Origin of the sequence: Deinococcus sp. JMULE3 (assembly GCF_013337115.1) — a bacterium.
Classification (GTDB): Bacteria; Deinococcota; Deinococci; order Deinococcales; family Deinococcaceae; genus Deinococcus.
The window spans coordinates 940,001-1,387,247 of sequence record NZ_SGWE01000004.1 but is presented as its reverse complement, the minus strand read 5'-3'; the positions used below and the strand labels follow the sequence as shown (position 1 = coordinate 1,387,247).

General features: G+C 70.4%; 439 protein-coding genes, 9 tRNA genes, 4 pseudogenes and 2 riboswitches (2 of these 454 cut by a window edge). Of the genes and pseudogenes, 210 read left to right on the top strand and 242 right to left on the bottom strand.

From position 1 onward, the window contains the following. Together EXW95_RS09630 and EXW95_RS09625 are read right to left on the bottom strand one after the other, a co-directional pair. On the bottom strand, positions 1–631 hold the 5' portion of the coding sequence (locus EXW95_RS09630; protein ID WP_174367274.1) for a S1C family serine protease. The gene continues 470 nt to the left of window position 1, outside the view; 631 of the gene's 1,101 nt are visible here — the first part of the coding sequence; the start codon lies at positions 629–631; the stop codon falls past the left edge of the window. After that, positions 628–819 carry an FmdB family transcriptional regulator gene (locus EXW95_RS09625; protein ID WP_174367273.1) on the bottom strand — a complete coding sequence of 64 codons (192 nt, stop codon included), beginning with the start codon at positions 817–819 and terminating at the stop codon, positions 628–630. Before EXW95_RS09625 ends, EXW95_RS09630 begins: the two co-directional genes overlap by 4 nt. Before the next feature lie 486 nt (positions 820–1,305). On the opposite strand from EXW95_RS09625, the gene glmS reads away from it, so the two are divergent. Further along, a complete protein-coding gene (glmS, locus tag EXW95_RS09620) occupies positions 1,306–3,126 on the top strand; it encodes a glutamine--fructose-6-phosphate transaminase (isomerizing) (protein ID WP_174367272.1) in 1,821 nt (606 codons plus the stop codon). A 58-nt stretch (positions 3,127–3,184) separates the two neighbouring features. On the opposite strand, the gene EXW95_RS20340 is transcribed toward glmS, so the two are convergent. Beyond that, a complete protein-coding gene (locus tag EXW95_RS20340) occupies positions 3,185–4,807 on the bottom strand; it encodes a C1 family peptidase (protein WP_217449186.1) in 1,623 nt (540 codons plus the stop codon). Positions 4,808–5,169: 362 nt separating this feature from the next. Between EXW95_RS20340 and EXW95_RS09610 the strand changes: the two genes are divergently transcribed. From EXW95_RS09610 to EXW95_RS09595, 4 genes are all read left to right on the top strand, one after another. Then, positions 5,170–6,198: a LacI family DNA-binding transcriptional regulator gene (locus EXW95_RS09610; protein WP_174367271.1), complete on the top strand. Its 1,029-nt coding sequence runs from the start codon at positions 5,170–5,172 to the stop codon at positions 6,196–6,198. A gap of 40 nt (positions 6,199–6,238) precedes the next feature. Next, on the top strand, positions 6,239–7,246 hold the full coding sequence (locus EXW95_RS09605; RefSeq protein ID WP_174367270.1) for a sugar ABC transporter substrate-binding protein: 1,008 nt from the start codon (positions 6,239–6,241) through the stop codon (positions 7,244–7,246). Positions 7,247–7,487: 241 nt separating this feature from the next. Then, entirely contained in the window at positions 7,488–8,468 is a 981-nt protein-coding gene (locus EXW95_RS09600) for an ABC transporter permease (RefSeq protein ID WP_254605569.1), read from the top strand. Next, positions 8,465–9,298, top strand: a complete 834-nt coding sequence (locus EXW95_RS09595) for an ATP-binding cassette domain-containing protein (protein WP_174367269.1) — start codon at positions 8,465–8,467, stop codon at positions 9,296–9,298. The genes EXW95_RS09600 and EXW95_RS09595 overlap by 4 nt, the downstream gene beginning before the upstream one ends. Positions 9,299–9,384: 86 nt before the next feature. On the opposite strand, the gene EXW95_RS09590 is transcribed toward EXW95_RS09595, so the two are convergent. After that, positions 9,385–9,888, bottom strand: a complete 504-nt coding sequence (locus EXW95_RS09590) for a hypothetical protein (RefSeq protein WP_160978002.1) — start codon at positions 9,886–9,888, stop codon at positions 9,385–9,387. A 122-nt stretch (positions 9,889–10,010) separates the two neighbouring features. Then, the gene (gene odhB / locus EXW95_RS09585; protein WP_174367268.1) at positions 10,011–11,246 is read right to left on the bottom strand and encodes a 2-oxoglutarate dehydrogenase complex dihydrolipoyllysine-residue succinyltransferase; all 1,236 of its coding nucleotides are present in this window, start codon (positions 11,244–11,246) and stop codon (positions 10,011–10,013) included. A 210-nt stretch (positions 11,247–11,456) separates the two neighbouring features. On the opposite strand from odhB, the gene EXW95_RS09580 reads away from it, so the two are divergent. Next, positions 11,457–12,191, top strand: coding sequence for a hypothetical protein (locus tag EXW95_RS09580; protein ID WP_174367267.1), 735 nt, complete (start codon positions 11,457–11,459; stop codon positions 12,189–12,191). Positions 12,192–12,727: 536 nt separating this feature from the next. Here EXW95_RS09580 and EXW95_RS09575 read toward each other — a convergent pair. Next, positions 12,728–15,574 (bottom strand): 2-oxoglutarate dehydrogenase E1 component, encoded by a 2,847-nt coding sequence (locus EXW95_RS09575; protein WP_174367266.1) that lies wholly within the window; start codon positions 15,572–15,574, stop codon positions 12,728–12,730. Between the two features lie 146 nt (positions 15,575–15,720). On the opposite strand from EXW95_RS09575, the gene EXW95_RS09570 reads away from it, so the two are divergent. The 3 genes from EXW95_RS09570 (at position 15,721) to EXW95_RS09560 (ending at position 18,553) form a co-directional block, all read left to right on the top strand. Continuing rightward, on the top strand, positions 15,721–16,617 hold the full coding sequence (locus tag EXW95_RS09570) for an SMP-30/gluconolactonase/LRE family protein (protein WP_174367265.1): 897 nt from the start codon (positions 15,721–15,723) through the stop codon (positions 16,615–16,617). A gap of 134 nt (positions 16,618–16,751) precedes the next feature. After that, a complete protein-coding gene (locus tag EXW95_RS09565) occupies positions 16,752–17,087 on the top strand; it encodes a hypothetical protein (RefSeq protein WP_254605568.1) in 336 nt (111 codons plus the stop codon). 44 nt (positions 17,088–17,131) lie between these two features. Next, positions 17,132–18,553 (top strand): serine hydrolase, encoded by a 1,422-nt coding sequence (locus tag EXW95_RS09560; protein WP_174367264.1) that lies wholly within the window; start codon positions 17,132–17,134, stop codon positions 18,551–18,553. A gap of 70 nt (positions 18,554–18,623) precedes the next feature. Here the strand turns inward: EXW95_RS09560 and EXW95_RS09555 are convergent, their stop codons facing one another. The 3 genes from EXW95_RS09555 to EXW95_RS09545 form a co-directional block, all read right to left on the bottom strand. Continuing rightward, positions 18,624–18,815 (bottom strand): hypothetical protein, encoded by a 192-nt coding sequence (locus EXW95_RS09555; RefSeq protein ID WP_046843961.1) that lies wholly within the window; start codon positions 18,813–18,815, stop codon positions 18,624–18,626. Between the two features lie 195 nt (positions 18,816–19,010). Further along, positions 19,011–19,538, bottom strand: a complete 528-nt coding sequence (locus EXW95_RS09550; RefSeq protein WP_174367263.1) for a hypothetical protein — start codon at positions 19,536–19,538, stop codon at positions 19,011–19,013. 97 nt (positions 19,539–19,635) lie between these two features. Further along, a complete protein-coding gene (locus EXW95_RS09545) occupies positions 19,636–19,836 on the bottom strand; it encodes a YwbE family protein (RefSeq protein ID WP_174367262.1) in 201 nt (66 codons plus the stop codon). Between the two features lie 147 nt (positions 19,837–19,983). Between EXW95_RS09545 and EXW95_RS09540 the strand changes: the two genes are divergently transcribed. Further along, a complete protein-coding gene (locus EXW95_RS09540) occupies positions 19,984–20,697 on the top strand; it encodes a hypothetical protein (protein WP_174367261.1) in 714 nt (237 codons plus the stop codon). A gap of 485 nt (positions 20,698–21,182) precedes the next feature. Here EXW95_RS09540 and purF read toward each other — a convergent pair whose 3' ends face one another. Then, positions 21,183–22,601 (bottom strand): amidophosphoribosyltransferase, encoded by a 1,419-nt coding sequence (gene purF, locus EXW95_RS09535; protein WP_174367260.1) that lies wholly within the window; start codon positions 22,599–22,601, stop codon positions 21,183–21,185. 107 nt (positions 22,602–22,708) lie between these two features. On the opposite strand from purF, the gene EXW95_RS09530 reads away from it, so the two are divergent. Next, positions 22,709–23,122: an endonuclease domain-containing protein gene (locus tag EXW95_RS09530; RefSeq protein ID WP_174367259.1), complete on the top strand. Its 414-nt coding sequence runs from the start codon at positions 22,709–22,711 to the stop codon at positions 23,120–23,122. A 26-nt stretch (positions 23,123–23,148) separates the two neighbouring features. Here the strand turns inward: EXW95_RS09530 and purL are convergent, their stop codons facing one another. The 7 genes from purL to EXW95_RS09495 all read right to left on the bottom strand — a co-directional run bounded on the left by purL (position 23,149) and on the right by EXW95_RS09495 (position 29,895). After that, on the bottom strand, positions 23,149–25,377 hold the full coding sequence (purL, locus tag EXW95_RS09525) for a phosphoribosylformylglycinamidine synthase subunit PurL (protein ID WP_174367258.1): 2,229 nt from the start codon (positions 25,375–25,377) through the stop codon (positions 23,149–23,151). Next, a complete protein-coding gene (locus EXW95_RS09520) occupies positions 25,374–25,895 on the bottom strand; it encodes a DinB family protein (protein WP_174367257.1) in 522 nt (173 codons plus the stop codon). The genes purL and EXW95_RS09520 overlap by 4 nt, the downstream gene beginning before the upstream one ends. 1 nt (position 25,896) lies before the next feature. Further along, positions 25,897–26,382: a DinB family protein gene (locus EXW95_RS09515; protein WP_371809991.1), complete on the bottom strand. Its 486-nt coding sequence runs from the start codon at positions 26,380–26,382 to the stop codon at positions 25,897–25,899. Next, entirely contained in the window at positions 26,379–27,050 is a 672-nt protein-coding gene (gene purQ / locus EXW95_RS09510; RefSeq protein ID WP_174367256.1) for a phosphoribosylformylglycinamidine synthase subunit PurQ, read from the bottom strand. Before purQ ends, EXW95_RS09515 begins: the two co-directional genes overlap by 4 nt. Further along, the gene (purS, locus tag EXW95_RS09505; protein ID WP_119673141.1) at positions 27,047–27,310 is read right to left on the bottom strand and encodes a phosphoribosylformylglycinamidine synthase subunit PurS; all 264 of its coding nucleotides are present in this window, start codon (positions 27,308–27,310) and stop codon (positions 27,047–27,049) included. The genes purQ and purS overlap by 4 nt, the downstream gene beginning before the upstream one ends. 100 nt (positions 27,311–27,410) lie before the next feature. Next, on the bottom strand, positions 27,411–28,130 hold the full coding sequence (gene purC / locus EXW95_RS09500; RefSeq protein ID WP_174367255.1) for a phosphoribosylaminoimidazolesuccinocarboxamide synthase: 720 nt from the start codon (positions 28,128–28,130) through the stop codon (positions 27,411–27,413). A 301-nt stretch (positions 28,131–28,431) separates the two neighbouring features. Next, a complete protein-coding gene (locus EXW95_RS09495) occupies positions 28,432–29,895 on the bottom strand; it encodes a DR2241 family protein (RefSeq protein WP_174367254.1) in 1,464 nt (487 codons plus the stop codon). A gap of 125 nt (positions 29,896–30,020) precedes the next feature. On the opposite strand from EXW95_RS09495, the gene EXW95_RS09490 reads away from it, so the two are divergent. The 9 genes from EXW95_RS09490 to EXW95_RS09450 all read left to right on the top strand — a co-directional run bounded on the left by EXW95_RS09490 (position 30,021) and on the right by EXW95_RS09450 (position 35,454). Next, positions 30,021–30,446, top strand: coding sequence for a hypothetical protein (locus EXW95_RS09490; protein WP_174367253.1), 426 nt, complete (start codon positions 30,021–30,023; stop codon positions 30,444–30,446). Between the two features lie 94 nt (positions 30,447–30,540). Continuing rightward, entirely contained in the window at positions 30,541–31,626 is a 1,086-nt protein-coding gene (locus EXW95_RS09485) for a M20/M25/M40 family metallo-hydrolase (RefSeq protein ID WP_174367252.1), read from the top strand. A 107-nt stretch (positions 31,627–31,733) separates the two neighbouring features. Then, positions 31,734–32,807 (top strand): M36 family metallopeptidase, encoded by a 1,074-nt coding sequence (locus EXW95_RS09480; protein ID WP_174367251.1) that lies wholly within the window; start codon positions 31,734–31,736, stop codon positions 32,805–32,807. A 147-nt stretch (positions 32,808–32,954) separates the two neighbouring features. Then, positions 32,955–33,134, top strand: a complete 180-nt coding sequence (locus EXW95_RS09475) for a hypothetical protein (protein ID WP_174367250.1) — start codon at positions 32,955–32,957, stop codon at positions 33,132–33,134. Positions 33,135–33,151: 17 nt separating this feature from the next. Continuing rightward, the gene (locus EXW95_RS09470; protein ID WP_174367249.1) at positions 33,152–33,361 is read left to right on the top strand and encodes a hypothetical protein; all 210 of its coding nucleotides are present in this window, start codon (positions 33,152–33,154) and stop codon (positions 33,359–33,361) included. Continuing rightward, on the top strand, positions 33,361–33,735 hold the full coding sequence (locus EXW95_RS09465; protein ID WP_174367248.1) for a VOC family protein: 375 nt from the start codon (positions 33,361–33,363) through the stop codon (positions 33,733–33,735). The genes EXW95_RS09470 and EXW95_RS09465 overlap by 1 nt, the downstream gene beginning before the upstream one ends. Next, entirely contained in the window at positions 33,732–34,142 is a 411-nt protein-coding gene (locus EXW95_RS09460; protein WP_174367247.1) for a VOC family protein, read from the top strand. Before EXW95_RS09465 ends, EXW95_RS09460 begins: the two co-directional genes overlap by 4 nt. Positions 34,143–34,162: 20 nt before the next feature. Then, positions 34,163–34,792, top strand: coding sequence for a dihydrofolate reductase family protein (locus EXW95_RS09455; protein WP_174367246.1), 630 nt, complete (start codon positions 34,163–34,165; stop codon positions 34,790–34,792). Further along, a complete protein-coding gene (locus EXW95_RS09450) occupies positions 34,789–35,454 on the top strand; it encodes a Type 1 glutamine amidotransferase-like domain-containing protein (RefSeq protein ID WP_174367245.1) in 666 nt (221 codons plus the stop codon). The genes EXW95_RS09455 and EXW95_RS09450 overlap by 4 nt, the downstream gene beginning before the upstream one ends. A gap of 21 nt (positions 35,455–35,475) precedes the next feature. Here the strand turns inward: EXW95_RS09450 and EXW95_RS09445 are convergent, their stop codons facing one another. Both EXW95_RS09445 and EXW95_RS09440 read right to left on the bottom strand, forming a co-directional pair. Further along, on the bottom strand, positions 35,476–36,846 hold the full coding sequence (locus EXW95_RS09445; protein ID WP_174367244.1) for a TldD/PmbA family protein: 1,371 nt from the start codon (positions 36,844–36,846) through the stop codon (positions 35,476–35,478). After that, complete coding sequence (locus EXW95_RS09440; RefSeq protein WP_174367243.1) at positions 36,843–38,237, bottom strand: TldD/PmbA family protein; 1,395 nt, start codon at positions 38,235–38,237, stop codon at positions 36,843–36,845. The genes EXW95_RS09445 and EXW95_RS09440 overlap by 4 nt, the downstream gene beginning before the upstream one ends. A 181-nt stretch (positions 38,238–38,418) precedes the next feature. Here EXW95_RS09440 and EXW95_RS09435 point away from each other — a divergent pair, with 181 nt between their 5' ends. From EXW95_RS09435 to EXW95_RS09420, 4 genes are all read left to right on the top strand, one after another. Continuing rightward, the gene (locus EXW95_RS09435) at positions 38,419–40,458 is read left to right on the top strand and encodes a molybdopterin oxidoreductase family protein (protein WP_174367242.1); all 2,040 of its coding nucleotides are present in this window, start codon (positions 38,419–38,421) and stop codon (positions 40,456–40,458) included. Between the two features lie 11 nt (positions 40,459–40,469). After that, the gene (locus EXW95_RS09430) at positions 40,470–41,003 is read left to right on the top strand and encodes a dihydrofolate reductase family protein (RefSeq protein ID WP_174367241.1); all 534 of its coding nucleotides are present in this window, start codon (positions 40,470–40,472) and stop codon (positions 41,001–41,003) included. Beyond that, on the top strand, positions 41,000–41,743 hold the full coding sequence (locus EXW95_RS09425; protein ID WP_174367240.1) for an SDR family oxidoreductase: 744 nt from the start codon (positions 41,000–41,002) through the stop codon (positions 41,741–41,743). Before EXW95_RS09430 ends, EXW95_RS09425 begins: the two co-directional genes overlap by 4 nt. 643 nt (positions 41,744–42,386) lie before the next feature. Beyond that, positions 42,387–42,926, top strand: coding sequence for a VUT family protein (locus EXW95_RS09420; protein ID WP_174367239.1), 540 nt, complete (start codon positions 42,387–42,389; stop codon positions 42,924–42,926). Positions 42,927–42,935: 9 nt separating this feature from the next. On the opposite strand, the gene EXW95_RS09415 is transcribed toward EXW95_RS09420, so the two are convergent. The 4 genes from EXW95_RS09415 to EXW95_RS09400 form a co-directional block, all read right to left on the bottom strand. Continuing rightward, positions 42,936–43,364 carry a DUF1801 domain-containing protein gene (locus tag EXW95_RS09415; RefSeq protein ID WP_174367238.1) on the bottom strand — a complete coding sequence of 143 codons (429 nt, stop codon included), beginning with the start codon at positions 43,362–43,364 and terminating at the stop codon, positions 42,936–42,938. Continuing rightward, positions 43,364–45,829: a glycoside hydrolase family 31 protein gene (locus EXW95_RS09410; protein WP_174367237.1), complete on the bottom strand. Its 2,466-nt coding sequence runs from the start codon at positions 45,827–45,829 to the stop codon at positions 43,364–43,366. The genes EXW95_RS09415 and EXW95_RS09410 overlap by 1 nt, the downstream gene beginning before the upstream one ends. A gap of 98 nt (positions 45,830–45,927) precedes the next feature. After that, a complete protein-coding gene (locus EXW95_RS09405) occupies positions 45,928–46,680 on the bottom strand; it encodes a ribonuclease H (RefSeq protein ID WP_174367236.1) in 753 nt (250 codons plus the stop codon). A gap of 165 nt (positions 46,681–46,845) precedes the next feature. Continuing rightward, positions 46,846–47,049, bottom strand: coding sequence for a hypothetical protein (locus tag EXW95_RS09400; protein ID WP_058974842.1), 204 nt, complete (start codon positions 47,047–47,049; stop codon positions 46,846–46,848). Positions 47,050–47,096: 47 nt separating this feature from the next. Here EXW95_RS09400 and pyrE point away from each other — a divergent pair, with 47 nt between their 5' ends. Further along, positions 47,097–47,681 (top strand): orotate phosphoribosyltransferase, encoded by a 585-nt coding sequence (gene pyrE, locus EXW95_RS09395; RefSeq protein ID WP_174367235.1) that lies wholly within the window; start codon positions 47,097–47,099, stop codon positions 47,679–47,681. Between the two features lie 18 nt (positions 47,682–47,699). Here the strand turns inward: pyrE and EXW95_RS09390 are convergent, their stop codons facing one another. Then, entirely contained in the window at positions 47,700–49,964 is a 2,265-nt protein-coding gene (locus EXW95_RS09390) for an HD domain-containing phosphohydrolase (RefSeq protein ID WP_174367234.1), read from the bottom strand. A 72-nt stretch (positions 49,965–50,036) separates the two neighbouring features. Beyond that, a complete protein-coding gene (locus tag EXW95_RS09385; RefSeq protein ID WP_174367233.1) occupies positions 50,037–50,948 on the bottom strand; it encodes an RluA family pseudouridine synthase in 912 nt (303 codons plus the stop codon). A 96-nt stretch (positions 50,949–51,044) separates the two neighbouring features. Between EXW95_RS09385 and EXW95_RS09380 the strand changes: the two genes are divergently transcribed. The 4 genes from EXW95_RS09380 to EXW95_RS09370 all read left to right on the top strand — a co-directional run bounded on the left by EXW95_RS09380 (position 51,045) and on the right by EXW95_RS09370 (position 53,720). Next, positions 51,045–51,815: an FAD-dependent oxidoreductase gene (locus EXW95_RS09380; RefSeq protein WP_174367232.1), complete on the top strand. Its 771-nt coding sequence runs from the start codon at positions 51,045–51,047 to the stop codon at positions 51,813–51,815. Then, complete coding sequence (locus tag EXW95_RS09375) at positions 51,812–52,807, top strand: tRNA (guanosine(46)-N(7))-methyltransferase TrmB (protein WP_174367231.1); 996 nt, start codon at positions 51,812–51,814, stop codon at positions 52,805–52,807. The genes EXW95_RS09380 and EXW95_RS09375 overlap by 4 nt, the downstream gene beginning before the upstream one ends. 29 nt (positions 52,808–52,836) lie before the next feature. Continuing rightward, entirely contained in the window at positions 52,837–53,052 is a 216-nt protein-coding gene (locus EXW95_RS21345; RefSeq protein WP_371809990.1) for a hypothetical protein, read from the top strand. Positions 53,053–53,123: 71 nt separating this feature from the next. Next, complete coding sequence (locus EXW95_RS09370; RefSeq protein ID WP_371809989.1) at positions 53,124–53,720, top strand: class I SAM-dependent methyltransferase; 597 nt, start codon at positions 53,124–53,126, stop codon at positions 53,718–53,720. Positions 53,721–53,773: 53 nt separating this feature from the next. On the opposite strand, the gene EXW95_RS09365 is transcribed toward EXW95_RS09370, so the two are convergent. Continuing rightward, a complete protein-coding gene (locus EXW95_RS09365) occupies positions 53,774–54,547 on the bottom strand; it encodes a peptidylprolyl isomerase (protein WP_174367230.1) in 774 nt (257 codons plus the stop codon). 96 nt (positions 54,548–54,643) lie between these two features. Here EXW95_RS09365 and cmk point away from each other — a divergent pair, with 96 nt between their 5' ends. Next, entirely contained in the window at positions 54,644–55,255 is a 612-nt protein-coding gene (cmk, locus tag EXW95_RS09360; protein WP_174367229.1) for a (d)CMP kinase, read from the top strand. 53 nt (positions 55,256–55,308) lie between these two features. Here cmk and EXW95_RS21165 read toward each other — a convergent pair whose 3' ends face one another. Further along, a complete protein-coding gene (locus EXW95_RS21165) occupies positions 55,309–57,990 on the bottom strand; it encodes a S8 family serine peptidase (protein ID WP_174367228.1) in 2,682 nt (893 codons plus the stop codon). Positions 57,991–58,009: 19 nt separating this feature from the next. Then, the gene (locus tag EXW95_RS09350; RefSeq protein ID WP_174367227.1) at positions 58,010–59,311 is read right to left on the bottom strand and encodes an Ig-like domain-containing protein; all 1,302 of its coding nucleotides are present in this window, start codon (positions 59,309–59,311) and stop codon (positions 58,010–58,012) included. Between the two features lie 436 nt (positions 59,312–59,747). On the opposite strand from EXW95_RS09350, the gene EXW95_RS09345 reads away from it, so the two are divergent. After that, positions 59,748–60,788 (top strand): S9 family peptidase, encoded by a 1,041-nt coding sequence (locus tag EXW95_RS09345; RefSeq protein ID WP_174367226.1) that lies wholly within the window; start codon positions 59,748–59,750, stop codon positions 60,786–60,788. A 3-nt stretch (positions 60,789–60,791) separates the two neighbouring features. Here EXW95_RS09345 and EXW95_RS09340 read toward each other — a convergent pair whose 3' ends face one another. Genes EXW95_RS09340 through EXW95_RS09310 form a run of 7 tightly spaced genes read right to left on the bottom strand, consistent with a single transcriptional unit; the run spans position 60,792 to position 64,972 of the window. Further along, positions 60,792–61,388 (bottom strand): nitroreductase, encoded by a 597-nt coding sequence (locus EXW95_RS09340; protein ID WP_174367225.1) that lies wholly within the window; start codon positions 61,386–61,388, stop codon positions 60,792–60,794. A gap of 18 nt (positions 61,389–61,406) precedes the next feature. Continuing rightward, entirely contained in the window at positions 61,407–62,087 is a 681-nt protein-coding gene (locus EXW95_RS09335) for a hypothetical protein (RefSeq protein WP_174367224.1), read from the bottom strand. Continuing rightward, positions 62,084–62,659, bottom strand: coding sequence for a hypothetical protein (locus tag EXW95_RS09330; RefSeq protein ID WP_174367223.1), 576 nt, complete (start codon positions 62,657–62,659; stop codon positions 62,084–62,086). The genes EXW95_RS09335 and EXW95_RS09330 overlap by 4 nt, the downstream gene beginning before the upstream one ends. Next, the gene (locus EXW95_RS09325) at positions 62,656–63,264 is read right to left on the bottom strand and encodes a hypothetical protein (protein WP_174367222.1); all 609 of its coding nucleotides are present in this window, start codon (positions 63,262–63,264) and stop codon (positions 62,656–62,658) included. The genes EXW95_RS09330 and EXW95_RS09325 overlap by 4 nt, the downstream gene beginning before the upstream one ends. Then, positions 63,261–63,833, bottom strand: a complete 573-nt coding sequence (locus tag EXW95_RS09320; RefSeq protein WP_174367221.1) for a hypothetical protein — start codon at positions 63,831–63,833, stop codon at positions 63,261–63,263. The genes EXW95_RS09325 and EXW95_RS09320 overlap by 4 nt, the downstream gene beginning before the upstream one ends. Beyond that, positions 63,830–64,144 (bottom strand): PadR family transcriptional regulator, encoded by a 315-nt coding sequence (locus EXW95_RS09315; RefSeq protein WP_174367220.1) that lies wholly within the window; start codon positions 64,142–64,144, stop codon positions 63,830–63,832. Before EXW95_RS09315 ends, EXW95_RS09320 begins: the two co-directional genes overlap by 4 nt. A 57-nt stretch (positions 64,145–64,201) precedes the next feature. Then, positions 64,202–64,972: a TatD family hydrolase gene (locus tag EXW95_RS09310; RefSeq protein WP_174367219.1), complete on the bottom strand. Its 771-nt coding sequence runs from the start codon at positions 64,970–64,972 to the stop codon at positions 64,202–64,204. An 83-nt stretch (positions 64,973–65,055) separates the two neighbouring features. Here EXW95_RS09310 and EXW95_RS09305 point away from each other — a divergent pair, with 83 nt between their 5' ends. The 3 genes from EXW95_RS09305 to EXW95_RS09295 are packed head-to-tail and all read left to right on the top strand — an operon-like array spanning position 65,056 to position 67,664. After that, the gene (locus EXW95_RS09305) at positions 65,056–65,661 is read left to right on the top strand and encodes a hypothetical protein (protein ID WP_174367218.1); all 606 of its coding nucleotides are present in this window, start codon (positions 65,056–65,058) and stop codon (positions 65,659–65,661) included. Positions 65,662–65,680: 19 nt separating this feature from the next. Beyond that, on the top strand, positions 65,681–66,568 hold the full coding sequence (locus EXW95_RS09300; RefSeq protein WP_174367217.1) for an LptA/OstA family protein: 888 nt from the start codon (positions 65,681–65,683) through the stop codon (positions 66,566–66,568). Positions 66,569–66,578: 10 nt separating this feature from the next. After that, the gene (locus EXW95_RS09295) at positions 66,579–67,664 is read left to right on the top strand and encodes an LptA/OstA family protein (RefSeq protein WP_174367216.1); all 1,086 of its coding nucleotides are present in this window, start codon (positions 66,579–66,581) and stop codon (positions 67,662–67,664) included. A gap of 78 nt (positions 67,665–67,742) precedes the next feature. On the opposite strand, the gene EXW95_RS09290 is transcribed toward EXW95_RS09295, so the two are convergent. From EXW95_RS09290 to EXW95_RS09280, 3 genes are all read right to left on the bottom strand, one after another. After that, positions 67,743–68,657, bottom strand: a complete 915-nt coding sequence (locus EXW95_RS09290; RefSeq protein WP_174367215.1) for an L-lactate dehydrogenase — start codon at positions 68,655–68,657, stop codon at positions 67,743–67,745. A gap of 1 nt (position 68,658) precedes the next feature. Beyond that, the gene (locus tag EXW95_RS09285; RefSeq protein WP_174367214.1) at positions 68,659–69,120 is read right to left on the bottom strand and encodes a universal stress protein; all 462 of its coding nucleotides are present in this window, start codon (positions 69,118–69,120) and stop codon (positions 68,659–68,661) included. A 69-nt stretch (positions 69,121–69,189) separates the two neighbouring features. Beyond that, positions 69,190–70,236: a diguanylate cyclase gene (locus tag EXW95_RS09280; protein ID WP_174367213.1), complete on the bottom strand. Its 1,047-nt coding sequence runs from the start codon at positions 70,234–70,236 to the stop codon at positions 69,190–69,192. A gap of 129 nt (positions 70,237–70,365) precedes the next feature. Between EXW95_RS09280 and EXW95_RS09275 the strand changes: the two genes are divergently transcribed. Beyond that, on the top strand, positions 70,366–71,826 hold the full coding sequence (locus tag EXW95_RS09275; protein ID WP_174367212.1) for an MBL fold metallo-hydrolase RNA specificity domain-containing protein: 1,461 nt from the start codon (positions 70,366–70,368) through the stop codon (positions 71,824–71,826). Between the two features lie 60 nt (positions 71,827–71,886). Continuing rightward, positions 71,887–72,378, top strand: a complete 492-nt coding sequence (locus EXW95_RS09270) for a DUF3105 domain-containing protein (RefSeq protein ID WP_174367211.1) — start codon at positions 71,887–71,889, stop codon at positions 72,376–72,378. A 59-nt stretch (positions 72,379–72,437) separates the two neighbouring features. On the opposite strand, the gene obgE is transcribed toward EXW95_RS09270, so the two are convergent. The 3 genes from obgE to rplU all read right to left on the bottom strand — a co-directional run bounded on the left by obgE (position 72,438) and on the right by rplU (position 74,524). Continuing rightward, complete coding sequence (gene obgE / locus EXW95_RS09265) at positions 72,438–73,775, bottom strand: GTPase ObgE (RefSeq protein WP_174367210.1); 1,338 nt, start codon at positions 73,773–73,775, stop codon at positions 72,438–72,440. A gap of 159 nt (positions 73,776–73,934) precedes the next feature. Then, positions 73,935–74,207, bottom strand: coding sequence for a 50S ribosomal protein L27 (rpmA, locus tag EXW95_RS09260; protein ID WP_046843460.1), 273 nt, complete (start codon positions 74,205–74,207; stop codon positions 73,935–73,937). 14 nt (positions 74,208–74,221) lie between these two features. Continuing rightward, positions 74,222–74,524 carry a 50S ribosomal protein L21 gene (gene rplU, locus EXW95_RS09255; RefSeq protein ID WP_174367209.1) on the bottom strand — a complete coding sequence of 101 codons (303 nt, stop codon included), beginning with the start codon at positions 74,522–74,524 and terminating at the stop codon, positions 74,222–74,224. 423 nt (positions 74,525–74,947) lie between these two features. On the opposite strand from rplU, the gene EXW95_RS09250 reads away from it, so the two are divergent. The 10 genes from EXW95_RS09250 to EXW95_RS09210 all read left to right on the top strand — a co-directional run bounded on the left by EXW95_RS09250 (position 74,948) and on the right by EXW95_RS09210 (position 82,536). Then, positions 74,948–75,319 (top strand): hypothetical protein, encoded by a 372-nt coding sequence (locus tag EXW95_RS09250; protein WP_254606112.1) that lies wholly within the window; start codon positions 74,948–74,950, stop codon positions 75,317–75,319. Then, positions 75,235–75,420 carry a tetratricopeptide repeat protein gene (locus EXW95_RS20605; protein WP_254605873.1) on the top strand — a complete coding sequence of 62 codons (186 nt, stop codon included), beginning with the start codon at positions 75,235–75,237 and terminating at the stop codon, positions 75,418–75,420. Before EXW95_RS09250 ends, EXW95_RS20605 begins: the two co-directional genes overlap by 85 nt. Before the next feature lie 5 nt (positions 75,421–75,425). Next, a complete protein-coding gene (locus tag EXW95_RS21055; protein WP_174367207.1) occupies positions 75,426–76,616 on the top strand; it encodes a HEAT repeat domain-containing protein in 1,191 nt (396 codons plus the stop codon). Further along, complete coding sequence (locus EXW95_RS09240) at positions 76,613–78,061, top strand: glycosyltransferase family 2 protein (protein ID WP_174367206.1); 1,449 nt, start codon at positions 76,613–76,615, stop codon at positions 78,059–78,061. The genes EXW95_RS21055 and EXW95_RS09240 overlap by 4 nt, the downstream gene beginning before the upstream one ends. Positions 78,062–78,076: 15 nt before the next feature. Beyond that, on the top strand, positions 78,077–78,439 hold the full coding sequence (locus EXW95_RS09235; protein ID WP_174367205.1) for a DUF1232 domain-containing protein: 363 nt from the start codon (positions 78,077–78,079) through the stop codon (positions 78,437–78,439). Between the two features lie 56 nt (positions 78,440–78,495). After that, on the top strand, positions 78,496–79,224 hold the full coding sequence (locus tag EXW95_RS09230) for a hypothetical protein (protein WP_174367204.1): 729 nt from the start codon (positions 78,496–78,498) through the stop codon (positions 79,222–79,224). Between the two features lie 81 nt (positions 79,225–79,305). After that, positions 79,306–79,968 (top strand): response regulator transcription factor, encoded by a 663-nt coding sequence (locus tag EXW95_RS09225; protein ID WP_174367203.1) that lies wholly within the window; start codon positions 79,306–79,308, stop codon positions 79,966–79,968. Positions 79,969–79,987: 19 nt separating this feature from the next. Beyond that, positions 79,988–81,367, top strand: coding sequence for a HAMP domain-containing sensor histidine kinase (locus EXW95_RS09220; protein WP_174367202.1), 1,380 nt, complete (start codon positions 79,988–79,990; stop codon positions 81,365–81,367). A gap of 28 nt (positions 81,368–81,395) precedes the next feature. Further along, positions 81,396–82,172, top strand: a complete 777-nt coding sequence (locus EXW95_RS09215; protein WP_174367201.1) for an NTP transferase domain-containing protein — start codon at positions 81,396–81,398, stop codon at positions 82,170–82,172. Positions 82,173–82,299: 127 nt separating this feature from the next. Beyond that, positions 82,300–82,536 carry a ferredoxin gene (locus EXW95_RS09210; RefSeq protein ID WP_046843451.1) on the top strand — a complete coding sequence of 79 codons (237 nt, stop codon included), beginning with the start codon at positions 82,300–82,302 and terminating at the stop codon, positions 82,534–82,536. A gap of 193 nt (positions 82,537–82,729) precedes the next feature. Here the strand turns inward: EXW95_RS09210 and EXW95_RS09205 are convergent, their stop codons facing one another. Further along, positions 82,730–84,229, bottom strand: a complete 1,500-nt coding sequence (locus tag EXW95_RS09205) for a carboxypeptidase M32 (RefSeq protein WP_174367200.1) — start codon at positions 84,227–84,229, stop codon at positions 82,730–82,732. A 543-nt stretch (positions 84,230–84,772) separates the two neighbouring features. On the opposite strand from EXW95_RS09205, the gene EXW95_RS09200 reads away from it, so the two are divergent. After that, entirely contained in the window at positions 84,773–85,507 is a 735-nt protein-coding gene (locus tag EXW95_RS09200; RefSeq protein ID WP_174367199.1) for a Sir2 family NAD-dependent protein deacetylase, read from the top strand. 8 nt (positions 85,508–85,515) lie between these two features. Next, a complete protein-coding gene (locus EXW95_RS09195) occupies positions 85,516–86,322 on the top strand; it encodes a hypothetical protein (protein ID WP_174367198.1) in 807 nt (268 codons plus the stop codon). On the opposite strand, the gene EXW95_RS09190 is transcribed toward EXW95_RS09195, so the two are convergent. Further along, on the bottom strand, positions 86,310–87,065 hold the full coding sequence (locus EXW95_RS09190; protein WP_174367197.1) for an SDR family oxidoreductase: 756 nt from the start codon (positions 87,063–87,065) through the stop codon (positions 86,310–86,312). The genes EXW95_RS09195 and EXW95_RS09190 overlap by 13 nt on opposite strands. Before the next feature lie 161 nt (positions 87,066–87,226). Next, positions 87,227–87,374: riboswitch (FMN riboswitch) on the top strand. A 96-nt stretch (positions 87,375–87,470) separates the two neighbouring features. Between EXW95_RS09190 and ribD the strand changes: the two genes are divergently transcribed. The 4 genes from ribD (at position 87,471) to ribH (ending at position 91,033) form a co-directional block, all read left to right on the top strand. Further along, positions 87,471–88,511 carry a bifunctional diaminohydroxyphosphoribosylaminopyrimidine deaminase/5-amino-6-(5-phosphoribosylamino)uracil reductase RibD gene (gene ribD / locus EXW95_RS09185; protein ID WP_174367196.1) on the top strand — a complete coding sequence of 347 codons (1,041 nt, stop codon included), beginning with the start codon at positions 87,471–87,473 and terminating at the stop codon, positions 88,509–88,511. A 59-nt stretch (positions 88,512–88,570) separates the two neighbouring features. After that, positions 88,571–89,227, top strand: coding sequence for a riboflavin synthase (locus EXW95_RS09180; protein ID WP_174367195.1), 657 nt, complete (start codon positions 88,571–88,573; stop codon positions 89,225–89,227). Further along, positions 89,224–90,429 carry a bifunctional 3,4-dihydroxy-2-butanone-4-phosphate synthase/GTP cyclohydrolase II gene (locus EXW95_RS09175; RefSeq protein ID WP_174367194.1) on the top strand — a complete coding sequence of 402 codons (1,206 nt, stop codon included), beginning with the start codon at positions 89,224–89,226 and terminating at the stop codon, positions 90,427–90,429. Before EXW95_RS09180 ends, EXW95_RS09175 begins: the two co-directional genes overlap by 4 nt. A 139-nt stretch (positions 90,430–90,568) precedes the next feature. After that, positions 90,569–91,033 carry a 6,7-dimethyl-8-ribityllumazine synthase gene (gene ribH / locus EXW95_RS09170; RefSeq protein ID WP_174367193.1) on the top strand — a complete coding sequence of 155 codons (465 nt, stop codon included), beginning with the start codon at positions 90,569–90,571 and terminating at the stop codon, positions 91,031–91,033. Between the two features lie 187 nt (positions 91,034–91,220). Here ribH and EXW95_RS09165 read toward each other — a convergent pair whose 3' ends face one another. Together EXW95_RS09165 and EXW95_RS09160 are read right to left on the bottom strand one after the other, a co-directional pair. After that, complete coding sequence (locus EXW95_RS09165) at positions 91,221–91,907, bottom strand: creatininase family protein (protein WP_217449185.1); 687 nt, start codon at positions 91,905–91,907, stop codon at positions 91,221–91,223. 94 nt (positions 91,908–92,001) lie between these two features. Continuing rightward, entirely contained in the window at positions 92,002–93,216 is a 1,215-nt protein-coding gene (locus EXW95_RS09160; protein ID WP_174367191.1) for a hypothetical protein, read from the bottom strand. 123 nt (positions 93,217–93,339) lie between these two features. Here EXW95_RS09160 and EXW95_RS09155 point away from each other — a divergent pair, with 123 nt between their 5' ends. Further along, complete coding sequence (locus EXW95_RS09155; RefSeq protein WP_174367190.1) at positions 93,340–94,599, top strand: aminotransferase class V-fold PLP-dependent enzyme; 1,260 nt, start codon at positions 93,340–93,342, stop codon at positions 94,597–94,599. A gap of 75 nt (positions 94,600–94,674) precedes the next feature. Here EXW95_RS09155 and EXW95_RS20595 read toward each other — a convergent pair whose 3' ends face one another. From EXW95_RS20595 to EXW95_RS09135, 4 genes are read right to left on the bottom strand one after another with little or no spacing between them, the layout of a single operon-like run. Next, complete coding sequence (locus EXW95_RS20595) at positions 94,675–95,553, bottom strand: TM2 domain-containing protein (RefSeq protein ID WP_254605566.1); 879 nt, start codon at positions 95,551–95,553, stop codon at positions 94,675–94,677. 40 nt (positions 95,554–95,593) lie between these two features. Beyond that, positions 95,594–96,385, bottom strand: a complete 792-nt coding sequence (locus EXW95_RS20590; RefSeq protein ID WP_174367189.1) for a methyltransferase domain-containing protein — start codon at positions 96,383–96,385, stop codon at positions 95,594–95,596. Continuing rightward, on the bottom strand, positions 96,382–96,975 hold the full coding sequence (locus EXW95_RS20585) for a hypothetical protein (protein WP_174367188.1): 594 nt from the start codon (positions 96,973–96,975) through the stop codon (positions 96,382–96,384). Before EXW95_RS20585 ends, EXW95_RS20590 begins: the two co-directional genes overlap by 4 nt. Before the next feature lie 53 nt (positions 96,976–97,028). Continuing rightward, positions 97,029–97,592, bottom strand: coding sequence for a hypothetical protein (locus tag EXW95_RS09135; RefSeq protein ID WP_174367187.1), 564 nt, complete (start codon positions 97,590–97,592; stop codon positions 97,029–97,031). Between the two features lie 48 nt (positions 97,593–97,640). Between EXW95_RS09135 and EXW95_RS09130 the strand changes: the two genes are divergently transcribed. Both EXW95_RS09130 and EXW95_RS09125 read left to right on the top strand, forming a co-directional pair. Further along, positions 97,641–98,090 (top strand): GNAT family N-acetyltransferase, encoded by a 450-nt coding sequence (locus EXW95_RS09130; RefSeq protein WP_174367186.1) that lies wholly within the window; start codon positions 97,641–97,643, stop codon positions 98,088–98,090. A gap of 279 nt (positions 98,091–98,369) precedes the next feature. Further along, complete coding sequence (locus EXW95_RS09125) at positions 98,370–98,963, top strand: site-specific integrase (protein WP_174367185.1); 594 nt, start codon at positions 98,370–98,372, stop codon at positions 98,961–98,963. 2 nt (positions 98,964–98,965) lie between these two features. Here EXW95_RS09125 and EXW95_RS09120 read toward each other — a convergent pair whose 3' ends face one another. The 3 genes from EXW95_RS09120 to EXW95_RS09110 all read right to left on the bottom strand — a co-directional run bounded on the left by EXW95_RS09120 (position 98,966) and on the right by EXW95_RS09110 (position 100,493). Next, positions 98,966–99,598, bottom strand: a complete 633-nt coding sequence (locus EXW95_RS09120) for a hypothetical protein (protein WP_174367184.1) — start codon at positions 99,596–99,598, stop codon at positions 98,966–98,968. Positions 99,599–99,852: 254 nt separating this feature from the next. Beyond that, on the bottom strand, positions 99,853–100,278 hold the full coding sequence (locus EXW95_RS09115; protein WP_174367183.1) for a hypothetical protein: 426 nt from the start codon (positions 100,276–100,278) through the stop codon (positions 99,853–99,855). A 140-nt stretch (positions 100,279–100,418) separates the two neighbouring features. Continuing rightward, positions 100,419–100,493, bottom strand: a tRNA-Thr gene (locus EXW95_RS09110). A gap of 107 nt (positions 100,494–100,600) precedes the next feature. Here EXW95_RS09110 and bshB1 point away from each other — a divergent pair. Then, positions 100,601–101,329, top strand: coding sequence for a bacillithiol biosynthesis deacetylase BshB1 (gene bshB1 / locus EXW95_RS09105; protein WP_174367182.1), 729 nt, complete (start codon positions 100,601–100,603; stop codon positions 101,327–101,329). A 10-nt stretch (positions 101,330–101,339) separates the two neighbouring features. Here the strand turns inward: bshB1 and EXW95_RS09100 are convergent, their stop codons facing one another. Both EXW95_RS09100 and EXW95_RS09095 read right to left on the bottom strand, forming a co-directional pair. Next, on the bottom strand, positions 101,340–102,338 hold the full coding sequence (locus tag EXW95_RS09100; RefSeq protein WP_174367181.1) for a ParA family protein: 999 nt from the start codon (positions 102,336–102,338) through the stop codon (positions 101,340–101,342). After that, positions 102,338–102,793, bottom strand: a complete 456-nt coding sequence (locus tag EXW95_RS09095; protein ID WP_119672771.1) for a peroxiredoxin — start codon at positions 102,791–102,793, stop codon at positions 102,338–102,340. Before EXW95_RS09095 ends, EXW95_RS09100 begins: the two co-directional genes overlap by 1 nt. Positions 102,794–102,983: 190 nt before the next feature. On the opposite strand from EXW95_RS09095, the gene EXW95_RS09090 reads away from it, so the two are divergent. From EXW95_RS09090 to EXW95_RS09080, 3 genes are all read left to right on the top strand, one after another. Further along, the gene (locus EXW95_RS09090; protein WP_174367180.1) at positions 102,984–104,078 is read left to right on the top strand and encodes an acyl-ACP desaturase; all 1,095 of its coding nucleotides are present in this window, start codon (positions 102,984–102,986) and stop codon (positions 104,076–104,078) included. 265 nt (positions 104,079–104,343) lie between these two features. Next, positions 104,344–105,258, top strand: a complete 915-nt coding sequence (locus EXW95_RS09085) for a polysaccharide deacetylase family protein (protein ID WP_174367179.1) — start codon at positions 104,344–104,346, stop codon at positions 105,256–105,258. Further along, positions 105,255–106,628 (top strand): MFS transporter, encoded by a 1,374-nt coding sequence (locus EXW95_RS09080; RefSeq protein WP_174367178.1) that lies wholly within the window; start codon positions 105,255–105,257, stop codon positions 106,626–106,628. Before EXW95_RS09085 ends, EXW95_RS09080 begins: the two co-directional genes overlap by 4 nt. Positions 106,629–106,688: 60 nt before the next feature. On the opposite strand, the gene prmC is transcribed toward EXW95_RS09080, so the two are convergent. From prmC to EXW95_RS09015, 14 genes are all read right to left on the bottom strand, one after another. Next, a complete protein-coding gene (prmC, locus tag EXW95_RS09075; protein ID WP_371809987.1) occupies positions 106,689–107,528 on the bottom strand; it encodes a peptide chain release factor N(5)-glutamine methyltransferase in 840 nt (279 codons plus the stop codon). A 132-nt stretch (positions 107,529–107,660) separates the two neighbouring features. Further along, positions 107,661–108,242, bottom strand: a complete 582-nt coding sequence (locus EXW95_RS09070) for a protein jag (protein ID WP_174367176.1) — start codon at positions 108,240–108,242, stop codon at positions 107,661–107,663. A gap of 43 nt (positions 108,243–108,285) precedes the next feature. Beyond that, the gene (locus EXW95_RS09065; protein WP_174367175.1) at positions 108,286–108,771 is read right to left on the bottom strand and encodes a low molecular weight protein-tyrosine-phosphatase; all 486 of its coding nucleotides are present in this window, start codon (positions 108,769–108,771) and stop codon (positions 108,286–108,288) included. Next, positions 108,764–109,138 (bottom strand): DUF418 domain-containing protein, encoded by a 375-nt coding sequence (locus tag EXW95_RS21340; protein ID WP_371809986.1) that lies wholly within the window; start codon positions 109,136–109,138, stop codon positions 108,764–108,766. The genes EXW95_RS09065 and EXW95_RS21340 overlap by 8 nt, the downstream gene beginning before the upstream one ends. Then, positions 109,063–109,710, bottom strand: coding sequence for a hypothetical protein (locus EXW95_RS21335; protein ID WP_371809985.1), 648 nt, complete (start codon positions 109,708–109,710; stop codon positions 109,063–109,065). Before EXW95_RS21335 ends, EXW95_RS21340 begins: the two co-directional genes overlap by 76 nt. A gap of 309 nt (positions 109,711–110,019) precedes the next feature. Next, positions 110,020–111,198, bottom strand: a complete 1,179-nt coding sequence (locus EXW95_RS09055; RefSeq protein WP_371810179.1) for a cytochrome P450 — start codon at positions 111,196–111,198, stop codon at positions 110,020–110,022. Then, positions 111,186–112,625, bottom strand: a complete 1,440-nt coding sequence (locus EXW95_RS09050) for an NAD(P)/FAD-dependent oxidoreductase (RefSeq protein WP_174367173.1) — start codon at positions 112,623–112,625, stop codon at positions 111,186–111,188. Before EXW95_RS09050 ends, EXW95_RS09055 begins: the two co-directional genes overlap by 13 nt. 90 nt (positions 112,626–112,715) lie before the next feature. Beyond that, a complete protein-coding gene (locus tag EXW95_RS09045; protein ID WP_174367172.1) occupies positions 112,716–113,432 on the bottom strand; it encodes a hypothetical protein in 717 nt (238 codons plus the stop codon). 86 nt (positions 113,433–113,518) lie between these two features. Next, on the bottom strand, positions 113,519–114,631 hold the full coding sequence (locus EXW95_RS09040; RefSeq protein ID WP_371809984.1) for a glycosyltransferase family 2 protein: 1,113 nt from the start codon (positions 114,629–114,631) through the stop codon (positions 113,519–113,521). Then, a complete protein-coding gene (locus EXW95_RS09035) occupies positions 114,628–115,305 on the bottom strand; it encodes a lysophospholipid acyltransferase family protein (protein WP_254605564.1) in 678 nt (225 codons plus the stop codon). Before EXW95_RS09035 ends, EXW95_RS09040 begins: the two co-directional genes overlap by 4 nt. Beyond that, entirely contained in the window at positions 115,292–116,317 is a 1,026-nt protein-coding gene (locus EXW95_RS09030; protein WP_174367171.1) for a carotenoid biosynthesis protein, read from the bottom strand. Before EXW95_RS09030 ends, EXW95_RS09035 begins: the two co-directional genes overlap by 14 nt. Further along, positions 116,314–116,763 (bottom strand): NUDIX domain-containing protein, encoded by a 450-nt coding sequence (locus EXW95_RS09025; RefSeq protein WP_254605562.1) that lies wholly within the window; start codon positions 116,761–116,763, stop codon positions 116,314–116,316. The genes EXW95_RS09030 and EXW95_RS09025 overlap by 4 nt, the downstream gene beginning before the upstream one ends. Positions 116,764–116,765: 2 nt before the next feature. After that, positions 116,766–118,301, bottom strand: coding sequence for an NAD(P)/FAD-dependent oxidoreductase (locus EXW95_RS09020; RefSeq protein ID WP_174367170.1), 1,536 nt, complete (start codon positions 118,299–118,301; stop codon positions 116,766–116,768). A gap of 97 nt (positions 118,302–118,398) precedes the next feature. After that, positions 118,399–119,031: a hypothetical protein gene (locus tag EXW95_RS09015; protein WP_174367169.1), complete on the bottom strand. Its 633-nt coding sequence runs from the start codon at positions 119,029–119,031 to the stop codon at positions 118,399–118,401. A gap of 74 nt (positions 119,032–119,105) precedes the next feature. Between EXW95_RS09015 and EXW95_RS09010 the strand changes: the two genes are divergently transcribed. Together EXW95_RS09010 and EXW95_RS09005 are read left to right on the top strand one after the other, a co-directional pair. Continuing rightward, a complete protein-coding gene (locus EXW95_RS09010; protein ID WP_174367168.1) occupies positions 119,106–119,573 on the top strand; it encodes a GNAT family N-acetyltransferase in 468 nt (155 codons plus the stop codon). Positions 119,574–119,607: 34 nt separating this feature from the next. Further along, positions 119,608–119,760, top strand: a complete 153-nt coding sequence (locus tag EXW95_RS09005) for a hypothetical protein (RefSeq protein ID WP_174367167.1) — start codon at positions 119,608–119,610, stop codon at positions 119,758–119,760. A gap of 89 nt (positions 119,761–119,849) precedes the next feature. On the opposite strand, the gene EXW95_RS09000 is transcribed toward EXW95_RS09005, so the two are convergent. The 3 genes from EXW95_RS09000 to EXW95_RS08990 are packed head-to-tail and all read right to left on the bottom strand — an operon-like array spanning position 119,850 to position 123,567. Further along, positions 119,850–120,548: an aminotransferase class IV gene (locus tag EXW95_RS09000; protein WP_174367166.1), complete on the bottom strand. Its 699-nt coding sequence runs from the start codon at positions 120,546–120,548 to the stop codon at positions 119,850–119,852. Continuing rightward, entirely contained in the window at positions 120,545–122,446 is a 1,902-nt protein-coding gene (locus tag EXW95_RS08995) for a chorismate-binding protein (protein WP_371809983.1), read from the bottom strand. The genes EXW95_RS09000 and EXW95_RS08995 overlap by 4 nt, the downstream gene beginning before the upstream one ends. Further along, complete coding sequence (locus tag EXW95_RS08990) at positions 122,443–123,567, bottom strand: hypothetical protein (RefSeq protein WP_174367165.1); 1,125 nt, start codon at positions 123,565–123,567, stop codon at positions 122,443–122,445. Before EXW95_RS08990 ends, EXW95_RS08995 begins: the two co-directional genes overlap by 4 nt. A 28-nt stretch (positions 123,568–123,595) precedes the next feature. Here EXW95_RS08990 and EXW95_RS08985 point away from each other — a divergent pair, with 28 nt between their 5' ends. After that, positions 123,596–124,786 (top strand): Xaa-Pro peptidase family protein, encoded by a 1,191-nt coding sequence (locus EXW95_RS08985; RefSeq protein ID WP_174367164.1) that lies wholly within the window; start codon positions 123,596–123,598, stop codon positions 124,784–124,786. 424 nt (positions 124,787–125,210) lie between these two features. Here EXW95_RS08985 and EXW95_RS08980 read toward each other — a convergent pair whose 3' ends face one another. Together EXW95_RS08980 and EXW95_RS08975 are read right to left on the bottom strand one after the other, a co-directional pair. Beyond that, positions 125,211–126,020 (bottom strand): metallophosphoesterase, encoded by an 810-nt coding sequence (locus EXW95_RS08980; RefSeq protein ID WP_174367163.1) that lies wholly within the window; start codon positions 126,018–126,020, stop codon positions 125,211–125,213. After that, complete coding sequence (locus tag EXW95_RS08975) at positions 126,017–126,292, bottom strand: hypothetical protein (RefSeq protein WP_174367162.1); 276 nt, start codon at positions 126,290–126,292, stop codon at positions 126,017–126,019. Before EXW95_RS08975 ends, EXW95_RS08980 begins: the two co-directional genes overlap by 4 nt. A gap of 71 nt (positions 126,293–126,363) precedes the next feature. Between EXW95_RS08975 and EXW95_RS08970 the strand changes: the two genes are divergently transcribed. The 3 genes from EXW95_RS08970 to EXW95_RS08960 all read left to right on the top strand — a co-directional run bounded on the left by EXW95_RS08970 (position 126,364) and on the right by EXW95_RS08960 (position 133,877). Beyond that, positions 126,364–127,227: a metallophosphoesterase gene (locus tag EXW95_RS08970; protein WP_174367161.1), complete on the top strand. Its 864-nt coding sequence runs from the start codon at positions 126,364–126,366 to the stop codon at positions 127,225–127,227. Between the two features lie 319 nt (positions 127,228–127,546). Beyond that, positions 127,547–132,355, top strand: a complete 4,809-nt coding sequence (locus EXW95_RS08965) for a glutamate synthase-related protein (protein ID WP_174367160.1) — start codon at positions 127,547–127,549, stop codon at positions 132,353–132,355. A 58-nt stretch (positions 132,356–132,413) separates the two neighbouring features. Continuing rightward, positions 132,414–133,877, top strand: a complete 1,464-nt coding sequence (locus EXW95_RS08960; protein ID WP_174367159.1) for a glutamate synthase subunit beta — start codon at positions 132,414–132,416, stop codon at positions 133,875–133,877. A 53-nt stretch (positions 133,878–133,930) separates the two neighbouring features. On the opposite strand, the gene EXW95_RS08955 is transcribed toward EXW95_RS08960, so the two are convergent. The 9 genes from EXW95_RS08955 to EXW95_RS08915 all read right to left on the bottom strand — a co-directional run bounded on the left by EXW95_RS08955 (position 133,931) and on the right by EXW95_RS08915 (position 142,859). After that, the gene (locus EXW95_RS08955; protein ID WP_174367158.1) at positions 133,931–134,407 is read right to left on the bottom strand and encodes a hypothetical protein; all 477 of its coding nucleotides are present in this window, start codon (positions 134,405–134,407) and stop codon (positions 133,931–133,933) included. Between the two features lie 22 nt (positions 134,408–134,429). Further along, positions 134,430–134,849 (bottom strand): nuclear transport factor 2 family protein, encoded by a 420-nt coding sequence (locus tag EXW95_RS08950; protein WP_174367157.1) that lies wholly within the window; start codon positions 134,847–134,849, stop codon positions 134,430–134,432. A gap of 60 nt (positions 134,850–134,909) precedes the next feature. Beyond that, positions 134,910–135,947: an HD domain-containing phosphohydrolase gene (locus tag EXW95_RS08945; protein ID WP_174367156.1), complete on the bottom strand. Its 1,038-nt coding sequence runs from the start codon at positions 135,945–135,947 to the stop codon at positions 134,910–134,912. 150 nt (positions 135,948–136,097) lie between these two features. Beyond that, on the bottom strand, positions 136,098–137,324 hold the full coding sequence (gene glyA, locus EXW95_RS08940; protein WP_174367155.1) for a serine hydroxymethyltransferase: 1,227 nt from the start codon (positions 137,322–137,324) through the stop codon (positions 136,098–136,100). A gap of 4 nt (positions 137,325–137,328) precedes the next feature. Continuing rightward, a complete protein-coding gene (locus tag EXW95_RS08935) occupies positions 137,329–139,683 on the bottom strand; it encodes a bifunctional diguanylate cyclase/phosphodiesterase (RefSeq protein ID WP_174367154.1) in 2,355 nt (784 codons plus the stop codon). A 110-nt stretch (positions 139,684–139,793) separates the two neighbouring features. Beyond that, on the bottom strand, positions 139,794–140,414 hold the full coding sequence (locus EXW95_RS08930) for a 1-acyl-sn-glycerol-3-phosphate acyltransferase (RefSeq protein WP_174367153.1): 621 nt from the start codon (positions 140,412–140,414) through the stop codon (positions 139,794–139,796). A 505-nt stretch (positions 140,415–140,919) separates the two neighbouring features. After that, positions 140,920–141,402 (bottom strand): EVE domain-containing protein, encoded by a 483-nt coding sequence (locus EXW95_RS08925; RefSeq protein WP_174367152.1) that lies wholly within the window; start codon positions 141,400–141,402, stop codon positions 140,920–140,922. 18 nt (positions 141,403–141,420) lie between these two features. Beyond that, the gene (locus EXW95_RS08920; RefSeq protein ID WP_174367151.1) at positions 141,421–142,521 is read right to left on the bottom strand and encodes a permease prefix domain 1-containing protein; all 1,101 of its coding nucleotides are present in this window, start codon (positions 142,519–142,521) and stop codon (positions 141,421–141,423) included. Beyond that, a complete protein-coding gene (locus EXW95_RS08915; RefSeq protein ID WP_174367150.1) occupies positions 142,518–142,859 on the bottom strand; it encodes a PadR family transcriptional regulator in 342 nt (113 codons plus the stop codon). Before EXW95_RS08915 ends, EXW95_RS08920 begins: the two co-directional genes overlap by 4 nt. Before the next feature lie 148 nt (positions 142,860–143,007). On the opposite strand from EXW95_RS08915, the gene EXW95_RS08910 reads away from it, so the two are divergent. Both EXW95_RS08910 and EXW95_RS08905 read left to right on the top strand, forming a co-directional pair. Then, positions 143,008–144,093 carry a S1C family serine protease gene (locus EXW95_RS08910; protein ID WP_174367149.1) on the top strand — a complete coding sequence of 362 codons (1,086 nt, stop codon included), beginning with the start codon at positions 143,008–143,010 and terminating at the stop codon, positions 144,091–144,093. A 55-nt stretch (positions 144,094–144,148) separates the two neighbouring features. After that, positions 144,149–144,364, top strand: coding sequence for a hypothetical protein (locus EXW95_RS08905; RefSeq protein WP_174367148.1), 216 nt, complete (start codon positions 144,149–144,151; stop codon positions 144,362–144,364). 165 nt (positions 144,365–144,529) lie between these two features. Here the strand turns inward: EXW95_RS08905 and EXW95_RS08900 are convergent, their stop codons facing one another. The 9 genes and pseudogenes from EXW95_RS08900 to EXW95_RS08865 form a co-directional block, all read right to left on the bottom strand. Beyond that, positions 144,530–145,438, bottom strand: a complete 909-nt coding sequence (locus tag EXW95_RS08900; RefSeq protein WP_174367147.1) for an aldose 1-epimerase — start codon at positions 145,436–145,438, stop codon at positions 144,530–144,532. Beyond that, positions 145,435–146,145: a 23S rRNA (guanosine(2251)-2'-O)-methyltransferase RlmB gene (gene rlmB, locus EXW95_RS08895; RefSeq protein WP_046843396.1), complete on the bottom strand. Its 711-nt coding sequence runs from the start codon at positions 146,143–146,145 to the stop codon at positions 145,435–145,437. The genes EXW95_RS08900 and rlmB overlap by 4 nt, the downstream gene beginning before the upstream one ends. A 100-nt stretch (positions 146,146–146,245) precedes the next feature. Further along, a tRNA-Lys gene (locus tag EXW95_RS08890) sits at positions 146,246–146,321 on the bottom strand. Between the two features lie 37 nt (positions 146,322–146,358). Beyond that, positions 146,359–147,546: a folylpolyglutamate synthase/dihydrofolate synthase family protein gene (locus EXW95_RS08885; RefSeq protein WP_174367146.1), complete on the bottom strand. Its 1,188-nt coding sequence runs from the start codon at positions 147,544–147,546 to the stop codon at positions 146,359–146,361. Between the two features lie 132 nt (positions 147,547–147,678). After that, positions 147,679–149,187, bottom strand: a complete 1,509-nt coding sequence (locus EXW95_RS08880; RefSeq protein WP_174367145.1) for a YifB family Mg chelatase-like AAA ATPase — start codon at positions 149,185–149,187, stop codon at positions 147,679–147,681. Between the two features lie 101 nt (positions 149,188–149,288). After that, entirely contained in the window at positions 149,289–149,645 is a 357-nt protein-coding gene (gene tatA / locus EXW95_RS08875) for a twin-arginine translocase TatA/TatE family subunit (RefSeq protein WP_174367144.1), read from the bottom strand. A 108-nt stretch (positions 149,646–149,753) separates the two neighbouring features. Continuing rightward, positions 149,754–150,464 (bottom strand): PQQ-binding-like beta-propeller repeat protein, encoded by a 711-nt coding sequence (locus tag EXW95_RS21330; protein WP_371809982.1) that lies wholly within the window; start codon positions 150,462–150,464, stop codon positions 149,754–149,756. A gap of 83 nt (positions 150,465–150,547) precedes the next feature. Then, positions 150,548–151,693, bottom strand: a pseudogene (locus EXW95_RS21325) (serine/threonine-protein kinase); the annotation flags it as partial. Positions 151,694–151,783: 90 nt separating this feature from the next. Next, positions 151,784–153,493: a tetratricopeptide repeat-containing diguanylate cyclase gene (locus EXW95_RS08865; protein ID WP_174367143.1), complete on the bottom strand. Its 1,710-nt coding sequence runs from the start codon at positions 153,491–153,493 to the stop codon at positions 151,784–151,786. 136 nt (positions 153,494–153,629) lie between these two features. On the opposite strand from EXW95_RS08865, the gene EXW95_RS08860 reads away from it, so the two are divergent. Beyond that, positions 153,630–154,592, top strand: coding sequence for an ABC transporter ATP-binding protein (locus tag EXW95_RS08860; protein ID WP_174367142.1), 963 nt, complete (start codon positions 153,630–153,632; stop codon positions 154,590–154,592). Further along, positions 154,585–155,457 (top strand): ABC transporter permease, encoded by an 873-nt coding sequence (locus tag EXW95_RS08855; protein WP_174367141.1) that lies wholly within the window; start codon positions 154,585–154,587, stop codon positions 155,455–155,457. The genes EXW95_RS08860 and EXW95_RS08855 overlap by 8 nt, the downstream gene beginning before the upstream one ends. 204 nt (positions 155,458–155,661) lie before the next feature. Here EXW95_RS08855 and EXW95_RS08850 read toward each other — a convergent pair whose 3' ends face one another. From EXW95_RS08850 to EXW95_RS08840, 3 genes are all read right to left on the bottom strand, one after another. Beyond that, complete coding sequence (locus EXW95_RS08850) at positions 155,662–156,951, bottom strand: hypothetical protein (protein WP_174367140.1); 1,290 nt, start codon at positions 156,949–156,951, stop codon at positions 155,662–155,664. A gap of 181 nt (positions 156,952–157,132) precedes the next feature. Next, a complete protein-coding gene (locus tag EXW95_RS08845; RefSeq protein WP_371809981.1) occupies positions 157,133–158,443 on the bottom strand; it encodes a VWA domain-containing protein in 1,311 nt (436 codons plus the stop codon). Beyond that, positions 158,436–159,299, bottom strand: coding sequence for an AAA family ATPase (locus EXW95_RS08840; protein ID WP_371809980.1), 864 nt, complete (start codon positions 159,297–159,299; stop codon positions 158,436–158,438). The genes EXW95_RS08845 and EXW95_RS08840 overlap by 8 nt, the downstream gene beginning before the upstream one ends. A gap of 297 nt (positions 159,300–159,596) precedes the next feature. Here EXW95_RS08840 and EXW95_RS08835 point away from each other — a divergent pair, with 297 nt between their 5' ends. Beyond that, positions 159,597–159,899 (top strand): hypothetical protein, encoded by a 303-nt coding sequence (locus EXW95_RS08835; protein ID WP_174367138.1) that lies wholly within the window; start codon positions 159,597–159,599, stop codon positions 159,897–159,899. A gap of 306 nt (positions 159,900–160,205) precedes the next feature. Further along, a complete protein-coding gene (locus EXW95_RS08830; RefSeq protein WP_174367137.1) occupies positions 160,206–160,796 on the top strand; it encodes a hypothetical protein in 591 nt (196 codons plus the stop codon). Positions 160,797–160,858: 62 nt separating this feature from the next. Here EXW95_RS08830 and EXW95_RS08825 read toward each other — a convergent pair whose 3' ends face one another. Further along, the gene (locus tag EXW95_RS08825; protein WP_174367136.1) at positions 160,859–161,323 is read right to left on the bottom strand and encodes a carbon monoxide dehydrogenase subunit G; all 465 of its coding nucleotides are present in this window, start codon (positions 161,321–161,323) and stop codon (positions 160,859–160,861) included. A 117-nt stretch (positions 161,324–161,440) separates the two neighbouring features. On the opposite strand from EXW95_RS08825, the gene EXW95_RS08820 reads away from it, so the two are divergent. Beyond that, the gene (locus EXW95_RS08820) at positions 161,441–162,097 is read left to right on the top strand and encodes a nucleotidyltransferase family protein (protein ID WP_174367135.1); all 657 of its coding nucleotides are present in this window, start codon (positions 161,441–161,443) and stop codon (positions 162,095–162,097) included. On the opposite strand, the gene EXW95_RS08815 is transcribed toward EXW95_RS08820, so the two are convergent. Together EXW95_RS08815 and EXW95_RS08810 are read right to left on the bottom strand one after the other, a co-directional pair. Next, positions 162,085–162,858, bottom strand: a complete 774-nt coding sequence (locus EXW95_RS08815) for a hypothetical protein (protein ID WP_174367134.1) — start codon at positions 162,856–162,858, stop codon at positions 162,085–162,087. The genes EXW95_RS08820 and EXW95_RS08815 overlap by 13 nt on opposite strands. A 48-nt stretch (positions 162,859–162,906) precedes the next feature. After that, positions 162,907–163,386, bottom strand: coding sequence for a GNAT family N-acetyltransferase (locus tag EXW95_RS08810; protein ID WP_174367133.1), 480 nt, complete (start codon positions 163,384–163,386; stop codon positions 162,907–162,909). Between the two features lie 111 nt (positions 163,387–163,497). Here EXW95_RS08810 and EXW95_RS08805 point away from each other — a divergent pair, with 111 nt between their 5' ends. After that, positions 163,498–163,956, top strand: coding sequence for an Rrf2 family transcriptional regulator (locus EXW95_RS08805; protein ID WP_046843378.1), 459 nt, complete (start codon positions 163,498–163,500; stop codon positions 163,954–163,956). 77 nt (positions 163,957–164,033) lie between these two features. After that, a complete protein-coding gene (locus EXW95_RS08800; protein WP_174367132.1) occupies positions 164,034–165,119 on the top strand; it encodes a quinone-dependent dihydroorotate dehydrogenase in 1,086 nt (361 codons plus the stop codon). Positions 165,120–165,162: 43 nt separating this feature from the next. Here the strand turns inward: EXW95_RS08800 and sugE are convergent, their stop codons facing one another. The 10 genes from sugE to EXW95_RS08750 all read right to left on the bottom strand — a co-directional run bounded on the left by sugE (position 165,163) and on the right by EXW95_RS08750 (position 179,951). Next, the gene (gene sugE, locus EXW95_RS08795) at positions 165,163–165,483 is read right to left on the bottom strand and encodes a quaternary ammonium compound efflux SMR transporter SugE (protein WP_160977096.1); all 321 of its coding nucleotides are present in this window, start codon (positions 165,481–165,483) and stop codon (positions 165,163–165,165) included. A gap of 17 nt (positions 165,484–165,500) precedes the next feature. Next, positions 165,501–165,568: riboswitch (guanidine-III (ykkC-III) riboswitch) on the bottom strand. A gap of 231 nt (positions 165,569–165,799) precedes the next feature. Next, entirely contained in the window at positions 165,800–166,507 is a 708-nt protein-coding gene (locus EXW95_RS08790; RefSeq protein ID WP_174367131.1) for an ABC transporter ATP-binding protein, read from the bottom strand. Then, positions 166,500–167,306, bottom strand: a complete 807-nt coding sequence (locus tag EXW95_RS08785) for an ABC transporter ATP-binding protein (RefSeq protein WP_174367130.1) — start codon at positions 167,304–167,306, stop codon at positions 166,500–166,502. Before EXW95_RS08785 ends, EXW95_RS08790 begins: the two co-directional genes overlap by 8 nt. Continuing rightward, entirely contained in the window at positions 167,299–168,276 is a 978-nt protein-coding gene (locus EXW95_RS08780) for a branched-chain amino acid ABC transporter permease (RefSeq protein ID WP_371809979.1), read from the bottom strand. The genes EXW95_RS08785 and EXW95_RS08780 overlap by 8 nt, the downstream gene beginning before the upstream one ends. Beyond that, positions 168,273–169,139 (bottom strand): branched-chain amino acid ABC transporter permease, encoded by an 867-nt coding sequence (locus tag EXW95_RS08775; RefSeq protein ID WP_160977102.1) that lies wholly within the window; start codon positions 169,137–169,139, stop codon positions 168,273–168,275. The genes EXW95_RS08780 and EXW95_RS08775 overlap by 4 nt, the downstream gene beginning before the upstream one ends. Before the next feature lie 245 nt (positions 169,140–169,384). Then, complete coding sequence (locus EXW95_RS08770) at positions 169,385–170,521, bottom strand: ABC transporter substrate-binding protein (RefSeq protein WP_174367129.1); 1,137 nt, start codon at positions 170,519–170,521, stop codon at positions 169,385–169,387. Positions 170,522–171,125: 604 nt separating this feature from the next. Next, positions 171,126–174,269 carry a type I restriction endonuclease subunit R gene (locus tag EXW95_RS08765; protein ID WP_174367128.1) on the bottom strand — a complete coding sequence of 1,048 codons (3,144 nt, stop codon included), beginning with the start codon at positions 174,267–174,269 and terminating at the stop codon, positions 171,126–171,128. Continuing rightward, on the bottom strand, positions 174,269–177,109 hold the full coding sequence (locus EXW95_RS08760) for a DUF262 domain-containing protein (protein ID WP_174367127.1): 2,841 nt from the start codon (positions 177,107–177,109) through the stop codon (positions 174,269–174,271). The genes EXW95_RS08765 and EXW95_RS08760 overlap by 1 nt, the downstream gene beginning before the upstream one ends. Continuing rightward, entirely contained in the window at positions 177,109–178,410 is a 1,302-nt protein-coding gene (locus EXW95_RS08755; RefSeq protein WP_174367126.1) for a restriction endonuclease subunit S, read from the bottom strand. The genes EXW95_RS08760 and EXW95_RS08755 overlap by 1 nt, the downstream gene beginning before the upstream one ends. Beyond that, on the bottom strand, positions 178,410–179,951 hold the full coding sequence (locus EXW95_RS08750) for a class I SAM-dependent DNA methyltransferase (protein ID WP_174367125.1): 1,542 nt from the start codon (positions 179,949–179,951) through the stop codon (positions 178,410–178,412). The genes EXW95_RS08755 and EXW95_RS08750 overlap by 1 nt, the downstream gene beginning before the upstream one ends. Before the next feature lie 316 nt (positions 179,952–180,267). Between EXW95_RS08750 and EXW95_RS08745 the strand changes: the two genes are divergently transcribed. Further along, positions 180,268–185,376, top strand: coding sequence for an AAA domain-containing protein (locus EXW95_RS08745; protein ID WP_174367124.1), 5,109 nt, complete (start codon positions 180,268–180,270; stop codon positions 185,374–185,376). Between the two features lie 18 nt (positions 185,377–185,394). Here the strand turns inward: EXW95_RS08745 and EXW95_RS08740 are convergent, their stop codons facing one another. Both EXW95_RS08740 and EXW95_RS08735 read right to left on the bottom strand, forming a co-directional pair. Next, positions 185,395–185,910: a hypothetical protein gene (locus EXW95_RS08740; protein ID WP_174367123.1), complete on the bottom strand. Its 516-nt coding sequence runs from the start codon at positions 185,908–185,910 to the stop codon at positions 185,395–185,397. Between the two features lie 18 nt (positions 185,911–185,928). Continuing rightward, on the bottom strand, positions 185,929–187,290 hold the full coding sequence (locus tag EXW95_RS08735) for a phospholipase D-like domain-containing protein (RefSeq protein WP_174367122.1): 1,362 nt from the start codon (positions 187,288–187,290) through the stop codon (positions 185,929–185,931). 540 nt (positions 187,291–187,830) lie between these two features. Between EXW95_RS08735 and EXW95_RS08730 the strand changes: the two genes are divergently transcribed. Together EXW95_RS08730 and EXW95_RS21050 are read left to right on the top strand one after the other, a co-directional pair. Beyond that, complete coding sequence (locus EXW95_RS08730) at positions 187,831–189,867, top strand: hypothetical protein (protein WP_174367121.1); 2,037 nt, start codon at positions 187,831–187,833, stop codon at positions 189,865–189,867. Between the two features lie 38 nt (positions 189,868–189,905). Further along, entirely contained in the window at positions 189,906–190,034 is a 129-nt protein-coding gene (locus tag EXW95_RS21050; protein WP_256435010.1) for a hypothetical protein, read from the top strand. 121 nt (positions 190,035–190,155) lie between these two features. On the opposite strand, the gene EXW95_RS08725 is transcribed toward EXW95_RS21050, so the two are convergent. The 6 genes from EXW95_RS08725 to EXW95_RS08700 form a co-directional block, all read right to left on the bottom strand. Beyond that, positions 190,156–190,713 (bottom strand): hypothetical protein, encoded by a 558-nt coding sequence (locus EXW95_RS08725; RefSeq protein ID WP_174367120.1) that lies wholly within the window; start codon positions 190,711–190,713, stop codon positions 190,156–190,158. A gap of 194 nt (positions 190,714–190,907) precedes the next feature. Further along, positions 190,908–191,345: a hypothetical protein gene (locus tag EXW95_RS08720; protein WP_174367119.1), complete on the bottom strand. Its 438-nt coding sequence runs from the start codon at positions 191,343–191,345 to the stop codon at positions 190,908–190,910. 52 nt (positions 191,346–191,397) lie between these two features. Beyond that, the gene (locus tag EXW95_RS08715) at positions 191,398–192,195 is read right to left on the bottom strand and encodes an aminoglycoside phosphotransferase family protein (RefSeq protein WP_174367118.1); all 798 of its coding nucleotides are present in this window, start codon (positions 192,193–192,195) and stop codon (positions 191,398–191,400) included. Further along, positions 192,192–193,085: a tyrosine-type recombinase/integrase gene (locus tag EXW95_RS08710; RefSeq protein ID WP_174367117.1), complete on the bottom strand. Its 894-nt coding sequence runs from the start codon at positions 193,083–193,085 to the stop codon at positions 192,192–192,194. The genes EXW95_RS08715 and EXW95_RS08710 overlap by 4 nt, the downstream gene beginning before the upstream one ends. A gap of 122 nt (positions 193,086–193,207) precedes the next feature. Further along, positions 193,208–193,282: transfer RNA gene (locus EXW95_RS08705), tRNA-Asn, on the bottom strand. Positions 193,283–193,375: 93 nt separating this feature from the next. Continuing rightward, a complete protein-coding gene (locus tag EXW95_RS08700) occupies positions 193,376–193,879 on the bottom strand; it encodes a GNAT family N-acetyltransferase (protein ID WP_174367116.1) in 504 nt (167 codons plus the stop codon). A gap of 170 nt (positions 193,880–194,049) precedes the next feature. On the opposite strand from EXW95_RS08700, the gene EXW95_RS08695 reads away from it, so the two are divergent. The 4 genes from EXW95_RS08695 (at position 194,050) to EXW95_RS08680 (ending at position 196,669) form a co-directional block, all read left to right on the top strand. Further along, the gene (locus tag EXW95_RS08695; protein WP_254605560.1) at positions 194,050–195,054 is read left to right on the top strand and encodes a tRNA-dihydrouridine synthase; all 1,005 of its coding nucleotides are present in this window, start codon (positions 194,050–194,052) and stop codon (positions 195,052–195,054) included. Continuing rightward, the gene (locus EXW95_RS08690) at positions 195,051–195,629 is read left to right on the top strand and encodes a DinB family protein (protein WP_174367115.1); all 579 of its coding nucleotides are present in this window, start codon (positions 195,051–195,053) and stop codon (positions 195,627–195,629) included. Before EXW95_RS08695 ends, EXW95_RS08690 begins: the two co-directional genes overlap by 4 nt. Positions 195,630–195,734: 105 nt before the next feature. Then, a complete protein-coding gene (locus tag EXW95_RS08685) occupies positions 195,735–196,103 on the top strand; it encodes an MmcQ/YjbR family DNA-binding protein (RefSeq protein ID WP_174367114.1) in 369 nt (122 codons plus the stop codon). After that, positions 196,100–196,669, top strand: coding sequence for a hypothetical protein (locus EXW95_RS08680; RefSeq protein ID WP_174367113.1), 570 nt, complete (start codon positions 196,100–196,102; stop codon positions 196,667–196,669). Before EXW95_RS08685 ends, EXW95_RS08680 begins: the two co-directional genes overlap by 4 nt. Here EXW95_RS08680 and EXW95_RS08675 read toward each other — a convergent pair. Then, on the bottom strand, positions 196,666–197,832 hold the full coding sequence (locus EXW95_RS08675; protein WP_174367112.1) for a YihY/virulence factor BrkB family protein: 1,167 nt from the start codon (positions 197,830–197,832) through the stop codon (positions 196,666–196,668). The two genes, EXW95_RS08680 and EXW95_RS08675, sit on opposite strands and share 4 nt — an antisense overlap. A 90-nt stretch (positions 197,833–197,922) precedes the next feature. Here EXW95_RS08675 and EXW95_RS08670 point away from each other — a divergent pair, with 90 nt between their 5' ends. The 3 genes from EXW95_RS08670 (at position 197,923) to dnaX (ending at position 202,812) form a co-directional block, all read left to right on the top strand. Then, on the top strand, positions 197,923–198,345 hold the full coding sequence (locus EXW95_RS08670) for a thioesterase family protein (RefSeq protein ID WP_174367111.1): 423 nt from the start codon (positions 197,923–197,925) through the stop codon (positions 198,343–198,345). Positions 198,346–198,487: 142 nt separating this feature from the next. Further along, entirely contained in the window at positions 198,488–200,224 is a 1,737-nt protein-coding gene (locus EXW95_RS08665; protein ID WP_174367110.1) for an NAD-dependent malic enzyme, read from the top strand. Between the two features lie 224 nt (positions 200,225–200,448). After that, a complete protein-coding gene (dnaX, locus tag EXW95_RS08660) occupies positions 200,449–202,812 on the top strand; it encodes a DNA polymerase III subunit gamma/tau (protein ID WP_174367109.1) in 2,364 nt (787 codons plus the stop codon). 79 nt (positions 202,813–202,891) lie between these two features. On the opposite strand, the gene EXW95_RS08655 is transcribed toward dnaX, so the two are convergent. Further along, entirely contained in the window at positions 202,892–205,006 is a 2,115-nt protein-coding gene (locus tag EXW95_RS08655) for a hypothetical protein (RefSeq protein WP_174367108.1), read from the bottom strand. Between the two features lie 223 nt (positions 205,007–205,229). Here EXW95_RS08655 and EXW95_RS08650 point away from each other — a divergent pair, with 223 nt between their 5' ends. Further along, positions 205,230–205,469 (top strand): hypothetical protein, encoded by a 240-nt coding sequence (locus EXW95_RS08650; protein WP_174367107.1) that lies wholly within the window; start codon positions 205,230–205,232, stop codon positions 205,467–205,469. Between the two features lie 49 nt (positions 205,470–205,518). Here the strand turns inward: EXW95_RS08650 and EXW95_RS08645 are convergent, their stop codons facing one another. Then, entirely contained in the window at positions 205,519–206,130 is a 612-nt protein-coding gene (locus tag EXW95_RS08645; RefSeq protein ID WP_174367106.1) for a macro domain-containing protein, read from the bottom strand. A 3-nt stretch (positions 206,131–206,133) separates the two neighbouring features. Continuing rightward, positions 206,134–207,522 (bottom strand): nicotinate phosphoribosyltransferase, encoded by a 1,389-nt coding sequence (locus EXW95_RS08640; protein ID WP_174367105.1) that lies wholly within the window; start codon positions 207,520–207,522, stop codon positions 206,134–206,136. Between the two features lie 233 nt (positions 207,523–207,755). Here EXW95_RS08640 and EXW95_RS08635 point away from each other — a divergent pair, with 233 nt between their 5' ends. Next, positions 207,756–210,248, top strand: a complete 2,493-nt coding sequence (locus EXW95_RS08635; RefSeq protein WP_174367104.1) for a G8 domain-containing protein — start codon at positions 207,756–207,758, stop codon at positions 210,246–210,248. A 149-nt stretch (positions 210,249–210,397) separates the two neighbouring features. On the opposite strand, the gene alaS is transcribed toward EXW95_RS08635, so the two are convergent. The 5 genes from alaS to EXW95_RS08610 form a co-directional block, all read right to left on the bottom strand. After that, complete coding sequence (gene alaS, locus EXW95_RS08630) at positions 210,398–213,070, bottom strand: alanine--tRNA ligase (protein WP_174367103.1); 2,673 nt, start codon at positions 213,068–213,070, stop codon at positions 210,398–210,400. 128 nt (positions 213,071–213,198) lie between these two features. Further along, positions 213,199–213,828, bottom strand: coding sequence for a hypothetical protein (locus EXW95_RS08625; RefSeq protein ID WP_174367102.1), 630 nt, complete (start codon positions 213,826–213,828; stop codon positions 213,199–213,201). Next, positions 213,829–214,515 (bottom strand): hypothetical protein, encoded by a 687-nt coding sequence (locus EXW95_RS08620; protein WP_174367101.1) that lies wholly within the window; start codon positions 214,513–214,515, stop codon positions 213,829–213,831. A 40-nt stretch (positions 214,516–214,555) separates the two neighbouring features. After that, positions 214,556–215,683: a glucosaminidase domain-containing protein gene (locus EXW95_RS08615; protein WP_174367100.1), complete on the bottom strand. Its 1,128-nt coding sequence runs from the start codon at positions 215,681–215,683 to the stop codon at positions 214,556–214,558. A gap of 104 nt (positions 215,684–215,787) precedes the next feature. Beyond that, entirely contained in the window at positions 215,788–216,822 is a 1,035-nt protein-coding gene (locus EXW95_RS08610; RefSeq protein ID WP_174367099.1) for a response regulator, read from the bottom strand. A gap of 89 nt (positions 216,823–216,911) precedes the next feature. On the opposite strand from EXW95_RS08610, the gene EXW95_RS08605 reads away from it, so the two are divergent. After that, on the top strand, positions 216,912–218,426 hold the full coding sequence (locus EXW95_RS08605; protein ID WP_174367098.1) for an amidohydrolase: 1,515 nt from the start codon (positions 216,912–216,914) through the stop codon (positions 218,424–218,426). A gap of 74 nt (positions 218,427–218,500) precedes the next feature. Here EXW95_RS08605 and EXW95_RS08600 read toward each other — a convergent pair whose 3' ends face one another. The 4 genes from EXW95_RS08600 to EXW95_RS08585 all read right to left on the bottom strand — a co-directional run bounded on the left by EXW95_RS08600 (position 218,501) and on the right by EXW95_RS08585 (position 221,705). After that, the gene (locus tag EXW95_RS08600) at positions 218,501–219,229 is read right to left on the bottom strand and encodes a YebC/PmpR family DNA-binding transcriptional regulator (RefSeq protein ID WP_174367097.1); all 729 of its coding nucleotides are present in this window, start codon (positions 219,227–219,229) and stop codon (positions 218,501–218,503) included. A 92-nt stretch (positions 219,230–219,321) separates the two neighbouring features. Further along, positions 219,322–219,522, bottom strand: coding sequence for a hypothetical protein (locus EXW95_RS08595; protein ID WP_174367096.1), 201 nt, complete (start codon positions 219,520–219,522; stop codon positions 219,322–219,324). Between the two features lie 115 nt (positions 219,523–219,637). Then, positions 219,638–220,675, bottom strand: a complete 1,038-nt coding sequence (locus tag EXW95_RS08590; protein WP_174367095.1) for a sugar phosphate nucleotidyltransferase — start codon at positions 220,673–220,675, stop codon at positions 219,638–219,640. Positions 220,676–220,760: 85 nt separating this feature from the next. Then, positions 220,761–221,705, bottom strand: a complete 945-nt coding sequence (locus EXW95_RS08585) for an alpha/beta fold hydrolase (protein WP_174367094.1) — start codon at positions 221,703–221,705, stop codon at positions 220,761–220,763. A 265-nt stretch (positions 221,706–221,970) separates the two neighbouring features. Between EXW95_RS08585 and EXW95_RS08580 the strand changes: the two genes are divergently transcribed. Together EXW95_RS08580 and EXW95_RS08575 are read left to right on the top strand one after the other, a co-directional pair. Further along, positions 221,971–222,639 (top strand): response regulator transcription factor, encoded by a 669-nt coding sequence (locus EXW95_RS08580; protein WP_046843357.1) that lies wholly within the window; start codon positions 221,971–221,973, stop codon positions 222,637–222,639. 502 nt (positions 222,640–223,141) lie between these two features. Then, positions 223,142–224,140, top strand: coding sequence for a TerC family protein (locus EXW95_RS08575; RefSeq protein WP_174367093.1), 999 nt, complete (start codon positions 223,142–223,144; stop codon positions 224,138–224,140). A gap of 63 nt (positions 224,141–224,203) precedes the next feature. Here EXW95_RS08575 and EXW95_RS08570 read toward each other — a convergent pair whose 3' ends face one another. From EXW95_RS08570 to ruvX, 4 genes are all read right to left on the bottom strand, one after another. After that, positions 224,204–225,208 carry an esterase family protein gene (locus EXW95_RS08570; RefSeq protein WP_174367092.1) on the bottom strand — a complete coding sequence of 335 codons (1,005 nt, stop codon included), beginning with the start codon at positions 225,206–225,208 and terminating at the stop codon, positions 224,204–224,206. A 173-nt stretch (positions 225,209–225,381) separates the two neighbouring features. Next, entirely contained in the window at positions 225,382–227,085 is a 1,704-nt protein-coding gene (locus EXW95_RS08565; protein ID WP_174368904.1) for a long-chain fatty acid--CoA ligase, read from the bottom strand. 98 nt (positions 227,086–227,183) lie between these two features. Further along, positions 227,184–227,360, bottom strand: a complete 177-nt coding sequence (locus tag EXW95_RS08560; RefSeq protein ID WP_174367091.1) for a hypothetical protein — start codon at positions 227,358–227,360, stop codon at positions 227,184–227,186. 41 nt (positions 227,361–227,401) lie between these two features. Further along, a complete protein-coding gene (ruvX, locus tag EXW95_RS08555) occupies positions 227,402–227,809 on the bottom strand; it encodes a Holliday junction resolvase RuvX (protein ID WP_174367090.1) in 408 nt (135 codons plus the stop codon). A gap of 56 nt (positions 227,810–227,865) precedes the next feature. On the opposite strand from ruvX, the gene EXW95_RS08550 reads away from it, so the two are divergent. Continuing rightward, positions 227,866–228,651, top strand: a complete 786-nt coding sequence (locus EXW95_RS08550; protein WP_174367089.1) for an enoyl-CoA hydratase-related protein — start codon at positions 227,866–227,868, stop codon at positions 228,649–228,651. A gap of 113 nt (positions 228,652–228,764) precedes the next feature. Here EXW95_RS08550 and EXW95_RS08545 read toward each other — a convergent pair whose 3' ends face one another. Next, the gene (locus EXW95_RS08545; protein ID WP_174367088.1) at positions 228,765–229,373 is read right to left on the bottom strand and encodes a hypothetical protein; all 609 of its coding nucleotides are present in this window, start codon (positions 229,371–229,373) and stop codon (positions 228,765–228,767) included. Positions 229,374–229,483: 110 nt separating this feature from the next. On the opposite strand from EXW95_RS08545, the gene EXW95_RS08540 reads away from it, so the two are divergent. The 4 genes from EXW95_RS08540 to EXW95_RS08525 are packed head-to-tail and all read left to right on the top strand — an operon-like array spanning position 229,484 to position 232,715. Further along, on the top strand, positions 229,484–230,668 hold the full coding sequence (locus EXW95_RS08540; RefSeq protein ID WP_174367087.1) for an XdhC family protein: 1,185 nt from the start codon (positions 229,484–229,486) through the stop codon (positions 230,666–230,668). A gap of 35 nt (positions 230,669–230,703) precedes the next feature. Next, positions 230,704–231,234 (top strand): ribonuclease E activity regulator RraA, encoded by a 531-nt coding sequence (gene rraA, locus EXW95_RS08535; protein ID WP_174367086.1) that lies wholly within the window; start codon positions 230,704–230,706, stop codon positions 231,232–231,234. A 41-nt stretch (positions 231,235–231,275) separates the two neighbouring features. Then, positions 231,276–231,692 (top strand): YbaN family protein, encoded by a 417-nt coding sequence (locus EXW95_RS08530; RefSeq protein WP_174367085.1) that lies wholly within the window; start codon positions 231,276–231,278, stop codon positions 231,690–231,692. A gap of 9 nt (positions 231,693–231,701) precedes the next feature. Then, on the top strand, positions 231,702–232,715 hold the full coding sequence (locus tag EXW95_RS08525; RefSeq protein ID WP_174367084.1) for a 4Fe-4S dicluster domain-containing protein: 1,014 nt from the start codon (positions 231,702–231,704) through the stop codon (positions 232,713–232,715). 152 nt (positions 232,716–232,867) lie between these two features. Here EXW95_RS08525 and murA read toward each other — a convergent pair whose 3' ends face one another. Next, a complete protein-coding gene (gene murA / locus EXW95_RS08520; protein ID WP_174367083.1) occupies positions 232,868–234,151 on the bottom strand; it encodes a UDP-N-acetylglucosamine 1-carboxyvinyltransferase in 1,284 nt (427 codons plus the stop codon). A gap of 278 nt (positions 234,152–234,429) precedes the next feature. Here murA and EXW95_RS08515 point away from each other — a divergent pair, with 278 nt between their 5' ends. Next, positions 234,430–234,654, top strand: coding sequence for a transcriptional regulator (locus tag EXW95_RS08515; protein ID WP_174367082.1), 225 nt, complete (start codon positions 234,430–234,432; stop codon positions 234,652–234,654). A gap of 69 nt (positions 234,655–234,723) precedes the next feature. On the opposite strand, the gene EXW95_RS08510 is transcribed toward EXW95_RS08515, so the two are convergent. Next, positions 234,724–235,776, bottom strand: a complete 1,053-nt coding sequence (locus tag EXW95_RS08510; protein WP_174367081.1) for a C40 family peptidase — start codon at positions 235,774–235,776, stop codon at positions 234,724–234,726. 189 nt (positions 235,777–235,965) lie between these two features. Between EXW95_RS08510 and EXW95_RS08505 the strand changes: the two genes are divergently transcribed. The 3 genes from EXW95_RS08505 (at position 235,966) to EXW95_RS08495 (ending at position 238,434) form a co-directional block, all read left to right on the top strand. Next, on the top strand, positions 235,966–237,249 hold the full coding sequence (locus EXW95_RS08505; RefSeq protein WP_174367080.1) for an MFS transporter: 1,284 nt from the start codon (positions 235,966–235,968) through the stop codon (positions 237,247–237,249). Positions 237,250–237,338: 89 nt separating this feature from the next. Further along, positions 237,339–238,169: an aminoglycoside phosphotransferase family protein gene (locus EXW95_RS08500; protein ID WP_174367079.1), complete on the top strand. Its 831-nt coding sequence runs from the start codon at positions 237,339–237,341 to the stop codon at positions 238,167–238,169. A 106-nt stretch (positions 238,170–238,275) separates the two neighbouring features. Next, a complete protein-coding gene (locus EXW95_RS08495; RefSeq protein ID WP_174367078.1) occupies positions 238,276–238,434 on the top strand; it encodes a hypothetical protein in 159 nt (52 codons plus the stop codon). A gap of 67 nt (positions 238,435–238,501) precedes the next feature. Here EXW95_RS08495 and EXW95_RS08490 read toward each other — a convergent pair. From EXW95_RS08490 to EXW95_RS08480, 3 genes and pseudogenes are all read right to left on the bottom strand, one after another. Continuing rightward, a pseudogene (locus EXW95_RS08490) lies at positions 238,502–240,237 on the bottom strand (SLC13 family permease). Positions 240,238–240,337: 100 nt separating this feature from the next. Next, positions 240,338–241,435, bottom strand: a complete 1,098-nt coding sequence (locus EXW95_RS08485; RefSeq protein ID WP_174367077.1) for a [LysW]-lysine hydrolase — start codon at positions 241,433–241,435, stop codon at positions 240,338–240,340. Next, positions 241,428–242,447 carry a hypothetical protein gene (locus EXW95_RS08480; protein ID WP_174367076.1) on the bottom strand — a complete coding sequence of 340 codons (1,020 nt, stop codon included), beginning with the start codon at positions 242,445–242,447 and terminating at the stop codon, positions 241,428–241,430. The genes EXW95_RS08485 and EXW95_RS08480 overlap by 8 nt, the downstream gene beginning before the upstream one ends. 159 nt (positions 242,448–242,606) lie before the next feature. Here EXW95_RS08480 and EXW95_RS08475 point away from each other — a divergent pair, with 159 nt between their 5' ends. The 4 genes from EXW95_RS08475 (at position 242,607) to EXW95_RS08460 (ending at position 245,888) form a co-directional block, all read left to right on the top strand. Next, positions 242,607–242,864, top strand: coding sequence for a hypothetical protein (locus tag EXW95_RS08475; RefSeq protein WP_174367075.1), 258 nt, complete (start codon positions 242,607–242,609; stop codon positions 242,862–242,864). A gap of 148 nt (positions 242,865–243,012) precedes the next feature. After that, positions 243,013–243,510: a 5-(carboxyamino)imidazole ribonucleotide mutase gene (gene purE / locus EXW95_RS08470; RefSeq protein WP_371810178.1), complete on the top strand. Its 498-nt coding sequence runs from the start codon at positions 243,013–243,015 to the stop codon at positions 243,508–243,510. Continuing rightward, positions 243,507–244,661 (top strand): 5-(carboxyamino)imidazole ribonucleotide synthase, encoded by a 1,155-nt coding sequence (gene purK / locus EXW95_RS08465; protein ID WP_174367074.1) that lies wholly within the window; start codon positions 243,507–243,509, stop codon positions 244,659–244,661. Before purE ends, purK begins: the two co-directional genes overlap by 4 nt. A 78-nt stretch (positions 244,662–244,739) precedes the next feature. Continuing rightward, positions 244,740–245,888, top strand: coding sequence for a VanW family protein (locus EXW95_RS08460; RefSeq protein WP_174367073.1), 1,149 nt, complete (start codon positions 244,740–244,742; stop codon positions 245,886–245,888). Positions 245,889–245,947: 59 nt separating this feature from the next. Here EXW95_RS08460 and EXW95_RS08455 read toward each other — a convergent pair whose 3' ends face one another. From EXW95_RS08455 to EXW95_RS08425, 8 genes are all read right to left on the bottom strand, one after another. Further along, positions 245,948–246,532, bottom strand: coding sequence for an antibiotic biosynthesis monooxygenase (locus EXW95_RS08455; protein WP_174367072.1), 585 nt, complete (start codon positions 246,530–246,532; stop codon positions 245,948–245,950). Between the two features lie 133 nt (positions 246,533–246,665). Beyond that, positions 246,666–247,565, bottom strand: coding sequence for a drug/metabolite exporter YedA (gene yedA / locus EXW95_RS08450; protein ID WP_371809977.1), 900 nt, complete (start codon positions 247,563–247,565; stop codon positions 246,666–246,668). Further along, on the bottom strand, positions 247,562–248,872 hold the full coding sequence (gene hisD / locus EXW95_RS08445) for a histidinol dehydrogenase (protein ID WP_174367071.1): 1,311 nt from the start codon (positions 248,870–248,872) through the stop codon (positions 247,562–247,564). The genes yedA and hisD overlap by 4 nt, the downstream gene beginning before the upstream one ends. A 301-nt stretch (positions 248,873–249,173) precedes the next feature. Beyond that, on the bottom strand, positions 249,174–249,692 hold the full coding sequence (locus tag EXW95_RS08440) for a hypothetical protein (RefSeq protein ID WP_371809976.1): 519 nt from the start codon (positions 249,690–249,692) through the stop codon (positions 249,174–249,176). Between the two features lie 98 nt (positions 249,693–249,790). Further along, a complete protein-coding gene (locus tag EXW95_RS08435; protein WP_174367070.1) occupies positions 249,791–250,966 on the bottom strand; it encodes a phosphopentomutase in 1,176 nt (391 codons plus the stop codon). A gap of 205 nt (positions 250,967–251,171) precedes the next feature. Beyond that, positions 251,172–251,513, bottom strand: a complete 342-nt coding sequence (locus EXW95_RS20580) for a hypothetical protein (RefSeq protein ID WP_371810177.1) — start codon at positions 251,511–251,513, stop codon at positions 251,172–251,174. A 215-nt stretch (positions 251,514–251,728) separates the two neighbouring features. Continuing rightward, positions 251,729–252,100 (bottom strand): hypothetical protein, encoded by a 372-nt coding sequence (locus EXW95_RS21320; RefSeq protein WP_371809975.1) that lies wholly within the window; start codon positions 252,098–252,100, stop codon positions 251,729–251,731. Continuing rightward, complete coding sequence (locus EXW95_RS08425) at positions 252,013–253,503, bottom strand: hypothetical protein (protein ID WP_174367068.1); 1,491 nt, start codon at positions 253,501–253,503, stop codon at positions 252,013–252,015. Before EXW95_RS08425 ends, EXW95_RS21320 begins: the two co-directional genes overlap by 88 nt. Positions 253,504–253,708: 205 nt before the next feature. Between EXW95_RS08425 and lptB the strand changes: the two genes are divergently transcribed. From lptB to EXW95_RS08405, 4 genes are all read left to right on the top strand, one after another. Beyond that, positions 253,709–254,482 (top strand): LPS export ABC transporter ATP-binding protein, encoded by a 774-nt coding sequence (gene lptB, locus EXW95_RS08420; RefSeq protein ID WP_174367067.1) that lies wholly within the window; start codon positions 253,709–253,711, stop codon positions 254,480–254,482. A 35-nt stretch (positions 254,483–254,517) separates the two neighbouring features. Continuing rightward, positions 254,518–256,176, top strand: coding sequence for a DUF3084 domain-containing protein (locus EXW95_RS08415; RefSeq protein ID WP_174367066.1), 1,659 nt, complete (start codon positions 254,518–254,520; stop codon positions 256,174–256,176). A gap of 42 nt (positions 256,177–256,218) precedes the next feature. Further along, a complete protein-coding gene (locus EXW95_RS08410) occupies positions 256,219–257,412 on the top strand; it encodes an ABC transporter substrate-binding protein (RefSeq protein WP_174367065.1) in 1,194 nt (397 codons plus the stop codon). Positions 257,413–257,549: 137 nt separating this feature from the next. Beyond that, complete coding sequence (locus tag EXW95_RS08405) at positions 257,550–257,705, top strand: hypothetical protein (RefSeq protein ID WP_174367064.1); 156 nt, start codon at positions 257,550–257,552, stop codon at positions 257,703–257,705. Positions 257,706–257,743: 38 nt separating this feature from the next. Here the strand turns inward: EXW95_RS08405 and EXW95_RS08400 are convergent, their stop codons facing one another. The 3 genes from EXW95_RS08400 to pxpA all read right to left on the bottom strand — a co-directional run bounded on the left by EXW95_RS08400 (position 257,744) and on the right by pxpA (position 260,599). Further along, positions 257,744–258,403 (bottom strand): TrkA family potassium uptake protein, encoded by a 660-nt coding sequence (locus EXW95_RS08400; RefSeq protein WP_058975115.1) that lies wholly within the window; start codon positions 258,401–258,403, stop codon positions 257,744–257,746. A 218-nt stretch (positions 258,404–258,621) separates the two neighbouring features. After that, positions 258,622–259,755, bottom strand: coding sequence for a diguanylate cyclase domain-containing protein (locus EXW95_RS08395; protein ID WP_174367063.1), 1,134 nt, complete (start codon positions 259,753–259,755; stop codon positions 258,622–258,624). A 106-nt stretch (positions 259,756–259,861) separates the two neighbouring features. After that, positions 259,862–260,599, bottom strand: a complete 738-nt coding sequence (gene pxpA, locus EXW95_RS08390; RefSeq protein WP_174367062.1) for a 5-oxoprolinase subunit PxpA — start codon at positions 260,597–260,599, stop codon at positions 259,862–259,864. Positions 260,600–260,640: 41 nt separating this feature from the next. On the opposite strand from pxpA, the gene EXW95_RS08385 reads away from it, so the two are divergent. Next, a complete protein-coding gene (locus EXW95_RS08385) occupies positions 260,641–262,077 on the top strand; it encodes a S41 family peptidase (protein ID WP_174367061.1) in 1,437 nt (478 codons plus the stop codon). Between the two features lie 38 nt (positions 262,078–262,115). Here EXW95_RS08385 and EXW95_RS08380 read toward each other — a convergent pair whose 3' ends face one another. Both EXW95_RS08380 and EXW95_RS08375 read right to left on the bottom strand, forming a co-directional pair. Next, on the bottom strand, positions 262,116–263,087 hold the full coding sequence (locus EXW95_RS08380; protein ID WP_174367060.1) for a biotin-dependent carboxyltransferase family protein: 972 nt from the start codon (positions 263,085–263,087) through the stop codon (positions 262,116–262,118). Further along, positions 263,084–263,716, bottom strand: a complete 633-nt coding sequence (locus tag EXW95_RS08375; RefSeq protein ID WP_174367059.1) for an allophanate hydrolase subunit 1 — start codon at positions 263,714–263,716, stop codon at positions 263,084–263,086. The genes EXW95_RS08380 and EXW95_RS08375 overlap by 4 nt, the downstream gene beginning before the upstream one ends. A gap of 107 nt (positions 263,717–263,823) precedes the next feature. Between EXW95_RS08375 and EXW95_RS08370 the strand changes: the two genes are divergently transcribed. From EXW95_RS08370 to EXW95_RS08350, 5 genes are all read left to right on the top strand, one after another. Then, a complete protein-coding gene (locus EXW95_RS08370) occupies positions 263,824–265,104 on the top strand; it encodes a nitrilase-related carbon-nitrogen hydrolase (RefSeq protein WP_174367058.1) in 1,281 nt (426 codons plus the stop codon). Positions 265,105–265,184: 80 nt separating this feature from the next. Then, positions 265,185–265,272: transfer RNA gene (locus EXW95_RS08365), tRNA-Ser, on the top strand. Positions 265,273–265,290: 18 nt separating this feature from the next. Further along, positions 265,291–265,378: transfer RNA gene (locus EXW95_RS08360), tRNA-Ser, on the top strand. A 39-nt stretch (positions 265,379–265,417) separates the two neighbouring features. Continuing rightward, positions 265,418–265,494: transfer RNA gene (locus tag EXW95_RS08355), tRNA-Arg, on the top strand. A 150-nt stretch (positions 265,495–265,644) separates the two neighbouring features. Then, a tRNA-Arg gene (locus EXW95_RS08350) sits at positions 265,645–265,721 on the top strand. Positions 265,722–265,766: 45 nt separating this feature from the next. On the opposite strand, the gene EXW95_RS08345 is transcribed toward EXW95_RS08350, so the two are convergent. After that, a complete protein-coding gene (locus tag EXW95_RS08345; protein ID WP_169796847.1) occupies positions 265,767–265,937 on the bottom strand; it encodes a hypothetical protein in 171 nt (56 codons plus the stop codon). Positions 265,938–266,156: 219 nt separating this feature from the next. Next, the gene (locus EXW95_RS08340; RefSeq protein WP_174367057.1) at positions 266,157–267,356 is read right to left on the bottom strand and encodes a S8 family serine peptidase; all 1,200 of its coding nucleotides are present in this window, start codon (positions 267,354–267,356) and stop codon (positions 266,157–266,159) included. Positions 267,357–267,420: 64 nt separating this feature from the next. Between EXW95_RS08340 and EXW95_RS08335 the strand changes: the two genes are divergently transcribed. After that, positions 267,421–268,215 carry an SDR family oxidoreductase gene (locus EXW95_RS08335; protein WP_174367056.1) on the top strand — a complete coding sequence of 265 codons (795 nt, stop codon included), beginning with the start codon at positions 267,421–267,423 and terminating at the stop codon, positions 268,213–268,215. Positions 268,216–268,218: 3 nt separating this feature from the next. On the opposite strand, the gene EXW95_RS08330 is transcribed toward EXW95_RS08335, so the two are convergent. The 4 genes from EXW95_RS08330 to EXW95_RS08315 all read right to left on the bottom strand — a co-directional run bounded on the left by EXW95_RS08330 (position 268,219) and on the right by EXW95_RS08315 (position 273,008). Further along, positions 268,219–269,250 (bottom strand): DUF4357 domain-containing protein, encoded by a 1,032-nt coding sequence (locus EXW95_RS08330; protein ID WP_174367055.1) that lies wholly within the window; start codon positions 269,248–269,250, stop codon positions 268,219–268,221. Between the two features lie 105 nt (positions 269,251–269,355). Further along, positions 269,356–269,943 carry a DUF4384 domain-containing protein gene (locus EXW95_RS08325; RefSeq protein ID WP_174367054.1) on the bottom strand — a complete coding sequence of 196 codons (588 nt, stop codon included), beginning with the start codon at positions 269,941–269,943 and terminating at the stop codon, positions 269,356–269,358. 261 nt (positions 269,944–270,204) lie between these two features. Continuing rightward, positions 270,205–270,278, bottom strand: a tRNA-Gln gene (locus tag EXW95_RS08320). A gap of 63 nt (positions 270,279–270,341) precedes the next feature. Next, positions 270,342–273,008, bottom strand: coding sequence for a DEAD/DEAH box helicase (locus EXW95_RS08315; RefSeq protein ID WP_174367053.1), 2,667 nt, complete (start codon positions 273,006–273,008; stop codon positions 270,342–270,344). Between the two features lie 87 nt (positions 273,009–273,095). On the opposite strand from EXW95_RS08315, the gene EXW95_RS08310 reads away from it, so the two are divergent. Continuing rightward, on the top strand, positions 273,096–274,244 hold the full coding sequence (locus EXW95_RS08310; protein ID WP_174367052.1) for a HAMP domain-containing sensor histidine kinase: 1,149 nt from the start codon (positions 273,096–273,098) through the stop codon (positions 274,242–274,244). Between the two features lie 98 nt (positions 274,245–274,342). Here EXW95_RS08310 and EXW95_RS08305 read toward each other — a convergent pair whose 3' ends face one another. After that, complete coding sequence (locus EXW95_RS08305) at positions 274,343–274,849, bottom strand: hypothetical protein (protein WP_174367051.1); 507 nt, start codon at positions 274,847–274,849, stop codon at positions 274,343–274,345. A 282-nt stretch (positions 274,850–275,131) separates the two neighbouring features. Between EXW95_RS08305 and EXW95_RS08300 the strand changes: the two genes are divergently transcribed. The 15 genes from EXW95_RS08300 (at position 275,132) to EXW95_RS08230 (ending at position 290,269) form a co-directional block, all read left to right on the top strand. Further along, positions 275,132–275,467 carry an NADH-quinone oxidoreductase subunit A gene (locus EXW95_RS08300; protein WP_174367050.1) on the top strand — a complete coding sequence of 112 codons (336 nt, stop codon included), beginning with the start codon at positions 275,132–275,134 and terminating at the stop codon, positions 275,465–275,467. 97 nt (positions 275,468–275,564) lie between these two features. After that, positions 275,565–276,101 (top strand): NADH-quinone oxidoreductase subunit B family protein, encoded by a 537-nt coding sequence (locus EXW95_RS08295; protein WP_055362413.1) that lies wholly within the window; start codon positions 275,565–275,567, stop codon positions 276,099–276,101. Further along, the gene (locus tag EXW95_RS21045) at positions 276,089–276,814 is read left to right on the top strand and encodes an NADH-quinone oxidoreductase subunit C (protein ID WP_256435009.1); all 726 of its coding nucleotides are present in this window, start codon (positions 276,089–276,091) and stop codon (positions 276,812–276,814) included. The genes EXW95_RS08295 and EXW95_RS21045 overlap by 13 nt, the downstream gene beginning before the upstream one ends. Positions 276,815–276,969: 155 nt before the next feature. After that, positions 276,970–278,139: an NADH dehydrogenase (quinone) subunit D gene (gene nuoD / locus EXW95_RS08285; RefSeq protein ID WP_254605844.1), complete on the top strand. Its 1,170-nt coding sequence runs from the start codon at positions 276,970–276,972 to the stop codon at positions 278,137–278,139. 35 nt (positions 278,140–278,174) lie between these two features. Further along, positions 278,175–278,432, top strand: coding sequence for a hypothetical protein (locus EXW95_RS08280; protein WP_174367049.1), 258 nt, complete (start codon positions 278,175–278,177; stop codon positions 278,430–278,432). Then, positions 278,429–279,052 carry an NADH-quinone oxidoreductase subunit NuoE gene (gene nuoE, locus EXW95_RS08275; protein ID WP_174367048.1) on the top strand — a complete coding sequence of 208 codons (624 nt, stop codon included), beginning with the start codon at positions 278,429–278,431 and terminating at the stop codon, positions 279,050–279,052. The genes EXW95_RS08280 and nuoE overlap by 4 nt, the downstream gene beginning before the upstream one ends. Then, positions 279,049–280,392: an NADH-quinone oxidoreductase subunit NuoF gene (gene nuoF / locus EXW95_RS08270; RefSeq protein ID WP_174367047.1), complete on the top strand. Its 1,344-nt coding sequence runs from the start codon at positions 279,049–279,051 to the stop codon at positions 280,390–280,392. The genes nuoE and nuoF overlap by 4 nt, the downstream gene beginning before the upstream one ends. A gap of 103 nt (positions 280,393–280,495) precedes the next feature. After that, positions 280,496–282,667: an NADH-quinone oxidoreductase subunit NuoG gene (nuoG, locus tag EXW95_RS08265; protein WP_174367046.1), complete on the top strand. Its 2,172-nt coding sequence runs from the start codon at positions 280,496–280,498 to the stop codon at positions 282,665–282,667. Further along, the gene (gene nuoH, locus EXW95_RS08260; RefSeq protein WP_174367045.1) at positions 282,667–283,824 is read left to right on the top strand and encodes an NADH-quinone oxidoreductase subunit NuoH; all 1,158 of its coding nucleotides are present in this window, start codon (positions 282,667–282,669) and stop codon (positions 283,822–283,824) included. Before nuoG ends, nuoH begins: the two co-directional genes overlap by 1 nt. Positions 283,825–283,857: 33 nt before the next feature. Beyond that, positions 283,858–284,394: an NADH-quinone oxidoreductase subunit NuoI gene (gene nuoI / locus EXW95_RS08255; RefSeq protein WP_174367044.1), complete on the top strand. Its 537-nt coding sequence runs from the start codon at positions 283,858–283,860 to the stop codon at positions 284,392–284,394. 115 nt (positions 284,395–284,509) lie between these two features. Further along, positions 284,510–285,130 (top strand): NADH-quinone oxidoreductase subunit J, encoded by a 621-nt coding sequence (locus EXW95_RS08250; protein ID WP_174367043.1) that lies wholly within the window; start codon positions 284,510–284,512, stop codon positions 285,128–285,130. Beyond that, positions 285,130–285,432 carry an NADH-quinone oxidoreductase subunit NuoK gene (gene nuoK / locus EXW95_RS08245; RefSeq protein WP_174367042.1) on the top strand — a complete coding sequence of 101 codons (303 nt, stop codon included), beginning with the start codon at positions 285,130–285,132 and terminating at the stop codon, positions 285,430–285,432. The genes EXW95_RS08250 and nuoK overlap by 1 nt, the downstream gene beginning before the upstream one ends. A 10-nt stretch (positions 285,433–285,442) precedes the next feature. Further along, positions 285,443–287,377 (top strand): NADH-quinone oxidoreductase subunit L, encoded by a 1,935-nt coding sequence (nuoL, locus tag EXW95_RS08240; RefSeq protein ID WP_371809974.1) that lies wholly within the window; start codon positions 285,443–285,445, stop codon positions 287,375–287,377. Continuing rightward, a complete protein-coding gene (locus EXW95_RS08235; RefSeq protein WP_174367041.1) occupies positions 287,374–288,819 on the top strand; it encodes an NADH-quinone oxidoreductase subunit M in 1,446 nt (481 codons plus the stop codon). The genes nuoL and EXW95_RS08235 overlap by 4 nt, the downstream gene beginning before the upstream one ends. A 1-nt stretch (position 288,820) precedes the next feature. After that, positions 288,821–290,269: an NADH-quinone oxidoreductase subunit N gene (locus EXW95_RS08230; RefSeq protein ID WP_174367040.1), complete on the top strand. Its 1,449-nt coding sequence runs from the start codon at positions 288,821–288,823 to the stop codon at positions 290,267–290,269. Between the two features lie 62 nt (positions 290,270–290,331). Here the strand turns inward: EXW95_RS08230 and EXW95_RS08225 are convergent, their stop codons facing one another. Further along, complete coding sequence (locus tag EXW95_RS08225) at positions 290,332–290,895, bottom strand: cysteine hydrolase family protein (RefSeq protein WP_174367039.1); 564 nt, start codon at positions 290,893–290,895, stop codon at positions 290,332–290,334. A gap of 68 nt (positions 290,896–290,963) precedes the next feature. On the opposite strand from EXW95_RS08225, the gene EXW95_RS08220 reads away from it, so the two are divergent. Next, positions 290,964–291,971: a transposase family protein gene (locus tag EXW95_RS08220; protein WP_174368799.1), complete on the top strand. Its 1,008-nt coding sequence runs from the start codon at positions 290,964–290,966 to the stop codon at positions 291,969–291,971. 72 nt (positions 291,972–292,043) lie between these two features. Here EXW95_RS08220 and EXW95_RS08215 read toward each other — a convergent pair whose 3' ends face one another. From EXW95_RS08215 to EXW95_RS08200, 4 genes are all read right to left on the bottom strand, one after another. Beyond that, the gene (locus tag EXW95_RS08215; RefSeq protein ID WP_174367038.1) at positions 292,044–292,238 is read right to left on the bottom strand and encodes a hypothetical protein; all 195 of its coding nucleotides are present in this window, start codon (positions 292,236–292,238) and stop codon (positions 292,044–292,046) included. Between the two features lie 221 nt (positions 292,239–292,459). Further along, positions 292,460–292,801: a helix-turn-helix transcriptional regulator gene (locus EXW95_RS08210; RefSeq protein ID WP_160329904.1), complete on the bottom strand. Its 342-nt coding sequence runs from the start codon at positions 292,799–292,801 to the stop codon at positions 292,460–292,462. Positions 292,802–292,880: 79 nt separating this feature from the next. Next, positions 292,881–294,347: a CHASE2 domain-containing protein gene (locus EXW95_RS08205; RefSeq protein WP_174367037.1), complete on the bottom strand. Its 1,467-nt coding sequence runs from the start codon at positions 294,345–294,347 to the stop codon at positions 292,881–292,883. Continuing rightward, positions 294,331–295,848 (bottom strand): FecR domain-containing protein, encoded by a 1,518-nt coding sequence (locus EXW95_RS08200; protein ID WP_174367036.1) that lies wholly within the window; start codon positions 295,846–295,848, stop codon positions 294,331–294,333. Before EXW95_RS08200 ends, EXW95_RS08205 begins: the two co-directional genes overlap by 17 nt. A gap of 96 nt (positions 295,849–295,944) precedes the next feature. Between EXW95_RS08200 and EXW95_RS08195 the strand changes: the two genes are divergently transcribed. The 3 genes from EXW95_RS08195 to EXW95_RS08185 all read left to right on the top strand — a co-directional run bounded on the left by EXW95_RS08195 (position 295,945) and on the right by EXW95_RS08185 (position 298,952). Then, on the top strand, positions 295,945–297,837 hold the full coding sequence (locus EXW95_RS08195) for an ABC-F family ATP-binding cassette domain-containing protein (protein ID WP_174367035.1): 1,893 nt from the start codon (positions 295,945–295,947) through the stop codon (positions 297,835–297,837). Between the two features lie 93 nt (positions 297,838–297,930). After that, on the top strand, positions 297,931–298,437 hold the full coding sequence (locus tag EXW95_RS08190; protein WP_174367034.1) for a hypothetical protein: 507 nt from the start codon (positions 297,931–297,933) through the stop codon (positions 298,435–298,437). 332 nt (positions 298,438–298,769) lie between these two features. Further along, a complete protein-coding gene (locus EXW95_RS08185; protein ID WP_174367033.1) occupies positions 298,770–298,952 on the top strand; it encodes a DUF1540 domain-containing protein in 183 nt (60 codons plus the stop codon). 50 nt (positions 298,953–299,002) lie between these two features. Here EXW95_RS08185 and EXW95_RS08180 read toward each other — a convergent pair whose 3' ends face one another. The 3 genes from EXW95_RS08180 to EXW95_RS08170 form a co-directional block, all read right to left on the bottom strand. Further along, positions 299,003–299,251, bottom strand: coding sequence for a hypothetical protein (locus EXW95_RS08180; protein ID WP_254605558.1), 249 nt, complete (start codon positions 299,249–299,251; stop codon positions 299,003–299,005). Between the two features lie 55 nt (positions 299,252–299,306). After that, complete coding sequence (locus tag EXW95_RS08175; RefSeq protein ID WP_174367032.1) at positions 299,307–299,711, bottom strand: hypothetical protein; 405 nt, start codon at positions 299,709–299,711, stop codon at positions 299,307–299,309. A 101-nt stretch (positions 299,712–299,812) separates the two neighbouring features. Next, a complete protein-coding gene (locus EXW95_RS08170) occupies positions 299,813–301,033 on the bottom strand; it encodes a toxic anion resistance protein (RefSeq protein WP_174367031.1) in 1,221 nt (406 codons plus the stop codon). Between the two features lie 140 nt (positions 301,034–301,173). On the opposite strand from EXW95_RS08170, the gene EXW95_RS08165 reads away from it, so the two are divergent. Together EXW95_RS08165 and EXW95_RS08160 are read left to right on the top strand one after the other, a co-directional pair. Further along, complete coding sequence (locus EXW95_RS08165; protein WP_174367030.1) at positions 301,174–301,704, top strand: hypothetical protein; 531 nt, start codon at positions 301,174–301,176, stop codon at positions 301,702–301,704. A gap of 26 nt (positions 301,705–301,730) precedes the next feature. After that, entirely contained in the window at positions 301,731–302,288 is a 558-nt protein-coding gene (locus EXW95_RS08160; RefSeq protein ID WP_254605557.1) for a GNAT family N-acetyltransferase, read from the top strand. A 54-nt stretch (positions 302,289–302,342) separates the two neighbouring features. Here the strand turns inward: EXW95_RS08160 and EXW95_RS08155 are convergent, their stop codons facing one another. After that, complete coding sequence (locus EXW95_RS08155) at positions 302,343–302,894, bottom strand: FlgD immunoglobulin-like domain containing protein (RefSeq protein ID WP_174367029.1); 552 nt, start codon at positions 302,892–302,894, stop codon at positions 302,343–302,345. 123 nt (positions 302,895–303,017) lie between these two features. Between EXW95_RS08155 and EXW95_RS08150 the strand changes: the two genes are divergently transcribed. The 11 genes from EXW95_RS08150 (at position 303,018) to EXW95_RS08100 (ending at position 314,347) form a co-directional block, all read left to right on the top strand. Beyond that, the gene (locus EXW95_RS08150; protein WP_058975185.1) at positions 303,018–303,470 is read left to right on the top strand and encodes a DinB family protein; all 453 of its coding nucleotides are present in this window, start codon (positions 303,018–303,020) and stop codon (positions 303,468–303,470) included. 8 nt (positions 303,471–303,478) lie between these two features. Beyond that, positions 303,479–303,760, top strand: coding sequence for a hypothetical protein (locus EXW95_RS08145; protein ID WP_174367028.1), 282 nt, complete (start codon positions 303,479–303,481; stop codon positions 303,758–303,760). A 242-nt stretch (positions 303,761–304,002) separates the two neighbouring features. Continuing rightward, entirely contained in the window at positions 304,003–305,262 is a 1,260-nt protein-coding gene (locus tag EXW95_RS08140) for a dienelactone hydrolase (RefSeq protein WP_254605556.1), read from the top strand. 1 nt (position 305,263) lies between these two features. Beyond that, positions 305,264–305,512, top strand: coding sequence for a hypothetical protein (locus EXW95_RS08135; RefSeq protein ID WP_174367026.1), 249 nt, complete (start codon positions 305,264–305,266; stop codon positions 305,510–305,512). A gap of 86 nt (positions 305,513–305,598) precedes the next feature. Further along, positions 305,599–306,003: a hypothetical protein gene (locus EXW95_RS08130; RefSeq protein ID WP_174367025.1), complete on the top strand. Its 405-nt coding sequence runs from the start codon at positions 305,599–305,601 to the stop codon at positions 306,001–306,003. Positions 306,004–306,223: 220 nt separating this feature from the next. After that, positions 306,224–307,615 carry a DNA-3-methyladenine glycosylase 2 gene (locus EXW95_RS08125; protein ID WP_174367024.1) on the top strand — a complete coding sequence of 464 codons (1,392 nt, stop codon included), beginning with the start codon at positions 306,224–306,226 and terminating at the stop codon, positions 307,613–307,615. A gap of 72 nt (positions 307,616–307,687) precedes the next feature. Then, entirely contained in the window at positions 307,688–308,551 is an 864-nt protein-coding gene (locus EXW95_RS08120; RefSeq protein WP_174367023.1) for an isocitrate lyase/phosphoenolpyruvate mutase family protein, read from the top strand. Positions 308,552–308,579: 28 nt separating this feature from the next. Then, on the top strand, positions 308,580–309,944 hold the full coding sequence (locus EXW95_RS08115; RefSeq protein ID WP_174367022.1) for an FAD-binding domain-containing protein: 1,365 nt from the start codon (positions 308,580–308,582) through the stop codon (positions 309,942–309,944). Between the two features lie 335 nt (positions 309,945–310,279). Beyond that, entirely contained in the window at positions 310,280–310,864 is a 585-nt protein-coding gene (locus tag EXW95_RS08110) for an NUDIX hydrolase (RefSeq protein ID WP_174367021.1), read from the top strand. 2 nt (positions 310,865–310,866) lie between these two features. Continuing rightward, the gene (locus EXW95_RS08105) at positions 310,867–311,481 is read left to right on the top strand and encodes a YigZ family protein (protein ID WP_174367020.1); all 615 of its coding nucleotides are present in this window, start codon (positions 310,867–310,869) and stop codon (positions 311,479–311,481) included. A 28-nt stretch (positions 311,482–311,509) separates the two neighbouring features. After that, a complete protein-coding gene (locus EXW95_RS08100) occupies positions 311,510–314,347 on the top strand; it encodes an ATP-binding protein (protein WP_174367019.1) in 2,838 nt (945 codons plus the stop codon). A 2-nt stretch (positions 314,348–314,349) separates the two neighbouring features. On the opposite strand, the gene EXW95_RS08095 is transcribed toward EXW95_RS08100, so the two are convergent. The 3 genes from EXW95_RS08095 to EXW95_RS08085 are packed head-to-tail and all read right to left on the bottom strand — an operon-like array spanning position 314,350 to position 316,103. Continuing rightward, complete coding sequence (locus tag EXW95_RS08095; protein ID WP_174367018.1) at positions 314,350–314,817, bottom strand: hypothetical protein; 468 nt, start codon at positions 314,815–314,817, stop codon at positions 314,350–314,352. A gap of 31 nt (positions 314,818–314,848) precedes the next feature. After that, positions 314,849–315,319 carry a hypothetical protein gene (locus EXW95_RS08090; protein ID WP_174367017.1) on the bottom strand — a complete coding sequence of 157 codons (471 nt, stop codon included), beginning with the start codon at positions 315,317–315,319 and terminating at the stop codon, positions 314,849–314,851. Between the two features lie 19 nt (positions 315,320–315,338). Next, on the bottom strand, positions 315,339–316,103 hold the full coding sequence (locus EXW95_RS08085) for a diguanylate cyclase domain-containing protein (protein WP_174367016.1): 765 nt from the start codon (positions 316,101–316,103) through the stop codon (positions 315,339–315,341). Positions 316,104–316,255: 152 nt separating this feature from the next. Between EXW95_RS08085 and ispF the strand changes: the two genes are divergently transcribed. The 5 genes from ispF to EXW95_RS08060 all read left to right on the top strand — a co-directional run bounded on the left by ispF (position 316,256) and on the right by EXW95_RS08060 (position 319,405). Beyond that, a complete protein-coding gene (ispF, locus tag EXW95_RS08080; RefSeq protein ID WP_174367015.1) occupies positions 316,256–316,762 on the top strand; it encodes a 2-C-methyl-D-erythritol 2,4-cyclodiphosphate synthase in 507 nt (168 codons plus the stop codon). After that, a complete protein-coding gene (locus EXW95_RS08075) occupies positions 316,755–317,237 on the top strand; it encodes a tRNA (cytidine(34)-2'-O)-methyltransferase (RefSeq protein WP_371809972.1) in 483 nt (160 codons plus the stop codon). Before ispF ends, EXW95_RS08075 begins: the two co-directional genes overlap by 8 nt. An 89-nt stretch (positions 317,238–317,326) precedes the next feature. Then, on the top strand, positions 317,327–317,569 hold the full coding sequence (locus tag EXW95_RS08070) for a hypothetical protein (protein WP_254605554.1): 243 nt from the start codon (positions 317,327–317,329) through the stop codon (positions 317,567–317,569). After that, the gene (locus EXW95_RS08065; RefSeq protein ID WP_174367014.1) at positions 317,566–318,147 is read left to right on the top strand and encodes a metalloregulator ArsR/SmtB family transcription factor; all 582 of its coding nucleotides are present in this window, start codon (positions 317,566–317,568) and stop codon (positions 318,145–318,147) included. Before EXW95_RS08070 ends, EXW95_RS08065 begins: the two co-directional genes overlap by 4 nt. Positions 318,148–318,157: 10 nt before the next feature. Continuing rightward, positions 318,158–319,405, top strand: a complete 1,248-nt coding sequence (locus EXW95_RS08060) for an aminopeptidase (protein ID WP_174367013.1) — start codon at positions 318,158–318,160, stop codon at positions 319,403–319,405. 61 nt (positions 319,406–319,466) lie between these two features. On the opposite strand, the gene EXW95_RS08055 is transcribed toward EXW95_RS08060, so the two are convergent. The 6 genes from EXW95_RS08055 to EXW95_RS08030 all read right to left on the bottom strand — a co-directional run bounded on the left by EXW95_RS08055 (position 319,467) and on the right by EXW95_RS08030 (position 324,419). Continuing rightward, a complete protein-coding gene (locus EXW95_RS08055; protein ID WP_174367012.1) occupies positions 319,467–320,384 on the bottom strand; it encodes a ferritin-like domain-containing protein in 918 nt (305 codons plus the stop codon). 167 nt (positions 320,385–320,551) lie between these two features. Further along, positions 320,552–321,142 (bottom strand): MerR family transcriptional regulator, encoded by a 591-nt coding sequence (locus EXW95_RS08050; protein WP_174367011.1) that lies wholly within the window; start codon positions 321,140–321,142, stop codon positions 320,552–320,554. After that, entirely contained in the window at positions 321,139–321,324 is a 186-nt protein-coding gene (locus tag EXW95_RS08045) for a hypothetical protein (protein WP_174367010.1), read from the bottom strand. The genes EXW95_RS08050 and EXW95_RS08045 overlap by 4 nt, the downstream gene beginning before the upstream one ends. A gap of 184 nt (positions 321,325–321,508) precedes the next feature. Beyond that, a complete protein-coding gene (locus EXW95_RS08040) occupies positions 321,509–321,859 on the bottom strand; it encodes a hypothetical protein (RefSeq protein WP_174367009.1) in 351 nt (116 codons plus the stop codon). A 236-nt stretch (positions 321,860–322,095) separates the two neighbouring features. Beyond that, a complete protein-coding gene (locus EXW95_RS08035) occupies positions 322,096–323,088 on the bottom strand; it encodes a malate dehydrogenase (RefSeq protein WP_058977918.1) in 993 nt (330 codons plus the stop codon). Between the two features lie 509 nt (positions 323,089–323,597). Continuing rightward, positions 323,598–324,419 (bottom strand): enoyl-CoA hydratase/isomerase family protein, encoded by an 822-nt coding sequence (locus EXW95_RS08030; RefSeq protein WP_174367008.1) that lies wholly within the window; start codon positions 324,417–324,419, stop codon positions 323,598–323,600. A 146-nt stretch (positions 324,420–324,565) separates the two neighbouring features. Here EXW95_RS08030 and EXW95_RS08025 point away from each other — a divergent pair, with 146 nt between their 5' ends. Further along, positions 324,566–325,216, top strand: a complete 651-nt coding sequence (locus tag EXW95_RS08025; protein ID WP_174367007.1) for a CAP domain-containing protein — start codon at positions 324,566–324,568, stop codon at positions 325,214–325,216. Between the two features lie 68 nt (positions 325,217–325,284). On the opposite strand, the gene wrbA is transcribed toward EXW95_RS08025, so the two are convergent. The 3 genes from wrbA to EXW95_RS08010 all read right to left on the bottom strand — a co-directional run bounded on the left by wrbA (position 325,285) and on the right by EXW95_RS08010 (position 327,331). Next, entirely contained in the window at positions 325,285–325,893 is a 609-nt protein-coding gene (wrbA, locus tag EXW95_RS08020; protein WP_174367006.1) for an NAD(P)H:quinone oxidoreductase, read from the bottom strand. A 132-nt stretch (positions 325,894–326,025) separates the two neighbouring features. Continuing rightward, complete coding sequence (gene glpX, locus EXW95_RS08015; RefSeq protein ID WP_119673827.1) at positions 326,026–327,039, bottom strand: class II fructose-bisphosphatase; 1,014 nt, start codon at positions 327,037–327,039, stop codon at positions 326,026–326,028. 88 nt (positions 327,040–327,127) lie between these two features. Beyond that, the gene (locus EXW95_RS08010) at positions 327,128–327,331 is read right to left on the bottom strand and encodes a hypothetical protein (protein WP_174366175.1); all 204 of its coding nucleotides are present in this window, start codon (positions 327,329–327,331) and stop codon (positions 327,128–327,130) included. An 8-nt stretch (positions 327,332–327,339) separates the two neighbouring features. Between EXW95_RS08010 and pgm the strand changes: the two are divergent. From pgm to EXW95_RS07955, 11 genes and pseudogenes are all read left to right on the top strand, one after another. Further along, positions 327,340–328,988 (top strand): annotated as a pseudogene (pgm, locus tag EXW95_RS08005) (phosphoglucomutase (alpha-D-glucose-1,6-bisphosphate-dependent)). A 349-nt stretch (positions 328,989–329,337) separates the two neighbouring features. Next, positions 329,338–330,147, top strand: a complete 810-nt coding sequence (locus tag EXW95_RS08000; protein WP_174367005.1) for an MHYT domain-containing protein — start codon at positions 329,338–329,340, stop codon at positions 330,145–330,147. Between the two features lie 83 nt (positions 330,148–330,230). Continuing rightward, positions 330,231–330,593, top strand: a complete 363-nt coding sequence (locus tag EXW95_RS07995) for a PleD family two-component system response regulator (protein WP_174367004.1) — start codon at positions 330,231–330,233, stop codon at positions 330,591–330,593. Next, positions 330,593–330,973, top strand: a complete 381-nt coding sequence (locus EXW95_RS07990; protein WP_174367003.1) for a chemotaxis protein CheW — start codon at positions 330,593–330,595, stop codon at positions 330,971–330,973. The genes EXW95_RS07995 and EXW95_RS07990 overlap by 1 nt, the downstream gene beginning before the upstream one ends. A 61-nt stretch (positions 330,974–331,034) precedes the next feature. Beyond that, entirely contained in the window at positions 331,035–331,520 is a 486-nt protein-coding gene (locus EXW95_RS07985; RefSeq protein WP_174367002.1) for a hypothetical protein, read from the top strand. A gap of 29 nt (positions 331,521–331,549) precedes the next feature. After that, complete coding sequence (locus tag EXW95_RS07980; RefSeq protein ID WP_371810176.1) at positions 331,550–333,250, top strand: methyl-accepting chemotaxis protein; 1,701 nt, start codon at positions 331,550–331,552, stop codon at positions 333,248–333,250. 17 nt (positions 333,251–333,267) lie between these two features. Next, entirely contained in the window at positions 333,268–335,979 is a 2,712-nt protein-coding gene (locus EXW95_RS07975) for a hybrid sensor histidine kinase/response regulator (protein ID WP_174367001.1), read from the top strand. Further along, positions 335,976–336,728 carry a DUF4388 domain-containing protein gene (locus EXW95_RS07970; RefSeq protein WP_174367000.1) on the top strand — a complete coding sequence of 251 codons (753 nt, stop codon included), beginning with the start codon at positions 335,976–335,978 and terminating at the stop codon, positions 336,726–336,728. The genes EXW95_RS07975 and EXW95_RS07970 overlap by 4 nt, the downstream gene beginning before the upstream one ends. Beyond that, entirely contained in the window at positions 336,725–337,729 is a 1,005-nt protein-coding gene (locus EXW95_RS21160; protein WP_174366999.1) for a response regulator, read from the top strand. Before EXW95_RS07970 ends, EXW95_RS21160 begins: the two co-directional genes overlap by 4 nt. Before the next feature lie 133 nt (positions 337,730–337,862). Beyond that, the gene (locus tag EXW95_RS07960; protein ID WP_174366998.1) at positions 337,863–338,048 is read left to right on the top strand and encodes a hypothetical protein; all 186 of its coding nucleotides are present in this window, start codon (positions 337,863–337,865) and stop codon (positions 338,046–338,048) included. Beyond that, positions 338,038–338,811 (top strand): DUF421 domain-containing protein, encoded by a 774-nt coding sequence (locus tag EXW95_RS07955; RefSeq protein ID WP_174366997.1) that lies wholly within the window; start codon positions 338,038–338,040, stop codon positions 338,809–338,811. The genes EXW95_RS07960 and EXW95_RS07955 overlap by 11 nt, the downstream gene beginning before the upstream one ends. Before the next feature lie 137 nt (positions 338,812–338,948). Here EXW95_RS07955 and EXW95_RS07950 read toward each other — a convergent pair whose 3' ends face one another. From EXW95_RS07950 to EXW95_RS07900, 11 genes are all read right to left on the bottom strand, one after another. Further along, on the bottom strand, positions 338,949–339,332 hold the full coding sequence (locus EXW95_RS07950) for a 2Fe-2S iron-sulfur cluster-binding protein (RefSeq protein ID WP_174366996.1): 384 nt from the start codon (positions 339,330–339,332) through the stop codon (positions 338,949–338,951). Positions 339,333–339,455: 123 nt separating this feature from the next. Next, positions 339,456–341,102: a diguanylate cyclase domain-containing protein gene (locus EXW95_RS07945; RefSeq protein ID WP_174366995.1), complete on the bottom strand. Its 1,647-nt coding sequence runs from the start codon at positions 341,100–341,102 to the stop codon at positions 339,456–339,458. A gap of 105 nt (positions 341,103–341,207) precedes the next feature. Next, positions 341,208–342,875 carry an adenine deaminase gene (locus EXW95_RS07940; protein WP_174366994.1) on the bottom strand — a complete coding sequence of 556 codons (1,668 nt, stop codon included), beginning with the start codon at positions 342,873–342,875 and terminating at the stop codon, positions 341,208–341,210. 49 nt (positions 342,876–342,924) lie between these two features. Then, positions 342,925–343,839, bottom strand: a complete 915-nt coding sequence (locus tag EXW95_RS07935) for a DUF1266 domain-containing protein (RefSeq protein WP_174366993.1) — start codon at positions 343,837–343,839, stop codon at positions 342,925–342,927. Between the two features lie 72 nt (positions 343,840–343,911). Further along, the gene (locus tag EXW95_RS07930; RefSeq protein WP_174366992.1) at positions 343,912–344,727 is read right to left on the bottom strand and encodes a hypothetical protein; all 816 of its coding nucleotides are present in this window, start codon (positions 344,725–344,727) and stop codon (positions 343,912–343,914) included. Positions 344,728–344,802: 75 nt separating this feature from the next. Beyond that, positions 344,803–345,654 carry a serine protease gene (locus EXW95_RS07925; RefSeq protein ID WP_174366991.1) on the bottom strand — a complete coding sequence of 284 codons (852 nt, stop codon included), beginning with the start codon at positions 345,652–345,654 and terminating at the stop codon, positions 344,803–344,805. A gap of 81 nt (positions 345,655–345,735) precedes the next feature. After that, positions 345,736–347,271, bottom strand: coding sequence for a S8 family peptidase (locus EXW95_RS07920; protein ID WP_174366990.1), 1,536 nt, complete (start codon positions 347,269–347,271; stop codon positions 345,736–345,738). Between the two features lie 841 nt (positions 347,272–348,112). Further along, entirely contained in the window at positions 348,113–348,835 is a 723-nt protein-coding gene (gene tmpR, locus EXW95_RS07915; RefSeq protein WP_174366989.1) for a bifunctional dihydropteridine reductase/dihydrofolate reductase TmpR, read from the bottom strand. Continuing rightward, on the bottom strand, positions 348,832–349,242 hold the full coding sequence (locus tag EXW95_RS07910; RefSeq protein WP_174366988.1) for an NUDIX domain-containing protein: 411 nt from the start codon (positions 349,240–349,242) through the stop codon (positions 348,832–348,834). The genes tmpR and EXW95_RS07910 overlap by 4 nt, the downstream gene beginning before the upstream one ends. Before the next feature lie 46 nt (positions 349,243–349,288). Then, positions 349,289–350,770 (bottom strand): ABC transporter permease subunit, encoded by a 1,482-nt coding sequence (locus EXW95_RS07905; RefSeq protein ID WP_174366987.1) that lies wholly within the window; start codon positions 350,768–350,770, stop codon positions 349,289–349,291. Continuing rightward, complete coding sequence (locus tag EXW95_RS07900; protein WP_174366986.1) at positions 350,767–351,693, bottom strand: DMT family transporter; 927 nt, start codon at positions 351,691–351,693, stop codon at positions 350,767–350,769. Before EXW95_RS07900 ends, EXW95_RS07905 begins: the two co-directional genes overlap by 4 nt. Before the next feature lie 153 nt (positions 351,694–351,846). Here EXW95_RS07900 and EXW95_RS07895 point away from each other — a divergent pair, with 153 nt between their 5' ends. Together EXW95_RS07895 and EXW95_RS07890 are read left to right on the top strand one after the other, a co-directional pair. Continuing rightward, positions 351,847–352,038, top strand: coding sequence for a hypothetical protein (locus EXW95_RS07895; RefSeq protein WP_174366985.1), 192 nt, complete (start codon positions 351,847–351,849; stop codon positions 352,036–352,038). Between the two features lie 118 nt (positions 352,039–352,156). Then, positions 352,157–352,801, top strand: a complete 645-nt coding sequence (locus EXW95_RS07890; RefSeq protein WP_174366984.1) for an SRPBCC family protein — start codon at positions 352,157–352,159, stop codon at positions 352,799–352,801. A 59-nt stretch (positions 352,802–352,860) separates the two neighbouring features. Here the strand turns inward: EXW95_RS07890 and EXW95_RS07885 are convergent, their stop codons facing one another. From EXW95_RS07885 to EXW95_RS07875, 3 genes are all read right to left on the bottom strand, one after another. Beyond that, positions 352,861–353,331 carry a hypothetical protein gene (locus EXW95_RS07885; protein WP_217449180.1) on the bottom strand — a complete coding sequence of 157 codons (471 nt, stop codon included), beginning with the start codon at positions 353,329–353,331 and terminating at the stop codon, positions 352,861–352,863. Positions 353,332–353,458: 127 nt separating this feature from the next. Beyond that, positions 353,459–353,788 carry a hypothetical protein gene (locus tag EXW95_RS07880; RefSeq protein WP_174366982.1) on the bottom strand — a complete coding sequence of 110 codons (330 nt, stop codon included), beginning with the start codon at positions 353,786–353,788 and terminating at the stop codon, positions 353,459–353,461. Next, positions 353,785–354,366 carry a TetR/AcrR family transcriptional regulator gene (locus tag EXW95_RS07875; protein ID WP_174366981.1) on the bottom strand — a complete coding sequence of 194 codons (582 nt, stop codon included), beginning with the start codon at positions 354,364–354,366 and terminating at the stop codon, positions 353,785–353,787. The genes EXW95_RS07880 and EXW95_RS07875 overlap by 4 nt, the downstream gene beginning before the upstream one ends. 160 nt (positions 354,367–354,526) lie before the next feature. Between EXW95_RS07875 and EXW95_RS07870 the strand changes: the two genes are divergently transcribed. Together EXW95_RS07870 and EXW95_RS07865 are read left to right on the top strand one after the other, a co-directional pair. Continuing rightward, positions 354,527–355,603 (top strand): histidinol-phosphate transaminase, encoded by a 1,077-nt coding sequence (locus EXW95_RS07870; RefSeq protein ID WP_174366980.1) that lies wholly within the window; start codon positions 354,527–354,529, stop codon positions 355,601–355,603. Beyond that, entirely contained in the window at positions 355,600–355,950 is a 351-nt protein-coding gene (locus EXW95_RS07865) for a YkgJ family cysteine cluster protein (protein WP_174366979.1), read from the top strand. Before EXW95_RS07870 ends, EXW95_RS07865 begins: the two co-directional genes overlap by 4 nt. On the opposite strand, the gene EXW95_RS07860 is transcribed toward EXW95_RS07865, so the two are convergent. Both EXW95_RS07860 and EXW95_RS07855 read right to left on the bottom strand, forming a co-directional pair. Continuing rightward, positions 355,927–357,159 (bottom strand): phosphotransferase, encoded by a 1,233-nt coding sequence (locus EXW95_RS07860; protein ID WP_174366978.1) that lies wholly within the window; start codon positions 357,157–357,159, stop codon positions 355,927–355,929. The genes EXW95_RS07865 and EXW95_RS07860 overlap by 24 nt on opposite strands. After that, positions 357,149–357,682, bottom strand: coding sequence for a flavin reductase family protein (locus EXW95_RS07855; RefSeq protein ID WP_174366977.1), 534 nt, complete (start codon positions 357,680–357,682; stop codon positions 357,149–357,151). Before EXW95_RS07855 ends, EXW95_RS07860 begins: the two co-directional genes overlap by 11 nt. Before the next feature lie 44 nt (positions 357,683–357,726). On the opposite strand from EXW95_RS07855, the gene EXW95_RS07850 reads away from it, so the two are divergent. Beyond that, a complete protein-coding gene (locus tag EXW95_RS07850; protein ID WP_174366976.1) occupies positions 357,727–358,392 on the top strand; it encodes a hypothetical protein in 666 nt (221 codons plus the stop codon). A 168-nt stretch (positions 358,393–358,560) separates the two neighbouring features. Further along, positions 358,561–359,418, top strand: a complete 858-nt coding sequence (locus EXW95_RS07845; RefSeq protein ID WP_174366975.1) for a CAP domain-containing protein — start codon at positions 358,561–358,563, stop codon at positions 359,416–359,418. 56 nt (positions 359,419–359,474) lie between these two features. Here the strand turns inward: EXW95_RS07845 and msrB are convergent, their stop codons facing one another. The 4 genes from msrB to EXW95_RS07825 form a co-directional block, all read right to left on the bottom strand. After that, positions 359,475–359,927 (bottom strand): peptide-methionine (R)-S-oxide reductase MsrB, encoded by a 453-nt coding sequence (gene msrB / locus EXW95_RS07840; RefSeq protein WP_174366974.1) that lies wholly within the window; start codon positions 359,925–359,927, stop codon positions 359,475–359,477. A 120-nt stretch (positions 359,928–360,047) separates the two neighbouring features. Next, entirely contained in the window at positions 360,048–361,610 is a 1,563-nt protein-coding gene (locus EXW95_RS07835; protein ID WP_174366973.1) for an acyl-CoA carboxylase subunit beta, read from the bottom strand. Between the two features lie 83 nt (positions 361,611–361,693). Continuing rightward, the gene (gene zapE, locus EXW95_RS07830) at positions 361,694–362,701 is read right to left on the bottom strand and encodes a cell division protein ZapE (protein WP_174366972.1); all 1,008 of its coding nucleotides are present in this window, start codon (positions 362,699–362,701) and stop codon (positions 361,694–361,696) included. A 70-nt stretch (positions 362,702–362,771) separates the two neighbouring features. Beyond that, a complete protein-coding gene (locus EXW95_RS07825) occupies positions 362,772–363,470 on the bottom strand; it encodes a S4 domain-containing protein (protein ID WP_174366971.1) in 699 nt (232 codons plus the stop codon). Positions 363,471–363,631: 161 nt separating this feature from the next. Between EXW95_RS07825 and EXW95_RS20565 the strand changes: the two genes are divergently transcribed. From EXW95_RS20565 to argB, 4 genes are all read left to right on the top strand, one after another. Then, positions 363,632–363,817: a hypothetical protein gene (locus EXW95_RS20565; protein WP_254605552.1), complete on the top strand. Its 186-nt coding sequence runs from the start codon at positions 363,632–363,634 to the stop codon at positions 363,815–363,817. Beyond that, complete coding sequence (locus EXW95_RS07820; protein ID WP_254605550.1) at positions 363,814–366,255, top strand: EAL domain-containing protein; 2,442 nt, start codon at positions 363,814–363,816, stop codon at positions 366,253–366,255. The genes EXW95_RS20565 and EXW95_RS07820 overlap by 4 nt, the downstream gene beginning before the upstream one ends. 376 nt (positions 366,256–366,631) lie before the next feature. Beyond that, positions 366,632–367,621 carry an MBL fold metallo-hydrolase gene (locus tag EXW95_RS07815; protein WP_174366970.1) on the top strand — a complete coding sequence of 330 codons (990 nt, stop codon included), beginning with the start codon at positions 366,632–366,634 and terminating at the stop codon, positions 367,619–367,621. Between the two features lie 46 nt (positions 367,622–367,667). Beyond that, complete coding sequence (argB, locus tag EXW95_RS07810) at positions 367,668–368,417, top strand: acetylglutamate kinase (protein ID WP_174366969.1); 750 nt, start codon at positions 367,668–367,670, stop codon at positions 368,415–368,417. Positions 368,418–368,420: 3 nt separating this feature from the next. Here argB and EXW95_RS07805 read toward each other — a convergent pair whose 3' ends face one another. Then, the gene (locus EXW95_RS07805; RefSeq protein ID WP_174366968.1) at positions 368,421–368,993 is read right to left on the bottom strand and encodes a GNAT family N-acetyltransferase; all 573 of its coding nucleotides are present in this window, start codon (positions 368,991–368,993) and stop codon (positions 368,421–368,423) included. A 253-nt stretch (positions 368,994–369,246) separates the two neighbouring features. Here EXW95_RS07805 and EXW95_RS07800 point away from each other — a divergent pair, with 253 nt between their 5' ends. After that, a complete protein-coding gene (locus EXW95_RS07800) occupies positions 369,247–370,722 on the top strand; it encodes a SulP family inorganic anion transporter (RefSeq protein ID WP_174366967.1) in 1,476 nt (491 codons plus the stop codon). A gap of 47 nt (positions 370,723–370,769) precedes the next feature. Here the strand turns inward: EXW95_RS07800 and EXW95_RS07795 are convergent, their stop codons facing one another. Continuing rightward, complete coding sequence (locus tag EXW95_RS07795; RefSeq protein ID WP_217449179.1) at positions 370,770–372,818, bottom strand: cation:proton antiporter; 2,049 nt, start codon at positions 372,816–372,818, stop codon at positions 370,770–370,772. Between the two features lie 90 nt (positions 372,819–372,908). Next, complete coding sequence (locus EXW95_RS21315) at positions 372,909–374,129, bottom strand: HAMP domain-containing sensor histidine kinase (protein WP_174366966.1); 1,221 nt, start codon at positions 374,127–374,129, stop codon at positions 372,909–372,911. 232 nt (positions 374,130–374,361) lie between these two features. On the opposite strand from EXW95_RS21315, the gene EXW95_RS07785 reads away from it, so the two are divergent. The 4 genes from EXW95_RS07785 (at position 374,362) to EXW95_RS07770 (ending at position 377,813) form a co-directional block, all read left to right on the top strand. Next, on the top strand, positions 374,362–375,321 hold the full coding sequence (locus EXW95_RS07785; protein WP_174366965.1) for a carbohydrate kinase family protein: 960 nt from the start codon (positions 374,362–374,364) through the stop codon (positions 375,319–375,321). Beyond that, a complete protein-coding gene (gene mltG / locus EXW95_RS07780) occupies positions 375,318–376,337 on the top strand; it encodes an endolytic transglycosylase MltG (protein WP_371809971.1) in 1,020 nt (339 codons plus the stop codon). Before EXW95_RS07785 ends, mltG begins: the two co-directional genes overlap by 4 nt. 100 nt (positions 376,338–376,437) lie before the next feature. Further along, on the top strand, positions 376,438–376,779 hold the full coding sequence (locus tag EXW95_RS07775) for a hypothetical protein (RefSeq protein WP_174366964.1): 342 nt from the start codon (positions 376,438–376,440) through the stop codon (positions 376,777–376,779). Between the two features lie 410 nt (positions 376,780–377,189). Further along, positions 377,190–377,813, top strand: a complete 624-nt coding sequence (locus EXW95_RS07770; RefSeq protein ID WP_174366963.1) for a hypothetical protein — start codon at positions 377,190–377,192, stop codon at positions 377,811–377,813. On the opposite strand, the pseudogene mutL reads toward EXW95_RS07770, so the two are convergent. The 4 genes and pseudogenes from mutL to EXW95_RS07750 form a co-directional block, all read right to left on the bottom strand. Beyond that, positions 377,800–379,469, bottom strand: a pseudogene (gene mutL, locus EXW95_RS21155) (DNA mismatch repair endonuclease MutL). The gene EXW95_RS07770 and the pseudogene mutL sit on opposite strands and share 14 nt — an antisense overlap. 50 nt (positions 379,470–379,519) lie before the next feature. Continuing rightward, positions 379,520–380,908 carry an FAD-binding oxidoreductase gene (locus EXW95_RS07760; protein ID WP_254605548.1) on the bottom strand — a complete coding sequence of 463 codons (1,389 nt, stop codon included), beginning with the start codon at positions 380,906–380,908 and terminating at the stop codon, positions 379,520–379,522. A gap of 26 nt (positions 380,909–380,934) precedes the next feature. Next, complete coding sequence (gene mutS / locus EXW95_RS07755) at positions 380,935–383,475, bottom strand: DNA mismatch repair protein MutS (protein WP_174366962.1); 2,541 nt, start codon at positions 383,473–383,475, stop codon at positions 380,935–380,937. Positions 383,476–383,545: 70 nt separating this feature from the next. Then, the gene (locus EXW95_RS07750) at positions 383,546–384,079 is read right to left on the bottom strand and encodes a hypothetical protein (protein ID WP_174366961.1); all 534 of its coding nucleotides are present in this window, start codon (positions 384,077–384,079) and stop codon (positions 383,546–383,548) included. Positions 384,080–384,128: 49 nt separating this feature from the next. On the opposite strand from EXW95_RS07750, the gene EXW95_RS07745 reads away from it, so the two are divergent. The 7 genes from EXW95_RS07745 (at position 384,129) to EXW95_RS07715 (ending at position 391,393) form a co-directional block, all read left to right on the top strand. After that, the gene (locus tag EXW95_RS07745) at positions 384,129–384,857 is read left to right on the top strand and encodes an SDR family oxidoreductase (protein WP_174366960.1); all 729 of its coding nucleotides are present in this window, start codon (positions 384,129–384,131) and stop codon (positions 384,855–384,857) included. A 373-nt stretch (positions 384,858–385,230) separates the two neighbouring features. Continuing rightward, a complete protein-coding gene (gene tatA, locus EXW95_RS07740; protein WP_174366959.1) occupies positions 385,231–385,458 on the top strand; it encodes a twin-arginine translocase TatA/TatE family subunit in 228 nt (75 codons plus the stop codon). A 20-nt stretch (positions 385,459–385,478) separates the two neighbouring features. Beyond that, positions 385,479–386,261, top strand: coding sequence for a twin-arginine translocase subunit TatC (tatC, locus tag EXW95_RS07735; RefSeq protein WP_174366958.1), 783 nt, complete (start codon positions 385,479–385,481; stop codon positions 386,259–386,261). A gap of 82 nt (positions 386,262–386,343) precedes the next feature. Further along, on the top strand, positions 386,344–387,264 hold the full coding sequence (lgt, locus tag EXW95_RS07730) for a prolipoprotein diacylglyceryl transferase (RefSeq protein ID WP_174366957.1): 921 nt from the start codon (positions 386,344–386,346) through the stop codon (positions 387,262–387,264). A 115-nt stretch (positions 387,265–387,379) separates the two neighbouring features. Then, positions 387,380–388,828, top strand: coding sequence for a bifunctional UDP-N-acetylglucosamine diphosphorylase/glucosamine-1-phosphate N-acetyltransferase GlmU (gene glmU / locus EXW95_RS07725; RefSeq protein WP_174366956.1), 1,449 nt, complete (start codon positions 387,380–387,382; stop codon positions 388,826–388,828). A gap of 88 nt (positions 388,829–388,916) precedes the next feature. Continuing rightward, positions 388,917–389,705: an ABC transporter ATP-binding protein gene (locus EXW95_RS07720; protein ID WP_174366955.1), complete on the top strand. Its 789-nt coding sequence runs from the start codon at positions 388,917–388,919 to the stop codon at positions 389,703–389,705. Then, complete coding sequence (locus EXW95_RS07715; protein WP_254605546.1) at positions 389,702–391,393, top strand: hypothetical protein; 1,692 nt, start codon at positions 389,702–389,704, stop codon at positions 391,391–391,393. Before EXW95_RS07720 ends, EXW95_RS07715 begins: the two co-directional genes overlap by 4 nt. A 3-nt stretch (positions 391,394–391,396) precedes the next feature. Here the strand turns inward: EXW95_RS07715 and EXW95_RS07710 are convergent, their stop codons facing one another. Further along, a complete protein-coding gene (locus EXW95_RS07710; protein WP_174366954.1) occupies positions 391,397–391,693 on the bottom strand; it encodes a YciI-like protein in 297 nt (98 codons plus the stop codon). A gap of 76 nt (positions 391,694–391,769) precedes the next feature. Beyond that, on the bottom strand, positions 391,770–392,987 hold the full coding sequence (locus EXW95_RS07705; protein WP_174366953.1) for a saccharopine dehydrogenase family protein: 1,218 nt from the start codon (positions 392,985–392,987) through the stop codon (positions 391,770–391,772). A gap of 164 nt (positions 392,988–393,151) precedes the next feature. Between EXW95_RS07705 and EXW95_RS07700 the strand changes: the two genes are divergently transcribed. From EXW95_RS07700 to EXW95_RS07670, 7 genes are all read left to right on the top strand, one after another. Next, on the top strand, positions 393,152–393,460 hold the full coding sequence (locus EXW95_RS07700; RefSeq protein WP_174366952.1) for a hypothetical protein: 309 nt from the start codon (positions 393,152–393,154) through the stop codon (positions 393,458–393,460). 120 nt (positions 393,461–393,580) lie between these two features. Continuing rightward, positions 393,581–395,200 (top strand): catalase, encoded by a 1,620-nt coding sequence (locus EXW95_RS07695; protein WP_217449178.1) that lies wholly within the window; start codon positions 393,581–393,583, stop codon positions 395,198–395,200. A 202-nt stretch (positions 395,201–395,402) separates the two neighbouring features. Then, positions 395,403–396,290 (top strand): xanthine dehydrogenase family protein subunit M, encoded by an 888-nt coding sequence (locus EXW95_RS07690; protein ID WP_174366951.1) that lies wholly within the window; start codon positions 395,403–395,405, stop codon positions 396,288–396,290. Then, the gene (locus EXW95_RS07685; protein ID WP_058977801.1) at positions 396,287–396,850 is read left to right on the top strand and encodes a (2Fe-2S)-binding protein; all 564 of its coding nucleotides are present in this window, start codon (positions 396,287–396,289) and stop codon (positions 396,848–396,850) included. The genes EXW95_RS07690 and EXW95_RS07685 overlap by 4 nt, the downstream gene beginning before the upstream one ends. Next, complete coding sequence (locus EXW95_RS07680; RefSeq protein WP_217449177.1) at positions 396,847–399,231, top strand: aerobic carbon-monoxide dehydrogenase large subunit; 2,385 nt, start codon at positions 396,847–396,849, stop codon at positions 399,229–399,231. Before EXW95_RS07685 ends, EXW95_RS07680 begins: the two co-directional genes overlap by 4 nt. Positions 399,232–399,459: 228 nt before the next feature. After that, the gene (locus EXW95_RS07675) at positions 399,460–400,596 is read left to right on the top strand and encodes an XdhC family protein (RefSeq protein WP_174366950.1); all 1,137 of its coding nucleotides are present in this window, start codon (positions 399,460–399,462) and stop codon (positions 400,594–400,596) included. A gap of 101 nt (positions 400,597–400,697) precedes the next feature. Continuing rightward, entirely contained in the window at positions 400,698–401,387 is a 690-nt protein-coding gene (locus tag EXW95_RS07670; RefSeq protein WP_174366949.1) for a hypothetical protein, read from the top strand. Positions 401,388–401,439: 52 nt separating this feature from the next. Here EXW95_RS07670 and EXW95_RS07665 read toward each other — a convergent pair whose 3' ends face one another. The 6 genes from EXW95_RS07665 to EXW95_RS07640 all read right to left on the bottom strand — a co-directional run bounded on the left by EXW95_RS07665 (position 401,440) and on the right by EXW95_RS07640 (position 408,894). Continuing rightward, a complete protein-coding gene (locus tag EXW95_RS07665) occupies positions 401,440–403,923 on the bottom strand; it encodes a glycoside hydrolase family 3 C-terminal domain-containing protein (protein ID WP_217449176.1) in 2,484 nt (827 codons plus the stop codon). Between the two features lie 581 nt (positions 403,924–404,504). Beyond that, positions 404,505–405,251: a prepilin-type N-terminal cleavage/methylation domain-containing protein gene (locus EXW95_RS07660; protein WP_174366948.1), complete on the bottom strand. Its 747-nt coding sequence runs from the start codon at positions 405,249–405,251 to the stop codon at positions 404,505–404,507. Further along, positions 405,248–405,655 carry a prepilin-type N-terminal cleavage/methylation domain-containing protein gene (locus EXW95_RS07655; RefSeq protein WP_174366947.1) on the bottom strand — a complete coding sequence of 136 codons (408 nt, stop codon included), beginning with the start codon at positions 405,653–405,655 and terminating at the stop codon, positions 405,248–405,250. The genes EXW95_RS07660 and EXW95_RS07655 overlap by 4 nt, the downstream gene beginning before the upstream one ends. Next, positions 405,652–406,113 (bottom strand): prepilin-type N-terminal cleavage/methylation domain-containing protein, encoded by a 462-nt coding sequence (locus tag EXW95_RS07650; protein WP_174366946.1) that lies wholly within the window; start codon positions 406,111–406,113, stop codon positions 405,652–405,654. Before EXW95_RS07650 ends, EXW95_RS07655 begins: the two co-directional genes overlap by 4 nt. Next, positions 406,110–407,723, bottom strand: coding sequence for a pilus assembly PilX N-terminal domain-containing protein (locus tag EXW95_RS07645; protein WP_174366945.1), 1,614 nt, complete (start codon positions 407,721–407,723; stop codon positions 406,110–406,112). Before EXW95_RS07645 ends, EXW95_RS07650 begins: the two co-directional genes overlap by 4 nt. 100 nt (positions 407,724–407,823) lie before the next feature. Continuing rightward, positions 407,824–408,894: a peptidase C39 family protein gene (locus EXW95_RS07640; protein WP_254605544.1), complete on the bottom strand. Its 1,071-nt coding sequence runs from the start codon at positions 408,892–408,894 to the stop codon at positions 407,824–407,826. A 124-nt stretch (positions 408,895–409,018) separates the two neighbouring features. On the opposite strand from EXW95_RS07640, the gene EXW95_RS07635 reads away from it, so the two are divergent. From EXW95_RS07635 to EXW95_RS07625, 3 genes are read left to right on the top strand one after another with little or no spacing between them, the layout of a single operon-like run. After that, a complete protein-coding gene (locus tag EXW95_RS07635) occupies positions 409,019–409,918 on the top strand; it encodes a P1 family peptidase (RefSeq protein WP_174366944.1) in 900 nt (299 codons plus the stop codon). A gap of 27 nt (positions 409,919–409,945) precedes the next feature. Next, positions 409,946–410,395 (top strand): NUDIX domain-containing protein, encoded by a 450-nt coding sequence (locus tag EXW95_RS07630; RefSeq protein WP_174366943.1) that lies wholly within the window; start codon positions 409,946–409,948, stop codon positions 410,393–410,395. Next, positions 410,383–410,847 carry an NUDIX hydrolase gene (locus EXW95_RS07625; protein ID WP_371809970.1) on the top strand — a complete coding sequence of 155 codons (465 nt, stop codon included), beginning with the start codon at positions 410,383–410,385 and terminating at the stop codon, positions 410,845–410,847. Before EXW95_RS07630 ends, EXW95_RS07625 begins: the two co-directional genes overlap by 13 nt. Here the strand turns inward: EXW95_RS07625 and EXW95_RS07620 are convergent. Next, positions 410,844–411,566: a GNAT family N-acetyltransferase gene (locus EXW95_RS07620; RefSeq protein ID WP_174366942.1), complete on the bottom strand. Its 723-nt coding sequence runs from the start codon at positions 411,564–411,566 to the stop codon at positions 410,844–410,846. The genes EXW95_RS07625 and EXW95_RS07620 overlap by 4 nt on opposite strands. A gap of 109 nt (positions 411,567–411,675) precedes the next feature. On the opposite strand from EXW95_RS07620, the gene EXW95_RS07615 reads away from it, so the two are divergent. The 6 genes from EXW95_RS07615 (at position 411,676) to EXW95_RS07590 (ending at position 416,765) form a co-directional block, all read left to right on the top strand. Further along, positions 411,676–411,957, top strand: a complete 282-nt coding sequence (locus EXW95_RS07615) for a hypothetical protein (RefSeq protein ID WP_174366941.1) — start codon at positions 411,676–411,678, stop codon at positions 411,955–411,957. Between the two features lie 84 nt (positions 411,958–412,041). Beyond that, positions 412,042–413,556, top strand: coding sequence for a uroporphyrinogen-III C-methyltransferase (cobA, locus tag EXW95_RS07610; RefSeq protein ID WP_174366940.1), 1,515 nt, complete (start codon positions 412,042–412,044; stop codon positions 413,554–413,556). Positions 413,557–413,714: 158 nt separating this feature from the next. Next, entirely contained in the window at positions 413,715–414,272 is a 558-nt protein-coding gene (locus EXW95_RS07605; RefSeq protein ID WP_254605542.1) for a bifunctional precorrin-2 dehydrogenase/sirohydrochlorin ferrochelatase, read from the top strand. Next, positions 414,269–415,360 carry a glutamyl-tRNA reductase gene (gene hemA, locus EXW95_RS07600; RefSeq protein WP_046843233.1) on the top strand — a complete coding sequence of 364 codons (1,092 nt, stop codon included), beginning with the start codon at positions 414,269–414,271 and terminating at the stop codon, positions 415,358–415,360. Before EXW95_RS07605 ends, hemA begins: the two co-directional genes overlap by 4 nt. A gap of 129 nt (positions 415,361–415,489) precedes the next feature. Continuing rightward, on the top strand, positions 415,490–416,365 hold the full coding sequence (locus tag EXW95_RS07595) for a folate-binding protein YgfZ (RefSeq protein WP_174366938.1): 876 nt from the start codon (positions 415,490–415,492) through the stop codon (positions 416,363–416,365). Beyond that, positions 416,358–416,765, top strand: coding sequence for a hypothetical protein (locus EXW95_RS07590; RefSeq protein ID WP_174366937.1), 408 nt, complete (start codon positions 416,358–416,360; stop codon positions 416,763–416,765). Before EXW95_RS07595 ends, EXW95_RS07590 begins: the two co-directional genes overlap by 8 nt. Before the next feature lie 70 nt (positions 416,766–416,835). Here the strand turns inward: EXW95_RS07590 and EXW95_RS07585 are convergent, their stop codons facing one another. The 3 genes from EXW95_RS07585 to EXW95_RS07575 form a co-directional block, all read right to left on the bottom strand. After that, a complete protein-coding gene (locus EXW95_RS07585; protein ID WP_174366936.1) occupies positions 416,836–417,855 on the bottom strand; it encodes an ABC transporter permease in 1,020 nt (339 codons plus the stop codon). A gap of 28 nt (positions 417,856–417,883) precedes the next feature. Beyond that, complete coding sequence (locus EXW95_RS07580; protein ID WP_174366935.1) at positions 417,884–418,906, bottom strand: ABC transporter permease; 1,023 nt, start codon at positions 418,904–418,906, stop codon at positions 417,884–417,886. Positions 418,907–419,203: 297 nt separating this feature from the next. Then, positions 419,204–420,925: an ABC transporter substrate-binding protein gene (locus EXW95_RS07575; protein ID WP_174366934.1), complete on the bottom strand. Its 1,722-nt coding sequence runs from the start codon at positions 420,923–420,925 to the stop codon at positions 419,204–419,206. A 299-nt stretch (positions 420,926–421,224) separates the two neighbouring features. Here EXW95_RS07575 and EXW95_RS07570 point away from each other — a divergent pair, with 299 nt between their 5' ends. The 3 genes from EXW95_RS07570 (at position 421,225) to EXW95_RS07560 (ending at position 424,163) form a co-directional block, all read left to right on the top strand. After that, positions 421,225–422,244 carry a D-alanine--D-alanine ligase family protein gene (locus EXW95_RS07570; protein WP_174366933.1) on the top strand — a complete coding sequence of 340 codons (1,020 nt, stop codon included), beginning with the start codon at positions 421,225–421,227 and terminating at the stop codon, positions 422,242–422,244. Between the two features lie 286 nt (positions 422,245–422,530). Next, complete coding sequence (locus tag EXW95_RS07565; protein ID WP_174366932.1) at positions 422,531–423,385, top strand: neutral zinc metallopeptidase; 855 nt, start codon at positions 422,531–422,533, stop codon at positions 423,383–423,385. A 106-nt stretch (positions 423,386–423,491) separates the two neighbouring features. Beyond that, positions 423,492–424,163, top strand: a complete 672-nt coding sequence (locus tag EXW95_RS07560; protein ID WP_174366931.1) for a M48 family metallopeptidase — start codon at positions 423,492–423,494, stop codon at positions 424,161–424,163. Positions 424,164–424,257: 94 nt separating this feature from the next. On the opposite strand, the gene EXW95_RS07555 is transcribed toward EXW95_RS07560, so the two are convergent. From EXW95_RS07555 to EXW95_RS21310, 18 genes are all read right to left on the bottom strand, one after another. Continuing rightward, positions 424,258–424,464, bottom strand: a complete 207-nt coding sequence (locus EXW95_RS07555; RefSeq protein ID WP_174366930.1) for a hypothetical protein — start codon at positions 424,462–424,464, stop codon at positions 424,258–424,260. 153 nt (positions 424,465–424,617) lie between these two features. Further along, positions 424,618–425,241, bottom strand: coding sequence for a helix-turn-helix domain-containing protein (locus tag EXW95_RS07550; protein ID WP_174366929.1), 624 nt, complete (start codon positions 425,239–425,241; stop codon positions 424,618–424,620). Then, the gene (locus tag EXW95_RS07545) at positions 425,238–426,758 is read right to left on the bottom strand and encodes a hypothetical protein (protein ID WP_174366928.1); all 1,521 of its coding nucleotides are present in this window, start codon (positions 426,756–426,758) and stop codon (positions 425,238–425,240) included. The genes EXW95_RS07550 and EXW95_RS07545 overlap by 4 nt, the downstream gene beginning before the upstream one ends. Beyond that, positions 426,751–427,467 carry an ATP-binding cassette domain-containing protein gene (locus EXW95_RS07540; protein WP_174366927.1) on the bottom strand — a complete coding sequence of 239 codons (717 nt, stop codon included), beginning with the start codon at positions 427,465–427,467 and terminating at the stop codon, positions 426,751–426,753. Before EXW95_RS07540 ends, EXW95_RS07545 begins: the two co-directional genes overlap by 8 nt. Then, a complete protein-coding gene (locus tag EXW95_RS07535; RefSeq protein WP_174366926.1) occupies positions 427,454–427,999 on the bottom strand; it encodes a hypothetical protein in 546 nt (181 codons plus the stop codon). Before EXW95_RS07535 ends, EXW95_RS07540 begins: the two co-directional genes overlap by 14 nt. Next, entirely contained in the window at positions 427,999–428,904 is a 906-nt protein-coding gene (locus EXW95_RS07530) for a hypothetical protein (RefSeq protein ID WP_174366925.1), read from the bottom strand. Before EXW95_RS07530 ends, EXW95_RS07535 begins: the two co-directional genes overlap by 1 nt. Then, positions 428,901–429,866 (bottom strand): hypothetical protein, encoded by a 966-nt coding sequence (locus EXW95_RS07525; RefSeq protein ID WP_174366924.1) that lies wholly within the window; start codon positions 429,864–429,866, stop codon positions 428,901–428,903. The genes EXW95_RS07530 and EXW95_RS07525 overlap by 4 nt, the downstream gene beginning before the upstream one ends. Beyond that, positions 429,863–432,544, bottom strand: a complete 2,682-nt coding sequence (locus tag EXW95_RS07520) for an insulinase family protein (RefSeq protein ID WP_174366923.1) — start codon at positions 432,542–432,544, stop codon at positions 429,863–429,865. Before EXW95_RS07520 ends, EXW95_RS07525 begins: the two co-directional genes overlap by 4 nt. Continuing rightward, positions 432,544–433,323, bottom strand: a complete 780-nt coding sequence (locus tag EXW95_RS07515; protein ID WP_174366922.1) for an ABC transporter permease — start codon at positions 433,321–433,323, stop codon at positions 432,544–432,546. The genes EXW95_RS07520 and EXW95_RS07515 overlap by 1 nt, the downstream gene beginning before the upstream one ends. Beyond that, positions 433,316–434,248, bottom strand: coding sequence for an ABC transporter ATP-binding protein (locus tag EXW95_RS07510; protein WP_174366921.1), 933 nt, complete (start codon positions 434,246–434,248; stop codon positions 433,316–433,318). The genes EXW95_RS07515 and EXW95_RS07510 overlap by 8 nt, the downstream gene beginning before the upstream one ends. 109 nt (positions 434,249–434,357) lie before the next feature. Further along, positions 434,358–434,486 carry a hypothetical protein gene (locus EXW95_RS21040; protein ID WP_256435008.1) on the bottom strand — a complete coding sequence of 43 codons (129 nt, stop codon included), beginning with the start codon at positions 434,484–434,486 and terminating at the stop codon, positions 434,358–434,360. Between the two features lie 13 nt (positions 434,487–434,499). After that, on the bottom strand, positions 434,500–434,628 hold the full coding sequence (locus tag EXW95_RS21035; RefSeq protein WP_256435007.1) for a hypothetical protein: 129 nt from the start codon (positions 434,626–434,628) through the stop codon (positions 434,500–434,502). Between the two features lie 13 nt (positions 434,629–434,641). Then, the gene (locus EXW95_RS21030) at positions 434,642–434,770 is read right to left on the bottom strand and encodes a hypothetical protein (RefSeq protein WP_256435007.1); all 129 of its coding nucleotides are present in this window, start codon (positions 434,768–434,770) and stop codon (positions 434,642–434,644) included. A 13-nt stretch (positions 434,771–434,783) separates the two neighbouring features. Next, entirely contained in the window at positions 434,784–434,912 is a 129-nt protein-coding gene (locus tag EXW95_RS21025) for a hypothetical protein (protein WP_256435007.1), read from the bottom strand. Positions 434,913–434,924: 12 nt separating this feature from the next. Then, positions 434,925–435,053: a hypothetical protein gene (locus EXW95_RS21020; RefSeq protein WP_256435007.1), complete on the bottom strand. Its 129-nt coding sequence runs from the start codon at positions 435,051–435,053 to the stop codon at positions 434,925–434,927. A gap of 11 nt (positions 435,054–435,064) precedes the next feature. Beyond that, a complete protein-coding gene (locus tag EXW95_RS21015; protein WP_256435007.1) occupies positions 435,065–435,193 on the bottom strand; it encodes a hypothetical protein in 129 nt (42 codons plus the stop codon). An 88-nt stretch (positions 435,194–435,281) separates the two neighbouring features. After that, complete coding sequence (locus EXW95_RS21010) at positions 435,282–435,407, bottom strand: hypothetical protein (protein ID WP_256435006.1); 126 nt, start codon at positions 435,405–435,407, stop codon at positions 435,282–435,284. Positions 435,408–435,806: 399 nt separating this feature from the next. Next, positions 435,807–436,397, bottom strand: a complete 591-nt coding sequence (locus EXW95_RS21310; protein ID WP_174366920.1) for a bacterial transcriptional activator domain-containing protein — start codon at positions 436,395–436,397, stop codon at positions 435,807–435,809. Here EXW95_RS21310 and EXW95_RS07500 point away from each other — a divergent pair. Then, positions 436,362–436,835 (top strand): hypothetical protein, encoded by a 474-nt coding sequence (locus EXW95_RS07500; RefSeq protein WP_174366919.1) that lies wholly within the window; start codon positions 436,362–436,364, stop codon positions 436,833–436,835. The genes EXW95_RS21310 and EXW95_RS07500 overlap by 36 nt on opposite strands. Here EXW95_RS07500 and EXW95_RS07495 read toward each other — a convergent pair. Further along, positions 436,718–438,625: an AAA family ATPase gene (locus tag EXW95_RS07495; RefSeq protein WP_174366918.1), complete on the bottom strand. Its 1,908-nt coding sequence runs from the start codon at positions 438,623–438,625 to the stop codon at positions 436,718–436,720. The two genes, EXW95_RS07500 and EXW95_RS07495, sit on opposite strands and share 118 nt — an antisense overlap. Before the next feature lie 308 nt (positions 438,626–438,933). On the opposite strand from EXW95_RS07495, the gene EXW95_RS21005 reads away from it, so the two are divergent. Beyond that, positions 438,934–439,062, top strand: a complete 129-nt coding sequence (locus tag EXW95_RS21005) for a hypothetical protein (RefSeq protein WP_256435005.1) — start codon at positions 438,934–438,936, stop codon at positions 439,060–439,062. 70 nt (positions 439,063–439,132) lie between these two features. Here the strand turns inward: EXW95_RS21005 and EXW95_RS07490 are convergent, their stop codons facing one another. The 4 genes from EXW95_RS07490 to EXW95_RS07480 all read right to left on the bottom strand — a co-directional run bounded on the left by EXW95_RS07490 (position 439,133) and on the right by EXW95_RS07480 (position 442,982). After that, on the bottom strand, positions 439,133–439,813 hold the full coding sequence (locus EXW95_RS07490) for an endonuclease/exonuclease/phosphatase family protein (RefSeq protein ID WP_371809968.1): 681 nt from the start codon (positions 439,811–439,813) through the stop codon (positions 439,133–439,135). After that, a complete protein-coding gene (locus tag EXW95_RS20540; RefSeq protein ID WP_254605541.1) occupies positions 439,810–440,058 on the bottom strand; it encodes a hypothetical protein in 249 nt (82 codons plus the stop codon). Before EXW95_RS20540 ends, EXW95_RS07490 begins: the two co-directional genes overlap by 4 nt. 98 nt (positions 440,059–440,156) lie before the next feature. Further along, the gene (gene hflX, locus EXW95_RS07485) at positions 440,157–441,830 is read right to left on the bottom strand and encodes a GTPase HflX (RefSeq protein ID WP_217449175.1); all 1,674 of its coding nucleotides are present in this window, start codon (positions 441,828–441,830) and stop codon (positions 440,157–440,159) included. A 345-nt stretch (positions 441,831–442,175) separates the two neighbouring features. Continuing rightward, the gene (locus EXW95_RS07480) at positions 442,176–442,982 is read right to left on the bottom strand and encodes an aminoglycoside N(3)-acetyltransferase (protein WP_174366916.1); all 807 of its coding nucleotides are present in this window, start codon (positions 442,980–442,982) and stop codon (positions 442,176–442,178) included. A 15-nt stretch (positions 442,983–442,997) separates the two neighbouring features. Between EXW95_RS07480 and EXW95_RS07475 the strand changes: the two genes are divergently transcribed. Continuing rightward, positions 442,998–443,492: a hypothetical protein gene (locus tag EXW95_RS07475; RefSeq protein WP_174366915.1), complete on the top strand. Its 495-nt coding sequence runs from the start codon at positions 442,998–443,000 to the stop codon at positions 443,490–443,492. 47 nt (positions 443,493–443,539) lie between these two features. Here the strand turns inward: EXW95_RS07475 and EXW95_RS07470 are convergent. Continuing rightward, a tRNA-Ser gene (locus EXW95_RS07470) sits at positions 443,540–443,629 on the bottom strand. A gap of 327 nt (positions 443,630–443,956) precedes the next feature. Here EXW95_RS07470 and rpsL point away from each other — a divergent pair. The 3 genes from rpsL to fusA form a co-directional block, all read left to right on the top strand. Then, the gene (rpsL, locus tag EXW95_RS07465) at positions 443,957–444,358 is read left to right on the top strand and encodes a 30S ribosomal protein S12 (protein ID WP_046843219.1); all 402 of its coding nucleotides are present in this window, start codon (positions 443,957–443,959) and stop codon (positions 444,356–444,358) included. A 136-nt stretch (positions 444,359–444,494) separates the two neighbouring features. Further along, entirely contained in the window at positions 444,495–444,965 is a 471-nt protein-coding gene (rpsG, locus tag EXW95_RS07460) for a 30S ribosomal protein S7 (protein ID WP_174366914.1), read from the top strand. Between the two features lie 256 nt (positions 444,966–445,221). Next, positions 445,222–447,247: the 5' portion of an elongation factor G gene (gene fusA, locus EXW95_RS07455; protein ID WP_174366913.1), read on the top strand. It continues 68 nt past the right edge of the window; the window shows 2,026 of its 2,094 coding nt (coding positions 1–2,026); the start codon lies at positions 445,222–445,224; its stop codon lies off the right edge, out of view.

Here is a 447,247-nt window from a genome sequence, read left to right as displayed (position 1 = left end):
CGACGAGGCCGCGGGAGTCCAGGACGGGGCCGCCGCTGTTGCCCTGCTGGATGCTGGCGGTGGTGGTGATGTACTGGCTGATTTCCGAGCCGAGCTGGTCGGTGCGGGGGACGTCGCGGGCGCTGGCGGTGACGCTGTACACGCCGCTGCCGACGAAGTTCTGGATGCGGAAGGGCGTGCCGAGCGTCATGAGTTTCTGCCCCGGGATGAGGCGGGCGCTGGACCCGAACGCGAGCGTGGCGGGGGCGGTGACGCCGGTGACGCGCAGGATCGCGATGTCGATGCCGGGGTCGACGCCCTCGAGGCGCGCGGTGACGCGGCGGCCGTTGAACAGCGTGACGGTGATGGATTCCTGGAACTGCACGACGTGGTAGTTCGTGACGATCAGGTCCTTCTTGTAGAAGAAGCCGGTGCCGGTCTCGATGGGGTCGTCGCCGGGTTGCAGCTGTTCGCGTTGCAGTCGGGTGTCGACGCGCACGACGGCCTGCAGGGCTTTCTGGGTGATCTCGACGGTGTTGATCTCGTCGGGGGTGACCAGGGTGCGCTGCGCGGTGACGCGGCCGGTCAGGTACGCGCCGCCGAGGCCGCCGCACAGCAGCAGCGTGAGGCCCAGCGCGCGGGGGAACTTCACTCGCTGCTCTTGGGGCGGGAGTCGGTGACGTAGAAGCCGCTGCCCTTGAACGCGATGCCGGGTCGGGCCAGGATGCGTTTGACGGGCACGCCGGTGTCGGGGTGGGTGGTGTAGGGCTCGTCGCGCATGCTCTGCTGCAGCTCGTAGATTTCGCCGTTTTCCAGGTTCTTGTACAGGTAGGTGGGCATGGATCGTGTGACCTCGCGTGATGTGTCCGCGCGCGTACGCTCGCGCCGAACATCCTAGCAACTGTGGTCAGGGGCGGATGTAAGGTCCCTGAAGCGTTTCCTTGAGCGTTGCGGCGGTGCAGGTGGCGTGAGTGGGGTACTCATGTGAGGTCGGGTGCGGGTGCTATGCTGCGCGGGTGGACCGACTTGGTGTCCGGTTCACACGAAACAGGGCAGCGCAAGGCCCCCGCCACGCGGGGGAGACGAGGTGGAAGTCAGCGAGTTTCTGCGGATGCTTCCAGGCCAGCATGTCGGGCCTACCCGACGCCCGGCGGTTCCAGCACGGAATCCAGGGCGTGAATCCCAGCCATAACCCCCGTGGCGACACGGACATAAAGCCGGGCAGGCATGCATCAAATTCACTGACACCAGCGTGGGCTGCGAGCGGCGTGGCGGGAGGTCCTGACCCCCGGACCGCGCCGCCGACGCGCCCCGGCAAGGAGCATTATGTGCGGCATCGTTGGATACATCGGCCCCCGGCAGGCGCAGGACGTCCTCATCTCCGGCCTCTCGAAACTGGAATACCGCGGCTACGACAGCGCGGGCATCGCCGTTCATGACGGCGTGCAGATCGAGGTGAAGAAGAAGGCCGGGAAACTCGAGAACCTCAGCACCCTGCTGGAGGGTCAGCCCATGAGCGGCTCGCTGGGCATCGGGCACACCCGCTGGGCCACGCACGGCCTGCCGAACGACACGAACGCGCACCCGCACGCCACCGAGGACGGGCGCATCGTGATCATCCACAACGGCATCATCGAGAACTACCTGCCCCTGAAAGAAGGCCTGATGAGCCGCGGGCACGAGTTCAAGAGCGAGACCGACAGTGAAGTGCTGGCCCACCTGATCGAGGAAGCCTACGCGGGCAACCTCGAAGAGGCCGTCCGCGCCGCCCTGGCGCAGGTGCGCGGCGCGTACGGGATCGTCGTCACGCACATCGACCACCGCGAGATCGTCGCGGCCCGCACCGTCAGCCCCCTCGTGATGGGCGTCGGCGAGGGCGAGATGTTCCTGGCGTCCGACGTGCCCGCCCTGCTGGCCTACACCCGCAACATGGTGTTCCTGCACGACGGCGACATGGTCGTCCTGAACGACGACGGCTTCCGCGTCATGGACCTTCAGGGCAACCCGCAACAGCGCACCATCGAGCACATCGAATGGGACGCCGAGGCCGCCGAGAAGGGCGGATACGACACGTACATGCTCAAGGAGATCTACGAGCAGCCCCAGGCGCTGACGAACACCCTGATCGGCCGCCTGCACGACGAGACCGGCGAGGTGAACCTCGACATCAACCTCGACCCCGGCAGCTTCAAGCGCATCAGCATCATCGCGTGCGGTACCGCCTACTACGCCGGACTGGTGGGCGAGTACCTCATCGAGCAGCTTGCCCGCATCCCCGTGGAAGTGGACGTCGCCAGCGAGTACCGTTACCGCGACCCTCTGGTCAGCGAGAACACCCTGGCCATCGTCGTGTCCCAGAGCGGCGAGACCATCGACACCCTGGAAGCGCTGCGCGAGGCGAAGAAGTTCGGCGCGAAGACCCTCGGCGTGATCAACGCCAAGGGCAGCTCCATGACCCGCGAACTGGACGACACGCTGTACATCCACGCCGGACCCGAGATCGGCGTCGCCAGCACCAAGGCGTATACGTCAATGGTCAGCGCGTTCCTGATGCTGGCCCTGTGGCTCGGCCGCGCCCGCGGCACCCTCAGCGCCGAGCAGGGCGCCGAGCTTCTGAAGGCCGCCCGCGAACTGCCCCGCCTCGTCGAGGACGCATTGAGCCCCGAGCGCGTGGCGCGCATCAAGGAAGTCGCGGAGAAGTACGCCATGGCCCGCGACTACCTGTTCCTGGGGCGCGGCGTGAACAGCCCCACCGCCTACGAGGGCGCGCTGAAACTCAAGGAGATCAGCTACATCCACGCCGAGGCGTACGCAGCGGGCGAGATGAAGCACGGCCCCATCGCGCTGATCGACGAGCACCTCCCGGTCGCCGTGATCGCCACCGAGAGCCGCCTGCTGGAAAAGACCATCAGCAACGTGCAGGAAGTCCGCGCCCGCGCCGGGAAGGTCATCCTGTTCCTCAGCGACGGCGACACCGAGAACGCCCGCCACGGCGACGACGTCATCTACGTCCCCCGCGCGCACGAGATGGTCAGCCCCGTCGTGAACGCCGTCGCCATGCAGCTGCTGGCTTACTTCACCGCGACCGCGCTGGGCAAGGACGTGGACAAACCCCGCAACCTCGCCAAGAGCGTCACCGTCGAGTAAGGACACAGATGAGGGGGGCCGCAGCGCGACTGGCTGCGGCCCCCCCTCGTTTGTTCGGTCAGAAGTTGGCCATGTCGCTAGCGACGGCGTTCGCGGGGATGTTGTACACGCCGTACACCTCCTTGTCCATGAAGCTGTCGGGCAGGTAGGCGTAGCCGCCGTCGCCGAAGCCGCAGCTCCAGGAGTTCTTGATCACGAAGTACCCGGTGGGCAGGGACAGCTTGACGTTCATGAGCCCGGCGATCTTCACGCTGTAGTCCTGCATGCCGCTGTTGACGTACCCGACGACGTGCACGGCGTGACCGCCGCGGACTTTGCCGCCCATCAGGCCCAGGTTCGGCAGTCCGTTCGCGCCGATGGCGTCGAAGGCCGGATCTACGTTGAAGCCCAGGATCAGCTGGTCGCCCCGGTCGATCATCTGGCGCATCAGGGCGCGGCGGTACGCGCGGGCGGCGTCACCGCTTCCGAAGACGTTGTTGGCGAGCGCCACCCAGACCTCGGTGCCCTGCGTGGCGCGGAAGTTGAACGCGGCGTTCGGGGCGATGTCCCACTCGGGTTTCCAGGCGCAGTTGTTCGTGCCGCCCTGGCAGACGAGCTGGGCCTGCGCGGTGGTGTCGCTGCACGCCTGGTTGGGGTAGTTCAGGCAGGAGTTCCGGAATTCCGTGACGGCCTTGGTGATGTCGGCGGGGATGCGGACGCGGCTGCGGGACGCGTTGTACTTCCAGCGGACCTCGGTGGGGATCATGCGTTTGCGGCTGATGATGTCGTTGAAGTCCCCCCACCCGGCGCCGTCGCCCAGGACGCCGTCGTCGCCGCGCAGCCAGTAGTACGCGTACTGCTCGGAGAGGTTGAAGGGGGTCTTGATGCGCCGGGCGATCTGCGTTTCGAGCGCTGAGACGTACGCGAAGGCCATGCAGGTGCCGCGTCCGCCCTGGTCCTTGATGGTGGTGATCTGGTCGATGCGGTTGCCGCGCATCTGCCCGAACAGGGCGTTGGTGGGCGTGAAGCGGCACGCGCCGTCGGTGGGGTTGTTCACGAAGCCGCCGCCGAGTTCCTCCTGCGGCTGCGAGGGTTTGGGGGGCGTGACCTTGTTCAGGATCGTGGTGGGCACCGTGAAGCGGACGTTCGGGGCGATGTTGACGGCCCGGACGGATTCCGGCGCGAGGAATTCGCGCGGGACGGGGTTCTGTTCGCTCAGGCCGAAGGACTGCAGGATGGCGGCGCGGTTGGCGGGCGCGCTGGCCTCGGCCTGCGCGACGCTCAGGGCGACGGTGTCCTGGCCGTACAGCAGGACTTCCTTGAGTTCCCCGGTGCGGAGCTTGACGGTGGCGGGCACCGTCAGGCCACGCGGGAGGGCCAGGGCAGCGCGGGCGATGTCGGCGCGCAGGTCGGCGCGGCCCTGGAGGCCCTGCACGAGGCTCAGGCTGCGGCTGATCTCGGCGTCGCGGGCCTGGATGCGGGCCGGGAGCTCCTGAAGGTTGAGTTGCAGGGCGTTCGGGCTCTGCAGCACCTGCTGGAACTGGGCCTGGGGCACCCGCAGGACGTTCAGGTTCAGATTGGAGATCCGGATGGGTTGCAGCTGGAGGTTCTGGAGGTTCACGCTGTTCTGCGCGTGCGCGGCGGACAGGGCGGCCGAGAGGGTGGTGAGGAGGGCGGTGCCGATCAGGGTGCGTGCGTTCATGGTGGACCTCCGGTGGGGTGTGGACACAGTGAAGCGGATGGGGCGTTGCGGCGGCGTTGCGCGGACTGCTTCGGGTGCTGGGTGCAGTTCAGCAGACCGGCCATGATCGGGCCGTGATCGGCGGGGCGCAGGGTCGTGATTGCAGGGTCGTGACTGCGCGGGCGTGACCGTGGAGTCACGACCGGGTTTTTGAACCGGGTTGAAGCTTGGGGTGGGGGGTGCGCAGGGGATTGACAGAGGGGTCAGGTGCGCGCACACTGAATGCACCTCAATGTAATCGTTTGCAGTCCGGTTTCCTCGTCTGGGAAACCACCGCCAGAACCATCACACTCAGCCCTGTAAGGGAGGTGTAATCGATTTCAATGGCCAGCATCCAGGATGTCGCCCAGCTCGCGCAGGTCAGTACCGCCACCGCCTCCCGCGCCCTGTCCCGCCCGGACATGGTCGCCAGTACCACCCGCGAACGCGTCCTGACCGCCGCGCGCGAACTCGGCTACCAGCCCAACGTGATCGCCCGCAGCCTCCGCCAGGGCGAGACCCGCACCATCGGCGTGATCGTCACCGACATCCTCAACCCCTTCCACGCGCAGCTCGCCAAGGGCATCCAGGACGCCGCCGACCGTCACGGCTACACCGCCTTCCTGTTCAACAGCGACGAGGACCCCGCCAAGGAACGCCGCGCCATCGACACCCTGCGCGGCCACCTTCCCCAGGGCCTGATCATCGTGCCCACCAGCGGCGCCCGCGAGAACCTCCAGGCGCTGAGCGGCGTGCCCATCGTCGAACTCGACCGCATGAGCGGCAACCCCGACGTCGCCACCGTCACCGCCGACAACGCCACCGGCGCCACCGCCGCCACCCGCCACCTCATCAGCCTGGGGCACACGCGCATCGGCATGATCGTCGGCCAGCAGGACATCAGCACCGCCACCCAGCGCCACGACGCCTACCGCGCCGCCCTGGAAGCCGCCGGGCTCACGTACGACCCGGCCCTGGTCCTGCCCGGCAACCACCGCGAGGACGACGGCCACCGCGCCGCACTGCGCCTCCTGACCCTCCCCGAGCACCGCCGCCCCACCGCACTGTTCATCGGCAACAACGAGATGACCGTCGGTGCCGTCCTCGCCGCCCGCGCCCTGAACCTGCGTATCCCGGAGGACCTCAGCATCGTCGGCTTCGACGACAGCCGCTGGGCCCAGACCATGAACCCCCCCCTGACGGTCGTCGCGCAGCCCACCTACGACCTGGGCACCTGCGCCGCCGAGCAGCTCATCCGCCAGCTGCGCCACCCGCGCGACGGGCCGCCACAGCACCACCAGCTGTCCACCACCCTGATCGTCCGGCACTCCACCAGTCCGCCCCACACGCCCGCCCCCGCCCACAGCCACTGAACCCACCCCGGCCCATGCGGCCACCCCCGGAGGAACCACCATGCGCAAAGTCATCGCCACCGCCGCCCTGACCACCCTCGCCGCGAGCCTGACCCTCGGGGTCGTGCAGGCCCAGAGCAGCGCCCAGCCCATCATCGGCCTGATCACCAAGACCGAAACCAACCCCTTCTTCGTGAAGATGAAAGAAGGCGCGCAGAAGGAAGCGACCCGCCTGGGCGCCAAACTCCTGACCGCCGCCGGGAAGGCCGACGGCGACAACGCCGGGCAGGTCGCCGCCATCGAGAACATGGTCGCTGCCGGGGCCAAGACCATCCTGATCACCCCCAGCGACTCCAAGGCCATCGTGCCCGCCATCGCCAAGGCCCGCGCGCAGGGTGTCATGGTCATCGCGCTGGACAGCCCCACCGAACCCGCCAGCGCCGTGGACGCGCTGTTCGCCACGAACAACTACCAGGCGGGCATCCTGATCGGCCAGTGGGCCAAGAAGGCCATGGGCAACAAGAAAGCCGTGATCGCCACGCTGGACCTGTTCCCCGGCCACCCGGTCGGCATCGCGCGACACAACGGGTTCCTGGCGGGCTTCGGCATCAAGGGCATCACTGCCAGCACCAAGGACCTCGTGAACACCGGCGTGGCCTGCGCGCAGGACTCCTTCGGTGATCAGACCAAGGGCCAGACCGCCATGGAGAACTGCCTCCAGAAGAACCCGGACATCAATGTCGTGTACACCATCAACGAACCCGCCGCCGCCGGGGCCTACCAGGCGCTGAAGGCCGCCGGGAAGGAAAAGAGCGTCCTGATCGTGTCCGTGGACGGCGGCTGCGCGGGCGTGCGCAACGTCGAGGGCGGCGTGATCGGCGCGACCAGCCAGCAGTACCCCCTGAAGATGGCCAGCATGGGCGTCGCGGCGGGCGTGAACTACGCCAAGACCGGCAAGAAGGTCAGCGGCTACACCGACACCGGCGTCACCCTGATCACCAACAAGGCCATGAGCGGCGTGAAGAGCCAGAACGGCAAGTTCGGCCTCGCCAACTGCTGGGGGCAGTAAGCCTCCGGTGGCCGGATCACTCCGGCCACCCGAGCAGAGCGAGAAGGAGTGAATAGGGTTCCGGGCGTAGAGCTGGCTGGCCGGTGCCGTGCCGGGCAGCCAGCGGAACAGACGGAACCCCATCCCAGGCCCTGACCGGCGCGGCCCACCTGCCCCGCCCCCGACCCTCACCTTCAAGTCGCCACGGCCCGCGCCCCCCTGAGCCGCGCGCCGTGGCGAACTTCATTGACCGGGGAGACCCATGAGCATGACGCAACCCACCACCACACCCGCGCGGCGCTTCCAGCTGCCGAACCTCAGCACCCTGGGCCCCCTGATCGCCCTGCTGATCGCCTGCCTGTTCTTCACCTTCCAGTCCGACCGGTTCCTGACGCTGGGCACCTTCAGCCTGATCCTGCAGCAGGCGTCGTTCGTGGGCGTGATTGCCATCGCGCAGACGCTGATCGTCCTGACCGCCGGGATCGACCTGAGCTGCGGCATGATCATGGCCCTGAGCAGCATGGTCATCGGCAAACTGGCCGTCGAGCAGGGCGTGCCCGTCCCGCTGGCGATCCTGGCGGGCTTCGCGGTCGGCGCGTTCGTCGGCTGGCTGAACGGCCTGCTCATCACGAAGTGGAAACTGCCGCCGTTCATCGTGACGCTCGGCATGTACTCCATCGTGTTCGCCGCCGTGAAGATCTACTCCAGGGCGACCAGCGTGCCCATGCCCGCCGACGGCCTGACGTTCCTCGCACAGCGCTTCACGGTGTTCGGCACGCCGTTCACGTACGGCAGCCTGCTGATGGTCGCGCTGTTCGTCCTGACGTGGCTGTTCCTGAACTACACCGCGCCCGGGCGGCACATCTACGCGCTGGGCAACAACCCCGAAGCGGTGCGCCTGAGCGGCATCAACACCAGCCGCCTGCTGCTGAGCGTGTACACCTTCGCCGGGATGCTGTACGGCGTGGCGGCCCTGCTGCTGCTGGAACGCATCGGCGGCGCGTCCCCCGAGGCGGGCACCACCGAGAACCTCGAGAGCATCACCGCTGTCGTGATCGGCGGCACCAGCCTCTTCGGCGGGCGCGGCAACGTCCTGGGCACCCTGGTCGGCGTGCTGATCGTCGGCGTGTTCCGCTCGGGCCTGACGTTCATGGGCCTGGACAGCGTGTACCAGAACCTCATCACCGGCATCCTGATCATCCTGGCGGTCGCCACCGACCAGTTCTCCCGGAGGAAAGCATGACCGCCGCCACCCACCTGCCCGTCACCCCGCCCGGCCCGCGACCCACCCAGCCGCTGGTCATGGAAGCGCGCGGCCTCGTCAAGCGCTACGGGCACGTCACCGCCATCGGCGGCGCGGACTTCGAACTGCGCCCCGGCGAGATCATGGCCGTCATCGGCGACAACGGCGCAGGCAAGAGCAGCCTCATCAAGGCGCTGTCCGGCGCGCTCATCCCCGACGAGGGCGAGATCCTCCTGGACGGGCAGCCCGTGCACTTCCGCACACCCAGCGACGCCCGCCGCGCCGGAATCGAGACCGTGTACCAGGACCTCGCCGTCGCCCCGGCCATGACCATCGCGGAGAACCTCTTCCTGGGCCGCGAACTGTACCGCGGCGGCGCGCTGGGCCGCGCCTTGAAACTCATCGACCGCCGCCGCATGCTCACCGAGGCCACCGAGCACATGAAAGGCCTGCAGTTCGCCATCAAGAGCATGAGCCAGCCGGTCGAGACGCTGAGCGGCGGGCAGCGGCAGGGCGTCGCCGTGGCCCGCGCCGCCGCGTTCGCGCAGCACGTCGTGATCATGGACGAACCCACCGCCGCGCTCGGCGTGCGCGAGGGCAACATGGTCCTCGACCTGATCCGCAAGGTCCGCGACCGGGGCCTGCCCGTCATCCTGATCAGCCACAACATGCCCCACGTGTTCGAGATCGCCGACCGCATCCACGTGCACCGCATGGGCAAGCGCGCCGCGCTGCTGAACCCCCAGAAGATCAGCATGGCCGACACCGTGTCCGTCATGACCGGCGCGATCCGGCCCGAGGACCTCAGCGCAGACGTCCTGGCACATTAGGGGTGTGGGATTCGGGTCGTGGGTTGTGGGAACAGACGAGAGGAGGCGGGTGGCTGTCGTGCCCCCGCCTCCTCTGCGCGTGGTCCTTACCGGCTGGGGGTCAGCGCGCGGCCCTGCGTGAGCCAGAGGTTCAGCGCGCACACGAGCAGCAGCGCCCCCAGCGGGAACGGCACGGCCCCCAGGTCCAGCTGGACGTTCACGCCACGCGTGAAGCTGCCCAGGCGACCCCGGACCTCGCCCGCGTAGTGGCGCAGGGTCACGTCCAGGCCGTCCGTGAAGCTGCCGTAGCGGCCCGTCACCTGGTCCGGCGTGAACTCCAGCCGCGCGTCCACGCCCTGCGTGAAGCCGCCCAGGCGGACCGTCATGACGCCCGCCGCGATGCCCGCCCGGACGTCATGCCCGCTCGTGACGCCGCCCACGCGGCCCACCAGTTCGCCGCCTTCCAGCCACACGCGCACATCGGTGCCGTCCGTGAAGCCCCCCACCCGCGCGCTGAGGCGTTCCCCGTCCCAGGTGGCGCTCAGGTTCACGCCGTCCGACACGCCACCGAACCGGCCCGTCAGGGCCTCCTGCTGTGCTACGCCCGTCATGCCGCCCAGCGTAGCGGACGCACTCTGGCAGAAGCCTCACTGGGGGGAGGGGTGAACAGTGAACAGTTGATGGTTGATAGAGGGGGCTTGCCCTTCCATCAACCATCAACTGTCAACGCTGCTTACAGTTCCAGCAGCATCCGCGCCGGGTCTTCCAGCAGGTTCTTGATCATCACGAGGAACTGCACGGCTTCCTTGCCGTCGATGATGCGGTGGTCGTAGCTCAGGGCGATGTACATCATGGGGGCGATCACGACCTGCCCGTTCTGCGCGATCGGGCGCTCGATGATGTTGTGCATGCCCAGGATGGCGCTCTGGGGGGCGTTGATGATCGGGGTGCTCATCATGCTGCCGAAAGTGCCGCCGTTCGTGATGCTGAACGTGCCACCGCTCATGTCCTCCAGCGTCAGCTTGCCCGCCTTGGCCTTCTGCGCGTACCCGCCGATGGCCTTCTCGATCCCGGCGAGGCTCATCTGGTCGGTGTCACGCAGGATCGGCACGACCAGACCACGGTCGGAAGCGACCGCGATGCCGATGTCGTAGAAGCCGTGGTAGATGATGTCCTTACCCTCGACGCTGGCGTTGATGACCGGGAAGGCCTTCAGCGCCTCGGTCGCGGCGCGCACGAACAGGCTCATGAAGCCCAGTTTCACGCCGTGCTTCGCCACGAACTGATCCTGGTACTTCTTGCGCAGGTCCATCGCGGGCTGCATGTTCACCTCGTTGAAGGTGGTCAGCAGGGCCGCGGTGTTCTGCACGTCCTTCAGGCGCTCGCTGATGCGCTGACGGATGCGGGTCATGGGCACGCGCTGCTCGGGACGCGCCCCGGCGGGAATCACGGCGGCAGGCGTCACAGGCTGGGCTGCCTGGGCGGGCGCGGCCTGCTGGCCCACCGCACCCAGCGCGTCGGCCTTCGTGATGTTGCCCTTCGGGCCGGTCGCGGGAATCTGCGCGGGGTTCAGGCCGTTCTCCACGACCACCTTGCGCACGGCGGGGGAGAGGTCGTCGCGGCGCGTCGCCTCGTTGCCCGCGCCACTGTCGGGCTGGGCAGCGGTGCCGCCCGCCGTGGCCTCGTTCGCGACCGGACCACTCACGGTCTCGGCGGCCGGAGCGGGCGCGCTGCCCGCGTCACCCACGACGCCCAGCACCTCCTCGCTGAGGACCGTGTCCCCCTCGTTCTTCGCAGTGCTGACCAGCACGCCGTCCTGCAGAGCGGTGACTTCCAGCACCACCTTGTCCGTCTCGATCTCGGCGAGGACCTCGCCGCGCTTCACGGCGTCGCCGGGTTTCTTATGCCATGCCAGCAGCGTACCCTCGCTCACCGACTCGGAAAAAACAGGAACTTTGATGTCCGCCATAACGCCCTCAGTTATACCCCCCCAGCGCTGTGACTGCGCCGGGGACGCCCGAACACAACACACATAAAGCCGGGGAGGGGTCCGCCCCCGCACCCGCCGGGTGACCTACGCCTCACTGCGCCAGTCTGCGCATCCCGTCCCGCGCGCGCCCGGATACGCTGGGATGGTCGCGCCTCCGGGCGCCGCACACCCTGCAAGGAGGGCCACGACATGCCCAGACTGAACCAGATCATCGCCGTGGAGAAGGGCGTCAAGAGCCGCTCGCTGTCGGAACTCACCGAGGCGCACCACCAGCTTCAGAAACCCACCCTGCTGGGCGGCATCGCCCGCACGTACCGTCCCCGCGACGAGGAAGGCGAGACGCTGCCGCCCGAATCGACCCGCGTGCAGGTCCGCGCCGAGGACATCCTGCGGCAGACGGCGGGCATCCTGACCGAGTTGTTCGACGTGACCGCCACGAAGGACTGGGCGAACTGCGAGGCGAAGGCGGACGTCGTGATCGGCGAGCGCGTGCTGCTGCGGCAGGTGCCGGTCAGTTACCTGCTGTTCCTGGAAAAGCAGCTGAACGACCTGAACACCTTCGTGCGTAAACTGCCCGTGCTGGACGCCAGCGAGAGCTGGACCTTCGATCCCGGCGCGGACGCGTACGCCACCGAGCCCGTGCAGACCCTGCGGACCCGCAAGGTGCCCCGCAACCACGTCAAGGCAGAGGCGACCGACAAGCACCCCGCGCAGGTCGAGGTCTATTACGAGGACGTCACGGTGGGCTACTGGCGGACCGTGAAGTTCAGCGGCGCGCTGCCCGCCCAGCGCATCCACGAGTTGCAGACCCGCGTGCAGAAACTGCAGCAGGCCGTGAAGTTCGCCCGCGAGGAAGCGAACGCCTACGAGGTCACGCCGCAGACCCCCGGCGAGAAGGTCTTCGCGTATCTCCTCGACAGCTGAAGCGTCACGGTCCACGCCGCGCCCCTGACCAACTGGGGCGCGGTTTCGCGTGGTCCGGCCCGGCGTACGCCGAAGCGCGCATGACACCGCGCCGCGCCGCCAGTACAGTGGGCGGTGGAGGACCAAGTTGAGGTTCACACTCAACCTGAACCGGGAAGCGACCGTCAGTGCAGGTTCAAGTCCTGCGCCCGCCACCACGCGGCGGGGTAGCCCAACTGGCAGAGGCAGGTGCGCCCCACTTCAAGCTCAGCGTTCCACTCCAGCCTGAGCATTCGCGGCCGAACGTCCAATCAAGCACCTTTCCTCCCCCAAACCGAGGCCACAGGTTCGAAACCTGTCCGCCCCTCCACCCGGGGCGGTAGCTCAGCCGGGAGAGCGCGGTTTCTTCAAGTTGAAGGGAAGGTTTAAACGTCGTGGACGTGCGCAACTGGGCCGCACACCTGAAGCGGGGGACCGGACATGTCCCTCGCTTCCTTCATGCACGGACGAAGCCGCGCCCCGACCACTGCGGGGGCGCGGCTTCAGGGACGGGCTGATCAGCCCTGCTGTTTGGCGGTCTCGGCGAGGTCCTTCTGCTCCTCGACGACCTCGCGGCTGACCTTCTCGCCCAGCGCGTCGGCGATGACCTTCGCCTGCTCCTTGGCGTGCACGCTGGCGTATCCGGCGGCGGTGCTGGCGCTGCGCGGACGGGTGGCGCCCTTGAGGGTCTGCCCCGGCGCCAGGACCTTCTCGAGGTCCTCCCAGATCATCAGCCACGCGCCCTGGTTCTCGGGTTCCTCCTGCGCCCAGACGACCTGCGCGCCGGGGTGCTTCGCGAGTTCGGCGGCGAGGGCCTCGGCGGGGAAGGGGTACAGCTGCTCCAGGCGGATCAGCGCGGTCCCGGCGTAGCCGTCCTTGTCGGCGTCGCGGGCGTCCACGAGTTCCCAGTGGAGTTTGCCGCTGCTGATGACGACGCGGCGGGCGCCCGTGACCTCGGGGTCACCGATGACCTCGTGGAACCGGCCCTCGGCGAGGTCGGTCAGGGGGCTCATGGCGGCCTTGTTGCGCAGCAGGCTCTTGGGCGTCATGACGATCAGCGGCTTGCGGTAGGGGCGCAGCACCTGACGGCGCAGCAGGTGGAAGATCTGCGCGGCGCTTGAAGGCACCACGACCTGCATGTTCTTCTGCGCGCACAGCTGCAGGTAGCGTTCCAGGCGGGCGCTGGAGTGCTCGGGGCCCGCGCCCTCGTATCCGTGGGGGAGGAGCAGGGTCAGACCGCTCAGGCGCTGCCACTTGCTCTCACCGGCGCTCAGGAACTGGTCGATGACGGCCTGCGCGCCGTTGGCGAAGTCGCCGAACTGCGCTTCCCAGGCGATCAGGGCCTTGGGTTCGCTCGTGGAGTACCCGTACTCGAAGGCCATGACGGCCTCCTCGGACAGGGTGGAGTCGATGACTTCCACGCGACCCTGATCCGCGCTGAGGTGCGCCAGCGCCATGTACTCCTCGTTCAGGGGGTCCTGCGCGTTCTGGTCGTGCAGCACGGCGTGACGGTGCACGAAGGTGCCGCGCCCGGAGTCCTGACCGACCAGGCGCACGCCGAAGCCCTCTTCCAGCAGCGTGGCGTACGCGAGCATCTCGCCCATGCCCCAGTCGAGGGGCTGCTCGCCCCTGGCCATGGCCTGACGGGGCTTGATGACGGTGCGTTCGATGGTGCGGTGCACCTTGAAGTCGCCCGGCACCTCGGTGAGCTGCAGGCCCAGCGCGGTGAGTTTCTCCTGCGGGACGGCGGTGCTGACCTCGTCGCGCCAGTGGGTGCCGGTGTACTCGCTCCAGTCGACCGCCAGCTTGCTCTGCGCGGCGTTCTCCATCTCCTCGACGACCGATTCCCCGGCGTCGAGCTGATCCCGGAAGCGGTTGACGAGCGCGTCGCCCTCACCGGCGGCCAGGACACCCTCGGCCTCCAGCCGCTTCGCGTACAGCGCGCGGGTGCCCGGGTGCTGGTCGATCTCGCGGTACATGATCGGCTGGGTCATGCGCGGCTCGTCGCCCTCGTTGTGGCCGTTGCGGCGGAAGCAGATCAGGTCGATGAACACGTCCTTGCCGAACTCCTGCCGGTACGCCAGCGCCAGATCCCCGCAGAACGCCACCGCCTCGGGATCGTCGCCGTTCACGTGCAGCACGGGCGCGTTCGCGATCTTCGCGACGTCCGTGCAGTAACGGCTGCTGCGGGTGTCGCGCGGGTCGCTGATCGTGAAGCCCACCTGGTTGTTGATCACGATGCGCACCGCCCCACCGGTCGCGAAGCCACGCAGGCGCGACAGGTTCAGGGTCTCCATGACCACGCCCTGCCCGCTCACGGCGGCGTCACCGTGCACGGTGATGGGCAGCACGCTGCGCCGGGTCTCGTCCCCGCGGCGGTCCTGGCGGGCGCGGACGCTGCCGTGCACGACGGGCGACACGATTTCCAGGTGGCTGGGGTTGAACGCCAGCGCCAGGTGCATGGGGCCGCCGGGCGTGCGCACGTCACTGGAGTAGCCCATGTGGTACTTCACGTCCCCGGCCACGTCCGGGTTGTCGCTGAGTTTCTTCTTCCCGTCGAACTCGTCGAACAGCACGCTGCTGGGCTTCCCGAAGATGTTCACCAGGGTGTTCAGGCGGCCACGGTGGGCCATGCCCAGCACGACCTCCTTCACGCCCGCCGCCCCGGCCTGCTGGATGATGCGGTCCAGCAGCGGAATGAAGGACTCGCCGCCCTCCAGACCGAAACGCTTCACGCCCGGGTACTTGTTCTTCAGGTACAGTTCCAGGCCCTCGGCGGCGTTCAGTTTGCTCATCAGTCGGCGGCGCTCGTCGCGGCTGAACACGCCCCGGCCCCGGTTGGCCTCCACCCGCTCCTGGAACCACGCGCGCTCATTGGCCGGCAGGTAGTTGAACTCGAAGCCGATCGGGCCGCAGTACGTGTCGTGCAGCTGCGCGATCACGTCCCGCAGCGGCCCGCTGAACGGCCCGTCCTGCACCTGCTCGTTCAGGTCCGCGGCGGACAGGCCGTAGTACTCGGGCGTCAGCTCGGGCACCACGGGCAGGCCGCGCATCTTCAGGGGGTTGGTGTGCGCGCTGATGTGCCCGTACACCCGGAACGCCGTGATCAGCGCGCCCGCCGCCTGCTGCGCGCCGCTCACGCCCTGCGGCGCGGGTACCACGGCCCCGCCGCGGCGCTGCGTGCCCAGCTGGTAGAACGCCTGCTGGATGGCCGAGTGCGGCGTCTCGTGCGCGCCGCCGCGCAACTCGTCGAAGTAGGTCCGCCACTGCGGATCGACACTCTGGGGGTCCGCCAGGTACGCCTCGTACAGGCCCTCGATGAAGGCCGCGTTCCCGCCGGACATGATCGTCTGCGACTGCGTCATAACGCCTCAGCATACCGCCCCCCGCGCGGCGCATTGGCACCCGCACCCACCGGAATTTGTCCCCGCGTGCGTAACCACCCCCCAGCATGGACACCCGTTCACACGACCCCCACCCGGCCCGGCGCGGAACGCGCCACCATGAACGCATGACCACCGACCCGCACGCGGCCTTCCAGGCGGCCCACCCGGACTTCCACTCCCTGTTCCCGGACGGCGCCGCGCCCGAACAGCTCGGCAGCGGGCACACCTGGACCGAGGGACCCACCTACGTCCCCGCCCGGCAGCGCATGATCTACAGCGACGTGCGGCAGAACCGCACCTGGGCATACACCGACGCCGGACAGCTGCTGGAGGAACTGAACCCCAGCGACTACCAGAACGGCCACACCCTGGACGCCCAGGGCCGCCTGATCGCCTGCTCGCACGGCCAGCGGGCGCTGCTGCGCCAGGAACACGACGGCAGCTGGACCACCCTGGCCGACCGCTTCGAGGGAGCCCGCTTCAACTCCCCGAACGACGTCGTGCAGCACCCCGACGGCAGCCTGTGGTTCACCGACCCCACCTACGGCCTGGACAAACCCGAGGAGGGCGGACGCGGCGAACCCATGGAGATCCCCGGCCGCTGGGTATTCCGCCTGGCCCCCGACGGCACCCTGAGCGCCCCCATCCGCGACCGGCACAAACCCAACGGACTGGCCTTCGCCAGTGCGGACACGCTGCTGCTGGCCGACACGGGCGAGAACCCCGGCACGTACCGCTACCACGTCACCCCCCAGGGCGAGGCGACCCTGGATGGGCTGCACTTCACGGTCAGCCCCGGCAAGACCGACGGCCTGCGCCTGGACGAGGCGGGCCGCATCTGGAGCAGCGCCGCCGACGGCGTGCACGTCCTCACCCCGGACGGACAGCCGCTGGGCCGCATCCTGTTCCCCGAGACGGTCAGCAACGTCGCCTTCGGCGGCCCCGACGGAAAGACCCTGTTCGTCACCGCCAGCAGCGGCTTCTGGCGCGTCCCCACCACCACCCGCACCCTGACCCTGTAACACGGACAGCGAGGGCGGGGAGGAATCCCCTCATCCCCCTCTGAACCGGGCAGGGCGAGACGCGGCCGACACCAGCGGTTGGCCGTGAAGGCCAGGGGCGCGCTGTCGGCCCCCGGGTGAAACTGGAGGCCGCTGTGAGCCTGGAGGGCCCCACCTGCGGCGCGCCCCACCCCCGGCAGGGTGAGGAGGGACGCGCCGCGCACCGCATACACTGGGTCATGCAGATCCTGTCGCGCCTGATCGTCACGTTCGGCATCATCATCCTGATCGCCGCCGCGCTGCTGCTCGGCAAGGACGTCATCGACATCAACCAGCTGCACGCCGTCGCGTACGCCAACAAGAGCAACGAGGGCCCCAGCCCCGTGAACAACGTCATGATCACCGCCGGACTCGCCGCGCTGGGCGGCCTGCTCACCGGGCTGGGCATGACCCTCCCCGCCCGCCGCCCCCGCGTCCGCACCCCTCACTGACCTGGACCCCACCACCGGGCGGGCGCGTGCCATCATGCCCCCCCATGCCCACGCTGCCCCCCGGCCCGGCCCGCCGCCTGACCCCCCTGGCCCTGACCGTTCCGCTGCTGCTGGGCGGCGCCCACGCTGCCCCCGCCGTGCAGGGCGCGTGGCACGGCCCGTTCTACCGCCTGACCCTGACCGGCCTGAGCGCCCGCGACGGCACGATCCGCTGGGCGCCCGGCGGGACCGGCGCGGACCTGAAGTTCAGCGCGGCGCTGCCCACCCTGACCCGCACGGTGCCCACCGCGCAGGACCAGATCCAGATCCGCGTGCAGGGCAAAGACATCCAGATCCGCAGCGCGCAGGGCCGCCCGCTGCGCGTGAACCTGACGCCCGTCCGCGCGGGCGTCGAGGGACCCGCCCCGTTCATCGCCTTGGACGTGTACCCCGAGGAAGCCTGGACGACGTACGAACCCGTCCCCGTCACGCCCTGCCGCGCCACCGCGCCCGTGCCGGAACTGCCGTACCAGCCGCCCGCCTTCGCCAGCGGCCCGGTCGGGTTCTACCTCGCGCAGATCGACCCGCACACCGGCACGCCCCTGCGCGTCATCGCCAACGACCCGGATAGCCTGTACCCGCTGGCGAGCACCTTCAAACAGATCGTCCTGTGGGGCACCCTGCGCGACGTAACGGCCGGACGCCTGACCCTGAACACCCGCCTGAGCGTCACCGAAGCCAACCGCAGCATCGAGGCGTACCAGCCGGGCACGCGCACCGTGCAGAACCTCGCCACGCAGGCCATCGTGCAGAGCGAGAACACCGCCAGCGACGTCCTGCATCTCCGCTACGGCACCGACCGCCTCCAGACCCTCGTCACCGCGCAGGGCGCGTGCCACACCCGCGTGAACACCACCACCAAGGCGTGGTGGGCCGCGCAGGCCGGACTCCTCCAGGGGCTCTATGGCCCCGACGTGAACACCGGCGCGCAACAGACCTTCACCCTCCCACCCGCCCAGGAAGCCCAGATCCGCGCCCGCGCCGTGCAACAGGCGCAGACCCTGAACGTCGACCGCGTCCTCGACCACCTCGACCGCGCGTTCTTCAACCCCACCTACCACCCCCAGACCGAGGTGTACCTGCAAAACCGCAGCACCCCACGCGAATGGGCCACGTTGCTCACCCGCATGTACCTCGACCCCAGCCTCAATGCCACCAACCGAGCGTTCCTGCGGGACACCCTCGCCAAAGGATGCTGCCGCACCAAGGACCCCGCAGTCGCCTACTGGGGCAGCAAGGCAGGCAGCGGCTGGCGGAACGTCACCATGAGCGGCCTGCTCAGCCTGACCGGCGGGCAGACCTTCGCGTACGCCTACTTCAACCCCGGCTCGGACGTCATGGACAGCCTGCTGATCGAAAAGCAACTGCCGGACATCGCCCGGTACGTCCTGGAGAACGCCAAGCGGCTCGCGCGCGACGCCCCCTGAACGAACACCCCCGGACGGCGCGCCCACCTCAGGGCACCCCCGTCCGGGGCCTACAGGTACACCGGCGGGACTACTCGGTCAGGCTGCGGTTCAGGCGGGCCTTATCCTCGGCGATCTTGCCCAGGATGAAGAACGTCGGCGCCCAGTGACCCACGAACAGACCGTCACGTTCCTTGTCGGAGGACTCGTTCTGAAAGTACTGCGTGGCGCTGATCAGAATGGAAGCGAACCCGGCCAGATACAGGATGTTATGCAGTTTCATGACGGACCTCTCCTCCCGGCCGCGCGGAGCGGACCGGCACACGGGGGGCACGCAGCCCCGGTTCCTGAGGCCCCGCCGCGCGCGGAAGGGCCTGCCCTGTGGACCCCCTCAGAGAACCGCAGCGGGCGCCCCGGGACGGTACCCGACCGCACCCTGTGAGACCACCCTGAAGACCACCTGAACACGCACCCCCGCTCACGCCCCGCAGCGGGCGAAGCGACCCAGCGCCGCGCGGCCTTCCGGCGTGCCGCCCGGCACCTCCGCGCCCGCCAGGGAGATGAACGACCACCCGCCCCGCGCGCCATGCTCCACCACCAGGTAGTGCGTCCCGGCGCCCAGCGTGCGCGTCAGCGTCGGCCCGCGCCACCCCACCACGCCATGCCCCGAGTACGCCGAGTACGGCCCGGACACCCCCGCCGCGCCCCAGCCGTCCGGCACGAAGTCCGGCTGTCCCGAACCCACGGGCACGCCCGGCCCCACCAGCCACAGGCGAGGGCGATAAGCCGCATCACACGCCGAACTGACGAACACCGCCACGTCCAGCCGGAAGCCCGCCCCGGTCGATAGGGCGTACCAGTCGCGGCCCCCCGCGCGGCCCTGCACGGTGATGACCTTCGACACGGTCGGCTGCGGCACCCGGAACGCCGTTTCCAGTGTGCCACTGCCCGGATTGAACAACGGCTGATGCGCCCCCGCCCCCGCGCAGAAAAGGGAGGCAGCCAAGATTGCGCTGCGCAAAACCCGCAGATTTGCCATGATCGCAGTGTGCAGAACAATAGGGATGTTTTCCGTAGGCGAAGGCGCAACCGGGAGGCGAGACCTACTCGCTCGGCGTGATCACGGCCTGCACGCGCCCGACCTGCCCGCTCGTCAGGCGCACCTTGATCCCGTGCGGATGCGACGGCGAGCGCGTCAGCAGCGCCGCCACCACGCCTTGTGTCAGTCGTCCGGTCGGCTGATCCTGCTTCTGAACGATATCTACGACCGCGCCGGGTTGAATCTGCGTACGAATAGGGGGCATCATTGGATTTTAGATGATGTTTCCACACTAGAAGTAGGGGGGACATCAAGTCGTTTGACGGCTTAATGTATGCGATCTTGCGTGATATAAGTTGAGAAATTTATATCTTATACGAGTTGAAAAACGACTGTATCTGAGGGGTAAAATATGGAAGAAGTATTTAAGGTGATTATGCTGGAATTTTCAGGAAGGCCGATATTTGTGCTTATTCCTATTGTAGCATTTTTTGGCCTTGATTATTTGAGAAGATTGAAAAAATATTATTATACTCCAGTATATTTCCCTTTTGTTTTCGAAAGTATAAATCCAATTATCGCTCGATATTATGGAAGCAATATTATGCAGTACGATGGCGTAGCTGAAGATGATGAGGTGGCTAAAATATCAAAAAATCTTAAAACCAATGCCGCTGTTTCATTTTTAATTTCATCTGTGTTGCTTCCGCTTTTTGTCGGCTGGATTAGTTGTGTGATTGTCTCCAGACAAGAATTTATTCTCGCTGCAGCTTTAATTATCTTAATAAGATTTGAACAGATATCGAGGTCAATTATTGATTATGATGTTTATTCTGTGGGATTTAAGAATAGAAAGCTTATTGTTTCAACTATATCATTTTTTTGCCTATTAATTTCCAGCTTTCTGTTATTTAAGGGATATTTTGATAGTATGCAATTTGTCAGAACAGGTGACTGGTGGGGATATTTTAAATCGTTTTTTGAAGTTGCAATACTGAATATTGCTGTTCAGGGAGTTATGATAGGACTCTTGGTTTCCGTGTTATCACCAATAGTCTTGGATGACAAAATTAGAAGGGGTCGTAAAATTGAGATTCTCGAATTATCTGACGCTGACACTGAATAAAATTCCGCAAAGTTACTATGATAGATTAAATGAAAATTCACAAGTCGCCGTTGCTATTGTTCTTGTTGAATCATGGCTAAGGCCAGCGCATTTAAGATATGTAGAATACCTCGGTATATCACTGGGATTCAATCTTACTGTCGGAATGTGTCAAGCGCGGTATAAAACATACTGGTTAGATGAAACTAATCGGAATGGTCTATTAAAATCTATATTAAGAATGGAAAACGTGCTTTTGAACATCGATAAAGTAGAGAGTATACTGTTTAATGGGGATAATGGGCGCAGATCTTTGGAAGAAATTGTGGAGTTCTATACAGGCTCAAAAAACGATTACTATTTGATTATGCTACAAACTTCGATCAATGAAATAGAGTCAAGAAGAAGCGGTATGAAATTTTTTAAATGAAGTGGTCTTATATTTAGAATAGTAATTTAAAAAGCATCGGCCTCCACGCGAGGCCGATGCTTCGTTCTGGCTGGGTTCAGACTTCCAGCGCCAGCTTGTCCACGTCATTTAACAGGGGGGTGCCTGCCGGGTACTCCCCGTTGAAGCATGCTAAGCACAGGCCGGGGCCGCCGACGGCTTCGCGGATGCCATGCTCACTGATGAACGTCAGGGTGTCCGCCCCGATCAGGTCGCGGATCTCCTCGATGCTGTGCGTACTGGCGACCAGTTCCTTGCGGGCGGCGGTGTCGATGCCGTAGAAGCACGGGTGCTTGATGGGTGGGCTGCTGACGCGGAAGTGGACCTCGGTCGCGCCTGCTTCGCGCAGGAGGTTCACGATCTGGCGGCTGGTGGTGCCGCGCACGATGCTGTCGTCCACGAGGACGACGCGTTTGCCGCGCACGGCGCTGGTGGGGCTGAGTTTCATCTTGACTTTCAACTCGCGCGCTTCCTGCGTCGGGGCGATGAAGGTGCGGCCCGCGTATGGGTTCTTGTACAGGCCGTAATCGAACGGGATGCCGCTCTCGCGGGCGTAGCCGATGGCGGCGCCGATGCCGCTGTCCGGGACGGGCACGACGATGTCGGCGTCCACGGGGTGTTCCTTCGCGAGCTGGTGGCCCATGCGGATGCGGCTTTCGTGGGCGTCCGCGCCGTCCAGCTGGCTGTCGCTGCGCGCGAAGTAGATCCACTCGAACGCGCACGGCGTGGGCTGGCGGGGGGCGACCATCAGCGAGTGCAGGCCCGTGCGGTCGATCCAGACGAGTTCGCCGGGTTGCACGTCACGGATCAGGCGCGCACCGACGGCGTACAGCGCGCACGGCTCGCTGGCAATCACGTACGCGTGGTCGTCCCGCTGCCCGATCACCAGCGGGCGCACGCCGTTCGGGTCGCGGAAGCCCAGCAGTTGCGTGCGGCTCATCAGCACGCACGCGAAGCCCCCCTTCAGGCGTTTCATGGCGGCGGCGGTCGCCTCGATCAGGTCCATGTGACTCTCGCGGGCGATCAGGTTCAGCATGACCTCGCTGTCGTTCGTCGTCTGGAACAGCGCCCCCTGCATCAGCATGTCGTTGCGGACCTCGCGGGCGTTCACGAAGTTCCCGTTGTGCGCCAGGCCCAGGATGCCCTTGTTCGTCCGGGTCGTCAGCGGCTGCGCGTTGAACCGCAGGTTGCTTCCGGTCGTGCTGTACCGGACGTGCCCGATACTCACCCGCGCGTTCGCCAGCCGCACGCTGTCCAGGCGCCGCTCGTCGAACACCTGCGTCACCAGCCCCAGGTCCTTCTCCACGTGGAACTTCTCCCCGTCCGACACGCACATCCCCGCCGCCTCCTGCCCACGGTGCTGCAGGGCGAACAGGCCCAGGTACGTGAACCACGCGAGGTCCTGCGGCTCCGGCGAGAACATGCCAAACACACCGCATTCGTCCTGCGGCTTATCAAGAATCGGATCAAAGATCATGCGAGGCTCCAGAGGAACGGGAGGTGCGGGAACGCCGGTCTGGTCGCCCCCTCACCCCCGGCCCCTCTCCCACGCGGGGAGAGGGGAGAGGGGCGGTACAGTTCGGTATGACGGTGCGTGCGGTGAGGCGCGGGACGTTGCGGGCGCGGCAGTTGCGGCGCGATCAGACGCCCGAGGAGCGGGTGGTGTGGCGTGAACTGCGGGCGGGGCGGCTGGGCCTGAAGTTCAGGCGGCAGTGGCCGGTGGGTGGGTACGTGGTGGACTTCGTGTGTATCGAGGCGCGTCTGATCGTGGAACTCGATGGTGGACAGCACGCCGAGGAGGACGCTCGCGCGTACGACGCGGCCCGCACGGGGGTGCTGGAGGCGGGTGGGTTCACGGTGCTGCGCTTCTGGAACAACGAGGTCAGGCAGAACCTGCCGGGCGTCCTGGAGAGTATTCACCGTCACTGCCGCCAGCGGGGTGTGCTCCCCTCTCCCCCCGTGGGAGAGGGGCCGGGGGTGAGGGGGCGTCCAGACTGACGTCCCCGCCCACCGCCCGCGTGCGGTCATCCCAGGATCTCCGCGAGGGGGGTGGTGTGGGCGTGGGTGAGGGCGCTGAGGGTCACGCTCAAGTGTATGTGGTGGGTGGGGAGGGCAATGGTGACGGTGTCGCCGCCGGTGGTGCCGAGGCGGGTGAAGGGGACGCCCTGGGCCTTGAGGGCCGCTTCGGTGCCGGTGTCGTCGGGGGTGGCGATGAGGATGCGGGCGTGCGCTTCGCCGTACAGGAGGGCGTCGGGGCGGGTGGTGGTGGGCGCGTCGAGGGTGACGGTCAGGCCGGTGTTCCCGGCGATGGCCATTTCACTCAGGGCGACGGCGAGGCCGCCTTCGGCGCAGTCGTGCGCGGTGTCGGTCAGGCCCGCGCGGATCAGATGCAGCGTGGCGTCGATGACGGCCTGTTCGCGGGTCAGGTCCAGGGTGGGGACGTGTCCGGCTTCGAGGCCGTGGACGGTTTCGAGGTACTGGCTCGCGCCGATGCTGTCGGCGTGCTCGCCGATCAGGTACAGGGTGTGCCCGGCGCCCTTGAGGTCCAGGGTGGCGCGTTTGGTCACGTCGGGCAGGACGCCGACCATGCCGATGGTGGGGGTGGGGTGGATGGCGACGCGTTCGTCCCCTTCGGTGTACTGGTTGTACAGGCTGACGTTGCCGCCCGTGACGGGGGTGTTCAGGGCGCGGCAGGCGTCGGCGATGCCGTGCACGGCGCGTTCCAGCTGGTAGTACACCTCGGGCCGGTGGGGGTTCCCGAAGTTGAGGTTGTCCGTGATCGCCAGCGGGGTGGCACCCACGCAGGCGAGGTTGCGGGCGGCCTCGGCGACGGCGGCGGCGGCCCCGGTGTACGGGTCGAGGTACACGAAGCGCGGGTTGCAGTCGCTGGTCGCGGCGACGCCCATGGGGCTGCCCTTGACGCGCATGACGGCGGCGTCGGCGGCGCCGGGCACGACGACGGTGTTCGTCATGACCTGATGGTCGAACCGCTGGTAGATGGGGCGCTTGCTGGCAATCGTCGGGTGACTCAGCAGGTCGGTGAGGACCGCGCCGAGGTCGCCGGGGACGGGCACGCCGCTCAGGTCACGTTCGCGCTTGGCTTTGATCTCGTCGGATTCGATGCCCTCGCGGGTGTATTTGGGCGCCTCGTTCAGCAGGTCCACGGGAAGGTCGCAGACGACCTCGCCGCGCCACGTCAGGCGGTAGTTCGTGTGCTCCTCCACCTGGCCGATGGTCACGACATCCAGTTCCCACTTGGCGAGCAGGTCCAGCAGGTCCTGCTCCTTGCCGGGGACGGGCACGAGGATCATGCGCTCCTGCGACTCGCTCAGGCACAGTTCCATGGGCACCATGCCGTCCTCGCGGGTGGGGACCAGATCCAGGTCCATGGTGATGCCCAGCCCGGCGCGGTACGCCATCTCGCAGGTGCTGCTCACCAGTCCGGCCGCGCCCATGTCCTGCACGCCCGCCACGACGCCCGCCTGGATGGCCTCCAGCGTCGCCTCCAGCAGCAGTTTCTCCATGAACGGGTCGCCCACCTGCACCGCCGGGCGGTCCGCCTGACTGGCATTGCTGAGGTCGGCGGACGCGAACACCGCGCCACCCAGCCCGTCCCGGCCGGTCTTGGACCCGACGTACACGATGGTGTTCCCGACCTCGCCCATCGTCCCCTTCGCCAGATCCTCGTGGCGCAGCAGGCCCAGCGCCATCACGTTCACCAGCGGGTTCTCCTGGTAACTGGGGTGGAAGGTCACCTCGCCGCCCACCGTCGGCACGCCGATCGCGTTGCCGTAGTGCGCGATGCCCTCGACCACGCCGTTCAGCAGGAAGCGCGTGCGGGGGCTGTCCGGGTTCCCGAATCGCAGGGAGTCCAGCACCGCGAACGGACGGGCGCCCATCGCGAAGATGTCGCGCAGGATGCCGCCCACGCCCGTCGCCGCGCCCTGCACCGGCTCCACCGCCGACGGGTGGTTGTGGCTTTCCATCTTGAACGCCACGCCCCACCCGTCCCCGATATCCACCACGCCCGCGTTCTCACCGGGACCCTGCAGCACCTGCGGCCCCGTCGTGGGGAAGTGACGGAACAGCGGACGGCTGTTCTTGTACCCACAGTGCTCGCTCCACATGGCCCCCACGATGGCGGCCTCCAGTGCATTCGGCTCCCGGCCGATACGCGAGACGAGCAGGTCGAATTCTTCGGTGGACAGGCCAAACGTGCCCGCACGGTCGCGGAGGGTGGCGGCTTGCGTCATTGAAGCTCCTTGGTGACCAGGGCGATCTGGCCCCGGTGGTAGGCGGTGTGGCGAAGGTGGTACGTGACACTGCCGGTCACATCCCGCCGTTTGTGAAACATCTGGAACGTCGCGTCCGGATCGAACCGCCCGGCTGGGGCGGCCCGCAGGTCCCGCCGCGCCGCGTTGAACACGCCACTCACGGCGGCGCGGATCAGGGCGGGCGCGTCGGTCTCCTCGGCCAGGGTCGGGCCGTGCGCGGCGCGTGCCCAGTCGGTGTCCTCGAAGCCCAGGTACCCGAAGGTGTGGGCCGGGTCAGGGCCGGTCAGGCCGGGCTGGATGGTGGCCCGCGTCCAGTCCATGACGTGCAGCGCATGCCACGCGACCCGGTGCCCGACGCGCGGCGCCTGGCCGAACAGGGCGTCCGGGCAGGCGTGCAGCGCCGCCTCGAACGCCGTGAACTCGGCGTCGAGCAGCTGCACGATCAGGGACTGCGTGGACAGGGGCTGTGTCATCAGGGGCTGGCGCGGATCGGTCATGTCAGGCCTTCAGCAGGAGGTTCAGCTGGCCGCGGTGGTAGCCGATGTGGCGCAGCTGCATGCCGAGGGCGAGGCGGCGGGGGCGGGTGCCGCTGGGGGTGGCGGCGCTGAAGACCTCGCCGTCCAGGGCGCTGTCGTCGGCCTGTTCCAGCCACGCGACGACCTGCGCGCCGGTCTCAATCAGCGCGGCCAGGATCTGTTCGCGCGGGTCGCTCTCGCGGACGGGGGCAGGCTGGGTGCCGAGGGCCTGCACGCGGGCGTTGTCCTCCCACCCCAGGTGGTGGTAGGTCGGCGTGCGGTCGTCCAGCACCATCAGGCGCAGCCACTCGGCGATGTGCAGCGCGTGCCACGCGGGGCTGTGGCCCAGGCGGGGCGTGTGGAAGGCGTCGCCCGGCGTCTGCTCCAGCGCGGCGCGGAACATCTCCAGTTCGCTGCGGAACTGCTCGGCCAGGTAGGCCGTCACGGCGCCGGGCGACGGGGGGGTCACCGGGACACCAGCGCGCCCTTCAGGCTGTCGAACAGACCCCGCCCGTCCTCGCTGCCCAGCAGGGCCTCCACGGCCCGCTCGGGGTGGGGCATCATGCCGAGCACGTTTCCGCGCGCGCTGACGATCCCGGCGATGTCGTTCAGGCTGCCGTTCGGGTTGTCGGTGTACCGGAACACGACCTGCCCCTCACCTTCCAGCCGCGCGACCGTCTCGGGGTCGGCGTAGTAGTTGCCCTCGCCGTGCGCGATGGGCACCTCGATGACCTGCCCCTTCGTGTACGCGCCGGTAAACGCGGTGCTGGTGTTCTCGACGCGCAGGTGCACGGGGCGGCACAGGAAGTGCAGGTCCCGGTTGCGGCTCAGGGCGCCGGGTAGCAGGCCGGACTCGGTCAGCACCTGGAAGCCGTTGCAGACGCCCAGCACGAACCCGCCGCGTTCGGCGTGCGCCTTGACGGCCTGCATGATCGGGCTGCGCGCGGCAATCGCGCCGCTGCGCAGGTGATCGCCGTAACTGAACCCGCCGGGCAGGAACACCAGCTCCGTGCCCTGCGGGAGTCCGGCCTCGGTGTGCCACACGAACTGCGCGTCCTGATCAAGGAGCAGCTGCGCGGCGTGCAGCGCGTCGCCGTCGCAGTTGCTGCCGGGAAACTGGATGACGGCCGTCTTCACGCCCCGACCAGCTCCTCACTCAGCTCCCAGCGGGCGTCCTCCATCACGGGGTTGCTCAGCACGTTCTCGGTGATGTCCTTCAGCTGCGCCTCCACCTCCGCGCGGCTGCCCGAGAGGGTCAGTTCAATGTACTTCCCGACGCGCACCCCACCCACGTTCCCGTGATCCAGGTGAGACAGCGCCCGCTCCACGGTGCGGCCCTGCGGGTCGAGAATGCTGGGCTTCAGGGTCACGAACACTTTCGCTTTAAAGGTGGACATGGTGGGGCTCCTTCGGAGGGCAGATGGTTGATGGTTGAGAGGTGATGGTTGATGGAAAAGGGCGGACGGATCGACGCTGCGACCTGTCAACTTTCAACCATCAACTGGCAGGCGCGGTCACGCGCCGGAGCATCTCGGCGTAGGCGTCTTCCACGCCGCCGAGGTCGCGGCGGAAGCGGTCCTTGTCCATCTTCTCGTTCGTCTGGGCGTCCCAGAAGCGGCAGGTGTCGGGGCTGATCTCGTCGGCCAGGACGACCGTGCCGTCCGCGAGCGTGCCGAACTCCAGCTTGAAGTCGATGAGTCGCACGCCGCGCGCCGCGAAGTACGGCACCAGGAACGCCTGCACGTTCAGCGCCAGTTCACGGATGCGCGAGAGCTGCTCGGGCGTGGCCCAGCCGAGCGCGACGGCGGTGTCCGTGTTGATCAGCGGGTCGCCCAGCGCGTCGCTCTTGTAGCAGTACTCCACGACCGGGCGGGACAGTTCGGTGCCTTCCTCGACGCCCAGGCGTTTGCTGAACGACCCGGCGGCCACGTTCCGCACGATGACTTCCACAGGAATGATCGTCACGGCCCGCACGCGCTGCTCGGTGGTGGACAGCAGCTCCAGGAAGTGCGTGGGCACCCCGGCGGCCTCCAGCTGCGGGAACAGGTGCGCGGTGATCGCGTTGTTGATGGCGCCCTTGCCCCCGATCTGGGCTTTCTTGACGCCGTTGAAGGCGGTCGCGTCGTCCTTGTACTCCACGACGTACTCGTCCGGGGCGGCGGTGGCGTAGACGCGCTTGGCTTTCCCCTCGTACTTCAGTTCGCCTCTGTCGGTCATACGGCCTCCGTGGGGAGGACGCGCTCCCCGGAATGTAGGAAACGCGTCCCCCGGCAGGCGGGGCGACGCTGGAATGTCGCAGTGCTGAGCATGTGCAGGCCTCCATCGCCGTCTCTCGGACGGGCTTACCGCTCCCGGTGCGTGGGGTGCGGGGCGTCTCACAGGACGCGGGTGGAAGAGAAGATGTATGCCCGCCCCGAACAGGGCGGTCACCGCTGCGCAGCGTAACACCCCCGCATGAGGCACATGCCGGGGTGTTCAGAGGACTTGGACGAACCCCCCGCCGGGGGCCCGCCCACCGTCAGTCGTCGCTGGCCGCCGCTTTCTTCCGCGCGATCTCCTCGCGGACCTCGGCGACCAGGAACGTGCAGGCCTCCGCGCAGGGCATCCCGCCCGGCACGCTGTCCAGGAACGAGTGCGTCAGGCGCTCCCCGGCCCACAGGCGCGTGCGCAGGCACCCGGCGCACACCCGCTCCGCGACCCGCTCGACCTGCTCGGGCACGGCGCGCTGCACCTTCGCGTAGATGCCCGTCTGCCGCCGCGCGGTCGTCGCCCAGGGGGTGGGGCGCAGCGCGTGGCAGCCGTGCGCGTACGTTTCCTCCACGACCGCCGGGTAGGTGTAATGCACGGCGCGGCGCAGGTCCGCCTCGTTCAGGACGGCCCGCCAGCCGCGCGGCAGATTGCGCAGCGTGTGCACCGGGCGGTGCTCGCCGCCGTCCGTGACCCGCACCCGGTCCCGCACGCCCTCGGGCGTCACCAGGGTCATCAGGTCCCCGCCGGGGCGGCCCTCGTCCAGCGCGTGCCGGACCTCGAACACGCCCAGTTCCGGCGTGATCAGCAGTTCGCCCACCCGCGCGCCCCGCCGGGCGAGCTTCAGGAACGCCTGCCACGCCGCCTCGTGCCCACGCTCGGTGTCCCCGCCGGGACCGCCGGCGCCGCGCGCCTCCTCCGCCAGGTGCACGATCACGTCCGCGACCGCCGCGTGCGTGCCGACCGGGCGGGCGTAGAACACCCGCTGATCCCCGTGCGGCTGGCCGGGGAAGTCCGTGACCGTGCCCGTCAGGCCCAGGTCCTGCGGGATGGTCTCCAGGGTGTGCCAGCCCTCGGACGCGAAGAACGGCACGATCACCACGCGCGGGGCGCGCACCAGGTCCGGCCAGCCGGTCACGCGCGGCTCCTCGTCGAGGAACAGGGCGTGCACCTCACTGAACAGCCCCGATTCGCGCAGGCGCGCGGCGTTCTCGACGATCACGCGGCTGCTGTTCTCGTTGCGGGTCGTGCCGTGCCCCAGCACGATCAGCGCCGTGTCCACCCCGTCCGTCGGGCCGTCCGGGCCGAGTTCCGGCAGGACCTCGCGGGCGCGGGCCTCGATCACGTCCGCCATGCCCGGGTGCACGCCGTACGGCTGGGTGTAGCGCACGGTGCGCCCCCCGATCACCCGCGCGATGCCCTCGGGCGGCACGGGGCCCTGGTGGCCCAGGCCCAGTTCACGCGGGATGACCGTCTCGGTGAAGTACCCCTCGCTGATGAACATCGGGATCACGGTCACGTCGGTGCTGGCGGTCGTCTTCAGCACCTGCCGCAGCGACGGTTCCTCCTTCCAGTACCCCTCGATCACCTCGTCGAACAGGCCGCGCCCGCGCAGCAGGTCCGCGTACCGGTACACGGCGACCGCCGATTCCCCGTTCAGGTGAGAGCCGTGACCAATCAGCACCAGTGACCGCATCCCTGCAACTGTAGCGCCCCGCGCGCGGGTTCCACCCATGAACGCCGCTGAAGGCCCCACTCACGCCCGAGAGCGGGCACGCGGCGTAGCGTGAGCGGCGTTCCATCCGAACTTCCCAGCGTGATCCGGCAGCGGACGCGCGACCCGCACCGGAGGTGCCCCCTATGTTCTTCCAGCAGAAAGACCGTCACGAGCAGATGGCCCGACTCGACCCGCGCGACACGAACGGCGACGGGCAGGTCAGCCCGCAGGAAGCCGCCGCGTACATCCAGGAGTACCTGCAGCAGGCCAGCCCCGAGGAACGCAACCAGATCCTGCGCGAGTACGTGGGCGGCATGAGCCCCGACCAGCGCCGCGAGATGGGCGACGCCATCGTGCGCAGCCCCGCCAACCCCGTCACGCAGGTCCGGCACGACGACGACAACGACCTCGTGGACGCCTACACGAAGACCGCGCAGGCCCCCGCGCAGGACGGCAAGAGCCCCCTGGAGGCCGCGTTCGCGCCCGGCGGGATGCTCAGCAGCCCCCTGGTGAAGGCCGGACTGGTCGGCCTGGCCGGCATGATCGGCAGCCGCATGCTGCGCCGCTGAACCCCCGCACCCACCCTCGCCCCCGCCCATCCCGGCGGGGGATTGCCGTGCCTTCCCGTTCCGGCCGCCCCGGGCGCACGTACAATGGCGCGCAATGCCCCTGACGTACCTCACCCGCATCGCCCAGACGCCCGCCCCGACCTTCCACGAGGAGCGGCGCGCGGACCTGATCGCGGGCCTGTGGACGGACCTGGGCTACGCGGTGCAGCGCGACGAGGTCGGCAACGTCCTGACCCGGATCACGCCCCCCGGCACCGAGGGCCTCCCGGCGCTGCTGCTCGCCTCGCACCTCGACACCGTGTTCGACGAGGACACCGACGTCACCGTCCGCGAGGAGGGCGGGCGTCTGGTGGGGCCGGGCGTGGGGGACAACAGCGCCAGCCTCGCCGTCATGACCGCGCTGCTGCGCGACCTGCGCGAGCGACCCGCCGCGCTGCGCCGCCCGCTGTGGATCGCCGCGAACGTCGGCGAGGAAGGCCTGGGCGACCTGCGCGGCGCCAAGCACCTGATCGCCGCGCACCGGCCACAGCTGGGCGCGTTCCTGGCGGTGGACGGCTACCTGGGCATCGCCGTGACCCGCGCCGTGGGCGTGCGCCGCTACCGCGCCACGTTCATCGGCCCCGGCGGGCACTCCTGGGGGGATCAGGCGCCCAGCGCCCTGCACGCCCTGGGCCGCGCGATCAGCGCCCTGTACGCCCTGCACCTGCCGGTGAACCCGCGTACCACCCTGAACGTGGGCGTCGCGTCGGGCGGCACCAGCGTGAACTCCATCGCGGGCACCGCCGACCTGCTGCTCGACCTGCGCTCCCTGGACGGCGAGGTCCTGGCGGACCTGGACCGCCGCGCCGTGGCCGCCCTGCACGCCGCCGCGCGCGAGGCGGGCGTGAAACTGCACCTGGAACGCGTCGGGGACCGCCCCGGCGGGGACCTGCGCGGGGACGCGCTGTTGGACCTCGTGCGGGATGCCAGCCGCGAGGGCCGCATCGACCTGCGCGTGGCGAGCAGCAGCACCGACGCGAACGCCGCCGTCCCGCACGACCTGCCGTCCCTGGCCGCCGGGGTGTACCGCGGCGGGAACGCGCACCGCACCGACGAGTGGGTGCAGGCCAGCAGTCTCACGCCGGGCCTGAAGTTCCTGCGGCGCGTCGTCGAGCTGTACCAGCGCCGCCCCGTCCGCTGAGCCGAAATCGGGCCCGCGACACGAACTCACCATTCTGCCCACCCGTCCGGGGGTGAGGATGTGCGGTTTCCGTTCCCCCCGGCGGGTGGGGGTAGACTGCGCGCACCATGAAACTCACTGTACGGTCGGCCCTGACGGGACTCCTCGGTCTTTCGCTGCTCGCCGCCTGCGGGCAGACCCCGGCGGGCGGCACGCTGAGCGCGCAGGGCGGGAACGGCAAGCCCGCCACGGGCCTGACCTCGGTCGCGGCGCGGGCGTTCGTGCCGAACCCCGTGCAGACCACCGGGAACCAGAACCTGACGGACGGGAAGGACAGCGCGGCCGCCGTGCCCGCCAGCGCGTACTTCAACGTCACCCTGACGAACCTGGACGGCAGCGGGTACCTGAGCGGCGACTACGCCAAGGTCGTCAGCGAGACCGGCACGCCCGTGTACGGCAGCGGGCCGTTCAACTTCACGCGGGATCAGGACGGCTTCGAGCAGGTCATGGCGTACTTCTGGGTGACCGAGGCGCAGAAGTACATCCAGTCGCTGGGCTTCGGCAGCGAACTGCGGCCCGTGAACAGGCGGCAGCAGGCGCTGAAGGTCAGTCAGTACGGCATCGACAACTCGTACCAGAACGACCAGCCGGACATCATCCGCCTGGGCAAGGGCGGCGTGGACGACGCCGAGGACGGCGAGGTGATCGTGCACGAGTACGGGCACGCGGTGCACAACGCGCAGGTGCCGGGCTTCGGGACCAGCCTGGAAGCCGGGAGCATCGGCGAGGCGTTCGGGGATTACCTCGCGCTGACGGTCGGGGAGGCCGTGGCGCGGGCGAACGGCGCGCCCATCAACGCGCCGCTCGCCTGTATTGCCGACTGGGACGCCGTGAGCTACACCACGGCCGCACCGCACTGCCTGCGCCGCACCGACACGGACAAGCACTACCCCGAGGACGTCCGCGGCTCGGTGCACGCCGACGGGGAGATCTGGTCCCGCGCGCTGTGGGACATCCGCCGGGGGTTGAATGATGTCCGCATGGCCGACCGGATCATCATCAACGCGCAGTTCGATTTTGCGCCCGACACGACCTTCGCGGCGGCCGCGCAGCACACCGTGAACGCCGCGCAGACCATGTACGGCGCGGGCGCGGCGGCCACCGTGAAGGCGGCGTTCGTGGCGCGCGGCATCCTGCAGTAAGCGCACATCAGTGGAACGGGGGAGAGGCAGTCCTCTCTCCCATTTTTCTGTCGCCACTTGCGATCGGGTTGATTCTGTTTTAGGCTAATCCTGCATCGTCAGATTCACCACATTCAGGTGGGACGCCCTCCCGCCGGGAGGTCACCCATGCAGCTGCACCCCTACCTCGGCTTCGACGGACAGGCCCGCGAGGCCCTGGAGTTCTACCGGTCCTGTCTTGGCGGCACCCTGGACCTCATGACCATCGCGGACTCCCCGGTCGCCGCGCACTTCCCCCCGACCAGCAGAACCGCATCCTGCACGGCAGCCTCACCAGCGGCGCCCTGACCCTGAGTGCCTCGGACATGACCGGGGACGTGGGCCGCACCCACAGCGTCACCCTGGCGCTGACCAGCCACGACCCCGAACACGCCCGGCAGGTCTTCGACGCACTGGCGCAGGGCGGCGCGGTCACGCACCCCCTGAGCCCCTCGTTCTGGGGCGGCACTTTCGGGCAGCTGACCGACCGCTACGGGCACCACTGGATGATGAACATCCTCCCCGCCACCCACTGATGCGCGCCGTCACGCCCTTCCTGATGTTCCAGGGACAGGCCGCCCCCGCCCTGGCGCTGTACCTCACCCTGCCCGGCGCGCGCCTCCTGCACCGCCAGGACACCCTGGGCGGGCGCGTGCAACTGGCCGAACTGGACCTGAGCGGGCAGCGCGTGCGCGTCACCGACTCGCCCATCCCACACGCGTTCACGTTCACGCCGTCCACGTCCCTGTTCCTCGACTGCGACACCCGCGAGGAATTCGACCGGGTGTGCGACACCCTCGGGGCAGGCGGCGAGTACCTGATGCCCCCGGACGACTACGGCTTCAGCACCCGCTTCGCGTGGCTGCAAGACCCGCACGGCGTGTCCTGGCAGGTGAACCTCCCGGCATGAACTGGACCCTGGAAGTCATCGTGGTGCCCGTCACGGACCTCGACCGCGCCCGCGCCTTCTACGCCGACGGGCTGGGCTTTCACGTCGACCACGACACCGTGCGCGGCGGCCAGCGCCTCATCCAGTTCACGCCGCGCGGCTCCGGGTGCAGCGTCGTGATCGGCTCCGCGCTGCGGCCCATGCCGCCCGGCACCCTCCGGGGCATGCAGCTCGTCGTGAACGACCTGCGCGCCGCGCACGCCGAACTGCTCGCGCGCGGCGTGCCCGTCTCCGACATTCAGGTGCGCGGTGGCCCCACCCCCCGCCCCGCCACGCCCGACGACGACCTGAACTTCGTGGGCTTCCTGTCCTTCCAGGACCCCGACGGCAACGGCTGGACCGTCCAGCAGATCACCGCCCGCCCCTGAATGTCGGAGGTGCCCCCCACATGCGCCCACTGATCGTCTGTAATTTCGTCACGCTGGACGGCTGCTACGAGGACGCTGGCCGGACCCTCGCGCCGCTGTTTACGTACCAGCACCCCGACTACCACGCCGACGACGGGTTCGATCACTACACGCTGTCGCTGCTGGAGCGCGCGGGCACGCTGCTGCTGGCCGGGCACGAGTCCGCGCGGAACAACCTGCGGTACTGGCAGGGCGTCCTGACCGACCCGGGCGCGACCAATGTCCGCCGGGCCTTCGCGCGCCGCATCGCGCAGATCGAGGTGATCATCGTGTCCGACCACCTGACCCCCGCCGACCTGACCGCCTTCCCGAACGCCCGCGCCGTCCGCGTGGCCGACGCGCCGGGCACCGTCCGCACCCTGAAGGGCCAGCCGGGCGGACCGCTGCTGATCCTCCTGAGCCGCCTGCTGTGGAACGACCTGCTGGCCCGCGGACTGGTGGACGAACTGCACCTGACCACCTTCCCGCTGCTGGCCGGGCCCGGCGGCACGCCACTGTTCACCGGCCGCCCCCCGGTGCAGTTCCGCCTGATCCGCTCGGCGACCTTCGCCGGGTCCGGGAACGTTCTGACCGTGTGGGACACGTCCGCCCTCACCCAGGAGGCCCCATGAAGTACCTGCTCACGTCCGGTGGGGTCACGAACGCCAGCATTCACGCCGCGCTTGAGGAGATGCTGGGCAGACCCACCGCCGAGTGTCATGCGCTGTGCATTCCCACCGCGCAGCACGGCCACCCCTGGTGCACGCCCGGCAGCGCGTGGCGTTTCGTCGCCGGACGCAGCCCCGCCCCGATGGTCGATCTGGGCTGGGCCAGCGTGGGCCTGCTGGAACTCCTGGCCCTGCCGCACCGCCCCCGCGACCGCTGGGAGGCGTGGGTGCGGGCCGCCGACGTGCTGCTCGTGGACGGCGGCGACGCGGCGTTCCTGGCCCACTGGCTACGTCAGTCCGGGCTGGCCGACCTGCTGCCCGACCTGACGGACACCGTGTGGGTCGGTGTGAGCGCCGGGAGCATGGTCCTGACGCCCCGCATAGGCCCGCAGTTCGTGTCCTGGCCCAGCGCGGACGGCGACGACCGGGGCCTGGGCCTCGTGGACGTCTCGATCTTCCCGCACCTGAACTACCCCGACTTCCCCGACAACCGCATGGCGAACGCCGAGGCGTGGGCCGCGCAGATCGGCGGGCCCGCCTACGCCCTCGACGATCAGAGCGCCCTGCGTATCGTGGACGGCGTGACCCAGGTCGTTTCGGAAGGAGAGTGGCGGGCGTTCCCGTGACGGGCGCCACTCCCCGGCCCGTCACTGTCCTGCGATAGACAGGGCGCCGACGAGAACGTCCGGCGCGCCGGTGCCCAGGTACGTCCAGTGCAGGTCCGCCCCCACCCACTGCACGTCACGCAGCAGATCCAGAAAGTTCCCGGCGACCGTGAACACGTCCAGCGCATGCTGCCGCTCGCCCTCCTGCACGAGGAAGCCACTGGCCTCCAGGCTGAAGTCCCCGGTCACGGCGCTCGCGCCCGCGTGCCCGCCACTGACACCGAGTAGCTGAATCCCGCTGAACGAGGCGGTCGGCGCGTCCGCCCCGGTCGCATGCGGCACCAGGAAAAGATTGCTGTGCCCCACACCCACCGGGCCGCCCAGACCGTACCGCTGGGCGTGCCCGGTGCTGTCCACGCCCGCACGGGCGGCGGTGCCCTGATTGTGCATCACGGCCTTCAGCAGGCCGCCCTCCACCAGCGTCAGGGGCGCGCTGGGGCAGCCCTCCGCGTCGAACGGGCGGGCCAGCAGCCCCGTCTCCAGCGTCGCGTCGTCCATCAGGGTCACGCCCGGCGCGGCGATCACCTCGCCCACCCGCCCGGCCAGGGGGCTCTTGCCCTCCTCGATCATGCGGCCACTGAACATCGGGGCGAACAGGCCCAGCAGTTCCGCCATGGCCCGCCCGGTGATCCACACCGGGAACGCCCCGCTCGGCGCGGGCTGCGCGCCCAGCAGTGCCGCCGTGCGCTCCACGGCCGTCAGCGCGGTGCGGGTAGGGTCCAGCTGCGTGAACTCCCGCGTGAACTGCCAGTCGCCGTCCATCTTGCTCTGACCGTTCTCCGACAGCAGCGGGTAGACCTCGGTGATCGCGTACAGCGCCTGCGCGCGGCGGTCCAGCCCGCTCGTGTTCGCCACCTGCCAGTCCCGCACACTGTCCTCATAGCCACCGTACGGGACGCTCACCACGCGCGGGTCGGCCCCGGCTGCCACGCGGTCCAGGTCCAGGGCCGCCGCGACCTTCTGCGCGACCATCACGCCGCTCAGGCCCTCGCCACTGAGGTCCATCGCGGCCGGTGGGGGCCAGTTCACCAGCGCCGCGCCCGCCTCGGGCACCGTCAGCTCGGCGTTCTCCGCCGCGCGGTCCAGGGCGCGCTCCAGCGCCGCCTCGCTCAGGTTCTCCGTGAAGCTCTCCCCCCACGCGCCGCCCCGCAGGACGCGCAGCGCCACGCCCTGCTGCGTGGACAGCTGGAACTTCGTCACCTCGCCCCTGAGCGCACTGACGCTGGTGTCCTGCTCACGCTGCGCGAACACCTCCAGTGCCAGTCCCCGCGCGCGGGCCAGTCCCAGCAGGAAAGTTTGAGCCCCTTCCAGGGACAGCTGCGCGTCCGGCGCGCGGTTCAGGTTGCGGGTCATGCGCGGCCCCCCACGGTGATCTCCGAGATCAGGATGTGCGGCTGCCCCACGTCGGTCGGCAGGCTGCCGGACACGCTGCCGCACATGCCCTGCCCCAGCCGCAGGTCCCCGGCGACCCCCACGATGTTCATCAGGTCCTGCGCGCCATTCCCCACCAGCGCCGCGCCCCGCAGCGGTTCAGCCACCTCGCCCCCACGGATCATGTACGCCTCGTTCACCGAGAAGTTGTAATCCCCGGTGCCCGGCACGACACTCCCGCCGCCCATGGTGCGCGCGTAGATGCCGTGCTTCACGCCCCGGATCAGTTCCTCGGGCGTGCTGTTCCCGGCGTCGATGAACGTGCTGCGCATGCGGCTCGCGGGCGCGAAGCGGTAACTGGCGCGCCGCCCGCTGCCCGTGCGGGCCTCACCGGTCTTCAGGTGCCCCACGCGGTCCACCATGTACGACTTCAGCACGCCCCGCTCGATCAGGGTGGTGCGCTGCGGAACCATGCCCTCGTCATCCACGCCCAGCGCACCCCACGCGCCGGGAATCGTGCCGTCATCCACGGCCGTCACGCAGTCGTGCGCGATGCGCTGCCCGATCTTCCCGGCGAACACGCTGGCGTTCTTCTCCACCGCGGTCGTCTCCAGGATGTGCCCGCACGCCTCGTGGAAGATCACGCCGCCGAACGCGTTCCCGATCACGACCGGGTACTTGCCCGCCGGGGCATACGCCGCGCCCAGCATGGCGTTCGCGATCCGCGCGGCCTCCGCGCCGATCTCCTCGGGCGGGCGCTCCTCGAAGAACTCCAGGCCGCGCCCCGCACCGGGGTTGGATGACCCCGTGGCGCGGTCCGTGCCGCCTTGCGCAATGGCGGTGCAGGCAATCCGCGTGCTCAGCCGCTCGTCCTCCGCCCACAACCCCTCGGAGTTCGCGATCAGGACGCGCTGCACCATGTCCAGGTAGTGGACATCCACCGTCCGCACCGCCCCCACGCTGGCGGCCGCCGCGTGCGCGCGGCGCATCAGCGCCAGCTTCTGCGCCTTCTCCGCGTGCAGCGGATGCTCGCGCGCCACCTGCATGGGCGTCACGTCCACCCGCGTGAAATCCAGGCCACCCGCGCCGCCCCCGTCCGTCACGCCCGCGTCCCCGCGTGCCTGCGCCACCTGCCGCGCCAGCTCCAGCAGCCCGGTCGCCGTCACGTCGTTCGTGTACGCGTACACGACCTGCGTGCCGTACAGCAGCCGCACGCCCGCCCCGAACAGGTTCCCGTCCCGCGCGTCCCGCAGTTCCCCCTGATGCAGCCGCAGGGCCGTATTCACGCGGTCCTCCACGAACAGCTCCGCGAAGTCCGCCCCGCCCCGCCGGGCCACGCCCAGCACCTGCGCCACCAACGCCTCATCCAGCATGACTGCCTCCTGTTGTCCGTGACGGTCACCATACCGGCCCGCCAGGCCCGCGCGCGGCAGAAGCCCGCCGGGCAGGCCAGATGGCCTAGTGGTCTGCCCCCCACTTCACCCGCCACCTCACCGGCTGCGTCCGCCTGAACCGGCCCTCCCGGTGCAGGGGTGGGGCGGGTATCCTCGCGGTATGACCGCGCCCGACTCCCTTTCGCGTGATGTGCTGCTGACCTGCCCGCTGGACTGCCCGGACGCCTGCCGCCTGAAGGTCACGGTGGGCCGCGACGCGCCGGGCGGGCCGGAGCGGATGCTGAAGGTGACGGGGGACGCCGCGCACCCGGTCACGAGGGGCTTCGCGTGTGCGAAGACGGTGCATTACCCGGCCCGCGCGAATCACCCGGACCGGCCGCTGTACCCGCTGAAACGCGTGAACGCGAAGACGGAGGCCGAGCCGGTCTGGGCGCGCGTGACGTGGGACGAGGCGCTGGACGACATCGCCGCGCGCCTGCGCACCCTGCTGGACACGCGCGGGCCGGGCAGCGTCCTGCGCTACAACTACGCGGGCACGATGGGCCTGATGGAGGGCACGCACGTGCACGCGCTGTTCCGTGCGCTGGGCGCCCCGGAACTGGACGAGACGATCTGCGCCACGGCGGGCACCGAGGCCTGGAGCCTGGGCTACGGCACGCGCTTCGGGGTGGACCCGGCGGACGTGGCGCACGCGCGGCTGATCGTGCTGTGGGGCATCAATTCCCTGAGCACGAACAGTCACCTGACGCCGCACCTGACGGCGGCCCGCAAGGCCGGGGCGCGGATCGTGTGCGTGGACCCGTACCGCAACCGCACGGCGGCCTTCGCGGACGAGCACCTGAAGATCATTCCCGGCACGGACGCCGCGCTGGCCCTGGGCGTGATGCACGAGTTGTTTGCGCACGGCTGGACGGACGAGGCGTACATCGCCGAGGCGACCACCGGCGTGGAGGAACTGCGTGAGGCGGCCCGCGAGTGGACGCCCGAACGCACCGCCGAGGTCACCGGGCTGGACGCGGACGTGATCCGTGCGTTCGCCCGCGCGGTCGGCACGACGCGGCCCACGTACTTCCGGGTGGGGTACGGCATGACCCGCCACGAGCATGGCGGCACGAACCTCCGCGCGGTGACGCTGATCCCGGCGCTGACGGGCGACTGGCGGCATCGGGGCGGAGGCTGCACCCTGAGCACCAGCGGTGCGTTCCGGCTGAACCGCGCCCTGCTGGGGGCCGCGCACCTGATCCGCCCGGACGCGGCGCGCGTGAACATGAACGAGTACGCCGCCGCCCTGCACCCGGACCGGGACTTCGGGGCCACGTTCATCTACAACTGCAACCCGGCGGTCGTCGCCCCGGACGCCGGGCGGGTCCGAGCGGGGCTGCAACGGGACGACCTGCTGGTGGTCGTGCTGGAACAGGCGATGACCGAGACGGCGCGGCTGGCGGACTACCTGCTGCCCGCCACGACGTTCGCCGAGCACGCCGATGTGTACACCAGCTACGGCCACCACTGGCTGGGGTACAACCCCGCCACGCTGGACGCCCCCGGCGAGGCCCGCCCGAACTCCTGGGTGTTCCAGGAACTCGCGCGCCGCCTGGGCATCACCGAGCCCAGCGTGTACTGGACGGTGGACGACCTGCTGGAGGAACTGCTGGCCAGCGACCACCCCCTGCTGGCCGGGATCACCCCCGAGCGCCTGAGGGCCGAGGGCAGCGTCCGCCTGAACCTCCCCGACGGCTTCCTGCCGTACGCGCACGGCGCGGAGACGCCCAGCGGGAAGGTGCAGCTCAGCCCCGCGCCCGCCCACCGCGAACCCCTGGCGGGCCTGAACGCCGAGTACCCGGTGCGGCTGCTCACGCCGCCCGCGCATCACTTCCTGAACAGCACGTACGGCAACCTGGCGAACCTCAACCGCGCCGAGGGGAACGAGCCGCACCTGCTGCTGCACCCAGGTGACGCGCAGGCGTCCGGCGTGACCGACGGGGCGCTCGCCACGCTGACCAGCGAGATCGGGAGCGTGCAGCGCCGCGTGAAGGTCACGGACGCCGCGCAGCCCGGCGCGGCCATCCTGGAGGGCACCTGGTGGGGCCTCAGCGCGCCGGACGGCCGCAGCATCAACGAACTCACCGCGCAGACCCTGACCGATCTGGGGGGCGGCAGCACCTTCCACAACACCCGTATCCGCATCGAACCCGTTTAAGGAGGTCACGCGTGCGTCCCCTGATCGTCACCGAATTCGTGTCCCTGGACGGCGTGTACGAGGAACACTCGCCGTGGCGTGCGCCCTACCGCCCGGACGACGGCCCGTTCAAACGCGACGAACTGTTCGCCAGCGGCGCGCTGCTGCTGGGCCGCACCACCTACGAGGAATTCGCGGCCTACTGGCTGACCGCCACCGGTGCGTTCGCGGACCGCATGAACGCCCTGCCCAAACACGTGGCGACCACCCGCCCCGGCCCGCTCGGGTGGAACGCCACCGCGCTGGGGCCGGACGTGGTGGCCGACGTGCAGGCCCTGAAGGCTCAGCCGGGCGGCCCGCTGCTGGTGTACGGCAGCGGCACCCTCGCGCAGACGCTGCTGCGGCACGGACTGGTGGACGAACTGCGCCTGATGGTCTTCCCGGTCGTCGTGGGTCACGGGAAGCGGATCTTCGACACGCTGGAGCACCTCCCCCTGACCCTGCTGGAGACCCGCTCACTGGGCGCGGGCGTCCTCCTGCTCACGTACGGCCCGGCGCGCCCATGACCACCGTCCTCATCACGGGTGGCAGCCGGGGCATCGGCGCGGCCACCGCCCGCCTCGCCGCGCAGGCCGGGTACGCGGTGGGTCTGGGCTACCGCCAGGACGCGCAAGCCGCTGCCGGAATCGTCCGGGAGATCGAGGCCGCCGGAGGCCGCGCGCTGGCCGTCCAGGCCGACGTGGGCAACCCCGACGACGTGGAACGCCTCTTCGACACCGTGCAGACCGGACTGGGGGGCCTGCACGCCCTGGTGAACAACGCCGGGACGCTCGAACGGCAGGCGCGCGTGGACGAACTCGACGCCGCCCGCCTCCAGCGGGTGCTCAGCACGAACGTGATCGGCGCATTCCTCTGCGCGGGCGCGGCTGTCCGGCGACTCTCCACCCGGCACGGCGGGCCGGGCGGCGTGATCGTGAACGTCTCCTCCCGCGCGGCCGTCCTCGGGTCGGGCGGCGAGTACGTCGACTACGCCGCCTCGAAGGGTGCCGTGGACACCCTGACCGTCGGCCTGGCCCGCGAGGTCGCCGCCGAGGGCATCCGCGTGTGCGGCGTCCGCCCCGGCCTGATCGAGACGGACATCCACGCGCTGGGCGGCGAACCGGGTCGCGTGGCGCGGCTCGCCGCCAGCGTCCCCCTGGGCCGCGGCGGCACGCCCGACGAGGTCGCGCAGGCCATCCTCTGGCTGCTGTCCCCGCAGGCGGCGTACGTGACCGGCACCACCCTCGACGTCAGCGGCGGACGCTGAGGGTGGTGCGCCTGACGTTCAGGTGCGCTGTGGCCGGGCCGCGCACCGCGCGCAGCAGCGGACTTCACGGACGCACGCCGTGCCCTGCCCCCCGGGATCGTCCCGCCGCTGACCCCTGCGGGGCTTGCCCCGGCGTTTCCTGCGGCGCAACAGGTCCTGAGGTTCAGGTCGGGGAGGGTACACGCTGCTGCGGGGTGGGTACTGGATGGGGCGCGTCTGGACGGTCATCATCAGGCAGGGTTCACCGGCAGGTTGAACCTGCTGGCAGACTTCACATCGGTACATGGTGGGCAGCCTTGGAGCGGGCATCATGCGGCTGCGGCCCGTCAGGAGAGCGGAGGTCTGGCTGCCCCGGGGCAGCGACACGTCAGCTGAATTGTCTACGTCACTCGGTTCGGTCTTGGAGAGGGAACTCCATCAGATGGAGCGGACCGCGTCCCTACGTGCCGCCAGCGTAGCACGGGCTTCGGTGTGGTGGGAGTCCGAGTTATGCTCTGGGGTGCGCGGCAGGCCCCGTCCCCGGGACTCTGCTGGTTCCGCCCGCTCCACCCGACCGTATCCCCCTGTCCGTTTCCGTCCAGGCGCCCCCCGCGCGCCTGCGTTGCCGCTCGACCTGTCCTGTCGATCCCGGCCCGAGGTCCCCATGACCCATGCACCCAAGGCGGCGCTGCCGCTGCTGCTGATCGCCCTGTACGCCCTGAGCATCCTGCTGGCGAACCTGACGCTGAACACCTTCATTCCGCTGCCCGTGTACGGCCTGCTGAGCGTCGGCACGATCTTCTTCGCGGCCGTGTTCACGCTGCGTGACCGCATTCACCGCGCGGGCGGCCTGAACGCCGTGTACATCGCCATCGCGGCGGCGCTGCTCGTGAACACCGCCGTGGCACTCGTGACCGGCACGCCGTGGCGGTTCATCGGCGCGAGCTTCCTGGCGATCCTGGCCGGTGAACTCGCGGACACCGCCGTGTACCAGCGGCTCATCCAGCGCAACTGGTGGACCCGCGTCCTGGCAAGCAACGCCGTGAGCGTCCCGCTGGACAGCGTGCTGTTCAACCTGCTGGCCTTCTGGGGCGACATGCCGCCCGCGCAGATCGCGCAGATCATCTTCGCGGACGTCGTGATCAAGTACCTGATCGCCGCGCTGTTCGCCATCCGCGTCCGGCACGCCGCCCGCGCGGCCTGACCTGACCGTTCAGGTCAGGCGGGGCTTCTTCCGGGCCGCCTGCGCCTGCTCGTTCGCGGCGGCGGCGGCGCGGATCAGCTCGCGGAAGGCCGCGTCGTCCAGCGTGGCCCCCTCGGGCAGGTCGATGGCGCGGCGGGCGTTGCCGTCCAGGCTGGCGTTGAACAGCCCCGCCGGGTCGCGCAGGCTGGCCCCGCGCGGGAACGTGAGTTTCACGGCCCGCGCGTAGCTCTCGCCCGTGCAGATGATCCCCGCGTGCTCCCACACCGGCACGCCGGGCGAGGTCGCTTTGGCCCACTTCACGCTCTCCTGCACGCCGGGCAGTGCCTCGTGGATCAGGGCGCGGACGCGGCGCAGGGTGTCGCCGCGCCAGCCGGGCAGCGCCTCGATACGTTCGCCCACCGGATCGTGATCGTGGGTCGTCATCAGTCGACCGGTCATCAGTCCACCGGGAGGGCGTCCAGCTCGCCCTGCTCGTCCTCGTCGTCCGGGTCGAGGTCCAGGGTGACGGTCTGCCAGCGGGCCGGGAGGGTCAGGCGCAGCACACCGTCCTCGTAGGCGAAGCTGGCCGCACCCTGCACGGCGCGGACGTGCCCCAGTCCCAGGACGTGCATGGTCTCCCGCTGCTCGAAGCTGCCGGTGTCGCCCTCGGCCTCGCGGCGGATGACGAGTCGCGCGCCCTGCCGCTCGCCGACCAGCCGGGTCAGGCGCCCGCCCGTGTGCCCGTCCCCGGCGTCCTCGAACAGCTGCCCGATGAACCCGGCCGGGCCTGCGTGGATCAGCCACGACAGGCGCTCCCAGCGGGCCGAAGTGGTGTGCGGCGCGGCCTCCGTCACGGGAATGGCCTCACCGGCGCGCAGGTACATGGGCAGCGTGTGCAGCGGCGCGTCCGCCACGACGTGCTGCCCGCCCGCGTGGATCGGGCCGAACTGCGACAGGTTGAACACCGCCGCCCAGCGCCCGGCCGGGAGGTACACCAGTCGCCGCCGGTGCCCGGCCCGCAGGACCGGTGCGACCAGCAGGCCCTCGCCGAGCAGGTACTGGGTGTCCTCGCGCGCGGCGTCCTCGTCGGCGGGCCAGTGCAGCGCCAGCGGGCGCATGACGGGCAGCGCCGTGCGGGTCGCTCCCTGCGCCAGGGTGTACAGGTGCGGCAGCAGCCGGTAGCGCAGCTCCAGCGCGGCGCGGATCACGTCCGTGACCGCCTCGCCGAAGCGCCAGGGTTCCTGGTCGGCGGTGCCCAGCGCCGCGTGGTTGCGCACGAAGGCGTACCCGACCGCCGCCTGGTACCAGCGGGCCAGCAACTCCCCGGTCGTGTCCCCCGCGAAGCCGCCCACGTCCGCCGCCGCGAACGGAATGCCGCTCAGGCCCAGCCCCTGGATCATCGGGAGGCTCAGGGCCAGGTGGGACCACGTGGCGGTGTTGTCCCCGGTCCACACGGTCGCGTGCCGCTGAATCCCGGCGTACCCGGCGCGGGTCAGCACCCACGGGCGGATCTGCGGGCTGAACTTCGCGTAACCCAGGCGGCTGGCCTCGCTCATGCCGTTCGCGTACGCGTTGTGGACCTCCAGGTGCGTGCGGGTGCCGTGCCGCGCGTCGTACGGCAGGGTCTTGCCCTCAGTCTCGCGCGGCTGGCGCAGGCTGAAGCACGCGGGTTCGTTCATGTCGTTCCACTGCCCCTGAATCCCGGCGTCCGCGAAGACCTTGTGCCGCCCGGCCCACCACGCGACCACCTCGGGCCGCGTGAAGTCCGGGAACACCGCCGGGTCAGGCCAGACCTCCCCGACCAGCACGTCCCCGCGCGCCGTGCGGACCAGATGATCGCCCTTCATCGCCTCCTCGTACACGTCGTACCCGGCCTCCAGCTTCACGCCGGGGTCCACGATCGGCACGAGCTTCACGCCCTGCGCGCCCGCCTCCTTCACGAAGGCCCGCAGGTCCGGGAAGTTCGCGCCGCTGACCGTCCAGACCTTGTACGCGTCCATGTAGTCGATATCCACGTACACGCTGTCCAGCGGCAAATTCCGGTCCCGGTAGCCCTGGATGACGGCGCGCAGGTCGTCCGCCGTGCGGTACCCCCAGCGGCTCTGCGCGGCGCCCAGCGCCCACAGCGGCGGCATGGGCGCGTACCCGGTCAGGTCCGCGTAGCGGCGCAGCACGTCCGCCGGGCGCGGCCCCGCCAGCACGTACACGTCCAGCTCCGGCCCCGAGGACGCCCAGCGCAGCTCGGTCGGGTGCGCGCGCGCCACGTCCACCTCCATCCGCCAGGACTCGTCCACGAACACCCCGTGCGCCCGGCCATCCTGCAGCACCGTCGTGAACGGCACCGACACGTACAGCGGGTCCGTCTCGGTATGGTGCGGGTAGCAGTCGGTATTCCAGAACGTCAGGTGCATCCCGCGCTTGTCCAGCGGCCCCACCCGCTCCCCGAAGCCCAGGTACATCGCGCCGTCCTGGGCGTCCAGGTTCAGCCGCGTGCGGCGCAGGTTGAACCGTTCGGCGTCCAGCGCGGGCCGCTGCGTGGGCGCCTCACCGGACCAGCCCAGCGCACTGACCAGCACCCGCTCGGTCGCGCCGCTGCCCGTCGAGACCCGCCACGCGCCACTCGCGCGGTCCAGCCGCAACGACAACCCCCCGCCGATCACCAGCAGGTCGTCGTCCAGTTCAGCGGCGTTCAGCGTCACGCCGCCCGGCAGGTCGGGCCGCAACGCGAAACTCCGCTTGACCGGCATGCGCGGGAACCCCAGCGCGTTCGCGCGGGCCTCCGGGAACAGCCGCACCCGCAGCACCCCGGGCAGCGGCGCGCTGACCACCAGCACGTCCGACTCGCCCCACACGCGCACCTCCGGCCCCTGCCCACCCGGCGCACTCACCCCACCCGACTCCACCGCGAACGAAGAGAACCTCATGTACCCACCAGCGTACCGCTGTTGAGGTCAATGGTTGAAGGTTGATGGGTGAAAGAGGCTGGGCTCCATCACCCATCAACTTTCAACCATCAACGTCCCTACCCGGTGCCGAGGAAGTCCACCTGCACGCCGTTCTCGTCGGCGGCGCGGCGGGCGTGGTGCAGCTGGGCCTGCGCGGCGGGCCGCAGGGCGCGCTCGGGCCGCTGCCAGAGGGCCTGCGCGACGCGGCTGGCGCGGCGGATCAGGAGCGCCTCGCCGGGCAGCGCGAGGCCCACGGCGGCCAGGAGGGCCTGCGCGCTGGGTGGCACGTCGGAGTTCAGGTCCAGCGGGACGTGCGCGGTGACGCGCTCGCCGGGGCGGCGCAGGCTGACGCGCGCCTCGGGCTGCGCGGGCCGCTGCTCGATCAGCACGTCCGACTGCACGCCGGGCAGCCCGGCGGCGCCGGTGCCGCGCCGAGCGTCGTTCGCCAGATCGTGGGCACTCTGCATGTGGCGGCGCGTGCGGGGCGCGTACACGACCCGCAGGGTCACGCCGCGCGCCTGGGCCTCGGCGTGCACCTCGCGGGCGTCCTCGTCCAGCAGGGCCGGGCCGCGCCCCCGACCGACCGACGCGATCACCGCCTGATTGTCCGTGTGGACCGTCAGGGCCTCCCCGGCGGGCGCGGCCCGGACGGCCTCCAGCACCGCGCGGACCTCGGCGGCGTTGTTGTCCGGCGCGAGCAGCTGCCCCTGGAAGCGTGCGGGGAGCGTGCCGGGGCGCAGCAGCACCAGCCCCCAGCCGCCCACGCCGCGCGCAAGGCCGTCGGGACCGGATTGTTCCTGCCAGCTGGCATCCACGAACGCCTGATTCACGCGGGGGGTCCTCCGGGGGTGGGGGAGAGGTCGGGGGCGGCGGGTCTTCAGTCTGACCTGCCCGGCCGGGCGGCAGGCTGAGACAGCCTTCAGGGTCACCAGCATGCCGCGCGGGCCGCGCGGGGCGGATCCGCCACCCGGCCTACGCGCACGGGGGCCAGCGGTTCAGTCGAGGGTGGTGTCCAGCGTGCGCGACAGCACCTGCCGCGCCAGGCGGTGCAGGCTGCGCGGATCGAACTCCCCGGCCTCCAGGCGGCGCAGCAGCTCGGGCTGGAGCGCGGCGTCCCGCGCCAGCTGCGCCAGCGGAATGCCCAGCAGGCGGCGGCGCGCGCCCAGCTTCACTCCTCCCGGAAAGGTCACGGTGTCCATGCGCCATGATGCCCGGCCCCGCCCGCCAGGAATGGGATACTGGCACCATGACCCACGCCGACCCCGCTGCACTTGACATTCTCGACCTGTACCGCCAGGCCGGCGCGTACCACGAGGGGCATTTCCTGCTCGCCTCGGGCCGCCACAGCCCCAAGTTCCTGCAGAGCACCACCGTCCTCCAGTACCCGCAGTACACCGAGCAGATCGGCCGCGCGCTGGCCGGGGCGCTGCGCGGCGCGGGCATCGACGCGCAGCTCGTGATCGGCCCGGCCATGGGCGGCGTCGTCCTCGCGTACGAAACCGCGCGGCACTACGGCACCCGCGCGATCTTCGCCGAGAAGGACGGGCAGGGCGGCATGAAGATCCGCGAGGCCTTCACCCTGCAGCCCGGCGAGACCTTCGTCGCGGTCGAGGACGTCCTCACGACCGGCGGGAGCGTCCTGAAGGCCGTGCGCGCTGCCGAGGCTGCCGGGGGCCGCTGCGTGGGTATCGCCTGCATCGTGGACCGCCGCGCCGACGGCGGCGACCTCCAGGGCTACCCCCTGGTGTCCCTGACCCGACTGGTGTTCGACACCTACCCCCCGGACGAGGTCCCCGCGTGGCTGGCCGCACTGCCCCTGCAGGAAATCTGAATCGGGATGTGATGGACGTCAGGAGCGGCTGAGGGGCTGCTCCTGCGCGTCTGTCGGCGGGTCTGTCTGCGCGGCGCGCGTGGCCTCGATCAGCGTCAGGAAGGTGTCCACGACCTGCGGGTCGAACTGCGTGCCGCGCCGCGCGCGGATCTCCGCGACGGCCCGCTCGTGCGGCCACGCGGCCTTGTACGGGCGGGGGTGGGTCAGGGCGTCGTACACGTCGCACACCGCGAAGATCCGCGCGGCCAGTGGGATCTCCTCGCCGCGCAGGCGGTCCGGGTACCCGCTGCCGTCCCAGTGCTCGTGGTGATGCCGGATGACGTCCAGCGTGGCGGGCAGCAGCCCCTGCAGACGGTGCGCGATGTCGTGCCCGCGCGCGGCGTGGTGCTGCATGACCTCCCACTCCTGCGCGTCCAGCGGGCCGGGCTTCAGGAGGATCGCGTCGGGAATGGCCAGCTTGCCGATGTCGTGCAGGGACGCGCCCTGCTGCAGGGCGTGCAGCGCCGTCTCGCCCAGGCCCAGGCGGGCGCCCAGCCGTTCGGAGAGCGTCACGACCCGCGCGGTGTGCCCGGCGGTTTCCAGGTCACGTTCCTCCAGCGCCGCGCCCAGCGCCAGCAGCCCGCCCTGCACGGCGTGCCGCAGGTGCTCCAGCGCCGCCTGCTGCTCCAGGGTGTGCCCCAGCCGCGACGCGAGCGCCTCGGTCAGCCGCCGCGCCTGCGGGGTCACGACCCGCCACGTGCCGAAGTGCAGCAGGCTGATCACGCCCATCACCCGCCCCCCGTACCGCACCGGGACGAGCAGGATGCTCTTCAGGCCCCCCTCCAGCCACGCGGTCAGGACGTGCGGTTCGGCCGGGTAGTCGTTGCTCCAGCGGGTGGCGCTGTGCTCGATCACCTCGGCGGTCAGGCCGCGCCGCCCGGTGAAAGGCTGCCCCAGGGTGCCGCGCATCGGGGCGGGCACCTCGCCGTCCAGGCGGGTCAGGACGAACGTGTCCCCCTGGCGTTCCAGGTACGTGCTGGCCTGGAAGCCCAGCATGTCCCGCGCCATGCCCAGTCCCTCCTCGAGGACCTCCTGCGGCGTCTCGAACTGTTCGAGGCGACTGGTGAATTCCTCCACGCTGGCGCCCAGGCGGGTGTCGCGGCCCGCCTGGGCCCGCTGGCGTTCCTTGTCCTCGTACATGGCGGCGTCCGCCAGGGCCAGCACGCGTTCCAGGGACGTGACGGCCGTGACCTGCGTGACACCCACCGCGAAGGGGGGCAGGGTGTCGCCCGGCGAATTCAGCTGCGCGGCGACGTCCTCCAGCAGTTGCGTCGTCTGATGGCCCGTGAGGCGCGGCAGCAGCAGCACGAACTCGTCCCCGCCCAGCCGGGCCGCGACGCCCCCCTCGGGCAGCGCGGCCTGCAGCGCGTGGGCGACGCGGGTCAGGTGCGCGTCCCCGGCGCCGTGCCCGCCCAGATCGTTGATGGCCTTCAGGCGGTTGAGGTCCAGCACCGCCACGCCCAGCGGCCCGGCCGCCTGCGCCAGCGTGAACTGCCGCTGCAGGCTGCGGCGGTTCCACAGGCCGGTCAGCGGGTCGCGTTCCTCACGTTCCCGTTGGCGTTTGGCCTCGGCGTGCCACGCGCGGGCCTGATGCAGGCTGCGGTTCAGGCGTGCGGCGAGCAGGCCCGCCGTGACGAGCGCGCCCAGCGCGGTCAGGGCCGTCAGCAGCAGCGTCAGTTGACGGCCGATCTCGACGGTGGCTTCCTCTGCGGCGCGGACGTCGCCGATGCGGTCGCGCAGCGCCGTGAAGGCCGGGTCGACCTGCGTCTCGTCCACCTGCGCGGCGGCCTCCAGTTGCCCGCGTGCGATCAGGTCCAGCAGGGTCTGGACGGCGCCGGTGTACGCCGCGACCTGCCTGTTCAGCGTGTGATCCCCGGGGGCGTGTGGATGCACCCGCGCGAGCAGCAGGTCATCGCGGCTCAGCTGCCCGAGCTGACCGGTGAACCGGCGCAGATCCGCGAGGCACGCGCGGGCCTCGGCGCTCAGGTCGGCGTCCAGCTCGCCACGCGCGCGGGCCTGCCACTCGACGGCACTCAGCGCGAACGCGGCCGTGCGGGCGTCGGCCAGGGTCAGCAGGGTCCGCTGGTGCCGCGCGACGTCCTGGATGACCACGGCGCTCAGCGCGGCCGACAGCAGCGTCAGGGTCAGCAGGGCGTACAGCCACGCCGGGGCGCCCAGCAGGCTGTCCCGCACCGCGACCCGCCACGCGGCGCGGCGGGTGGGGACGGGCGGGTCGGGGGCCATGCGGTCATCATGACCCGGCGCGCCTCTCCCGCGTCTGACAGGCGGCGCCCTTCAGGCCGGTCTGCACCGGGTTCAGCGTTCCGGCGCGGTCCGCAGCGCATCCGGCGGCGGCGCCTCGACCCGCACGGCCTCTCCCGTGACGGGGTGCGTGAAGTGCAGCGTCCAGGCGTGCAGCCGGTACCCCAGGTCGCCCGGCAGTCCTGGCAGGTCCGGCAGCGGGCGGCCGCCCGGCCCGTACAGTGGGTCGCCCACCAGCGGGTGCCCGGCGGCGGCGAGGTGAATGCGGATCTGGTGGGGTCGCCCGGTGTGGATCGCCACGTCCAGCAGCGTCTGCCCGGCGCGGCGTTCGCGCACCGTCGCCACGCTGCGCGACGCCTTCCCGCCGGCGCTGGCGGCGAACACGCTGCCCAGGCGCGGGTGGGGCACCGGCCCGATGGGCGTGCGGATGTCCAGCGTGTCCCACTCCGGTTCGCCCACGGCCAGCGCGCGGTACATCTTCCCCACCTCGTGTTCCCGCCACGCGCGGGACAGGGCCGCACCCGCCGATCCCGTGCGGGCGAACAGCACCGCGCCGCTCGTGCCGCGCCCCAGCCGGTGCAGCGGACTCGCGCCCGGATACCGCAGCCGCACCTGCGTGAGCAGCGTGTGCGTCAGGAACCCCGCGCCCGGTAGCGTCGGCAGGCCCGACGGTTTGCTGACCGCGACCAGCGCGTCGTCCTCCAGCAGCACGGCGTAGTCCAGCGGGACCGCCTCCTCCCGCCACGGGGGGCGGTGCCACACGACCACGTCCCCGGCGCGCAGCACCTCGTCCCCCCGCGCGGCGACGCCCCGCACCTCCACCTCACCCGCCGCCAGCCTCGCGGCCCACGTCGCCGCGTCCGAATGCCGGTACTCGCGCGCCAGGAACGCCAGCACCCGCTCCCCACCCGCGCGCACCTGCGAGCGGAACGCGAAACCGGAATTGGACGGGGCGTCGTCGGACATGCGCTCCAGGGTAAGGGGTCAGTGGGAAATGGGGAGTGGATGGGGGCAGGCGCCGTTCCACTCCCCACTTCCTCCGAAACCGTACACTGGAGGGTGATGTTTGGTTCGCCCTCTCCGAGAAGTCGCCCGCAACCGGGGCATCTGTATGACGTGGCCGTGGTCGGTGCCGGACTGGCGGGCACCGAGCTGGCGTGGCGGCTGGCGCGCGCGGGGCTGGACGTACTGCTGGTGTCGCAGGCGCTCGATCACCTGGGGAACCTGTACCAGCCGACCACGGCGGGCGTGACCTTCCCCCAGGGCAGTCTGTTCGAGGAGGTGCGCGCCGCGCTGCACCCCGACACGGACGGCTGGACCTTCCACCGGCACCTGAAGGCCCGCGTGGAGGAGACGAGCGGCATTCACCTGCTCCAGAGCACCGTCACCGCGCTGGACGAGGAAACTGTGCCCGATGGAGGGGGGCAGATCGTGCTGTCCACCTGGGAAGGCCCGAAACTGCACGCGCGGCTGGGCGTGCTGGCCGTCGGCGCGTTCCTGAAGGGCCGCCTGCTCGTGGGGGACACCATGGACGAGGCCGGGCGGCTCAGCGAGGTCGCGTACGACTTCCTGGCGGACGACCTGACCGCCAGCGGCATCTGGCTGATCGGTGCGGAACGCCGCGCCGAGGGCGAGGGCGTCGAACCGCCCTACGACGTGCGCTTCCTGACGCCCGCCCCCAGCGAACTCGACGGCTTCCGCGTGAACCGCCTGGAGCGCGTGCGGATGCTGGGCCAGTGCACGCCCGGCGAGCACACGTACGACAGCGTGCTGCAAGACGCAGCCCGCCTCGCCGACGACCTGCTGGCTGACCTGAACGGGGGGCGCGCATGATCGCCCGCCTCGGCGACTTCCAGTTCCCCGACGCCGCCGCGCGCCTGTACCCGCACACCCCGGACCGCCCCTGGGTGCTGGAGGTCGGATTCGGCGACGGGCGCTTCTGGCCGCACTTCGCCGCGACCTTCCCCGAGGCGCCCAACTACCTCGGCGTGGAACTGTCCGGCGTGTCGCTCCTGAAGGCGCACCGCCGCCTGCGCGATGCGGGCCTGGACAACGCGATCCTCACGAAGATGCCCGCCGACGTCCTCGTGCGGTCCGTCATCCCGCACGCGGGCCTGGACCTGATCGTCGTGAACTTCCCCGACCCCTGGCCCAAGGCCGGACACACCGACCACCGCCTCCTGCGCGTCCCGTTCTTCCGCCTGGCCGCCAGCCGCCTGAAACCCGGCGGGATGATCCTCCTGACCACCGACCACGACGAGTACTTCGAGTTCGCGTGCGAGCAGGCCGGGGCCAGCGGCGTCATGCGTGTCGAACGCACCGCCCCGCCCGCTGCCGCGCTGGAAACCAAGTACGCCCTGAAGTGGCGTGACCTCGGCCTGGGCGTCAACCACGCCCGCTTCATCCCCACCGCCCACGCGCCCGTTCCACACGGGCCGACCACACCCTACCCGGAGGACCCCACCACCGTGCCCCACGCCGTCCTGACCCTGCCCGACACCTTCAATCCCCAGGCCTTCGAGAAGGTCACCGAACGCAACCCCGGCAGCCGCAATGCGGAGGAGGGTGGCGCGTGGACGGTCATCCTGCTCGACCTGTACGCCGGACTGCGCCGCGACGGCTGGGTCGTCCTGGCGCACGTCGTCGAGGGCGAACTGACCCAGGAGGTCCTGATCGGCATCACCGCCCGCGAGGACGGCACGCACCTCGTGCGCCTCGCGAAGTTCGGCGGGCCGATCATCACGACCGGCGTGAAGGCCGCCGTGGGCGTCGTCACCCGCTGGCTGGAAGGCCAGGGCGCGGTCGTCAAGCACCACGGGTACTGACCCGGCCGGTGCGCTTCACGACAGAACCCATGAGCGTCCTCCTCCCCGCCGTGCGTGATCGGCTGCGCGCGGCGGGCGAGGTGACCTTCGAGGTGCCCGACCCCGACGCGGGCCTGGGCCGCTACGCGGGCGAGGCGACCGCGCACGGCACGCACCGCCCCTGGAGCACCTGGACGGACCTCGCGGACCTGCTCGACGCGCACCTCCTGACCCCGGACCGGGCAGGGGAGGGCGGGTCCGCCTGACCCTGCGCGCCCACGCCCCCGCCCGCGACCCCGATCACGCCGGGTACGGCCCGGACGGCGACTGGGCCCGCGTGAACAAGCTGGAGGACCCCATCTTCCTGGCGACCTTCGTCGAGGCGCTGCGCCGCGTGAACCCCCCACCCGGCGGGCGGGTGCTGGCGCTGGGCGTGAATGCCGGGCATGAACTGGACGCCCTGCCGCTGGCCTTCCCGGACCGCACCTTCGAGGTGGTGGGCGTGGACCTCGACCCGGCCGCCGCGCAGGCCGCCCGCGAACGCTGGCCCCGGGCGACCATCTTTGCTGCGGACGTGAACGCCCTGCCCCCGGACCTGGGCCGCTTCGACCTGATCCTGGCCCTGAGCCTCCTCCAGAGCCCCGGCGTGCGGCAGGACGTCCTGCTCGCCACGCTGCGCCGCCAGCACCTGACGCCCGGTGGCGGCCTGATCCTCGGGTACCCGAACGCCCGCTACCGGGACGGCACCCTCTCGTACGGCGCGCGCATGCGCAACTACGCCCGCCCGGACCTGAGCCTGCTCGCCGCCGACGTCACGAACGCCCGGCGCGGCCTCCAGAAGCACGGCTTCAAGGTGTTCGTGACCGGCAAGTACGAGGTCCTGCTGACCGCCATTCCCGCCCACGGTGCGACCCCCACTGACCTGGAACTGTAGGGAACAAAGCGGCGCGCCCCCGCACGGGAAGCGCGCCGCCGTGAAACGGGACTTCAGCCCTTGGTCAGGATGCGCACGGTCAGGATCTGGTCCGCCACGGCGCCCGCCACCTCGGCGTTGTTCTGATCCATGGTGCGGGTCAGTTTCGGCAGCAGGTCGTCGCCGGTCACGACCTTCCCGAAGATGGTGTGCTTGCCGTTCAGGAAGTCGGTCGGTTCGAAGGTGATGAAGAACTGGCTGCCGTTCGTGGCCGGGCCGCTGTTCGCCATGGCCAGGATGCCGCCGCTGTTGAAGGTCAGTTTCTGGCGGAACTCGTCCGCGAACTGGTAGCCGGGACCGCCGGTACCCCACTCGGCCTTCTTCTCCTCGTCCACGCTCTTGGGGTCGCCGGTCTGCGCCATGAACCCGTCGATCACGCGGTGGAAACGGATCCCGTCGAAGTAGTGGTTGCGGGCCAGGAACACGAAGTTGTTCACCGTGACCGGCGTCTCCTGCTCGTACAGGTCCGCCAGGATCTGCCCCCTGCTCGTGTCGATCAGCGCGTAGTAGTCCTTGCCGTCCGTCAGGGCCATGTCGGGCTCGGCCTTGAATTCGCGCTTGGGTTCGGTCGTGAGGAACGGCACCTCGGTGTACCCGGCGGGGACGGGGCCGGGCTTCGTGACGGCGGGTGTCGCGTCCGCCTTCGTGTCGGTGGCGGGCGTGTCGGTCGCCGGGGTGGTGTCCGTCGCGGCCGTGTCCGTCTTCGTGTCGGTCGTGGTCGCGTCGTCCTTCTTCTGGCAGGCGGTCAGGGCCAGCAGGGCCGTGAGGATCAGGGCAGCATGTTTCATGGTCTGTGACAGTCTAGCGGGCTGCGCGTGCAGCGCGTCACCCGAAGGGTGCACCGCGGGAAATGTCAGGGCGAGGCGCAGTAGACTGTGCAGTTGATGATCGTGACCATTGATGGCGTCGCCGCCAGCGGAAAATCCAGCGTCTCCTCCGGCGTCGCGCAGGCCCTCGGCGTGCCCTACGTCAGCAGCGGCCTGCTGTACCGCGCTGTGACCCTCCTCGGCCTGGAGGCCGGGGCCGACCTCGCCGACGCCAGTGCCCTGCTGCCCCTGCTCTCTGGCGTTCGCCTGGAACCCCTCGCCAGCGGCAACCGCGTCTGGAACGCCGACCATGACCTGACCGCCGACCTTCACAGCACCCGCGTGGACACCGGCGTCAGCGTCGTCGCGGCCCTCCCCGAAATCCGCGAGTGGGTCGACAACCAGCTGCGCGCCCTGCCCGCCCCCCTCGTTGCCGAGGGCCGCGACATGGGCACCAACGTCTTCCCGCACGCGCCGCACAAGTTCTACCTGACCGCCAGCCCCCGCGTCCGCGCCGAGCGCCGCGCGAAGGAACGCCCCGAGGACATCCCCGCCATCGAAGCCGCCCTCACCGAACGCGACCGCCTCGACACCACCCAGAGCGCCCCCGCCCCCGACGCCCGCGTCATCGACACCGGGCCTTTGACCCTCCAGGGCGTGATCGACACCATCCTTGCCGACCTGCGCTGACCTGAACGCAAGACGCCGCCCCAACCTGTGGGGCGGCGTTCTTCAGTGAGGGATTACTGGGGGCGCGCGACGGTGAACTTCTGGGTGGTGTACACCTCGGTGTCACTCTCGACGCTCTCGTCACCGAGGGCCTTGAGGACCTTGATGCGCAGCTGGTACGTGCCGTTGGGCGCGTCCTGGCCGTTGCTGAGCTTGCCGTCCCAGCTGTAGGTGTTGTAGGCGTCGCAGCGGTCGCTGGCCTGCGCGAGGTTGTTCGTGCAGTTGCGGCCCAGGTACTCCTGCTTGCCCAGGGTCTCGATGACCATGCCGTTGCCGTCGAGCAGTTCCAGGGTCAGCTTGCGGGCCTGGTGGCTGATCTGCGCCAGGATGTACGGCGCGTCCATGGTCAGCTGGTCGGGCTTGGTGGGGTCGAGCGCGACGTCCTGGAAGGTGTAGTCGATCGGGGTGGCGACCTCCTGCCCTTCGGTGTAGTAGTCGTCGGCCGCATCGTCGATCAGCGCGGGGAAGTCCTGCGACTGGCCGCCGACGATCAGGTTGCCGAGCACCTGGATGCTCTGGTAGTCACCCTTGAAGCCGCCGTAGGGGATCACCATGTTCTGGCCGGACTTGCTTTCCAGCACGATGTAGCCGCCGTACTGGGCCTTGTCGGGCGCGCCTGCGGGGGGCGTGATCACGACGTTCAGTTCGGCCGAGCCGTTCGCGGGCACGGTCACCTCGATGTCGGTCTTGTCGGCGTCCTGACCGTTGATGGTCATGGTGGCGTAACTGGTCAGGGCGCTGGGGGCCAGGGTGGTGCCGCCGATCGTCAGTGCGGGGTAGTGGTAGGCCGTGAAGATCTCGGTGCGGGCGTAGGTGTTCTTCAGCACCACGACCTTGCTGCGGGTGGCGAAGCTGGCGCTCTCGCCCAGGCTGAGCTTGTTGGGCGTGGCGCGCACCGTGCTGTTGTACGAGCCGACGATGTCGACCATACCTGCACCCTGGCGCTGCACGTAGTCGGGGTAACCGGTGAAGAGGGTGCCGCTGGGCGCGCGGTACCAGCGCAGGGTGGCGCTGTTCATCAGCAGGCCGCGCATGTCCTTGGCCTTGGTGTTCGGGAAGGCCTGCAGCATCAGGGCGGCGGCCCCGGCGACGTGCGGGGAGGCCATGCTGGTGCCGCTCAGGGTGGCGTAGCCGCTGGCTTCCACCGTCAGGGGGTAGGCGCTGCGGATGTTCCCGCCGGGCGCGGACACGTCGGGCTTCTGCTCCAGTTCGGCGCTCATGCCGTACGAGGAGTACGAATCCAGGGTGTTCGCGGTGGGGCTGGGGATGCTGATCTTGCCGTCCGCGAAGGTCATGGACACGCCGCCCGCGATCTTCCCGTCGATCAGGGCGCCGCTGGCGTCGTTCACGAAGCTGACGGGAATGGTGATCTCACTGGCCCCGGTCAGGGACGGCGCGAGGTAACCGGAGTCACGGTTGTAGAGGATGACGGCGCTGGCACCGGCGTCCTGGGCATTCTTGGCCTTCTCGTAGAAGGTGCAGGTGCCGCGGCGGATCAGGACCGCCTTGCCGGTCAGGCTGCCCGCCGCGTAGGGGTTGGCGCCGCTCACGAGGCAGCCGTCATTGGCGGTGGTGGTGGTGCTGGTCGCCAGTTTGGTGATGGGCAGCGTGACGCCTGCCACGCCGGTGGGGGCCGGGTCGCCCGCCATGAAGGGAATCGTCTCGCCGGAGGACAGCGTGAACTTGTTCACTTCGATCTCGGTGTTGCTGACCGACGCGACCGAGATCACGTTGTCGCCCATGGTGACGCCGCCCATGGAGTACTGGCCGCTGGCGCCGCTGTTCCCGGCGGAGGCCACGACGACCATGCCCTTCTTGACCATGCGGCTGCCGACCTTGGCGGAGGGGGTCGCTTCCCAGTTCTCGAAGGCCGAGCCGATGCTGAGGTTCACGACCTGCATGCCGTCGGCGTAGGCGCGTTCCATGGCGGCGATCATGATGTCCTCGGTGGTGCTGCCCTCACAGCCGAACACGCGGTACGCGCCGAAGCTGACGTCAGGGGCGACGCCCTTGAAGCCCTTGCTGGGGTCGTTGCCGCCCACGATGCCCGCGACGTGCGAGCCGTGGCCGCCGCAGTCGTCGGCGTTCTCATCCGGCACGGCGGGCTTGTCCCAGTTGAAGTCGTCACCCACGAAGTCGTACTGCGCGACGACGCGGCCCGCGAACGCGGGGTGCTCCAGGTCGATACCGGTGTCGATCACGCCGACCTTGATGCCCTTGCCGGTCAGGCCCAGTTCGTTCTGCGCGACGCTGGCGCCGGTCATGTTCAGCGCGGAGTACATGTCGGGCGTCAGGGCGTCGGCGAGGTTGCGCTCCACGACGGGCGCGGCGATCTCCTTGACGGGGTACACGCCCAGCACGCCGGGCATGCGGCTGATGCGGTTGATCTCGGCGCTGCTGGCCTTCACGGAGAAGCCGTTGAACAGCGTGTGGTAGCTCATGACTTCCTGGTACTTGATGCCCAGCTGCGCGGCCTGCGTGCGGAACGCGGCCTGCTGCGCGCCGACGCTCTGGCTGCTCAGCGCGGTGGGGTCACCGCTGAGTTCCACGAACCAGCGGTCCGTGACGTGCGTCTGGACTTTCAGGGTCTTCGCGGACTGACCCGTCGGGGCGATCTTGGGTGCGGTGCTGGTCCCGCAGGCGCCCAGCACGAGGGCCAGGCTGAGCAGGGACGCGGTTTTCAGGGTGTTCTTCACTGGTGTACTCCTTGGGGGTTCAGCGGCGGGTCAGGGCGATCTGGTAGGTGTTGGTGGTCTTGTCGTCGGTGGCGGTGGGGTTGTCGTGAATGTCGAAGCTGGTCACGACGACGGTGTACGTCCCGGCTTCGGGGGCGTTGAAGAGGATCTCGGATTCCAGCCCGGCGCCGCTATCGTCGTCCTTCTCCAGCACGGTCCGGCCGTCGGGCATCAGGATCATGACGTAGGGGTCGAGGGTGCTGCTGGCGTCCACGCTGACGCTCTTGACGGTCAGTTTCAGCATGTCGCCGGCGGCGGCCGTGAACTTGAAGTAGTCCATGTCGCGGCCCTGCGCGGTGATTGCGCCGTTGGCGGTGCCGCCGATGGCGAGGGGCGAGGCGGCGGCGACGCTGTCGTTGGGTTCGAAGGCGTCCGCGATGGCGACCGTGACGGTGGTGGTGGCGTCCTTCATGTTGCCCATCGCGTCGTAGGCCTTGACGGTGATGGTGTGCGTGCCGTTGTCCGCGAAGGCGTACGCCTTGCTGGCCTCGAAGGGCGCGGCGGTGTCGGTGCCGATCAGGGTGCCGTTGTCGTAGAACTCGACCTTGGTGACGCCCACGTTGTCGCTGGCGGCGGCCGTGAAGGTGACGGTCTGCGCGGCGATGACCGTGCCCGTGCTGGCGCTCACGCTGACGGTGGGGGCCGTGACGTCAATGTTCACCGTGACGGTGGTGGTGGTTTCCTTGACGTTCCCCATGGCGTCGTAGGCCTTGGCCATGATGGTGTGTGTACCGTTGCTGGCCGCCGTGTAGGCGCTACTGGCCTCATAGGGGGCGGTGGTGTCGGTGCTGATCAGGGTGCCGTTGTCGTAGAACTCGACCTTCGTGACGCCCACGTTGTCACTGGCGGTGGCCGTGAACGTGACGGTCTGCGCGGTCGTGACGGTGGCGGCGCTGGCGGCCAGGGTCAGGCTCGGGGCGGTGGTATCGACTCCGACGGTCACGCTCTTGCTGGCTTCGGCGCTGTTCCCGGCGGCATCGACTGCCACGGCGCGGTAGGAAACCGTGCCCTTGTCGGCGATGGCCAGCGTGTCGGTGTAGGTGTAGGGAGCGGCGCTATCCACGTTCAGCAGGGTGTTCCCGCGGAAGAAGGCGACGCGGGCGACGCCGACGTTGTCACTGGCGGTGGCCGTGAGCGTCACGGTGCCAGGAGCGATGAGTGAGTCGGGCGTGGCGCTCAGGCTGATCGTGGGTTTGGTGCCGTCGGGCGTGGCCTGCGGGGAGCAGGCGCTCAGGAGCGCGCCGGTCAGGGCCAGCAGGGCGAACGGAATGGATCGCTTCATGTGATCTCCTTGAATACCCATACAGCGGAGGCACACGTGAACCCCCGGTCATCTAGGGAACGCGTGGCGGTTGTGTGGGTACCTGATTTGACATCAGGTCTTGTGGGGTTACGGGACAGATGATACGCGTACCCCCGCCTGGGGGCAAGGTTTGTTCAGCACAATCTCAGATTCCACATGTGCATGCCGGGCGTGTGGACCGAGAACGGGGGCAGTGAGGTCCCTCCCCAGCGCAGCTCGGATGTGACGCATGAAAATACGCGGAGTTTCCGGCAGTCACGGCTGGTACGGCGTGAATGAGTTTCAGATCGGCGAACGCTCAAGCGCGCAGCGTCACCTGTCCCGCAGTTCTGGCCGCCCCTGTTCCCTAGGGTGCAGGCATGCCGAGCCGACCCGCGATCCCCCTGACCCCCACCGTGGGGCCGACCGACGCCTGATGCGCGCCCTGATCAACCTCACGCTGCTGGCCCTGCTGGCGGGCGCCGGGTACGTCGCGGTCACGCAGCCTGACGCCATCCCACTGCGCCTGCCCTGGGACCCGCCCGGCAGCGCCGCGCCACCGCAGGCGCCCACCTCAGACAGGGACGGTCCCCTTCAGGAGTTGAGCGACACCGCGCTGAAGGCCTCCGTGGCCCGCAACCCAGTCAGCATCCAGGCGCTGAAGGCCCGCGAGTACCCCGGCAGCCCCCTGACCGTCCGGCAAACCCTGGCCGCCGGGAGCAACTACACCCGGCAGGTCGTCAGCTACCAGTCCGAGGGGCTGCGCATCAACGCGCTGCTGACCGTTCCGCGCGGCACGCCCCCGCAGGGAGGCTGGCCTGCCATCGTGTTCAACCACGGGTACATCCCGCCCGCCGAGTACCGCACCACTGAACGCTACGTCGCGTACCAGGACGCGTTTGCCCGCGCGGGCTTCGTCACCCTGAAAAGCGACTACCGCGGGCACGGCAGCAGCGAAGGCGAGGCGCGCGGCGGGTACGACGACCCCGGCTACACCGTGGACGTCCTGAACGCCGCCGCCAGCCTCCGGCGCGACCCGCGCGTGAACCCCGACCGCCTGGGCCTGTGGGGCCACTCCATGGGCGGCCAGCTGAGCCTGAAAGCCATGATCGTGGACCCCCGCCTGAAGGCCGCGTCCCTGTGGGCGGGCGTGATCGCCAGTTACGACGTCCTCGCCACCGACTGGAACCCACCCCCCGGCGAGAAACGCACACTGGACGCCCTGAACCGTCGCTACCTGCGCCTCCTGAGCCCCAACGCCTACCTGCGCGAACTCAACGGTCGGCCCATCCAGCTGCACCACGGCACCAACGACAAGGACGTGCCGTACTCGTTCCAGAAGAACCTCGCGGACGACCTGCGCAACGCCGGACAGGGCGTCGAGGCGTACCGCTACGACGGCGACAACCACAACCTCTCCGGGAACCTCCGCACGGCGCTGAACCGCAGCGTGCAGTTCTTCAGGGACAACCTGTAACGGTCACTCCACCCAGGTGACCTTGTCCGCCAGCGGCGCGCGGGTCGCGGACGGCAGCTCGGCCGCCGGGTAGCCCAGCACCAGCAGGCCCATCAGCTTCGGCGCACCCAGCGCCTGCGCCGCCACCGGACTGACCATCACCGGGCCACTCACCCACTTCCCGACCAGCCCGAACGCCGTCGCCGCCAGCCACATGTTCTGCGCGGCGCAGGCCAGCGCCGCCTGCTCCTCCCACTCGGGCATCTTCGGTTTCTCGGGCATGTGCAGTTCCAGGCTGATCCACAGTGGCGCCCGCCACGCCCGCGCCCGCTGCGCCTCCAGCGCCGATTCGCTGTCCCGGTCCGGCGCGCTGCCCGCCGCGTACGCCTGCGCGAACACCTCGGCCAGCCTCGCGCGGCCCGCACCCGTGAACACCGTGAAGCGCCACGGCTCGGTGCGCCCGTGATTCGGCGCCCAGGTCCCCGCCTCCAGAATGGCCTCCACAACCGCACGCGGCACCGCGTCGGGTTTCAGCAGACCGATATCCACGGTGCGGCGCGCACGGATCACGTCCAGCACAGTCAGGGCAGCGGGGGGAAAGGCAGCGTCCAGCGTCGTCATGCCCCCACTATGCCGTCCTCACCGCGCGCCCCGCCACGCCTTCCCGGCCAGCGCCAGCGCCTCACGCGGACGCGTCAGGTACGCCCACAGCAGCGCCGCGCCCAGAGCCGCCGCCAGCAGAAGCGGTTCCGTCACCACGCCCGGCGCGAACACTGGCAGACTCAGCGCGAATCCCAACGGAGCCAACAGCGTGCCATACATGCGGTGCAACACCGCTGCGGACCGTGCGGGCTGCCGCAGGATCAACCGCCGCACGGACTCCAACAGCAGCAGTTCCAGCAGCAGGAGCGCAGGCACAGCCCACGTGAAGCTCCGTGACCCGATCAGCGCGGGGATTCCCGGCCAGCCGCAGATCAGCCACGTCAACAGGCCCACGCCGCCCAGCATTCCCAGGGCTGCCCGCCACAGCGGCCCGGAAGCCTTCACGCCATCCGTCAGCAGGCGCCGCACCTGCCCGTCCCGCTCCAGCCACGCCACGTCCGCCCGCGTGAAGAACTGCGCCTCCAGCGCCGCCCGAACCTCGGCCGCCGGACCCAGTGCCGCCAGCGCCTCCTGCATCCCCGCCCCGCCCGGCGCCGCCGCGTCCAGCACATGCCCGGTCAGGTCCGCCCGGATGCGCGCCGCCGAATCCTCCGGGAACGGCGCCGTCACCTCATCCAGATAGGCGACCAGATCCGGGTTCAACGGGCCCGCCGTCACGCCCGACCCTCCAGCTTCAGGGTGCGGCGCATTCGCCGGACAACGCGCCCGACCTCGCCGAACCACATCAGCCACATGACCGGCAGCAGCCACACGATGGCCCCGAAGGAGGGTGGATCACCCAGCCACGCCTGCACGCTCCAGCTCAGCCAGAAGAAGAAGTTGAGGAGCCACTGTCCGGCCGTGGGCAGCAGGAGGTTCCTGACCGGCTGTGGCTCGTTTCGTGCAAGCATCCACGCCGGGCAGGCCAGCACGAGGGCGGTGGCCGCTGCAACGGCTTCGACATCCTGTTCAAACCACAGCGCGGCCAGTCCGCACCATGCGACCAGCAGCAGCATGAACCACCACATCTTCGGAACCTGCCCGTTCCTGAGTTCGCTGGCCGTGGCGTAGGTGCGCCGCAGCGCGCGGTTGACCTGCGTGGGGTCGCCCAGGGTGGCGACGGCTTCGGGTTCGGTCAGGCCGCTGTGCATGGCGTCCTGAACATGTGCGTGGTACTCGGCGTTCATGCGGTCCCGCGCGGCGGGCGCGAGGTCGCCCAGCGCGACGTTCAGCCAGGCGTTCAGGGTCATACCTGTCCACCTTTGAGTTTGTGCGGCAGTCTGGACAGTCGCCAGGAAGCCAGAGCCAGGAGTGACAGCCCGCCCAGCAGGAACAACTGCACGCTAGGTGACAGGGGTGTGGGCCACGGGGCGACCAGCAGCACGAGCAGTAGCCCCGCGAACAGGGTCATGCCACGCCAAGACGAGCGGACAGCTGCGTGCAGGGTGTCGCCCGTGTGCAGGTCGGCGATCAGGGTCAGCGTGACTGTCCCAACGATCCCTGTCGCCGTCAGCCAAGCCCAGTGCGTATCCAACGCGAAGATCAGGTGCAGCAAGTACGCCCAGACGGGCAGGGCGAGCGGCAGTACCCAGAGAACCAGTCGTGATTCGCGCCGTGTTCGCGTTCCCGGCGAGGTCAGGTGACGCAACCACCGCTCGTCCTGCACTGTCAACTGGGTGCGCCGCAGCGCGCGGCCAACCTGCGCGGGGTCGCCCAGGGTGGCGACGGCTTCGGGTTCGGTCAGGCCGCCCGTCATGGCGTCCTGCACGTGCGCGTGGTACTCGGCGGTCATGCGGTCCCGCGCGGCGGGGGCAAGGTCGCGCAGCGCGACGTCCAGCCAGTCGTTCAGGGTCATGCGGTCTCCAGTGGGAGGGTGCGGCGGATGCGGGCGTCCAGGTTCATCTGGGTGTTGAGGCGCAGGGAGATCATCAGAGCCAGCGTCAAGGTGAGTGGCAGGGCGGGGACGCCCGCCAGCAGGTCATTGCCCAGCAGGAGTGGCAAGGCGACGATCAGGCTCAGGGTCAGGTCGCGCCAGCGGTCGCGCCGTACCGGGTGCAGGCGCGCGGTGGCCAGCACGAGCAGCAGGACGCTGGTGCCGAACAGCACGCTCCAACCTCCCTGGCCGGCCAGCGGTGAGCGGGGTTCGAGCAGCAGGAACGTCGCCCCGGCCAGCAGCGCGGCGACCCGCAGCCAGCCCTGCCAGGGGGGCGGAGTCCTGCCCAGCCGGTGGAACTCGTGGACCGTGAGGTACAGGCGTTTCAGGTCGTCGTTCACCCTTTCCGGGTTGCCCAGCACGGCCTTCACGTCGGCGTGTTCCGGCAGGGCCGCGTCGTGCAGGTGTTCCAGCGTGTCGCGGCGCACGCGGGCCGTGACGCCCGCCGGGAGGTCCTGCGTGGCCCGCGTGAGCCAGAGTGCGGCGTTCACGACCCTCCTCCCAGCACGGCCTGCACGGCGCCGACCTGGGCCTGCCAGTCGCGGCGGGTGCGGGTCAGCGCGGCGCGGCCTTTCTCGGTCAGGCGGTATTCGCGGCGGGTGCGGCCGGCGACCTCGTGTTCGCTGCTCTCGATGAGCCCTTCAGCTTCGAGGGCGTGCAGGGCGGGGTAGAGGGTGCCTTCGCGGGCGCGCAGCAGGCCTTCGCTGCGGGTGTTGATGGCCTGGGCGATGGCGTAGCCGTGTTCCGGCTGGCGGTCGAGGACGGCCAGGATGAGCAGGCGGAGTTGCTCGCGGGCGTTCATGTCTGCACGATACCTCTGGTTTGGATGCATCTCAAGTCGAGGTATCGTGCCTGTCCGTCAGGCCTCCGGCAGCCCGTAGGCGCGGCGGGTGTTCGCGTCGGTCGCGGCCTCCAGTTCCTCCGGACTCAGGCCGCGCAGGGCCGCGATGAACTCCAGTGTGTGCCGCACGTAACCGGGCCGGTTGGGTTTGCCGCGTTTGGGCACGGGCGCGAGGAAGGGCGCGTCGGTCTCCAGCAGCATCCGCGTCAGGGGCAGGTCCCGGGCCGCCGCCTGGATCTCCTGCGCGTTCTTGTACGTCGTGTTCCCCGCGAAGCCGAAGTACGTGTGCTCACCCCGCTCCAGGCCGAAGCGCAGCAACTCAGCGTGACCGCTGAAGCAGTGGAGGATCACCGGCACGTCCGGCCACGCGCGCAGCACGTCCATCACGCCCCGGTGCGCGCTGTCCTGCCCGGCCTTGTCCCGCGTGTGAATGACCAGCACCTTCCCGCTGCGCCGCGCGAGGTCCAGCTGCCACTCGAACGCCGACACCTGCGCGGCGCGTTTCGTGTCGTCCCAGTAGTCGTCCAGGCCGCTCTCGCCGATCCCGACCACGCGCGGGTGGGTCAGCAGGGCCTCGATCTGCGCGCGGGCCTCCGGGCTGTCCTCGTCCGTGTCTGTCGGGTGCAGGCCCACCGTCGCGTACACGTCCCCGAACTGCTCGGCCAGCGCCACCGCGTTCCGCGCGTGCTCGGGGCTCGCGCCGATGCAGACCATGGCACTCAGGCCCAGCTCGCCGCGCGTCCCCGCCGGATCGTCGATGTAGTCGAGGTGCGTGTGCGAATCGATCATGCCGCCCAGCCTAGCGCCGCTTTCCCCCTGATCCCACCTGCGCCCCATCACTCTCATGAGGGCCCCGCGCTAGAGTGCGACCCGTGCAGAAAGTCGGTTTGTACGCGCTGCTGGGCATCATGGCGTTCGCCCTGATCTTCGCCCTGCTGCCCACCCCGGGCCTCGACGCCAGCCAGTCCGGCGCGCGGCTCAGCGGCGTGCAGCTGCGCCTGTACCCGTCCGGCGACCCCGACGCCACCTGGAGTTTCAGGGCCGCCGACGTCCGCAACGACCCCCTGAACGGCCTGACCACCCTGACCGGCATCACCGAAGGACAACGGCTCCTGAAAGAACGTGTGGGCGGCAAATTCACCGGACGCGAGACGCTGGACGCCACCCTGACCACCCCGGACCTGACCATCGACGATCAGGACACCATGACCACCCGTCAGGCCCGCATCACCCTGGTGCAGCAGTGTGCCGACATCGACCTGAGGGGCACCGAACAGGACCCCGTGAAGATCGAACAGGGCCAGGGCTTCAGCGCGACGGAAGCCAAGATCGACTCCACCAGCCTGACCGGCACCATCCGCGACCTGAAGATGACCTTCGACTTCAGCATCCTGGATGCCTCGCCGAAGTCCAAATACTCCATTCCCCTAGACCCGACCGAGACCTGCCGTGACGGCAAGCGCGTCCCCCTCACCTGATCCCGTCAAGGAGACCCCCATGAAGAAAACGACCTCACTGCTGGCCCTCCTCGCCCTGACCGCCCCCGTCCTGGCCCAGACCGACGCGGGCAAACGCCTCATCACCATCGAGGGCGCCCCGCGTGGCGACGTCCGCAACGGACCCCTGACCTTCACCGGGAACCCCGTCAAGGCCAGGGTCAGCACGCTGAACATCGAGGCCTCCCAGGCCGTCCTGGCCGCCCCCAAGGGCACCGCGCTGATCGAGGCGAAAGGCAAGCGCACCACTGACTTCACCGGGAACGTCAAGGTCGTCCGCGGCCGCCTGACCGCCACCGGGAACGCCCTCGTGTACAGCGAGGCCACCGGGCAGGGCGTCCTGAACGGTAGTGCCAGCGCCACCTTCACGCCCGACAAGACCGACGGCGACACCGTGACCATCAAGGCCGCGCAGATGAGCCTCGACGTGGACAACGACCGCTCCACCAGCACGGGCGGCGTGACCCTGTCCAACGGCGTGCAGAACGGTAAGGCCGACAAGCTCGTGTTCGACGAGCAGCGCGAACTGGCCCTCCTGACCGGCAGCCCCAGCCTCACCCGCGCCGCGAAGGCCAACCAGAAGGAACTGATCATCACCGGGCAGGAAGTCCGCGCGCTGACGAAGACCAAGACGCTGTACGTGCGCGGCGGCGTGAAACTCGTGCAGGGCACCACCACCACCACCGGGGACGCCGTGTACTACGACGACAGGAAGAACGTCGCGTACGTCGTCGGGAACGCCGTCAGCGTGGACAGCAAGAGCAAGGTGACCGTCAAGGCCCCCGCCAGCGGCTACCTGGAGCAGCGCACCGACCTGGCCCGCGTGCGCGCCCTGAACGCCGCGTACAAGATCCCCACCGATCAGTTCAAGCTCACCGGCGAGAAGTAAACTCTCTGGTATGCCACGCTCCCGCCTGACCGCCGCGCTCCTGACCGCGCTGCTGTGTGGCGGGAGCGTTCTGACACCCGCCGCAGCTCAGCAGGACGGCACCCAGCCCGGCGGCACGATCAGTCCCGGTCCGGTGCCCACGGACCCGACCACGACTGACCCGCCCACGACAGATGCGGCCCCCACCGATGCGAACCCCACGGACACGCCGCAGGACGCGCCGGAAGCCGGAGCGGAGCAGTCCAGCCTGACCCTGGTGCGCCGCAGCGAGAAGGACGGCAAGGACCGCCCGATCGTCATCGTCCGCACCGGGACCAGCGACGAGACCGGCATCTTCGCCTTCTGCCAGCCGCTCGGGGATGATCCGCCCGAGACGCCCACCCTGGCCGTGTTCAGCGAGACCGGTGCGGGCGGCGTGCAGATCACCATCGACAAGAACGTGATCCGCGTGCCGCTGGCGGTCGTGACCCAGCTGCCCCCCAGGGACGGGCAGGAGGGCAGCGACGGGCGCGTGGAGGCCAGCGCCGGGACCGCCCGCTTCCTGAACGCCGAGGAGGTCCCGGAGAACACCACGGACCGCCTCACGCGCTGCGAGGTGCAGGCCACCCCGAAGCCCGCGCCAGACACCGTGATCGTCACGCAGGGCCGCACGGAACTGCGCGGCCAGAAGCTCGTGTACGACAGTGCCGACGGCATCGCCCGCATCGACGGCCCCGTGACCTTCACCCGCAGCAGCGACAAAGACCCCCTGACCGGCAAGAGCGACCGGATCGAGGTCAGCGTGGACGACGAGAAGACCACCCTGGTCGGGAACGTCGAACTGAAGTCCAGCGGGGGCCGCACCAGCCGCGCCGCCCGCGTCGAGTACGACGACACCCGCAACGTCGCGCGGCTGTACGGCACCGCCGAGCAGCCCGCCGAGAGCGTCCAGGGCGGCGACAAGCTGCGCGCCGGGGTGATCGTGTACGACCTCGACCGGAACGAGGTGTACGCCGAGAAGGCCGAGGGGGGCACCATCACCGGCGAGTTCGTCGACGGGCAGGAGGGCAGTGGCAATGCCACCCCCGCCGCACCGACCCCACCCAGGCGACCCTGACAGCGGTTGCTTGCTCTGCTCGGTTCAGAGGCGTTGAGGGGATGCCTCAACGCCTCTGAACACCGCCCTGAAAACGGGTCAGTTCCCGATGGCCCGCCGGGCCTTCAGGAGCACCTCGGCGCTGCGGTGCAGGGCGTCCTGCTCGTCCGGGGTCAGGGCGGGCAGCACGGTGTCCAGCACCCCGGCGCGGCCCAGCACGCGCGGCACGCTGAGGCTCACGCCGAACGCAGGGGTGGGGGCGCTGACGGTCAGCACGGCGCGGCGGTCTCCCAGGATGCGCTCGGTGATGCGGGCCAGGGCCGCGCCGATCCCGTAGTACGTGGCGCGTTTCCCGCCGATGATCTGCGCGGCGGCCTCACGGGTGTCCCGTTCGATCTGCGCGCGGATCTCCGGCGTCCACGGGAGGTCACGGGCGTCCATGAACGCCGGGACGGGCAGCCCGGCGACGGTGACGGTGCTCCAGGCGATCACCTCGCTGTCCCCGTGCTCGCCCAGCACGTACCCGTGGACGTGCGTGGCGTCCACCCCGGCCCGTTCGGCGATCAGGTGCCGCAGCCGCGCGGAGTCCAGCACGGTGCCGGACCCGATCACGGCGTGATCCGGCGCGAGCGTGACACTCAGGTCCGTCAGGACGTCCACGGGGTTCGTGGCGATCAGCAGGGCCGCGCCGGGCGCGGCAGCGGCCACGCGGGGGATCAGGTCGCGGAAGATCGCGGCGTTCTTCTGCGCGAGGTCCAGGCGGGACTCGCCGGGTTTCTGGTTGGCGCCCGCCGCGACGATCACGACCTCGCTGCCGTGCAGGTCCTCCAGTGGGCCGCTGCGGACGCGGGCACCGTGACTGACGGGCGCGGCGTGCGCGATGTCCTGCGCCTCGGCGCGGGCACGGTCCCCGTCCAGGTCGGTCAGGAGCAGGTCGCTGCACGAGCCGCGCAGCGTCAGGGCGTACGCGGCGGTCGCGCCGACCAGCCCCGCGCCGACCACGCCGACCTTCACGTCACTGACCTGCCCGGACGGTCAGGACCGGGATGGGGCTGCGCGCCACGATCTTCTCGGCGGTGCTGCCCACGAAGAAATGCTCGATGGCGCCCTGCGCGTGCGTGCCCACCACGATCAGGTCCGCGCCCCACGCGCGCGCGGCGTCCAGCAGTCCCGTGACTGGATCGCCGACCATCAGTTCGTGTTCCTCGCCGATCATCAGTTCGCGGGTCAGGCGCTGCGCGTCGGCGTCCTCCAGGGTGTGCAGCAGCGTCGGGTCGGGCAGGGCGGGGGTCACGCCGCCCATCAGGTCCGGCGCGGCCGTTACGCGGGCGTCCGTGACGTGCACCAGCCGCCGGGTCGCGCCGGGAAACCGCGCGCGGGCCAGTGTCAGCGCCGCCGCCGAGGACGCCGAGAAGTCCACGCCCACCAGGACGCGCTGGAAGCCGGTGGTGCCGTGCAGGTCAGGGGAGTCGGTCATGTCTTTGAACCTACACCCGCCCCCGCCGGGACCACCGGGCGCATGAAGACCGCTTAAAGGCCCGCGGGGTCAGTTCAGCAGGGTGGGTTCGCCGGGTGCGTCCCAGCGCAGTTGCCGCCGCCCGGCGTGCTTGGCGGCGTACAGGCGGCGGTCCGCGAGGTCCAGCAGCCCGGCGACGCTGTCCGCCTCGTGCGCCAGGACCGCCCCGGCGCTGAACGTCACCTCGGGCAGCGGGGCGGGCAGGCGCAGCGGCAGCCCGTCGAGCCGCGCGGTCGCGGCGTGCGCCTCCTGCGCGCCGCTGCAGGGGATCAGCAGCACGAACTCCTCGCCGCCCCAGCGGGCGATCAGCGTGTCGGCGCGCAGCACCTGCCGCAGCGCCGGACCCAGCGCGCGCAGCACCTCGTCCCCGACCGCGTGCCCGTACGTGTCGTTCACCTGTTTGAAGTGATCGAGGTCCAGCAGGATCAGCGTGAAGCCCGCGTGCTCGCCGCGCAGCAGTTGCGCGTGCATCAGGTGCAGGCGGTCCAGGGCCGCGCGGCGGTTGGGCAGCCCGGTCAGCGGGTCGGTCAGGGACGCCTGCTCGAAGGTCACGGCGTCCTGCTGGAACGTCGTGATCTGCTGCCCGAAACTGCTGGCCATGCCGATCACGATGGTCGTGCATGCCAGGTACGCCAGCAGGCTCAGGTCGTGCGTGGGCCGGGACGCCACCAGCGCCGCGAACGCCATGAACCCCGCGAGGCTCGCGGGGGCCGCCACCCGTAGCGGCAGCAGTCCGAACCACAGCGCGACCATGATCAGGAACGACAGGAACGACCCGGTGCCGATCTCCGCGGCGCGCAGGAGCGGCACGAATTCGGCGGTGGTGGACACGCTCACCACCGTGACGATCAGGCCGCTCAGGCGCGCGGTGGGCCAGCGCAGCCATACCAGCGCGGCCACCACCCACGCCGACACCAGCATGCCCAGCGTGAAGGCCGCCGCGTTCGCCCAGTCGCGCCGCAGCAGCTGCTCGGCCACGATGAACACGTGCGCGGCGACCGACCCGCCGGCCGCGGTCAGGTACGCGCGGCGGCGGACCCGCTCCACGCGGCTGATGGCGGCGTCATTCCGGGGCATCCATCCACAGCATGACCCGCCGCGCCCACGGAAATCTGACGCGGCCCGGCGTGAATCCTGTTCCCGCGTCCTTCAGCGGACCTTGAGGCTCGGCGGGGTCCCCCCGGTCGCGGCGCGTACACTCCGGTCATGCAACTCCAGAGCTTCGGCGCGGCCCTGACCGTCACCGGCAGCATGCACCTCCTGAGTGCGGGCGGGCAGCGGGTCCTGATCGACTGCGGCCTCTTCCAGGGGAACGACGACCTGGAGGCCCGTAACCGCGAGGGCTTCCCGTTCGACGTGCCGGGCCTGGACGCCGTGATCCTCACGCACGCGCACCTCGACCACGTGGGACGTCTGCCGCTGCTGGCGAAACTCGGGTACCGCGGGCCGGTGTACTGCACGGCGCCCACGGCGGGCCTCGCGGAGACGGTGCTGCTCGACAGTGCGCGGCTGCAGGTGGACGGTTACCGGCACGACCTGCGCCGCGCCCGCCGCCAGGGGATTCCCGACGATCAGGTGCCCCCACCCTTGTACGAGGAGGAGGACGTGCACCGCGCGCTGGCGCTCCTGCGCCCCCACCTGACGTTCGGGGAGACCACCCGCGTCGTGGGCCTGAAGGTCACGCCCGAGCGGGCCGGGCACATCCTGGGCAGCGCGTACCTCCTGATCGAGAGCAGCGAGGGCCGCCTGATCATGAGCGGCGACCTGGGCAACCGCGAGAGCGGCCTGCAGCTGGACTTCACGCCCCCACCCCACGCGGACGCCGTGGTCATCGAGACCACCTACGCCAACCGCACGCACCGCCCCTGGCCCGCCACCCTGGCCGAGTTCCGCGACGCGCTGCGCGACTCGGTGCGGCAGGGCGGGAAGATCCTGATTCCCAGCTTCGCCATCGAGCGCACGCAGACGATCCTGCACACCATCAAGAGCCTGATGGACGCCGGGGAGGTCCCGCGCATCCCGGTGTTCCTGGATTCCCCGATGGCGGCCCGCGCCACGCACGAGTACTTCGAGTTCGGCGACGAACTCATCCCCGAGGTCCGCGACGCCCTGCAGGCCGGCGAGGACCCCTTCCGGCCCAGTACGCTGCACGTGGTCCCCACCAGCGCCGAGTCGCAGCGCATCAACCGGTACGACGGCCCGGCGATCATCCTGGCGGGGAACGGCATGATGACCGGCGGGCGCATCCAGCACCACCTCAAGCACCACCTGTGGAAGCCCAGCACCAGCCTGATCAGCGTGTCCTACCAGTCTCCCAGCAGCCTGGGCGGGCGGATCGTGACCGGCGCGGACCACGTCCGCATCATGGGCGAGGAGATCGCCGTGAAAGCCCACGTGCACACCATCGGCGGGTTCTCCGCGCACGCCGATCAGGACGACCTGCTGGCCTTCCTGAGCACCACCGGCACCCCGCACGTGTGGCTGGTGCATGGCGAACCGGACGTCATGGCGTCGTTCCTGCCGGTCCTCGCGCAGCGCGGCCTGAAGGGCGACCTGATGCCCGACCGGCAGCCCATGAACCTGACCGGCCCCGGCTTCCCGCAGGGCCTCCCGCCCGGCTTCGACGATGCTCCCACGCGCGGCGCGCACGCCGAGGCGGGCGAGTAGGGGACAGACGGGCGGAACAGCCCTGGGCGTTTTCATGCAGAGCGGCTACTCTGAAGGTCCATGAAACGCGCGCTGCCCCTGCTCCTGCTCGTCCTGACCGCCTGCGGCTCCAAGTCCATCGAGGGCGTCCAGACCTTCACGTATGCCGCCGGGGACCACCGCAGCGGCTCGCTGGTGTACGCCGAGAACCCCCCGGCGGGCGGCCCGCACAACCCCGCGTGGCAGAACTGCGGCGTGTACGACCGCCCGCTGTACAACGAGTACGTCGTGCACAGCCTGGAGCACGGCGCCGTGTGGATCACCTACCGCCCCGACCTGGACGCCGCCCAGGTGGACACTCTGAAGAAACTCGTCGAGGGGCGCCCCTACACCATCCTCAGCCCCTACGAGGGCCTGGACACCCCGGTCGCCGCGAGCGCCTGGGGCGCGCAGCTGAAGGTCGACAAGGCCGACGACAGCCGCCTGAAGGCCTTCCTGGACAAGTACGAGCAGGGCGCCACCGCCCCGGAACGCGGCGCGTCGTGCAGCGGCGCGTACGGCGAGACCCGCTGAGCGCAGCAGACACGGAGAACGGCCCCGCCTGTACAGCGGGGCCGTTCTCGTTCACGCGTTTAGCGCTGTTCCTCGTCGTCGAAGTACTCGAAGCGGAACGTGCCGATCTCCACGGTGTCGCCCTCGCGCGCCCCGGCGCGTTTCAGGGCGTTGTACAGGCCCTGGCGCTTGAACACGTTGCCCAGGTACTCGGCGGCCTCGTCCATGAAGCGCGAGAAGCGCACGATGCGTTCCTCGAAGCCCCCGCCGTACACCGCCCAGACCCGCTCGGGCTGACCGTCGTTGATGATGCCCACGCCCTTGGCGGCCGGATCGATGCGGAACTCGATGCGCAGGGGTTCCTCGCGAACGGTGTCGGACTCGATCTCCAGCGCGTTGTTCTGCGCCCACAGTTCGCGGTCCGGGAGCATCTGGAACACCGCCTCGCGCAGTTCCGGCAGACCCTCGCCGCCTTTGGCACTGACCTGCACGACCGGCAGGCCGTACTGAGCGAGTTCATCCACGACCATCGCCGCGAGGTCCTCGTCGGTCAGTTCCACCTTGTTCAGCGCGATCAGCGACACCTGATCCAGCAGCGTCGGGTCGTAGGCGCGCAGCTCGGCCTGCAACTGACGCAGTTCCTCGACCGGGTTGCGGGTCACGTCCAGCACGTACACGAGCAGGCGCGTGCGGCTGATGTGCCGCAGGAACTCCAGGCCCAGGCCCTTGCCCTCGCTGGCGCCCTCGATGATGCCGGGGATGTCCGCCAGCGTGAACCGCTCGTCCAGCGGGCTGCCGTGCGCGTCCACGCGGTCCACGACGCCCAGGATGGGCGACAGGGTCGTGAACGGGTAGTCCGCGATGGCCGGGTTCGCGCGGGACAGCGCCGCGAGCAGGCTGCTCTTCCCGGCGTTCGGGTAGCCGACCAGGCCCACGTCCGCGATCAGGCGCAGTTCCAGCCGCACGCGGCGCTTCTGGCCGGGCGTGCCCAGCTCCGCGAAACGCGGCGCCTGACGGGTGCTGCTCACGAAGGTGCTGTTCCCGCGCCCGCCGAAGCCGCCGCGCGCGATGACCTTCTCCTGCCCGACCCGCACGAGGTCCGCGATGACCTTCCCGGTCGTCTCGTCGAACGCGGTCGTGCCGACGGGTACGTCGATGAAGATGTCCTCGCCGTCCCCGCCCTGACGCAGGCGGCCCTCGCCGTACGCGCCGTTCGGGGCCTTGAACTTGCGGCGGCCCACCAGACGCTCCAGCGACTCGACGCCCTCGATGGCGCGCAGGATGATGCTGCCACCCCGCCCGCCGTGCCCGCCGTCCGGGCCACCCTTCTCCATGTACTTCGCGCGGTGGAAGGACATGCTGCCGTCCCCGCCGTTCCCGGCCGCCACCTCGATATTCAGGACGTCACGAAACGCCACTGGCCTCACCTCCCTTGGGGCAAGGCGCGTGTGCGTCCCCGCCCGGCACCACTGCTGGGTGCCACTGTACGACGCCGCCCCACGTGGGGGCAGCAGCAAAGGAGCGCCCGACCCGTCAACCGGGCTGAGGCGCTCCCGCGAAAGAACCTGCCGCGCTGATCAGTCAGCGGCGGCGGCGGTGGGCACTTCGATGCTGATGAAGCGGCCCTTGTTGCCACGGTTGCTGAACACGACCTTGCCGCTCTCCAGGGCGAAGAGGGTGTGGTCGCGGCCCATGCCCACGTTCGGGCCGGCCTTGAACTTGGTGCCGCGCTGACGGACGAGGATGTTCCCGGCCAGGACCTGCTCGCCGCCGAACTTCTTCACGCCCAGGTACTTGGGCTGGCTGTCACGTCCGTTCTTGGACGAACCTACGCCTTTCTTGTGTGCCATGTCGGTATCCTCCCTTAGCCCTTGATGCCCAGGATCTTGATCGCGGTGTAGTCCTGGCGGTGGCCCGTGCGGCGGCGGTACTGGATGCCGCTCTTGTACTTGCGCACGTAGATCTTCTCGCCACGGCCGTGTGCGACGACTTCGGCGTTCACGGTGAACTTGCCGGCGGCGTCGCCGAAGACGGTCTGGTCGCCGCCCACGAAGATGGGGGTCAGGTCGAGCTTGTCGCCCGCCTCGCCTTTCAGGCTCTCGACGCGGATGACGTCGCCTTCCTGCACGCGGTACTGCTTCCCGCCGGTCTGAATGATTGCAAACATGGTGTTTCCTCCTGCCGCGCGCCCGAGGGATCGCTGCCCTGGGCGGCCTTGGCCTGCTGCACCCGCTCGGCGGGTCACCAAGCAAGTACTGTAACACACCGTTCAGGTATAGGGAACCCGTCCGGGTCCGGCGGATCAGCGCAGACTCGGGGGTGGCAGGCAACGGCGCTCGGCCCGCGCGGGGCGGGGGAGGGCTCTTCGGTTGCGTGCGGGTTCCCGGGTCTGGTGAACGTGTCCTCGCGGTACACGTGGGCTCGCGCGGGGCGAGCCGGGTTCTACTGATCCTCCAGAGTCGCCCTGAGGCAACTGACCGCTGGAGGATAGCACGCGGACCGCCCCGCCCGGTGGGGGACGTGAAAAAAGTCGTGCAGTTCACGTTCCGCTGTCAGATTCCATTCAGAGGCCCGTGGCTATCCTGCACTCATGAGACTGGGTCGCCACACACTGGGCCGCTGGAACCTGCTGGTGCTGCTGGGCAGCGCCCTGGTCACCACGGCCCTGGGGCTGGCTACGCAGCCGCTCGCGGCGCAGACGACCACCGCCGCCGCCAGCGCCTACCGGCAGGGGCAGTTCCAGCAGGCCGAGCGGCTCCTGGCAGGCGTCGCGGACGAGGGCCTGCTGGTCGACGCGGACGCGCTGGTCATCCGCGGGGGTTCGCGCGCTACCAGACCGGGCAGTTCGCGGCGGCCCGGCAGGACTTCCAGGCGGTCCTGGACCGCAGCCCCCGCTACGCGGACGCCTGGTACGGGCTGGCGCTCGTGGCGCGGGCGCAGGGCCGCGCCGCCGAGGCCCTGACCCTCAACCGCGAGGCGCTGGCGATCGATCCGGGCCGCGCCGACCTGCAGCAACTCCAGGCGAGCCTGAGTGCGGCGCAGGTCATGGCTGACGGGCAGTAACGCTCGTGAACCGGCCTGCGGGCTGGGGCCGCGTGCAGCCCATGTGGCGCGAATTCCAGCTGCTGCCGTTCACCGGCATGGCGCTGGGCATCAGCGTGACCCTGACCGTCACGATGATCGTGTTCACGTACCTGCTGTTCCTGAACCTGTTCGCGCAGTCGTTCACGCGGTCGCTGCTGGTCGTGCTGCTCGTGCTGGGCGTCGTGAGCCTCACCCTGCTGCTCCTGACGGTCACGCAACTGCTGTACGTGACCGTCACCGCCCGCCGCGACGCGCTGACCGAGACGCAGGTCCTGGAGTGGCGCGCCCGGCTGGAGGCCTTCCTGGCGGGCGCGCCCGCCCCGGCGGGGCTGGACCCGCTGGGCGTGCGGGCCCTGCTGCGCCTGCGCGAGGAGGTCGGTGACGCCGACGGCGCCCGCCTGAGCGCGCTGTACGACACGCTGGGCCTGCGCGCCCACGACGAGCGCGTCGCCCGGCGCGGGCGGGGCAGTAGCGAACGTTCCCTGGCGCTCGAACGGCTCGTGACCGTCCAGGACCCCCGCAGCCTGCCGGTCTTCCTGGCGCTGCTGGGGGAAACCAGCACCTCGCTGCGGCTGCTGGCGCTGCTGGGCGTCACGCGACTCGCGCGCGGCGGGCAGGCGGTCCCCGCGGCGCTGCTGCCGGCACTCACGTCGGGGCGATTCTCGACGCAGCAGGTGCGCGAGGCGCTGTGCCTGATCGGCCCCGCCGCCGAACCGCTGGTGCGCGCCCTGGCCGCCGACCCGCGCGACCCCTGGCGGGAACTGGCCGTGGACACCGCCGGGCGCATCGACCCCGGACGGCACGCGGATCTGGTCCCAACGCTGCTGCGCGACGCGAGTCCCGGCGTGCGGGCCGGAGCGCTGCGCCTGTACGCCGGGGCGCACCCGGACAGCGCGCCGCTTCGCCGGGAGGTCTGGCAGCTCAGCCGGGACGCGGCGTGGCCGGTGCGCGCCATGAGCGCCCAGGCGCTGGGAACCTTCCCGCGCCCCCCGGTCCGGACGCTGTGGCGGCTGCTGGGCGACCCGAACTGGTGGGTGCGGCACCACGCGGCCCGCGCGCTGCAGCGCAGCCGGGCGGGCCGCGCCGCGCTGGGCGCCGCCGCCCTGAACCACCCGGACCGCTTCGCGCGTGACATGGCCCGCGCCACCTTGCCGCAGAATGAACCTGCCGCATGAACCTCACGGTCGTCGAATTCCTGTTCCTGGTGTACTTCGCGCTGATGAACGTCGGGTACGCCATCGGGCTGACGACCACCGTGCGCCAGCTGGCGCTGAGCATGCGCCGCCACCAGACGCTGCGCTTCGACGCGCTGCTGCTGGGGCAGACGCATAAACCCATCTCGCTGCTGGTGCCCGCCTACAACGAGGAGGCGACCATCGAGGCCAGCGTGCAGTCCTTCCTGAACCTCCGCTACCCGCAGTTCGAGGTGATCGTCGTGAACGACGGCAGCCGCGACGGGACCCTGGACGTCCTCTCGCGGACCTTCGACCTGCACCCCGCGCACATGGTCGTCCCGCTGACCATCCCCACCAAACCCGTGCGCGGCACGTACCGCAGCGCCCGCGAGGACCGCCTGATCGTCATCGACAAGGAGAACGGCGGGAAGGCCGACTCGCTGAACGTCGCCATGCAGTACGCCCGCTACCCGCTGTTCTGCGCGCTGGACGCCGACAGTCTCCTGGACGAGGAGGCGCTGCTGCGGGTCGCGCGGCGCTTCGCGGACGACGACAGCCTGCTCGTCGTGGGCGGCACCGTCCGCCCCCTGAACGGCGCCGTGTTCAAAGGCGGGCGGATCGTGGACCTGCACCTGCCCCGCACTGCCGTCGAACGCTTCCAGATCGTCGAGTACATCCGCGCGTTCCTGGTGGGCCGCACCACCCTCAGCGCCTTCGGACTGCTGCTGATCATCTCCGGCGCGTTCGGCCTGTTCCGCCGCGACGTGGCCCTGCAGGTCGGCGGGTACGCGCACGACACCGTCGGCGAGGACATGGAACTCATCGTGCGGCTGCACCGCCACGCGCGCGAGCAGCGCCGCCCCTACGCGATCACGTACGTCATCGACCCGATCTGCTGGACACAGGTGCCCGATACCTGGAACCTCCTGCGAAGGCAGCGGGACCGCTGGCAGCGCGGCCTGATCGAGGCCCTCTGGAAGCACCGCCGCATGTTCCTGAACCCCCGCTACGGCCGCATCGGACTGGTATCCATGCCGTACTACGTGTTCTTCGAGGCCCTCGCGCCCGTCATCGAACTCACCGGGTACGCCCTGGCGATCGGTCTGGTCGTCACGGGCAAATTCAGCGCGCCGTTCGTGGCGCTGTTCTTCCTGCTGGCCATCGCGTACGGCACCCTGATCTCCTTCAGCGCCCAGAGCGTCGAGGTGTTCCTCCGGCAGCGCATCTCCCGGCCCGGCGACCGCCTGCTGCTGCTGGGCTTCGCGCTGCTGGACAACCTCGGCTTCCGGCAGTGGACCCTCCTGATCCGCTTCTGGGCGACCCTGACCGGCCCGCTGCGCGCCGGACAGTGGGGCAAGATGGAACGCCGCCGCATCGACACCGGCACCCCCCCCACGCCACCCCCCGACGCGGGCGAGCCCCCCCGGAACCCGGACCCCACCTGACCCGTACCTGCGGGCGTGATCACCCGAGTCCGGGCCGTATGGCGCGACGCGCTGGCCCTGCTGTTCGCCCTCAATGACCGCCGCACGCCCGCGGGCGCGAAACTCATGGCCGCCCTGGCGCTGGCCTACGCGCTGCTGCCCCTGGACCTCCTGCCGGACCTGACCCCCATCCTGGGCGTCGCCGACGACATCCTGATCGTCCCGACCCTGCTGGCCCTCGCCGCCCGCACCCTCCCCGCGCCCGTCCTGGCGCAGGCGCAGACCCGCAGCCTGAGCGTCCAGCGCCGCCTGCCCTGGCTGATCCCCGCCGCCGCACTGACAGTCCTGACCCTGCTCAGCCTGCTCGGCTGGACGATCTGGCGCGCCCTGGGGGGCTGATTGTCAAGCGCATCTGACCGGCATTCCAGCTGAGGAATCACTAGCATGAGCGCCGTATGAAAAAACTTGCTCCCCTGCTGCTCCTCGCGCCTCTCGCCCTGGGCTCCTGCGGCCTGTTCAACCGCGCCCCCAAACCCGTCACCACCGCGGGCGGCACCCTGATGGACGCCAAGGTGACCTACGACGCCAGCGGCAACGCCACCACCACCTACACCGCCTGGAGCGGCGGTGCGGGCAAGGTCACGTTCAACATGCTGGACAACACGACCCAGGCGCCGGTCAAGACCGGCGAAACGACGCTGAGCGCAGACGGCAAATTCAGCTTCGCCAGCCTGCCCACCCCCAAGGACAGTGACCTGACCGGCTTCGAGAACTCCGGCACGCCCAGCGAATGCACGGGCAAGATCGAGATCAGCGACATGGCCGTCCGGGGAGCCTCGCCACTCCTGCTGACCGACGCCACTGCGGACGTCATCGTCGCTCCCATGAACGTCACCGGGACCACCGATGCCGCGGCCACACTGTTCTACGTCGACCGTAACGCCAAGCTGAGTGGTAAGGAGACGTGCACGTACTCCAACCCGACCTCCACGTACATCACCGAGTACAACGTCAGCCTGGTCAAGGGATGGAACTGGGTCACGCTCAAGATCACCCAGGACAAGACCACCCGCACCTTCAGTGTGACGAACGGCATCGCGGCGAACCTCAAATGGGCGCAGCGTATCGAAACCGCTCAGCCGATGAGCCTCCCCACGCTGGGGCGCCCCTTCACCCTGCGCTGAGCGCCTCCACCGTCGCCGCCCCTGCCGCTCCGGTGGGGGCGGTTTTACGTGCCGTTAACCGGCCCGCTTACACTGAGGTTCATGAGACTGCTGCTCGTGGAGGACGACGCCCGCATCGCGCAGCCCACCGTGGAGGCGCTGCGCGAGGCCGGGTACGCCGTCACCTGGGCGCAGACCGGCCCGGAAGGGCTGGAACAGGCCGCGCTGGGCGAGTACCCGCTGGTGATCCTGGACGTGATGCTGCCTGGTATGGACGGTTTCGCCGTGGCGCGCGAGCTGCGCGAGCAGGGCGTGGAGTCCGCGATTCTGTTCCTGACGGCGCGCGGGGAACTGACCGACCGGGTGGAGGGCCTGGACCTGGGCGGGGACGCGTATCTGGTCAAGCCGTTCGCGGTGCCGGAACTGCTGGCGACCCTGCGGGCCCTGTCGCGCCGTGAGCGGGGGTCGGGTGCGCCGCGCGTGGCGTTCGCGCAGGGGCGCGGCACGCTGGACACCGTGGCGCGCACCGTCACCTGGGACGGCGCGGAGGTGGCTGTGACGGGCCGCGAGTACGCGCTGCTGGAGGTCCTGTCGCAGTCGCCGGAACGCTGGTTCACCCGTGAGGACCTGATCGACCGCGTGTGGGGCCCCGAGTTCGACGGCGAGGCCCGGATCGTGGACGTGTACGTGCGCTACGTGCGGCGCAAGCTGGCGCCCGAGGCGATCACGTCCGAGCGGGGACGCGGCTACCGCGTGGAACGCTGAGCGGGGCAGGGGAGGAGAGATGCGACTGACGCTCCGGGCGCGGCTGGCGCTGTGGGCGGCCCTGGCGACCGGCGTGGCGGTGCTGCTGGTCGCGGGGGGCCTGTACTGGTCCGTGAACGGGTTCCTGCGGCAGGCGCAGGAGCAGCGGGTCATGAGTGTGTTGGGGGCCGTGCAGGGCCGCGTGGAGGGGCTGCTGCGGCCCCGCCCGTCGGACGACCTGCTGGGATCGGTGCTGGGTGTCCAGCAGATCAGCGTCTCGCAGGCGGACCTGGAACGCATCGCGGACGACGTGGACCGCCGGGGCGTGGACCTGCGCGTGATCGCCCGGCAGGCGGGTGGGCTCGCGTCGGTCGGCACGCCCAGCTTCCCGTCCGGGGTGCCCGTGACCCTGGGGGCGGGGCTGCACCTGACGGGCACGCACCTGATCCTGGAGCGGCCCCTGCGCGGCGCGTCGTTGCAGATTGCGCTGGACGCCCGTTCGCTGCGCGAGGCGCGTGAGGCGTTCCTGCGCGCGCTGGTCGCGCTGGTGCCGCTGGCGCTGCTGCTGTCCCTGCTGGTCGGCTGGGTGGTGGCTGGGCGGCTGCTGCGGCCCGTGCGGGCGCTGGAGGGCGCCGCGCACGCCATCGGGGAGGGCGGGGACCTGCGCCGCCCCCTGCCCGGCGCGGGGGAAGGGGACGAACTGGCGCGGCTGGCGCTGACGCTGCAGCGCAGTTTCGCGCACCTCGCGGACGCCCGGGACCGCGAGCAGGGCTTCCTGCGGGCTGCCGCGCACGACCTGCGCTCCCCGCTGGCGGCCCTGACCGCGCGGGTCGAGGGGACCCTGGCCCGCGACCGCGACGCCGAGCGCTACCGCGCGGACCTGCGCGAGATCGGCACGGACATCACGCGGCTGTCCACCCTGGCGAACCACCTGCTGCTGCTGGCGCGGGACCCGGCGGCGGTGCAGCGCGCCCCGGTGCCGCTGCGGGACCTCGCGGCGGACGCCGTGGACCGCGCCCGGGAACTCGACCCACTGGCCGACGTGGACCTCGACGGCGCGGAAGCCGTCACGGTGTCCGGGGACCGGGTGCTGCTGGGGCAGGCGATCTGGAACCTCACCACGAACGCCGTGCGGCACGCGCCGGGCGCGACCGTGCTCGTGCAGGTGCGCGCGGTGCCGGGCGGCGCGGCCGTGACCGTGCAGGACGACGGTCCCGGCGTGGACGCCGCCACCCTGGCCCGCCTGGGTGAGGCCTTCTACCGCCCGGACGCCAGCCGCACCGCCGACGCGTCCGGCACCGGCGGGCACGGGCTGGGGCTGGCGCTCGCGCGGCACGTGGCAGGGCTGCACGGCGGCACGCTGGAGATCGGCAGCGCGCCCGGCGCGGGCTTCCGCGTGACGCTGCACCTGCCGGGGTAGGCTGGACGGTCTGCTACTCTGTGCGGCAATGAACAGTTCAGTGCCGCGCTGGAGTGCCGTCGTGCTGGGCGGCGGGGACCCCGGCGACCCCTTCGCCGCCGCGCACGGCGTGAACGTCAAACCCCTCATTCCCGTCGCGGGCGCCCCGATGGCCCTGCACGTCCTGCGGGCCCTGCGCGGCAGCGACCGCGTGGGCCGCGTGGCGTACGTCGGCCCCACCACGCCCGACCTCGACGCGCTGATCGACATCCGCGTGACCGACCACGGCACCCTGCTCAGCAACCTCGAAGCCGGGGTGGAGGCCCTGCGCGACCTGGGCCTCGCCCCGGGCGAGCGGGTGCTGGTCGTCACCGCCGACGTGCCCATGCTGCGCCCGGAGGAGGTCCGGGACGTGCTGGACAGCGCCCCCGACGCCGGGCTGGTGTACCCCGTCGTGCGGCGCGAGGTCTGCGAGGCCGCGTACCCCGGCGTGAAACGCACCTACGCCCGCCTGAAGGACGGCACGTTCACCGGCGGGAACCTCTTCCTGCTGGACCCGGCATTGATCGGGCAGTTCCTGCCGCGCCTGCGCGAGGTGCTCGCCGCCCGCAAGGCCCCCCTGAAACTCGCCGGGCTGATCGGCTGGGACGTGCTGCTGCGCCTCCTCACGGGCCGCCTGAGCGTGCAGCGGCTGGAGGAGAAGGTGTCCGGGCTGCTGGGCGTGAAGGCCCGCGCGCTGATCACCCCGCACGCCGCCGTCGGCACCGACGTGGACAAGGACGCCGACCTGACCCTGGCCGAGACGCACCTGCGCGTCCCCACCTGAACTGACCGTCCGGACTGAACCGCGTTCCAATCCCGAGAGAAACACTCGGTTTTATCGAGCTGAACGATAAAAATCCTGTCCAGCTTCGCCCTTGCGCCCGTGAGGTGAGGTGTGCATACTGTCCCTCATGCCTCACGTGATCGTTAGCCCCTGCATCGGCGTCAAGGACCAGGCCTGCACGGAAGTCTGCCCGGTGGAATGCATCTACGACGGCGGCGACCAGTTCCTGATCCACCCCGACGAGTGCATCGACTGCGGCGCGTGCGTCCCCGCCTGCCCCGTCAGCGCCATCTTCCCCGAAGAGGACGTCCCCGGCGGCGAGGAAAGCTTCATCGAGAAGAACCGCGTCCACTTCGGCCTCTAAACCACCCACCACAGCGGCGCCTGGATCAACTCCGGGCGCCGCTGCTCCATGCGGTCCCTTATACGGATTCCGTCTGTTTCGTTGACAGATCGGAACACCACCGATCTGCCAACTCCACGCCCGGAACCCGTTTCGCTCCTGCTCGCTCCGCTCGGGTTGAAAGATTTTGCAAACCTTTCAACCGGAGTTCTTATTACAGGCCGTACAGCTCCGTGTACTTCCCACGCAGGTACGCCAGGTAAGGCGCGGCGGTCATGCCCTGCCCGGTCGCGCGTTCCACCAGTTCGTTCGGCGTGAACGTCCGGCCCGGCGCGTACACGTGCTCACGCAGCCAGCCGTGCAGGCGACCGAACTCACCCCGCGCGATGTCCCCGTCCAGGTCCGGGTTCGCCTCCTGGGCCGCCGCGTAGAACTGCGCGCTCAGCACGTTCCCCAGCGTGTACCCCTGGAACACTCCGCCGATCCCGCCGCTGAACCAGTGCACGTCCTGCAGCACGCCGTCCACGTGACTGGGCGCGCGCAGGCCCAGGTTCGCCTCGTACGCCGCGTGCCACGCGTCCGCCAGATCAGCAATGGCCAGCGAGCCGCCCAGCAGCTGCCGCTCCAGCTCGTAGCGCGTGATCACGTGCAGGTTGTACGTCAGTTCATCGGCGTCCGTGCGGATCAGGCTGCGGCGCACCACGTTCACCGCGCGGAACATCTCCTCCTCGGACACGTCGGCCAGCTGCTCCGGGAACGCGTCCCGGAAGCGCCCGAACTGCCCCGTCCAGAACGCCCGCGACCGCCCCACCAGGTTCTCCCACAGCCGCGACTGACTCTCGTGCACCCCGGCACTCACGCCTCCGCCCAGCGGCGTATCCAGCAGGTCCTCCGCCACGCCCTGCTCGTACAGCGCGTGCCCGACCTCGTGCAGCGTCGAGTACAGCGCGTCCGTCGGGTCCGCCAGCTGCGCCCGCGTCGTGATCCGCACGTCCCGCGCGCCCAGCCGCGTCATGAACGGATGCGCCGTCAGATCCTGCCGCCCCCGCGCGAAATCGTACCCGTACAGCGCCCCGACCTCCTCACCCAGCCGCAACTGCGTGGCAATCGGGTACTCGCGCGCCAGGAAGTCCATGCGGGGCGCTGGGGCCGCCGCGACCGCGTCCACCAGCGGCACCAGCGCCGCGCGCAACTCCGCGAACACCGCGTCCACCTGCCCCGCCGTCATGCCCTCATCCGAGGCGTCCACGAAGAAATCCATCGGGTCCGCGAACTCCGGGAAGAACGCCGCGCGCTGCACGCTCAGGTCCAGCGTCCGCTCCAGCAGCGGCACCATCCGCGCCCAGTCGTCCGCGGGCCGCGCCTCCACCCACGCCGCGTACGACTCACCGGCATGCTGCGCCGACGCCCGCACGAACTCCCCCGGCAGGCGCGTCGCCCGCTCGAACTCCCGCCGAGCCACCGCCAGCATCCGCGCCTCCGTGGGATTCAGATCCAGCGCCCCCGCCGCATCCAGCAGGCGCCCATACCCGGCGTCCGTCGCCCGCGCGTGCCGCAAACCCGACAGCAGCGCCCGCTGCCGCGCCCGCCCCGCCGCACCCCCACGCGGCAGGTACGTACTCTGATCCCACCCCAGCAAGGCCCCGATCCCACCCAGGTCCGCCAGCTCCTGCCAGTGCGCCCGCAACGCTGCCCACGTCTCATGCTGTGTCATCCCGCGCAGCCTACCGCGCCCCCAGCCGGATGGCCTGCGCCACCTGGCCGATACGCGGACGACAGCCCGTGCATAAAGCCCGAACGAGCAATCCGGTCGTTGACGTGCTGGACGGCAGAAACCGGGCCGTGCGACAGGGGTTGACGCGGCCTGCATACCGGGGTATCCTTTTCTTATCACCGCCGAAGAAGGCGGGTTTTTTGTTTTTGAGTGTTTCGCGCGTGGTTGCCCCACCCCCCAGCCCCCTCCGCAAGCGGCTCATACGAGTACCCCAGAGGGGCAGGGGGAGCCTACGTTGGCACTGGGCAAGAGTTTTTGCTGCTGCGGTGTGCTCGCAGTGGGCGGTGACGGGTCCGGCTTCGACGCCATCCTGCCGTCACGGTGGAAGGCCCGGACGCTGCGCGTCCGACGGCTCGGGGCCATCTGCGGTCGGCGCGTGGGTGGGCGGTGTGGGCCGCTGATCGACTTATTTTCCGGCGGCTTCGGCCGGGGCTCGGGTCATCTGTGGCGCTGTGCTTTCCCTCTGCGGGCTACCCTGCCCTCATGGATCTCGCTGCTGCCCGCGCTGCCCTGCATTCCACCTCCCGCGTTGCCGTGCTGACCGGCGCGGGCGTCAGTGCCGAGAGCGGCATTCCCACCTTCCGGGACGCGCAGACCGGGCACTGGGCGCGCTTCCGGCCCGAGGACCTCGCCAGTCCGCCCGCGTACCGCCGCGACCCGGACATGGTCTGGGAGTGGTACGCGGGCCGCTACCGCGATGTGCTGGCCGCGCAACCCAACGCAGCACACGACCTGCTGGCGCGGCTGGAGGCGCAGAAAGGCGCGGGGTTCTTCCTCGCCACGCAGAACGTGGACGGCCTGCACTACCGCGCGGGCAGCGGCACGCACGGCGGGCAGGTCGTGGAACTGCACGGCAATCTCCTCAGCGGGCGGGACGAGGTCACGGGGCAGACCTACCCGCTTGCCGCGCCCGCTGAGCTGGTCACGCCGCCCACCTCCCCGCTCGGGAACCGCATGCGGCCCAACGTCGTCTGGTTCGGCGAGTACCTGCCGGAGGACGCCCTGGAAGCCGCGCAGGACGCCTTCGCCGCCGCCGAGGTCGCACTGGTGATCGGCACGAGCGGCGCCGTGTACCCCGCCGCCGGACTGGCTGCCGAGACCTTGCGGCGCGGCGGGATCGCCATCGAGATCAACCCCACCGACACCGAGATCTCGCACCAGATGACCTATGTGGTGCGGGACGTCGCGTCACGTGGCCTCGTCGCGCTGATGGAATGACAGGACACGTGGGAACGCCCCCCGCCCCGGCGCGCATCTGGGGCCTGCTCGCCAGCGAGGCCGACCGCGTGGTGCTGTTCCGGCGCGGCCCCTCCCGCTGGACGCGCGTGTACCTGTGGGACACCGCCACCGATCGCCTGACGCCCGGATCGTGGTTCCAGGGGCGGCTGTATGAGTGGATGAGCGACCTCTCGCCCGACGGCGAGCACCTGCTGTACACCGCGCGGAACGAATCGAAGCGGCAGCAGGCGCTGGCAATGGAACGCTACGGCGTGACCATGTACGACTGGACGGCCCTGTCGAAACCGCCGCAGGTGCACGCCATCGGCCTGTGGAACGCCTCGGACGGCTGGAGCGGTGGCGGCGCGTTCCGGGACTCACGGACGATCATGGTCAACCACACCGACCTGACGAAACAGCAACTGATCCGCCCGCCGGGTTTTGAGGTCCTGCATCCTACGGGCACGTTGCGGGTGGATACCTTCCTCGTCGTATTGAAACGGACGGGTTGGCACGTCACTCATCAGCCGAGACGCTGGATCGGCATGGGTGAAGCTGACCCGTTCACGCTGCGCAAGGGGTCACTGGAACTGAATTTCATCTGTGATCAGCGGTATCACCGCTTCGTCCGGTACCGCTGGCTGGCGGAAGGCCCGGCACCCGATCTGGAGGGTGCCACCTGGGCCGACCTCGACCGTCGGGGGCGGCTGCTGATCGCCCGCGCCGGACGCGTGTTCATCTGGCACGGGGGGCAGGAGACGGAACTTGCGGACCTGAACGCCGACCAGCCGCCCCGTCCGGCTCAGCCCGCGTAGGGGTTGGGGCGCGCGGCCTCCTGCGCGAGCCACTGCGCCCAGGTGCGGCCCACGCCGCTCAGGTCGGGTCGGGTGAGGGGCGTGAAGCGCCGCGCGGCGGGGATCGGCAGGACGCGGGTCCGTGCGCCGGTCGCGTCGGCCCAGGTGCGGGCCAGTTCCGGTAGGGCGATGATCTGCGGGCCGACGATGTCCGGCGCGCGCCCCTGCGGGGCACCCAGCGCGACCTGAGCGATCTGCGCGGCGGCGGCGTGGACGTCCACCGGCTGGAGGGGCAGGCCCGGCAGGGGCAGCAGCGGCGCGCGGGTCAGGCGCGACAGCATGAACGCCACGAACTCATGAAACTGCGTGGCGCGCACCACCGTGAACGGCACGCCGCCCGCCGCGACCAGCGCCTCGACCTGGGTCTTGGCGCGGTAGTACGGGAAGGCCCGCACCTGATCACAGCCCACGATGCTGACGTACACGACGTGCCGCACGCCCGCCTCCCGCGCCGCCGCGAGGAGCACGCCGGTCATCTCGACGTCCGCCTGGGGCCGCGACGGCTGGCTGGCCGCGTGAATGACGGTGTCCATGCCGCGCAGTGCGTCCGCGAGGCCCGCGCCGCTCTGCAGGTCACCCTGCCGGAACGCGGGGCGGGGGTCGGCGTGGCGGGACAGGACGCGCACATCCGCGCGGCCCTCCAGGGCGGGCGTCAGGGCGCGGCCCAGCACGCCGCTGCCTCCGGTCACGAGGATCGTCTTCATGGGGTGGCCTCCAGCGGCGTGGAAAGGGGGAGAGGGTGCGTGGCTGCCCTCAGCAGACGGCATGGCGCGTGGCGGATTGTCCCCCGGCGGGTGTCTGATCGCCCCCACAGTTCTGGGGCGGGAGGGTGCTACGTTCAGGGTGGCCCGCTTCCGGGCGGGCCGACTTCCTTCGGGGTGGGGTGAAATTCCCTACCGGCGGTGATGGCGTGAGCCTCAGCCCGCGAAGCCCGCGCAGACTGCACCACGCGCAGGCCCGATCCCGTGTGAATCGGGGGCCGACGGTCAGAGTCCGGATGAGAGAAGGAGGAACGCTGCCTGCCCCCCAGCAGGTGGCGACAGACCATGTATGAAGTGAATGCTCCACCCCCTGGGGTGGCGGCGGCACTGCCGGTAGACGAGCGGTTCATGACGCTCGCGCTTGAGCAGGCTGCCAGAGGACTGGGCCGCACCGCGCCGAATCCCCCCGTGGGCTGCGTGATCGTGCAAGGCGATCAACTGGTGGGGCGAGGCTTCCACCCGAGAGCCGGTGAGCCGCACGCGGAGGTGTTCGCCCTGCGGGATGCGGGCGAGCGGGCACGCGGCGCCACCGCCTACGTGACCCTGGAACCGTGCAGTCACCACGGGCGCACGCCGCCCTGCGCGGACGCGCTGGTCGCGGCGGGCGTGCGGCGGGTGGTGGTGGCGGCGCTGGACCCGAACCCGCTGGTGGCGGGGCGCGGCGTGCAGCGCCTGCGGGATGCCGGGATCGAGGTCACGGTGGGCGTCCTTGAATCCGAGGCGGTGCGGCAGCAGGCGGGCTTCCGTAGCGCAGTGGTGCGGGGCCGCCCGTGGGTGGTGGCGAAGTACGCCATGACCCTGGACGGCAAGGTGGCCGCGCTGAACGAGAGCAACGGGGCCGTCAGCGGCCCGCAGGCCCGCGAGCGCACCATGCACTGGCGTGACGAGCTGGACGCCATCGCGGTCGGCAGCGGCACGCTGGGCCTGGACGACCCGGCCCTCACGACGCGCGGCGTCCCGGGCGGGCGTGATCCGCGCCCCGTGGTGTTCGACCGCCGAGCATCGAGCAATCCGCGGGCCCGCGCGTGGCGCGACGGCGCGGTCCTCGTGACCGCCCCGGACGCCGACGCGACCGCGCACGAGGCTGCCGGGATCACCGTGCAGCGCGCCGCATCGCTACCGGACGCCCTGAGCGGACTGGCGGGACTGGGCCTCAGCAGCGTGCTGCTCGAAGGTGGCCCCACCCTCCTGAGCGCCTTCTTCGCGCAGGGACTGGTGGACGAGGTGCGGGTCTTCGTGTCCCCGAAACTCCTCGGTGCGGGCCTGAGTCCCCTGACCGGCCCCGCGCGCCCCATGCACGACGCGCAGGCGTTGCGGGACGTGACGGTCGAGACCCTAGGCCCGGACGTGCTGATCACCGGCCTGCTGCACGACATCCCGCGCGTCTGAAGCTTCCTTCCCCGTGGAGGAGCGGCGAGTGCGCCCCTGCCTCCACCCGAGGTCAATACATGTTTACTGGAATCATCGAACAGGTGGGCGTGATTGCCCGCACCACCGAGAACGAGGGGAACCTGACCGTCACCATTCAGCCCGCGCGCATGTGGGCGGACGTCGAACTGGGCGAGAGCATCGCCGTGAACGGCGCCTGCCTGACCGTGACCACCTGGGACGCGGCGGGCTTCACCGTGGACCTCAGCCGCGAGACGCTCGCCAAGACCGCCCCGCACTGGCGGGAGGGCGTGAAGGTGAATCTGGAGCGTGCCATGACCGCCCAGGCGCGCTTCGGCGGGCATGTGGTGAGTGGGCACGTGGACGGCGTGGGCGAGATCCTGCGCGTGGACGCCCAGCCCGGCGCGTACACCATGACCGTGCGGGCCGCGCCGCACCTCGCGCGGTACCTCGTGCCGAAAGGGAGCGTCACGGTGGACGGCGTGAGCCTGACCGTCGTGGACGCCGGTGGCCCGGCGGGCAGCCGCGCGGACCTGCGCCCGGACGAGTTCACGCTGTGGCTCGTGCCGCACACGCTGGAGGTCACCACCCTGCATACCTGGGCGGCGGGTACGCAGGTGAATCTGGAGGCCGATCAGATGGCGAAATATGTGGAACGGCTGATCCTGATGCGCGACTGGACGCCCGAGCAGACGGAGCAGGAGGTGGGCGCATGACGCTGGCCTCCATCCCTGAGCTGCTGGCGGAACTGCGTGCCGGGCGGCCCGTGATTCTGGTGGACGACGAGAACCGCGAGAACGAGGGCGACCTGTTGATGCCCGCTGCGACCGCCACGCCCGAGTGGGTGAACTTCATGGCGCGCGAGGGGCGCGGCCTGATCTGCGTGACGCTCACCCCCGAGCGTGCGCGGGCGCTGGACCTGACGCCGATGGTGGGCAGCAGCACCGACCCGAACGGTACCGCCTTCACCGTCAGCGTGGACCACGTGAGCAACTCCACCGGCATCAGCGCCTTCGACCGCGCTGCCACGATTGCCGCCCTGATGGACGACGCGGCGAAACCCGCCGAGTTCCGCCGCCCCGGCCACATCTTCCCGCTCGTGGCGCGCCCCGGCGGGGTGCTGCGCCGCGCCGGGCATACCGAGGCCGGCTGCGACCTCGCCCGGCTGGCGGGCTTCGCGCCGGTCGGCGTGATCTGCGAGATCATGGGTGACGACGGCGAGATGAGCCGCCTCCCGGACCTCCTCGCGTTCGGCGAGCGGCACAGCCTGAAGGTAGGCAGCATCGAGGCCCTCATCGCGTACCGGCTGGAACACGATCCCTTCGTGCAGCTCGTCGCCGAGGCGAAGTTGCCCACCGAGTACGGCGAGTTCCGCCTCGTCGGGTTCGAGGACACCCTCAGCGGCGCGGAACACGTCGCCCTCGTCATGGGCGACGTCACCCCCGAGCCCCTGCTCGTGCGCGTGCACAGCGAATGCCTCACCGGGGACGGCTTCCACTCCCTGCGCTGCGACTGCGGCCCGCAACGCGACGCCGCCATGCAGGCCATCGCCGCCGAGGGACGCGGCGTCCTCGTGTACCTCCGCCAGGAAGGACGCGGCATCGGCCTGCTGAACAAGATCCGCGCGTACCACCTCCAGGACGGCGGCGCGGACACCGTCGAGGCGAACCTGCAACTCGGCTTCCCGGCCGACGCCCGCGACTTCGGCATCGGCGCGCAGATGCTCCACCTGCTGGGCGCGCGGCAACTGCGCGTCCTCACCAACAACCCCCGCAAACTCCACAGCCTGGGCGGCTTCGGCCTGGAAGTCGTCGAACGCGTGCCCCTCCACGTCGGCCGCAACGAACACAACACCGCGTACCTCAGCACCAAAGCCGAGAAACTCGGCCACCTCGGCACCGACGGCAGCGGCGACTGAGACCCCCTCAGTCCGCTTCGCGGCCAGCTCCCCTCCCTGCGGGCTCTACGAGTCAAGGGGAGCCAAGGACACCAACATGCCTCCCCTTTAGGGGAGGTGCCCGAAGGGCGGAGGGGTTGCCCTCCGAAGGAGAATCACCATGAACCGAATTGAAGCCAATCTGCTTGCCACCGACCTGAAGTTCGCTGTTGTCAGTACCCGCTGGAATCACCTGATCGTGGACCGTCTGGTAGAGGGGGCGGAGCTGGCGTTCGTGCAGCACGGCGGGAAGTCGGCGAATCTGGATCATTTCCTCGCGCCGGGCAGTTACGAGGTGCCGCTGATCGCCCGCAAACTGGCGGAGAGCGGGAAGTATGACGCGGTGGTGTGCCTGGGGGCCGTCATCAAGGGCGATACGGATCACTACGATTTCGTGGCGGGCGGCGCGGCGAACGGCATCCTGAACACCAGCCTGCACACGGGGGTGCCGGTGGCGTTCGGCGTGCTGACGACCGACACGGTCGAGCAGGCCCTGAACCGCGCCGGGATCAAGGCGGGGAACAAGGGCGCCGAGGCGGTGCTGGCGATGATCGAGACCGTGAACCTGCTGCGGCAGATCGGGTAAGCGGGCTGTGCTTGGCGCGGGTGGAGGAGACTCCGGCCCGCGCCCCGTGCCCGTCATGCGGATTCCGTTTGTTTCGTTGACAGATCGGAACACCACCGATCTGTCAACTCCACGTCCGGAACCCGTTTCTCTCCTCCTCGCTCCGCTCGAGTTGAAAGGTTTGCAAACCTTTCAACCGGAGTCCTGATCAGGCCCAGCCGCTGTCCAGCAGCGCGCGGGTCTCGGCGACGGCTTCCTGCCAGATGAGCTGCATCTCGCGGTCCGGGCGGCGGTGCAGGCCGCCGTAATTACCGTCGCCCAGCACCTCGCGCACCTTCGCGGGGGGCAGCTGGCGCAGCGCGGCGACGTCCACCATGGGTTTGCGCTCCTCGGGGGCCGGGACGCCGTCCAGGCGGGTCCAGGGGAAGTTCTCCATCCAGCTGGCGTGACTGGCGAGGGGGTCCACGCGCTGCACGGCGGCCCAGGTGCGGGGAGCGTTCCACCAGTTGTGCCACTGCACGCGCGCGTCCGGGTGGCGGGCCAGCCACTCGCCCAGCCAGCCCTGCCCCGGCGTGTTCCCGCCGTGCCCGTTCACGATCAGGATGCGCCGGAAGCCCTGGGCGTGCAGGCCGCTCAGCAGGTCGTCGAGCAGGTTCAGGTACGTGCCCACGCGCAGGCTGAGCGTGCCTGGGTACGCCGCGAACGTGGGCGTGACGCCGTACGGCAGGGCGGGGAACACCGGGACGCCGCTGCCGTCGGCGGCCTCGCGTGCCACCCGTTCGGCCAGCAGCGTGTCCGTCGCGAGACTGAGGGTCGCGTGCTGCTCGGTGCAGCCCAGCGGCAGGACGCAGCGGTCCTCGCGGGTCAGCAGGTCCTCGACCATGCCCCAGTTCATCCCCTGAATGTGCATGGGTCACACTAGCGCATGAGGTGGCAAGGCAGGGACGCACCTGCCGGGATGGGCGGGTGCGTCCGGAACGAGGGAAGGTTTACTGGGCCAGCAGCGTGCTCAGGTCCTTCAGGGCGTCCGGCAGTTTCTTCTCGATCAGTTTGCCGTCGCGGACGTACTTCACGGCCACCTGATCGCCGGGCTGCAGGTCCATGTCTCCCCCGTCGGCCAGCGGGCCGAAGGCAGTCACGACGGCCTTGCCGTTGAAGGTCAGGGCGGCGTTCACGGTCCCGCCGATCTTGTCCAGGGCGTTGGGGGCGCTCATGGCCTTCTCGCTGAATTCCAGGTTGCTCAGGTCACGCAGATACACGTTCAATTCGGTCTTGTGGCTGGGGATGTCCAGCATGCCGGTCAGGTCGGCGCGGGTCGGCGTGAACGTCAACGCGTTGCCGCAGCGGTCGCTGGTGGTGCCGGTCACGGTCAGTTTCATGCTGGCCGCCGCCTTCTCTTTGGTGGTCGCGTACTGCGCCGAGCCGCTGAGCAGCACGTCCTTCTCGGTCCAGGCGTACGTCAGGTCCAGTTTGGCGGGGGCGTTCGTCTCGCGACCCGCCCAGCCGCTGAGGGTCAGCGCGGTGGGTCCGGCGGTGTTCAAGCAGTCGCCGGGCGTCATGCTGAACTTCAGGCCTGCCACGGTCTTCCCAGAGATGGTGACGCTGCCGGTTGCGTTGGTCGGCACTTCCTGCTGAAGGGGGAGTACCTGCCCGGTGCTGGAGTCGTACGTATACCCGTTGTTCACCCAGACGGTCGGGGCACCACCGACCTTCCAGCTGGTCTCGATGCGCACGCCGGATTGCTCGTCGATCTGCACGTAGCCGTCCCTGGGCAACTCGGAGTACTGGTAACCGCCGTTGCGGGTGTACGTGTGCGTGCCGGTGGCCAGGGCTTCCTGCACGGCCCCCATGGCCTGCGTGGTCACGCGCCCCTGGCCGCCGAGGCCCTGCACGAAGTTCTTCCCGAACGACGCGGCGCCGCTCAGGTCCAGGCTGTTCGGGCGGACGGGCGCGCTGCCCATGCCGAGCAGCCCCAGCAGGGGTTTGAGGTCGGCGTCCATGTTCGGGCTGTTCGGGTCGGTCATGGCGACCAGCTGCTTGGCGGCGCTCTGGGCGGTGCCCGTCACGTCCTGCACGTCCAGGCTCTGACCCACGACGGGCGCAGCGGGTTCCTTCTGGGCAGGATCGGTGGGGGTGCGGCCGGTCCGGTCGCAGGAGGCGAGCAGCAGGGCGCCGACGGTCAGCAGGGCAGCGGTACGTTTCACACCGCCACCTTAGAGAACCTTCACGCGGTTGTCGTCCGCATGTGACGCACACCCCCGGCGGGTCATCCGGGCGGGTCGGACATGGCCCGCGCGTGCGCGGGCGGCGCGGCGTAGCGTGGGGGCATGAGCGACACGCCGGCCGACACCACGCACCCGCAGGGGTGGACGTATGAGACGACTGCGGTGCACAGCAGCATTCCGCGTGGGCTGGGGCAGACCATCGGCTTCCCGATCCACGCGGCGGCGGCGTTTCAGTTCGACACGCTGGAGGAAGCGCAACTGGAATTCCAGCAGAACACCGGCCTGAGTTACGCCCGCCTGCAGAACCCCACGGTGCGCGCCCTGGAGGACCGCATCACGACCCTGGAGGGCGGCGTGGCGACCGTGGCGGTGGCGAGCGGGCAGGCGGCGACCCTCACGGCGATCCTCAGCGTGTGCCGCGCCGGGGATCACGTGGTGTCGGCCAGCAGCCTGTTCGGCGGGACGACCGGGATGCTGAGCAACATCCTGCCCTTGATGGGCATCACGGCGACGCTGGTGGACAACACCCCGGATGCCATGCGGGCCGCGATGCAGCCGAACACGCGACTCGTGTGGGCGGAGATGATCAGCAATCCCGCCGGGGACATCGCGGACATCCGCGCCTTTGCGGACGTTGCCCATGAGCACGGGGCGCTGCTGGCGATCGATAACACCTGCGGCGGCGTCGGCTTCCTGTGCCGCCCGCTGGAGCACGGCGCGGACATCGTCAGCCAGTCCCTGACCAAGTGGGCCGGGGGGCACGGCAGCGTCCTGGGCGGCGCCGTCACGGTCGGGACCGGGCACGACCTGACCCGCAACCCCATCTACACGGACGGCGGCGAGCAGAGCATCCTCCGCGTGCGGGGCGACGCGGCCCTCGCGTGGCGGCAGCGCTGGTTCGGCGCGCACCAGCTGGGCATGACCCTCGCGCCGCACAGCGCGTTCCTGATCGCCCAGGGCCTCGAGACCCTCGCGCTGCGCCTGGAACGCGAGAGCGCCACCGCCCTCGCCCTGGCGCAGTGGCTTGAAGCGCACCCGAAGGTCGGGAAGGTCAGCTACCCCGGCCTGAGCAGCCACCCGCACCACCACCTCGCGCAGACGTACCTGCGCGGCGGGCAGGGCGCCGTGCTGACCTTCGAGGTGCCGGACCCCAGCGCGTTCCTGTCGCGCGTGCGCGTGCTGCGCATCGCCCCGAACCTCGGGGACGTCCGCACGCTTGTCGTGCACCCCTGGACGACCACGCACGGCCGCGTGCCCGAACCCGCCCGCCACGCCGCCGGGGTCACCCCCACCACCATCCGCATGAGCGTCGGCGTGGAAGCCCTGCGCGACCTCCAGGCGGACATCGAACAGGCGTTGTAACGTCGAAGGTCGACAGTTGATGGTTGATGGAAGGGGCTCCCCTCTCTCAACCATCAACTTTCAACCGTTCACCCCTTACAGCCAGGCTTTCTTGCCGCTGATGTACTCGCGCTGGAAGTCGGCGTCGCTCTTGGTGAAGTAGATGATGCCCTCGACGAGGCCGAGCAGACTGACGAGCATGGGCACCAGGAAGAACACGGCGCCCACGATGATGAACGACCCGATGATGCCCAGGATCCACCCGCCGATGGTCGCGGCGAGCATGATCACGCCGGGCTGGGTGTTGCCCAGGTAGAACTTGTGCACGCCCAGGCTGCCCAGGAAGATCGCCAGGAGGCCCGCGATGAGTTTCTTCTGGGCCACGTCGCCGCTCTGGACGCCCTGCGTGAACTGGTTGATGGCCTGCCGCGCCTGCCGTTCCAGATCGTCGAAGTTCCCACTCTGACTGGGCGCGTGGTGCATCGGCGCGGGCCCCTGCGGAATGCTGGGGTTCTTCGCGCCGCCCGTGGCGCGCGCCACCCAGTCGTCGTCCGCTGTCGGGCGGGGTGGGGGCACGACCGTCGGGGCGGCCGGGGCGGGCGGCACGTGATGCGCGGGCTGCGGCTGGGGCTGCGGGGTGTGCGCGGCGCTGCTCCCGGCCACCTGATCCACCCACGAGGGCGCGGCAGGGCCGGGCGGCGTGCTGGCGGTTCCCGCCGCGGCGTCCACCCACGATGGGGCGGGCGTGGGGTCAGCGGGCCGGGCGGGTGGGGTGGCCTGACCCGACCCGGCCACCTCGTCCACCCAGGAGGGCGCGGCGGCGCGCGGGGTGGCGTCCGGGATGCGCAGGTCGTCCGCCCCGGCAGGCTTCGGAGTGGGAGTTGCCGGGCTGGTGCTGGACCCGCCGAGCACCTCGTCCACCCACGACGGCGCGTTGCTGGAGGCGTCGGGTTGCTTGTCGTCCGGATTGGTCATGCCCCACAGTACGCGATTCCCACGGGGGCCGTTTCATCCGTCAGACGGTGGCGACGTGCCCGGACGCGACGATGACGGGCAGCGGCACAGCCAGCGGCCCCCCCTCGAACAGCGGGGTGAGGTCGGCGTGGTGCGCGGCCTCCAGCGCCGCCACCTCCTGCGGGGGCAGGGACGCCAGCGGCACTCCCTCCAGCCCCGCGCGGATGTCCGCCCAGCGCGCCCCGACGTCCGGGAGGGTGTACGTCAGCGGGTGCAGATGTGCCTGCACATCGGTCAGTCCTGCCGCGCGCAGCACGTCCGCCAGGGCCTCCGGCGTGGGCAGGCGACCCAGCGGCGGCGCGCCCGGCTTCAGGCCCACCCCCGACAGACGCGCCCGCCACAGGCCCGGCAGCGGCCCCAGCAGGCCCGCCCCGAAAGACGACACCACCACCCGCCCGCCGGGCCGCACCACCCGCGCCCACTCGCGCACGCCGCCCGGCATGTCCGGCAGGAAGAACACGCCCGCCGCGCACACCGCCACGTCGAACGCGCCGTCCGGGAACGGCAGCGCCGCCGCGTCCCCCCGAATGAACTCCGCGCCCGGCACCCGCCTGCGGGCCTGCGCCAGCATGCCCACCGACACGTCCACCCCCACCACGCGGCCCGCGCGGCCCACGACCTCCGCCGCCACCGCGCCCGTGCCGGTCATGACGTCCAGCACCGCCTCGCCCGGCTGTACGCCCGCCGCGTCGGCCACGAACCGGGCCGCCTGCGCCAGGAATCCCACCTCGTCGTACCGCTCCGCCACGGCGTCGAACAGCGCCTCGTTCGCGTGCACACGGTCGCCGGTCACGTCTCGATCCTCAGGGTCGCCACGCCCGCCCACGCGCCGCGCGGCAGGCGCACCACGTCGATCAGCAGCAGCGCCACGCGCCCTGCCGTGACCGTCACCAGCCGCCCATCCGCGCCCAACGCGAACAGCGCCGCCGCCGCGCGGATCGCCTCCGGCTCGCCCGGCGCGTAGAAGTCCGCCGCGTTCCCCTCGGCCTCCCGCCGCGACAGGCGCTCCGCGAGCCGGAACGCGGACGGGACGACCTCCACCTCGACCTCCCCGGTCGGCAGCGGCAGCAGCCCCAGCCAGTCCACGCGCGCCAGTTCCTCGGGCGTGAACGCGCGCGGCAGCACGAACGACACGAACGGCGCGTCCGTATCGCTCGACTCGGTCAGGCCCCCCAGCGCCGACACCAGCGAGGCCGCGAACGCCACGCCCTCCTGCACGCCCGCCCCGTCCACCGGCGGACCCGGCTGACCCTCCCACCCGAACACCCCGTCCGGCGACAGGCGACCCGCCACCACGACCGGCGACACCGACCCGTCCGCCCGGTACGCCACCAGCCGCTCCAGCTGCACCCGCCCGTTCAGATCCCCGCCCGGTTCCGTCATGCCGACACTCTGCCGCCTGCGCCCCGCTCAGTCCAGTGAAGATCGACGGCCACTCACAGGGCATCACCGAAGAAGCCGCACAGGGTCGCCACGCCGCGCGACAGGGGCGTCAGCATCCACACCCGCTCCGGGTCGCCCAGGGTGCCGGGCCGGTCCTCGCGGGCGAGCAGGCCCAGGCCCGCCAGCCCCGCCAGCGCCCCCTCGAATTCCAGCCGCGACCAGCCCAGCGGCACGCTGCCGCGCATCGGCAGGGCGTCCGCGAACGGATCGATGGGGTCGAGCAGGTCGAACACCTCGCCCAGCGCGTCCATCTCCCGCGCGGACAGCCCCTCCACGATTCGCAGGGCCTGGAAGCGGTCCGGGGTGGGGGAGGGGCGCAGCAGCGCGCAGCCCGCCAGCGCCCGCGCGATCAACGCCAGCTTCCCGTCGGACTCCGCGATCTCCGCCGCGCGGTTCGCCTGCACCACGTTCGCCCGGAACGCCGCCGACCGCACGTACGCCACGTCCACCCGGTCCGCCCCCAGCCCCGCCAGGGCGTCCGCCAGCAGGGGCGACAGCCGCGCCGACACCGGCACATCCAGCCCGCCTAGCACCGCCAACCCCAGACCTTCCCGCATCCGCCCACTCTACGGCCCCAAAGCACAACGGCATGGCACAGTGACCCCATGCCCACCCTGCGTCCCTACCAGCCCGGCGACCGGGCCGCGTGCCTGCACCTGTTCGACGCGAACACGCCCCACTCCTTCCTGCCGGAGGAACGCCCCGACTTCGAAGGCTGGCTGGACGGAGCAGAAGGCCCCGCCGAGTACCTCGTCATGGAAGACGCGGGCGACATCATCGCCTGCGGCGGCCTGTGGTTCAGCCCCGACCCCGCCCGCCCCGCCGGGTTCGCGTGGGGCATGGTCCACCCCGCCCGGCAGCGGCAGGGCCACGGCCGCACCCTCGCCCAGGCCCGCCTGGACCGCCTGCGCGCCCTGGGCGTCCCGCACGCCACGCTGGACACCAGCCAGCACACCGCGCCGTTCTACGCCCGCCTGGGCTTCCGCGAGGTGAAGCGCACCCCCGACGGCTACGGCCCCGGCCTGCACCGCGTGGACATGATCGCCGACCTGTAAACGGAAAAACCCCCGCCGAAGCGGAGGCTTTTCTGTGGAGCCAGAGGTCGGATTTGAACCGACGACCTACTGATTACGAACTGGGCAGCCCTGATTTTCTGTACGTCACTGCTCATATTGCTAAGTGTCTGCATTTCTCCTACTGGACAGCGTTTCTAGTCGCGTTCGGTATAGGTGTTTCACTTCTGGTCACTGGGCTTTACTGATGCGGTAGCGCATGCGTAGCGCACGAATAGCGCACGGACGCATTACGTCCATTACGTTGCGAGGTTCATTGAGGTGGCCCAGCAAGACCGGCAAGGCATGGTTTTGGTGTTCATGGTGTCGCTGGGCCTGAGGCGCGGTGAAGCGTGTGGGCTGCGCTGGGCCAACGTAGACCTTGAGCAGCGTCAGTGCCGCATCGTGGAAAATCTGGTCACGCTGGAAGGCAAGCCGCATGTCAGCACGCCCAAAAGTGTCAATGGGCGGCGCACTGTCCCTCTCTCTCAGGAAGCGGCGGCCCTGCTCAAGGCCTGGCAGTCAGCCCAAGCTGAAGAGCGGGCTATGGTGGGTGAAGACTGGCAGGACACCGGCTACGTGTTCACGACACACAAGGGCACACACCTTCACCCGGACAACTTGACCCGCGCCTTGAATCGACTATGTGAGCAGGCTGGGCTGCGCCGCATTCGCGTGCATGACCTGCGCCATACGTATGCCAGCCTGATGCTCAGCCGTCAAGTACCGCTGGAAGTGGTGAGTAAGCAACTGGGTCACTCGAGCCCGGCCTTCACTCTCGGTACTTACCGGCACGTCAGTCAGCAAGAACATTCAAAATACGCGTTGAATATTAGTGATGTTATTAAAGCGTCCGTGCGGCACGATATTAATTAGCCCTATGATATCTGCGCTGACCCATTAATTACTAGTTCTGCTACAAATCTCAAAATAGGAATTTCTTTTGTTAGGGAAATATCATCCTTGAATGGCGTATATTTAAATTTATCACCGTCTTTACTATGAACTATTGCATTTCTTGTAGAGTATATTCTTAGAGCTAGATTTTTGTGAACATTTTCTAGATCGTTGAAGTCCACCCTTTTGCCTTTGCAGAAACCCACCTCATTTGAGCGGTAATAGTCTAAGAGATTTTCGTCATAATCTCTTACCAGATCAGCTAGTTCTTGGGAATTTGGAACAAATTTTAGTAATGTCAGTCTCAGTGCCTCTATTTCGCTAATTTTTACGGACTCTCCCGTAAACGAGCGATTTTTGATTGCTATTTTGACTAGGTCGTTGATGTCTCTATCTCTCTTATATGAGAATGATTCGGAAGTGATTTTATCTTTAATCTTTTTGATAACGTCTTCACTAAAAATATGTTCAAAAAAGTGTTCTATTACATGATAGAAAGAAAGGTATTCAAGAGTTGGGCTATCAGCTGAAATTCCTAACTGATAATGATAGACCAAGTCAGGGTGATATTGTCTACGTGGTGCTACAAGATCGGTGACGGTTGCACGCCTCACTCTACGAATCCTATATGTTCTTATCATCTCATCCGATTGTCTGATCGGCACTAGCGCTATGTTCAGATTATACCCGAGTGAGAATAGGTATGAATTTGAGAAGCTGTTAAGTGCGGCGCTACTATGTTGTTTTGTGGAAATGATTTTAAGCGTTTGAAATCTAATTAACTTTCTAAATAAGTCGAATACCGAAGGTAAGATTTGTGCCTCTCCCCCTGGTTGATCTGCTCTCTCTATCCTATCTAGAGCAAAGCTCACCCCAAACGGTAACATAACGGATCTAAAAATTTGCGGGTCACGGAATTTAAGTAATAAAATAAGATATATTCGTTACTGGCACCTGCAAATGAATAAGATAATTTATTTTCATTATCTTCTATAGTTGGTATTGATTCTCGAAGCCGTCTTCCGCCAGGTGTGCTCGAATGTTCTCTAAGAGGTATCTCAAATGAGTTTTGAGATGATAAAATCATCTCTTCATAAATATTTAGCGATTCTAGGTAGGCAAGGCTCTCTGTCAGCAGATTCTTATTGAGCTGGCATTTAGGGGACCCATCCTTAGAAAAGAGAAAATAATCATTCTCTTCTGTGACGTCTAGGTCAAGGGCGCGTGACATAAGCTGCGATATATCGCTGCTATCAAATTCACCAAAAAAGTCGGGGGGAGTTTGGGGATTCATTTAGACAAATATATGGGCTTTCTGGCGGAAGCAAGTGCTTTTTTGTGGCGGTAGCGCACGGGTAGCGCATGACGCTCCAAAAGGGACCTTTTCCTATTCCAGGGCAAATAAAAAAACGCCTTCTTAGAAGGCGTTTTTCTTGGAGCCAGAGGTCGGATTTGAACCGACGACCTACTGATTACGAATCAGTTGCTCTACCCCTGAGCTACACTGGCGGACTACGGGTCGGGGCTTCCTACGGGAAGCTCAAAAAGTATAGGGAGGGGGGCGGGGGGTGTCAAGGCGCGCGGGCCGGGTGGGGTGGGGGCCTATGCTGCGGGCCATGAGTGACGCGCTGACGGTGTTCGAGACGATTCATGGGCGGGTGCAGCCGCTGGAGTGGCTGGTGCTGGCCCCGCACCCGGATGACGCGGAGATCGGCGCGGGCGGCACGTTGATCCGCTTGGCGCGGGCGGGCCGCGCGGTGGGCATCCTGGAACTGTCGCGCGGGGAGCGGGGCACGCAGGGTTCCCCGGAGGTCCGCGTGGCGGAGTGCGCGCGGGCGGCCGGGATCATGGGGCTGGCGTGGCGGGGGCAGCTGGGCCTGCCGGACGGGGAGTTGCGGGACACGCTGGAGGGCGCGCACGCCCTGGCGGCGGTCCTGCGCGCGGTGCGGCCCCGGGTGCTGGTCGTCCCGCATCACAGGGACCGGCACCCGGATCACTTCGGGTCGTACCACCTGAGCAAGCGCGCGGTGCACCTGGCGCAACTGGCGAAGGCGGACCTGCCGGGCGACCCGCACCGAGTGGGGCGGGTGCTGCTGTACCAGGGGAACGCGGACATCACCCCGAACGTGCTGGTGGACGTGGCGGACGTGCAGGACGTGTGGGCGGCGTCGGTGCTGGCGCACGAGAGTCAGTTCTCTGGCGCGGCCATCTCGGAGACGGTCACGCCGGAGATCGTGGAGCGCCGCCGCGCCCGCATGACGTACTGGGGCACCATGGCCCGCGTCCGCTACGCCGAGGCTTTCGAGGCGGAGGACGCCCTGCTGGTCGACCCGCTGACGCTGTAGGTCGGGGTGTTCAGCGGTTGCCCATGTCCTGTGCCCACTGGCTGAAGGGGCTGGGGGTGCGGGGCTGGCCGCTCAGGAGGTCCTCGATCTCGTCGGCGAGGTCCAGGCCGTACTTGTACGCGCCCTGCCCGGCGACGACGCCGCCGCCGTACTTCTCGCGGTAGTTGGCGGGGGTGCGGTCGGGGGTCATGGCTTCGGCGCTGGCGTTCGTCTGCGGGAGGACGGTGGTGAGGATGGGCGGCGTGCCCTCCCCGGTGGCGTCGAAGGCGCGTTTCAGGTCGTCGGGGAGGCGCTGGAGGCCCTGGCGGTGCTGGGCGCTCTGACTCTGGTACTTGGTGATCAGGACGCCCAGGCAGCGCAACCTCAGGTCGCGGGCGCGGCGGATCTCGGCGATGCGGGCCGCGATCTGCGGGATGCCGTAGGTGCTGAGGCGGTCCGGGATGGTGGGGATCAGGTAGTGGTCGCTGACTTCCAGGCCGTTCTGCGTGACGAAACCCAGGTTGGGCGGGCAGTCGATCAGGACGTAGTCGTACGCACTGAAGGCCGGTGCGACGAACTTCTTCACGGCTTCCATCGGGCCGACCGAGTAGTGCGAGCGGCCCGCGATGTCCTGCATGCGGTCCTGCACGTCGATCAACCGGATGGAGCTGGGCAGGAGGTCCACCCGGCCGTACCGGGTGCCTTCGGGCAGCTGGTCGATCATCTCTGGTGGGACGCGGTTGAGGTTGCTGACGCCCCGGATGATGGCGCGCGTGGCGTCGAAGGTGAAGGTGCCGTCGCCGCGCAGCAGGTCCAGGAACAGGTGCGCGAGGGTCTGCCCGGCCTCGTCCGCCTGTTCCCAGCGCTGCTCGCCGATCAGTGCGAGGGTGGCGTTCGTCTGCGGGTCCAGGTCGAGGACCAGCACGCGTTTCTGTTTCATGAACGCCAGCGTGTCGGCCAGCTGGACGGTCGCGGTGGTCTTGGCGACGCCGCCCTTGAGGTTGATGAAACTCAGGACGTGCGGGGCCATCAGAGCTCGCGGATCTTCGCGAGGACCGCCTCGGGGCGCACGGTGTAGTCCCCGGTCTTCTCCTCGACGTGCTGGTAGCGCACCACGCCTTTCTTATCGATCAGGAACACGGCGCGGCCGCTGATGCCCCGGTCGTCGATGGCGACGCCGTACGAGCGGGCCACGTCGAGTTTCATGTCGGCCAGCAGCGGCACCTCGATGCCGTACTCGGCGGCCCAGGCCTTGTGCGCGTGCACGCTGTCGCGGTTCACGCCCAGCACGACGGCGCCCGCGTCCGCAAAGTCGTCCTGACGGCCGCTGTACTCGGGCAGCTGCATGGAGCACACCGGGCTGAAGTCCAGCGGGTAGAACACCAGCACCACGTGCTGCTGATCGCGGTAGCTGCTCAGGGTGATCTGCTCGCCCGTGGAGGCGGGCAGGGTGAAATCGGGCGCGGGCTGTCCGACGAGGCTCATGCCCGGCAGTGTACCGGGCCCGGGCGGGGGCGCGCGGCGCAGCCCGACACGGTTTCTCATGTTGAACCGAGTCCCGTGATGCGCCTGCCGGGTGGGGGGCGGGCGTAGCCTGACCGGGTACCGTCCCCGCCGTCTGCCCCGCGCAGCTTCCCACGCGGGAGGTCGGCGCGCCATCCGAGGAGGAAAACCCATGGCCGATGTGATGCCCCCCAACATGCTCAACGAGCGCCCCCGCACCCCCGCCGGGCTGCTCAGCAACCGCGAGAAGGACCGCCTGATCGAGCGCGGCTTCCTGGGCCTGTACCGCTGGTACACCGCCCGCAGCCAGGAGACCCGCAACTGGAACCCGGACCGCAGCTTCGACTGGCGCAGCCTGAACAAGAACCTGCCGCCCGAGGTCATCACGGTCCTCGAGGGGTTCTTCGCGGTCGAGCAGTACGCGCCGGACTTCACGAGTAACCTCGTGCACCTCGTGCGGCGCAGCCACGGCCGCTCGCACTTCCAGCTCCGCTGGGGCAGCGAGGAGGAAAAACACGCCGACGCCTGGGAGAACGCCGTGCTGTTCAGCGGCCAGCGCAGCCCGCAGTGGGTCGAGGAATACAAGGACCGCCTGAAATCCCAGACGTGGGAACTGCCGTTCCCGGACGCGATCCACAACCTCGTGTACACCGTGTTCCAGGAGCGTGCCACGCAGCTGAACTACCTGAACATGATGAAGATCGCCCAGGGCAGGAGCGACAAACCGCACCTGAAGGGCGTGTCGGACCCGGTGCTGGCGAAGGTCGCGCAGACCATCGCGGTGGACGAGGCCGCGCACTACAACTTCTTCCTGGAAGGCGTGCGCATGTACCTGTACTACTACCCCGAGCAGACCCTCAGCGCGATCAGGAACGTGATCACCCAGTTCAGCATGCCCGCCGCGCAGCTCGTCCCGAACTGGGAGCACTTCTTCGAGACGGTGTACCGCGCCGGGATCTACGGCCCGCGCGACTTCCAGCGTGACGTGATGCAGGTCGCCTTCCGGAACCTCGGCATCGAGAGCCGCAAGGCCCTGGAGGAAGGCATCCGCCGGACGCGCGAGGTGCCGGATTTCGACGGTGGGAACTTCAAGACGACCGCCATCTGGGACACCTTCGACTACGGCGCAGTGGAAGGCGACGTGCGCCGCCTGCACGTGAAGATCCAGGACTACGAGAAGGAGATCGGCTTCGACGCGATCGACCCGACCGAGTTCATCGAGAACCCCGAGGTGCCCCGCGAAGGCCCCAGCGCCGCCGACGACTGATCCCTACTCCGATTGAACGGTTTGCCAAAATCGTTCAATCCGAGCGGATGCGAGTAGGAGCAAAGCGGGTTCCGGGCGTGGAGTTGGCAACCCGGTGATGTTCCGGGTTGTCAAAGTAACAGACGGAACTCGTATGGAACGCCGCAACTTCTCCCTCTGCCCGCCCCCTGCTCCGGGGCGGGTTTTTCGTCGCGCGGCGCGCGGTGGCGTGGCATGCTGGACGTCACTCCCCCCGCAAGACATCTCATCCCGCAAGGAGACCGGCATGACCACCCCCACCTTCAACCCTGCCCTGGCCGCCCTGGGGTTCAGTCCCGGCGACCGGGTCGTGATCTTCCATGCCGACGACCTGGGCATGTGCGAGGCGACCGTCAGCGGCTGCGCCGACCTGTTCCGTGCCGGGACGCTGGGCAGCGCGTCCGTGATGATGCCCTGCGCGTGGGCGCCGGCCGCCGCGACGCTGGCCCGCGACCTGCCCGGCGCGGACCTGGGCGTGCACCTGACCCTGAACAGCGAGTGGCGTGCCTACCGCTGGGCGCCCGTCAGCACCCGCGACCCCGCCAGCGGCCTGACCGACGCGCAGGGTTTCATGCACGCCAGCGTCGAGGATGTCCGCGAGTACGCCGACCCGGTCGCCGCCCGCGTGGAACTGGACGCGCAGGTGAGCCGCGCCCTGGACTGGGGGATCGAGGTGTCTCACGTGGACGCGCACATGGGCGCCGTCGCGCACCCCAAGTTCCTGGAGGCCTGCCTGGACGCCGCCCTGCCGCGCGGGATCGTGCCCATGCTGCCCCGCCTGGACGAGGCCGGGTGGCACTCGCACGGGCTGGGCGGGGAGGAGGCCGCGCAGATGGCCGCCGTGACCCGCGCGCTGGAGGCGCGGGGCGTGCCGCTGGTGGATCACCTCGTGATGCTGCCGCTGCACGTGGGCGGGGATCACCTGCCGCTGATCGAGGAGCTGCTCGCCGCCCTCCCGGCGGGCCTGACGCACTTCATCCTGCACCCGGCGCGCGACACGCCGGAACTGCGCGCCATCTGCGGCGACTGGGCGGGTCGCGTCGCGAACCACGCGGCGTTCCTCTCGCCGGACTTCCCGGGCATGCTCGCGCGCAGCGGCGTGAAGACCACCACGTACCGCGCGCTGAACGGCGCGCTGCGCACCCAGGCGAGCCCGGCATGACCGCCGTCCTTCCCGACGTCCCGACCGACCTGACGCCCGACACCACCGCCGCGCAGCGCTGGCGGTACGCCGTCATGAACTTCGGGCTGACCATCCCCGCGCAGACCACCAGCTTCCTGCTGCTGTACTACGTGGACCACCTGAAGCTGAATCCCGGCTGGGCCGCGACCGCCATGACGATCTTCGCGCTGTACAACGCCGCGAACAACCCCCTGATCGGCTTCCTGAGCGACCGCACCCGCACCCGCTGGGGCCGCCGCATTCCCTACGTGCGCTTCGGGGCGCTGCCCGCCCTGATCCTGTTCGGGCTGCTGTTCAGCGCGCCCTTCAACGGCACCGACCAGCCGGTGGCACTCATGACGTACTTCGTGGTCATGTTCGTCCTGTGGGAGGGCGCGTCCACTGCCGTCGGCACCGGCTACCTGGCGCTGCTGCCCGAGATGTTCCGCACGTTCCAGGAACGCACCGCCGTCGCGTGGCGCATGAACGCCGTGCAGATCGTCGCGCTGCTCGTCGGGCTGGCCCTGCCGCCCCTGCTGGCCGGCATGCTCGGCTGGACGGTCATGGCCTGGGTGTTCGCCGCGGTGTCCGCCGTCGCCATCTACGCCGGGGTGGGCAGCCTGTTCGAACGTCCGAACAGCCAGGAGCGTGAACTGGGCTTCTTCACGGCCCTGCGCGCCACGTTCACGCACCGCGCGTTCCTAATCCTCGTCACGGCCCTGACCATGCGCTTCTTCGCGACCGGCACCCTGGCCGCCGGGATGGGCTTCTACGTCCGCTACAGCCTGGGAATCGAGGGCGGCGCCGCCACGACCATCCTGCTCGCCGGGGCGTTCGTCACTGCCGGACTGGCGCTGTACCCCTGGCGGACCTTCATCGCGCCACGTCTGGGCCCGCGCGGCACCCTGATGCTGGCCTTCGGCCTGACCGCCGTCTCACTGATCCCGCTGGCCCTCGTGAACTCCCTGGCGGGCGCGGCGGTCACCACCGTGCTGTTCGGCGCGGCCCTCGCGGGCCTGATCCTGATGGGCGACGTCGTCATGGCCGACGTGATCGACGACGACGAACTCCGCAGCGGACAGCGCCGCGCCGGGATGTACTTCGGCATGGCGGGCTTCATCACGACCCTCAGCAGCGCCCTGACCGCCCAGACCTTCGGCGCCGTGACCCGCGCCAGCGGCTACGACCCCAAACTGAGCGTGCAGCCCGACACGGTCGCGGAAGGCTTCCGCTTCTTCATGACCGTGCCGCCCATCACGGGCGCGCTGCTGGCCCTGGCGATCCTGAGCTTCTACCCCCTGCACGGCGCGCGCCTGAATGCCGTGCGCGACGCCCTGGCGCGGAAACGGGCGGTGAGCGCTGAGCTGTGAGGCGAGCCTGGGCCTGAGCTGAAGCGGTTTGCCCAGAGCTCATAGCCCAGAACCCACAGCTCAGCGCCCCGCACCCCACTGCGCGACCACGAACCTTTCCCGGCCCGTCAGATCCGCCGCCGTGTCGGCCGCCCAGCCCTGGGCGCGCAGCTCGGCGGCGAAGGCCGGGGCGTTGCGCGGGTCGAGTTCCAGCAGCAGTCGCCCGCCCGGCACGAGCACGCCGGTCGCCTGCGCGGCCAGCCGCCGCGCGAGGTCCAGCCCGTCCGGGCCGCCGTACAGCGCGAGTTCCGGGTCGTGCGTGACCTCCGGCTGCACGTCCGCGCGGTCCGCATCGGGCAGGTACGGGGGGTTGCTGACGATCAGGTCGAAGGGGCCCGGCACGCCCGTGAGCAGGTCGGCCTGCACCCACGAGACCTCCAGGCCGTTCAGGGCGGCGTTCTCGCGGGCCAGCGTCAGGGCCTCCGGGCTGAGGTCGGTCGCGGTGACCTGCGCGCCGCTGCGGGCGGCCTTCACGCCCAGCGCCAGCGCGCCCGTCCCGGTGCCCACGTCCAGCACGCGCGGGGCCGCCAGGGACGAGAGGGCCTCCAGGGTCAGGTGCAGCAGCCACTCGGTCTCCGGGCGGGGGACCAGCGCGCGGGCGTCGCAGCGCAGCCGCACGCCGCCCCACTCCACCTCACCCAGCAGGTACTGGAGGGGCACCCGCGCCGCCCGCCGCGCGATCAGCGCCTCGAACCGCGCCTCGTCCGCCGGGGCGACCTCTGACGCGGCGCGGGTCAGGAGGGACACGGGCGACAGCCCCAGCGCGTGCAGCATGAGCGCGCGGGCGTCCACCTCCGGGGAGGGAACGCCCGCCGCGTCCAGCCGCGCCGCGCCCCGCCGTAGCAGGTCACGCAGCGTCACAATCACTCCGGTTGAATGGTCGGTGAGGACCATTCAACCCAAGCGGAGCGAGAAGGAGCTGGATGACGTCCGGGAGTGGAGGAAACCACCCGGTGAAGTGCCGGGTGGTCGACGGAACAGACGGACGTCATCTCACCCGTGCCGGGGTCTGATGATCAGGCGGCGGGCGGCGCCCTCGCCGATGGATTCGCTCATGACGTCCGGATGCTCCTTCAGCGCGATGTGAATCACGCGGCGCTCGGCGGGCGGCATGGGCTGCAGCTCGTGCGGTTCGCCGCTCTTGGCGACCTGCACCGCGAGCCGCTCGGCGAGTTTCGTCAGGGTGTCGGCCTGCCGCTTACGGAAGCCGCCGACGTCCACGCGGACGCGCAGGTGCCCGCGGCCCTCCTGCTTGGCGAGGACCGTGTACGCCAGCACCTCGATGGCGCCCAGCGTGCGCCCGTCCCGCCCGGCGAGGCGCGCGGCATGCTCACCGGTGATCTCGGCTTCCAGGGCGTCCTCCGCCTCGCGCACAGTCACGTTCAGGCCCGGGTCGATGCGGGTCACGAGGCCCTGCAGGAAGCGTTCCAGCGCCGCGCGAGGATCTTCCGGCGCGGCTTCCAGCGTGGGGGCGCTGGGGGCCGCGTCGGGAGCGGGCGGCGGCAGCTCGCTCTCGTCCGCGTCGCTGATGCCCAGCCCCGCGAGGTAGTCGTCCAGGTTCGTGCGGTTATCCATGCCCCGCAGTCTAGCGCGCGATTCTCACAGACCTCCCACCCGGTTACCCCCCCAGTTCCCCCGCCGCCGCGCGCCGCGCGAATTCCCGCGCGCTGCGTTCCAGCATCCCGTACATCGCCTCGAAGCCGTCCGCGCCGCCGTAGTACGGGTCCGGCACGTCCGCGCCCGGCGCGAGCGGATCGAAGGCCCGCATGAGCGTCAGGCGCGCCTGCGCGTTCGGGGGACTCAGGCGGCGCGCGTCATGCAGGTTCGAGGCGTCCATCGCCAGGATCACGTCCTGCTCGTGGTAATCCGCCGCGTCCAGCTGCCGCGCCCGGCCGTCCAGGGTCAGGCCGTGACGGGCCGCGACCTCCCGGCTGCGCGGGTCCGCCAGTTCCCCGACGTGCCACGCGCCCGTCCCCGCGCTGTCCACGACCGCCGGGACGCCCGCCGCCTCCAGTTCACGGCGCAGCAGCGCCTCGGCCAGCGGACTGCGGCAGATGTTCCCCAGGCACAGCGCCAGCACCCGCAGCGGCTTCGAGTCAGTCATGCCCACGATTCTGCCGGGCCGCAGGCCCGTACGCCACCCAGCGCACCAGCGCCTCCACCGGCCCCCGCCCGAAACGGGACAGCCACCACGCACTCAGCGGCAACTGCGCCAGGCCCACGAGCAGCGCCAGCGCCAGCGTCTGCGCCGCGCCCCACGCCGCGACCTCACCGCTGTACGGGAACGCCTCGCCCGCCCCGGCCGCCGGGGCGCCCGACACCCAGCCGAACCCCTGATGCAGCCCGTACGGGTAGAAGATCAGCGTCATGACCACGCTCTGCGTGAGGTAGTTCGTCATGGCCATCCGCCCGCTCGCCGCGAACATACGCCACGCGCCCAGCCGCCCCGACGCCGCCAGCAGCCCCAGCACGCCCACGTACCCCAGCGCGCCCGCCAGCCCCCCGCCATGCGGACCGGCAGCGCCAGCGTCCCCGCCGCGTAATCGGCGCGGGTGTTCAGGTACGCCAGCAGCGCGCCCAGCGGCAACCCCAGCCCCAGCCCCCCCAGCGCCAGCCGCCGCAGCAGGGGCCGGTGCTCCTCCGGGCGGGTCAGCAGTCCGGTCTTCCCGGCGGCGGCCCCCAGGCAGAACAGCGCCACCAGCCACGGGCCGTTGAACAGGTTGCCCTGCAAGAGCAGCGGCCAGAACTCGGCGGCGCGCTCCTGCACGTTCGCCCCGTACGTGGGCAGCAGGTCCGGCAGGAACGCGAAGCGCGGCCCGGTGCGGCTGGCGGTCGCGGCGGCCTCCAGCAGCGCCAGCCCCAGCCACCACGCGCCCAGCGCGCCCGCCGTGCCCAGCAGCGCCCGCGCGGACAGCCGCGCCACCAGCAGCAGCGCCAGCGCCAGCGTCGCGTAGTTGCTGATGATGTCCCCGTGCCACACCAGCACGTAATGAAGCGCCCCCACCGCCAGCAGCGCCGCGTGCCGCCGCAGGAACACCCCCACCCGCGCCGCGCCAGGATGCCCGCCGCACCCCACCCGAACAGCATCGCGAAGATCGAGATGAACCGCCCGTTCGCCAGCACGTCCGTGACGACCTGCGCGACGCGGTCCACGCCCACCTGCTGCCACTCCAAGAACCCCGCGAAATCCTGCATGTTCACGATCAGGATGCCCAGCAGCGCCACGCCGCGCAGCACGTCCGGCAGCAGTGCCCGGTCCCGCACCGGCCCGGTCTCGCGCGCTGGCTCCGGCGCGGGCGGGGCCAGATCGGGCGGCAGGAGCGCGGGAGCAGAGTCGGTCATTCCCGGCAGGTTAACGCGGACCGGGGGCCACTGACCGGGCATCACCCGCAGCGGTCACGATCAGCGGCCCGCGCGGGCCCAGCGTCAGGCCCGGCAGCGGCGTCGCGTCGCCCCGCACTGCATGCAGAGGCGGCAGCGCCGCCAGCGTGTCGTGAATGAGCAGCTGCGCGAGGTGCATGCCCAGGCACAGCCGCTCCCCACCGCCGAACGGCAGGTACGCCCAGGCCGGGGGTTTGCCCGCCCAGCGGCCCGGATCGAACTCGGCGGGGCGGTCCCACACCGCCGGGTCACGCCCGGACAGGTACGGGGAGTACAGCGCCAGCGCCCCACGCGGCAACCGTATCCCGTGCCAGTCGAGGTCGCGGCTCAGGCGGCGGCTGCCCATCCAGCCCGGAGGGTACAGGCGCAGCACCTCCCTGAGCACCGCCGCGTGGTGTTCGGGGGCGTGCCACTGCGGATGCTGCGCCAGGAACCAGATCGCGTACGCCAGCGCGTGCGTGGTCGTGTCGTGCGCCGCCGCCAGCGACACCCGCGCCTCCTCCAGCCCGCCCGGCAGCGGGGCCAGCACCGCCAGCAGGTCGTCGTGCCCCCGCCCAGTCAGGCGCGCGTGCGCGAGGCGGCGCACCTCCGCGTCCACCCGCGCGAACAGCAGCGGCCGCGGAATGGCGGGCACCGGGAACGGACGGCGCAGCGGCGCCAGGAACGCGTGCAGCAGCCCCGCGTCGAACTCCCCACTGAAGTACGCGGCGTTCAGCAAATGCAGCACCGCGCCGTCCGCCCAGGCCAGCGCATCGAACTCCCCGCCCGGAACGCCCGGCAGCGCCGCCCGCGTCCGCGCCTGCAGGGCTAGCACATGCGCCCGCCCGAAGCCCGGATTCATCAGCGAACGCCGCCCCGCGTGCCCCGGCGCGTCCGACAGGATCACCCCGCCCGACAGGTACGGCACGATCCGCGACAGGCTCCCCGCACTGCGGAACGTGCCCAGATCCGTCAGTACCGCCCGGTTCCACGCCGCCCCCACCCCCACCACCGCCGGGAGGCCCAGCCGCAACCGGAACACGTCCCCACCCGCCGCGCGCGCCCGCGCCGCGCCCTCCTCGATCAGCGGCAGCGGCGCGAGCGCCCAGTCCTGCAGGTGCCCGTTCCCCGGACGGGTCGGCGGTTCAGGCAGCGTGCTCAGAGTCCGAATGGCCACACCTCCGTCCCGTGCGGCACCTGCCGTCCGTCGAGGTCGTCGAACTTCAGGCCCAGCAGCTGCCCGGCGCCGTTCCAGCCGCTCAGGACACTCAGGGGCACGCCGCCGCCGGGGTGGACGGTGCCGCCCACCTGCACCAGATTCCGCGCGTGCGGCAGCTGCCAGCCGGGGCGGAGGCTGCCGGTCAGGCCGTGCGGGGCGCGGCCGTACAGCGCGCCGCCCTTCGCGGTGCGGGCGTACTCCGCCGGGGACAGGGCCCGCCACTCGGCGACGGGTAGCGGGCCGCCCGGCGTGTCCCGCAGCCGCTCCTGCAACCGTGCCAGCAGCCACGCGCCGTAGTCCTGCGGGCGGTCGGTGACGCCGGGGTCGGGCGGGGCGTTCACGAGCAGGAACGCCCGCGTGCCGTCCAGGTGCAGGTACAGCGTCGGGTCGCGCGGGAGGCCCCCGGCGCGGATGTCCCGCCACTCGCGGGCGTACTCGGCGGGCCAGAAGATGTGATGCGCCTGCCCCCGGTCCTCATTGAGCTGGAGTTGCAGCGCGAAGCCGCTCACGCCGCGCGGGGTGGGTTTCTCCGCACTGCCCAGCCAGGAGAGCGTCAGGGCGCGGTCGGCCGCGCTGACCCAGGCGTCCGCGGCGAAGGCGCCCTGACTCGTATGCGCGCCCAGGATCAGGCCCCCGTGCGCGCTGAGGCTGGTGACGCGCGTGCCGAACTCGAAGCGCACGCCCAGCGCCTCCGCCTGCGCGTGCAGGGTGCGCGCGAGGTCCAGCAGGCCGCCGCGCAGGTGCCACACGCCGTACCCGAGTTCCACCCACGCGATGTTGTGCAGCACGGCGGGCGCGCGGTACGGATCGGCACCCAGGTACGTCGCGAAGCGCAGCCAGAACGGCGTCAGGAACGGCCCGGACCGCACGTGGCGGTGCAGCGGGGACAGCGGCGCGGCCCGCCGCCCCCGCGTCAGCGCGTAGCGGGCCAGCCGCAGCGGGCCGGGGGGCGGCGCGAACAGGAACGTGTCCTGCGCGTCCAGGTACATCCGCCGGGACGACGCGAGCAGCGCCGCGTAGCGCCGCCCCTCGGCGCGGGACAGCTGCGACAGGGTCGGCTCCAGGCTGCCCGCCACGTGCAGCGCCTCGGGCGCGAACAGCCGCCCGCCCGGCGCGTGGTACGTCGTCGTGGGCCGCGCCGCGCTCAGCTCCGGCGCGGGCAGGTCCAGGCGGGCGTGCAGCGCGCGGAACACCTGCGGCATCGTCACCACCGTCGGCCCGCTGGAGAACTCGGTCAGGCCCAGCGCGGCCTTGCCGCCGGGGCCGTCCAGCGCGTCCAACACCGTCACGCGCGCGCCCGCCCGCGCCAGCCGCAGCGCCGCCGCCAGCCCCGCGAAGCCTGCGCCAATCACCGCGACGTGCTGAGGCGTACGCCTCACGGCCGCGCCCCCTGCGGGCTGATGGTTGAACGGGTCACGACGCAGAGCATAGAGCACCCCCCACGCCCCGCAGGGTCGGAAGCGACACGCTCAGCGGGGCGTGCTGACCGAGTACGCCAGCAGGCTCTCGCGGCTGAGGACCCGCCCGGCCCGCTCCACGCGCAACTCGCCGCCCGCGCGCCCGGCCGGGCCGACGACCAGCACGTACCCGTACCCGCCCCGGTTCCAGCGGTACTCGGCCCGCCCGTCCCGCGTGATGCGCGTGCCGCCCGTAATCGTGACGCCCGGCGTGCCGTCGCGGTTGCGGCTGGCGTACGTGACCCGCCCACCGGCCTCCCACACGATCACGCTGTGTTTCGCAGTGGCGGCCAGCACCGCCGCCTGCGGCACGAACCGGCACGCGAACGACCCGGCGGGCACCCGGAACTCGTTCACGCGCGTCAGGCGGTACGCGGGGTCCTGCACGTTCTCCACGTTGCTGCTGTGCACGAAGAACCCAGGATCGGGTGCGGTGCGGCCCGCGAAGGTCAGCGGCGTGTACACCTGCCCCGCGCCCGGATCGTCCGCACCGACCGTCACGGGTACCTGTGAGCGCACGGCGCCCACCCACTGCGTCAGCGTGCCCGCCCCGGCCCCCGTGCCGGACAGCGCCAGCACCCGCCCGGGCGTATCGCACCAGAAGCGCACCGGCTGCCAGACGCCCGCGCCCACCTGCGCGAACGACGCCTCGCTGAAGCCCGCCGCGGAGGCCAGCGGCAGCGACGACAGGAGCAGGACGGCAACCAGACGGACCCGGTGGGACGACATGCCCCGAGCCTCCGCCCGGCCCCTGAGCGGCCCATGAATCCCCGCCTGCCGCGCATTCAGGAAAGGGGTCTCCTGCCGGCGCTGCGTCACTGTCGGTACTGGCGGCCCTTCCAGCTGACGCGGCGGCGCAGGGCGCGCGCCAGGACCGGCAGGGCCAGCAGCGGCGTGACCGGCCCCAGCAGGCCCTCGGCCAGATCGGCGGGCGTGCGGCGGCCCGCGATGAGGTTCACCGCCAGGCGTTCCAGCAGGCTCGCGGCGCGCAGCGCGGTGCGGTTGGGCAGGGGCAGCAGCCACGGCAGCGTGTGCCCCGCGACGTGCAGCGCCACGCTGGCGAGCATGAACGCCCGCGAGTTCAGGTGGATCGGCAGGGCGTTCTTCCCGAAGCCCGCCACGGATTCCGGGTACGAGCGGTACATCCGCACGCCGATGCACCCCTGCCCCAGGACGGTGGAGACCCGCAGGCCCAGCTGGCCCAGTTTGCGGGCCATGACGGTGTCCTCCAGCACCTGATCCCGCACGGTGGCGTACCCGCCCACGCGGGTCAGCGCGGCGCGGCGGTACGCCATGACCTGCCCGTTCGCGATGGTCGCCAGCGGGTGCGGCGGGGTCATGCGCAGCAGCGGGAACGGGAAGTACGACAGCACAGCGGCGTCCACCAGGGGCGTGAGCAGCCGCTCGCCGGGCGTGACGTTCGACTGGCGCGGCTGCACGCTCAGCAGGTCCGCGCCCGACGCGTGCAGTTCGCGCAGCAGGCCGCCCAGCGCGCCCGGATGCCACGTGACATCCGCGTCCGTGAAGATCAGGACATCACCGCTCGCAGCGCGCAGGAGCTGCTGGCACGCCCACGGTTTCCCGTGCCAGCCGTCCGGCCGCGCCGCGCCGGGAATGACGCGCGCGCCCAGGTGGCGGGCCACGTCGCCCGTCCCATCGTCGCTGCGGTCGTCCAGCACGAGGACCTCGTGCGCGCCCTGCGCGAGCACGCCGGGCAGCGTGACGGGGAGGTTCGCCGCCTCGTTCCGCGCGGGAATCAGGATGGACACGCGCGGCCCCCCCGGCGGCACCGGGGCCGGGCGCAGGCGGGGGAAGGTCACGGCGTTCACCGCCAGCGTCAGCGCCTTGCCGAGCAGCCACACGGCCGTGACGGTGCGGTACGCCCGCGCCCAGCCCGGCTCAGGTGTTTTCACGCGGCGCCGCGTCACGCGCGGTCCCCGGTCAGCCACACCAGCAGCCGCGACGGCCAGTCCACCCGGTCCGAGCGGCTCGCGCGGCCCGGCACCAGCCGCAGGTACCCGGCCAGCGGCACCTCCGGGTCACTGCCCAGCAGGTCGGCGTCCAGTTCGGCCAGCAGCGCCACCAGGGCACCCGGCAGGTCCGCGGCGTCCACCGGCGGCCCGACGCGCACGAACGCCTCCGGGAACTGCGCGCCGCGCAGCACCACCCGCAGCGCCACCGGCACCAGCGGCGCCCCGGCGTGCCGGGCGATCCACGCCGCGCCCGGCTGCACGCCCCGCAGCGGCCCCGCCGGGTGCAACTCGCCCTCCGGGAAGACCACCAGCCAGCCCGTGCGGGCGCGGCGCACCCCGGCCCGCACCTCGTCCGCACGCAGCGCCCCCACCCGCCGCAGGAACGGGAAGCGGGCCAGCTGCCGTCCCGTCATCAGGACGCTGAACGGCTGCCCGCACGCCAGGGCCACCTCGCGCAGCACGTACCCGTCCCACCAGCTGTGATGATTCGGCGCGAGCACCGCCCCGCCGCCCGGCAGCGGGCCGCGCACCCACACGCCGCCCAGAGAGCCGCGCACGCTGCGGCGGATGCTCAGGGACAGCAGCCCGGTCGCCCAGGCGTGCCGTTCTGGGATGTCAGGGGCGGTCAAAGCGCGTCACCCGCCGCGCCAGCCACAGGCCCCCCAGCATCGCCGCCAGCGTCACCCCGGCCTCGGCGTACCGGCCCACCAGCACCAGCCCGCCCGGCAGGAAGAACGCCTCGATGGGGTACACCACGCGGAAATCAGCGCCCCGCGCCGCGCCGCCCGGCAGCAGACTCAGGCTCGGCCCCCGGTGCAGCGGATAGTCCCGCGCCTGCCACGGCAGCGCCCACGCCCACTCCTCGCGCCGCAGCCCGAACAGCCGCGGGGCGAGGCCCGTGAAGACCCACGAGATCAGCGCCCCCACCCCCCACCAGCCCAGGAAGTTCTGCACCGGCGCGCCCGCCCACAGCGGCAGCGGATCACTCCAGAGCCAGTAGCGCTGCGCGGTCATCAGCGGCTCCAGCCCCACGTCCCACAGCAGCATCAGCAGGCCCGCCAGCCAGGGCCGCCCGCCCGACAGGCTCGTGGCGGTCAGCGTCAGCGCGAACCAACCCAGCGGCACGATCAGCGGCACGCCCAGCAGCAGCGGCCCCGGCGCAGTCGCGTACGAGTACACCCCGAACGGAATGCCGGTGCGGCTCCCCAGCACCTCCACGCCCAGGCCCAGCACGAACGCCACCAGCGCCATCAGACCCGCCTTCCAGGCGTTCTCCCGCTCCCACACGAACAGCAGCGCCGCCACGGACAGCGCGCCCGTGCTCGCCAGCCCCAGCACCGGAAAGCCGTCCGGCCACAGCGGCACCGGGATCTTCAGCGCCGCGTACAGCGCCACGAACCACATCCACGGGCGCGTCACCGCCAGCAGCCCCGCGAACCGCGCCGCCAGCACCCCCGCGAAGTTCCGGCCCAGCGCGTCCCCCGCCAGCGCCAGCACGCCCGACAGCGGCAGCCCCAGCGCGATCAGCGCCCAGCCCACCGCCAGACCAGACATGACCAGCAGCGCCCCCAGGAACGCCAAGCCCAGCGCCGCGAACCCCAGCCCGGCGCGCCACACGGTGGGGGAGAGGGACACCCTCATGCCCGCACCGCCGTCAACGCCGCGAAGTAGGCGCGACTGGCGTCCGACACGTCCACCGGCAGGGCCGAGAGGGGCCACCAGCGCGCCTCGGTGGCGTCGTACGAGGCGCGCACCTCGCCCCCCGCGAACCCGGCGACGAACACGTGCGTCTCCCAGTCCACGACATTCCCGTCCTGGTACGTGTACCGGTGCGGAAACACGCCCAGCGCGCGGACCGGACCGACACTCAGGCCCGTCTCCTCACGCAGTTCCCGCCGCGCGGTCTGTTCCGGCGACTCCCCGGCGTCTGCCCCGCCGCCCGGCACGTCCCACCGCCCGGTGTCACTCCGCCGGATGAGCAGGACGTCCCCGCCGTTCACGACGGCAATGCCCGCCCCCATGCGGCGCCGGGGCGCCGGTGACCGCCACGCCCGGAGTGTCCTCAGCAGCCAGCCCTCATGGCTCATGCCTACTTCCACCGCCGGCGCGTCAGGTCTTTCACGAGGACATGCGCGGCGTTGCGGCCGGACGCACCCATGATGCCGCCGCCGGGGTGGGTGCTGGCCCCCGTGAGGTAGAGGCCCTGCACGCCGGGCCAGCGGTACTGGCTGGCTTTCATCCAGGGGCGGAAGGAGAACATCTGGTCGAAGCTCATCTCGAGGTGCATGACGTTCCCGCGGTGCAGGCCGAGGTTGGTTTCGAGCCACTGGGGCGTCTGGACGAGTTCCCCGACGATGGTGTCGCGGGTGCCGGGCGCGTAGTGTTCGAAAGCGTTCAGGATGTTCTCGCGGGCCTCGGCGGTGCGGGTTTCCCAGGAGCCGCTGCTGAGTTCGTAGGGGTAGTACTGCGCCCACAGCCACAGCACGTCCCCGCCGGGAGGGGCCAGGGAGTCGTCCACGGCGCTGAAGCTCATGGCGATCAGCGGTGGGTCGCTGGTGGGTTCGCCCGCGAGGTACTCGCCGTAGCCTTTCATCAGCTGCTGCTCGTTCCTGATCAGCAGGCCCAGACCGACGCGGCTGTCGGGTTCGGTGTGGTTCCGGTACTTCACCTTCTCGCTCAGGGCGAGGCGGAGGATCATCCCGAAGCCGTTGCCCACGCGGACCTGCCGCGCGGCGGGCGGCACGTACTCGTCCGGCAGCGCGCCCGCCGTGGTGAGGACGTGCGCGCCGGACACGACGGCCCGCGCGGTGTACGTCTCGCCGTTCTCCAGCCGGATGCCTTGCGCCTTCCCATCCTTGACCAGGATGTCCTTCACGGGCGCGTTCACGAACACCTGCCCGCCGTCGGATTCGATGGCGCGCTTCAGGGCTTTCGTCAGGCCGCCGCTGCCGCCCTTGGGCCGCGCCACACCCCCCTCGTGGTACAGGGGGTGCCACAGCAGGAACGGCGCACTCAGGGGGTCACTGGGGGGCGGGCCGCTCTGCGCCGCCATCCACACCAGCGGGGCGCGCACCCGCTCCTCCGTGAAGTACTCCCGCGCCACGTCCCCATACGGGCGCAGAATCCGGGGCAGCTGCTCCATCCAGTCCTTGCCCTTCCCGCTGGACACGACCATCTTGCCCATGTCCAGCGGTCCCGGCGCAGAGTTGAACAGGTCCGCCACGGAGCGCGCGAACGGCGTCCAGTCATCCAGGAATTTCGTGTACGCCTCGCCCTGACCGGGAAACAGCGCCTCCAGCTCCCGCGCCGTGCGCCCGGCATCTCGGTGGATGAACCACGGCGTCTCCCCGTCCGACGCGTGGAACATCGGGTCGACCTCCAGGTAGTGCAGGCCGTGCCGCGTGAGTTCCAGTTCACGCACCACGGGCGTCATGCGGATCAGGATGTGCGCGCTCCCGCCGTAATCGAAACGGTACCCCGGCACGAGTTCCTCGGTACTCACGGCCCCGCCGACGATGTGCCGCCGCTCGAACACGCCCACCCGTAGGCCCGCCTTCGCGGCGTACGCGGCGGTCACCAGCGCGTTGTGGCCCGCGCCCATCACGATCACGTCGAAATCCGGCATCCCGCGCAGTCTCGCACGCCCACACGCGACCAGAGCGTCACCCCGCACGCAGAAGCGGCCCGCCCCCCACCGGGAACGGACCGCGCCGCAGGGACGGTCAGGGCAGCTGCACAGTCTTCCCGTTCGTGAACGTCACCGTCACCTGCGGATCGGTCGTCGCCGCACCCGAGACGGTGCAGGTCGCGATCCGGTCGCGGTAGTTCACGTTCTCCAGCGGGCACGGCCCGTCGCGCAGCGTGCCGCCCGACTGCGCCGCGATCACCATGGTGTACGCCGACATGGCCGCCGCCCGCTCACCCGCTGCGCTGGCCCGCTCACGTGCCCCCAGCAGGCCCGGAAGCACCACCGCCGCCAGCAGACCCACCGCAGCGACGTTCAGGACCGCGTGACCGGCGATCAGACCGATCTTCACCCCGGCCTCCAGATCCGGGCGGAACTGCTGCGCGGCCCGCCGGGCGTATGCCTGCCCGAAATGCACCAGCAGCGCCACGAAGCCCAGCAGTGGCAGCACCGCGAACACCGGAGCGGTCGTCAGGCCCACCAGAAACGCCCCCGTCAGGTTCAGCGCCAGCAGGATACCGACCCACCCGACGTGCCAGCCCACCAGCCCGATGTACGTGAAGCCTGCGCCGGGTAGCAGCACGCTCAGCAGGTACCCCACGGCCAGATTCGGGGCCTTGCGGGGCATGGGCGCGGCGCTTGGGCGGATGGTGTCTTCAGGCCAGGTCATGCCCGCACGCTACGGGCCGCCTGCACGCCGCACTGCCTCAGGTGACCGCGCCCCCGGCGGGTGCATGATGGATCATGACCTCCTTCACGGTTCGCCGCCTGGGCCCGGACGACGGGGCCGCGCTTGAACGGCTCGCACAGGACGAGACCGACTTCACCGACGAGCTGCCCAGCCCACCCCTGACCCCCGCCGCCGCCCGAGCGTACCTGAGCGATCCGGGCGTGTGGCACTGGCACGCCGAGGACGCGGGCGGCGACCCGGTGGGCTTCCTGATGGCGTACGTGCACCGCCGCCGTCACGGCGAGCCGCTGGACGTGATGTTCGAGGAGATCGGCGTGCGCGAGTCCTGGCGGCGTCGGGGCGTGGGCCGCGCCCTGGTGGACGCCCTGCACGCCCAGATGCGGGGGCACGGGATCGGCAGCGTGTGGGTCGCAGCGGACAACGACGGCGCACGGGCGTTCTACGAGGCCTGCGGGTACGAACTCGACGAGTTGCAGGGCGTGATCCTCAGCCGGGACGTGCAGACCGACACACCCGCCTGACGCGGCAGGCGTACGCTGCGGGCAGGAGGCAGTCATGGGTCTGATGATGCTGGGTGTGTTCGTGCCGCTGCTCGCCGTGATGTTCGTCGCCGCTCGCCGCCAGGACCGCGTGAACCGCGCCATGAAAGACATCGGCGCGGGCGAGGATGCCGGGTACGTGGGCCCGCAGGTGGGCGGCCCGACCTGACGCGGCGTCGAAATGTCTAAGAGTCTGAGGGTTTAGGGAATGCGTGCTGGACAGCCCTTAGACGCTTAGACCTGCAGACCCTTCGACCCTCAGTCCCCGTCCGGCCAGCCGAAGGCGGGATCGTCCGGTGCGGGCCAGTGGATGGGGAGGTCGTCGGTGTGGCCGTCGATGCGGCGGATGGGGACGAGGCCGGTGCCGCTGCCGCACAGCCACGCGCGGGTGACGTGGCTGAGGTCGCGGGTGTGGACGGGTCGCGTGTCGTGTGGGCGACCCGTGAGGTACGCGGCGCGGGTGACGGACGGGAGGCCGCCTTCAGGGACGACGAGGTCACCGCCGATCTCCAGAAGGGGGGAGGTGCGGCTGCCGTCCACGACGTGTCCGCGCGTGTCCTGCAGCCAGCCTTCGAAGTGCGGGTGGGCCTGCGTGGCGGCGAGGCGGTACGGGAGGTAGTTGCCGGTCTTGTGCGCGCCGAGTTGCGGGTGGATCTGCAGGTCGGTGACGCGCACGCTGACGCCCTGCTGGGGGCGCGGGCCGGGCGTGAGGGGCCGGTGGGTGTGCAGGGTGCCGTGTGCGGTGACGGTGACGCGCAGCAGGCCCCAGGGGTGCGCGTCCAGCGGGGGTGGGCTGGGGTCGGGGTGGGGGAGGCCCAGGAACGCGCAGGTGCTGCGCAGCCGCTCCAGGTGCGCGGGCCACAGCAGCGGCTGCCCGTGGCGGGTGCGGACGGTGGTGAAGGCGGTCGCGCCGTGCAGCCACGCGGGGTCGTTCAGAACGTCCGGCAGGGGGTTCACGACCCGCGCCACTCCTGGCTCAGGCGCAGCCAGTTGCCCAGCAGGGTGCGGCCGGCGGGACTCAGGACGCTCTCCGGGTGGAACTGCACGCCCCACGCGGGAACGCCGGGGACGGCCAGGGCCATGACCTCGCCGTCCTGGCTGGTCGCGGTGATCAGTTCGGCGGGCAGGCCGCGCACGACCAGCGAGTGGTACCGCCCGAACGGCGCGTCCGGCGGCACGTTCCGGAAGAGGCCGCTGCCGTCGTGCCGGGCGTACTCGGGGCGTCCGTGGACGGGCTGGGCGCGTTCCACCCGCCCGCCGAGCACCTGCCCGAGCGCCTGATGCCCCAGGCACACGCCCAGCAGCGGAATGCGCCGGTCCAGGCACGCGCGGGTCAGGGCCAGCGTGACGCCGCTGGTGTCGGGCGTGCCGGGGCCGGGGCCGACGAGCACGGCATCCGGACCTTCCCGCAGCAGGTCGTCCAGCGCCTCGTGCTGGCCGCGCACGTCCACCCGCGCGCCCAGCGCCAGCAGGTCGTGCGCGAGGTTCCACGTGAACGAGTCGCGGTTGTCCAGCAGCAGCACCCGCGCGCCCGTGTGGGACGTGGCGGGCGGCGGCGCCCAGGGCGTGCCGGGCACCGGGGGTTGCGGCGGCTGCGCGGGGCGGCCCGGCACGCCCGCCAGGACACTCAGGAGCGCCTGCGCCTTGTGCACCGTCTCCTGTGCCTCGCGGGCGGGGTCGGCGTCGATGACGGTCCCGCCGCCTGCGCGGACCTCCACCGTCCAGCCGCTGTCCGTGCGGGTGAACGCGGCGGTGCGGATCAGGATGTTCACGTCCACCAGCGGCCCGCTGACGATGCCCAGCCCGCCGGTGTACCAGCCGCGCGGGCCGGGTTCGAGGTCGCGGGTGACCTCCATCACGCGTTCCTTCGGCGCGCCGGTGATCGTCCCGCCGGGGAAGGTGGCGGCCAGCACGTCCCGCAGCGTCACGCCGTCCCGCGCGCGGGCCTGGACCTCGGACACGAGGTGCATCACGTGGCTGTACCGCTCGACGAGCATCAGGTCCGGCACGGTCACGCTGCCCGGCGCGGCCACGCGGCCCAGGTCGTGCCGCACGAGGTCCACCAGCATGGTGTGCTCCGCGACCTCCTTCGGACTGGCGCGCAGTTCCGCCTCGAACGCCGCGTCCTCCTCGGGCGTGTCGCCCCGGCGGCGGGTTCCGGCGATGGGCCGCGCACTCAGGTCGTCCCCCGCCCAGCGGACCAGCCGTTCCGGACTGCACGACACCACGACCTCGTCCCCCAGGTCCGCGAAGGCCATGAACGGACTGGGGTTCACGTCCCGCAGGCGCAGGTACGCGGCCAGCGGGTCCCCCTGCGCGGCCGCCTGCACGCCGCGCGAGAGGTTCACCTGGTACACCTCGCCCGCGCGGATCAGCTCCTGCACGGCCCGCACGCCCGCCGGGTAATCCACGTCGTCCGCGCCGAACGTCCCCACGCTCAGGGTCGGCTCGGGCGGCACCGGCGCGCCCAGCAGCGCCGCCCAGTCCAGATGCGGCTCGCCCACCACGCTCAGGGTGCCCGCCACGCGGTCCCACACGAGGCCCGACGGGTACTCGCCCCACCACATCGCCTCGCCGCGCGGGGCGTGCGCGGCCAGCCCGAAGGTCCGGGCCGCCTCGTACTTCAGGCCGCCCAGCCACGCCGGGAACAGCCCGTCGCCCGCGGGCCGGTCCGGCAGGTCGTGCGTGACCCGCAGCGGCGCGGCACTCAGGAACGACCGCGCGCCGTACGCCACGACCGGCCCCAGCGATTCCAGCAGCACCACGCCCGGCAGGCCCGCCGCGCGCACCCGCCGCAGCACCTCCGCCGGACTGAGCAGGGGCAGGGCAGGGGAGGGGGTCGGGCTCGCGTTCACGCGCCGGATTCTAGCGGGCGATCTGCGCCATCTGGCGGCCCCGCGTGCACCGCGACCTTCGCCGCCAGCGTGCGGTAGAAGTCCGGCTGTTGCAGGTACGCCAGGTGATCCGACCGCACCAGCCCGGACAGCGGGAAGGCCGTGTCGTGCGCGCCCGGCGCGATGCCCTGCGCGCGGAAGCTCAGCAGGTCCGTGTACGCCCACACGTTCCAGAAGTACCCCAGCCGCCCCCCGGCGTGCGCGTCGGGGCTCGGGCCGCCCAGCGTGAAGCCCAGTTCGTGGAACGCGCCCACCTGACTGGCGCACGCGCACCAGAAGTCCACCCGCACCCCCGCGCCGTCCGGATCGGCGGGCAGGAACGCGTGCAGCGCGTCGAAGATCAGCTGCCCGCCCATCGAGTGCGTCAGGACCACCAGCGGCTCGTGCGGGTGCGTGCGGGCCGCGTGCGCCGCGCGCAGCCCGGCCAGGACCCGCTGCGGGATCGCGCCGGGGCGCTCGGGCGTGCCCCGCCCGTTCAGGTAGGCCAGCACATCCCCCATGAACAGCGGCACGAACGCCTCCAGCGGGCGGCGGACCTCCTGCATGGCGCGCTTCACGTTCCGCCGCCGCGCCCGCATCAGGCCGGGCGGCAGGTGCGGTTCCAGCCGCCGCGCCGGGGCAGGCAGGCGCGCCTGCGCCGCCGCGTCCAGCAGGCCCCAGCGTTCGGCGGGGGGCAGGTCGGCCAGCAGCGCCCGCACGGTTCCGTCCCGCGCGGCCGCCCACGCGGCGCGGATCACGCCCGGCCACTGGGACACCGGATGCGCGGCGCGCAGGCGGCGTTCCAGCGCCTCACCCAGCGCGTCCCCGTCCAGTGCCAGCGGGTCGGGCTCCGGGGCGACCTCGCGCTCGCGCGCCGCGCGGAACTGCCCGCCCTGCGTGAAGTGCGCCCCCAGGTCCCCCCAGTACACCCGCTCGACGTGCACCGACTCCGGCGCCTCCGGGTTCAGGCCAGGCGCCACGTGCTCGCGCAGCAGGCGCTGCACACCCGGCCAGTCCACGCCCTGCGTCGCGCGGTGCAGGTCCTCCCAGCCCAGGTCGCCCTCCTCGCGGACGGCCACGCCATGCACGAACAGAACCGGCATGCCGCCCATGCTACCGGTATCCTGCCGTATGGCCCCCAACACGGCAGTGAACGCGCTTCAGGACGGCAAGCGGCGGCAGGCGCAGGCCCTGCTTCAGGACGGCGAGGTCTGGCTGATCGCCGCGCGCGAGTCCGGCGTGCGCCCGGAACCTGCCCTGACGCTCGTGGCGGGCGTGGACGTCACCTGGGACAGCCTCTTCCTGCTGACCCGCGCGGAGGCCGTGGCGATCGTGGGCCGCTTCGACGCGGACGCCGTGCCGCCCGGCTGGACCGTGCACGGCTACGACGCGGACCTGCGCGCCCTGCTGCGCGCCGAGGTGACGCGCCTGGGCGCGCGGCGCGTGCTGCTGAACATCAGCGAGGACGACCCGCTGTGCGACGGCCTGACGTCGGGCCTGGAACGCCGGGTGCGCGGCTGGCTGACGCCGGGCGACGACCTGCCCGAGCTGGAGTGGGACAGCGCCGCGCCGCTGCTGGGCCAGCTCCGGTCGGTCAAGACACCGGCGGAACACGCCGCGATCCGGGAGGCCGTGAATCTGGCCGAGGCGCACCTGCGCGAGATGGCGGTCGCCGCCCGCCCCGGCTGGCGTGAGCGGGACGTCGCGGCGTTCCTGCACGGCCTGTGCCGCCGCGACGGCGCCGAGCCCTCCTGGGGCTGGGACGCCTGCCCGAACGTGCACATCGGCCCGGACAGCCGACCCTCGCACGCGCCGCCCGGCAACCACGCCCTGCACCCCGGATCGCTGCTGCACATCGACTACGGCGTGCGTCTGAACCACGGGTACTGCTCGGACATCCAGCGCGTGTACCGCCTGCCCGACGGGAACCCGGTGCCCGAGGAGGTGCAGGCCGCCTTCCGCGCCTGCTGGCAGGCCATTCAGGCGGGCGCGGACGCCCTGCGGCCCGGCACGCCCGGTCACGCCGTGGACGCCGCCGCGCGCGCCGCACTGGTCGCCGCCGGGTACCCCGAGTACCAGCACGCGCTCGGTCACGGCCTGGGCCGCGCCACGCACGACGGCGGCACCCTCCTCGGCCCGCGCTGGCCCCGCTACGGGCAGACCGTCGAGAGCCCCGTGCGCGCGGACGAGGTGTACACCCTGGAACTGGGCGTCATGGTCCCCGGCCACGGCTTCATCGGACTGGAGGAGGACGTGATCGTCCGTGACGGCCCGCCGCAGTGGCTCTCGGACCGGCAGGATGACCTGAAGCCCCTGGGCTGATACGGATTCCGTCTGTTTCGTTGACAACCCGGGACATCACCGGGTTGTCAACTCCACGCCCGGAACCCGTTTTGCTCCCACTCGCATCCGCTCGGGGTGAAAGTTTTTGCAAACCTTTCAACCGGAGTGCTTATGATACCAGCTCCGATTGAATGGCTTATGAAGCCGCCGGGTCCGAGCGGATGCGACTCGTAGAGCTGCGCAGCCGAGGAGGAGAGAAACGCCCCTCCGGACGTGGAAGTGGGCGGACCAGCGATGAACACGCCGTGTTGATTCCTCCCCCTTGAGGGGGGAGGCCGGGAGGGGGTGAGCAGGCATGGCGTCATGGAAGACGTTTTCCGTGCCTGTCCCCTCTGGCGCTTGAACAGTGTCCGCACCGTTGATGACAGCCCGTGTAGACCGGGGCAGCGCTAAGCTGGAGTGTTTACCGGGGGGGCGCGCCGGGCAGGTCCACCGGGCGGACCGGGACCGGCTCGCCGAACCGGGCGTACTTGCGGCCCCGCGTGGGATCACCGCGCCCGCACAGGACCGTCACGGTCGGCAGGCCGTGCACGTTCACCTCGGCGATCGCCAGCCGTCCCGTGTCGTACGCACCCAGGTCCAGGTACAGGTGGCGGCCCAGGCGGCAGGGGATCGGGACGGGCGTGTGCCCGTGCACCGAGTACGTGACGCCCTCGGGCAGTGGGAAGGGCCCCTCGAAGGGGCGCAGCCACAGCGCCGCCGACAGCGGGTTGGGGTGCTGCGGGTGCTTGACGGGCGGCGCGGCGTGCGACACGAGCACGCTGGGGTGGCTGGGCGGGTGGTCGTGGATCTCGCCGTCGGCCGTGACGTACACGACGCGGCGCAGGACGTTCAGGTACTCCTCCAAGAGCGGCGGGAATTTTTCCAGGGTGAGGCTGCCCAGCTCGGCGCGGACCGTCTCGCCTCCGGCGCGCATCCACCACTGGAAGCCCTCCATGGCGCGGCGGTAGTCCCCGAGGTCGTGCGTGCCGAGGTACTGGCGGTAGTACTTCACGCCCTCCTGCATCATGCGCTCGTGGTTGCCCATCAGCAGCGTGGCGCGCCCGGCGCGGTGCAGGTCCATCAGGGTCTCCACGACCGGCATGGAGCGCGGCCCGCGGTCGATGGCGTCGCCCAGGGACAGGTAGTGGGCGTCCGGGTACTGGTGCAGCGCGGCGCGCAGCAGGTCGGGTCGGCCGTGCAGGTCCGGGATGATCAGCACCTGCCGGGTCAAGCGCGGTCCTCCGGGGTGTCGCCGTCGTGTTCGTCGCTGAAGTCCAGCAGGGTCTGCTTGCTGCGTTCGCGCAGCTGCCGCGCGGCGTCCGGGTCGGGCGTGAAGGTCACGTGTCCGCCTTCGAGGGTCACGCGGTACCCGGCGCCGTCGCTGGCGTCCGGGAGCCATTCGGCGGGCAGCTGGTAGGTGCGGCCCCGGCTGTCCTCCACGTCAGCGAGGCCCGCGTCCTCGTCCAGAACGTCGATCACAAGCAGGGAATGCGGCACCGTCATGCTGGGCAGTCTACCCCCTGCACCTTCCGGCGGACGACCCGCGCCGGGGGCGTCGGTGTAGGGTGCGGAACATGGTCACGAGGCGCGCGGTCCTGCGGTCCCTGCTCGGCGGGGGGGCGGTGGCGGCGCTGGGCGGTGGGGTGGGTGTGGCGCAGGGCTACCGTTTCGGCGTGACCCGCCACGCCCGCGTGCTGCCGGGCCTGCGCTCGCCGTTGCGTGTGGCGTTCCTGACGGACCTGCACCACGGGCTGTTCATCGGGGACGGCAGCGTGGGCGCGTGGGTGGACGCCGCGAACGACCTGCGCGCGGACGTGGTCCTGCTGGGCGGGGACCTGCTCGACGCGCGCCTGGACGACGTGCCGCCCGGGCTGCTGCGGCAGCTGGCGCGGCTGCGGGCGCCGCTGGGGACGTTCTCGGTGTGGGGCAACCACGATTACGGGAGTTTCGGTCGGTACGCCAGCCGTCACTACGGCCCGGTCCGGCCGGACTGGGCGGCGCGCCGTGAGCGCTTCGCGGGGCAGCTCTCGGGCGCGGGTGTGACGGTCCTGCGGGACGAGGGGCGCCCGCTGCGGGACGACCTGTGGCTGGGCGGCACGGACGACCTGTGGTTCGGGACGCCGGACGTGACGGCGGCCCTGGAGGGCGCGGGCGCGCGGGCGACGCTGCTCGTCACGCACAACCCGGACCTGCTGCCCGCGCTGCCACGCCCGGCGGGACTGGTGCTGTGCGGGCACACGCACGGCGGGCAGGTGCGGCTGCCGCTGCTGGGCGCCCTGATGGTGCCCAGTGCGTTCGGGCAGCGGTACGCGATGGGCTGGGTGACCGGCGCGCATGACACCCCCGCTTACGTGAGCCGGGGCCTGGGCCTGAGCGGGCTGCCCGTGCGGAACCTGTGCGAGCCGGAAATGGCGCTGTTGCAGCTGTCCCCGACCTGACCGCCGGGGGCTTGCGCGGGCGGGGGTCCGTATGTATGGCACCGGTTCCAGCGGCCCGGTCGTGGGGTGGGTGCGCTGGCCGGAGTGTGCGGCGGATCTGGCCGGGTGCCCCGGACCTGTTGCGCAGATGACACGGACAGGTGGTGTTCATTGCCGATTTCCGGCAAAACACTGCACTTTGGCGAAAAAATGATGTGCCGCACCTTTGGACCCGTTATAAACAACGGCCCTGCATAGACATGCGCCGGTCTGTATCGTGATCTCAGCAGCCTGCACCCCGCAGGCGGATGCGAGTCACGAGCGAGATGGGAGCGTCAACATGAACAGAACAGACAACCGGGTGACGCCGGCTGAGGCGCCGCACACCCCTGCAACACCCGCGAGCGGCGCGGAACTGAACCTCGCCCGTGAGAAGGGCCTGTACAGCGGAGCCGAGCACGACGCCTGCGGCGTGGGCTTCGTCGCGCACATCAAGGGCCGCAAGAACCACGCCATCGTGCAGCAGGGCCTGAAGATCCTCGAGAACCTCGACCACCGCGGCGCGGTCGGTGCCGACCCCCTGATGGGCGACGGCGCGGGCCTGCTGATCCAGATTCCCGACGAGTTCTACCGCGCCGAGTTCGCGCAGCAGGGCGTGACCCTGCCCCCGCCCGGCGATTACGGCGTCGGCATGATCTTCCTGCCCAAGGAGATCGCCTCGCGCCGCGCCTGCGAGCAGGAACTCGAACGCGCCATCACCGCCGAGGGGCAGGTCGTGCTGGGCTGGCGCGACGTGCCCGTCAACGCCGAGATGCCCATGAGCCCCGCCGTGCGCGAGAAGGAACCCGTCATCCGGCAGGTGTTCATCGGCGCCGGGCCCGACACGCTGGTCCCGGACGCGCTGGAACGCAAGCTGTACGTCATCCGCCGCCGGGCCAGCAACGCCATCCGCGCGCTGAACTTCACGCACGGTGCCGAGTACTACGTGCCCAGCATGTCGTGCCGCACGGTCATCTACAAGGGCCTGCTGCTCGCCACGCAGGTCGGCGAGTACTACCTCGACCTGCAGGACGAACGCGTCGTATCCGCCCTGGCCCTGGTCCACCAGCGCTTTTCCACGAACACCTTCCCCGAGTGGCCGCTGGCGCACCCGTACCGCATGGTCGCGCACAACGGCGAGATCAACACCGTCAAGGGGAACTTCAACTGGATGCGTGCCCGCGAGGGCATCATGGCCTCGCCCGTGCTGGGCGACGACCTGAAGAAGCTCTACCCGATCTCCTTCGAGGGTGAATCCGACACCGCTACCTTCGACAACGCGCTGGAACTCCTGACCCTGGCCGGGTACCCCATGGCGCACGCCGCCATGATGATGATCCCCGAGGCCTGGGAGCAGAACGAGCATCTCGACCCGCGCCGGCGCGCGTTCTACGAGTACCACGCCAGCATGATGGAACCCTGGGACGGCCCGGCCGCGATGGTCTTCACCGACGGCCGTCAGGTCGGCGCGACCCTGGACCGCAACGGCCTGCGCCCCGCCCGCTACGTGCAGACCCGCGACGACCTGGTCATCCTGGCCAGCGAATCCGGCGTGCTGCCCGTCCCCGAGAGCAAGATCGTGAAGAAGTGGCGCCTGCAACCGGGCCGGATGTTCCTGATCGACTTCGAGCAGGGCCGCATCATCGAGGACGACGAACTGAAGAACCAGTTCGCGTCCGCCAAGCCCTACGCGCAGTGGGTGGAGAACACCCGCTTCCGCCTGGACGACAGCGAGGAGACCGGCACGGTCGGGCAGTTCCGCGAGTCGCTGCTGGACCGCCAGCAGGCCTTCGGGTACACCCAGGAGGACCTGAAGTTCCTGATGGGCCCCATGGCCCTGACCGGCGAGGAAGGCATCGGCAGCATGGGCAACGACAGCCCGCTGGCCGTGCTGTCCGGGAAGAACAAGCCGCTGTTCAACTACTTCCGGCAGCTGTTCGCGCAGGTCACGAACCCGCCCATCGACCCGATCCGCGAGTCGGTCGTCATGAGCCTCGTGTCGTTCGTGGGGCCGCGCCCGAACCTGCTGGACATCAACGCCGTGAACCCGCAGCTGCGCCTGGAAGTCGAGCAGCCCATCCTGGACTTCGACGACATGGCCCGCGTGCGCAACATCGAGGAGCACACCCGCGGGAAGTTCAAGGCGTACGACCTCGACATCACCTACCCCGCCGAGTGGGGCGCGCGCGGCGTGGAAGCCAAACTGGCGACCATCAACGCCTGGGCGGTGGACGCCATCGAGAGCGGGCACAACGTCATCATCATCAGTGACCGCCGCGTGGACCGCGAACGCGTCGCGATTCCCAGCCTGCTGGCCCTGAGCAGCATCCACCACCACCTCGTGAAGGCGGGCCTGCGCATGAAGGTCGGTCTGGTCGTCGAGACCGGCGACGCCCGCGAGGTGCACCACTTCGCCGCGCTCGCCGGGTACGGCGCCGAGGCCATCCACCCGTACCTCGCGCTGGAAACGCTGATCAACCTGCACACCGACGTGCCCGGCATGCCTGCCCTGAACGGCATCGACGCGCACAAGGCCATCTACAACTACATCAAGGCGATCGGCAAGGGCCTGAGCAAGATCATGTCGAAGATGGGCGTCAGCACGTACATGAGCTACTGCGGCGCGCAGCTGTTCGAGGCGGTCGGCCTGAAGACCGACTTCGTGCAGAAGTACTTCTACGGCACGCCCACCCAGGTCGGCGGGATCGGCATCTTCGAGGTGGCCGAAGAAGCCCTGCGCAACCACCGCGCGGCGTTCAGCGACGATCCCGTGCTGGCGCAGAACCTCGACGCGGGTGGCGAGTACGCCTGGCGCGTGCGCGGCGAGGAGCACATGTGGACGCCGGACTCCATCGCCAAGTTGCAGCACTCGGTGCGCAGCGGCAACTACGCCACGTTCGAGGAGTACGCCCGGATCATCAACGACCAGAGCAAGCGCCACATGACCCTGCGCGGCCTGTTCGAATTCAAGACCGACGGCGTGACGCCCGTCCCGCTGGAAGAAGTCGAAGCCGCCAGCGAGATCGTCAAACGCTTCGCCACGGGCGCCATGAGCCTCGGCTCGATCAGCACCGAGGCGCACACCACCCTGGCCGTCGCCATGAACCGCATCGGCGGCAAGAGCAACACCGGCGAGGGCGGCGAGGACCCCGCCCGCTACGAACGCGAGATGCGCGGCGAGACCCTCGGTGAGGGCCACACCCTCGCCAGCATCCTCGGCGAGAGCCGGGTGGAAGTGGACTACCCGCTGGAACCCGGCGACTCCCTGCGCAGCAAGATCAAGCAGGTCGCCTCGGGCCGCTTCGGTGTCACCACGAACTACCTGACGAGCGCCGACCAGATCCAGATCAAGATGGCGCAGGGCGCCAAGCCCGGCGAGGGCGGCCAGCTGCCCGGCGGGAAGGTCAGCGAGTACATCGGCTTCCTGCGCCACTCCGTGCCCGGCGTGGGCCTGATCAGCCCGCCCCCGCACCACGACATCTACTCCATCGAGGACCTCGCGCAGCTCATCCACGACCTGAAGAACGTGAACCCCCGCGCGGACATCAGCGTGAAACTCGTCTCCGAGGTCGGCGTCGGCACCATCGCCGCCGGGGTCGCCAAGGCCAAGGCCGACCACATCGTGATCGCCGGGCACGACGGCGGTACGGGCGCGAGCCCCTGGAGCTCCATCAAGCACGCCGGGTCGCCCTGGGAACTGGGCCTCGCGGAGACGCAGCAGACCCTCGTCCTGAACCGCCTGCGTGACCGCGTGCGCGTGCAGACCGACGGGCAGCTCAAGACCGGCCGTGACGTCGTGATCGCCGCGCTGCTGGGCGCCGACGAGTTCGGTTTCGCCACCGCGCCGCTGGTCGCGCAGGGCTGCATCATGATGCGCAAGTGCCACCTGAACACCTGCCCCGTCGGTGTCGCCACGCAGGACCCGGTGCTGCGCGCCCGCTTCCAGGGCAAACCCGAGCACGTCATCAACTTCTTCTTCTTCATCGCCGAGGAAGTCCGCGCCATCATGGCCAGCCTGGGCATCCGCTCCTTCGACGACCTGATCGGCCGCGCCGACCTGCTCGACACGAAGAAAGGCATCGAGCACTGGAAGGCGCAGGGCCTCGACTTCAGCCGCGTCTTCTACCGCCCCGAGGTGCCGGGGGAGGTCGGCGTGCGCCACCTCCACACCCAGGACCACGGCCTCAGCGGCGCGCTTGATCTGCAACTGATCGAGAAGTGCCGTCCCGCCTTCGAGAAAGGCGAGAAGGTGCACTTCCTGCAGGACGTCCGCAACGTCAACCGCACCGTCGGCGCGATGCTGTCCGGCGAACTGACCCGCGTGCGCCCCGAGGGGCTGCCGGACAACACCGTGTTCATCCAGATGGAAGGCACCGGCGGGCAGAGCTTCGGCGCGTTCCTCGCGCCCGGCATCACCCTGTACCTGATCGGCGACGCGAACGACTACACCGGCAAGGGCCTCTCGGGTGGCCGCGTGGCCGTGCGCCCCAGCATCGAATTCCGCGGCAAGGCCGAGGAGAACATCATCGTCGGGAACACCGTCCTGTACGGCGCGACCAGCGGTGAGGCCTTCTTCCGCGGCGTGGCGGGCGAACGCTTCGCCGTGCGCCTCAGCGGCGCGGAGGCCGTCGTGGAGGGCACCGGCGACCACGGCTGCGAGTACATGACCGGCGGGACTGTCGTCGTGCTCGGCCAGACCGGCCGCAACTTCGCGGCGGGCATGAGCGGCGGCGTCGCGTACGTGTACGACGTGGACGGCAGCTTCGCCAAACGCTGCAACACCAGCATGGTGGACCTGCACCCCCTGCTGCCCGAAGACCAGCAGCTCGCCCAGACCCAGGGCGCACTCCACTTCGGTGACAGCGACGAGGCGCACCTGCGCCGCCTGCTCGAAAGCCACCACAAGTGGACCGGCTCACAGCGCGCCTCCGAACTGCTCGACGACTGGGAGGCCACTCTGAAGCGCTTCGTCAAGGTCTTCCCGAAGGAGTACCAGCGCGCCCTGCGCGAACGCGCCCAGGCGGGCACGGTGCAGGCCGCCGACACGACCAGCATGCAGACCGCGCAGCCCGGCAACCCCGTCGCGGCGCAGGGCACGCTGACCAAGTAACCCCTCCCAGTGCCCGCCCAACCCAGGCGGCGGGCGCTGTTCCCCCACCGGAGCACGCATGAGCAAGATCACCGGCTTCCTCGACCAGCCGCGCATCAAGGACCAGTACGCCCCGGTCGACGCGCGCCTCAAGCACTACCACGAGTTCCTGCTGCCCCTGGCACCGGACGCCGCCCGCCTCCAGGCGACCCGCTGCATGGACTGCGGCATCCCGTTCTGCAACAACGGCTGCCCCGTCGGGAACATCATCCCGGACTTCAACAACCTCGTGTACCAGGACGACTGGCGCAGCGCGCTGGACACCCTGCACTCCACGAACAACTTCCCCGAGTTCACCGGCCGCATCTGCCCCGCCCCCTGCGAGGCCGCCTGCACCCTGAACATCAATGGCGACGCCGTCGGCATCAAGAGCATCGAGCTGAGCATCATCGAACGCGGCTGGCAGGAAGGCTGGGTCACGCCGCAACCCCCCGCCGTGAAGACCGGGAAGAAGGTCGCCGTGATCGGTTCGGGCCCCGCCGGGCTGGCCGCCGCGCAGCAGCTCGCGCGCGCCGGGCACGACGTGACCGTGTTCGAGAAGAACGACCGCGTGGGCGGCCTGATGCGCTACGGCATCCCCGACTTCAAGATGGACAAGCACCACATCGACCGCCGCGTCGAACAGATGCAGGCCGAGGGCGTCACCTTCCGCACCGGCACCCTGGTCGGCGCGTGGCCCGAGGGCAGCCGGGTCACGAACCTCAGCAAGAAGACCGTCACGCCCGACGAGCTGAAAGCCGAATTCGACGCCGTCCTTCTGGCGGGCGGTGCCGAGCAGCCCCGCGACCTGCCCGCGCCCGGCCGCGACCTGGACGGCATTCACTTCGCCATGGAATTCCTGCCGCAGCAGAACCGCGTGAACGCCGGCGACAAACTGAAAAAGCAGCTGCGCGCCGACGGCAAACACGTCATCGTGATCGGCGGCGGCGACACTGGCAGCGACTGCGTCGGCACCAGCAACCGCCACGGCGCCGCCAGCGTGACCCAGTTCGAGGTGATGCCCCAGCCGCCCGAACAGGAGAACAAACCCCTCGTGTGGCCCTACTGGCCCATGAAACTCCGCACCAGCACCAGCCACGAGGAAGGTGCCGTGCGTGAATTCGCCATCGCGACCAAGGAATTCATCGGCAAGGGCGGCAAGGTCACCGGCGTCAAGACCGTCCGCATGGAATTCAACGGCGGCCAGCTGACCGAGGTTCCCGGCAGCGAGGAAATCCACAAGGCCGACCTCGTCCTGCTCGCCATGGGCTTCGTCAGCCCCGTCGGCAGCGTCATCGACGCCTTCGGCATTCAGAAGGACGCCCGAGGCAACGCCCACGCCCACACCGACGAGGGCGGCTACCACACCAACGTGCAGGGTGTCTTCGCCGCCGGGGACATGCGGCGCGGCCAGAGCCTCGTCGTGTGGGCTATCCGCGAGGGCCGCCAGGCCGCCCGCGCCATCGACCAGCACCTCATGGGCACCTCAGTGCTGCCCCGCTGAGAACAAGACCAGAAGGCCGCGCCACCCAGCAGGGGAGAGGCGCGGCCTTTCTGCTACAGGCAGCGGGTCAGGGTCTCCGGGGCGATCTCGATGCCCGCGAAGGTCAACCGGTCACTGCCGTCCTCGGGCAGTCGTTGCCGCAGCGCCAGCCCCCCGTTCGCGACCGAGGCGTCCAGGCGCCGCTGCTCGTCCGGGGTGATCAGCACGACCTCGTTCGCCCGCAGGACCGCGCGGATCTGCTCCGGATCGCCGCCCGTGTCGAGCAGTCGCCGCTTGACGATGTTCAGCGGCACGCGGTGCTCACCGTACAGTTGCGACGCGCACAGCCCCGACGCGAACGCCGCGCGGGACATCCGGTAGTGCGCCGCGCCCCGGCGGTGGCGGTAGAGCGGCTGGCCCTGCGCGTTGAACTCGTCGTAACTGCGCAGCAGCTTGTCGAACGGGTTGCCCCGGCTGAACGCCTGCACGACCTCCGGCGGCTGGCTGAGGATGGCGGCCAGCACCTGCACGATCCCTTCCTGATGCGTCACGACCGCAGTGTAGGTGTCTCGTTCAGGCTGGTCGGTGGAGGTTGACCTTGCCGCTGCTGAATTCGGCGGGGGCGCTGCTGTGTTCGTGGAGGATCAGCCAGCCGGTCCCGCCGGGGGTCAGGGTGAGGGTGATGCGGTTGTTCATGGTGCGCAGGCGTTCGCCGCTGGCGCTGAGGCCCGCGTAGGTGACGAAGGCGTGCACGAGGGCGAGATCGGGCGTGACGGTGCTGCGGACGTCGTCGAAGGTGACCTGCACCCGCTCGTCGCCGAGGCTGGCGAACCAGCCCTCGATCATGCCGCGCCACTGCTGCTGGCCGTCGTACTGCCAGTGTTCCCACATGTCGTACACGGTGACATCGGGGTGGTACAGGGCGAGCAGGGCGTCGGCGTCGCGGGCGTGGACGGCGTCGGCGTAGGCCTGGAGGAGCTGTTCGGGGTGCATGGGCTACCGTACCACTGATTACGTGTGGACGGAATAGGCTATAGCAGCTATGTTTTCTGCTTACGCGGCGTGGTGTCCGAGGACCTGCGTGAGGGCCTGCACGACCTGCGGGTCGAAGTGCGTGCCGCTGCCCTGCTGCACGAAGTGCAGGGCGTCGCCGGGTGTCCAGGCGTGCTTGTACGCGCGGGGGCTGGTCAGGGCGTCGAACACGTCGCACGCGGCGAAGATCCGGGCGGTCAGGGGAATGGCGGTGCCGCTGCGGCCGCGTGGGTAGCCGCTGCCGTCCCAGCGTTCGTGGTGCGCGGCGATCACGTCCAGCGCCTCGGGCGGCACGAAGGGCAGTTGCCGGGCGAGGTTCAGGCCTTCCTGGACGTGCTGGTGCATGCGGTCGCGCATGGCGGGGGTCAGGGGGCCGGGGTGGTGCAGGACGTCGTCCGGGAGGGTCAGTTTGCCGATGTCGTGCAGGTACGCGCCCCAGCGCAGCGCGCCCAGCGAGTCGGGTGGGAGGTGCATGGCCTGCCCGACGAGCAGCGCCAGTTGCGTGACGCGGTCGGTGTGGCCGCGCAGGTCGTGGTCGCGGGCTTCCAGCGCGAGGCTCAGGGCGCGCAGGGCGTGTTCGTGCGCGTCGCGTTCGCGTTCCTCGGCGTGCAGGCGCGCGGCGACCAGCGTGACCAGTCCGGCCAGGGTGCGCAGCAGGGTGCGGTGCGACGCGCTCCAGTCGGGCGTGTCGTGGGTGATGAGGAGCGCCCCGAGGAGCGTGCCGTCCCGGTCGTGGATGGGCGCGGCCAGCAGGGGTGGGCGGTGTCCGTCCGGGGGCCATTCGAGCAGGTCGGCGTGACGCTGCAGGGCGCGGGTCAGGTCGGTGGGGAGGGTGGGGAGCGGGGCGGGCCCCTGGCAGACGCGCGCGGGGTAGCTGGGTCCGGGCGGTCCGGCGCGGCCGGTGTGGTCGCGCCGCTGGTAGTACGTGGCGGTGCGTGCCCCGGCGTGGCTGGTCAGGGTGTCCAGGACGGGGCGCAGGGCGGCGCTGAGGTTGCTGGCGGTGAGGCCCACCTGCGTCAGGTGCAGGGTGAGGTCACTGGGCAGCGCGGCGAGATCCATGGACGCTTCACTATGTCACGCCGGAGTGGAAAAGTTCACAAAATAACGTGAGTGATTGGGGGTGCTATCCCCCCACTGGCACCGCCCGGCGCGAACAGCGGCGGGACCGCCGGGGTCAACGCCCGCCGGTCCCGCCGCCTGCGTGTGGGATCAGGGAATCCGGAAGGCCCCCGCGAAGGCGTGCACCTCGGCCTTGACGTCCTCGCCCTTCAGGGCACGGTCGATCAGGTCCGCGACGGTCTGCATGTCGCTTTCGACCATGCCGCGCGTGGTGACGGCGGGCGTGCCGATGCGGATGCCGCCGCCGTGCAGGATCTTCTCGGTGTCGTACGGCAGGGTGCTCTTGCTGATCGTGATGTGGTTCGCGTCGAGCAGGCGCGTGGCCTTGGTGCCGTTCAGGCCCTGCGGGCGCAGGTCCAGCACGAACAGGTGGTTGTCAGTCCCGCCGGACACCACGCGGTACCCCTTGTCCTGGAAGGCCTTCGCGAGCGCCTGCGCGTTACGGACGATCTGCGCGGCGTATGCCTTGAACTCGTCGGTCAGGCACTCGCCGAACGCGACGGCCTTCGCGGCGATCACGTGCTCCAGCGGGCCACCCTGGTAACCGGGGAACACGGCGCGGTCGATCTTCGCGCCGATCTCCGGGTCGTTACTCAGGATGATCCCGCCGCGCGGCCCGCGCAGGGTCTTGTGGGTGGTGCTGGCGACCACGTGCGCGTGCGGCAGCGCGTTCGGGTGCACGCCCGCCGCGATCAGACCCGCGATGTGCGCGATGTCCGCGAACAGGATCGCGCCGACCTCGTCGGCAATCTCGCGGAACGCCGCGAAGTCGATGGTGCGGCTGTACGCGCTGGCGCCCGCGATGATCATCTTCGGTTTGTGCTCGTGCGCCAGACGGCGGACCTCGTCCATGTCGATCAGTTCCGTCTCGGGGTTCACCTTGTAGCCCACGATCTGGTAGCGCAGCCCGGAGAAGTTCACGGGGTTCCCGTGCGTCAGGTGCCCGCCGTGGCTGAGGTCCATGCCCAGCACCACGGACCCCGGCTCGATCAGCGCGTTGTACACCGCGAGGTTCGCGCTGGACCCACTGTGCGGCTGCACGTTCGCCCACGCCGCGCCGAACAGTTCCTTCAGGCGGTCGATGGCCAGCTGCTCGATGCGGTCCACGACCTCGCACCCGCCGTACCAGCGCTTGCCGGGGTAGCCTTCCGCGTACTTGTTCGTCACGATGCTGCCCTGCGCCTCGCGCACCGCCGCCGACGTGAAGTTCTCCGAGGCGATCAGTTCCAGCCCGAGGCGCTGCCGCTCGGCCTCCTGGGCGATCAGGTCAAACAGGGCCGTGTCACGGGCGGTGGTGGGTTCGGCGGTGCTGGTCATGACCTCACGGTAACACCCCCCCACCCCGCGCACCGGGGGCGTGTCTTTGCAGGTCAGACGAACGCGGTCCCGTCAGTCCGGGCGGCAGGTTCCCGGCAGCCGCGGGCCGCGCGAACCAGAAGCCCTGCACGGTGGACACGCCCAGCGCCCACACCGCCTGCGCCTGCGCGTCCGTCTCGACTCCCTCGGCGACCACGCGCAGCCCCAGCGCCCGCCCGAGCGCCACGATCGCCCCGACGATCTGCGCGCCGCGCTGCGCCTCGGCCGGGCAGTCCAGGACCCGCACGAACGCCCGGTCGATCTTCAGGGTGCGGATCGGCAGGTGCAGCAGCGACGACAGGGAGGACTGCCCCACCCCGAAATCGTCCAGCGCCGTGTCCACCCCCAGGACGCGCAGCGCGGCAAGCGGCTCGCGCAGCCGTTCACCCGACGCGACCAGCACCCGCTCGGTGACCTCCAGTTCCAGGTCGCCGGGGCGCAGCTCATGCGCCGTAAGCTGCGCGGCCAGCCAGGACACGAACTCCGGGCGCAGCAGCAGCGGCGGCGTGACGTTCACCGACACCTGCCACGTCACCCCGGCGTCCCGCCACGCGCGCAGCTGACTGCAGGCCCGCGCGATCACCCACAGGTCCACCTGTGGCATGAACCCGGCGTCCTCCGCGACCGGTACGAACTCCGCCGGGGACACCGCGCCCAGCTCCGGGTCCGTCCAGCGCAGTAGCGCCTCCGCGCGGCGCACCTGTCCGTCCGCGTCCAGCATCGGCTGGTAGTGCAGGGTCAGTTCATCCCGGTCCAGCGCGCCACGCAGCCGCGCCTCCAGCAGCACCCGCCGCGCCGCCGCCGCGTCGTCCCGCGCCGGGTCGAACAGCTGCGCGCCGTTCCCACCCCGCCGTTTCACTTCCGCCAGCGCCAGATCCACGCGGCGCAGCGCCGCCCCGGCGTCCTGCGCGGGGTCCGCCAGCGCCGCGCCCACCGACGCGCTCAGGCGCAGCTCCTGACCCTCGAAGTTCACGGGCTGAGACAGGGCGTCCCGCAGCCGTTCACTCAGGGTCATCAGGGTGCCGGCAGTGGTGTCCCGCAGCAGCACCACGAACTCGTCGGCGCCCAGGCGACTGCAACACGCCTGCCCCACCTCCGGCAGGGTGCCCGTGACCGCCAGGACCCGCCGCGCTGTCTCCCGCAGGAACTCGTCCCCGGCGCGGTGTCCCAGCGCGTCGTTCACGAACCGGAAGTCGTCCAGGTCCAGCATCACCAGACCCACCCGTCCCCCGACCTTCAGCGCGTGATCCAGGGAACCGTTCAGTTTCAGGCGGTTGCCCAGCCCGGTCAGCGGGTCACGCAGCGCCTCGGCCTGCACCTGCGCCTGACTGCGCGCCAGCTCCCCGGTCCGCACGCGCAGGTCCCGCACCGCCAGCGTCTGCCGCGCCGCGACCAGCAGCGCCGTCAGGAACGTCAGCAGCAGCGCCCCGCGTTCCGGCAGGCCCTGCGGGATCAGCAGCAGCAGCGAGAACGCCGCCACCAGCGACAGGTACGGCGCGAGCAGCGACACCAGCGTGGGCGGACCCGCACGTCTGGGCGGCGCGGCGCGCGGCGGCGCGAGCGAACCCGACAGCGCCGCGGGCAGCAGCAGCGCCCCCAGGGGCCACAGTGCGTCCGGCCAGCCCACCCCGTCCCCGTACTCGCCGCGGAGCGTCAGGTACACGAAGCCCAGATCGGCGACGACGAAGGCCAGCATGCCCGCCGCCAGCAGCGCCAGACTCCGCCGGAGCGTGCTGCTGCGCAGCGTCATGCCCCGCCACACCTGCGCCAGCAGCAGCGCCAGCAGCAGCAGGTCCGACAGGGGGTACAGCATGGTGACCACGTTGTCCAGGCGGCTCACGTCCTCCCGCTGCGCCTGCGCGGCCAGCAGAAAGAACCACGCGAAGGCCGACACCGCCGACACCATCGCCAGCACGTCCAGTCGCGCCGCCCAGCCCGGCAGGGACGGCCAGCGGCGCTCCACCAGCATGAACGCCACCAGGAAACACGCCGGGTACGCCAGGAACAGCGGGTCGGCCAGCGTGACCTGCACGTCCGCCTGATCCAGCGCCGCGTACACCAGCTGCCCCAGGCCCCACAGCGCCGTCCCGCCCGCCATCCAGCGCCACGGAGCCGGGAACGCCGCGCGGCCCGCCAGGACCCAGGTCAGCACGCCGGACCCCACGAACAGCAGCACGTACGCCTGATCCGCCATGCCCTGCGCCGCGCCCGGCGGCAGCTGGCCCCGCAGGTTCAGGAGGTGCAGGACGTACAGGCCCAGCAGCGCCCCCAGGACCAGTCGCGTGCCGCGCTGATCGTCAGGAACTGCCGGGACCGTCATACCCGGATTGTCCGGCGGGAACCCTCCCGGAACTCTTACTGCGCCGCGCTGTAAAGCGCTTCAGGTGCTCCCGACCGGGGCGGCACGTACCGGACAGCGTGAAGGTCGCGTCAGCCCTTGCTGGGTCCACCCTCCGACGCGGGGCGGGGAATGGCCGGCGTCTCGTTCGCCGGGGTGTGGCCGCGCACGTCGCGGAGCATCTCGCGGATCAGGGCGAAGTCCGCCTCGATGTCCCCGGTGGGCGTCACGTACCCGATCACGCCCACCTGCTTGCGCCCCCAGTCCATGACCGTCACGCCGATCGGGACGTTCGCTTCCAGCGCCATGTAGTAGAAGCCGGTCCGCCAGTACTGCCCGCGACTGCGGGTGCCTTCCGGCGCGACGACCAGCATGATCTCCGGTTGCTGGTCGATCAGAGCCACCACGCCGTCCACGAAGTTCCCCCCGGCGCGGCGGCGATCCACCGGCAGGCCCCCCACGGCCCGCATGAACAGCCCCAGCGGGAACGTGAACAACTGATGCTTCGCCACGAAGCGCACCGGGGACCGGGTGGACCACATGAAGAACAGGCCCGGCCAGAAGTCCGCGTTGTGCGTGTGAGGCGCAACCGCACTCACGAACTTGGGTCCGGGTGGGGGGGCCAGCACGGGCCGCCATCCCACCAGCCGCATGAGCCCAAGCGCCAGGCGGGAGAACAGGGTGGGACGGCGACCGGGCCAGAGTGCAGACATTACCCCGCAGCGTACCGGTCGCGTGCCGCCTGCCCGGCGGGTGTGAACTCAGTCCAGAAAACCGGGTGGGTGGTTCCTGCCCTGTGATCCCACTCCGGAGTCCAGGGTGCATTCAGTTCCGGTGAGTGCGCAGCAGCGCGCCCCCTCACCGTTCAGGTGATGCCGTGTTCAGACGTTGCACCAAGCCCCGTCACGCGGGTGGGTGCGTCAGCGGCGGCTGCGCCGCTCGGCGCCGGGACGTTCCTGCCACGCGGCAAGGATCAGGGACACCACGATGACCAGACCAGCCAGAAGTAGTTCCATAGTTGCATTCTCCTTTTCTTCATCTGACGTTAAGGTCATAGGAAGAGAGAAAGCCATGAAAAAACTCTCAACGTCAGATGAACACACGCCGGATTGTGTCGAACCTCACCACGATACCCACCACCCCTGACCCTGTCAAAACACCCCCCCCGCCGCCCGGAGCGGCACTCGACCCAGCCCGCAAATCAACCCATTTCTCAGATCAACCCAGTCCCGCCACCTCATCCAGGCTCAGACCCGCCGCGTCCAGCGTCGCCCAGAACGCCCCGCCCTCCACGGGCAGCACGCTCAGGCGCGATCCCTTGCGGGTCAGGGCCGACCCGTCCCATTCCGGCATCTCCCGCAGGGCGTCCAGGGACACCACCTGCGGAAACGCGATCAGCGGCGCCACATCCACCATGCTCCAGCGCGGCGCGTCCACCGTGGACTTCGGATCGAAATACTGACTGTCGGGGTCGAACTGCAGGTCATCCGCGTACGCCGCCCGGCACACCCGCGCCACCCCCGCCACGCCCACCGGTTTCGCGTTCGAGTGGTAGAACAGGCACAGGTCCCCCTCGCGCATCTCCCGCAGGAAATTCCGCGCCTGATAGTTCCGCACGCCATTCCACGGCTCTCGCCCCACCCGCACCAGATCCGCGAAGCCGAACACATCAGGCTCCGATTTCAACAGCCAGAAACGCATGACGCCCAGCCTAGGGCATCACCCGCCCGGCTGATCCGTGACCAGCGGCGGCAGTGGGATGGGCTGTTCACCCTTGAAGCCCACCGACATGCCACCCCAGCTGTACTCGTCCGCGTTGTTGGGTACGTGATCCAGCGGCATGACCGCCACGTACGTTCCCCGCGCCTTCGCGCTCGCTGGTCCCGTGGGCATCGGCGAGTAGGTGTTGGGATCGGCCTCGGGGTCCACACGCAGGCGGTACAGCACTCGCCACTCGTTCAAGTTCAGCGGACGATGGTCGTTGAAGATGGCTCCCGCTCCGTCTGGAGGCACGGTATGAGTTTCCTGGGTGGGGGGCGTGGTGTTCAGGGTCTGGGTCGCGCGGTGAAGGCGCACGCTGGGGTTCGCGCAGGCGCCGACGCTCATGCCGCCCGGTCCGCTGTAAGCACTTATGCCCGAGTTCTCGAACGGGGAGGGCAGGCCGTACCCGGTCTTGTAGATGCCGCTGCGCTCCTGGCCGTCGCAGGTCATGCGCCACGCGCTCAACAGGAGGCGTTCCTGGTAGCGGTAGCTGCCGGGGATGCGGCCCCGGAAGTTCTGTTCCTCATCGTTCACGAGATTCTTGCTGAACAGACTGACCTGCTCCGGGCGGTACTTATTTTCGGTACTGGAGACCATCACGTACAGTACCGCCTTCGTGCCACGCGGGTAGGTCAGGGTCACGCCCTGATAGGTGCCACGCGGAGCGTCCTTATCGCTGAACAGTGCATTGATGTCCCTCTGGTTCATCGGGCTGAACTGCGCGCCTTCGCGCGGGGGCAGCCACTCGCGGTACGCCGTCCAGCCCAGGCCGCCCACGAGGAGGGCTGCCAGCGTGAGCCATCCGGCGCGGTGCGTGAAGGCGTGCCCGAGTAGACCCCGGTTGACGGGTTGCGGGTCGCCCATGCCGCGCACGGCGAGGTACTCGGCTTCCTCGGGGGAGAAGCCGTGCGCCTGGTGCTCCTGCATGCGTTCGGTGAGGTGCGCGCGGAGTTCGGCGGCGGCGTCGAGCCGTTCGGCGCGCGGGAGGCCACGGGTGGCGTGGTGGATGTACGCGTCGGCACTCAGGGGACGGCGCGGTCGGGGGAGGCGGCGGGTCACGCGGACCGCCGGGGCAGGGCGCGGAGCAGCAGGGCGTCCAGCGCGCCGCGCAGCGTCTGCCATTCCTGGCGTTTGGTGGTCAGGGCCGCGCGTCCGTCATCGGTCAGCCGGTAGACCTTGCGGGGTGCGCCGCCCCGGTCGCTGGGTTGCCAGTCGCTGTCCACCCACCCGGCCTTCACGAGGCGGTGCAGGGCGGGGTAGAGGCTGCCTTCACGCAGGTCGAAGAGGCCGCCACTGCGGTCGTTGACGTGCCGCAGGATGTCCAGCCCGTAGCGGGGCTGATCCTGGAGGGCGGCGAGCAGCGCGAGGTCGAGGGTGCCGGATTTGAGTGGGTTCATGCGTGGGGCCTCCGACTGGTGTCTTGGTATGCAAGGTAGTGGTGGGTCACTATCTTGTCAAGCAAGAATGTGGGGCGGCGGGAGGCACGACCTCTCTTCGGTTCCCTCTGCCACCGTCAGGGGCTGAACACGGCCCTAGACTGACGGCGTGCGCGCCTCGCCCTGGCTTCCTGTCCTGCTGATCCTCGCGCTGGCCGCGTACCTGCTGCCAGAGGCGGACGTGCCGTTCCTGCCGCGCGTGAACGTGGCACCCCGCGTGGACATGCAGGCGCCCACGCCCCCCGTCACGCTGCCCGACGACGCCCGCGCGCTGTTCGACAAGTCCCGTCCCGCCACCGTCCGCGTCGAGAGCGTGAACACTGCCCGGAATACCGGCGGGATCGGCACCGGCTTCTTCATCAGCGCCGGCGGGCAGCTCCTGACCGCGTACCACGTGGTCAGCGGCGGGCAGCTGTTTCAGGTGAGTACCCTGTCGGGCCGCAGCTACCCCGCGCGGGTCGTGGCGTTCGACGCCTCCGCGGACGTGGCGCTGCTGCAGGTCAGTGGGCGCGGCGCGAACTTCCCGTACCTGAACCTCGCGACCCGCGCGCCCCGCCCCGGCGAGACCGTCCTGGCCATTGGGAACAGCGGCGGCGACTACCTGCAACCCCGCCGCGGCAGGCTGCTGCGCCTGAATGCCGAGTCGGGGAACGCGGAGTTCCCGCAGGGCACGCTGGAGATGACGGCACCCCTCGCGCCCGGCGACAGTGGCGGGCCGATCATCGACGGGAACGGGCAGGCGATCGGGGTGGTCAGTTACATCAGCGTGGACGGCAACGGGCAGACACGGCGCAGCTACGCCGTGCCGGTCGTGGAGGGCAACGACCTGATCAGCGACCTGCGGGCCGGGATCACGAACGACGTGCCGGTCGTGGGCCTGATCTTCGACTCGATTCACAGCGGTCAGACCGACCCGCCCGGCGCGATCATCCGCGAGATCGCCCGCCGCAGCCCCGCCGAACGTGCCGGGCTGCGCGGCAGCACCTTCGACAGGCAGGGCAGCCTGACGGCACTGGGCGACGTGATCCTGCGCGTGAACGGCCAGCGCACCCGCGACGCGAACGAGGTCATCGCCGCGATCCGCCGCGCGAAGGTGGGCGACACCGTCACCCTGACCTACCTGCGCGGTGATCAGGAACGGCAGGCGCGCATCACGCTCGTGCCCAAGGCCAGCGTGCCCGACCTGCAGGAGTAAAGCAGAGGTTACCCTCCCCCACCCGCGCTTCAGGCGCGCCCGCCAGACTGGAGGGATGTCGAGAGCATTCGTGAAAGAGGACGAGGGGGAACGCTGGACGCCTCCCCCGGCGCCGCGCGCGTACCGCGTGGTGTGGACCGGCGACCCGGACGCCCCCGAGGTCCTGAAGGAAACCGACGACCTGCTCGAAGCCCTGCGCTGGATGCAGGCCCGCGACCGCCGCGAATTCGAACTGCGCGACGGTCGCGGGGCGCTGCTCGCCACCGGGTAGGGGAGAGGCTTATACGGATTCCGTTTGTTTCGTGAACAGCTCGGAACACCGCCGATCTGCTCACTCCACGTCCGGAACCCGTTTTGCTCCCACTCGCTCTGCTGCGCAGCTCTGCGAGTCCGCTCGGATTGAACGGCTTTGTCAGCCATTCAATCGGAGTCCGTATTACCAGTTCCCGTCGAGAGTCAGACGCACGGTCCCCGCGAGCGTCTGACCAGGCGACAGCACGCGCAGGTCCACGCCGGGCACGCCCTGCGCGGCGAGGTTGAACGCGTCGGTCGCGTGAGACACGGGCTCCAGCGCGAGGCTGCCGTCCGGCGCGGTGAACACCACCAGATGCGAGTACACGTTGTCCGCCGTGACGGTCAGCGCCCGCGCGCCCCAGTCCAGCCGCGCCACGCCGTCCCACGCCGTGTACGTCGTGTTGATCTCCCGCGACCCCACCGGGGCGGGCGTACGGTAGTCCTCATCAGTGCGCAGTTCACGGGCGGCACCCACCGTCAGGACGCGCTCGTCCGTGTCGTAGATCAGCTCCGCGCCCACCGTCAGGGTCGGGTCCACGCCCGGCAGGTCCGGCTGCACGCGCGCGAAGTACGGGTGCAGGCCCATCCCGGCGGGCATGTCGGTCGTGTCCTCGTTCGTGAGGGTCAGCGTCATGTCCAGGTGCGGGCCGTGCAGGCGGTACTCGATGCCCGCCGTGAACGCCCACGGCCAGTTCACGTCCGCGAAGTCCCGCGAGTCGAAGGTGCAGCGCAGGTGCGTGTCGTCCACCCGCTCGGCCTTCCAGGGGCGGTTGCGGACGTCGCCGTGCTGCGCCAGTCCGTCCTTCGTGTTCGGGCGCAGCTGAACCTCGCGCCCCTCGAACACGAATTTCGCGTCGCGCACGCGGTTGCTGAACGGAATCAGCGTGAAGCTCGCGCACTGACTGCTCGTCTCCACGCTATCCATTTCCACCGGGCGCAGTACCGGGCGGCCCGAGGTTGCGCGCAGGTTCAGGACGCTGGCTCCCACCTCCGGCAGGACCTCCAGCGTCAACTGCTCGCCGCGCAGGACCTCCACCCGGCGGTCACTCACGCGCGGCCCCGCGACGCCTCGAACAGCAGGATGCCCGCCGCGACCGACGCGTTCAGGCTCTGCACCCGCCCCCGCACCGGAATGCTGACCAGCGCGTCGCACTTCTCACGCACCAGGCGGCGCATGCCCTCGCCCTCCGCGCCGATCACCAGCGCCACCTTCCCGCTGAAATCCACCTTCCGCACGTCCTGCGCCGCCTCGCCCGCCGCGCCGTACACCCACACACCGTCCTTCTTCAGGGCGTCCATCAGGCGCGGCAGGTTCTTCGTCTGCGCGACCGGCAGGTAACTTGTCGCACCCGCCGCCGTCTTCGCCACGACCGGGGACAGCGGCGCGCTGCGGCGCTCCTCGACGACCACGCCGTGCGCGCCCAGCACCTCCGCACTGCGGATGATCGCCCCGAAATTCCGCGGGTCCGTGATGCCGTCCAGCAGCACGATCAGCAGGTCCTCACCGCGCTTCTCGGCGAGATCCAGGATGTCGTCCACCGACGCCCACTCCAGGTCCTCCACCTCGGCCAGGACGCCCTGATGCTGCGTCGTGCCCGCCAGCTGATCGAGTTCGATGCGCGGCGCGAACTTCATCCGCACGCCCGTGGCCTTCAGCTGCGCCACGAACGCCTCCTCCACCCCACGCGCGACCAGCACCTCGGACACCCGTCCGTCCTGCAACGCTTCCAGCACCGGATTCCGCCCGTACAGCAACATAGAGGCCAGTGTACGCGCCCGGAGCCGCAGGCGGCCCGCGCGCCGACACGTGCCGGAGGGGTGACAGGAAAAACCCCCGCGCGGGGCGGGGGCTTCTCTGTGGTGGATCGTGTAGGAATCGAACCTACAACCCGCTGATTAAGAGTCAGCTGCTCTGCCAATTGAGCTAACGATCCAGAGCGAGGAGAAGTATAAGGGCGCCCCCGGAACCTGTCAAGCGCCCCCCAGCAGCGCGCGGGTCTGCCCGGCCAGGTACAGGCTCCCGGCGACCAGCAGCGTCCCGCCGGGCGGCGTGAGGGCCAGCGCGTGCGCTAGCGCCAGCGCCGGGTCGGGAACGGCGTCCCCGCCGTGCTGCGCGGCCAGGTCCTGCGGGGGCGTGGCGAGGTCGCCGGGCGCGGTGAACACCCGCCGCGCCGCCACTGCCAGCAGCGGCGCGAGGGTCGCCCCCGTGTCCTTCCGCGCGAGGTTCCCGAACAGCAGCACGTCCGCACGCGGCACCGCCACGGCCAGCGCCTGCGCCGCGTGCGGATTGTGCGCGCCATCCACGAGGACCGTCCGCCCGTCCACGGTGAAGCGTTCCAGGCGGCCCGGATGTGTGGCGTCCAGCGCGCCCTCCACGCCCGCCGCGTACCCCAGCGTGCGCAGCGTCGCGGCGGCCAGCGCGGCGTTGCGCACCTGATGCGGCCCCTCCAGCCGCGGCGGGCGCGGCAGGGCGAACAGATCCGGGTGGGTGTCCGGCGTCAGCAGCGGCGCCCCCACCCCCGCAGCGACCTCCGCGATCACGTCCAGCGCCTCCCCTGCGGCCGTGGTCAGCAGCGGCACGCCGGGCCGCGCCGCGCCCGCCTTGTCCCGCGCGATCTGCGCCACCGTGCTCCCCAGCACGCCCACATGATCGAGCGCCACGTTCGTCAACGCCACCGCCGCCACGTTCTCCAGCGCCTGCGTCGCGTCCGTCGCGCCGCCCACCCCGGCCTCCATCACCGCGACCTCCACCCCCCGCGCCGCGAACACCCGCGCCGCCAGGGCCAGCGTCAGGTCGAAGAACGCCGCGTCCCCCCCGTGCGCGCGCGCCCACGCGATGAACGCTGCCGTCTCCGCGGGCGGGATCGGGTCGCCGTCCACCCGCACCCTCTCCTCGAAGTGCGTCAGGTGCGGACTCGTGAACCGCCCCGAGCGCACCCCCGCTGCGCGCAGCCCCGCGTCCAACATCGCGCAGGTACTGCCCTTCCCGTTCGTGCCCACCACCCGCACACTCCGGAACCGAGCGTCCGGGCGGCCCAGCGCGTCCAGCAGCGCCCGGGCCGCGCCCGGCCCCCGCTCACGCCCCGCACGGGTGCGGGCGAACAACCACTCGTAATCCGGGACAGACGAGGCACTCACGCCGGTCAGGGTACCGGTCATACGGACTCCGGTTGAAAGGTTTGCACAAACTTTCAACCCGAGCGGACGCGAGGAGGAGAAAAACGGGTTCCGGGCGTGGAGTTGGCAACCCGGTGCGGTTCCGGGTTGTCGACGAAACAGACGGAATCCGTATCAGCCGCTCCCCAGGTCACGCGGACGGTACGTCACCGCCTCGGCCAGGTGCGCCTCGCGGATGTCGTCACTGCCCGCCAGGTCCGCCACGGTGCGCGCCACGCGCAGCACCCGGTCGAAGCCCCGCCCGGTCAGGCCCAGCTGCCGCGCCGCCGCCCGCGCGAAATTCTCCGGGCCGGTCGCCAGCGGCGCGGCCCGCCGCAGCGCCTGCCCGCTCAGGTCCGCGTTCCGCGCGCCCTGCCGCTCCAGCATCCGCGCCCGCGCCGCCAGGATGCGCGCCCGCACCGGCCCCGACCCCTCCGGCTCCGGCGCGCGGGTCAACTCATCCACCGTCAGGCGGGGTACCCGCACGAGCAGATCGATGCGGTCCAGCAGCGGCCCACTCAGGCGCGCCGCGTAGCGCGTCCGCTCGGCCGGCGTGCACGCACACGCCTTCTCCGGGTCGCCGTGATGCCCGCACGGGCAGGGGTTCATCGCCGCGACGAGCTGGAAGCGCGCCGGGTACTGCACGCTGGCCCGCGCGCGGCTGATCGTCACGTGCCCGTCCTCCAGCGGCTGCCGCAGCGTTTCCAGCGCCTTGCGGCTGAACTCCGGGAACTCATCGAGAAAGAGGAGCCCCCGGTGGGCCAGACTCACCTCACCCGGACGGGGCACACCCCCACCCCCGATCAACCCCGCGTCCGACACCGTGTGATGCGGCGCGCGGTACGGCGGCTGCACGCTCAGGCGCCCCCGCGCCGTCAGCAGGCCCGCCGCCGAGTGAATGCGCGTCACCTCCAGCGCCTCCGCCCGCGTCAGCGGCGGCAGGAGCCCCGGCGCGCGGCGCGCCAGCATCGTCTTCCCACTCCCCGGCGACCCCACCAGCAGCAGGTTATGCCCCCCCGCCAGCGCGACCTCCAGCGCCCGCCGCGCCCCCGACTGCCCCTTCAGGTCCGCCAGATCCAGCAGCGCCTCCCGGTCCGGCGCGTCCGGCACCGGCGGCGGCGTCACCTCCAGCACCGCCTGCCCCGTCAGGTGCCGCACCGCGTCCAGCAGCGACCCCGCCCCGAACACCCGCGCGTCCTCGATCATCGCCGCCTCCGCCGCGTTCCCCTCCGGCAGCAGCACCTCTGCGCCCAGCGAGCCCGCCAGCAGCGCCAGATTCACCGCGCCCGCCACCGGCCGTAGCGACCCGTCCAGCGCCAATTCGCCCGCCACCAGCGTCCCCGCCAGCGCCGAGAGCGGCACCACCTCCTGCGCCGCCAGCACCCCCAGCGCAATCGGCAGGTCGTACAGTGGCCCCTCCTTCCGCAGATCCGCCGGAGCCAGATTCACCGTGATCCGCGCCGCCGGGAACGGCAACCCCGCGTTCCGCACCGCCGCCCGCACCCGCTCCCGCGCCTCACTGACCGACTGATCCGGCAGGCCCACCACCGTGAAGGCGGGCAGGCCCGGCGAGACGTCCACCTCGACCTCCACCGGCACCGCGTCCACCCCGAACAACGCCGCGCTCCGCACCCGCGCCAGCACTCACCGACCCCCAGAACGCCACATGTGACCCGCAGGCTAACAAGAGTTGGCCCCCCGACAGCGCGCACATGAGCGACTGTCCGGGGGGCGTCGGTGGGGGGTTACGCCTGTTCTTTGGCGGGAACGGCGACGGTGTCGGCGGTGACAGGCTGCGCGGTGACCGCTTCGGCCGTGACCGGTTGCGGGGCGGGCTGGGCGGTGACGGCAGCGGTTTGGGCGGGCTGGGGTGCGGCGGCGACGGCCTGGGCGGGCGCGTGGATGGTCTGCACGGGGGCGGGGCCGGGGGGCGTGTCGCGTACGCTGCCTTCGAAGTCGTCTTTCAGGCTCTGGGTGCTCCGGCGGAATTCGCGCAGGCCTGCGCCGAGGCTCTTGCCGAGTTCGGGGAGTTTGCGCGGGCCGAAGACGACCAGCGCGACGAGCAGAATCACCAGGAGTTCAGCGGGTCCGATGTTGGGCATGGGGGGTTCCTCCTCGGGGCAGCGGGGCCGCGCCCGTTTCTGCGTTCAGTGTAGGCGCGTGTGTTAAAGCAAATGTCATGCCTGCCGTGAGAAGGCGGGGTGGGTTGGTCAGCCGGGTGGGGCGCGGTAGGCGCGCAGGGTGCCGTTCATGAACGCGACGTACAGCGTGCCGTCGGCGGCGAGGGGGGTGGCCTGCACGCCGGTGCTCTCCTGGTGTGTCCAGCGGACGGCGCCGCTGCGGACGTCCAGCGCGCACAGTTCCCCGTCCTCTGAGGCGAGGAAGACCAGTCCGGCGCTGATGACGGGGCTGGCGGTGACGCGGCCCTGCATGCGGTGCGTCCAGAGGTCCTCGCCGTCTTTCAGGCCCAGCGCGCGGACCTCGCCGCCCCACCCGGCCAGGATGGCGGTGCCGCCCGGCGGGCCGGACAGGGTGAGGGCGGGGGAGGCCCAGACTTCGTCTTCCAGGTCGTACGTCCAGAGGATCGGGTCGGGGTCCACGCTGACCCGCCCGGTGTGCGCGCGGAGGGTCAGGGCGTGCACCTCGCCTTCCCACGTGGCGACGACCAGCGTGGCGGCGCCGGGCGCGGTGGGGATCAATGCGGGCGTGCCGTGCATGGTGCCGACCTCGACCTTCCACAGGCCGTGACCGCTGCGGGCGTCCAGGGCGTGCAGCCAGCCGTTCTCGTCGCTGACCAGGGCCGCGCCCGCCCAGATGAGGGGGCTGGCGGCGACCGGGCCGCCCGTCCGGTACGCCCACCGCAGGTCGCCGGTCCGGGCGTCCAGGGCGTACAGGTGTCCGTCGCGGCTGCTGGCGAGCACCTGATCGTGCCAGAGGGTGGGGCGCCCGTGAGTTCCGCGCGGGCCCTGTGCTGCCACACCTGCGCGCCGCTCATGAGGTCCACGCGGCGCAGCGTGCCGTCCCACGCGCCGAACAGCACCTGCCCGCCGTGGAAGGTGGCGGGCGCCGTGACCTCGTCCCGCGCGGCGTACGTGGCGAACGGCCGGCCCGACGCGTGCGTGAGGACCAATTGCCCACCGCGCGTGCCCACCGCGACCAGATCGCCGTCGCCCATCACGGCGGCGGGCCAGGTGACCTCGCCGGGCAGCGGCACGCTCCAGGCCTCGCGCAGGGTCGCCACCTGAGCGGGACCGTCGGGGTGTTCGCCGCTGCGGGTGCGGCCGCCCCGGTACTGCCCGCGCGCGTGCGAGGTCCACACGTCGCGCCGCGCCAGCGCCCACAGGTGCGCGAGCGCCTCGCCGCTGGGGGGGCGGTCCTCGGGTTTCTTCGCGAGGAGGCTCAGCAGCACGCGCGCCACGGCGTCCGGCACGGCGGGGTTCAGGTCGCGCGGGTCGGGGGCCGCCTCGTACACGTGCTGGTACAGGACGCTCTGGTCGCTGTCGCCCACGAAGGGCGGGCTGCCGCACGCCACGCGGTACAGCACCGCGCCCAGCGCGTACAGGTCGCTCAGGGGCCCGACGCCCACGCCGCGCGCCTGCTCGGGCGCCATGTACGCCGGGGTGCCCAGCGTCACGCCGCTGCGCGTGAGGTGGCGGGTCTGCTCGGTCAGCGCCACCAGCCCGAAGTCCATGATGCGGGGCATCCAGGCCTCGTCCAGCAGCACGTTGCCGGGGGTCAGGTCGCGGTGCGTGATGCCGCGCCCGTGAACGAAGTGCAGGGCCCGCGACGCGGACGCCGCCGCCGTCAGGAAGCGCGCCAGGGGCAGCGGGGCGTCCTCCAGCGGACCCAGCGCCGTGATGGGTCCGCCGGTCATCAGGGGCATGGTGAAGAAGGGCCGCCCAGCTTCCGGGTCGGTGCCCAGGTCCAGGACGGGGATCACGCCGGGGTGGGTCAGGCGGGCCAGGGTACGGACCTCGCGCAGGAAGCGTTCGCGGTCACTGTCGGGGACGTGCGCGTGCTGGACTTTCACGGCGACCTCGCGGCCCAGCAGGGTGTCGTGGGCTCGGAACACGCGGGCGCTGCCGCCCTCGCCCAGCAGGGCCAGCAGGTCGTAACGCGCGGCGAGTTGCGTTCCCGGTTCCAGCGGCATTCACCGGGAAGTCTAGCGCGGCGACCTTCAGCTCAGGGCGCGGCGGGTGAGACGGGCCGGGTCAGGGTGCGGCGGGTGAGACGGGCCGGGTCAGGGCGCGGCGGGCGAGACGCGGTTGCGCCCCGCGTTCTTCGCGCGGTACAGGTGATCGTCCGCGATCCGCAGCGCCTGCGGCAACCGGTCCGGGGTGGTCACCGCGTACCCCACGCTGGCGGTCAGGTGCATGTCCGGCAGCAGGGCTGACCAGTCGTGGCCTTCCACGGCGCGGCGGCAAGCCTCGGCCAGCCCGTGCGCCCGCCCGCGCGTGCGGACCGGGGTGACGAGCACGAACTCCTCGCCGCCGTAGCGGCCCAGCAGGTCCCCGGCGCGCACCTGACCCGCCAGCAGCTGACCCACGGCGCGCAGCACCTGATCACCCACCGCGTGCGAGTGCCGGTCGTTCACGTGCTTGAAGTGATCCACGTCCACGAACACCACCGCCAGCAGCGACCAGTCGGCCGGGCGCGCGCCGTCAGCGGGGAACTGCAGCGCCTGCAGGCCTTCTTCCAGGCCGCGCCGGTTCAGCAGGCCGGTCAGCTGGTCCTGCCGGGCCTGCACCTCGGCCTGCCGCAGCCGGTCCTGCCAGGAACTCGCGTCCGCGCGGGCCTGCCGCAGTTCCCGGTCGAGTTGCAGGTGGCGGGCGGCGGCGCCGTTCACGCGGTCCATGGCGGTGTTCGCGGCGTGCAGCGCCTCGCGGGTCACGTCCAGCGCCTCGCGCAGGCGACCCTGCCGTTCGTGCAGCGCCCCGATGGCGCTCAGCAGCCGCTGGATGTCCAGGTGCCGGTGCTGGCGCCGCGCGATGTCCAGCGCCGCGCTGTACTGCGCCAGGGCCGCGTCGTACTCCCCGCGCGACTGCAGCAGTTCCGCGAGGCACAGCTGCGGCTCGATGTACAGCTGCTGCTTCAGGACCGCGTTCAGCTGCGCCGAGCGCCGCGCCGCGCGTTCCGCGCCGCGCAGGTCCCCGTTCAGGCGCAGCAGGGTGGACTCGTGCGCGGCGCACAGCAGTTCGCTGGTCAGGCTGGGGGTGGCCTGCAGCGCGGCGCGGGCGGCGCGCAGCACCATCAGGCCCTGCTGCGCCGCCTGCCGCTGCGCGTCGTCGCGGCCCAGTTCCTGCGACTGCCGGGCCAGCAGCGCGTAGGCGTTCGCGCGGCCCTCGTGCAGGCACACGATGAACTCCTCGGTCTGCGGGTCGTCCGGCAGGGTGTGGATCAGTTCCTCGAGCAGGTTCAGGTGGTGCAGGGCGTCCTTCGCGTCGCCGCTGCTGCACGCCAGCCACCCCAGGTTCACCAGGGCGTTGCCGTGGTCCCCGGCGTGCCGGGCGTGCCGCGCGAGGTCCACGGCGTCCTGCAGGTCCTGGCGGGCGCCCGTGACGTCCCCGCCGGTCAGGCGGGTCAGGGCGCGGGTGTTCAGCACGGCGGACAGCAGGTCCGTCAGGCTGTGTTCCTCCAGCATGGCCTGCGCGCGCGCCACGGTGTCCAGCGCGCGTTCCTGCTGCCCCAGGCTGGCGGACACGAAACTCAGGCCGATCAGGGCCTCTACGGCCGCGCGGGGCGAGTTGCAGCGCAGCGCCTCGCTCAGGGCGGCCTCCCCGAGGGCCTGCGCGCCGCTCAGGGTGGTCTCGCGGGTGTGGCGGGCCACGGCGACGAGTGCCAGCGCGCGCGTCTCGCCGTCCGGCGCGGCCCGCAGGCGCGCGATCAGGTCGGGCGGCGTGTCTGCGGGCAGCAGCACGTCCAGGTGGTCCCTCGTGGGGCAGGCAGGCATCTGGGCCGCATTCTCCATGAAAGTGGGACCGGGGATGGGGAAAACCCTTCAACGTTCGTTGGGGGAACTGGGGGGGTTGGCCTGGCATTCGAAAGGTGGACGCGGGGCGCCCAGTGGCCCCCATATGCTGGTCGGCATGAGCGAAGCGGCGATCGACACGCGCGACCTGCGCAAGACGTACCGGGGCCGGGCGGTCGTGGACGGCCTGACCCTGACCGTCCCGCGCGGCGAGGTCTTCGGATTCCTGGGTCCCAACGGGGCGGGCAAGAGCACCACCGTGAAGATGCTGCTGGGCCTCGTGCAGCCCAGCGGCGGGCAGGTGCAGGTCCTGGGCGGGCACCCGAACGACCCGGCCGTCCGCGCCCGCCTGGGCTTCCTGCCCGAACAGTTCCGCTTCCAGACCTGGATGACCGGGCAGGAATTCCTGGAGTTCCACGGGCGACTGGCGGGCCTGAGCGCCGCCGAACGCCGCACCCGCATCCCGCAGGTCCTCGACGAGGTCGGGCTGGGCGGGCGCGGCCACGAGACGCTCGGCGGGTACAGCAAGGGCATGCTGCAGCGCGCCGGGCTGGCCGGGGCGATCCTGGCCCGCCCGGAGCTGGTCTTTCTCGATGAACCCACCAGCGCCCTGGACCCCATCGGGCGGATCGAGGTGCGCGAGATCATCGAGCGGCTGCGCGCGCAGGGCGCGGCGGTGTTCCTGAACTCCCACCTGCTCAGCGAGGTCGAACAGGTATGCGACCGCGTGGCGTTCGTGAAACAGGGGCGGGTCCTGACGCAGGGCAGCATGCGCGAACTGATGGGCGGCGTCCTGCCCGTGGACCTCCGCGTGGACACCCTGCCCGGCGGGCTGCTGGACACCCTCGCGCGGCTGGGCGAGGTCCGGCACACCGACACGAACACACCGGGCCGCGCCGACGTGGAACTGTGGCTCACCCACGACGACCAGATTCCCGCCGTGGCGGACGCCGTGCACGCCGCCGGGGCGCGCCTGTACGCCCTGACGCCCCGCCGCCCCGACCTGGAAACCATGTTCCTCGACCTGATCGAGGACACCCCGGAAGCCGCCCGCAGCGGCGCGGAGGTCCCCCGTGCGTAACGTCCTGCTGATCGCGGAACTCTCGCTGCGCGAGGCGACCCGCAAACGCCTCGTGAGCGTCCTGCTGGTCCTCTCCGCACTGTTCCTGGGGTTCTTCCTGTTCGGCGTGTACCGCCTGGAACTCACGCTCGACCAGCGCGCCATCGACGCCGGACTCGACGGGCGCAGCCCCACGGGCGCCGCGAACCTGCCCGTCATGTTCAGCGCCATGTTCGGCATGTACCTCGTGTACTTCCTGGGGTCCCTGATGGGCGTCCTGTCCACCGTCGGCGCCGTCAGCGGCGACATCGAGAGCGGCGTCATGCAGAGCGTCATCGCCCGCCCGGTCAGCCGCGCGCAACTGGTCGCGGGCCGCTGGCTGGGCTTCACGGCCGTGAACGTCACGTACGTCGCGCTGCTCGCCGCCGGACTGCTCGGCGGGGTGCGCCTGATCACCGGGTACACCCCGCCCGAGGCGCTGCCCGCCGTGGGACTGCTGCTGCTGGCCGTCACGGTCCTCACCTCGCTGACGGTGCTGGGCAGCACGCTGTTCACCACGCTCGCCAACGGCATCGGCGTGTTCGTGCTGTACGGCGTGGGCTTCACCGGCGGGATCCTCAGCGCCATCGGCACGCTGGCCGACACGCCCACTCTGACCACCCTGGGCCGCGTCGCGAACGCCGTCATGCCCACCAACGCCCTGTGGCTGGGCGCCAGCTACCACCTCCAGCCCGAAGTCATGCGGCAGGTCGGCGAGGTCAGCCGCGGCGCGAACCCCTTCACCAGCTCCGACCCGGTGGACCCGCTGCTGGTCGCGTGGGCCGCCGTCCTGGCGATCCTGGCCCTGACGGGCGCCATGTGGCGCTTCAGCCGCCGCGACCTGTAACCAGTCGCAGCTGAGGCCGACACGTGTTCAATCCGGGTCGGCCTCACGCTGTGCCAGCCTCTTCCAGCTTCATACGGATTCCGTTTGTTTCGTTGACAGATCGGAACACCACCGATCCGTCAACTCCACGTCCGGAACCCGTTTCTCTCCTTCTCGCTCCGCTCGGATTGAACGGCTGACAAAGCCGTTCAATCCGAGTCCGTATCAGTCCAGGGTGATCAGCTGCCCGTTCAGTTCGAACCACACCCGGCCGTCCGGCGTGACGGTCAGCGCGCGGGCCGCGCCGCCCAGCGGGACCTGCGCCGCCGCGCCGTCCGCGACGCGCAGCAGCGTCCCGGCGGACGGGTCGCTGATCCACACGCTGCTGTCCGGCGCGGCGGCCAGTGCGCCCGCCCGCGCGCCCGCCGGGAGGGTCAGGGCCGTCTGCGCGCCGCTGCGCGGATCGAGTCGCCACGCGCCGCCCGCGCGGGTCTCCGTGAACAGCAGCGTGCCGTCCGGGGCGGGCGTGGGCACGGCGGGGACGCTCACGCCGGGCGTGCCGACCGTGAAGGTGCGCGTGGCCCCGCTGACCGGTTCCACGCGCAGCACCGCCGGGCTGTCCCCGCGCCGCGTGAGGAGCAGCGCGCCGTCCGCGCCGACGGTCAGGGCGTCCGGGACGCTGTCCAGCGGCAGTTCGCCGCGCGTGCCGTCCGGCGCGGCACTCAGCAGTCGCGCCTGCCCGTACACGACCGCCCACGCGCGCCCGTCCGGCGTGACGCCCAGGTGGCTGAGGGTCTCGGTGGTGCCCGCCGGAACGCGGGTCAGGGTGCCGTCCGGCGCGCGGCGGATCAGTTCGCTGCCCGCGGCGGTCGCGCCGCGCACCGCCACCCACACGCTGCCGTCGGGCGCGACGGCGTGCCCGGTGATGGTGTCCAGCCCGCTCACGGGGAAGGGCAGGGCGGTGACCTCGGCCCCGGCGCTGACCATCAGGGCGTGGCGGGCGTCGGCGCCCGCGTTCGCCACGGCGCGCAGCAGCACCCCGCCCTGCCAGGGCACCGCGCCGCCCGCCTGGTACGTACCGCCCGCGATGGGCGCCGCGCTGGCGCGCAGCAGCGGCAGGGTCACGCTGGCGCGCGCTGCGCCCGCCTGCACGGTCAGCGTGATCGGCCCGCGCGCGGCGCCCGCGCCGGTCACGCGGATCAGCGTGTCGGTGCCGCTGGCCCCCAGCGCGGTGCTGACCGGGGCGCCCTGCGCGTCACGGGCGGTGACGGTCAGGTCCGCCGGGGCGCGCCCGCTCACGCGCAGCGTGCCCGGCACGTTCAGCGCGCCCGTGACCGCCAGGGTTTCCGTGCGGACATTCAGGCTGGCCGGGGTGCCCGTGGTGGGCGCGCCGCCCGTGGTGCCGCCGGGGGTGCCGGGCGCGGCGGGTCCGGCGCCGCAGGAGGCCAGCAGCGCGGCGGTCAGCAGCGGCGTCAGCAGGGCGTTGGTCAGGATCGCGGTGAGGGGTCGCGTCATGCCTGCATTGCAGCGCGCCGGGCCTCACCCGGCCCTTACCGCACTGGCCGGTGAAGGGGGATTCAGGTTCGCCGGGCCGCACCTGCACGGCTGTTGTCCCAGCGCTGCCCCTGAACGGGGGAGAGGCTGAAGCGGCAGAGGATGAAGGGGCAGAGGATGAAGGGGCAGGGGCGGGCCGTGTTCATGAACGCGCCCCCCCGTCCCCCACGCCGTCCATGAACGCACCCCGCGTGAGGCGAGCCGCGCGCAGGCGGCGCCCCAGCGCGTGCAGGTCGTCCGGCCCCGCCGCCGGGAGCAGCGCGTCCAGGTGCGGCAGCGCCGCCGCGATCGCCCGCTGCACCGGGCGGTAGCCGGGCGTGGCGGCCAGCGGCGAGAGCCACACCACGCCCGCCGAGCGCCGCTGCAGGTCCCGCAGCGCGCGCCCCACGAGGCTGGGGTCCCCGGTGTCCAGCCCGTCACTGAGGATCAGCACGACCGTGTCGCGGTTCACGCGGCCCCGTTCCTCGCGTGCCAGTCGCAGCAGGTTCTCCCCGATGCGGGTCCCGCCGCCCCAGGCGTCCCCCAGGTCGGGCAGGGCCAGCGGCTGTCCCGGTGCCGCGCCCCGGATCAGCGGCGTCAGGCGGGTCAGGCCGGTGCTGAACGCGTAGACCTCCACCCGCCGCGAGCGCAGGTGCAGCGCCTGCGCGAACCGCAGCAGCAGCGTGGCGTCGCGGCCCATCGAGCGGCTGCCGTCCAGCACGAGCAGGAAGCGCGGCGCGCGGCGGGGGCGGCCCAGCCAGCGCAGGTGCACGGCGTCCCCGGCGGTGCGCGCGGCGGCGTGCAGGGTGCGCCGGGCGTCCAGTTTCGACCCGCGCGGCAGGGGCCGCAGGCGGCGGGCGCGGCCCAGTTCCAGCGCGCGGATCAGGCCGCTCGCGGCGCGCAGCAGGCCTCCCAGGTCCCCGGCGTCCACGCGCAGCGCCTCGCCCGGCGCGGCGTTCGGACTGACCCGCGCCTGCATGACCGGGGCGTCCTGCTCCTCGCCCTCGCTGTCCTGGCCGTCCTGCAGGGCCTCCCCGTCCGGGAGGTCGCCGCCCGGATCGCTCCCCGCCTGCGGGCTGGGTGTCTGCTCCGGCCGGGCCTCCGGGTCGCCCTGCTCGCGGTCCGGCTGGTCCTGCGGCTCGCCTTCCGGGTCCGGCTCAGCTGGGGCGGGCGTCTCGGGGAGCAGGGGTGGCAACTCGGGCTGCGGCTGCCCCCCGGCGCGGAAGAACGCGTTGAATTCCAGGTCGAACGTGCGCCCCTGCTCGGGCGTGGCAGTCAGCACTGCCCGCAGCGCGCCGCGCAGTTCGCGCCGTGACAGCAGGTCCACGAATTCCAGGGCGCGCAGCGCGTCGCGGATCTCACCGGGACCGATCAGGAACCCGTGCCGGCGCCGCAGCCGCCCCGCGAAGGTCGTCACCTGCGCCGCCAGCGCGGCAGGCGCGGTGTCGCCTCCTGACCTGCCGCTCTCAGCCACGCGCCTGCGCCTGCGCCGCCACCCCCTGCAACGTCGGCGCGGCCAGCAGCTGATCCTCGCGCAGCTTCAGCACCGCCCCCAGCGTCGCCTGCAGGGACTCGGCATCCAGATGATCGGCGTGCAGGCTGATCAGCGCCGCCGCCCAGTCGAGCGTCTCGGCGACGCCCGGCGTCTTGCCCAGCGGCAGCGCCCGCAGGGCGTGCACGGCGTCCGTCACCTGCCGCGCCAGCGTCTCGTTGATGCCTGGCAGGCGCGACAGCACGATCTGCAGTTCCTGCGCGCGGCTGGGGTACTCCGTCCAGTGGTACAGGCAGCGGCGGCGCAGCGCGTCACTCAGTTCCCGCGAGCGGTTGCTCGTGAGGATCACGTGCGGGCGACTGACCGCCGAGAGGGTCCCCAGTTCCGGCACGGTGATCTGCCACTCGGCCAGCAGTTCCAGCAGGAACGCCTCGAAGGCGTCGTCGGCGCGGTCGATCTCGTCGATCAGCAGCACCGCCGAGTTCGGCTCGCGGATCGCCTGCAGCAGCGGGCGGGGCATCAGGAACGTCTCGCCGTACAGGTCGTCGTCGCCCACCCCTGCGCCACGCAGTTCCGCCGCGCGCAGGTGCAGCAGCTGCCGCGCGTAGTTCCATTCGTACAGCGCCGACTGCGCGTCCAGGCCCTCGTAGCACTGCAGGCGGATCAGGCGGGTGCCCAGCACGTCCGCCAGGGTCTTGGCCGCCTCGGTCTTCCCGACGCCCGCCGGACCCTCCAGCAGCAGCGGCTTACCCAGCCCCACCACCAGCCGCAGCGAGGTCGCCAGGGCGTCCCCCGCCACGTACCCGCGCGCCTGGAACGCCGTCTGGATCTCCTTCACCGCCGGGATCATGAGGACCGCCCGGAACTCTGAAACGGACTCCGATGGAATGGCTTGCAAAGCCGTTCCATCCGAGCGGAGCGAGCAGGAGAGAAGCGGGTTCCGGGCGTGAAGTTGACAACCCGGTGATGTCCCGGGGTGTCAACGAAACAGACGGAATCCGTATGACAGGAATTCTTACAAATCATGATCTTCGCTCCTGGACGGAAAAAACCGCCCGTCCTCCCGTATCTTAATCTTCGGGGCGTGCCGGGCGCGTGACGCTCCGGTGAGAGGCACTGGCCTACCGTGAACGGCATGACGCTGCCCCTGCTCCTGTGCACCCTGATCGCCCTGACCTCCGGCCTGCACTTCGGGACCCGCTTCGCGCAGGCCCACCGCGCCGGACTCAACCTGCTGCCCTCCGTCAGCGCGCACGGTCTGATCGCCACCGCGCTGATCGTCCTGACCGTCCTGCTCGACCCGACCGACGCGGGACTGCTGTGGCTGGCCGTCGCCACCACCAGCCTCGCCAGCCTCGCGCTGGGCGCCCTGTGGCCCACCCCCACCACCCGCCCGGTCACCGTGCCGCGCGACCTGCCGACCAGTCAGGCCGCCTGACCCACGGCCCCACAGGACAGCCAGCGCAACCGGCAGGGACGCCGCCCCGTACTGGGGTTCAGGCGTCCCTGCCGTCCGTGTGGCCTTCACCGCACCTTTCGGCGGACGCCCCCCGCGCGGCCTGCCCGCTAAGCTGATACGGCCCTCGATTGAATGGCTGACGAAGCCGTTCAATCCGAGCGAAGCGAGCAGGAGAGAAGCGGGTTCCGGACGTGGAGTTGACAGATCGGTGGTGTTCCGATCCGTCAACGAAACAGACGGAACCCGGATCACCCCACCCGCCCCCGCCGGGGCGCCGGAGCCCCCATGAGCGAGAGACGCACCCTGACCACCCTGATCCGCCTGGGCCGCGCCCTGACCGACCCGGCCCCCGACCCCGCCCGTGACGCCGCGCAGGTCGCCCGCCGCACCGTGCAGGCCCTGAGCGAACCCGTGCAGGACGCCCGCGCCGGACTGCGCGCCCGCGCCCGCGACCTGCGCGACCGCGCCGCGCAGCGCGCCGACGACCGCCTGGAACGCCTGATCAGCGAGCGCCGGGGCGGCCAGGACCCCGAGGTGCAGGCCCTGCTCAGCGCCCGCCGCGAGGCCCGCGAGGCCCGCACCCGCCAGGAGGACGCCCGGCGCGCCCTGCTCGCCCACGCGCAGACTCCGGCGCAGCGGCAGGTGCTGCGCGCCGTGCTGGACGTCACCCCCTGGGCGGGCGGCGTGCCCGGCGAACTGCGGTACACCGGGCTGCTCGACCGGCTGGCACCCGGCGGGGACGCCGCCAGCGAGATGAGCGTCCACCGCGCCATCTGGACCCTCGCGGAAGCCGGGGTGCTGGCAGTCTCGCCGCACGGCGCCGTGAGTGCCGTGCCGCCCCGCGCACCCCTGGCCCTGCCCGGCACGGACCGCTGAAAGGGCGCCGGGCGTCACGGGCGGGAGTGTGCCCGCCTGACGCCCGGCGTTTCCCATGATCCTTACGCCAGCGTCCCGGCGGACGCGCCCACGTTCGCGCTCATGTTCTCGAAGGTCTTCGAGATCAGCTTCTGCGCCTGCGCGTCCAGCAGCCGCCCGCCCACCGTCGCCACCGGGCCGCGCATGGTCGCGTCCCCGGTCCAGTCCAGGGTGGTCGTGCCGTCCCCGTTGTCCACGACGTTCGCACCCGCCGTCAGGTCCACGACGCTGCCCAGCCCGCCGCCCTGCACCTTCACGTTCACGCGGTTCGCCGCCGCGTCGGGCAGCACCTCGATCTTGAACTTGAACTTCCCGCGCACCATGCCCACACCCACCTGCACGGTGGCGTCCATGTGCGTCTGGTCGTGCACGACGACCTCCTGCACGTCCGGCAGGCAGCGCGCCACCCGCTCCGGGTCCTGCACGAACGCCCACACGGCGGCGGGCGGCGCCTGCACCTTCTCCTGACCTGAGTAACTGAGTTTCATGACGTGACCTCCACGCGAGAGAACGGACCCGCGGCGGCGCGGGCGAAACCGGTTGACCTGACGCCCCGCATTGTAAGAGCAGCGGGGTTGCAGAAAGATTGGCCTAGCATGCAGACCATGCCCACCCCACCCCGACAGCCGGTCGCCGGCGTCCTGCTGGCCGCCGGGCGCAGCACCCGTATGGGCCGCCCCAAGCAACTCGAACCGCTGGCGGGGCGGCCCCTGGTCCGGCACGCCGCGCAGGCCCTCGCGGACGGCGGGCACGACGCGCTGCTGTGCGTCATCCCGCCCGGCACGGTCGGGGACGGCATCCGCGCGGCCCTGACGGGACTGCCGTTCACGTTCGTGGTAAACCCCGACCCCGCGCGCGGCCTGGGCAGTTCCTTCCGCGCCGCCGTGACCGCGCTGCCGGGCGGCCTGGACGGCGGGCTGGCCGCCGTGAACTTCGCGCTGGCGGACATGCCGCTGCTGGGCGGCGCGCAGCACACCGCGCTGATCACCGCGTTCCACGAGAGCGGCGCGCCCGTCGTCCTCGCCCGCTACGCCGAGCCCGGCGTGGAACCGGTCCGGGCGCCCCCGCACCTGTTCCGCGCGGACCTGCTGCGCGCCATGCAGGACACCCCGGACACCGACCACGGCCCCCGCGACCTGATCCGCGCGCACGCCGCGCAGGCCGTCACCCTGACCTTCCCCGCGCGGCTCCTGCTGGACGTGGACACCCCGGACGCCCTGGCCCAGGCCGAGGCACTGCTCGCCGGGCATCAGAACTTCTGAATGAACGCCTTCCAGCCCGCGAACGACCGCAGGACGGGGCCGCTCTTCACGCGGATCTGCGCGATCTTGTCCATGGTGGGCTGGGGCCGCCCGGTCAGTTTGAAGGCCCGGCGAATCATGGCGGCGAACTCCGCCTCGTTGCCCGCCGACAGCACCCACTCCCCGGCGGCCCGCAGGATGTCCGCGTAGTTCGCGCCGGTCTTCACGATCTGCGCCTGCCAGTACGCCGTGTCCCCGCTCGTGGGGAGGCGGCCCAGGCTGTCCAGGTACGCCCGCTCGATCAGCGCCGCGCGCACCCCGCCCACCTGCGCGTCCTGCAGGTACGTCCGCGTGAACGCCACCAGACTGGCGTACGTGCTCTCCGGCTGCTGGCTGAGTTTCGTCAGCAGCTTGAAGAACGGATTGTTCGGACTCAGGCGCACCCCCATCGAGGTCTGCGTCACGCGCGTGACCACCTCCGCCAGCTGCGCCGCGCTCCCGTGCAACTGAGCGGTCAGAGTCGCGCGCAGCTGCGATTCCTGCGCGCCGCTCAGGCCGTCATCCGCGAAGCCCTTCTTCGCCCAGTCGTTGCGTTCCTGCAAGGTCGAGCCGCGCCCGAACACCTCGCGGTACACCCCGTCCACCTGCCCGTTCGTCGCCAGCGTCCCCTCGGCCTCCAGGCCACAGACGATCAGGAAGCAGTCGGCGTGCGCGGGCGCGGCAGTCAGCGGGGCGAGCAGTGCCACGGTCAGCAGCGCGCGGCGGACAGAGGAAATCGTCATGCCCGGCAGCGTAGACGGGCGGGCGTTGCGGAGGCGTTGCAGGGGCGTTCAGTCCAGCGGCAGCGTCATCACCCACTGCGGCCCGATGCGGCCCTCGCGGGTGGCGGTCACCTGAAAGCCCGCCTTCTCGTACACGCGCCGCGCACCAGGGTTGCGCTGGTTCACGACCAGAATCACCCGCAGCGCCTGCGGGTACAGCGTCCGCACGAGTCCCGGCAGGGCCACCATGGCGGCCGTACCCACGCCGCGCCCCTGCTGCGCCGCGTCCACACTCAGGGACGAGAGTGCCACCGCGTCCGGGTCGGGGGCTGTCAGGTACCGGTCGCGGTGCTCCCCGACCGCCAGTACGAAGGCCCCGGCGACCTCGCCCCCGCGTAGCACCGTGATCAGCTGCCGCTGCGGGTCGCCCGGCACGCTGTGCAGCAGCTCGGCCGGGTGGGTGGTGAAGTCGGCCTGCGCGGCGGGGAGCGTCAGGGCGCGCAGGGCGGCGGCGTGACCCGGCTGGACGGACTGGAGGGTGACCGGCATGCCCGAGTCTGTCATGCCTGTGGAATGCCCAGTCCCATCTGCTGAGAATGCTTCTCAATAACTCCTGAATTCCTTACACTCCGCCCGGAATTGCGGGGTAGAATGCGGGCCATGTGGGTGTCGACGAAAGCACAGTACGGCCTGCGCGCCCTGATCGAGATCGCGCGTGGTGACGGCAACGCCGTGCCCCTCAAGGACGTCGCCGAACGCCAGGGCATCAGCCAGCACTACCTGGAGCAGATCGCCAGCAACCTGCGCCGCGCCGGGTTCATCAAGAGCATCCGCGGCGCGCACGGCGGCTACCGGCTCGCGCGGGCCGCGCGGGACATCAGCGCGTACGACGTCGTGACCGCCATGGAGGGCAGCATCGCGCCCGTGTCCTGCGTCGAGGACGACCACATCTGCGACAGCCAGAACGTGTGCGGCACCCAGAGCCTGTGGTACCGCGTGGACGCCGCGCTGCGCGACGTGCTGGGCGGCACCACCCTCGCGGACCTGATCGAGGACAGCAACCGCCAGCAGCACGCCCGCCTCGTGCAGATCGACCCCAGCTACCCGCACCTGGGCTGACCGGCCCCGCCGGGGGGGATGATGGGCGTGCCTGTCCATCATCCCCTCCGGTGGTCTGTGGCCTATGCTGGAGAACCGTGTACCGTTCGCTGATCAAGCCGCTGCTGTTCCGCCTGGACGCGGAGGACGCCCACCACCTCACGATCGGCCTGATGGACGCCGCGTCCCGCGTGCCCGCCTGGCCCGCGCTGGCGCGGCGCGTGACGGCACCTGCGTCCCCCATGCTGGAGCAGACCCTGTGGGGGCAGCACTTCGCGTCCCCGGTGGGCCTCGCGGCGGGCCTGGACAAGAACGGCGTGGCCGTCCCGGCGTTCACGGCGCTGGGCTTCGGCTTCCTGGAGGTCGGGACTGTCACGCCCCTGCCGCAGCCCGGCAACGACCGCCCGCGCCTGTTCCGCCTGCCGGAGGACGGAGCGCTGATCAACCGCATGGGCTTCAACAACGCTGGGATGACCGACCTGCACGCCCGCCTGAGCGCGCTGGGCGCGCGGCCCGCGCCGGTGTGGGTGAACATCGGGAAGAACAAGGTCACCGCGAACGAGGACGCCGCGCAGGACTACCGCCGCTGCGTCGCCGCGCTGCAGGACGTCGCGGACGCCTTCGTGGTGAACGTCAGTAGCCCCAACACGCCCGGCCTGCGCGCGTTGCAGGGCGCGGACGACCTGGGCGCCCTGGTGCGCGAGGTCCTGCAGGAGGTCGAGGCGCAGCGCGTGCGGACCCTGAAGGCCCCCCCGGTCCTCGTGAAACTCGCCCCGGACCTCCACCCGGCCGATTTCGAGGCCAGCGTGGACGCCGCCGTCAGCGCGGGCGCGTCGGGCCTGATCATCAGCAACACCACCCTGTCCCGCGACGGCCTGACCCACCCCAACCAGCAGGAAACGGGTGGCCTGAGCGGACGGCCACTCACGCGCCGCGCCACCGAACTCGTGCGCGCCGCGTACCGGCAGACCGGCGGGCGCGTCCCCATCGTCGGCGTGGGCGGCATCTTCACCGCGCAGGACGCGTACAACCGCATCCGTGCCGGGGCCACCCTGACCGAGGTGTACTCCGCCCTGATCTTCGAGGGGCCCGGTCTCGTGCGCGACCTGAACACCGGCCTCGCCCGCCTGCTGGCCCGCGACGGCTTCACGCACGTCCGCGAGGCCGTCGGCACCGCGAGCTGAACACAGCAGGGCAGAGGGGGAATCCTCTGCCCCTTCACGTGGGTCAGTGGCCGCTGGTGGCTTTCAGGCCGATGATGGACACGATCATCAGGATCATGAACGCCACGCGGGCGGGCGTGACGCTCTCGTGGAACAACACGATGCCCAGAATGGCCGCGCCGACCGCGCCGATGCCGACCCACACGCCGTACGCGGTGCCGATCGGGAGGGTCTTGGCAGCGAGGCCCAGCAGGCCCATGCTGGCGACCATGCTCAGCAGGGTCAGGGCGGTGGGGACGGGACGGGTGAACCCCTCGGTGTACTTCAGGCCGATGGCCCAGCCGACTTCGAGCAGTCCGGCGATGATGAGCAGAGTCCATGCCATACGGGACACCTCCAGTGTCTCGCCGTCTTGTCGTGACCGGGTACGGCGGTGCTCTCGTCCGGAGTTCCGCCCACGGGTGGTCAGGGTGCTGCCGGGCGCTGTTCCCGGAGGAACCTGACCCGGGCGGAGCGAGCAACCGAGACCTGCGGCGGCGTGGAGTGCAGTGGGTGGGGGTGATGTAGCCCCCAGTCACGGAACGGAACGCCGCTGCCCCGTGTGGGGCGACTGAGACCCAGTGTAGCGGAGCGGTGTAAGCACCCGCTGAGCAGAGGATGGAGGCCGGGCGATCACCCGGCCTCCACGCTGGTGCTGCTGTCTACACGCCCAGGTAGGCGCTGCGGACGCGGTCGTCGGTCATCAGGGCGTGCTGGGTGCCCTCCAGCGTCAGGCGCCCGCCTTCGAGCACGTAGCCCCGGTGGGCGATGCTCAGCGCGGCGAAGGCGTTCTGCTCGGCCAGCAGGACGGTCACGCCGGTCTCGTTGACGCGCTGCACGGCGCTGAACACCTGCTCGACGACCAGCGGGGCGAGGCCCAGGCTGGGTTCGTCCAGCAGCAGCAGTTGCGGGCGGGCCATCAGCGCGCGGGCGATGGCGACCATCTGCTGCTGCCCGCCCGAGAGGCTCCCGGCGGGCGCGTGCCGTTTCTCGATCAGGGCGGGGAAGAGGTCGTACGCGCGGTCCAGTTCGCGCGCGGTTCCGGCGGGGTCGCGGCGGTGCACGAACGCGCCGAGGCGCAGGTTCTTCTCGACGCTCAGTTCCGGGAACAGCAGGCGGCCCTCGGGGCACTGCGCGACGCCGCTGGCGACGTTCAGTTCCGGGCGGCCGGTGGTGAGGCTGGTGCCGTTCCAGGTGGCGCTGCCGCCCGCGGGGCGTTGCAGGCCGCTCAGGGTGCGGAACAGGGTGCTCTTGCCCGCGCCGTTCGCGCCGAGCAGCACGACGATCTCGCCGCGCTGCACGCTGAGGTTCAGGGCGTGCAGCGCCGTGAAGGCGCCGTAACGGACGGTCAGGTCACGGATCTCAAGCATGCGCGGCCTCCCCGCCCTGCGCGCCCTGGCCCATCTGCCCGCCGTGCGCGTGCGAGCCCAGGTACGCCTCAATCACGGCCGGGTCGCGGCTGACCTGCGCCGGGGTGCCCTGCGCGATCAGCTGCCCGTGGTGCAGCACCAGGATGTGATCCGCCAGACCCATCACGAGGCTCATCTTGTGCTCGACCAGCGCGACCGTCAGGCCGCCCGCGACCAGTTCGCGGATCAGGGCCATGAGGTTCACGGTCTCCTCGGGGTTCATCCCGGCGGCGGGTTCGTCCAGCAGCAGCAGTTTCGGTTCGCTGGCGAGCGCCATGGCGATCCCGACGCGTTTCTGGCCCTCCTGCGTCAGGGCCCCGGCGGGCAGGTGCGCCTGCCGGACCAGCCCGACGCGTTCCAGGGCGCGCAGCGCGCCGTCGCGGCTGCCCTGCGCGTCGCGACGTTCGCGGGGCGTGCGCAGCAGCGCATCGAGCAGTCCGGCGCGCGTGCGGACGCGGTGCCCGATCATGGCGTTCTCCAGCACGCTCAGTTCGCGGTAGATGGTGGTCGTCTGGAACGTGCGGGCCACGCCGCGCGCGACGACCTCGTGGGTGGGCAGGCGCGTCAGGTCCTCCCCCTGGAAGCGGACGGTGCCCGTGGTGGGACGGTAGAAGCCGCTGATCAGGTTGAAGAACGTGCTCTTGCCCGCTCCGTTCGGCCCGATGATCGCGGTGATCTGCCCGGCGGGGACGGTGGCGGTCACGTCCCGCACGGCGTGCAGCCCGCCGAAGCGGATGCCCAGGTTCTCGACGTCAAGCACCGCTGACCTCCTTGGTCTTCGCCGCGCGGGCGGGACGATGGGCGCGCAGGCGCGTCCACAGGCCCGCCAGGCCGTGCGGGGCGTACATCACGAGCAGCACCAGCAGCGGCCCGAACACGATGTACTGGTAATCCTGCAGCCCCTTGAGCGTCTGCGTGAGGCTGTAGATCAGTGCCGTGCCCAGCAGCGGCCCGGCCAGCGTCCCCAGGCCCCCGACGAGCAGGTACAGCAGCACCGTGAAGGTCGTGGTCGGCCCGGTCACCGCCGAGCCCAGGAAACCCACGTACGTGGCGTACAGCCCGCCCGCCAGTCCGGCCAGCGCCGTCGAGAGCATCATGGCGCGCAGCTTGTGCGTATACACGTTCACGCCGGCGCTGCGCGCGAGGTCCTCGCCGCCGCGGATGGCGAGCAGGGACAGCCCGAAGCTGCTCGCGCGGGCGCGCGCCACGATCAGGACCGTCAGCGCCAGCGTCAGCAGGGCCAGCAGGTAGAAGCCGCCGGACAGCTTCAGGCCGATGGCGCGCGAGGCCTCCTCCAGCCCGGCGGGGGCGGGGACGCCGTTCAGGCCGTCGTTCCCGCCGGTCAGGTCGTCCCACTTGTTGATCACCAGCGTGATGATCACGCCCACGCCCAGCGTGAAGATCGAGAAGGCGTCCCCGCGCGTGCGGAACGCCACCAGTCCCAGCAGCAGCCCCGCCAGCGCGGCCAGCGCGATCCCGGCGGGCCACGCCAGCCAGAAACTCCACCCGGCCTTCAGGGTCAGGATGCCGGTCGTGTACGCCCCGATCCCGAAGAACCCCGCGTGCGCCAGCGGCAGCAGTCCCGTGTACCCCAGCATGACGTTCAGGCCGTACGCGAGCACCGCCCACAGCATGATGTTCACGCCGACGTCCAGCAGGTACCCGCTGGGCTGCAGGAACGGCACGGCCGCCGCCAGCACGAACAGCGCGGGCCACACGAACCGGTTCACGTGCCCTTCCTGAACAGCCCCTGCGGGCGCAGCGCGAGTACGACCACCAGCATCGCGAAGCCGATCACGTCCGCGAAGTCCAGGCTGATGTAGAAGCCGCCGAACACCTCCGTGAACGCCAGCAGGAACGCGCCCACGATCGCGCCGGGCACGCTGCCCATGCCGCCCAGGATGATGATCGCGAACACCTTCAGGTTCATGACCTCACCCATGCTGGGCGTCACCGCGTTGATCGGCGCGATCAGGCTCGCCGCGACCGCCGCGAGCGCCCCGCTGATCGCGAAGGTCAGCATCCCCACCCGGTTGGTGTTGATGCCCACCAGCCGCGCGCCCTCGCGGTTCTGGCTCATCGCCTCGATGGTCGCGCCGGTCAGGGTGCGTTTCAGGAAGTAGTTCAGGCCCAGCATGACCAGCACGCTCGCCGCGATGATCAGCAGCCGCTGCCACGTCAGCGTCACGCCGCCCAGGTTCACGATGCCGGGCAGCGGCTCGGCGATCTGCTTGAAGTCCGGCCCGAACACCCGCGGGTGCGAGATCAGCGCCTCCAGGAAGAACAGCACCCCGATCGCCGCGATCATCGGATGCACGTGCGGGGCGTTGCGCAGCGGATGGAAGATCACGCGTTCCATCAGCGCGGCCAGCAGCGCCACGCCCAGCGCCGACAGCAGCAGCGCGGGCAGGAACCCCACCTTCAGACTCGTGAGCGCCGCGTACGTCAGGTACGCGCCCAGCATGTACAGGCCGCCATGCGCGAAATTCGGGACGCGCATCACGCCGTACACCAGCGTCAGCCCCAGCGCCACCAGGGCGTACACGCCCCCCAGCGCCAGCGCGTTGAACAGTTGTTGCAGCACCGTCGACAAAACCCGTTCCTCCCCGGTTGACCACTTGACATGGCCGTGTGATACGGATTCCGTCTGTTTCGTTGACAACCCGGAACATCACCGGGTTGTCAACTCCACGCCCGGAACCCGTTTTGCTCCCACTCGCATCCGCTCGGGTTGAAAGTTTTTGCAAACCTTTCAACCGGAGCCCTTATGAAACGGCGCGCCGGGCACACGTTCGCCCGGCGCGCACAGTGATCAGTTCCTGAAGGTCCGCCCGGCGCTTACTTGAAGGTCTTGATCAGCCGCAGGCGGGTGTACTTCCCGCCCTTCACGCTGGCGACCACGAACTCCGCGTCCACGTGGCCCTTGTCGGTCACGCCGAACAGCTTGTACACCGTCTTGCTCTGCGGCAGGGCCTTGGCGGCGGCGTTCAGCTGCGCCCGGATCGCGTTGGGGTCGTCGGTCGTCCCGGCGAGTTCCATGGCCTTGGCGATGATGTTCATGCCCATGTAGTTCAGCGCGGCCTCGCTGGTGGGAATCTTCTTGTACAGGCGCTGGTACAGCGTCACGAACAGCTGCGTGCCCGCGAATTCCTTGGTGGGCAGCACGCCCACGCTGCCGTCCAGGTAGCTACGCGGGATGACCTGGTCCATCTGTTCGAACTTCGCCTGGTCCATCACGATGAACCCGCCCTTGAAGCCCTGCTCGCGCGCGGCCTTCACGACCAGCGCGGTGGGCTGGCTGGGCCCGCCGATGAACAGCACGTCCGGCTTCTCGGCCAGGGCCTTCGTGACGGCGCTGGAGTAGTCCACGGTGGTGTTGTAGTCCACGCCGTTGTTCGACAGGACCGTGCCGCCCTGCTTCTTCCACTCATCGCTGATCGCGTCGGTCCACTGCTTGCCGTACGCGCTGGTCGTGCCGATCAGGCCCAGGCGCTTGCCGAAGGCCTTCATCTGCGTGGCGGTGAAGGGCTGCAGGTAGTTGTCGTAGCGGGGCGGCAGCATGAACGTCAGCGGGTTGCGGCTGTCCAGGATCTTCGGTTCGCTGGAGTACGCCACCAGCAGGAATTCCGGGTCGCGGTTCGTCAGGGGCTGCACGGTCAGGATGCCCCCGGCGTGCGGCACGAAGACGATGTCGATGCCCTGACTGGTCAGGCGCTTGACGTTCGTGGCGGTCTCGTTCGGCAGGTAGCGGTCATCCAGCGCGACCAGCTTGAACGTGACCTTCTCGCCCTTGACGGTCACGCCGGTGCGGTTCAGTTCGGCGATGGCCATGTCGATGCCGCTCTGGACGTCCTTGCCGTAGAACGCCGCGCCGCCCGACAGGGGGCCGGAGTAGCCGATGCTGACGACCTTGTCGGCCAGCGCGGAGCTGCCCGCCAGGGCGAGCAGGGTGGAGAAGAGGAACCGTTTCTTCATACGACCTCCCACGAATTCAGCGCGCCCAGGCCCGGTGCCGGTGACCTCGCTGAACACAGTTCAAGTTGTGCGTGCCGCTCATGCTCTCACGCGCCCCAGAGCGTGTCAATCGGGTTTGGCACACATCGGCCCCGCAGTTCCCCCGGCAGGCGCAAACTGCACGGCCCGCCAACACTGCGAAATGAAAGGCGAGCGCTGCCAGAACACGCGGTCCTGAAAGGTCGCCGGGCTCGGCGTACGCCTGATACAGACTCCGGTTGAAAGGTTTGCACAAACTTTCAACCCGAGCGGAGCGAGCGGGAGAGAAACGGGTTCCGGGCGTGGAGTTGGCAACCCGGTGTACTTCCGGGTTGTTAACGAAACAAACGGAACCCGTATGACAATGGGCAGACCATGAAAAACCCCCTCCGAAGAGGGGGTTCTGATCTGGCTCGGCAGGTTGGGGTCGAACCAACGACCGTCCGATTAACAGTCGGATGCTCTGCCACTGAGCTAAAAAACCTTGTCTAGGACAGCATATTCCGCATTCTTGGCATTGTCAATCGGCATGCGGAACACACGATCTTCACATTAGAAGCTGCGGACAAAACCGGGAGAGGACACGTCAGGCGTAGACGTTCTTCCCGCTGTCTGCGTAGGACTCGTAGACGTGAGCGTAGATGTTCTTGAGGAGGGTATCCAGTTCGCCCTCAGTCGCGCCCAGGGCACGCAGGTCATCCCGAATGGCCTTCTTGACCCTGGCTTTCGTCTGCTGCTTCTTGCGCCAGTCGAGGACCAGGGCGCTGCCTTTGAGCTTCTCAATCAGGTGCCGGGCCATCCCCTTCACAGCTTGCTCGTCCCGTCTGCTCAGTTCCGGGCTCCCCTGGACCACCAGGTCGAAGACAGCCAGCTCCTCCTCAGAGAGCCCTTCACGCGCGGCACGCTGGCCTTCCTCGTCGAGGTCCTGGCCAAACTGCAGCAGCTCCTTGAAGAAGTCCTCGACATTCGCCGCGCCGAAGTTGTAGTCATCGATCATGGCCTGAAGCTTCTCCGCGAAGTTCACACGCGTCTTGTTGAGGCGGGCGAGCTGGTTCACGCGGCCGTTCAGAAGAGCTTTGAGCTTCTCCGCCTCGGTGCGCTTATAGGGGGACTGACCGAAGGTCTGCGCCAGCTTCTCGAAGTCGATGCGACTCAGGTCAAGTTTTGTCCCGCCCTCACGCACTCGGTACCGCTGGGCGATGACTGACTCGTCCAGCAGGGCTTCGACCTTGGCCATCACGCCGTTCTCGCCTGACCCTTCTCCTCCTGTCGCAACCAGCAGCATCTCAGCGAGGACGACGTACAGCGCCCGCTCCCTGGTGTACGCCTGAGCTGTGCGGTCAGGCAGCACGGCCTTGTACAGCCGGTCGATCACAGCGGCCGCCTCCAGATAGCGCTTGCGGGTCGCTTCCGACTCCAGCAGGGCGTCCCGCGCGGTCTCCAGGAGGTGCAGCTTGTCGAACCCCTCTGCCGCAAGGATGACGTCCGGCTGGATGCCCCTGGGCGACAGGAACGCCCTCATACCGTCAACCTGGGCCTGCAGATGGGCGATCAGCTGCTCTTTGGGTTGCACGGGTGAATCCACGCCGCCACCGCCATCCCCCGCCCCGTAGATCGCAAGGGCCTGCTGGAGGTCACGGAACACGCCGATGTAATCCACGATGAGCCCGCTCACCTTGTGCTCCCAGACCCGGTTGGCACGGGCGATGGTCTGCATCAGCGTGTGGTTACGCATCGGCTTGTCGAGATAGATGGTGCTGACGCTCGGCGCGTCGAACCCCGTCATCCACATGGCGCAGACGAACACGATCCGCAGGCGGTCCTGAGGGTTCTTGAATTTCTCCTCCAGGTCCTCTTCGACGAAGCGTTTGCGGTGTGGCGTGATGTCCACACCCTTGGCGGCGAAGTCGGCGACTTCGTTCTGTGCCTGCGACACGACGACAGCCATGTCGGTCTCCTGCATGAACCGCAGTCGGGCCAGCAGCGAGTCCCGCACTTCGCCCGTCGCGAAGCTCAGCTCCGCCTCCAGTCGCTGGATCGCTTCCTGCCAGTGCTGCTGCACCCGGTCGTACATGCGCACCGCAGTCAACTTGTCCACGCTGACGACCATGGCCTTCCCGAACTGCAGGCGGCCCATGAAATGCGCCACCAGGTCCCGCGCGATCTCGTCCAGGCGACTTTCCAGCGTCAGCAGTTGGTACTGCTTGCCGAAACTTCTGGCCAGCTGCTGCTCAGCCTCGTCGTTCAGACCGGCTTCCTCGGCCAGCTGCAGCATGTCGTCCTGGAAGTCCTCGTTGGCCAGCTGCAACTCGGGGATGCGGTTCTCGTAGTACAGCGGAACGGTCGCCTGATCCTCGATCGCGTCGCGAAAGTTATAGACCGACACGTAGTTGCCGAAGACCTCGCGCGTCTTCTGTTCCCCGGCCATCAGCGGCGTTCCCGTAAAACCGATAAAGGACGCGTTCGGGAGGGCCTGACGCATGTTGCCGGCGAAGACGTCGTACTGGCTCCGGTGGGCCTCGTCGGTCATCACGATCACATCGTCCCGCTGGGTCAGCGTGGGATACACCTCACCCTTCTCGGTCCGGAACTTCTGGATCAGGGTGAACAGGTAGCGGTGATCCTCCTGAAGCAGCTGTTTCAGGCCCGCGCCGCTCTCGGCGCGCACCTGATCTTCCGGCTCGGTGACGGCACCCGTGCGGGCGAAAGTCTTATAGATCTGGCTATCGAGTTCATCGCGGTCGGTGACGACCACGAAACTCCAGTTGCCAGGCACCTTCCGCAGGACCTTCTGGGCAAAGAAGACCATGCTGAAACTCTTCCCGGACCCCTGGGTATGCCAGAACACCCCGAGCTTGCCCCCGTTCTTCTTGGTGTGCCGCAGAGCCTCCAGAGCGTTGTTCACGCCCAGATACTGGTGGTTCTTCGCGAGGATTTTCAGGAGCTGGCCGTCGCCCTCGCTGTACAGGATGAAGTTCTCAACCAGATCGAGAAGGCGCGTGCGGTCGCACATCCCCTTCAACATGGTCTCCAGGCCCGGCCGTTTGGGCTCGTCCTCGCGCTCGATCTTCTTCCAGTCGACGAAGTGCTCCCAGCCCGCCGTGAGGCTCCCCACACGGGCTTCCAGACCGTTCGAGACAACGATGAAGGCGTTGGGGATGAAGAGCTGCGGGATGGTGTCCCGGTAATCGCGCAGGTTGTCCTGGAAGCCGTCCACGAGATTCTTGTGGGCCGCCTTGAGTTCCACCAGGACCAGCGGCAGGCCGTTCACGAAACCCACCACATCCGGTCGGCGGTTCCACAGGCCGTCCGGGTTGGTCACCCAGAGTTGCTGCACCGCCAGGAACCGGTTGTTGTCCGGCACATTCCAGTCGATCACCTGAACCCGCTCCGTGACCTGATCCCCGTCCGCGTTGTTGAAGGAGACGGGGACACCCTGCTTGACCAGCTCGTACAGCTCACGGTTCGCCTGCACGCCAGTCATCGCCGAGCGGTCCAGGATGACCGCCTCGACCGCAAGACGCAGGGCCACCTCGGGCAGGTCCGGGTTGAGGGCGCGGAGGGCAGCCATCAGCTCCCGCTCCAGGATCACCTCACGGCGGCTCTCGCGGCCCAGCAGACTCTCCGGGCCGAAGTCCTCGTGCATGGCGTCCACCGTGCGCCAGCCGAGCTGTCCCAGCAGCCGCATCGCGGTGTGCTCGACCAACGTGTCCTCACTGAAGAGGTGCATCAGTCTTGTCCCTGGCTGAAGGCCTGCCAGATCTTTTGCAGGTGCGCCTGACCCACCGGAAGGTCCGTGGCACGGCGAACATACAGGCGCTCCGTGTTCTCCGCCGAGATGGATACGAAGCCAGCCGTCTCATTCTTGCGGAGCCTCGCGAGTTCCTGTCCTCCGCTCGTCAGAAGCACGCTGCGGCCCCGGATTTCGGTTGTGATGTCCTGATCCAGCCCTGTGGTGAATTCGAGCAGGTCCTGAATGAGCTGTTTGATCTCGTTCGGGCTAGAAACCATCTCTCCACTGGTGGACCTGGACACGTAGGCGGCTTCCATGAGTGGTTCGAAGCGGTGCGCATCTTCCGGCGACTTCAGGAACACGGAGATGAACCCCTGAGAGGCCGTGATCTCACTCGTCACACCCAGTGCCTCAGCCTCGTCAGGGGAGGTGTACAGGTACAGCCGCACACGACCATCCTCCACGGGGTTCACTTCCATATAGGGTCTCCACTTGTTGCCGGTCTGGGCATCCAAGCTAAAGGACTTCACGGCCCGGTTCACCCGCATCCGCTGCGTGGGGAAGCCCTGGCAGGCCATAAGGACCGCCTGGATGATGGCCCGCACCCCTGGAGGCTGCTGGGCCACGTACTCCTCCACACTCGGAGGGGACGAGCCGTCCTGTCCAAGTTGCGGCTCGGCCCCCCCTTGGACGGCCGCCCACACAGCTTCAATCAATGGAAAGACCGCATCCAGCTCGGTGAGGTTGTCCAGCGGGCGCTGCCACCAACCCTTATCCTCGCCTTTTGTCCAGACGTTCCCTGGGTTCTCGAAGTCCTCACCCAACAGTAGCCACAGGTAAATCCTGAGATCGTCCGTGCCAATGGACGTCACATACCGTCGGCCCATCTGGTAGTCGACATGGTCCCTATTTTCCCGCCTGCGACTGCCGTCCAACTTCATCAGGCGCTCGTCCAGGCTTTCCACCACGTTCAGCAGTGGAGCCGGTAAGGCTTTCAGGCGGTCCCACGCCTTCCTCTTGATATCGGGCTTGAGGCGCTTCTTGCCGCGGAGCTCGGCCAGCTCCTCATCTGTGAATTTCGGGAGTGGCCAGAGTGTCAAAGCCGCCTGCGCCAGTTTGTCTGCCCGGTGCTGAATGGTCTGCGCATTCCAGACCGGTTCCTCCGCCAGTTCACGAGTCATGGCGATGTTGCTGTACTTGTACCCCTTGGGCACGACGGAGTCTGCGGTGTCTCCAGCCTTGATCGGCAGAGTCTTCTTCTCCTCAAAGGATCGGTCACCGAGTTCGCTGTTGTACCCCGTCAGGGTCAGGTTCCCCAGAGTGTGCTTCAGTCGCTCTTGCACCTGTGGCCAATCCGGCCCCAGCGCATCCCGCCAGGGCTGCCTAGGGTCAGGGTTCTTGGGCATGATGTGCTCGATGGTCAGGCCGTCTGTAGCGACCAGTTCACTGGGGTTGTTTCGACGTTCCAGACGTACCAGGATGTGCCTGCACACGTCAGAGTTGTACAGGTCGACCGTACGCAGCTTGTCGTAGAACACCTCATCCGGCGGGAAAGCGTCGCGGTTGCGATCCTGGAACTTCATGAGTGCTCGCTCCACCGAGCGCTTATAGGTGGCGCTGCCCTGATCGCGCACCAGATCATTCCCCGCGCTGGCAAACAACTTGTTCAACGGAGCGCTTCGGAACTCACTCACGGCCCTGCGGACCAGGAGGGACTCAATGACCCGCAGGGCCGCGATCAGGTCTTCGGTGTCCACCCTGCCCTTGGCGTGGTCTTCCAGCAGCTCCAGCACGAACGGTGAGGTGACACGCACGCGCACACCCAGCAGATCCTGAAGAGCCAGCCGCAGCCTTGGCTGGCCCGTCACCCGCTCCGGGTGCAGCATGGCAGCGTACAACTTCGCCATGTCCAGGATGTCGGCCACGAGCGCATGAACGGGTTCATCACCACGCGTCTCGCGGTAAGCCTTGAAAGCTTCGTACACCCCGTTCTTGTCCACCAATTCCCGCATCCTGACCGTCAGGTAGTCGCGCATGAAGCGGTTGAACACCTCAGCGCTGTCGTCTTCAAACAGGGCTTCAATCGGCAGCCAGTACGTGCGCGTCAGTTCGTCCTGCGCCTCGGCCTTCAGGCCCATCAGAACGTTGTTCCGAATCAGGTCAGCGGGCGTGAGATCCTTCCCGGTGCTGTTCAGGCTCTCGAAGATCAACTGTGGATCGTCCCGGCCGTCATTGAGCATCACCTCGACCACTTCCAGGCGGTTCAGGCCCTTCAGCACCTGCTCCACCGTCACGCCTGGATCAAGCAGGCGATCCCGGAAGAACTGAATACCCGACAGCAAGTCCGCCGAGTGGCGTTCCGGCAGCGGTTCGCCGGTCAGGATGTGCTTGAGGGTGTCCCTGTCAGCCAGGGTGGGCAGCAGCTTGTAGCGTGAGTCCCCCGTGAGCCGCTTGTTGATCAGGTAATCCTCGGTGATGGCGGAGGCGTCCACCGCCTGCATGTCCTTGGAGCCGGCTACAGGCAGCTGGATCACGTCATCTTTCAGCTGCTCGGCTACCGCCTTCATCAGCAGGGTCAGGGTGGTCAGGCGTTGCTGACCGTCGATCAGGCGGGCGCGGGTGAGCACCACGCCCCCCATACCGCTTTCAGGCTTCGTGAACACCACCGGCCCGAGGAAGTGGAACCTGTTCCCCGTCAGCGTGCTGGCGCGCAGGATGTCCTTCCAGAACTGGCTGCGCTCCTCGTCACGCCAGGAGTAGCGGCGCTGGTACAGTGGGATCTCGAACTGCTGATTGCCGTTCAGCAGCTCCGTCAGGACTCTCGGTCTCGCTTCCATTATGCCACCGCCTCCTCGTTCACGCCCTGCCCTTCCTCCACGCCCGCGATCTCCAGTTGGCTCACGTCCAGTTCGCCTGACACCAACTTGGGCAACAGCAGGTCGCGGGTCCGGCGAAGGTTGGCGTTACGACTAGAGAGATTGAATACGGCGGCAAACATGGGCTTGACCAGCGCCTGGAAGCTTGCAAGCGTTGCCTTATCAGGCAGGGCGATGAAGTAGTTACTCAAGCTCTCGGATCTCACCCGTTGCCGCCCTGAAGCTCCGGACATGCTCTTTTCCGCATGGCTTCTAAACTCGGGTAACCGTGCGAGTAGGTACACATACTCAGGGCAGACCAGCCGTGACCGCATAACGATGTACTCCGTTGAACCAAATGCAGTTGCGGAGTCGTCGGGTAGGAAGTTGACAAGCCCTGTCTTGCCATTTTCCAAGCACGGGGTAATCCGGGCGAACAGAGTATCGCCGTTCTTGAATTTGGCCCCGCTGTTACCAGCACGCTGTTCAACGGGGTCAATCACCATTGAGTTTTCAGATAGGCTCCCCATCGGGACGAAGGGATTCACTGCCTCTTTGTCGACCTTGGTTCTTGGATCAAGCTCAACGGCGTAAGCAACCGGTACCCACTCCCATGCTTTCGGCCTCCGCCCCTGCTCGTCTTCTACGAACTCGGCCTGCTCATGACCAGGGAAGCGGTACTCCACGAACCACTCGCGGTACAGGGCGCGCGCCATCTCCTCCAGCACCCGCACCCGCCGCGTGTTGTTCTCGATCAGGTCATCGTAGGCGGAGAGGACAGCAGCGATCTTGCGCTGAGTGACGAGCGGGGGGAGATCAATTTCGTACTCGTCCAGAAAGGCTTCAAAGCTGTAATTTATGATGCCTGTTGACTGGGTTTGCCACTGCACAAGCTTTCGGCTTATGTAGGCACTTGTAAGGGTGTAGTAGATGAATTTAGGATCACATATTCTTGATTGCGGCCGTATGAGTTTGCAGAAGCTTGCTGGTATCGTAGGCGCTTTGGCTAGTGAATCTGTTACGAATACGGATCTCCCAACTGGCTGATCTCTACTTCCTCCAGATACTTCAAATACTATGTCGCCTTTACGCAGCAAGCGCGATCTGGCGTTAGATGGCTTATGGAAGCGTACTGGAAATGAGTCCGCTATGTTCAAGCGGGCATCTGGAATATCCGTCCCTCGAATAACTCGTGCAATGGCAGTGTGCTGATCATCTTCAACTTCTTTTCCCCAGCCGCCACCGATGTAGAAGGCGACGCACTCCCTAAAAGGCCGTGGCATCAGTTGTTCCAGCCCAGCATCGCTTGGACGTTCTCGCTGATCCTCGCTTCCAGCTCGTGCGCTTCGGCGGTCAGGGTTTCCAGCTCCTCGTTCAGTTCGCCCAGGCGCACGTTGAAGTCGAAGTCATCGGCAACGCGCGCGGTGATGCCCACGTAGCGGCCAGGGTTCAGGCTCCAGCCCTGCGCTTCGATCTCGCTGCGCGTGGCGACCTTGCACAGGCCAGGCACGTCGCGGTAGACGCTGCCGGGGAACGTTTCCTCGAACGCCTCGCGGCTGCTGTACTTGAATTCGGGCTGCTCGCCCCGGTACAGGTTGGCGATGTTCGCCAAGAACTCGACCTGCTGGTCAGTCATCTCGCGGATGGCGCGGTTGACCTGCACGAAGGTGTTGCGCCCGTCGATGAACAGCACCTTGTCCTCGCGGGCGCTGCCGCGTTTGCCGTTGTCGAGGAACCATACGGTGGCGGGCAGGGTGACGGTGTAGAAGAGGTTGCTGCTGGTCGCGAACATGATGTCCACGTTGCCGCTCTGGATCATGCGCTGGCGGATCAGCTGCTCGCTGCCGCGCGCGTCGCTGGCGCTGTTCGCCATGACGACCCCGGCGCGGCCTTTCTCGTTCAGGCTGCTGCTGATGTACTGCAGCCACAGGTAGTTGCCGTTGTCGGTGCTGGGCACACCATGGGGCAGGCGCGGGTCGGCGGCGATGTCGTCCTTCTTGATGCCCTTGACGTTGAAGGGCGGGTTGGCCAGGGCGAAGTCGAACTTGCCGCGGCTGCCATGGATGTCCTCATAGAAGGTGTTGCCCTGGCGGATGTCGCCGCTGAGGCCGTGTACGGCGAGGTTCATGCGGGCCAGTCGCACGGTCTCGGCGGTCTTCTCCTGCCCGAAGACGCTCAGTTCGTCGGTGGGGTTCTTCTGATGCTCGGTGATGAAGCGGGCGGATTGTACGAACATCCCGCCCGAGCCGCAGGCGGGGTCGTAGATGCGGCCGTGGAAGGGTTCCATGATCTCGACCATCAGCTTGACGAGGCTGGTCGGCGTGTAGAACTCGCCGCCCAGTTGTCCTTCGCGCTTGGCGAACTCGCCCAGGAAGTATTCGTACACCTTGCCGAAGGCGTCCCCTTCCAGTCCGGCGGCGATCTCCTCGAAGTTGAAGGCCTTCAGGAGCGGCGCGAGGACGCTGTTATCGAGTCGGTTATAGATCTTGGGCAGCACGCCCTTGAGGTCGTCGTTTTCGGTCTCGATGGCGTTCATGGCCTCGTTGATGGCCGCGCCCAGGTTCGCGCCTTCCGGCAGGGCCAGCAGGCGGCGGTAGCGGGCCTGTTCGGGCAGGTACATCACGCCTTCCGCCTGGAAGTCGATGGGGTCGGCGTCTGCGCCCAGTTCCTGCTGCGCCTGCTGGAAGCGGTGGTCGGCGTAGGCCAGGAAGATCAGGCCCAGCACCGGGGTGCTGTACTCGTGGCTGCGGAGCTTGCTGTTCGCGCGAAGGTTATCGGCCGCCGCCCACAGGCGGCGCTCGACTTCGGAGGTGTTGGTCGTCATGGTGCCGTCCAGCATAGTGCGCGGCGGATGCGACTGGCGGCGCATTTCTGGCGTGTCGGGAGGACTGGTGAAGTGGCTGGCACAGGGTGCCGTGGCAACGGACAGGATGGCCGGGCTGGTTGCCGGGCCGCGCGTTGAGCGATCTGGCCTCACAGGGCTGAACTTACATCCAGCCGTCTGAAAGGTCGGGACCTACAGGCAGGGGTCTGCGCGGCCCTTCAGGTCGTGTGGCGACGAGTGTGCGGTGATTCTGGGCGTGGTGCCGTGCGAAACTGCCTGGATCGATCCTCCGACTCCTCACGGCAAAGGTTCACGCATGAAAACGTCGCACCACCCCGATCAGGCCCAACGCTTCTTCCAGTACCTGAAGGAGTTCACGCAGCTCAAGTACAAGCCCCAGCGCACCAATCAGGGGGACGGGGTCTTGTGGCTCCACGCACTGCCCGACGACCCCCGCATCACCAACGTGGCTCGGCAGTCCGCCGAGGCCGCCGGCGACGACTGGCTGGTCATTCAGAAGCCCCGCTTCTTCCCGGCCCCGGCCGTGCCGGAGGAGTTGGCCGGATGGGTGACGGATTCGGTTGACCGCCCCGACCAGGCTCCAGGCATCCGGTCGCAGCGGGTGGTTACCGCCCAGGTTCTGGACGATGACCTTCAGACCAGGGAGATCAGAGAGACCCTGTTCCTGGATCAGGAAGCGGCAGTCTTCAAGAGCTGGCAGGCCTATGAGCAACGCTGGCAGGCCTGGGCCGAGGAGGAACGCCGGGCGCGGGACGTGCAGCGGCACTACTCTCAGCTGTTCGACTTTCACCAGAAGCTCGCCGCGGAGAGCGAGAAGTACGAGTTGCGCCTCGGATTGGGCCACCTGACCTGGAGGGCCCCGTCGAGCGGCGAGGTCCGCCGCCACCTGTTCACGGCCCGGGCCGCCCTGCACTTCGACGCCCTGCGGGGTGTTCTGAGCGTCACGGCCGCCGGGGACGGCGCGCGGACCTCACTGGAACAGGACATGCTGGACGCCGAGGACCGCGTGATGCCGCAGGTGCAGGAGGCCATCCAGAAGGTGCTGCTCGACAGTGGCGAGGACCTCTGGAGCGGGCAGACCTTACCGGCCCTGCTCGAGACCTGGGTGAATTCAGCCGGGGACCGGGGCACCTACGCAGCTGAGCTTCGACCCGTTCAGGGCGTGTCGGAACGCCCGGCGGTCCACTGGGCTCCGGCCCTGATCCTGCGTCGGCGCGGCGAACGTACCCTTACCGCTGCCTACGACAGCATCCTGACTCAACTCGGCGCACCGGCCGGTCTGCCGGACAGCGTCCGGCGCTTCCTGGGTGACCGCCCACCGGTCACGGGCCCGGCGGAGCCGGGACAGCAGGACCAGACGGTGTATTTCCCACTGCCAGCCAACTCCGCGCAGCGGGACATCATCCGGCGAATCCGGCGGGAGAAGGGCGTGCTGGTGCAGGGTCCGCCCGGCACCGGGAAGTCGCACACCATCGTGAACCTGGTCAGCCACCTGCTGGCCACGGATCAGAAGGTGCTGGTCACCAGTCACACGGCCCGCGCGCTGAGCGTCCTCCGGGAGAAGTTTCCGGCGGAACTGCGCAGCCTGTGTATTACACATCTGCGCGGCGAGGAAGGCGCACAGGCCGCCCTGCAGGGCTCGGTCGGGGAGATCCTGCACCGCTTCACCAGCCGCCAGCCCGGTCAGGAGGCCGAGCAGGAGAAGCTGCTGTTCAGTCGCCTGGAACAGGCCCGTCAGCAGGAAGACCGCCTGCTCGACTGCCTCCGGGAGATCCGGGAGGCGGAGACGGGCCAGCTCGAACTGTTTGGATACCGTGGACCGGCGCAGCTGATCGGTGCGCAGTTGCGGGCTCAGGAACCTCAGTTTGAGTGGCTCGCGGACTTTGCTGACCCGGCCCGGCCTGCTCCGCTCTCAAACGCCGAGATGGAGCGGCTGCTGGACCTGCTGCGGGACCTGAGTGCCGAAGAAGCCCAGGAGCTCTCACGGCGGCGGCCAGAGGCGGCGGAACTCACCCGGCCGGAAGCCTTCCTCCGCTTCGTTCAGGGAGAGAAGGCGTCGAAGGCGCAGGCCGCCGCGCATGAGGCGGCGCGTACCCACCCGCAGTATCCCGTGATTGAGCGGGCCGAGCCAGAAGCCCGGCACGCCCTCTTGCAGACGGTTCAGGCCCTGATGGCGAGCGTCGACACCGAACGGCAGCGGCCACTGCCCTGGATGGCTGGCGCAGTCGACGCCGCATTGAAGGAGCAGGCCAGCCGCTGGCAGGAGGTGGCTCGGCAAAGCCTCGAGTTGCTGCCGGAGCTGCATCAGCACGCGGACGAGCTGGAAGAACGGGCCCTGACGGGTCTGAACGGCCGGGACCTTCCCACCGTGAGAAGCGACGCCCAGGCGGTGCTGGACCACCTGCGCGGCGGCGGGAGCTGGGGCGGCCTCTTCGGGAAGCCCGCGGCGGTCAAGCAGCGGCAGTACCTGCGCACCGATGTCCGGCTCGGTGGCCGCGCGGCCGACACGGTGGAGACTCTCACGGCCCTGCTGGACCACCTGCGCCTGGACGCCAACCTGGACAAGTTGAAGGGCCTCTGGGCCAGCCTCGGGGTCGAGGTGAGCGGTCCGGTCAGACTTCAGGTCACGGAACTCGGGGCGCACTGTCAGGCCCTGGTCCGGATGCTCAAGCTGCGCCAGGTCCTGGAGGCCGCCCAGCAGGCCGTACGGGGCATCATGGGCCTCCCGCAGCCGCAGTGGTGGGAGGCCGGGGACCTGCGTGCCCTGGTGTCGATGGTGCAGGCAGCGGACGCGGGCAGCGAGGCTCAGGCGAGCAGGCAGACCCTTGAGGCGCTGCTCCCTGCACTTCAGGGCCTCAAAGCAGTCGGCAACGCCCACGACATTGTCTCCGAGCTGATCGGAGCCATCGAGGGGCGTGATGCAGAGGCCTACGGCCTGGCCTACCTGAAGCTTCAGGCCCTGGCCCAGCGTCAGGCGCTGCTGTCCGAGCAGCAGGCCCTGCTGAGCCGCCTCGGGGCGGGCGCCTCCCCGCTGGCCGATGAGCTCCTGTCCACCTTCCCGGAATACACCTGGGACGCCCGGCTCGCGGGGTTCGAGCAGGCCTGGAACTGGGTGAGGGCTGATCTCAGGGTCCGGGAGCTCGCCAACCCGGACACCGAGGTGGACACCAGGGAACAGCTCGCGGCTGCCCGGGACGTGCAGCGCCAGACGCTGGGCGCACTCGCCGCGACGAAAGCCTGGCGCAGCACGCTGGACCGCATGACGCCCCGAGAACAGGCGGCCCTCGTGCGCTGGCAGAACGCCATCCGCAAGATCGGCAAAGGCACCGGCAAGCACGCTGGCAAGTGGCGGCAGGTGGCCCAGCAGAGCCTCGACGAGGCCCGCACGGCCATCCCCGCCTGGATCATGCCGCTGCATCTCGTCGCGGAGAACTTCGCGGTCAGCCCCGGCATGTTCGACGTCGTGATCGTCGACGAGGCGTCGCAGGCGGGCCCTGAGTCGCTGTTCCTCACCTTCATCGCAAAGAAGATCATCATCGTCGGGGACGACAAGCAGATCGAACCCGAAGGAGTGGGCATCCCGATCGCCCAGGTGGACGCCCTCGTGCAGCGGTACCTGCGTGACGTGCCTGCGCCGGAAGTCATCGGGGACCCGAAGGCCAGCCTCTTCGGCTTCGGCAGCTACGCCTACCCGACTCGGATCAGTCTGCGTGAACACTTCCGCTGCATGCCGGAGATCATCAAGTTCTCCAGCGACCTGAGCTACCCGCAGGAGCCGCTGATCGCCCTGCGGCAGTTCGGGGCCGAGCGGCTCCAGCCACTGGTGGCCCGGCGGGTCGAAGGCGGCTACACCATGCCGCTGCGCGGCGACAAGTTCAACCCGGTGGAGGCGCGGGCCATTGTCGATCAGATCAAGGCGTGTATCGCCAACCCCCGCTACGCTGGGAAGAGCTTCGGGGTGATCAGCCTGGTGGGCGAGTCGCAGGCCGAGGAGATCGCCACCCTGCTGCGCGCCGAGATCGGGGAGGCGGAAATCGAAGCCCGGAGGCTGGTGTGCGGAAACGCCTACAGCTTCCAGGGCGACGAGCGGGACGTGATCTTCCTGAGCATGGTGGTCAGCCCGACCGACGGTAAGCGGGAGCCGAAAGTCGGGCGTGACAGCGAAAAATTCCAGCCCCGCTATAACGTGGCCGTCAGCCGAGCCCGCGATCAGCTGTGGCTCTTCCACAGCGTCGACCTCACCGACCTGCATCCGGAAGACCTGCGTGCGTCCCTGATCCGCCACGTGCGCAATCCCGAACTGGAAGGCTGGACCCCGCTCGCGTCGAAGGAGATCGGGACGCTGCGTGAACTGGCGGCGCGCCCGGGACGCGGCAACACGTCCCCGCCTGGCAAGTTCGACAGCTGGTTCGAGGTGGACGTCTACCTGGATCTGGTCGACCGGGGGTACCGGGTGATTCCACAGTACGAACTGGGCGGCTACCGCATCGACCTCGTCGTCGAGGGCCTGAGGGGCCGCCTGGCCGTCGAATGCGACGGCGATCACTGGCATGGTCCGGAGAGGTACCTCGACGACCTGGCCCGCCAGCAGACCCTGGAGCGCGCCGGGATGGAATTCTGGCGGGTCCGGGGCAGCACGTACGCACGCGATCCCGAAGGTGCCCTGGAGGATCTGTGGCGCACGCTGGAGAAGCGCGGCGTCTTCCCCGAAGGCGACCCCCGAAACTTCCAGCCCACCGAGCCGGTCCCGGCTCATGTTCCCGCAGAACCTGCCGAAGGCACCGTGGACGCCGCAGCCGCCCTCCAGGCTGAGGAGGCGGCCCGAGAGGAGATCGTCGAGACCACCAGCGAGGTGATCACCCCGGTGGAGCATGTGGTCACGGCGCTGCTGGAGCCGTACGGCCGCTGGGTTCCCCGGCCCTTGCCGGACCCCCGCACCCTCAGCAGCTTGGAGCCTGTCGTGGAGGGATTGCAGGAGATCGTCGCGAGCGAGGGGCCAATGACGGCGCGGCAGGCGTACCAGGTGTACTGCCAGGCGGCCGGCGTCCGGTTCGGGCAGGCAACGAAGAGCCTGCTGAACAAGGCGATGACCCGCGCCGTGCGCGCCGGGATCCTGCTCGCTGCGGACGAATGGGGCACCCCCGGGCTGCTCGACAAGGTCGTCCGCACGCCGCTCTGCCCTGCGGTGCGGCTGCGGGAGACCGGACCTCGCAAGCTCACGGACGTCCCGCCTTCCGAAATCCAGGCCCTGATGCGGAAGCTCCTCGCCTCCGAGCCCGAGCTCGGGGAGGGCAGCCCCGAGGCCCTCTACCGGATCGTGCTGGCCACCTACGGTGCGCAGCGCCTCACCGAGAACGTCCGCACCGTGCTGGAACGTGCGCTGCGCCTGGAGCAGCCAGCCTAGCCCGACAGCGCCCGCAGGTCATTGACCTCCAGCCCAGCCTGAGCCTGAACTGAAGGCCGTCCCAGAGGCAGCCGCAGCCAGCTCATCGGCAATCTGCCAGACCTCCAGGTCCAACTGCCTGTTCCGGCGTTCCTCCTGCCGTGTCGGGGGCGACCAGCGGTAGGCGACGGGCCAGGCGCTGGAGTCATGCAAGTCGATGGTGATGGAGGCGCAGTGCTGCCAGACCGACCTGGGGATGCGGTAGAGCACCGGGTCGTCGGCCGGGCCGGAGGGCAGACAGACCAGCACCAGCCACTCGATACCACGGTGCAACTGGAGCTTGTCGAAGGTGAAGCGGCTGCGCTTTCCCGGCTCGGCGTGTCGTGCCATCACCCGGGCGCCGAGGCCGTCGAGGCAGACGTGTGAAGGCCAGTAGGGCCGCGCAGGGTCGTAGGGGAGCGGCACACAGCAAACACCCTCGCGTGAGGCGAGGGTGTACACGTGTTTGAGGCCGAGGGCGTTCGTCGAGTTCGGATTCGTTGGCGGTGTGGTCATGGATGTTCTCCTGGGTGCTTACCGCCCGCTCTGCCGGTATCCGGCCTGACGGGCGTCATCGGGGGTGCGGAAGCAGTCCTCGGGCTGGGTCTTCGCGTAGAAGGCCCCACCGGGGACGTGGAAGATCATGCTGCCGGCGTTGCCCTTGATTGGGAACCCGGCCGGGCAGTTTGCGCCGCTGGGGGCAGCCCGACCCGCCTGAGGCGCGCTGGTGCGGCAGTCGGGATCCTGGCTGTCCGGCTTGCTGTCGTAATCGTTGTCGATGCCGTCACGGCAGGCCGACCCTGACTCCAGCCCCTCCGGACGCGGGTTGGCCTTCAGCCACTGGTCCGGGACGCTGCGCCACATCGTCTCGAAGGCCGCGTCGTAGGTGCGGACGTGCGCGGGCACGTCACGCAGGATCAGGGTGTTCTCGTCGTTCCTGAGATCCCCGGCCGAGGTCCAGTTCATCGAACCGAGAATCAGGTGGCGGCCGTCCACACTGGCGGCCTTGGCGTGCATCTTCCCGCCCCAGTTCTCCACCTTCACCTGAGCCCCGGCGGAGCGGAGCAGTTCGTGCTTGGTGTACTCGTTCCTGGCTGCTGTGGCGTCCAGAATCACCCGCACCTGCACGCCGCGGTGCCGGGCCTCGAGCAGGGCGGTGGCCACGTCCTTGTTGGTGAGGTAGAAGACCGTGACGTTGATCGCCTGCCGGGCGGCGCGCAGGGTCCGGATCACTTCACGCATTGCCCCGTCCTGCGGCGAGAACAACACCTGGGCGGTGCCGCCACCGGGCAGCCGGACAGCCCGCGCCGTCCCTGGGGCCTTCTCGCGGTGGAACTGCCCAGCGTACATCTGCTCGAACTCGCGGGTATACGCTGCGGCGAGTTCCGGAACGGTGAGCAACGCGGCCACGTTCGCGTTGTACCCGCCGACGTCACTGTCACTGACGTTCGCCGAGCCCGTCCACACCGCCTGCCGGTCGAAGACGAAGAACTTGTCGTGCATGATGTCGCCCTCGAAATCGATCGGCTCCTGGGAGGCCTGGGCCAGCTCGTACCGCACCCCGCCCACCGTGGCGGCGTAACACGAGAGCGGGCCGTCCCGGTCGTCAGGGCGGTCACAGCGGGGACGCCCGCCAGATGGTCGCCGCTTCGCCTGAGTTCGCAGGTCTGCGGCCTGATCCGTGCGGACCTGCGGCAGCGCCCGGCGGAGCCTGACAGTATCCGAGTAGTAGTTCAGGCCCTTCACGTCGGCGTCCACGACCCCCCTGACCCTCACGCCACGCGCCTGCGCGCGCACCAGGGCCGCCAGCACCTCGTCCTGCCCGCGCAGGCCGTAGATCGCGAAGTCGATCTCACGCCGCGCCCCGTCGATGGCCCGCACCAAGGCGAGGCACATCGGCTGATCGCAGCGCACGTTGGGACGGTTGGAGGACGCCGGTGCGTGAGGAAAGATCCGGATGGCACCCGGCGTGCCCGGCTGTCCCAGACTGGACAGACTCGTGAAACCTGCAAGAGCGAGAAGAGCCGTCCAGGAGCGCATGCCCGGCAGGGTACACCGGAGTGCCGCTCTTCTATCGCTCATCACCCAGTGCACTGGCCGGAGGGAATCGCCGTGCGCCCGTTCACCCGCGTTGGCCGTCAGGCCAACCCCAAGCCCGCAGGGCGCGGGAGCGACGCCACGGGTGAACACATTGGGCGAGCAGAGCTCGCCGGGGAAAAATTCTCCGGCGCGTAGATCGGGGCGGTGATGGAGTGAGCGTGCGAGGGGTCAAGGGATGAAGGCGGGTTGTTGAAGGGGGGGCTCTCATCACTTTCTGCTTATTCCGGCTTCAAACTTGATCTCACTGAACAAGCCTTCCATAGTTAATTATTTAGTATCCAGTTCCGCACCATCAGGGTCGGCGCCGACCAGGGACCTCCTCTACACTGCCTGACTGTGACACTGACGTTGACTCCCCCGGCTGCTCTGGACGCCCAGATCCACGCGGCGGTTTCCACGGCCCTCACGGCCCCGCAGGCCGTCGTGGTCGTCCGGATGGCTCCCGGCCAGGGGAAGACCACCATGACCCAGCAGGACGTCGTACAGCGCCTCGCTGTAGGCAGCGTGCACCGCGTCCTGTGGGCGGCGCGGGAGACCGTGAAAGGCGACTCCCTCGGACGGGAAGCCCTGAGCAACATCCAGGCAGAGATCGCCCGAACGGGCGCGCCCATCCAGTGCGACCTGGTGCTGGGGAGAGACCATGTTTCTCCCGCCGAGTACGAAGACGCCCTGACGTGGCCCGAAGGGCCCTGCATCAAGATCATCAGCCACGCGCACCTGCCCCTGCTGATGGAAACCGGACTGAAAACCGGCGACCTCGCGACCGCCGACCTGCTGGTGATCGATGAGGACCCCAGCGGCCAGCTGATCCGGTCGCACGCGGTTCCACTGACCACCCTGTCCGCCCACTCCGCACCTGAGGACCGTGTCACCCGCCACCTCGCCCGGTACGTCGACCCCGACACGGTCACGGCTGCAGGGGGAGAGTTGCGGGGGTATCAGTCCTTCGACGGGTCCAGGGGTGGACAGGCGTGGTTCGGCGAGACGTTCTGGACTGACCTGGGCCGCCTGACCGAGGCAGACCGGGCTGCCTTCCTGACCACGCTGGCCGCCTGCCCCACAGCGGCTCCCCTGCGGCCCGGTCACCTGGGCGCCATCCGGCAGGCGCTCGAGGAAGACGAGGCTCGCCAGGGCCCATCGGGCCGCTTCGCTGTGTACTTCGACACTCAGGCCACGCTGAAGATCCACGTGCGCACGCCCTGGACGTCACCCATCCCCACGGTGGTTCTCGACGCGTACGCCGAGACGGACCTGTACCGTCCGCTGTTTCAGGAGCGGACCGTGCGCCTCGTCGAGGTCGGTGATCCCGCCGCACCCCTGCTGATCCAGCAGGCTGGGCATGTCCTGGCCCGGCTGGATCCGACGAACTTCCGCCGGGGACGGCAACCAGAGCTGCTCCGCCGCATCTTCCAGGAGATTCAGGCCCACCGGGCCGCAACCCCGAATCCCCGAGAGACGTTGCTGGTGGCCCACAAGGAGATCATCGAGGATGCCCGCTTCGACGCCGAGGGCCGCGCCGTCTTCGGCGAGGACTGGGGCACGTGCGTCCGCACCCAGCACTGGTATGCCGGGCGGGGCAAGAACGAGTTCGAGGGCTACGACCTCTTCGCCCTGTCGCAGCCCCTTGTGTCCACACAGCACCGCGACCTGACCCTCTCCGCTCTGGCTCCACACCGTCCCGAGGACCGGGAGGCCCTGCACCGACTGCATGACCGAAGCGAACTGCTCCAGACCCTGCACCGCAACCGCCAGGGCAGGTTCCCGGTCAGCGCGGCACCTCTCAATGTCGTGTTCTGGGACCAGGTCGACGCCGCGACGTACGTGCCACGCCTGCGCCACAAGCGCGGGAGCACCAATCCCCTCTGGCGAGACCGGGCGCACGACGTCCTACAGGCACTGCTGGGCCGCCTGGGGGGCGTCCCGAAGATCGCCCTCTTCGTTGCCGGGCTGGAAAGCCCCGACTCGAGGCGCACCCCACAGGTGCCTGCGGCCATGCGGGCCGGGATCCTGCAGGTACTGCGTGACGCGGGCATCGACGCGCCGTTCACGACCCCGATGTCGGCGCGCGGAGCCCGGAAGGCACTCGAACCGATCCTGGACGCGTTGAATCTGACTTCCGTGGATCTCACCCCGACCGAGCGGGTGCGCGGGCAATCGAGAGCCGGGTTCTACGTGACGCCAGCCCCGGACCCGGCTGCCGCCGCGCGGGCCGCCGAGACGGCCCTGTTAAGTCTCGGACGCAGCACCCTTCAGGCCGCCGAGACCGGCACCCTCGCCGACAGTGAGGCCGCCAGGTCCGGCGCGGACTCCAGCTCCGCCACTTCCGCCGCGAAGGTCAACGACCAGCACGCCGACTCTGGCGTGCCGTCATGAAAGACGTCCACGCCGACCTCAGCTGAGGCTGCCGCGACGTGCATGATGACCCACAGGCGCAGGTCCGTGACGACGCCCAGCGCGGCGTGCAGGGAACGGGCGGGCACCACGGTCTGGTGCTGACGGGTTTCAAGAACGAGCTCCTGTTTCATGTGTTCCTCCGGTGATGCGAGACGTCCGGGTGTCTCCCGACGTCCCTCTGTCCTGCTCGGCACCCCCCCGGGGAGTGGGGGGGAGTCCTTACAACCTCGTTGTCGAGTCGGTTGCGGGGTGATGCGAAGCGCCAGATCAGGCCTGAGCGACAGGCCCAGGCACCTCCAGCAGGCTCCAGTCGTCCCGGAAGGGCTCGTACGGACCGCCCCGGCGGATCCGGATGTCGGACGGCAGGGACCGGCTCGACAGGACGTAGAAGTCCGGCTGCCGACCATCCGGGTACAGGGCGACCAGTACGACCGCCTCGCAGTCCTGGACGTAATTCTTCGCGTAGCTGTACCGCCCGTAGAAGCTCGAGCGGCGAGCCGCAAGTCGGAAGCGCCATGAACCGTCCGCGCCCTGCATCCCGGCCTTGGCGTCGACCCGCTCGCCACCGACGTACAGGTCGTACTTGTCGTTGTGCCCCGGCCGCCACTCCACCCGGAAGCCCAGGCGCTGCGCCTCGGCGAACGTCCGCGCCTCACCCTCCTCGCCCCGCAGGGCCGTAACGCAGTGGGTTTTCAGACCGAGCCGTGCCCGGTAGCGTTTGACCGTGGCGAGACTGACCCCGGCCAACCGGGCAATCTCCGGGTCGAGGTGCCCAGCCTGATGTGCTTCGACGATCAACTGCTGCTGGTGCTTGGTGATGGCCATCCTGTCCTCCACGCGCGACCGGCCACAGGGGCCGGGGGTAGGGGGGGATGTTTGAGGATGTCGGCAAAAAAAAGCCCAGGCGGAGCCTGGGAAAAATGTGGGGGGATGCTGCCGATGTAACTGGACTGCGCGTGCTGTCCTGCCTCCAGTAGAGCATGGAGGATGACCCAAATCAGGCAGCGTGACGTGTCCCGTCAGCCGAGGGAATCGAGGAAGTCGTAGTAGGTTTCGCAGTGCCCAAGAATGTCGACCATGATCTGCTTAAAGAAAGATGGGGTGACGGCGACTTCAGGGACGGTGTAGTCGATCATGTAGTTGAGTACACCACTGGAATTTTTGTAAAGAGTCCAGTACCCAAGCCGACTCCCGTTATTCTCCTGCAGCAAATTCGTGGAAAGAAAATCGGGTACGTCATCCACACTTTCAAACTCCGGCACTACATGAGCAACGAATCGTAATCGATCACCAACATCCACTACGCGAATGGCTTGCGAACGACCCTTACCGAGATCGAATTTCAATTGGGCGCTGCCGTCATTGACAGCGTTCAACCGCAGCCCTGTCTCCGTGGCGCAGTGCTGCATTCTGATCCGGAACTGCTGGGCCTCGTGGTTTCTCAGTAGGCTGCTCATGAGTCAGGAACCTACCAGCTGACCCGACATCATGTAACCGAAAATGACCACCTTACTTGCCACCCACGTTGAGCTGGAACAGCGCCAGGAGGCGTGCCGTGGCGGCAGCCAGTCCAGCGCGGCCCTGCGCCGCGTCCCGCAGGTCAAGGAAGAGCCGGGTGACGTAGGCCAGGAGGAGTGCGGCCGTCTGACGCGCGTCCGTGCCACTCAGCGCTTCGAAGGTCGAGAGTGGCAGATGCACGTAGTCGCGTGCGGCGTCACCAGCCTGAGCGTGGGACCAGTCCAGCAGGCCCAGGACCGTGCGCCGGTCGGGGCTGAGCAGGACGTTGGCGGGTCGCAGGCTGCCGTGGAGCGTGGCGGGCTGCGCCGGTCCGGCTTCCGCCTGGAGGTGCCTCACCCAGCGGTCCAGCCAGCGCAGGTCGCTGTCGGTGATGACCTGCGTCTCGTTGAGTTCTTCGAGGAGACCGCGCGGGTCAGGGGACGGGACCACCACGCCGCTCGCCAGGACCGGCAGCGCGTGCAGGCGTCTCAAGTGACTGCCCAGTTGCCGCCAGATGGCCGGTGCCTCATCGTCACGGGCCCGGACGGCCTTGGGATGCGGGAGGCGTTGACAGCTGAACGCGTGCGGTAGGCGCCGTCCGCTCAGGTCGAGTTCGAGCAGCGTCGGCCCGGGCAGCCCGTGCGGACTCAGGGCGAGCAGGAGCTCCGCGTCACGCCGGATCAGGTCTGCCGCGTGACTGCCCGGCTGCGCGTAGCGGATCAGGACGTCTTCCTGCCGCAGGGTGGCCACACCGTGCCCTGGGCTGACCTCGATCAGATCAAGCAGTTTCAGGGTGTCGTCGGGCGTCACAGGCGGTCCCCAGGCGAGAAGCGCAGGTGGGCGGACTTGAGGTCCTCGTCAAGGAAGGTGACGTAGCGGCGCGTCATCTCCAGGCTGCTGTGCCCGAGGATCTGCTGGAGCGTGAACACGTCGCCGCCGTTGCGGAGGAACTCGACGGCGAAGCCGCGCCGGAAGGTATGGGGGGCGCAGTCGGCGCGGGGTACGCCTAGGGAGAGGGCCAGCTTACAGAGGCGGATACTGACCCCACTCTTGGTCAGGGGCTGGCCCGTGCGGCTCAAGAAGACGTTGGCCACACCGGCATGGGCGGGGCGGCGTTCGCGGCGAAGGTAGACGTTGAGGGCCTGCATGGCTCTGGCCCCGATGGGGACGAAACGTTCCTTGTTCCCCTTCCCATGAATGCGCAGCAGTCCGCGCTCGAAGAGGAGGTCCCCCAGTTGCAGGTTCACGGACTCCTGAACACGGATGCCCGTGTCGAAGAGGGTGAGAACCAGCGCGCAGTCGCGCAGCGGCTGTGGCCCCTTCCGGCACGTCTTGAGCAGATGCTGGGCCTGCTCCGCGGAGACAGCCGGGAGGCGATGTCGACCCACGGTCGGCATCTCCAGGCGCTTGACTGGGTTGGTGCTGAGCAGCTCTTCCTTGTATGCCCAGGTCAGCAGTGCACGCAGGGCCCGAGCGTGCGCGTGCACGCCCCCGGGGGAGAGGCCGTCAGCTTCCAGTTTCCGCAGGAAGGCCCGCAGGTGCTGCACGGTCAGGGCAGCGGCCTCCTTCGGGAGACCGTTGGCCTCCACAAACCGTCCGAAGGCGGTGCGGGTGGTGGTGTAGTACCGCAGCGTGGCCTTGGTGCGTCGCTTGGCCTGAAGGTGGAAGAAAAACTGCTGCCAGAGTTCGTCGGTGGTCATCCCATCTCCTTCTGACAAGGTGTCTGTCGGCCTCTGAAGAGCACACGATCACGGCTGCGGCTCACCTGCTGTCCCTACTGGAACAAAAAAGAAAACCTCGTCTTAGACGAGGTTCTCTCTTCTGGCTCGGCAGGTTGGGGTCGAACCAACGACCGTCCGATTAACAGTCGGATGCTCTGCCACTGAGCTACTGCCGAATATTGCTGTGGCGGCCGTTTCCGGCGCGAGAGGGATAGTAGCACGCCCCCCCATGCCGCGCAAGTCCCGCCGTGGGGCGGCCGAGGGGACAGTCAGTCGCTGGCGATGGGCACGCCACTGGCCGGTTGCGTGCGTGGCGGCGTCAGGGGCCGCGCGTACCAGCTCATGACCGGGCGGGCGTCCATCGTGAAGGTGTAGCCCAGCCGCTCCCAGAAGCGCGCCCCGCGCGGATTCTCGCCCAGCACGCTCGCCAGGATGCGCGTGGTGCCGCCCGGCACGCGGTCCTCGAGGTGCCGCACGACCTGTTCGCCCAGGCCCTGCGACTGGCGGTCCTCGCGGATCAGCAGCAGGTTGATGGTCAGGTCCCCGCGTTCGGGGTAGTCGTGCTTGCAGTCCAGGCTGCCGAACAGTTCGCCGTGGTCGTCGTACAGCAGTTCCAGGCTGCGCCTGGGGTCCAGCAGCGCGATCTCGACGTCCCGTTCGACGTCCTTCTGGGAGGGGAGGCGGGTGCCCAGCAGGGCGAAGTAACCGGGCGCGGCCCGGTACAGCTGGTGAAGCAGCGGCGCGTGATGCAGCGCCAGCGGCGTGACGTTCAAGGTAAAAGGCCTCCCCCGTCCGGCGAAGGTGGGCGAGAAGGATGCAGACGCAGGAAACCGGACTGACCCGAGCATACCCGAAGCCCGCCCCGCACGCCATGAATCCCGCCGCCGGGTGGACTTCAGGCGCGCTTCACCCGATGGGGAGGGGGGTGCGCTACCCTGCCGGGATGAACGGCCCCGGCTTCTACCACTCCCGCCTGCAGCGCCCCGGCGCGGTGCTCGCCCCCATGGCGGGCTACAGCGACGCGCCCATGCGGCAGCTGGCCGCCGAGCAGGGCGCCCTGTGGACCGTCAGCGAGATGATCAGCGCGCGCGGCCTGATGGGCGGCGGGGACACCGAGAAACTGAACCTGGGCCGCCCCTACCCCGGCGAGCAGGGCCGCGTCGTGCAGCTGTTCGGTGCCGAGCCGGACGTGTTGGCGGGGGCCGTGGCCCGCGCAGAGGCGTGGTTCAGCCCGGCCGCGATCGACCTGAACATGGGGTGCCCCGTCCCCAAGATCCGCGGGAAGGGCGGCGCGTGCCTGCTGCAGACACCCGAGACGGCGTATGACCTCGTGCGGGCCATGCGTTCGGCCACCACACTGGACGTCAGTGCCAAGATCCGCCTGGGCTGGGACCACGACCGCAGCGTGGAGGTCGCGCAGGGCCTGGAGGACGCCGGGGCCGCGCTGATCACCGTGCATGGCCGCACCAGCGCCCAGCGGTATACCGGGCAGGCCGACTGGGACGCGATCGCGCGCGTGGCAGCTGCCGTGAAGGTGCCCGTGGTGGGCAGTGGGGACATCACCACGCCCGAAGTGGCCCGCGAGCGACGGCGCCTGGGCGTGGCCGCCGTGATGATCGGGCGCGGCGCGGTCGGGAACCCCTGGATCTTCCGCGCGCTCGCCAGCGGGGAGGACGCCTGGCCGGACGCCCCAGAGCGCGCCCGCACCGCGCTGCGGCATGCCGAACTGCAGGAACGCTTCTACGACGACGACACGGGCCGCCTGACCCTGCGCCCGCTGCGCAAGGTCCTCCCGCAGTACCTGCCGGACTTCCCGGAGCTGCGCCAGGACCTCACGCAGGTGCTCACTGCGGCCGATGTCCGCCGGGTGCTGGCCCCCCTGCTGGGTGAGGACGGTCCCGACGTCACCCCGGCCCGCCCGGCGGAGTATGCTGTGAGTCATTCATGAACGTCCGCGAGTACTACGCCTACCTGACCGCCGCGCGAGAGCAGCTCTGGAACTACCTGCGCGCCCTGCCGCAGGCCGACCTGGACCGCAACCTGATCGAGGACGCCGACCGCTTCCACTCGATCAAGGACCTGCTGCTGCACGTCACGGACGTCGAAGACCACTGGGTGCACGGCATCGTCCTGGGAGACAGCGTGCACGGGAAGTTCCCGCACGACTGGGTGCGGCCCCAGGCGCAGCAGTACGACCTCGCCTGGATCCTCGACTACAGCCGTGAGGTCACCCGGCGCACCTGCGAATTTCTGGAGGGCGAACCCGACCTGAACCGCAGCGTGAAACTCGTGCAGGACGACCCGGCCAGCGACACCGTCACCCTGGACCAGCTGATGTGGAACGTCATGACCCACGAGGTGCGCCACACCGCGCAGATCGCGCTGATGATCCGTCAGCTGGGCCACACGCCCCCCTGGCTGGACTACATGCGGTTCGTGCGCCCCCAGAGCACCCCCGCGCAGGCCGGGGCGCCCGACCTGGAGGAACTGGACGACCCCGAACTGGACGACGCCGAGGTGTAAGACCCAGCCGTCCGGAGGCCGCCACCTGCGGGTGCGCGGCCTCTGCCTGTTGTGTGATGGGCAGGCGAGCCGGTCCGGCCCCCGCGCGGAGCGTACCCTGGGGCCATGCAGTCCATCGCTGACCTGCGGGCCCTGTGCGCCGCGCTGCCGCACTCGCGCGAGACCTTTCCGTTCGACGCGACGACCCTGGTGTTCAAGGTCGGCTCCCCGGACGCCCTGAAGATGTACGCCCTGACCGACGTGCAGGCCGACCCCGTGACCGTGTCCGTGAAGGTCCGGCCCGAGCGGGGCGACGAGCTGCGCGCCACGCACGACGCGATCACGCCCGGCTACCACCTGAACAAACGCCACTGGGTGACCGTGACCCTGGATGGGCGCGTCCCGGATGACCTGATCCGCGAGTTGATCGCTGGCAGTCACGCGCTCGTCGCGGGCGGCCTGACCCGCGCGCAGCGCAAAGCAATGGGCCTGTGAACGGCACTATTCCCTCGCCTCCCGTCAGGCGGCGGGACCGGGCCGCGCGGCGCCTGGGGCTGAGCGGGCTGTGGCTGGCGGGGCTGCTCACGCTGGGCGCGTGGCTGGGCGTCTGGGCGACGCTCGCCCCGGCGCAGGCCGCGCTGCGGGACGCGCAGGTCACCCTGACGCGACTGGACGCGCAGCTGGCGAGCGTGCAGGACACCCTCGCGCCGCTGGACGTCCTGGCGCGCCCCGAGACGCTGGACGCCGCCCGCACCCTGGAGGCCCTCAGCGAGACCGCCCGGAGCGTACCGCTGCTGACCACCCTGTTCCCGGACGGCGCCCTGACCCGCAGCGCCGACGCCGCCCGCGACTGGCGCGCGGCGCTGGAAGACCGCGCCGCGTGGCCCGCCCTGCAGGACGCCCGCGCCCAGGTGCAGGCGTGGCAGGCGCAGCTGCGGACCCTGACGACCCGCCTGACCCTGCTGACGGTGGGCGGCGCGGCGCTGCTGACGCTGCTGTGCGCGTGGTTCGCCGCCGGGCAGCTCGCCCTGATCCGCCTGTCGCGGCGGGGCGGACCCTAGCGCCGCCGTCCGCCGGTGATGCCCAGCATTCGCAGGACGATCACGGCCGGGACGGCCAGCACGGCCGTCACGGCGTTCCACAGCGCGGCGCGGACGGTGGGCAGCACGCGGCCCTCCTCGCGGCGCGGCACCTGCGGCAGCACGCGCGGCAGCTTCGGAACCGGGACCCCCAGCACCCGGCCCCGCGCGTCCCGGACCACGGCGGACGTGTCCTTCGCCGCGCGTTCCTGCGCGCTCTCGGTCGGGTCGATGTCCACGCCCTGCGCGGCCAGCGCCTCCTTCTTCGCGGTGTTCGCCGCGCCCCCGGCGTGCGTGCCGAACTTCTGCGAGTACACCCACGTCACTTCCGCGCCGAAGAAGAAGATCATCGCGGAGTAGTAGATCCACAGCAGCAGCACCACCAGCGACGCCGCACCCGCGAACACGCTGCCCGGCGCGGCCTGACCCAGGTACAGGCCGATGCCCAGCTGCCCCAGCGTGAACAGCGTCGCCGTGAACGCGCCCCCCACCCAGACCTCCCGCCACTCCAGTTTCACGTCCGGCAGGACCTTGTAGATCCCGGCGAACACCGGCGTCAGGAACAGCATGGACAGCAGCGCCGTGCCCAGCCGCACGAAAAATGCTCCGGCGCCGATGGTGTCCCCCAGACCCTGCGCGATGGCCGACAGGTACGTGTTCAGGCCCAGGAACACGATCAGCACCAGCCCGATCGCCAGGATCATCACGAAGGACTTCACGCGCGTGACCAGCACGTGCACGAACCCCTGCGCCGGGGCAGGGTCCGCGCCCCACATGGCGTTCAGCGCACCCTGCAGCTGCACGAACAGCCCGGTGGCGCCCAGGAACAGCGTCACGAACGCGCCCAGCGTGGCGATCAGGCTGCCCTTCTGCAGCGTGTCGGTGTTCACCAGGGTCCGCAGGAACTCGGCGGTATCCGCCCCGAGGTTCTGCGCGACCAGACTGCCCGGCCCGAACAGCTGCGCCTGCACGTCCACGTCCGCGATGAGGCGACTGGCGAGCACGACACCCAGCAGCAGCATGGGCGCCAGACTGAAGATCGCGTAGTAGGCGATGGCCGCCGCGAGTCGCGGGGCCTGATCCTGCCCGAACGCGAGGAACGCCTCGCGCAGCAGCGTGAAGTAATCGGCGGGCTTGAGCCTCATCCCGGCAGTCTACGGACGTGCGGGGCGGGTGTCCGCCCATCCGGATTCACGCTTTCCCCATGCTGCCCGCGCCCTGCTAGCCTGCCCGTCATGCACGCCATTCCGGAAGGCTTCACGCAGACCCTGACCGTGACCGTCACCGACGACATGACCGTCGACTTCGGTGAGCTGGGCCGCCTGCACCCCGTGTACGCCACGTACTGGATGGCCAGACACTTCGAGGAGGCCGGACGCAAGATCATCCTGCCCTTCCTGGAAGACGGCGAGGGCGGCATCGGCACGCAGGTGGACGTCACCCACACCGCCAGCGCGCTGCCCGGCATGACCGTCACCGTGACCGCCACCTTCGACCGGATGGAGGGCCGCCGCATCGTCGCCCGGATGCGGGCCGTGAACGAACTCGGCGACGAGATCGGGCACGGGAGCACCACCCAGATGGTCCTGCCACAGTCGCGGATCGACGCGGGCTTCGACACGCTGCGCGCCCGCTGGGCGGAAAGGGTTGAGAGGTGATGGAGAGGGGGCCGGTTCCCGCCTCTGCCCGCCTTCTGTTCACGGGCTGAACTGGCGTCCGCTGCGGCCTGGGGGGCGGCGTGCGTTTCGTGCGCCGTGTTCCTGGACCGGGTGCATCGGGGGGCCGCTATGCTGGAGCGTCATGCCGAAATCTCTTCCCGTGTCCCGGTACTACGACGTGCAGCGCGATGAGGCCGGTCAGCGCTTCATCCGCGTGAACGTGACGGGTCTGGCCCTGCTGCAGAACCCCCTGCTGAACAAGACCACCGCCTTCACCCCCCAGGAACGGCGCGAACTGCACCTCGAAGGGCTCGTGCCGCCCCACACCAGCACCTTCGACGAGCAGAAGGAACGCACGTACCTCCGCTACCTGAAGTGCAACTCCGACCTGGAAAAACACGAGTACCTGCGCGCCCTGCAGGACCGCAACGAGGTGCTGTTCTACGCCATCCTCGAAGATCACCTCGAGGAGATGCTGCCCATCATCTACACGCCCACCGTGGGCGAGGCGGTCCGGAACTACTCCAGCAACTACCGCTACCCGCGCGGCTTCACGGTCAGCACCGGCGACATCGACCGGGTGGACGACATGCTGGAGAACGTCACCGTGAACGACGTCCGCATGATCGTCGCGACCGACAGCAGCGCCATCCTGGGCATCGGCGACCAGGGCTTCGGCGGCATGGCGATCAGCATCGGCAAACTGTCGCTGTACACCGCCGCCGGGGGCGTCGGCCCCGACAAGACCCTCCCCGTGGAACTGGACGTCGGCACGAACCGGCAGGACCTGATCGACGACCCGCTGTACCTGGGCGTGCACCACCAGCGCCTGACCGGCGCGGCGTACGACGAGTTCCTCGACGCGTTCGTGGAGGCCGTGTCGCACCGCTACCCGAAGGCGATCATCCAGTGGGAGGACTTCAGCCGCGGCACCGCCTTCCGCGTCCTCGACCGCTACCGCCGCGTGGTGCCCAGCTTCAACGACGACATTCAGGGCACGGGCGCCATGGCGCTGGCGGGCCTGATGCGCGCCGCGCAGATCAAGGGCGAGCGGCTGGAAGATCAGGTGTTCGTGATCGTCGGCGCGGGCGCCGCCGGGATCGGCGTGGCCATGGCGATCCGGCAGGGCCTGATGACCTGGGGCGGCCTGAGCCACGCTGACGCGAACGCCCGCGTGTTCGTCGTGGACCGCCACGGCCTGCTCATGCACGGCCAGCCGGACCTGGAGGAACAGCAGCTGAGCTTCGTGCGCCGCCCCGAGGACCTCCAGGGCTGGACGTACGAGGGCGAGTACCCCAGCATGCACGACGTCCTCGTGAACGCGCGGGCCACCGCGCTGCTGGGCTTCACCGGCGTGCCCGGCCTGTTCCGCCAGGAGAGCATCCAGGCCATGCTGGAGAGCACCCCGCGCCCCATCGTGTTCCCGCTCAGCAACCCCAGCAGCCACGTCGAGGCCCGCCCCGCCGACGTCATCCACTGGACGCACGGCGGCGCCATCGTCGCGTCCGGCAGCCCCTTCCCCGACGTCGAGTACGACGGGCAGCGCCACCCCATCGGGCAGGGCAACAACGCCTTCATCTTCCCCGGCCTGGGCTTCGGCGCGATCGCCAGCCGCGCCCGCGAGATCACCGACACCATGGTCATGGAAGCCGCCCGCACCCTGGCCGAATTCACCGCCCAGTACGGCGAGCGCGTCTACCCGCCCATCAGCGACCTGCGCGAACTGAGCATCCAGGTGGCCGTGAACGTCGCCCTGCAAAGCATCCGCGACGGCGTGTGCGCCGAACGCCGCATCCGCAACATGACCAGAGACGAACTCGAACAGGTCATCCGCGACCGCGCCTGGGAACCCCGCTACCTCCCACTTCGGAAGGGTTGATAGTTGATGGTCGAAGGTTGATGGAGGAGCGCCACTCCCATCACCCATCAACTTTCAACCTTCAACCTTCAACTCCTCCCCCCGTCACTGCGCCCCCTTGCCCCTGGGCTCTAGAATGGTGAGGTGAAGCGGCGTGCGTGCAGGGATGAGGTCGGGTTGAGCGGCGAGAGGCCGCGTGGTTCAGCATTCGAGCCGCTCCTGCGCCGCGCCGCCCGGGGGCGCGCGTGAGTGCCATCTATCAGCGGGCCCGCCCGGTGCGGTGGGAGGACGTGGTCGGGCAGGAGCACGTCAAGGACGTCCTGAAGGCCGCGCTGGAGCAGGGCCGTGTGGGGCACGCGTACCTGTTCAGCGGGCCGCGCGGGGTGGGGAAGACCACCACCGCCCGGTTGATCGCCATGACCGCCAACTGCACCGGCCCGATGCCGAAGCCCTGCGGGGAGTGCGAGTCGTGCCTGAGTGTGCGCGCCGGGTCGCACCCGGACGTCATGGAGATCGACGCGGCCAGCAACAACAGCGTGGACGACGTCCGCGACCTGCGCGAGAAGGTCGGTCTGGCCGCCATGCGCGGCGGGAAGAAGATCTACATCCTGGACGAGGCGCACATGATGAGCCGCGCCGCGTTCAACGCGCTCCTGAAGACGCTGGAGGAACCACCCGGCCACGTCATCTTCATCCTGGCGACCACCGAACCGGAGAAGATCATTCCCACGATCCTCTCGCGCTGCCAGCACTACCGCTTCCGCCGCCTGACGCCCGAGGAGATCGCCGGGAAACTCGCCGGTCTCGCCCAGCGCGAGGGCGTGCGGGCCGAGGGCGACGCCCTGCAACTGATCGGCCGACTGGCGGATGGTGCCATGCGTGACGGCGAGAGCCTGCTGGAACGCATGCTGGCCGCCGGGACGGCCGTGACCCGCGCGGGCGTGGAGGAGGCGCTGGGCCTCCCGCCCGGCGAGCGTGTGCGCGGCATCGCCGCCGCCCTGGTGAGCGGCGACGCGGGCGCCGCCCTGAGTGGCGCGGGGCACCTGTACCGCGACGGCTTCGCGGCCCGCACGGTCGTCGAGGGTCTGGTGGCGGCGCTGGGCGCGGCCCTGCATGCCGAACTGGGCCTGAACAGTGAAGGTCGCCTGGACGGCGCGGACATTCCCCGCCTGCTGAAACTCCAGGCGGCGCTGGACGAGCAGGAAAGCCGTTTCGCCCGCGCGGCGGACCAGCAGAGCCTCGAACTGGCCCTGACGCACGCACTGCTGGCCGCCGACACCGTGAGCGGCGGCACTCCGGCCAGCGCGGGCGCGGGGGCCGCCCTCCCGGCCGACCTCGCGCAGCGCCTGAACCGCCTGGAGAAGGAACTCGCCACGCTGCGCGCCAACCCACCCGCCGCGCCGTCCGGCCCGGTGGGGGAGGCCCGCCGCGCGCCCGCCGCCGCGCCCAGTGGTGCAGGCCCCAGCCCGCGCGCCGCCAGCCCCGACCCCACCCAACCCGTTCCCGCCCCGACGGGGGGCAGCTGGGCGGACGTGACCCGGCAGGCCAGCATGCAGCTGCGCGCGTTCCTGAAACCCGCCCGGCAGCACGCCGAACCCGGCTACGTCAGCCTCGGGTACGACGAACGCAACGCCTTCCACGCCAAACAGGTCGCCGCGAAATTCGACGACATCGCCAAAATCGTCCTGAGCGTGTTCGGCCCGGTCACCTTCGAACTGATCGCGCCGGAAGGCAGCCGTCGCGTGAACCTCGGCGGGGGTCAGGCTGGTGGGGGACAGTTCGGGGGCAGTCCGGCCCCCACGCCCGACCCCACCCCACCCGCCCCAGCCCCGGCCCGCGCCGCTCCTCCCGTCCGCGAGCCTGCGCCGGAATCCAGCCCTGCGCCGGACGTCGCGCCGTTCGACCCGACCCGCAGCGCCCCCCGCCGCCCTGCGGGCACGCGCGGCCCGGACTTCGCGCCCATCGACCCGCCGCAGGCTCAGGCCAGCCAGGCGCAACCCACTCAGGTCCAGCCCATGCAGGCGCAGCCGCCGCAGGCCACCCCGCAGACCCAGGCCGCCCCGCCCCCGCGCGCCAGCGTCGCCACGCTCCCCCCACCCCTCCCCGAACGGCGCGTGCCCCCCGCCAGCCCGGACGACGCCGCGCCCGCCCCACTGGCCGACCTCGAATCCGGCCCGTGGGACGACACGCCCGCCGCGCAGCCCGCCAGCACCCCCCGTGACGCCGGGCCGCCCCCGCGCAGCGAACGGAACCTCTACCTGGGTGAAGTCATCACCGAGGAACCCGACTGGAACGCCTTCGGCGGCCCCGACCTGCTGGGCGACCTGCCGCCCGAAGAGGACATGCCCTTCGCGGACCTCAGCGTGCCCCGCCCCGCCCCGAAACCCACCCCGCCCCCGGCCCCCACGCCCGCCCCGCAGGAAGCGAAAGCCCCCCCGCAGGACGCCCGGGCGACCCCCGGACGGCCCGGCGACATTCGCGCCCACCCCGTCTACGAGGACATCCGCACCCGCTTCAGCGGCCGCGTCCGCGAGATCGGCAAGAACCGCAACACCCCACCCGCCCCCGACACCCTGGGTGCCGACCTTCCCGAAGACGACGACGAGTAAACGGAACAGCCGCCCCCGTCCAACGATGGGGGCAGCTGCCGTTCAGAGGTCCGCGCGGGTCAGCCGCACGTCCCCCGGATCAGGTCAGGTTCCGGAGAACGTGCCGGGCGTGCTGGGTGACCGGGTCGTGCTCGCCCGCCCGGACCTGAAGGTCATGCAGGAGCGCCTCGTGAATTCCGGCGCGACTGTCCTCCAGCCAGGGACCCTGACCGTCGGCCAGGAACGGGCCGCGCACGACTGGATGGCCCACCTGCCGCACCGACGGGGCCGGGAAGAATCCCTGGGGGAGCTGCGCCACGGTCACGTCGAACAGCGGATGCAGCGCGTAACGCCCCTGCCGCAAGGTCACGGGATCGGTGCCGCCCGGCAACAGAGGCTGCAGCGCGGACCGCAGGCCACGCAGGGTCTTCTTGAACAGGTCCACGGTCTTCCCGTCCGCCTGTCCCTCCCACAGCGCCGCCAGGATCTGCTGACGCGACGCGGACCCGTGCAGCGCCAGGAACGCCAGCAGTTCCGCCGAGCGGCGCAGCGGAAACCGCAGTTGTCCCGCCTGACTGAAGATCTCCAGCGGGCCGAAGGGCTCCAGCCGCAGCAGAACGTCCCCCGTGCGCGGCGACTGACCGAAGATCCGTTCCAGCCGCGAGGCCCAGCCGGGTTGCGCGGCCAGCCACTGCAGGGTGCGCTGGTGGGCTCCCGCGTCGGTCAGCAGCGGCAGATCGTGCCCCACGGCGCTCAGCCGGTCCTCCAGCGTTTCGGACGTGGCGCTGTCCCGCCTCAGATCAAGTGCCAGGAGATACAACGCCGCTCTCACCTGATCCCAGGGGACCAACATCGAGCCGTCCAGCGCCGCCTGAAAGAGCTGCGACGCCTGCGCCCACTCCTGACTCAGGTAAGCCAGGACACCGGACGTGAAGGTCATCTGGGCCGCTCCCCTGGGATACCGGCCGACCAGTGCGGCACCCTGACGCAGCACCCGGCGCGCCTCGTCCAGGCGGCCATCCAGCGCCAGCCGCTCGACCCAGAGCAACCTCAGGTCCAGGGCGTCGCCCTCAAGGTGCGCCTGTTGCAGGAGCTCCAGTGCCTCGGGCATGGACGCCAGCGCCTCGGCGTGCAGGCCGTACAGGTGATGGATCGTGGACCGGGTGAACGCAATCCAGGCGTGGTGCCGGGCCGCCAGAGTGGGCAGCTGCGCGGCGGCACTCAACTGCTCCAGCGCCTCGGCGGGGCGGCCCAGATCACAGAGCAGTTTGGCGTAATTGTTCAGCAGCGTCGCCAGCTGATTCCAGTACGACGTGCGCCAGTACAGTTCCTTCGCCTGCTGGTAATGCAGTTCAGCCTGCGCCAGTTCCCCCAGGTCCTCACAGGCGTACGCCAGGGTGGCGTGCGCGATCCCCATGAACGAGAAATGACACGCGCGTTCGGCCTCCTCCAGGAAACGCTGCGCCGACTGCAGGTGCGCCTCGGGCTGCGACAGGTAATTCAGGTTCATGGTGTGCTGATGCCACAACCGGAGCGCGTCGGTCCCCTCAGGGCAGCCCGAGAGCGCCTGCGTGGAGATCTGCAGCGCGAACTCATACCGCCCGTCCAGCTGCAACGCGCAACTCAGGGCGTGCAGGACCCGCGGGTGCCGCTCGCCCCGCTCGTACGCCGTCAGCAGCTCCTGCCGCGCCTGCCCCGCGACCTCACGCTCCGGAGAGGACAGCAGGGCCAGCCACAGCGCCCCCCGAATCCTGTCGGTACGCCACGCGGTCGGCGCGGCCACCATGACCTCCTGCAACAGGCTGAATTCCCCCCGGACGTGACGGTCCGTGATCCACTGCTCCAGCGCCGTCTCTGCCCGCCCGGTGTCCCCCAGGTCGTGCAGCAACGTCAGGGCCGCAACGACATCCCCGCCGGACAGCAGGGTCTCCGCGTGCGCCCCGACCAGCGCGCGGTACCGGTGGGGGTGCGCCGCCATGAGCCGCGCCATCAGGGCTGCCCGGACCGGGCCAGGCACCTGCACGGTCCCGTCCGCCTGCGGGGTCAGGTTCAGTGCCTGCGTCACCTGACCCCACCACGCATCAGGCAGATCCGGCGCGACCCCGAGGGAACGTACCGGATGCCACGTCTCCTGAAGGCCCAGGGGCAGCAGCGCGCTCAGCAGCTCCGGGGACAGCTGCTCCAGCGCCAGTTCCGTCTGAGCATGAGGCTGCATCGCGTGAAGTCTAGCGGGATTTCCCCCTTTTTTCCCCTGCCGTTCATTACCCTGACCACAGCTCCCCCCGCTGCTCCTGACGGTGCCCCGCCGCACCCGGACCGGCAGTCCGGCGGTCCGAGCGTCACGCTGCACGCCAGGCGCCATCCCGGCCGAGCATCACTGGCCCAGCACCGGTCAACAGGCATCTCCATACGCGGCACCGCCAAAGGAACTCCGGCCCATGTCCCACACCATCACGCTGTACCGGCAGGCCGCACTGCACGCGCAGGCCCACAACTGGCCGCAGGCCACCGCGTCCCTCCACTGCGCGTACCGGGACACCCCGCCAGATCACCTGACGGACGAGGACTGCCAGCACCTCTGGCCATACCTCGACGACCTGGCGGTCGTGGGGCAGCAACTACCGTGCCTGAGAGGCACCATCCGGCTCCTGACCCGCCTGCGCGACCTCGCCAGCTGACCCACCCCGTCACCCGCAGCCCCCGGCGTTGATCGGGGGCTGCCCCCGTTCACAGATCCGCGCGGGTCAGCTGCACATGCCAGAGCTTCGCGTCCTGCAACGTGGGCAACTGCGGCGTGCGGCCCAGCACCACCGCGTCGAACGCGGCGCGCATCTGCCGGGCGCACACGTCCGGTGCCATGCGGCCAACCGCGGTCCCCAGGCCAGGGCACGCCACCCGCCGGATGGGTGACCCGCCCGACGCGTTGTGCACCTGCACGGCCAGCAGCGCCGCCCGGAACGCCAGGAACGCATTCGGCGTGCCCGATACGTCCGCCGGGACGCGCATGGTCGGCGCGCAGATCAGGTGCGGCCACACCGCGTCCAGCGTCGGCACGACGAACGCCTGCCCGACCAGCAGCTCCCCGTGATAGTCCCGGCGGATGCGCTCCTGCACTCGCGCCTGCAGGTCCCACCCGAACTGCTCACTGAACGCCAGATCGATCCCGCCGTCCATGAACCCAAAACTGTTCGCGGGGCTGACCAGCGCGTCCGCCTCATCCTGAAAGATGTCCCCAGGCTGCACCCGCACCTGAGCCACACCCGCAAAATGCGCTGCCCAGGCGTCCACGACCGCCGGGTGGCGATCCCGAAGGTCGAAGCGGACGTCTGTGAGATTCATGGCTTACCCGCGTCCCCGGATCGTGTCCAGCGTGTCGCGGACGATCAGTTCGCCGTCTTTGTACACGGTGCGCATGAGGCTGCCGGGGAAGTCGGTGTCGAAGGTCTTGTACGCCTTGGTGACCATGCGGCCGCCTTCCTGCACGAGGTCGAGGACGCCGTCCTTGCTGCGTTTGCCGGGGTCGGTGACGGGGTCTTTGTAGATGCCGCGGTACGCGCCGTCGATCTGGCCGGCGCTGGCCTTGTACGCGAAGCGTTGGGTGTCGCGGTCGACTTTCTGGAGGAGGGCGCCGCCCATGCCGAAGGAGACGTTCTCTGCGCTGTAGCCGTCCACGTCGAGGTTCCCGAGGATCTGGCGGATGGTGTCTTCGTCGATGCCGTCGCCCTGGATGACGCGGACGTGGTTCAGCACTTTGTAGCCCTTGCTGTTGGTGGTCGTGCCGTACTTGGCGGCCAGGGCGTTCACGGCGAGGCGGACCATGGCGGGCGGTTCGCCGCTGTCGGGCCGGACGACCAGCGTGCCGCCCGAGGCGATGACTTCGGCCTTGAGTTCCTCGCCCCAGAGGGTGTTGATGGCGTTCTTGAGGTCGTAGCTGTCGCTGACGACGGCGTAGATGCTGCCGGGGCGGCTGAACTGCGTGATCATGTTGCGGTACGCGTCGACCTCGTGCGCCTTGCCCCAGGAGGTGATGGTGCTGTGTTCGGCGGCGGGAATGGAAAAAGCGGCGATGTCGCTGTCGTAGTGGTTGCGGCCGACGCGCAGGGCTTCCAGGGTGTCGCTGCCCTGGAAGTTGATCAGGTGCGCGAGGCCGCCGATGCCTGCGCTCTCGCGGCTGCTGACGCCCCTGGACCCGAAGTCGTGCAGTTTGAACGGGAGTTCCTCTGCGGCGCGGTCGCTGGTTTTTTCGAGGGCGGTGCGGATGATCTCGCGGATGTGCCAGCTCTGCGTGGCGACGGTGGTGGGGTACCAGACGCGCATCAGCATCGTCTCGAACCAGCCGACCAGCCAGGGCAGTTCGGGGTCGGTGTTCGTGCAGCTCAGCAGGACGTTGTGAATGGGCACCAGCGTGCCCTCCGGGACGGCGCGGATCTCCAGCGGCAGGCGGCCGCCGTGGACGTTCACGACGCGCATCCAGCCTTCATAGGGGAAGGGTTCGCCGTGCGCCTCGATCAGCGTGCGGGCTTCCTCGACCATCTCGGCGGTGATCTGGCGGGTCAGGTAGCGGTCGAGGATGTACTGCAACCCGAAGAAGCGCGTCTGGGGGTACTTGCCGCCGCGACTTTCCAGGTAGCTGAAGAGGCGGGTGGTGCCTTTCGGGTACTGCAGGAAGTGGCTGCTCTTGTAGCTGTCAGTGTCGAGGATGATGTTGCGGTCGTTCAGGGAAGTGGTCATGGGGTGCCTCCTATGGTGCAACCTCTTGCTTGGCTCATAATCTAAAAATCTATTATGAAAACTATGAGTTGTAGAGTGCGCATGGTTCAGGCAGTCGTGACCTCGCGCCACTTCGCGCAGCGATTCGACTGGGAACGCTGTCCCTGACGGTGCTCATGCCGGTGCGGGCAGGATGGGGGAGGGGTGCGAAGTCCTTCACGCCGCCCTGCTGACCGTGCGTTTATCATTCCTTCATGCCCGCGCGCCGCTCCGCGACCGTCCTGCTCCTGACCGCGCTCCTGACCGCCTGCGGGTCCGGATCGGGCGGCAGCGGCACCACCAACCCCACGCCGACCCCCACCCCCACGCCCAGCCCGACCCCCACGCTTCCCACTGTGAAATGGAGCGACCCCGCCACCTGGGGCGGCACCCTGCCCGCCGCCGGGCAGAAGGTCACCCTTCCTACCGGGAAACGCGTCCTGCTGGACACCACCCCGCCCGAAATGGGCGGCCTGACCATCCCCACCGGCACCGTGCTGGAATTCGAGGACAGCGCCGACCGCACCCTGCGTGCCGAGTGGGTCATGGTGCACGGCGAACTCCGCATCGGCAGCGAGGCGAAACCCTTCACGCACCACGCCGAGATCCTCCTGACGAACAAGGCCCCCGGCGAGGACGTCATGGGCATGGGCGACCGCGTGCTGGGCGTCATGGACGGCACCCTGGAACTCCACGGGCAACCCCGCCTCGCCTGGACGCGCCTGAACGCCACCGCCCGCAAGGGCAGCAGCACCCTGACCCTGGAACGCACGCCCGACTGGCAACCCGGCGACAGCCTCACCCTGACGGGCACCGACTTCAACCCGGCCCAGACCGAACAGGTCACCGTGCAGCGCGTCAGCGGCAGCACCGTCACCCTGGCCGCGCCTCTGAAATACACGCACTGGGGCGACCCGATCACCGTCGCGGGCCTGGGCGTGAACGAACGCGCCGAGGTGGGCCTCCTGACCCGCAACGTCGTCGTGGCCGCCACGGACGACGCCGCGCAGACCGGCGTGGGCGCGCACGTCATGATCATGGGCACCGCCCAGGCCCGCATCGAGGGCGCGGAATTCACCCGCGTGGGGCAGCTGAACACCCTGCGCCGCTACCCCGTGCACTTCCACCAGCTGGGCAGCGCCCCGACCTCGTACCTGCGCGGCAGCAGCGTGCACGCCTCCTTCAACCGCTGCGTCGTCGTGCACGGCACCTCGGGGCTGCGCGTGCAGGACAACGTCACCTTCGACAACATCGGCCACTGCGTCTTCCTGGAAGACGGCGACGAGACCGGCAACACCCTCAGCGGGAACCTCGTCACGCGCGTCAAGGCGCCCGACGCCAAACAGGGGCAGACGCCGCTGCTCGACAGCGACAAACGCCCCGCCGCGTACTGGATCACCCACCCCGCCAACACCGTCAGGAACAACGTCGCCGCCGGGGTGGACGGCACCGGATTCTGGCTCGCGTTCCCCGAACACCCCACCGGCCTCGCCGCCGCCCGGACCGACCTCTGGCCCCGCCGCACCCCCCTGGGCGACTTCAGCGGCAACACCGCGCACGGCACGGATCGTGGCCTGAACCTCGACAACGGCCCGAAAGCGGACGGCACCACCGAGGTCACGTATTACGCGCCCGTCACCACACCCAGCGACCCCAAGAGCGCGCCCGTCACCGCCACCCTCAGCGACTTCACCGCGTACAAGAACCGCGACCACGGCGTGTGGCTACGCGGCCGCGGCCACGTCCTCCTGAACGCCACCCTCGCCGACAACGGCGTCGGCGCGACCTTCGCCAGCGACGACAGCACCCTCAAAGGCGGCACCCTGATCGGCGAGACGCCCAACCTCGGGCAGCCCGAAAGCTGGGAACCCACCAGCACCGGCGGCCGCGCCCTCCCACGCCCCTGGGACCCCAGCTTCCCCATCCGGGGCTTCCAGTTCTACGACGGGCACGTCACCATCGACGGCGCGACCCTCGCCGCGTTCACGCCCGACGCCACCCGGCAGGCCAGCGGTCTCGGGTACCTCACGAAGAACGCCTTCAGTCTCGAACCCACCAACAACGCCCTGAACCTCCGCTGGGCCGACACCAGCACCCGCGTGTACTTCCCAGCCGCACAACCCGACAAGGACGGCGATAAGGCCGCCACGTTCCTCGACACCGACGGCACCACTACCGGCAAGGCAGGCACCACCGTCACCGCTAGCCCCCTCCTGAAAGGCGCACCCGACTGCACCCCCAACGCTGGCTGGAACGCCAGCACCTGCCCCGGCGCGTACACCCGCCTGTGGCTGCAGGACGTCACCGGCGGCAAGCTCGCCCCTGTCACCGTGACCGGCCCGCACGGCACCGTCAGCCTCACCGGCACGCCCAGCAACTTCACCAGTTTCAGCACCAGCGCCCGCCTGAACCAGACCTACACCCTGACCCCCAGCGCCGCCAGCCCCCACCTGCGCCTCGGCCTCCAGAACCGCCAGCCCGGCGACACCCTGACCGTCACCCTGCCCGCCGCCACGGAACCCCGCATCTACCGCGACTGGTGGATCGACAACCGCAACCTCCTCAAGAAAGTCACCGCCAGCGCCCTGCCCGGCACCACCGGCGACAGCTACACCTACGAGAACGGCCAGCTCACCCTGAAACTCGTCGTGCAGGCCAGCCGGGACTACGCCCAGGTGGAAATCTGCACGACCGACCTCTGCAAATAGCACCCCCCACCCCGAACCGTCAGGCGCCGCCACAGAACCGGCGACCCCGACCACACAGGACGCGGAACCACAGCTGGGCCGCGTGGACCACTGGACAGCAGAAGCGGCGGGAGCATCATGCCCCCGCCGCTTCTGCTGTGCTGTTCAGCTCAGAACGCGGTGTCCAGTGCGCCCAGTGCGGCGTCGGCGTCGGTCACGCCCGCCTGCGCCATGTCGGGACGGCCGCCGCCCTTGCCGCCACCCGCCGCGGCGAGTTTGCCGATCAGCTGACCGGCGTGCGCGCCGCGCGTCACGGCGTCCTTGGTGGCCTTCACGACGAGGCCCCTCTCGCCCGCGACGACGACCATGTCCGCGCCGCTCTGGTCGAGGAGCTTGTCGGCCGCGCCGCGCAGCTCGTTGCCTTCCAGACCCGCGAGTTTCAGCGCAGCGACCTTGAAGCCGCCCAGCTCGCGCGTCTGCGTCGCGCCGCCCCCGCCGCCCATCTGCGCCTCGGCCAGCTGCCGCTTGACCGCCGCGACGTCCTTCTCGGCGGCTTTCAGCTGCGACTGGAGGCCACTCACGCGCGCTTCCAGGCCGTCCACGCCCGTATTCAGGAGGCTGGCGACCTTTGCGGCGGCGTTCAGACGCTCGCGCACCCACGCGGTCGCGGCGTCCCCGGCGAGCGCCTCGATGCGGCGCACCCCGGCCGCCACGTTCTCATCCCCCAGGATCACGAACGCACCGATGTCCCCGGTGCGGCGCACGTGCGCCCCGCCGCACAGTTCCATGCTGCTCACGGACTGCCCGGCGTACTCCACGCTGCCACCCACCCGCACGACGCGGACGGTCTCGCCGTACTTCTCGCCGAACAGCGCGGTCGCGCCCGCCGCCTTCGCGTCCGCGATGGGCATCTCCTGCCACGTCACGGGGAAGTTCGCACTCACCCAGCGGCTCACGAGGAGTTCCACCGCCGCGATCTCCTGCGCCGTCAGGGCCGCCCCGTGCGAGAAGTCGAAGCGCAGGCGATCCGGGGCGACCAGCGACCCCTTCTGCGCCACGCCGTCCCCCAGCACCGCCCGCAGCGCCGCGTGCAGCAGGTGCGTCGCCGTGTGGTGCCGCTCGGTGGCTCGCCGCTCGCCGGACACCACGCCGCGCACGCGGACGCCCTCGCGCAGCTCGCCCTGCTCGACCAGCACGTCATGCAGGAACACGCCCTGCGGCGTCTTGCGCGTGTCACGCACAATCCCGGCGCCGCCGTCCCACTCCAGGCGGCCCGTGTCGCCCACCTCACCGCCACCCTCGGCGTAGAAGGGCGTGCGGGACAGCACCACCGTCGCCTCCGACCCGGCCGTCAGGTGACTCAGGCGTTCGCCCGCGCCCACCAGCGCCACCACGTCCGCCTCCACGCTCAGCTCGTCGTACCCGACGAACTCCGTGCGGGCGAGGCCCTCCAGCGCCTCCTGGTTCCCGCCGAACAGTTCGCTCTTGCCGTACTTGCTCCCGGCCCGCGCGATCTCCTGCGCGTTCTCCAGGCTCTCGGCGTACCCGGCCTCGTCCACCGTGATGCCGTACTCCTCCGCGATCTCCAGCGTCAGGTCCACCGGGAAGCCGTACGTGTCGTACAGCACGAACGCGTCCTGCCCGGACAGCACCGCGCCGCGCTCCATGCCCGACAGCAACCCACCCAGACGCTGAATGCCGCCCTCCAGCGTCTTCAGGAACCGTTCCTCCTCGGCCTTCACGGACGCCTCCACCTTCGCCTGATTGTCACGCAGCTCGGGGTACGCACTGCTCATGCCCTCGACCACCAGCGGCACGAGCTGGAACAGCGTCGGCTCGCGGAAGCCCAGCAGGTACCCGTGACGGATCGCGCGGCGCATGATCTTGCGCAGCGTGTACCCGCGACCCGTGTTGCTGAACGGCGTGCCGTCCGCCAGGATCATGCTCACCGACCGCAGGTGCTCCGCGACCACGCGGTGCGACACGCTCACCTCACCCTCGTAGGGCTTCCCGCTCAGCTCGGCGACCCGCGCCACGATCGGCGCGAACACGTCGTTGCTGTAGAAGTCCGGGACGTCCTGCACCACGCTCGCCACGCGCTCCAGGCCCATGCCCGTATCGATGTTCTTGAACGGCAGATCCCGCAGCACCGGCGTCCCGTCCGCCAGTGGCTCCTGCCGGTCGAACTGCGGGAACACGAGGTTCCACACTTCCAGGAACCGCGCACTCTCCCGCGTCTGGAAGTAGTCCCCCCAGGTGTCCTCCCCGTACTTCGGGCCACGGTCGTAGTAGATCTCACTGCACGGCCCGCACGGCCCGTTCGGCCCCTCCAGCGGCGCATTCGCCGGCCAGAAGTTCTCGTCCGCGTCGAACCGGTGGATGTGACTGGCATCCAGGCCGATCTCCTGCGTCCAGTACGTGAACGCCTCCTCGTCATCCTTGTAGATCGTCACGTACATCTTGCTGGCATCCATGCCCATCCACTCGGCCCCGGTCAGGAACTCCCACGCCCAGTGAATCGCGTCCCGCTTGAAGTAATCCCCGAAGCTGAAGTTCCCCATCATCTCGAACAACGACAGGTGCCGCCGTGTGCGCCCCACGTTCTCGATATCACCCACGCGCACGCACTTCTGCGCCGTCGTCACGCGCTTATTCGCCACCCCATCAAACACAGCGGGCGCGCCCATGAACTGATCCTTGAACGGCTGCATACCCGCCACCGTGAACAGCGTCGTCGGATCCGGCGCGACCGTGCTGTAACTCGGCAACCGCAGGTGCCCCTTCCCCTCGAAGAACTGCAGGTACTTCTCCCGAATCTGCGCCGTCGTCAGCGAAACCGTCATAACGCAAAGTCTAGCGCGCCCACCCAGACCGCACACCCCGCCACACAGACGGCACCAGCACACGCCAACCAGCCTACACAGACAGCAAAACGCCCGAGCAGAACGCCCGGGCGTCTTCACGCAGAGGGTCACCTCAACGGAACCCGCTTGAACCCCGCGCCCGTCCAGACCAGCTTCAACACGTCCAGACGATCCCCACACGTGTAGTCGTTGTTTGCCAATACCGTGCACTTCGCCAGCAGCCGATCGTCATCCGGCTTCAGGGAGATCACGATGCTCGTCCCGAACCTCGGCAGATTCACCGCCGTCCGCACTGGCCCTTTCGGACTGACACCCGTGATCTTTTTATAGAACGCCCCAGCGTCTTTAGGAGAAACCCGCAGCATGTCAGTGATGTTTCGCAACTTAAATGCGGAATCAAACAGATACAGGGCCTGCGCATCCTCGTCCCCGCGGTAACGGTTCAGGCCCACTGCGCCAACTCCACCTTTCCCACTCCAGACGGTGAATTCTAGGTAACTGCCTTCGTCAAGATCGAGGATTGCGTACTGGTTCTTGTAATCAATCAGGTTATTGGGGAAAGTTAGTATTTTATTTCTGGATACTGGCGTCAAAATCTGTATTTTTTTTATTTCGGGATCATATTTTAGGGTAGGTAGAGCATTTGGTGGAAGTGACTGCCATACAAAATTTATATTGGCCGCATTGCTAATTGAATATGAGGTAAATATTAAGAAGATGGCGACAAAAGTTTTCATTTATCTCCTCTCAAATGCGGCAATCCAATGGAATGTGAATTTGCTAACCTGATTCCAGGGGAAAACTGTATCTTCTCCAATTCCTGCCTCTCTATTTCTTGCATTGAGGTTTCCGTTGTAGCTTCCCGTGACGTTGCTTGGCCTGTAGTTCAAAAGACTAGGCAATCTTCCGTAAGGATCATCGACCGTGATGCCATTGCTTGTGATCGATTGCAGCCTAATGATGTGGCCGTTTAGACTCATCATAACTCCATTGCCGTTTCTCAGGTATGGAAGAATCTCATCTTTCCATTCACTGTAATCGCCTCTAAAATTATCTTTACGCACTACTTTACGTGCTTTAAGTTGTCGGGCTACGCCCGCCCAACCGCCTTCTGTTGTCCTGGGTGGCAGGCTGTTTTTACGTCTCACATTTTCTAAAAAATCCTCATACTGCCCATCTGACGGATTTTCAATGCCTAATGTCTCCAAAACCATTGCTAGGGAAGTTAAATTGCACATGATATCGCCTATCGGCTTGCCGGTGTAGACTACCCAATGGGTTCCCCCATCTCGACCTTTATAAGACCAGCGATCGGACTGCAATCCGATGGACTGGTTGTTTCTCTGATTGCGATAGGGTATCTTGGATTGAAGTATTTCAAATAAATCGCCTTTTATCTTATTATCTTGTATTTTAACTATCAACGAGCGGGCTAAATTTATTTCTTTTATGGTGTAGATTTTTTTATGACTTGAGATTGATTAGTTTATCCAGTTGATCTGGAAGTATTGAAGTCTGCGCGCTTTGGATTACTCCTTCCGGTGTGTGTTTTGGAGGGGTGATTCCAGGGCTGGATGCTTCTCTCTCGACATCGATTCCGCACCCCTTCATAATTGCGATCAAGCTTTCCGCATAAATTCCGAGCTTGCCTGTATTTGCATATCCCGCTTTGTCGATTGCGTAAGCGGCTTCCCTTAGATTTTTCGCTTCAAAGTAGCCGGCCTTCGAGTACCTCGGATTATCGATCGTAAAGTTGGCGCGGGCTATAAATGCATCTGCATAGTCATCATAGTCGGCGAAAGGCTCCATCTTATCAACTAGTCTTTGAAGTTTTGGATCCCACTCTTTTGTTGCGGCAAATGTCCTGGGCTTTTTGGGATCGAATTCTTTGATCCCAAACACATTGTTCTTTCCTGAATGTGACCGCCCCCAGCCTGACTCGGTAGCCCATTGAGCAGCAATAAGCTCTGGGTGTGGTACTCCCAAGCTGCGAAAAGATTTGACAATGTTGAAGAATACCTCGTGCCTGTCTTTCCTGCCCATTGTTTTTGGCGTGTAGTTCGAGGCATTAAGGGCGGCAATTACATTCTGGGAGACATCAGATCTGTCTATATGTGAGGTTTGTGCCGCAGGTGCCGCATTCTCAGTGGACGGTGCCTGAATCGCACCCGTTGCAGGAGCGCGCGTCGAGGGAAGCGCAACGGGAATAACCGCAAGAATCAGATTTGGAGCTTGAAACACACCAGATGAAGTCCGATTCGTGAAGCTGCTGGTGACAGTTTTGCCGTCGGGGCTGATTTTTCCCTGAAATTCGGCTTTGTTTTCGGTGCCTTTCAGGGTGAAGGTGTTGTCGTCGCGGAGTTGCCCTTCGAGGTGCCAGCCGCTGCCCTGGCCGGGGGTGGCCTGGTAGCGGGCGGTGAGGTGGCCGTTGGGTTTTCGGATGATGCGGAGTTGGAAGGTGACGCCGTTGCCGGCGCCGCGGAAGGTGCGTTGCCAGGTCTGGGTGCCTGCTTTGAGTGGGCGGGGTGTGGGTGGGGTGGGGGTTCTGGGTTGGGGTGGTTTGCCGGTGAGGGGTTCCCTGGTGTCGAACATGTTGACCTCCGGTTCAGTTAGCGTACCGGGCGGTCGGGTGGGGTGGTGCCGCACATGTGGCAGGCCCGGTCACGGGTGTGCCGGGCCTGCCTCATGTGTGTGTGTCAGTCGAGGTCGACGGCCCACCAGGCTTCGCGTTGGGCGGCGAGGCGGGCGCGGGGGTCGCCGATGGTGTCGAGGGCTTTGGCGAGGCCCTGCCAGTCGTGTTCGCTCATGGGGTCGATGGCGAGGGCGCGCTGGTGGAACTGCGCGGCGTCGCGGTCGCGTCCGGCGGTGGTGGCGGCGCGGGCGGCGATGCCGAGGAGGGTGAGTTGTTTCTGTTCGAGGCGGGCGCGGACGTCGTCGGCCCAGGGGCTGTCGGTGCCGGGGAGGTAGTTGCCGTACTGCGCGACGAGTTCGCGGAGTTCTTCGAGGCCCAGGCTGCCCTGTTCGGCCTGCGCGGCGAGCAGTTCGAAGCGTTGCACGTCGTATTCGGGGTTCAGGTCGCTGGCGAGGGCGTAGCGGCGGTTGGTGCTGACGACGGATTCGTTGCTCAGGGATCGGCGCAGGCGGTGGAGGGTGGTGTGGAAGAGGCTGCTGGCGCGCGCTTCGTCCTTTTCGGGCCAGAGGGCTTCGGCGGCTTCCCAGCTGGTGACTTCCTTGTGTTCCAGGAGGTAGAAGAACAGTTCGAGGGCTTTGCGGCTGACCCAGGTGACGGTGCTGCCTTTCCAGATGACCTGGGCGGTGCCGAGGCCTTTGGCCTGCATCTGGTTTTCGTTCTGCTGGTTCAGTCCGGCGCGGCGCAATCGGGCGTCGATGGCGCTGGTGAGGTCCTGGGGCGTGAAGGGTTTGGGCAGGTAGTCGTCCGCGCCGAGGTTCATGCCGCGCCGGACGTCGCCGCGTTCGGCGTGACTGGAGAGCAGCATGAACGGCAGGCTGGCCATCTGTTCGTTGGCGCGGATTTTCTCCAGGAATTCCAGGCCGGTCATGTAGGGCATGACGACGTCGCTGATGACGAGGTCCGGCGTGAAGACTTTCAGGAGGTCGAGGGCTTCGACGGGGTGGGTGCTGGTTCGCACCTCGTGCCCGGCGCGGGACAGGATCACGCTGACAAGCTTGAGGATGGCGGCGTCGTCATCCACCACGAGGATGCGGGGCATACGTTGAGTGTAACAGGCGTCCGGGTGCTGTGCGGGTGCGGGTGCGCGTGGCTGCCCCTGCATGGGTGGGTGGCGTAGGCTGGGCGGGCATGGAAACTCAGGATCTGGGGCTGGACTTGACGGTGGTGCTGGCGCGCGTCGTGACGCTGGATGACGAGCGGCCCGAGGTGGGCGCGGTGCTGGTGGGGGGCGGGCGGGTGCTGGCGGTGGGCTCGCGCGAGGAGGTGGGGGCGCTGGCGCCGGGCGCGCGGGTGCTGGATCACCGGGATCTGCTGCTGACGCCGGGGCTGGCGGAGGCGCACATTCATCTCGTGACGTACGGGTTCTCGCTGTCCCAGGTCAGTCTGCATGGCGCGCGGAGTGTGACGGAGGTGCAGGCGCGCGTGGCGCAGCAGGTGATGAACACGCCGCCCGGCACCTGGATTCGTGGTGGAGGGTTCCTGCTGTCGGAACTGGGCCTGAACGGGTATCCGTCGGCGGCGTTGCTGGACGAGGTGAGTCCGCACCATCCGGTGCTGCTGTACTCGCGGGACCTGCACCTGAGCTGGGCGAACAGCGCCGCGCTGCGGCTGGCCGGGATTCACGAGGGCACCCCGGACCCGGAGGGCGGGCGGATCGTGCGGCCCCTGGGGTGCCTGCTGGAGCACGCGTCGGATCTCGTGGCGCGGGTGATTCCGGAACCGACGGGCGCGGCGTACCTCGCGGCGGCGCGGGCGGGCGCGGCGGATCTGGCGGCGCGCGGGTACGTGAGTGCCCACACCATGGCCTTCGAGTCGCCCGAGGCCCCCCGCGCGCTGCAGACGCTGGCGCAGCAGGGCGAGCTGCCGCTGCGGGTGTGGGCGTGCCTGCCGCATGACCGCCTCGGGCACGCCCGCGCGCTGGGACTGGCCCGCGCGCCGGGCGGCCTGTTCCAGTGGGGTGGGGTGAAGTTCTTCGCGGACGGCGCGCTCGGCAGCCGCACCGCGTGGCTGCACGCGCCCGGCTTCGCGGACGGCTCCGGCACGGGGATGCCGCTCGACCCGCCGGACCTCATCGCGGAGCTGGGCCGCGAGGCGATCGAGCTGGGCCTGACGCCTGTCACGCACGCCATCGGGGACCGCGCGAACACCGAGGTCCTGAACGCCTACGACCGCCTGCGCCCCCACGCCGAGGCGCGCGGCATCCGCCTGCGCGTCGAGCACGCCCAGCACCTGCGCGCCGAGGACCTCCCGCGCTTCCGGGGCCTGACCGCCAGCGTGCAGCCCATCCACCTCCAGGCGGACGGCCCCATGATCCGCGACCTCATGCCGCACCTGGAGGGCCTCAGTTACGCCTTCCGGTCCCTGCAGGACGCCGGGGCGGTCCTCGCGTTCGGCAGTGACGCCCCGGTCGCGCCGCCCGAGTACCGCGCGAACTTCGCCGCGGCGATCACCCGCGTGGACGACAGCGGAGCGCGCCTCGCGCCAGGGGAAGCCCTGACCGAACTGGACGTCCTGTGGGCCCACACGCGCGGCCCCGCCCTCGCCGCCGGCTGGATTGATGAGGGCATCATCCGCCCCGGCGCCCGCGCCGCCTTCACCCTCTGGGACCGCCTCGGGGGGAACGCCCAGGCGCTGGTGCTGTAGGGGGTGATAGGTCAAAGTTGATGGTTGATAGAGGGTGTGTCCTCCATCAACCATCAACTTTCAACTATCGACCCTTATTCCTCGTCGGGGAGGTCGGCGTTGCTGTAGACGTTCTGGACGTCGTCGAGGTCTTCGAGGGCGTCGATCAGGGTCATGAGTTTCTTCGCGTCGTCGCTGCTGACGGCGACGGTGTTGCTGGGGATCATGGTGATCTGGGCGCTCTCGATGGCGAAACCGGCGGCGGTCAGGGCGTCCTGCACGGCGTACAGGTCGGCGGGTCCGGTGCTGATTTCCAGGCCCTCGTCGGATTCCTGGATGTCCTCGGCGCCGTGTTCGATGGCGGTTTCCTGCGCCTGTTCGCTGGTGTCGGTCAGCAGCAGGACGCCTTTCTTCTCGAACTGCCACGCGACGCTGCCGCTGGTGCCGAGGCTGCCGCCGCGTTTGTTGAACACGGCGCGGATGTCGGCGACGGTGCGGTTGACGTTGTCGGTCAGCGTCTCGATGAAGATGGCGGTGCCGCCGGGGCCGTAGCCTTCGTAGGTCTGTTCCTTGTAGTCGGCGGCGCCCTCGCCCGCGCCGACGGCGCGTTTGATGGCGTTCTCGATGTTGTCCACGGGGACGGTGGCGGCCTTCGCGGCGGCGATGGCGTTTTTCAGGCTGAGGTTCCCGGCGGGGTCGCCGGTGCCGCCGGATCGGACGGCGGCCTGAATGGCGCGGATGTGCTTGCTGTACATCGCGCTGCGTTTACTGTCGTTGGCACCCTTCTTGCGTTTGATCTGAGACCACTTGCTGTGACCGGCCATGTTCAACGTCTCCTTGCGTGAAACTGCGCCCACTCGGTGTGTCGGGGGCGCGTGCAGGGAGCATTCTAGCGCAGGGGTGCGCGGGGCCGCCTTCAGCCGTCCTCGTCGGTGGGTTCCTGGGCCGGGTGGTCTCTGGGCAGGAACTGGGCGTGACTGTCGGTGGGGGAGAGGTTCTCCCGTTCGTGCGCCTGCGGGCCGGTGTCCAGACCGCTGATCAGAACCTCGCCCGTAGGTGCCGAGGCTGTCGTCGCGGAGGCTGGGGGCGTGGGGGCCGTCCCGTCCGTTTGAGTCATGCCGCCCAGCGTACGCCCGCGCGGGGGCCGGGCGGGTGTGGGGACACTCAAGGGTCAGGCCGGTTCGCCGCCGCATCACCCGGTGGCTTCACATGCGCATGACGGTGCGGCCGGGTCACATGCGCATGATGCTGCGGTCCCCGATGACCATCTGCAGCCCGGTGTCGCTGGGCGCGGTGACCAGCGCGTGCCGTCCGATCAGGCTGCGGTGGATGGGCCGGGTGGGGTGCAGCACGCGGGCGAACTCGTCGATCAGGCTGCCGCTGATCTGGGCGCTGTCCACGCGGGCGTGCGCGCCGACGCTCACGAACGGCCCCAGGGTCGCGCCGCGCACGGTGGCGTGCGGTCCGATCCATACCGGACCCTGGATGACGCTGTCCTCGACGACGGCGCCCGCCTCGATCACGACCGGACCGGTGAGGGTGCTGCGTTCCACGCGGCCCTCCACGCGTTCCTCCAGGGTACGCAGGTAGTGGGTGTTCGCGCTGAGCAGGTCCTCGGGGGCGCCGGCGTCGCTCCAGAAGCCCTTGAATTCCACGGCGCGCACCTGTCCGCCCCGCGAGAGCAGCGCCGTGAGGGCCTGCGGGAACTCGATCTCGCCGCGGGTGCTGTGCGGCAGGTCCTCCAGAATGTCGATCAGGGCGCTCTTGAAGCTGAACACGCCGCACGCGGCGAGGTTGCTCTCGGGCGTGCGGGGTTTCTCCACGAGGCGCAGCAGGCGCCCGGCCTTCACGACCGCCACGCCGTACGCCTGCGGGTTCGGGACTTCCTTCACGCCGATCACGGCGTCCCCGTAGCGCAGGGCACTGATCATGGGCGTCAGGGCATCCTGAAAGAGGTTGTCCCCCAGGTACAGCAGCGTCGGGCTGCCCTCCAGGAAGTGCCGGGCGGTCAGGACGGCGTGCCCGGTGCCCAGCGGGTCGTACTGGCGGATGAACGTCAGGTGCCCGCTGTGCTGCGTGGCGTCGCGCAGGTCCTGCTCGCTGGACGGGCTGGTCACGATCCCGATGTCCTGCACCCCGGCGTCCCGCAGCGCCTGCACGGCCCGCGCGATGATCGGCACGCCGGCGACCGGCACGGCGTGCTTGGGCCGCGTGGCGCTGATCGGCAGCAGGCGGCTGCCGCGACCGGCGGCCAGGATCAGGCCTTTCACGGGCGGTACCGCTGGGTGGGGGGACGGGTGAGGGTCATGGGGCGTGCGGGGAGTATACGGGTCGGCCGGTCAGTTGCGCCGCGCATCAGCGGGACAGGGCGTCACCGAGCGCCTCGGCAAAGGCGTCCTCGTCGTCCAGCCAGGGGTAGTGTCCGGCGTCCAGCACGGTCACGTCCGCGTCCGCGAGGTCCGCGACCCACTGCACCTGTTCGGGGTAACTGGTGCGGTCGTGCGCGCCGGTGATCACGAACACCGGGCGGCGCAGTTCGGTCAGGAACGGCGGGTACTCGAACTCCCACAGGCCCTGGTTCACGAGCGCCTCCTGCACCTCGCCGCCGCCGATCAGTTGCCCCTCGGCGTCCGCGAATTCCAGGCGCATGCGGCTCGCCTGATCTTTGAACTGCAGGGCGTTCAGCAGGTCGCGGGCGTTCAGCAGCGCGAACGCCGCCTCGATCCGCGCGCCGCCCACGGGCGGATGCTCCCCTTCGGGGGTCTGGGCGCGCAGGTCGTCGGCCGGGTCGGTCAGGGCCGTGCCGCGCCGCGCGCTGGCCTCCTCCAGCAGCGTCAGGGCCAGCTGCGGGAAATGCACCCAGGGGTTCACGGCGATCACGCGCGCCGTGCGGGTCGGATGACGCCGGGCGTACTCCAGCGCCACCAGCGCCCCGAAGCCGTGCCCCAGCGGGATGATCTGCTCGGCCCCCAGGAAGTCCCGCAGGGCCTCCAGGTCGCCCACCAGCGTGTCGAGATCCAGCGTGTCCGCACCCTGCTCGGTGTCCTCCAGGGGGCTGCTGCGCCCGGAGCCGCGCTGGTCGAGGAACACGACCGGGCGCTCGATGCGCTCGCCGAACAGCGTCTGGAAGGAGTAGCTGTTGTAGCCGGGGCCACCGTGCAGGAACACGATGGGCGCCTCGGCGGTCGGGTCGCCCTGCACCTCGAAGTGCAGGTCCGCGCCGTTCAGGTGCTCGAAGTGAACGCCGTCCTCATCCTGGAACTCCGTGAACTCGTGATCGTCTGCGTTCAGGCCCGTCATGCGCGCCATTCTAGGGGCCGCGCGCCGGGGCGCGGCGGATGCAGGGCACGGTTGCGTGAGGCGAACCTGGACACCCTGCGGTCACCGCCGAGCTGACTGGCTGTTAATGAACCATAAACAGCGGCATTTGCCCAACTGGACACGCTGCGCCCTACGATGAGCCGGAATACCAGGCGCACTCTGGCCCCAGCGCCGCGCAAGGTGCCCGCCAACCGAGCACCCCGAGCGCCCCGAAGGCCGGGGCTGAGGAGACGAAACAGTCACTATGGAGCAACGCATTCTGCTGATTGAGGACAACCCTGACATCACCCGCGTGGTGCAGTACGAACTGGAACAGGCCGGGTACCGCGTGCTGGCCGCCCCGGACGGCGTGACCGGCCTGACCGCCGCCCGCGAGCATACCCCGGATCTGGTCATCCTTGACCTGGGCCTGCCCGACTTCGACGGCGCGGAGATCGCCCGTCGCCTGCGCAAGACCAGCAGTGTGCCGATCATCATCCTGACCGCCATGGACGCCGTGGACCGCAAGGTGAATCTGCTGGAGGCCGGTGCGGACGACTACATGACCAAACCCTTCCACCCCGAGGAACTCGTGGCGCGCGTGAAGGTGCAGCTCCGGCACCAGCAGCACGGCGAGGTCATCAGCATCGGGCCGCTGGAGATCCACCCGCAGAAACGCCTGTGCCACTACAACGGCCACGAGGTGCGCCTGTCCCCCAAGGAATTCGACCTGCTGACCTTCCTGGCCCGCCAGCCGGGCCGCGTGTACTCCCGTCAGGAGATCGAACGGGAAGTCTGGAACGGCGAACTGCCCAGCAACAGCAACGTCGTGGACGTGCACATGGCGAACATGCGCGCCAAGCTGCGCGACCTCGACGGGTACGGCATCATCCGCACCGTGCGCGGCATCGGCTACGCCCTGAAAACACCCTGACCTCACCACACGGCCAGAGTCGCTGGGGGAGCCTCCCGGCGGCTCTGACGTCTGGGCTGCCCCGATCCGCGCGATATGGGACTCAATTGATTCCAGACCAGACAGGGTCACCCGGTGGCCCCCTCACCCTTACTGCTGCGCAGACCTACGGGTTCCTCAGGGAGAGAGGGGACAACGGAACGCGATCACGTCGGATGCAAGTCACTTCCATCCCGCATGAGGTGACCGGGTCGCGGCTGTGATCAGGGTGGACCGCCCATGAATCCAGCTTCAGGTGGCACTCATCTTCCGGTGGGCGGGATGCGGCATCCTGATCGTCATACCGGGGGAGTACGCCGCCCGCACAGGGAGCACCTGATCGTCAATCCGGAACCCAAAGGGAACCCGGTCAGGAGCAGCGAAAGGCCAGACCCGGCAGTCGCCACCACGTGCGCGCTGCCGGGCTTCATGCATTGAGCCGCGCCGCACGGGTGGACCCCGGAGGTTCCCCGTGGAGATTCTGATGACCCCCTGGCTCGGCACGCCCGCCTGGATGTGGCTGCTCTTCCTGACCGTCGTGGCCGCGCTGCTCGCCTTCGACCTGGGCGTTCTGACCCGACGCCGTGCCCGCCGCGCCGCGGAGCAGGGCGAGGAGCAGACGATCAGCGTCGCCAGCAGCCTGAAACTGAGTGCGTTCTACATCGTCCTGGCGCTGATCTTCGGCGCGTGGATCTGGTCCACCCTCGGCGCCGAGAGCGGCATGGCGTACCTGACCGGCTTCGCCGTCGAGAAGGCCCTGGCGCTCGACAACGTGTTCGTGATCAGCATCATCTTCGCCGCACTGGCCATCCCCCGCCACCTGCAGCACCGCGTGCTGTTCTGGGGCATCCTGGGCGTCATCGTCCTGCGCGGCATCATGATCGGCCTGGGCGCGGCGCTCGTCACGCAGTTCGACTGGATCATGTGGATCTTCGGGGCGTTCCTGCTCCTGACCGGCGTGAAACTGCTGTTCACGAAGGGCGGTCACGATCAGGCACCGGACCTGGAGCGTCACCCGGTCGTGCGGGCGCTGCGGCGCGTCATGCCGATCAGCCCCCGCCTGGACGGGCAGAAGTTCCTGACCCGCCAGCCCGACGCGCAGGGCCGCGTCCGGATGCACGCCACGCCGCTGCTGCTGGCCCTGCTGATGGTCGAGTTCGCGGACCTGGTGTTCGCCGTGGACAGCATCCCCGCGATCTTCGCGATCACGCAGGACCCGTTCATCGTGTACACCAGCAACATCTTCGCGATTCTGGGCCTGCGCGCCCTGTACTTCGCGCTGGACGCCCTGATTCACCGCTTCAGCGCCCTGAAGCCCGCGCTGGCGCTGGTGCTGGTGTTCATCGGCGGCAAGATCTTCTACAACCAGTTCTACGGCAAGCTCGACCCGGCCATCAGCCTGGGCGTGACCCTGGCGATCCTCGCGGGCGGCGTGCTCGTCAGCCTCTGGCGCACCCGTGGCGCCGCCCAGGCCACCGACTGACGCAGGCAGTACAGCAGGGCTGGAGGATGGCGGCAACGTTCATCCTCCAGCTCCGGTTTTCCCTTACCCTCCCTGGAGGTACAGGAACGCCTCGGGCAGCGCCTCGCGCCACGTCACCCAGTTGTGCCCGCTGGGATACTCACGGTACTGGTGCTCCAAGCCAAGGTCCGCGAACAGGGCCGCCATGCGGCGGTTCGGGCCGGTCAGCCACTCCAGCGTCCCGGTGTCCAGACTGGTCGTCAGGTGCGTGGGCGGATTCGCGCGCAGCTGCTCCAGCAGCCACTCCCCGGCGGTCGTCGTGTCGATCACGCCGTCACGGGTCGCGCCGGGCCGCGCGATGAACGCCCCGCTGTGCGCCGCCACCCTGCTGAACAACTCCGGGTGCCGCGCGCCCAGGAACAGGCTGGTCAATCCGCCCAGGCTCGCGCCCCACAGGCCCCGCACGGACGCCGTGACCAGCTCGCCCTCCACGCGCGGCATCACCTCCTCCGTCAGGAACTCCAGGTAACGGGGGTTCAGGTAGTACTCCTCGTTCCGGTCGCCCGGCTCCACGAACGCAAACGCCGCGCCCGGTGCCAGCCCGGCTTCCACGGCGCGGTCCATCATGTCCCCCAGCTTCCCCGTGCGGTAGAACGCCACGCCGTCCTGCACGTAGTACACCGGCAGCGCGCCGCCCGCGTACCCGTGCGGGGTGTACACGATCGCCCGCCGCGTGCCGGGAAACACCGTGCCCTCCCAGGTCAGGCGGTGCGCCGTGCCCTTCAGGGTCGCGTCCGGCATCTGCCACAGCGGGTGCCGCGCGTACTCGCCCACCACCGCCGCGCGCGGGTACGGCCACCACGGATTCAGCGACCGCTGCGCGTTGTCCGGGTCCGCGAACGCCTCACCGGCCGCGTCCACCCACGCGTACTCCACCCACGCCCCACGCGGCAGCCGCAGCCGGATCGGCGCGCCGTCCACCACCGGGATCGGCTCCCGCTTGCGCCAGTCCGTCACGTCCCCGATCAGGCCCACGGCACCCGCCGGAGGCGAGAACGTCACCCACTGCCCATCCACCGAAACAGCCATAACCGCAAGTGTACGGCGAGGGGGTTGAGGGGAGTGGGCAGTGGTGAGTGGAAAGTGGATTCGTCCGTGATGGAGGTGACGCGGCGGCCCTTCCGTTGACCACCACGAACGAAAGCGGGCTGACGTGCCCGGCACGCCAGCCCACTCCCCACCCCCTACTACCTACTCCCCAATCACTCGCTGCGGTCGGGTGCGGCGGGCGTCACGAGGCCCTGGGTGCTGCCGTAGCTGCGGTACTGGTCGCGCAGTTCCCGCTTGAGGATCTTGCCGGTCGCGCCGATGGGCAGCTGATCGGTGACGACGGTCGCGTCGGGCAGCCACCACTTCGCGAAGCGCGGCGCGATGAAGCTGATCAGGTCGTCGTGCGTGACGCTCTGGCCGGGCTTGGTCGTCACGATCGCCAGCGGGCGTTCATCCCACTTCGGGTCGTCCATGGCGATCACGGCGCACATGGCGACCGACGGGTGGGCCATGATGGCGTTCTCGAGGTCCACGCTGCCGATCCACTCGCCGCCGCTCTTGATGAGGTCCTTGGCGCGGTCCTGGATGTGCATGTACCCGCGCTCGTCCAGCGTGGCAATGTCGCCCGTGTCGAACCACTGCTGGCCGTCGAGGTCGAAGAAGTTGCTCTGGCCCTCGCCTTTGAAGTAGCTGCTGGCCACCCACGGCCCGCGGATGATCAGGCGGCCCATGGTCTTCCCGTCATGCGGCAGGCGCCTGCCCTGGTCGTCCAGGACGTCCAGTTCGATCATGGGGACGGTGCGGCCCTGCTTGGCGCGCAGGGCGAAGCCCTCGTCGCTGGCGGGGTCCACGCCGTGCGGGACGCCGCTGGCGGTGCCCAGCGGGTGCGTCTCGGTCATGCCCCAGGCCTGCAGCAGCGCCAGATTGTGGCGGGTGTGGAACGCGCGGATCATCGCCTCGGGCGCGGCGCTGCCGCCCACGATCAGGCGCTCCAGGCCGCCGAGCTGGTACGGCTGACCGTCCTGCGCGGCGCGGTCGAGTTCCGCCAGCAGGCCCATCCAGATGGTGGGCACGCCCGCCGTGATGGTCACGCCCTCGTCCTGCAGGAGGCTGGCGACGCTGCGACCGTCCGCGAACACCCCGGCGTACACCTGCTTCGCGCCGTACATGGCGCAGGTGTACGGCAGACCCCACGCGTTCACGTGGAACATCGGCACGATCGGCAGGACTGTGTCCGCCTCGCCGACGTTCAGGGCGTCCTTGGGCGCGCTGGCCAGCGAGTGCAGCACCGTCGAGCGGTGCGTGTACACGACGCCCTTCGGGTTGCCGGTCGTACCGCTCGTGTAGCACATGGCCGCCGCGTCCCGCTCGTCCAGTTCCGGGTAGCGGGCCAGGGGCTCACTGCCCGCCACGAACGTGTCGTAATCGTGCACGCCGGGCAGCGGGATGGGCTGCGGCGTGGGCCCCAGGATCAGGATGTGCTCCAGCTTCGGGCACGCGGCCTTGATCGCGGGGATCATCGCGGCGAACACGTTCTCGATCAGCAGGACGCGGTCCTCGGCGTGGTTCAGGATCCAGCCGATCTGCTCGGGGTGCAGGCGGATGTTCACGGTGTGCAGCACCAGCCCGGCGCTGGGCACGCCCAGGTACGCCTCCAGGTGCCGGAAGGAGTTCACGGCCAGCGTCGCCACGCGGTCCCCCTTCGCGAGGCCCAGGCCCAGCAGGCCCCCCGCGAGACGCCGGGCGCGGTCCGCGACCTGCCCGTACGTGGTGCGGTGCTTGTGCGGCACGGGATTGCCCAGCTCGTCCCGTCCGGCCACGAGGAGGCTGACGACCTCGCGGCCGGCGTACTGCGTGCGGATGCGTTCCAGAATGGTCGGCACGGTCAGTTGAACGTCCATCATGTTGCCCTGCATGAACACCTCCATGGTGCGCCCCACGCGCGGTGACGGGTCACCGCCGGGCCCACCGGTTCACTGTGAATGCCGGAAGTATAGGCAAAATTGAACCCGGATCAGTCAGCAGGCCCACGCACCCGCGTCGCCTGCGCGCCGCCCACGCGTGGACGCGGCCCGGTCGGGACCGGCAGAGGCGCCGCGCCCGGATCGTCCCCGCGCGGGTGCAGGCGCAGCAACCGGACGTCCGCGCGGCGCAACCACCACGCGTTCAGGGCCTCCAGGACAGGGAACATGCTCCACGGTGCGCCCGGCTGGACCGGACCGTCAAGAGGGGCTACTGACCCAGCAGGTACAGTTCGAGGATCTGCACGGCGGCCGCCTCGTCCTCGTCCTTTGCGCCCAGGTCGCGGGCGCGGCGGGTGGTGAAGCGCTCGTCCTGGTAGGTGACGCGGTAGCCCTTCTCGGTCAGGACGCGCCCGAAGGCCTGCACGCGGTCCGCACTGGGGCTCTGGCCGCCGTCGGTGCGCAGCGGGAGGCCCAGCACGAGCTGCTGCGCGCCGGTCTCCTTGACCTTCAGGCGCACGGCCTTCAGGTCCAGCGGGAGGCGTTTGCGGTCCACGCTGCCCCGCCCGAACGCGAGCCGCCCGGCGCTGACCGCGAAGCCGATGCGGTGCTTGCTGACGTCCAGGGCCAGCGTGACCGGCACGGTGGTCGGCGCGTCGTCGGGCGTGGGGTCGCTCATGCGCCGGAGTGTAGCAAACGGCCCCCGGCGGCCAAACGCACGTTAGGCTGATGGGCATGACCGAAACCGTGATCACCGAAACCACGCAGGCCGGGGTGCGTACCCTGACCCTGAACCGCCCGGACAGGCTGAACGCCGCGAACGACGCCCTGCTGCTGGCCCTGACGGACGCCCTGCGCCGCGCCGACACGGACGACAGCGTGCGCGTGGTCGTCATCACGGGCGCCGGGCGCGGCTTCTGCGCCGGACAGGACCTCGGGGACGTGTCGGGCCGCGACATGACCTTCACCGAGCACCTGAACCACACGTACAACCCTCTGATCCGCACCATCCGCGCGCTGGGCAAACCCGTGATCAGCGCCGTGAACGGCGTCGCGGCGGGCGCCGGGGCCAGCCTCGCCCTCGCCGGGGACATCAGACTGTGGGCGCAGTCCGCCAGCCTGATCGAGGTGTTCTCGAACATCGCGCTGGTGCCGGACTCGGGCAGCACGTGGTTCCTGCCGCGCCTCGTCGGGTACCACCGCGCCTTCGAACTGATGGCCCTGGCCGAACGCGTCCGCGCCGAGGACGCGCTGCGCCTGGGCCTGTGCGAACAGGTGTTCCCCGACGACACCTTCCACGCGGACGTGCAGGCCTACGCCGAACGCCTCGCCGCGCGCCCCGCGAACGCCCTGAACCTCACCAAGCAGGCGCTGGTGTTCGCGCAGACCAGCACCCTCGACGAGGCCCTGGATCAGGAAGCCGTGCTGCAACAGATCGCCGGGGACCACTGGGAACACGAGGAAGGCGTCACGGCCTTCAAAGAGAAGCGCCCCGCGCAGTTCGTGCGGGACGCGAAGTAAGGGGGGAGGAGGAAGTGGGTTGTAGGTAGTGGGAAGTGGGTGGGGTTGACGCGGGCGGGTTCTCCACGCAGACGCTGTTGACCATCACCCATCACCCATCACCCATCACCCAATTACTTTTCCAGCGGGTCGGGGTTGCGGCTGGCGGCCTTGCCTTCCTCGATCATGTTGTCGTGGCGGGCCATGCCGTCGCGCGCGGCTTCGTTGCCCATGCTGGCGGTGGCGTCGCCGGGGACGATCTTCTCGTCGCTGTGCTGCACGGTCGGGTCGGGCGTGGTGGGCGTGCGGGTGTCGTCGCTCATGTGAACCTCCGGGGTCTGGGTGGGGTGGGGGACGCTGGCGGGTACGGTCGGTTCCGTGCGGGTTGCCTGGGGCGGGGTGGTGAAGTTCGGCTGGTTGGAGGGGGAGGGGTTGGTGACCGGGGTCAGGTCGGTCGCTGCGGGGGCGGCGTCGGGGTCGTCCTGCTCGCCGAGTTCGGTGATGAGGCGCTCGCGGGCCCTGATCTCCTCCTCGACGCGGCGGATGTCCTCGCGCACACCGTTCAGGACGTCCAGGTCCGCCCCGGCGTGGTACGAGCGGCCCAGGCGGGCGAACAGACCGTCGAGTTCGCGGCCCAGGCTGAAGATCTCCACGCGCAGACGCGTGGCGGACGCGACTTCCTCGCCGCGTCGCTGCACGCGTTCGGCGCCCTTCTTCACGGTGCTGAGAATGTTGTCGAGCATGCTCATCAGTCTGCACCGCCGCGCGCGGGTGGGCGTGAGGTGCAGCTAAGGGAAGCGCTGGGCGTCCCTCCACGGAATCCCAACCTGCGCGTTGCTAGAGTGGGCGCATCATGAACGCTGCCGAGACCAGAGCGCTGCTGGGCGCACTGCGCGCCGCCCACGCCCGCGGCCAGCGCGCCGCCATTGCCACCGTGGTGGGCGTGCGGGGCAGCGCCTACCGCCGCGAGGGCACCCGCATGCTGATCCTCGACGACGGCGCGCAGGTGTGCATGCTGTCCGGCGGCTGCCTGGAGGCCGAGGTGGTCGAGGTCGCGCTGGACGTGATCCGCACCGGCGACAGCGCCCTGACGCACTACGACCTGTCGGAGGACGCCACCTGGGGCCTGGGGATCGGCTGCGGCGGCAGCGTGGACGTCCGCGTGGAACGCGTGGACCCGGACGACGCTGTCACAGCCGCGTGGCTGGCGGCGCTGGAGGCCGGGCAGAAGGCCGCGCTGATCGTGCCCCTGAGCCCCGGCGCGGGGCGACTGCTCGTCACCCCGGACGGCGAGGCGCTGGGGGACCTGCGGGCCGACCTGCGGCCCTTCGCGCTGGCCGCCGCCCAGGAGCGCCTGACGCACCTGGAGCCGCGCGCCGCGACCCTGACCGCCCCGGACGGGTCTGCGGTGTTCGTGGACGTCAGCACGCCCCCGCCGCAGCTGGTGCTGTACGGCGCCGGGCACGACGCCATGCCGCTGGCGGCGCAGGCGCACGCGCTGGGGTACGACGTGCACGTCATCGACCCGCGCGGCGCGTACATCACGCCCGGCCGCTTCCCCGGCGCGACCCTGCACGCCCTGGCCCCCGAGGACCTGGGCGCATTCAAGCCGGGCGAGCGGGCGCACCTGATCGTCATGAACCACCACATCGACCGCGACCGCGTGTGCCTCGCGCACGCGCTGCACTCCGGCGCGCCGTACGTGGGTGTCCTGGGGCCGCGCAGCCGCGCGCTGGACCTCCTGACCACCCTGGACGCAGAGGGGGTGACCTTCACGCCCGAGCAGCTGGCGCGGCTGCGTTCCCCGATCGGCCTGCGCCTGGGGGCCGAGGCGCCCGAGGAGGTCGCGCTGAGCATCCTGGCGGAACTCATGGCGTGGCGTCGCGGGTACGACGGGTCGTTCCTCAGCGGGCACGCGGGCCGCATCCACCACGAACCCACCCACCCGGTCACGCCGCCCCTGCCAGCCGGGCCACCTGCCGAACTGCCAGCCGGGCCGGAATCCGTCACCGGCGCGGGAACGTCCCCCACGCGGTAAACACCCCCACCCCGGCGCGGCTGCTGTACTGCGGCATGACCCGCACAACCAGTGACACCACCCCCGAACTGGAGCAGTCCACGGAGACGTTGCCCACCGAGGACCTGCCCGTCACGGACCTCAGCGACCTGCGGCCCGACGCGCCCATCCTCGCGCCCATGTTCCGGGAATTCGGGGGCCGCCCGCGCTTCAACGGCCAGGCCGTGACCCTGCGCGTGCCCGGCCACAACCCCCTGGTGCGCGAGGCGCTCGGTCAGCCCGGCGAGGGCCGCGTGCTCGTCGTGGACGGCGGCGGGAGCCTGGAGTGCGCGCTGCTGGGCGGGCAGCTGGGTGAACTGGCGGTCGACAGTGGCTGGGCGGGCGTGATCGTGAACGGCTGCGTGCGCGACACCAGCGAACTGGCGCAACTGAACCTCGGCGTGCGCGCCCTGGCCGCCCACCCGCGCCGCAGCGGCAAGGAACGCCTCGGTGAACGCGACGTGCCCGTCACGTTCGCGGGCGTGACCATCCACCCCGGCGACGTCATCCACGCCGACGAGGACGGCATCCTGATCCTCCCCGCCTGACGGGGACACCCGCAGGTGCGGCGCGCGGTACGCTGCCGGTCATGACCGACCCCGCCCCGCGTCCCGACGCGCCGCCCCGCCGCCGCCCGCTGTGGGTGGCCGCCGGGTTCCTGCTGACCGGACTGGGCGTGCTGGGCCTGATCCTCCCCGGCTTCCCCGGCACGGTGTGGTTCGTGCTGGCCGCCGCCGCGTTCAGTAAGGGCGACCCGCGCTGGGAGGCGTGGCTGCTGTCCCGGCCCATCATCGGCGCGCTGGTGCGCGATTACCGCGCGGGGCTGGGCATGCCGCTGCGCGCCAAGTGGATCGCCTGCACCTGCATCGCGCTGGCCGTGGCGTTCAGCGTGCCGCGCATCCCGGTCCTGATCGGGCAGGTCGCGTGGGTGCTGATCGGGCTGGCGGGCGTCGCGTACATCACCATGAAGATTCCCACCCGCCGCGATCCGCCCCGCGGCGCGTAGACTCCACGCATGCTTCAGGGTGTCCTCGCCCGGCTGGACGACGCCGGGAACCACGTGCCGCGCTTCACCGCCCCCCGCTGCCTCCTCGAACGGCAGGCGGTGGGCGGCTGCGACGCCTGCCACACCACCTGCCCGCACGACGCCATCAGCCTCGGCATGCTTGGCAGCAGCATCCAGATCGACCCGGACCTCTGCACCGGCTGCGGCCTGTGCGTGCAGGTCTGCCCCAGCGGCGCCCTGGAATACAACCTCGAACCGGCCCTGCAGAGCGTGCGCGACCAGCAGGACGCGGCCAGCCGCGCCGCGCCGGACGCCAGCCTCACCTGCGCCCGCAGCGGCGCGGGCGGCCCCAGCCTGCCGTGCCTGGGCCGCGTCACGCCCGCGCTGCTCTCGGCGGCGGGCGCGTGGGGCGCACCCCTGACTCTCATCCACGGGGACTGCGCCGAGTGCCCCGTCGGCGCGCCCGACGTCCCCGAGAGGCTGGCCCGCGTGCTCGACACCGCCCAGGCCCTGCGCGCCCCCACTGGCAAGCCCGCGCAGGTCACCATCCGCCCCGCCACGCCCGAGGACGCCAGCCGCTCCCTGACCGTCTCGCGGCGCGGCGCGTTCGGCGCGCTGTTCCGCGCGGGCAAACAGCACCTCGCACAGAGCATCCCCGAGAGCCCCCTCCCGTTCGTGGACTGGAGCGTCCCCGAGGACCGCACCCCCCAGGAATGGACGTGGCGCGCCCGCAGCCTCAAACCCACCCCGCCCGACGACGCCGCCATCCCCTGGCCCGCGCCGCTCGTGGACGACACCTGCATCGACTGCCCCGTCTGCGCGAACGTCTGCCCGACCGACGCCATCACCCGCGACCTGCAACCCGACGGCGGCGTGCACCTCCTGCTGAACCTCAGCGCCTGCACCGGCTGCATGGCCTGCCTGCACTCCTGCCCCCCGCAGGCCATCCACGCCCAGACCCACTGGCGCCCCGCCGCGTTCAACGCGCCCCTGCTCCTGCGCGAGAGTGACAGCGTGATGTGAAGGGGGGGAGTGGGTTGTGGGGAGTGGGGAGTGGGTCGGCTTGACTTGGCCGGGTCCGCCGCGCACACGCTGTTGACCATCGACCATCGACCATCGACCATCAACGGAGAACGCCGCCCCGGCTGACCTGAGGCGGCGTTCTCCGTCGAGACTCAGTCGGCGGCGGGGACGAGTTCCGTCTCGCGCTGGGTGACGTTCGCCCCGAGGCCCTGGAGGCGTTCGGCGAGGCGTTCGTAGCCGCGGTTGAGGTACTGCACGCCGTCGATGACGGTGTCGCCGTCGCAGGTGAGGCCCGCGATGAACAGCGCCGCGCCGGCGCGCAGGTCGGCGGCCTTCACGGGCGCGGAACGCAGCGCGCCGCCCTGGATGATCTGCGTGTACCCGCTGACGGTGATGGTGGCGCCCATGCGGTGCAGTTCCGCGACGTGCGTCAGGCGGTCGGGGTACACGGGGTCCTGCACGACGCTGGTGCCGGGAATCGTGGCGAGCAGCGCGCTCATCTGGGGTTGCAGGTCGGTGGGGAAGCCCGGGTAGCTCTGGGTGGTGATGTTCACGGGCTTCAGCTCGCGGTCCGTGGCGTCCACGGTGACGCTCAGGCCGTCCTCGGTGACGTCCACGCCGATCTCGTGCAGTTTGCCGATCACGGCGCGCAGGTGGTCGGTGCGGACGTTGTTCACGGTGAAGCGGCTGCGGGTCGCGGCGGCCAGCAGCATGAACGTCCCGGCCTCGATGCGGTCGGGAATGACGCGGTACTCCCCGCCGCGCAGCGCCGCGACGCCCCGGATGGTCAGGGTGTGCGTGCCCGCGCCCTGGATGTCGGCGCCCAGGTGGTTCAGGAACTCGATGAGTTCCACGACGTCCGTGTCGATGCTGGCGTTCTCCAGCGTGACCACGCCGTCGCCGAGCGTGGCGGCCAGGATGGCGTTGTGCGTGCCGCCCACGGTCAGCAGTTCGAAGATGAACTGCCCGTTCAGGCTGCCGCTGCGCTGGGCGCTGAAGTTGCCGTTGTCCTCGGTGACGTCCACGCCCAGGGCGCGCAGGGCCTTGACGTGCTGGTCGACCGGGCGGGGCCCCCAGGCGCAGCCGCCGGGCATGGACACGGTGGCCTGCCCGGTGCGGGCCAGGATGGCGCCCATGACGATGAAGCTGGCGCGCATCTTGCTGACCAGCGCGTAGGGCGCGTCGGTGTTCAGGATCTCCGGGGTGTGCAGTTCCAGGCTGTTCTCGCCCACCCAGGCGTGCTGGGTGCCCAGGTGCGCCATCAGGTCGAGGATGGTGCGGACGTCGCTCAGGCGGGGGATGCCGTGCAGCGTGACCTTCTCGCGGGTCAGCAGGGTGGCGACGATGACGGGCAGAGCGGCGTTCTTGCTGCCCTGAACGGTGATCTGGCCGCTGAGGGGGCGGCCGCCCTGGACATGCAGTGGGGTCAGGTGCATCGGGTTCCTTTCAGCAGGCGGGCCGCGCAGGGCGCGCCGTGGGGGTCAGTGGAGTGTGCCGGACAGCGCGCGGCATGGGTGCATGTTACACATCTTGCTCAACGGCCGTCCACACTGACCATACAGGCCCTTCGTCACGTGCGGATGAGCTGACCTGAGACCAAACCACCACATCCAGCTCATGTTGTTGACGTGCAAGGCGCGTGGTAGGCTGCCCGCACGGACCCCGGCCAGCCCGGCGCCTCTGCGGCGCGGCGCGGCCCCGTTTCAGGAGAGGCATGCCCAAGAAGGAACGCAAACGGCTCCAGGTGGTGATCAGCGACGAGCAGGACGCCCTGCTGACCCGCACCGCCTACGAACTGTCCAGCCCCGAACGCCTGATCAGCAAGAGCGAGGTCGTGCGTCTCGCCATCGAGAAGATCGCGCGTGAACTCGGCGAGGGCGAGAACCTCGAACAGTACCGCTCCATCCTCGACCACGACTCCGTCGCCGACGAGGGCTGAACCACGGCGCCACGGCCCCACCGATGTCGTTGCGGTGGGGCCGCGCCACATCGCGGAAAGGAGCGCCGCTCAGCGGCCGGAGGCCAGCGCGGTCACGCCCAGCACGCGCCGCGCCCCCACGAAACGCGGCCCCCAGTACCGGTCCGCGCGCAGGCGGTCCACCGTCACGCGCCCCTGGTACGAGTTCGCGCTGATGAACTGGTCCTCACCCAAGTAGATCCCGACGTGCGACACGCGCCCCGAACCTTCCGTGTCGAAGAACACCAGGTCGCCCGCCTCCAGCGCCCCCGGCGCGACCGACTGCCCCGCTCGGGCCTGCTCGGCGCTCGTGCGGGGCAGCGTCACGCCCAGCGGCGTGAACACCTGCAGCACCAGCCCACTGCAGTCCGTCCCGGTGCGGTTCGCCCCGCCGAACACGTACGGGGTGTTCAGCAGGCTCAGCGCGGCGGTTCGCCAGTCGCCCGTCAGTGGCGTCTGGGCGCTCACCGGCAGCGTGGGGGTCACCAGCGTGGGCGCGAGGCTGCCCGTCACGGGCGGACCTGCGGGGGTGCCCGTGGACGGTGGGCGCGGCATCGGTCCCACCGGCTGGAGGACCGGGGCGGTCTGCGCGGGCGTCAGCGGCTGGAAGGGAGACGCGCCCGGCGCGGCCGGAACCGCGACCGGCGTGCGGGTGGGCGCAGACTGCGCCTGCACGGCCGGGGTGACGACCGTGCCCGCCGGGAGGGTCAGGACCTGCCCGACCTTCAGCACCGTCCCTGCCGGGAGGGCGCTGGCGGTCAGCAGGGCGTCCACGCTGACGCCGAAGCGGCGTGCCAGGGCGTACAGCGTGTCGCCGGGCTGCACGGCGTACGTGACGGGCAGGACCCGCAGGCGCAGCACCTGCCCCACCCGCAGGTCCGCGCTGCTCAGGCCGTTCAGGGCCAGCAGGTCCGCGACGCTCAGGCCCGCGCGCCGCGCGAGGCTGAACGCCGTGTCGCCGGGCTGCACCGTGACCGTGTCCAGGCCGCCGGTCACGCCCACGGGCGCCGAGGTGGCGTCCGTGAAGACCGCCTGAGCGTCCGCGCCGCCCACGAGGAGCGCGCCGAGCAGCAGACACAGGGGCAGGAGTCGGGAATCAGGCATCAGAAAACGGGCATCAGGAAACGGGAGAGCAGCGTGAGAAGCCGGTGAAGGAGCTGTGGATCACCGCGCACCGTAACACGCGCCCCCGGCCGCCGCAACACCACCCCCACCGGTCCCCCGGCGCGGGCACGGTCCTGCCAGTGGGAACGCCCACAGGGCCGCCACGGCAAGCGGGCGTATGGTGGGCGGGTGATCGCCCGCACCCAGGCGTGGGGCACGCGCACCTTCAGCGCCCTGCGACACCCCCACTACCGCCGCTACTGGTTCTCGCAGCTGCTCTCACTGGTCGGCTCGTGGATGCAGGCCACCGCGCAGCAGTACCTCGTGCTGGAACTCTCGGGCGGCAGCAGCGCCGCGCTGGGCTGGGTGACAGTCGCGCAGTTCATGCCCAGCCTGCTGCTCTCGCTGTTCGCCGGGGCCGTGATCGACCGCGTCCCGCGCCGCCGGGTGCTGCTCGCCACGCAACTGACCCTGCTGGCGACCGCCACCGCGCTGGCCGTCACCACGCACCTGGGCGTCGTCACCCTGCCGCTCGTCATGCTGATCGCGTTCGTCAGCGGCACCGCGAACGCCTTCGACATGCCCGCCCGCCAGAGCATGGTCGTGGACTTCGTGCCCCGCAGCGACGTCCCGAACGCCGTCGCGCTGAACAGCCTGTCGTTCAACGTCAGCCGCACCCTGGGGCAGGCGCTGTTCGGCGTGGTCGCCGCGCTGGGCGTCACGCTGCTCGCCGGCGGGAACGCCGAGAACATCTCACGACTGGCGCTGCCGTTCTACCTGAACGTCGCGTCGTTCTTCGTGGTGCTGTACGTGATCGCCACGCTGCCCTTCCCGGCCCGCGACTTCGGGCCGCGCGGCAGCATGCTCGGCGACGTGAAAGAAGGCCTGCGCTACGTGCGCGCCACGCCCGCCGTGCGCAACGTCATGCTGCTCGTCGGGGCGCTCAGCCTCACCATCATCAATTTCAACGTGATCATCCCCTACTACGCCCGCGTGGTGTTCGGCGCGCGCGAGGCGACCTTCGGTGCGCTGTCCGCCGCGTTCGGCATCGGCGCCATGGCCGGAGCACTCTGGCAGGCCAGCCGCCCCAACCCGCTGCGGAACCTGCGCCTCGGCGCGCTCATCCTGATCGCCAGTGCCGTCCTGCTGGCCCTCACCCCCGGCCCCACCCTGGCCTTCCCGGTGCTCGCCGCGTGCGGCTTCGGCATGCTCAGCCTGCTCGTCAGCGCCAACAGCACCGTGCAACTCACCATCCCCGACGCGCTGCGCGGCCGCGTCATGAGCCTGTACTCCTTCGTGCTCGTCGGCATGGGCCCCCCCGGCGCCCTGATCGCCAGCACCCTGATCAGCCGCGACTGGATCCTCGGCCCCCGCGCGGGCCTGATCACCCTGGCCGCCCTGGGATCGGTCGCCGTGATGCTCCTCTGGACGCGCCTGCCCCGCCAGCTCGACAAACCGGCCGGGGACGACTGAGACGGACTCCGACTTGAATTGAAGGGCGAAGGTGAGAGGGGAGCTGATAGGCCAATGCGCCCCGGACCTCACGCCGGATACAACTGGGTATGAACGTCCACACCGCCGCGCGACTGGCCGGAGTGGTCCTGGCGACGCCCCTTCACGGTTACCGGGTCCTGGTGTCGCGACTTGACCGACTGGTGATCCAGGTGACCACACCCAAAGGCCGGTTCGTCCTCAAACTGGAGGAGGCCGGAGATGGCCTGACTCGCGAGGTGGCCGCGCGGACGTTCCTGCGGGCGCGCGGCTTTCCCGTGGCGGCGCCCGTGGCCCGTGGCACGGACGGCTGGGAATGGCTGCTGCTGCCGTGGGTGGACGGGCTGCCCCTGACGGGTGAGAGTCCCCTGGCGGCCCAGCAGGCTGCAGGTGCGCTGCTTGCCCGGCTGCATGCCGTGCCCGGCGAGCGGCCCCCACCGCAGCAGCAGACCTGGGACGCCTGGATGCTCGGCTGGCTGCGGCACGCCCTGACGTACTGGCTGGGCACCGGGCGGGCCCCGCCGGACGCCGCCGGACGGCTGAGCCGCTGGTGGCGGACCGTCGAGCCGCTGCTGGCTTCACGGGGGCGACAGGTCATCCTGTTCGACGGAAAGCCCGAGCACCTGCTGGTGACAGCCGACGGGCAGGTCGCGCTGATCGACGTGGAGGACCTCCGCTCGGGTGACGGACTGATGGATCTCGCCGTGATCGCCCTGCACGAGCCCGCCACGCTGCCAGGCGTGCTGGCCGGATACTCGACTCTGGATGAGCAGCAGAACACGCTGGTGGCGTTCTACACCCTGCTGCGCGCCCTCGCGGCGGCCGAATGGGACGAGACCCAGTTCGGGGGACGGCAACGGGACCGCTTTCTTCAGGTGGCGGAACAGTCCCTTCCCGCGTGAGCACCGGCCATTCTGCCCGCGCCTGCCAGCGGAGGTCCGTCCGCTCACGCGGAACCCTGAACGCGGTGTAAGGACCGCGTGCGTGGCAGGCTGGTATCCTGCGCGCATGGCTTCAGACCGCAATCCTGAGACGTCGCACGCGCTGACCTGGGCGCTGATCGTGATTGCCCTGGGCGCGATCATCGGGATTGGCACCGCCGCCGCGCTGCTGGCCCGCAAGGACCGCCCGCTGCCCGACGATCCCGACGCGCCACTGTTCATCTGAGCGATTCCAGCTGAACCGCGGGGCACCCCTCTGAACCGAGGTGGTGCCCCGCTGGCATTCACTTGTCCTAGAACGGCCAGATGCGCGGGATGATCAGCAGCGACACCACGAAGGTCAGCAGGGTCAGGCCCGCGCCGACCCGCACGAAATCCAGGAACGTGTAGCGGCCCGGGCCGTACACGAGCATGCAGGACGGCTCCAGCGGCGTGATGAAGGAGTTGCTGGCCGCGACCGTGATCCCGATGATGAACGGCCGGGGGTCGTACCCCAGCGCCTTGGCAGTGCCGATGGCGAGGGGCAGCATGACGAGCGCCGCCGCCTGGTTGCTCATGGGTTGCGTCAGGGCGACCGTCACCACGAACAGCGCCGCGAGCAGCCCGTACGGCCCGAGGGGTTCCAGCACGCCAGACAGCGCGCCGGTCAGGACCTTCGCGGCGCCGGTCGCCTCGAACGCCGCGCCGAAGGCCAGCATGCAGGCCACCAGCACGATGACCGGCCACTCGACCGCGCCGTACGCCTCCTCGGGGTGATCAGGCGCAGCGCGAGACTCAGCGCGACGGCCACGACGACCGCCACGCCCAGCGGCACGATGCCCAGGCCGCCCAGCAGCACGGCGCCCGCGAACAGCAGCACGGCCAGCGGGGCGCGCTTGAGGTCGCTCTGGCGTTCGGTCAGGTCGCCCAGCACGACCAGATGGTCGCCCAGCGCGTCGATGCGTTCGGCGCCGCCCTGCACGAGCAGTACGTCCCCGACCTGCACCCGCAGGCGGCCCAGCCGCTCGACCTGCCGGGCGCGGCGGTGCAGCGCCAGTACGGACGCGCCGTAGCGTTCGCGGAACCGCGCCTCGCGCAGGGTGCGGCCCAGCAGAGGCGAGCCGGGCATGACGACCACCTCGACCAGCCGCACGTCCCCGCCGGTCTGGAGTTTCTGCTCGCTCTTGCTGACGATGCCCAGCGTGTTCTTCCCGGCCAGGATGCGCTCGGTGGGACCCTCGACGGTCAGGGTGTCGCCCTCCAGCAGCCGGAACCCGGCGGGCGGGGCGTACACGGTGTCCTCGCCCCGGCGGACCGCCACGACGGTCAGGCCGTGGTCGCGGCCCAGGCCGCTCTCGCGCAGGGTGACGCCCTCCAGTGCGCTGCCGGGCGCAACCGTCAGGTCCGCGAGGTACGCGCGCAGCGAGTCCTCCAGCTGCGCGTCCCGCGCGGGCAGCAGGCGCGGCGCGACGAAGAACAGGTATGCCAGCCCCACGATCGCCACCGGGACGCCCACCCAGGCCAGTTCGAAGAACCCCAGCGGTTTCTGCCCTGTCGCGGGCAGCGCCCCCGACACGACGAGGTTCGTGCTCGTGCCGATCAGGGTGATCGTGCCGCCCAGGATGCTCGCGAACGCCAGTGGCATCAGCGCGCGACTGGCGGGAATGCCCGCGCGGCGCGCCATGCCCGCCACGACCGGCAGGAACACGGCGGTCGTGGCGGTGTTGCTCGTGAAGGCGCTGACGCCCGCCACGGTCCCCAGCAGCGCCCGCAGCGTCCCCGTCGCGCTGCGCGAGCGGCGGGCCAGCGCCGCGCCGATCCACTCGATCACTCCGGCGCGCAGCAGCACCCGCGTCAGGATGAACAGCGACGCCAGCGTCAGCACCGTGTCGCTGCCGAAGCCCGCGAAGGCCTCCCGGGGCTTCAGCAGGCCGAACAGCAGCAGCGCCGAGAGCAGCCCCAGCGCCGTGACGTCCACTGGCAGCCACTCGGTGGCGAACAGCACCAGCGCCACCACGAACAGGATCAGGATGAGCGTGACGGGGTCCACGTCAGCGCCCCCGCGGGCGGGACGGGCGGGGCAGGCAGGGCAGAGGGGTCATTGCCCCCGATCATGCGGGCCGCGCCGGGTGGCCCGCATGAAGGTCTCTTTAATCCGCCTTGGCCGCGCCCAGCGCCAGCCGCGTCAGCGCGCCGCGCAGGACCGCCACCGCGCGGTCGAACTCGGCCAGGTCCAGCCGCTCCTCGGGCGTGTGATCCAGCGCGCTGTCGCCCGGGCCGTACGCCAGGGTCGGGACGGGCCAGTGGGCGGCGACCACGTTCATGTCGCTCGTGCCGGTCTTCACCTTGAACACCGGACTCCCGCCCTGCTCGCGGATCGCCACGCGGAACGCCCGCGTCAGCGCGTTGTCCTTCGGGTGCCGCACCGCCGTCTCGTGCCCCACGAAGGTCAGCTCCAGGCCCGCCAGGTCGGCCAGCGCCGCGCGGATCGCGGCTTCCGCCTGCGCGGGCGAGACGCTGACCGGCAGGCGCAGCCCGAAGGTGCCCCACGCCCGCTGGTGCAGCCCGTCCGTGCCCGCCCCCAGGTCCTGAATGGTGGCCTGCACGCCGCCGAACACGCCGCCCGGCTCCCCGGCCCCCGCCGCCCAGGCGCGCACGCGGAACCACGCCTCGGTCAGGTCGTCCCCGGCGCTGCTGCCGTCCCCGGCGGTGTGGAAGTTCTCCTTGACCGCCTGCGCTTTCACGACCAGCCGCCCCTTGTACCCCAGGGTCAGGCCTTCCCAGGCGCTCGGCTCGCCGATCAGGACCACGTCCGGCTGCATCACGGTGCGGATGTGCCGCGCGCCCCGGCTGCTGGGCGCCTCCTCCTCGGTCGCGCCGATCACCACGAAGCGCGCGGCCGCCAGCGCCTCGCCCGGCAGGGTCGCCACGGCCGCCATGAACGCGCACAGCGGCCCCTTGGCGTCCACGCTGCCGCGCCCGTGCAGCACGCCCGATTCGTCCACCCGCACCGGAATCTCGCCCGGCACGGTGTCCATGTGGCCCAGCAGCGCCACCGTCAGCGGCCCGCGCCCCCGCTCACCCACCGCGTTCCCGGCCTCGTCCACGCGGGCCTCGAAGCCACGCGCGGCCATCCAGTCCCGCAGGAACGCCGCGACCTCGCCCTCCTGCCCGGACAGCGAGGGAATCCCCACCGCGCGGATCAGCAGGTCACGGGCGTCCTGCACGGTCCCCGGCACGTCAGTCAACGTCCATCACTCCGGACCCGTCACCCACCGCGTGCGCGAGGCTCACCAGCAGGCGCGCGATCTCCGCGAGGCTCACCAGCGCGATCGTGCCCACGCCGCCCGCCAGCAGCGTCCACAGGCCCGCGTACCGCTCGCCGCCCGTGAACTGGAAGAACGCCAGCGCCACCGCGCCCAGGAACAGCACCACGCCCAGCACCCGCAGGCGACCCGGCAGGCCAGAGGCGAGGTCCGCCTGCCGCGCCAGGGCCGCCGCCGCGCCCGCCGAACCGCGCAGCGCCGGGGTCGCCGCAGCCGCCGGGACGGGCGAACTGGGGACCGGGCGGGGTTCGGGAGTCTTCGTCAGGTCCGGCCCCTTCGGTTCGGGCCGGTTGGGTGAGAACGCCGACGAGGAGATCACGACCGGCGTGGCCGCCGGACGCTCGTGCGCCGCGCTGGGCGCAGGCTCCGACACGGCGGGCGCGGGCGCCAGCGGGGCGGGCGCCGGGGCCGGGGCGGTTACGAACGTGGGGGCTGGTGCGGGGTCCAGTGCCGGAGTGGGCGCCGCTGTGGGAACAGGCGCAGTCGTGGGAACAGCAGCAGGTGTCGTGACCGGAGCAGCGGCGGGCGTGGGCACTGGTGCTGGCGTGGGGACTGGAGCGGGCGTGGGCGCCGGGGCGAAGGTCTTCGCGGCGCCCGCCTGCGGCAGCGGCGAGGCGGGCTGCTCCTTGGCGCGGGCGGTCGCGTCACGCACCCCGCCGAAGAAGGCCTGCACCGCGCCCGGATCGAAGCCCAGCAGGCTGGCGCTCAGCGCCGTCCCGGCGGGCGTCTCGACGCGCAGCGTGCCCTCCTGATCGCTGTGGATGCGGGTCAGGTCCCGCAGGGTCACGCGGCGCGTGCCGCCCGCATCCTGGAACAGCAGCGTCTCGGGCGTCAGGACGAACAGCGCGTCCTCGCGTTCCAGGGCACTCAGGGGGGCGTCGGTCAATCCAAGGTCACGCAGGGTCTGCGCGGCGCGGTCACTGGGGTGGGTCATGATCGGCTCCTTCCTCGGCGCCCGGAACGTCCGGCGCGCCTCACTGCGCCACAGCATAGCGGGCGCCGCCCGGGCCGGAGAAACCGCGTCTGCCAACGTGAAGGGACGCGCCCCGCACCTCTCACCCCGGCGCGTGCCCGCGCGGCCCAGACTGGAGGCATGACCGACAACAGGTACGGGGACGCGCCCCTGGGCAAGAGCGTCGAGGAGATCCAGCAGGAGAGCGGCAACGTCGTCAACAGCCCCGCCACAGGCGAGGCGCGCCGCGCCGAGGAGGCCCCGGTGGTGCCCGCACTGGTCACCGGGACGGGCAGTGGCGTGATCGCCGCCGTGCGCCCCGACGCACTGATCGAACCCGGCAGTGGCGCGGATGACGGACGCGACCACCAGAACCGCGACAGCAGCGAAGAGAGCTGAAGCCGGTCCTGCCAGCGCGGCCCGGGTCCATGCCTGGGCCGCGCCGCTTTTCTGGACGGCCCCGCCCGGCGTGGCAGGGGTCCCCGGTAAGCTGCGGGGCGTGACGAGTGCCGCCGACCCGACCCCCGTGACCGACGCCGCCCCCCGTGTGGGCGTGGTCATGGGCAGCCGCAGCGATTTCGAGACCATGCAGGGTGCGCTGGACGTCCTGCGTGACCTGGGCGTGGCGTACGAGGTGCGGGTGCTGTCCGCGCACCGCACCCCGGCGCTGCTGCCCACCTACGGTGCGCGCGCCGAGCGGCTGAACTTCACGTGCATCATCGCGGGGGCGGGCGGCGCGGCGCACCTGCCGGGCATGCTGGCGGCGTTCACGCGCGTGCCGGTGCTGGGCGTGCCCGTGCAGTCCCGCGCCCTGAGCGGGCAGGACAGCCTGCTGAGCATCGTGCAGATGCCCGCCGGGGTGCCCGTGGCGACCTTCGCGATCGGCGCGGCGGGCGCGAAGAACGCCGCGCTGTTCGCCGCCGCGATGCTCGCCACGACCGACGAGGCCGTGCGCGCCCGCCTGGACGCCTTCCGCGCCGCGCAGACGCAGAGCGTGCTGAATGAGCCCTTCTTCGACGGGCACCCGCAGGCGGGCGAGGCATGACCACACTGGGCACCACTGCCGGCACCACGCTGGGCCGCGAATTGACGCTGGGCATCCTGGGCGGCGGGCAGCTGGCGCAGATGCTCGCGCTGGCCGCGCTGCCGCTGGGCGTGCGCGTGACCGTGCTGGAACCCGACGCCCACGCCCCCGCGCGCCTGTGCGCCCGGCACCTGCACGCCCCGTACACCGACCCGGCCGGACTGGAGGAGCTGGCCGCGTGCGACGCGGTGACGCTGGAATTCGAGAACATTCCCGTCGAGGCGCTGGCCGCGCTGGAGGGCCGCGTCCCCGTGCGCCCGGCGGGGTCGCTGCTGGCGCGCAGCAAGCACCGCGCCCGCGAGAAGCAGGCCCTGCGCGAGGCCGGGGCCACCACCGCGCCCTTCGAGATCATCGAGGCCGAGGGGGACCTGGACGGCGCGCTGGCGCGGGTCGGGGGCCGGGGCATCCTGAAGACCAGTGAACTCGGGTACGACGGCAAGGGACAGGCCCGCGTGGGCAGCGACGCCGAGCTGCGCGCCGCCTGGGCCGACCTGAACCGCGTGCCGTGCGTGCTGGAGGGCTTCGTGCCCTTCGAGCGCGAGGTGAGCCTCGCGGTGGCGCGCACGCCGTCCGGGCAGGTGGCCTTCGGGCCGCTCGTGGAGAACGTCCACCGGGACGGCATCCTGCGGACCAGCGTGTACCCGGCGCAGGTGCCGCAGGGCACCGAGGTCCGCGCCCGTGACCTGGCCCGCGCCGTCGCGGATGCCTGGAGCCTGGAGGGTCTGATCACCCTGGAGTTCTTCCAGCTGCCCGGCGGGGACCTCCTGGTGAACGAGGTCGCGCCGCGCGTGCACAACAGCGGTCACCTCACGCAGGACGGCGGCGGCCTCAGCCAGTTCGAGGCGCAGGTGCGCGCCGTGCTGGGCCTCCCGCTGAGCGACTGGGCGCCACTGCACCCCACCGCCATGCTGAACGTCGTCGGCGTGGACGGCCCGGACGGGCAGGCCCTGGAACCCGACTGGGCCGCCATCGACGCGACGCCCGGCACGCGCGTGCACCTGTACCACAAGGCGCACCGGCACGGGCGCAAGGTCGGGCACGTGAACCTCGTCGCGCCAGACGCCGACTCCCTGCGCGCGCGGCTCGCGGCGCTGGACCCCCTGGTTCCCTAAGCGCACCGTAAAGGCAGGTCAGGGTTCCCGCAACCTCCGCTCACGGGCCGTCAGTCGCCCCTGCCTACGCTGAGAACTGTGAAGCGTCTCCTGACCACCCTGACCCTCGCCCTGGTCGCCTCGGCGCACGCCGCCGACTTCAAACTGATCCTGAAGGACGAGGTCAGCACCATCCGCAAGGGAGAGCTGAAGACCACGCCCATCGTGAAGTCCTGGGCCGTACCCGCCACCAGCGTCAAGGCCACCCAGAAGGTGAAGCGGCTGAGCACCACCATCACCCCCATCCTCGACCGGATGGAGAAGACCATCGACGCCCGCAAGCCCAAACCCGCCGTGTTCCGCAACGTGAACGGCAGCTGGGTCGCCACCGACCAGACCGGCTGGACCCTGGACCGCGCCGCCACCAAGGCCAACCTCCTGAAAGCCATCCTGAGCGGCAAGGACACCGCGCAGGTCGTCGTCAAGCGCGCCGTCCCCGACCGCAGCGTGAAACTCCTGGCCCAGCGGGGAGTCCTGTGGCATGTCGCGACCGGCACGAGCAACTACGCGGGCAGCCCCGACTTCCGCGAGAAGAACATCCTCGTCGGCGCCAGCAAACTCGACAACTTCTTCATCGCGCCCGGCCACGAATTCAACTTCAACGAGGAGATCGGCCAGATCGACGCCAGCACCGGCTTCGTGAAGGGCTTCGTGATCAGTGGCGGGACCCTGAGCAAGGAGGACGGCGGCGGCATCTGCCAGGTCAGCACCACCATCTTCCGCGCGCTGTACCAGGCGGGCCTGCCCATCACCGAGCGGCACGAGCACAGCCACCGCGTGAAGTACTACGACCCCGTCGGCTTCGAGGCCACCGTGTACGCCCCCAGCAAGAACCTGCGCATGAAGAACGACACCGGCAAGCACCTGTTCATCCAGGCCGCCTGGGACACCCGCGCCAAGACCCTGCGCTTCGACGTGTTCGGCGCGAACACCGGCCGCACCGTCAACATCAGCAAGCCCGTCATCACCGACTTCAAGGCCCCCGCCGACCCCAGCTACACCCCGGACGACCGCGTCGCCCCCGGCGGCCGCCGCCTGCTCGACACGCCCATGCAGGGCATGACCAGCGTCATCACCCGCACCGTCAAGGCTGGCGGGAAGGTCGTCAGCAAGGACACCCTTAAGAGCGTCTACAAACCCTGGGGCGCCGTTTACGGCGTGAACCCCAGGGACAAGCGCCTGAACTGAACCCGGCAAGCAAGGGCCCCACCTCCAGGTCAGAGGTGGGCCCTGTTCCGCAGCTGACCTTACTTGCCGCGCAGCCACGGCGTCGCCCAGCGTGTCACGGCGGGCATCACCAGATAGGTCATGAGCAGCACGACCACGATCATCTGCGGAATGGCGCGGATCGGCATCACGAGGTGACCCAGCCAGGGTTTCAGCGCCTCGCCGAACAGCCAGGACGTGCTGACGCTCACCGGGTACAGCGCCGCCAGGGTCAGCAGCGCCATCTTCCAGCGGGGCGGCTGACGCAGGGTCGCGGCGGCCGGCGGCGTGAACCAGAAGTCCAGGCCCGGCTGCTTCTCGAAACTGACGTGCTCGTCCACCAGCGGCGCGATGCGCTCCAGCCACGCGGCCCGCTCGGGGGACAGTTCCCACGCGGCGGCGCTGGTCAGCGTGTCGAAGCGGGCCAGCAGCGTGTACTCCTGCTCGCCCGGCGCGGGGCGGATCACGCCGGTGCCGCGGTGGCCGGGCAGGCGCGCCAGCAGCGCGTTCGCCTCGGCCAGCAGCGCCTCGTACGCGGCCTCCTGCCCGGGGCGGATGCGGCGGCGGACGACCAGACTGACCGGATCGCTGGGCTGATGCCCCTCGAACTGGAGCTGCTCGCTCATACGTCCTCCGATTGAACGGGGTGTGAACACTGTTCAATCCGAGCGGATGCGAGAAGGAGAAAAAAGGATTCCGGGCGTGGAATTGGCAACCCGGTGGTGTTCCGGGTTGTCGATGAAACAGACGGAATCCTTGTCATACGGCCTCCGCGTCCGGGACGCGGCGCGGCCACGCGACGAGCGCGACGCCCGTGAGGATCACGAGCAGCGCCGCCCAGCCCAGCGGGCCCAGCTGCTCGCCGCCGAAGCCGACGCCCAGCAGCACCGCCACGACCGGGTTCACGTACGCGTAGCTGGTCGCCAGGGCCGGGCGGGTGTGCGCCACGAGGTACATGTACGCGCTGTACGCCACGAGGCTCCCGAACACCGTGAGGTACGCCAGTGCCCACAGGCTCGCGGCGCTGGGGGTGCCCCAGCGTTCGCCCATCAGGACGCTCAGGAGGAGCAGGACGCCGCCCCCGGCGAGCATCTCGGCCGCCGAGCCCATCAGCCCGCTGGGGAGGGGCAGGTGGCGGGACCACTGGCTGCCGAACGTCCAGCACAGCGGTGCGAGGATCAGCAGCAGCGCCGCCAGCGGCGTGGCGTGCAGCTCCCCGACATTCAGCAGCGCGATGCCGATCAGGCCCACGCCGATGCCCAGCCACTCGCGCCCGCCGGTCTTCTCGCCCCACAGGCGCGCGAACAGCGCCGCGAACAGTGGCGACACCGCGATGACCATGGCGGCGACGCTGCTGCTCGCGTCCCGTTCGGCCAGCGTGACCAGCCCGGTGCCGCCGCCCAGCAACAGGGTGCCGACTAGGGCGCTGGACCGCCACTCGCGCGCGGTGGGGAGCGCCGCGCCCCGCAGGCGCAGCACGAGCAGCAGCAGCGCCCCGGCCACCATGAAGCGTGCCGCGAGCATGCCCAGCGGCGGCAGCGTCTCGATGGCGACCTTGATCCCGAAGTACGTGCTGCCCCACACGACGTACACCAGCCCCAGGCACAGCAGCACCAGCGGCGTCAGGCGCGCGGCGGGCGTGGCAGCGGCCGCACTCACGAGAGGCGGCTTTCGATCGCGCGGGCGTGCGCCTCGAGGCCCTCGGCGCGGGCCAGGGTCGCCCCGGCCGGGCCGATGCGGCGCAGCGCGCCCTCGTTCAGGCCCACCACCGAGATGATGTTCTGGAAGTCCCGCACGTTCACCGGGCTCATGAAGCGCGCCGTGCCGCCGGTCGGCATGACGTGACTGGGGCCCGCCACGTAGTCGCCCAGCGCCTCCATGCTCGCCTCTCCGACGAACACGCCCCCGGCGCGCTGCACGAGGCCCAGCAGACTCCACGGGTCGCGGGTCAGCAGGCACAGGTGCTCGGGCGCGTACAGGTTCGCCAGCTCCACGGCCTCCTCCAGCGTGCCGGCCAGGATGACCTTCATGCGGGCCTGCACGCTGTCGCGCGCCCAGCCCCGGTTCGGTTCCGGCAGGGCCTCCAGCTGCCCGTTGAGTTCCGCCTGCACCCGGATCAGCAGGTCGCGGCTGGTGGAGACGAGCACGGGTTCCGCGCCGTTGTGCTCCGCCTGCGCCAGCAGGTCGGCCGCCACGAAGCGCGGGTCGGCGCTGTCGTCCGCCACGACCAGCGTCTCGGTCGGGCCGGGGAGGCTCTCGATGCCGGTCTGGCCGTACACCATCCGCTTGGCGATCACCACGAACAGGTTGCCGGGACCCGCGACCTTGTCCACCGCGCCGATGCTCGCCGTGCCGTACGCCAGGGCCGCGATGGCCTGCGCGCCGCCCACCCGGAACACCTGCTCAAGGCCGAGTTCGCGCGCCGCGACGAGGATCGCCGGGTGCACGCTCCCGTCCCGCGCGGGCGGCGTGGTGACCACGATGTCCGGCACGCCCGCCACCTGCGCGGGCACCGCCGTGTGAATCAGCGTGCTGATCAGCGGGGCCAGCCCGCCCGGCACGTACACGCCCACCCGCCCCAGCGGGCGCACCAGCTGCCCCAGCGCGCCGTCCGGACCGTGGTTCAGGAACCCGTGCGCGGGCTGCTGCTCGTAGAAGGCCCGTACGCGCCGGATCGCCGTGAGGATCGCCTCGTGCAGGTCCGGGGCGACCTGCGCGGCGGCCAGTTCCGCCTCCGGCACGCGCAGGTCGGCGGGGCGGTGACCGTCCAGCCGCTCGGTCCAGTCGCGCAGCGCGTCGTCCCCGCGCGCGCGGACATCACTCAGGATGCGCTCGACGACCTGCGCGGGACTCAGCGCCTCGCCGAACGTCGCCTCGATACGCGCCAGGACGGCGTCGGGAACGGGAATCTCATTGAACGTCCGCGTCAGGGCGGACCGGGCCTCTTGGCCTTGCAGCACTTGCATCGTCACTCCAGGAAAACAGGGGAGAGGAGGGTGGGGGAAGCGGCGCCCCACACGCGGGGCGGGCCGGGGTCCATCGTGGCACCTGCCGCCCGGCGCGGCCCACCCACAGGTCTGGGCAGGCCGGACGGAAGGGACGGCTCAGGAGCGGGCTTCACACGCGAGTCACGGGATTTCATACCAGTCAGGGCTGCCCGGTGGCCCCCTCACCCTTCCGTCGCTCCGCTCCTCCCTCCCTCTCCCACGGGGGGAGAGGGGAAAACGGAAAGCGATCACGTGAGAATCGAGTCATGTTCATCCCGGCTCACACCCGGCGGCGGCGTTCGCGGCCATGCACGGTGCGGCGCGCGGCGGGCTGCGCGTTCGCCTCGACCGGACCGAAATCGGTCGGCTGGATCAGGCGCATCAGGCGGTGCGGCGCGTCCTGCTCGACGTACACGTAGGCGTTGCCGGGCCGCAGGAAGAACCCGCTGCACGGCATACCGTCCACCTCGGCGTCCGGGAGGCGCTGGATCAGCACGCGCCCGCCGGTCAGCTGGGCGTGCGTCCGCTCGGGGCCGCCGCCGTCCTGCGCGGTCAGCTGCCGCAGCCACAGCAGCAGACTGACCGGGTCGTGGTACTCGGTGGTCAGGGGTTGCGTGGCCTCGTCGCGGCCCTGGCGCAGCGTGATCAGGCCCGCGCGGCGGTCGAAGCTCACGTCGAAACCGGGGCGGCCCCGTCCGTCGCCCTCGGCGTACCCGAGGCTGGTCAGCAGGCGGGGGTGCATGCGGCTGGTCTGCACGCGCCGCACGCCGGGCAGCACCCCGCCGAAATCGGTCTGCACGCGCGCGACCAGGGCGCTGCGTTCGCCGTGCAGCGCCCACTGCTGCTCGCCCGCGTAGCGCCCGCCCAGCGACAGGGTGAGGCTGAACGCCTCGGGGGTCAGGTCAGCTGTGTCCAGAAGCTCTCACCCGGCCCGTCCCACGTCGCGCCGAGCGCCTCGGCGACGGTCGCGCCCACGTCCGCGAAGGTGGCGCGGTCGCCCAGGTTCACGCCCGCCGCGCCGCCTTTGTGCACGAGCAGCAGGCCGTGCTCGCGGGTGTGGTCCGAACCCTTCCAGGTGGGGTCGTTCCCGTGGTCGCTGATGATGATCAGCGCGCCGCCTTCGGGCACGGCGGCGATCAGCTCGGGCAGCGCCGCGTCGAACGCCGCGAGACACGCGCTGTACCCCTCGGGGTCGCGGCGGTGGCCGAACTTGCTGTCGAAATCCACGAGGTTCGTGAAGATGAGGCCCGAGGTGCCGTCCTGCGCGGCCTGTCGCATGCGGGCCAGGGTCTTGGCGATCCCGTCGGCGTTGTCGTCGGTGTGGATCTCCTCGGTGAAGCCCTGGTTCGCGTAGATGTCCGGGATCTTCCCGATGCCCACCACGGCCTGCCCGGTGGCCTTCACGGCGTCCAGCACCGTGGGCGGCGGCACGAGGCTGAAGTCCTTGCGGTGCTCGTTCGCCCGCTCGAACGGGAACTCGCCCCGGAACGGCCGGGCGATCACGCGCGCCACGGCGAACTCGCCCTGCAGGATCTCGCGGGCGGCGCGGCACCACGCGTACAGCGTCTCCAGCGGCACGACGTCCTCGTGCGCGGCGATCTGGAACACGCTGTCCGCGCTCGTGTACACGATGGGCGCGCCGGTCTGCATGTGCTCGGGGCCGAAGTCCCGGATGACGTCCGTGCCGCTGTACGGTTTGTTGCACAGGTGCCCGCGCCCGGTCGCCGCGTCGAAGCGGTCCATCACGGCGGGCGGGAAGCCGTCCGGGAACACCTGGAACGCGTGCTCCAGCTGGATGCCCATGAACTCCCAGTGGCCGGTGCTGGTGTCCTTGCCGGGGCTGACCTCGCGCAGGCGGCCGAAGGCACCGGCGGCCGGTCCGGCGGGCACGGTCGCGTCCCCGGTCTCGAGGGTGGGCACCTGCGCGAGGCCCAGCGCCGCCAGGTTCGGCAGGCGCACGGGCGCCGCCTTCAGGGTGTGGTTCAGGGTGTGCGCCCCGGCGTCCCCGAAGCTCGCGGCGTCGGGCAGTTCGCCCGCGCCCACGGAATCCAGCACGACAATCGTCAGCAACATGCCCCCAGTCTAGCCCCGCGTGCGCCTGCCCGCCGCGGACGGGCGCCTCATGCGGATTCCGTCTGTTTCGTTCACAGATCGGAACACCACCGATCTGCCAACTTCACGCCCGGAACCCGTTGTTCTCCTCCTCTGCTGCGCAGCTCTACGAGTCGCATCCGCTCGGATTGAACGGGCTTTGCAGCCCATTCAATCGGAGTCCGTATCAGCGGACGCTCACCTGGAAGCAGGCGGTGCCGCTCGCGCCCTGCGCCACGGTCCCCAGCGCCACGAGCAGCCCGCCCGCCTGACTGATCCGCCCGGCGTCCGCGTCGGCGGCGCTGCTGTACGTCACGGCCGCGCCGGACGCCGGGGTGAACTGCACGCCCAGGCCCGCCCCGTACGCGCCGGTCAGGACGGCCGTGTTCGCCGGGATGCTGTCCGTGAGGTTCACGCCGTTCAGCGGGCCGTCCCCGTCGTTCAGGTACGTCAGGCAGTACTCCAGGCGGTCGCCGGGGTACCCGCCGCCACTCGTGCCGAACGCCGTGGTCCGCGTGACGTTCCGCACGGCCTTCGTGACCTTCAGGCTGGGGAACAGCAGGCGGACGTCCTCGGCGGCGCTGCTGCTGCCCAGGTACGTGCCGGTCACGGCGTTCCCGGCGGCGTCCGTGGTGCTGGCGGTCGCGCTGTTCTGGAAGACCGTGCCCCGCAGCGCCGGGTCGGTGGGCGTCAGTGCGTCGAAGGTGACGTTCAGGGACTCGCCGTACCCCAGCCGGAAGGTCTTCAGGTCCAGCGCGGTCGCGGTGCTGGCGTCCGCGGTCGTGACCCGCGCCCCGCCGGGGTGACGACCGGCGCGCCGCTCAGCGTGAAGCCCGCCGGGAGGGTGTCCTGCACCCGCACGGTGCTGCTGGCCCCGCCCGAGTTCGTGACCGTGACGCTGTACGTGGCCTTCGCGCCGCGCCACACCGCGGGCGTGCTCGTGGACTTGCTGACGCTCAGGACCGGGCAGGCCGCGCCCTCGCGGGTGCCGGGCAGGCCGATCAGGCTGCCGCCGGGAATGGTGCCCGTCACGCCCGGCTGCGCGCCGAACGCCACGACCGACGACGTGGTCGTGCCGTTCGCGCCGTTCGCGGCCGTGACGCTGGCCCCGGACACGTTCGTGTATACGATCCCGCCCCCGCCCCGCCGCCCGGTCCGTGCGCGTTCACGTTGTTCGCCCCGGCGGCCTGCGCGGGCCACGCGTTCCCGCCGTTTCCGCCGCTGGCCGTGACGGTCAGGCCGCTCAGGGTGCCGCTGCCGGTCATGACGATCACCGTGCCGCCCGCCCCGCCACCCCCGGCGCCGTCGTTGTCGGCCCCCAGTCCCGCCGCGCCGTTCGCGCTGACGGTCCCGTTGCCGCTGCTCTGCCCGGCGCGGATGATCACGATCCCGCCGCCAGCGCCGCCGCTGCCCTGCACGCCGCTGCCGTTGTTGCGCGACCCGCTGCCGCCCCCGCCGCCCAGGAACAGGGCGCTCAGGCTGGCTGGCGCGGCCTTCCCGCCGAACCCGCCGGTGGCGAGGTTGCTGCTCCAGCTGTTGCCGCCCAGCCCGCCGCCCCCGCCGTTGCCGCCGCCGCCCCCGCCACTGTTCTGCGAGTTGACGTTCACGGCGCCGTCGGTGCCGCCGCCGCCCGCGTTGCCGGGCGCGCCGCGTGCGCGGCTGCCGTTCGGGTATCCCTCGGCGCCCGTATCCAGCAGCGTGGACGTCACGGGGTTCAGGACGAAGCGCGGCGTGCCCGCCAGACCCTCGCCCTTGTTGCCGTGCACGGCCCCGGCGGTCACGTTGCGGTAGTCCGCGTTGCTGTACCCGGTCGCGGTCCCCACCCCGCCCAGGCCCTGCCCCGCCCCACCACGGAAGCCCAGGGCGTTCACGTTCACGCCCCCCCCGTTCCAGTTCAGGGTGCCGGTCACGTCCAGCACGACCACGCCGCCGTCCGTGCCGTCCCAGGGCTCGGCGGTGACGGGCGCGGCGCCCAGCGTCAGGTTGCCGTACTGCGGCACGCGGATCACCTGATACCGCGCGGCGCCCTGCGTGGCGGTCGCGGCGCGGCTGACGTACGTGTTCACCAGTCCGCCGCCCGCGCCCTGCCCGCGCACCGTGACGCTGCCCGCGCCGGTCACGGCGGTGACGGTCACGAACTCGTAGCGTCCGGCGTACAGGTTGCTGCTCAGCTGCCCACTGGCCGCGCCGCCCGCCACGCCGTCCCCGTAGCTGTCGGTGTTCGTCGCGTTGAGGTCCGCGCCCTGCATCTGCATGAGCAGCAGCAGGTCCCCGGCGGCGACGGGCTGCGCCGCGCCCCGGCGGACCGTGCCGAACGTGACGGTGGTCGTCCCGGCGTTCAGGGTGGTGTCGGCGCCCGGTCCGGGGAAGTAGGTGTTCACGACCCCGGTCAGCCCACTGACGTTCCCGCTCGCGGCGGGCTGGGCGCAGACGGTCTGGGCGGCGGCAGGCAGGCTGAGACTGAGCATCAGGCTGGGGAGCAGGCTGGGCAGGAGGCGGGCGAGTCGGGCGCGTGTCATGGAAGTCTCCGGTGAGTGTACGGGGTGTCGGGTAGCGGCGCTGCCGCTTCTGACGTGGTCGTTCTGACGTGGCAGACGGTCCCCCGACGCTCACCTTAATGTTGAATTTGTCACCTTCTTCTGACGGGCTGTCAGTTCGGCCGCAGGGCCGCGCATCACCGTTCTTTCACGGGCGGCGCCCCGGCGGGGTGATACGCTGCCGGACGTGACCGCGACCACCTCCCCGCTGCCTGCGCCGGCTGTCACGCCCCCGCGTCCGGACCTGCACGCCGAGGGCCTGGGCAAGACCTACGGGCGCCGTCAGGTCGTGCGGAACGTGAACCTGCGCGTGCAACCCGGCGAGATCGTCGCGCTGTTCGGCCCGAACGGCGCGGGCAAGACCACCACCTTCTACATGCTGGTGGGGTTCATCCGCCCCGGCGCGGGCCGCATCGCGCTCGGCGGGCGGGACCTGACGCGCCTGCCCATGCATGAACGCGCCCGCCTGGGCCTGGGGTACCTGCCGCAGGAACCCAGCGCCTTCCGCAAACTGACTGCGCGCGACAACCTGCTGGCCATCCTGGAGTACCAGCGCCTCCCGCGCGCCGAGCAGGAGGCCCGCGCCGACGCGCTGCTTGAGGAATTCGGCCTGAGCCACCTGGCGAACAGCTTCGCGTACCAGCTGTCCGGCGGGGAGCGCCGCCGCCTGGAACTCGCCCGCGCGCTGACCACCGACCCCGATTACCTGCTGCTGGACGAACCGTTCACCGGCGTGGACCCCAAGAGCATCCGCGAGATCCAGCGCCTGATCCGCGACCTGCGCGACCGCCGCGGGCTGGGCGTGTTCATCACCGACCACAACGTCCGCGAGACCATCGCCCTGACCGACCGCGTGTACCTGATGTACGACGGGGCCGTGAAGTTCGAGGGCACCCCCGCCGAGTTCGCCCAGGACGAGGACGCCCGCACCCACTACCTCGGCGACGACTTCGAGCTGTGATCCCCGAGGACGCTGTGACCCCGGAGGACTGCTAGGTGCTGTGGCTGTTCCTCCCGTTCGTGGTCATCCTGTCCGGGGTGGTGGCGTACGCCGCGGACACCATCGCCCGCAAGGCCGGCCGCAAGCACCTGCGCTGGTTCGGCATGCGCCCCAAGACCACCGCCCTGGTCGTGGCGGTCCTGTCCGGCATGGGCATCAGCGCCGCCAGCCTCGCCGCGTTCCTGATCCTGAACAGCAGCGCCGTGAACACCATCGCGCAGGCCGACCAGCTGCGCCCCCAGCTGGAGGCGCTGCGGAAGGACATCCGCGCCGCGCAGGCCGACCGTGACCGCGCCCAGCAGGAGGCCGCGCGCCTGCGCGAGCAGCAGACGGCCGCCCAGAACGCCCTGAAGGCCGCGCAGGCCGACCTGACGGACGCCCGCGCCGCGCAGACCCGCGTGCAGACCCAGGCCCGCGCCCTGGACACCCGCGTGAGGGAACTGACCGCCGCGCAGCGCACCCTGGAAACGCGCGCCGCGCAGACCCGCGCCAAACTCCAGGCGGCCGAGACGTCCCTGAAGGCCAGTCAGGAACGCGCGCAGAACCTCGACGCGCAGGTCGTGGACCTCGGCGCCCGCATCGCCCTGAGTGAACAGGAGACCCGCAGCGCCCAGGACCGCGCCCGCGACGCCCAGCAGAACGCCGAGGCCGCCCAGACCCGCGCGCAGGTCGCGCAGGCCGCCGCGCAGCAGGCCCAGACCCAGGCACGCGCCGCGCAGGCGCAGGCGCAGCAGGCCCGCACGCAGATCGGCGCGCTGGCCCGCGACCGCGCGCAGGCCGACGCCGCCCTGAACGCCGCGCAGCAGAAACTCAGTGCCGCGCAGCAGGCGCTGAAAGACGCGCAGGCGCAGCAGCGCGCCGCGCAGCAGGCCCGCGACAGCCTGCGCGCCGAACGCGACCGCCTGAGCAGCGAACGGGCCGCGCTGATCACCGCCCGCGATCAGGCCGCCCGCGACCGCACCCGCATCCTGACCGACCTGAGCGCCCTGCAACTCCAGCAGCAGCAGCTGCGTGACAGCAACGAGGCCCTGCGCGCCACGCTGGGCCGCCTGCAGGACGAGTACTCCAGTAGCCGCGCCGAACTCAGCGCCACGCGCAACACCGACCTCGCCTACCCCAGGAACGATCTCGTGTACGCCGCCGTCGTGCCCGGCGTGCGCAACCTCGACCAGTTCCTGACGGACGCCGCGCGCAGCGCCGCCACCCGCGGCGCCAAGGGCAGCCCCGCCGCGCGCCTGAACCCGGCCGCGCGCAGCGCCCTGGAGACCAAACTGCGCGGCCTGAATGCCAGTTCGTTCGTGCAGTGCCGCGCCGCGCAGAACGCCGCCGTGGGCTTCCCGGTGGACCTGATCTGCGACGCGCGGCCCAACGTGGTGCTGTACCGCGCCGGGCAGGTCATCCGCCGCTCGACCGTGAACCTCGGTGACCTGCGGCGCCTGCAGGACCAGATCGGGGAACTCGTGCAGGACGCCACGCTGGACCTCACGTCGCGGGGCGTGCCCAGCGAGTACGTGCAGGGCCTGGACGTCGGGGAACTCGTGCCGCTCATCACGCGGCTGAACGACCGCAGCGGCACCGTCGCGGTCGTCGGGATCGCCGCGCGGACCGACGTGCGGCCCGGCAGTCGCGTCGACCTGTACGCCGTGCTGCCCTGAGCCGCAGAATCCCGTCAGTCCGGCCCGCTATCCTGTCCCGCGATGCGCGCCCTGCCCCTGACCGCCCTGCTGCTCGCCGCCACCGCGAGCGCCGCCCCCGTCCGCGTGGAGTTCTGGCACGCCATGAACGGCGTGCAGGGCACCGTGCAGGCCTACGCCCGCGACTTCAACGCGTCCCAGAGCGCCTACGAGATCGTGCCGGTCAATCACGGCAGTTACCGCGAACTCCTGCCGAAACTCCAGGCGGCCCTGAAGAGCGGCTCGGCCCCGGCGCTCGCGCAACTGGAATTCACGCAGTTCCCTGCGCTCGCCAGCGCCGGACAGCTGACTGACCTCAGTGGGCGCGTGGACGACCTGCCCGGCGCGCTGCGCACCGATATCTACCCCGCCGTGTGGAAGACCGGGCAGCTGGGCGGCCGCACCTACGGCCTGCCGTGGAACGTCAGCGTGCCGGTCCTGATGTACAACGCCGGCCTGCTGAAGAAGGCGGGCCTGAACGCCCCCGACACCTGGACGCAGCTGGAGGCCAGCAGCCGCGCCCTGGCCACCGGCGGCCGCCGCCCCCTGGTCGCCGCTGCCGACGCCTGGACCTTCGAGGCGAACGTCCTGTCCCGCGGCGGCGCCCTGACCGGCGGGGACCGCCCGCGCCTGGACAGCCCCGACGCGGTCGAGGCCCTGACGCAACTGGCCCGCATGAGCGCCGCCGGTCAGGCCCAGCCCCGCACCCTGAACGAGGCCACCCGCGCCGCGTTCGACTTCGCGCGCGGGCAGAACGTGTTCGTGCTCGCCAGCGTCGCCAACTGGATCGACGCGCGCAAGCTGCCGTTCTTCAACCTGGGCATCGCGCCGTTCCCCTGCGAGAAGGAGGGCGCCTGCACCGTCCCGCTGGGCGGCGCGACCCTGACGGTCCCCAGGGGCACTCCCGCCGCCGAGCAGGCGGGCGCCGTCGCGTTCTGGCAGTACCTGATGCAGCCCGCCCGGCTGGCCGACTGGGTGAAGACCACCGCGTACGTCCCCCCGCGCCGCGCCGCCGCGCCCCTGCTGGACGACTGGTACGCGAAGAACCCGCAGATCCGCGCCGCGCACGCCCAGATCGCCCGCGCCGTGCCGCGCCCCACCACGCCCGAGTACGCCGCGTGGACCGCGCTGATCGAGGACGCGATTCAGCAGGCCACCACCGGCAAGCTGAGCGCGAAGGCCGCCCTGGACGCCGCCCAGACCCGCGCGGAACGCTGACGGAACACGGAAGTGGAATTCAGAGGTGTTGTGGGCATCCCGCCACACCTCTGGATGGAGGGGACCCGCAGGGCGTCCCTTCCAACCGCTGTGCCGCCTCCGGGATGACCCTGACGCCCGGCAGTATCCTGAGCGCCATGGGTTCCCTGTACCTGATCGTCACGCTGGCCTGCGCGGGTCTGCTGCTGCTGTTCCTGCTGCGGCCCGGCGCGGCGCGCCCCATGGTCGTGTGGGGGCTCAGCGCGCTGCTGCCGCTGCTGGCCGCGATGGTCGTCGCGCTGAATCACCGCTGAGCGTCAACCAGGGTCGAGCGTCGCAGGCCAGCGCATCGTCACTCGCCCAGGTAGCGGCGCAGGTCGTCGATGGCGTGACTGGTGCCGATCACGACCAGCTTGTCGTGGGGGCGCAGCTCATCCTCGGCGCGGGGCGTCACCTCGATCTTCCCGGCGCGGCTGATGGCGATGATCTGCACGTTGAACCGTCCCGTGAGGTTCAGGTCGCGCAGCGTACCCTTCAGGCGTTCGTTCGCCTCGATCTCCACGATGGCGTAGTCGCCGCCCAGGTCCAGGGTATCCACGATGTTCGGCGTGGCGATCTGCCGCGCCAGGCGCACGCCCATGTCATGCTCGGGCCGGATCACGAGGTCCGCGCCGATGCGTTCCAGCACCCGGCGGGCCATCTCGTCGATGGCCTTGCTGACCACGTACGGCGCGCCGAGACTCTTGGCGTTCATGGTCGCCAGGATGTTCGCCTGCACGTCCGTGCCGATCGCCACGACGACCACGTCGAAGTCCCCGACGCCCAGGGCGCGCAGGGCCCGCTCGTCGCTGGCGTCCACGATCGCGGCGTGCGTGACGAGGTTCATGACCCGCTCGACGTTCTCCTCGTGCTGGTCGATGGCGACGACCTCGTGTCCCATCTCGTAAAGGGTGGTGGCGACGGCCGTCCCGAAGCGGCCCAGGCCGATCACCAGACATTGTTTGCTTTTCATCAGAGGTCCTTTCTGCCGCCGGAAGCGGACGGGTGATACAGACTCCGGTTGGGTGGTTTGCCAACACCGTTCAACCCGAGCGAAGCGAGAGGGAGAGAAACGGGTGCCGGGCGTGGAGGTGACAGATCGGTGGTTTTCCGGTCTGTCAACGAAACAAACGGAACCCGCCTGAGGCGTGCGCCTCCGATTGTGCCGCAAAAGCCTGCCGGGCGCCCGGATCAGGCGAACAGCGCGTCGACGTTTGCCGAATTCCCGCCGGGGTCGGGCGTGACGGGGCCGAGCAGCACCCGGTTGGGGCCGGTGCGCCGCGCGGCACTCAGGGTGTCCTCGGCGGCGCGCAGCAGGTCCGGCGCGTCCATGAGTCCGTCGGCGTACACCAGTCCGATGGTCACGGTGGGATTCACGCCGTCCAGCGGGCGGGACGCGACCCGCACCCGCAGGCGCTCGCAGGCGGCGCGGGCCGAGCGGGCGTCCGGGGCGCGCATGACCAGCGCGGCCACCCCGTCGTCCAGGCAGCCGAGCAGGTCCTGGTCGCGCACGGTGCTCATCAGCACGCGTGAGACGTGCGCGGAGAGTCGCACCTGGAAGTTCGGCCCGGCGCCGTCCGGGGTGGGCTGGAGGTCCACCGCGATCGCCGCGACGACCAGGTGCTCTGGGGACTGGCGGTACGCGCCTTCCAGCTGGCGTTCCAGGGTGATCCGGTCGGGCAGGCCGGTCAGGGCGTCCAGGCCCGGCGTGTCCTGGCCCAGCACGGCGCGGCGCACGTCGCCGGTCATGCGCTGCGCGGCGCTCCGCTGCCCGGCCAGCAGCACGCCGCCCGCGAGCAGCATCTGCAGCACGCTTCCGGTCACGTCCGACTGCGCGGAGGCCGGTTCAAGCGCGACCTTCGCGGCCAGCAGCGCCGCCAGGCTGCCCAGCGCGGCGACGTTCAGGGGGGCGCTGGCCTGCGGCCCCAGCGTCCACAGGTGCGAGGCGAGCAGCACGCCACCCCACGGCGCGAGATTCAGCAGCATCGGCAGGCCCGCGTCCCCCTGGGCGAACAGGATGTATGCGACCTTGGCGAGCAGGTACGCCCAGCCGATCGTCAGTCCGGCGATCTGGGTGGTCAGCAGCGGTACGCGTGTCAGTGACAGCGTGGCGAGCAGGGCGCCCATCAGGATCGACATGGCGGGCAGCGCGAGCCGTTCGAAGGGGTCGTTCTGGTGGTACAGCGCGGCGATCAGCGTGGCGATCAGCACGGCGCCCACGACCCGCTGGTTCAGCATCCGGCGGTCCAGGTTGGTGCGGAAGACCCCGCCACGCGCTGGGCGGGCGGACGCACTCAGTGAACCGGGGCGGAAGTCAGGCAGCATCTCAGGACCGATTGCAGCACGGGGGCTCTCACGGAGACCTGACAGGAGCTGCCCGGCGGGTCAGCTGTTCCGTCAACCCAGCCTGCGCCCTGGACTGCGCCCCGGGTCAGGGGGCGGTCACGCGCAGCCCCGCCGCCTCCAGCGCCGCGCGTAGCGTCCGGGCCAGTTCGGCGGCCTCGGCGCCGTCACCGTGCAGGCACAGCGTCCGGGCGGGCACGGCGACCTCCTCGCCGGTCACGGCGGTCGTCAGGCCCTCGCGTGCGATCCGCACGCCCTGCGCGACTGCCGTCTCGAAGGGCAGCAGCGCGCCCGTCTGCCCGCGCGGCCACAGGCTCCCGTCGGGGGCGTACCCGCGGTCCGCGAAGCCCTCGCCGATCTCGCGCAGTCCGGCGGCGCGGGCCTCGCGGAGCATCTCGCCGCTGCCCGCCAGCCCGAAGTACACCCCGATGCCACTGTCGGCCGCCGCCTGTGCCACCGCGCGGGCCAGCGCCGCGTCGCGGACGGCCATGTTGTACAGCATCCCGTGCGGCTTGACGTGCCGCAGCGGGACCCCCTCGCGCGCCGCGACGGCCTTGAGCGCCTCGATCTGCTCGCGCACGAACGCGCGGACCTCGTCCGGGGGGAAGTGCAGTTCGCGCCGCCCGAAGCCCTCGCGGTCCGGGAAACCCGGATGCGCCCCGGCCGCCACCCCGAAGCGCGCCGCGAGCCGCAGCGAGTCCCGCATCGTCCCGGCGTCCCCGGCGTGCCCGCCGCAGGCGATGTTCGCGCTGCTCACCACGCCCATGACGGTCTCCTCGTGCGCGCTGCCCTCGCCCAGGTCGGCGTTCAGGTCGATACTGGTCATGTCTTCCAGTGTAGTCACCCGGCCCGCGTGACAATGCAGGCGTGACCCGCGCCCGACTCCTGCTGCTGCCGCTGCTGCTGGCCGCCTGTACGCCCACGCCCGCGCCGCCCGTCCCGGGTGACGACGTCCCCACCGTCCCGCGCGCCACCCGGCCCGCAAGGCCCAGCTGCGTCCTGAACCCCGAGTGGCTGTCCGCGCTGGGCGGCCCGGCCGGGCTGATGGGCGTGAACCTCCGCGCGCCGCTGCGCGCCCAGGCGACCCCCAGCCTGTTCGACCAGCTGCTGGACGTGCGCGAGGCCATCAACGGCAGCTACTGGGGCGAGTCCGGCGTGGACCTCCAGGCGCTGCACGAGCAGGCCGAAACGGGCGCCCGCACGGCGTTCGGGAACCTGCGCGCCGCCGACCTGACCACGCAGACCGACGCGTTCATGAACGACTACGTGGACGGCGTGCGCGACGGACACACCTACTTCCTGGACGCCGCCGGGTTCAGGGCGTTCCGGGACAGCCTGAGCGCGGCGCCCACCCCCACGCCCCGCCTGGGCGTGCGCTGGGCGGCGGTGCCCGGCGAGGATGGCGCGGTGCTGCTCGACGCGTTCCCGGAGTGGCCCGCCGCGCAGGCCGGACTGACGCGCGGCGACACCCTGCTGAGCATCGGCGGGCAGCCCCTGACCCGCCAGCCCGGGGACAGCGACGCGGCGCACGCCGCGCGCCTGAGCACGCTGCTGGGGCAGGCCAGCGCCGCCGGGGCGCCCGTGACCGTCACGTACCGCCGCGCGCAGGCGGGCGCCGAGACGACCGCCAGCACGACCGTCACGCCCCGCGTCCTCAGCAGCGCGCCCCTGCCGTACGCGCGCACCGTCGCGCCCGGCACCGTGCTGCTGCGCCTGCCGACCTTCGCCACGTCCGGCGTCGCGCAGCAGGTGCACGCCCTGATCGGGGGCGCGCATCGCGCGGGCGCGACCCACCTGATCCTCGACCTGCGCGGCAACGGCGGCGGCCTGCTGTCCGAGGCGATCGGCGTGGCCGGCGCCCTGGTCGGCGACCGCGCCGGGGAGACCATCGAGACCCTGGACGGGCAGGACGTCACCTACGCGTACCGGAACGGGCAGGTGCTCGCGGGCGTGAACTGCGCCCCGACCAGCCCGGTCCTGGGCGTCGGCACCCCCGCCCGCTGGACGGGCCGACTGACCATCCTCGTGAACGAGGGGTCCGCCAGCGCCTCCGAGATCGTCGCACAACTGGCCGCGCAGACCGGGGCCACCCTGACCGGGGAACGCAGCTACGGCGTCGGGAACACCGTGACCGTGATCGGCGCCATCAGCGGTGACCGGGGCCTGAGCGTCACCATCGGCCGCGCGAACGACCTGCGCGGCCAGCCCCTCACGCCCGACGTGACCCCCGCTCCCGTCACCCCGGACGACCTGCGCGCCCTCGCCCACGGGCACGACCTGCCCCTGGAAGCCGCACTGAAATAAGCAGGAAGTGGGGAGTGGGACAGACGCCGTTCCACTCCCTACTTCCCACTCACCACTGCCTGTCTCAGCATCCACTCCGCCTGCCGCAGCGCTCGTTCCTGCGTGAGGTGCGCGGCGTGGGCGTCCTCGCGGGTCACCTCGCGCAGGGTCAGAGTGTCGCCGGGGCGCAACTGGCCCAGGCGGGGCAGGTCCGCCGTGATCACGACCAGCGGCGTGGGGTACCCGCCGTGCGTGCCCGCGTCGGGCAGCAGCAGGATCGGGCGGCCGTCGGGTGGCAGTTGCAGCAGGCCCGGCACGTTCGGGACGCTGGGCCGCGCCGGGTCCCGCGGGGCCGCGACGGACTCGGTCAGGCGGGCGCCCATGCGGTCCGCCTGCGGACTGACCGTGAAGGGCCGCGCCAGCAGCGACTCGCGCAGGTCGGCCGTCAGGTCGCCCGTGCCGAGCACCCGCAGCTCGTGGTGGGGCCCGGTGGGCGTGCGGAGGTCCGGCGCGATGAACGCCCGCCGCGCCGCCTGCGCGGGCAGGGGAGACCATGTCAGGTGATCGCCGGGCCGCAGCGCCCGCCCCTGCACCCCGCCGAAACCCGCACGTAGGTCCGTGGCGCGACTGCCGAACACCTCATGCCCGTGCAGACCGCCGCGCACCGCCAGGAAGGCCCGCAGGCCCCGCGCGGTCCCGCCGACCGTCAGGGTCTGCCCGGTCTGCACCTGGACGGCCCGCCACAGCGGCAGCGGCGCGCCGTCCAGCGTCGCGTCGAACGGCGCGCCGCACAGACTGATCAGCGCCGCCTCGTGAAAGAGGACCGTCGGGCCGCCCAGCGTGACCTCCAGGCCCGCCGCGTCCGGCGCGTTGCCCACCAAGGCGTTCGCCAGCCGCCGGGCGACCGGGTCCGCCGCGCCGCCCGCCGGGACGCCCAGCGCCCGCACGCGCCGCCCGGCGTCCTGCACGCTGCTCTGCACGCCGGGCCGCAGGACGGTCGCCCCGACCGCGCCGCCCCGCGAGGGGCTCACGCGCGGGCCTCGAAGCGCACCCGGTCGCCGGGCCGCCACGGGACCGGGGCCGCGCGGGACAGGTCGAAGAAGTTCATGGGCGTGCGGCCCACCAGTCGCCAGCCGCCCGGCGTCTCACGCGGGTACACGCCGGCCCAGGGGCCGCCCAGCGCGACGCTGCCCGCCGGGACCCGCTCGCGCGGGGCGTCCAGGCGCGGCATGCGCAGCGGCTCGGGCAGGCCGGTCAGGAACGCGAAGCCCGGCGTGAAGCCCAGGAACGCCACCTCCAGCTGCGCCGCGCACAGCGCCGCCACGAAGGCCGCGCGGTCCAGGCCCGCGTGCGCCGCGCACCAGTCCAGGTCCGGCCCGTCGAAAGTCACGGGCACCACCAGCGTCCGCCCCGACCCGCCCGGCGCCGGGGTCAGGGTCGCCAGTCGGGCCGCCACGGTCTCCTGCACCGCCTCGCCCGCCGTGGGGGCGTCCAGCAGCAGGGTCAGCAGGTCCAGCGCGGGCACCGCCTCCTGCACGCCCGGCAGTGGGTGGGCGCGCAGGCTGGCGTACAGTTCGCGGGCCAGGAGCGTGCGGACGTTCAGCGCGGCGTCCCCCAGCCACTCGAAGGTCGGCAGGTCCGGGCCGGAGGGTGCAGGCATGCCCCAGCATACGGACCCGCGCGGGGCCGCGCCGGGCCGCTGTGCAGCCACCCCGCCTCACGCATTCGCGCCCCGCGTTCCCCGCCGCACCCGCTACGCTGCGGATCATGACTGCCCCCACCCCGCAGCCCCCGAGGCACGTCCGCGCGGTCGCCGTGCAACCCCACTGGAGTGCGCGCGACTTCACGACCCCCGACGCGTTCCGCCGCTGGATGCGCGCGCAGCTGGACATGGCCCGCCCGCACCTGAAGCCGGGCGGCGTGAACCTCGTCGTGCTGACCGAACTGAACGGCCTGCCGCTCGTGCTGCGCGGCGGCGGGTGGGCGCTGCGCCTGCGGACCTTCGAGCGGGTGGCGCTGGCGCTGTTCCTCGCGCGGCTGCCGCGCGCCCTGCCGGTCCTGCTGCGCGAACGGGTGTCACCCATCCGCGCGCTGCAACTGGCGGGCATCGACGCGAACACCGAACTGTACCTGCACACCTGCCGCGACCTGGCCCGTGAGTACGGCGTGTACCTCTGCTGCGGCAGCGCGCCCATGCCCCGCTACACGCGCCACGGGAACACCCTGCGCCGCGCGCCCGGCATCCTGACGAACCAGACCGTCCTGCTCGACCCACACGGCGACCTGATCGGCGTGACCGACAAGGTGCACCTCACCCCCGACGAGGAGGGTGGCGGCGTGGACCTCACCCCCGGCGACCTGAATGAGCTGCGGGTGTTTCCCACGCCCGCCGGGGACCTGGGCGTCGCCATCAGCCTCGACGCGTTCCGCGCGGACGTCATCGGGTCACTGGCCGCGCAGGGCTGCACCGTCCTGCTGCAACCCGACGCGAACGGCTCGCCCTGGACGGCCAAGGAGGGCCTCCCGCCCGACCCCGCGCACCTGCGCGACCAGCCCGTCGCGTGGCTGGAAAGCAGCTGGCAGGTCACCGCCCAGCGCCAGATCCCGTACGCCGTGAACCCCATGGTCGTCGGGAACCTCCTGGACCTGACCTTCGACGGGCAGAGCGGCATCACCGGCCCCGCCGAGGAAGCCCCCGGTCTACGCAGCTACGTCCTGACCGACCCACGCCCCGGCTTCCTGGCCCTGACTCCCTGGGTCACGGACGGCACCCCCGACGAACTGCGGCAGGCCGGACTGGACCGCGCCGCGCACAGCGGCCACCCCCTGGAAAACCGGTACCGCGAGGACACCCTGCACGCCGACCTGACCCTCCCGCCCGCTGCCCGCCCCGCGCCACCCCGCACCCCCCACGAGGACGCCCTGCACGCCCTGCTGCGCGGCGAGGCCCACGCCCCCCGCCCCAGCCCCCACCCCGGCCGCTGGGCACTGGCCGCGCTGCCCCTGCTGGCCCTGCCCCTCCTCACGTGGTTGCGCCGCCGCCCCTGACCGACATTTGACAGGACGCGCCCCCCCTCTTATACTTCCCCTCGCGCCTGAGTTCAGCGACGGCGCGCCCCGCCATGCAGGGGGGGTTGGCCGAGTGGTTGAAGGCAACGGTCTTGAAAACCGTAGTAGGGCAACCTACCGGGGGTTCGAATCCCTCACCCCTCGCCAAAACATGACAACCGGACTGGAGAGGTGGGTGAGTGGCTGAAACCGCACCCCTGCTAAGGGTGTATACCGCAAGGTATCGAGGGTTCGAATCCCTCCCTCTTCGCCACCATTCAACGCGCCACACGTTGAATGCAGCCAACAGGATGTGCCCGTAGCTCAGCTGGATAGAGCGTCTGACTACGGATCAGAAGGCCAGGGGTTCGAATCCCTTCGGGCACACCAGACAAGAGCCCCCGCCCCGCGCGGGGGTTCGCTGTTTTCACCCCGTCTGAGCATTCCTGCCCAGGCCCGTTCACCCCCACTTGCAATTTCCGCCCCGACCCTGTAATCTCTTTCGGCTGAGCAAAGAGCTCCAGCCGCACCACACAGGACGTGCCCGTAGCTCAGCTGGATAGAGCGTCTGACTACGGATCAGAAGGCCAGGGGTTCGAATCCCTTCGGGCACACCACACAGCAAAGCCCCCGCCACGCGCGGGGGTTTCTGCTGTACCGGGTTACTTGCCGTTCTTCGTGAGGCGGTACAGGGTGACGCCGTTGCTGACGAGCAGGACGACGCACAGCAGGGCCATGGGCCACTCCTGCTTGCTGGCGAAACGGATGGTCAGGATGCCCCAGCCGATCACCAGGGCGGTCACGAGCCAGATGCGCCACGCGGGCGCGTTCATCGCGGGAACCTCATGCCCCCCAGGGTACGGGGCGGGTGGGGGGCCGGTGGTCCCGCGTCACCTCCCACCTCACCGTTCATCTCACAGCAGCGTTCAGGGAGACTGAGGGGTTTTCTCAGTCTTCCTGAAACGAGCGGAGCGAGAATCTGCCGCCATCAGCGGTTGGAGGTGGAGTTGAAGGGCGTGCTTTTGGCCCTTCAATGGAACTGGAAACCGCTGTCACTTGCCGAGGCTGGAGGCCAGGGCGCGTTTCAGGGCGCCTTCGGCGTTCAGGGTGCCCGCGCCGCAGGTGTGGCCGGGTTGCGGGTCGCAGCGCCCACCGGGGAAGGGGGTCGCGCTGCCCGTCAGGTACGAGCGCAGCAGCGCCGGGCTGAGTTTCGGGCGGACGCCCAGCAGCAGGCTGGCGACGCCGGTCGCGTGCGGCGCGGCAAAGCTGGTGCCGTTCGGGGCGCGCTGCCCGCCGGGACCGCTCACGCTGACGGTGGGAATGCCGCGCGCAGGGTCGCCGCCGGGCGCGGCCAGGGCGACGCTGCGGCCCCAGTTCGCGTACGCGGGCCGCTGTCCGTCCTCGCCGACGCTGGTGACGGTCAGGACGTTGCGGCACCCCGCAGGGGAGTACCCACCCGCGTCCTTCCCGTCGTTCGCGGCGCCCGCGATGACCAGCGCGCCGCGCGCGGTGACGGCGTCCACGGCAGCCTGGACGCGCGCGTCGCAGCCGGTCAGGGGAATGAAGTCCGCGAACAGGCTGAGGTTCAGCAGTTTCGCCGGGTTCGGGTTGGCGGGCACGCCCGGCACGGGAATCCCGGCGGCCCACTTCAGGCCGTCCACGAGGTCCGGGACGGTGATGGTGCCCTCGGTGTCGGCCACGCGCACGTGCACGATCCGCGCCTGCGGGTTGATGCCCGCCATGCCGCGCCCGTCGTGCGCCGCGCCGATCAGGTTGGCGATCACCTCGCCGTGGTACGCGAAGGTCCCGACGGCGCTGGCGTCCGCGTCCCGCCCGCTGCCGTCCCCGGCGCGCCCGGCGTCACTGACGAAGTCGTAGCCGTTCACGGCCCGCGCGCCCAGTTCCGCGCTGCGTACGAACCCGGTGTCCAGTACCGCCACGGTCACGGGCGCGCTGCGTTCCAGCGCCCACGCCTGCGGCATACGGATCAGCGCGAGGTTCCACTGAGAGGCGAACAGCGGATCGCCCGGTGTCACCGGCTGCGCCGCACTGCCAGTCGAAGGGGCAGCGGGCGTGACCGGGCGCGGCGCCGGGGTCAGGGGTGAGATGGGCGGGATCTCCTCCAGCGGCGCCGGGGACACCGGGACGGGCACGCTGGGCGAGGGGGGCAGACTGGGAATGGACGTGGCGGCCAGGGCGGAGCCCAGCAGCAGGCCTCCCAGCAGCGCGTGAGGCAGGTGACGGCGGATCATCCCCCCAGTGTCCGGCGCGCCGCTGACGCGCACCTGAGTGGCCCTTGGGGATACCATCACCCCTATGACCCAGCCTGTCCCCAGCCACCCCACCGCGCGGCCCGTCGTGCTCCTGACCGGGGCGTCCAGCGGGATCGGCCGGGCCACCGCCACGGAACTCGCGGGCCTGGGCTACGCGCTGGTGATCGCCGCCCGCCGCGCCGACGACCTGCACGCCCTGGCGCGGCAGCTGGACCCCAGCGGCGCCCGCGTGCTGGCCGTCCCCACGGACGTCACGGACGACGCCTCGCGCCGCGCACTCATCGCGGCGGCCCACGCGCACTACGGGCACATCGACGTCCTGATCAACAACGCGGGCGTGACCATCGAGAAAGGCTGGTGGTGGGACGACACCGACCCCCTGCGCGTCCTGCGCGTGAACCTGGAGGCCCCCATCGAACTCACGCGGCTGGTCCTGCCGGAATTCCAGGCGCGCGGCAGCGGCCACATCCTGAACATCGGCTCGGTCGCCGGGCGGGCCGCGACGAACGGCATGTACTCCGCCAGCAAGTTCGGCATCCGTGGCTTCAGCCTCGCGCTGCGGCGCGAACTGCTCGGGACCGGCGTGCACGTCAGCCTGGTCGCCCCCGGCTTCGTCAGGAGCGAGATGACCGCCAGCGCCCGCCTCCCCATGCCCGGCCCCGAGGTCGTCGCCCGCGCCGTGGCCCGCGTCCTGCTGCAACCCAGGGCCGAGACCATCGTCCCGCGCCTGTACCGGCCCCTGGTGTGGCTGGAAGGTCTGTTCCCCGCGCTGGGCGACGCGGTCGTGCAGAAACTCATCTACCGCCGCTACGACCACAGCAGCGACACGAAACGCTGAGGATCAGCGCCAGTGCTGCGCCGGGCGGCCCTGCGCGTCCTTCCAGGCGTCCCAGCCGTTCACGGGCCGCACGCAGACCATCGCGGCGGCCTCTGACGCGGATTTCATGTCCAGGTCGCGGGTGAGTTCCAGCCGGGCGTCGTCCAGGGGGCGCAGCGTGCCGTCGGCCACCCAGGCGTCCCGCCGCGCCATGAACTTCTGCCAGCCCGGTTCGTCCCGGCGGCGCGCCGCACACTGACTGCCCGCCAGCAGCCGCCACGTCCCGCCCGGCAGGTAGAGGGCCTGCGCCGCGCAGCCCAGCGCGCGGAACGAGAAGCGCACACCCCCGGCTGGCTCTGCGCTGTTCGCAGGTGTCTGTGCGCCCAGCAGCACGTCCCGTTCCTGCTGCGTGACGCGGTTCATCTCGGCGGCCGCCTGCGCCGCCAGCGCGAAGGACGCGATCCCGAACTGCCGCTGCACGTCCGCCACGACCGGGGTCTTCTCCCGCAGGATGCGCGCCTCGTCCAGGCGGCGCTGCTGCTGCGCCTGCACGCGCGCCACCGCCGCCCGCGCTCCATCGGCGCGCCACACGGCCGGGTCGAACAGCAGCGCGAAATCATCCGCGAACGGTTGCGGCTCGCGGCCCAGTTCCAGACGCAGCACCTCGTGTTCCTCGAAGGTCCCGCCCGGCTGGTGCAGGCGGTCCAGCACGGCCCACACCCGCCCGTTCGTGAGGACCGCCCAGGGGGTCTTCTCGCTGGCGGCGTACGTGACGACCTGCTGGTAGTCCCGCGGGCCCAGCGTGACGGCCATGCCCTTGAGTTCCAGCGCGAACGTGCCGCTGCCCGCCCGGATCAGGAAGTCCGCGCGGTGCCCGGTGCCGTTCGTCTCCTCCGGCACGACCTCCGCCGGATTCCAGATGTCGAACCCCGCCGCGTGCAGCAGCCGCAGCACGATCGCCTGACGCACGATCGCCTCGCCGGGCGGGGGAGCGTGGGCCAGCCACGCCTGGATGTGCGTGACGGCCTCCTGAACGGCGTCGGTACGGCTGGGCATGTGCGCCGAGTCTACCAGCGCCCCCGCGCCCGCACGGACGGAAACGGGACCGACGAAACCGCGCCCCCCGGTCCACGACGGGGGGCGCGCTGCCGGGTGCTGTGCTTAGCGGCCGACGCTGTAGCGGACGGTGTCGCTGGTCCAGTTCTGCTGCGGAACGGGCTGCTCGACGGGGTTCACGACGATGCTCAGCGCCTGCGCGAAGCCCGCCTGGGTCCTGGGCTGCACGGTGGCGAAGGTCTCGCCCTGGCGGTAGCTGCTGAGCTGGTCGAGGTCGAGCGGGGTGCGGCTGGCGATCACGAGGACCTTGTTGATGCCGCGCGGGCCGCTGATGTTGAACACGAAGTTGTCGCCCTGGGCGGGGAAGGTGCGGGTCTGCCCGGCGCGGACGTAGGCGCTGCTGCTCAGGCGGTTGGGGAGGATCTGGTCGGTGGTGCCGTCGGGGTTGATGTTGAACAGGTACACGTACGCGTCCTCGTTCACGGTGGTGCTGATGCTGATGCGGTCGCCGACGCGGTACACGGGGGTGCGGTCGCCGCTGGTGTCGCGGTCCACCCAGACCTTCACGCTCAGGTCGGTGGGGACGGGGTTCACGATGATGCTCTGCGCGCTCAGCTTGGGCGCGGCGAGGGCGGGGGTGGCGGCACCGAGGATGGAAGCGGTCAGGGCGAGCAGCAGGGCGGGCTTCTTCATGGGGGGCTCCAGGGGACGGGCCGGATCTCCGCCGCGCGGTGATTCTCGCCGTGCGGGAGTGCGTGGAGACCGGGGGTGTTGTCCTGCCCTGAATGGTAAGGAAGGTCACCTGACGGGCGGTGAAGGCAGGCTGACTCAACATGAGCTGGAACGTGACGCGGCTCATGATCGGCCGATCAGAAATGGGACTACGGGGTCAGGGATGGCAGCAGAGGGGACAGCAGAAGCGGCCCGCCGGATCGCTCCGGGGGCCGCTGGGTCTGGCAGGGATACTAGGATTCGAACCTAGACAAACAGATCCAAAATCTGTTGTGCTGCCATTACACCATATCCCTGTACTGCTGCCGAAACGGTGTGTTTCAGGCGGGTACGAGTATAGGGGTGCCCGGCGCCGCAGGTCAAGATACGGGTGTGGGCGCCGCCTCGATGACGGTCAGGCCCGCGAACTTCAGCAGCAGCCGCTTCTGGCCCACGCCGGGGAAGTACAGCAGCACCTCGCGCCGCTCGCCCTGATGGAAGCCCTGCATGAACACGCCCTCGCCGAACTTCGGGTGCCGCAGCCGCAGCGGCTGGGTGGTGCTCACGGCGCGCTGCAGTTCGCGGCTGGGGATGCCCAGGCGGGCGCTGACCTCCGGCAGGGACAGGCCGTGCAGGTCCAGCAGTTCCCGCGCCTGCGTGGGCCAGCTGGGCGGCAGCGCCGGAACGTCCGGCAGCGGCGCGCTGTCCGGCAGGGTGGGCGGGAGGTCGTCCGCGTCGGGCACGGGCACCTCGGCGGGGCGGACGGTCAGGCCGGGAATGCCCTGCAGGAACGCGCGGGTGGCGAGCTTGTCGGTGGGGCGCCGCTCGCCGCTGGGCAGCGTGGGCGAGAAGCACCGGCTGACCGCGATGCACTCGAAGCACCCCTGCGCCTGCTGACAGCACGCCTTGCTCGTCAGGTCCAGTGCCCGCTGGAGCAGGTCGTCCATGTGCTCGAACGCCCGCCGGGCGACGCCCAGGCCGCCCAGCCAGTCGTCGTACAGGAAGAAGTAAGTGTCGCGCCCCTCGCGGAACGCGCCCGCCAGGTCGTTCTCGTCGCACGCCACGCGTTCGGGCGTGACCTTCTGCAGCAGGTGCTTGAGGGTGTGCGCCACGGCGGTGGGCCGCTCGGTGGCGCGCGGGTCCACGCCGACCTCCAGCGCGCTCGTGCGGAAGGGCGGCAGTTCGGTGGGCTGCTCGTACAGGTGCTCGGAGAGCTTGTGGTCCTGCATGCGGTCCTGGATGCGGCCCCCGCAGCGGGCGCAGCTGCGCTCGGTCTCGCCCGGCTCGCGGTCGCAGCCGACGCACACCCGCTCGAACACCTGCCGGAGCATCTGGTAGCCGGTGTACCGCCTGCGGATGACGACCTCGCCGTGCCGGAAGGCCAGCGGGCCGCGCCGCTCCCACTCGCCCATGCGGGCCGGGGTGACCTCGATGGCGTACAGGCCGCGCGTGAAGAGGTTCGCGGCGTCGTGCTTCTCGACCAGGATCGCGGTGCCCGCCGGGTGTTCCTCCCAGCGCAGCACCTTGTAGCCCTGCCCGTCCAGCGTGAACACCGCGCCCTCGTGCTTCTCGGTCAGGGCGTAGTGCTGGCTGGGACTCTCCAGCGGCGCGTCCAGCGCCCGCGCGCCGTGCCGTTCCCACTCTGTGGCCTCGACCACCGCGAACTTCAGGCTGCCCTCGCCGCGCAGGTTCCAGTAGCGCGGGCTGGGTTGCGCCTCGTGCGGGGCGGGCAGTCCGGCGGCCGTGAACTCGTCGTTCGCGCGGGCCGCGTGCCGGGGCGACAGGTACGGGTTGTGCGCCTCCACGACCGCCTTCTCGATCGGGCCGGTCAGCAACTCCAGGAAGTTCCCCGCGTTGCTGTAGAACGCGTCTGCCGGTTGCGGCACACCCTGCTCGTTCAGCGCCGGGAGGTACAGCACCAGCCCTGGCGCGATCCGCCCCGCCCGGCCCGCCATCTGCCGGAACGCCATGCGGCTTCCCGGGTACCCGTCGATGATCACGACCTCCAGATCCCCGATGTCCACCCCGGCCTCCAGGGCGTTCGTGGCGAACATCACCCCGCTCCGGGCCCGGCGGAACTCGGACAGGCGCCCCTCGCGGTCACTGGTGCCCGCCATGTACAGGTGCGCCCGGCGCGCGTACTGCGGCTGCCCCCGGTACGTGGAGTACAGCCGCGCCGCCCGCGACCGCCCCCGGAAGAACGCCAGGACCTTCAGGTCGTACCGCTCGCTGGCGTCCATCACCGCGTTCCAGAAGCGCCTCGGCTGCCCCCTGTGGTCCGCCAGCACGAACCGCTTGCCGTGCCGCGCCGCACCCGACTCGCTGACCTCCACGGCGTCCACGCCCGTCAGTTCCCGCGCGAACTCCGCCGGGTTCCCGATGGTCGCGGTGCTCAGGATCACCTGCGGGTCCGCGCCCAGCGCCCGCGCCAGCGCCAGCAGGCGGCGCAGCATGCCCGCCACCTCGCTGCCGAACCCGCCCCGGTACGTGTGCGCCTCGTCCAGCACCAGGAACGAGAGGTTCCGCAGGAACTCCCGCACGCCCGGCTGCGTCAGCGACCAGTGCAGCTTGTCCGGCGTGGCCGTCACCATCCGCACGCCGGGCCGGAACACCGCCGAACCCTGCGCGCTGCCCTGGAACGCCGCCACCTCCCACGGGAAGCCCCCGCGCTCCCGGAAAGCCAGCAGCTTGTCCCGCTGATCCTGCCCCAGCGCCACGAGCGGGTACACGAACAGCGCCGTCGCGTGCGGGTCGCGTTCCAGCCGGTCGAACACGCCGGGGAAGAACGCGCCGGTCTTGCCGCTCGCGGTGGGCGTCGTGATGATCACGTGCCGCCCGTCCCGCATCAGCTCGTACGTGCGCGCCTGATGCGCGAACACCTCCGGAAAGCCGAAGCCCCGCGTGACCGCGTCGCTCCAGCCCAGCCCCGACGCCGCCACCGTCCGCGCGTCCTGCGGCCACTCCTCGTGCAGGCGCGTCGCCCCGCTCCCCAGCGTGTCCCGCAGGAACCCCTCCAGACGGGCGAAGGGCGAGCGGGCGGGCAGCATCCCCACAGTCTAGAGCCGCGCGCACACACGCAAGAGGGAAGCGCGTCACGGTCGCCCGCCCGCGCGGGGTAGACTGGACAGCAGTTCATGACGACTCCCGAACCGCCCACCGTGTTTGTCGTGACGTCCCAGGAAGCCCGCGCGCACGCGCTGCGGGCCCACCTGCCGCGCGTGAACGTCGTCCACGCCCCCCACGCCGAATTCCTGATGCGCGAATCGCACGTCACCATCCCCGACGTCGCCCTGCTGTACACCGACACCCCAGGCGTGCCCCTGCATCAGGTGCTCCCCATGCTCCGCCAGCGCGCCGAACTGGGCGGCACGCACTGGCTGGCCGTCGGTTCGCAGGGCCTGGGCGAGATGCTCGGCGCGGGCGCCGACGCCCTGATCAGCGACGTCACGCCCCCCGAAGCGCTCGCCCTGCAGGTCCGCGCGCTGCTGGGCCGCGCGCAGCAGTTCCGCGACACGCTGGGCCGCGTCGCCACCCTGCAACGCCGCATGGACACCTGGGAACACGAGGAACGCGTCCGCGACCAGCTGGTCCACATGCTCGTCCACGACCTGAAAAACCCCATCGCGGCCGTCATGGGCCTCCTGGAGATCGTGCAGGAAGACCCCCGCGTGCCCGAAGACAACCGCGAACTGCTGAAAGTCGCCCGCGACGAAACCCAGCACCTGCTGCACCTCACCGTGAACATGCTCGACGTCCGCAAGATCCAGGCGGGCAAGATGAACCTCAAACGCGAACTGATGTTCACCCCCATGTTCCGCGAGGTCATCGACCTCGCCCGCGGGGACGTCGGCAGCGGCCTGCGCGACCGCCACATCCGCGTCGAGGTCGAACCCGACCTGAGCCCCGCCAGCGTCGACCCGGAAATCCTGCGCCGCGTCCTGGCGAACCTGATCAGCAACGCCCTGAAACACACCAGCACCGGCGGCCTGATCCTCGTGGGCGTCAAGGGCACCCCCGACGCCGTACAGGTCACCGTCCGCGACGACGGCGAGGGCATCCCCGCCGACGACATTCCCAACCTGTTCGCCGCGTTCGAACAGTCCCGCCTGACCCTGCACGGCCGCTTCGACACCGGCATGGGCCTCGCCTTCTGCAAACTGGCCGTCGAGGAACACGGCGGGCAGATCTGGGTCGAATCCGAACGCGGCAAGGGCGCCACCTTCTACTTCACGCTGCCCCTGGCGCAGGACGCCGAGGACGACGACTTCGTCGAACTGGTGTAAACGGGTAGGGGGGACGCGGGAAGGCGACCTCCGGAAAGCTGGTGGAGGGGCCGTTCACAGCGGTTGCCTGCTCTTCGGTCGGTGGTCCACGGAGTGGGTCAGCCGATCGGCCAGATGGTGATGACGCTCTTGAACGAGCCGTCCTGCGGAATCAGGCTGCACCCGACGGCCCACTGATCCACCAGGGTCAGGAAGCCGCCCTGATCGTCCTGCCGCGCTTCGTTCAGGCAGGTGTTCAACTGCGCCCGGCTGAAGGTGACGTCCAGCAGGTCGCGGGTCAGCAGGGAGAACGCGCGGGCCTGCACGTCGGTCAGGGGGTACGCGGCGGCGGTGAGGTGCATGTCGTACACGTACCCGTCCTGCATGCGGCGGATGGTCAGTTGCCCGAAGATCTTCTGGATCTCGTAGCGGTACGTGGTGAGCGTCACGGAGCGGTAGGTGGCGTCCGGGCCGACCGTGACGGGCTGGGCGTGGCAGCCGAAGGTCTGGCAGAAGGGCCGGGTGGTGATGCGGTCCACGCGGTTCAGGAAGTCCGGAACGCGGACGGCGTGCGCGGCGCCCAGGGTCAGGGCGGCGAGGGTCAGCAGGAGGGTGGGTCTGGGCATGTCGTCACTGTGCCACTGTCTGTCTCGTCGGCGGGGCGCACATGCCGCCGGTGGTGCGGGTGTGGGTGCAGACGTGGGCCTGACGGGGGCGGGGTTGGCTGTTTGTGCCTGCGTGTCGTGTGAACCGTGATAAAACAGGGTGTACCAACAGTTCAGAAGTGCAGTTCGTTTCAGGATTTCTCTTTTTTTCCAGATCCTAGTGCCGTTTTTCACGAGCAGGTTGTGGAGGGCGGCGCAGACCCAGAAAGGAGACCGAACATCGAATACGCCAACTTCGTCATCATGCTGCTCGTCGCGCTCGGCATCGGCATCGTCGCCGTCCTCGCCAGCGCCCTCCTCGGCCCCAAGAAGGCCAGCCGCACCAAACTCATGGCCTACGAAAGCGGCAACGACCCCGAACGCGGCGGCGTCGGCACCGGCCAGCGCTTCCCCGTCCACTTCTACCTCGTGGCCATGCTGTTCATCATCTTCGACATCGAAACCGCCTTCTTCTACCCCCTGGCCGTCGCCTACCAGAAACTCATCCCCTTCGCCTTCTTCGAAGCCATCACCTTCGTCCTGCTGCTGCTCGTCGGGTACGTGTACGTGCTGAAAAAGAAGGTGCTGGAATGGGCGTGAGGGCTGTTGATAGGAGAAAGTTGATGGTTGATGGAGAGACGCACGTTGTCTATCAACCATCGACCATCGACCATCTCCCCGCACAGGAGGTGCGCACATGCCACTGAAGGAACTGTTCGAGAAGGACTGGCAGGAGCTGGAGTCCGAGGGGATTCTGTTTTCCAGCCTGGAAAAGCTGGTCGCGTGGGGGCGCAGTAACAGCCTGTGGCCCGCGACGTTCGGGCTGGCGTGCTGCGCGATCGAGATGATGAGCAGCACCGACGGGCGCAACGACCTGGCGCGTTTCGGGAGCGAGGTATTCCGCGCCTCTCCCCGGCAGGCGGACGTGATGATCGTCGCCGGGCGCCTGAGCAAGAAGATGGCGCCGGTCATGCGGCGCGTGTACGACCAGATGCCCGACCCGAAATGGGTGATCAGCATGGGCGCCTGCGCCAGCAGCGGGGGCATGTTCAACAACTACGCGATCGTGCAGAACGTGGACAGCGTGGTCCCGGTGGACATCTTCGTGCCCGGCTGCCCCCCGCGCCCCGAGGCGCTGATCTACGCCGTGATGCAGTTGCAGAAGAAGGTGCGCGGCGAGGCCTTCGACCAGTTGGGCCATCAGCTGCCCATGGTGGACGCATGGACCCGCTGAAACCCGCAGACGCCAGACCCATGGGCCGCGAGGGCGTCGCGCAGTCCAGCACCAGCGCCGCACCGGCCGTCACGCCCGCCGCCGCACCTGCTGCCCCGGCTGCGCCCAGCCGCAACGTGACGAGCCGCGACGTGACGGGCCTGATCGCCGAGCTGGGCCTGACCGAGGACCACGCCGCCGAACCCACCGCTCTCGTCACGCCCGGCGACCTGCTGCGCGCCGCGCAGACCCTCAAGGACCACGGGTTCATGCTGATGGACACCGTCGGCCTGGACTACAGCACGTACACCGAACCCCGCCCCAAGCGGTTCGCGGTGCTGCACAACATCTACCACCCGCGCGACCACCGCCGCCTTTTCCTGCGCGTCTGGCTCGACGACGGCGAGGTCCTGCCCAGCCTGTACCCCATCTGGCGCGCCGCGAACTACCTGGAACGCGAGGTGTACGACCTGATGGGCGTGTCCTTCACCGGGCACCCCGACCTGCGCAAGGTCCTCACGCCCGACGACCTCGAAGGGCACCCGCTGCGCAAGGACTTCCCGCTGGGCGAGACACCCACCCTGTTCCGCGACGGCCGCTTCCTGGACCCCGCCGCCTTCCGCGCCGGACTGACCGGACAGAGCAGCGGCCTCACCGGGTACCGCGGCGAACTGCGCCGGGGCCACGGCGAGGACCGCACCCCACCCGTCATGCCGGAAGGAGGGCCGAAGTGACCACCACCGACAAGACCAGCACCAACCAGCCCAGCCGTCCGGCCCCCACGCACGGCGCGCAGGCGCCCGGCGGGACGCTGGCCCCCGAGCAGATGCAGCCCGACCATCAGGAATCCACGAGCGCCGAGCGCCTGCACGGCCAGACCGAAGGGCAGATGCACACGCAGATCATGAGCCTGAACGTCGGCCCGCAGCACCCCAGTACGCACGGCGTGCTGCGGCTCGTGGTGGACATGGACGGCGAGTACGTCGTGAAAGTCACGCCGCACATGGGGTACCTGCACACCGGCTTCGAGAAGACCTTCGAGAACCGCACCTACCAGCAGGGCGTCACGTACGCGCCCCGCACCGACTACCTGCACTCCTTCGGACATGAACTCGCGTACGTCCTCAGCGTCGAGAAACTCCTCGGGGCGGACGTGCCCGAGCGGGCCACCACCGTGCGCATCATCCTGCACGAACTCGGGCGCATCCACAGCCACCTCGTGTTCGTCGGGACCGGCCTGCTCGACCTGGGCGCCCTGACGCCGTTCTTCTACGCCTTCCGCGAGAAAGAAGCCCTACAGGACCTGTTCGAGGCTGTGTGCGGCTACCGCATGAACCAGGGGTACTTCCGCGTGGGCGGCCTGTACCGCGACATCCCCGACGGCTGGCCCGCCCGCGTCGAGAAGTTCCTCGACCAGATGGAACGCGGCGTCACCGAGTACAGCACCCTGTTCGCGCAGAACCCCATCTTCCTCGACCGCGCCAAGGGGGTCGGCGTCATCCCGCCCGAGGTCGCCCTCGACCTGGGCCTCACCGGACCCAACCTGCGCGCCAGCGGCGTGCCCCTCGACCACCGCAAGGACAACCCCTACTGCGGCTACGACACCTACGACTTCAACGTCATCACCAGCACCGACGGCGACAGTCTGGCGCGCTTCAACATGCGCCTCCTCGAATTCGGCGAGAGCATCAAGATCGTCCGGCAGGCCCTCAGGCGCCTCAAACCCGGCCCGGTCAAGGACCCCAACCGCAAGATCAGCCTCCCGCCCCGCCACGAACTCGAAACGAGCATGGAAGCAGTCATTCACCACTTCAAACTCGTCACGGAAGGCTTTCACCCCCCCACCGGCGAGGTGTACGTCCCGGTCGAGAGTGCGCGCGGCGAGGTCGGGTACTACATCGTCAGCGACGGCGGCAGCATGCCGTACCGCGTGAAGATCCGCGCGCCCAGCTTCGTGAACCTCCAGGCGCTGGAGTACGCCTGCGTCGGCGCGCAGTTCGCGGACCTCATCACCATTCTCGCCACCATCGACCCCGTGCTGGGCGACGTGGACCGGTGACAGAAATGGCTATCAGATGGCAATACGCACGCTATGTGACCAGAGTGGGAAGTGAATATCTGCCCGATGATTTTAGTCTCTATCTGCCTGAGAAGACTATTAGCTCGGAGAGTATGGTGGATTTGATTATTGAAATAGCCGGATATCCACCAAGAGATGATGAGGCGGGACTGGATCTATTTCTCAATGCTCTAGGAGGCATTGGTTGGGAATTGATCCATCTAAGCGAAAGTTCGTCAGAAGCTCTTGGATATTCTTCCGCCAGCTTTTACTTTAAGAGGCAAATTGCATGAGTTACTTCGCTGAGAAACAACCACTGGTGGCGGATATCTTCAGCCGTTACCCGGATTCACCGCAGGGGCGGCGCAGCGCGTTGATGCCGCTGCTGCGCGAGGTGCAGGACGCGGAAGGCTTCGTGTCCGAATCTCGCATGGCGGAGATCGCGGCGCTGTGCGGCACGACGGCGACCGAGGTGCGGTCCGTGATGAGCTTCTACTCCACGTACCACACGCTCCCCACGGGCAAATACCACCTGCAGGTGTGCAGCACGCTGATGTGCGCGCTGGCCGGGTCGGACGAGCTGTGGGATCACCTCGTGGAGACGCTGGACGTGCAACCGGGCGAGGTCAGCGCGGACGGGCGGTTCAGCGTGCAGAAGGTCGAGTGCCTGGGCTCGTGCGGCACCGCGCCGATGATGCAGATCAACGACGACGGGTACTACGAGAACGTGGGCCCCGGCAAGTGCGCGCGGATTCTGGAGTCGCTGCGAAACGACCTGCAACCGCTGCCGGACAACCCGGTGCCGGTGACGGTTGGTGCGGACGGGCGGCAGGTGCTGGCGACCGGGCAGGCGGTCGGGTCGAGCGTGACGGGCCTGCACCGCCTGCCGGAACAGGCCGGGGGTGAGGCGTGACCGCCACGGCCCCCACCCCCCCGAAGCCGATCACGAGCGCGAAGGACCCGCGCTTCGCGCCGACGCTGTACGCGCACGTCGGTCAGGCAGAGAGCTGGACGCTTCCTTACTACCGCCGCAACGGCGGGTACGAGCCGGTGAAACGCGCCTTCGCGATGGGTCCGGACGCCGTGATCGACGAGGTGAAGAAGTCCGGCCTGCGCGGGCGCGGCGGGGCGGGCTTCGCCACCGGCCTGAAGTGGTCGTTCATGCCCCTGAAGGACGGCAAACCGCACTACATCATCTGCAACGCGGACGAGTCCGAACCCGGCAGCTTCAAGGACCGCTACCTGCTGAGCGAGGACCCGCACCAGCTGATCGAGGGCATGATCATCGCCGCGTACGCCATGCGCGCCAGTGTGGGCTACATCTACATCCGCGGCGAGTACGTGCATGCCGCCGAACGCATGTGGGCCGCGATTCACGAGGCGCGTGCAGCCGGACTGCTGGGGCAGAACATCCTGGGCAGCGGCTTCGACTTCCAGCTGTTCGTGCACCGCGGGGCCGGGGCGTACATCTGCGGCGAGGAAACCGCACTCATGAACTCGCTGGAGGGGCTGCGCGCCAACCCGCGCCTCAAGCCCCCGTTCCCGGCCGCAGCGGGCCTGTACGGCCTGCCGACCACCATCAACAACGTCGAGACCTTCTGCGCCGCCACGCAGATCCTGCGCTACGGCGCGGACTGGCACGCGGGCATGGGCACCGAGAAGAGCAAGGGCATGAAACTCTTCCAGATCTCCGGCCCGGTCGCGCGGCCCGGCGTGTACGAACTGCCGCTGGGCACCACCTTCCGCGAACTCATCTACGACTGGGCCGGCGGCCCCCTCGAGGAGATGAAGGCCATCATTCCCGGCGGGAGCAGCTGCCCCATGCTGCCCTGGACCGACGCGATCCTCGACACGCCCATGGACTACGAGTCCGTCGCCGCTGCGGGCAGCATGCTCGGCACCGCCGGGGTCACGCTGATCCCGAAGGCGGACTGCATCGTGAACGCCACCTGGAACCTCGTTCGCTTCTACGGCCACGAGAGCTGCGGCAAGTGCACCCCCTGCCGCGAAGGCATTTCCAGCTGGATGACCCGCATGTACCAGAAACTCGTCACCGGACGCGGGCAGCCCGGCGACGTGCAACTCATCCTCGACATGAGTGACAACATCGGCGGCCGCTCCTTCTGCGCGCTGGCCGACGCCTGCCTCGGTCCCGTCCTGAGCAGCATCAAACTGTTCCGCGAGGAATACGACGCCCTGGCGACGACGCAGCAGCCCCTGTACCCCGCGCGCAAACGCTGGAAGGACAGCTGATGAGGATAGTCGATAGAGGATGGTTGATGGAGAGGGCGCGGCGTAATGGGTGTTCCATCATCCATCAACCATCACCCATCAACACCCGCCGTGAGGTGCGGAAATGAAAGTTCATGTGGATGGAATCGAAGTCGAACTCCCGGCAGGCACCAGCGCGATTGACGCGGTGTTCTCGGCGGGGGGGGACGTGCCGTACTTCTGCGCGCACAAGTACCTCTCGCCGGTGGGCGCGTGCCGCATGTGCCTCGTGGAGTCGGGCTCGCCCCGGAAGAATCCGGACGGATCGTTCGTGATGGAAGGGGAGGGGGACGCGGCCACGCCGAAGATCTTCTGGTTCCCCAAACCGATGGCGTCCTGCACGATGCAGGCGACCGAGGGGATGCACATCCGCACCGCGAAGACGAGTGAGGTCGTGGCGAAGGCGCAGGCGGGCATGATGGAGTTCACGCTCCTGAACCACCCGCTGGACTGCCCCACCTGCGACAAGGGCGGCGCGTGCGAGCTGCAGGACCGCGCGTTCGAGTACGGGTACGGCGCGAGCCGCTTCGGCTTCGACCGCCGCCACGCGGAGAAGCACTACCCGCTGTCTGATTTCGTGATTCTGGATCAGGAGCGCTGCATTCACTGCAAGCGCTGCGTGCGGTACTTCGAGGAGGTGCCGGGCCAGGAGGTGCTGGACTTCATCGAGCGGGGCGGGCACACCTTCATCGACACGCAGGAGGGCGGGCTGCCCACGGGCTTCAGCGGGAACATCACGGACATCTGCCCGGTGGGGGCGTTGCTGGACAACGTGGCGCGCTTCCGGGGCCGCAACTGGGAGTACGACCACACGCCCACCACCTGCACGCTGTGCCCGGTGGGGTGCAGCATCACGGTGGACGCCCGTAACGGCCGCCTGGAACGCATCGTGGCGGGCGAGAACCGTGACGTGAACGAGGCGTGGATCTGCGACGCGGGCCGCTTCGGGCACCCGTTCGCCAGCGAGGAACGCCTGACCACCCCCCTGATCCGCGACGAGGACGGCGCGCTGGTCCCCGCCACCTGGGACGAGGCGATCACCGCGATCAACCGTGGGCTGCTGGGCCTGCCGCTGGCGGACCTGGGCCTGTTCGTCGGCGCGGACGCCACGCTGGAGGAGGGCGCGGCGCTGGCGGCGCTGGCGGACGCACTGAACGCCCGGCACGTGGATCACTTCCCGCGTCACTCGGTGTTCATCGCGCCGACCGCCACGCTGACGGACGTGGCGACCGCCGACGCGGTCGTCGTGCTGGGCGCGGACCTGGGCGAGGAGGCGCCGGTGCTGGAACTGCGCATCCTGGAGATGCTGCGCGGCGGCCTGCTCCCCGCCGAGTTCGCGCACGGCACCGCCATTGCCGACCTGCGCCTCGTGGAGCGCCCCGCCCGGAAGCCCGAGCGGCTGGCCGTGATCGGCGGCGAGTCGCGCCTGTGGGGGCACGCCGGGCACCGCGTCAGCGCGAACGGCGAGAACGCCCTGACCCGCCTCGCCCACCCGGACACCGAGGACCTGAAGGCCGTACGCGCCCTGCTGGACAGTGCCGAACGGCCCGTGCTGATCCTGGGCGCGGACGCCCTGCGCGGCGCGAGCGGCTCGGCGGCGGCGCTGCTGGCCGACCTCGCGTCACGCACCGGGGCGAAGGTCATCGCGATTCCCGCCGGGCCGAACAGCACCGGTCTGGCCGCGCTGAACCTCGTGCCCCGCACCGGCGGGATGGGCCTTGAACGCCTGGGCGAGGTGCCCGCCGCGTTCATCAGCCGTCTGGACCCCGGCACGCGCGCGGGTGGCTTCACGGTCGTGCATGACACGCACCTGACCGCCACAGCCCAGCAGGCCGACGTGGTGCTGCCCGCCGTCACGAACTACGAGAAGCGCGGCACCGTCCAGAACCTGGAAGGGCGCCTGCTGCCCCTGAACCCCGCCGCGATCCAGAGCGGCGAGGCGGCCGACCTGATCCGCACCCTGACCGCCCTGGCCGAGGCGCTGGGCGTGAAGGCCCCCGCGCGCGGGCAGCGCGGCGCGCAGACCCTGCTGACCGAACGGGTCGGCGTGAACACTGCCGGGATCCAGGCGGGCGGCGCGCTGCACACCTTCGCCCGCACGTTCGTGGCCCCCGCCGCGCCCCACACGCCGAAACTCTGGACCGAGCGCATGCGCTCCCGTGACCGCGACTGGGTGGAGCGCATCCACGACCTCGTGGAGGGCGGCTGGACGCTGCCGGTCGCGCCAGCGGCACCTCAACCCGGAGGGGACGACTGATGCCCGACTGGCTCGCCACACTCCTGATCTCGCTGCTCAAGGCCGTGCTGGTCGTCCTGGGCCTGCTGACCACCTTCGCGTACATGACCCTGATCGAGCGGCGCCTGCTGGGCCGCATGCAGCTGCGCCCCGGCCCGAACCGCGTGGGCCCCATGGGCCTGCTGCAACCCGCCGCGGACGCCATCAAGAGCATCTTCAAGGAGGACGTCACCGTCACCCTGGCCGACAAGCTGGTGTACACCCTGGCGCCCATCATCGCGATCGGCATGGCCCTGACCGCCTTCGGGGGCCTGCCCGCCGGACCCGCCGGGAGCCTCTTCGGCGAGAACCCCTGGGTGTACAACCTCGACACCGGCATCCTCGCGCTGCTGGCGCTGACCAGCATGGGCGTGTACGGCATCTTCCTGGGCGGCTGGGCGTCCGGCAGCAAGTACCCGATCCTCGGCGGACTGCGGTCAAGCGCGCAGATGATCAGCTACGAACTCGGCATGGGCCTGAGCCTGCTGGGCCTGCTGATGATCGTCGGCACCACCTCCTTCCACGGCATCGTCGGCTGGCAGGCGCAGAACGGCTGGATGATCCTCTTCCAGTCGCTGGGCTTCGTGCTGTTCCTCATCTCGTCCTTCGCGGAGACGAACCGCACGCCCTTCGACCTGCCGGAAGCCGAGCAGGAGATCGTCGCCGGGTACCTCACCGAGTACAGCGCGATCAAGTGGGCGCTGTTCCAGATGGCCGAGTACGTGAACATGATCACCGCGTCCGCCGTCATGGCAACTTTGTTCTTCGGCGGCTGGAAAGGCCCACAGTTCCTCAACGCCCTGATTCCCGGCGTCAGCGACTGGCCGCTGGTCTGGCTGATCGTGAAGATCGCGTTCTTCCTGTTCCTGTTCATCTGGGTCCGCGCCACCCTTCCCCGCCTGCGCTACGACCAGCTGATGCGCTTCGGCTGGAAACTCGTGCTGCCCCTGGCGCTGGCCAACACCGTCATGACCGCCGCGTTCCTCGCGTTCCGCGGCTCCGGCGGCCTGTGGTTCCTGGGCGTCCTCAGCCTCGCGGGTGTGCTCGCACTGCTCGTCATGAGCGACCGCGTGCGCGTCCTGTGGAACCAGCCCAGCATCCGCCCCGAAGGCGACATCGTCCGCGCCGGAGGCGACTGATGCCCTCCACCTACCCCACCAAAGGAGCCAACCATGGGCGTTCTTGAGATTGCCAAGGGCATGGGCGTCACGCTGGGGAAACTGTTCCAGAAACCCGTGACCGTCAGTTACCCCGAACAGCGCGCGACGCTGCAACCCCGTTTCCGTGGGCGGCACGTCCTGACCCGCCACCCCGGCACGAATCTGGAGAAGTGCATCGGCTGCAGCCTGTGCGCCGCCGCCTGCCCCGCCTACGCCATCTACGTGGAAGCCGCCGAGAACGACCCCGCCGCGCCCGTGTCGCCCGGCGAGCGGTACGCGAAGGTGTACGAGATCAACATGCTGCGCTGCATCTTCTGCGGCATGTGCGAGGAAGCCTGCCCCACCGGCGCGGTCGTCATGGGCAACGAGTTCGAGATGGCCGACTACCGCTACCGCGACTTCGTGTACGCCAAGGAAGACATGCTCGTCGGCGTGACCGGCAGCATTCCGCAGCGCCGCGAGGCCGAACGCAAGGGCAAACCCGTCCGCCTGGGCTTCCAGCTCGAAGGGCAGCCCCGCGCGGAACTGGAAGGAGTGAAGTACCCGTGAGAGTCGATGGTCGATGGTTGAAAGTTGATGGTTGTCCTGCGCCCCGCGCCCCGCGCCCGGTGTCCCTCCCACTGCCCACTTCCTACTTCCCACAACCCGTGGCCGGAGGCCGCCCATGATGCTGGCGTTCATCCTGCTGGGCGCGCTGGCGATCGTGGGTGGGGTGATCACGATTGCTGCGAGGAACGCGGTGCATGCGGCGCTGGGGCTGGTGGGGACGCTGCTGTGCGTGGCGGGTCTGTTCGCTACGTTGAACGCGTCGTTCCTGGCGGCGACGCAGGTGATCGTGTACGCGGGCGCGGTGATGGTGCTGTTCCTGTTCGTGATCATGCTGCTGAACGCGAACCAGCCGGTCACGTCGCGTGACCCGGTGCCGTACGTGCGGGAACTCGCCGGGATCGGCGGGACCCTGCTGGCCGGGGCGTTCGTGGTGCTGGCCTTCACGTACAAGGACCCGCGCCCGCTGGCCGAGAGTGCCGAGGCGCTGCGGGGCGGGTCCGCGCTGGTGATGGGGGAGACCCTCCTGACGCGGTTCCTGCTGCCGTTCGAGGCGGTGAGCATCCTGCTGCTCGTGGCGATCGTGGGCGCGGTGGCGCTCGTGCAGCGCCCGGCGGCGCAGCCGGACGGCGTGCCGGACGAGCTGGAGGAACCGGTGGTTGCCGCGCGTGAGGAGCGGGTCGCCGCGCCGCGTGGGGCCGCCCCGGCCCTCATGAGTGAAGGGGAGGTGCGTGCCTGATGGTGCCCACCACCTTCTACCTGGGCCTGTCCGGGATTCTGTTCGCGCTGGGCATGGTGGGCGTGCTGACGCGCCGCACGGCGATCATGGTGTTCCTGTCGGTGGAACTGATGCTGAACGCCGCGAACCTCGCGCTGGTGGCGTTCGCGCGGTCGTGGGGCGACCCGACCGGGCAGACGGCCGTGTTCATCGTGATGACGCTGGCCGCCGCCGAGGTGGCGATCGGGCTGGCGATCATCGTCGCGATCTTCCGTAAACGCGAGACCACGAACGTGGACGATCTCGCGGCATTGAAAGGCTGAGTGGCAACCTGTGGATAGTCTTCCTGCTCTGTACCTGCTGCCGCTGCTGCCCCTGCTGGGCTTCACGATCCTGATGATCCTGCCTCGCCTGAGGCCCCGCTGGTTTGCCGGTAAGACCGGTGGCTGGCTGGCGACCGGGATGGTCGGCGCGGCGTTCGTCATCGCCGTCATCCGTTACCTGAACCAGGGCGCGCCCGCCCATGAGGTGCTGTGGCCGTGGCTGCCGAACATGGCGCTGAACGCGAACCTGTCGGTGGGCTTCTGGCTCGATCAGCTCTCGGCCCTGATGGCGCTGATCATCACGGGCGTGGGCTTCCTGATTCACCTGTACTCGATCTCGTACATGGGGCACGACCCGAAGTTCACGCGGTTCTTCGCGTTCCTGAACTTCTTCGTGGCGATGATGCTGATCCTGGTGCTGGCCGACTCGTACCCGCTGATGTTTGTCGGCTGGGAGGGGGTGGGCATGGCGTCGTACCTGCTGATCGGCTTCTGGTTCAGTGGCCGGAACAGCGAGGCGAGTGACGCGCAGGTGCGTGCCGCCAGCGACGCCGAGGCGGTCAGCAACTCCAACGCGGCGCGCAAGGCGTTCATCATGAACCGCATCGGGGACCTGGGCTTCATGCTGGGCATGTTCCTGCTGTTCAAGCTGTACGGCACCCTGAGCATCCCCGAACTCGCCGAGCGGGTCGAGGGCGCGCAGGTCGCGCAGGCGGGCATCGAACTCGCGTGCCTGTTCCTGCTCGTCGGCGCGGTCGGCAAGAGCGGTCAGCTGCCCCTGACGACCTGGCTGCCGGACGCCATGGCGGGCCCCACGCCCGTCTCCGCGCTGATCCACGCGGCGACCATGGTCACAGCCGGGGTGTACCTCGTGGCGCGCAGCCACTTCCTGTACGACCTCGCGCCGAACGCCAGCCTGTGGGTCGCGTGGGTGGGCGGCCTGACCGCGCTGTACGGCGCGCTGTCCGCGCTGAACCAGTCGGACATCAAGAAGATCCTGGCGTACTCCACCGTGTCGCAGCTGGGCTACATGTTCCTCGCGGTGGGCCTGCACTCGTACTCGGCGGGCGTGTTCCACCTGCTCACGCACGCGTTCTTCAAGGCGCTGCTGTTCCTCGCGGCGGGCGCCGTGATCCACGCGCTGCACGAGGAGCAGGACGTGCGCAAGATGGGCGGCCTGCACAAATTCATGCCGTTCACGCACCTCGTGTCCGTGGCGGGTGTGCTGGCGATCGCCGGGATTCCCATCTGGAGCGGCTTCTTCAGCAAGGACGCGATCCTGGCCGCCGCGTACGAGCAGAGCCTCCCGCTGTACCTGATCGGACTGGGCGTGGCGCTGCTGACCGCGTTCTACATGGGCCGCTGGTACTTCCTGGTGTGGCGCGGCGCGTACCGCGGGCACGGCCACCCGCACGAGGCGGACACCCTCACGAAGATCCCGCTGGGCGTGCTGGCCGCGCTGGCGACCCTGGCGGGCTTCCTGAACATCCCCACGTTCCTGGGCGGCAAGCACGCTTTCGACAACTACATCGGCCGGGCGATCCCGCTGCACGCGCACGAGATTCCCGCCAGCACCGAGTGGATGCTGACCGTCTTCGCCGTCCTCGCGGGCGTGCTGGGGCTGGGCTGGGCATTCCTGGCGCACCGCCGCGGCGCCCTGGCGACCGGGCCGCTGGGTGAACTCAGCCGCAACAGCCTGTACCTCGACGCGCTGTACGACAACGTCGTCTCGGCCCCCAGCCGCGCCATCGCGGGCGCGCTGGACACCGTGGACCGCGGCACCGACGACGCCCTGAATGGCGTCGCCCGCAACGCCAGCGGCCCCGGCGGGCTGTTCACGCTGTGGCAGAGCGGCTTCGTCCGCGCCTACGCCGTCAGCATGCTGCTCGGCACCGCCGCCATCATCGGCTACTGGGCCCTCAAGACCATCGGGAGCGGCGCATGAACTCCTTCACCGACTGGCTCCCCACCCTCATGATCTTCCTGCCCCTCGCGGGCAGCCTGCTGCTGCTCGTCACGCCGAAAACCTTCCGGGACGAGGTGGCGGGCTTCATCGCCGCCCTGACCCTCGGCGCGGGCCTCGCCATCTGGCGCGGCGGCGGCTCGGAGCTGTTCCGCTGGGACTGGATTCCCCCGCTGGGCATCACGTACTCCGTGCAGCTGGGCGGCGTGAGCCTCGCCCTGGCCCTGGTCACGGCGCTGATGTCGTTCATCGCGATCCTGTACGCCGCGCGCCGCATCCCCAACCCCGGCCCGATGCTCTCGCTGATCCTGGCCATGGAGACGGGCCTGATCGGCATCTTCGCCGCGCAGGACCTGATGCTGTTCTACGTGTTCTTCGAGGACGCCCTGATCCCGGCCCTCCTGATGCTCGCCATGTACGGCAAGTCGGGGCGCATGGCGGCCCTGGTGAAATTCGCCGCGTACACGCTGTTCGGCAGCCTGCTGATGCTCGTCAGCATCATCGGCGTGCGCTACCTGGGCGGCAGCCCCAGCTTCGCCATGACCGACCTGAAACAGAACCTCGTGACCGGCAGCGCGCAGACGTGGCTGTACCTGGGCTTCCTGGCCGCCATGGCCGTCAAGCTGCCGCTGTGGCCGCTGCACGCGTGGCTGCCGGACTTCCACGAGCAGAACCACGACAGCGGCGTGCCCGACGTCATGGGCACCCTGTACAAGGTCGGCGGGTACGGCATCTTCACCTTCGCCATCCCGCTGTTCCCCGACGCCAGCCTGGAACTGCGTCCCATCCTGATGGGCCTCGCGGCCTTCACCGCGCTGTACGCCGCGTGGATCGCGTTCCGGCAGACCGACTGGAAACGCCTGCTGGCCTACGCGGGCCTCAGCCACATGGGCTTCGTCGCGCTGGGCGTATTCTCCCTGAACGAGACGGCCGTGATCGGCGCGATGTACCTCCTGGCCTTCCAGAACCTCTACACCGGCGCGCTGTTCCTGTCGGTGGGCATGCTGCAGGAACGCATCGGTAGCCTGGAGACCCGTGTGGGCGGCGTCATGACCCAGGCGGGCGCGCTGGGCGGCCTGACCATGGCCCTGTGGTTCGCCAGCATCGCCGTCCCAGGACTGGCGGGCTTCATCGGCGAGTTCAGCATCCTGCTCGGCGCGTACCAGGTCGAGCCGTGGCTGACGTTCATCGCGGGCATCACGACCATCGCCGCCGCCGCGTACGCCCTGACCGCCTTCCAGCACACCTTCTGGCAGGCGCGGCCCGCCGGGTCCGTCACCGTGCGTGACCTCGTGCACACCGAGTGGCTGATCCTGGGCATCCCGCTGGCGATCCTGGTGCTGTTCGGCGTGTACTCCACCCCCGCCCTGAACCTGATGCAGCCCGCCGTGCGCGCCGTCCTGAGCGCCCTGGGAGGCAACTGACATGCTCCAGCCGCCCGATGTGAAACTCCTGCCCCTGCTGCCCGTCCTGCTCATTCTGGCCGGGGCGATCAGCAGCACCCTGCTGGGCTTCTGGGTCCAGCGCCGCACCCTGACGTTCATCAACATCGGCGCCGTGGTCGCCTCGGCGGTCAGTCTCGGCGTGCTGTGGAACCGCGACCTGTCCGCCTTCGGCGGCAGCCTGCGCGCCGACCACGCCGCGCTGCTGCTGGGCTTCGTGATCCTCGCCGGGACCCTCATGACGCTGCTCGTCACGCTGGACACCGCGTGGCGCGCCCGCGTGTCCTTCCCCGAATTCGACGCGATGCTCATGTACGCCGTCACCGGCTGCCTGCTGATCGCCTTCAGTGGCGACCTGATCGTCATGCTGATCGGCCTGGAAATCATGAGCCTCAGCTCCTACGTGCTGGCCACCCTGCAGGGTTCGCGCCGCGCCGAGGAAAGCGGCCTGAAGTACTTCCTGCTCGGCGCCGCCGGAAGTGCCGTGCTGATCTACGGCCTGGCGTTCGTGTACGGCGCGACCGGCAGCCTGAACTACGCCGTCATTGCCGAGAAGACGAGCACCCTGAACCCCGACAACGTGGGCATCCTGGTCGGCGGGGCGCTGCTGATGCTGTGCGGCTTCGGCTTCAAGGTCGCCCTGGCCCCCTTCCACCAGTGGACGCCTGACGTGTACGGCGGCGCGCCCACCAGCGTCAGCCTGTTCCTGAGCACCGTCGTGAAGGTCGCCGCGTTCGCCGGGATGCTGCGCGTCTTTTCCGGCGCGCTGGAGAACGTCCCCGGCTGGCACTCGGTCCTGGCGGTCCTGATCGCCGCGACGCTGATCATCGGGAACCTCGCCGCGCTGCGCCAACTGAACTTCAAACGCATGCTGGCCTACTCGGCGGTCGCGCACACGGGCTTCCTGGGCATGGCGCTGCTCGGCACGCCCGCCGCGGGCGGCGCGGCCCTCGGGTACTACCTGCTCGTGTACACCCTGATGACCGCCGCCGCGCTCGCCATCGTCGCCGCCCTGCAGCGCAGCGAGGAGGGCTTCAGCATCACCGACATGCGCGGCCTGTACTACCGCCATCCCGGCTACGCCGTCGCGCTGGCCGTGTGCCTCGCCTCGCTGGCGGGCCTGCCGCCCTTCGCGGGCTTCTTCGGGAAGTACCTGGTGTTCCAGGCGGCCTTCCAGAACGGCTACGCGTGGATCAGCATCCTCGCCGCGCTCACTAGCGTCGCCGCCCTCGTGTACTACCTGCGGCCCGCCATGCTGATGTTCATGCCCGACCGCACCCCCGCCCGCGAACACGGCCTCGGCCAGCGGCCCCCCACCACCCTGGCCGTCGCGCTGGGTGTGGCGGGCGTCACGGTGCTGGGTCTGCTGCCGAACCTCTGGTACGCGTTCGTGGCGCACCCCGACATCTGGGCGATGCTCGCCGGACGCTGAACGGAAACGCCAGACGAGGAGGCCCGACCTGATCCCGGTCGGGCCTCCTTCTGCCGCCCCCGTCAGGCAGGAGCGCGCAGGTCGTCCAGCAGTCCGGCGGTCGTGACGACCTTGGCGAACTCGCCGTGCAGGCTGGCGAGGTGCGCGGCGTGCAGCTGCGCCGCCGGGTGGAGGGTACCGTCCGGGCCGACCCGGTCGAAGGTGGCGGTGGCGTCCCCGACCAGCCGCACGCGGTAGCCGAGGTTCCCGGCCATGCGGGTGGAGGTGGACACGCAGTGGTCGGTGGTCAGGCCCGCGATCACGAGGTCCTGCGCCCGCAGCGCCTGCAGTCGTGCGTGCAGGTCGGTGCCGATGAACGCGCTGTTCACGTGCTTCTGCACGGTCGCCTCGCCGGGTCGGGGGGCGGTGGCGGGCAGGAACTCCACGCCGGGCTGCCCGGGCCGCAGGGGCGAGTCAGGTTCACGCGAGACGTGCTGTACGTGAATCACGGGCCAGCCGTGTTCGCGCCACGCGCCGAGCAGCCGCGCGGCGTTCGCCTCCGCGTGCGGATTGTTGCGCGGGCCCCAGCGGGGATCGGTGAATCCCTGTTGCAGGTCGATGAGCAGCAGCGTGGGCGGGGTGGACATGGGACTTCCTCCGGTGGACTTCAAGACCTGTTGCGCAGTAGAGGTCGGAGCAGGTAGGTTCAAGGGTGTTGCGGCTTGAGAAGCTGAAATCCAGGGGGCGGTCCTTTGAACGGCTGGTGGGGTTGAGTCCTGCCGAGTTTGACCAGCTGCTGATTGAACTGGAGCCCTTGTGGGAACGGAGTCATCACCGCTCCCTTTCCCGCGCCGGACGGGTCCGGCGCATCGGAGCGGGCAACACCTTCAAGCTCGACCTCAGCCAGCGACTGCTGGTCACGCTGCTCTATCTGCGACAGTACTTCACCATGCATGTTCTGGGCATCCTGTTCGATCTGGACGCGGCGAACATCTGCCGGAACATCCATGCCCTGCTGCCGGTCCTGGAGCAGGCGTTGCCTGCTCCCCTCCGTCCCCGGACGCTCCAGGCCGAGCCGGATGAGGCTCCTGGAGGGGCGAGCAGGAACCCGAGGAAAATACGCTCTCTGGAGGAGTTTCTGGAGATCTTCCCCGAACTGACCGACGTGATCGTGGATGGGACTGAGCAACCTCGCGGGCAGCCGAAAGTGAAGAAGGGGGAGAACCCCGGCAAGAAGGCGGTCGGGCGGCCCAAGGACAAGAAGCGCTTTTACAGCGTCAAGAAAAGGACCCATACCCTGAAAACCCAGGTGGCGGTGACGCCCGAAGGACAGATCGTGCACCTCAGTGCGACCGCCAGCGGTCGCACCCACGACATGAAGGTGCTGCGACGTTCCCGACTGATGAACCGACTGCCCAGGCACGTCCGGGTGTGGGGAGACCGGGGCTATACCGGAATGGAGAAGGTCTATCCGGACTGGGAAACCATCGTGCCCGCCAAACGACCGAAGAACGGCGAGTTGAGCAAGGAGCAACGTGAGCTGAATCGGCTGATCTCCAAGGTGCGGATCAGCGCTGAGAATGCCATCGGCCGCATCAAGAAATTTCGCGTCTGCAAGGAGTTTTTCAGGAATCGGACCTCACAGCACGGCGTGATGTGGGGGTGTGTCGCCGGACTCGTCAATCTCCGTTGGCAACGCCGCCACCACCTCTGCACGCCCTGAGCGTAGGGACAGATCAGTGGGGAGCCGCGAATCGGCTCCCCACTGATCCTTCAACTACTGCGCAACAGGTCTTCAGCAGCAGGCGGGCGCGGAGGGCCGGTCGAGCTGATCGGCCAGTCGGCGCAGGCGGGCGGCCAGCGCAGCGCGCAGGGTGGGACGCTGCGGCTGGGTGGCGCGCAGCTGCCGTTCCAGGGCCAGCTGGTCGCGGACCTGTTCGTACTGGGCGGTGCGGGCGTCGACGACTTCCTTCAGGTGCAGGTCGTGCATACGGTCCTCCGGAGGATGAGAGGGACTTCGATGGAATGGCTGATGAAGCCGTTCCATCCGAGCGGATGCGAGTGGGAGAAAAGAGGGTTCCGGGCGTGGAGTGGACGGATCGGTGGTGTTCCGATCTGTTCGGGACGCGGTCGGGGTGTGGCGGGGCGGCTGCGCGCCGTGGGCGGGCAGGTCAGCGGGGTCGCGGGGGCCAGGGGGAACGCGCGGGGCGTTCAGGGCAGGTCGGGTTCGGTGCAGGGGGTCGCGAGCGGTTCGAAGAAGGTGGTCAGGTCGCGGAAGCCGTCGGGGTTGAGGCTGTAGTAGACCTTGGTGCCTTTCTTCTCGGAGGTGATCAGGCCGACCTCGATCAGGACCTTCATGTGGTGGCTGATGGTGGGCTGCGTGAGGCCCAGGGTGGCGGAGATGCTGATCGGGGGGGTGCTGCCGGCGTCCGGGCGTGCCTGGGGGTGGTCGGGGTCCGACTGGCCGATGAGCTGCACGATGCGCAGGCGGGTGGGGTCGCCCAGGGCGCGCAGGCGGCTCAGGAGCAGGTCGAACGGGGGTCCATCAGGCACACCCATAGATTGCCATCTATATAGGTGGTTGTCAATATAGATGGCGGTCTAAGTCATCTGGACGATGCACCACTCCTCACTACCCCCGCTGTTCCCGCTGGTACTTCACGCGGTAACGGCTGCGACTGGCGGCCTCGACCAGATCCACCGGCGTCTGGATGTCCTCGCCGGTCCGCGCCGCGCCGACGCTGGCCCGCAGCGGCAGGTCGCGGTAACTGATGCGGTCCAGGGACTCCTGCACGCGCCGCGCGACATCGGTGATCTCGTGCGCGCTGGCCTGATCGAGCAGCACCGCGAACTCGTCGGGGCCCCAGCGGAAGATCAGGTCGCCCCGGCGCCGCTGCTGCATGATCCGCCCGGACAGGTCGCGCAGCAGTTCATCCCCGGCGTGCGGGCCGTACACCTCGTTCACCTTCCGGAAGCCGCTGAGGTCCACGAGCAGCAGGCCCAGCGGGCGGGTCTGCCGGGTCGCCCAGCGCTGCTCCAGGGCGCGCGTGAACGCCACGCGGTTCCCGAAACCGGTCAGCGGGTCGCGCAGCGCCAGGGTCCGGAGGTTCCACCAGCGTTCCGCCGCGACGAGCGCCGTGCCGATGATCGCGGCCAGGGACAGGGTCACGCCGGGCAGCAGGATGTTGCCCAGCCACAGGGGCGCGGCGGCCAGCAGCGCGGCCATCGCCAGCGCGAAGCCCCACAGGCCGCGCGCGAGGACCGCCGCGACGGCGATGACGGCCGACAGCAGCGCGATCAGCCAGGTGGGCAGCGTCGTGAAGGGCGGGCTGAGCAGGCTGGACACGGCCCGCAGCTGCAGTTCCGTGCCGGGCACCGTCTGACCGGTCACGTCGCGGACCGTGCCGGGGGCGGTCCCGCTGGCGGTCAGGCCGATCAGGACGATCTTGCCCTGCAGGTCCCCGTAGCGGACGTTCCCACTGACGACGTCCCGGAACGGAATGACCGGCAGGCGGTCCTGGTCGGGCGCGGCGTAGCGCAGCAGGCGCGGCTGGGTGCTGAGGTCCACGTTCCTCCCGGCGGCGACCGCCAGTTGACGCGCGAAGCTGGGCTGCAGGTCCCCGGCGGCGTCCGGGTACGCCGTCTGGAACGAGCGGACGATCCCGTCGCGGCTGACGTTCAGGGCGCTGATCCCGGTCGGGGAGCGCCACTCGGGGCTGGCAAGCAGGGTGGATTCGCCGGGCGCGGTGGCCAGCACGACGTTGGCGCGGCTGAACGCGTCCTTCAGGCGGGCGTCGTTCTGGGTGGGGTCGGTCAGGAGCACGTCGATGCCGACGGCGGTCGCGCCGGCCTGCTCCAGGGTGCGCAGCGCCTGCCCGTACAGTTCGCGCGGCCAGCTGCCGATGCGCCCGTAATCACGCAGGGACGCGTCGTCAATGCCGACCAGGACCACGCGCCGGTCGGTGGGGGCGGGCAGCGCGCGGTTCAGCGCGTCGCTCAGCCGGGGGTTGGCGGGCATCAGCAGCGCCAGCAGTGCGGCGAGCAGCGCCGCGACGGGCGCGGTGATCAGGGCCAGGGACCGCTCAGCGGAGCGTGACATCTCGCTCGTTTCCTGCGGCGTCGCGGACGGTCACGTGGACCGGCGCGGCCGTGTCGGGAAGGGGCAGCGCCCACGCGAGGGGCTGGCCGGGCGTGACCGTGCGGGCGTACGTGCGGGTGCCGATCCTGGTGGTGAGGATCACCCCGGCGTTGACGTTGTCGGTGACGACGCCGCTCAGGAGCAGCAGGTGGCCGCGGCGCTCGGCGCGCAGGTCTGCCTGGGGGGCGCTGCGGTCCACGGTGACGGTCACGGCGCGCGTCAGGGTCTGCCCGAACCGTTCGGCGGTCACCGCGACCGGGTAGGTGCCCTCGGGCAGCGTGGCGCTCAGGCGGAAGCTGCTGCCGTCGGCGCTGAGCGGGACGCGCTGCCCGGCCACCTGCGCGCTCAGGGTCGCGTCGGGGAGGCTGCGGGCATTCAGGATCAGTTCACTCAGGGTCAGGGGCGCGCGGGGCAGCGTGAGACTCAGCGGCTGGGCGCGTTCGGCGTCCCGCGCCTGATTGAAGCGGTCCGTGGCGTCGAGGACCAGCGTGCCGACGGTGCCCGTCTCGCTGCGCTGCTGCCCGGCGCTGACCGCCTGGTCGGCGTTGCTGGGCAGCGCCACCTGACCCTCGAAGACCTTCACGAGGCCAGCCGCGTCCACGCGGAAGACCGTGCCGCGCACGGCGGTACTCACGACCGGCGTGTCGATCCGGTACCCGCCCTGGCCCTTCTCCACGACGTTCCAGGCGGTGCCACGCGCGAGTTTCAGCAGGACCTCGCGGCCCCGTTCGGTGCGGTCCACGCTCAGGACGCTCAGTTCACTCTGCTCGTTCAGCCGCAGGTACCCGCCGCCGGTGAAGCCGACCTCGGCCCACGCGCCCTGGCCGGTACTCAGGACCGCGCCGGGCTCCAGGGTGTCGCCGCTCGCGGCGCCGCGCACCTGCCCGGCGCGGTTCAGTTGCACGGCGCCGCGCGTGGCCTGCACGGTGGCGCTGCCCTCACCCCGGAACTGCGCGGCGTACCACGGGTCGGTCTCGCGGAAGGCGCTCAGGGCGGCGCTGCGCAGGTCGAGTTGCTGCCCGCCCCGGACGGTCACGACCCGGCCACTCAGGTCGGCGCGGACCTGCCCGGTGATGACCGCGACGCGCCGCACCGGACCGTCGAGGTCCACGCGCAGGCTGCCCGCGCCGTCCATCACGAGGTGCTGACCCTGGACGTGCACGGCGACCGGGCCGCGCAGGTAGAAGCGGCCCTGCAGCAGGTCGGCCTCGTCGCGGTAGCGGCGCAGGCGTGAGGCGCTGCCGACCGTGATCCGCCCGGCGCCGTCGTGCAGTTCGGCGCGGCCCGCACCGGTCCGCAGGCCCAGCGTCACCTCGCCACTGCCGGGCGCCCAGGTGCCGCCGGGCTGCTGGAGTTCCACGCGGCCCTGCGTGCCCTGCACGGTGGGGGCCGCCAGGGCGGACGCGCTGCACAGCAGGGCGAGTGACAGGAGGTGGTGGACGGGAGCCGCGCGGAACATCATCTGATCTTCAGTCTAAGAGAGAAACCTGACATTTTTCATAACGGGTCCGGCCCTGGAGAGGGCATCGTTTCCGGGCGGCGTCCTATACTGCGGGGCGTGCTTGTTGCCGCCGTGGACGCCAGTAAGGAATATGGACCGCTGACCGTCCTGCAGGACGTGACCTTCGCCGTGCAGCCCGGCGACCGGGTGGGCCTCGTGGGGCGCAACGGGGCGGGGAAGAGCACGCTGCTGAAACTCCTGACCGGGCAGCTGACGCCGGACGGGGGCGTCGTGAAGCGCGCGCCGGGCGTGCGGGTGCGCTCGCTCCAGCAGGACCCGGTGTTCCCGGCGGGCGCGACGGTGGACAGCGTGCTGGACGCCGCGTTCCACGACCTGGATCAGCTGGAGGCCGAACTGAGCGCCGCCGCCGACGCCATGAGCAGCGGCACGCCCGAGAGCATCCTGCACCACGAGGCCGTGCTGGAGCACTACCAGCGCCGCGGCGGTTTCGAGCGGCGCAGCCGCAAGGACGCCGTGACCCTGGCGTTCGGGTTCCGGGGCCGCGAGGCCGACCTGGCCTCCAGCCTCAGCGGCGGGGAGCGTACGCGGCTGGGGCTGGCGGCGCTCCTCGTGGAGAACCCGGACGTGCTGCTGCTGGACGAACCGACCAACCACCTGGACATCGTGATGGTCGAGTGGCTGGAAGGTTTCCTGGGCCGCTATCCGGGCGCGGTGCTGGTCATCAGTCACGACCGGGCGTTCCTGGACACCGTCACCCGCGAGACGGCGTACCTGCGCGGCGGGACCATGAAGGTCTACGCCGGGAACTACACGACGTTCCGCGAGACGCTGGCCGCCGAACTGGAGCAGCAGGCGGCGCGCTTCGCGGTGGAAAGCCGCCAGATCGCGTCGCTGCAGGCCAGTGCGGACCGCATGAAGATCTGGGGTCTGGGCATGAGCAAACTCGCCCGCCGGGCCAAGGCCATGCAGGCGCGCGTGGACCGCATGCAGGCCCGCGCCACCAATGCCCCGCCGCCCGAGCAGCGCACGACCCGCATCACCTTCCACGCCCCCGAGAGCGGCGAGGTCGTGCTGGACGCCCGGCACGTCACGCGGGTGCTGCCCGGCGGGCGGCAATTGTTCCGGGACGTGAACGTGCAGATCCGCCAGGGGGAACGCGTGGCGATCATCGGACGCAACGGGGCGGGCAAGACCACGTTCCTGCGCACCCTGCTGGGCCTGGAACCCAGCGACGACCCGCGCGCCCGCATCCTGACCGGGGCGCGCGTCACGGTCGGGTACTACGATCAGGCGCTGCGCGGCGTGGAACCCAGCGAGACGCTGTACGACGTGGCCCGCGCCTACACCCAGAAGGACCCGGAAGCGCACGACCTGCTGGGCACGTTCATGTTCCCGTACGACCAGCACGACAAGCAGGCGCGCATCCTCTCGGGCGGCGAGCGGGCGCGGCTGGCGCTGCTGAAACTCGCGCAGGAGGACCACAACCTCCTGATCATGGACGAGCCCACCAACCACCTCGACATGGAGATGGTCGAGGCGCTCGAGGCCGCGCTGGACGACTTCTCGGGCACGCTGGTGATGGTCAGCCACGACCGTGCGTTCATCGAGGGCCTCGCGGACCGCATCTGGCTGATCGAGGACGGGCAGTTCTTCGAGTACCCCGGCTGGGAGGACTACAAGGCCAAGCACCGCACCGCCGCCGAACTGGAGGCCGAGGCGCTGGCCGCCGCGCCGAAGGTCAGCGCGAAACCCGCCGCGCCGAAGGGCAAGGGCCTGTGGCACCTCAAGCGCGAGGTGGAGGCCATCGAGGCCGACATCGCCCGCCTGGAGGGCGAACTGGAGGCCGCGCAGGCCGCGCTGAGCGCCGCACCCGCCGACGCGGATTTCGTGGCGCTGGGGCGCTCGGCGCACGACCTGGAAGTGCAACTGGAAGCGAAGATGGAGGCCTGGGGTGCCAAGCAGGCCGAGGTGGAAGCGAAGGGCGGCTGACCCCGGGCGCCTGATGGCGGGGTCCCACTGTTCTGGACAGCGGGTCATGCGTCTCACGTCCCCCGCCCTATCCTGAGTCCGGACGTCAGGATTATGACCAGCCCCCACCTCACCCTCCACGCGCCCGACACCGCCCCCGACGCCGGAACCTCCGCGCTGACCTGGGCCGCCGAGACCTACCTGGCGCACACCCACCCCCGCGCCCCACTGCGCCTGGAACGCGTCACCCTGAGCGGCGTCACGTACACCTGCGCGCCCGACCCCGCCGCGCTGCGCCTGAACCGCGCCCTGGCCGAGGACGTCGTCATGGTCGCCCTGGCCGCCCGCGAGGCCGCCGCCCTGACCGGCACGCCCGCCCCCACCACCGGACGCGACGCGCGCATGCTGCTGGACTGCGCCCTGACCGACCCCGACGAACGCGAGACCCTCGACGCGTACCTGAACGTCCTGCAGGGCCGCGCCCGCGCGAGGCTGCGCCGCGCCTGGAGCGAGGTGCAGGTCATCGCCGCCGGACTGCGCGAACACGGCGAACTGGACGCCGCGCAGATCGCGCACCGCGTCGCCTGCGCCCAGGGCATCCGCGCCACACTGCTCAACTGATAAGAACTCCGGTTGAAAGGTTTGCAAAATCTTTCAACCCGAGCGGATGCGAGAAGGAGAGAAACGGGTTCCGGGCGTGGAGTTGGCAACCCGGTGCCCTTCCGGGTTGTTAACGAAACAGACGGAATCCGTACGAGTGAGTGTGCGCTGAGGCTCGTCGCCCCAGGTCCGGCTGCCTGCGCGGGACTGGACCCCGATCAGGACGGCCTCCACGCCCTGATACCGCGCAACCGGAGCGGTGCACTCCGGTTTTGAAGCCTCCCTTCACCTTGCAGCGGGCCTCACGTTCCCCCCGCGCCGGGGCAGGCACGCTGACGGTCACGGAGGCCCACATGAACGACGACAAGAGCATGGTCAGCCGCTGCGACGCCACCACCTGCCGCTTCAACGACGACATGAACTGCACCGCCGGGCAGGTCGAGATCAGCATGAGCGGCCAGGCCGCCCAGTGCATGACCTTCAGCCCCGCCGACGACATGAGCGACACCCAGAGCGTCAGCGCCGACCAGCACTGAACACCCACGATCAGGGGCCGCCATCAACTGGAGGCGGCCCCCGACTGTATTCATCGGCTCGTGACTACCCTGGGGGCGTTCAGGTCGGTGTAGTCCAGCACCACGCCCGCCCGCGCTTCGGGGTCCGCCTCGCGGAAGTACAGTTCGTTGCCTGCCACGTAGCGGCGGTTGCTGTCCGCCGCCGGGTCGGGCGAGCCGTAGCCCGGCCCGCGCGCCGCGCCACGCGGCACCGACACCGCGAACGGCACGCGCAGGAACACCGACAGCGGTTTCCAGTTCCGTTGAAAGGCCAAGGGCACGCCCTTCAACTCCACTTCCAACCGCTGATGTTGACGGCTTCTCGCTCCGCTCGTTTCAGGTGTGCTGGGAACCCCGCAACACACCCGAAAACCGCTGTGAGTCATCCCACCAGTCGCGCAGGTCCGGGCGGTGCAGGAACAGCCCGTCCACGATCAGGAGGCTGCCCGGCTCGGCCACCAGGTCCGGGCTGGGCACGGGTTCGTCGCGGGTCACGTCGAACACCTGCGGGCGGTAGCGCAGGGTCCCGCCGGGCGACAGGGGAGAGAGCACCTCGCGCACCAGCGCTGTCAGATCGTACGAGTCGCGGTAGAAGCCCTCCGGTGACGTGCGCCCCCGCGCGTACCGGGCCGCGCGGGGCTGGTGAAAGCCGTCGATGCTCACGCGGATGACGGGCCGCCCCAGCGCCCGCACCTGCCCGGCCAGTTCGTCGGCCAGGGTGGTCTTGCCCGCTCCGTCCACGCCGTCCACCGCCACCCGCGCGACGGGGTGCGCCGGAAGGGCCGCCCAGCGGGCCGCGAGCCACGCCAGGACATCCTCCCGGTCCGGTCCCTGCAGCGCGTTCAGAGTTTCAGGTCACCCTTCTCGGTGACGTTCAGGCCCTGCGCGACTTCCCGCGCGGCGTTCTGGCGCTCGCGGTCCAGGTACGTCTGCGCCTGCGCGACCTCCTTGTCCAGTACCGTCATCGTCTCACGGAAGCGGTCCAGGGCCTGCGTGCGGTACGCGCTGATGGCGTCCAGCGCGCCGTACACGTCCCGGAACGCCGCCTGGATGATCTGCGGGTCCACGGTGGCGCTGCCCGCCTGCCGCTGGATCTCGGTGCTCTGCTGCTTCAGGAGCTGCGCGGTCGAGCCGATCATGCGCCCGGTCGTGTCGTTCAGTGCCGTGACCTGACCCAGTACCGCCTGCTGCGTCCCGAGCGCCTGAGAGACCATCAGCGCGGTCTTCAGGGCGCTGACGGTGGTGGTCGTGGCGCGGTCCACGCCCTTGATGAGTTCCATGTTGTTGCGCCGCACGAGATCCAGCGCGAGGTACCCCTGGATGCTCACGGCCAGCTGCGTCAGGAGGTCCGTGACGCGCTGCCGCACGGCGAACAGCAGTTCCTCGCTGACCATGCGGGCCTTCTCCGGGTCGGTGACCTGCAACTCGGTCAGGCGGCGGGTCAGGGCCTCGTCCACGGCTTTGCCGACGTGCGCGTACTGCCGGAGTTTCTGCATGGTGTCCCACAGGTGGACCTTCTCGGTCTCGATGGTGGCGTTGTCGCGCCGCAGTTCGTCCTGCCCGCGGTACAGCGCCTCCAGGATGCCGTTCAGGTGCGACTGCGCGCTCTGGTAGCGGTCGAGGTGGTTCTGCACCTTCTTCCCGCCGGGCAGCTTCCCGAACAGGCGGCGGGGCGTGGGCGCGCGGCTGGGGTCGAGGTCCTCGACGGTGCGGCGCAGGTCGGTCAGGCCGCGCAGGATGTCGCTGCCCTCCGCGAGTGCCCCGGCCCGCGTGGCGCGCAGCGGGCGGTCCAGCATGCGGTTGCTGCTCTGCGCGGCGGCGCGCTGCTCGGGCAGGCCCAGTTCGTGCACGGCGTCCAGTTTGCGTTTGAATTCCGGGCTGTGCGCCCCCGCACTCAGGACGTCCTGTGCGAAGGCCTGCGCCATCGCCTCCAGCCGCGCGCGGTCCTCGGGGGACAGGGGCACCATCTCGGGCGCCTGCACGGGCTGCACGCTCGGGACGGCCTCCGGCGCTTTCAGCATCGAATCGGGCGGCGTCAGCGGTCCGGGGGTTCCATCACTCATGCCCCCCATTACGCGCCCCCCGCGGGCCGGGTTGCATCCGGCAAAAGGCGCATCCCGCCGGGGGCCAGCGAAGGCGGGGCACCCGTGACCGTGTGCAGGTGCGGCAGCGGCGCGGTGGGCGCGGCGCTACGCTGCTGTCCATGCGACTCCTCTCTGTTCTGCCCCTGCTGGCCCTGTGCGCGTGCGCGCCGACCGTGATCCGCGCCAGCGACGCGCAGCTCAGCGCCACCGCGCGCGGCCCGCAGGGCACCTTCCAGTTCGCCTGCAATCCGGTCGAGGACGCCCGCCGCAGCGGTCAGACCGTCACGCTGGACCGCGAGGTCGCGCTGACCTGCCGCAGCACCGACGGGCAGGCCACCCTGACCCTGATCGTGATCGGCGCGGACCCTGCCGGGCCGCAGACGGTGCAGGCGAACGTCGCGCCCGCCGGGCAGCCCGTGCAGTACCGGAACGTGACCGTCACGCCTGCACCTCAGGCCCCCCGGACGTTCGTGCTGGTCACCCTGCCGGGCGAGGGCGGCGCGCCGCCCGTCAGTCTGATCGGCCCGGCACAGGGCACCCGCAGCGGCATGTTCACGCTGCCGTGGACCGCCGGGCGGGACGGAGAGTTCAGCGCGAACCTGGGCAACGTGACCGTCAGCGGTCAGTACCGCGTGCGGGCCGACTGGTGAGCGGCCGGGCCGGGGCCACTCACGGGTTGACCCTGCCTGACCTGACCCTGCCCGGCCTGACCCTGCCCGGCCTGACCCTGCGTGGGCGCCTCCCGGACGACCTGCCGGTCCTCTGGCGCTGGATGCACGCCGAGCGGGACCCCGAGTGGCAGCGCTGGGACGCCCCGTACTTCCACACCGGACAGCCGGAGCCGCTGCCCTTCGAGACCTACCGCGAGCAGACCCTGGCCCGCCCCGTCAGCCCCAACCTGCGGGTGATCGCGCTGGACGGCGCGTGTATCGGGCAGGTCAGCCGCGCCGAGGAAGCCCCGGCGGGCGGAGGGTGGTGGGAGCTGGGCATCCTGATCTTCGACCCGGGGCACTGGGGTGGCGGGCTGGGCACGCGGGCGCTGGACCTGTGGGCGGCAGCGACGTTCGCGGAGACGGACGCGCACGTCCTGACGCTGACCACCTGGGGCGGCAACGAACGCATGATCCGCGCGGCGGCCCGCGTGGGCTTCCACGAGTGCGCCCGCATCCCCCAGGCCCGCGCGTGGGCGGGGCAGCGCTGGGACAGCGTGAAACTCGCCCGGCTGCGCGGCTGACACAGCGAAGGGGCGCGGGGAGAGAACTCCGCCGCGCCCCTCTTCTGTCCCGCTTCAGTTCTCGATGGTGACCGGGAACTCCTCGGCCATGATCCGCACGCCCGCCCCGCTGAACACCGCGCGGATGGTGTACTCCCCGGCGGGCAGGGCGCGTCCGGCGCTGTTGCGGCCGTCCCAGCGGATGTCCTGCACGTCCATCGTCTCGCCGGGCGCGACGTCCGTCATGACCAGCTGCATGGTGCACACGGTGTTCGTGGGGTTGGCGCGCACGACCTTCCCGGCGGCGTCCAGAACCTCGAAGCGCACGTCGCACGCTCCGTGCTGCAGGTCGATGGTCTGCTCGTCCAGGTTCGACAGCGTGAACGTCCAGGTGGTGGCCTCCCCGGCGCGCAGGCTGCCGGGGCCGCTGAGGTTCGCGCTGTGCGCCAGGCCCAGCATGGGCAGCGTCATGGGGAGGCTGCTCGCCATGGGGGCCGGGCTGGCCGGGGCCGGGGTGGCGGGCGCGCTGCTGCGGGGCGGCAGGGCGGGAATGTTGAAGATCGTCGTCTGCGCCTGGGCCAGCGAGGACGTGAGGACGGCAGCGGTCAGCAGGAATCGCAGGGTCATGCCCTTCACTGTTCGCCACGCGGGCTGACGCTGCGTGAGGAGCGCTGAAGGAAACGTGAGTGTTCCCCGGTCCCCGGCGGGTTGCGCGCACGCCGCGCCGCGCGGCTGGGTATGCTGCCGGTCATGAACCGCAGCGCCGTCCTTGCCCGCACCTTCCAGGCCCACCGTTCCGCCCTGCTCGACCTCCTCGAGCAGCTGCCCGAGGATCAGGGCACGTTCGCCGCGTGGGACGGCGGCATGAGCTTCATCGGGCTGTCCGATCACCTGTCCGCCAGCGCCGACCGCTTCCTGAACATGGTGCAGGGCCAGGCGCCCGGCGCGATGCCCGAGCCGAGCGCCACGCTGACCGAGGCGCGCGGCCGCCTGTGGGACTCGCAGGAACGCGCCCTGAGCGCCATCAGCGCCCTGTCCGACGAGGACCTGTCCCGCCGCGTGCCCGCCTTCGGGGGCCGCGAGATGCCGGTCGCGGCGCTGATCGACACGATCATCACGCACGAGGCGCACCACAAGGGGCAGGTGTGGCTGATGGCCCGCATGATCGGCGTGAAACCCCCCATGTTCATCAAGATGGGCTGAGGCCCCGCATGGACGCGCTGCTGCTGATCCTGCTGCTGACTGCGTTCGTATGGGCGCTGCTGCACTTCACGCGGGGCCTGCGCCGGGGTGGCCCCCGGTCGGGCCGGGCGCAGGGCAGCGGCACGCGCGCCGAACGGGCACTGGAGGAGGAACTCCTGCGCCTGACGCGCGGCAACCGCGGCGCGATCGAGCGGGGCGTGACCGCGCAGCGCCGCCGCGACCCGCAGGCCAGCCGCGCCGAACTGCTGCGCCACGTCCGGGACGAGTACCTCCGCGACCGCAGCCGCTGAACGCCCCTGACCGGAACACCCCTCATGCGGATTCCGTCTGTTTCGTCAACAGATCGGAACACCACCGATCTGTTAACTCCACGTCCGGAACCCGCTTTGCTCCTTCTCGCATCCGCTCGGGTTGAACGTTTTTGCAAACATTTCAACCGGAGTTCGTATCACCGGAAACGCCCCGCGCGATTCCGCCACCCCCGGAGGAACACCCCATGCGCCGACTCGCCCTGTGCCTTAGCTTGACCCTGATGACCGCTGCCGATCCCGCCCACGCCGCCCAGACCCCCCAGACCGCCGCGCCGTTCCTGCCCGGCGACGCCCGCCCCGACGCCCCGGAACTCGCCGCGCGCGGCAGCTTCGCGGTGGGCGTCCGCACCGTCACGCTGGTCAACCCGGGCCAGCCGGACCTCGCCCGCGCGCCCCAGGGCGGAGCAGTGCCGCGCGCCGACCGCCGCCTGACCGTGGAGGTCTGGTACCCCACCGCGAAGGGCGCCAGGGAAGCCGTGACCTACACGGACACCCTGACCAGCGGCAAGGCCTTCACCTTCGACGGCCGCGCCGCGCGCGACGCCAAGCCCCTGAGCGGGCAGGCGTTCCCGCTGGTGATCGTGTCGCACGGGTACACCGGCAGCCGCGTCCTGATGTCGTACCTCACCGAGCACCTCGCCAGCCGCGGGTACGTCGTGGCGGCCATCGACCACACCGACAGCACCCACGACAACCGCGGACCGTTCAACAGCACCCTGGTGAACCGCGCGCCGGACATCAACTTCACCCTCGACCAGCTTGCCAAGCTCGGCGCGCCCGGCAGCGGCTCCCCGCTGAGCGGCGTCGTGAACGCCAGCCGCACCGCCGTGATCGGGTACTCCATGGGCGGGTACGGCGCGCTGAACGCCGCCGGGGCCGGGTACGCCCCCAAGGTCGCCGCGCTGCTGCCCGGCGGGACCCTGACCCCCCGCCAGACCGGCGCGTTCACGCCGGACCCGCGCATCCGCGCCGCCGTCGCCTTCGCCCCGTGGGGCGGCCCCAGCGCCGCGCGCGGCCTGGGCGTCCCCACCGGGGAGTACGGTTTCTGGGACGCCAGGGGCCTGGAAGGCCTGAAGGTCCCCACCCTGTTCGTCGTCGGCGACCACGACGACGTGTCCGGCTTCGAGGAAGGTGTCAAACCGCTCTTCGAGAACGCCGTGAACGCCGACCGGTACCTGCTGGTGTACCAGAACGCCCGGCACAACATCGCCCCGAACCCCGCGCCCACCCTGCCGGACCTGAGCTTCGCGGACCACGAACACTACGCCGACCCCGTGTGGGACAGCGCCCGCCTGAACAACATCAACCAGCACTTCGTGACCGCGTTCCTGAACCTGAACCTGAAGGGCGACGCGGGCGCCGCCGCGTACCTGAACGTCCCCACGCCCATCGCCGCAAACGCCAGCGGGGCCGCCGCCTGGAAGGGCTTCGCGCCGCGCACCATGCTGGGCCTGGAGCTCTACCACCTGCGCCCCCGCTGACGTGAGCGACGTCCGCCGCACCCTCTATCACGTCCAGGCCGACGGACAGCACCTGCGCGTGCACCTGCTGCGCAGCGGCGCCGGCCGCCTGGACCTGAACGGACTCACGCACGACGAACCCACCCTGGAACGCGCGCTGGACGCCGCCGCCGCGTGGCCCGCCGTGCCCGGCGCGCTGTACGACGCCCTCGCCTGGGAACTGGACCTGAGTGCCCGGCGCGGCGGCCACTGGCCGGACCCGGCCCCGTGACCCCTGCCGGGGCGTGAAGAACACCACAGCAGCGCGCCCGGAACGGGGATATCCACCCCGCGCCGGGCGCGTTACCCTGAAACGCGATGCTGGTCCTGCTGATTCTCGTGCTGCTGGCCGCCGCCGCGTTCGCGTGGCGGGTCACGCGCCGCCCCCCGCCCCCCCCGGCACCGCAGACGGCCGAGGTGCACGCGCCCCTGCCCGCGCAGGACGTGCGCCCCACCGCGCCCACCCTGGTCATGCCCGGCGAGAGCGCCGCGCTGCTGCACGACGCGCAGAGCGAGATGCTCGCCGACGTGGACGCCGCGCAGCTGCAACGCCTGATGGCCGCCGTGCCCGAGGACGTCCTGGGCCGCGCCATCGGACAGGAGGACCTGACCAGCCACGCGCCCGTCACCGCCGAGCAACGCGAGGAACTCCAGGGACTGGGCAGCGCCCTGGACGACCTGGACTTCTGGAACATGGACGGCAAGGACCCACCCAAGGCCTGACCCCCCGCCAGGAAATTCCCCCCAAAAAAAATTCCCCCGGAGCTTTCCGGTAGAGGCGCCCCCGCCACGCACTCCACAATGCAGCCATGAACCGGAGTCCGTCTGTTTCGTTGACGGAGTGGGAGGACACCACTCCGCCCACTCCACGCCCGGACTCCCTCCGATTTCCTCTCACGTCCGTTCGGGTTGAATGGTGTGCCGCCATTCAACCGCAATCCATATGACCCTGCCGTATGCGCGTGACTTCATGCTGGGCCGCATGTTCGCGGCGGACGCGGCGTTCGACGGGCTGTTCTACACCGGCGTGACGAGCACCGGGATCTACTGCCTGCCGTCCTGCCGGGCCCGCAAACCCCGCGCGGAACACGTAGAGTTCCACCCGACGCCCGGCGAGGCGCGCGCGGCGGGGCTGCGCGCCTGCCGCCGTTGCCACCCGGACGCGTACCGGGGCGTGCCGCTGCCCGAGGCGGCGCTGCTGGCCGCGCTGGGCGGCGTGAGCGTCCCCGACGTGCCGGGCGTGCGGGCGCTGGCCGACGCGCTGCACCTGGGCGGGAGTGCCCTGCACGCCCAGTGGCGCGACCTGTTTCAGGTGACGCCCGGCGAGTGGCTGGCCCGCGAGCGGGTGCGGCTGGCCGCGCGGACCCTGCGGGACACGGGCGGCAGCGTGGCGGAGGTGGCGTTCGCGGTGGGTTTCGGGAGCCTGTCCGCGTTCGGCGCGCAGTTCCGGCGCGTGATGCACCTGACGCCGCAGGCGTGGCGGCACGCCGGGACGGGAGGCAGGCTCACGCTGAACCTCCCGGCGGGGTTCCCGCTAGAGGTCGTGTGGCGTGACCTGGGCCGCGACCCGGACTCCGTGACGCAGCGGGTGGAGGCGCAGGCGGGCCGCGCGGCCTTCGCGTGGACCCTCCCCGGCGGGCCGAAGCGGGTCACGCTGCACGTCACCGCCGGGCAGGTCGAGGTGCACCCGGACGCCCCGGAGGCCCTGACGCCCGCCGACTGGGAGGCGCTGCACACGCTGACCGTCCGCGCGCTGGGCCTGTACGCGCCCCTGGCCGGGGGCGACTGGCCGGTCCCGCTGGTCCCGCAGACCTTCGACGGGCTGATCTGGGCGGTGGCGGGCCAGCAGGTCACGTTCGCGCAGGCCTGCCGGGTGCGCCGCACGCTGACCGGGCGATATGGCACGCCCGTCGCAGGGGGCCTGACCGCGCCGCCCACCGCCGCGCAGCTGGCCGCACTGGACGACGCGGACCTGCGCGCCTGCGGCCTGACCGACGCCCGCGCCGCCCTGCTGCGCCGCCTCGCCGGGCGGGTCGCGCGGCATGAGCTGAACCTGGACGCCCTGGCGCGCGGCACGGTCGGCGCGGCCCGCCGCACGCTGCTGGCCGTGCCCGGCATCGGCCCCTGGACGGCGGACTACGTGCTGCTGCGCGTCCTGGGTTTCCCCGACGTCGTGCCCGAGGGGGACGCCGCGCTGGCCGCCAGCCTGCGCCGCACCCACGCCCTGCCCGCAAAGCTCACGCCCGCGCAGGTGCAGACGCTGCTGCACCCGCACGCGCCGCGCCGCAGTCAGGCCGTGCTGCGCGCGTGGCACGCCGCCCTCGACCCCACGTAACGTCATTCGCCTTCGCCGTCCGGCCCGTCGTGGCACCGGACGACCTTCCCCCATGCCGCCAGGAGCCCACCCATGATCCGACCCGACCACGCCCGCACCCTCCACGCCCTGCACGCCCCCGACCGGGAGGGCCTGATCCTCCCGAACGCCTGGGACGCCGCCAGCGCCCGCACCCTGGAGCACGCGGGCTCACCTGCCACCGGCACGACCAGCGCCGGGATCGCCTTCGCACTTGGGTACCCCGACGGTGAAATGGCACCCGTGGACGACCTGATGGACGCCCTGGCGCGCATCGTGCGGGCCACCTCCCGGCCCGTCACCGCCGACCTGGAAGGCGGGTACGCCCCCGACCCCGACGGCGTCGCGCGGATCGTCACCCGCGCGCTGGGGCTGGGCGTGGCGGGCCTGAACCTGGAGGACGCCACCGATGCGGGCACGCTGCGCCCCGTCGATGAGCAGGTCCTGCGACTGCGCGCTGCCCGGCAGGCCGCCGACACCCTGGGTGTGCCCGCGTACCTGAACGCCCGGACCGACACGTACCTCGCCGGGTTCGGGACCACCCCCGCCGAGCGTTTCGCGGAGACCGTCCGGCGCGGCCGGGCGTACCTGCACGCCGGGGCGGACAGCGTGTTCGTGCCCGGCCTGACCGACCCCGACACCATCCGCGAACTGCGCGGCGAACTGGGCGGCCCGGTCAGCGTGATGCTCCTGCCCGGCGGCCCGGACGCCCCCACCCTGCTGCGCGCCGGAGCCAGCCGCGTCAGCACCGGCCCCGCGCTGATGCTCGCCGCGCTGGGTCACACCCTGACCCTCACCCGCGACCTGCTCGGCAGCGGCACGCCCCCCGCCACGCCCGGCCCCAGCTACGCGCAGGTGCAGGGGTGGTTCAGCGCGGGGTCGCCTGCCGCCACCTCTGCACGCGACCGTACGGTCTGACCGGGCGGCGCCCTGCCATGCTGACCGCATGACCGCCCCGCCCGCCGACCTGCCCCTGGACCTCCCGGACGCGCAGCTGCCCGGTGTGCTCGGCGCGGCCCTGGCGGGCCTGTACACCGGCGAGCCGCGCCTGCCTGCCCGGCCCGGCGAGCGAGCGGCGGGACTGGCGGCGCTGCACGCCTGGACGGGCGCCGGGTACCGCGAGCGTAACCACCTGTCGGGGAACGTGTCGCGCCTGAGCATGTACCTGCGGCACGGCATGATCGGCATCCGCGAGGTCGCCGCGCACGCCCGGCACGCCCTGCGGGGCCGTGAGCGGGACGAGTTCCTGCGGCAGCTGACCTGGGGGGAGTTCTTCCGGCTGGTGCTGCGGCAGGAGGGCGCGCGCGTGCTGGACAACCTGGAGGAGCCCAAGTACCCCGCGCGCTGGACGGACGCGCTGCCGGACGATGTCCGCGCGGCGCGCACGGAGCTGCCCTGCGTGGACGCCTGGGTCACGCACCTGATCCGGGACGGGTGGCTGCACAACCACGAGCGGCTGTGGTTCGCGGCGTACCTGATCCACTGGCGCGCGGTGCACTGGCGGGCCGGGTACGCGTTCTTCCGCGAGCACCTGCTGGACGGGGATATCGCCAGCAACGCGCTGTCGTGGCAGTGGGTGGCGAGTACGTTCAGTGGCAAGCCGTACTTCATGAATCAGGAGAACGTCGAGCGCTTCAGCGGGGGCCGCTGGTGCCGCACCTGCACCGCGAATTGCCCGTTCCGGGGCAGTTACGAGGAGCTGGAGGCGCGACTGTTCAGCGGCCGCCCGCTCGGGGAATCGTTGTCCGGTGAAGCCGGGACCCCTCGCCGCGCCGCGCCAGCACAGGAGCCAGCAGCAGAGGTGGTGCCCGCGCCGATCCAGCCGACCGGGTCGACCTCCCCGCGCGTGGTCTGGGTGCACGGGGACGGCCTGTCCGTGACGGACGCGGCCCTGAGCGCCTGCCCGGACGCCCCGGCGCTGTTCGTGTTCGACCGGCCGTTCCTGTCCGGGACGCCCATCGCGTTCCCCCGGCTGGCGTTCATGTACCAGGGCGTGCGGGACATCGCCGCCGCGCGCCGCGCACCCACACACGCGCGGGTGGGCGCGGTCGCCGGGGAACTCGCGGCGTTCGCCCGCACGTACGGGGCGGCGGAACTGCACGTCACGCGGAACTGCACGCCGGAATTCACGCGCATCCTCGCGGGCGTGCGCGCCGCGCACCCGGACCTGCGGGTGGTCGTGCACGAGCCCGAACGCCTGACGTCGTATGACGGGCCGGTGCGGCGCTTCTTCGGCTTCTGGAAGAAGGTGGAACGCGAGGTCCTGCAGGGCGCCCCCAGCCCGGACGCCCCCCGGCGCGGTCACCGCTGATACGGACTCCGGTTGAACGGTGTGCAACAACGTTCAACCCGAGCAGACTCGGAGAGCTGCGCAGCAGAGCGAGCAGGAGCGAAACGCCCCTCCGGGCGTGGAGTTGGCAACCCGGTGCCCTTCCGGGTTGTTAACGAAACAGACGGAATCCGTATGACCCACCCCGGTCCTAGGGCCGGGTGTCCATCTGGCGGATGCGCCCGCCCGCCGGGGTGGGGGAGACTGCCCGCCTGATGACCCTGAACGTCCCAGTGGAATCCGCGCGTCGCGCTCGATGGGCTGGCGGCTCTCGCGGCGTCAGCTGCGTTGAACGGGTGGTCTGGTAGCCTGCGGGCATGATTCATCCGAACTGGGCGGCGCTGGTCGAGGACGACACGCAGCCGTGGCAGACGCTGGAGTCCCGGCAGATCGTGTCGGGGTTCCGCACGGTGTTCGAGGACCGCGTGCGCCTCCCCAGCGGTGTGGAGACCACCTACCAGTACCGGCCGCGCGGGCCGCGCGCGGTGTTCGTGCTGCCCGTCACCGCTCAGGGCGAGGCGGTCCTGATCCGCCAGTACCGTTACCCGCTGCGCGCGACCGTCACCGAGGTCGTCGCGGGCGGCGTGGAACGCGGCGAGGACCTCCTCGCGGCGGCGCAGCGGGAACTGCACGAGGAGGTGGGGGGCGTGGCGGCCGAGTGGGTGCCGCTGCCCGGCTTCTACCCGCAGCCGAGCATCAGCGGCGTGATCTTCTACCCGTTCCTGGCGCTGGGCGTCACGCTGGGCGACATGCACCACGAGGACACCGAGACCATCGAGCGCGTGGTCGTGCCGCTGGCCGAGGCGTACCGCCGCCTGGACGCCGGGGAGATCCTCGACGGGTCGAGCAGCCTGGCGATGTGGCACGCGCGGGCCGTGCTGGCCGGGCGGGGCCTGCTCTGACCGTGGCGGACACCGAACTGCCCGCGCCGTTCACGACCCTGGCCGGACCTCACCGCTTCGATGCGGTGATCGAGAACAGCGAGTTCCTGACCTTCGCGGACCGCGCCGACACGCCCGAGGACGCGCTGGCGCAGCTGGCGGCGCTGCGGGCGCGCTACCCGGACGCCACGCACCACTGCTGGGCGTACCGCATCGGGGGTGCGTACCGCTTCAATGACGACGGCGAGCCGGGCGGCACGGCGGGCGCGCCGATCCTGCGGGCCATCGAGGGTCAGGGCGTGGATCGCGTGATGGTCGTCGTGGTGCGCTTCTACGGCGGCGTGAAACTCGGTACGGGCGGGCTTGCTCGCGCCTACGGGGGCGGCGCCGCCGAGTGCCTGCGGACCGCCGAGCGGCTGGAGGTCCGCCCGCGCCGCACCGTGCGGGTCGCCGTTCCGTTCGACGCGGTCAGCGGCCTGTACCACCTGCTGGGCACCTGGGACGTCACGCGCGGCGAGGAGGCGTACACGGCGGGCGGGGTGGAACTCGACGTGCACCTCTATCCCGAGGACGCCGGGGCTTTCGCGGCGGCCCTGCGGGACGCGACGCGCGGCGCGGCGGTGACCGACCTTGACTGAACGTGCCCCCACACTCACCCCCGCGCCCATGACCCCGTCACTGATCACGCTCGGCGGCCTGGAACTGGGCAGTTTCCGGAAGGTCAAGTCTCTGCTGCTGCTCGTGTACGTGACCCTGGAAGGCCCCACGCCCCGCCGCACCCTGGCGACCCTGCTGTGGCCCGACGCGGCCCGCCCGGAAGGCAGCCTGCGCGTCGCCCTGCACGCCCTGCGCGAGGTGCACCCGGGCGCGCTGGGCGGCGAGGACCGTCTGAGCACCCCCGTGACCAGCGACGCGGCGCGCCTGCTGACCCTGCGCGGCGAGGCCGCCTGGGACGCCTACGCGGGTCCGTTCCTGCACGGCGTACCCCTGACCGGCGTGTCCGCCGAGTTCGAGGAATGGGTGGAAACGCAACGGGAACGCCTCGCGCGGCACGTGCAGGAGGAAGCCCTGCGCGCCGCCGAGACCGCCGACCCCGCCCGCGCCGCCGACTGGGCCGCCCGCGCCCACCGCACCCCAGGCGCCCCACCGCCCGAGGCGGACCTGCTGCGCCGCGCGCTGCCGCTGACGCTGCCCGGCTCGCCGCTGGAGGCGGAGATCCGCGCGGAACTGGGCGAACTGGACGAGGGGACGCCCACCCCGGCCCCCACCCGCCCGGCCCGCGCGGCCGCGCGCATGCTGGGCCGCGAGGCGGAACTCGACACGCTGCTCGCCTGGACCCTCGCCCCGCAGGCGGACCCCCCGGCGGGCGGCGCGGCCCTCATCACCGGCCCCGGCGGGATCGGCAAGAGCACCCTGACCCGCGAACTCCTGCGGGAACTCAGCCGCCTGGACCGCCCCGCGACCCTCGTGGACGCCGAGGGCGCCGCCAGCGCCGCCGAACTGAGCGCCCGCCTCGCCGCCACCCTGACCCGCGGACAGGCCGCCCCGCCCACCCTGGCCGCCCTGAGCGACCACCTGCCCCCGCACGCCACGGTCCTGCTGGACGGCGCGGACGCCCTGAACGACCTCCCGGACCTGCTGCGCGCCCTGCGCCGCGACCTGCCCGGCGTGCGCTGGGTGATCAGCAGCCGCCGCAGCCCCCCCGGCCTGCTGGGGGAAGGGGACCTGCTGCTGCCCCTCGCGGGCCTCCCGCAGGCCCCGCCGGAAGCGGACCTCGCGCAGATCGCCGCGAGCAGCGCTGCGCAGCTCTTCCTGCGCGAAGCGGCCCGCACCCGCCGCGACCTCACCCTGACCGCCGCCAACGCCGCCCTGATCGCCGGCATCACCCGCCGTCTCCAGGGCCACCCCCTCGCGCTGGCCCTGGCCGCGTCCTGGCTGCGCGTCGAGCACCTGGAAGCCGTGTATGCCCGCGTCCTCACCGAGGCCGCCCAGCTCACCCCCGAGGGTGGCGGCAGCGACGGACGGCGCGGCCTGAACGCCGTCGCCCGCCGCTCCTGGGACCTCCTGACCGCCGAACAGCAGCACGCGGCGCTGCGCCTGAGCGTCACCAGCGACCTCGACCCCGCGGACGCACCCCATCTGGGCGTCCCCGCGCACCTCATCGACGAGCTGCTCACGCACAACTTCCTCGAAGCGCACCAGCCCGGCACGGAACGCCTGCGCCTGTACCCCGCGCTGCGCGGCCTGCTGACCGAACAGGCCGCCACGCACCCGGACCTGATCACGCAGGCCCGCGCGGACCACGCCCGCCACTACCTGACGTGGTTCACCGCCCAGCCCCCCGAATCGCCCCCGGTGGACGCCGAACGCGACAACATCACCTCCGCCCTGCACACCGCGCTGGAACGCGGCGACGCCACCGCCGCCCAGATCGACCACTTCCTGGCCCACCACGACCGGCGCGGCCTGCACGCCAGCGGCACCGACACCTTCGCCGCCCTGGCCGACGCCGCCGAGGACGCCCACGCCCCGGACAGCGTGCAGGCCGCCGCGCAGATCGCCAGCATGTGGCTCGCGTACCGCGCCGGACGCCTGCTGGACGCCCAGACGCTCGCCGGACACTTCCTGGCCGGACCACTGGCCGCCGACCCCACCAGCCGCATGAAAGTCCTGAACACGCTTGGTATTGTCAGAGGTCGTCAAGGGCAGATCCGGGGAGCGACCGATCTGATCGGGCAGGCGCTTAACGTCGCTGTGGAACTCGGGGATGAGGTCCGGCAGCTGCATTACCGGCTGAATCTGCTGACGCATCTGACCTTCCTGGGAGATGAGGTGATGCTTCGGGTCCAGTTCAGTGAAATCGAACGGCGACTGCCGCACCTGCCCGAAATGGTGGCGTGGCAGGTGCGGCTGGCTCTTCTGGGTGCACGCCTCTATACCTCCGGTGAGGATCAGGCTGCCTTGCAGGCCGAGGCGCTTGTCATTGCGCAGTACACAGAGAGCAGTGGGCTGCCCGGCATCTCAGTCGAGATCGTCGAGATGGCTGTGACCACGGCCTTCCGACTGAGGCAGTGGCGGCACGCCGAAGACCTGCTGAAGCGCGCAGCGAACATTGTCCGGAAGAATCCCGACCTGCGGGTCAATCCTCTGCTTACGGTCGAGCTCCTCTACGCCAGGGCCAGGACGCAGCAGGCACAGCAGCAGGTCGCGCAGATTCTGAACGACCCGGTACGGCCGCCGACACCCTGGCAGCTCGTGCAACTGGTCCTGCTGGTCGTCCCCGACCTGCGCAGCCGCGGCAGCACTGAGGTGGATGCCTGGCTGACGCAGATCACAGGTGCGGTGAACGTGCATGCCCAGCAGCAGCGTGAAGCGCGGGTGCTGCTGGGCGACAGGGATGAGTCTGGCCTGCCCCCGGGCCAAAGTCTGGATACAGATCATTTACAGCTGTGGCTGCGCCTTCAGTTTCCCGTCGGAGTCACGCCTGTCAGCTTCCGGAATTAAAGTCAGGGGCCCCAGCATGTGGGCGGCCAGCCCTCGCTGTCATCCGGTTCGCTGACGCCGCTGGGTGGGTTCATGTCGACCGTGGCGGGCGTGAACATGGTGGGCTGGGCGTCGCTGCTGGCGCTGGGCTGTTCGCCGGCCACGTAGTACAGGGGCCAGTACCGGTATGTCAGCTGTTCCCAGGGGCGAGTGTCGTCACCCTCGCGGCTCTGCTGGGAAATGTCACCTTCCAGCATGTCGGGGAGCTGCTCGGGGGGCAGCACGGGCATGGGCGAGTATTGCAGGGGCAGGCCCTGCGCGTACTGCGGCCAGGCGGGGGCGAAGGGTACCTTGTAGCGGCCCGTGTAGGCCTGGGCCAGTGGCGCGTAGACGTACAGTGCCAGCGGAACACCTGCTTTCGTGATGGCGTACAGCCTGTTCTCGAAGACGGTGATGGCGAGGAAGTCGAGGGGTTGCTCGGGTTGCGTCATGGAACCTCCGTTGTGTGGTGCGTGTTGCAGTTTAGGGGCCGTGGGGGCGGTGGTGCGGGCCGGGCAGGGGGGTCTGATCCAGGCGGACGGGCGTGAACAGGTGCGGCACGTCGCCGCAGGGGGGCTGTCCGGGGTGGTCGTGGGCGTACAGGTACAGGGGCCAGCCCTGGTAGGTGGTGTGGTCCCAGGTGCGCAGGCCGTGCGGGTCGCGGCCCTGTGCGTGGACCGTGCCGGGCAGCGGGTGGGGGCCGGGGGGCAGGGTGGGCAGCGGCACGTACTGGTACAGGAACGCCTTGAGGTGTTCGGGCCAGTGGGAGGCGCTGGGGACACACTCGCCGGTCAGGAGGGCCATCTGCAGGGGCGTGAAGCGGTAGACGGGCAGGGGGCCGCGCGTGGTGTGGACGCTCAGGTGCGGGCCGTCGGGGCTCAGGTGGTGCAGGTCGGCGGGGGGCAGGGGCTGGCCGAGGCGGCGGGTGTGCGGCGTGGGGTACGTGTGGGTCATGCGGGGCTCCGTGACAGGATTACAGGGCGAGCATGGGGTGGGTGGGGGTGGGGTTCAGGAGGCGTTTCAGGCTGTCCAGGGGGCGGCGGGTGGGGTGGGTTCCGGCGCGGTCCTGCGCGGCGGCGAGCAGGTCGGCCAGGGTGCGGCCGTCGTGCGGGGCGTCGCTCAGGCCGACTCTGGGTTCGGGGGTGCGGCCCAGGGCGCTCAGGTGCTCGTGGATGCGCCGCGTGACCGGGGCGAGCTGGTCGGGCGTGAGAGCCTGAGGGCTCAGGAGGGTGAAGTCGTGCGTGCCGGTGCGGTACGCGCTGGCGTTCCAGTCGCGCGCGGCGGTTTTCAGTTCGCGGGCGGCGCGGCGCAGGGCCTGATCGACGGGCGCGTCGCCCAGCTGGCGGCGGTGGTCGTGCAGGGGGGGCAGGCGCAGAGTGGCGAGGGTGGTGACGCCGTGCGTCTGGGCGGCGTCGTGCAGCAGCGCGTCCCGGTCGGGCAGGTGCGTGACGGGGTCGAGGTGGTAGCTGTGAACGTCCTCGAGGAGCAGGATGCGGTCCCCGTTCGGGAGGCTGCGGAGGTTCAGGCGGCACACGCGCCGCTCGCCGGTGTGGGTGAGCAGGCGGGTCTGGTGGGTGCCGTCCGCCCAGGTGGTGACGGGGGCGGGCAGGGCGCCGGGGTGGTAGGTGCGCTGGTAGGCGGGGTTGGGCTGGGCGTGGGTGGGGGCGTGGGCGGGCCAGCGCAGGCCGGGCAGGGGGAGCAGGTGGAACAGGTCGTCTTCGAGGTGGGGGTGGGTCATGCCGGGTCTCCCTGGGGGCGGAGGGGGTGGGAAGGTCGTGGTGTGCAGCATGCCTGGGCGGGCGTTAACGGGGCGTTATGCCGATGGTGCGCCCTGGGCGCGTCAGGGAGTGACGTGCCGGGGCGCGCGTGTGGGCGGGCTACACTCCGGGGATGAGTTCGTGGCCGTTCAGGGTTGGGTTCGGGGAGGACGCGCACCGTCTGGAGGCGGGGCGGCGGCTGGTGCTGGGCGGCGTGGACGTCCCGCACGCGGAGCTGGGTGCGGTGGCGCACAGTGACGGGGACGCGGTTCTGCACGTGGTGGCGGACGCGCTGCTGTCGGGTCTGGCGATGGGGGATATCGGGCAGTACTTTCCGGATACCGCCGAGCAGTGGCGCGGGATGGATTCGCGCGTGATCGTGGAGCGGGCGCTGGCGCTGGTGCAGGAGCGGGGCTGGGTGCCGGTGAACGTGGCGGTCGTGGTGACGCTGGACCGCCCGAAGCTGGGGCCGCTGCGTGCGGAGATCGCCCGGTCGGTCGCGGCGCTGCTCTCGCTGCCCGAGGGGGACGTGGGCATCAGTTTCAAGACGTCGGAGGGCCTGGCGCCGCTGCACGTGCAGACGCGCGCGACGGTGCTGCTGGCCCGCGTGGAAGCGGCGCCGGGGGTCAGCGGTGAGTGACGCGGCGCCGGGTGGGGAGGGGCCGCTGCTGCGCGTGGTGCTGTTCGAGCCGGAGAAGGCCGGGAACGTCGGGAACGTCGCGCGGACGTGCGCGGTGCTGGGCGCGGACCTGCACCTGATCCGCCCGTTCGGCTTCCACCTGCATGACCGGGAGTTCCGCCGCGCGGTGATGGATTACCTGGAGGGCGTGACCCTGCACGAGCACGCCAGCTGGACGGCCTTCCAGGGAACGCTGGGCGCGGGCGCGCGGGTGTGGGCGTTCAGCACGCACGCGACCGAGCTGCACACCCGCGCGGGCTTCGCGCGGGGGGATTACCTGCTGTTCGGGCCGGAATCGCGCGGGCTGCCTGCGTGGCTGCGCGACGCGCTGCCGAAGCTGAAGCTGCCGCAGCCGGGCGGGGGCCGCAGCCTGAACCTGAGTGTCGCGGCGGGCGTCGCGGCATTCGAGGCGGGGCGGCAGATCGAGGGCTGGTAAAGCTCGTCCCGGACCGGGTGGGGGCACTGCGCCATTCGGCTCATTTCGACGGGGATCGAATCGGTCATGATGATTCGAGGAGGATCGAAATGACCGAAGCCGCCGACCCCACCCCACAGGGCCGCATGACCGCCCTGTACCACCGCCTCGTGACGGGCATCCGCACGAACGCCGAACGCGACCTGCGCCTCGCCCGCGCCGCCGGGAACGCCGCCGATCAGGCCCGCGCGCAGGCCCGCCTCGACACGCTGGAGACCGCGCTGGGCATCTACGAGGGCGCCCGCCGCGCCGCGCACGGCACGCCCCCCTGGCCGCGCGAACCCCGCCCATGAGCGCCGACCTCACCGCCCGCGCTGGCCTGTTCCGCGCGCTGTCCCACCCCGCGCGCCTCAGCCTCCTGCGCCTCGTCTGGACGCGCGAGGCCAGCGGCGACGAACTCGCCCGCCTGATGAACCTGGCGCCCGCCACCGTCAGCCACCACCTCGCGCAGCTCACCGAGGCCGGACTGATCCTCACCCGCCAGGACGGCCACCACCGCCTGCACCGCGCGCACGCGGCCGCGCTGGACCTGAACCTCGCGGACGTCGTGCGCGGCGCCGCCCCCGCCCCCACCCCCGACGACCCCTACCGCGACCGCGTGCTGCGCGCCTTTCTCAAGGGCGGTCGCCTGACCACCCTGCCCGCCCAGCGCAAGAAGAAGGACGTCATCCTGCACGAACTCGTCACCCTGTTCGAGCACGGCCGCCACTACCCGGAAGCCGAGGTGAACGCCGTCCTGCTCGACGTGTACGCCGACGTGTCCACCCTGCGCCGCGAGATGATCGGTCTGGGCGTCCTGAACCGCGAACGGGGCGTGTACTGGCGGCCTGAGCCGGACACCGCCCCCTCGTCCCAGGGGGACGCCCGCTAGAGTGGCAGGCATGACCTCAAGTGATTTTCAGACGCGACTGGCGCGCTACGCCGAACTGCTCGTCCGGACCGGCGTGAACCTCCCGCAGGGTGGCCGGGTGCGGATCAGCGCGCTCGTCGAGGCGACCGAACTGGTGCGGCTGGTGGCGCGCGCCGCTTACCGCGCCGGAGCGCAGGACGTGCGCGTCACGTACCTGGACCCGCACCTGAACCTCGCGCTGTACGAGGACGGCACCGACGACGCCGTGCAGTACCTGCCCGCGTGGTTCGCGCAGGAGGCCGAGGCGATGGTCGCGGACGGGTACGCGGCCATCGGGATCATCGGTGAGGACCCGTCCCTCCTGGCAGGCGTGGACGCGGGGCGCATCGCGTCGCGCAGCAAGGCCACCGCGCAGGCCATGCGCCGGGTCAGCGAGGCGAGCGGCAGCTTCCGCGTGAACTGGACGGTCGGCGCGATGGCCACCCCCGCCTGGGCCGCCCGCGTGTACCCGGACCTGCCGCAGGAGGAGGCCGTGGCCCGCCTGTGGGACGACATCTTCACCGTCACCCGCGCCGATCAGCCCGACCCGGTCGCCGCGTGGGACGCGCACCTGACCCGCCTGGAGCGCCTGACCACCCACCTGAACGGCAGGCAGTACGCCGCCGTGCACCTGCGCAGCGACCTGGGCACCGACCTGACCGTGGGCCTCGCCCGGAACCACGTGTGGCAGGGCGGCGCGGAAACCGCGCAGAACGGCGTGCGTGGCGTGCCGAACCTCCCCACCGACGAGGTGTTCACCGCCCCGCACCGGGACCGCGTGGACGGCGTGGCGGTCGCCAGCAAACCCCTGAGTGCGCGCGGACAGCTGATCGAGGGCATCCGCATGCGCTTCGAGGGAGGCCGCGCCGTCGAGGTCAGCGCCACGCGCGGCGAGGACACCCTGAAAGCCCTGATCGCCACCGACGACGGCGCCGCCCGCCTGGGCGAGGTGGCCCTGGTGCCCGCCAGCGCGCCCGTCGCGCAGACCGGCACGCTGTTCCTGAACACCCTGTTCGACGAGAACGCCGCGTCACACATCGCGCTGGGACGCTGCTACCCCACGAACGTGCAGGGCGGCACCGACCCCGCCACGCTGAAGGACGCCGGGGGCAACGACGACAGCCTGATCCACGTGGACTGGATGATCGGTACGCCCGCCACCGACGTGGACGGCATCACCCATGACGGTACCCGCGAACCGCTCATGCGCGCGGGTGAATGGGTCATCGAGGGGCTGTAAAGAGCAGAAAGAAAGGGGGGAGGGGAGCCGGTCACGGCCACCCTCCCCCTGCTGGTTGGGTTTACAGCGCGAGGATCGAGGCGAAGTTCCCGCTGAGACCGTCGGGGTAGAAGCCGCCCTTCGTGGCGCCGACGGACAGGAACACGATGTTCCCCACCTGACGGGGCGTGCGGCTGTACGCGATGCCGTTCGCGTCGGCCAGGACGATGTTCGCCTTGCCGCCCTCGACGATGCCCTGGTCCATGTCGCTGGCGCCGTCCACGCTGTCACGCAGGTTGCTGATCGCTTGCACGACGTCACTGACCTTCAGGGTGGAGGTCACGTCCGTGTTGCGCTGCTGGTACAGCAGGGTGCGGATCATGCCCGAGTGGTACGCCTCGACGGCCAGGATGCCCGCCGCGTTCTCCAGGTTGCCGCCCGGCTTCGTGTCGCTCAGCAGGCGCGCCGCGCCCTTGTACGCGCTGACGCCCACGTCCTCGAAGATGAACGCGCCGTGCAGGAAGAACAGGTCGTTCGCGAACGGGTTGAAGTTGTCGATCGCCCCGCCCGACGCGGCCTTGCCCGCCGCGACGAACGCCGGACCCAGGTCCAGGGTGGGCTGCGCGACGGCGCCCGCACCCAGGACCTTGCGGATGATCTTCACGTGGTTCAGTTCGTCCGTCGCGACCTCTTCGGCGTAGGCGCGCACCTCGGCGGAGGCGAACGGCACGCCGTTCCCGTTCTTGCCGGTGAAGCCCGCGGGCAGGATCACCTTGCTGCTGTCACCGCCCGCGGCGTCCAGTTCCTGCAGGCGACCCACGGCCGCGAGGTAGAACGCCGCTTCCAGGTACTCCAGGTTCAGCGCGAAGTTGAAGATCGTGGCGTCCAGGTTCGGTTTGGGGGTGGCGCTCATGGCGGGCGTGCACCCGGCGAGCAGACCAGTGGCGGTGACGGCCCCGGCGGCCCCCAGGAACTTACGGCGATTCATGGCGTTGGACATGCTGATCCCTCCAGAAGGTGAAAGAAGCGGTTCGGACACGAGGACACCCCTGCCGGATCAGGCGGATTCCTGCCCCGGACCTGCGGATCGTGTCGCTCTGAACAGTCCTATGCACCCCGCCGGAAACCGGATCACTTCTGCACACGACGGTGAAGATCAGGTGAACATCAGGTGGGCGGCGTGGCCGATCCGGACTGCCCGAACGCGTTCTCCTGCACCAGCCGTTCCAGCGCCCGGGCCCGCTCCAGCTGCTGCCCCAGCGCCGCGTGCCGGTCCTCCAGCGACCGGATCGCGCCGCCCAGCCGCGCCAGAACGTCCGCCTTCAGGACCGGGAGGGACGCCGGGTCCGGCACCTCGCGCTGCACCGAGAACATCGTGCCGCCCTGCGCCACCAGCCCCAGCAGACCCTGCGCGTCCAGGAACGCCCGCGTGTCCTCCAGCGTCAGCCCCACCGCCTGCCACTGCTGCACGCCCCGCAACTCGATCACGTTGTGCAGCAGGAACCGGAACTTCCCGTTCACCCGCATGGGATGCAGCAGGTCCTCGCGCAGCAGGTGCCGCACCGTCGTCGCGGGCAACCCCATCAACGCCGCGAACCGCCCGATGCCCACGCCCCGCTCCTCGAAGAGGGCGTCCAGCACCTCCGGGCCGCCGCACATGGTCGCCACGTCCGCGCGTTGCGCCTCCGGCATGGACGTCATCAACGCCCGGAACTGCCGGACACTCTGCCGGAACGCCGCCTCGGTCAGTTCATTCACGCCAGTCTCCGCACGGTCACCGTCACGTGCCAGCGTGGCAGCGTCCAGCGCCCACTCAGCAGGTGGTTCAGGCGACTCAGACGGGCCGCGCGGGCCGCCTCACGGCACTCGGTCAGCCGGTCGGAGAAGGGAGCAGCGTCGGAATAGGCGGTCAGGGCGTCGGTATGCAGCGCATTGAACATGGGGTGGTGCCTCCTGAGCAGAGTTCAGAGGTGGCGAGGGTCTCCCTCGAAACCTCTGAATCGAGCGAAGCGAGTGCCTGAAATGACAGTGGTGGGAAGCGGAGCCCTGGGGCGTGCTGTTCGCTCCAGGGTGCAGCTGGACACCGCTGTGAAAATCAGTGTCGAACGTGCAGTCGACTGCACGTCAAGCGCCCGCCCGCGCCGTCAGGTGGTAGCCCGCCCACTCCCGCCAGAACGCCCCCGCCGCGTCCAGGCACGCGCGTTCCGGCCGCGAAACCTCCGCCGCGTCCGCTCCCGCGTGAACGGCCTGCGCGAACGCCAGCTTCGACCGCAGGAACGCCGCGTGATGCCCCGCCGTCCCCCCGTAGTTCTCGGTCACGCCCGACCAGTCCGGCACCCACGCCGCCCGCAGCCGCCCCGATACCCGCACCTGGACGTCCGCGTGCGGTCCGCGCGGCAGCAGGTGCGTCACGTCCTGCTCCAGCCACCGCACAAAACGCTCCTCCAGTCCCGCCCGCCACGCCGCGTCACTCATACGGACTCCGGTTGAACGGTTTGCCTCAACCGTTCAACCCGAGCGGATGCGAGAAGGAGCGAAGCGGGTTCCGGGCGTGGAGTTGGCAACCCGGTGTGGTTCCGGGTTGTGAACGAAACAGACGGAATCCGTATCACGCCCCGCAGCAGAGCACGCGGTGACCGGGCACGCCGCCGCACCTGCACAGAAGAAGCGGGCGACCCGCAGGCCACCCGCTTCCCCGATTCAGCCTGTGCTTATTTCACGAGGCCGAGTTTGCGCACTTCGTCGCGTTCCTCGGTCAGTTCCTGCGCGGTGGCGTCCATCTTGCCGCGGCTGAAGTCGCTGACGGGGAGGCCCTGCACGATCTCGTACTTGCCGTTCTTGCAGGTCACGGGGAAGCCGTAGATCAGGCCCTCGGGAATGCCGTAGCTGCCGTCGCTGGGGATGCCCATGCTGACCCACTCGCCCTCGGGCGTGCCCAGCGCCCAGTCGCGCATGTGGTCGATCGCGGCGCTCGCGGCGGACGCGGCGCTGCTCAGGCCGCGCGCCTCGATGATCGCCGCGCCACGCTTGGCGACCGTGGAGATGTAGCTGTTCTCGTACCAGTCACGGTCCACCTGATCCAGCGCAGGCTGACCATCCACCGTCGCCTGGCTCAGGTCGGGGTACTGGGTCGAGGAGTGGTTGCCCCAGATGGTCAGGTTCTTGATGCTGCTCACGGGCTTCCCGGTCTTCTCCGCCAGCTGGCTGATCGCGCGGTTGTGATCCAGACGCACCATCGCCGTGAACTGCCCCGCGTCCAGGTCGGGCGCGTTCTGCTGAGCGATCAGCGCGTTCGTGTTCGCGGGGTTCCCCACCACGAGCACCTTCACGTCACGGCTCGCCACGGCGTTCAGCGCCTCACCCTGCGGCTTGAAGATCCCGCCGTTCGCCCCCAGCAGGTCCCCGCGCTCCATGCCCGCCTTACGGGGCATCGCACCGACCAGCAGCGCGTAATCCGCGTCCTTGAACGCCACCATCGGATCGTCGCTCGTCACGATGTCCGCCAGCAGCGGGAACGCGCAGTCACGCAGCTCCATCACGACGCCGTTCAGGGCCTTCAGCGCGGGCGTGATCTCCAGCAGTTGCAGGATGACCGGCTGGTCCTTGCCGAGCATGTCGCCCGACGCGATGCGGAAGAGAAGGCTGTAGCCGATCTGGCCAGCGGCGCCGGTAACGGCAACGCGGACGGGTTGTTTGGTCGTCATGGGTATCCCTCCTGAGGATGGTTTTACGGCTCACGATAACGCGCGGCGGGCTGATTGAGGGAAAAGTTCCCCGGACGGGGACAGGCTCGGTGGCTGGTGGGCGCCTCGCAGCGGGCAGCCCCACCCCCCAGCCCCCATCCCCAGGGGGGACGGGGGGGCTTACGTTGCACTGGGCAAGAGTTTCTTTCGGCGCGGCGGAGTTGCTGCGGGCAGTGACGGGTCCGGCTTCGACGCCAGCCTTCGCCCCCGTCGCAGGCCCGCGCGCTGCGCGCACGACGGCCGAGGGCAGTCAGCGGTCAGCTGTGGTGGGGGACGCTGTGGTCGGCTGATCGACTGTTCTCGCTTCGGCAGAAGCATGTGTCCAAGGCTCCCCTTGACTCGCAGAGCCCGCAGGGAGGGGAGCTGTCGCCGTAGGCGACTGAGGGGTCCTGCGAAGCAGTTGTGTTGTCTTTTCCCGCTGCGCAGCAGTCTTCCTTCCCACTTCCCACAACCCACTCCCCACTTCCCTTTTACAGCGGCGCGTCGTCCGCGAAGTTGGGTGCGCGTTTTTCGCGGAGGCTGCTGAGGCCTTCGCGGACGTCGGGGCCGGTGAAGCCGAGGAATTCGAGGGCGAGGCTGGCGTCGAAGGTGGGTCCGGCCTGTCTGAGCCAGTTGTTGAGGGCGTATTTGGTCCAGCGGGTGGCGGTGGGGCTGCCGCTGGCGAGTTGCCGGGCGACTTTCCAGGCGCGGTCCATGAGTTCGTCGTCGGGGACGGTGAGGCTGACGAGGCCGATGCGTTCGGCTTCGATGCCGCTGACGGGTTCGCCGGTCATGAGGTGGTATTTGGCTTTGTTCAGGCCGCACAGGAGGGGCCAGATGATCGCGGCGTGGTCTCCGGCGGCGACACCCAGGCGGACGTGGCCGTCGAGGAGGCGGGCGGTGTGCGCGGTGATGCTGACGTCGGCGAGGAGGGCGACGGCGAGTCCGGCGCCGACGCAGGGGCCGTGGATGGCGCTGACGATAGGTTTGCTGCAGTTGATGACGTTGTACACGAGGTCGCGGGCTTCTTTCCAGACGCGGGTGAGGGCGGTGAAGTCGCTGCTCATTTCCTCGATCAGGGTGAAGTCCCCGCCGCTGCTGAACCCTCGTCCGTCGCCGCGTACGAGGACGCAGCGGATGCCTGGGGTGTCGTCGATGTCGCGCCACACGCGGGTGAGGGCGCGGTGCGCGTCGGCGTTGACGCTGTTCAGGGTCTTGTCGCTGCGGATGACGACCTCCAGGATGCCGCCGTCGTGCAGCTGGAGGGTCAGGCCGGGGTACGCGCCGGGCGCGGTGAGCTGGGCTGTGGTCATGCGGGCAGGGTAGCGGCTGGGGGTGGTGGGGGCGCGCGGCGGTGTCCGGTGGGGTGGGATGCGGGGTTCATGCGGTGGGGGGGAGTGCGCCCCCGGGGTGGTCAAATCAGGCAGCGGGGCGGGGTGTGGTGTGCCTACGCTGGGGCATGACGCGTGCGTGGTGGGTGGTGGGGCTGGTGTCGGCGGTGCTGGTGGGGTGTGGTGGTGGTGGTGCGCCGGACCCGGAGGCGGAGACAGTCGGGCCGGTGACGGTCACGGTGAAGGACAAGTTCTACGGCGTGGACTTCTCGTATACGACGTCGGCGTCGTTCAGGCCGCTCCGGTCGCCACTGCCGGGCTTCGAGCCGTCCGTGGCGGAGACGGCGATGCTGGCGGCGATCAACGTGGAGCGCGCGCGGGGCGGGTCGTGCGGGGGCGCGCGGTTCCCGGTGGCCCGGCCCCTGGTGTTCGAGGGGCACCTGATGAAGGCGGCGCGGGGGTACGCGCAGGAACTCGCGGACAGTGGCCGGATGGAGGTGCCGCACCGCAGCGTGCGGGACGGGCGGGTGCCGTCGCAGCGGATGGTGGACGCCGGGTACCGGCCGGTGCCGCCTGCGAACGTGGAGTGGGTGTTCGAGGAGAGCCTCGCGGCCGGTGAGGGCTTCACGGACCCTGCCGAGGTGATCGCGGCGTGGAAGGACAGCCCGTCGCACTGCCGGGCGCTGTTCGAGAACATCGGGAACGGCGCGGTGGCGCGGGTGGACGGCGCGGCGGGGACGTACTGGGTGCTGAACATTGCGGGCTGGGAGAACGAGTAGCGTCGCGCGGGAAGGTACAGAGAGGAGGCCCGCACGTCATGTCCGTGCGGGCCTCCTCATGGGAGCCGTCAGCTCTTGAGTTTCGCGGTGACGTCCACGAGGCGCCGGGCCTGGTGGGCGATGGTGGCGCGGTCCTCGGCCGAGAGGGGCTGGCCGCCCGCGGTGACGCTGGCGCCGTAGGGGTTGCCGCCGGACGCGAAGATGGCCGGGTCGGTGTAGCCGGGCGCGACGATGATCGAGCCCCAGTGCATGGCGGTGACGTACAGGGTCTGGAGGGTGGTTTCCTGGCCGCCGTTGGGGTTCTGGGCGCTGGTCATGGCGCTGAAGGTCTTGTTCGCGAGTTTCCCGGTGCCCCACAGGCCACCGAGGGTGTCGATGAACGCGCGGACCTGACTGGCGGCGCCGCCGAAGCGGATGGGGGTGCTGAACAGGTACGCGTCGGCCCATTCCAGGTCCGCGGGTGTGGCGGTGGGGACGTCGGCGCTGCGCTCCTGCTGGGCCTTCCAGGCGTCCTGGGTGTCGATGACGGCCTGGGGGGCGGTTTCGGGGACTTTCAGGACGCGGACCTCAGCCCCAGCGGCGCGGGCGGCCTCGGCGGCGGCTTCGGCCATGGCGTGGTTGGTGCCGTAGGTGGAGTAGTAGACGATGGCCAGTTTGACGGGGCTGGGTGTGGTCATGGGGGGAGCGTAAGCCTGACCGGGCATTCATTCAATATTGAAGTATTTGGATTGCCTTGAGCGAATTCTCATCCGCGAAAGGGGAGGGGCACCCGGCGTAGCGTCACTGCCGGGTGCCCCTCCCGCTAACGGTCAGACGCGGATCGTGACGCGCGCCCCGTCGTCCTCCAGGTGCACCGTATCGATGAAGCGCACCACGCGCGTCGCGTAGCCCATGACCAGCGTGTGCGTGCGCGCCCCGCCGCCGAAACGCCGCACGCCGCTGAGCAGCTCGCCGTACGTGATCCCGGTCGCGCTGAACACCATCTGCTTCCCGGGGGCCAGATCATTGGTCTTGTACACCCTGTTCTCATCCACGCCCATCGCCTTGAAGCGCTCGCGCATGGCGTCGTCCTCCGCGATGAACCGGCCCTGGATCTCCGCGCCCAGGCACTTCATGGCCGCCGCCGACAGGACCCCCTCGGGCGCGCCGCCCGAGCCCATCAGCGCGTGCACGCCCGTGCCACGCACGCCCACCTGCAGGCTGGCGACCACGTCGCCGTCCCCGATCAGTTTCACGCGCGCCCCGGCGGCCCGCACGCGGCGGATCAGGTCCGCGTGCCGCTCGCGGTCCAGGATCGTGATCATCAGGTCGTCCACGTCGCGTTCCAGGCTCTGCGCCAGGACGTTCAGGTTCGCCTCGACCGGCCAGTCCAGGTTCACCTTCCCGGCGGCGGGGGGCGGCACGACCAGCTTGTCCATGTAGCAGTCCGGCGCGTGCATCAGGCCGCCCCGTTCGGACAGGGCGATCACGGCCAGTCCGTTCGGGAGGCCCTTGGCGGTCACGCTGGTGCCCTCGACCGGGTCCACAGCGATGTCCACCTCGTACTGACCCTGCCCGACCTTCTCGCCGATGTACAGCATGGGGGCCTCGTCCATCTCGCCCTCGCCGATCACGACCGTCCCGCGGATATCCAGGCTGTTCAGCAGTTCGCGCATGGCTTCGGTGCCCGCGCCGTCCACGGCGTTCTTGTCGCCCATGCCCATCCAGCGGCTGGCGGCCAGGGCGGCGCCCTCGGTCACCCGGGCCGTTTCCAGGACCAGGGCGTGCTCGAAGTGGTTGGTGTCCACGCGGCTCTCCGCGCCTTGCTTCCGCTTGACCGTCATGCCGTTAACGTAACACGCAGCGTGAAAAAACCACTTCCGGGAGCGGTTCCAGCGCGTGATTGGTGTGTCACTCCGGCGGGGAATCAGGTCAGCGCAGCACGCCGGCCCACACCAGCAGCAACCACAGGACCACCGGGATCGCCAGCGAGCCGACAATCAGCTTCAGCAGCCGCCACCAGTCGTTCAGGAACTCCTTCACGTCCCCAGGGTAGCAGCCGCCCGCCCGCGCGACCGGGTGCGCCTTCACGCTGTCTTGCCCCTGGGCCGCCGCGCCGAGGCGCAGTCCGTACACTGGCGGGTATGACCCTCAGCCCCCTGGCCGGTAAACGCGCGCCGCAGAGCCTGCTGACGAACATCCCCCGACTGGTCGCCCACTACTACGAGACCCGCCCCGACGTGCACGATCCCCTCCAGCGCGTCGCCTTCGGAACCAGCGGGCACCGTGGCACCAGCATCAACGGCAGTTTCAACGAGTCGCACATCCTGGCGGTCACGCAGGCCGTCGCCGAGCACCGCGCCGCCGCCGGGATCACCGGGCCTCTGTTCATGGGCCTGGACACCCACGCGCTGTCCGAACCCGCCTGGATGACCGCGCTGCAGGTCCTCGTCGCGAACGGTGTGCAGGTACGCGCCCAGGCCGGATCGTTCACGCCCACGCCGCTGGTCAGCCACGCGATCCTCGAACACAACCGCCCCGGCCGCGAGGGCAGACCCGACCATGACTGGGCCGACGGGATCGTGATTACGCCCAGTCACAACCCCCCGCAGGACGGCGGCTTCAAGTACAACCCCCCTCCGGCGGTCCGGCCGATACCGACGTGACGGGCGCCGTGCAGGCCCGCGCGAACGCCATCCTGGAGAACGAACTGCGCGACGTGCAGCGCGTCTCGCACGAGGACGCCCTGGCGGGCCTGACGGACTTCGACTTCATCACGCCCTACGTGTCGCAGCTGGGGACGGTCGTGAACCTGGACGCCATCCGCCAGAGCGGCGTGCGGATCGGCGTGGACCCGCTGGGCGGCAGCAGCCTCCCGGTCTGGCAGGCCATCCAGGCGCAGCACGGCCTGAACCTGCAGATCGTGAACGAGGACATCGACCCGCGCTTCGCGTTCATGAGCGTGGACCGCGACGGGAAGATCCGCATGGACTGCTCCAGCCCGTACGCCATGGCAGGCCTGCTGGCCCTGAAGGACGACTTCGACGTGGCGATCGGCAACGACCCGGACGCCGACCGGCACGGCATCGTGACCCGCGCGGGCCTGATGAACCCCAACCACTACCTGGCGGTGATGATCGAGTACCTGTTCAGCCACCGCCCCGGCTGGCGCGCCGACGCCGCGATCGGCAAGACGCTGGTCAGCAGCGCCCTGATCGACCGGGTGGGCGCCGGGATCGGGCGGCGCGTCGTGGAGGTCCCGGTCGGCTTCAAGTACTTCGTCGAGGGCCTGCTGGACGGCTCCTTCGGCTTCGGGGGAGAGGAGAGCGCCGGGGCGAGCTTCCTGCGCCTCGACGGCTCTCCCTGGAGCACCGACAAGGACGGCCTGATCCCCGGCCTGCTCGCCGCCGAGATGACCGCCGTGACCGGCAAGACGCCCAGCGAGCGCTTCGCGGACCTCACCGCGCGCTACGGCGAGACCGCCTACGACCGCCAGGACGCTCCCGCCGACGCCGCACAGAAGAAGATCCTGTCCAGCCTCAGCCCCGAGCAGGTCACCGCCACCACGCTGGGCGGCGACCCCATCACCGCGAAACTCACCCGCGCGCCCGGCAACAGCGCAGGGATCGGCGGGCTGAAGGTCACCACCGATCAGGCGTGGTTCGCCGCGCGGCCCAGCGGCACCGAGGACGTGTACAAGATCTACGCCGAGAGCTTCCGCGGCGAAGGGCACCTCAGGCAGGTCATGACCGAGGCCCGCGACGTCGTCAGCGCGGCCCTGAACGGTCACTGACCACCGTCTCGCCCCTGCAAATGAAGAGCCGCGCAGTGCCAGCAGCCCCCCCTGACGCTGTCTCGCCGCGCACTCCTGCCGCTCCGCCCCTGATCCGGGCGGGGCGGCAACTTCATGCCGTGTCATGAATCTCATGGCATACACTGGACGGCATCCAGCGCAGCGCGGCGACTCCCACCCCGGTGGCCGGAGTCCGCCCTTCCTGCTGCCTGCTCTCATGAGTGCCGATGCGAAAAATTCCGCACCATGACGCAGGAATCAGTAAGTTTTATGTGAGTTCGTATTGCCTATGTTTGGATATCGAAACTCCGGGCACCGACCCTGCCCGCGCCCCACAGGAGGAACACCGATGGAACATGAGATGCTGCACCACAACTGGATGGGTTCATACATCCTCCTCTCGTACGTGATCGCCGTCGCCGCGTCCTACATGTCCCTGGAGCTCGCCGGACGCGCCGGACGCGTCTTCACCAGCGCCGCCAGCCGCTTCTGGCTGATCGCGCAGGCCCTGGTGCTCGGCTACGGCATCTGGGCCATGCACTTCGTTGGCATGATGGCCTTCCAGGTGAACGCCGCCACCAGCCTGAACTACCCCATCACGGTCCTCTCGGGCCTGATCGCCGTGGCCTTCGTGTACCCCGCGCTGCTCGTGCTGCACAGCGGCGCGTTCAACCTGCGCCGACTGGGCATCGCGGGCGCCATCGCGGGCGCCGGGATCGTCGCCATGCACTACAGCGGCATGGCCGCCTACCGCATGCCCGGCACCGAACTGCAGATCAACTTCTTCGCGCTGATCGCCTCGGTCGTCATCGCCGTGGGCGCCAGCATGGCCGCCCTGTTCCTGTTCCACCAGCTCACCAGCGACTGGGCCAAACGCCAGACCAAGACGCAGCTGAACCTCGTCAAGGCCGGCGCCGCCGCCGTCATGGGCGTCGCCATCACCGGCATGCACTACACCGGCATGGCTGCCCTGCAGTACAAGGTCGTGGACGAGATGAAAGTCGGCATTGCCGCCGACGGCATCGACACCACCCTGCTCGCCCTGGTGATCGGCGTCGTGTCCTTCCTGCTGCTGGGCCTGGCCCTCACCAGCGTGCTCATGGACGCCGGACGCGGCGGTGACCTCGACGACCTCGACTTCGGCAGCGCCGCAGACTGACCCCCCCTCACCCCGAACCTCCCGTATCCTCTGCACCCTGCGGCGCGCCCACCTCACCCCGCGCGCCCGGAAAGGAACCCACCATGGCCCGAATCCTGATCGTTGACGACTCCCCCGCCGACCTGAAATTCATGGAAGCCGCCCTGAAAGGCACCCCCCACAGCGTCACCGCGCTGAACGACCCCGCCCAGGTGGAAGCCGTCGCCGACCAGCTGCGCCCCGACCTGCTGCTCGTGGACGTCGTCATGCCCGGCCGCAACGGCTACGAGGTCGTGCGCGGCCTGCGCCGCCAGCCCGGCATGGAAGCCCTGAAGGTCGTGTTCGTGTCCAGCAAGGGCAACGAGACCGACGTGAAATGGGGCCTGCGCCAGGGCGCCGACGACTACATCGTCAAACCCTACACCCCCGAACAGGTGCTCGGCGTCGTCAGCCGACTGATCGGCTGATGCCCGACGCGCTGCTCGTCCGCGTGCAGGACACCCGCCTGGCGCTGCCCCTCTCGGGCGAGCAGACCATCGCGGAGGTCGGCCCCCTCGCCCCCCTCCCGCACGGCGAACCGCTGCTGCGCGGCCTGACCACCCTGCAGGGCCGCGCCGTGCCGCTGCTGGACCTCGCGCCCCTGCTCGGCCACCCGGCCACCACCGCACGTCTGATGGTCCTGACCAGCCTGGAAGGCGAACGCGTCGCGCTGCTCGTCGACGAGGTGTACGGCGTCAGCAGCGTCCCCACCCCACCCCCCGGCTCGTCCCTGCTGCTCGACGTGCCCGGCGGCCCCCTCCTGAACCCGGCCGCCCTGGCCCGCGACCTGCGCGACCACCTCGGCTGACCCCCCCCACCGCCCCCCCCCTTCCCGCCCCTCTCCCCGCTCCCCGTCCGGAGGCTCACCCATGCAAGGAACCGTCCCCGTCAACCGCGCGCAGCGCCGCGCCAACCGCAAGACCAACGCCCAGCGTGTCGGCTGGCTGGGACAGCTGCGCGTGGGTCAGAAACTCTCACTGGCCGCCTTCGCGTTCTCGATCCCGCTGACCGTGCTCGTCAGCAGCCTGCTCGTCACGCAGCAGGGCAACATCAGCTTCACGCAGCGCGAACTGAGCGGTCTGCAGCAGTTCGCGCCCCTGCGCGACATCAACAACAACCTCGCGGGGTTCGTCACCACCGCGCTGCGCGGTGACCAGGCCGGCGCCGAGAAGGCCGCCGCCGGGTGGACCGCGCCATCGACCAGCTCGAGGCGCAGGTCGCCCCCGAATACCGCGAACGCGTCCAGGCGCTGCGCCGCGACTGGAAGACCCTCCCGGACTCCATCGGCACGCAGCCGGACCTCGCCATCCTGCAGACGTACGCGCAGCTGCTCAACACCTACCAGCGCGACCTGAGCGAGGACCTCCTCACCCAGTCCGGCCTGATGCTCGACCCGGTCGCGGAGTCCTTCCACACCATGGAAGCCACCCTGCGCATCCTGCCGCGCCTCTCGGCCGGGATGAACCTCGCCGCGCTGACCACCGAGGCCGGACGCCGTGAAGCCGGTGACGACAGCGCCTACCTGAACGTGCTGCGCGACCTGAACGTCAGCCTGCAGGAAGCCCTGTCGTCCTACAACTCCAGCGTGGACCGCATCATCCGTGCCGACCCCGAGACCGGCAAGGCCATGGGGGAGGTCGCGCAGAAACTCAGTGACGCCGTCACCCCCGCCCTGGCCGACCTGGGCGGCGCCATCGAGGCCGGCAACCTGAACGGCGTCGACCTGCAGGGCATCCAGAACAGCGCGCTGCTGCAGGTCGGGGCCGCGTTCAACACCGGGAACGAACTGCTCGCCAGCCAGCTGCAGCAGCGCGTGCAGGACACCCAGCGTCAGCGTCTGCTGTCCCTGATCGCCATCATCGCGGCGCTGGTCATCGCGTTCACGCTGCTGATCCGCCTGTCGCGCGCCATCGTCAAGCCCCTCTCGGAACTGACCCGCGCCAGCCGCGCCGTGTCCGGCGGGGACCTGAACGTCGTGGTGCCCGTGCAGACCCGCGACGAGCTGGGCTACATGGCCTACACCTTCAACAACGCCACCAGCCAGCTGCGCGTGAACGAGGAGAAGAACGTCGCCGAACGTGACGAGGCCGCCAAACTGCAGAACAACATCGGCTCGTTCCTGGACGTCACCATGGACATCGCGGGCGGCGACCTGACCCGCCGTGGCGTCGTCACCGACGACGTGCTGGGCAACGTCGTGGACTCCATCAACCTGATGGTCGACGAGCTGGGGCAGGTGCTCGGGGAAGTGCAGAAGGCCTCCATGTCCGTGACGGACGCCAGCCGCGACATGCTCTCCACCACCGACCAGATCGTGAAGGGCGCCGACACCACCACCCAGGAAACCCGCCGCGTGGCCGACCAGGTACGCGCCGTGACCGACGGCTTCCGCGAGATGGCCGAGGCCGCCCAGCAGAGCGCCGAATCCGCCCGGCAGGCACTGGAAGCGTCCCAGCAGGGTCGCGAGGCCGTGCTCGGGACGCTGGACGGCATGCAGAACATCCGCCGCGAGGTGCAGGGCGTCGCCCGGCGCATCAAGACCCTCGGGGAACGCTCGCTGGAAATTCAGGAAATCGTCGACACCATCTCCCGCCTGTCCAGCCAGACCAACCTGCTGGCACTGAACGCCTCCATCGAGGCGGCCGGTGCAGGGGCCGCCGGCAGCCGCTTCGCGATCGTCGCAGACGAAGTGCGTAAGCTGGCAGACTCCTCGGCGCAGGCGACCGCGCGCATCGCCAGCCTGATCCGCACGGTGCAGCTGGAAATCACGGAAGTGGTCACCAGCGTGGAAGACAACACCCGCGAGGTGGAACAGGGGTACCGCGTCGCCGCCGTCGCCGGGGAACGCATCGAGCAGCTGGGTAAACTGGCCGCCGAGTCCGCGCAGTTCGCCGAGCGCATCAACACGGCCACCACCGAACAGGTGCGCAGCGTCGAACAGGTGAGCGAGGCCGTCCAGCAGATCGGACAGGTCGCCGAGAGCTCCAACGAGAGCGTCGAGCAGGGCCGCGCCGCCGCCCGCCGCCTGCAGCACCTCGCGCAGAACCTGCTGCAGAGCCTCTCGCGCTTCAAGATTCCCAGCTGAGTCCCTAAGGAGCCGATGTGACGTCCCTCAACTCCCCGGTCATGGACCCGGAACTGACCGCCACCTACCTGCAGGACGCCCGCAGCGTCGCCGCCGGGCTGGAGGACGCCACCGTCGACCTGTGGGTCCCCGACGACCGCCCCCGCGCCCTGGACACCCTGTGGGTCCTCAGCCACCGCCTGCACGGCACGGCGGGCCTGTACGGCCACCCGCAGACCGCCGCGCTCGCCGCGCTGCTCGAACGCCTGATGGAAGGGCGCGCGCACCTGAACACCGACGACGCCGTGCCGATCCTCACGGAGATCCTCGAACGCGCCAACACCTGCTTCGGGCAGGCCCTGAACCGCATCGAACAGGGCCAGAGCGAGGGCGACGTGGGCCTGCTGTTCGCCGAACTGGGCGGCCCCGCCCAGGTGACCGACCTGCTGCGCACCCAGCCTTTCGCGCTGCAGGCCCGGCAGGCCCGCAGCGACACCCAGGAGGAACCGCCCTTCGCGGTCGTGAACGCCGCCATCTGGGAGGACTTCGGTCCGGAAGCGGCTGAACTGGCCGCCACGCTGCGCAGCGGCCTGCACGCCGACACGCCCGACCTGACCGCGCTGTTCCGCGCCGCGCACACCCTGAAGGGCAGCAGCGCCATGGTGGGCCTGAGTGACATGGCCGAGGTCGGGCACGCCATGGAGGACCTGCTGGGCGCCGCCCGCGAGGACGCCGTCACCCTGGACCGCGCGTTGCCCCTGATCGACGACGGCCTGAACGTCGTGGATCTCGTGCTCGCGCACGCCGAGGGACAGGTCCGGGAATCCCCGCAGCTGCGCATCCAGGGCTACCGCGCCGCCGTCGCCGCGCTGCTCAGCGGACAGGACCCCGCCACGCTGATCCCCACGCCCGAGGCGGCAGTCACGCCCGTCCCCGAGGCGCGCCTGAGCGTCCGCGTGGACAGCGGCCGCCTGGACGGCATGCTCGACGACGTCGCCGGACTGGTCGCCGCCCGCGCCCGCCTGAACGGCGTGCTGCTGCGCCAGCAGCAGATCGCCCGCAGCCTCGACGCCGCGCACGAACGCGTGCAGCGCACCGTCCGCGACTTCGAGGAACGCTACCTGAACCCCAACCTGACCCCCGGCGGGGCCAGCGCCGGGGTGCCGCTGGACCGCCTGCCCGGTCAGGCCAGGCCCGGCACGGACCTGGGACTGCAGGACCGACTCGCGGACTTCGGCGCGCTGGAACTCGACAGTTACGACGACCTGAACATCCTCGCGCGGGCCGTGACCGAGCTGAGCGCCGACCTCGTGGAGGTCCGCGCGCAGACCGCGCAGGCCATCAGCACGCTCGGCGACGAACTGACCGGCCTGGAAAAACTCACGCGTCAGCTGCGCGTGGAACTCAGCCGCGCCCGCCTCGTCCCGCTGGAGCGCGTCACGGCGCCCCTGCACCGCTGGGCCGGACGCCGCGACGACCTGAAACTCACCGTGACCGGCGAGGACAGCCTGATCGACGCGCAGTACGCCGCGCCGCTCGGACAGGCGCTGCTGCACCTGCTGACCAACGCCGCCGTGCACGGCGCGCAGAGCCCCGAGGAACGCGCCGCGCACGGCAAACCCGCCCTGCTGCAGGTCGGCGTGGACGCCCACGTCTCCGACGGGCACCTGCACGTCACCGTGCGCGACGACGGACGGGGATTGAACTTCGAGGCGCTGCGCCAGCGCGCCCTGCAGTCCGGGCACCTCAGCGCCGGGGAACTGAACGTCATGACCGACGAGCAGACCGCGCAACTGGTGTTCCTGCCCGGCCTGAGCACCGCCGCGCAGGTCACGCAGGAAGCCGGACGCGGCGTCGGCATGGACGCCGTGCGCGACGCCATCACCCGCCTGGGCGGCCGCGTCAGCATCAGCAGCGCTCCCGGCCAGGGCACCGCCACCACCCTGCACGTCCCGGTCGCGCAGCAGATCACCGACGTGCTCGTCCTGCGCGCCGGGAATGCCCGCGTCGCCGTGCTCGCCAGTCAGGTGCAGGGCATGACCGTCCTCGACGGCGACGCCCCGCACGGCAGCGTCGACCTCAGCGCCCTGTGGGGCGAGACGCCGGCCCCCACCCGCTACGTGGCCCGCCTGTCGGTCCCCGAAGCGGACGGCGGCACCCTGCACGTCATCGTGGACGAATTCCAGAGCATCGAGGAAATCGTGCTGCGCCCCGCCGGGAACCTCCTGAGCCCCCTGGAGTACCTGAGCGGCATGACCACCCTGAACGACGAGCACGGCCAGGCGTACCCGGTCGCCGTGCTGAACCCCGCCGGACTGCGCCGCGCCCGCGCCGCCCAGCGCACCGCGACCAGCGCCGCCACCCAGAGCGCCGGACGCATCCTGCTCGTCGACGACAGCCTCAGCGTGCGCCGCCACGTGGGCCGCAGCCTGGAACGCTTCGGGTACCAGGTCGCCACCGCCAGCGACGGTCAGGAAGCCCTGGAACGCCTCCTGGCGGGCGAGCAGGCCGACCTGCTCCTGAGCGACCTGGAAATGCCCCGCATGAACGGCTTCGAACTGCTGCGCGCCGTGCGCTCCAGCCCCGCCCACGCCGGGCTGCCCGTGGTCATCATGACCACCCGCGCCGGTGAGAAACACCAGCAGCTCGCCATGGAACTCGGCGCGAACGACTACCTCGCCAAACCCGCCGAGGAACGCCTGCTGCACCGCCGACTCGACGCCCTGCTCGCCGCCGGGGTCCGCGCATGACCCTGGGCGACGGGGCCGCCTGCCTGGTGGTGTCCCCCCACCTGTCACGCGCCCTGTCGCACGCCGCGCTGATCGAGGCCGCAGGCTGGAGCGCCACCACCGCCGCCGGAGGCCTGCACGCCCTCACGCAGATCGAACGGGAGCAACCCGTCCTGGTCACCATCGACCCGGCCCTGGAAGACCTGAGCCCCGCCGACCTGCACGAAATCCTGCGCGACGACCCCGCCACCGCGCAGACCATCGTCCTGATTCCCGGCGCGCAGCGCCCCGCCCGCTACGGCGGACCCTTCGACGTGCCCGTCCCCGCCGGACGCACCGCGCCCGAGGCGCTGGCCCGCGCCCTGCAGGTGCTGGGCGGCGCGACCGCGCCCCGATGGCACGACCCGGAGGCCGCCGCGCTGAGCGGCGAACTGAGCACCCTGCCCCTGACCGACATCCTGCTGTGCGCGCAGGACCTGCAACTCTCGGGTCTGCTGCTGATCGACGCGGCGCAACCCGCCCACCTGGTGCTGCGCCGGGGTGAGATCATCGACGCCGAATGCGGCGACCGCACGGCTCCGCAATCGGTCACGCACCTGCTCAGCGCCCGCGCGCCCGGCAGCTTCCGCTTTCATCTCATGTCCCCGGACCCGCTGGACGCGTACCCTCGGGGAGTGACGGTCCCCACCGCCCGCCTGCTCATGGAGGCGGCCGTGCACGAGGACCACGCCCACGCCGCTCCGCACCAATCCGCCCTGGAGGCCTCATGAACCCAGCTGACATCAACCCACCCATCACCGTTCTGGTCGTGGACGACTCCGTGAGCGTCCGCAAGGCCCTGGAACGCATCCTGGCCCCGCAGGGCTACCTGATCCGCATGGCCGACAGCGCCGAGAACGCCCTGGAGAGCCTCGAACCCCTGCCGGACCTCGTGCTGGCCGACATCCTGATGCCCGGCATGAGCGGTCTGGAACTCACCCGGATCATGAGCGACCGCGGCCTGAACGTCCCCGTGATGCTCATGAGCGGCATCGTGGACGAGGTCACGCAGCGCGACGCGCAGCAGGCCGGAGCGCGCGGCGTGCTGCGCAAGCCCTTCACGCCGGCTGAACTGCTGCCCGCCATCGAACCGCAGGTCATGGCGGCCCTGGACGCCCGCGCCCAGCGTGGCGGGGCCGCCCCAGCAGCGCAGGCGGGCGCACCGCAGCCCGCGCCAGCCCAGCCCAGCACAGCACAACCCAGCCCAGTGCAGCCCAGTCCGATGCAGCCCGCGCCCGCGCAGCCGGTCCCGGTGGCGGCGCAGCCCGCACCCACCCCCACGCAGCCCACTCCTGCGCCGTCCACCCCGGTGCAGCCCACGCCCGTGCCGACCCCGGCGCAGCCCGCCGCATTCCAGCCCCCGCCGGGCACCCCCGCGCAGCCGGCGTTCACGCCCGCCCCGACCGCGCCCGCGCACAGCGGTCCGCTGGCCGGACTCGACCGGGTCGGCGGCGTGCTGGGCGCCACGCTGTACGACGCCGACGGTGACCGCCAGGATCACTTCGGGCCGGAACTGTCCGAGAGCTTCGCGATGTACGCCCGCTTCATGGTGACCGCCGCCGCCACCGCCAGCCACCACCTGAACCGCGGGGACCTGGGCAGCATCCTGCTCAGCTACGCCGGGCAGACCCTCCTCCTGAGCCCCCACCGCGACGGCCAGCTCGTCGCGCTGCTCGCCAGCAGCGACGCCGCGCCCGCCGCGCAACGCTGGCAGGCCTCGCAGCACAACTGATCCGGGGCACACCGGTGAGGGAGGGGAGTGGTCACGGGCCGTTTCCCTCCCGCCGCATGTGGGCGCCGGGTGAAGGCAGGCATGAAGGATTCCCCCGGCGCCGCGTGCGGGGCGCGCGACCTACACTGCCCGCATGGAATTCCGCACGCAGACCGACCGGCTGCGGCTTCGCAACGCCCTGTGGCAGCAGCTGAGAACCGCCGGGCCCGGCCCCGACTTCGAGCGGACCCTGGCGCGGCTGGCCGACCTGACCGGCTGGGACCGCGCCCGCATCCTGGCCGGGCTGGGCCTGCCCACCGGGGGGGCCGATGAGCGCTGAGGTGGTGCCCTTCGACTGGGCGCGGATGTTCCTGGGGGACACACCGCCGCTGTTCCTGCTGGAGATCGTCTTCCGCACGACCGTCATCTTCGGGTGGCTGCTGCTGCTGCTGCGCTTCACCGGGAAGCGTGGACTGGCGCAGCTGAGTCCGCTGGAACTCGCCATCGTGATCGGGCTGGGGTCCGCTGCCGGGGACCCGATGTTCTACCCGGAGGTGCCGCTGCTGCACGCCATGCTGGTCATGGCGGTCGTGGTGGGCTTCCAGACGCTGATGGCGCGGCTGGTGATCCGCAGTGAACGCGTCGAGACCTTCATGGAGGGCGTCCCGGTGGAACTCGTGCGGGACGGGGTGCTCAGTGGCCGCGCGCTGAGCGCGTCGAACCTCAGCCGCGAGGACCTGTTCGAACGCCTGCGTGCCCAGGGCGTCCGGCAGCTGGGCGAGGTGCAACGCGCGTACTTCGAGCAGGACGGCAACCTCACCGTGTTCACCCACGCGCAGGACGCCCCGCCGGGACTGCCGGTCGTGCCGCCCTGGGACCTCGAACCCCCCAGGATCGTGCAGCCTGGCGAGGCCGTCAGCGGCGCACTGGCGTGCCTGGGCTGCGGCACCACCCGCGACGCGTCGGGACAGCAGGACGCGGGCGCACTGGCGGCCTGCGCGTGCGGCAGTGACCGCTTCACGTCGGCCACCACCGACCCGCTGGCCCCCCCGCGACCGACCGGGACGTCCCGACCGCCGGGTGATCATATGGACTCCGGTTGAAAGGTTTGCAAGAACTTTCAACCCGAGCGGACTCATAGAGCTGCGCAGCAGAGCGAGGAGGAGAACATAGGGTTCCGGGCGTGGAGTTGGCAGATCGGTGGTGTTCCAATCTATGAACGAAACAGACGGAGTCCGTATCAGCCCTCGGTGGACGCGCCGGGCCGGGTGGTCCACACCGGGTCCGGTTCGATCTGTTCGGCGGGAGCCTTGCCGGGCTCCAGGCCGCTGCTGCTGGCCGTCTGCAGGGGCGTGACGCTCATACCGGGCACGCACTCGATCTGGCAGGACAGTCGCGCCTGCCCCAGCAGGTCCTTCTCGGTCAGCTTGTCGAACTCGGCGGCGGTCATGGCGTCCGGTTCGCCCTCCTGGAAGCTGACGCGGCAGGTCGTGCAGCGCGCCACGCCGCCGCAGCGGTGCAGGACGTCCACGCCGCCCCGTTCCAGGGCCAGCACCAGCCGCTCCCCGGCGTTCGCCTGAATCTCTCCGAAGCCCTGTACCTGCACCGTCAGTTGTTGCGTCATGCTTCCCAGCATGCCACGCGGGGGCGGGGCGTTCACAGCGGTTTCCAGTTCCACCCTGGGGCCAACACCACGCCCTTCAATTCCACTTCCAACCGCTGGTGTTGTCAGGTGCTCGCTCTGCTGTCAGCGGAACAGGGTGGGCATGGTGACCTCGCCGTCCAGCCACACGCGGCCCTTCCCGCGCCGTTTGCCGCGGATCAGGGCGGTGTCCGCGCGGGCCAGCAGTTGGCCCACGGTGCCGCCCCGTCCCGCCTCGTGGAAGGCCAGTCCGGCCGTGGCGTTCAGGTCGTGCGGCACGCCGTCCACCACGACCGGCTGCCGCGCGATGGCCTGCAGCGCTCCCTCGACCCGCAGGCGGATCTCCTCGCGGGAGGTGGCCTGCACCAGCAGCGCGAACTCGTCCCCGCCCAGGCGGCCCAGGGTGTCCCCGGCGCGCAGCGCCGCGAGCATCCGCGCGCCGACCGCGTGCAGCACTTCGTCCCCCGCGTGGTGCCCGAAGGTGTCGTTCACGCTCTTGAAGCCGTCCAGGTCGAAGATCGCCACGGCCAGCAGCCCGCCGCCCGCGCGGGTTTCTTCCAGTTGCGCCAGGAAACTCGCGCGGTTGGGCAGGCCGGTCAGCGGGTCGGTCGTCGCCTGCCGCTGCAGGGCCTCGATGGGCCGCGTGGCGCGCAGCACGAGCAGCCACGCCAGCAGGCTGCCCGCCAGACTGATCAGCAGCACGAACGCCAGCGGGCGCGGCCGGGCCGGGCCGGGGAAGTCGGCGGTGGGGGCGTACACCCCGACGGTCCAGGTGACGCCGGGCTGCACCTCGAAGGGTTGCAGGACCACCCCGTACGGTTCGCCGCCCACCTGGAACCAGTGCGTGCCGCGCCCCGGCGTGAGGCGGCTGCGGTCGTCCAGCAGCGCGCGCAGGGCCGGGTCGGCCACCTCGCGCAGCAGCGGCACGCGGCCCTGGACCGTGACCGGCCACTCGCGGCTGGCGGCGATGGCGTGCCCGCCGGCGTCGGTCACGAACGCCCGGCCGCGCGCACTGACCTGCAGGCCCTGCAGGAACGAGGCCAGCTGGCGCAGTTGCACGTCCGCGCCCACCACGACGGTCCCGCCGGGCGCGGCGGCACTCGCGGCGACCGTCACGCCCGGCTGCTGCGACGACGCGAACACGTACGGTTCCGTCCAGACGAGCCTGCCGGGCTGCGCCTGCGCCTGCCGGTACCAGGGGCGCGTGCGGGGATCGTAGTCGCTGGGCGCGCTGCTCTGACTGGTGGGGAGGCCGCGCGCGTCGTAGCGGGTGGTCGTGACGCGCCGCTGCGGGCGGACCTCGATGACCCGCGAGTACCGGCCGGTGTCGCCGGGACCGTCGCGGCGCAGGAACGTGAAGCGGCCGTCCGCGTGGCCGACCAGCATGCCATTCAGTTGCGGGACGTTGTCCAGCAGCGCGTGGAAGTTCGTGAGGGTGCCCGACGGGTCGTCGGCGCTGAGCAGGCCCGACTGGACGTTCGTGCGGTTCACCTGCACGATCTGCGCTGCCGAACGCAGGTACCCCTGCACGTTGTCGGACGTGACCCGCACGAGCTGTTCCAGCGCCGCCTGCGCCTGCGCCCGCTGCGCCTGACCGCTGAGCTGCTGCTGCCCGACCAGCGCGACCAGCAGCGTGAGCCCCTGCGTGAGCAGCAGCGCCAGCAGCAGCCACAGCCGCGTCTTCAGCGGCTGGCGGGCCGCGCGGCGGGTTGTGATGCGGCGTTCGGATGTGCGGGAGGTGCGGGCGCGCAAGGCAGGCCAGTCTAGAGGCTGACCCGGCGCTCACCTATCCCCCGACAGGCGGGGGAACTGGACAGCGCCGCTTCCTTCCCGCCGGGTCGAAGCAGTCCGCGGCGGTCAGGTCAGCGGCGCGGCGTCACGGGGCAGCAGCTGCCACGCCGTCACGTCCAGCAGCCCGCGCGGCGTGAGCTTCAGCGCCGGGATGACCGTCAGGCCCAGGAACGCCAGGGTCGTGACCGGGTACGGCAGCACGCAACCGTGCGCGCGGCACGCGGCGGTCACGCGGCCCAGCGCCGCCGCCGCCTGCGCGGGGGGCAGGTCCGTCATCAGGCCTGCGAACGGCAGGGGCAGCTGCGCGCGGACCTCGCCGCCCGACACGAGCACGATCCCGCCGCCCAGCGCCTCCAGCGCCCGGCCCGCCGCGCGCACGTCGTCGTCCGATCCGCCCAGGAACGCCACGTGGTGCGCGTCGTGCAGCACGCTGATGCCCAGCGTCGCCCCGCGCAGTCCGGTGCCGGACGTCAGGCAGGCCGACCACTCGCCGCGCCCATAGCGGTCCGCGACGACCAGCCGCGCGTCCCCGCTGCCCGGCGCGCCCACCCCGGTCGTAATCTGATCCGCGCTGACCTGCATGACCGGCCAGTGCGCGGGCACCTCGAAGGTCGCCGCCGCCCACCCGGCCCCCAGGTTCACGCCGCCGCCCGGCAGGGGAGGGGTGACGGTCCCCGCGCGGGCCTCCTGACCACCCACGAAGGTCTCCAGCACCTCGAAACCCTGCAGGTCGCGCAGCAGCACGAAGTCCGCGTGATACCCCGGCGCGACCAGCCCCACGTCGTGCAGCCCCCAGTACTCGGCCGGATTGCAGGTGACCAGCGCCACCGCGTCCGCCGGGTGCAGCCCGCCCGAGACGCACATCCGCAGCAGGCGGTCCAGGTGCCCCAGCTCCAGCAGTTCGTCCACGCTGACGTCGTCACTGACGAGCATCGCCCGGCGCGGGCGGTCGCGCAGCACTGGCAGCAGGGCGCCAAGGTTCCGCGCCGCCGAGCCCTCGCGGACCATCAGCCACAGCCCGGCGCGCAGGCGCTCGCGGGCCTCCTCGGGCGTCGTCGCCTCGTGATCCGAGTGCAGCCCGGCCGCCGCGTACCCCATCAGGTCCCGCCCCCGCACGCCCGACGCGTGCCCGTCCAGCCGCAGGCCCGACGCCCGCCCGGCCTCCAGCACGGCCCACACGCCCTGATCGCCGCCCAGCACGCCCGGATAGTTCATCATCTCCGCGAGGCCCAGCACGCCCGGCACGCGCAGCATCCGCGCGGTCTCCTCGGCCCCGATCACGGCGCCGCCCCGCTCGAACTCACTGGCGGGCACGCACGACGGCGCCGACGCCCACACCCGCAGGCCCGACGACCGGCCCGCCGCGAGCATCCACTCCAGGCCGCCCGCGCCCAGCACGTTCACCAGTTCATGCGGCTCGGCCACCACCCCGGTCGTGCCGCGCGGCAACACCGCCCCCGCGAACCCCGCCGGGGTCAGCAGACTCGACTCGATATGCACGTGCCCGTCGATGAAGCCCGGCGCCAGGAACGCCCCGCGCGCCTCCACGACCCGCGCCGCCTGGAACCCGCCCCCGAGCGCCGCCACGCGCCCGTCCGCGACCAGCACGTCCGCCTCGAACACCTCGCGCGTGGCGGGCTGCACCACCCGCGCGCCGCGCACCAGCAGGTCGCCCCGCTCCTCACCGCGCGCCACGCGCACCAGACGACGCCGATCTTCCCCGGTTCCAACCATGACGCAGTGTAGAGAAGCGTCCGCACCACGCCAACCCCGGCCCCGGGGCTCAGTTCAGGGCCGAGGCTTCGCTGCCCGTGCCCACCGCCGCCAGACCCCGGTCGAGCGGCTGGCCGGGCGGCGGCCAGGGGTCGCGGCGCCAGGGGCTGTCGTCACGGGTCAGAAGCGCCTTCACCGCGTCGGCGTACCCCCGGTTGCGGACCGGGTTGGCGTTCCAGAAGGCCGCGCCCGCCTGGAAACTCCGGCCGTAGTGCGCCCAGTCGCGAAACGGCGCCTCCCGCGCCACCTGACGGCACTGGCCCAGCACCTGCCAGCCCTGCCGGTCGCTCAGGTACCCCAGCGCCACGCCCTGCGCGGCGATGTCCGCCGCCCGGGCGAGGTCGAAGGCCAGGCCGCCCACGTCCCCCACCTCCGGCTCCCACTGGCGGACGACCTTCACGTGCCGCCGATCGAGGCCCGCCGTGTCCTGACCGTGCAGGGCGCGGCGCACCTGCTGGTACGGCTCGTGGTGGCCGCCCCCGCCGAGCAGCCACGCGAGACTGGACATCGCCGACGCGTGATCCGTGACGCCCCACCCGGACTCCAGGGACGCCGCCAGTTCCCGCAGGGCCTCCTGGCGGGCCTGCGGAGTCTCGCCGGGCGGCGTCACCTGATAGAAGTACGTCGCGGGCCGGTGCGTGGCCGTCTCGAAGATGTCGAGCCACAGGGACGTGAACGGCGCCCGCAGGTTCAGCGCGAAGCGGTCGGCGTCACTCAGGGCCAGCGCGGCCGCCTCGACCTCGGCCCGCCGGGCGTCGGCCTCCAGGGCCGCCTGGGCGTCCCGCTCGGCCCGTTCCTGCGCCAGCTCGGCGTCCGCTTCCTGAAGGCCCTCGCGCGCGCCCTCCAGCATGGCCTTGCCCACCCACCACAGGGCGGCCAGCGCCAGTCCGGCCGCGACGGGAATCAGCACTGTCCACAGGGTCACCCGGGCAGCATACCCCCCGGTCCCGCGCCGCCCGCGCGCAGATGACACACCGGCACGCTTGCCAGCGGCGGATCAGGTCGAGCTCTTGAAGCCGCGCAGCAGCGAGCCGCGTTCCGCGAGCGCCCGCTCGAACAGCGCCTGCTGGAACGCGCGGGCGTCGTTCACGCCCGACCCCGACTGCGACGCCTGCAGCTGCGCCTTGTCCGGCTTCGGGATGGGGGACAGCGTCCCGAAGCGCCGCGCGCGGAACATGCCCGGATGCTCCTCGAACACCACCGTCACGCCCGGTGGCAGATCCCGGATGTGCGCCGCGAACGTCTGCTCCTGTACGAGTTCCGCGTGCGCCGCGCCCGTGCCCAGTTCGGTCAGCAGCCGGTCGATCAGGGTGAACACGCCCGCCGCGTAGGCGTCCACCTCCGCGCGGGTGGGCAGCGCGCCACGGTGGATCACGCGGTTGCGGAAATCGGTCCCCAGGCCTCTGGGCGTCAGGAAGTCGGGTTCGCGGCCCTCGCGCAGCAGGTACGCCAGCGCGAACATGCCCAGCTGCCGCTCGGACTGACTGGAGACGTGCCGCCACGTCCCGTCCAGCGCCGACAGGGCGTCCTCGAACGACCCCTCGCGCCCGGCGGCCTGCTCCAGCGCGAAGGCCCGCACGTAGAACTCGAAGAAGCGTTCCAGCGCCGCCGCGAAACTCGCGACCGCCTCCCGCGCGTAGCCGTCCATCAGCGCCCGCGTGCCCAGGTCGAACAGCACCTCGAACTTCTGCTTGCGCACCAGCACGCAGTACCGCGCGCCGCACCGCGCGCAGCGCAGGTCGTGCACGCTGCTGTCCGCGAACTCCGCGCGGTTCACGTGCGCGCACTGCGGGCAGGTCGTCGGGAAATCCATACCCCGAGCATAGAGCGCCCCGCGCGGGCACGGCGAAGGCCCCCACGCGCGGTGGGGGCCTGCATGTCAGAGTCGTTACTGCGCGGTGACGCCGGTGTAGCTGTTGATCCAGTTGATGTACCCGTTCACGCGGGTGTACACGCCGTAGCCACGGCACTCGGCCGGACCGTAGGACACGATGCCCAGCACGTAGAACTTGCTGTTGTAGCGCGCGGCGAGCGGGCCGCCGCTGTCGCCGTTGCAGGAGTCCTTCCCGGCGTCGTACTTGCCGCAGATGGTGTTGCTGGGGCGGCTGCCGCAGTCGCTGCCGGTGGGCGTGATCGGGATGGTGACCTCGCGCAGCGCGCGGTTGCTGTACGCGCCGGTTTCGGTCCTGCCCCAGCCGCTGACGGTGGCGGACTTGCCGTTCACGTCCAGCACGCTCTCGGTGGTGTTGTTCGGCAGCGCGGCGGTCGCCACGGTGCTGCCCAGCGTGAACGCGGTGCCCACGCGGATCAGGGCGATGTCGTACGCGTAGGTGCTGCTGTTGTAGTTGGGGTGACGGACGATCTGCGCGGCGGTGCGCAGCTGACCGCTGGTGGTGGTCAGGTCGTTGATGCCGGCGCGGACGCGCATCTGGCTGGCGCTGTAGCCCGCGACGCAGTGCGCGGCGGTCAGGACCCACGTGGAGCTGATCAGCGTGCCGCCGCACCAGCCGCCCGACAGTTCGGTGCTGGGCGTGACGCTCACCTGATAGGGGCGGTTGGTGACGTTCGTGACCGTGCCGTACACGATCTGGCTGCCGATGGTGTCCGTGAAGGCCTTCTCGGTGCCGGTGACCGTGAGGGTCTCCTCGGGCAGCGTGGCCTGCGGGGCGGTCTGGGTGGAGCAGGCGCTCAGGGCCAGGATGCCCAGGGCGGTCAGCGCGGCGTGCAGGGGTTTAAACATGATGAAACCTCCGGGAAAGGGAATGGAAGGGGGACGCGAATCAGGGATCAGGCGCGTACACCTGATCCCCGACTGGAGGGATTACTTGGTTTCGACGAGGGTGTAGCTGCCGCTGCCGCTGTAGCCGTACACTTCCCAGCGGTAGGTGCCGCTGGCGGCGGCGTAGTTGATGCTCTCGCTGCTGGTGCCGCTCTCGCTGGCGGCGACGTCACTCCAGGTGCCGGAGCTGTTCTTCTTCTGCAGGTACAGGTCGAAGTCGGTGCCCGAGGGGCCGCTCAGGGTGGCTTTCAGGGTGCCGCCCGCGTAGCTGAAGCCGGCGGTGCCGGGCTTGTAGCTCGCCGTGCCGGCGCTGACCGTGCCCGTGTAGGTGGTGGTCGTGCCAGTGGGGGGAGTGACCGTGCCGCTGCCGGTGAACAGCAGGCGGTTGGGGCTGCCGGTGCCGGCACCCGTGACCTTGTTGGGGGTGGTGTTGTTGATCATGGCGCTGGTCACGGCGCTGTTGGTGGTGTTCCCGGCGGCGATCAGCAGCGCGGCGGCGCCCGCGACGTGCGGGGTAGCCATGGAGGTGCCGCTGATGGTGTTCGTGGCGGTCGTCGACCCGATCCAGGTGCTGGTGATGTTGCTGCCGGGCGCGAAGAGGTCCACGCAGCTGCCGTAGTTGCTGAAGGAGCTGCGAGCGTCGGTGTTCGTGGTGCTGCCGACCGTGATGGCGCTGGCGGCGCGGGAGGGGGAGACGTTGCAGGCGTTCTGGTTCTCGTTGCCCGCCGCGACGGCCATGATCAGGTTCTTGCCCGCGGCGCTGTTCACGGCGTCGTCGACAGCCTGGCTGGCCCCGCCGCCCAGGCTCATGTTGGCGACGGCGGCTGCCGTGCCCTTGTTCGTCACGGCCCAGTTGACGCCGGCGATCACGCCGCTGTTCGTGCCACTGCCGCTGCAGTCCAGGACTTTCACGGCGACCAGGGTGACGCCCTTGGCGACGCCGTAGGTGCTGCTGCCGACCGTGCCCGCGACGTGCGTGCCGTGGCCCTGGCAGTCGCTGTTGTTGCCGTCGCCGGTGGTGTTGGTGCCCCAGATGGCGCGCCCGCCGAAGTTGGTGTGCGCGGTGTTGATGCCGGTGTCGATGATGTACACCTTCACGCCGCTGGCGGTGCTGTTGTAGGTGTAGCTGCTGTCCAGGGGCAGGTTGCGCTGGTCGATGCGGTCGAGGCCCCAGGTGGCGCCGGTCTGGGTGGCGGTCATGTGCATCCTGGCGTCCTGCTCGATGTACTTGACGCGCTTGTCGGCCTGCAGGCGGGCGAGGTTCTGGCTGCTGAGCTTCGCGGCGAAGCCGTTCAGGGCGGCGCCGTACACCTGCAGGACCTGCACGCCCTGGGCGTCGAGGCCCAGGCTGCTGATCAGGCCGCTGGCGCTCTGGCTGCTGAGGTCGGCGGCGGCGCCGTCGCTGAACACGACGATGTACTGGCCGGGGATCGCTTCGGGGTTGGTGGTGCCCAGGAGGGGCGCGCTGGTCTGACCGCGGGAGATGACGTCGGTGGTGGGGGCGGCCTGCTGGCTGCCGCAGGCGGCGAGGAGCAGGGTCAGTGCAAGGGTACCGAGGGTAGTGGTGCGTGCGTTCATGGTGGCGACCTCCTGGGACAGTTCCGGGACCGAGACAGTATGGGAGTAGTGCCGTGCTGTGCACGGCGGGTATGGCGCTGTCAAGCGATATTGGGAACTTCAGAGATGATACGCGCAGGTCTGTCCGTCTTGGATGAACGTCAAGGCGGCTGGGTGAATTCTGTCAGTCGGGAGTACAAAAATGACAGAAAACTGACAACCGGACGATAAAAAGACCCGTCTGCTATATCGGGACGCTGGCGCAAATCCTCCAGCTTCTCGATAGCCAACTCATTTCTCTCATCTGACCGGGTGACGATTATTCGCGCATGTGATCAAAAAACTGGCACCTGGCATTTCAATTGCAAGCCAATATCTTCCGATCATGAGCAAAGTTTGAGGTCGGACTCAGAACACGCTGCCCCAGCACTTCAGCCCACCGGGTGGATGAGGAACCTGCCCCGGCACCCTGAACGACCTCGCGCGGCTCATGCGCGGCCTCGACCCCCTGCCTCTCATACGGGATTAAATTGATTTGCTTCCAACGTGATTGCCTTCCGTTGTCCCCTCTCCCCCTGTGGGAGAGGGAGGGAGGAGCGAAGCGACGGAAGGGTGAGGGGGCCACCGGGCGACTCCGAATGTTTTGGAATCACTCGAATGCCGTGCGTGCCCCCCGGACCTGAACTCTGGTTGGACGAGAAGGCAGACCGCTTCGCCGGAGTCCGGGTCATACGGACTCCGGTTGAAAGGTTTGCAAGAACTTTCAACCAGAGCAGAGCGAGTAGGAGAGAAACGGGTTCCGGACGTGAAGTTGGCAGATCGGTGGTGTTCCGATCTGTCGGCGAAACGAACGGAATCCGTATCAGAGGTGCCAGCCGCCCGCGACCTCCAGTTCCTGCCCGGTCACGTAGTCGCTGCTGCGCACGAAGAACAGCGCGGCCTCCACGAGTTCCGCGACCGTCCCCACCCGTCCCGCCGGGATCTCCCGGACTGGCTGGCTGACGCTCGTCTCGATCACGCCGGGACTGACGACGTTCACGCTGACGCCGCTGCCCGAGAGGGTCAGGGCCAGCGCCCGCGACAGGTGCAGCACCCCGGCCTTGGCGATCACGTACGGCACGATGGCGGGCCGGGCCACGCCCGCCGACGCGCCGGCGTACCCCAGGTTCACGATGCGGCCCCAGCCCCGGTCGCGCAGCAGCGGCGCGGCCTCCTGACTGGTGGCGAACACGGACGTCAGGTTGCTGCTCAGCATGTCCGACCACTGCTCGTCGGTGGTGTGCAGCAGCGGGGCTTTCACGTAGTTCCCGACGTTGTTCACGAGGACCGCCAGCCCCGACCCGAACGCGGCGTGCGCGTCGCGGACCAGCGTGCGGGCCTGCGCGGGCACCGTCAGGTCCGCCCGGAGCGTCACGGCCTGCACGCCCCGCTCGCGGCACAGGCGCGCCGTTTCCTCAGCGTCGGCGAGGCTGGCGCGGTAGTGCACGGCGACGTCCAGGCCCTCGGCGGCTAGCGCGACCGCCAGCGCCCGCCCTATCCCGCGCGCCGCGCCCGTCACGAGCGCCGTGCCGGGGGGGACGGTCACGCCTCGCCCTGCCGCAGGGCCAGGGCCACCAGCGAGCGGGTCACGGCGTTCAGCGGGTAGTCGTGCGCCTCGTGCAGGTGCACCCAGGCCCACTCCTCGATCTCCTCGTTCGGTTTCACGTCGTGATCCCCGGTCGTCGCCAGGAAGTCCACGAGCAGCATGTGCGCGGGCTTGTGGAACTCCTCGCTGAGCACCGATTCCTGCGTCTGCGCGTACTGCACGTCCTCCAGGCGCAGGCCGACCTCCTCGCGGAATTCGCGCTGCACGGCGTCCAGCAGTGTCTCGCCCCACTCGACCTTGCCGCCGGGCACGCCCCACAGTCCGCGCCACTTCGTGGTGCGGACCAGCAGCACCCGGCCGTCCCGGCCCCATACGAGCGCTCCCACACACACCAGCGGTCTCTCCATGCGCGCCAGCGTACCGCCCGCCACGCCCGCGCGTGAGGGTGAACGCCTACCGACCCCGGCGGCGCATCACACGCCGTTCCAGGCCCGTGATCACGGCGTACACCAGCACCCCGTACCCGATGAGCAGCGCGATGGCCGCGAACTGCCCGGCCTTGTTCTGGTACGTCCCGGCCACCTGCACCGCCAGCCCCAGGCCCTTCTGGTTCGGGTCCACGAATTCCCACACGACCGCCCCGATCAGCGCGAGGCTGGCCGCCAGCCGCAGCCCGCCCAGCAGCACGGGCAGCGCACCGGGAAATTCCAGGCGCGTCAGGCGCTGCCAGCGCGAGGCACGCAGGGTGCTGAACAGCTCGTGGAAGGTGGCCTCCAGTTCCCGCACGCCGACCAGCGTGGCGACCAGCATGGGGTACAGGGCACTCAGGGCCGACACGATCACCGCCGGGAGGAACCCGAAGCCCAGCCACGACACCAGCAGCGGCGCCAGCACCACAATCGGCGTGCTCTGCGACGCCACGATGAACGGGCTCAGGAAGCGTTCCAGCGCCCGCCAGCGCGCCAGCGGGTACCCGATCAGCACACCCGCCAGTGCGCCCAGTAGCGTCCCCATCAGCGCCGTCTTCACGGTCACCCCGAACGCCGCCAGCAGCGCCGGGGTCGTGCGGACCCCCTCCTGCCACGCCGCGCCCGGCGTGGGCAGCAGGAACGGCTGGTTCAGCGCCGACGCGCCCAACTGCCACGCCACCCCGGCCAGCGCCACCGCCAGCGCGGGCAGCAGCCACGTCACGCTGCGCTCCGCGCGGGTGTCCACCCGCAGCCGCGTGGAATCCCCGGTGCCCAGCACGGCGCGAAGGTGCGCCTCCAGCCCGTCCGTGTACGCACTCACGCGGCCCTCGCCGCGCGTATCGAGCACCTCCACGATCCGCCCGCCGCGCAGCACCGCCACGCGGTCGGCCAGCCACACCGCCTCGCGGATCGAGTGCGTGACGAGTACCGTCGTCCGGCCCGTCTTCTCGTGCAGGTGCCGCAGTTCGGCGTTGAACCGCTCGCGGACCAGCGCGTCGAGCGCCGCGAACGGCTCGTCCAGCAGCAGCACGTCCCCGCTCTGCGCCAGCGCCCGCGCCAGCGCCACCCGCGCCCGCATCCCACCCGACAGCTGCGCCGGGAAGTACGGCCCGTACGCGTCCATGCCCACCAGTTTCAGGGCCTCCGGGGCAGTCAGGCCACCCCCGGCCCCCAGGTCGGCGGGGAGCTGCACGTTCCGCAGCGCGGTGCGCCACGGCAGCAGCCGGTAATCCTGGAAGACCAGCGCGGGCGGCGTCCCGATATGCACGGTCCCCGACTCGGGCCGCAGCAGCCCGGCCAGTACCCGCAGCAGCGTGCTCTTGCCCCCGCCCGACGGGCCGATCAACGCCAGGAACTCGCCCCGGCGGACGTCCAGCGTCACGCCGCCGAGGATCACCTCGCCGCCCAGTCGCACCGTGACGTCCTGCACGGCCAGCGGGGCGTCCGTGACGGGCTCCCCGCTCACGCCTTCACCTCACGCGCCGCGTCCGGAACGGGTACCGGCGCGGGCCGACCACGCGTGTTCACGAGCACCACGCCCGCCACCGCCACCAGCCCCCCCACCAGCGTCAGCAGGGTGGGCACCTCGCGCAGCCACGCCCACGCGATCAGCACCGCGAACACCGGCGACACGTACAGAAAGGACGTCGTCACGCCCGCCCCCACCCGCGACAGGGCGAACGTCCACGTCAGGTACGCCAGCGCCGCCGGGAACAGCCCGATGTACACCATCGCCAGATGCGCGTCCAGCGGCGCCGCGCGCAGTTCCGCCCCGAACCCCGGCAGAAACACCAGCATGGGTACCGTCCCCGTGATCAGCGACCACACCGTGAAATGCAGCGGATTCATCCGCGCCAGCAGCGGCTTCTGAAACACGAAGTACAGGCTGGTGAACAGCGCCGCCGCCAGGATCAGCAGCGCCCCCCGCGTGAAACTCAGCCCCTGCCCGCCGCCCAGCACGATCAGCGCCACGCCCCCCAGGCTGACCAGCGTGCCCAGCCAGCCCAGCGCGTTCAGCCGCTCCCCGGCGAAGCGCGTGGCGAGCAGCGCCGTGATGACCGGCCCCGCCGCGATGATCAGGCTAGCGGTGCCTGCCGGGACCGTCACCTCGCCGAAATTCAGGCACACGTGGTACAGCGTGATGCCCGAGAAGCTCAGCCCCGCGATCCGCCCCAGGTCCCGCAGCGGGGGCAGCGGAATCCGCGCGGCCAGCGCGTACACGCCCAGCGCCAAGCTGGCCACCAGGAAGCGGTACAGCGTCACGTGCCCCGGCGAGAACGCCTCCAGCCCCGCGCGGATCCCCGCGAACGCCGACGCCCAGAACACGATCGTGACCAGGATGGCCCCCAGCGACAACGGATCCAGACGGCCAGCAGCGGGAGCACGCATATGGCGGCCAGCATAGAGCAGCCCCCACCCCGCGCGGCATCGGCGCAGACGATCCGTCCCGCGCCGCCCTTCGGTCCACGCGGTCCGCGCAGGTCTAAACGCGCCCTGAGGCCCGGCACACCCGCTCAGCTGCCGATGCGCGAAGGATGAGGCATGACCGATCCACAACCGCAGAGCACGCCCGAAACCGCGCAGGACCACACGGGCAGCGATCACGCCACGCACGGCGCGAACACCAACCTGACGCCCGACGTGGTGGGCGGTCCCGCGAACCCCCAGGACCGCGCCGCGACCGACGCCATCACCGATCAGCACGCGCATGACGGCGGGAACCACCCGGGCTGAATTCCCGTAAGGTCAATTGCCCCCGCCCGGTCCGCAGGCGGGCCTTAATCTTCGTTGGGTGAGGCTTCACGCGCGCCCACACTGCACTTCATACACTGCCCCCACGGAGGGAATCACCATGACGAACACCACAGGAATGGATCAGAACCGCATGATCAGCGGAGCCGCCGGAGGCGCCCTGCTGCTGATGGGCCTGCGTAAACGCGGCGTGCTGGGCCTGGGCATGGCCGCCGTCGGCGGGTACCTCGCCTACCGCGCCGCGACCGGCAACGACCCCGTGATGGCCGCCGCCGGGCTCAGCGGCAACGCCGTGGCTGCCAAGCCCATCTTCGTGGAGCACAGCGTCGTCATCGACCGCCCCGCGCAGGCCGTGTACGACTTCTGGCGCAAGCTGGAGAACCTGCCGCAGATCATGAGCCACCTCGAGAGCGTCACCGCGCTGGACGAGAAGCGCAGCCGCTGGGTCGCGAAGGCCCCGCTGGGCACGCACGTCGAGTGGGAAGCGGAGATCGTGAACGACAAGCCCGGCCAGCGCATCGGCTGGCACTCCCTGCCCGGCGCGACCGTGGACAACGCGGGCAGCGTGCAGTTCGAGTCCCTGCCGAACGGTGGCACGCGTGTGCACGTGGCGCTGTCCTACCGTCCGCCCGCCGGGCCGCTGGGCGCCGCCGTCGCCAAGCTGTTCGGTGAGGAACCCAGCCAGCAGATCGCCGAGGACCTGCAGAAGTTCAAGGCCGCCTTCGAGGGCAGCGCCAAGAACTGACGTGAACGGGCGAGGGGCCGGTCGCGTTCAGTGACCGGCCCCTCCCTGTTGTGCGCTCCTTACCAGGTCAGGTCGATGCTGGTGAAGGGCGCGCCGTTCTTGCCGGGCGTCAGGCCGTTCATGAGGGTCCAGCCGGGCTTGAGGTTCAGGAGGTCCTTGCCGCTCTTGTCCCCCGCGCCGTTCTGGGAGTACACGAAGGTGCGGACGCTGGAGCGCTGCTCGCCACTGTCGAAGCGGTTGGGGGTGCTGCCCGCGCCGTCCACGTAAGCGAACAGTTCGTACGCGCCGTCCTCGGGGGTGTTGGGGAAGCTGATGGCGTACACGCGCTTCTCGGGGTTCAGCGTGCCGAGGTTGCCCTGGTCGAGGGCGGGGGTCTGCACGCCGCTGAGGGTCATGCCGCGCAGCGCCATGCGGATGGTGCCGCCGGGCTGGGTGCCGAGGATGTTGCCGGACACGTCACCGTCGGGAATCCCGAGGTAGTTGCAGGAGGCCATGGCCAGGGGCAGCAGCAGAAGGGCAGCTTTCTTCATGCTGCTCACCCTAGGGGGCAGGTGTGAAGTATGTGTGAGGGTCAGCTGACTGACTTCTCACGAAGTCTCATGCGACGTCCGCCCTTTCCCGCCATGGGCCGGGTTGCTTCCGAACTGCCCGCTGCACTCAGGCGGCGTCCGGATCGTTCGGGTCGGCCGGCGCCTCGGGCACGTCCGCCGCGCCCTCCTCGATCACCGTCAGGGACCGCAGCGTCGCGCCCTGATGCCAGCCATACGCCGGGTGGCGCAGGCCCAGCGCCGCCGCGATGCCCTCGGCCACGCCCCGGTCCGGTTCGCCGTCCAGGCAGAACAGCAGGAATTTCCGCCCGCCCGGCGCGATCCGGATGAACAGGTCCTCGCCGATCTCCAGCTGCTGCGTGCGCGCCAGCCGCTCGGCGCGCCCCTGCGCGTACCGCAGTGCCTCGCGGATCGGGACCGTCACCGTCGGGTTGCTCATGCGCGAAGTCCCGACAGCAGCATCTCCGCGAACTGATCGGCCACCTCACGCGGGCTCATGGAGCCGCCCGGGCGGTACCACGTGTACGCCCAGTTCACCGCCGACAGGATCAGGTACGCCGTCATCTTCACGTCCAGATCCGCGCGGAACGTCCCTTCCTCCAGGCCCTGCGTGACCAGCTCGCGGTAGAAGCCGTCGATGGTGTCGCGCCAACCGGTCACGCGGGCGTACGCCTCGGGGGACAGGTGCTTCCACTCGTGGAAGAACACGGTGGCGCTGTCCATGTTGTCCGCCACCACCCGGATGTGCCGGAACATCGCCTCGCGCAGCTTCTCGTCGGCGCGCATGGGCTCGCCACGCAGCGTGAACAGCGCCTCGTCGAACTGCCGCGACGCCTGGTTCACGATCTCGATCAGCAGCTCCTCCTTGGACGCGATGTGCGCGTACAGACTGCCGCCCTGCATGCCCAGTTCGCCCGCCAGGTCACGCATGCTCGTGGCGTGGTACCCACGCTCGGAAAAGAGGCGGCTGGCCGAGTCCAGAATCTGCTCGCGGCGGGGTTTGGCAGTGTCAGTCATGGTGGGGGAGGGGCCGATTCGGCCTATTGGGCACAGCCTACCACGCCCCACCCAAACGACCGTTAGGGCCGGATGGGTGCGTGCTGGACAACCCCGGGTCACCCGCGCGGGTTTCCCATCACTGGACGGCCCTTCACGCGCGGGTGGTAGAACGGACGACATGACCACCGAGCCTCTTGCCGCCGCGCCCGCCGGGGTGCGCGCCGCCGTGCGCGGCGTGCCCGCCTACCCGTTCACGCCGCTGGACGTCCCCACCAAACTCGACCAGAACGAGAACCCCTACGACTTCCCCGAAGCCCTGAAACAGGAGGCGCTGCGCCGCATGGCCGCGCGCCCCTGGAACCGGTATCCGGACCTGCACGCCGACGAACTGCGCCGCCGCATCGCCGCCTTTGAAAACTGGGACGAGCACGGCGTGGTCGTCACGCCCGGCAGCAACGTCCTGATCAAACTGCTGACCGAACTCGCCGGGATCTCCCAGACCGTCCTGACCGTCAGCCCCACCTTCAGCGTGTACACCCTGGAAGCGCAGCTGCTCGGCGCGAACCTCGTGCAGGTGCCGCTGAACCCCGACTTCAGCCTGCCCGTGGACGCCCTGAAGGCCGAACTGAAGCGTCACCAGCCGGGCGTGCTGTACATCACCCAGCCGCACGCCCCCACCGGCCACGTGGACGCCGACGCCGCCATCCGCGACCTCGTGGACGCCGCCGGGGACTGGGTCGTCGTGCTGGACGAGGCGTACCACCAGTACAGCCACACCGACCACAAGGACCTCGTGCTCGCGGGCGGCAACCGCCTGAGCCTGCGCACCTTCAGCAAGGCCTGGGGGCTGGCCGGACTGCGCCTCGGGTACGCGCTCGCCACGCCGGAACTCGCCGGGCAACTGCAGAAACTCGTGCCCGCCTTCAACGTCAGCACCCTCGCGCAGGCCGCGCTGGAAGTCGCCCTGGAACAACCCGGCTACGTGCAGGAACGCGTGCAGGAGGGCATCCGCGAGCGCGACCGCGTCCTCGCGGCCCTCGCGGGCCACCCCACCTGCCAGGCGCTGCCCAGTCAGGCGAACTTCTTCCTGCTGCGCACCCCCGACGCCGCCGCCGCGTACACCCACCTGCTGGAACGCGGCATTGTCGTGCGCCGCCAGGACAGCCTCCCCGGACTGACCGGCTGCCTGCGCGTCGCCATCGGCACGCCCGCCGAGAACGACGCGCTGCTCGCCGCGCTGGCCGACCTGACATGATCCCGCGCGGGCCGCTCCACCTGACCACCGACGAGCAGGCCCGCTTCGTGCATCCACCCGAGTACGCGCCGCGCAGTCCCGTCACGACCGACTGCACGGCGTGCGGGGCGTGCTGCGCCGCGCCGGACATCCACGCGCTGAACAAACCCCTCGGCGTGCCCTGCGTGAACCTCGGCCCCGACCAGGGCTGCGGGCACCTGTGCGCCATCTACGCCACCCGGCCCCCTGTATGCCGGGGCTACCAGCCGGACTGGGTATGCGGCGAGGTCGCGCCGCTGCCCACCCTGGACGCCCGCACCCGGCGCTTCCTGGAGATCTACGGGTTACAGCCTGACAGCCTCCCGTAACGCCTGCCGCAGCGAGAACGGCGTGAAGTTCGGGCGGATGCCCGGCACGGTGCCCACCCAGTCGCAGTACGCCGCGTCGAACAGCACGGCGCGGTGCAGGTGCGCCAGCGGCAGCGACCGCCACAGCAGCCCTGCCGCGTCCCCGGCGCCCAGGGCGCGCAGGTACGCTCCGGCCAGCCGTTCGGGTAGGTCCGGCGTGCCCGAGCGCACGGGCAGCGCGGCGCGGGCGGGGTGCAGGGTGAACCCCAGGAACCACCCGGCGTCCATGAACGGGTGCGCCAGGGCGACCTCGCTCCAATCGAACCAGACGCTGCCCCGCTCCGGGCCGTGCAGGGCGTTGCGGGGGTGCGCGTCCCCGTGCGCGGGAAGGCTGGGCAGACCGTGCACGTGCAGGTCACGGAATACGGCCGCCACGGCTGGGCGCAGGTCGCGCAGCGCCGTCACCTCGTCCGGGGAAAGGCCCCAGGCGCGCAGGGGGGCGGGGTCGGCCAGCAGGGCGTCCACCCGCGCCGCCATGTCCGGCACCGTCAGGGTGGGCGCGCCCAGGTCGGCCAGGGCCGGGGCGTTCGCCGCACGCTGAAAGGCGGCCAGTCGAGTCAGAGCCTCATCCCAGGCGGCAGCGTCGGGCACCCCGTCGAGCAGCGCGCCGCCGTCCAGGGTCAGCAGCGTCGCGTTCTGCGGATCGGCGTGCAGGACGGGCGGCAGCAGCTCCGGATGCCGCGCGGCGAGGTGCGCGGTCAGGGCCGCCTCGCGGCCGTCCACGCTGACCTTCAGCCACGCCCGGCGGCCGTCCCCCAGCGGCACGCGGTGGATGCCCATCAGGTCGTGACTGAAACCGGGGTTCACCGGTCCTGCTCGGGTCAGGCCCAGGGCACCCAGTCGGGCGTCCACGCTGGCCGTCGCGACCTCCGGCCAGTCGGGCCGCTGCCAGGGCCGCGCGCCGGGCAGGACGTCCGGGAGGTGCGTGCTCCAGTCGCCGGGCCACGTGACCTCCGGCCCGCCGGTCAGGCGGACGTGCAGCGGCCCGCGCCGCCCGAACCCCAGCCCGCCGTCGTGCAGCAGCCACGCGCCGGGCGGCAGGTCCGCGCGCAGCACGTCCGGCAGGGCCGCTGCGTCCGGCACGTTCAGGGTCGGCAGGTCACCCGCCGGGGTGCGCCACACCTCGCCCCGCGTGTTCCACAGGGCCAGCGGGCTGGGTTCAGCGGCCATGTTCCGCGCGTTCGAGTGCGGTGGTGGTGTAGGTGCTGCGGCCCAGGTAGATGGCGGGCGGCGCGATGAGCAGGCCCGCGTCGTCGTAGGCGTCCGGGTCGAAGTGAACCTGCTCGACGTGACCCACGAACAGGTCGTGGTCGCCGGTTGGGGTGACGGCGGTGACGCGGCAGGTGTAGTGCAGGTACGCGCCGCTCAGCGCGAGCGGCTGCCCGGGCAGGGTGCCCAGGTTCAGCAGGGCGTGTTTGTCCACGCCGCCGTGCAGGCTGTGCAGGCCCGCGCCCTGCACGGCGTCCGCCAGGGGCAGCGGCAGGAAGTTCACGCCGAAGGTGCCGCCCGCGCGGATCAGGGCGTGCGTGGCGCGTTCACGTCCGATGGCGACACCGTAGAGGGGCGGGTCGGCGCTCAGGGCGGTGTGCCACCCGGCGGCCATGACGTTGCGCTGCCCGGCGTGCGCGGCGGTGATCAGGGCGACGGTGCCGGGGTAGTACCCGAAGAAACGGTCGGTGGTGGCGCTGAGCATGTGCGGCCCACTATGCCGCGCGGGGCGGGCGGTACGCTGGGCGGATGCTGCCCCCCACGCTGAGTGACCTGCTGGAGTTCCACGCGCCGCTGTCCGCCGTGCAGCGCGAGCAGGGGGGCGCGGTGACGCTGCTGACGCCGGGCGTGAACGTGCTGGCGCTGAACGCGACGTTCCTCCCGGCGGATGTGCGCGGGGTGGACATCGCGGCGGTGCTCGACTGGCATGAGGGGCAGGGCGTGCCGCCGCTGGTGGCGACGGTGGGGCCGCTGGTGGGCCTGCCGGGGCGGGAGGTGGCCCGCGTGCGCGTGGGTCACGCCGAGCCTGCGTCGTCGGCAGGGGAGGGCGTGGTGGTCGAGCAGGTGTCGCGCCTGCACCTGCGTCCGTGGGCGGAGGCCCTGACGCGCACGCATGGCACGCCGGGCTGGGGTGAGGGGCTGGCGCGGCAGTTCGCGGCGCGGCTGGAGGGGGACCGGGATTTCGTGCCGCTGAGTGCGTACCGGGACGGCGAGGTGGTCGGCGCGTTGTTGTGGCAGGCGCGTGTGGGTGGGGGGGCGGCGCACCTGTGGGGCGCGGCGGACGCGGGGGTGGAGGTGGCTCTGCTGCGGGCGGCGGCGGCGCTTGCTCCGTCCCTGATCATGTCTAGGCAGGAGCATGAGCCGGTGGTCGGGTCCGCAGGTGAGGTTGTTCACTACACCCTGCTGCAACTGTGAGATTTCTCTCCTCATGAGCCACCATCCGCGCGACAAGTGTGAGAGAAACACAGTCGGATTCCTCCACGACAGGAGGTTTCTTCCGGCAGGGACGACACCCGGACCGACGTGAGAAGACATCAAAAAACTCTCATGTTCATGCGGTCTTGAACCGGCTTTAATGACCGCATGCCCACCGCATTCCTGCGGGGCAGCGCCGCCGCGCTGCTCGCCCTCACCCTCGCCGCCTGCGGCAGCACCAGCACCCCCGGAACCGGCACCCCCAGCGCGGACGCGCCCAGCACCACCCAGCCCGGCGCGACCCAGCCCGGCACCACCGTCCTGGCCGCGCAGGCTGTCGCCAGCCCCGTCGCCCTGACCACCGGGCAGACCCTGCAACTGAAGGTCACTGTGAACGGCCAGCCGGCCCAGCCCGGCCAGCTGAAATGGACCACCAGCAACGCCGCCGTCGCGACCGTCACCCAGACCGGCCTCGTCACGGCCGTCTCGGCAGGCAGCGCCACCATCCGCGCGGCACTCGCCACGAACACGGCGTCGTTCATCGACTTCCCCGTGACCGTCACCGCCGCCAGCGCCCCCGCGCCCGCCCCGGCCCCCACCACGCCCAGCGCCTTCGCGCAGCAGGTCCTGGACCTCACGAACGCCGCGCGCGCCGTGCCCCGCAGCTGCGGCGCCACCAGCTACGCCGCCGCCCCCGCCCTCACCTGGAACGCGGCGCTCGCGCAGGCCGCGCAGGGCCACGCGACCGACATGGCCACCCAGAACTACTTCAGCCACACCAGCAAGGACGGCCGGACCTTCTCGCAGCGCATCACGAACGCCGGGTACACCCCGTACCGCACCATCGGCGAGAACATCGCCGCCGGGCAGACCACCCCCCAGGCCGTCGTGGACGGCTGGCTGAAAAGCGAGGGGCACTGCCGCAACATCATGAACCCCGCCTTCAAGGAACTCGGCGTCGGGTACGCGTACACCACCACCAGCACCTACAAGCACTACTGGGTGCAGGACTTCGGCGCCCGCTGACGATCAGCACAGGGGAGGGGGAGGCCAGTTGCAGCCTTCCCCTCAATCCTTGCCGTTCACCCGAACAGCGCCCGGAACTCCCCGTACCCCTGCGCCTCCAGTTCCGACACCGGCACGAACCGCAGCGCCGCCGAGTTGATGCAGTACCGCAGCCCCCCGTGCTCGCGCGGGCCATCCGGGAACACGTGCCCCAGGTGCGAATCCGCCCCCGCCGACCGGACCTCGGTGCGCGCGTACCCGATCTTGTAATCGGTGTTCTCCGTCAACGCCACGTTGGGAATCGGCCGGGTGAAGCTCGGCCAGCCGCACCCCGCGTCGTACTTGTCCAGGCTGGAGAACAGCGGCTCGCCACTCACCACGTCCACGTAGATGCCCTCTTCCGTGTGATCCCAGTACTCCCCGGTGAACGCCCGCTCGGTGCCCTCGTGCTGGGTCACGCTGTACTGCATGGGCGTCAGCCGCTCCCGCAGCTCCGCATCCGACGGCTTCACGAACGGCTTCTCAGTCATGAAGGCAGTCTAGGCGCGCCGGGACGCCGGGACGGTAATGGAAAGTAGGAAGTGGGAAGTGGGAAATGGATGGGACGCTGGCCCCGACCCACTCCCTACTTCCCACTCCCCACTGCCCGTTTACAGCGGAATGTTGCCGTGCTTCTTGTAGGGCCGGGCCTCTTCCTTGTCGCGGAGCATCTCGAAGGTCTGGATCAGGACGCGGCGGGTGTCCTCCATGGGGATCACGTCGTCGATGTAGCCCTTGCTGGCGGCGACGTAGGGGTTGTCGAAGGCGTCCTTGTACTCGGCGATCTTCTGCGCGCGGGTCGCGTCGGGGTTGTCGCTGCTTTGAATGTCGCGGCGGTAGACGATGTTCGCGGCGCCCTCGGCGCCCATGACGGCGACGGCGGCGGTCGGCCAGGCGTACACGACGTCGGCGCCCATGTCGCGGCTGTTCATGGCGAGGTACGCGCCGCCGTAGCTCTTGCGGGTGATCAGGGTGACCTTGGGGACGGTCGCCTCGGCGTACGCGTAGAGCATCTTCGCGCCGTGGCGGATGATCCCGGCGTGTTCCTGCGCGACGCCCGGCAGGAAGCCCGTGACGTCCACCAGCGTCAGGATGGGGATGTTGTAGCAGTCGCAGGTGCGGATGAACCGCGCGGCCTTGTCGGACGCGTCGATGTTCAGCGTGCCGGCCATGACGCGCGGGTTGTTCGCCACGATGCCGACCGATTCGCCGTTCAGGCGGGCGAAGCCCACGACGATGTTCTTCGCCCAGTTCGGCTGGATTTCCAGGAAGGTGCCGTCGTCCACGAGTTCGTGGATCACGTCGTGCATGGCGTACGGTTTGCGCTGGTCGGGCACGACGATGTCCAGCAGCCGCTCGTTCGTGCGGGTGGCGGGGTCCTGGGTGGGGTGCGCGGGGGCCTTCTCGTGCGCGTTCTGCGGCAGGTACCCCAGCAGGTCACGGATGCCCGCCAGCACCGCCTCGTCCCCGTCGTACGCGAGGTGCGCGACGCCGCTCCTGCGGGTGTGGACGTCCGCGCCGCCCAGCTGGTCGAAGGTCACGTCCTCGCGCGTCACGGACTTGATGACCTCGGGACCGGTGATGAACATGTAGCTGCTGCCCTCGCTCATGAGGATGAAGTCCGTCAGTGCCGGGGAGTACACCGCGCCGCCCGCGCAGGGGCCCAGGATCGCGCTGATCTGCGGCACCGCGCCCGAGTAGATCGCGTTCCGGTAGAAGATCTCCCCGTAGCCGCTCAGAGAGTCCACGCCTTCCTGGATGCGCGCCCCGGCGCTGTCGTTCAGGCCGATCACCGGGCAGCCCGTTTTGGCGGCCATGTCCATGATCTTCGTGATCTTCGCGGCGTTCATCTTGCCCAGAGAGCCGCCCAGCACCGTGAAGTCCTGGCTGAACACGAACACCTGCCGCCCGTCGATGGTGCCGCGCCCGGTGACGACGCCCTCGCCGGGGGCGTCCACGCCCTGCATCAGGCGGCCGCCGCGGTGCTCGACGAAGGTGCCCATCTCCAGGAAGCTGCCGGGGTCGAGCAGCGCCTCGATGCGCTCGCGGGCGGTGAGTTTGCCTCCGGCCTTCTGTTTCTTCAGGCGTTCGGGGCCGCCGCCCTGCTCGACCCGCGTGCGGCGCTGCTCCATTGCCGCGATCAGTTCCTGTAACTCCACGCCCGCTTTCGTCATGCGCGCATGCTACCCAAACGGGCGTTAGGTGCGCGCGTGACCGCGGGGGGAACAGCTGTTCAGAGTCTTCGGCCCTCCACCTCTTACCGGTCCTGCCGGGCTTCTTTCAGCAGTTCGGACAGGCGGGACAGGCAGCGGCTGTACTTCTTCGCGTACGCGCCGTGCCGGTACGTGTCACTGAACAGATGACTGAGGTTCGTGCCGGTGAACGCGGCGTGCAGGCCCAGGTCGTACAGCTTGTCGATGAAGTGCACGAACCGCAGCGCGACGTTCTGGTCCGGCATGGGCGTCAGGTCCGTCACGGCGACGGCGCTGACGCCCTGCAGCAGGCGGCTGAAGCGGCTGGGGTGCACCTGCAGCAGGTGACGGCTCAGTTCCCGGTGGTTCAGGCGGGCCAGCGTGGCCCCCTGCTGCCGGGCCTCCCACTCGGTGAACTCGCCTGGGGTCAGGACGTCCTCGGGGCGCACGCCGCGCTGCCGGTAGTCCGGCCCGTCGATGCGGTGCGTCTCGAAGCGGCTGGCGATCGCCTGGATCTGCCGCTGGAAGTCACTGGCGTTGAAGCGCCCCTGCCCCAGCGCGCCGGGTTCGGTGTTGCTCGTGGCGATCACGCTGGTCCCGCCGGGCATCAGCTGACCCAGGAACGTGTTCGCCATGTGCGTGTTGCCCGGGTCGTCCAGTTCGAACTCGTCGATCAGGAGCAGGTCGTGCCCGCGGAACGCGTCCACGGCGCGGGTCATTCCCAGCGCCCCGATGATGTACATCAGGTCCTGGAAGCTCATCAGGGCCGCGCGGCCCGGCGCGTCGTGCCACGCGCTGGCCAGCAGGTGCGTCTTGCCCACCCCGAACCCCCCGTCGAGGTACAGGCCGCGCCCCTCGGGCTTGGCGCGGCGGAACAGGCGGAAGCCCCCGGGCCGCACCTGCGCGCCCTTCAGGAACGCCTGCGTGGCCACGCGCGCCTCCTCCTGGCTGGGGTAGGCCGCGTTCGGGTGGTACGTGGCGAAGCGCACGCCCTGGTAGCGGGGTGTGGGGGCCAGTTCGGCCGTCAGGGCCTCCGGGTCCAGGCTGGGATTGCGGGACAGCAGGTCGATCATGCCGATTCCGGTCGAAGGGGTGAGGTCTGCCCTGCAACCCGGGCGGACGCGAGAAGGAACGGATTCCGGCTCATCGGTGGACGTCGAGTTCGACCTTGTAGTTGCCGCGCCGCGTCTCGTTCACCACGCGTTTGAAGTCGATGCGGCCCAGGCCGTCGGCGGCGAGGCTGTCGCCCTCGCGGATCTCGCTGCTGGCCCGGGCGGGCTGGCCGTTCAGGCGGACCTTGCCGCCGTCGATGCCCTGCTGGAAGTACGCGCGGCTCACGCCGAAGCCCTTGGCGCCCACGACGTCCACGCGCATGCTGGGCACCACGACCTCGCGCAGCTTGCTGCCCTTCCCGGCGCTCTCGCCGACCGGTTCCACGTCCACGTCGCGGCCGCCCAGGCTGGTCAGGTCGGCGACCTGCTGCGCGGCCTTGCCGGTCGCGGCGATCAGGAAGCTGCCGCGGTCCTCGCGCAGGTCACCCAGGCCGTCTTCGTCCAGGCCCAGGCGCCTGAGCTGCACCGCGAAGTCCTGCGCGTCCCACGCGGGGCCGCCCTCGTGCGGGGTCACGCGGTACACGGTCACGCCGCCGTCCACCTCGGGGATGTGCTCGGGGTGCAGCGTCAGGACCACGCGGCGCGCGTCCGGGAAGCCCCCGGCGAGCTTGTGGCGGACTTCGGGGTCGTTCAGCAGGCGGCGGTCGATGTCGTCGCCGTCCAGGAACGGCGTGCGGATCACGCGCCCGCCGCGCGCCTGGGCGACCAGAGTGGAAAGCTTGAGCTTCATGCGTCACAGGTTACCGCCGGGGGGGCGACCGGGGGGGTGGTCAGGAAGAACCTCACGTCCGTCACAAATGGTGAATGATGGCGGTAAGAGTCCAGGTGTCAGGATTCCCGGCGTATGCGCCTCACCCCCGCCCCCACTCCGCTGGTCAGAGGTACCCCATCGTGACTCCCGCAGCCTTCACCGCCGTGCAGGCGGCCCTGAGTGACCTGATGCGCGTCCACACGCCCCGCGCCACCCTCCTCGCCTCGCTGGGCGACGAGGTGCTGCGCGTCCGCGCCGACACCCCCCCGAACGGGCCGGACTGGACCTCGTACCGCCCGACGAGTGGTTCGAACGCGGCGAGATGACCTGGCTCACGCGTGACGGCGCGCTGCTGGGCCTGCTGTGGCAGGAGGACGGCCCGCCGCCCGACGCCGCCGTGCAGGTCCTGACCATGCTGCTCGCCGCCGCCCGCGCCGACGGCGTGCACCGCGAGACGGAAGTGCTCATCACGCAGCTGCCCGTGGCGACCGCGTGGCTGACCGGCGACCTGGTGTTCCGCAAGGTCAGCCGCCCGTTCCTGGAACTGTTCGCCCTGGCCGAACCGGACGTGACCGGCCGCCCCGTGCAGGACGTGTTCCGGGACCGCCCGGCGCTCGTGCAGGCGCTCGTGCAGGCGGGTGCGGGGCGCTCGGTGCGTCTCCCGGACGAGCAGATCACGCACGCCGGGCACGCCGCGTGGGTGCGCGGCGAGGCGAGACCGTACTTCGGGGCGTCCGCCGCCGGGGTCATGCTGACCCTGCAGGACGTCACGGGCGAGTACGAACGCGCCGCGCGCGTCTCCGCGCTGCTGGACACCGACACGCCCGCCGCGCTGCTCTCGGAGTCCGGCGCGGTGCTGCAGGCCAGCCAGGGCTTCCTGAGCCTGCTGCCCGCCGGGGCCCCGGTCGTGACCGGCGCGCCCCTGTGGTCCTGGGCGTGTTTCGCGGACGTGCCCAGCGATCCCGTGCGGGACCTCGTGCGGCTCGCCGCGACCGGCGGCGCCGCCCGCGCGGACGTGGAACTCGCCGGGGGCGGCAGCCTGAACCTGCGCGTGCGGCGCACCAGCGAACCCGGCCTGCTCGTCGCCGAGGGCGAGGCCGCCGCCCGGGACGGCCGCGCCCCGCTGGGCGTCATGAGTCAGGTGCTGGCCCTCTCGGAGGACGCCACCATCCTCGTGGATCACGCCGGGCGCGCCCAGCTGGTCAGCGAACGCGCCGCGACGCTGCTGGGCGTGGAGGCCGCGCGGCTGGTCGGGCTGGCCGTCACGCGCGTCATGACCGAACTGGGCGTCAAGATCTTCACGCCCGAGGGGGAACCGCTGGCCCTGCCCGACTGGAAGGAGATTCCCCTCCCCATGCGGCGCGAGGTGCTGCTGGCCCTCCCGGACGGCACGGTCCGCCAGATGGAACTGCGCGCCACCGGCGTGGGCGGCGAGGCCGGCGGCGCGCGCGGCAGCGTCCTGCTGACCCTGCGTGACCTGACCGCCCTGCGCCGCGCGCAGGCGAAGATCCGCCACGACGCCCGCCACGACGCGCTGACGGGCCTGCTGAACCGCACCGGGGTGCGCGAGGCGCTGGGCCGCACCGGCGAGCGCGGCGCCGCCGTCTGCCTGGACCTCGACGGGTTCAGTGAACTGAACGCCGCGCTGGGCCGCACCGCCTGCGACCGCCTGCTGATCCAGGTCGCGGCCCGCCTGAACGACCTGAGCAGCGAGGCTCACGGCCTGTCCGCCCGGCTGGCCGACGACTCGTTCATGGTGTTCCTGCCGGACCTGGGCGCCGCCGCCGCCCTGAACCGCGCTGAGGCCGTGCTGGACAGCCCGCTGCGCGTCGGGCAGCGCGACGTGCAGCTGACGGCCGCGCTGGGCGTCGCCGACCGCCCGGACGACGCGGCGAACGACGCGGTGCTCGCCAACGCCGAGGTCGCCATGCAGCACGCCAAACGGCAGGGCCGCGCGCAGCGCAGCGTGTTCCAGCCCGCCCTGCGCGACGAGGTCGCCCGCGCCTTCGAACTGGAAGAGGCGCTGCGCGGCGCGCTGGACAAGGACCAGTTCACGCTGCTGTACCAGCCCGCACTGTCCCTGAAACGCGACCGGGCCTTCAGCGCCGAGGCGCTGCTGCGCTGGAACCACCCCACCCTGGGCCTGCTCGGCCCGGCCCGCTTCCTGGACCTCGCCAGCCGCAGCGAACTGATCACGCACGTCAGCGAGTGGGTCGTGCAGGAGGCCGTGCTGGGCCGTCAGGCGGTCCGCGCCGCGCTGCCGGACCGCCACGCGAACTGGACGGTCAGCGTGAACCTGAGCCTGGAGGAGCTGCGCCGCTCGGCCGGGCTGCGCCGCCTGCTGCCGCTGCTGTCCACCGAGGGCGCGCCCGACATCGAGGTGAGCGCCGGGAGCCTGCTGGACCACAGTCAGGAGACGCTGGGCCTGCTCGAACAGCTGCGCTCCCTGGGCGCCCGCCTGAGCGTGGACGACTTCGGGGACGGCGCGAGCAGCCTCGCGGCCCTGACCCGCTTCCCGCTGAGCGCCGTGAAGTTGCACCCCACCCTGACCGCCCGCCTGCCCGGCGACGAGAAATCCCTGACGCTCGTGCAGGGCACCATCGACCTGGCACACAACCTGGGCTTGCAGGTCGTGGCGGTCGGTGTGGAAACCGCCGATCAGCTGGGCATCCTGCGCGAACTGGGCTGCGACGCCGCGCAGGGCTACGCCATCACGCCCCCGCTGTCCGGCCCGGACCTGATCAGCTGGCTGCGCGAGCACTGACCGGACGGAGGGGCGGTCGGCGGGCAGGGCACTCGACCTGCCCGCCGACTCCTGTCATACGGGATTGAATTGACTTACTTGCAACGTGATCGCGTTCCGTTGTCCCCTCTCCCCTTGTGGGAGAGGGAGGGAGGAGCGGAGCGACGGAAGGGTGAGGGGGCCACCGGGCGACTCCGAATGATGTGGAATCACTTGAATCTCGTATCAGGGCGCAGGGGCAGAAAACGGTTGGTGCAGTCTCCCGACAGGGCCGCAGGGCCCGTGAAGGATCACTCAAGGCCGGGGGTGGGAATGGCGGGCTGGCTGACATCTCCGGCCCGCCCGGGTCGCTTAACGTGAACGCGTTTTCCACAGTTCACCCCCCGGAGGTTCACGCATGCCCCAAGACGACCGCACTGCCCCCCGTCCCGCCCGCCGCGACACGTTGCGCTTCCTGACCGCCACCGGCGCAGCGCTGGCCGCCGCGCCCCTGGCCCGCGCCCAGACGGCGCCCGCCACCCCGGCCACACCCGCCGCCGCCTCCGGCGCCATGGCGATGAACGGCAGCGGCTTCTACCGCCAGAAGATCGGCGACATGACCCTGACCACCGTCAGCGACGGTACCGCCGCCCTGGCCGCCGTGCTGCCCACCTGGGGCGCCAACCCCGACCGGCAGGCCGAATTCGCCGCGACCCTCGCGGAGTACAGCGTGCCCGCCACGAACACCGTGAACCACTTCAACCCGGTCCTGCTGGAGATCGGCGGCAAACGCATCCTGATCGACACCGGCCGCGGCGGCGCGAACGGGCAGCTGGTCGCGAACCTGCGCCGCGCTGGGATCGAACCCGACACGATCAGCGTCGTGTTCATCACGCACGGGCACGGCGACCACATCGGCGGCCTGACCACGAACGGCAAGCCCACCTTCGCGAACGCGCAGCACATGATCAACGAGGCCGAATTCAACTTCTGGGTCACGCAGGCCAACCCCAACGACGCCGTGAAGAACAACCTGATCGGCCTGAAGGACCAGTTCAAGCTCCTCAAGAGCGGCGAGGAGATCGTGCCCGGCGTTCTGACCGTCGCCACGCCCGGCCACACCGCCAACCACCACAGTGTCCTCGCGCAGAGCGGCGACCAGAGTGCCCTGATTCTCGGGGACGCCGGCGGGCACTTCCTGATCTCCCTGAAGCACGAGGGCGCGTACGTGGGCTTCGACACCGACGGCGCGCAGGCCGCCCGCACCCGCCAGGAGGTCTTCTCGCGCATCACCGACGGCAAACTCTGGGTCAGCGGGTACCACTTCCCGTTCCCCGCCATCGGGCACCTGCGCCGCCTCGCGCCCGGCTCGTTCGAGTACGAACCGACCCTCTGGAACTGGAGCTGAACTGCCCCAGCCTGACCTCCGTCACCCCCGGCGCTACACTCCGGGGGTGATCGTCAAGTACGGCGGGAATGCCATGAAGAGCCTGGACCTGCGGCGCGCCGTCGCCGCCGAAATCGCCGCGCTGCGCGCCGAGCAGACGGTCGTCGTCGTGCACGGCGGCGGCCCCGTCATCGAGCGGGAACTCGCCGCGCGTGGCATCCCCAGCGAGTTCCGCGCCGGACTGCGCGTCACCACCCCCGACGCGATGGACGTCGTGGAGATGGCCCTGTGCCAGCTGAACAAGCAGCTCAGCCAGGACGTCGGCCACGCCGTCGGCCTGATGGGCCGCGACTCGGACCTGCTGCGCGCCGAGGTGTTCGACCCCACGCTGGGCCGCGTGGGCCGCGTGACCGGCGTCAACGCGGACGTGCTGCGCGCCCTGATCGGCGCGGGCCTCACGCCGGTCGTGGGCTGCGTCGCCGTCGGCCCGGACGGGGACGCCCTGAACGTGAACGCCGACACCGCCGCCGGGGCCGTCGCGGGCGCCCTGAACGAGGGCATCGTGTTCCTGACCGACGTGGACGGCGTGTACCGCACCTACCCTGACCCCGAGAGCCGCGCCGCGCACCTCACCCGCGCCGAGGTCGAGGGGGGCATCCAGGACGGCTGGATCGCCGGAGGCATGATCCCCAAGGTCCGCGCGGCCCTGGACGCCCTGGACCGCGGCGCGCCCTTCGCCGTGATCGCCAGCGGCATGCACGCCGGGGCGCTGTCCGCCGCCGCGCGCGGCGAGGCCGGCACGCGCATCACGCCCTGAACGTCAGCGGACGCGGCTGAAGATCAACGTGTCCCGCGGCGCCGAGCCGTCCGCCGACACGTCGTCGTTCACCAGCCGGGCGTCCAGCGTGTAACCCAGCGCCGGGGGAATTCGGGCGCTGCGCTCGTTGGCGGGATCGCAGCGGATCTCCAGGCGCCGCAGGCCCAGGCCGCCCGCCGCGCGGTCCGTCAGGGCCAGGTCCGTCAGCGCCTGCACGACCTCGCGCGCATAGCCCTGCCCGGCGTGCGCCGTGGCGATCCAGTACCCGATCTCGCCCTTCGGGACGCGCCAGTCCAGCGCGTGGTACCCGGTGCTGCCCACCAGCTCGGTGCCGTCAGCGTTCCATACGTGGTAGCGCAGGTTCTCCCGCGAATCGAAGCGTTCGGCGGCGCCCGTCAGGTTCTCGCGGGACGCCTCCAGCGTCATGGGTGCCTGCGCCCACACCATCCACTCGCGCAGCTGCGGCAGCGAGGCGTTCACGGCCGCCACCAGCGCCTCCGCATCCGCCGGGTCCGGGCGGCGCAGGCGCAACCGGGGCGTGACGATCTCGGCGGGCACAGCGCTGGGAGCAGTCATGCGCGGCAGTCTACGGTCCGGGGCAGGAAGGGGCGTGCGCAGATGGGCGCCGTCGCCACTCTGCCCATGTTGCCCCAGCAACCACCCGTGCGGCATACTGGCCGGGCCGCGGGCGCGGCGTCCCACGAGAGACGCCCCCGACGACAACCGACCCACCCGGAGCACCCGGCCCGCGTTCTGCACGCGCGCCCCCTCCCACCCCGGCAGGCCCGTGCGCCCGCCGCCGGTTGTCACGGCACCCCACGAGGTGCACATGACCACACAACCCCTGACCCGCGCGCAGCAGTACCGGCGCGAGTGGATCACCAACCCCCGCGCGGACATCCTGGCCGGAACCGTCGTCGCGCTGGCCCTGATTCCCGAGGCGATCGCGTTCTCGATCATCGCGGGCGTGGACCCGCAGGTGGGCCTGTACGCGTCGTTCATCATCGCGATCGTCACGGCGTTCATCGGCGGGCGGCCCGGCATGATCAGCGCCGCGACCGGCGCCATGGCACTCCTCATGACCGGGCTCGTCAAGGACCACGGGCTGGCGTACCTGTTCGCCGCAACCGTCCTGACCGGGTTCATTCAGGTCGCGTTCGGCTGGGCGGGCCTGGCCCGCTACCTGAAGTTCGTGCCGCGCAGCGTCATGACCGGCTTCGTGAACGCCCTGGCGATCCTGATCTTCCTGGCGCAGCTGCCGCAACTGCTCGGCGCGACCTGGCCGACGTACGCGATGCTCGCGGCCGGGCTGGCGATCATCTACCTGCTGCCCCGCGTGTTCCGCGCGGTGCCCAGCGCCCTGGTCGCCATCGTCGCCCTGACGGTCGTGTCCGTCCTGACCGGCGCGGACGTCCGCACCGTCGGGGACATGGGGACCCTGCCGGGCGCGCTGCCGCCCCTGGTGCTGCCGCAGGTGCCGCTGACGCTGGAGACGCTGAACATCATCCTGCCCGTGTCGCTGACGCTGGCGCTGGTGGGCCTGCTGGAGAGCCTGCTGACCGCGCAGCTCATCGACGAGCGGACCGACACCACCAGCGACAAGAACACCGAGTCCCGCGCGCAGGGCGCCGCGAACATCATCACCGGGTTCTTCGGCGGGATGGCCGGGTGCGCCATGATCGGCCAGAGCATGATCAACGTCACGAACGGCGGACGAGGGCGGCTGTCCACCTTCACGGCGGGCCTGGGCCTGCTGATCCTGATCCTGCTGCTGCAACCGCTGCTCGTGCAGATTCCCATGGCGGCGCTCGTGGCGGTCATGATCGTCGTGTCGGTCAGCACCTTCGACTGGCGCAGCCTGCGCGACCTGAAGGCGACGCCGCGCGGCGAGGCGATCGTCATGCTGAGCACCGTGGCCGTCACGGTCTTCACGCACGACCTCAGCCGGGGCGTGCTGGTGGGCGTGATCCTCAGCGCGCTGATGTTCGCGCGGCAGGTCGCCCGCGCGTCCCGCGTGACCGTCACCGACGAAGGCGGCGTCCGCACGTACCACGTGCAGGGCCAGCTGTTCTTCGTGAGCACGCACGACTTCCTGGGGCAGTTCGACTTCACGCACGCGGGCCCCGTCGTGATCGACCTGAGCGGCGCGCACCTGTGGGACGGGTCCGCCGCCGCCGCACTGAACAAGGTCACCACGAAATTCACCCGTCAGGGCCACCCGCCCGTGCTTGTGGGCCTGAATGAGGCCTCCGCGACCCTCTTCCAGCGCCTGAGCAGCCCCGGCGTGGACACCGCCGCGCACTGACCGCCCGGAACACGCAGGCAGGACACCGGCCGGTGTCCTGCTGAGGTTCACTTCGTCCAGCGGTGCTCGTAGCAGTACGCCCAGTCCTCGCCGGGTTCGGCGCTGCGGATGACCGGGTGCCCCTGGCCCTGCGCGTGGCGGGTCGCGTGGCGGTTCTTGCTGGAGTCGCAGCAGCCCACGTGTCCGCAGGTCATGCACACCCGCAGGTGCACCCAGGTGTCCCCGGCAGCCACGCATTCCAGGCACACGTCCGCCTCGGGCGTGACCGGCCCGGCGTTGTGCGCGGCGTGCTCACACTGGGCGCGCTGCGTGGCGTTCAGGGTCACGGGCGGGTGCTCGGCGAGGTGGCGGGACAGCTGCGCCCGCGTGACCTCCGGCGGGGTCAGCAGGTCGAGGATGCCCGCCGCGACCTCCCGGTGCGCGCTCAGGACGTGCTGGGCGCCCAGCGCCTGCAACCCCGCGAAGCCCTCGGCGCTGGTGGCTCGCGTGATGACCCGCACCTGCGGCGCGACGGTGCGCAGGACGCTCAGGGTCCGTTCCGTCATCTCGGTGTCGTCGTCCGCGATGACGACCGCGCGGGCCGAGTCGATCTCCAGTTCTCTCAGCAGTGCGGCGCGGGTGTAGTCCGCGATCAGGACCGGCGCGCCCCGCCCCTGCAGTTCACTCGCGCCGTCCGGGCTGCGGGTGACCACCGAGTAAGGCTGCCCCGCGCGGCTCAGGGCGCGGGCGGACAGTCGGGCGTGCGCGCCGTACCCCAGGAACACCACGCGGTCCGCGACCGGCAGGCCGTGCCCGCTGCCGTCCGCGTCCGGATCGGCGTCCGGCTTGGGCGCCGGGGCGGGGGAGGGGAGGCGTGCCAGCAGCGGCCCGCCCAGAGCCGCCAGGGCCGGGGTCAGCGCCATGAGCAGCACCGTCGCCGCGATGAACACGCCCGAACCCCGCTCGCCCAGCCCGGCGAAACTCAGGCCCAGGGCCGCGCCGGTCGTGGCGAGCACGAACGAGAACTCCCCGACCTGCCCGGTCAGCAGCGCCACCGGCAGCGCCGTGCGCCAGTCCTCGCCCAGCAGGCGCACGCTCAGGGACGTCACCACGACCTTCAGCAGCGCGATCAGCGCCGCCGCGCCCAGCACCAGCCCCAGATTGCCCAGCACGAACCCCAGGTTCAGCTGCACCCCCACCGACAGGAAGAACGCCGCGCTGAACAGGATCTGCAGCGGGAGGATCTCACCCATCGCCTGCGCGCCGTACCGGCTCTCACTGACGAGCAGGCCCGCCAGGAACGCGCCCAGCGCGAGGCTCACGCCCGCCAGCGCCGTCAGGCTGGCCGTGCCGAAGCACAGCGCCACGACCGCCAGCAGGAAGATCTCCGTGCTGCACGTCCGCGCCACGACCTCCATCAGGGGTGGCACGACCCGCCGCGCCGCGACGAGCACCAGCGCGATGATCCCGCCCGCCTTCGCCAGCGCGATCAGCACGCCCGCCGCGCCGCCCCCCTGCCCGGCCAGCATGGGAATCAGGAGGACCATCAGCACCACCGCCAGATCCTGGAAGATCAGGATGCCCAGACTGACCTGCCCGGTGCGGGCGTTCGTCTCGCCCCGCTCGCCCAGCAGTTTCATCACGATCGCGGTGCTCGACAGGGCCAGCAGGCACCCGGTGAACACCGCGTCCGCCGCGCCGACCCCGAAGGCCAGCAGCGCGCCCGCCGCCGCCAGGACCGTCAGGCCCACCTGCAGCCCACCACCCAGGAAGATCAGCCGCGCGATCCGCGCCAGACGCTCCAGGCTGAACTCGATCCCGATCGTGAACAGCAGCAGCATCACCCCGATCTCCGAGGCCGCCGCGATCAGTTCCGGGTCGCGGATCAATCCCAGCGCGCCCGGCCCCACCACCACCCCCGCGATCAGGAAGCCGATGATCGGCAGCAGCCGCAGCCGGAACGACCCGTACGCCGCCGCCGCCGACACGATCAGCAGCAGCGTGAGCTGCACCAGGAACTCCGGCGGACCCGCGTGCGCCGCCTGCGCACCTGCGCCCTCGGCGCCTGCCGCGCCCAGCAGCGCCAGCGCCCCCCACATCCAGCCTCGAACCGTCATGCCCCAGCATGACAGCCCACCCGGGCCGCGTGCCTCGGGGCGCAGCGTCGCGCCCGGCAGTGGCCCGGCGATCACGGCGCGGGCGGCCGATCAGTCCGGAATGTGGAACGCCAGCCGGACGTCCAGCCCACCGCCCGGCGTGTCGTGCAGCGTGATCTCCGCGCGGTTCACCTGCGCCAGCCGCCGCGCCAGCGGCAACCCCAGCCCCCGCCCCGGCACATGCGTCGCCAGGCGCGTGCCGGGCTGGAACGCCTGCTCGTGCAGGCTGGGGTGCAGACCCGGGCCGTGGTCCGTCACGCGGATCACCGGTCCCCACAGCGTCGTGGGTGGATCCAGCGTCACCGTGACCTGACCCTCGCTGTACTTCAGGGCGTTCTCCACGAGGTTCTCCAGGATCTGCTGCACCTGAGAGGCGTCCACCATCCACAGCAGCGGCCCCGACGGGCGGCGCACCCGCACCCGCAGATTCTCGTGCCGCGCGACCAGCGCCGTCAGGTCCGTCGGGGCTGGCAGGGCCGTCATCTGCACGTACATGGCGTCCAGGCGTTCCAGTTCGCTGCGGCTGGCGAGCTGCTCGGCGGAAACCTCGATGCTGCGTAGCAGTTTCTCGCGCGCGCGGACGTTGTCGGTGTGCCGCAGCGCGTCGGTCGCCAGCAGCAGCGCCTGCATGGGGCGCCGCAGTTCGTGCGCGGCCAGACCCAGCGCCTCACGCTGCTGCGACTCGTTGCGTTCCCGCGTGTGCCGCTCCTGCCCCGCGCGGGTCAGCGCCGTGAGGATCAGGGCGCTGCACAGCAGCCCGCTGAGCATCCCGGCCAGCAGCACCGTGCTCTCCATGACGCGCAGGTGGCGGCGCAGGTCGGTGCGCAGCCTGGTCAGGTGGGCGTCGTGCCGGTCCTCCAGCGCCGCCGCGATCCGCAACGCGGACAGCGTCGCCGCCGGGCTGCGCTGCTCGATCAGCCGCCGGATGTCACGCAGAGTGCCCTTGGCCTCCTTCTCTCGGTTCTCCAGGCCCGGGTACCCGTCCGGGTTGTCCCCCAGTCGCGCCAGCACGTTGCGCCGCGCGCTGTCACGCGTCACGGCCGGGACATCCGGGCGGAACTCCAGCGCCGCGTACTCGGCCAGACTGAGCCGCAACTGCCGGTACTTCGGCGTCCCCCAGGTCTCCTCGTTGAACGACAGGGCCCGCTGGGCCGGCTGGAACGCCACCAGAGTCAACGCGACCGACAGCAGCATCGGCAGCAGCGCCATGAGCAGGTTCGCGCGGCTGTGCCGCGTCAGGTCCCACACGGGCGCGCGGTCCTGCTCGGTCACACGGACGACCCCGGCCTCCGCGCGCCGCGCAGCCAGGAGAGAACGGAAACGGAACCCGGGACGGACGCCAGAGGAGACGGAAGGAAGGCGGTGGCGTCCGCACCCAGAGCGCGGCGCGGGCAGGCGCCGCCCGGCAGCGTGCGGACGTGTGCGGGAAACACGCCGCGCATGTTAGCGAGTCCGGACCGGGACGCTCAAGCGGGGCCGGGGCGCGGTATGCTGCCGCACGGACATGACTGAACGACCGCTGGTTTCGCTGGGGGACCTGACCTGGGACGTGCTGGCGAAGCCGGACACGCTGCTGCTGCCCGGTGGGGACAGCACGGGCAGAATTGAACTGTCAGGCGGCGGCAGCGCCGCGAACCTCGCCGTGTGGGCCCGCCGCGCCGGGGCCGCGCGCCCCGTGCATTTCGTCGGGAAGATCGGCCAGGACCGCTTCGGGGAACTGGCCGTCGCGGAACTCCAGGCCGAGGGCGTCGCCGCCGACGTCATCGAGAGCGCCGAGCATCCCACCGGCGTGATCCTGGGCCTGATCGACCGCCGCGGCCAGCGCGCCATGCTGACCGGACAGGGCGCCGACTGGGAACTCCTGCCGGGTGAACTGCCCGCCGAGGTGCTGCGCCGTGCCGGGCACCTGCACCTGACCGCCTGGAGCCTGTTCCGCGACCCGCCCCGCGCGGCCGCGCTGCACGCCGCGCAACTGGCCCGCGCGGGCGGCGCCACCCTGAGCCTCGACCCCGGCAGTTTCCAGATGATCCAGAGCATGGGCCGCGAGGTGTTCCTGCGCATCCTGGACCGCCTGCCCATGAACGTCCTGTTCCCCAACGACGACGAGGCCCGCGCCATGAGCGGCCGCGGCGACCGAGGTGACGCCATGGACTGGTTCCGCACCCGCTTCCCCGACGCGCTGATCGTCATGAAACTCGACGAGGATGGCGTCCTGATCGAGGGGCCCGCGCAGGCCCGCGTGCAGGTGCCCGCCACGAACGACCGCGCCGTGGACGCCACGGGCGCCGGGGACGCCTTCGGCGGCGCGTTCCTGACCGGCTGGCTGGCCCACGGGGACGCCGTGCGGGCCGCGCAGCTGGCCGTGCAGGTCGGCGGCTGGGTCGTGTCCCGTTTCGGGGCGCGCCCCCCCACCGACGAGGACCTCCTGACCCGCATCGCTACGCACGGCGCGGGAGCCGCGTGAGGCGCGGCGGCGCCGGGTGCCTGCGCGTCCTGGCGGTCTTCACGCTGCTGCTGTTCGGCGCCGTCGGCGGCGCGCTGTGGTACGTGCGGAGCCTGCTGGGGCCAGCGGGCGGCCCCGCCTACACCCTGGAGGTCAAACCCGGCGACACCCTGGCCGGCGTGGCAGGCACGCTGCAGGCGCAGCGGATCGTGAAGAACGGCGACGTGCTGCGCTTCCTGATGCGCCGCAGCGGCACTGCCGGAAGCCTGAAAGAGGGCCTGTACGACCTGAACGGGCAGATGACCGCCGAGCAGGTCGCGCAGAAACTCGCCGGGCCCGCCCGCATCCCCACCGTCAGCGTCACCATCCCCGAAGGAAGGCGCGTGCAGGACCTGCCCGCCATCTTCCAGAAGGCCGGATTCGACGGCGCGGCCATCCTGAAGGTCCTGAACGACGCGGCGCTCAGTCCCTACGCGGCCGGGAAGCAGCAGAACCTCGAAGGATTCCTGTTCCCCGCCACGTACGACCTGCGCCCCCAGGCCACCCCCACCCAGATCGTGCAGACCCTGCTGGACCGCATGACCCAGGAATTCACGACCGACCGCGTCGCCAGCGCCAGAAAGCTTGGCCTGAACGTCCGCGACTGGGTGATTCTCGCCAGCATGGTCCAGGCCGAGGCTGCCAACGACGCCGAGATGCCCGTCATCGCCGGAGTGTTCCTGAACCGCCTGCGCGACGGCATGACCCTCGGCAGCGACCCGACCGTCGCCTACGGCCTGGGCAAGGACCTCCCGGAACTCGACCGCAGCGCCGGGGACTTCACGAAAGACACCCCGTACTCCACGTACACCCGCGCCGGACTGCCCGCCGGACCCATCAACAACCCCGGACAGGCTGCGCTCCTCGCCGTCCTCAGCCCCAAACGGACCCTCCCGGACGGGCGCGACGCCGTGTACTTCCTGCACGGCCTGAACGGCAACATCTACGTGAACCACACCTACGCCGAACACAACCGCGACATCGCCCGCTACCGCTGACCAGATCCAACCTCGCCCCCAAACGGGGGATGTCTGAACCGAAGCTGACGACGTGACAAACTTCGTCACCCGCCGCGCCACAGCCCGGTACAGTACGCGAATGATCCTCACAACGCTGCTGCTGGTTGTCGTCCTGACTGCCGCCGCGCTCCTCCTGCGCAGCGTGCTGGGCGGCAAACACGATTACCAGCGCATCCCCCGTGGACCGGGCCGCCGCGACTCCGCGCAGGACGTGTACTGGGAGGCGCGCGTCCTGGCCGCCCTGAACGGCAACCGCGCCGCGCTGGAACGCCACGTCCTGGGCAAACAACGCCAGAAACCCGGCCTGAAACGCTGGGAACTGCTGCGCCTCGTGTACCTGGACGTCACCCGTCACAACCCCTCCCGGCACGGCGAACGCCGCCCCGCCCCACGCGCCAGCGTGTTCCGCACGCACTTCTGACCCCAGCATTCAGAGGTGTTGAAGGTATCTCTCGATACCTCTGATACGGGATGAAATTGACTTGCTTCCAACGTGATTGCCTTCCGTTGTCCCCTCTCCCCCTGTGGGACTCGGAGAGCTGCGCAGCAGAGAGGGAGGGAGGAGCGAAGCGACGGAAGGGTGAGGGGGCCACCGGGCGACTCCGAATGTTTTGGAATCACTTGAATCCCGTATGAATCGAGCGGACTCGAAGAGCTGCGCCGCAGCGCGAGCACCTGAGGAAGACAGCGGTTGAAAGTGGAGTTGAAGGGCGGCAGGGCTGAGGTTCCGAAGCGGCTGACCCCCCGCCGATACCGGGTCGTCTGGGCCGCGCGTGATGAACTTCACGCTGGCCGACACGGCATTGACGCTGTCAGCGCACCATTCCCCGCGTGAACCGCGTGATTCCGACCCTGCTGCTCGCCAGCCTGTCCCTCGCCCCGGCGTCCTCGTTCAGCCTGGGAGGGCAGCTGCGCAACCCGGAACAGACCCGCCCGCTCGGCAGTGGCCGCCTGACCGTCCTGCTGACGAACCTGAGCGGCGGGTGGCTGCTCGGCATGGGACCGTTGAACGGCGCGCGGTTCAACGTGGTCGTCCCGACCGACTTCAGGCCCCCAGTGCAGCCACTGGACGTGTGCGACGGCGTGAGCGTGAAGCCCGCCGGGGCCCGCACGTACACCGCCGAGACGCTGCTGCTGTTCAACGCCACCTCGAACAGCGTGGCGACCCTGGTACAGGCCGATCACCCCACGGTCGCCACCCGGCGCGGGCAGTGGGTGTACAGCGACCGGACCGTCACCCTGCGGGGGCGCTGCGCGGGCCTGAATACCTCCTACGACCTCACGCTGCGGCAGGGCTGGACTGGCGTGACCACCGAGAACCGCGACGGGCAGTTCAGGGTCATGAACGCCACCGTGAACCTGCCCTACTGGGTGCAGCCGGTCCTGAGCCGCGACGCCCGCGCGACCTTCCCCACGCTGTTCAGCGGCCAGCGCAGCGCCTTCACGACCCGCTGACCTCCGGCGGGGCACTGGGCGCGGCGTCCCGCCCGCGCGGTACGTCCCGCGCGCCCCGCCGCCCGAACGCGTGCGCCAGATCCCGCTCGCTGAGGCGCAGCACGGTGGGCCGCCCGTGCGGGCACGCCCACGGGTGCTCGCAGGCCGCCAGGGCGTCCAGTACCGCCTGCCCCCGCCCCAGGTCCAGCATCCCGGCCTTCAGCGCGGGCGCGCACGCCAGCCGCGCCAGCACGTCCCGGCGCGGGTCCGGACCGTCACCCAGCGCGCACTCGACGATCTGCTCGTGCAATCTGGGCACGTTCAGCGGGGCCAGCGCGGCCGGCAGGGTACGCAGCCGCGCCAGCCCCGCCCCGAAGTCCTCCAGGGTCAGGCCCCAGCCCTGCAACTCGGGGCCGCGCTCATGCAGGCGTGAGAGCTGCTCGGGGGTCAGGTGCAGCAGCTCCGGCTCGGGCAGGTCCGCCGGGGGGGCAGCGGCCAGCGCACGGGTCAGGTGCTCGAACAGCGCCCGTTCGTGCGCGGCGTGCGCGTCCACCACCCACAGGTCCCCCTCGCCCTGCGCCAGCAGGTACAGCTCCTGGTACACGCCCAGCAGCGTCAAGGCCGGGAACGCCGCGTGCCCCGGCGCCGGGGCGGGCTCCGCCGCCGGGCGCAACTCCGGCAGAGCCCGCGCCAGCGGATGCGCCGCCAGCGCCGCCGCCACCGCCGCCCGCACGCGCGCCGCCACGCCCGGCAGGTCCGCCAGCGCCACCACCTGCTTCGCCGGATGCACGTTCGGGTTGTGATCCTCCGGTGCGACCGTCACGTCCAGCACGCACAGCGGCGCCACGCCCGCCGGAAGCAGCTCCCCGAAGCCCTCGATCACCGCGCGTTCCAGCTCCGGCGGGGCCAGCACCGGCCGCCCGTTCACGCTGACATGCATCCGGTCCCGCCGCGCGCGCGTCAACTCCGGGCGGGACACCACCCCGCGCACCCCCTCGCCCGAGACGGCCAGCACGCGGTTCGCGCTCAGCGGGCCGTACACGCTCGCCACCGCGCCCCGGTGATCGCTCGGCGCGTGCGTCAGACGCACCTCGCCGTCCACCGTCAGCCGCCAGTGCAGGCCCGGATGGTGCAGCACGTACCGGCCCAGCAGCGCCGTCACCTCCCGCACCTCCGACGCCGCCGGAACCTGCGTCCGCAGCCGCCCCGGCAGCCGCGCGAAGAGGTTGCGCACCGTCACCGTCGTTCCCGCCGGGGCGGACGTCCGCGCCACCTGCACGTCCTCGCCCTGCGCGAGCACCTCGCACGCCCCCACCTGCGCCGCCGGACGCGACACTACATGCAGCTCCCCGGCCTGCGCCGCCGCCCACAGCGCCTCGCCCCGGAACCCCAGCGTCGTCACGCCCTCCACCGAGCGCGCCTGCGGCGACAGCTTGCTCGTCGCGTGCCGCAGCGGCGCCAGCCCCACCGACCCCGCCGGGATGCCCCCCCGTTGTCCCGCACCCGCACCAGCCGCAGACCCCCGCCGTCCACCTCAACCTCCACGCGGGTCGCCCCGGCGTCCAGCGCGTTGTCCACCAGTTCCCGCACCACGTCCAGCGGACGCGACACCACCTCACCCGCCGCGATCAGACGCGCCACATGAGCCGGAAGAACATGGATATCAGGCGAGGTCACCCGGTCAGGGTAGCGGGTCACGGGCCGACACTTTCCGCCCCAGGTCGCGATCAGGCCGGGTCGGGCAGCACCTTCCCCGGATTGAGCAGGTTCAGCGGGTCCAGCATGGTCTTCACCTCGCGCATCAGCTCCACCGTGTCGCCGTGCTGGGCGCGCAGGAACCGGCGTTTGTGCAGGCCCACGCCGTGCTCGCCGCTGCACGTGCCGCCCAGCGCCAGCGTCCGCTCGACCAGCCGCGCGTATAGTGCCTCGATCCGCGCCCAGTCGCCCGAGCCGCGCGGCGCGTGGAACAGCACGTGAAAGTTCCCGTCCCCCACGTGGCCCAGCACGCTCGCGTCCAGGCCCTCTGCCCGCAGCCCGTCCTCGGTAAAGGTCAGGATCTCCGGCAGGGCGTCCAGCGGCACGCACAGGTCCGTGCTGAGGAACGCCTCGCCCGGATACAGCGCCTTCAGCGCGTAGAACGCGTGGTGCCGCGCCCGCCACAGGGCCTCCAGGTCCTCCGGTTGCCGGGCGACCCGCACGTTCAGCGCGCCCGCGTCGCGGCACAGCTCCTCGCACAGCGCCCGGACGTCCTCCAGCGCCCCCGCCGAGGCACCGGCCAGTTCGATCCAGAGGGTCGGCACCTCCGGCTCAGTCAGGCCCAGGTGGCGGTTCACGGCCCGCAGGCCGCGCGCGTCCATGAGTTCCAGCCGTTCCGGTTGCGCCGCCACGCCCATCACCGCCGTCGCCGCCCACGCCGCCGAGGGCACGTCCGGGAACGCGCAGCGCAGCGCCAGCCGCGCCGACGGCAGCGGCCACAACCTCACCGTCAGCTCCGTGATCACGCCCAGCGTGCCCTCCGCCCCCAGGAACAGGTGCCGCAGGTCGTACCCGGCGCTGCTCTTGCGCGCCCGGCTGCCCAGCGACAGCACCCGCCCGTCCATCAGCGCCACCCGCAGCGCCAGCACGTTCTCCCGTGTCGTCCCGTAGCGCACGGCCGCCGTGCCGCTCGCGTTCGTGGACGCCATGCCGCCCAGCGTCGCCTCGGCGCCCGGATCCACCGGGAAGAACAACCCCTGCGCGCGCACGGCGCGGTTCAGTTGCGGATACGTCACGCCCGGTTCCACCGTCGCCTGAAACGCCCCCGGACGCACCTCCAGCACGCGCGTCATGCCGCTCAGGTTCAGGCTCAGCGCGCCCGGCGGCGGGATCAGCTGCCCTTCCAGGCCGCTGCCCGCCGCGAACGGCACCACCGGCACCCGGAACTCCCGTGCCAGCGCCAGCGCGTCCACCACGTCCGCCTCGGTCCGCGCGAACAGCACCGCGCCGGGCCGCACGACCTCCAGACCACTCTCGTCCCGCCCGTGGGCGTCCAGCGCGGCGTCCGCCGTGCTCAGCGCCTCCCCGAACCGCGCCCGGAACGCCCCCAGCGCCGCCCCACCCAGACCGGTTGTCGTCATGCGCCCATTCTGCGCCTGCGTGTTCCTCAGCCCGGTGTGGTCTCTGCTCCCGTGACCTCGCGCTGCCAGCGGTGCAGCAGGTCCAGCGCCTGCATGGGCGTCAGCCGCGCCAGATCCAGCGTGGCGAGTTCCCGCGTGAGGCGCGTGTCGGCCCCCTGCGCGCCCAGCGCGGTCAGGAGGCGCGCGGCGCGGGTGGTCACCGCGCCGGGCAGTCCGGCGAGGCGGGCGACCTCCACGCCGTAACTCTGGCGGGCCGCGCCGGGCACGACCTGATGGTAGAAGGTCAGGCCCCCGCTCCCGGCGGCGTCCTCCTCGGCGGCGACGTGGAGGTTCACGAGGCCGGGCAGGTCACTTTCCAGGCGGGTGAGTTCGAAGTAGTGCGTGGCGAACAGCGTGTGCGCCCCGGCGGCGTGCAGGTGTTCCAGCGCCGCCTGCGCGATGGCGAGCCCGTCGAGGGTGCTGGTGCCGCGCCCGATCTCGTCGAGGATCACGAGGCTGGCGTGCGTCGCGCCGTGCAGGATCGCGGCGAGTTCGCTCATCTCGACCATGAACGTGGAGCGTCCGCCCGCGAGGTCGTCACTCGCGCCGATGCGGGTGTGCACGGCGTCGTACACGGGCAGTTCGGCGTGGTCGGCGGGCACGAACGAGCCGATCTGATGCAGCAGCGCGCACAGAGCCGCCGTGCGCAGGTACGTGCTTTTCCCGGCCATGTTCGGTCCGGTCAGCAGCACCGCGCGCCGCGCCGGGTCGAGGTGCACGTCGTTCGGCACGAACCGTCCGCCCAGGCTGCGTTCCACGACCGGGTGCCGCGCCTGCACCAGCCGCAGCGGACCGTCACTGGTCACGGGGCGGATCCAGCCGTGCTCGGCGGCCACGTCGGCCAGCGCGGCCAGGACGTCCAGTTCACTCAGCGCCCCGGCGGCGTCCGCCAGCGCCTCGGCGTGCGCGGCGAGACTGTCACGCAGCTCGGTGAAGACCTCCTGCTCCAGGCGGCTCGCGGCGGCCTCCAGCCGGGCGATCTCACGTTCACGTTCGCGCAGGTCCGGGCGGGTGAAGCGCGCGCGGTCCTTCAGGGTCGCCACCTGCCGGTAATCGGCGGGCACCTTGCCCAGGTGCGCGCCCGTGACCTCCAGGTAGTACCCGAACACGCTGTTGTACCCGACCTTCAGGCTGCCAATCCCGGTGCGCTGCCGCTCGGTGACCTCCAGGTCCGCCAGCCACGCGCGGTGCCCGATCGCGGCGGCGCGCAGCTCGTCCAGCTCGGCGTGGAAGCCGTCACGGATCAGGCCGCCGTCTCCCACGCGGATGGGCGGTTCGTCCACCAGCGCGGCGCGGATGCGGGTCACGACGTCCGGCAGGGCCGACAGCCGATCGCGCACGCCGCCCAGCAGGCCCCCCTGCGCGCCCAGCAGTTCGGTCGCCTCGGGCAGCAGGTCCAGCGTGCGGGCCAGCGCCGCCACCTCGCGCGGCGCGGCCCGCCGGGTCGAGACCCGCGCCGAGAGCCGCTCCAGATCGTGCGCGCGGTACAGCAGCGACCGCACCGCGCCGCGCAGGTCCGGCGCGCGCGTGAAGGCCTCCACCGCGTCCAGTCGCGCGCGGATGCTCAGTTCGTCCAGCAGAGGCGCGCGCAGCCACGCCCGCAGGCGCCGACGCCCGCCCGCCGTGCGCGTCTGCCCCAGCACGTCCGTCAGCGTGCGGCCCTGCGGGGACTGCGCCTGGAACAGCTCCAGCGCCCGCACCGCCGCGTCCGGCAGCCGCATGTGCGCGCCCGGCTCGAAGCGCACGACGCGCCGCACCATGTCCAGCCGCCCCTGCTGCGTCACCCGCGCGTACCCCAGCACCGCCCCGCACGCCCGCCGCAGCGCCCCCGACGACAGACTCGCCGGGACCTCGCCCAGCGTGACCCGCAGCGCCTCGTGCGCGTCCGCCTCCTCGAAACTGGCGGGGGAGAGCATCACCGGGAACCGCGCCTGGAAATCCGCCAGCAGCGCGGCGTTCCCGGACAGTTCCGGCGCGAGCAGCACCTCCCGCGCCCGGCAGCGCCCCAGCTCGTCGTACAGCGCCAGCCGCGTGTGGAACGCCGCGCAGCGGAACTCCCCGGTACTCACATCCAGCAGCGCCAGCGCGTACCCGTCCCCGGTCGCCACCGCCGCCAGGTAATTCTCGTCCGCGCCCAGGTGCCGCTCCTCGGTCACCGTGCCCGGCGTCAGCAGTTGCGTCACGCGGCGGTCCATCAGGCCCGAGCCCGGCTCCTCCACCTGATCCGCCACCGCCACGCACACCCCGCACCCCAGCAGCCGCTCCACGTGACTGTCCAGCGCCCGCAGCGGAATGCCCGCCATGGGCGTACTGAAATCCCGGCTGCTCTTGTGCGTCAACGCCAGCCCCAGCAGCCGCGCGGTGCGCTCGGCGTCCTCCCCGAACGTCTCGTAGAAATCCCCCACCTGGAACAGCAGCAGCGCGTGCGGCAGCTGCGCCGCCACCTCGTCCCGCATCCGCACGTACTGCTCCAGCATCGGCGGCAGCGCCCCCGACCCGGTTCCCTTCAGGACATTCTGAGCCCGCATCCCGCGCAGGATAGCCGCCCCCCGCAGGCCACATGGCGAGAGGGGCACCGTTGCCCGGCGTCCGGGCCGGTCAGTTGTCGAACCAGAACACCAGCCGCAGGTCCGCCGGGTCCGCCACCCGAGTCTGAAGGTACGGGACGACGCGGCTCAGCAGCCCCGTGGCCTGCCCCAGGTCGCGGTAGGTGCGCACCTCCCGTTCCCGGCGGCGGTTCACGCTCACCTCGCTCAGGTCGAGATCCCGCAGCGGCTGATCCCAGTCGAAGCGCAGCAGTTCGTCCAGCGTCAGCCACGACGGGTGGTGACACCAGATCTCCGCTTCTGCCCAGGCGGCCTGGAGGGCGGCACTGAGATCGCCCGGCAGGCCGCGCGGGGCGGCGATCGGCTCGATCTCGATGCTGTTGCGGACGCCGGCCAGCAGCGCGAACAGGTCGTAATCCCGGCCCAGCTCCAGCGGGTGCGCCCAGTGGGCTTCAATGAGCCGGTTTTCCTCTTCCAGGCTCATTCCGCTGGTGTCCGGCATTGGGTTGAGGTCGGCTGGCTCCCACACGCCGTTCCGGCGGATCTCGTAATACTCGTGAATGTCGCAGCCCATAGCCCCGAGCATGCCAGTTCCGCCTGCCGTGTGGGCGGCCCACGCGGTGTACCCTCGGCGCATGAGCCTCTTTCAGCTGAACGGGAAACGCGCCCTGGTGACCGGCGGGAGCCGCGGCATCGGACTGGCCGCCGCGCACGATCTGATCCGCCTGGGCGCGCAGGTGATGCTCGCCGCCCGCAACGAGGAGGTGCTGCGCCGCGCCGCCGACGCCATCGGCGCGCGCTGGGTCGTGGCGGACGTGAGCACGCAGGAAGGTGTGGCGTCGGCAGTGGAGGCTGCCGGGCAGGTGGATATCCTCGTCAGCAACGCGGGCGGGCCGCCCCCCGCGCAGCCCAGCGCCGTCACCGAGGAAGCGTGGGGGCAGGGCTTCCAGACGACGTTCCTGAGCACCGCCCGACTGGCGACGGCGGTGCTGCCCGGCATGCGCGAGCGCCGCTGGGGCCGCATCATCGCCGTGACCAGCCTGACCGTGGGCCGCCCCGCGCTGAACCTGCCGGTCAGCAACGCCATGCGCGCCGCCGTCACGAACCACCTGCGGACCCTGGCGCTGGAAGTCGCCGCCGACGGCGTCACCTGCAACACGGTCGCGCCCGGCTACACCGCCACCGAACGCCTGAACGCCCTGCACGCCGACCCGGCCGACGCCGAGCGCCTGAAGGCTCGCATTCCCGCCCGGCGTTTCGGCGAACCGAACGAGGTGGGGGCCGCCGTCGCGTTCCTGGCCACCAAGGAAGCGGCGTACATCACAGGGCAGGAGATCCTCGTGGACGGCGGCTGGAGCATCTGAACGGACTCGGATGGAATGGTTCGCAAGGACCATTCCATCCGAGCGGATGCGACTCGCAGAGCTGCCCCGCAGAGGAGAAACAGAGAGGAGTCCGGGCGTGGAGTTGACGACCCGGTGATGTTCCGGGTTGTCAAAGAAACAGACGGAATCCATGCAGCGCAGGGGGAGGGCCGGGGCATCTGGACCGCGCCTGCCGGGGCACGCTGGGGGCAGCGCGGCGCCTTCACCGTCATTTGACCAAGTGCCATTAAGGTTTGATAGGTGAGCTGTCCTCCATCCAATCCGCCCGGACTCGCATACCTTCAGGGTGAGACGCACCCCACCCCGCAGACCCCACACTGCTGATCCGACCCGGACAGCCAAGGAGTACACCATGAGCTTCGGACCCCTGGAAATCATCCTGATCATCGCCGTCATCGCCCTCATCTTCGGAGCCAAGAAACTGCCGGAACTCGGCAAGGGGCTCGGGCAGGGCATCAAGGAATTCAAACGCGAGACGCACCACAAGGACGACGTCACCGACGTGCCCTCGCGCCCCCTGGACCCCGTGACCGCCACGCCCGTCACCCCGGTCAGCGATCCCGTCAGCGAACGCCGCTGAGCCCCGGCAAGGAGCGCGTGATGTCCACCCCCACCAAAGAACTGAGCAGCGCCCCGCTGTTCGATCACCTGGACGAGCTGCGCAAGCGGATCATCATCAGCGTGATCTTCCTGGCCGTCGGCCTGATCGTCGCGTTCCAGTTCCGCGTGCAGCTGATCGAGGCCGTCAAGGTGCCCCTCCAGGCCAGCGAGCAGTACCGCGCGAATGTCGTGCAGGTGGTCACCCAGGGCCTGACCGACCAGCTGCTGCTTTCCCTGAGCCTCTCGTTCTGGGCGGGCTTCGCGGTGGCCCTGCCATTCATCCTGGGGCAGGTGTGGGGCTTCATCGCGCCCGGCCTGTACCCGCAGGAACGCCGCTGGGCGCTGCCGTTCGTGATCGGCGCCGGACTGTCCTTCCTGGGCGGCGCGGTGTTCGGGTACTTCCTGGTGCTGCCCACCATGGTCGGTTTCCTGCTGGACTTCCTGGCGGGGACCGTCACGCCACTGCTGAACCTGCGCGACTACATCGGGGTGGTCATGACGTTCCTGATCTCGTTCGGGCTGGCCTTCGAGATGCCCATCCTGGCCGTGATCCTCACCCGCATCGGCATCGTGAACCACACCATGCTGCGCGCCGGGTGGCGGATCGCGCTGGTGGTCATCATGATCGCCGCCGCCGTGATCACGCCCACGCCCGACCCGATGAACATGATGCTCGTCGCCGTGCCCCTGTACGTCCTGTACGAACTGAGCGTCATCCTGTCGCGCGTGTTCCGCGTCGTGCCCACCGAGGACACCGAGACGCCCGCCCCCCTGACCTTCTGACCATCCCGTCCTGCGCGGCCCCCTGTCCTGTGACAGGCGGGCCGCGTTCCGGTGCCGCAGGCTCTACACTGCGAGGCGACCTATGGATCCCATCTTTCTGCAAATCGGCAATTTCACCATTGCCTGGTACGGCGTGCTCATCACCCTGGGCATCGTGGCCGGCGTGTGGGTCGGCACGCGCATGGCCCGCGAACGCGGCCTGAACGTCGACCTCTTCAACGACATGATCCTCTGGATGATCGTCTGGGGCCTCGTGGGCGCCCGGATCGTGTTCGTCGCGACGTCCTGGAACCAGTTCGAGAACACCCCCTTCCCCCGCGTGCTGCTGGACATCGTGAACCTCCGCCAGGGCGGCATCAGCATTCACGGCGGCCTGATCGGCGGCATTCTCGTGATGCTGTACTACGCCCGCCGCAAGGGCATGGACTTCTACCGCTACGCGGACCTGTGCGTGCCCGGCGTGGCGTTCGGGATCATCGGCGGGCGCATCGGGAACATCATGAACGGCACCGACACGGTCGGCCGCGTGACCGGCTGGCCCATCGGGTACCAGTGGCCCGCCAGCGCCCGCGCCTTCCATGACGGCATGTGCGTCCCGAACGCCAACCCGGACATGGACCTGTCGCAGTACTGCCAGCAGATCGGCGGGCAGCTCGTCATGACGGCGCCCGTGCATTTCGCGCAGCTGTACGGCGTGATCATCGGCATCATCCTGTCGGTCGCCGCGTACTTCTGGCTGCGCAGCCGCATCCCCGGCTGGGCGTTCTGGCAGTTCTGGCTGTGGTACTCCATCCTGCGCGCCGGGTGGGAAGAGACCTTCCGCCTGAACCCCCTGTCGCCCAGGGCGTACCTGAACCAGGGCCTGGACGCGCCCGGTATCGGCCTGTTCACGGACACGCACATCATCAGCATTCCGCTGATCATCGTGAGCATCTGGATGCTGATCCGCCTGCGCCGCCGGGGCGCGCCCGCCCAGACGGCCCCGGCCGAAGTCACGGCCTGATTCCCCACGGCATGCCAGGAGGGTGATCCCACGTCCGGGGTCACCCTCCTCCTCTTGGCGGGGTCAGGCGGGGCCGCACGCGTCCTGACAGGCGGGTTGGTACAGTGGGCAGGCTATGACTGAACAGATCCGTCCGCTGGACGTCGTGATTCTCGCCGCCGGGCAGGGCACCCGCATGAAATCCAGCCTGCCCAAGGTCCTGCACCCCGTCGCGGGCCGCCCGATGGTCGCCTGGGCCGTGAAGACCGCCCGTGACCTGGGTGCCCGCAACGTGGTCGTCGTGACCGGCCACGGTGCCGACCGGGTCGAGGCCGCGCTGCAGGGCAGCGGCGTGGTGTTCGCCCGGCAGGAGCAGCAGCTGGGGACCGGGCACGCCTTCATCCAGGGTCTGGACGCGCTGGACGACCACGCGAACGCCGACGTGCTGGTCCTGTACGGCGACACGCCCCTGCTGCGCCCCGACACCCTGGCCGCCCTGCTGGGGGACCACCGCGCGCGCGGCAGCGCCTTCACGGTCCTGACCGGGGAACTCGCGGACGCCACCGGGTACGGCCGCATCATCCGCGACGAGCAGGGGAACGTGGAACGCATCGTCGAGCAGAAGGACGCCACGCCGCTGGAACGCACCGTGCGGGAATTCAACAGCGGCGTGTACCTCATGGACGCCCGCGCGACCGACCTCGCGCACCGCATCACGAACGACAACGCCAGCGGCGAGTACTACCTGACCGACCTGCTGGGCCTGTACAAGGCCGAGGGCGCCGAGGTGCACGCCTTCAAACTCACCGACCCCGGCGAGGTCATGGGCGCCAACGACCGCACGGGTCTCGCGGAGGCCGAGAGCATCATCCGCGCGCGCATCACGCAGGAGCACATGCGCGCCGGGGTGACCATCCACATGCCCGAGACGGTGTACATCGAGGACACCGTGCAGATCGGCCGGGACGTCACGCTGGAACCCGGCGTGATCCTGCGCGGCGACACCCGCATCGCAGAGGGCGTCACCGTCGGCCCGTACAGCGTGATCACCGACAGCACCCTGCAAGAGGGCGTGACCATCAAGGCCCACAGCGTCCTGGATGGCGCGGTGGTCGGCACCGGCAGTGACGTGGGGCCCTTCGCGCGCCTGCGTCCCGGCACCGTCCTGGCGGGCGGCGTGCACATCGGGAACTTCGTGGAAACCAAGAACGCGCGGCTGGCCCAGGGCGTGAAGGCCGGGCACCTCGCGTACCTGGGTGACGTGGAGATCGGCGAGGAAACCAACGTCGGCGCGGGGACCATCGTCGCGAACTTCGACGGCGTGAACAAGCATCGCTCCACTGTCGGCGCCGGCGTGTTCATCGGCAGCAACAGCACCCTGATCGCCCCGCGTGTCATCGGGGACGCGGCGTTCATCGCGGCGGGCAGCGCCGTCCACGACGACGTGCCCGAGGGCGCCATGGCCGTCGCGCGCGGCAAGCAGCGCAACCTCGACGGCTGGTCACGCCGCTACTGGGGCGGCCTGCGCGAGAAGGTGCAGGTCAAGCTCCCGTGGCTGGCCGGCTGGCTGAGCCGCCAGGACTGACCAGGGCCGGGAGGGGGGACGGGTGCGCTGCCCCTCCTCCCGGCAAATGTGACTGCGGCGTCAGAGGCGCGGGCGTACGCTGCCTCTCATGATCGAGGTCAGTGGGTATACGAAACGCTACGGGCGGCACGAGGCCGTCAGCAACCTGTCGTTCACCGTGCAGCCCGGCGCGGTGTTCGGCCTGCTGGGCAGCAACGGGGCGGGGAAGACCACGACCATCCGCGCGCTGGTCGGCCTGACCCGCCCGAGCAGCGGCACGGTGCGCGTGGCGGGCTTCGACGTGTGGCGCGACCCGGTGAAGGCCAAGGCGGCGTTCGGGTACATCCCGGACCGCCCGTACCTGTACGGCAAGCTGACCGCGCGGGAACTGCTGCGCTTCGTGGGGCAGCTGTATCAGGTGCCGAACGCGGACAGCGAGATCGACCGCTGGCTGGAATTCTTCCGCCTGACCGACTTCGGCAACGAGCTGATCGAGACGTACTCGCACGGCATGCGGCAGAAGGTGGCGATCGTCGCCGCGTTGCTGCCCGACCCGCCCGTGCTGATCGTGGACGAACCCATGGTGGGGCTCGACCCGCACGCGGCGCGGCAGGTGCGCGACCTGTTCCGCTCGCACGCCGACCGGGGCCGCACCGTGCTGCTGACCACCCACTCGCTGCCCGTCGCGGAGGCCGTCTGCGACCGCCTCGTGGTGCTGGACCGCGGCAAGGTGCTCGGCGAGGGCAGCATGGACGACCTGCGCGCCCGCACCGGCACCGAGGCCGGCGGCGTGCACGGCGATAGCCTGGAACGCATCTTCTTCCGCCTGCTGGAGGACGAACTGGAGGAACAGCGCCGCGCCCGCGAGGAAACCGGGGTGGCCGGGGTGGGCGCTTGACCGTCACGCCCGCCCCCCGACCCGCCCGCACCGCGCCGCCCAGCCTGAGCGCCCTGAAACTCCGCGCGCTGGGCCACACCATCCGCAAGGCGCCGAAGTGGGGCTACGCGCTCGTCGGTACCCTGGCCCTGCTCCTCGTGATCGGTGAGGTGGTCGGCACCTGGAAGGCCCTGACGTTCCTGGGCCGCTTCGGCGACATCGGCCTGAACGTCTTCTCCCGCGTGCTGGAGATCGGCCTGATCACCCTCGCCAGCGGCGTGACCTTCAGCGCCACGACCGCCGCCATCAGCACCCTGTACCTCAGCGACGACCTGAACTTCCTGCTCACCCAGCCCATCAGGACCACCCGCGTGTTCGCGCTGAAGGTCACCGAGACGTTCCTGAATGCCGCGCTGGTCCCCGTGTTCCTGACCGTGCCGCTGCTGCTGACGGTCGCCGCGTACTTCCACGCGCCCGTCTGGGCGTACCCGGTCATGATCCTCGCCACGCTGCTGGTGTTCGCCGCGCCCGTCGGGCTGGGCGCGCTGCTGGCCGTGCTGCTCATGCGGGTCGCCCCCGTTGGCCGCGTGCGCGAGGTCAGCACCGGCCTGGGCGTCGTCATCAGCGCCGCGCTGGTATACGCCATCCGCGCCCTGCGGCCCGAGGTGCTCGTGCAAAAACTCCAGGACCCCACCAAGGTCGAGGCGCTGCTGCGCGACTTCGCCGGACCCAGCAGCCCCCTGCTGCCCCCGTCCTGGGCCGCGCAGGGCATCTGGCAGGCCGCGCACGGCCAGCTCGCCGCGCCGCTGCTGCCGCTGCTGCTGCTCACCGTTACGCTGCTCCTCGGCGCGACCCTCCTCGCCGCGAAGGCCTACCAGGACGGCTGGGCCCGCGCACTGGACTCCAGCACCCCCAGACTCGACCCGCGCCCACGCCGCGCCGGACTCACCGAACGCCTCCTGACCCGCCTCGGCTCCGGCGGCGCGCTCGCGAGCAAGGACCTGCGCGTCACCATGCGCGACCCCACCCAGTGGAGCCAGCTGCTCGTCGTCGTCGCGCTGGCCGGGGTGTACCTCGTGAGCGTCAAGGCCGTCCCGATCCCCGTGCCGCAGTTCCGGGGCATCCTCGGGTACATCCAGCTGGCCTTCCAGGGCTTCATCATCGCGGGCATCGCCGTCCGACTCGCGTTCCCCGCCGTCAGCACCGAGGCGCGCGGCTACTGGCTGCTGCGCACCGCGCCCATCCAGCCCCGCCAGATCGTCCTCAGCAAATTCCTGGGTGTCCTGCCGGTCACCCTGACCGTCGGCCTCGTCATGGGCCTCGCCAGCGCCGCCGCCATGAACCTCGGCCCCACCCTCTACCTGCTCAGCGCGCTGGTCAGCGTCAGCAACGCCCTCGTCATCACCGCGCTCGGCGTCGGCCTCGGCGCCGCCGCGCCCAAATTCGACGCGGACAACCCCGCCGAGATCGGCGTCAGCCCCGGCGGCCTCGCCTTCATGGGCCTCAGCCTCGCGTACTCCGTCCTGTGCCTCCTCCTGCTCGCCCGGCCCGCCGCCGGCAGCGTCCTGCGCCCCGACCTGTTCCCCGGCTACAGCGCCCTGACCACCCTCGAAGGCATCCTCGGACTGATCGGCCTGCTGCTCGCCACCGTCCTCGGCACGTACTTCAGCCTCCGCACCGGCTGGCAGCGCCTCGACCGGCTGGAATAGCCGTCAGGGCCGGTGCGCGGCGCCCGCCCCGATCACCGTGTGCCAGCGCCGCACCTCCCAGGTGCCCACCAGGCCGCCGAGCACGTACGGGTCGGTGCGGGCGAACTGCTCGGCGGCGTCCGGGGTGTCGCCCTGGAACAGCAGGGCAGCGCCGTCCACCGGGTCGGCCAGCGCGCCTGCCAGCAATAGTTCGCCCCGGTCGGCGGCGGCCTGCGCGTGTGCGAGGTGCGCGGCCCGCAGCGGTTCGCGCCGCGTGACGTAGTCGGGGACGAGGTCGCGGTACAGCAGCAGGAAGTGCATGCGGGCAGTGTACCGGGGGCACAAAAGGACGTGCGCCGCCCGGGGAGGGAGCGGCGCACGGTCCTGACGGTGCGGTTCAGTCCTTGACGAGTTCGATGTCGGCCAGTTCGCTGATGGGCAGGCCCCACTTGTTCATGGCGTCGAAGAAGGGATCGGGGTCGAGCTGCTCGACGTTCCACACGCCGGGCTGCATCCACTCGCCCTGAAGCATCAGCATCGCGCCGATCATGGCGGGCACGCCGGTGGTGTAGCTGACGCCCTGCGCCTGCACCTCGCGGTAGCAGTCGGCGTGGTCCTTGACGTTGTACACGAAGTGCACCTTCGGCTGGCCGTCCTTGCCGATGCCTTTGGCCTGCACGCCGATGCAGGTCTGCCCGCTGTACCCGGCGGCGAGGCTTTCGGGGGCGGGCAGCACGGCTTTCAGGAACTCGATCGGGGCGACTTTCATGCCGCGGAAGTCGATGGGTTCAATCGAGGTCATGCCGATGCCTTCAAGGACGTTCAGGTGCTTGATGTACGCCTCACCGAAGGTCATCCAGAAGCGGGCGCGCTTGATGGTCGGGAAGTGCTTGACGAGGGACTCGAGTTCCTCGTGGTACAGCACGAAGCTCTTGCGGGTCGCGACCTTGGGGTAGTAGATGTCCTGGCTGATTTCCAGGGGCTGGGTTTCGACCCACTGCCCGTTTTCCCAGTAGCGGCCGTTGGCGGTGATCTCGCGGATGTTGATTTCCGGGTTGAAGTTCGTGGCGAAGGCCTTGCCGTGGTTGCCGTTGTTGCAGTCCACGATGTCCAGGTAGTGGATTTCCTGGAAGTGGTGCTTGGCGTGGTGCGCGGTGAACGCCTGGGTGGCGCCGGGGTCGAAGCCGCAGCCGAGCAGCGCCATCAGGCCCTTCTCGCGGAAGCGGTCCTGGTACGCCCACTGCCAGGAGTACTCGAACTTGGCGACGTCCTTGGGTTCGTAGTTGGCGGTGTCGAGGTAGTGCACGCCGGTTTCCAGGCAGGCGTCCATGATGGTCAGGTCCTGGTAGGGCAGGGCCACGTTGATGACCATCTTCGGGCCGAAGTCGTTGATCAACTTGACGAGTTCGGGGACGTTGTCCGCGTCGACGGTGGCGGTGGTGAACACGGCCTTGCTGTCAGGCATGTGCTCTTTGATCTCGGCGACGATCTTGTCGGCCTTGGCGACGGTGCGGGTGGCGATCAGCACTTCGGTGAAGACGCTGTCGTTCTGGGCGCATTTCTTGGCGACGACGTTGGCGACGCCGCCCGCTCCGATGATGATGACCTTGCTCATGGGGGTCAGTGTACCCTGCCTGCCCGCGGCGCTAGGGTGAGGGGGTGAGTCCGCGTCCCCGCCCGCCTGCCAGACCGTCCGCCAAGCCAGCTGCCCAGCCGACCGCTCAGCCGGGGGGGCCGGGGTTGCGTGGGGATGGGCAGTTGCGCGAGGTGACTCCGGAGATGCGGGCGCGCAGTCTGCGGACGTTCGTGGCGGTGCTGGTGGTGTTCTTCGCGCTGGTGGGTGTGGTGGTGGCGACGCTGGCGTGGCAGGGGCGGGGCGTGCGGGATTACGCGGCGCGCGTGGCGGACGCTGTGCTGGCGGGGAAGCCGTCGCCGAACGTGGGGTTCACGCAGGCGTGCGTGGACGCCGTGCCGGGGCCGCTGCCCGCGCAGGCGCAGTCGTGCGAGGTGCGTGTGGAGGACGGTGCGGCGCGCGTGACGGTGGGTGTGCAGGGTGGGCGGTCGTACGTGATCGAACGGCGTCCGTGAGAACGGCGTGAGGGAGAGCTTCATGGAAGTCTGACGTCCCCCTCACTTTATTGAGAAGCATTCCTATTAAGTTTGGGGGGTCCGATGCCACCTCGCCCCCACCGAACCCAGGAGTGCGCCATGCCCGAGAAGAACGCCGCGTCCTACGCCCCCACCGAATCCCCCGACATGCAGACCACCGCGCCCCAGGCCCCCGGCGCGCCCCTGACCAACCACTCCGGGAATCTGGTCCCCAGCAACACCAACAGCCTGACCGCCGGACAGCGCGGCCCCGTGCTGCTGCAGGACTGGCACCTGCTCGAACGCATGGCGCACTTCAACCGCGAACGCGTGCCCGAACGCGTCGTGCACGCCAAGGGCAGCGGCGCCTTCGGCACCTTCCGCGTCACGCGCGCCATCCCGGAACTCACGGCCGCGAAACTCTTCCAGAAGGAAGGCACCGAGTGCCGCATGCTGGCCCGCTTCAGCACCGTCGCCGGGGAGAAGGGCTTCGCCGACACCGTCCGCGACCCGCGCGGCTTCGCGCTGAAGTTCTACACCGAGGACGGCAACTGGGACATGGTCGGCAACAACACCCCGATCTTCTTCGTGCGGGACGCCATCAAATTCCAGGACTTCATCCACAGCCAGAAACGCCACCCGGTCACGGGCCGGCGCAGCAACGCCATGCAGTTCGACTTCTGGGGCCTGCGCCCCGAGAGCCTCCATCAGGTCATGTACCTGTTCGGCGACCGCGGCCTGCCCCGCTCCTACCGCTTCATGAACGGCTACTCCAGCCACACCTACAGCCTGTGGAACGAGCAGGGCGAGCGCTTCTACGTGAAGTGGCACTTCCACAGCCAGCAGGGCGTGCAGAACCTCACCGAGGAGGTCGCCGCGAAGATCGCCGCCGCGAACCCCGACTACCACTTCCAGGACCTGTTCGACGCCATCGAACGCGGCGAGCACCCCAGGTGGACGGTCAGCATCCAGGTGATGCCCGAGAAGGACGCCGAGACGTACCACATCAACCCCTTCGACCTGACCAAGGTCTGGCCGCACGCGGACTACCCGCTGATGCAGGTCGGGGAGTTCGAACTGAACGAGAACCCCGAGAACTACTTCGCGGAGATCGAGCAGGCCGCGTTCGAGCCCAGCAACATGCCGCGCGGCTTCGGCGCCAGCCCCGACAAGATGCTCCAGGCGCGCCTCATGAGCTACGCCGACGCGCACCGCTACCGCATCGGCATCAACTACGCCGCGCTGCCCGTCAACAAGGCCGCGTGCCCGGTCATGACCTACCACCGCGACGGCCAGACGCGCTTCGACGGGAACTTCGGCGGCACGCCCGTGTACGAACCGAACTCCTACGGCGGCCCCGCCGTGGCGGACGGCACCCCGCAGGAACCCCCCATGCCGCTGGGCAGCCTCGCCGACCGCTACGGCTGGCCCGAGGACGACACCGACCTGTACGGTCAGCCGCGCGACCTGTACCGCGTCATGAGCGAAGGCGAACGCGGTCGCCTCGCCATGAACTTCGCGGGCGCGCTGGCCGACGTGCCCGCCTTCATCGCCGACCGCTTCATCGGCCACCTCGAACAGGTGTCCAGCGAACTCGCCGGGAACGTCCGCGACGGCATCAGGCAGAAGAAGGCCGAGGGGCACCCGGAACTGAGCGGCATCCTCACCGAGACGCACACGAACGCCGCCGGGGGCGACCAGACCCCCTCGCGCGAGATGGTCGTCGGCGCGCACGACTGACCTCCGCTCACCTGAACCCAGACCCACCCTGACCGGGGTGGGTTTTTTCTGTGCGGCCCGTTGCCTGCTGACCGGGCGTCCTGTAGTCATTCCTGCTGTACGAACCTTCAGGAAGGGTTCATACTTTTTAAGGTCAAACGTACAGTTCACCAACCCGCCGTTCGCGCGCCCGGCCCTCACGCCGGTCCTCAAGGGGGAAAACGTGTTTCCAGCTGCATTCGATTACATCCGCGCCCACTCCGCAGACGAAGCCCTCGCGGCCCTGGCCCGGCACGGCGCGGACGCCCGCATCCTGGCCGGCGGGCAGAGCCTCATCCCGGCCATGCGCTACCGGCTGGCCCGTCCCACCGTTCTCGTCGACATCGGCCCGCTGAGCGAACTGAAGTACCTGCGGGAAGAGGGCGGGTACCTGCGCGTGGGCGCCATGACCGCCGACGTGACCCTGGAACGCGACGCGAACGTCCGCGCCCGCTACAGCCTCCTGACCGACACCGGCGACGTCGTCGCCGACCCGGTCGTGCGCTGCACCGGCACGGTCGTCGGCAGCCTGTGCCACAACGACCCCAGCGGCGACTGGGGCGCGGCGGCCCTCGCGGCCCGCGCCGTCGTCATCGTGCGCGGCCCCGAAGGTGAACGCGAGGTGCCCATCGACGAGTGGCTGGTGGACTCCTTCCAGACCGACCTGCGCGAGGGCGAGATGGCGACCGAGGTCCGCTTCCCCACGCCCGGCGAACGCACCCACGGCGCGTACCGCAAGATCGAACGCAAGGTCGGCGACTACGCCACCGCCGCCGCCGCCGTGCAGCTCACGCTGGACGAGCAGGGCCGCGTGACCGAGGCCGGGGTCGCCCTGACCGCCGCCGGACCGCGCCCCGTGCGCGTCGAGGCCGCCGAACGCATCCTGGTCGGGCAGACCCTGACCGAGGCGCTGATCCAGGCCGCCGCCGAGGAAGCCCGGCTGGCCAGCGACCCGTTCGCGGACACGCGCGGCAGCGCCGAGTACAAGAAGGACATGGCCCGCGTGCTCGTCGCGCGTGGCCTGCGCCGCGCCGCCGGGCGCCTGAACGTCACCCTGGGAGCCACCGCATGACCACCGCCGAAACCGGAGCGAAGACCACCGTCACCCTGACCATCAACGGCCAGACCCACACCCAGAGCGTCGAGCCGCGCACCCTGCTCGCCTATGCCATCCGCGACACCGGCCTGAAAGGCACGCACGTCGGCTGCGACAGCTCCTCGTGCGGGTGCTGCGTGGTGCTGCTCGACGGGGACACCCCCGTCAAGTCCTGCACGATGTACGCCGTGCAGGCCGAGGGCCGCGAGATCACCACCGTCGAGGGCCTCGGCGCGCCCGGCAACCTGCACCCCCTGCAGCAGGCGTTCTGGGACCAGCACGGCCTGCAGTGCGGGTACTGCACGCCCGGCATGCTCATGACCGCCAAGGCCATGCTGGAGCACAACCCGGACCCCACCGATCAGGAGGTCCGCGAGTTCCTGGGCGGCAACCTGTGCCGCTGCACCGGCTACAACAACATCGTCAAGGCCGTCCAGCAGGCCGCGCGGGTCATGCGTGAGGACCAGGGCAGCCCCCTGGACGCCCTGACCGCCGCCGCCACCGGACAGGACACCGCCACGGGAGGCGCCCAGTGAGCACCGACACCAACAGCAACGGCAACGGCAGCGGCGAGAAGCAGTGCTACAGCGTGGGCCGCAGCATGAAACGCAAGGAGGACCCGCGCTTCCTGACCGGCAACGGCAACTACGTGGACGACATCCGCCTGCCCGGCATGCTCAGCATGGTCATCGTTCACAGCCCCTACCCGCACGCCCGCATCCGCTCCATCGACAAGACGGCCGCGCTGGCCGTGCCCGGCGTGAAGGCCGTCATCACCGGCGAGGACCTCGTCGCGGCGAACCTCGGGTGGCTGCCCACCTTCCACGGCTTCGACAAGCAGATGGTCCTCGCCGTCGGCAAGGTCCTCTTCCAGCACCAGGAAGTCGCCGCCGTGTTCGCTGACACCCGCGAGGCCGCCCTGGACGCCGCCGAACTCGTCGAGGTGGACTACGAGCCCCTCGACCCGGTCACCACGCCCTTCGACGCCATGAAGGACGAGGTCATCCTCCGCGACGACCGCGACAACAAGACCAACCACATCTACCACTGGGAAAGCGGCGACCGCAGCGGCACCGACGCCGCCCTGGACGGCGCCGAGATCACCGTCAACGAACGCGTGTACGCCCCGCGCTGCCACCCCGCCCCGCTGGAACCCTGCGGCTGCGTCGCGCAGTTCGACGCCATGGGCCGCCTGCACTTCCACGTGACCAGTCAGGCCCCGCACGTGTACCGCACCGCGATCTCCCTGGTGACCGGCATCCCCGAAGACAAGATCCGCGTGGTCGCGCCCGACATCGGCGGGGGCTTCGGCAACAAGGTCCCGGTGTACCCCGGCTACGTGTGCGCCATCGTCGGCGCGCTGATCCTCAAGACCCCGGTCAAGTGGATCGAGACGCGCACCGAGAACCTCACCACCACCGGCTTCGCCCGCGACTACCACATGGACGTCACCATCGGCGCGAAGAAGGACGGCACCGTCACCGCCCTGAAAGTCAGGACGGTCGCCGACCACGGCGCGTTCGACGCCGCCGCCGACCCCACCCAGTACCCCGCCGGGATGTTCGGCATCGTCACCGGCAGCTACGACTTCCCCGTCGCGTTCACCGAACTCGACGCGTACTTCACGAACAAGGCCCCCGGCGGCGTGGCGTACCGCTGCTCGTTCCGCGTGACGGAAGCCAGCTACGCCATCGAACGCGGCATGGACATCCTGGCCCGCAAACTCGACATGGACCCCGCCGAACTGCGCCACAAGAACTTCGTGCAGAAAGAAGCCTTCCCGTACCAGAGCGCGCTGGGCTTCACGTACGACAGCGGCGACTACGCCGGAACGCTCGACAAGGCCCTCAACCAGATCGGGTACGCCGAGCTGAGAAAGGAACAGGCCGAGAAACGCGCCCGCGGCGAGTACATGGGCATCGGCATCAGCACCTTCACCGAAGTCGTCGGTGCCGGACCCAGCAAACACTTCGACATCCTCGGCATCAAGATGTTCGACTCCGCCGAGATCCGCATCCACCCCACCGGCACCGGCATCGTCCGCGCCGGCACCAAGAGCCAGGGCCAGGGCCACGAGACCACCTGGGCGCAGATCGTCTCCGAGGAACTCGGCCTGGACGCCGAGAACATCCTCGTGGAAGAAGGCGACACCGACACCGCCCCCTACGGCCTGGGCACCTACGCCAGCCGCAGCACCCCCGTCGCCGGAGCCGCCATCGCCCTCGCCGCCCGCCGCGTCCGCGAGAAAGCGAAGAAAGTCGCCGCGCACCTCCTCGAAGCGTCCCCCGACGACATCGAATGGACCGACCACAAGTTCCAGGTCATGGGCGCCCCCGACCGCTCCGTCACCATGAAAGACGTCGCGTTCGCCGCGTACACCAACCCCGGCGAAGGGAACGAACCCGGCCTGGAAGCCAGCCTGTACTACGACCCGCCCAACATGACCTTCCCGCACGGCGCGTACATCGCCGTCGTGGACGTCGACGCCGACACCGGCGAAGTCAAGGTCCGCCGCTTCCTCGCCGTGGACGACTGCGGCACCGTCATCAACCCCATGATCGTCGAGGGGCAGGTCCACGGCGGCCTCACCGAGGGCTACGCCATCGCCTTCATGCAGGAAATCCCCTACGACGAACAGGGCAACAACCTCGCCCCGAACTTCATGGAGTACCTGATCCCCACCGCCGTCGAATCCCCCGTCTGGGAAACCGGCAGCACCGTCACCCCCAGCCCCCACCACCCCATCGGCGCCAAAGGCGTCGGCGAGAGCCCCAACGTCGGCAGCCCCGCCGCGTTCGTGAACGCCGTCATGGACGCCCTCGCGCCCCTGGGCGTCACGCACATCGACATGCCCCTGACCCGCGAGAAAGTCTGGCGCGCCGTCCGCGACGCCCAGAGCGCCACCGCGAGCGACTGAAGGAAGGGGCGATGAGCTCTGAGTTGTGGGCTATGAGCAGAGGCGCTCACAGCTCATGGCTCAGAGCTCGCAGCTTCCGACAGCGGTGTTCAGGGGGACTGAGTGGATTTCTCAGTTTTCCTGAAACGAGCAGTGCGAGCACCCGCGCACAACAGCGGTTGGAAGTGGAGTTGAACGGCGTGCCGTCTGCCCTTCAACGGAACTGGACACCGCTGCTAAGGAGACCGTATGACCTCTGATCCCCAGCGTCCCACCGGGGACACCGAATTCATTCCGGACCTGCCCGAGCGGCTGGCGCAGTTGTCGCGTGAGGGCGCGGCGGTGGTCGTGGCGACGGTCGTGTCGCGCCGCGCGCCGGTGTCGGCGCAGGTGGGTGACAAGGCGCTGATTCACGCGGACGGCCGTATGGAGGGGTTCGTGGGTGGCGCGTGCTCCCGCGAGATCGTGCGGCGGCAGGCGCTGCTGGCGCTGCAGGGCGGGCAGGCGCGGCTGGTGCGGATCGTGCCGGGTGCCGTGCCGGACGCCGAGCATGCCTTCGCCGAGCGGGTCACGGTGCCGATGAACTGCGCGTCGGAAGGGCAGAGCGAGGTGTTCCTGGAACCCTTGTTGCCCCCGCGGCTGCTGGTCGTGGTGGGCCGCACGCCGGTCGCGCGGGCCATCGCGGCGCACGCTGGCCTGATGGGTGACCGGGTGTGGCGCGTGCTGGACGACGACGAGGTGCCGGACGAACCGGACGCTGTGCCGCTGGGTGCCCTGACGGCGCGCCTGTCGGCCCTGCCCGCCGCGCAGCGTGCCCGCGTGCGGAGCGTCGTGGCGTCCCAGGGACACTACGACGAGACGGCCCTGGAGGCGCTGCTGCGCGCACAGCCGAACCCGGTGGGCCTGCTCGCCAGCGCGCGGCGCGCCGCGACCGTCCGCGAGACGCTCGCCATGCTCAGCGGCTTCACCGACGCCGACCTGGACCGTATCCGCGCGCCCGCAGGCCTGCACCTGGGCGCCCGCACCCCGCACGAGGTGGCGCTGAGCGTCCTGGCGGAACTCGTGCAACTCGACCGGCAGGCGACCGGCCCCACCCGACCCGTTCCCGCCGCTGAACAGGCACCGGCCGCGCCCGTTCCGACCCCCGCCGACCCGTCCCCCATGCCGTCCGCGCTGCTGGCACAGGTGATGGACCTGCCCGCCCTGACCGTCCTGAACGCCGAACCCACCGACGCGGGCAGCGCCGTGGACCCCGTGTGCGGCATGACCGTCACCCTGCCCGCCAGACACACGGCGGACCACGCGGGCGTGACCTACGCGTTCTGCTGCCCGCACTGCAAGGCCCGCTTCCTGAAAGACCCCGCGCGGTACCTCACGCCCAGCTGAACCCCTCAGTCCGCTGCGCGGCCAGCTCCCCTCAAGGGGAGCCAGGTGGTCCGCGCCGCCCTGAGCAGGGGGGGCGCGCCGGGGGCCGTACAGTGGCGGGCATGATCGCCGCCTTCCTGAATCCCGAGGGGACCCTGCTGCACGCCGGGTCCGACGAGCTGGACCGTGTCGCGTCGGGCCTGTCGAGCCTGCTGCGCGCCGCAGAACTGATTCCCGTGACGGCGCTGGACGAGGAGGCGTTGCTGAACGTGCCCGCCGCGTTCACGTCCTGGCAGGTGCTGCTGCACGGCGCGGTGCTGCTCGACCCGGACGGCGCGGAGGACCCCGCGTGGCGCCGCCTGACCGTGGAGACGCTGGACGCCGCGCAGGGCGCGCTGGAACTGGCCGCGCAGGCCGCCGGGCACGTCAGCGCCCTGGCGCAGCTGGACCTGGACCTGACCCGCACCGAGCGGCACGGGCGGCTGCTGCGCGTGGAACTGCGCCACCCGTACGGCCTGCCCCGCCCGCTCGATCAGGCCGAGCGGGAACTGAACGACTGGCTGGCCGAGGGACCCCTGCGGGACACCCTGCGCCTGGAACGCACCCCGGACGCGCTGCGGTTGCTGCCGCGCGACCTGCGTCCGGAACTCGCCGTGAACTACCTGCTGTCGCAGCTGGACGCCGAGTTCACGCTGGGCGTCAGCGCCCTGCCGGGCGACGCGGCATTCCTGGCGCTGTGCGACTACGCGATGGTGCCGGGCAGCGCGGACCTCCTCGACCCCACGCCCGCCGAACGGGACGACGAGGAATAAGCAGGAGGGGGCGCGGTTGCTTCGGCATCGTGCCCCCCCCTCGTTGTGACCGTCAGTCGGCGTCGGGCAGGGCCTCGCGCCACTCCTGCGCGAGGGTCAGCGTGACCTGCGTGCTCAGGTTGGCGCTGCTCTGCCCGACGTGCAGGACGTACTCGCCGGGGTCGGCCACCCACGCCTGCGCGGCCACGTCGAAGTACGCGAGGTCGCGCGGCGTGACGGTCAGCACGGCGTCGCCGGTCTGGCCGGGGTTCAGGTGGACCTTCGCGAAGGCGCGGAGTTCCTTCAGCGGGCGGTCCACGCGGCCCTGTGGGGGCTGCACGTACAGCTGCGCGACGGTGCTGCCGGGCCGTGCTCCGGTGTTCGTGACCGGGACCGTCACGGTCGCCGCCTCCTGCGGGAAGGCCGGGGCGTGCAGCTGCGCGGCGCCCAGCGTGAACGTCGTGAAGCTCAGGCCGAAGCCGAACGGGAACAGCGGCGTCACGCCCGAGCGGTCCACGTGGCGGTACCCGGTGTACAGGCCCTCGCGGTACTCGACGCGGCCGTCCTCGCCGGGGTACTGCACGTCCGGTGTGAGCGGGTGGGTGGGGTCGTCCACCAGGGAGTGCGGGAACGTCTGCGGGAGGCGCCCGCCGGGTTCGGCCAGTCCGGTCAGGACGTCCGCGACGGCATGCCCGACCTCCTGCCCCGCGAACCACGCCTGCATCACGGCGGGCACGCGGCTGAGCCACGGCATCTCGACCGGGCCGCCCGTCTGGAGGACCACCACGACGTTCGGGTTGACGTCCAGCACGGCCTCCACCAGCGCGTCCTGATCGCCGGGCAGGGTGAGGCCTGCGCGGTCCACGCCCTCGGTTTCCCACTCACCGGTCGTGCCGACGCACAGCACTACCCAGTCCGCCTGCGCGGCCAGGGCGACGGCGCGGGCCAACCGGTCCCCGTCCGGACGGGCGCGGAAGCCCACCCGCACCGCGTTGAAGGGCGTGATGCCGATGTCCATGACGTGCGGCGTGTACTCCACGCTCAGCGTGTGCCGCCCCTCACTCAGGTGAACGGACGCGCGGCGCTCCCCGGACCCGAACGAGAAGTACAGCTCCCCGATGCTCCAGTCCTCCCAGTTGTTCACGGTCAGCTGGCCGTCCACCGACAGGCGGCTGAGGCCCGCGCTGCCCAGGCTCACCTCGTATTTGCCGTCGTGCGGGGCGTCCACCGTGACGGTGATGGTCGCGTGGAACGCGTCCGGGTTCACTCCGTCCGGGAGGCCGAAGAACATCACCTCCGCCTGCGGGCGCGTGTCCTGCCCGATCACCGGGCCGCCCGCCTGATCGCGGTACTCGATGCGCGTCTCGACCTGCGGCACCGGCAGGTACCGCTCGTGCCCGGTGCCCTCGGCGCTGCCGACCACGCTCACGCGGCCCCCTTCGCGCAGGCCCTCGGCGGGGGAGACGCGGCGGTGGGCGTTCATCTGCGCGCTGCCGCCGCCCATCACCTGCGCCGCCTCGGCGTTCGGGCCGATCACCGCCACCCGCGCCCCGGCGGGCAGGGGCAGCGCGCCGCCGCTGTTCTTCAGCAGCACCAGCCCCTCGGTCCCCGCGCGGCGGATCAGGGCGCGCGTCTGGGGGTACTCGGTGTCGCGCTCGTGGTCGTCCGCGACGTCCAGCGGCTCGGTCAGGGTACCCGTGCGGGCGAGCAGGTGCAGCACTGCCCGCGCCCGCTCACGCACGCCCGCGCGGACCTCCGGGTCCGCCTGCGCCTGCTCCAGCAGCGGCTTTCTGGCCACCGCCGGGCCGGGCATCTCCAGGTCCAGGCCCGCCAGGACGCCCTCGGCCGCCGAGTGCGTGCCGCCCCAGTCGCTCATGACCAGCCCCGTGAAGCCCCACTCGCGCCGCAGCACCTTCTGGAGCAGCCACGGGTGCTGCGAGCAGTACGGGCCGTTCAGGCGGTTGTACGCCGTCATGATCGCCCAGGGACGTGCCTCCTTCACCACGATCTCGAAGGGCCGCAGGTACAGTTCCCGCAGCGTCCGCTCGTCGATCACCGAATCGATGGTGCCCCGCTGGAATTCCGATTCGTTCCCCGCGAAGTGCTTCGGCGTGGCCCCCACCCCGCCCGCCTGCAGGCCCTGCACGTACGCCGCCGCGAGCCGACCGGTCAGGACAGGGTCCTCGGCGTAGTTTTCGAAGTTCCGGCCGTTCAGCGAGGACCGGAACACGTTGATGGTCGGCGCGAGCAGGACCGTCGCGCCCTTGTCCCGTGCCTCGCGCGCCAGGGACGCTCCGACCTCGCGCAGCAGGTCCGGGTTCCACGTCGCGCCCAGCGCGATCCCCACCGGGTACGCCGCCGTGCGCCGCCCGCCGATCAGCGGCCCGCCGCCCCGCACGCCCGCCGGTCCGTCACTCACCTTCAGCGGGGGGATGTTCAGGCGCGGCACGGCAGCGGTGCGCCACGCGTCCGCACCGGACAGCAGGGCCACCTGTTCCTCCAGCGTCAACTGGTCCAGCAGAGCGTCGAGATCGGTCAGGGCAGGCATCTGGGTCATGGGGTACCTCGGGAGAACAGGGCAGGAAGCTGAAACGGTTCAGTGATCCCTGGCAGCGTACACCTGAAACCGTTTTCAGGAAAGGGCGCTGTCCGGACCACTTCATACGGGATAAAATTGACTTGCTTGCAACGTGATCGCGTTCCATTGTCCCCTCTCCCCTGGTGGGAGAGGGAGGGAGGAGCGAAGCGACGGAAGGGTGAGGGGGCCACCGGGTGACTCCGAATGACTTGGAATCACTTGAATCCCGTATCACACCCGGAACCCGTCCCGTTCCTTCTCTGCGGGGCAGCCCTGCGAGTCCCAACGTGGTTGCGTTCCGCTGTCCCCTCTCCCTATGTGCGAGAGGGAGGGACTCGCAGAGCTGCGCAGCTGAGGAGCGAAGCGACGGAAGGGTGAGGGGGCCACCCGTCGACTCCGAATGACTTGAAATCACTTGAATCCCATATGAATCCCGTGTTCATGGGGCTGAGGATGGTCCATTCAGCGGCGCTGGCACCGCTCGGGGAGTGTCGGTGCCGAGTCTGTGAACACAGGACGCCGTGCTCGCCAGTCCCTCGAACCCCTTGCCGGACAGTCTCTCAGGGGACGTTGCGTGCGCGGACGTTCAGGGCGTACGCCTGGGTGGGGGGCAGGGTCGTGACGCGCCCACCGGCCTGCTGGCGGAACTGGACGCGCAGCGTGACGGACCTCGTGGCGGCGTTCCACTCGAAGGGGGCGGCGCCTCCGGGCAGCTGGTCGGCGGGCGTCAGGTAATCCGCCACGACGTACGGGTTGAAGCCTCCCACCGAGGTCAGCCCGGCGAGGTTGCGCATGTCCGCGCAGCCCGCGCCGGTCGCCGTCTCGAAGGTCTGCCCGGCTGCAGGCACGCAGTTCACGGGTGTGGTGGCGGTGTCGCCGCTGCGGTACTCGCGCAGGACCTGCACGTTGCTTTCCGCCCAGTCGTCCGGGGTCTTGTCCAGCGTGACCACCGAGCGTTTCTCCAGGCGGTACACGTACAGCACGTAGCGCGTGACGGTGCCGGTCATGAGGTCCGTGTCGGGCAGCACGGCCGCCAGGCACGGGTTCAGGGTCGAGCAGGCGTTGCCGCTGCCGCTGTTCACGCTCAGGCCCGACGTGGCGACCCGGACGCGCTGCGCGGCGCGCACGCGGTCCCCGACGTAGCCGGTCAGGTCGTTCAGTTCGGTCAGGCCGCGCCCGGTGGCGTTCGTGCGGGTGGTGAGGTTCAGGGTGTCGGTCTGCCAGTTCGTGATCAGGACCATCACGACGCCCATGATGCCCAGCGCGATCAGGATCTCGATCAGGGTCAGGCCCGCCTCGCGCCTCATGAGCTGGGCCGTCCGAAGTCCAGCGTGAAGGTGTAGTCCGGTTGCCCGGCGCCCTTGCAGGTCAGGGTGACGCGGCGCAGCATCGGCCCGCCGCTGGGGGACACCCACGCCGCGACCGGGTTGCTCTGGGTGGCGGCGCAGGTCAGGCCGCCCATCAGGCTGGTGTCGGGCGAGGCGGGCAGCGTGCCCGCGTCGAAGGTGCCCTGGGTGCTGTACCCGGTGCGGACGGATTCCATGAAGGCCTTGGCGGCGACCGTGACCGCCTGGTCGTTCTGGGTGCTGCGGTTCACCTTGAACAGGATGGGCAGGGCGCCCAGCACGGCGACGCTCAGCACCGTGAAGATCGCCAGGGCGATCAGGACCTCGATCAGGGTCAGGCCCGCCTCGCGGGGTCCGTTGTTCATTTGACGATCACCTTCCCGAAGATGCCCGTGATCCGCACGAGCCGCGTGATGCTGGGATTTGCCGCCCAGTACACCTGGAACTGCGCCGGGGAGGCGTCGGTGGAACCGTACGGCGCGGTGAACGCGAGGCTGTTCGCGCCGCTGTCCAGGCTGGCCTGCACCCCGGCCGGGAGGAGCAGGGTGCGGGTGGTGGGGGTGCCGCTGCAGCTGCTGCCGGGATAGGCGCGCAGCGTCAGGGAGGGGCTGGCGCTGGTGGCCGTGAGCCGGATCTCCTGGCAGGTGTTGAGGCGTTTGGCGCCGGTGCGGGCGGCATTCACGGCCTGCGTGAACACCTGCGTGCCCTCGCCGACGGCGCTGCTGGCCCGCCAGCGGGTGTAACTGCCCAGGCCCAGCGCGGCCAGGATGCCCACGATCACCAGGACGATCAGCACCTCCAGCAGGGTGAATCCGGCCTTCACCGCTGCCTCCAGGTGCCCTGGGTGTCGCTCAGGTGCAGGCCGCCGCGGGTGGTCATGAGCATCTGGCGGAGTTTCACGGCGTTGAAGTTCACGGTGAGGTTCCCGGTGATGTCCGTGACGACGTCATCGGTGGTGATGCCCTCGATGGGACCGCCGCGCACGGCGACCGCGCCGTTCACCGTGAGGTTCCCGTTGAATTTCCCGCCCTGGTTGCCCCGGAAGTAGATGAACCCGTCGAAGGTGGTGTTGCCGTTCACGTTGGAGTTGATGTCGCCGTCCACGATCAGTACGCCGCTGGACGTGCCGTTTTTCAGCATCGCGTCGAAGTCCTGCGCGCGGATGCGGCGCAGGGCGTTCACCATGGGCGGGAAGTTCCCGCTGGCGTCCGGATACGAGATGGGGACGAGGTCGTTCAGCTGTTCGTCGCTCAGGCCCAGCAACTGCTGCGTGAAGAACCTGTCGGCTTCCAGCGAGGAGCCGTTCGTGAGCAGGGGGTCGCCCTCGCCCTCGCAGTTCACGAGTTTCTTGTCCACCAGCTGGCAGTCGTTGCTGCCGTCCATGCCGAAGCTGTCCAGGGCGTTCTGGGCGTCCTTGACCTCGATGGTGCTGGCGCTGCGCATGGCGGACAGGTCGCGCGTGATTTCGGTGCCTTCGGGGATGCTGGCGGGCTGTCCGGCCAGCCAGTCCAGGACCAGCCCGTCGGGCGCGCTGCCGCTGCTGCTCAGCGCGGTGACCTTCGCCTTGAATCCGCCGACGGTGACAGTCTCGCCGACCGTGAAGTCCGTGGCGTTCGACACGCGCTGCGTCAGGGGATCGGTGACGCTGGTGGTCGTCTGCGCCGCGGCGTTCAGCAGCAGGTCCACGCCGGTCCCGGCGGTGGCGACCAGGGCGGTGGCGAGCGTGCCGGGCACGCTGGTCAGGTTCACCTGCGTGCCGTTGATGCCGGTCACGCGGAAACGCGGCCCGGTTGTGGATGGCACCTGCACGTAGTCGCCGGTCCGCAGTCCACTGGCGTCCTTGACGGTCGCGGTCACTCCGGCGCTGCCGAGGGCGGCGGTCAGGCCGGTGGCCAGGGTGGTGATCTGGCCGCGGCCCGACGTGCCGGTGATCTTCGAGCTGCCGTTGGCGTTGATGCGTGGCAGGGACGTCAGCGCGGCGCGCAGGCGCATGCCGCCCGACAGGAACACCGGGGTCAGCCGGAAGTCCTGCAGGGCGACCTTCACGGCGCCGCTGGCCGCGCCGCGCGACTCGACGGTGAAGACGTCCCCGCTTTTCGGGGTGAAGGTCAGGGTGGCGGGGAACAGCGCCGCGTCGGGGTCGGTGTTCAGTCCGGCCAGCCAGGCCTGCAGGGCCGCCTGGGTGCTGCCGGTGTACGGCGTGGTGCTCAGGCGGCGGTTGACGCGGACCATGACGGTGTTCAGGCCGCTCTCGGCGGCCAGCAGGGCCTGGTAGGCGCGGCGCTCGTCGGCGCCGCCGCTGCGCGCCCCGGTGACCAGCGTGGCGCTGGTCATCACGATGATCATCAGGACGATGCCGGTGAACAGCAGCGTGACGACCAGCGCCACCCCCTGGTCGCGCGCCCCGAGCCGCAGCTGAGCTGACCTGTGCATGACCCCACGGTAAGCCCGCCGTGGTGTGGAAAACACCACACATCAGGCAGTGATCCCCCGTTCAGGTACACACCCGGACAGGGGGGGCGGGGGGTGGCGCTCAGCGGGGCGTGATCAGGTAGGCAAGCCCGCCCGAGTGGCCCAGCCACAGCCGTTCGAACGCGGCGCGCGGGTACGTGCGGCGCACGAGGGCGTCGCTGGGCGCGGCGGGGTCGTTCAGGACCGGGTTGCCCTGCGGGTCGAAGCCGGTCAGGACCATCAGGTGCCCGCCCGAGGTGGGCAGCGGCGCGCCCGGCAGCTCCCCGGCCTTCCAGCCGAGGCTGACGGCCAGCGGGGTGCCCTGCGCGGTGAACGTCTCGGCGGCGGCGAGGCTGGGCAGGCGCAGCACGACCGCGCGCATCCCGCGCGCCCCGGCGTACGCGGCGTTGAAGGCCCAGTTGCCGGTGCCGTCGTACGTGCGGTCGAAGGTGCCGCGCGCCGCGTCGGGCACCGTGACGTTCACGCCGTGCTTCGCGAGGATCATCGAGACGCTGGTGGGACTGCACCAGACCTCCCCGCCGTCCGGGTAGAGCATCTGGGACCGCTGCGGCACCCGGACCTCCCTGCCCCACGCGGCGCGGTTGCCGGGGGCACCCAGTGCCTCGCTGCGGCGGGCGCGGTCACTGGTGTTCAGCGCCACCAGTCGCACGGCGGTCCCGGCGCCGCGCAGCGTCACGCGGTACTGCACGGCGCTGGCCTTGGCGGTCAGGCGCAGCGTGTCGGTCAGGACCTGCCCGGCGCGGTCCTTCTGACCGTCCAGGCTGGCGCGGTCCCCGGCGTCGCTCCAGGTGCCGAAGCTGAACCAGCGGGTCCAGCCCCCCGCGTTCTGCGCGCGGACCTCCACGCTGACGCTGCCGCGGGCCGGCGTCACGGCGTTCCACGAGGGCACCAGTTCGTCGAAGGCGGGCACGCGGATGGGGGCGGAGGTCCAGGTGCCGCTCGTCGCGCCGGACGTGAGGCTCAGGCCCGCGGCGCCCGCGACCGCGCCGCGTCCCTCGCCGCCGGCCCAGTCGCCGGGCTGCTCGTGGATGGTGGTGGTGGAGTTCGGGTACGTCATCGTGAGGGCCTCCGCGCCCGGGCTGAGCAGGGACGCTGACAGGACGAGGGTCGGCAGCAGGGGACCGCGTTTCATGTGTGCCCCGGATGATGCCGCCTGCGCCGCGCGCTGTGGTGAGGAGTCATGCCGAGGGCGGCCCCGCAGTGAGTGCCCCGGCCGGGAGTGGCGTCGGTGCGCGCCGAGGTGCTGGAATGCCCGCATGACCCCGAACCTCACCCTGACCGCCATTCCTGGCGTGCGCGTGGGCCACTGGACGCACGCCCAGGCCCGCACGGGCTGCACGGTGATCCTGCTGCCCCCGGCGGGCGCGGTGGCGTCCGCGTCGTTCCTGGGCCCCAGCCCCGGCACGCGAGAGGGCGTGCTGCTCGCCCCGGAGAAGAAGGTGGAGCGCATTCACGCGCTGCTTTTGACGGGCGGGAGTGCCTTCGGGCTGGCGGCGGCGTCGGGCGTGGTGCGGGTGCTGGAGGAACGCGGCGTGGGCCATGAGACGCCCTGGGCGCGCGTGCCGATCGTGCCCGCTGCCGTGATCTACGACCTGGGCGTGGGCCGCGCGGACGTCCGCCCCGGCGACGCCGAGGGAGAACAGGCAGCGCGGGCCGCCAGCAGCGACCCCGTGCCGCGTGGTCTGGTCGGGGCGGGCACCGGGGCGACCGCCGGGAAGTACCTGGGTCGGGGTGCCGTGCCGGGCGGGCTGGGCAGCGTGCTGCTGGAACGCCACGGGGTGCGGGTGGGGGCGCTGGCGGTCGTGAACCCCATCGGGGACGTGCTGGACGAGCGGGGCGGCGTGCTGGCCGGGCCGGGCGTGGGGCCGGGCGCGGCGGCGTTCACGCCGGGCGACGCGGAGAACACCACGCTCGTCGCGGTCGTCACCGAGCACACCCTGAGCAAGGCGGAGTGCCGGCGGCTGGCGGACGCGGCGCAGGCGGCGCTGGCGCGTGTCATCCACCCCAGCCACACCTTCTGGGACGGAGACAGTGCGTTCATGGTCAGCACGGGGACGCTCCCGGCCGCCGACCCCATGCTGCTGGGCGCCCTGGTGCAGGAGGCGGTGTGCGCGGCGGTGCGGGACGCGGTGCGGTGCTCAAATCCGACCTCTTGATGGCAGTATGATGTGTAACATGCTCACATGAGCAGAGAAGGGTATGTCCGTGACCTCCGCGCGCTGATCGGCCCGCGCCCCGTCAACCTGATCGGCGTCGCGGCACTCATTACCGACCCGCACGGGCAGATCCTGCTCGCGCGGCGCGTGAATGCCGACCGCTGGGGCCTCATCGCGGGTCTCAGCGAACTGGGCGAATCACCGGACGCCACCCTGCGCCGCGAGGTTCAAGAGGAGAGCCGCCTGACCGTCACCGACGCCCGGCTGCTTGACCTGCTCGGCCCCGCGCAGCTCAGCGAGGCTCCGAACGGCGACCAGTTCTACGCGTACACTGCCGCGTACCGCGTGACCGGCTGGCACGGTACTCCGCAGCCCGACGGGCAGGAACTCGCCGACCTGCGCTTCTTCCCGCGCGCCGACCTCCCGCACCTGCCGCTGACCCGCCTGGGCCAAGCCGCACGCGCGTGGACCGCGTGACGTACGTCCGCGACCTGCGCGCCCGCACCGGCCCGATGCCACTGATCCTGTCCGGCGCGTGCGCGCTGCTGCTGCGCGACGAGGAGGTCCTGCTGCAACGGCGCGGCGACACCGGCGGCTGGGGCACGCCGGGCGGCCTGTGCGAACCCGGCGAGTCCCTGGAGGACACGCTGCGGCGCGAGGTGCACGAGGAGACCGGCCTGACCGTGCTGGACCCCCTCCTGTTCACGGTGGTCAGCGGGCCGGATACGTTCGTGCGCCTGCCGAACGGGGACGAGTTCTATCAGGTGTCCGCCGTGTACGTGGTGCGCCGCTGGGAGGGCGTGCCCCGCGCGGACGGGCTGGAAGGCACCGAGCTGCGCTTCTGGCCGCTGGACGCCCTGCCGGACGGGCTGGGTCCGGTGGACCGCGTCGCGCTGGCGCAGCTGCGGACCTGCGTGGGCGTGCGCTAGCTGTTACACGTGAAGGTCAGGCGCAGGGTGGTCAGCCCGAATCCGGCGCGGCGGATGTTGCGTTCGCTGTCGCTGCCGGGCGTGGCGAACACGCTGGCGAGCGCTGCGCCCTGCGCGTGGGCGGCGTGCAGGCGCGCGGCGAGCAGCGCGGTCTGCGCGCCCACGCCCCGGCGGCCGGGCAGGGTGGAGGTGCCGAACAGCGCCGCGACCCCCTCCGTGAGGCTCAGCGCGGCGGTTCCGGCAACATGCCCGTCCACCTCCGCCTGATACAACTGCGTGCCGGGCAGGTGCGCCACGACCCGCATGACCGCCTCGCTGCCGGGGCCGAAGCCCCGGGCGGAGAGGGCCGCCCAGCCGTCCGGGTCGTCGCTGCGGCGCACGTCCAGCGTGGGAGAGGGGGGGAGGTCGCGTAGGTCGTGCGTGTAGGCGTGCAGGACGTACGTCAGGGCGTACCCGCGCGCGGTCAGGAGGGGCAGGGCGTCGTTCACGCTGGGGGCGAGGAGGTGCAGCGTGGCGGGCACGCTGTGAGCGGCACTGAACGTCTCGAAGTCCAGCAGGTCCGCCTCCGTGAGAGGCGCGCTGCCGTCGTGCCAGGCGCTGTTCAGCGGCAGGTCCGGGCCGTGGTGCGCGGCGACGAGCGGGCCGAATTCGGCGCGGGTGCCGCCGCGCCCGTGGGCGGCAGCCTCGGCCTGCGCGAGCTGCCGGATGAGAGGGTTCATGAGGGCCAGCCTAGCGCCTGCCGCCGCCCTGCCGGGACAACGTTAGGTCAGCCTTGACCTTGTGTCGGATACCCCGGTTGCCGGGCGGGGCGCGGGTGAACCATGGGTCATGATCGCCTTCCACCCTCACCTGTTCGTCCGCATCGTGGAACTCGACGGGCCGCGCGCCCCGATGCCCCGGCCCCTGTCCAGCGGCTTCAGCGAGGGCCGCGCGTACCGCGTGGTGGGGGTGTACAACCCGTCCGAGTCGTCGGACGCGTACTTCATCCTCCCGAACGACCGGGACGAGCTGTGGTTCATCTGTCAGCGGCACCTGCGCTTCGCGGGCCTGCACGACACGTCCGCGCACCACCTGGACCTCGGGGACGTGCACGCCAGCGCCGCCGACTGACCGTTCCGGCCTTCACGGGCCTGCATAGAAGTGGATTAAACGGGTCAACTGTCATGGCGCGGGTCAGCCGTTACCCTGGGGCGCATGACTGTGCCTGCCTCCTCCCGTGCGTTCGTGTCCCTGGTCGGCGCGGGTCCCGGCGACTCGGGCCTCCTGACCCTGCGGGGCCGCGAGGCGCTGGAGCAGGCCGAGGTGGTGCTGTTCGACTACCTCGCCAACCCGGACCTGCTGCGGTTCGCCCCGCAGGCCGAGACGATCTACGTGGGCAAGAAGGGCTTTTCCGAGTACATCCGGCAGGAGCAGATCAATGACCTGCTGGTGCGCCGGGCGCTGGGGGACGGTGGGCGGCGCGTGGTGCGCCTGAAGGGCGGGGACGTGTTCGTGTTCGGCCGCGGTGGCGAGGAGGCCGAGGCCTGCGTCCAGGCCGGGATTCCCTTCGAGGTCGTGCCCGGCGTGAGCAGCGCCCTGGCCGTGCCCGCCTACGCCGGGATTCCCGTCACGCACCGCGATCTGGCGCAGTCGTTCGCAGTCCTGACCGGCAATACGCGCGGCGGCGGCGCGCACTACGGGCGGCTGTCGGGCGTGGACACGCTGGTGCTGCTGATGGGCGTGCGCAACCTCGACCAGATCGCCGCTGAACTGATCGAGGCGGGCCGCGCGCCTGGGACGCCCGCCGCGACCATCCAGTGGGGCACCACGCCGCAGCAGCGCAGCGTGACCGGCACCCTGGCGACCATCGCCGCGCGGGTGCGTGAGGCTGGCCTGGAAGCCCCGGCGGTCACGGTGGTGGGCGAGGTGGTGCGCCTGCACGACCCGCTGCAGTGGTTCCAGGCGGCGCAGGGCGCGCGCGGGCCGCTGGCGGGGCAGACGGTCGCCGTGACCCGCACCCGCGTGGGGGCCAGCGACCTGTCCGAGCGGCTGCGGGCGCGGGGCGCGAGCGTGCTGGAGGTTCCCCTGATCCGCTTCGCGCCGACGTCGCAGCCGGAGGCGCTGCACGCCCGCCTGCGGGACCTGAGCGGCGTGGCGTGGCTGCTGCTGACCAGCAACCAGGCGGTCGCGGCGCTGTTCGAGCACCTGGACGCGCTGGGCCTGGACGCCCGGCACCTCGCGGGCACGCGGCTCGCGGCGGTGGGTCCCAGCACGGCCCGCTCGCTGGCCGAACGGGGTCTGCGCGCGGACTTCGTGCCGACCGTGGCGGGCGCGCGGCACCTGGGCGCGCAGATTCCCGCCACGCCGGACGGGGGGACGCTGCTGCACCTCACCTCGCAGCTGGCCGAGGATCACCTGGAACGCGCCCTGGCCGCGCGCGGCCTGCCCTACGGGCGGGCGGAACTGTACCGTACCGAACCCGCCCGGCCCGACGACCTGAGCATGGACCGCCTGCGCGGCGCGGCCGTGGTGACCCTGGCGTCCGGCAGCGCCGCGCGGCACCTGGCGGCCCTGGCCGGGACGGACTTCCGCGTGGCGGCGATGGGCGAGCAGACGGCCGACGCGGCGCGCGAGGCGGGCTTCACGCGCGTGACGGTGGCGGCCGTGCCGACGCTGGACGCCCTGGCCGACGCCGCCGAGGCCGCCCTGCGGACGGGGGATGGGGAATAGGGGCTGGAGGATGGACGGTGGAACGACGGCCCCCTCCCGCCTCTCCACGGGCGTCCCGCACCCAGTGACGGATCTTCGCTGCAAGTGCGTCCCAGTCGTCTTTCTTACCGATCGGTCGGGGACGGCTGCCCCGCGCCCGGCACGCTATGCTGCCGCAGATGAGTTTCCTCCCTGCCTTCCTTGATCTTCGCGGCGTACGCGTCGTCGTGGTCGGCGGGGGAGAGGTCGCGCTGCGCCGCACTCGCACCCTGCTGGACGCCGGAGCGCAGGTGCAGGTCGTCGCGCCCGAGCAGCACCCGGACCTCGCGGCGCTGCCCGTGCAGATCGAGGCCCGCCACTACCGGCGCGGCGACCTGAGCGGAGCGGCACTGGTCGTCGCTGCTACCGGGTCCGCCGACGTGAACGACGCCGTCGTCCGCGACGCCCGCGCGCAGGGTGCCCTGGTGAACGACGCCGGGGACGCCACGCGCGGCAACTGGCGCTTCCCCGCGCAGGCGCAGCGCGCCGGCGTGCAGGTCGCCGTGACCACCGGGCGGGAACTCCCGCTGTTGGCCCAGGCCCTCGCGGAACGCACCGCAGCCCTGCTGCCCGACGAGGCCACCCTGGACGGCTGGACCGCCCGGCGCGAGGCCGCCCTGACCCAGCCCGAAGCCGTGCGGACCGCCAGCCTGGACGCCCTGCGCCGCGACATTCGTCAGTCCGTGGGGCTCGCGTGACGCTCGCCTGCCCCACCGCACACGCCCTGCTGACCCGCACGGGCACGCACGCCCCGCAGGCGCTGGACTTCGTGGTCGTCGGCCTGAACCACCAGACCGCCCCCGTCGAGGTCCGCGAACGCGCCGCGGTGCGCGCCGGGCACGAGGGCACCCTCCTGTCGCACCTGTGCGGCTACGCGCAGGAGGTCATGCTGCTCGCCACCTGCAACCGCACCGAGGTGTACATGGCGGGCGTCAGCGGCGACCCGCGCGCCGCCTTCGAGGGCGCCTGGGCTCAGGACCTCGGCGAGCACCTGTACGTCCACACCGGCGAGGCCGCCGTCACGCACCTGTACCGCGTCGCCGCGGGCCTCGACAGCCTCGTCATTGGCGAGACGCAGATCCAGGGGCAGGTCAAACGCGCCTGGATGGACGCCCGCGAACGCGGCCTGACCGGCACCACCCTGAACAAGGTCGCGCAGGGCGCCCTGGCCGCCGGGAAACGCGTGCGCTTCGAGACCGGCATGAGCGACAAGATCGTCAGCGTGTCCAGCGCCGCCGTGGAACTCGCCCAGGCGGCCCTGGGCAGCCTCGCGGGCCGCACCGCGCTGATCATCGGCGCGGGCGAGACCGCCGAACTGACCCTCACGCACCTGCGCGCCGCCGGGGTCGAGGACGTCATCGTCGTGAACCGCACCGTGGAACGCGCCCGGCAGCTCGCCGAGAAACTGGGGGGGCGCCCCTGCGCCGCCGACTACCTCGAAGAGGTCCTGCCCGAGGCCGACGTCCTGATCGCCTCCAGCGGCGCCCCCCACTACGTCCTGGGAGCCGGGGGTGTGAACGCCGCGCTGCGGCAGCGGCCGGGCCGCCCGATGTTCCTGATCGACATCAGCGTGCCGCGCATCCTGAATCCCGACATCGCCGGGGTGCCCGGCGCGCACCTGCACAACCTCGACGACCTGACCGGCATCGTCGCGCGCAACATGCAGAGCCGCCGCGCCGCGCTGCCGCACGCGAACGCCATCGTCCGGGACGCCGCCGCCGACCTGAGCCGCTGGCACCTGACCCGGCAGGCCCGGCAGCGCGAACTGGCCCTCGCCAGCGACTGAAGCTCTGGACTATGAGTCTTGAGCTCTGAGCAAGCCCCGGCCTTTGCCCATAGCTCAGAGCCCACATCCCCCTCCCGCGTGTCATCCGCGTTCCACATGCCGCGCGCCGCATCCCGTACCCTGGGCGGCATGTGGACCCGGATTCCCTCCAGCAGCCTGCGCGTGACCGGCGCCGACCGCGTGGATTTCGTGCATGGTCAGATGACGAACAACCTCCGCGCGGCGCCCACGCCGGGGCTCGTCTCCTGCGCGTTCCTGAACGTGCGTGGGCAGATCGAGCAGTTCGCCCGCGCGTACCGCCGCGAGCAGGACGTGTACCTGCACCTGGACGCCGGGCAGGCCGGGGCGCTGGCGGCGCGGCTGCGGCGGTACATCATCTTCGATCAGGTGGAGGTGCAGGACGTCACTGATGAACTGCGGACCGTGCACGTCTGGCCCGGCGCGGTCCCCAGCGGCTGGCAGGCGGACGGCGGGGACGCGCAGACCTTCGACCTGGCCGGGAGTACGGTGCTGGCGGGCCGCGTGAACCGCGCGGGCGCGCCGGGCGTGGACCTGCACTACCTCGCCCGGCACGAGGACGCCGTGCTGGCGGCCCTGCCGGGGACCGAGGTGCCCCTGCCCGAGCTGGACGCCGCGCGCGTGCAGGCGGGCATCCCGGACATCACGCGCGACGCCCTGACCGGCACCCTCCCGCAGGAGGTCGGCCTGGACCTCACCGGGCCCCTGCCGTCGATCAGTTACCGCAAGGGCTGCTACGTGGGGCAGGAGATCATGGCCCGCCTGGAGGCGCGCGGGAACGCCCGCTACCACCTCGTGCGACTGGATGGCGCCGGACCCTGGGAGGCCGGGGCGGAGATCACGGCGGACGGGAAGGTCGTCGGTCAGGCCGGACTGCACGCGGGGAGCGGCAGCGTGGCGCGCCTGCGCAAGGAACTCGCGGAGGGTGCCGGGGTGCAGGTGGCCGGGCAGGCGGCGACCGTCACGCTGATCCACGCGCATGCTTGAGGCCCTGACCCGCGACCTGCGCGCCGGGGACGCCGCCGGGTACCTCCGCGCCGCGCGCCGCGCTCACCTGATCGCCTTCCTGACCCTGGCCGCTCCGGGCGTGCCGCTGGGCGCGCTACTGGCCCTGCTCAGGCCCCTGCGGGTCGAGGGGCTGGCGACACAGGGGGGCGTGCTGCTGCTGGTCCTGCTGCTGGCGGGTGTCGCTTGGCACCTGTCTCGCCGCACCGCCCGTGATGAGACGCTGCCCGCCCCGCAGCGCGCCCTGGCCGGGGCGATGCAGGCTGCCACGGCCCCGGGGCTCACGTTCCTGGTGGGGTGTGCGTTCCTGTCCACGCCGCTGTTCGCGGCGCTGCTGTGGACGCTGGCACTGGTCCTGTTCGTCCTGACCCGTCCCCGCTGACCCGGCTGCACAGCATGAAGAACCCCCCGCTCTGGTCTGCGGGGGGGCGTTCTGCCGGATTCTGGTGTGTTCAGCGGGACTTGGGGTCCAGCGCGTCGCGCAGGCCGTCACCGAACAGGTTGAAGGCGAGGCTGAACAGCACGATGAACGTTGCCGGGTACACGAGCACGTACCAGTACTCGGGTTTCAGCCACGCGCGGGCGAAGTCGATCATCTGACCCCACTCGGCGGAACCGGACTCGAAGCCCAGGCCCAGGAAGGACAGGCCCGCGACGCTCAGCGGCACGGTGGCGAGGTCCAGCACGGCGATGGTGAACACGGCGGCGACGCTGTTGGGCACGACGTGCTTCAGGATCAGGCGGGGGTCGCGTGCGCCCAGGCCGCGGGCGGCGTCCACGTATTCCAGCTGACGGGTGCGCAGCACCTCACCGCGGATCAGGCGGGCGTATCCGGCCCAGCCGGTCACGCAGAACGCCACGATGATCGGCAGGGTCGGGTCGTAGTCCCCGCCGCCACTCTGGAAGCGGGCGCGTAGGATGGTCAGGATCACGACCGTCAGGATCAGGGGCGGCAGCGAGAACAGCACGTCGATGAACCGCTGGATCAGGTTGTCGATCCAGCCGCCGTAGTAGCCGCTGATCGCGCCGATGACCACGCCCAGACCCAGGGTGATCGCCACGATGATGAACGCCATCTTCAGCGCGGTGCGGGTGCCCCAGATCAGGCCGTAGAAGATGTTGTAGCCGTTCACGGTGCCGAAGGGCGCGGCAGCGCTGGGCTTGGTGGGTTCCTGCGCGAAGCTCAGGCGTTCGGTCTTGTAGCAGCTGGCAGGCGGGGTGAACACGGCGCGCCAGAAGGCGCCCCCGGCGGGGTTGTACACCTCGTTCGCACTGGTGATGTTCAGGTCACGCAGGCAGTTGCCGCTGGGTTTGGCGATCAGGGGCGCGAACAGCGCGATCAATCCGAACAGGATGGTGATGATCAGGCCCGTGATGGCCAGCGGATTGCGGCGCAGCTTGCGGGTGGCGGGGCTGGTCCAGAACTCCTGGAAGCGGGAACGGTCGCGTTTGGGGGCGACGGCAGCGGTCATGCGGTCCTCCGGGTGGTGGGGCGGGGCATCAGTCGAACCTCACGCGCGGGTCGATCACGCCGTACAGGATGTCGACGATGGTGCTCACGACGACCACGATCACGGCGGTCAGCATGGCGAAGCCCAGCACGGCGGCCAGGTCGACGCCGACGGCGGCCTGCACGACCCACTGGCCGATGCCGGGGAACGCGAAGATCGTCTCGGTGATCAGCGAGCCGCCCAGCAGGCCGATGATCAGGAAGCCGGCCAGCGTCACGATGCTCAGCAGGGCGTTGCGGCGGGCGTGCTTGCGGTTCACGACGCTGGGGGCGAGGCCCTTGGCGCGGGCGGTGCGCACGTAGTCGCTGGTCAGCGCTTCGAGCATGTTGTTGCGCATGACCTTGATGATGTTGGCGCTCAGGACGATCACCAGGGTCAGGGCTGGAAGGATCATGTGCTGCAGGGCGTCCCAGGCGATGTCCCAGCGGCCGTTCAGGGCGGCGTCGACGGTCAGCAGGCCGGTGTAGGTCTTGATGTCGCCCAGCGCGAAGGTGTTGATGACGTTTAGCTGGCCCGAGCCGGGCAGCCAGCCCAGGTAGGCGTAGAACACCGCCAGCAGCAGGATGCCGACCACGAAGCTGGGCAGCGAGTACCCCAGCACCACGAACACGCGCAGCAGTTGGTCGATGAACTTGTCCTTGTGCAGCGCACTCAGGGTGCCCAGCCACACGCTGATCAGCAGGATCGGGATGGCGGTCAGGATGGTCAGTTCGACGGTGCGCGGCAGGCGCTCCTTGATCGTGACGATCACGTCCTGGTTGCTGGCCTTGGAGTAGCCCAGGTCGCCCTGCAGGGTGCTGGTCAGCCAGCGGCCGTACTGCACGGGGAAGGGGTCGCGCAGGCCGCGCTGTTCGATGATCTGTTCCAGTCGGGCGGCCTGCTGTTCGCTGCGGATGTAGGGCGCAGCGCGCTGCTCGGGGGTGAGCAGCTGGGTCAGGCCGACGATCATCAGGGAGAGAACGAGCATCACCACAGGAATCTGGATGAGTCGTTTCACGATGAAATTGAGCATGAGAGCCTCGGGGTGAGTGACTGTCCGCGCCTGGAGCCGCGCTGGGCTCTGGCGGTCGGAGCGAAAGGGTGAAGAACGAACGTTGGTTTGGAAGGTGACGCCTGAGCTGTAGTCCGCTCTCTAGACTAGGGCACAGGGTGGGTTGAACGCAAAGGACGTCCGTCGTTCGTCCCGGCATGAAGAACCGTTTCTGTCGGCTGGGCGGTGCTTTTGCCCGTTTTGGCGCGGTCGGGGGAAACACAGGGGCGCAGGGCGGTCCCTGGCGGGACGCCCTGCGCTGTTCAGCTCAGAGAAGGGTTACTTCTTGCTGAGTTCCTTCCAGAAGGTGCCGGTGGCGCTGAAGGAGATCATGGGGTTGTAGTTGCTGGCGCTCACGCCGACCAGGTTGTCGCGCATGAAGATGTAGCCGATCCCGGCGGGCATCAGGATGTACGGGGCCTGCTCGAAGGCCTTCTTGCCGACCAGGCTGTACAGGCGGTTGCGCTCGGTGTTGTTCACCGTGCTGCGGGCCTGCTCGAGCCACTTGTCGATCTGGGTGTCCTTCCAGTTCAGGCGGGGGTTGTAGTACCCGTTGCTGCTGTAGAAGGTGTACATGAAGTTGTCCGGGTCGGCGTAGTCAGGAGCCCAGCCCATGATGGTCATGGCTTCCTTGCCGTCCTTGGAGTCCTTGAGCATCTCGCTCCACTGCTTGGCCTGGATGTTGATGCGGAACTTGGGGTTCAGCGCTTCAACGTTGGCCTTCAGGATTTCCATGGCCTTCTGCGAGGGCTCGCTGCCCTGGCGGTAGTTGGCAGTCAGGGTGAAGCCGTTCTTCCACAGCTGGCCGCCGTAGGCGCGCTTGAAGAAGGCCTCGGCCTTGGCCTTGTCGTAGGTGTACTTGCTGACCTTGGCGTCGTAGCCGCCGAAGATCTCGGGGAGCAGCATGGTGCGCTGCTTGCCCTTGCCCTTCTGCACGTCCTGGATGTACTTGTCGTAGTCGAAGGCGTAGCTGAAGGCGCGGCGCACGTTGGCGTCCTTGAAGAAGGTCGCGGGGATGCCGCGGCCGTCCAGCTTGCCGCTGCCCAGCAGCGCGGGGTTCTTGATGTTCTGGTTCATGAAGAACGCCTGAGCGACGGTGTTGGACAGGTTGTCGATCCAGTCGACACCGGCCTTGCCCTTGACCTGGGCTTCGTCGACCGCGCGGCCACCGCCGTCGATCAGGTCGGCGTCACCGCGCAGGAAGGCCTGCTGACGGGCGGCGAGTTCGCTGACCTTCTGGATCACGACGTTCTTGATCGCGGGCTTCTTGCCCCAGTAGCCGTCGAACGCGGTGGCCAGCAGGGTGTTGGAGTCCTTGCGGACCAGCTTGTACGCGCCGGTGCCGCTGGGGTTCTGGCTCAGCTTGCTGTTGGTCAGGTCCTTGCCGACCCAGTCCTTCCAGGTGGCTTCCTTGCCGTTCCACTCGCCCAGGCCGGCGGCGTGCTTGCTGTCCACGACGCTCTGGCCGGAGAAGGCCAGCTTGGCCAGGAAGGCGGGGTCCACGGCGGGCAGGGTGAAGACCAGCTGACCGGCGTTGTTGCACTCGACGGCCTTGTCGATGCGGGCCCAGGTGATGGTCTTGTCGTCGTCGGCGTTGGCGCCGGTGCCCAGGAGGCTCTCGGCGAGGAACCAGTTGCCGGACTCGGCGCTGTTGGTGACCAGGTTACGCTCGAAGGAGTACTCGGCGTCGGCGCAGGTCATGGCGTTGCCGCTGTGGAACTTCACGCCTTTACGCAGGTCGAAGGTGTAGGTCTTGCCGCCGTTGCTGATGGTCCACTTGGTGGCCAGCAGGGGCTCGAGCTTGCTGAGGCTGGCGCCGCTGTAGGTGACGAGGGTCTCGTAGAGGTTTTCGACGACGCCGCCGGAGGCCGTGTCGTAGGTGACGCCGGGGTCAAGGGTGGGGATGTCGGAGGAGGACTGGTAGACCAGGGTGTCCTTGGGCGCGGCCGCGAGGGCGCTGGTGAGGGTCAGCAGGGTGGCGAGAGCAGCAACTTTTTTCATTGATCCTCCAGGGTTGGTACTTTGACATCTGGTACAAGGGCGCCTGTCTGGGCGTCTTGCACGGTCTGTCTAGGGGTTGATCGGCGGCATCATAGCGCAGGGATAGACGGGCGGATGTGACTTTCATCCGGGTGCCGTGGCCGGGCATCAGAGATACTTCGTGGCTGTGCTGAGAAAACGCACCTGTCTATATTTATGCATGTTCGGGCGGGCTGGACGCGGCGTCTGCTGAGCATCACACTCAAGTGAAGAGCCTTGAGGGTCATGTGTAGACCCAGGCGCGTGGCATACTGCGCCGCGTGAAGAAGCGCATCCTCCTGCTGGCCGGCGGCCAGTCCGGCGAACACGAGGTCAGCCTCATGAGTGCCCGCAGTGTCCTGAACGCCCTGCCCCGCGACCAGTTCGACGTGACGCCCGTCGTGATCAGCAAGCAGGGCCGCTGGCTGCCCCCCACCGAGACGCAGCGCGCCCTGGAATCCGGCGAGGCCCCGACCGGCGGTGACCTCGTCCTGCACCGCGCCGCCAGTGCCGAGGGCTACGACGCCGTGTTCCCCCTGCTGCACGGCCCGATGGGCGAGGACGGCACCGTGCAGGGCCTCCTGACCCTGGCCGGGATTCCCTTCGTGGGCAGTGGCGTGCTGGGCTCGGCGGTCAGCATGGACAAGATCATGACCAAGCAGGTGCTGGCCTCGGCGGGCATCCCGCAGGTCGCGTGGGCGCTGGCCGTGCGCCGCGAATGGCAGCAGGACCCCGACACCGTCCGCGAACGTGCCGCCGCGCTCGGCTACCCGCTGTTCGTGAAACCCGCGAACCTGGGCTCCAGCGTGGGCATCAGCAAGGTCGCCCGCCCCGAGGACCTGGACGGCGCGCTGAATCTGGCCTTCAGCCTGGACCGCCGCGTGATCCTGGAAGCCATGACCGCCCACAAGCCCCGCGAGGTCGAGGTGGGCATCCTGGGTAACGACGCGCCCATCGCCAGCCCGGTCGGGGAGCTGCGGTTCGACGCGGACTTCTACGACTACGAGACGAAGTACACCGAGGGCCGCGCCACCATGCACATTCCCGCTCCGCTGCCCGCCGACGTGGCCGAGCAGGTGCGGACCCTGGCGCTGCGGGCGTTTCGCGCGCTGGACTGCGCCGGACTGGCGCGCGTGGACTTCTTCTACGTCGAGGAGACCGGCGAGCTGCTGCTGAACGAGGTGAACACCATGCCGGGCTTCACGACGACCAGCATGTACCCCAAGCTGTTCGAGGCGGCAGGCCTCAGTTACAGCGCGCTGGTGACCCGACTGGTCGAACTGGCCCTCGAAGACCGCTGACCGTCCCACCGACCATATCGCCCTGCCGAGGGCATGGCCCCTGCCGCAGTGCGTCGGCGATAGCCCCGAGCCTGTCCCGTACCTGCTACGCCTCACCCCGCGTGGAGAGACGTACCTACGCTGACTGACCTGAAGGCACGCCACGCTGAAGCAACTCCACTGCAAAGCCTAAAGGTCAGATCAGCTGTCCAGCACGCGCCCCTTCCTACAATGACGACACCAACAGCGGACGACCGTGGGCACACGCCACCTCCACTGAATTCAAGGAGCGTCAAAGGGGCAGGATATGGACTGGAAGAATCTTCCCGGCAGTGGTGGGAACGCAGAAAACAGAGGGGGCGGCGGCCTGCCCGGCGGCGGCATCGCCGTGGGCGGCGTGGGCGGCCTGATCATCGCGCTGATCGCCATGTTCCTCGGCGTTGATCCAGGTGCGATCCTGGGCGGCGGCAGTTCGCAGACCCAGCAGTCCCAGACGCAACAACCCGCCCAGAACGACGAGGCGTACCAGTTCGTCAACCAGATCTACCGCAACACTAACCTCGTGTGGGACGACATCTTCCAGCAGGCGGGCCGCACGTACAACGACCCCCGCCTCGTCCGCTACGTGCGCGGCACGCAGACCCGCTGCGGGCAGGCGGACAGCGCCGTCGGTCCGTTCTACTGCCCGGCGGACAACTCCATCTACATCGACACCAGCTTCTTCACGCAGATGGACCGCCAGCTGGGCGGCGGCGGCGACTTCGCGTACGCCTACGTGATCGCGCACGAGGTCGGCCACCACATCCAGAACGAACTGGGCATCGCCGATCAGGTGGACCGCAAGCAGCGCAGCGCCCGCACCGAGGCCGAAGCGAACAGCTACAGCGTCCGCCTGGAACTCCAGGCCGACTGCTTCGCGGGGGTGTGGGGCAACAAGACCCAGCAGGACGCCAAGATCACCCAGGCGGACGTGCAGGAAGCCGTCGCGACCGCCGAGGCCATCGGGGACGACAACCTGCAGCGGCAGGGGCAGGGCTACGTCGCCCCGGACTCCTTCACGCACGGCAGCGCCGCGCAGCGCGTCCGGTGGTTCATGACCGGCTTCAAGAGCGGCAATCCCAACAGCTGCGACACCTTCAACGTGAACTACAACCAGCTGTAACGGCAGCGGGAGGCGGGGCGCGGCAGGGGAGACCCGGCCCGCCCCGCCGTTCTGCTGCGTGACGGGGCTCACCACACGCTGACGCCCCATGCGCTTTCCTGGGGGCATGATCGGATGGGAGGTCGCGGGCGTCCCCGTGCACATCAAACGCAGCGCGCGGCGCCGCACCGTCGCCGTGCAGGTCACGCCGGACGCCGTGACCCTGTTCGCCCCGACCCGCGTTCCGCTGGCGCAGTTGCGAGACATTCTGGACGCCCGCCGCGACTGGGTGGCCGGGCACCTCGCCGGGTACGCCGCGCGCCCACCGCAGCGCCCAGAAGCGCAGAGCGGGCAGCGCGTCCCGTTCCTGGGACAGAACCTGACCCTGCACCTGGACGCGGCCCGCACCCGCCCGGAACGCACCGGGGACACCCTGCACCTGCCCGCGCAGGACGCCGAGGCGCACCTGACTGCCTGGACCCGCCGCGCCTGCGCCGCCCCCTACCGCGAACTGGTGCAGGAGTACGCCGCGCGACTCAGCGCCGCCGACCGCCTGAGCGCCGTGCACGTCAGCGACACCCGCACCCGCTGGGGCAGCTGCTCCGCCGACGGCGTGATCCGCCTCCACTGGAAACTCAGCCGCGCGCCCACCGAGATCCTGCACTACGTCGCGCTGCACGAGGCCGCGCACCTCCTCGAACTCAACCACTCGCCGCGCTACTGGGCGCACGTCACCCGCCTGATGCCCGACTGGCAGACGCACCGCGCGTGGCTCAAGGAGGACGGGCACACCCTCTGAGGATCAAAGGCGGTGAGGGTCAAAAGGTTGAGGGTCGAAGAGTTCAGGGAGATGCAACCCTTGGACTCTTCGACCCTCAGACCCTAAGCCACCTCTACATCGCTGGCATCGGCTCGGGCATGCCGGGCGTGTCGGGGTTGGGCGTGGGGTGCGGTTCGGGCATCCCGGGGGTGTCCGGGTTCACCGGGGGGTCCATCATGGGGCCGCTGTCGCCCGCGCCGGGCATCTGCTCGGGCAGCGGGGTGGGCACGTCGGTCGGTTCGGATGCGGGGGCGGGCGGACGGTCGTACGGTCCAGTCATCGGGGCACCTCCTGAAGGGGAATGACCGTCAGTCTGGCGTGCGTGGATGCGCCGGGACGCTGAGCGGCATGAAGCGGGCTTCATCCGGAACCGACCGGTCCAGCGTTCCCAGCGCCGGACCGGTCGGTGGCAGCCCCGTTCAGGAGGTGCGGGTCATGAGGCGCACAGGCGGCGCTGCGCGAGGCGCATGCGGGCCTGCACCATGCCCCGGCGGACGTCCCCGCCGGGCAGGCGTTCATCGAGCGCCTCGATCAGTTCCAGGTCGTCCGGGAAGCGCGCCACCAGCGTCCACAACGGGTCCAGTTCACCGCACAGCAGCGCCGCCTGCCGGACGCTCTCGTGCAGGTACTCGCGGTACTCGGTGACGGCCGGCGCGTCGGACAGGGGCAGCAACTCGCCGCGGTACAGCTGCGTGGCCTCCCGGATACGGCCCTCCATCAGCAGGTCCTGCACGGCCAGGAAGTCCGCGCCGAGCACCGGGACCAGCCGGTACGGTTTGCTGCTCAGTTCCACCAGTTTCGACAGGCGGTGCACCTCGACTGCCTGGTTCTGCGTGTCGCTCCACTCGCCGTACAGCGCGGCTGACAGCTGCCCGCCCGTCACACCGTTCGGGTTCGTGGCGAGAATCACCAGGATCTCGCAGAAGCGGCGGCGGAGCTTCAGGGTCTGCCCGTCCAGCGTGGCCTGTTCGGCGCCCAGGAACGTCAGGTACAGGCCCGGTGCGCCCGGCGCGGCCGGAACGTGAGGAGTGACGGACTGAAAGGTCAGGGCGGTCATGCGGGTACCTCCGGTGCGTGGGATGGGCGGGGCCAGTGGCGGGCGGCGTGCCCGGCGAGCAGCGCCGCACACAGGGCCAGCGCGCCCACGGTATGGGCGGGATTCAGGATGTCCAGCGCCCCCAGGTGATTGAACGGCCCGAGGTACCACGCCAGGAACAGCAGGCTCTCGCTGGCCGCGTCCCCGACCCGCAGGTCCCGCAGGGTCAGCAGCAGCGCCGCGCCCAGCAGGGCCGCCACGACCAGCGCGCCGCTCAGGTCCGGACGGGTCGGCAGCAGCGTCAGCGCCGCGCCACCCACAGGCAGCAGCAGGGCTGCCAGGGCCGCCGCAGTCCGCAGCAGCGGCAACTGGCCGGAGCGCGCAGTGGTCCCCAGCAGCGCCTCGGTGCCACTGGCGCGGTCCTGGAACACCACGCGCGCCGCCACCGGCACGCCCGCGATCAGGGCCAGCGCCAGGACAGGCGTCGCCGGATTCACGGCGGCCCCCAGGCCCGCCAGGGCCAGACCCAGTGCCGCGAGCGGCACCCAGCGCGGCGCACCCAGCAGCGCCGCGCGCAGGTCCAGCAGGGCCAGCCGCAGCGCCGGGTGGGCAGGCAGCGGCCAGGGCCGCCGGTCACGCACGGTGCGGGGGGCGTGCCGGGCGCGCCCCTCCCCACGGCGCGGATCGAACAGGGCCGCCATGCCGATCAGCGCGGCTGCCAGCAGCAGCGGCAGCCCCCGCTGCGCCAGTTCCGCCGGGGTCCAGGTCAGGCCCGACCAGGGGCGCGGGGTCAGCGGAACCGTGCGGGTCGTGACGCCCACATTCACGCCACTCTGGGCCAGGATGAACGGCGCGGGGACCGGCCCGGTCAGGGCCACGGTCGCCTGCCGCAGCGGCTCCCGCACGCCCAGCAGGTCCGGGACCGGCGCGGGCGCACTCAGGCTCAGGCCCACCAGCGCCGTCCACAGCAGCGTGCCCGCCGCGCCCCGCAGCAGCCGGGCGCGCGGCATCACGGCGTCCAGCAGCGTGCCCAGCGCCGCGACCAGTGCCAGCACCGGGAACGCGATCAGCACGCCCGGCAGCAGCAGCGCCCCCAGGTCCGGCGCGCCCGGCGCCTCGCCGCGGGCAGCCACCACGACCACGCTGCCCAGCAGCACCACGCCCCACAGGGCCCACAGCAACAGCATGTCTGCCGCGGCCCGCGCGCCCAGCAGCGCCACGCGGGCGACCGGCGCGGCGTTCAGCATCGCCAGGGTGCCCGCCGCCGCGTCCCGCTGTGGCGCGCGGCCCGTCAGGAAGAATCCCGCCAGACTGAACGCCAGGGCGCCCAGCACCCCGGTCACCAGTCCGACCCACGCCCAGTCGTACGCGCCACGCTGACCGTTCACGCTGAGGGTCAGGTACGTCGCGTCCGCTGGGGGCAGGTACAGTGCCGCGACGATCACCATGCCCAGCAGCAGTAGCGGCAGGCCCCGCTGGCGCGCCCGCAACCTGACCTCCAGGATCAGGAAGCGCCCCCAGCCCAGCCCGTCAGGCATGGGCGGCTCCCCACGCGCTGGCCGGGGTCACTGTGATCTGCGGCTGCGGTGCGCGGCGTGGCGGGCAGGTCACGCCGGTGATCACGCCGCCGTCCAGGGTCAGGAGGCGGTCGGCGGTCGCGTCCAGATCCTCGCGGATGTGCGTGACGAGCAGCACCGACGCCGTCCGCGCCCGCTCACGCAGCAGCGCCTGGAAGCGCAGGCGTTCCGCGGCGTCCAGGCCCACGCTGGGTTCATCGAGGATCAGCAGCTGCGGGTCACCCAGCAGCGCCTGCGCGATCAGCACGCGCCGCGCCATGCCGCCCGAGAACGATCCCACGGGCCGGTGCGCGTGCGCGCCCAGGTTCACGGCGTCCAGCAACTGAGGAATCTGCGCGTCCACTGCGCGGGCGCTCAGGCGCTTGGCGGCGCCCATGTACTGCAGGAACTCGGTAGGGCTCAGCTGCGGGTACGCGCCGCCCTCCTGCGGGACGTAGCCCAGCACGCGCCGCAGCCGCTCCGGGCGGCGCGTGACGTCCTGCCCGTCCCAGATCAGCTGGCCCGCGCCGGGCCGCTGCAGGGTCACCAGCGTACGGATCAGGGTGCTTTTCCCCGCGCCGTTCGCGCCGACCAGCCCGGTCACGCCCGGAGGCAGGTCCAGCGTCACGCCGCGCAGCGCCTCGGTCCGCCCGAACCGCACCCGCAGGTCCCGGACCTCAAGCGTGGGCACGATGGACCTCCAGCTCGTACGCCGCCAGGGCGCGGGTGATCGCGTGCGTGGCGGGCAGGTGGAAGGCCAGCGCCGCCTCGTGCCGCGCGTACGGCGCGGGCCGCAGCGGGTTCAGGTAGCCGCACGCGCCGTCCGCACGCTGCTGGAACGCCAGGAAATCCGCGACGTCCGCCGCGTGCGGGAGGCCCCAGTGCAGCAGCAGTTCCAGCAGGGCCCCCGCCAGCGGCAGGTCGTTCTCCCGGCAGGCGGCGAAGGCGCAGCCGGGCACGACCACCCCGGCCAGTTCGTCTGGCACGCCGGGAACAGGGGCGGCCAGCGCCGCGCGCACCTGCGCCAGCAGCGCCGCCGGGTCGAGGTCCAGCCACCCGGTGATCGGTACGGGGGGCGCGTCGCCGGTGGGGGGCGTCACGTTCAGCGCGGCGCACTCGACCGTCGCGCGCGCCAGCTGCGCGGCGTCGTCCGGCAGGGGCAGGGTCAGCAGTTCCGCAGCCCAGCGGGCCGCCGCTCCGAAATCAAAGGTCACGACTCGCATCACAGCTCTCTCCTGAAAGGTTCAGTTCCTGAAGGTTCCGTCATGGACGGTGCGGGGGTCCACCGGGCGACCACGGCCAGATTCGCGGCCACCACCGGCCACAGCCAGCGGTCCTGCGCGTCGGGCCGCGCGGCGCGTGCCTGCGCGGCGGCACTCACGGCGCGGCGCAGCAGGTCCGCGCTGGGTGTGCCGCTCAGGGCGTGCGCCAGCGCGTGCTCCGACACGGCCCGCAGCGCGCCCTCGGAATCCGGTTGATCCGGGGCATGCAGGGCGCGCAGGGCATGCACGAGGTTCGCGGCCGTCACGCCCGCCGCCCAGGACGGGACGGCCAGGCCGCCGCTGCGGGCAGCGCGCAGCAGGTAGTTCAGCACGCTGACCTTCTCGTAGCACCACAGCCACGCCGGGGCGTCCGCGCCCAGCGCCGAGTCCCGCGCCACGTCGGTCGGGGCGGGCAGCGGCGCGCGGCCCAGGTCCAGCCCGTCGGCCTGCAGGGCGTGCAGGTGCACGCTCAGGTCCAGCAGGTGCATGGGTGTCCACTCGGCGCGGCTGATCAGCCCGGCGTCCAGCGTGCGCTGCACGGGCCGCAGCGCGCCCGGCAGCCCCGGCCAGTGCCGGTGCCACAGGTGCAGGGTCGGCAGGGCCGGATGCAGCCACTCGGCGTTCGTGAGCAGCAGGTCCTCCCACAGCGGGTGGCGCAGCAGCGCGCCCATCACGCGCTGCAGGCGCGACTCGGGCAGGCTGATCCCGGCGGGCAGGCACAGCAGCGCCCGGCACACCGTCGCCAGCTGCTGCACGTCCCGGCTCGCGTCCGGGCCGAACACCTGCCGGGGCAGCGCGCCCTCCAGCACGTCCAGCCAGTCGCGCCCCGTCAGCGGTTCGGCCCGCAGGGTCGCGGGGGCGCTCATGACGCCACCTCGGCCTTCAGGGGTACGGTCGGCGCAGGCAGCGGGACCTCCAGCGCGGTGGGAAACAGCGCGGGCATCGCCGCGCCCAGCATCACCAGCGTCGTGTGGTAACTCTGCGTGAAGCGGTAATGCCCGGCCGTCTCGCCAGCCGAGTCGTCGCGGGCAGCGCGGTAACTGGGCGCCGGGACCGCCCCGCACGGCAGCTGCAGCGCCGCCAGTCGCGTCCACGCGTACCGTGCGCAGCCGCTGCCGGTGTCGCCGAGGAACGCCAGGCACATCAGCAGTTCGCCGCTCAGGTCCGCGTTGCCCTCGCGCAGCGTCAGGCCCAGCGCGCCGCGCAGCCGGTCGCTCAGGCCCGCCGTGTCCGGCCAGCAGGCGCTCAGGTCCGCCTCGCCCAGGTCTGCCAGGTAGAAGAGGGTGTGCGTCAGCGAGTACAGATCCGAGTCCGTGCAGTGCGCCAGGGGCCGCGCCGCGCCCAGCACCGTGCGCGGCAGGTCCGGCAGCAGCGACCGGGGATCGAAGTGCAGATCGGCCCGCGCCACGCTGTACGCCAGGTCCATCGCGCGGTACGGGGTGCGGCTCACGCTGACCAGTGCCGGCAGGCCCGTCTGCCGGAACCGGCCCAGCAGGCCGTCACGCGGGGCGCGGCCACACAGCGCGTCGAACTCGTCACGCAGCGCGAACACGATCAGCCCCGCCGGGTCCTGCTGCGCGAACGCCGCGAAATCGTACGTGTCGAACGTCCGCGCGCAGAACGCCGCGAGGTCCGCCAGCAGCGGCTCCTGACGGTGCAGCCCCCGGCGCAGGAACGGATTCAGGACGAACACCAGTTCGATGAACGGCTTGACGCGCAGCGAGTGATCCGACACGAACTCGTGGTCCGGATGGAAGGCGTCCAGGTGCGCCGACACCCACGCGAGCGCGCGGCGGAACACCGGCAGCGCCGGATGATCAGTGGTCATGAGGCCCCCAGGGCAAACGCAGAAGAAGAAACGGGAGCCGCGACCGCCCCCAGGTCCGGCGCGGCCTGCGCCGCGAGCCGCGCCAACACCCGCGCCAGATCCTCGGGCGTGACGGTCAGCAGCCCGTCCAGGAACGCCGCGCGGTGCGCCGTGAATCCGAACTGCGCGTCCAGCGCCGCCTGCCGCGCCAGCATGGCCCGCGACCGCAGCGGCAGCACCTGCCGCACGGCACCCAGCCGCGCCGCCTCCAGCGTCTCGCCCCGCAGCTCACCCAGGTACGAGGTCGCCGCGCCGAACACGTCCAGCGTCCGTTCCGGGTGCGGGTCCCGCGCCGAGACCGCCAGCAGGACCCCGGCCTCCGGCAGCGCCCGCACCGTCACCGCGTACGCCCCGCCCTGGGCGCGCACCGGGGCGTGCAGCGCGTCCTGCAGCGCGCGGCCCAGCACCGTGAACGCCGGGGCGTCCGGATGCGCGAACGGCACGGTCGGCCACGCCAGCGCCGCCGATCCCGGCAGCTCCGGCCAGGTGGGCGCGGCACTCAGGGGGCTCAGTGTGCCGCTCGCCTCCAGCGGCAGGCCCACCAGCAGCGGCGACAGCACGTCCGGGAGCGTCCCGGCCGGCCGGTCGGCGACCACCACGCCCCGCAGGTGAGTCCGTGACCACAGCGCCGCGTGCAGCGCGGCCAGAGCGTCCTCCAGCGCCGGGTGCGCAGCCGCCGCGTCCAGCAGGTCGTGACCCAGGGTGCCGTCGCAGGCCTCGCGCACCATGAATCCCGGATTCACCGCCAGCGCCGCGCGCAGCATCCCCAGCGGGGCCGCCTGCGTGGGCCGCAGTGTCCGCAGCTGCGCCGCCCGGTCCCGCAGGAGCTGCCGTGCGTTCGCCGGGACTGGACTCAGGACGGCCCACTCCTGGCCCAGGCGCGCCGTCACGTCCGGCACACGCTCACTCAGGCCGCGGACATTCAGGGTCACGCTCAGGGTCACGCGCGCCGGATCGAGCGGGTCGTGCGTGGTGTCGGCATTCACGCTCCAGGTCGCGCCCAGCGCCTGCACCTCCCGCGTCATGGTCCGGCCCAGCGGACTGCGCCCCAGCAGGTGCAGATACGCCGGAAGCCAGCCCAGCAGCGCGGTGTCAGCCGGCAGGTCCCGGCTGAGGCTGAACTGCGTCAGCGACCCCGGCACCTGCGCCGCCTGCACCGGCACTCCCAGCACCTCGGTGGCGTGCAGGAGCGGCGCGTCCGGCAGGCGCACCCGCTCGGCCAGCGGACGGGCTGCCAGGCGCGCGGCAGTCACCGACGCACCCGAACTCGCCACCGATGCAGCCCCTGCCGGGGTCACGACGCGCGGGGTCGGGTCCGGCGCGACCCGCAGGCACACCACGCTGCGGTGCGGGTTCTCGACCAGCAGGCGCCGCGCCAGGTCGCCCAGGAACCCCGGCAGGTCCGGCAGCGCCTGCAGGGCCTGCGCCGCGCCCGCCAGCGCCTGCGGCAGCGGATCGTGCCCGTGATGCGCCGCGCCCAGCACGTCGAACGACAGCTGCACCCCGTACGGGAAGCCGTGATGCTGCGTGTCCAGCGCGCTCAGCGTGTACCGTCCCAGCGCCGCCCGGACATCCTCCGGTGCCAGGGGGGCACGCAGCACGTCCAGCAGCGCCTCCATCAGCACCGATTCCTCCACGTCCGCCGCGACGCCCGCCGCCAGGACCGGCTGCGCGGTATCCGCGTGAAGACCACTGCCGTCCGCCAGCGTTCCCCCCAGCGCCCGGGCCGCGCGGTGCAGCGGCGCGTCCGGGTGGCCCAGCAGCGCCAGCCCCAGCACGTTCAGGCCCTGCACCTCCAGCGGGGACAGCCCGGCGGGCAGCGCCCAGCAGGCCAGCGTCTGCGCGCTGCCCGGGTGCGTGACCGTCAGCTCCGACCGGCCCGTCGACACGGGCACCGGGAAGGGGGCCGCCACGCCGCGCGGCAGGTCCCGCAGCACCTCACTCACGCGCCGCGTCACCTCGCCCAGCGGCAGCGATCCGTACGCGAACACCGTCAGGTTCGCCGGGACGTAGTACCGCGCGTGGTACGCCCGGACGTCCTCCACACTCAGGTCCGGCAGGGCCTGCGGCGTGCCGCCCGACGCCCACGCGTACGCCGAATCCGGGAACAGCGCCGCGCCCGTCGCCTCCCGCAGCCGCCGCGCCGGGTGCGCGTACGCGCCGCTCATCTCGTTCAGGATCACGCCCCCCAGCGTCCCGTCCGGCTGCGCCCGCCACGCCTCCTGCCGGAAGGCCCCGTCCTCCAGCAGCGGGTGAAAGGTGGCGTCCAGCAGGAACTCCAGCGTGCCCAGCAGGTCCTCGGGGACCGTCCCGGACGCCGTGAACGCCGTCCAGTCACGCGTGGTGCTGGCGTTCAGGTAATCCAGCAGCTGCCAGCGCTGCCACGCCTGGAACGCGTCCCGCGCCGGGAACCGCCGTGAGCCCATCAGCACCAGGTGCTCCAGGACATGCGGGTGCCCCGCGTCACTCAGGGGCGGCGTGCGGAACGACACGCTCAGCGTGCTGCTCTCGTCCGGCGCGGCGACATGCAGCAGCCGCGCGCCACTCTCGTGCCGGTACTCGCCGAGCGAACCGCCCAGCACCGGCAGCGCCCGCAGCCGCTCCAGCCGGAACCCGTGCAGGTCAGCCGTGACCGTCATCAGTAGCTCCCCAGCAGGCCACGCGTGCGCACCGCGCGGTCCGCGCGGCGGAACACCTGCACGCCCAGCGCGAACCACAGCGCCCCGCTGATCAGCATCACCGCCGCGCCCGCCAGGCCCGGCGCGCTGCCGTCCACCATCACGGCCCGCACGCCCGCCGCGCCCGGCACCATCGGCAGCAGCGACAGCAGCGGAAACAGGCCCGGCGCCGTCTTCTCGAACGGCGTCATCACCACGAACAGCAGCCCGAAGTTCGCCAGGTTCAGCAGCTGCTGAATCCGCTTGGCGCCCAGCGCCATCGCCCCGAACATGAACGCCAGCCCGAACGCCCCCATCAGCGCCGACGCGACCGGCACGATCAGCCAGGGGCTCAGGTGCAGCCGCGTGCCCGTCACCAGACAGATGACGCTCAGCACCGCCGCGTTCATCAGGACCGTCCACACGACCCGCGTCAGGCTGCGCAGCACGAACACCCGCGTCAGTCCGAACCGTGACAGGCACACCTGTTCCAGCGTGCCGGTCTGCGCCTCGTTCTGCGCGTCCATGCTCACGTCCGCCAGCACGAACAGAATCAGCGACCACAGCACGTACCCCACGACCACGCTGTCCAGCCGGTCCCCGAAACTGCTCATGCCCGACACGTACCGCGTGCTGAAGAACAACCCCAGGAACACCAGCGTCAGGCCCAGCATGCTGCCCACCGTGTTCCCCACGTACCGGCGCATCAGGATCACCGACCGCACCCACTCCGCCTGAAAGAGCCGCAGCGCGTCACGCATACGCCACCTCCGACTCGTGGTTCACGCGCAGGAACACGTCCGCCAGGTCCACCTCGCTGGGCGCCACCGCCCGCAACTCCAGTGGCCGCAGGATGTCCAGCACCTCGTACAGCAGCGCGCCCGGCCCGAAGTACGACAGGCGCCCCGGCTCCAGTTCCTCCACGCTCATGCCCCGCAGCGCAGACCGCTGCCCGTCCGTCAGCAGGCCCTCGTGGCGCAGTTCGTACCCGCTGCCGCTGTACGCGCGCAGCAGTTCCCGCGTGGGCTGTTCGGTCACCACCTGCCCCCGCCGCATGATCACCACCCGGTCCGAGAGTTTCTGCGCCACGTCCAGCTGATGCGTCGTGAGCAGCACCGCGCAGCCCCGCGCGACCAGCGACCGCACCAGCGCCTGCATGTCCAGCGTCGCCTGCACGTCCAGGCCCAGCGTCGGCTCGTCCAGCAGCAGCAGCTGCGGCTCCGGCAGCACCGCCAGCGCGATCGCCAGTTTCTGCTGCATGCCGCGCGACAGGCGCTGCACCTGCACGTCCCGCTTCTCGGTCAGCCCGAACTCCTCGAGCAGGCCCGGCGCGCGGCGGCGCACCTCGGCGCGCGTCAGGCCGCGCAGCACCCCGAAGTACTCGAAGTTCTCCTGCACGCTCAGCGTCCAGTACGTGTTGCGGTTCCCCTCCAGCACCGCCCCGATCCGTTCCAGCACCCGCGCGTCCGCGTGCGGGTCCCCGCCGCACACCCGCACCGAGCCGCTGTCCGGGCGGATCAGGCCGGTCAGCATCTTCAGCGTCGTGGTTTTCCCCGCGCCGTTCGCACCCAGGAACGCCACCACCTCGCCCGCGCGGCAGGTCAGACTCACGCCCTGCACCGCTTCGACCACCTGTTTCCCCGACCGGTACGACTTCCTCAGCTCCGTCGCCTGCAGTACGTCCATGTCATCCCCCTCCTGTGGGTCACGCGCACCGTACGCAGGGCCGGGAGAAAGCCCGGAGAAACAGGAACACCCCCCGGCAGCAGGCCAGGGGGTGCAGTCAGGAAGCGAATTACAGCACTTCAGTCGTCAGCAGGCTGTCGAAGGCGGGTTGTTCGTCGTTGGCGATGACGAGGACGTAACCGGTGAGGGCGAGGACGGCGACGCCGTCGAGTTCGTTCTGGGCAGTGAAGTTGGTCATGTGCAGGTCTCCTTTATTTGATGTCGGCGGCGATGAGGGAGTCGAAGGCGGGCTGTTCGTCGTTGGCGATGACGAGGACGTAACCGGTGAGGGCGAGGACGGCGACGCCGTCGAGTTCGTTCTGGGCAGTGAAGTTGGTCATGTGCAGGTCTCCTTTATTTGATGTCGGCGGCGATGAGGGAGTCGAAGGCGGGCTGTTCGTCGTTGGCGATGACGAGGACGTAACCGGTGAGGGCGAGGACGGCGACGCCGTCGAGTTCGTTCTGGGCAGTGAAGTTGGTCATGTGCAGGTCTCCTTTATTTGATGTCGGCGGCGATGAGGGAGTCGAAGGCGGGCTGTTCGTCGTTGGCGATGACGAGGACGTAACCGGTGAGGGCGAGGACGGCGACGCCGTCGAGTTCGTTCTGGGCAGTGAAGTTGGTCATGTCAGGTCTCCTTTATTTGATGTCGGCGGCGATGAGGGAGTCGAAGGCGGGCTGTTCGTCGTTGGCGATGACGAGGACGTAACCGGTGAGGGCGAGGACGGCGACGCCGTCGAGTTCGTTCTGGGCAGTGAAGTTGGTCATGTCAGGTCTCCTTATTTGATGTCGGCGGCGATGAGGGAGTCGAAGGCGGGTTGTTCGTCGTTGGCGATGACGAGGACGTAGCCGGTGAGGGCGAGGACGGCGACGCCGTCGAGTTCGTTCTGAGCAGTGAAGTTGGTCATGTGCAGTTCTCCTGGTGGGGGCGGGCCTGGGGGCCCAGGTCGAGGTCGAGGGGCAGGAAGGTGTGGACGTTTTCGGGGAACGCGGGGATCATTCGACGGTGCTTTCCAGGTATCCCTGGAATCCCTCGGAGGCTGCCGAGTCGTTGGGCAGGATGAACCGGAATCCGGTCAGGACGAAGACGGCGAGTTGGTCGGTGGTGTCGTGTTCCTTCATGGGGTGTCCTCCGTGGGTCGTCCGGGTGCGCCTGGGCGTCTCCCTTTCGTTGGTATGAGTATGCGAGGGCGGTATTTGCCCGCACCTGACGACGTTTTTCCTGTGGGTGACCGCCTGATTGCGCGGACCTTACATCGCCTCGCTGGGGGCGGCCGGTGGATCAGCCGTGGTCTGTGGACCCGGTGGCGTCATACGGATTCCGTCTGTTTCGTTAACAACCCGGAACCACACCGGGTTGCCAACTCCACGCCCGGAACCCGTGTTTCTCCTGCTCGCTCTGCTGCGCAGCTCTCCGAGTCCGCTCGGGTTGAAAGATTTTGCAAACCTTTCAACCGGAGTCCGTATCACCCTGCCTGGCGCACCGGTCGCAGCGCGCCGCTGCGCGGTGCTGCGCTGCGGTCAGGTTGGGGCGTAGCGGTCGCGCAGGGTGGCGCCGGGGCGGGTGCCCAGTTCGCGGTCCAGCATGCGGGCGTATTCCTGGTAGGTGCCGCGTGCGCCGACGGGGTCCCCGGCGCGTTCGTGGGCGTCCAGCAGGGCCAGGTAGGTCCCCTCGTGCAGCGGATCGAGGCGCAGGAGGTGCCGGGCGGTCGCGGCCGCTTCCGGCAGGTCCACCTGCGTCATCAGGCGCAGCCCGACGGTCTGGGCGGCGCTCAGCAGGCGTTCGCGGGTCGCCTCGGCCCACTCGCCTTCCAGGGTGGGCATGAACGGCGTGGCGTGACCGTGCAGGGCGCGGCGCAGCGTGTCGGGGTCCGTGCTGTGTTCGGCGTTCAGGAGGCTGGCGGCGTCGCTGCTGACGTTCAGTGTGGGGGCCAGGGCGTACAGGTTGTTCTCGAAGGGCAGGGGGTTGAAGGGCAGGTGGTCCTGCAGCGCGGCGCGCAGTTTCCGGATGCTGAGCTTCGCGTAGTTCACGACGCGGGTTTCACTGGAGCCGTCCCAGAGGTCCCGGATGATGTCATGGCGGCTGGCTTGGCCGGTCAGGGCGAGGTACACGAGCAGTTCGGCGGCTCGGCTGAACGGCAGGTGCAGCGGCGCGCCGTTCAGCGTGGCGTGCAGCCCCCCGCAGGTGTGCAGGTGCAGGTCGGCGCCGGCGGGTGTGGGTGGGCCGGGCGTGGTGGCGGGGACGCTGGCGCGCAGGGTCGTGGCGTGCGCGCGGCGCAGGTGGCCGGGCAGGGTGTCGGGGATGGGCTGGGCGGCCCGCGCGGCGCGGTGGGCCTGCCGGAGGTCGTGCTGGTCGGGCGGCGCGTCACGCCAGTGGGTGTCGGCCTGATCGTCCAGTCCCTGCGCGAAGGCCAGGACGCCCCGCGCGAAGTTCAGTGCAGCGCGCAGCGGCTGGTCGGTGGGGGGAGGTTCGCGGCGGCGGCGTCCAGCGCGGCGTGCGCGTCGCTGAACGCCCCGAGTTGCGTCAGGGCGTGGGCGCGGCCCAGTTGAATGCGGGTGACGAGGGGTGCCAGGTGCCGGTCCTGTGCGGCGCGCAGGGCGTGGGTGTAGGCGTGCTCGGCGCCGCTGAAGTCGGCGTTCCACAGCAGCAGGTCCGCCTGGGTTTCCAGGTACACGACGCGCAGGTCCGGCATGCTGTCGCCGATCAGGTGCAGCGCGCGGGTGACCAGCCCCTGCGCTTCCTCGTGCGCGCCGGCCTGGGCGCGCAGGATCGCCAGGTCGTTCAGGCACACGGCGATCTGCTGGTGGCTGTGCATGGATTCGTACAGGTCCAGTGCGCTGCGCAGGTGCTGTTCACTGAGGACCGGGTCGCGCAGGTCCTCGTACACGGTGTGCAGCGTGAAGTACGTCCCGGCCCATTCCAGTGGGTGCAGGGCCTGCGAGGTGTCGAGCAGCACCTCGGCGCGGGCGGCGGCCTCCTGGGGCTGGCCCAGGCGCAGCAGCGCCGCGACCTCCAGTCGCGCGGCGTCCGCCTTCTGCGAGCGGGTGCGGGCGTGCCGGGCCAGGAGTCGCGCGTAGTGCAGTTGCATGTGCCGGTCCCCGCGTCGGTGCGCGGCGTGCGCCAGGGCGCGCAGGGCGTCGGGTTCCAGTTCGCGTTCCAGCAGCGTGGCGGCCAGCGTTTCGCCGTCCTGTACGCGGTCGGTGCGGATCAGGGCCAGGGCCAGCGCCGCTTCCAGGGGTGGGGGGAGCGGCTGCCAGCGGCGCAGTGATTCCAGGGTGGACAGCACCGACGGGTAGTCGATGCGCCACAGGTACTCGCCGCACAGCCGGGCCGCGAGGTGCTGTGCGGGGTCGGCGTGCCCGCCGCGTTCGTACAGCTGCAGGGCCAGCAGCGGCTCTCCGCGCGTCTCGGCGTGCTCGGCGGCCCGTCGGTACAGCTGCGCGGCCCGTTCCGGCGTGCGGTTCAGTTCCTCCCGCAGGACGTCCTGCACGGCCCGAAGCGGCGCGTACCGGTCCGGGGCGACGGGGGTCAGGGGCAGCCCGGCGTCCTGCACGGTCTGAATCCAGCCGTCCGGGAGGGTCAGTCCGGCCTCGCGGGCGCCGCTCTCACTCCATTCTTCCAGGGTGGCCGCCTCGGGCAGCGCGGCGCGGACGGGGCCGGGCAGGCGGTGCAGCAGGTCCCGCACGAGATCCAGCGGGGAGAAGGTGCCGTGCGCGTCGGCGGCCAGCAGGGCCAGTCCGGCGGGCCAGCCGCTCAGGCCGCGCGTGACGGTCGGGTCTGGTGGGGGGGCGCCGCGCCGCGTGAAGTACTGCTGGGTTTCGTGCGCCGTGAACTGCAACTGGTCCCCGCTGATGAGCAGCAGGCGTTCGGCCATGAACGCGGTGGGCAGTGGCAGGGCGGGGCGGCGGGGCGCGGCGGCCAGTACGCGGTGTCCCTCGTGCAGTTCGTTCAGGAAGTCCGCCAGCCACCGTAGCGTGGCGGTGTGCGCGAGGTGCAGGTGATCGAGGACCAGTAGCGCGTGCTCGTCCAGGGTGTTCAGGGCGCGGGCGCAGCTGCGGGCGTCCATGAATTCCGGGGGGCCGTCCGGCAGCGGCGTGTCCGGGAAGGTCTCCTGCAGGGCGCGGAGCAGGCGCGTGTTGAACACGGCCGGGTCGTGGTCGTCGGGGGTCAGGCTCAGCCACGCGGCCCGGCGGTCCTCCTGTCGCGCGCACTGGGCCATCAGTGCGGTCTTCCCGAATCCGGAGGGTGCGACCAGCAGGACCAGGGTGGCCTCGCTGCCCTCGATGTGGTCCAGGAGTGCGGTGCGGTGGAGTTCGTGACGCAGGGGACGGGGAATCAAGTCGGCACTCCGGGAGGCTCAGCGGGTCGACAACTGCGGAAGGGACGGTGAACGGATGAGGAAGCAGTGAATTAAGTGTACACCCGTTCATCAGAAAGGCGTCAGGTTCCGCCGGAGCCCAGCGGAGAGGGTCGGGCGGTGCGCCATCCGCGCGCCGAGCAGCAGGTCAGGTGCCCGCGTGCAGAAGTCCGGGAGAGGGGGGAGCAGGGCGGAGAAGCTGCCGGTCACGGAGTACACCGGGCGTTTCTCCCGTCCTTCTCCGGGGTGTTCTTACGCTCTGTTCACTTCAAGCACAGGAGGAACACCACATGCGTCTGATCACTGTTCTGCTGGCCCTGCTCGCCCTCACCCCCATCGCCCAGGCCGAAGGCACCACCGCCACCACGCAGGGGGGCGTCGTGATCATCCTGCCTGCACCGCTCCCCTGCGGCTGCTGATTCAGTGAGGTCAGAAACGTGGGCACCCGGACCACATCCGGGTGCCCACGCTCCGCGCTGCACGCATCCCTCAGGGCTGACGCACCTGCGGAGGCACGCCGTACTCGACCAGCAGTGGCCGGTGATCGCTGAGGGTCCACGGCAGGACCTGCGCCCGCGTGGGGCTCAGGTCCCGGCCCAGCAGGTGGTCGATACGCAGGTGCAGTGAGGGGAAGGTCCAGCCCGGTCCGCGCCCGGCGAGGTCGTGGGCGTCCGGGCCGAACGCGGCCCGCAGGTCGCGGTACGCCTGCCCGCGCGGCGGGGTGTTCAGGTCGCCGCCCAGCAGCAGTCGCCCCGGCGTGCGCGCCGCGACGCTGTGCAGCAGCTCGACCTGGGCGCTGCGGGCGTCCCGCGTGCGCCGCACCCGCGCCAGATCGCCGCTCACGACGGAACTGACCTGCACGGTGCCCAGGTGGGCGTTCACGACCGTCAGCGTCTGCCCCTGCCAGTCCAGGCGTGTGATCAGCAGGTCGCGGCGGTTGCCGGGCAGGCGTTCCGAACGGCTGTCCAGCAGCGGCAGTCGGGTGAACGTCATGACCTCCTGCGCGCGCACGGCGCGGTAGCCGGGCAGGGCGGCCCGCAGCCGCGCCTCGAAGGTGAGGTCGTGGAAGCGGGCTTCCTGCAGCAGAATCACGTCGGCGTTCAGGGCGCGCAGGGCTGAACCCAGTTCGGCCGGGGAGGTGCGTGCGCCGCCCAGCACGTTGAAGGTCACGACCCGCAGCGGGCCCGCCAGTGGAGGAAGCCCGCACCCCACGCGGCCAGCGCCACACCCCGCCCCTGGCGACGCCACGCCGCCCAGGCCAGCGCGGGCAGGCACAACAGGACCCACAGCAGCGGCGGGGCGTACGCGAGCATCAGGGTCGGCAGCGTCCGCTCGCCGATCAGCTCACCCAGTCCCCAGCCGAGTGCCACGAGGATCAGCGTCAGGGTCGGCAGGGCAGGCAGGTGGGCACGCACACGGCGCAGTGTGCCGCGCATGGCCGCGCCGCGCGTCCACACAAAAGGGGAGGGGGTGGACGCCCCACGACGCCCACCCCCTCTGCTGAACAGGTCCGTTAGCGGTACTGCGCGGCCAGCGCGCGGGCTTCCTCCTGGCGGGCCAGTTCGGCGCGCTGCACGCCCGACACGGCGTCCGCCAGGGCCTCCTTCAGTTCGGCCAGCCCGCGGTTCTTCAGGGCGCTGACGGCAATGCCGCCCGTGCGTTCCAGTTCGCGGTCCAGCGCCTCCGGGTCGGCCGCGTCGGCCTTGTTCAGCGCCACGACGGTCGGCATGTCGCGGAAGCCCAGGTCCTCCAGGATGCGGTTCACGGCGTCCAGGCGGGTGTCAGCGCCGGGGCTGGCGGCGTCCACGACGTGCAGCAGCACGTCCGCGTCCCCGATTTCCTCCAGCGTGGACCGGAAGGCGCGGGTCAGGTCCTTGGGCAGGTCGCGGATGAAGCCCACCGTGTCGGTCAGGACGACCGGCCCGATGCCCTCCAGGTACCCCTGGCGACTGGTGGGGCGCAGCGTGGCGAACAGCTTGTTCTCCGCGAGGACGCGGCGGGGTTCCTCGGCGGCGTGCGTGAACGCGTTCAGCAGCGTGCTCTTCCCGGCGTTCGTGTACCCCACGATGCTGATCACGGGCACGGCGTTGCGTTCGCGGCCCTTGCGGCGTTCCTCGCGGCGCTGCGCCACGCCTTCCAGTTGCTTCTCCAGGAAGCTCAGGCGGTCGTTGATGCGGCGGCGGTCCAGCTCCAGCTTCGTCTCGCCGGGCCCGCGCGTGCCGATCGCACCGCCGCCCGCGCTGCCCCCGCCCCCGCCGATGCGCGACAGGGCCGCCCCCGCGCCCAGCAGGCGGGGTTTCATGTAGCGCAGTTGCGCCAGTTCCACCTGCAGGCGCGACTCCACACCCTGCGCGTGCAGCGCAAAGATGTCCAGGATCAGCTGCGTCCGGTCGATGATCTTCAGGCCGGTCGCGGCCTCGATCTCGCGCGCCTGGGCCGGGCCGAGTTCCTGCCCGAAGATCAGCAGGTCCGCGTCCAGGTGGTACGCGCGGCTGGTCAACTCTTCCAGTTTCCCCGCGCCGACCAGCGTGCCGGGCTTCAGGTTGCGGCGGAACACCAGTTCGCGGTGCACGACCTCCGCCCCGGCGGTGCGGGCCAGTTCGGCCAGCTCGTCGAGGCGGTCCTCCGCGTCGAATTCACCCTGGTCGATCTGCACCAGAATGGCGCGCTCGTGATCCTTCCTCGCCACGCGCGTGCGGGCCGCGCGGGCAATCTCCTCCTCCAGCGCCTGCACCTGCGCGCCCAGGTCGAACTCGTCGATCTGGAAGGCGGGCACGGGCGGCAGGATGCGCCAGTCCTCCTCCTCCCCGACCGTGCCGGGCGGCGTCAGGTGCGCCGTGTGCACCAGCCCCGGCTGACCCTCGTTCCGGACCTCGATGGCCGACACGGCGTCCAGGCGCTTCAGGAACAGCGTGGAGAGGTCGCCCTTGCTCAGCGCCCCGCCGCGCGGGTGAGTGTGCAGCAGGTGGAAGCCGCTCAGGCGGTTCTCGCCCATGCGCAGGTCCGGGAACTCGGTCCCCTTGGCGTCCGCCACGCTGACGGAGATCACGCGGCCCCGCCGGTCGATCAGGACGCCCACCTCGCGGCGCACGTCGTTCGACAGTTCCGCGAGGTTCCGCGCGAGTTCCGGCGAACCCACCCGGCCCGGCTCGATCCGGCGGCGGTACAGGTTCCCGAGGGCCTTCATCTGCGCCGGGCGGAGGCCCGACGTGTTGCCATGCACTTTATCGATAGCTGGTCACTTCCTTGAATACGCGCCCCACCCGCCGCGCAGGCGGCCGGACGGGGGAGAGAGGTGAAGGGCACACTGCCGGGCCGTCAGCAGCCCCGCCCAGCCTTCACGCTGGAACTGGGGGCGCGGCCATGCCTGCATTGACGTCATGTTACCGCCGCAGGGCGCAGGCAAACGTGTGGGTTCACTTGAAGATCTTGATCATCGTGCCCCCAGGGTACGCGGCAGGCGAGAGGGGGCGCATCGGCCACCTGACGTAGCGGGTTGATGGTTGATAGGAGAAGGAAAAGACCCCACGGCCTACTCACCGCTCCCCCTCTCGCGCCAGTACCCCGTGGCGAAGTCCACCAGGGCGCGTTGCGACATGAGTTTCGCGGTCGCGGAGCCCACCACGCCCACGGTGACCGCGCCGGTCGCCCCGAACGCGGCCTTGACGGGCGGGAAGGCCTGCTCGTGGTAGTCCGGCTCGTCGAAGGTCAGCCAGTGCCGCTCGCCCCCGACCGTGACCGGCCCGCTGAAGGGCACGGTGGGCCGCTGCCCGGCCCGCACCTCTGCCAGATGCAGACTGGTGTTCACCTCGGTGCCCAGCAGCAGCACCCGGCCATTCAGGTCATACACGCGGGCCAGGGGCGAGCCCTCACCCAGCGAGAACGCCAGCGGGTGATCCGCCGTGACCGACTCGGCGTGGCGGCCCCACGCGGCAAAGGAACTGTGCGGGTGATCGCTGCGCCGCGCGCCCGGCCAGGTCCGCAGCGTCTCCGCGACACGGCCCATGCCCCGGCTGGGCGTCACCGCCGGATCAAAGGCGGGCAGCTCGGCGCGGATGACCGGCCACCACGTCTCGGGCACCCTCGTCCGGCCCCACCCGGCCGGGTCGGTCAGGTTCAGCGTGAAGGTCGGCACGACCAGGGTGCCCTGCGGCCCGACCGCGTCCTGAAGCGCCTGCACGACGGCTGCCGCGCCGCCCGCCACCCAGCCCAGACGGCTGAGGCTGGCGTGCACGATCAGCGTGTCGCCCGGCTGCACGCCCAGGCGGCGCAGGTCGCCCGCCAGGGTCGCGCGGGTGCGCGGCGTGTCCGTCCGGGCAATGATCTCGGCCTCACTCATGAGGTTCCTTGCTGCATGCCCGCAGCGTATCCACGCGGGCTGGGAACGCGCATCGGCCAGGGCGCGTACTGGGCGGCGATGTCGGACCTGCTGCGTGAAACCCTGCGTGAGGTGCTCTACGGCCCGGACGGCCTGTCGGGCCTGTTCAGCGCGCCCGGCGACGGCCTGCTCCGCGCCGCGCACGCCCTGACCCTGGACGACCTGCGCGCCGCCCCCGGCCTGGCCGGGCGGGTCATGGCGCTGCGGCACACGCTGGAACTCACCGCGTTGCGCCTCGCCGACCCACACGCGCTCCTCAGCGACCCGACCGATCCGCAGGGATGGCAGCCGCCGGGCGCGCAGGCGTGGCGGGATGAACTCGTGAACCTCGCCCGCGCCGGGCAGGCGCTGTATGACGCGCTGTTCCTGCCCCTCTCTGCTGCCGCGCAGCGCGAAGCCCACGGGGCGGTGCTGTACGCCGCGCGGGAGGCGGCGCTCCTGCAGCACTGGCGCGGCCTGCGGTCAGATTGACGGTGGGAATGAAGAACCCCCAGGCGTTGACCTGGGGGCTTTCTGTCTGGCGAAGAGGGTGGGATTCGAACCCACGGTAGCCTTGCGACTACTTCGGTTTTCGAGACCGACCCATTCAACCACTCTGGCACCTCTCCGCACCTGATGATTGCCTGAACGGGCGACGGGGAGCATAGCACGCCCTCCCGGCGGCGCGCTACTCCCGGCGCTTCACGCCCCGCTTGCACTTGCCTGCAGGGAAGGCGTATGCTTTCAAGGTTGAAAACTGCCCCGGTACCGGGTTGCACCAGGGGGGTTTTTCGGCATGCCACCACCGGCGCGCGCAGCCCAGTGTGGTGCGTGATCACCTCCAAGCCCGCACGAGTCAACCCAGTGCCGCCCCGTACGCGTGGGTGGCCACCCGCCCCCCGGCCCGCGCCGCCACCCGGCGCGCTGCGGCCGAACCAGATGAGGAGTGATTTCCCCTGCCTACTACCCAGCAACTGCTCCGTAAGGGTCGTAAGACGATCCAGAAGAAGAGCAAGGTCCCTGCCCTGAAGGGCAGCCCCTTCCGCCGCGGCGTGTGCACGGTCGTCAAGACCACCACCCCCAAGAAGCCGAACTCCGCGCTTCGTAAGATCGCCCGCGTGCGTCTGTCCAGCGCCTTCGAAGTCACCGCGTACATCCCCGGTGAAGGCCACAACCTGCAGGAGCACAGCGTCGTGCTGATCCGCGGCGGCCGTGTGAAGGACCTTCCCGGTGTGCGTTACCACATCGTGCGCGGCAGCCTCGACACCCAGGGCGTCAAGGACCGCAACAAGAGCCGTTCCAAGTACGGCACCAAGAAGCCCAAGGCCGGCGCTGCCGCGGGCGCGAAGAAGAAGTAAGGCCGCCGCGCCGCACCCCGGCGCACGCCCGAACCCATCCCCCACAGGGGTGATGCCAATGAAGCAGCATATTCGCGCCTGAAGTGCGCGCGCTCACCCCACCGCGCGTGGGGCCTGAGCCTCAAGGGAGTCAACCATGGCACGTCGCCGCCAAGCTGAAGTGCGCGTCATCCAGCCCGACCTGGTCTACCAGGACGTTCTGGTGAGCGCTTTGATCAACCGCATCATGCGTGATGGTAAGAAGAACCTCGCCAGCCGCATCTTCTACGGAGCCATGAAGCTCGTCCAGGAGCGCACCGGCCAGGAGTCCCTGAAGATCTTCCGCCAGGCGTACGACAACGTCAAACCCCGCGTGGAAGTCCGCAGCCGCCGCGTGGGCGGCAGCACCTACCAGGTGCCCGTCGAGCCCAGCGAGCGCCGCAAGCAGAGCCTGACCCTGCGCTGGCTGATCAACGCCGTGGACAGCCGTCCCGAGCGCACCGCCGTCGAGCGCCTCGCCGGCGAGATCATGGACGCCGCCCAGGGCCGTGGCGGCGCCATCAAGAAGAAAGACGACGTGGAGCGCATGGCGGAAGCCAACCGCGCCTACGCGCACTACCGCTGGTAATCCCCGGTTGATGGCCCCCAGTGGCCATCCAACCCGAGCGGAGCGAGCAGGGACGACCGCACCGTTCGTGAAGTGAAGCCGCAAGTCGGTGCATTGTCCGACTGGCGGCGGAACAGAATGAACGGTGCGGCCCGGATACACCCGGCAAGCCGCGATCACCGGACGGTAGGTTCGCCCTGCCGTCCATGTCGCGTGAAGCGAAATCCAGCGCATCTGACGGTGACGAGACACGTCACCCGCCACAATAGGGAGTCTTATGACCACCAAAGCCCAGCAGTACCTCACCCACTTCCGTAACATCGGGATTGCCGCGCACATCGACGCCGGTAAGACCACCACCACCGAGCGCATCCTGTACTACACCGGCCGTACCCACAACATCGGTGAAGTGCACGACGGCGCCGCCACCATGGACTGGATGGAGCAGGAGCGCGAGCGCGGCATCACCATCACGGCGGCCGCCACGACCGCCAAGTGGAAGCGCAGCGGCACCGACCAGGAATACGTCGTGAACATCATCGACACCCCCGGTCACGTGGACTTCACGATCGAAGTGGAGCGTTCCATGCGCGTGCTCGACGGCGCCGTCGCCGTGTTCGACAGCAGCCAGGGCGTGGAGCCCCAGAGCGAGACCGTGTGGCGTCAGGCCGACCGTTACGGCGTGCCCCGCATCGCGTTCAGCAACAAGATGGACAAGACCGGCGCCAGCTTCGAGCTGGTGCTGAACGACATCAAGGAGCGCCTCGGTGCCGTCGCCGCGCCCGTCCAGTACCCCATGGGTGCCGAGAACGAGTTCAAGGGCATCATCGACATCGTGCGTCAGCGCGCCCACTTCTACACCAACGACCTGGGCACCGACATCGAGGAGACCGACATCCCGGCCGAGTACCTCGACAAGGTCGCCGAGATGCGCGCCCAGCTGATCGAAGCGGCCGCTGAAGTCGACGAAGACCTGATGATGATGTACCTCGAAGGCGAGGAACCCAGCGTGGAGCAGCTCGTGGCCGCCCTGCGTAAGGGCACCATCGAGAAGCGCATCTTCCCTGTGCTCTGCGGCAGCGCCCTGAAGAACAAGGGTGTGCAGCTGCTCCTCGACGCCGTCATCGACTACCTGCCCAGCCCCCTGGAAGTGCCCGCCATCAAGGGCAAGGTCGAGGACAGCGAGGACACCATCGAGTTCCCCGCCGATCCCGAAGGCAAGCTGGCCGCGCTGGCGTTCAAGATCATGGCTGACCCCTACGTGGGCCGCCTGACCTTCGTGCGCATCTACTCGGGCACCCTGCAGTCCGGCAGCTACGTGTACAACGCCAGCAAGGAGAAGCGCGAGCGCGTCGGCCGTCTGCTGAAGATGCACGCCAACAGCCGCGAGGAAGTCACCGAACTGAAGGCCGGGGAACTCGGCGCCGTGATCGGCCTGAAGGACGCCGGCACCGGCAACACCCTGATCGGCGACGGCGACGACAAGGTCCTGCTGGAGAGCATCGACGTGCCCGAGCCCGTCATCAAGCTCGCCATCGAGCCCAAGACCAAGGCCGACCAGGAGAAGATGGGCATCGGCCTGCAGAAGCTCGCCGAAGAGGATCCCACCTTCAAGGTCGAAACCGACCAGGAAAGCGGCCAGACCACCATCGCCGGGATGGGCGAACTTCACCTGGAAATCCTGGTGGACCGCCTGAAGCGCGAGTACAAGGTCGACGCGAACGTCGGCGCACCCCAGGTGGCCTACCGTGAAACCATCACCAAGCAGGTCGAGGTGGACAGCAAGTTCGCCCGCCAGTCCGGTGGTCGCGGTCAGTACGGTCACGTCAAACTGCGCGTCGAGCCCCTGGAACCCGGCGCGGGCTTCATCTTCGAGAACGCCGTCGTCGGCGGCACCGTGCCCAAGGAGTACATCGGGCCGGCCCAGAAGGGCATCGAGGAAGCCATGCAGAGCGGCCCCATGCTGGGCTTCCCCGTGGTCGACCTGAAAGTCACCATCTACGACGGCAGCTACCACGAAGTCGACTCCAGCGAAATGGCGTTCAAGATCGCCGGTTCGATGGGTCTGAAGGAAGCCGTCCAGAAGGGCAGCCCCGCCATCCTGGAACCCGTCATGCGCGTCGAGGTGACCACCCCCGAGGACTACATGGGTGACATCATCGGCGACCTGAACAGCCGCCGTGGCCAGATCCAGGGCATGGAAGCCCGCGGCAACGCGCAGATCGTGAAGGCCTTCGTGCCCCTGAGCGAGATGTTCGGCTACGCGACCGACATGCGTTCCAAGACGCAGGGCCGCGCCAGCT

Excerpts from the sequence above, each read along its gene's own strand:
- EXW95_RS09625 (WP_174367273.1), bottom strand. The coding sequence starts at position 819 with ATGCCCACCTACCTGTACAAGAACCTGGAAAACGGCGAAATCTACGAG.
- glmS (WP_174367272.1), top strand. The coding sequence starts at position 1,306 with ATGTGCGGCATCGTTGGATACATCGGCCCCCGGCAGGCGCAGGACGTC.
- EXW95_RS20340 (WP_217449186.1), bottom strand. The coding sequence starts at position 4,807 with ATGAACGCACGCACCCTGATCGGCACCGCCCTCCTCACCACCCTCTCG.
- EXW95_RS09610 (WP_174367271.1), top strand. The coding sequence starts at position 5,170 with ATGGCCAGCATCCAGGATGTCGCCCAGCTCGCGCAGGTCAGTACCGCC.
- EXW95_RS09605 (WP_174367270.1), top strand. The coding sequence starts at position 6,239 with ATGCGCAAAGTCATCGCCACCGCCGCCCTGACCACCCTCGCCGCGAGC.
- EXW95_RS09600 (WP_254605569.1), top strand. The coding sequence starts at position 7,488 with ATGAGCATGACGCAACCCACCACCACACCCGCGCGGCGCTTCCAGCTG.
- EXW95_RS09595 (WP_174367269.1), top strand. The coding sequence starts at position 8,465 with ATGACCGCCGCCACCCACCTGCCCGTCACCCCGCCCGGCCCGCGACCC.
- EXW95_RS09590 (WP_160978002.1), bottom strand. The coding sequence starts at position 9,888 with ATGACGGGCGTAGCACAGCAGGAGGCCCTGACGGGCCGGTTCGGTGGC.
- odhB (WP_174367268.1), bottom strand. The coding sequence starts at position 11,246 with ATGGCGGACATCAAAGTTCCTGTTTTTTCCGAGTCGGTGAGCGAGGGT.
- EXW95_RS09580 (WP_174367267.1), top strand. The coding sequence starts at position 11,457 with ATGCCCAGACTGAACCAGATCATCGCCGTGGAGAAGGGCGTCAAGAGC.
- EXW95_RS09575 (WP_174367266.1), bottom strand. The coding sequence starts at position 15,574 with ATGACGCAGTCGCAGACGATCATGTCCGGCGGGAACGCGGCCTTCATC.
- EXW95_RS09570 (WP_174367265.1), top strand. The coding sequence starts at position 15,721 with ATGACCACCGACCCGCACGCGGCCTTCCAGGCGGCCCACCCGGACTTC.
- EXW95_RS09560 (WP_174367264.1), top strand. The coding sequence starts at position 17,132 with ATGCCCACGCTGCCCCCCGGCCCGGCCCGCCGCCTGACCCCCCTGGCC.
- EXW95_RS09555 (WP_046843961.1), bottom strand. The coding sequence starts at position 18,815 with ATGAAACTGCATAACATCCTGTATCTGGCCGGGTTCGCTTCCATTCTG.
- EXW95_RS09545 (WP_174367262.1), bottom strand. The coding sequence starts at position 19,836 with ATGCCCCCTATTCGTACGCAGATTCAACCCGGCGCGGTCGTAGATATC.
- EXW95_RS09540 (WP_174367261.1), top strand. The coding sequence starts at position 19,984 with ATGGAAGAAGTATTTAAGGTGATTATGCTGGAATTTTCAGGAAGGCCG.
- purF (WP_174367260.1), bottom strand. The coding sequence starts at position 22,601 with ATGATCTTTGATCCGATTCTTGATAAGCCGCAGGACGAATGCGGTGTG.
- EXW95_RS09530 (WP_174367259.1), top strand. The coding sequence starts at position 22,709 with ATGACGGTGCGTGCGGTGAGGCGCGGGACGTTGCGGGCGCGGCAGTTG.
- purL (WP_174367258.1), bottom strand. The coding sequence starts at position 25,377 with ATGACGCAAGCCGCCACCCTCCGCGACCGTGCGGGCACGTTTGGCCTG.
- EXW95_RS09520 (WP_174367257.1), bottom strand. The coding sequence starts at position 25,895 with ATGACCGATCCGCGCCAGCCCCTGATGACACAGCCCCTGTCCACGCAG.
- purS (WP_119673141.1), bottom strand. The coding sequence starts at position 27,310 with ATGTCCACCTTTAAAGCGAAAGTGTTCGTGACCCTGAAGCCCAGCATT.
- purC (WP_174367255.1), bottom strand. The coding sequence starts at position 28,130 with ATGACCGACAGAGGCGAACTGAAGTACGAGGGGAAAGCCAAGCGCGTC.
- EXW95_RS09495 (WP_174367254.1), bottom strand. The coding sequence starts at position 29,895 with ATGGGTGGAACCCGCGCGCGGGGCGCTACAGTTGCAGGGATGCGGTCA.
- EXW95_RS09490 (WP_174367253.1), top strand. The coding sequence starts at position 30,021 with ATGTTCTTCCAGCAGAAAGACCGTCACGAGCAGATGGCCCGACTCGAC.
- EXW95_RS09485 (WP_174367252.1), top strand. The coding sequence starts at position 30,541 with ATGCCCCTGACGTACCTCACCCGCATCGCCCAGACGCCCGCCCCGACC.
- EXW95_RS09480 (WP_174367251.1), top strand. The coding sequence starts at position 31,734 with ATGAAACTCACTGTACGGTCGGCCCTGACGGGACTCCTCGGTCTTTCG.
- EXW95_RS09475 (WP_174367250.1), top strand. The coding sequence starts at position 32,955 with ATGCAGCTGCACCCCTACCTCGGCTTCGACGGACAGGCCCGCGAGGCC.
- EXW95_RS09470 (WP_174367249.1), top strand. The coding sequence starts at position 33,152 with ATGACCGGGGACGTGGGCCGCACCCACAGCGTCACCCTGGCGCTGACC.
- EXW95_RS09465 (WP_174367248.1), top strand. The coding sequence starts at position 33,361 with ATGCGCGCCGTCACGCCCTTCCTGATGTTCCAGGGACAGGCCGCCCCC.
- EXW95_RS09460 (WP_174367247.1), top strand. The coding sequence starts at position 33,732 with ATGAACTGGACCCTGGAAGTCATCGTGGTGCCCGTCACGGACCTCGAC.
- EXW95_RS09455 (WP_174367246.1), top strand. The coding sequence starts at position 34,163 with ATGCGCCCACTGATCGTCTGTAATTTCGTCACGCTGGACGGCTGCTAC.
- EXW95_RS09450 (WP_174367245.1), top strand. The coding sequence starts at position 34,789 with ATGAAGTACCTGCTCACGTCCGGTGGGGTCACGAACGCCAGCATTCAC.
- EXW95_RS09445 (WP_174367244.1), bottom strand. The coding sequence starts at position 36,846 with ATGACCCGCAACCTGAACCGCGCGCCGGACGCGCAGCTGTCCCTGGAA.
- EXW95_RS09440 (WP_174367243.1), bottom strand. The coding sequence starts at position 38,237 with ATGCTGGATGAGGCGTTGGTGGCGCAGGTGCTGGGCGTGGCCCGGCGG.
- EXW95_RS09435 (WP_174367242.1), top strand. The coding sequence starts at position 38,419 with ATGACCGCGCCCGACTCCCTTTCGCGTGATGTGCTGCTGACCTGCCCG.
- EXW95_RS09425 (WP_174367240.1), top strand. The coding sequence starts at position 41,000 with ATGACCACCGTCCTCATCACGGGTGGCAGCCGGGGCATCGGCGCGGCC.
- EXW95_RS09420 (WP_174367239.1), top strand. The coding sequence starts at position 42,387 with ATGACCCATGCACCCAAGGCGGCGCTGCCGCTGCTGCTGATCGCCCTG.
- EXW95_RS09415 (WP_174367238.1), bottom strand. The coding sequence starts at position 43,364 with ATGACCGGTCGACTGATGACGACCCACGATCACGATCCGGTGGGCGAA.
- EXW95_RS09410 (WP_174367237.1), bottom strand. The coding sequence starts at position 45,829 with ATGAGGTTCTCTTCGTTCGCGGTGGAGTCGGGTGGGGTGAGTGCGCCG.
- EXW95_RS09400 (WP_058974842.1), bottom strand. The coding sequence starts at position 47,049 with ATGGACACCGTGACCTTTCCGGGAGGAGTGAAGCTGGGCGCGCGCCGC.
- pyrE (WP_174367235.1), top strand. The coding sequence starts at position 47,097 with ATGACCCACGCCGACCCCGCTGCACTTGACATTCTCGACCTGTACCGC.
- EXW95_RS09390 (WP_174367234.1), bottom strand. The coding sequence starts at position 49,964 with ATGGCCCCCGACCCGCCCGTCCCCACCCGCCGCGCCGCGTGGCGGGTC.
- EXW95_RS09385 (WP_174367233.1), bottom strand. The coding sequence starts at position 50,948 with ATGTCCGACGACGCCCCGTCCAATTCCGGTTTCGCGTTCCGCTCGCAG.
- EXW95_RS09380 (WP_174367232.1), top strand. The coding sequence starts at position 51,045 with ATGTTTGGTTCGCCCTCTCCGAGAAGTCGCCCGCAACCGGGGCATCTG.
- EXW95_RS09375 (WP_174367231.1), top strand. The coding sequence starts at position 51,812 with ATGATCGCCCGCCTCGGCGACTTCCAGTTCCCCGACGCCGCCGCGCGC.
- EXW95_RS21345 (WP_371809990.1), top strand. The coding sequence starts at position 52,837 with ATGAGCGTCCTCCTCCCCGCCGTGCGTGATCGGCTGCGCGCGGCGGGC.
- EXW95_RS09365 (WP_174367230.1), bottom strand. The coding sequence starts at position 54,547 with ATGAAACATGCTGCCCTGATCCTCACGGCCCTGCTGGCCCTGACCGCC.
- cmk (WP_174367229.1), top strand. The coding sequence starts at position 54,644 with ATGATCGTGACCATTGATGGCGTCGCCGCCAGCGGAAAATCCAGCGTC.
- EXW95_RS09350 (WP_174367227.1), bottom strand. The coding sequence starts at position 59,311 with ATGAAGCGATCCATTCCGTTCGCCCTGCTGGCCCTGACCGGCGCGCTC.
- EXW95_RS09345 (WP_174367226.1), top strand. The coding sequence starts at position 59,748 with ATGCGCGCCCTGATCAACCTCACGCTGCTGGCCCTGCTGGCGGGCGCC.
- EXW95_RS09340 (WP_174367225.1), bottom strand. The coding sequence starts at position 61,388 with ATGACGACGCTGGACGCTGCCTTTCCCCCCGCTGCCCTGACTGTGCTG.
- EXW95_RS09330 (WP_174367223.1), bottom strand. The coding sequence starts at position 62,659 with ATGACCCTGAACGCCTGGCTGAACGTCGCGCTGGGCGACCTCGCGCCC.
- EXW95_RS09325 (WP_174367222.1), bottom strand. The coding sequence starts at position 63,264 with ATGACCCTGAACGACTGGCTGGACGTCGCGCTGCGCGACCTTGCCCCC.
- EXW95_RS09315 (WP_174367220.1), bottom strand. The coding sequence starts at position 64,144 with ATGAACGCCCGCGAGCAACTCCGCCTGCTCATCCTGGCCGTCCTCGAC.
- EXW95_RS09310 (WP_174367219.1), bottom strand. The coding sequence starts at position 64,972 with ATGATCGATTCGCACACGCACCTCGACTACATCGACGATCCGGCGGGG.
- EXW95_RS09300 (WP_174367217.1), top strand. The coding sequence starts at position 65,681 with ATGAAGAAAACGACCTCACTGCTGGCCCTCCTCGCCCTGACCGCCCCC.
- EXW95_RS09295 (WP_174367216.1), top strand. The coding sequence starts at position 66,579 with ATGCCACGCTCCCGCCTGACCGCCGCGCTCCTGACCGCGCTGCTGTGT.
- EXW95_RS09285 (WP_174367214.1), bottom strand. The coding sequence starts at position 69,120 with ATGACCGACTCCCCTGACCTGCACGGCACCACCGGCTTCCAGCGCGTC.
- EXW95_RS09280 (WP_174367213.1), bottom strand. The coding sequence starts at position 70,236 with ATGCCCCGGAATGACGCCGCCATCAGCCGCGTGGAGCGGGTCCGCCGC.
- EXW95_RS09275 (WP_174367212.1), top strand. The coding sequence starts at position 70,366 with ATGCAACTCCAGAGCTTCGGCGCGGCCCTGACCGTCACCGGCAGCATG.
- EXW95_RS09270 (WP_174367211.1), top strand. The coding sequence starts at position 71,887 with ATGAAACGCGCGCTGCCCCTGCTCCTGCTCGTCCTGACCGCCTGCGGC.
- rpmA (WP_046843460.1), bottom strand. The coding sequence starts at position 74,207 with ATGGCACACAAGAAAGGCGTAGGTTCGTCCAAGAACGGACGTGACAGC.
- rplU (WP_174367209.1), bottom strand. The coding sequence starts at position 74,524 with ATGTTTGCAATCATTCAGACCGGCGGGAAGCAGTACCGCGTGCAGGAA.
- EXW95_RS09250 (WP_254606112.1), top strand. The coding sequence starts at position 74,948 with ATGAGACTGGGTCGCCACACACTGGGCCGCTGGAACCTGCTGGTGCTG.
- EXW95_RS09240 (WP_174367206.1), top strand. The coding sequence starts at position 76,613 with ATGAACCTCACGGTCGTCGAATTCCTGTTCCTGGTGTACTTCGCGCTG.
- EXW95_RS09230 (WP_174367204.1), top strand. The coding sequence starts at position 78,496 with ATGAAAAAACTTGCTCCCCTGCTGCTCCTCGCGCCTCTCGCCCTGGGC.
- EXW95_RS09225 (WP_174367203.1), top strand. The coding sequence starts at position 79,306 with ATGAGACTGCTGCTCGTGGAGGACGACGCCCGCATCGCGCAGCCCACC.
- EXW95_RS09220 (WP_174367202.1), top strand. The coding sequence starts at position 79,988 with ATGCGACTGACGCTCCGGGCGCGGCTGGCGCTGTGGGCGGCCCTGGCG.
- EXW95_RS09215 (WP_174367201.1), top strand. The coding sequence starts at position 81,396 with ATGAACAGTTCAGTGCCGCGCTGGAGTGCCGTCGTGCTGGGCGGCGGG.
- EXW95_RS09210 (WP_046843451.1), top strand. The coding sequence starts at position 82,300 with ATGCCTCACGTGATCGTTAGCCCCTGCATCGGCGTCAAGGACCAGGCC.
- EXW95_RS09205 (WP_174367200.1), bottom strand. The coding sequence starts at position 84,229 with ATGACACAGCATGAGACGTGGGCAGCGTTGCGGGCGCACTGGCAGGAG.
- EXW95_RS09200 (WP_174367199.1), top strand. The coding sequence starts at position 84,773 with ATGGATCTCGCTGCTGCCCGCGCTGCCCTGCATTCCACCTCCCGCGTT.
- EXW95_RS09190 (WP_174367197.1), bottom strand. The coding sequence starts at position 87,065 with ATGAAGACGATCCTCGTGACCGGAGGCAGCGGCGTGCTGGGCCGCGCC.
- ribD (WP_174367196.1), top strand. The coding sequence starts at position 87,471 with ATGACGCTCGCGCTTGAGCAGGCTGCCAGAGGACTGGGCCGCACCGCG.
- EXW95_RS09180 (WP_174367195.1), top strand. The coding sequence starts at position 88,571 with ATGTTTACTGGAATCATCGAACAGGTGGGCGTGATTGCCCGCACCACC.
- EXW95_RS09175 (WP_174367194.1), top strand. The coding sequence starts at position 89,224 with ATGACGCTGGCCTCCATCCCTGAGCTGCTGGCGGAACTGCGTGCCGGG.
- ribH (WP_174367193.1), top strand. The coding sequence starts at position 90,569 with ATGAACCGAATTGAAGCCAATCTGCTTGCCACCGACCTGAAGTTCGCT.
- EXW95_RS09165 (WP_217449185.1), bottom strand. The coding sequence starts at position 91,907 with ATGAACTGGGGCATGGTCGAGGACCTGCTGACCCGCGAGGACCGCTGC.
- EXW95_RS09155 (WP_174367190.1), top strand. The coding sequence starts at position 93,340 with ATGAGCGACACGCCGGCCGACACCACGCACCCGCAGGGGTGGACGTAT.
- EXW95_RS20595 (WP_254605566.1), bottom strand. The coding sequence starts at position 95,553 with ATGACCAATCCGGACGACAAGCAACCCGACGCCTCCAGCAACGCGCCG.
- EXW95_RS20585 (WP_174367188.1), bottom strand. The coding sequence starts at position 96,975 with ATGACGGAACCGGGCGGGGATCTGAACGGGCGGGTGCAGCTGGAGCGG.
- EXW95_RS09135 (WP_174367187.1), bottom strand. The coding sequence starts at position 97,592 with ATGCGGGAAGGTCTGGGGTTGGCGGTGCTAGGCGGGCTGGATGTGCCG.
- EXW95_RS09130 (WP_174367186.1), top strand. The coding sequence starts at position 97,641 with ATGCCCACCCTGCGTCCCTACCAGCCCGGCGACCGGGCCGCGTGCCTG.
- EXW95_RS09115 (WP_174367183.1), bottom strand. The coding sequence starts at position 100,278 with ATGAATCCCCAAACTCCCCCCGACTTTTTTGGTGAATTTGATAGCAGC.
- bshB1 (WP_174367182.1), top strand. The coding sequence starts at position 100,601 with ATGAGTGACGCGCTGACGGTGTTCGAGACGATTCATGGGCGGGTGCAG.
- EXW95_RS09100 (WP_174367181.1), bottom strand. The coding sequence starts at position 102,338 with ATGGCCCCGCACGTCCTGAGTTTCATCAACCTCAAGGGCGGCGTCGCC.
- EXW95_RS09095 (WP_119672771.1), bottom strand. The coding sequence starts at position 102,793 with ATGAGCCTCGTCGGACAGCCCGCGCCCGATTTCACCCTGCCCGCCTCC.
- EXW95_RS09090 (WP_174367180.1), top strand. The coding sequence starts at position 102,984 with ATGGCCGATGTGATGCCCCCCAACATGCTCAACGAGCGCCCCCGCACC.
- EXW95_RS09085 (WP_174367179.1), top strand. The coding sequence starts at position 104,344 with ATGACCACCCCCACCTTCAACCCTGCCCTGGCCGCCCTGGGGTTCAGT.
- EXW95_RS09080 (WP_174367178.1), top strand. The coding sequence starts at position 105,255 with ATGACCGCCGTCCTTCCCGACGTCCCGACCGACCTGACGCCCGACACC.
- EXW95_RS09070 (WP_174367176.1), bottom strand. The coding sequence starts at position 108,242 with ATGGATAACCGCACGAACCTGGACGACTACCTCGCGGGGCTGGGCATC.
- EXW95_RS09065 (WP_174367175.1), bottom strand. The coding sequence starts at position 108,771 with ATGACTGACTCGAAGCCGCTGCGGGTGCTGGCGCTGTGCCTGGGGAAC.
- EXW95_RS09045 (WP_174367172.1), bottom strand. The coding sequence starts at position 113,432 with ATGTCGTCCCACCGGGTCCGTCTGGTTGCCGTCCTGCTCCTGTCGTCG.
- EXW95_RS09030 (WP_174367171.1), bottom strand. The coding sequence starts at position 116,317 with ATGAGGGTGTCCCTCTCCCCCACCGTGTGGCGCGCCGGGCTGGGGTTC.
- EXW95_RS09025 (WP_254605562.1), bottom strand. The coding sequence starts at position 116,763 with ATGAGCCATGAGGGCTGGCTGCTGAGGACACTCCGGGCGTGGCGGTCA.
- EXW95_RS09020 (WP_174367170.1), bottom strand. The coding sequence starts at position 118,301 with ATGCCGGATTTCGACGTGATCGTGATGGGCGCGGGCCACAACGCGCTG.
- EXW95_RS09015 (WP_174367169.1), bottom strand. The coding sequence starts at position 119,031 with ATGACCTGGCCTGAAGACACCATCCGCCCAAGCGCCGCGCCCATGCCC.
- EXW95_RS09010 (WP_174367168.1), top strand. The coding sequence starts at position 119,106 with ATGACCTCCTTCACGGTTCGCCGCCTGGGCCCGGACGACGGGGCCGCG.
- EXW95_RS09005 (WP_174367167.1), top strand. The coding sequence starts at position 119,608 with ATGGGTCTGATGATGCTGGGTGTGTTCGTGCCGCTGCTCGCCGTGATG.
- EXW95_RS08990 (WP_174367165.1), bottom strand. The coding sequence starts at position 123,567 with ATGCCGGTTCTGTTCGTGCATGGCGTGGCCGTCCGCGAGGAGGGCGAC.
- EXW95_RS08985 (WP_174367164.1), top strand. The coding sequence starts at position 123,596 with ATGGCCCCCAACACGGCAGTGAACGCGCTTCAGGACGGCAAGCGGCGG.
- EXW95_RS08975 (WP_174367162.1), bottom strand. The coding sequence starts at position 126,292 with ATGACGGTGCCGCATTCCCTGCTTGTGATCGACGTTCTGGACGAGGAC.
- EXW95_RS08970 (WP_174367161.1), top strand. The coding sequence starts at position 126,364 with ATGGTCACGAGGCGCGCGGTCCTGCGGTCCCTGCTCGGCGGGGGGGCG.
- EXW95_RS08965 (WP_174367160.1), top strand. The coding sequence starts at position 127,547 with ATGAACAGAACAGACAACCGGGTGACGCCGGCTGAGGCGCCGCACACC.
- EXW95_RS08960 (WP_174367159.1), top strand. The coding sequence starts at position 132,414 with ATGAGCAAGATCACCGGCTTCCTCGACCAGCCGCGCATCAAGGACCAG.
- EXW95_RS08950 (WP_174367157.1), bottom strand. The coding sequence starts at position 134,849 with ATGCACCCCGAACAGCTCCTCCAGGCCTACGCCGACGCCGTCCACGCC.
- EXW95_RS08945 (WP_174367156.1), bottom strand. The coding sequence starts at position 135,947 with ATGGATCTCGCCGCGCTGCCCAGTGACCTCACCCTGCACCTGACGCAG.
- glyA (WP_174367155.1), bottom strand. The coding sequence starts at position 137,324 with ATGACCAGCACCGCCGAACCCACCACCGCCCGTGACACGGCCCTGTTT.
- EXW95_RS08935 (WP_174367154.1), bottom strand. The coding sequence starts at position 139,683 with ATGACGGTCCCGGCAGTTCCTGACGATCAGCGCGGCACGCGACTGGTC.
- EXW95_RS08930 (WP_174367153.1), bottom strand. The coding sequence starts at position 140,414 with ATGTCTGCACTCTGGCCCGGTCGCCGTCCCACCCTGTTCTCCCGCCTG.
- EXW95_RS08925 (WP_174367152.1), bottom strand. The coding sequence starts at position 141,402 with ATGCGTTTCTGGCTGTTGAAATCGGAGCCTGATGTGTTCGGCTTCGCG.
- EXW95_RS08915 (WP_174367150.1), bottom strand. The coding sequence starts at position 142,859 with ATGAACCCACTCAAATCCGGCACCCTCGACCTCGCGCTGCTCGCCGCC.
- EXW95_RS08905 (WP_174367148.1), top strand. The coding sequence starts at position 144,149 with ATGTCGAGAGCATTCGTGAAAGAGGACGAGGGGGAACGCTGGACGCCT.
- rlmB (WP_046843396.1), bottom strand. The coding sequence starts at position 146,145 with ATGTTGCTGTACGGGCGGAATCCGGTGCTGGAAGCGTTGCAGGACGGA.
- EXW95_RS08885 (WP_174367146.1), bottom strand. The coding sequence starts at position 147,546 with ATGACCGGTACCCTGACCGGCGTGAGTGCCTCGTCTGTCCCGGATTAC.
- tatA (WP_174367144.1), bottom strand. The coding sequence starts at position 149,645 with ATGCCCAACATCGGACCCGCTGAACTCCTGGTGATTCTGCTCGTCGCG.
- EXW95_RS08865 (WP_174367143.1), bottom strand. The coding sequence starts at position 153,493 with ATGCCTGCCTGCCCCACGAGGGACCACCTGGACGTGCTGCTGCCCGCA.
- EXW95_RS08860 (WP_174367142.1), top strand. The coding sequence starts at position 153,630 with ATGAGCGAAGCGGCGATCGACACGCGCGACCTGCGCAAGACGTACCGG.
- EXW95_RS08850 (WP_174367140.1), bottom strand. The coding sequence starts at position 156,951 with ATGACGCGACCCCTCACCGCGATCCTGACCAACGCCCTGCTGACGCCG.
- EXW95_RS08835 (WP_174367138.1), top strand. The coding sequence starts at position 159,597 with ATGACGCTGCCCCTGCTCCTGTGCACCCTGATCGCCCTGACCTCCGGC.
- EXW95_RS08830 (WP_174367137.1), top strand. The coding sequence starts at position 160,206 with ATGAGCGAGAGACGCACCCTGACCACCCTGATCCGCCTGGGCCGCGCC.
- EXW95_RS08825 (WP_174367136.1), bottom strand. The coding sequence starts at position 161,323 with ATGAAACTCAGTTACTCAGGTCAGGAGAAGGTGCAGGCGCCGCCCGCC.
- EXW95_RS08820 (WP_174367135.1), top strand. The coding sequence starts at position 161,441 with ATGCCCACCCCACCCCGACAGCCGGTCGCCGGCGTCCTGCTGGCCGCC.
- EXW95_RS08815 (WP_174367134.1), bottom strand. The coding sequence starts at position 162,858 with ATGACGATTTCCTCTGTCCGCCGCGCGCTGCTGACCGTGGCACTGCTC.
- EXW95_RS08810 (WP_174367133.1), bottom strand. The coding sequence starts at position 163,386 with ATGCCGGTCACCCTCCAGTCCGTCCAGCCGGGTCACGCCGCCGCCCTG.
- EXW95_RS08805 (WP_046843378.1), top strand. The coding sequence starts at position 163,498 with ATGTGGGTGTCGACGAAAGCACAGTACGGCCTGCGCGCCCTGATCGAG.
- sugE (WP_160977096.1), bottom strand. The coding sequence starts at position 165,483 with ATGGCATGGACTCTGCTCATCATCGCCGGACTGCTCGAAGTCGGCTGG.
- EXW95_RS08790 (WP_174367131.1), bottom strand. The coding sequence starts at position 166,507 with ATGCTTGAGATCCGTGACCTGACCGTCCGTTACGGCGCCTTCACGGCG.
- EXW95_RS08770 (WP_174367129.1), bottom strand. The coding sequence starts at position 170,521 with ATGAAGAAACGGTTCCTCTTCTCCACCCTGCTCGCCCTGGCGGGCAGC.
- EXW95_RS08765 (WP_174367128.1), bottom strand. The coding sequence starts at position 174,269 with ATGCACCTCTTCAGTGAGGACACGTTGGTCGAGCACACCGCGATGCGG.
- EXW95_RS08760 (WP_174367127.1), bottom strand. The coding sequence starts at position 177,109 with ATGGAAGCGAGACCGAGAGTCCTGACGGAGCTGCTGAACGGCAATCAG.
- EXW95_RS08755 (WP_174367126.1), bottom strand. The coding sequence starts at position 178,410 with ATGCCACGGCCTTTTAGGGAGTGCGTCGCCTTCTACATCGGTGGCGGC.
- EXW95_RS08750 (WP_174367125.1), bottom strand. The coding sequence starts at position 179,951 with ATGACGACCAACACCTCCGAAGTCGAGCGCCGCCTGTGGGCGGCGGCC.
- EXW95_RS08745 (WP_174367124.1), top strand. The coding sequence starts at position 180,268 with ATGAAAACGTCGCACCACCCCGATCAGGCCCAACGCTTCTTCCAGTAC.
- EXW95_RS08740 (WP_174367123.1), bottom strand. The coding sequence starts at position 185,910 with ATGACCACACCGCCAACGAATCCGAACTCGACGAACGCCCTCGGCCTC.
- EXW95_RS08735 (WP_174367122.1), bottom strand. The coding sequence starts at position 187,290 with ATGTGCCTCGCCTTGGTGCGGGCCATCGACGGGGCGCGGCGTGAGATC.
- EXW95_RS08725 (WP_174367120.1), bottom strand. The coding sequence starts at position 190,713 with ATGGCCATCACCAAGCACCAGCAGCAGTTGATCGTCGAAGCACATCAG.
- EXW95_RS08720 (WP_174367119.1), bottom strand. The coding sequence starts at position 191,345 with ATGAGCAGCCTACTGAGAAACCACGAGGCCCAGCAGTTCCGGATCAGA.
- EXW95_RS08710 (WP_174367117.1), bottom strand. The coding sequence starts at position 193,085 with ATGACCACCGACGAACTCTGGCAGCAGTTTTTCTTCCACCTTCAGGCC.
- EXW95_RS08695 (WP_254605560.1), top strand. The coding sequence starts at position 194,050 with ATGAACGGCCCCGGCTTCTACCACTCCCGCCTGCAGCGCCCCGGCGCG.
- EXW95_RS08690 (WP_174367115.1), top strand. The coding sequence starts at position 195,051 with ATGAACGTCCGCGAGTACTACGCCTACCTGACCGCCGCGCGAGAGCAG.
- EXW95_RS08685 (WP_174367114.1), top strand. The coding sequence starts at position 195,735 with ATGCAGTCCATCGCTGACCTGCGGGCCCTGTGCGCCGCGCTGCCGCAC.
- EXW95_RS08675 (WP_174367112.1), bottom strand. The coding sequence starts at position 197,832 with ATGAGGCTCAAGCCCGCCGATTACTTCACGCTGCTGCGCGAGGCGTTC.
- EXW95_RS08670 (WP_174367111.1), top strand. The coding sequence starts at position 197,923 with ATGCACGCCATTCCGGAAGGCTTCACGCAGACCCTGACCGTGACCGTC.
- EXW95_RS08665 (WP_174367110.1), top strand. The coding sequence starts at position 198,488 with ATGCCGAAATCTCTTCCCGTGTCCCGGTACTACGACGTGCAGCGCGAT.
- EXW95_RS08655 (WP_174367108.1), bottom strand. The coding sequence starts at position 205,006 with ATGCAGCCTCATGCTCAGACGGAACTGGCGCTGGAGCAGCTGTCCCCG.
- EXW95_RS08650 (WP_174367107.1), top strand. The coding sequence starts at position 205,230 with ATGTCCCACACCATCACGCTGTACCGGCAGGCCGCACTGCACGCGCAG.
- EXW95_RS08645 (WP_174367106.1), bottom strand. The coding sequence starts at position 206,130 with ATGAATCTCACAGACGTCCGCTTCGACCTTCGGGATCGCCACCCGGCG.
- EXW95_RS08640 (WP_174367105.1), bottom strand. The coding sequence starts at position 207,522 with ATGACCACTTCCCTGAACGACCGCAACATCATCCTCGACACTGACAGC.
- EXW95_RS08635 (WP_174367104.1), top strand. The coding sequence starts at position 207,756 with ATGCCCGCGCGCCGCTCCGCGACCGTCCTGCTCCTGACCGCGCTCCTG.
- alaS (WP_174367103.1), bottom strand. The coding sequence starts at position 213,070 with ATGACGGTTTCGCTGACGACGGCGCAGATTCGGGAGAAGTACCTGCAG.
- EXW95_RS08625 (WP_174367102.1), bottom strand. The coding sequence starts at position 213,828 with ATGAAAACTTTTGTCGCCATCTTCTTAATATTTACCTCATATTCAATT.
- EXW95_RS08615 (WP_174367100.1), bottom strand. The coding sequence starts at position 215,683 with ATGTTCGACACCAGGGAACCCCTCACCGGCAAACCACCCCAACCCAGA.
- EXW95_RS08610 (WP_174367099.1), bottom strand. The coding sequence starts at position 216,822 with ATGCCCCGCATCCTCGTGGTGGATGACGACGCCGCCATCCTCAAGCTT.
- EXW95_RS08605 (WP_174367098.1), top strand. The coding sequence starts at position 216,912 with ATGGAAACTCAGGATCTGGGGCTGGACTTGACGGTGGTGCTGGCGCGC.
- EXW95_RS08600 (WP_174367097.1), bottom strand. The coding sequence starts at position 219,229 with ATGGCCGGTCACAGCAAGTGGTCTCAGATCAAACGCAAGAAGGGTGCC.
- EXW95_RS08595 (WP_174367096.1), bottom strand. The coding sequence starts at position 219,522 with ATGACTCAAACGGACGGGACGGCCCCCACGCCCCCAGCCTCCGCGACG.
- EXW95_RS08585 (WP_174367094.1), bottom strand. The coding sequence starts at position 221,705 with ATGACGGGCCTGAACGCAGACGATCACGAGTTCACGGAGTTCCAGGAT.
- EXW95_RS08580 (WP_046843357.1), top strand. The coding sequence starts at position 221,971 with ATGGAGCAACGCATTCTGCTGATTGAGGACAACCCTGACATCACCCGC.
- EXW95_RS08575 (WP_174367093.1), top strand. The coding sequence starts at position 223,142 with ATGACCCCCTGGCTCGGCACGCCCGCCTGGATGTGGCTGCTCTTCCTG.
- EXW95_RS08570 (WP_174367092.1), bottom strand. The coding sequence starts at position 225,208 with ATGGCTGTTTCGGTGGATGGGCAGTGGGTGACGTTCTCGCCTCCGGCG.
- EXW95_RS08565 (WP_174368904.1), bottom strand. The coding sequence starts at position 227,085 with ATGCAGGGCAACATGATGGACGTTCAACTGACCGTGCCGACCATTCTG.
- EXW95_RS08560 (WP_174367091.1), bottom strand. The coding sequence starts at position 227,360 with ATGTTCCCTGTCCTGGAGGCCCTGAACGCGTGGTGGTTGCGCCGCGCG.
- ruvX (WP_174367090.1), bottom strand. The coding sequence starts at position 227,809 with ATGAGCGACCCCACGCCCGACGACGCGCCGACCACCGTGCCGGTCACG.
- EXW95_RS08550 (WP_174367089.1), top strand. The coding sequence starts at position 227,866 with ATGACCGAAACCGTGATCACCGAAACCACGCAGGCCGGGGTGCGTACC.
- EXW95_RS08545 (WP_174367088.1), bottom strand. The coding sequence starts at position 229,373 with ATGCTCGACAACATTCTCAGCACCGTGAAGAAGGGCGCCGAACGCGTG.
- EXW95_RS08540 (WP_174367087.1), top strand. The coding sequence starts at position 229,484 with ATGAACGCTGCCGAGACCAGAGCGCTGCTGGGCGCACTGCGCGCCGCC.
- rraA (WP_174367086.1), top strand. The coding sequence starts at position 230,704 with ATGACCCGCACAACCAGTGACACCACCCCCGAACTGGAGCAGTCCACG.
- EXW95_RS08530 (WP_174367085.1), top strand. The coding sequence starts at position 231,276 with ATGACCGACCCCGCCCCGCGTCCCGACGCGCCGCCCCGCCGCCGCCCG.
- EXW95_RS08525 (WP_174367084.1), top strand. The coding sequence starts at position 231,702 with ATGCTTCAGGGTGTCCTCGCCCGGCTGGACGACGCCGGGAACCACGTG.
- murA (WP_174367083.1), bottom strand. The coding sequence starts at position 234,151 with ATGCACCTGACCCCACTGCATGTCCAGGGCGGCCGCCCCCTCAGCGGC.
- EXW95_RS08515 (WP_174367082.1), top strand. The coding sequence starts at position 234,430 with ATGCCCAAGAAGGAACGCAAACGGCTCCAGGTGGTGATCAGCGACGAG.
- EXW95_RS08510 (WP_174367081.1), bottom strand. The coding sequence starts at position 235,776 with ATGCCTGATTCCCGACTCCTGCCCCTGTGTCTGCTGCTCGGCGCGCTC.
- EXW95_RS08500 (WP_174367079.1), top strand. The coding sequence starts at position 237,339 with ATGAACGTCCACACCGCCGCGCGACTGGCCGGAGTGGTCCTGGCGACG.
- EXW95_RS08495 (WP_174367078.1), top strand. The coding sequence starts at position 238,276 with ATGGCTTCAGACCGCAATCCTGAGACGTCGCACGCGCTGACCTGGGCG.
- EXW95_RS08480 (WP_174367076.1), bottom strand. The coding sequence starts at position 242,447 with ATGACCCACCCCAGTGACCGCGCCGCGCAGACCCTGCGTGACCTTGGA.
- EXW95_RS08475 (WP_174367075.1), top strand. The coding sequence starts at position 242,607 with ATGACCGACAACAGGTACGGGGACGCGCCCCTGGGCAAGAGCGTCGAG.
- purK (WP_174367074.1), top strand. The coding sequence starts at position 243,507 with ATGACCACACTGGGCACCACTGCCGGCACCACGCTGGGCCGCGAATTG.
- EXW95_RS08455 (WP_174367072.1), bottom strand. The coding sequence starts at position 246,532 with ATGAGCGAGCAGCTCCAGTTCGAGGGGCATCAGCCCAGCGATCCGGTC.
- hisD (WP_174367071.1), bottom strand. The coding sequence starts at position 248,872 with ATGCAAGTGCTGCAAGGCCAAGAGGCCCGGTCCGCCCTGACGCGGACG.
- EXW95_RS08435 (WP_174367070.1), bottom strand. The coding sequence starts at position 250,966 with ATGTTGCTGACGATTGTCGTGCTGGATTCCGTGGGCGCGGGCGAACTG.
- EXW95_RS08425 (WP_174367068.1), bottom strand. The coding sequence starts at position 253,503 with ATGACACGCGCCCGACTCGCCCGCCTCCTGCCCAGCCTGCTCCCCAGC.
- EXW95_RS08410 (WP_174367065.1), top strand. The coding sequence starts at position 256,219 with ATGCGCGCCCTGCCCCTGACCGCCCTGCTGCTCGCCGCCACCGCGAGC.
- EXW95_RS08405 (WP_174367064.1), top strand. The coding sequence starts at position 257,550 with ATGGGTTCCCTGTACCTGATCGTCACGCTGGCCTGCGCGGGTCTGCTG.
- EXW95_RS08400 (WP_058975115.1), bottom strand. The coding sequence starts at position 258,403 with ATGAAAAGCAAACAATGTCTGGTGATCGGCCTGGGCCGCTTCGGGACG.
- EXW95_RS08395 (WP_174367063.1), bottom strand. The coding sequence starts at position 259,755 with ATGCTGCCTGACTTCCGCCCCGGTTCACTGAGTGCGTCCGCCCGCCCA.
- pxpA (WP_174367062.1), bottom strand. The coding sequence starts at position 260,599 with ATGACCAGTATCGACCTGAACGCCGACCTGGGCGAGGGCAGCGCGCAC.
- EXW95_RS08375 (WP_174367059.1), bottom strand. The coding sequence starts at position 263,716 with ATGCCTGCACCCTCCGGCCCGGACCTGCCGACCTTCGAGTGGCTGGGG.
- EXW95_RS08370 (WP_174367058.1), top strand. The coding sequence starts at position 263,824 with ATGACTGCCCCCACCCCGCAGCCCCCGAGGCACGTCCGCGCGGTCGCC.
- EXW95_RS08345 (WP_169796847.1), bottom strand. The coding sequence starts at position 265,937 with ATGAACGCGCCCGCGTGGCGCATCTGGCTCGTGACCGCCCTGGTGATC.
- EXW95_RS08340 (WP_174367057.1), bottom strand. The coding sequence starts at position 267,356 with ATGATCCGCCGTCACCTGCCTCACGCGCTGCTGGGAGGCCTGCTGCTG.
- EXW95_RS08335 (WP_174367056.1), top strand. The coding sequence starts at position 267,421 with ATGACCCAGCCTGTCCCCAGCCACCCCACCGCGCGGCCCGTCGTGCTC.
- EXW95_RS08330 (WP_174367055.1), bottom strand. The coding sequence starts at position 269,250 with ATGCCCAGCCGTACCGACGCCGTTCAGGAGGCCGTCACGCACATCCAG.
- EXW95_RS08325 (WP_174367054.1), bottom strand. The coding sequence starts at position 269,943 with ATGAAGAAGCCCGCCCTGCTGCTCGCCCTGACCGCTTCCATCCTCGGT.
- EXW95_RS08315 (WP_174367053.1), bottom strand. The coding sequence starts at position 273,008 with ATGCTGCCCGCCCGCTCGCCCTTCGCCCGTCTGGAGGGGTTCCTGCGG.
- EXW95_RS08310 (WP_174367052.1), top strand. The coding sequence starts at position 273,096 with ATGACGACTCCCGAACCGCCCACCGTGTTTGTCGTGACGTCCCAGGAA.
- EXW95_RS08305 (WP_174367051.1), bottom strand. The coding sequence starts at position 274,849 with ATGCCCAGACCCACCCTCCTGCTGACCCTCGCCGCCCTGACCCTGGGC.
- EXW95_RS08300 (WP_174367050.1), top strand. The coding sequence starts at position 275,132 with ATGCTGCTCGTCGCGCTCGGCATCGGCATCGTCGCCGTCCTCGCCAGC.
- EXW95_RS08295 (WP_055362413.1), top strand. The coding sequence starts at position 275,565 with ATGCCACTGAAGGAACTGTTCGAGAAGGACTGGCAGGAGCTGGAGTCC.
- EXW95_RS21045 (WP_256435009.1), top strand. The coding sequence starts at position 276,089 with ATGGACCCGCTGAAACCCGCAGACGCCAGACCCATGGGCCGCGAGGGC.
- nuoD (WP_254605844.1), top strand. The coding sequence starts at position 276,970 with ATGCACACGCAGATCATGAGCCTGAACGTCGGCCCGCAGCACCCCAGT.
- nuoE (WP_174367048.1), top strand. The coding sequence starts at position 278,429 with ATGAGTTACTTCGCTGAGAAACAACCACTGGTGGCGGATATCTTCAGC.
- nuoG (WP_174367046.1), top strand. The coding sequence starts at position 280,496 with ATGAAAGTTCATGTGGATGGAATCGAAGTCGAACTCCCGGCAGGCACC.
- nuoH (WP_174367045.1), top strand. The coding sequence starts at position 282,667 with ATGCCCGACTGGCTCGCCACACTCCTGATCTCGCTGCTCAAGGCCGTG.
- nuoI (WP_174367044.1), top strand. The coding sequence starts at position 283,858 with ATGGGCGTTCTTGAGATTGCCAAGGGCATGGGCGTCACGCTGGGGAAA.
- EXW95_RS08250 (WP_174367043.1), top strand. The coding sequence starts at position 284,510 with ATGATGCTGGCGTTCATCCTGCTGGGCGCGCTGGCGATCGTGGGTGGG.
- nuoK (WP_174367042.1), top strand. The coding sequence starts at position 285,130 with ATGGTGCCCACCACCTTCTACCTGGGCCTGTCCGGGATTCTGTTCGCG.
- EXW95_RS08235 (WP_174367041.1), top strand. The coding sequence starts at position 287,374 with ATGAACTCCTTCACCGACTGGCTCCCCACCCTCATGATCTTCCTGCCC.
- EXW95_RS08230 (WP_174367040.1), top strand. The coding sequence starts at position 288,821 with ATGCTCCAGCCGCCCGATGTGAAACTCCTGCCCCTGCTGCCCGTCCTG.
- EXW95_RS08225 (WP_174367039.1), bottom strand. The coding sequence starts at position 290,895 with ATGTCCACCCCGCCCACGCTGCTGCTCATCGACCTGCAACAGGGATTC.
- EXW95_RS08215 (WP_174367038.1), bottom strand. The coding sequence starts at position 292,238 with ATGCACGACCTGCACCTGAAGGAAGTCGTCGACGCCCGCACCGCCCAG.
- EXW95_RS08205 (WP_174367037.1), bottom strand. The coding sequence starts at position 294,347 with ATGTCACGCTCCGCTGAGCGGTCCCTGGCCCTGATCACCGCGCCCGTC.
- EXW95_RS08200 (WP_174367036.1), bottom strand. The coding sequence starts at position 295,848 with ATGATGTTCCGCGCGGCTCCCGTCCACCACCTCCTGTCACTCGCCCTG.
- EXW95_RS08190 (WP_174367034.1), top strand. The coding sequence starts at position 297,931 with ATGACCAGCCCCCACCTCACCCTCCACGCGCCCGACACCGCCCCCGAC.
- EXW95_RS08185 (WP_174367033.1), top strand. The coding sequence starts at position 298,770 with ATGAACGACGACAAGAGCATGGTCAGCCGCTGCGACGCCACCACCTGC.
- EXW95_RS08170 (WP_174367031.1), bottom strand. The coding sequence starts at position 301,033 with ATGAGTGATGGAACCCCCGGACCGCTGACGCCGCCCGATTCGATGCTG.
- EXW95_RS08165 (WP_174367030.1), top strand. The coding sequence starts at position 301,174 with ATGCGACTCCTCTCTGTTCTGCCCCTGCTGGCCCTGTGCGCGTGCGCG.
- EXW95_RS08155 (WP_174367029.1), bottom strand. The coding sequence starts at position 302,894 with ATGACCCTGCGATTCCTGCTGACCGCTGCCGTCCTCACGTCCTCGCTG.
- EXW95_RS08150 (WP_058975185.1), top strand. The coding sequence starts at position 303,018 with ATGAACCGCAGCGCCGTCCTTGCCCGCACCTTCCAGGCCCACCGTTCC.
- EXW95_RS08145 (WP_174367028.1), top strand. The coding sequence starts at position 303,479 with ATGGACGCGCTGCTGCTGATCCTGCTGCTGACTGCGTTCGTATGGGCG.
- EXW95_RS08140 (WP_254605556.1), top strand. The coding sequence starts at position 304,003 with ATGACCGCTGCCGATCCCGCCCACGCCGCCCAGACCCCCCAGACCGCC.
- EXW95_RS08130 (WP_174367025.1), top strand. The coding sequence starts at position 305,599 with ATGCTGGTCCTGCTGATTCTCGTGCTGCTGGCCGCCGCCGCGTTCGCG.
- EXW95_RS08125 (WP_174367024.1), top strand. The coding sequence starts at position 306,224 with ATGACCCTGCCGTATGCGCGTGACTTCATGCTGGGCCGCATGTTCGCG.
- EXW95_RS08120 (WP_174367023.1), top strand. The coding sequence starts at position 307,688 with ATGATCCGACCCGACCACGCCCGCACCCTCCACGCCCTGCACGCCCCC.
- EXW95_RS08115 (WP_174367022.1), top strand. The coding sequence starts at position 308,580 with ATGACCGCCCCGCCCGCCGACCTGCCCCTGGACCTCCCGGACGCGCAG.
- EXW95_RS08110 (WP_174367021.1), top strand. The coding sequence starts at position 310,280 with ATGATTCATCCGAACTGGGCGGCGCTGGTCGAGGACGACACGCAGCCG.
- EXW95_RS08100 (WP_174367019.1), top strand. The coding sequence starts at position 311,510 with ATGACCCCGTCACTGATCACGCTCGGCGGCCTGGAACTGGGCAGTTTC.
- EXW95_RS08095 (WP_174367018.1), bottom strand. The coding sequence starts at position 314,817 with ATGACGCAACCCGAGCAACCCCTCGACTTCCTCGCCATCACCGTCTTC.
- EXW95_RS08090 (WP_174367017.1), bottom strand. The coding sequence starts at position 315,319 with ATGACCCACACGTACCCCACGCCGCACACCCGCCGCCTCGGCCAGCCC.
- EXW95_RS08085 (WP_174367016.1), bottom strand. The coding sequence starts at position 316,103 with ATGACCCACCCCCACCTCGAAGACGACCTGTTCCACCTGCTCCCCCTG.
- ispF (WP_174367015.1), top strand. The coding sequence starts at position 316,256 with ATGAGTTCGTGGCCGTTCAGGGTTGGGTTCGGGGAGGACGCGCACCGT.
- EXW95_RS08070 (WP_254605554.1), top strand. The coding sequence starts at position 317,327 with ATGACCGAAGCCGCCGACCCCACCCCACAGGGCCGCATGACCGCCCTG.
- EXW95_RS08065 (WP_174367014.1), top strand. The coding sequence starts at position 317,566 with ATGAGCGCCGACCTCACCGCCCGCGCTGGCCTGTTCCGCGCGCTGTCC.
- EXW95_RS08060 (WP_174367013.1), top strand. The coding sequence starts at position 318,158 with ATGACCTCAAGTGATTTTCAGACGCGACTGGCGCGCTACGCCGAACTG.
- EXW95_RS08055 (WP_174367012.1), bottom strand. The coding sequence starts at position 320,384 with ATGTCCAACGCCATGAATCGCCGTAAGTTCCTGGGGGCCGCCGGGGCC.
- EXW95_RS08045 (WP_174367010.1), bottom strand. The coding sequence starts at position 321,324 with ATGTTCAATGCGCTGCATACCGACGCCCTGACCGCCTATTCCGACGCT.
- EXW95_RS08040 (WP_174367009.1), bottom strand. The coding sequence starts at position 321,859 with ATGAGTGACGCGGCGTGGCGGGCGGGACTGGAGGAGCGTTTTGTGCGG.
- EXW95_RS08035 (WP_058977918.1), bottom strand. The coding sequence starts at position 323,088 with ATGACGACCAAACAACCCGTCCGCGTTGCCGTTACCGGCGCCGCTGGC.
- EXW95_RS08030 (WP_174367008.1), bottom strand. The coding sequence starts at position 324,419 with ATGACCACAGCCCAGCTCACCGCGCCCGGCGCGTACCCCGGCCTGACC.
- EXW95_RS08025 (WP_174367007.1), top strand. The coding sequence starts at position 324,566 with ATGACGCGTGCGTGGTGGGTGGTGGGGCTGGTGTCGGCGGTGCTGGTG.
- wrbA (WP_174367006.1), bottom strand. The coding sequence starts at position 325,893 with ATGACCACACCCAGCCCCGTCAAACTGGCCATCGTCTACTACTCCACC.
- glpX (WP_119673827.1), bottom strand. The coding sequence starts at position 327,039 with ATGACGGTCAAGCGGAAGCAAGGCGCGGAGAGCCGCGTGGACACCAAC.
- EXW95_RS08000 (WP_174367005.1), top strand. The coding sequence starts at position 329,338 with ATGGAACATGAGATGCTGCACCACAACTGGATGGGTTCATACATCCTC.
- EXW95_RS07995 (WP_174367004.1), top strand. The coding sequence starts at position 330,231 with ATGGCCCGAATCCTGATCGTTGACGACTCCCCCGCCGACCTGAAATTC.
- EXW95_RS07990 (WP_174367003.1), top strand. The coding sequence starts at position 330,593 with ATGCCCGACGCGCTGCTCGTCCGCGTGCAGGACACCCGCCTGGCGCTG.
- EXW95_RS07985 (WP_174367002.1), top strand. The coding sequence starts at position 331,035 with ATGCAAGGAACCGTCCCCGTCAACCGCGCGCAGCGCCGCGCCAACCGC.
- EXW95_RS07980 (WP_371810176.1), top strand. The coding sequence starts at position 331,550 with ATGCTCGACCCGGTCGCGGAGTCCTTCCACACCATGGAAGCCACCCTG.
- EXW95_RS07970 (WP_174367000.1), top strand. The coding sequence starts at position 335,976 with ATGACCCTGGGCGACGGGGCCGCCTGCCTGGTGGTGTCCCCCCACCTG.
- EXW95_RS21160 (WP_174366999.1), top strand. The coding sequence starts at position 336,725 with ATGAACCCAGCTGACATCAACCCACCCATCACCGTTCTGGTCGTGGAC.
- EXW95_RS07960 (WP_174366998.1), top strand. The coding sequence starts at position 337,863 with ATGGAATTCCGCACGCAGACCGACCGGCTGCGGCTTCGCAACGCCCTG.
- EXW95_RS07955 (WP_174366997.1), top strand. The coding sequence starts at position 338,038 with ATGAGCGCTGAGGTGGTGCCCTTCGACTGGGCGCGGATGTTCCTGGGG.
- EXW95_RS07950 (WP_174366996.1), bottom strand. The coding sequence starts at position 339,332 with ATGACGCAACAACTGACGGTGCAGGTACAGGGCTTCGGAGAGATTCAG.
- EXW95_RS07940 (WP_174366994.1), bottom strand. The coding sequence starts at position 342,875 with ATGGTTGGAACCGGGGAAGATCGGCGTCGTCTGGTGCGCGTGGCGCGC.
- EXW95_RS07930 (WP_174366992.1), bottom strand. The coding sequence starts at position 344,727 with ATGGATTTCCCGACGACCTGCCCGCAGTGCGCGCACGTGAACCGCGCG.
- EXW95_RS07925 (WP_174366991.1), bottom strand. The coding sequence starts at position 345,654 with ATGTTTAAACCCCTGCACGCCGCGCTGACCGCCCTGGGCATCCTGGCC.
- EXW95_RS07920 (WP_174366990.1), bottom strand. The coding sequence starts at position 347,271 with ATGAACGCACGCACCACTACCCTCGGTACCCTTGCACTGACCCTGCTC.
- EXW95_RS07910 (WP_174366988.1), bottom strand. The coding sequence starts at position 349,242 with ATGGAGAGACCGCTGGTGTGTGTGGGAGCGCTCGTATGGGGCCGGGAC.
- EXW95_RS07900 (WP_174366986.1), bottom strand. The coding sequence starts at position 351,693 with ATGCGTGCTCCCGCTGCTGGCCGTCTGGATCCGTTGTCGCTGGGGGCC.
- EXW95_RS07895 (WP_174366985.1), top strand. The coding sequence starts at position 351,847 with ATGACCGATCCACAACCGCAGAGCACGCCCGAAACCGCGCAGGACCAC.
- EXW95_RS07890 (WP_174366984.1), top strand. The coding sequence starts at position 352,157 with ATGACGAACACCACAGGAATGGATCAGAACCGCATGATCAGCGGAGCC.
- EXW95_RS07885 (WP_217449180.1), bottom strand. The coding sequence starts at position 353,331 with ATGAAGAAAGCTGCCCTTCTGCTGCTGCCCCTGGCCATGGCCTCCTGC.
- EXW95_RS07880 (WP_174366982.1), bottom strand. The coding sequence starts at position 353,788 with ATGAGCAACCCGACGGTGACGGTCCCGATCCGCGAGGCACTGCGGTAC.
- EXW95_RS07875 (WP_174366981.1), bottom strand. The coding sequence starts at position 354,366 with ATGACTGACACTGCCAAACCCCGCCGCGAGCAGATTCTGGACTCGGCC.
- EXW95_RS07870 (WP_174366980.1), top strand. The coding sequence starts at position 354,527 with ATGACCACCGAGCCTCTTGCCGCCGCGCCCGCCGGGGTGCGCGCCGCC.
- EXW95_RS07865 (WP_174366979.1), top strand. The coding sequence starts at position 355,600 with ATGATCCCGCGCGGGCCGCTCCACCTGACCACCGACGAGCAGGCCCGC.
- EXW95_RS07860 (WP_174366978.1), bottom strand. The coding sequence starts at position 357,159 with ATGGCCGCTGAACCCAGCCCGCTGGCCCTGTGGAACACGCGGGGCGAG.
- EXW95_RS07855 (WP_174366977.1), bottom strand. The coding sequence starts at position 357,682 with ATGCTCAGCGCCACCACCGACCGTTTCTTCGGGTACTACCCCGGCACC.
- EXW95_RS07850 (WP_174366976.1), top strand. The coding sequence starts at position 357,727 with ATGCTGCCCCCCACGCTGAGTGACCTGCTGGAGTTCCACGCGCCGCTG.
- EXW95_RS07845 (WP_174366975.1), top strand. The coding sequence starts at position 358,561 with ATGCCCACCGCATTCCTGCGGGGCAGCGCCGCCGCGCTGCTCGCCCTC.
- msrB (WP_174366974.1), bottom strand. The coding sequence starts at position 359,927 with ATGACTGAGAAGCCGTTCGTGAAGCCGTCGGATGCGGAGCTGCGGGAG.
- EXW95_RS07835 (WP_174366973.1), bottom strand. The coding sequence starts at position 361,610 with ATGACGAAAGCGGGCGTGGAGTTACAGGAACTGATCGCGGCAATGGAG.
- zapE (WP_174366972.1), bottom strand. The coding sequence starts at position 362,701 with ATGATCGACCTGCTGTCCCGCAATCCCAGCCTGGACCCGGAGGCCCTG.
- EXW95_RS07825 (WP_174366971.1), bottom strand. The coding sequence starts at position 363,470 with ATGAAGCTCAAGCTTTCCACTCTGGTCGCCCAGGCGCGCGGCGGGCGC.
- EXW95_RS07820 (WP_254605550.1), top strand. The coding sequence starts at position 363,814 with ATGACCTGGCTCACGCGTGACGGCGCGCTGCTGGGCCTGCTGTGGCAG.
- EXW95_RS07815 (WP_174366970.1), top strand. The coding sequence starts at position 366,632 with ATGCCCCAAGACGACCGCACTGCCCCCCGTCCCGCCCGCCGCGACACG.
- EXW95_RS07805 (WP_174366968.1), bottom strand. The coding sequence starts at position 368,993 with ATGACTGCTCCCAGCGCTGTGCCCGCCGAGATCGTCACGCCCCGGTTG.
- EXW95_RS07800 (WP_174366967.1), top strand. The coding sequence starts at position 369,247 with ATGACCACACAACCCCTGACCCGCGCGCAGCAGTACCGGCGCGAGTGG.
- EXW95_RS07795 (WP_217449179.1), bottom strand. The coding sequence starts at position 372,818 with ATGACGGTTCGAGGCTGGATGTGGGGGGCGCTGGCGCTGCTGGGCGCG.
- EXW95_RS07785 (WP_174366965.1), top strand. The coding sequence starts at position 374,362 with ATGACTGAACGACCGCTGGTTTCGCTGGGGGACCTGACCTGGGACGTG.
- EXW95_RS07775 (WP_174366964.1), top strand. The coding sequence starts at position 376,438 with ATGATCCTCACAACGCTGCTGCTGGTTGTCGTCCTGACTGCCGCCGCG.
- EXW95_RS07760 (WP_254605548.1), bottom strand. The coding sequence starts at position 380,908 with ATGACGACAACCGGTCTGGGTGGGGCGGCGCTGGGGGCGTTCCGGGCG.
- mutS (WP_174366962.1), bottom strand. The coding sequence starts at position 383,475 with ATGCGGGCTCAGAATGTCCTGAAGGGAACCGGGTCGGGGGCGCTGCCG.
- EXW95_RS07750 (WP_174366961.1), bottom strand. The coding sequence starts at position 384,079 with ATGCTCGGGGCTATGGGCTGCGACATTCACGAGTATTACGAGATCCGC.
- EXW95_RS07745 (WP_174366960.1), top strand. The coding sequence starts at position 384,129 with ATGAGCCTCTTTCAGCTGAACGGGAAACGCGCCCTGGTGACCGGCGGG.
- tatA (WP_174366959.1), top strand. The coding sequence starts at position 385,231 with ATGAGCTTCGGACCCCTGGAAATCATCCTGATCATCGCCGTCATCGCC.
- tatC (WP_174366958.1), top strand. The coding sequence starts at position 385,479 with ATGTCCACCCCCACCAAAGAACTGAGCAGCGCCCCGCTGTTCGATCAC.
- lgt (WP_174366957.1), top strand. The coding sequence starts at position 386,344 with ATGGATCCCATCTTTCTGCAAATCGGCAATTTCACCATTGCCTGGTAC.
- glmU (WP_174366956.1), top strand. The coding sequence starts at position 387,380 with ATGACTGAACAGATCCGTCCGCTGGACGTCGTGATTCTCGCCGCCGGG.
- EXW95_RS07720 (WP_174366955.1), top strand. The coding sequence starts at position 388,917 with ATGATCGAGGTCAGTGGGTATACGAAACGCTACGGGCGGCACGAGGCC.
- EXW95_RS07710 (WP_174366954.1), bottom strand. The coding sequence starts at position 391,693 with ATGCACTTCCTGCTGCTGTACCGCGACCTCGTCCCCGACTACGTCACG.
- EXW95_RS07705 (WP_174366953.1), bottom strand. The coding sequence starts at position 392,987 with ATGAGCAAGGTCATCATCATCGGAGCGGGCGGCGTCGCCAACGTCGTC.
- EXW95_RS07700 (WP_174366952.1), top strand. The coding sequence starts at position 393,152 with ATGCGGGCGCGCAGTCTGCGGACGTTCGTGGCGGTGCTGGTGGTGTTC.
- EXW95_RS07695 (WP_217449178.1), top strand. The coding sequence starts at position 393,581 with ATGCCCGAGAAGAACGCCGCGTCCTACGCCCCCACCGAATCCCCCGAC.
- EXW95_RS07685 (WP_058977801.1), top strand. The coding sequence starts at position 396,287 with ATGACCACCGCCGAAACCGGAGCGAAGACCACCGTCACCCTGACCATC.
- EXW95_RS07675 (WP_174366950.1), top strand. The coding sequence starts at position 399,460 with ATGACCTCTGATCCCCAGCGTCCCACCGGGGACACCGAATTCATTCCG.
- EXW95_RS07670 (WP_174366949.1), top strand. The coding sequence starts at position 400,698 with ATGATCGCCGCCTTCCTGAATCCCGAGGGGACCCTGCTGCACGCCGGG.
- EXW95_RS07665 (WP_217449176.1), bottom strand. The coding sequence starts at position 403,923 with ATGACCCAGATGCCTGCCCTGACCGATCTCGACGCTCTGCTGGACCAG.
- EXW95_RS07660 (WP_174366948.1), bottom strand. The coding sequence starts at position 405,251 with ATGAGGCGCGAGGCGGGCCTGACCCTGATCGAGATCCTGATCGCGCTG.
- EXW95_RS07655 (WP_174366947.1), bottom strand. The coding sequence starts at position 405,655 with ATGAACAACGGACCCCGCGAGGCGGGCCTGACCCTGATCGAGGTCCTG.
- EXW95_RS07645 (WP_174366945.1), bottom strand. The coding sequence starts at position 407,723 with ATGCACAGGTCAGCTCAGCTGCGGCTCGGGGCGCGCGACCAGGGGGTG.
- EXW95_RS07640 (WP_254605544.1), bottom strand. The coding sequence starts at position 408,894 with ATGAAACGCGGTCCCCTGCTGCCGACCCTCGTCCTGTCAGCGTCCCTG.
- EXW95_RS07635 (WP_174366944.1), top strand. The coding sequence starts at position 409,019 with ATGACCCCGAACCTCACCCTGACCGCCATTCCTGGCGTGCGCGTGGGC.
- EXW95_RS07630 (WP_174366943.1), top strand. The coding sequence starts at position 409,946 with ATGAGCAGAGAAGGGTATGTCCGTGACCTCCGCGCGCTGATCGGCCCG.
- EXW95_RS07620 (WP_174366942.1), bottom strand. The coding sequence starts at position 411,566 with ATGAACCCTCTCATCCGGCAGCTCGCGCAGGCCGAGGCTGCCGCCCAC.
- EXW95_RS07615 (WP_174366941.1), top strand. The coding sequence starts at position 411,676 with ATGATCGCCTTCCACCCTCACCTGTTCGTCCGCATCGTGGAACTCGAC.
- cobA (WP_174366940.1), top strand. The coding sequence starts at position 412,042 with ATGACTGTGCCTGCCTCCTCCCGTGCGTTCGTGTCCCTGGTCGGCGCG.
- EXW95_RS07605 (WP_254605542.1), top strand. The coding sequence starts at position 413,715 with ATGAGTTTCCTCCCTGCCTTCCTTGATCTTCGCGGCGTACGCGTCGTC.
- EXW95_RS07595 (WP_174366938.1), top strand. The coding sequence starts at position 415,490 with ATGTGGACCCGGATTCCCTCCAGCAGCCTGCGCGTGACCGGCGCCGAC.
- EXW95_RS07590 (WP_174366937.1), top strand. The coding sequence starts at position 416,358 with ATGCTTGAGGCCCTGACCCGCGACCTGCGCGCCGGGGACGCCGCCGGG.
- EXW95_RS07585 (WP_174366936.1), bottom strand. The coding sequence starts at position 417,855 with ATGACCGCTGCCGTCGCCCCCAAACGCGACCGTTCCCGCTTCCAGGAG.
- EXW95_RS07580 (WP_174366935.1), bottom strand. The coding sequence starts at position 418,906 with ATGCTCAATTTCATCGTGAAACGACTCATCCAGATTCCTGTGGTGATG.
- EXW95_RS07575 (WP_174366934.1), bottom strand. The coding sequence starts at position 420,925 with ATGAAAAAAGTTGCTGCTCTCGCCACCCTGCTGACCCTCACCAGCGCC.
- EXW95_RS07565 (WP_174366932.1), top strand. The coding sequence starts at position 422,531 with ATGGACTGGAAGAATCTTCCCGGCAGTGGTGGGAACGCAGAAAACAGA.
- EXW95_RS07560 (WP_174366931.1), top strand. The coding sequence starts at position 423,492 with ATGATCGGATGGGAGGTCGCGGGCGTCCCCGTGCACATCAAACGCAGC.
- EXW95_RS07555 (WP_174366930.1), bottom strand. The coding sequence starts at position 424,464 with ATGACTGGACCGTACGACCGTCCGCCCGCCCCCGCATCCGAACCGACC.
- EXW95_RS07550 (WP_174366929.1), bottom strand. The coding sequence starts at position 425,241 with ATGACCGCCCTGACCTTTCAGTCCGTCACTCCTCACGTTCCGGCCGCG.
- EXW95_RS07545 (WP_174366928.1), bottom strand. The coding sequence starts at position 426,758 with ATGCCTGACGGGCTGGGCTGGGGGCGCTTCCTGATCCTGGAGGTCAGG.
- EXW95_RS07535 (WP_174366926.1), bottom strand. The coding sequence starts at position 427,999 with ATGCGAGTCGTGACCTTTGATTTCGGAGCGGCGGCCCGCTGGGCTGCG.
- EXW95_RS07530 (WP_174366925.1), bottom strand. The coding sequence starts at position 428,904 with ATGAGCGCCCCCGCGACCCTGCGGGCCGAACCGCTGACGGGGCGCGAC.
- EXW95_RS07525 (WP_174366924.1), bottom strand. The coding sequence starts at position 429,866 with ATGACCACTGATCATCCGGCGCTGCCGGTGTTCCGCCGCGCGCTCGCG.
- EXW95_RS07520 (WP_174366923.1), bottom strand. The coding sequence starts at position 432,544 with ATGACGGTCACGGCTGACCTGCACGGGTTCCGGCTGGAGCGGCTGCGG.
- EXW95_RS07515 (WP_174366922.1), bottom strand. The coding sequence starts at position 433,323 with ATGCGTGACGCGCTGCGGCTCTTTCAGGCGGAGTGGGTGCGGTCGGTG.
- EXW95_RS07510 (WP_174366921.1), bottom strand. The coding sequence starts at position 434,248 with ATGGACGTACTGCAGGCGACGGAGCTGAGGAAGTCGTACCGGTCGGGG.
- EXW95_RS21040 (WP_256435008.1), bottom strand. The coding sequence starts at position 434,486 with ATGACCAACTTCACTGCCCAGAACGAACTCGACGGCGTCGCCGTCCTC.
- EXW95_RS21035 (WP_256435007.1), bottom strand. The coding sequence starts at position 434,628 with ATGACCAACTTCACTGCCCAGAACGAACTCGACGGCGTCGCCGTCCTC.
- EXW95_RS21030 (WP_256435007.1), bottom strand. The coding sequence starts at position 434,770 with ATGACCAACTTCACTGCCCAGAACGAACTCGACGGCGTCGCCGTCCTC.
- EXW95_RS21025 (WP_256435007.1), bottom strand. The coding sequence starts at position 434,912 with ATGACCAACTTCACTGCCCAGAACGAACTCGACGGCGTCGCCGTCCTC.
- EXW95_RS21020 (WP_256435007.1), bottom strand. The coding sequence starts at position 435,053 with ATGACCAACTTCACTGCCCAGAACGAACTCGACGGCGTCGCCGTCCTC.
- EXW95_RS21015 (WP_256435007.1), bottom strand. The coding sequence starts at position 435,193 with ATGACCAACTTCACTGCTCAGAACGAACTCGACGGCGTCGCCGTCCTC.
- EXW95_RS21010 (WP_256435006.1), bottom strand. The coding sequence starts at position 435,407 with ATGAAGGAACACGACACCACCGACCAACTCGCCGTCTTCGTCCTGACC.
- EXW95_RS07500 (WP_174366919.1), top strand. The coding sequence starts at position 436,362 with ATGGCGGCTGGCTTGGCCGGTCAGGGCGAGGTACACGAGCAGTTCGGC.
- EXW95_RS21005 (WP_256435005.1), top strand. The coding sequence starts at position 438,934 with ATGCGTCTGATCACTGTTCTGCTGGCCCTGCTCGCCCTCACCCCCATC.
- hflX (WP_217449175.1), bottom strand. The coding sequence starts at position 441,830 with ATGAAGGCCCTCGGGAACCTGTACCGCCGCCGGATCGAGCCGGGCCGG.
- EXW95_RS07480 (WP_174366916.1), bottom strand. The coding sequence starts at position 442,982 with ATGAGTGAGGCCGAGATCATTGCCCGGACGGACACGCCGCGCACCCGC.
- EXW95_RS07475 (WP_174366915.1), top strand. The coding sequence starts at position 442,998 with ATGCCCGCAGCGTATCCACGCGGGCTGGGAACGCGCATCGGCCAGGGC.
- rpsG (WP_174366914.1), top strand. The coding sequence starts at position 444,495 with ATGGCACGTCGCCGCCAAGCTGAAGTGCGCGTCATCCAGCCCGACCTG.